This is a genomic window from Mycolicibacterium sp. SMGY-1XX, assembly GCF_059132455.1.
Genome location: NZ_CP101139.1, coordinates 1 through 459,197, shown reverse-complemented (window position 1 = coordinate 459,197; position 459,197 = coordinate 1). Strand labels below are relative to the sequence as shown.

Annotated in this window: 429 protein-coding genes, 8 tRNA genes, 1 other RNA gene and 8 pseudogenes (1 of these 446 running past the window's edge); 215 read left to right on the top strand and 231 right to left on the bottom strand. The window is 67.0% G+C overall.

The window, feature by feature from the left end; translation table 11 throughout:
- The 3 genes and pseudogenes from NL241_RS02230 to NL241_RS02220 all read left to right on the top strand — a co-directional run.
- Window positions 1-331, top strand: the 3' portion of a protein-coding gene (locus NL241_RS02230) for an arsenate-mycothiol transferase ArsC (protein WP_487693934.1). 101 nt of this gene lie to the left of the window's left edge; the window shows 331 of its 432 coding nt (coding positions 102-432); its start codon lies off the left edge, out of view; the stop codon is at window positions 329-331.
- Window positions 328-500 (top strand): annotated as a pseudogene (locus NL241_RS02225) (CoA-disulfide reductase); the annotation flags it as partial. The gene NL241_RS02230 and the pseudogene NL241_RS02225, both read left to right, overlap by 4 nt.
- 23 nt (window positions 501-523) lie before the next feature.
- Window positions 524-694, top strand: coding sequence for a hypothetical protein (locus NL241_RS02220; protein WP_494396650.1), 171 nt, complete (start codon window positions 524-526; stop codon window positions 692-694).
- Here the strand turns inward: NL241_RS02220 and NL241_RS02215 are convergent, their stop codons facing one another.
- Both NL241_RS02215 and NL241_RS02210 read right to left on the bottom strand, forming a co-directional pair.
- Complete coding sequence (locus tag NL241_RS02215; protein ID WP_494396649.1) at window positions 695-1,792, bottom strand: zinc-dependent alcohol dehydrogenase; 1,098 nt, start codon at window positions 1,790-1,792, stop codon at window positions 695-697.
- Entirely contained in the window at window positions 1,785-2,741 is a 957-nt protein-coding gene (locus NL241_RS02210) for a Gfo/Idh/MocA family protein (protein WP_494396648.1), read from the bottom strand. The genes NL241_RS02215 and NL241_RS02210 overlap by 8 nt, the downstream gene beginning before the upstream one ends.
- 99 nt (window positions 2,742-2,840) lie before the next feature.
- On the opposite strand from NL241_RS02210, the pseudogene NL241_RS02205 reads away from it, so the two are divergent.
- From NL241_RS02205 to NL241_RS02185, 5 genes and pseudogenes are all read left to right on the top strand, one after another.
- Window positions 2,841-3,854, top strand: a pseudogene (locus NL241_RS02205) (glycosyltransferase); the annotation flags it as partial.
- A 168-nt stretch (window positions 3,855-4,022) separates the two neighbouring features.
- Entirely contained in the window at window positions 4,023-4,448 is a 426-nt protein-coding gene (locus NL241_RS02200; protein ID WP_494398226.1) for a PPOX class F420-dependent oxidoreductase, read from the top strand.
- 49 nt (window positions 4,449-4,497) lie between these two features.
- Window positions 4,498-4,992 carry an SRPBCC family protein gene (locus NL241_RS02195; RefSeq protein WP_487693929.1) on the top strand — a complete coding sequence of 165 codons (495 nt, stop codon included), beginning with the start codon at window positions 4,498-4,500 and terminating at the stop codon, window positions 4,990-4,992.
- Window positions 4,993-5,004: 12 nt separating this feature from the next.
- Window positions 5,005-5,799, top strand: coding sequence for an acyl-CoA thioesterase (locus NL241_RS02190; RefSeq protein WP_487693928.1), 795 nt, complete (start codon window positions 5,005-5,007; stop codon window positions 5,797-5,799).
- 49 nt (window positions 5,800-5,848) lie between these two features.
- A complete protein-coding gene (locus NL241_RS02185; protein WP_487693927.1) occupies window positions 5,849-6,868 on the top strand; it encodes an iron-containing redox enzyme family protein in 1,020 nt (339 codons plus the stop codon).
- 71 nt (window positions 6,869-6,939) lie between these two features.
- Here the strand turns inward: NL241_RS02185 and NL241_RS02180 are convergent, their stop codons facing one another.
- Together NL241_RS02180 and NL241_RS02175 are read right to left on the bottom strand one after the other, a co-directional pair.
- Complete coding sequence (locus NL241_RS02180) at window positions 6,940-7,140, bottom strand: CDGSH iron-sulfur domain-containing protein (protein ID WP_487693925.1); 201 nt, start codon at window positions 7,138-7,140, stop codon at window positions 6,940-6,942.
- Window positions 7,137-7,829, bottom strand: a complete 693-nt coding sequence (locus tag NL241_RS02175) for a HemK2/MTQ2 family protein methyltransferase (RefSeq protein WP_494396647.1) — start codon at window positions 7,827-7,829, stop codon at window positions 7,137-7,139. Before NL241_RS02175 ends, NL241_RS02180 begins: the two co-directional genes overlap by 4 nt.
- Before the next feature lie 120 nt (window positions 7,830-7,949).
- On the opposite strand from NL241_RS02175, the gene NL241_RS02170 reads away from it, so the two are divergent.
- The gene (locus NL241_RS02170; protein ID WP_494396646.1) at window positions 7,950-8,654 is read left to right on the top strand and encodes a phosphodiesterase; all 705 of its coding nucleotides are present in this window, start codon (window positions 7,950-7,952) and stop codon (window positions 8,652-8,654) included.
- Between the two features lie 46 nt (window positions 8,655-8,700).
- Window positions 8,701-8,895: a three-helix bundle dimerization domain-containing protein gene (locus NL241_RS02165; protein WP_494396645.1), complete on the top strand. Its 195-nt coding sequence runs from the start codon at window positions 8,701-8,703 to the stop codon at window positions 8,893-8,895.
- 9 nt (window positions 8,896-8,904) lie between these two features.
- Here the strand turns inward: NL241_RS02165 and NL241_RS02160 are convergent, their stop codons facing one another.
- The 3 genes from NL241_RS02160 to NL241_RS02150 all read right to left on the bottom strand — a co-directional run bounded on the left by NL241_RS02160 (window position 8,905) and on the right by NL241_RS02150 (window position 10,687).
- Window positions 8,905-9,075 carry a hypothetical protein gene (locus NL241_RS02160; protein ID WP_491316631.1) on the bottom strand — a complete coding sequence of 57 codons (171 nt, stop codon included), beginning with the start codon at window positions 9,073-9,075 and terminating at the stop codon, window positions 8,905-8,907.
- A gap of 12 nt (window positions 9,076-9,087) precedes the next feature.
- Window positions 9,088-10,074 carry an LLM class F420-dependent oxidoreductase gene (locus tag NL241_RS02155; RefSeq protein ID WP_487693918.1) on the bottom strand — a complete coding sequence of 329 codons (987 nt, stop codon included), beginning with the start codon at window positions 10,072-10,074 and terminating at the stop codon, window positions 9,088-9,090.
- Window positions 10,075-10,222: 148 nt separating this feature from the next.
- Window positions 10,223-10,687 (bottom strand): GatB/YqeY domain-containing protein, encoded by a 465-nt coding sequence (locus NL241_RS02150; RefSeq protein WP_494396644.1) that lies wholly within the window; start codon window positions 10,685-10,687, stop codon window positions 10,223-10,225.
- Between the two features lie 39 nt (window positions 10,688-10,726).
- Here NL241_RS02150 and NL241_RS02145 point away from each other — a divergent pair, with 39 nt between their 5' ends.
- The 5 genes from NL241_RS02145 to NL241_RS02125 are packed head-to-tail and all read left to right on the top strand — an operon-like array spanning window position 10,727 to window position 16,037.
- Window positions 10,727-11,944, top strand: coding sequence for a DUF7847 domain-containing protein (locus NL241_RS02145; protein WP_494398225.1), 1,218 nt, complete (start codon window positions 10,727-10,729; stop codon window positions 11,942-11,944).
- Window positions 11,945-11,957: 13 nt separating this feature from the next.
- Window positions 11,958-12,608 (top strand): DUF4129 domain-containing protein, encoded by a 651-nt coding sequence (locus tag NL241_RS02140; protein ID WP_494396643.1) that lies wholly within the window; start codon window positions 11,958-11,960, stop codon window positions 12,606-12,608.
- Entirely contained in the window at window positions 12,590-13,750 is a 1,161-nt protein-coding gene (locus NL241_RS02135) for a DUF4350 domain-containing protein (RefSeq protein WP_494398224.1), read from the top strand. Before NL241_RS02140 ends, NL241_RS02135 begins: the two co-directional genes overlap by 19 nt.
- Window positions 13,747-14,715 (top strand): AAA family ATPase, encoded by a 969-nt coding sequence (locus tag NL241_RS02130; protein WP_487693915.1) that lies wholly within the window; start codon window positions 13,747-13,749, stop codon window positions 14,713-14,715. The genes NL241_RS02135 and NL241_RS02130 overlap by 4 nt, the downstream gene beginning before the upstream one ends.
- Window positions 14,715-16,037, top strand: a complete 1,323-nt coding sequence (locus tag NL241_RS02125) for a DUF58 domain-containing protein (protein WP_494396642.1) — start codon at window positions 14,715-14,717, stop codon at window positions 16,035-16,037. The genes NL241_RS02130 and NL241_RS02125 overlap by 1 nt, the downstream gene beginning before the upstream one ends.
- Before the next feature lie 4 nt (window positions 16,038-16,041).
- Here NL241_RS02125 and NL241_RS02120 read toward each other — a convergent pair whose 3' ends face one another.
- Window positions 16,042-17,034, bottom strand: a complete 993-nt coding sequence (locus NL241_RS02120) for a stage II sporulation protein M (protein WP_494396641.1) — start codon at window positions 17,032-17,034, stop codon at window positions 16,042-16,044.
- 63 nt (window positions 17,035-17,097) lie between these two features.
- Here NL241_RS02120 and NL241_RS02115 point away from each other — a divergent pair, with 63 nt between their 5' ends.
- From NL241_RS02115 to lfrA, 3 genes are read left to right on the top strand one after another with little or no spacing between them, the layout of a single operon-like run.
- A complete protein-coding gene (locus tag NL241_RS02115; RefSeq protein ID WP_487693970.1) occupies window positions 17,098-17,961 on the top strand; it encodes an RDD family protein in 864 nt (287 codons plus the stop codon).
- Between the two features lie 50 nt (window positions 17,962-18,011).
- Window positions 18,012-18,584, top strand: a complete 573-nt coding sequence (locus NL241_RS02110; RefSeq protein WP_487693912.1) for a TetR/AcrR family transcriptional regulator — start codon at window positions 18,012-18,014, stop codon at window positions 18,582-18,584.
- A gap of 35 nt (window positions 18,585-18,619) precedes the next feature.
- On the top strand, window positions 18,620-20,179 hold the full coding sequence (lfrA, locus tag NL241_RS02105; protein ID WP_487693910.1) for an efflux MFS transporter LfrA: 1,560 nt from the start codon (window positions 18,620-18,622) through the stop codon (window positions 20,177-20,179).
- On the opposite strand, the gene NL241_RS02100 is transcribed toward lfrA, so the two are convergent.
- Together NL241_RS02100 and NL241_RS02095 are read right to left on the bottom strand one after the other, a co-directional pair.
- Window positions 20,135-20,629, bottom strand: a complete 495-nt coding sequence (locus tag NL241_RS02100) for an anthrone oxygenase family protein (RefSeq protein ID WP_494396640.1) — start codon at window positions 20,627-20,629, stop codon at window positions 20,135-20,137. The two genes, lfrA and NL241_RS02100, sit on opposite strands and share 45 nt — an antisense overlap.
- A gap of 68 nt (window positions 20,630-20,697) precedes the next feature.
- Entirely contained in the window at window positions 20,698-21,030 is a 333-nt protein-coding gene (locus NL241_RS02095) for a hypothetical protein (protein ID WP_494396639.1), read from the bottom strand.
- Between the two features lie 52 nt (window positions 21,031-21,082).
- Between NL241_RS02095 and NL241_RS02090 the strand changes: the two genes are divergently transcribed.
- Window positions 21,083-22,006: an AraC family transcriptional regulator gene (locus tag NL241_RS02090; RefSeq protein ID WP_487693907.1), complete on the top strand. Its 924-nt coding sequence runs from the start codon at window positions 21,083-21,085 to the stop codon at window positions 22,004-22,006.
- Window positions 22,007-22,044: 38 nt separating this feature from the next.
- Here the strand turns inward: NL241_RS02090 and NL241_RS02085 are convergent, their stop codons facing one another.
- Window positions 22,045-23,394, bottom strand: coding sequence for a carotenoid oxygenase family protein (locus tag NL241_RS02085; RefSeq protein WP_494396638.1), 1,350 nt, complete (start codon window positions 23,392-23,394; stop codon window positions 22,045-22,047).
- 120 nt (window positions 23,395-23,514) lie between these two features.
- On the opposite strand from NL241_RS02085, the gene NL241_RS02080 reads away from it, so the two are divergent.
- The 9 genes from NL241_RS02080 to NL241_RS02040 all read left to right on the top strand — a co-directional run bounded on the left by NL241_RS02080 (window position 23,515) and on the right by NL241_RS02040 (window position 32,850).
- Complete coding sequence (locus tag NL241_RS02080; protein ID WP_487693905.1) at window positions 23,515-24,225, top strand: GntR family transcriptional regulator; 711 nt, start codon at window positions 23,515-23,517, stop codon at window positions 24,223-24,225.
- Window positions 24,226-24,317: 92 nt separating this feature from the next.
- Window positions 24,318-25,874 (top strand): NCS1 family nucleobase:cation symporter-1, encoded by a 1,557-nt coding sequence (locus NL241_RS02075; protein ID WP_487693904.1) that lies wholly within the window; start codon window positions 24,318-24,320, stop codon window positions 25,872-25,874.
- A 64-nt stretch (window positions 25,875-25,938) separates the two neighbouring features.
- Window positions 25,939-26,472, top strand: a complete 534-nt coding sequence (locus tag NL241_RS02070; RefSeq protein WP_494396637.1) for a PadR family transcriptional regulator — start codon at window positions 25,939-25,941, stop codon at window positions 26,470-26,472.
- A 215-nt stretch (window positions 26,473-26,687) separates the two neighbouring features.
- A complete protein-coding gene (locus NL241_RS02065) occupies window positions 26,688-27,407 on the top strand; it encodes a PadR family transcriptional regulator (protein WP_494396636.1) in 720 nt (239 codons plus the stop codon).
- 58 nt (window positions 27,408-27,465) lie between these two features.
- Window positions 27,466-28,212 (top strand): class I SAM-dependent methyltransferase, encoded by a 747-nt coding sequence (locus tag NL241_RS02060; RefSeq protein WP_494396635.1) that lies wholly within the window; start codon window positions 27,466-27,468, stop codon window positions 28,210-28,212.
- A 50-nt stretch (window positions 28,213-28,262) separates the two neighbouring features.
- A complete protein-coding gene (locus NL241_RS02055) occupies window positions 28,263-29,582 on the top strand; it encodes an MFS transporter (protein ID WP_494396634.1) in 1,320 nt (439 codons plus the stop codon).
- A gap of 17 nt (window positions 29,583-29,599) precedes the next feature.
- A complete protein-coding gene (locus tag NL241_RS02050) occupies window positions 29,600-31,093 on the top strand; it encodes a glutamate-cysteine ligase family protein (RefSeq protein ID WP_487693897.1) in 1,494 nt (497 codons plus the stop codon).
- A gap of 10 nt (window positions 31,094-31,103) precedes the next feature.
- Window positions 31,104-31,772 (top strand): class I SAM-dependent methyltransferase, encoded by a 669-nt coding sequence (locus tag NL241_RS02045; RefSeq protein ID WP_494396633.1) that lies wholly within the window; start codon window positions 31,104-31,106, stop codon window positions 31,770-31,772.
- A 112-nt stretch (window positions 31,773-31,884) separates the two neighbouring features.
- Window positions 31,885-32,850, top strand: coding sequence for an isopenicillin N synthase family dioxygenase (locus tag NL241_RS02040; protein ID WP_494396632.1), 966 nt, complete (start codon window positions 31,885-31,887; stop codon window positions 32,848-32,850).
- Window positions 32,851-32,868: 18 nt separating this feature from the next.
- On the opposite strand, the gene NL241_RS02035 is transcribed toward NL241_RS02040, so the two are convergent.
- The 3 genes from NL241_RS02035 to NL241_RS02025 form a co-directional block, all read right to left on the bottom strand.
- On the bottom strand, window positions 32,869-33,891 hold the full coding sequence (locus tag NL241_RS02035) for an aldo/keto reductase (protein WP_487693893.1): 1,023 nt from the start codon (window positions 33,889-33,891) through the stop codon (window positions 32,869-32,871).
- A 92-nt stretch (window positions 33,892-33,983) separates the two neighbouring features.
- Entirely contained in the window at window positions 33,984-34,433 is a 450-nt protein-coding gene (locus NL241_RS02030; protein ID WP_487693892.1) for a hypothetical protein, read from the bottom strand.
- Window positions 34,424-34,987: an RNA polymerase sigma factor gene (locus NL241_RS02025; protein ID WP_487693891.1), complete on the bottom strand. Its 564-nt coding sequence runs from the start codon at window positions 34,985-34,987 to the stop codon at window positions 34,424-34,426. Before NL241_RS02025 ends, NL241_RS02030 begins: the two co-directional genes overlap by 10 nt.
- Window positions 34,988-35,120: 133 nt before the next feature.
- Between NL241_RS02025 and NL241_RS02020 the strand changes: the two genes are divergently transcribed.
- The 8 genes from NL241_RS02020 (at window position 35,121) to mftM (ending at window position 39,159) form a co-directional block, all read left to right on the top strand.
- On the top strand, window positions 35,121-35,582 hold the full coding sequence (locus NL241_RS02020; protein ID WP_494396631.1) for an Asp23/Gls24 family envelope stress response protein: 462 nt from the start codon (window positions 35,121-35,123) through the stop codon (window positions 35,580-35,582).
- Complete coding sequence (locus NL241_RS02015; protein WP_487693888.1) at window positions 35,582-35,911, top strand: Asp23/Gls24 family envelope stress response protein; 330 nt, start codon at window positions 35,582-35,584, stop codon at window positions 35,909-35,911. Before NL241_RS02020 ends, NL241_RS02015 begins: the two co-directional genes overlap by 1 nt.
- On the top strand, window positions 35,908-36,087 hold the full coding sequence (locus tag NL241_RS02010; protein ID WP_487693887.1) for a hypothetical protein: 180 nt from the start codon (window positions 35,908-35,910) through the stop codon (window positions 36,085-36,087). Before NL241_RS02015 ends, NL241_RS02010 begins: the two co-directional genes overlap by 4 nt.
- Entirely contained in the window at window positions 36,080-36,445 is a 366-nt protein-coding gene (locus NL241_RS02005) for an Asp23/Gls24 family envelope stress response protein (protein ID WP_494396630.1), read from the top strand. Before NL241_RS02010 ends, NL241_RS02005 begins: the two co-directional genes overlap by 8 nt.
- Window positions 36,442-37,002 (top strand): DUF6286 domain-containing protein, encoded by a 561-nt coding sequence (locus NL241_RS02000; protein WP_494396629.1) that lies wholly within the window; start codon window positions 36,442-36,444, stop codon window positions 37,000-37,002. The genes NL241_RS02005 and NL241_RS02000 overlap by 4 nt, the downstream gene beginning before the upstream one ends.
- Window positions 36,999-37,565 (top strand): alkaline shock response membrane anchor protein AmaP, encoded by a 567-nt coding sequence (locus NL241_RS01995; RefSeq protein WP_494396628.1) that lies wholly within the window; start codon window positions 36,999-37,001, stop codon window positions 37,563-37,565. The genes NL241_RS02000 and NL241_RS01995 overlap by 4 nt, the downstream gene beginning before the upstream one ends.
- A gap of 41 nt (window positions 37,566-37,606) precedes the next feature.
- Window positions 37,607-38,206, top strand: coding sequence for a TetR-like C-terminal domain-containing protein (locus NL241_RS01990; protein ID WP_487693882.1), 600 nt, complete (start codon window positions 37,607-37,609; stop codon window positions 38,204-38,206).
- Window positions 38,207-38,289: 83 nt separating this feature from the next.
- Window positions 38,290-39,159, top strand: coding sequence for a mycofactocin oligosaccharide methyltransferase MftM (gene mftM / locus NL241_RS01985; RefSeq protein ID WP_494396627.1), 870 nt, complete (start codon window positions 38,290-38,292; stop codon window positions 39,157-39,159).
- A gap of 122 nt (window positions 39,160-39,281) precedes the next feature.
- Here the strand turns inward: mftM and NL241_RS01980 are convergent, their stop codons facing one another.
- From NL241_RS01980 to NL241_RS01950, 7 genes are all read right to left on the bottom strand, one after another.
- Complete coding sequence (locus NL241_RS01980) at window positions 39,282-39,932, bottom strand: MadR family response regulator transcription factor (protein ID WP_487693880.1); 651 nt, start codon at window positions 39,930-39,932, stop codon at window positions 39,282-39,284.
- Window positions 39,929-41,239: a MadS family sensor histidine kinase gene (locus tag NL241_RS01975; protein ID WP_494396626.1), complete on the bottom strand. Its 1,311-nt coding sequence runs from the start codon at window positions 41,237-41,239 to the stop codon at window positions 39,929-39,931. Before NL241_RS01975 ends, NL241_RS01980 begins: the two co-directional genes overlap by 4 nt.
- Entirely contained in the window at window positions 41,236-42,417 is a 1,182-nt protein-coding gene (locus tag NL241_RS01970; RefSeq protein ID WP_494396625.1) for an iron-containing alcohol dehydrogenase, read from the bottom strand. Before NL241_RS01970 ends, NL241_RS01975 begins: the two co-directional genes overlap by 4 nt.
- 80 nt (window positions 42,418-42,497) lie before the next feature.
- Window positions 42,498-44,027: a VWA domain-containing protein gene (locus tag NL241_RS01965; RefSeq protein ID WP_494396624.1), complete on the bottom strand. Its 1,530-nt coding sequence runs from the start codon at window positions 44,025-44,027 to the stop codon at window positions 42,498-42,500.
- A complete protein-coding gene (locus NL241_RS01960) occupies window positions 44,027-45,151 on the bottom strand; it encodes an AAA family ATPase (protein ID WP_494396623.1) in 1,125 nt (374 codons plus the stop codon). Before NL241_RS01960 ends, NL241_RS01965 begins: the two co-directional genes overlap by 1 nt.
- Window positions 45,151-46,443: an NDMA-dependent methanol dehydrogenase gene (gene mdo / locus NL241_RS01955; RefSeq protein WP_487693875.1), complete on the bottom strand. Its 1,293-nt coding sequence runs from the start codon at window positions 46,441-46,443 to the stop codon at window positions 45,151-45,153. The genes NL241_RS01960 and mdo overlap by 1 nt, the downstream gene beginning before the upstream one ends.
- Window positions 46,444-46,931: 488 nt before the next feature.
- On the bottom strand, window positions 46,932-48,299 hold the full coding sequence (locus tag NL241_RS01950) for a cation:dicarboxylate symporter family transporter (protein WP_487693874.1): 1,368 nt from the start codon (window positions 48,297-48,299) through the stop codon (window positions 46,932-46,934).
- 291 nt (window positions 48,300-48,590) lie between these two features.
- Here NL241_RS01950 and NL241_RS01945 point away from each other — a divergent pair, with 291 nt between their 5' ends.
- Window positions 48,591-50,159 carry a sensor histidine kinase gene (locus NL241_RS01945; RefSeq protein ID WP_494396622.1) on the top strand — a complete coding sequence of 523 codons (1,569 nt, stop codon included), beginning with the start codon at window positions 48,591-48,593 and terminating at the stop codon, window positions 50,157-50,159.
- Window positions 50,156-50,845, top strand: coding sequence for a response regulator (locus NL241_RS01940; RefSeq protein ID WP_487693872.1), 690 nt, complete (start codon window positions 50,156-50,158; stop codon window positions 50,843-50,845). The genes NL241_RS01945 and NL241_RS01940 overlap by 4 nt, the downstream gene beginning before the upstream one ends.
- On the opposite strand, the gene NL241_RS01935 is transcribed toward NL241_RS01940, so the two are convergent.
- The 8 genes from NL241_RS01935 to NL241_RS01900 all read right to left on the bottom strand — a co-directional run bounded on the left by NL241_RS01935 (window position 50,842) and on the right by NL241_RS01900 (window position 58,902).
- Window positions 50,842-52,224: a cation:dicarboxylate symporter family transporter gene (locus NL241_RS01935; RefSeq protein WP_487693871.1), complete on the bottom strand. Its 1,383-nt coding sequence runs from the start codon at window positions 52,222-52,224 to the stop codon at window positions 50,842-50,844. The genes NL241_RS01940 and NL241_RS01935 overlap by 4 nt on opposite strands.
- 79 nt (window positions 52,225-52,303) lie before the next feature.
- Entirely contained in the window at window positions 52,304-53,458 is a 1,155-nt protein-coding gene (egtE, locus tag NL241_RS01930) for an ergothioneine biosynthesis PLP-dependent enzyme EgtE (protein ID WP_494396621.1), read from the bottom strand.
- Complete coding sequence (egtD, locus tag NL241_RS01925; protein WP_487693869.1) at window positions 53,455-54,432, bottom strand: L-histidine N(alpha)-methyltransferase; 978 nt, start codon at window positions 54,430-54,432, stop codon at window positions 53,455-53,457. The genes egtE and egtD overlap by 4 nt, the downstream gene beginning before the upstream one ends.
- Window positions 54,433-54,445: 13 nt before the next feature.
- Window positions 54,446-55,144, bottom strand: coding sequence for an ergothioneine biosynthesis protein EgtC (gene egtC, locus NL241_RS01920; protein ID WP_494396620.1), 699 nt, complete (start codon window positions 55,142-55,144; stop codon window positions 54,446-54,448).
- Window positions 55,145-56,434, bottom strand: a complete 1,290-nt coding sequence (gene egtB / locus NL241_RS01915; protein ID WP_494396619.1) for an ergothioneine biosynthesis protein EgtB — start codon at window positions 56,432-56,434, stop codon at window positions 55,145-55,147.
- Entirely contained in the window at window positions 56,431-57,699 is a 1,269-nt protein-coding gene (egtA, locus tag NL241_RS01910) for an ergothioneine biosynthesis glutamate--cysteine ligase EgtA (RefSeq protein WP_487693866.1), read from the bottom strand. The genes egtB and egtA overlap by 4 nt, the downstream gene beginning before the upstream one ends.
- A gap of 107 nt (window positions 57,700-57,806) precedes the next feature.
- Window positions 57,807-58,460 (bottom strand): sensor domain-containing protein, encoded by a 654-nt coding sequence (locus tag NL241_RS01905; protein ID WP_494396618.1) that lies wholly within the window; start codon window positions 58,458-58,460, stop codon window positions 57,807-57,809.
- Between the two features lies 1 nt (window position 58,461).
- Window positions 58,462-58,902, bottom strand: coding sequence for an organic hydroperoxide resistance protein (locus tag NL241_RS01900; RefSeq protein ID WP_487693864.1), 441 nt, complete (start codon window positions 58,900-58,902; stop codon window positions 58,462-58,464).
- A gap of 219 nt (window positions 58,903-59,121) precedes the next feature.
- Between NL241_RS01900 and NL241_RS01895 the strand changes: the two genes are divergently transcribed.
- The 3 genes from NL241_RS01895 to NL241_RS01885 are packed head-to-tail and all read left to right on the top strand — an operon-like array spanning window position 59,122 to window position 67,146.
- Complete coding sequence (locus tag NL241_RS01895) at window positions 59,122-64,578, top strand: glutamate synthase-related protein (protein ID WP_494396617.1); 5,457 nt, start codon at window positions 59,122-59,124, stop codon at window positions 64,576-64,578.
- Window positions 64,575-66,314, top strand: a complete 1,740-nt coding sequence (locus NL241_RS01890; protein WP_487693862.1) for a diflavin oxidoreductase — start codon at window positions 64,575-64,577, stop codon at window positions 66,312-66,314. Before NL241_RS01895 ends, NL241_RS01890 begins: the two co-directional genes overlap by 4 nt.
- A complete protein-coding gene (locus NL241_RS01885; protein ID WP_494396616.1) occupies window positions 66,304-67,146 on the top strand; it encodes a ChuX/HutX family heme-like substrate-binding protein in 843 nt (280 codons plus the stop codon). The genes NL241_RS01890 and NL241_RS01885 overlap by 11 nt, the downstream gene beginning before the upstream one ends.
- Here the strand turns inward: NL241_RS01885 and NL241_RS01880 are convergent.
- Together NL241_RS01880 and mrf are read right to left on the bottom strand one after the other, a co-directional pair.
- Window positions 67,143-67,400 carry a type B 50S ribosomal protein L31 gene (locus tag NL241_RS01880; RefSeq protein ID WP_487693860.1) on the bottom strand — a complete coding sequence of 86 codons (258 nt, stop codon included), beginning with the start codon at window positions 67,398-67,400 and terminating at the stop codon, window positions 67,143-67,145. The genes NL241_RS01885 and NL241_RS01880 overlap by 4 nt on opposite strands.
- Window positions 67,397-68,587 (bottom strand): ribosome hibernation factor-recruiting GTPase MRF, encoded by a 1,191-nt coding sequence (gene mrf, locus NL241_RS01875; protein WP_494396615.1) that lies wholly within the window; start codon window positions 68,585-68,587, stop codon window positions 67,397-67,399. The genes NL241_RS01880 and mrf overlap by 4 nt, the downstream gene beginning before the upstream one ends.
- A 107-nt stretch (window positions 68,588-68,694) precedes the next feature.
- Here mrf and rpmB point away from each other — a divergent pair, with 107 nt between their 5' ends.
- From rpmB to rpsR, 4 genes are read left to right on the top strand one after another with little or no spacing between them, the layout of a single operon-like run.
- Window positions 68,695-68,931, top strand: a complete 237-nt coding sequence (gene rpmB / locus NL241_RS01870; RefSeq protein ID WP_487693858.1) for a 50S ribosomal protein L28 — start codon at window positions 68,695-68,697, stop codon at window positions 68,929-68,931.
- Window positions 68,931-69,101 carry a 50S ribosomal protein L33 gene (gene rpmG, locus NL241_RS01865; protein WP_487693857.1) on the top strand — a complete coding sequence of 57 codons (171 nt, stop codon included), beginning with the start codon at window positions 68,931-68,933 and terminating at the stop codon, window positions 69,099-69,101. The genes rpmB and rpmG overlap by 1 nt, the downstream gene beginning before the upstream one ends.
- Window position 69,102: 1 nt before the next feature.
- Window positions 69,103-69,408, top strand: coding sequence for a 30S ribosomal protein S14 (rpsN, locus tag NL241_RS01860; protein WP_487693856.1), 306 nt, complete (start codon window positions 69,103-69,105; stop codon window positions 69,406-69,408).
- On the top strand, window positions 69,408-69,659 hold the full coding sequence (rpsR, locus tag NL241_RS01855) for a 30S ribosomal protein S18 (RefSeq protein ID WP_494396614.1): 252 nt from the start codon (window positions 69,408-69,410) through the stop codon (window positions 69,657-69,659). Before rpsN ends, rpsR begins: the two co-directional genes overlap by 1 nt.
- Here rpsR and NL241_RS01850 read toward each other — a convergent pair.
- Complete coding sequence (locus NL241_RS01850; RefSeq protein ID WP_494396613.1) at window positions 69,656-71,104, bottom strand: catalase; 1,449 nt, start codon at window positions 71,102-71,104, stop codon at window positions 69,656-69,658. The genes rpsR and NL241_RS01850 overlap by 4 nt on opposite strands.
- A gap of 74 nt (window positions 71,105-71,178) precedes the next feature.
- On the bottom strand, window positions 71,179-71,565 hold the full coding sequence (locus tag NL241_RS01845; protein ID WP_494396612.1) for a hypothetical protein: 387 nt from the start codon (window positions 71,563-71,565) through the stop codon (window positions 71,179-71,181).
- Window positions 71,566-71,742: 177 nt separating this feature from the next.
- Here NL241_RS01845 and NL241_RS01840 point away from each other — a divergent pair, with 177 nt between their 5' ends.
- On the top strand, window positions 71,743-71,916 hold the full coding sequence (locus NL241_RS01840; protein WP_487693852.1) for a CsbD family protein: 174 nt from the start codon (window positions 71,743-71,745) through the stop codon (window positions 71,914-71,916).
- A gap of 205 nt (window positions 71,917-72,121) precedes the next feature.
- Here NL241_RS01840 and NL241_RS01835 read toward each other — a convergent pair whose 3' ends face one another.
- Genes NL241_RS01835 through NL241_RS01815 form a run of 5 tightly spaced genes read right to left on the bottom strand, consistent with a single transcriptional unit; the run spans window position 72,122 to window position 79,160 of the window.
- Window positions 72,122-73,174: a DUF4185 domain-containing protein gene (locus tag NL241_RS01835; protein ID WP_494398223.1), complete on the bottom strand. Its 1,053-nt coding sequence runs from the start codon at window positions 73,172-73,174 to the stop codon at window positions 72,122-72,124.
- A gap of 54 nt (window positions 73,175-73,228) precedes the next feature.
- Window positions 73,229-73,597, bottom strand: coding sequence for a cupin domain-containing protein (locus NL241_RS01830; RefSeq protein WP_494396611.1), 369 nt, complete (start codon window positions 73,595-73,597; stop codon window positions 73,229-73,231).
- Window positions 73,594-75,210, bottom strand: coding sequence for a N,N-dimethylformamidase beta subunit family domain-containing protein (locus tag NL241_RS01825; RefSeq protein WP_494396610.1), 1,617 nt, complete (start codon window positions 75,208-75,210; stop codon window positions 73,594-73,596). The genes NL241_RS01830 and NL241_RS01825 overlap by 4 nt, the downstream gene beginning before the upstream one ends.
- 33 nt (window positions 75,211-75,243) lie before the next feature.
- Window positions 75,244-77,727, bottom strand: coding sequence for a CehA/McbA family metallohydrolase (locus NL241_RS01820; RefSeq protein WP_494396609.1), 2,484 nt, complete (start codon window positions 77,725-77,727; stop codon window positions 75,244-75,246).
- Entirely contained in the window at window positions 77,724-79,160 is a 1,437-nt protein-coding gene (locus tag NL241_RS01815) for an APC family permease (RefSeq protein WP_487693846.1), read from the bottom strand. The genes NL241_RS01820 and NL241_RS01815 overlap by 4 nt, the downstream gene beginning before the upstream one ends.
- 186 nt (window positions 79,161-79,346) lie before the next feature.
- Here NL241_RS01815 and NL241_RS01810 point away from each other — a divergent pair, with 186 nt between their 5' ends.
- Both NL241_RS01810 and NL241_RS01805 read left to right on the top strand, forming a co-directional pair.
- A complete protein-coding gene (locus tag NL241_RS01810; protein WP_494396608.1) occupies window positions 79,347-79,937 on the top strand; it encodes a helix-turn-helix domain-containing protein in 591 nt (196 codons plus the stop codon).
- A gap of 102 nt (window positions 79,938-80,039) precedes the next feature.
- Window positions 80,040-81,872 (top strand): HNH endonuclease signature motif containing protein, encoded by a 1,833-nt coding sequence (locus NL241_RS01805; RefSeq protein ID WP_494396607.1) that lies wholly within the window; start codon window positions 80,040-80,042, stop codon window positions 81,870-81,872.
- Between the two features lie 14 nt (window positions 81,873-81,886).
- On the opposite strand, the gene NL241_RS01800 is transcribed toward NL241_RS01805, so the two are convergent.
- The gene (locus NL241_RS01800) at window positions 81,887-82,921 is read right to left on the bottom strand and encodes an aspartate-semialdehyde dehydrogenase (protein ID WP_494396606.1); all 1,035 of its coding nucleotides are present in this window, start codon (window positions 82,919-82,921) and stop codon (window positions 81,887-81,889) included.
- Window positions 82,922-82,925: 4 nt separating this feature from the next.
- Window positions 82,926-84,191: an aspartate kinase gene (locus NL241_RS01795; protein ID WP_494396605.1), complete on the bottom strand. Its 1,266-nt coding sequence runs from the start codon at window positions 84,189-84,191 to the stop codon at window positions 82,926-82,928.
- Window positions 84,192-84,274: 83 nt separating this feature from the next.
- Between NL241_RS01795 and NL241_RS01790 the strand changes: the two genes are divergently transcribed.
- Window positions 84,275-84,859: a nitroreductase family protein gene (locus NL241_RS01790; protein WP_494396604.1), complete on the top strand. Its 585-nt coding sequence runs from the start codon at window positions 84,275-84,277 to the stop codon at window positions 84,857-84,859.
- Between the two features lie 39 nt (window positions 84,860-84,898).
- Here the strand turns inward: NL241_RS01790 and NL241_RS01785 are convergent, their stop codons facing one another.
- The gene (locus NL241_RS01785; RefSeq protein WP_487693840.1) at window positions 84,899-85,354 is read right to left on the bottom strand and encodes a hypothetical protein; all 456 of its coding nucleotides are present in this window, start codon (window positions 85,352-85,354) and stop codon (window positions 84,899-84,901) included.
- Window positions 85,355-85,377: 23 nt separating this feature from the next.
- Window positions 85,378-86,412: a hypothetical protein gene (locus tag NL241_RS01780; protein ID WP_487693838.1), complete on the bottom strand. Its 1,035-nt coding sequence runs from the start codon at window positions 86,410-86,412 to the stop codon at window positions 85,378-85,380.
- A 203-nt stretch (window positions 86,413-86,615) separates the two neighbouring features.
- Between NL241_RS01780 and leuA the strand changes: the two genes are divergently transcribed.
- On the top strand, window positions 86,616-88,421 hold the full coding sequence (leuA, locus tag NL241_RS01775) for a 2-isopropylmalate synthase (protein ID WP_487693837.1): 1,806 nt from the start codon (window positions 86,616-86,618) through the stop codon (window positions 88,419-88,421).
- A 78-nt stretch (window positions 88,422-88,499) separates the two neighbouring features.
- Here leuA and NL241_RS01770 read toward each other — a convergent pair whose 3' ends face one another.
- Both NL241_RS01770 and NL241_RS01765 read right to left on the bottom strand, forming a co-directional pair.
- Window positions 88,500-88,805, bottom strand: coding sequence for an antibiotic biosynthesis monooxygenase (locus tag NL241_RS01770; RefSeq protein WP_487693836.1), 306 nt, complete (start codon window positions 88,803-88,805; stop codon window positions 88,500-88,502).
- The gene (locus tag NL241_RS01765) at window positions 88,802-89,638 is read right to left on the bottom strand and encodes an oxidoreductase (RefSeq protein ID WP_494396603.1); all 837 of its coding nucleotides are present in this window, start codon (window positions 89,636-89,638) and stop codon (window positions 88,802-88,804) included. The genes NL241_RS01770 and NL241_RS01765 overlap by 4 nt, the downstream gene beginning before the upstream one ends.
- Window positions 89,639-89,740: 102 nt before the next feature.
- Between NL241_RS01765 and NL241_RS01760 the strand changes: the two genes are divergently transcribed.
- From NL241_RS01760 to NL241_RS01750, 3 genes are all read left to right on the top strand, one after another.
- Entirely contained in the window at window positions 89,741-90,340 is a 600-nt protein-coding gene (locus NL241_RS01760; RefSeq protein ID WP_494396602.1) for a TetR/AcrR family transcriptional regulator, read from the top strand.
- A gap of 108 nt (window positions 90,341-90,448) precedes the next feature.
- Window positions 90,449-91,276 (top strand): alpha/beta hydrolase, encoded by an 828-nt coding sequence (locus NL241_RS01755; RefSeq protein ID WP_494396601.1) that lies wholly within the window; start codon window positions 90,449-90,451, stop codon window positions 91,274-91,276.
- Window positions 91,273-92,184 carry an NmrA family NAD(P)-binding protein gene (locus NL241_RS01750; protein WP_494396600.1) on the top strand — a complete coding sequence of 304 codons (912 nt, stop codon included), beginning with the start codon at window positions 91,273-91,275 and terminating at the stop codon, window positions 92,182-92,184. The genes NL241_RS01755 and NL241_RS01750 overlap by 4 nt, the downstream gene beginning before the upstream one ends.
- Here NL241_RS01750 and NL241_RS01745 read toward each other — a convergent pair.
- Window positions 92,181-93,170 (bottom strand): DEDDh family exonuclease, encoded by a 990-nt coding sequence (locus NL241_RS01745; RefSeq protein ID WP_487693830.1) that lies wholly within the window; start codon window positions 93,168-93,170, stop codon window positions 92,181-92,183. The genes NL241_RS01750 and NL241_RS01745 overlap by 4 nt on opposite strands.
- A 90-nt stretch (window positions 93,171-93,260) precedes the next feature.
- Here NL241_RS01745 and NL241_RS01740 point away from each other — a divergent pair, with 90 nt between their 5' ends.
- Together NL241_RS01740 and NL241_RS01735 are read left to right on the top strand one after the other, a co-directional pair.
- Complete coding sequence (locus NL241_RS01740; RefSeq protein ID WP_487693828.1) at window positions 93,261-94,481, top strand: Mur ligase family protein; 1,221 nt, start codon at window positions 93,261-93,263, stop codon at window positions 94,479-94,481.
- On the top strand, window positions 94,478-95,185 hold the full coding sequence (locus NL241_RS01735) for a type 1 glutamine amidotransferase (RefSeq protein ID WP_487693827.1): 708 nt from the start codon (window positions 94,478-94,480) through the stop codon (window positions 95,183-95,185). The genes NL241_RS01740 and NL241_RS01735 overlap by 4 nt, the downstream gene beginning before the upstream one ends.
- Here the strand turns inward: NL241_RS01735 and NL241_RS01730 are convergent.
- The 3 genes and pseudogenes from NL241_RS01730 to NL241_RS01720 all read right to left on the bottom strand — a co-directional run.
- Complete coding sequence (locus NL241_RS01730) at window positions 95,182-96,084, bottom strand: type IV toxin-antitoxin system AbiEi family antitoxin (protein ID WP_494396599.1); 903 nt, start codon at window positions 96,082-96,084, stop codon at window positions 95,182-95,184. The genes NL241_RS01735 and NL241_RS01730 overlap by 4 nt on opposite strands.
- Before the next feature lie 115 nt (window positions 96,085-96,199).
- Window positions 96,200-96,811: a recombination mediator RecR gene (gene recR, locus NL241_RS01725; RefSeq protein ID WP_487693813.1), complete on the bottom strand. Its 612-nt coding sequence runs from the start codon at window positions 96,809-96,811 to the stop codon at window positions 96,200-96,202.
- Window positions 96,812-96,856: 45 nt separating this feature from the next.
- Window positions 96,857-97,156: pseudogene (locus NL241_RS01720) on the bottom strand (YbaB/EbfC family nucleoid-associated protein); the annotation flags it as partial.
- A 104-nt stretch (window positions 97,157-97,260) separates the two neighbouring features.
- On the opposite strand from NL241_RS01720, the gene NL241_RS01715 reads away from it, so the two are divergent.
- Complete coding sequence (locus NL241_RS01715; protein ID WP_487693967.1) at window positions 97,261-98,004, top strand: Rv3717 family N-acetylmuramoyl-L-alanine amidase; 744 nt, start codon at window positions 97,261-97,263, stop codon at window positions 98,002-98,004.
- Here NL241_RS01715 and NL241_RS01710 read toward each other — a convergent pair.
- Window positions 98,001-98,438, bottom strand: coding sequence for an SRPBCC family protein (locus tag NL241_RS01710; protein WP_494396598.1), 438 nt, complete (start codon window positions 98,436-98,438; stop codon window positions 98,001-98,003). The genes NL241_RS01715 and NL241_RS01710 overlap by 4 nt on opposite strands.
- A gap of 88 nt (window positions 98,439-98,526) precedes the next feature.
- On the opposite strand from NL241_RS01710, the gene NL241_RS01705 reads away from it, so the two are divergent.
- Together NL241_RS01705 and NL241_RS01700 are read left to right on the top strand one after the other, a co-directional pair.
- Window positions 98,527-99,906: an FAD-binding oxidoreductase gene (locus NL241_RS01705; protein ID WP_494396597.1), complete on the top strand. Its 1,380-nt coding sequence runs from the start codon at window positions 98,527-98,529 to the stop codon at window positions 99,904-99,906.
- The gene (locus NL241_RS01700; protein ID WP_494396596.1) at window positions 99,903-101,216 is read left to right on the top strand and encodes a class I SAM-dependent methyltransferase; all 1,314 of its coding nucleotides are present in this window, start codon (window positions 99,903-99,905) and stop codon (window positions 101,214-101,216) included. The genes NL241_RS01705 and NL241_RS01700 overlap by 4 nt, the downstream gene beginning before the upstream one ends.
- A 28-nt stretch (window positions 101,217-101,244) precedes the next feature.
- Here the strand turns inward: NL241_RS01700 and NL241_RS01695 are convergent, their stop codons facing one another.
- From NL241_RS01695 to ffs, 3 genes are all read right to left on the bottom strand, one after another.
- Entirely contained in the window at window positions 101,245-103,182 is a 1,938-nt protein-coding gene (locus NL241_RS01695) for a DNA polymerase III subunits gamma/tau (protein ID WP_494396595.1), read from the bottom strand.
- 88 nt (window positions 103,183-103,270) lie between these two features.
- The gene (locus NL241_RS01690) at window positions 103,271-104,560 is read right to left on the bottom strand and encodes an aspartate aminotransferase type Ic (RefSeq protein WP_494396594.1); all 1,290 of its coding nucleotides are present in this window, start codon (window positions 104,558-104,560) and stop codon (window positions 103,271-103,273) included.
- Between the two features lie 27 nt (window positions 104,561-104,587).
- An RNA gene (ffs, locus tag NL241_RS01685) (signal recognition particle sRNA small type) lies at window positions 104,588-104,682 on the bottom strand.
- 115 nt (window positions 104,683-104,797) lie between these two features.
- On the opposite strand from ffs, the gene NL241_RS01680 reads away from it, so the two are divergent.
- From NL241_RS01680 to NL241_RS01660, 5 genes are all read left to right on the top strand, one after another.
- A tRNA-Ser gene (locus tag NL241_RS01680) sits at window positions 104,798-104,883 on the top strand.
- A 64-nt stretch (window positions 104,884-104,947) separates the two neighbouring features.
- The gene (lucA, locus tag NL241_RS01675) at window positions 104,948-105,658 is read left to right on the top strand and encodes a lipid uptake coordinator LucA (protein ID WP_487693806.1); all 711 of its coding nucleotides are present in this window, start codon (window positions 104,948-104,950) and stop codon (window positions 105,656-105,658) included.
- Window positions 105,659-105,709: 51 nt separating this feature from the next.
- Window positions 105,710-106,771, top strand: a complete 1,062-nt coding sequence (locus NL241_RS01670; protein ID WP_487693805.1) for an NAD(P)H-dependent amine dehydrogenase family protein — start codon at window positions 105,710-105,712, stop codon at window positions 106,769-106,771.
- 77 nt (window positions 106,772-106,848) lie between these two features.
- Entirely contained in the window at window positions 106,849-107,883 is a 1,035-nt protein-coding gene (locus NL241_RS01665) for a S1C family serine protease (protein ID WP_487693804.1), read from the top strand.
- A 229-nt stretch (window positions 107,884-108,112) separates the two neighbouring features.
- On the top strand, window positions 108,113-108,412 hold the full coding sequence (locus NL241_RS01660; RefSeq protein WP_487693803.1) for a hypothetical protein: 300 nt from the start codon (window positions 108,113-108,115) through the stop codon (window positions 108,410-108,412).
- Between the two features lie 51 nt (window positions 108,413-108,463).
- On the opposite strand, the gene NL241_RS01655 is transcribed toward NL241_RS01660, so the two are convergent.
- Window positions 108,464-109,120 carry a sigma-70 family RNA polymerase sigma factor gene (locus NL241_RS01655; protein WP_487693802.1) on the bottom strand — a complete coding sequence of 219 codons (657 nt, stop codon included), beginning with the start codon at window positions 109,118-109,120 and terminating at the stop codon, window positions 108,464-108,466.
- 3 nt (window positions 109,121-109,123) lie between these two features.
- Here NL241_RS01655 and NL241_RS01650 point away from each other — a divergent pair, with 3 nt between their 5' ends.
- Complete coding sequence (locus NL241_RS01650; protein WP_487693800.1) at window positions 109,124-109,297, top strand: hypothetical protein; 174 nt, start codon at window positions 109,124-109,126, stop codon at window positions 109,295-109,297.
- A gap of 31 nt (window positions 109,298-109,328) precedes the next feature.
- Here NL241_RS01650 and ligD read toward each other — a convergent pair whose 3' ends face one another.
- Both ligD and NL241_RS01640 read right to left on the bottom strand, forming a co-directional pair.
- Entirely contained in the window at window positions 109,329-110,381 is a 1,053-nt protein-coding gene (ligD, locus tag NL241_RS01645; protein ID WP_494396593.1) for a non-homologous end-joining DNA ligase, read from the bottom strand.
- Window position 110,382: 1 nt separating this feature from the next.
- Window positions 110,383-111,489, bottom strand: a complete 1,107-nt coding sequence (locus NL241_RS01640; RefSeq protein ID WP_494398457.1) for an ATP-dependent DNA ligase — start codon at window positions 111,487-111,489, stop codon at window positions 110,383-110,385.
- On the opposite strand from NL241_RS01640, the gene NL241_RS01635 reads away from it, so the two are divergent.
- Genes NL241_RS01635 through NL241_RS01625 form a run of 3 tightly spaced genes read left to right on the top strand, consistent with a single transcriptional unit; the run spans window position 111,434 to window position 116,182 of the window.
- The gene (locus tag NL241_RS01635) at window positions 111,434-112,600 is read left to right on the top strand and encodes a tyrosine-type recombinase/integrase (RefSeq protein ID WP_494396592.1); all 1,167 of its coding nucleotides are present in this window, start codon (window positions 111,434-111,436) and stop codon (window positions 112,598-112,600) included. The genes NL241_RS01640 and NL241_RS01635 overlap by 56 nt on opposite strands.
- On the top strand, window positions 112,597-115,110 hold the full coding sequence (locus tag NL241_RS01630; protein ID WP_232100411.1) for a tyrosine-type recombinase/integrase: 2,514 nt from the start codon (window positions 112,597-112,599) through the stop codon (window positions 115,108-115,110). The genes NL241_RS01635 and NL241_RS01630 overlap by 4 nt, the downstream gene beginning before the upstream one ends.
- A gap of 4 nt (window positions 115,111-115,114) precedes the next feature.
- A complete protein-coding gene (locus NL241_RS01625) occupies window positions 115,115-116,182 on the top strand; it encodes an ATP-dependent DNA ligase (RefSeq protein WP_494396591.1) in 1,068 nt (355 codons plus the stop codon).
- Between the two features lie 225 nt (window positions 116,183-116,407).
- Here the strand turns inward: NL241_RS01625 and NL241_RS01620 are convergent, their stop codons facing one another.
- The 5 genes from NL241_RS01620 to NL241_RS01600 all read right to left on the bottom strand — a co-directional run bounded on the left by NL241_RS01620 (window position 116,408) and on the right by NL241_RS01600 (window position 121,063).
- Window positions 116,408-117,100 carry a peroxiredoxin gene (locus NL241_RS01620; RefSeq protein ID WP_494398456.1) on the bottom strand — a complete coding sequence of 231 codons (693 nt, stop codon included), beginning with the start codon at window positions 117,098-117,100 and terminating at the stop codon, window positions 116,408-116,410.
- A 230-nt stretch (window positions 117,101-117,330) separates the two neighbouring features.
- Window positions 117,331-118,680, bottom strand: a complete 1,350-nt coding sequence (locus NL241_RS01615; protein WP_073680408.1) for an MBL fold metallo-hydrolase — start codon at window positions 118,678-118,680, stop codon at window positions 117,331-117,333.
- 17 nt (window positions 118,681-118,697) lie between these two features.
- Window positions 118,698-119,471 (bottom strand): sulfite exporter TauE/SafE family protein, encoded by a 774-nt coding sequence (locus NL241_RS01610; RefSeq protein ID WP_494396590.1) that lies wholly within the window; start codon window positions 119,469-119,471, stop codon window positions 118,698-118,700.
- 10 nt (window positions 119,472-119,481) lie between these two features.
- Window positions 119,482-119,655 (bottom strand): DUF8730 family Cys-rich protein, encoded by a 174-nt coding sequence (locus NL241_RS01605; RefSeq protein ID WP_487250808.1) that lies wholly within the window; start codon window positions 119,653-119,655, stop codon window positions 119,482-119,484.
- Window positions 119,656-119,683: 28 nt separating this feature from the next.
- Window positions 119,684-121,063 (bottom strand): MBL fold metallo-hydrolase, encoded by a 1,380-nt coding sequence (locus NL241_RS01600; protein ID WP_494396589.1) that lies wholly within the window; start codon window positions 121,061-121,063, stop codon window positions 119,684-119,686.
- A 177-nt stretch (window positions 121,064-121,240) separates the two neighbouring features.
- Here NL241_RS01600 and NL241_RS01595 point away from each other — a divergent pair, with 177 nt between their 5' ends.
- The 3 genes from NL241_RS01595 (at window position 121,241) to NL241_RS01585 (ending at window position 122,658) form a co-directional block, all read left to right on the top strand.
- A complete protein-coding gene (locus NL241_RS01595) occupies window positions 121,241-121,825 on the top strand; it encodes a rhodanese-like domain-containing protein (protein ID WP_139308437.1) in 585 nt (194 codons plus the stop codon).
- Window positions 121,826-121,966: 141 nt separating this feature from the next.
- The gene (locus tag NL241_RS01590) at window positions 121,967-122,236 is read left to right on the top strand and encodes a metal-sensitive transcriptional regulator (RefSeq protein ID WP_494398455.1); all 270 of its coding nucleotides are present in this window, start codon (window positions 121,967-121,969) and stop codon (window positions 122,234-122,236) included.
- 23 nt (window positions 122,237-122,259) lie between these two features.
- Window positions 122,260-122,658: a DUF302 domain-containing protein gene (locus NL241_RS01585; RefSeq protein ID WP_073680411.1), complete on the top strand. Its 399-nt coding sequence runs from the start codon at window positions 122,260-122,262 to the stop codon at window positions 122,656-122,658.
- 96 nt (window positions 122,659-122,754) lie between these two features.
- Here NL241_RS01585 and NL241_RS01580 read toward each other — a convergent pair.
- Window positions 122,755-122,871 (bottom strand): annotated as a pseudogene (locus NL241_RS01580) (ATP-dependent DNA ligase); the annotation flags it as partial.
- 30 nt (window positions 122,872-122,901) lie between these two features.
- Window positions 122,902-123,978 (bottom strand): class I SAM-dependent methyltransferase, encoded by a 1,077-nt coding sequence (locus NL241_RS01575; protein ID WP_494396588.1) that lies wholly within the window; start codon window positions 123,976-123,978, stop codon window positions 122,902-122,904.
- 511 nt (window positions 123,979-124,489) lie between these two features.
- Between NL241_RS01575 and NL241_RS01570 the strand changes: the two genes are divergently transcribed.
- From NL241_RS01570 to NL241_RS01555, 4 genes are all read left to right on the top strand, one after another.
- Entirely contained in the window at window positions 124,490-125,704 is a 1,215-nt protein-coding gene (locus NL241_RS01570) for a hypothetical protein (protein ID WP_494396587.1), read from the top strand.
- Window positions 125,685-126,314, top strand: a complete 630-nt coding sequence (locus NL241_RS01565) for a hypothetical protein (protein ID WP_494396586.1) — start codon at window positions 125,685-125,687, stop codon at window positions 126,312-126,314. Before NL241_RS01570 ends, NL241_RS01565 begins: the two co-directional genes overlap by 20 nt.
- A 146-nt stretch (window positions 126,315-126,460) precedes the next feature.
- Complete coding sequence (locus NL241_RS01560; protein ID WP_487693794.1) at window positions 126,461-127,549, top strand: MEDS domain-containing protein; 1,089 nt, start codon at window positions 126,461-126,463, stop codon at window positions 127,547-127,549.
- Window positions 127,546-128,511, top strand: a complete 966-nt coding sequence (locus NL241_RS01555; protein ID WP_487693793.1) for an anti-sigma factor RsbA family regulatory protein — start codon at window positions 127,546-127,548, stop codon at window positions 128,509-128,511. Before NL241_RS01560 ends, NL241_RS01555 begins: the two co-directional genes overlap by 4 nt.
- 42 nt (window positions 128,512-128,553) lie before the next feature.
- On the opposite strand, the gene NL241_RS01550 is transcribed toward NL241_RS01555, so the two are convergent.
- Window positions 128,554-128,880 (bottom strand): MerR family transcriptional regulator, encoded by a 327-nt coding sequence (locus NL241_RS01550; protein ID WP_487693792.1) that lies wholly within the window; start codon window positions 128,878-128,880, stop codon window positions 128,554-128,556.
- A 111-nt stretch (window positions 128,881-128,991) separates the two neighbouring features.
- Between NL241_RS01550 and NL241_RS01545 the strand changes: the two genes are divergently transcribed.
- The 4 genes from NL241_RS01545 (at window position 128,992) to NL241_RS01530 (ending at window position 132,170) form a co-directional block, all read left to right on the top strand.
- A complete protein-coding gene (locus tag NL241_RS01545) occupies window positions 128,992-129,414 on the top strand; it encodes an Hsp20/alpha crystallin family protein (RefSeq protein WP_487693791.1) in 423 nt (140 codons plus the stop codon).
- 631 nt (window positions 129,415-130,045) lie between these two features.
- Window positions 130,046-130,399, top strand: coding sequence for a J domain-containing protein (locus NL241_RS01540; protein ID WP_487693790.1), 354 nt, complete (start codon window positions 130,046-130,048; stop codon window positions 130,397-130,399).
- 33 nt (window positions 130,400-130,432) lie between these two features.
- Window positions 130,433-131,497, top strand: a complete 1,065-nt coding sequence (locus tag NL241_RS01535) for an ATP-dependent DNA ligase (protein ID WP_494396585.1) — start codon at window positions 130,433-130,435, stop codon at window positions 131,495-131,497.
- 37 nt (window positions 131,498-131,534) lie between these two features.
- The gene (locus NL241_RS01530; RefSeq protein WP_494396584.1) at window positions 131,535-132,170 is read left to right on the top strand and encodes a TetR/AcrR family transcriptional regulator; all 636 of its coding nucleotides are present in this window, start codon (window positions 131,535-131,537) and stop codon (window positions 132,168-132,170) included.
- On the opposite strand, the gene NL241_RS01525 is transcribed toward NL241_RS01530, so the two are convergent.
- Window positions 132,142-133,572: a cytochrome P450 gene (locus tag NL241_RS01525; protein ID WP_487693965.1), complete on the bottom strand. Its 1,431-nt coding sequence runs from the start codon at window positions 133,570-133,572 to the stop codon at window positions 132,142-132,144. The two genes, NL241_RS01530 and NL241_RS01525, sit on opposite strands and share 29 nt — an antisense overlap.
- Window positions 133,573-133,667: 95 nt before the next feature.
- Here NL241_RS01525 and NL241_RS01520 point away from each other — a divergent pair, with 95 nt between their 5' ends.
- From NL241_RS01520 to NL241_RS01510, 3 genes are all read left to right on the top strand, one after another.
- Window positions 133,668-134,312, top strand: coding sequence for a TetR/AcrR family transcriptional regulator (locus tag NL241_RS01520; RefSeq protein WP_487693787.1), 645 nt, complete (start codon window positions 133,668-133,670; stop codon window positions 134,310-134,312).
- Window positions 134,313-134,404: 92 nt separating this feature from the next.
- Window positions 134,405-134,710, top strand: coding sequence for a VOC family protein (locus tag NL241_RS01515; protein WP_494396583.1), 306 nt, complete (start codon window positions 134,405-134,407; stop codon window positions 134,708-134,710).
- Entirely contained in the window at window positions 134,691-134,822 is a 132-nt protein-coding gene (locus NL241_RS01510; protein ID WP_494396582.1) for a VOC family protein, read from the top strand. Before NL241_RS01515 ends, NL241_RS01510 begins: the two co-directional genes overlap by 20 nt.
- A 4-nt stretch (window positions 134,823-134,826) precedes the next feature.
- On the opposite strand, the gene NL241_RS01505 is transcribed toward NL241_RS01510, so the two are convergent.
- The 4 genes from NL241_RS01505 to NL241_RS01490 are packed head-to-tail and all read right to left on the bottom strand — an operon-like array spanning window position 134,827 to window position 140,665.
- A complete protein-coding gene (locus NL241_RS01505) occupies window positions 134,827-136,536 on the bottom strand; it encodes a diol dehydratase reactivase ATPase-like domain-containing protein (RefSeq protein ID WP_494396581.1) in 1,710 nt (569 codons plus the stop codon).
- Entirely contained in the window at window positions 136,533-136,868 is a 336-nt protein-coding gene (locus tag NL241_RS01500; protein ID WP_487693784.1) for a diol dehydratase small subunit, read from the bottom strand. Before NL241_RS01500 ends, NL241_RS01505 begins: the two co-directional genes overlap by 4 nt.
- Entirely contained in the window at window positions 136,865-139,105 is a 2,241-nt protein-coding gene (locus NL241_RS01495) for a propanediol/glycerol family dehydratase large subunit (protein WP_494396580.1), read from the bottom strand. The genes NL241_RS01500 and NL241_RS01495 overlap by 4 nt, the downstream gene beginning before the upstream one ends.
- A gap of 27 nt (window positions 139,106-139,132) precedes the next feature.
- A complete protein-coding gene (locus NL241_RS01490) occupies window positions 139,133-140,665 on the bottom strand; it encodes an APC family permease (RefSeq protein WP_487693780.1) in 1,533 nt (510 codons plus the stop codon).
- Window positions 140,666-140,879: 214 nt separating this feature from the next.
- On the opposite strand from NL241_RS01490, the gene NL241_RS01485 reads away from it, so the two are divergent.
- The 18 genes and pseudogenes from NL241_RS01485 to NL241_RS01400 all read left to right on the top strand — a co-directional run bounded on the left by NL241_RS01485 (window position 140,880) and on the right by NL241_RS01400 (window position 155,663).
- On the top strand, window positions 140,880-142,160 hold the full coding sequence (locus tag NL241_RS01485) for a class-III pyridoxal-phosphate-dependent aminotransferase (protein ID WP_494396579.1): 1,281 nt from the start codon (window positions 140,880-140,882) through the stop codon (window positions 142,158-142,160).
- Entirely contained in the window at window positions 142,157-143,701 is a 1,545-nt protein-coding gene (locus NL241_RS01480) for an aldehyde dehydrogenase family protein (protein WP_494396578.1), read from the top strand. Before NL241_RS01485 ends, NL241_RS01480 begins: the two co-directional genes overlap by 4 nt.
- 3 nt (window positions 143,702-143,704) lie before the next feature.
- Window positions 143,705-144,310, top strand: coding sequence for a BMC domain-containing protein (locus tag NL241_RS01475; RefSeq protein ID WP_487693776.1), 606 nt, complete (start codon window positions 143,705-143,707; stop codon window positions 144,308-144,310).
- Complete coding sequence (locus NL241_RS01470) at window positions 144,307-144,786, top strand: hypothetical protein (protein ID WP_487693775.1); 480 nt, start codon at window positions 144,307-144,309, stop codon at window positions 144,784-144,786. The genes NL241_RS01475 and NL241_RS01470 overlap by 4 nt, the downstream gene beginning before the upstream one ends.
- Window positions 144,783-145,034: a EutN/CcmL family microcompartment protein gene (locus NL241_RS01465; RefSeq protein WP_487693774.1), complete on the top strand. Its 252-nt coding sequence runs from the start codon at window positions 144,783-144,785 to the stop codon at window positions 145,032-145,034. The genes NL241_RS01470 and NL241_RS01465 overlap by 4 nt, the downstream gene beginning before the upstream one ends.
- Before the next feature lie 31 nt (window positions 145,035-145,065).
- Window positions 145,066-145,347 carry a BMC domain-containing protein gene (locus tag NL241_RS01460; RefSeq protein WP_487693773.1) on the top strand — a complete coding sequence of 94 codons (282 nt, stop codon included), beginning with the start codon at window positions 145,066-145,068 and terminating at the stop codon, window positions 145,345-145,347.
- An 8-nt stretch (window positions 145,348-145,355) separates the two neighbouring features.
- Window positions 145,356-146,021, top strand: a complete 666-nt coding sequence (locus NL241_RS01455; protein ID WP_487693771.1) for a microcompartment protein — start codon at window positions 145,356-145,358, stop codon at window positions 146,019-146,021.
- The gene (locus tag NL241_RS01450) at window positions 146,021-147,046 is read left to right on the top strand and encodes a phosphotransferase enzyme family protein (protein WP_494396577.1); all 1,026 of its coding nucleotides are present in this window, start codon (window positions 146,021-146,023) and stop codon (window positions 147,044-147,046) included. Before NL241_RS01455 ends, NL241_RS01450 begins: the two co-directional genes overlap by 1 nt.
- A gap of 19 nt (window positions 147,047-147,065) precedes the next feature.
- Complete coding sequence (gene fabG / locus NL241_RS01445; protein WP_487693769.1) at window positions 147,066-147,845, top strand: 3-oxoacyl-ACP reductase FabG; 780 nt, start codon at window positions 147,066-147,068, stop codon at window positions 147,843-147,845.
- Window positions 147,846-147,889: 44 nt separating this feature from the next.
- Entirely contained in the window at window positions 147,890-148,660 is a 771-nt protein-coding gene (locus tag NL241_RS01440; RefSeq protein WP_487693768.1) for a GntR family transcriptional regulator, read from the top strand.
- 42 nt (window positions 148,661-148,702) lie between these two features.
- Window positions 148,703-149,086 (top strand): ABM domain-containing protein, encoded by a 384-nt coding sequence (locus tag NL241_RS01435; protein WP_494396576.1) that lies wholly within the window; start codon window positions 148,703-148,705, stop codon window positions 149,084-149,086.
- Window positions 149,067-149,726 (top strand): MBL fold metallo-hydrolase, encoded by a 660-nt coding sequence (locus NL241_RS01430; RefSeq protein WP_487693765.1) that lies wholly within the window; start codon window positions 149,067-149,069, stop codon window positions 149,724-149,726. The genes NL241_RS01435 and NL241_RS01430 overlap by 20 nt, the downstream gene beginning before the upstream one ends.
- A 192-nt stretch (window positions 149,727-149,918) precedes the next feature.
- Window positions 149,919-150,218: a hypothetical protein gene (locus NL241_RS01425; RefSeq protein WP_487693764.1), complete on the top strand. Its 300-nt coding sequence runs from the start codon at window positions 149,919-149,921 to the stop codon at window positions 150,216-150,218.
- A 103-nt stretch (window positions 150,219-150,321) separates the two neighbouring features.
- A complete protein-coding gene (gene gluQRS, locus NL241_RS01420; protein WP_494396575.1) occupies window positions 150,322-151,203 on the top strand; it encodes a tRNA glutamyl-Q(34) synthetase GluQRS in 882 nt (293 codons plus the stop codon).
- Window positions 151,204-151,247: 44 nt separating this feature from the next.
- Window positions 151,248-152,009, top strand: a pseudogene (locus NL241_RS01415) (amino acid ABC transporter substrate-binding protein); the annotation flags it as partial.
- Window positions 152,001-153,449 carry an ABC transporter permease subunit gene (locus NL241_RS01410; protein WP_487693963.1) on the top strand — a complete coding sequence of 483 codons (1,449 nt, stop codon included), beginning with the start codon at window positions 152,001-152,003 and terminating at the stop codon, window positions 153,447-153,449. The pseudogene NL241_RS01415 and the gene NL241_RS01410, both read left to right, overlap by 9 nt.
- Window positions 153,446-154,216, top strand: coding sequence for an amino acid ABC transporter ATP-binding protein (locus NL241_RS01405; protein ID WP_487693762.1), 771 nt, complete (start codon window positions 153,446-153,448; stop codon window positions 154,214-154,216). Before NL241_RS01410 ends, NL241_RS01405 begins: the two co-directional genes overlap by 4 nt.
- Window positions 154,217-154,298: 82 nt before the next feature.
- Complete coding sequence (locus NL241_RS01400) at window positions 154,299-155,663, top strand: flavin monoamine oxidase family protein (RefSeq protein WP_494396574.1); 1,365 nt, start codon at window positions 154,299-154,301, stop codon at window positions 155,661-155,663.
- Window positions 155,664-155,681: 18 nt separating this feature from the next.
- On the opposite strand, the gene NL241_RS01395 is transcribed toward NL241_RS01400, so the two are convergent.
- Both NL241_RS01395 and tgt read right to left on the bottom strand, forming a co-directional pair.
- Window positions 155,682-156,908 (bottom strand): cytochrome P450, encoded by a 1,227-nt coding sequence (locus NL241_RS01395; protein WP_494396573.1) that lies wholly within the window; start codon window positions 156,906-156,908, stop codon window positions 155,682-155,684.
- 51 nt (window positions 156,909-156,959) lie between these two features.
- Window positions 156,960-158,201 carry a tRNA guanosine(34) transglycosylase Tgt gene (gene tgt, locus NL241_RS01390; protein WP_487693759.1) on the bottom strand — a complete coding sequence of 414 codons (1,242 nt, stop codon included), beginning with the start codon at window positions 158,199-158,201 and terminating at the stop codon, window positions 156,960-156,962.
- A gap of 125 nt (window positions 158,202-158,326) precedes the next feature.
- Here tgt and NL241_RS01385 point away from each other — a divergent pair, with 125 nt between their 5' ends.
- Both NL241_RS01385 and NL241_RS01380 read left to right on the top strand, forming a co-directional pair.
- Window positions 158,327-158,767 carry a lipoprotein LpqH gene (locus tag NL241_RS01385; RefSeq protein WP_487693758.1) on the top strand — a complete coding sequence of 147 codons (441 nt, stop codon included), beginning with the start codon at window positions 158,327-158,329 and terminating at the stop codon, window positions 158,765-158,767.
- A 110-nt stretch (window positions 158,768-158,877) separates the two neighbouring features.
- The gene (locus NL241_RS01380) at window positions 158,878-159,405 is read left to right on the top strand and encodes a lipoprotein LpqH (protein WP_487693756.1); all 528 of its coding nucleotides are present in this window, start codon (window positions 158,878-158,880) and stop codon (window positions 159,403-159,405) included.
- Window positions 159,406-159,470: 65 nt separating this feature from the next.
- Here NL241_RS01380 and NL241_RS01375 read toward each other — a convergent pair whose 3' ends face one another.
- The 5 genes from NL241_RS01375 to NL241_RS01355 are packed head-to-tail and all read right to left on the bottom strand — an operon-like array spanning window position 159,471 to window position 163,940.
- Window positions 159,471-159,932, bottom strand: coding sequence for an NUDIX hydrolase (locus NL241_RS01375; protein WP_494396572.1), 462 nt, complete (start codon window positions 159,930-159,932; stop codon window positions 159,471-159,473).
- Between the two features lie 24 nt (window positions 159,933-159,956).
- Window positions 159,957-161,318, bottom strand: a complete 1,362-nt coding sequence (locus tag NL241_RS01370; protein WP_494396571.1) for a WS/DGAT/MGAT family O-acyltransferase — start codon at window positions 161,316-161,318, stop codon at window positions 159,957-159,959.
- A gap of 53 nt (window positions 161,319-161,371) precedes the next feature.
- On the bottom strand, window positions 161,372-162,286 hold the full coding sequence (locus tag NL241_RS01365; RefSeq protein WP_494396570.1) for a M56 family metallopeptidase: 915 nt from the start codon (window positions 162,284-162,286) through the stop codon (window positions 161,372-161,374).
- Window positions 162,283-162,660 (bottom strand): BlaI/MecI/CopY family transcriptional regulator, encoded by a 378-nt coding sequence (locus NL241_RS01360; protein WP_487693751.1) that lies wholly within the window; start codon window positions 162,658-162,660, stop codon window positions 162,283-162,285. Before NL241_RS01360 ends, NL241_RS01365 begins: the two co-directional genes overlap by 4 nt.
- Before the next feature lie 20 nt (window positions 162,661-162,680).
- Complete coding sequence (locus NL241_RS01355) at window positions 162,681-163,940, bottom strand: L,D-transpeptidase (protein ID WP_494396569.1); 1,260 nt, start codon at window positions 163,938-163,940, stop codon at window positions 162,681-162,683.
- 102 nt (window positions 163,941-164,042) lie between these two features.
- On the opposite strand from NL241_RS01355, the gene NL241_RS01350 reads away from it, so the two are divergent.
- A complete protein-coding gene (locus NL241_RS01350) occupies window positions 164,043-164,696 on the top strand; it encodes an SGNH/GDSL hydrolase family protein (protein WP_494396568.1) in 654 nt (217 codons plus the stop codon).
- Window positions 164,697-164,779: 83 nt separating this feature from the next.
- Here NL241_RS01350 and NL241_RS01345 read toward each other — a convergent pair whose 3' ends face one another.
- Entirely contained in the window at window positions 164,780-166,126 is a 1,347-nt protein-coding gene (locus tag NL241_RS01345; RefSeq protein WP_487693748.1) for an NAD-dependent succinate-semialdehyde dehydrogenase, read from the bottom strand.
- A gap of 143 nt (window positions 166,127-166,269) precedes the next feature.
- Between NL241_RS01345 and NL241_RS01340 the strand changes: the two genes are divergently transcribed.
- The 6 genes from NL241_RS01340 to NL241_RS01315 all read left to right on the top strand — a co-directional run bounded on the left by NL241_RS01340 (window position 166,270) and on the right by NL241_RS01315 (window position 176,147).
- Window positions 166,270-167,226 (top strand): threonine ammonia-lyase, encoded by a 957-nt coding sequence (locus NL241_RS01340; RefSeq protein ID WP_494396567.1) that lies wholly within the window; start codon window positions 166,270-166,272, stop codon window positions 167,224-167,226.
- A gap of 516 nt (window positions 167,227-167,742) precedes the next feature.
- Window positions 167,743-169,452, top strand: coding sequence for a hypothetical protein (locus NL241_RS01335; RefSeq protein ID WP_494396566.1), 1,710 nt, complete (start codon window positions 167,743-167,745; stop codon window positions 169,450-169,452).
- A gap of 307 nt (window positions 169,453-169,759) precedes the next feature.
- Window positions 169,760-171,526, top strand: a complete 1,767-nt coding sequence (locus NL241_RS01330) for a hypothetical protein (protein WP_494396565.1) — start codon at window positions 169,760-169,762, stop codon at window positions 171,524-171,526.
- Window positions 171,527-171,621: 95 nt separating this feature from the next.
- On the top strand, window positions 171,622-173,337 hold the full coding sequence (locus NL241_RS01325) for a hypothetical protein (RefSeq protein ID WP_494396564.1): 1,716 nt from the start codon (window positions 171,622-171,624) through the stop codon (window positions 173,335-173,337).
- A 53-nt stretch (window positions 173,338-173,390) separates the two neighbouring features.
- On the top strand, window positions 173,391-175,142 hold the full coding sequence (locus NL241_RS01320) for a hypothetical protein (protein WP_494396563.1): 1,752 nt from the start codon (window positions 173,391-173,393) through the stop codon (window positions 175,140-175,142).
- A gap of 30 nt (window positions 175,143-175,172) precedes the next feature.
- Window positions 175,173-176,147: an alpha/beta fold hydrolase gene (locus NL241_RS01315; RefSeq protein ID WP_494396562.1), complete on the top strand. Its 975-nt coding sequence runs from the start codon at window positions 175,173-175,175 to the stop codon at window positions 176,145-176,147.
- 31 nt (window positions 176,148-176,178) lie between these two features.
- Here the strand turns inward: NL241_RS01315 and NL241_RS01310 are convergent.
- From NL241_RS01310 to NL241_RS01300, 3 genes are all read right to left on the bottom strand, one after another.
- Window positions 176,179-176,269, bottom strand: a tRNA-Ser gene (locus NL241_RS01310).
- Between the two features lie 119 nt (window positions 176,270-176,388).
- On the bottom strand, window positions 176,389-176,841 hold the full coding sequence (locus NL241_RS01305; RefSeq protein WP_487693740.1) for a nucleoside deaminase: 453 nt from the start codon (window positions 176,839-176,841) through the stop codon (window positions 176,389-176,391).
- Window positions 176,838-177,365, bottom strand: a complete 528-nt coding sequence (locus NL241_RS01300) for a tRNA adenosine deaminase-associated protein (RefSeq protein ID WP_487693739.1) — start codon at window positions 177,363-177,365, stop codon at window positions 176,838-176,840. The genes NL241_RS01305 and NL241_RS01300 overlap by 4 nt, the downstream gene beginning before the upstream one ends.
- A gap of 79 nt (window positions 177,366-177,444) precedes the next feature.
- On the opposite strand from NL241_RS01300, the gene NL241_RS01295 reads away from it, so the two are divergent.
- Window positions 177,445-178,416 carry a prephenate dehydrogenase gene (locus NL241_RS01295; RefSeq protein WP_487693737.1) on the top strand — a complete coding sequence of 324 codons (972 nt, stop codon included), beginning with the start codon at window positions 177,445-177,447 and terminating at the stop codon, window positions 178,414-178,416.
- Here the strand turns inward: NL241_RS01295 and NL241_RS01290 are convergent.
- Genes NL241_RS01290 through NL241_RS01270 form a run of 5 tightly spaced genes read right to left on the bottom strand, consistent with a single transcriptional unit; the run spans window position 178,379 to window position 182,490 of the window.
- On the bottom strand, window positions 178,379-178,972 hold the full coding sequence (locus tag NL241_RS01290) for a putative glycolipid-binding domain-containing protein (protein ID WP_487693736.1): 594 nt from the start codon (window positions 178,970-178,972) through the stop codon (window positions 178,379-178,381). The genes NL241_RS01295 and NL241_RS01290 overlap by 38 nt on opposite strands.
- The gene (locus NL241_RS01285) at window positions 178,969-179,754 is read right to left on the bottom strand and encodes an ABC transporter permease (protein ID WP_487693735.1); all 786 of its coding nucleotides are present in this window, start codon (window positions 179,752-179,754) and stop codon (window positions 178,969-178,971) included. Before NL241_RS01285 ends, NL241_RS01290 begins: the two co-directional genes overlap by 4 nt.
- Complete coding sequence (locus NL241_RS01280) at window positions 179,754-180,419, bottom strand: ABC transporter permease (protein ID WP_494396561.1); 666 nt, start codon at window positions 180,417-180,419, stop codon at window positions 179,754-179,756. Before NL241_RS01280 ends, NL241_RS01285 begins: the two co-directional genes overlap by 1 nt.
- A 3-nt stretch (window positions 180,420-180,422) precedes the next feature.
- On the bottom strand, window positions 180,423-181,526 hold the full coding sequence (locus NL241_RS01275; RefSeq protein WP_494396560.1) for an ABC transporter ATP-binding protein: 1,104 nt from the start codon (window positions 181,524-181,526) through the stop codon (window positions 180,423-180,425).
- A gap of 7 nt (window positions 181,527-181,533) precedes the next feature.
- Window positions 181,534-182,490 carry a glycine betaine ABC transporter substrate-binding protein gene (locus NL241_RS01270; RefSeq protein WP_487693732.1) on the bottom strand — a complete coding sequence of 319 codons (957 nt, stop codon included), beginning with the start codon at window positions 182,488-182,490 and terminating at the stop codon, window positions 181,534-181,536.
- A 93-nt stretch (window positions 182,491-182,583) separates the two neighbouring features.
- On the opposite strand from NL241_RS01270, the gene NL241_RS01265 reads away from it, so the two are divergent.
- Complete coding sequence (locus NL241_RS01265) at window positions 182,584-182,940, top strand: LapA family protein (protein WP_487693731.1); 357 nt, start codon at window positions 182,584-182,586, stop codon at window positions 182,938-182,940.
- A 65-nt stretch (window positions 182,941-183,005) separates the two neighbouring features.
- Here NL241_RS01265 and NL241_RS01260 read toward each other — a convergent pair whose 3' ends face one another.
- From NL241_RS01260 to NL241_RS01240, 5 genes are all read right to left on the bottom strand, one after another.
- Window positions 183,006-183,809 carry a transglutaminase-like domain-containing protein gene (locus NL241_RS01260; protein WP_487693730.1) on the bottom strand — a complete coding sequence of 268 codons (804 nt, stop codon included), beginning with the start codon at window positions 183,807-183,809 and terminating at the stop codon, window positions 183,006-183,008.
- Between the two features lie 81 nt (window positions 183,810-183,890).
- Window positions 183,891-184,505 (bottom strand): histidine phosphatase family protein, encoded by a 615-nt coding sequence (locus NL241_RS01255; protein WP_494396559.1) that lies wholly within the window; start codon window positions 184,503-184,505, stop codon window positions 183,891-183,893.
- A gap of 22 nt (window positions 184,506-184,527) precedes the next feature.
- On the bottom strand, window positions 184,528-185,784 hold the full coding sequence (locus NL241_RS01250; RefSeq protein WP_494398454.1) for an LLM class flavin-dependent oxidoreductase: 1,257 nt from the start codon (window positions 185,782-185,784) through the stop codon (window positions 184,528-184,530).
- Between the two features lie 55 nt (window positions 185,785-185,839).
- The gene (locus NL241_RS01245) at window positions 185,840-186,640 is read right to left on the bottom strand and encodes an LLM class flavin-dependent oxidoreductase (protein WP_494396558.1); all 801 of its coding nucleotides are present in this window, start codon (window positions 186,638-186,640) and stop codon (window positions 185,840-185,842) included.
- Between the two features lie 77 nt (window positions 186,641-186,717).
- On the bottom strand, window positions 186,718-188,595 hold the full coding sequence (locus NL241_RS01240) for an alkyl/aryl-sulfatase (protein WP_494396557.1): 1,878 nt from the start codon (window positions 188,593-188,595) through the stop codon (window positions 186,718-186,720).
- 66 nt (window positions 188,596-188,661) lie between these two features.
- Between NL241_RS01240 and NL241_RS01235 the strand changes: the two genes are divergently transcribed.
- Entirely contained in the window at window positions 188,662-189,960 is a 1,299-nt protein-coding gene (locus tag NL241_RS01235; RefSeq protein WP_494396556.1) for an aspartate aminotransferase family protein, read from the top strand.
- A gap of 138 nt (window positions 189,961-190,098) precedes the next feature.
- The gene (locus NL241_RS01230; RefSeq protein WP_494396555.1) at window positions 190,099-191,949 is read left to right on the top strand and encodes an HNH endonuclease signature motif containing protein; all 1,851 of its coding nucleotides are present in this window, start codon (window positions 190,099-190,101) and stop codon (window positions 191,947-191,949) included.
- Between the two features lie 30 nt (window positions 191,950-191,979).
- Here NL241_RS01230 and NL241_RS01225 read toward each other — a convergent pair whose 3' ends face one another.
- From NL241_RS01225 to NL241_RS01205, 5 genes are all read right to left on the bottom strand, one after another.
- Window positions 191,980-193,881, bottom strand: a complete 1,902-nt coding sequence (locus NL241_RS01225; RefSeq protein WP_494396554.1) for an ArnT family glycosyltransferase — start codon at window positions 193,879-193,881, stop codon at window positions 191,980-191,982.
- On the bottom strand, window positions 193,878-195,110 hold the full coding sequence (locus tag NL241_RS01220) for a bifunctional glycosyltransferase family 2/GtrA family protein (RefSeq protein WP_494396553.1): 1,233 nt from the start codon (window positions 195,108-195,110) through the stop codon (window positions 193,878-193,880). Before NL241_RS01220 ends, NL241_RS01225 begins: the two co-directional genes overlap by 4 nt.
- 62 nt (window positions 195,111-195,172) lie before the next feature.
- Window positions 195,173-196,993, bottom strand: a complete 1,821-nt coding sequence (locus tag NL241_RS01215; protein WP_494396552.1) for an ArnT family glycosyltransferase — start codon at window positions 196,991-196,993, stop codon at window positions 195,173-195,175.
- 44 nt (window positions 196,994-197,037) lie between these two features.
- Complete coding sequence (locus NL241_RS01210; protein WP_494396551.1) at window positions 197,038-198,552, bottom strand: sensor histidine kinase; 1,515 nt, start codon at window positions 198,550-198,552, stop codon at window positions 197,038-197,040.
- Window positions 198,549-199,253, bottom strand: coding sequence for a response regulator transcription factor (locus NL241_RS01205; protein ID WP_487692356.1), 705 nt, complete (start codon window positions 199,251-199,253; stop codon window positions 198,549-198,551). The genes NL241_RS01210 and NL241_RS01205 overlap by 4 nt, the downstream gene beginning before the upstream one ends.
- 162 nt (window positions 199,254-199,415) lie before the next feature.
- On the opposite strand from NL241_RS01205, the gene NL241_RS01200 reads away from it, so the two are divergent.
- From NL241_RS01200 to NL241_RS01185, 4 genes are read left to right on the top strand one after another with little or no spacing between them, the layout of a single operon-like run.
- Window positions 199,416-199,895 (top strand): hypothetical protein, encoded by a 480-nt coding sequence (locus tag NL241_RS01200; protein ID WP_494396550.1) that lies wholly within the window; start codon window positions 199,416-199,418, stop codon window positions 199,893-199,895.
- 20 nt (window positions 199,896-199,915) lie between these two features.
- A complete protein-coding gene (locus NL241_RS01195; protein ID WP_487692318.1) occupies window positions 199,916-200,680 on the top strand; it encodes an alpha/beta fold hydrolase in 765 nt (254 codons plus the stop codon).
- Window positions 200,681-200,689: 9 nt separating this feature from the next.
- The gene (locus NL241_RS01190; protein WP_487692317.1) at window positions 200,690-201,043 is read left to right on the top strand and encodes a DUF1622 domain-containing protein; all 354 of its coding nucleotides are present in this window, start codon (window positions 200,690-200,692) and stop codon (window positions 201,041-201,043) included.
- Between the two features lie 4 nt (window positions 201,044-201,047).
- The gene (locus NL241_RS01185) at window positions 201,048-202,211 is read left to right on the top strand and encodes an MFS transporter (RefSeq protein WP_494396549.1); all 1,164 of its coding nucleotides are present in this window, start codon (window positions 201,048-201,050) and stop codon (window positions 202,209-202,211) included.
- On the opposite strand, the gene NL241_RS01180 is transcribed toward NL241_RS01185, so the two are convergent.
- Complete coding sequence (locus NL241_RS01180) at window positions 202,137-202,568, bottom strand: MmcQ/YjbR family DNA-binding protein (RefSeq protein WP_494396548.1); 432 nt, start codon at window positions 202,566-202,568, stop codon at window positions 202,137-202,139. The genes NL241_RS01185 and NL241_RS01180 overlap by 75 nt on opposite strands.
- Before the next feature lie 32 nt (window positions 202,569-202,600).
- Here NL241_RS01180 and NL241_RS01175 point away from each other — a divergent pair, with 32 nt between their 5' ends.
- A complete protein-coding gene (locus NL241_RS01175) occupies window positions 202,601-203,872 on the top strand; it encodes a threonine/serine exporter family protein (protein WP_494396547.1) in 1,272 nt (423 codons plus the stop codon).
- 2 nt (window positions 203,873-203,874) lie between these two features.
- On the opposite strand, the gene NL241_RS01170 is transcribed toward NL241_RS01175, so the two are convergent.
- The 9 genes from NL241_RS01170 to NL241_RS01130 form a co-directional block, all read right to left on the bottom strand.
- A complete protein-coding gene (locus NL241_RS01170) occupies window positions 203,875-205,236 on the bottom strand; it encodes a mycothione reductase (protein WP_494396546.1) in 1,362 nt (453 codons plus the stop codon).
- A gap of 37 nt (window positions 205,237-205,273) precedes the next feature.
- On the bottom strand, window positions 205,274-206,494 hold the full coding sequence (locus tag NL241_RS01165) for an NAD(P)/FAD-dependent oxidoreductase (RefSeq protein WP_494396545.1): 1,221 nt from the start codon (window positions 206,492-206,494) through the stop codon (window positions 205,274-205,276).
- Window positions 206,491-207,858 carry an NAD(P)/FAD-dependent oxidoreductase gene (locus tag NL241_RS01160; RefSeq protein ID WP_494396544.1) on the bottom strand — a complete coding sequence of 456 codons (1,368 nt, stop codon included), beginning with the start codon at window positions 207,856-207,858 and terminating at the stop codon, window positions 206,491-206,493. Before NL241_RS01160 ends, NL241_RS01165 begins: the two co-directional genes overlap by 4 nt.
- Window positions 207,855-209,270, bottom strand: coding sequence for an FGGY family carbohydrate kinase (locus NL241_RS01155; protein WP_487692300.1), 1,416 nt, complete (start codon window positions 209,268-209,270; stop codon window positions 207,855-207,857). Before NL241_RS01155 ends, NL241_RS01160 begins: the two co-directional genes overlap by 4 nt.
- A 4-nt stretch (window positions 209,271-209,274) precedes the next feature.
- A complete protein-coding gene (locus tag NL241_RS01150; protein WP_487692299.1) occupies window positions 209,275-210,759 on the bottom strand; it encodes an amino acid permease in 1,485 nt (494 codons plus the stop codon).
- 86 nt (window positions 210,760-210,845) lie between these two features.
- Complete coding sequence (locus NL241_RS01145) at window positions 210,846-211,607, bottom strand: DeoR/GlpR family DNA-binding transcription regulator (protein ID WP_487692298.1); 762 nt, start codon at window positions 211,605-211,607, stop codon at window positions 210,846-210,848.
- A 115-nt stretch (window positions 211,608-211,722) separates the two neighbouring features.
- Entirely contained in the window at window positions 211,723-212,910 is a 1,188-nt protein-coding gene (locus NL241_RS01140; RefSeq protein ID WP_487692297.1) for a M24 family metallopeptidase, read from the bottom strand.
- Window positions 212,907-214,388 (bottom strand): amino acid permease, encoded by a 1,482-nt coding sequence (locus NL241_RS01135; RefSeq protein WP_494396543.1) that lies wholly within the window; start codon window positions 214,386-214,388, stop codon window positions 212,907-212,909. Before NL241_RS01135 ends, NL241_RS01140 begins: the two co-directional genes overlap by 4 nt.
- Window positions 214,385-216,043: an amidohydrolase gene (locus NL241_RS01130; RefSeq protein ID WP_494396542.1), complete on the bottom strand. Its 1,659-nt coding sequence runs from the start codon at window positions 216,041-216,043 to the stop codon at window positions 214,385-214,387. The genes NL241_RS01135 and NL241_RS01130 overlap by 4 nt, the downstream gene beginning before the upstream one ends.
- Window positions 216,044-216,173: 130 nt before the next feature.
- Between NL241_RS01130 and NL241_RS01125 the strand changes: the two genes are divergently transcribed.
- Entirely contained in the window at window positions 216,174-216,833 is a 660-nt protein-coding gene (locus NL241_RS01125) for a TetR/AcrR family transcriptional regulator (protein WP_487692293.1), read from the top strand.
- On the opposite strand, the gene NL241_RS01120 is transcribed toward NL241_RS01125, so the two are convergent.
- Entirely contained in the window at window positions 216,817-217,665 is an 849-nt protein-coding gene (locus tag NL241_RS01120; RefSeq protein ID WP_494396541.1) for an NAD(P)-dependent oxidoreductase, read from the bottom strand. The genes NL241_RS01125 and NL241_RS01120 overlap by 17 nt on opposite strands.
- Window positions 217,662-218,504, bottom strand: coding sequence for an NAD(P)-dependent oxidoreductase (locus NL241_RS01115; protein ID WP_494396540.1), 843 nt, complete (start codon window positions 218,502-218,504; stop codon window positions 217,662-217,664). The genes NL241_RS01120 and NL241_RS01115 overlap by 4 nt, the downstream gene beginning before the upstream one ends.
- A gap of 96 nt (window positions 218,505-218,600) precedes the next feature.
- Between NL241_RS01115 and NL241_RS01110 the strand changes: the two genes are divergently transcribed.
- The 4 genes from NL241_RS01110 to NL241_RS01095 all read left to right on the top strand — a co-directional run bounded on the left by NL241_RS01110 (window position 218,601) and on the right by NL241_RS01095 (window position 221,940).
- Window positions 218,601-218,936, top strand: coding sequence for a winged helix-turn-helix transcriptional regulator (locus NL241_RS01110; RefSeq protein ID WP_487692290.1), 336 nt, complete (start codon window positions 218,601-218,603; stop codon window positions 218,934-218,936).
- A 72-nt stretch (window positions 218,937-219,008) separates the two neighbouring features.
- On the top strand, window positions 219,009-220,007 hold the full coding sequence (locus NL241_RS01105; protein ID WP_494398453.1) for a phosphotransferase family protein: 999 nt from the start codon (window positions 219,009-219,011) through the stop codon (window positions 220,005-220,007).
- Window positions 220,004-221,182, top strand: a complete 1,179-nt coding sequence (locus tag NL241_RS01100) for an acyl-CoA dehydrogenase family protein (protein WP_494396539.1) — start codon at window positions 220,004-220,006, stop codon at window positions 221,180-221,182. Before NL241_RS01105 ends, NL241_RS01100 begins: the two co-directional genes overlap by 4 nt.
- A complete protein-coding gene (locus tag NL241_RS01095) occupies window positions 221,179-221,940 on the top strand; it encodes an SDR family NAD(P)-dependent oxidoreductase (RefSeq protein WP_494396538.1) in 762 nt (253 codons plus the stop codon). The genes NL241_RS01100 and NL241_RS01095 overlap by 4 nt, the downstream gene beginning before the upstream one ends.
- A 46-nt stretch (window positions 221,941-221,986) precedes the next feature.
- Here NL241_RS01095 and NL241_RS01090 read toward each other — a convergent pair whose 3' ends face one another.
- A complete protein-coding gene (locus NL241_RS01090; RefSeq protein ID WP_487692287.1) occupies window positions 221,987-222,610 on the bottom strand; it encodes a TetR/AcrR family transcriptional regulator in 624 nt (207 codons plus the stop codon).
- A gap of 75 nt (window positions 222,611-222,685) precedes the next feature.
- Between NL241_RS01090 and NL241_RS01085 the strand changes: the two genes are divergently transcribed.
- The gene (locus NL241_RS01085; RefSeq protein ID WP_487692286.1) at window positions 222,686-223,051 is read left to right on the top strand and encodes a DUF1330 domain-containing protein; all 366 of its coding nucleotides are present in this window, start codon (window positions 222,686-222,688) and stop codon (window positions 223,049-223,051) included.
- Window positions 223,052-223,063: 12 nt separating this feature from the next.
- Here the strand turns inward: NL241_RS01085 and NL241_RS01080 are convergent, their stop codons facing one another.
- Complete coding sequence (locus NL241_RS01080; protein ID WP_487692285.1) at window positions 223,064-223,699, bottom strand: GntR family transcriptional regulator; 636 nt, start codon at window positions 223,697-223,699, stop codon at window positions 223,064-223,066.
- A gap of 63 nt (window positions 223,700-223,762) precedes the next feature.
- Between NL241_RS01080 and NL241_RS01075 the strand changes: the two genes are divergently transcribed.
- A complete protein-coding gene (locus tag NL241_RS01075) occupies window positions 223,763-224,788 on the top strand; it encodes a 1-aminocyclopropane-1-carboxylate deaminase (protein ID WP_494396537.1) in 1,026 nt (341 codons plus the stop codon).
- Here the strand turns inward: NL241_RS01075 and NL241_RS01070 are convergent.
- The 12 genes from NL241_RS01070 to NL241_RS01015 all read right to left on the bottom strand — a co-directional run bounded on the left by NL241_RS01070 (window position 224,785) and on the right by NL241_RS01015 (window position 238,134).
- The gene (locus tag NL241_RS01070; protein WP_494396536.1) at window positions 224,785-226,065 is read right to left on the bottom strand and encodes an LLM class flavin-dependent oxidoreductase; all 1,281 of its coding nucleotides are present in this window, start codon (window positions 226,063-226,065) and stop codon (window positions 224,785-224,787) included. The two genes, NL241_RS01075 and NL241_RS01070, sit on opposite strands and share 4 nt — an antisense overlap.
- Window positions 226,065-226,940 carry an LLM class flavin-dependent oxidoreductase gene (locus NL241_RS01065; protein WP_494396535.1) on the bottom strand — a complete coding sequence of 292 codons (876 nt, stop codon included), beginning with the start codon at window positions 226,938-226,940 and terminating at the stop codon, window positions 226,065-226,067. Before NL241_RS01065 ends, NL241_RS01070 begins: the two co-directional genes overlap by 1 nt.
- Before the next feature lie 2 nt (window positions 226,941-226,942).
- On the bottom strand, window positions 226,943-228,070 hold the full coding sequence (locus NL241_RS01060; protein WP_494396534.1) for an acyl-CoA dehydrogenase family protein: 1,128 nt from the start codon (window positions 228,068-228,070) through the stop codon (window positions 226,943-226,945).
- Complete coding sequence (locus tag NL241_RS01055; RefSeq protein ID WP_494396533.1) at window positions 228,067-229,668, bottom strand: dipeptide ABC transporter ATP-binding protein; 1,602 nt, start codon at window positions 229,666-229,668, stop codon at window positions 228,067-228,069. The genes NL241_RS01060 and NL241_RS01055 overlap by 4 nt, the downstream gene beginning before the upstream one ends.
- Complete coding sequence (locus tag NL241_RS01050) at window positions 229,665-230,570, bottom strand: ABC transporter permease (RefSeq protein ID WP_494396532.1); 906 nt, start codon at window positions 230,568-230,570, stop codon at window positions 229,665-229,667. The genes NL241_RS01055 and NL241_RS01050 overlap by 4 nt, the downstream gene beginning before the upstream one ends.
- Window positions 230,567-231,532, bottom strand: coding sequence for an ABC transporter permease (locus tag NL241_RS01045; RefSeq protein ID WP_487692276.1), 966 nt, complete (start codon window positions 231,530-231,532; stop codon window positions 230,567-230,569). Before NL241_RS01045 ends, NL241_RS01050 begins: the two co-directional genes overlap by 4 nt.
- Entirely contained in the window at window positions 231,529-233,172 is a 1,644-nt protein-coding gene (locus NL241_RS01040) for an ABC transporter substrate-binding protein (RefSeq protein ID WP_487692275.1), read from the bottom strand. The genes NL241_RS01045 and NL241_RS01040 overlap by 4 nt, the downstream gene beginning before the upstream one ends.
- A gap of 61 nt (window positions 233,173-233,233) precedes the next feature.
- A complete protein-coding gene (locus NL241_RS01035; RefSeq protein WP_494396531.1) occupies window positions 233,234-234,865 on the bottom strand; it encodes an ABC transporter substrate-binding protein in 1,632 nt (543 codons plus the stop codon).
- Window positions 234,862-235,572 carry an HpcH/HpaI aldolase/citrate lyase family protein gene (locus tag NL241_RS01030; protein WP_494396530.1) on the bottom strand — a complete coding sequence of 237 codons (711 nt, stop codon included), beginning with the start codon at window positions 235,570-235,572 and terminating at the stop codon, window positions 234,862-234,864. The genes NL241_RS01035 and NL241_RS01030 overlap by 4 nt, the downstream gene beginning before the upstream one ends.
- Entirely contained in the window at window positions 235,572-236,768 is a 1,197-nt protein-coding gene (locus NL241_RS01025) for an acyl-CoA dehydrogenase family protein (protein ID WP_494396529.1), read from the bottom strand. The genes NL241_RS01030 and NL241_RS01025 overlap by 1 nt, the downstream gene beginning before the upstream one ends.
- Window positions 236,769-236,801: 33 nt before the next feature.
- Complete coding sequence (locus NL241_RS01020; protein ID WP_487692271.1) at window positions 236,802-237,266, bottom strand: RrF2 family transcriptional regulator; 465 nt, start codon at window positions 237,264-237,266, stop codon at window positions 236,802-236,804.
- The gene (locus tag NL241_RS01015) at window positions 237,250-238,134 is read right to left on the bottom strand and encodes an NAD(P)H-dependent oxidoreductase (RefSeq protein WP_487692270.1); all 885 of its coding nucleotides are present in this window, start codon (window positions 238,132-238,134) and stop codon (window positions 237,250-237,252) included. The genes NL241_RS01020 and NL241_RS01015 overlap by 17 nt, the downstream gene beginning before the upstream one ends.
- A gap of 111 nt (window positions 238,135-238,245) precedes the next feature.
- On the opposite strand from NL241_RS01015, the gene NL241_RS01010 reads away from it, so the two are divergent.
- Window positions 238,246-238,854, top strand: coding sequence for an AAA family ATPase (locus NL241_RS01010; protein WP_494396528.1), 609 nt, complete (start codon window positions 238,246-238,248; stop codon window positions 238,852-238,854).
- 5 nt (window positions 238,855-238,859) lie between these two features.
- Here NL241_RS01010 and NL241_RS01005 read toward each other — a convergent pair whose 3' ends face one another.
- From NL241_RS01005 to NL241_RS00995, 3 genes are all read right to left on the bottom strand, one after another.
- Window positions 238,860-240,623: an Ig-like domain-containing protein gene (locus tag NL241_RS01005; protein WP_494396527.1), complete on the bottom strand. Its 1,764-nt coding sequence runs from the start codon at window positions 240,621-240,623 to the stop codon at window positions 238,860-238,862.
- A gap of 171 nt (window positions 240,624-240,794) precedes the next feature.
- Window positions 240,795-240,867, bottom strand: a tRNA-Arg gene (locus tag NL241_RS01000).
- A gap of 24 nt (window positions 240,868-240,891) precedes the next feature.
- Window positions 240,892-240,983: transfer RNA gene (locus tag NL241_RS00995), tRNA-Ser, on the bottom strand.
- 85 nt (window positions 240,984-241,068) lie between these two features.
- Between NL241_RS00995 and hisC the strand changes: the two genes are divergently transcribed.
- A complete protein-coding gene (gene hisC / locus NL241_RS00990; protein ID WP_494396526.1) occupies window positions 241,069-242,118 on the top strand; it encodes a histidinol-phosphate transaminase in 1,050 nt (349 codons plus the stop codon).
- On the opposite strand, the gene NL241_RS00985 is transcribed toward hisC, so the two are convergent.
- The gene (locus NL241_RS00985) at window positions 242,115-242,696 is read right to left on the bottom strand and encodes a TIGR03086 family metal-binding protein (protein WP_487692266.1); all 582 of its coding nucleotides are present in this window, start codon (window positions 242,694-242,696) and stop codon (window positions 242,115-242,117) included. The two genes, hisC and NL241_RS00985, sit on opposite strands and share 4 nt — an antisense overlap.
- Window positions 242,697-242,743: 47 nt before the next feature.
- Between NL241_RS00985 and NL241_RS00980 the strand changes: the two genes are divergently transcribed.
- On the top strand, window positions 242,744-243,034 hold the full coding sequence (locus NL241_RS00980; protein ID WP_487692265.1) for a hypothetical protein: 291 nt from the start codon (window positions 242,744-242,746) through the stop codon (window positions 243,032-243,034).
- A 35-nt stretch (window positions 243,035-243,069) separates the two neighbouring features.
- A complete protein-coding gene (locus NL241_RS00975) occupies window positions 243,070-243,894 on the top strand; it encodes a crotonase/enoyl-CoA hydratase family protein (protein WP_487692264.1) in 825 nt (274 codons plus the stop codon).
- Window positions 243,895-244,057: 163 nt separating this feature from the next.
- Here NL241_RS00975 and NL241_RS00970 read toward each other — a convergent pair.
- Both NL241_RS00970 and NL241_RS00965 read right to left on the bottom strand, forming a co-directional pair.
- Window positions 244,058-244,144 (bottom strand) — tRNA-Ser (locus tag NL241_RS00970).
- Between the two features lie 18 nt (window positions 244,145-244,162).
- Window positions 244,163-244,675 (bottom strand): MarR family winged helix-turn-helix transcriptional regulator, encoded by a 513-nt coding sequence (locus tag NL241_RS00965; protein ID WP_487692263.1) that lies wholly within the window; start codon window positions 244,673-244,675, stop codon window positions 244,163-244,165.
- A gap of 65 nt (window positions 244,676-244,740) precedes the next feature.
- On the opposite strand from NL241_RS00965, the gene NL241_RS00960 reads away from it, so the two are divergent.
- The gene (locus tag NL241_RS00960; protein WP_494396525.1) at window positions 244,741-245,721 is read left to right on the top strand and encodes an NAD(P)H-quinone oxidoreductase; all 981 of its coding nucleotides are present in this window, start codon (window positions 244,741-244,743) and stop codon (window positions 245,719-245,721) included.
- A gap of 6 nt (window positions 245,722-245,727) precedes the next feature.
- Here NL241_RS00960 and NL241_RS00955 read toward each other — a convergent pair whose 3' ends face one another.
- Window positions 245,728-246,924 carry a cysteine desulfurase-like protein gene (locus tag NL241_RS00955; RefSeq protein WP_494396524.1) on the bottom strand — a complete coding sequence of 399 codons (1,197 nt, stop codon included), beginning with the start codon at window positions 246,922-246,924 and terminating at the stop codon, window positions 245,728-245,730.
- A gap of 355 nt (window positions 246,925-247,279) precedes the next feature.
- Between NL241_RS00955 and NL241_RS00950 the strand changes: the two genes are divergently transcribed.
- Genes NL241_RS00950 through wzm form a run of 4 tightly spaced genes read left to right on the top strand, consistent with a single transcriptional unit; the run spans window position 247,280 to window position 250,340 of the window.
- Window positions 247,280-247,792: a bacterial proteasome activator family protein gene (locus tag NL241_RS00950; RefSeq protein WP_487692260.1), complete on the top strand. Its 513-nt coding sequence runs from the start codon at window positions 247,280-247,282 to the stop codon at window positions 247,790-247,792.
- Between the two features lie 7 nt (window positions 247,793-247,799).
- Window positions 247,800-248,621 (top strand): galactan export ABC transporter ATP-binding subunit Wzt/RfbE, encoded by an 822-nt coding sequence (wzt, locus tag NL241_RS00945; protein ID WP_487692258.1) that lies wholly within the window; start codon window positions 247,800-247,802, stop codon window positions 248,619-248,621.
- A complete protein-coding gene (gene glfT1, locus NL241_RS00940; RefSeq protein WP_494396523.1) occupies window positions 248,614-249,513 on the top strand; it encodes a galactofuranosyltransferase GlfT1 in 900 nt (299 codons plus the stop codon). Before wzt ends, glfT1 begins: the two co-directional genes overlap by 8 nt.
- Window positions 249,510-250,340 (top strand): galactan export ABC transporter permease subunit Wzm/RfbD, encoded by an 831-nt coding sequence (gene wzm, locus NL241_RS00935; RefSeq protein WP_494396522.1) that lies wholly within the window; start codon window positions 249,510-249,512, stop codon window positions 250,338-250,340. Before glfT1 ends, wzm begins: the two co-directional genes overlap by 4 nt.
- Here the strand turns inward: wzm and NL241_RS00930 are convergent.
- The gene (locus tag NL241_RS00930) at window positions 250,239-251,714 is read right to left on the bottom strand and encodes an HNH endonuclease signature motif containing protein (RefSeq protein ID WP_494396521.1); all 1,476 of its coding nucleotides are present in this window, start codon (window positions 251,712-251,714) and stop codon (window positions 250,239-250,241) included. The two genes, wzm and NL241_RS00930, sit on opposite strands and share 102 nt — an antisense overlap.
- Before the next feature lie 160 nt (window positions 251,715-251,874).
- Here NL241_RS00930 and NL241_RS00925 point away from each other — a divergent pair, with 160 nt between their 5' ends.
- Window positions 251,875-252,549 carry a hypothetical protein gene (locus NL241_RS00925; RefSeq protein WP_494396520.1) on the top strand — a complete coding sequence of 225 codons (675 nt, stop codon included), beginning with the start codon at window positions 251,875-251,877 and terminating at the stop codon, window positions 252,547-252,549.
- Here the strand turns inward: NL241_RS00925 and NL241_RS00920 are convergent, their stop codons facing one another.
- Window positions 252,550-252,978 carry a pyridoxamine 5'-phosphate oxidase family protein gene (locus NL241_RS00920; RefSeq protein ID WP_487692250.1) on the bottom strand — a complete coding sequence of 143 codons (429 nt, stop codon included), beginning with the start codon at window positions 252,976-252,978 and terminating at the stop codon, window positions 252,550-252,552.
- Window positions 252,979-253,045: 67 nt separating this feature from the next.
- Window positions 253,046-253,519 (bottom strand): carboxymuconolactone decarboxylase family protein, encoded by a 474-nt coding sequence (locus NL241_RS00915; RefSeq protein ID WP_487692249.1) that lies wholly within the window; start codon window positions 253,517-253,519, stop codon window positions 253,046-253,048.
- Window positions 253,520-253,568: 49 nt separating this feature from the next.
- On the opposite strand from NL241_RS00915, the gene pdxR reads away from it, so the two are divergent.
- Complete coding sequence (pdxR, locus tag NL241_RS00910) at window positions 253,569-254,996, top strand: MocR-like pyridoxine biosynthesis transcription factor PdxR (protein WP_494396519.1); 1,428 nt, start codon at window positions 253,569-253,571, stop codon at window positions 254,994-254,996.
- Between the two features lie 41 nt (window positions 254,997-255,037).
- Here the strand turns inward: pdxR and NL241_RS00905 are convergent, their stop codons facing one another.
- Complete coding sequence (locus NL241_RS00905; RefSeq protein WP_487692246.1) at window positions 255,038-255,661, bottom strand: HD domain-containing protein; 624 nt, start codon at window positions 255,659-255,661, stop codon at window positions 255,038-255,040.
- Window positions 255,662-255,828: 167 nt separating this feature from the next.
- On the opposite strand from NL241_RS00905, the gene NL241_RS00900 reads away from it, so the two are divergent.
- From NL241_RS00900 to NL241_RS00870, 7 genes are all read left to right on the top strand, one after another.
- Complete coding sequence (locus NL241_RS00900; RefSeq protein ID WP_487692354.1) at window positions 255,829-256,224, top strand: GtrA family protein; 396 nt, start codon at window positions 255,829-255,831, stop codon at window positions 256,222-256,224.
- Window positions 256,225-256,244: 20 nt separating this feature from the next.
- Entirely contained in the window at window positions 256,245-257,606 is a 1,362-nt protein-coding gene (dprE1, locus tag NL241_RS00895) for a decaprenylphosphoryl-beta-D-ribose oxidase (protein ID WP_487692245.1), read from the top strand.
- Between the two features lie 3 nt (window positions 257,607-257,609).
- Complete coding sequence (dprE2, locus tag NL241_RS00890; protein WP_494398452.1) at window positions 257,610-258,389, top strand: decaprenylphospho-beta-D-erythro-pentofuranosid-2-ulose 2-reductase; 780 nt, start codon at window positions 257,610-257,612, stop codon at window positions 258,387-258,389.
- 1 nt (window position 258,390) lies between these two features.
- Window positions 258,391-260,337 carry a galactan 5-O-arabinofuranosyltransferase gene (locus NL241_RS00885; RefSeq protein WP_494396518.1) on the top strand — a complete coding sequence of 649 codons (1,947 nt, stop codon included), beginning with the start codon at window positions 258,391-258,393 and terminating at the stop codon, window positions 260,335-260,337.
- Window positions 260,337-263,573, top strand: coding sequence for an arabinosyltransferase domain-containing protein (locus NL241_RS00880; protein ID WP_494396517.1), 3,237 nt, complete (start codon window positions 260,337-260,339; stop codon window positions 263,571-263,573). The genes NL241_RS00885 and NL241_RS00880 overlap by 1 nt, the downstream gene beginning before the upstream one ends.
- Before the next feature lie 71 nt (window positions 263,574-263,644).
- Complete coding sequence (locus NL241_RS00875; RefSeq protein WP_494396516.1) at window positions 263,645-266,953, top strand: arabinosyltransferase domain-containing protein; 3,309 nt, start codon at window positions 263,645-263,647, stop codon at window positions 266,951-266,953.
- Window positions 266,950-270,153, top strand: a complete 3,204-nt coding sequence (locus NL241_RS00870; RefSeq protein WP_494396515.1) for an arabinosyltransferase domain-containing protein — start codon at window positions 266,950-266,952, stop codon at window positions 270,151-270,153. The genes NL241_RS00875 and NL241_RS00870 overlap by 4 nt, the downstream gene beginning before the upstream one ends.
- A gap of 23 nt (window positions 270,154-270,176) precedes the next feature.
- Here NL241_RS00870 and NL241_RS00865 read toward each other — a convergent pair whose 3' ends face one another.
- Together NL241_RS00865 and NL241_RS00860 are read right to left on the bottom strand one after the other, a co-directional pair.
- Window positions 270,177-271,193 carry an NADP-dependent oxidoreductase gene (locus NL241_RS00865; RefSeq protein ID WP_494396514.1) on the bottom strand — a complete coding sequence of 339 codons (1,017 nt, stop codon included), beginning with the start codon at window positions 271,191-271,193 and terminating at the stop codon, window positions 270,177-270,179.
- Complete coding sequence (locus NL241_RS00860) at window positions 271,190-271,774, bottom strand: TetR/AcrR family transcriptional regulator (RefSeq protein WP_494396513.1); 585 nt, start codon at window positions 271,772-271,774, stop codon at window positions 271,190-271,192. Before NL241_RS00860 ends, NL241_RS00865 begins: the two co-directional genes overlap by 4 nt.
- Before the next feature lie 93 nt (window positions 271,775-271,867).
- On the opposite strand from NL241_RS00860, the gene NL241_RS00855 reads away from it, so the two are divergent.
- The 9 genes from NL241_RS00855 to NL241_RS00815 all read left to right on the top strand — a co-directional run bounded on the left by NL241_RS00855 (window position 271,868) and on the right by NL241_RS00815 (window position 280,699).
- Window positions 271,868-273,115, top strand: coding sequence for an NADH:flavin oxidoreductase/NADH oxidase family protein (locus NL241_RS00855; protein WP_494396512.1), 1,248 nt, complete (start codon window positions 271,868-271,870; stop codon window positions 273,113-273,115).
- Window positions 273,112-273,966, top strand: coding sequence for an SDR family NAD(P)-dependent oxidoreductase (locus tag NL241_RS00850; protein WP_494396511.1), 855 nt, complete (start codon window positions 273,112-273,114; stop codon window positions 273,964-273,966). Before NL241_RS00855 ends, NL241_RS00850 begins: the two co-directional genes overlap by 4 nt.
- 22 nt (window positions 273,967-273,988) lie before the next feature.
- On the top strand, window positions 273,989-274,822 hold the full coding sequence (locus NL241_RS00845; RefSeq protein ID WP_487692234.1) for an alpha/beta fold hydrolase: 834 nt from the start codon (window positions 273,989-273,991) through the stop codon (window positions 274,820-274,822).
- Window positions 274,823-274,847: 25 nt separating this feature from the next.
- On the top strand, window positions 274,848-275,684 hold the full coding sequence (locus NL241_RS00840) for an alpha/beta fold hydrolase (RefSeq protein WP_487692233.1): 837 nt from the start codon (window positions 274,848-274,850) through the stop codon (window positions 275,682-275,684).
- Between the two features lie 50 nt (window positions 275,685-275,734).
- Window positions 275,735-276,427 (top strand): SDR family oxidoreductase, encoded by a 693-nt coding sequence (locus NL241_RS00835; protein WP_487692232.1) that lies wholly within the window; start codon window positions 275,735-275,737, stop codon window positions 276,425-276,427.
- 178 nt (window positions 276,428-276,605) lie between these two features.
- Window positions 276,606-277,265, top strand: coding sequence for a GntR family transcriptional regulator (locus NL241_RS00830; protein WP_494396510.1), 660 nt, complete (start codon window positions 276,606-276,608; stop codon window positions 277,263-277,265).
- On the top strand, window positions 277,262-278,524 hold the full coding sequence (locus NL241_RS00825; RefSeq protein WP_494396509.1) for a cytosine permease: 1,263 nt from the start codon (window positions 277,262-277,264) through the stop codon (window positions 278,522-278,524). The genes NL241_RS00830 and NL241_RS00825 overlap by 4 nt, the downstream gene beginning before the upstream one ends.
- On the top strand, window positions 278,521-279,984 hold the full coding sequence (locus NL241_RS00820; RefSeq protein WP_494396508.1) for an amidase: 1,464 nt from the start codon (window positions 278,521-278,523) through the stop codon (window positions 279,982-279,984). Before NL241_RS00825 ends, NL241_RS00820 begins: the two co-directional genes overlap by 4 nt.
- The gene (locus NL241_RS00815; RefSeq protein WP_494396507.1) at window positions 279,977-280,699 is read left to right on the top strand and encodes a 5-oxoprolinase subunit PxpA; all 723 of its coding nucleotides are present in this window, start codon (window positions 279,977-279,979) and stop codon (window positions 280,697-280,699) included. The genes NL241_RS00820 and NL241_RS00815 overlap by 8 nt, the downstream gene beginning before the upstream one ends.
- A gap of 129 nt (window positions 280,700-280,828) precedes the next feature.
- On the opposite strand, the gene NL241_RS00810 is transcribed toward NL241_RS00815, so the two are convergent.
- From NL241_RS00810 to glf, 17 genes are all read right to left on the bottom strand, one after another.
- Window positions 280,829-281,440, bottom strand: coding sequence for a chemotaxis protein CheB (locus NL241_RS00810; protein WP_494396506.1), 612 nt, complete (start codon window positions 281,438-281,440; stop codon window positions 280,829-280,831).
- A complete protein-coding gene (locus tag NL241_RS00805; protein ID WP_494396505.1) occupies window positions 281,427-282,353 on the bottom strand; it encodes a CheR family methyltransferase in 927 nt (308 codons plus the stop codon). Before NL241_RS00805 ends, NL241_RS00810 begins: the two co-directional genes overlap by 14 nt.
- A complete protein-coding gene (locus tag NL241_RS00800) occupies window positions 282,305-285,787 on the bottom strand; it encodes a response regulator (RefSeq protein WP_494396504.1) in 3,483 nt (1,160 codons plus the stop codon). Before NL241_RS00800 ends, NL241_RS00805 begins: the two co-directional genes overlap by 49 nt.
- Window positions 285,784-288,378, bottom strand: a complete 2,595-nt coding sequence (locus tag NL241_RS00795) for a two-component system response regulator (protein ID WP_494396503.1) — start codon at window positions 288,376-288,378, stop codon at window positions 285,784-285,786. Before NL241_RS00795 ends, NL241_RS00800 begins: the two co-directional genes overlap by 4 nt.
- A gap of 280 nt (window positions 288,379-288,658) precedes the next feature.
- Window positions 288,659-290,215 (bottom strand): acyl-CoA carboxylase subunit beta, encoded by a 1,557-nt coding sequence (locus NL241_RS00790; protein ID WP_487692352.1) that lies wholly within the window; start codon window positions 290,213-290,215, stop codon window positions 288,659-288,661.
- A gap of 22 nt (window positions 290,216-290,237) precedes the next feature.
- Window positions 290,238-295,670, bottom strand: a complete 5,433-nt coding sequence (gene pks13 / locus NL241_RS00785; RefSeq protein WP_494396502.1) for a polyketide synthase Pks13 — start codon at window positions 295,668-295,670, stop codon at window positions 290,238-290,240.
- Between the two features lie 49 nt (window positions 295,671-295,719).
- The gene (gene fadD32 / locus NL241_RS00780) at window positions 295,720-297,609 is read right to left on the bottom strand and encodes a long-chain-fatty-acid--AMP ligase FadD32 (RefSeq protein WP_494396501.1); all 1,890 of its coding nucleotides are present in this window, start codon (window positions 297,607-297,609) and stop codon (window positions 295,720-295,722) included.
- Window positions 297,610-297,861: 252 nt separating this feature from the next.
- Window positions 297,862-298,899, bottom strand: coding sequence for a carboxylesterase Culp6 (gene culp6 / locus NL241_RS00775; RefSeq protein ID WP_487692220.1), 1,038 nt, complete (start codon window positions 298,897-298,899; stop codon window positions 297,862-297,864).
- A 21-nt stretch (window positions 298,900-298,920) separates the two neighbouring features.
- Window positions 298,921-299,409, bottom strand: a complete 489-nt coding sequence (locus NL241_RS00770) for a DUF732 domain-containing protein (protein WP_487692219.1) — start codon at window positions 299,407-299,409, stop codon at window positions 298,921-298,923.
- Window positions 299,410-299,498: 89 nt separating this feature from the next.
- Window positions 299,499-300,332 carry an alpha/beta hydrolase-fold protein gene (locus NL241_RS00765; RefSeq protein ID WP_487692350.1) on the bottom strand — a complete coding sequence of 278 codons (834 nt, stop codon included), beginning with the start codon at window positions 300,330-300,332 and terminating at the stop codon, window positions 299,499-299,501.
- Between the two features lie 222 nt (window positions 300,333-300,554).
- Window positions 300,555-301,622, bottom strand: a complete 1,068-nt coding sequence (locus tag NL241_RS00760) for an esterase family protein (protein WP_487692218.1) — start codon at window positions 301,620-301,622, stop codon at window positions 300,555-300,557.
- Window positions 301,623-301,774: 152 nt separating this feature from the next.
- Complete coding sequence (locus tag NL241_RS00755) at window positions 301,775-302,707, bottom strand: alpha/beta hydrolase (protein ID WP_487692349.1); 933 nt, start codon at window positions 302,705-302,707, stop codon at window positions 301,775-301,777.
- A gap of 245 nt (window positions 302,708-302,952) precedes the next feature.
- Window positions 302,953-304,905: a terminal beta-(1->2)-arabinofuranosyltransferase gene (aftB, locus tag NL241_RS00750; protein WP_494396500.1), complete on the bottom strand. Its 1,953-nt coding sequence runs from the start codon at window positions 304,903-304,905 to the stop codon at window positions 302,953-302,955.
- Between the two features lie 4 nt (window positions 304,906-304,909).
- A complete protein-coding gene (locus tag NL241_RS00745) occupies window positions 304,910-305,827 on the bottom strand; it encodes a decaprenyl-phosphate phosphoribosyltransferase (protein WP_487692216.1) in 918 nt (305 codons plus the stop codon).
- The gene (locus NL241_RS00740; RefSeq protein ID WP_494396499.1) at window positions 305,824-306,342 is read right to left on the bottom strand and encodes a phosphatase PAP2 family protein; all 519 of its coding nucleotides are present in this window, start codon (window positions 306,340-306,342) and stop codon (window positions 305,824-305,826) included. Before NL241_RS00740 ends, NL241_RS00745 begins: the two co-directional genes overlap by 4 nt.
- Window positions 306,335-308,281 carry a glycosyltransferase gene (locus NL241_RS00735; RefSeq protein ID WP_487692214.1) on the bottom strand — a complete coding sequence of 649 codons (1,947 nt, stop codon included), beginning with the start codon at window positions 308,279-308,281 and terminating at the stop codon, window positions 306,335-306,337. Before NL241_RS00735 ends, NL241_RS00740 begins: the two co-directional genes overlap by 8 nt.
- The gene (gene glf, locus NL241_RS00730) at window positions 308,278-309,471 is read right to left on the bottom strand and encodes a UDP-galactopyranose mutase (protein ID WP_487692213.1); all 1,194 of its coding nucleotides are present in this window, start codon (window positions 309,469-309,471) and stop codon (window positions 308,278-308,280) included. The genes NL241_RS00735 and glf overlap by 4 nt, the downstream gene beginning before the upstream one ends.
- A gap of 277 nt (window positions 309,472-309,748) precedes the next feature.
- Here glf and NL241_RS00725 point away from each other — a divergent pair, with 277 nt between their 5' ends.
- Both NL241_RS00725 and NL241_RS00720 read left to right on the top strand, forming a co-directional pair.
- Entirely contained in the window at window positions 309,749-310,657 is a 909-nt protein-coding gene (locus NL241_RS00725) for a hypothetical protein (RefSeq protein WP_487692212.1), read from the top strand.
- Window positions 310,658-310,835: 178 nt separating this feature from the next.
- On the top strand, window positions 310,836-312,443 hold the full coding sequence (locus NL241_RS00720; protein ID WP_487692211.1) for an N-acetylmuramoyl-L-alanine amidase: 1,608 nt from the start codon (window positions 310,836-310,838) through the stop codon (window positions 312,441-312,443).
- A 12-nt stretch (window positions 312,444-312,455) separates the two neighbouring features.
- Here the strand turns inward: NL241_RS00720 and NL241_RS00715 are convergent, their stop codons facing one another.
- Genes NL241_RS00715 through NL241_RS00705 form a run of 3 tightly spaced genes read right to left on the bottom strand, consistent with a single transcriptional unit; the run spans window position 312,456 to window position 314,794 of the window.
- Window positions 312,456-313,280: an HAD family hydrolase gene (locus tag NL241_RS00715; protein WP_487692210.1), complete on the bottom strand. Its 825-nt coding sequence runs from the start codon at window positions 313,278-313,280 to the stop codon at window positions 312,456-312,458.
- A complete protein-coding gene (locus tag NL241_RS00710) occupies window positions 313,277-314,023 on the bottom strand; it encodes a lysophospholipid acyltransferase family protein (protein ID WP_494396498.1) in 747 nt (248 codons plus the stop codon). Before NL241_RS00710 ends, NL241_RS00715 begins: the two co-directional genes overlap by 4 nt.
- Before the next feature lie 6 nt (window positions 314,024-314,029).
- Entirely contained in the window at window positions 314,030-314,794 is a 765-nt protein-coding gene (locus NL241_RS00705; protein ID WP_487692208.1) for a lysophospholipid acyltransferase family protein, read from the bottom strand.
- Window positions 314,795-314,970: 176 nt separating this feature from the next.
- On the opposite strand from NL241_RS00705, the gene NL241_RS00700 reads away from it, so the two are divergent.
- Together NL241_RS00700 and NL241_RS00695 are read left to right on the top strand one after the other, a co-directional pair.
- Window positions 314,971-316,521 carry a Rieske 2Fe-2S domain-containing protein gene (locus NL241_RS00700; protein ID WP_487692207.1) on the top strand — a complete coding sequence of 517 codons (1,551 nt, stop codon included), beginning with the start codon at window positions 314,971-314,973 and terminating at the stop codon, window positions 316,519-316,521.
- 32 nt (window positions 316,522-316,553) lie between these two features.
- Window positions 316,554-316,856, top strand: coding sequence for a hypothetical protein (locus NL241_RS00695; RefSeq protein WP_487692347.1), 303 nt, complete (start codon window positions 316,554-316,556; stop codon window positions 316,854-316,856).
- A 4-nt stretch (window positions 316,857-316,860) separates the two neighbouring features.
- On the opposite strand, the gene NL241_RS00690 is transcribed toward NL241_RS00695, so the two are convergent.
- Both NL241_RS00690 and NL241_RS00685 read right to left on the bottom strand, forming a co-directional pair.
- Window positions 316,861-317,850 (bottom strand): MOSC domain-containing protein, encoded by a 990-nt coding sequence (locus NL241_RS00690; RefSeq protein WP_494396497.1) that lies wholly within the window; start codon window positions 317,848-317,850, stop codon window positions 316,861-316,863.
- Window positions 317,838-318,722: a DMT family transporter gene (locus NL241_RS00685; protein WP_494396496.1), complete on the bottom strand. Its 885-nt coding sequence runs from the start codon at window positions 318,720-318,722 to the stop codon at window positions 317,838-317,840. Before NL241_RS00685 ends, NL241_RS00690 begins: the two co-directional genes overlap by 13 nt.
- Window positions 318,723-318,793: 71 nt before the next feature.
- On the opposite strand from NL241_RS00685, the gene NL241_RS00680 reads away from it, so the two are divergent.
- Window positions 318,794-319,720 carry a LysR family transcriptional regulator gene (locus tag NL241_RS00680; protein WP_487692203.1) on the top strand — a complete coding sequence of 309 codons (927 nt, stop codon included), beginning with the start codon at window positions 318,794-318,796 and terminating at the stop codon, window positions 319,718-319,720.
- Here NL241_RS00680 and NL241_RS00675 read toward each other — a convergent pair.
- Window positions 319,657-320,481 (bottom strand): DUF5718 family protein, encoded by an 825-nt coding sequence (locus tag NL241_RS00675; RefSeq protein WP_487692202.1) that lies wholly within the window; start codon window positions 320,479-320,481, stop codon window positions 319,657-319,659. The two genes, NL241_RS00680 and NL241_RS00675, sit on opposite strands and share 64 nt — an antisense overlap.
- Window positions 320,478-321,731, bottom strand: coding sequence for a serine--tRNA ligase (serS, locus tag NL241_RS00670; RefSeq protein ID WP_494396495.1), 1,254 nt, complete (start codon window positions 321,729-321,731; stop codon window positions 320,478-320,480). The genes NL241_RS00675 and serS overlap by 4 nt, the downstream gene beginning before the upstream one ends.
- Window positions 321,732-321,861: 130 nt before the next feature.
- On the opposite strand from serS, the gene NL241_RS00665 reads away from it, so the two are divergent.
- Window positions 321,862-323,313, top strand: coding sequence for a septum formation family protein (locus NL241_RS00665; RefSeq protein WP_487692200.1), 1,452 nt, complete (start codon window positions 321,862-321,864; stop codon window positions 323,311-323,313).
- A 5-nt stretch (window positions 323,314-323,318) separates the two neighbouring features.
- The gene (locus tag NL241_RS00660; RefSeq protein ID WP_487692199.1) at window positions 323,319-323,669 is read left to right on the top strand and encodes a metallopeptidase family protein; all 351 of its coding nucleotides are present in this window, start codon (window positions 323,319-323,321) and stop codon (window positions 323,667-323,669) included.
- Window positions 323,670-323,895: 226 nt separating this feature from the next.
- Here NL241_RS00660 and NL241_RS00655 read toward each other — a convergent pair whose 3' ends face one another.
- Together NL241_RS00655 and pheA are read right to left on the bottom strand one after the other, a co-directional pair.
- Complete coding sequence (locus tag NL241_RS00655) at window positions 323,896-324,582, bottom strand: histidine phosphatase family protein (RefSeq protein ID WP_487692198.1); 687 nt, start codon at window positions 324,580-324,582, stop codon at window positions 323,896-323,898.
- Window positions 324,579-325,499 carry a prephenate dehydratase gene (pheA, locus tag NL241_RS00650; protein WP_494396494.1) on the bottom strand — a complete coding sequence of 307 codons (921 nt, stop codon included), beginning with the start codon at window positions 325,497-325,499 and terminating at the stop codon, window positions 324,579-324,581. The genes NL241_RS00655 and pheA overlap by 4 nt, the downstream gene beginning before the upstream one ends.
- A gap of 100 nt (window positions 325,500-325,599) precedes the next feature.
- Between pheA and NL241_RS00645 the strand changes: the two genes are divergently transcribed.
- The 4 genes from NL241_RS00645 (at window position 325,600) to NL241_RS00630 (ending at window position 329,136) form a co-directional block, all read left to right on the top strand.
- The gene (locus NL241_RS00645; RefSeq protein ID WP_494396493.1) at window positions 325,600-326,379 is read left to right on the top strand and encodes a DUF2470 domain-containing protein; all 780 of its coding nucleotides are present in this window, start codon (window positions 325,600-325,602) and stop codon (window positions 326,377-326,379) included.
- Window positions 326,380-326,402: 23 nt separating this feature from the next.
- Window positions 326,403-327,206, top strand: a complete 804-nt coding sequence (locus NL241_RS00640) for a CPBP family intramembrane glutamic endopeptidase (RefSeq protein WP_487692195.1) — start codon at window positions 326,403-326,405, stop codon at window positions 327,204-327,206.
- A 55-nt stretch (window positions 327,207-327,261) separates the two neighbouring features.
- Window positions 327,262-328,455, top strand: a complete 1,194-nt coding sequence (locus NL241_RS00635) for an LCP family protein (protein ID WP_494398451.1) — start codon at window positions 327,262-327,264, stop codon at window positions 328,453-328,455.
- Between the two features lie 135 nt (window positions 328,456-328,590).
- On the top strand, window positions 328,591-329,136 hold the full coding sequence (locus NL241_RS00630; protein ID WP_487692194.1) for a ferritin: 546 nt from the start codon (window positions 328,591-328,593) through the stop codon (window positions 329,134-329,136).
- Here NL241_RS00630 and NL241_RS00625 read toward each other — a convergent pair whose 3' ends face one another.
- Genes NL241_RS00625 through NL241_RS00615 form a run of 3 tightly spaced genes read right to left on the bottom strand, consistent with a single transcriptional unit; the run spans window position 329,137 to window position 331,409 of the window.
- Window positions 329,137-329,985 (bottom strand): glycerophosphodiester phosphodiesterase, encoded by an 849-nt coding sequence (locus NL241_RS00625; protein WP_487692193.1) that lies wholly within the window; start codon window positions 329,983-329,985, stop codon window positions 329,137-329,139. It lies immediately after the preceding gene.
- 4 nt (window positions 329,986-329,989) lie between these two features.
- Window positions 329,990-331,027: a DUF4328 domain-containing protein gene (locus tag NL241_RS00620; protein ID WP_487692192.1), complete on the bottom strand. Its 1,038-nt coding sequence runs from the start codon at window positions 331,025-331,027 to the stop codon at window positions 329,990-329,992.
- Window positions 331,028-331,067: 40 nt separating this feature from the next.
- Window positions 331,068-331,409 carry a rhodanese-like domain-containing protein gene (locus NL241_RS00615; RefSeq protein ID WP_487692190.1) on the bottom strand — a complete coding sequence of 114 codons (342 nt, stop codon included), beginning with the start codon at window positions 331,407-331,409 and terminating at the stop codon, window positions 331,068-331,070.
- Between the two features lie 344 nt (window positions 331,410-331,753).
- Between NL241_RS00615 and NL241_RS00610 the strand changes: the two genes are divergently transcribed.
- A complete protein-coding gene (locus NL241_RS00610; protein WP_487692189.1) occupies window positions 331,754-331,912 on the top strand; it encodes a hypothetical protein in 159 nt (52 codons plus the stop codon).
- Here NL241_RS00610 and NL241_RS00605 read toward each other — a convergent pair.
- Window positions 331,909-332,187: a S26 family signal peptidase gene (locus NL241_RS00605; RefSeq protein WP_487692344.1), complete on the bottom strand. Its 279-nt coding sequence runs from the start codon at window positions 332,185-332,187 to the stop codon at window positions 331,909-331,911. The two genes, NL241_RS00610 and NL241_RS00605, sit on opposite strands and share 4 nt — an antisense overlap.
- A gap of 112 nt (window positions 332,188-332,299) precedes the next feature.
- Here NL241_RS00605 and sodN point away from each other — a divergent pair, with 112 nt between their 5' ends.
- From sodN to NL241_RS00590, 3 genes are all read left to right on the top strand, one after another.
- Window positions 332,300-332,722, top strand: a complete 423-nt coding sequence (gene sodN / locus NL241_RS00600; RefSeq protein ID WP_487692188.1) for a superoxide dismutase, Ni — start codon at window positions 332,300-332,302, stop codon at window positions 332,720-332,722.
- A 194-nt stretch (window positions 332,723-332,916) separates the two neighbouring features.
- The gene (locus NL241_RS00595; protein WP_487692186.1) at window positions 332,917-333,450 is read left to right on the top strand and encodes a peptidase; all 534 of its coding nucleotides are present in this window, start codon (window positions 332,917-332,919) and stop codon (window positions 333,448-333,450) included.
- Between the two features lie 655 nt (window positions 333,451-334,105).
- Window positions 334,106-334,504 carry a transcriptional regulator gene (locus NL241_RS00590; protein WP_487692185.1) on the top strand — a complete coding sequence of 133 codons (399 nt, stop codon included), beginning with the start codon at window positions 334,106-334,108 and terminating at the stop codon, window positions 334,502-334,504.
- Here the strand turns inward: NL241_RS00590 and NL241_RS00585 are convergent.
- The 3 genes from NL241_RS00585 to NL241_RS00575 are packed head-to-tail and all read right to left on the bottom strand — an operon-like array spanning window position 334,501 to window position 337,362.
- Window positions 334,501-335,595, bottom strand: a complete 1,095-nt coding sequence (locus tag NL241_RS00585) for a hypothetical protein (RefSeq protein ID WP_487692184.1) — start codon at window positions 335,593-335,595, stop codon at window positions 334,501-334,503. The genes NL241_RS00590 and NL241_RS00585 overlap by 4 nt on opposite strands.
- Window positions 335,592-336,083, bottom strand: a complete 492-nt coding sequence (locus tag NL241_RS00580; protein ID WP_487692183.1) for an ImmA/IrrE family metallo-endopeptidase — start codon at window positions 336,081-336,083, stop codon at window positions 335,592-335,594. Before NL241_RS00580 ends, NL241_RS00585 begins: the two co-directional genes overlap by 4 nt.
- A gap of 28 nt (window positions 336,084-336,111) precedes the next feature.
- Window positions 336,112-337,362 (bottom strand): hypothetical protein, encoded by a 1,251-nt coding sequence (locus NL241_RS00575; RefSeq protein ID WP_494396492.1) that lies wholly within the window; start codon window positions 337,360-337,362, stop codon window positions 336,112-336,114.
- A 110-nt stretch (window positions 337,363-337,472) separates the two neighbouring features.
- Between NL241_RS00575 and NL241_RS00570 the strand changes: the two genes are divergently transcribed.
- The 7 genes from NL241_RS00570 (at window position 337,473) to rraA (ending at window position 341,919) form a co-directional block, all read left to right on the top strand.
- Window positions 337,473-338,129 carry a DUF6474 family protein gene (locus NL241_RS00570; RefSeq protein WP_494396491.1) on the top strand — a complete coding sequence of 219 codons (657 nt, stop codon included), beginning with the start codon at window positions 337,473-337,475 and terminating at the stop codon, window positions 338,127-338,129.
- A gap of 50 nt (window positions 338,130-338,179) precedes the next feature.
- Window positions 338,180-338,623, top strand: coding sequence for a hypothetical protein (locus tag NL241_RS00565; RefSeq protein WP_487692179.1), 444 nt, complete (start codon window positions 338,180-338,182; stop codon window positions 338,621-338,623).
- Between the two features lie 36 nt (window positions 338,624-338,659).
- Window positions 338,660-339,205 carry a copper resistance CopC family protein gene (locus tag NL241_RS00560; protein WP_487692178.1) on the top strand — a complete coding sequence of 182 codons (546 nt, stop codon included), beginning with the start codon at window positions 338,660-338,662 and terminating at the stop codon, window positions 339,203-339,205.
- Window positions 339,202-340,125 carry a CopD family protein gene (locus tag NL241_RS00555; protein WP_487692177.1) on the top strand — a complete coding sequence of 308 codons (924 nt, stop codon included), beginning with the start codon at window positions 339,202-339,204 and terminating at the stop codon, window positions 340,123-340,125. The genes NL241_RS00560 and NL241_RS00555 overlap by 4 nt, the downstream gene beginning before the upstream one ends.
- A 64-nt stretch (window positions 340,126-340,189) precedes the next feature.
- On the top strand, window positions 340,190-340,633 hold the full coding sequence (locus tag NL241_RS00550; protein ID WP_494396490.1) for an Rv3852 family protein: 444 nt from the start codon (window positions 340,190-340,192) through the stop codon (window positions 340,631-340,633).
- Between the two features lie 44 nt (window positions 340,634-340,677).
- Window positions 340,678-341,430 (top strand): MerR family transcriptional regulator, encoded by a 753-nt coding sequence (locus NL241_RS00545; RefSeq protein ID WP_494396489.1) that lies wholly within the window; start codon window positions 340,678-340,680, stop codon window positions 341,428-341,430.
- Between the two features lie 9 nt (window positions 341,431-341,439).
- A complete protein-coding gene (rraA, locus tag NL241_RS00540) occupies window positions 341,440-341,919 on the top strand; it encodes a ribonuclease E activity regulator RraA (protein WP_487692173.1) in 480 nt (159 codons plus the stop codon).
- Here rraA and NL241_RS00535 read toward each other — a convergent pair.
- Entirely contained in the window at window positions 341,912-343,393 is a 1,482-nt protein-coding gene (locus NL241_RS00535; protein WP_494396488.1) for a flavin-containing monooxygenase, read from the bottom strand. The two genes, rraA and NL241_RS00535, sit on opposite strands and share 8 nt — an antisense overlap.
- Before the next feature lie 78 nt (window positions 343,394-343,471).
- Here NL241_RS00535 and NL241_RS00530 point away from each other — a divergent pair, with 78 nt between their 5' ends.
- Both NL241_RS00530 and dinB read left to right on the top strand, forming a co-directional pair.
- On the top strand, window positions 343,472-344,113 hold the full coding sequence (locus NL241_RS00530) for a TetR/AcrR family transcriptional regulator (protein WP_487692170.1): 642 nt from the start codon (window positions 343,472-343,474) through the stop codon (window positions 344,111-344,113).
- Window positions 344,114-344,164: 51 nt separating this feature from the next.
- Window positions 344,165-345,343 carry a DNA polymerase IV gene (dinB, locus tag NL241_RS00525; protein WP_487692343.1) on the top strand — a complete coding sequence of 393 codons (1,179 nt, stop codon included), beginning with the start codon at window positions 344,165-344,167 and terminating at the stop codon, window positions 345,341-345,343.
- On the opposite strand, the gene NL241_RS00520 is transcribed toward dinB, so the two are convergent.
- The gene (locus tag NL241_RS00520; protein WP_487692169.1) at window positions 345,327-346,139 is read right to left on the bottom strand and encodes a YhjD/YihY/BrkB family envelope integrity protein; all 813 of its coding nucleotides are present in this window, start codon (window positions 346,137-346,139) and stop codon (window positions 345,327-345,329) included. The two genes, dinB and NL241_RS00520, sit on opposite strands and share 17 nt — an antisense overlap.
- A 24-nt stretch (window positions 346,140-346,163) precedes the next feature.
- On the opposite strand from NL241_RS00520, the gene NL241_RS00515 reads away from it, so the two are divergent.
- A complete protein-coding gene (locus NL241_RS00515) occupies window positions 346,164-346,832 on the top strand; it encodes a CDP-alcohol phosphatidyltransferase family protein (RefSeq protein WP_487692167.1) in 669 nt (222 codons plus the stop codon).
- Here NL241_RS00515 and NL241_RS00510 read toward each other — a convergent pair.
- Together NL241_RS00510 and NL241_RS00505 are read right to left on the bottom strand one after the other, a co-directional pair.
- Window positions 346,741-348,285 (bottom strand): phytoene desaturase family protein, encoded by a 1,545-nt coding sequence (locus NL241_RS00510; RefSeq protein WP_494396487.1) that lies wholly within the window; start codon window positions 348,283-348,285, stop codon window positions 346,741-346,743. The two genes, NL241_RS00515 and NL241_RS00510, sit on opposite strands and share 92 nt — an antisense overlap.
- Window positions 348,282-349,400, bottom strand: a complete 1,119-nt coding sequence (locus NL241_RS00505; protein WP_494396486.1) for a glycosyltransferase family 2 protein — start codon at window positions 349,398-349,400, stop codon at window positions 348,282-348,284. Before NL241_RS00505 ends, NL241_RS00510 begins: the two co-directional genes overlap by 4 nt.
- 98 nt (window positions 349,401-349,498) lie before the next feature.
- On the opposite strand from NL241_RS00505, the gene NL241_RS00500 reads away from it, so the two are divergent.
- From NL241_RS00500 to NL241_RS00490, 3 genes are all read left to right on the top strand, one after another.
- Complete coding sequence (locus tag NL241_RS00500; protein WP_487692164.1) at window positions 349,499-350,272, top strand: carotenoid biosynthesis protein; 774 nt, start codon at window positions 349,499-349,501, stop codon at window positions 350,270-350,272.
- On the top strand, window positions 350,265-351,830 hold the full coding sequence (locus NL241_RS00495; protein ID WP_494396485.1) for an FAD-dependent oxidoreductase: 1,566 nt from the start codon (window positions 350,265-350,267) through the stop codon (window positions 351,828-351,830). The genes NL241_RS00500 and NL241_RS00495 overlap by 8 nt, the downstream gene beginning before the upstream one ends.
- Window positions 351,831-351,914: 84 nt before the next feature.
- The gene (locus NL241_RS00490; protein ID WP_494396484.1) at window positions 351,915-353,180 is read left to right on the top strand and encodes an HNH endonuclease signature motif containing protein; all 1,266 of its coding nucleotides are present in this window, start codon (window positions 351,915-351,917) and stop codon (window positions 353,178-353,180) included.
- Here the strand turns inward: NL241_RS00490 and NL241_RS00485 are convergent.
- Complete coding sequence (locus tag NL241_RS00485; RefSeq protein ID WP_494396483.1) at window positions 353,177-354,184, bottom strand: PHP domain-containing protein; 1,008 nt, start codon at window positions 354,182-354,184, stop codon at window positions 353,177-353,179. The genes NL241_RS00490 and NL241_RS00485 overlap by 4 nt on opposite strands.
- A gap of 20 nt (window positions 354,185-354,204) precedes the next feature.
- Complete coding sequence (locus NL241_RS00480) at window positions 354,205-354,774, bottom strand: TIGR03086 family metal-binding protein (protein WP_487692160.1); 570 nt, start codon at window positions 354,772-354,774, stop codon at window positions 354,205-354,207.
- Window positions 354,775-354,844: 70 nt separating this feature from the next.
- Here NL241_RS00480 and NL241_RS00475 point away from each other — a divergent pair, with 70 nt between their 5' ends.
- Complete coding sequence (locus tag NL241_RS00475; protein ID WP_487692159.1) at window positions 354,845-355,678, top strand: LLM class F420-dependent oxidoreductase; 834 nt, start codon at window positions 354,845-354,847, stop codon at window positions 355,676-355,678.
- Window positions 355,679-355,740: 62 nt separating this feature from the next.
- On the opposite strand, the gene NL241_RS00470 is transcribed toward NL241_RS00475, so the two are convergent.
- The 4 genes from NL241_RS00470 to NL241_RS00455 all read right to left on the bottom strand — a co-directional run bounded on the left by NL241_RS00470 (window position 355,741) and on the right by NL241_RS00455 (window position 363,051).
- On the bottom strand, window positions 355,741-355,881 hold the full coding sequence (locus NL241_RS00470) for a hypothetical protein (protein WP_487692357.1): 141 nt from the start codon (window positions 355,879-355,881) through the stop codon (window positions 355,741-355,743).
- A gap of 147 nt (window positions 355,882-356,028) precedes the next feature.
- Window positions 356,029-357,498 (bottom strand): glutamate synthase subunit beta, encoded by a 1,470-nt coding sequence (locus tag NL241_RS00465; protein ID WP_494396482.1) that lies wholly within the window; start codon window positions 357,496-357,498, stop codon window positions 356,029-356,031.
- Window positions 357,491-362,053, bottom strand: a complete 4,563-nt coding sequence (gene gltB, locus NL241_RS00460; protein ID WP_494398450.1) for a glutamate synthase large subunit — start codon at window positions 362,051-362,053, stop codon at window positions 357,491-357,493. The genes NL241_RS00465 and gltB overlap by 8 nt, the downstream gene beginning before the upstream one ends.
- A gap of 722 nt (window positions 362,054-362,775) precedes the next feature.
- Entirely contained in the window at window positions 362,776-363,051 is a 276-nt protein-coding gene (locus NL241_RS00455) for a hypothetical protein (RefSeq protein WP_494398449.1), read from the bottom strand.
- A gap of 418 nt (window positions 363,052-363,469) precedes the next feature.
- Between NL241_RS00455 and NL241_RS00450 the strand changes: the two genes are divergently transcribed.
- Entirely contained in the window at window positions 363,470-364,522 is a 1,053-nt protein-coding gene (locus NL241_RS00450) for a MinD/ParA family ATP-binding protein (RefSeq protein ID WP_494396481.1), read from the top strand.
- A 3-nt stretch (window positions 364,523-364,525) separates the two neighbouring features.
- On the opposite strand, the pseudogene NL241_RS00445 reads toward NL241_RS00450, so the two are convergent.
- The 3 genes and pseudogenes from NL241_RS00445 to NL241_RS00435 all read right to left on the bottom strand — a co-directional run.
- A pseudogene (locus NL241_RS00445) lies at window positions 364,526-365,074 on the bottom strand (type VII secretion AAA-ATPase EccA); the annotation flags it as partial.
- Between the two features lie 298 nt (window positions 365,075-365,372).
- Window positions 365,373-365,663 carry a DUF2710 family protein gene (locus NL241_RS00440; RefSeq protein ID WP_487692341.1) on the bottom strand — a complete coding sequence of 97 codons (291 nt, stop codon included), beginning with the start codon at window positions 365,661-365,663 and terminating at the stop codon, window positions 365,373-365,375.
- 139 nt (window positions 365,664-365,802) lie between these two features.
- Window positions 365,803-366,915 (bottom strand): DUF5631 domain-containing protein, encoded by a 1,113-nt coding sequence (locus NL241_RS00435; RefSeq protein ID WP_487692142.1) that lies wholly within the window; start codon window positions 366,913-366,915, stop codon window positions 365,803-365,805.
- Window positions 366,916-367,028: 113 nt separating this feature from the next.
- Between NL241_RS00435 and NL241_RS00430 the strand changes: the two genes are divergently transcribed.
- Window positions 367,029-367,172: a hypothetical protein gene (locus tag NL241_RS00430; RefSeq protein WP_487692141.1), complete on the top strand. Its 144-nt coding sequence runs from the start codon at window positions 367,029-367,031 to the stop codon at window positions 367,170-367,172.
- Window positions 367,173-367,174: 2 nt separating this feature from the next.
- On the opposite strand, the gene NL241_RS00425 is transcribed toward NL241_RS00430, so the two are convergent.
- Genes NL241_RS00425 through NL241_RS00415 form a run of 3 tightly spaced genes read right to left on the bottom strand, consistent with a single transcriptional unit; the run spans window position 367,175 to window position 369,258 of the window.
- Window positions 367,175-367,468 carry a DUF2694 family protein gene (locus tag NL241_RS00425; protein WP_494396480.1) on the bottom strand — a complete coding sequence of 98 codons (294 nt, stop codon included), beginning with the start codon at window positions 367,466-367,468 and terminating at the stop codon, window positions 367,175-367,177.
- Complete coding sequence (locus NL241_RS00420; RefSeq protein WP_487692139.1) at window positions 367,465-367,782, bottom strand: type VII secretion target; 318 nt, start codon at window positions 367,780-367,782, stop codon at window positions 367,465-367,467. Before NL241_RS00420 ends, NL241_RS00425 begins: the two co-directional genes overlap by 4 nt.
- Before the next feature lie 9 nt (window positions 367,783-367,791).
- Entirely contained in the window at window positions 367,792-369,258 is a 1,467-nt protein-coding gene (locus NL241_RS00415) for a DUF4226 domain-containing protein (protein WP_494396479.1), read from the bottom strand.
- A 166-nt stretch (window positions 369,259-369,424) separates the two neighbouring features.
- Between NL241_RS00415 and NL241_RS00410 the strand changes: the two genes are divergently transcribed.
- Window positions 369,425-369,700 (top strand): hypothetical protein, encoded by a 276-nt coding sequence (locus NL241_RS00410; RefSeq protein ID WP_494396478.1) that lies wholly within the window; start codon window positions 369,425-369,427, stop codon window positions 369,698-369,700.
- Between the two features lie 88 nt (window positions 369,701-369,788).
- Window positions 369,789-370,100 (top strand): annotated as a pseudogene (locus NL241_RS00405) (molybdopterin dinucleotide binding domain-containing protein); the annotation flags it as partial.
- 5 nt (window positions 370,101-370,105) lie between these two features.
- Here NL241_RS00405 and NL241_RS00400 read toward each other — a convergent pair.
- Genes NL241_RS00400 through NL241_RS00390 form a run of 3 tightly spaced genes read right to left on the bottom strand, consistent with a single transcriptional unit; the run spans window position 370,106 to window position 372,251 of the window.
- Window positions 370,106-370,951: a sulfurtransferase gene (locus tag NL241_RS00400; RefSeq protein ID WP_494396477.1), complete on the bottom strand. Its 846-nt coding sequence runs from the start codon at window positions 370,949-370,951 to the stop codon at window positions 370,106-370,108.
- A gap of 12 nt (window positions 370,952-370,963) precedes the next feature.
- Window positions 370,964-371,791 carry a thioesterase family protein gene (locus NL241_RS00395; RefSeq protein ID WP_487692123.1) on the bottom strand — a complete coding sequence of 276 codons (828 nt, stop codon included), beginning with the start codon at window positions 371,789-371,791 and terminating at the stop codon, window positions 370,964-370,966.
- Between the two features lie 34 nt (window positions 371,792-371,825).
- A complete protein-coding gene (locus tag NL241_RS00390) occupies window positions 371,826-372,251 on the bottom strand; it encodes an EVE domain-containing protein (RefSeq protein ID WP_487692122.1) in 426 nt (141 codons plus the stop codon).
- Between the two features lie 77 nt (window positions 372,252-372,328).
- Here NL241_RS00390 and NL241_RS00385 point away from each other — a divergent pair, with 77 nt between their 5' ends.
- Window positions 372,329-373,396: a phosphotransferase family protein gene (locus tag NL241_RS00385; RefSeq protein ID WP_494396476.1), complete on the top strand. Its 1,068-nt coding sequence runs from the start codon at window positions 372,329-372,331 to the stop codon at window positions 373,394-373,396.
- Between the two features lie 48 nt (window positions 373,397-373,444).
- On the opposite strand, the gene NL241_RS00380 is transcribed toward NL241_RS00385, so the two are convergent.
- Window positions 373,445-374,176 (bottom strand): helix-turn-helix domain-containing protein, encoded by a 732-nt coding sequence (locus NL241_RS00380; RefSeq protein WP_494396475.1) that lies wholly within the window; start codon window positions 374,174-374,176, stop codon window positions 373,445-373,447.
- A 139-nt stretch (window positions 374,177-374,315) separates the two neighbouring features.
- On the opposite strand from NL241_RS00380, the gene NL241_RS00375 reads away from it, so the two are divergent.
- Genes NL241_RS00375 through NL241_RS00365 form a run of 3 tightly spaced genes read left to right on the top strand, consistent with a single transcriptional unit; the run spans window position 374,316 to window position 375,968 of the window.
- On the top strand, window positions 374,316-374,732 hold the full coding sequence (locus NL241_RS00375; RefSeq protein ID WP_494396474.1) for a WhiB family transcriptional regulator: 417 nt from the start codon (window positions 374,316-374,318) through the stop codon (window positions 374,730-374,732).
- Window positions 374,733-374,742: 10 nt separating this feature from the next.
- A complete protein-coding gene (locus NL241_RS00370; RefSeq protein ID WP_494396473.1) occupies window positions 374,743-375,555 on the top strand; it encodes a C40 family peptidase in 813 nt (270 codons plus the stop codon).
- A 53-nt stretch (window positions 375,556-375,608) separates the two neighbouring features.
- Window positions 375,609-375,968: a DUF4226 domain-containing protein gene (locus tag NL241_RS00365; protein WP_494396472.1), complete on the top strand. Its 360-nt coding sequence runs from the start codon at window positions 375,609-375,611 to the stop codon at window positions 375,966-375,968.
- Here NL241_RS00365 and NL241_RS00360 read toward each other — a convergent pair.
- The 3 genes from NL241_RS00360 to NL241_RS00350 all read right to left on the bottom strand — a co-directional run bounded on the left by NL241_RS00360 (window position 375,962) and on the right by NL241_RS00350 (window position 378,800).
- Window positions 375,962-376,930 (bottom strand): hypothetical protein, encoded by a 969-nt coding sequence (locus NL241_RS00360; RefSeq protein WP_494396471.1) that lies wholly within the window; start codon window positions 376,928-376,930, stop codon window positions 375,962-375,964. The genes NL241_RS00365 and NL241_RS00360 overlap by 7 nt on opposite strands.
- Before the next feature lie 13 nt (window positions 376,931-376,943).
- Window positions 376,944-378,056 carry a DNA methyltransferase gene (locus tag NL241_RS00355; RefSeq protein ID WP_494396470.1) on the bottom strand — a complete coding sequence of 371 codons (1,113 nt, stop codon included), beginning with the start codon at window positions 378,054-378,056 and terminating at the stop codon, window positions 376,944-376,946.
- 303 nt (window positions 378,057-378,359) lie between these two features.
- Entirely contained in the window at window positions 378,360-378,800 is a 441-nt protein-coding gene (locus NL241_RS00350; protein ID WP_494396469.1) for a PPOX class F420-dependent oxidoreductase, read from the bottom strand.
- Between the two features lie 106 nt (window positions 378,801-378,906).
- Between NL241_RS00350 and NL241_RS00345 the strand changes: the two genes are divergently transcribed.
- Window positions 378,907-380,334 carry a serine/threonine-protein kinase gene (locus tag NL241_RS00345; protein WP_494396468.1) on the top strand — a complete coding sequence of 476 codons (1,428 nt, stop codon included), beginning with the start codon at window positions 378,907-378,909 and terminating at the stop codon, window positions 380,332-380,334.
- An 8-nt stretch (window positions 380,335-380,342) separates the two neighbouring features.
- Here the strand turns inward: NL241_RS00345 and NL241_RS00340 are convergent, their stop codons facing one another.
- From NL241_RS00340 to NL241_RS00325, 4 genes are all read right to left on the bottom strand, one after another.
- Complete coding sequence (locus NL241_RS00340) at window positions 380,343-381,311, bottom strand: NADPH:quinone oxidoreductase family protein (RefSeq protein WP_494396467.1); 969 nt, start codon at window positions 381,309-381,311, stop codon at window positions 380,343-380,345.
- Window positions 381,312-381,378: 67 nt separating this feature from the next.
- Window positions 381,379-382,191: an ABC transporter ATP-binding protein gene (locus tag NL241_RS00335; RefSeq protein ID WP_494396466.1), complete on the bottom strand. Its 813-nt coding sequence runs from the start codon at window positions 382,189-382,191 to the stop codon at window positions 381,379-381,381.
- Window positions 382,192-382,203: 12 nt separating this feature from the next.
- Complete coding sequence (locus tag NL241_RS00330; RefSeq protein WP_487692106.1) at window positions 382,204-383,256, bottom strand: ABC transporter substrate-binding protein; 1,053 nt, start codon at window positions 383,254-383,256, stop codon at window positions 382,204-382,206.
- Window positions 383,257-383,290: 34 nt separating this feature from the next.
- Window positions 383,291-384,028 (bottom strand): ABC transporter permease, encoded by a 738-nt coding sequence (locus tag NL241_RS00325; protein ID WP_494398448.1) that lies wholly within the window; start codon window positions 384,026-384,028, stop codon window positions 383,291-383,293.
- Window positions 384,029-384,386: 358 nt separating this feature from the next.
- Here NL241_RS00325 and NL241_RS00320 point away from each other — a divergent pair, with 358 nt between their 5' ends.
- The 5 genes from NL241_RS00320 (at window position 384,387) to NL241_RS00300 (ending at window position 389,778) form a co-directional block, all read left to right on the top strand.
- Entirely contained in the window at window positions 384,387-385,424 is a 1,038-nt protein-coding gene (locus tag NL241_RS00320) for a LacI family DNA-binding transcriptional regulator (RefSeq protein WP_494396465.1), read from the top strand.
- A 61-nt stretch (window positions 385,425-385,485) separates the two neighbouring features.
- On the top strand, window positions 385,486-386,634 hold the full coding sequence (locus NL241_RS00315; protein WP_494396464.1) for a Gfo/Idh/MocA family protein: 1,149 nt from the start codon (window positions 385,486-385,488) through the stop codon (window positions 386,632-386,634).
- The gene (locus NL241_RS00310) at window positions 386,631-387,800 is read left to right on the top strand and encodes a dihydrodipicolinate synthase family protein (protein WP_494396463.1); all 1,170 of its coding nucleotides are present in this window, start codon (window positions 386,631-386,633) and stop codon (window positions 387,798-387,800) included. The genes NL241_RS00315 and NL241_RS00310 overlap by 4 nt, the downstream gene beginning before the upstream one ends.
- Window positions 387,797-388,705, top strand: a complete 909-nt coding sequence (locus NL241_RS00305) for a sugar phosphate isomerase/epimerase family protein (RefSeq protein ID WP_494396462.1) — start codon at window positions 387,797-387,799, stop codon at window positions 388,703-388,705. The genes NL241_RS00310 and NL241_RS00305 overlap by 4 nt, the downstream gene beginning before the upstream one ends.
- Entirely contained in the window at window positions 388,693-389,778 is a 1,086-nt protein-coding gene (locus NL241_RS00300; protein WP_494396461.1) for a glycerate kinase, read from the top strand. Before NL241_RS00305 ends, NL241_RS00300 begins: the two co-directional genes overlap by 13 nt.
- 10 nt (window positions 389,779-389,788) lie before the next feature.
- Here the strand turns inward: NL241_RS00300 and NL241_RS00295 are convergent, their stop codons facing one another.
- A complete protein-coding gene (locus NL241_RS00295) occupies window positions 389,789-390,049 on the bottom strand; it encodes a hypothetical protein (protein WP_494396460.1) in 261 nt (86 codons plus the stop codon).
- Between the two features lie 131 nt (window positions 390,050-390,180).
- On the opposite strand from NL241_RS00295, the gene NL241_RS00290 reads away from it, so the two are divergent.
- Window positions 390,181-391,296 carry a GGDEF domain-containing protein gene (locus tag NL241_RS00290; protein ID WP_487692095.1) on the top strand — a complete coding sequence of 372 codons (1,116 nt, stop codon included), beginning with the start codon at window positions 390,181-390,183 and terminating at the stop codon, window positions 391,294-391,296.
- 6 nt (window positions 391,297-391,302) lie between these two features.
- On the opposite strand, the gene NL241_RS00285 is transcribed toward NL241_RS00290, so the two are convergent.
- The gene (locus NL241_RS00285) at window positions 391,303-392,388 is read right to left on the bottom strand and encodes a GGDEF domain-containing protein (RefSeq protein ID WP_494396459.1); all 1,086 of its coding nucleotides are present in this window, start codon (window positions 392,386-392,388) and stop codon (window positions 391,303-391,305) included.
- Between the two features lie 491 nt (window positions 392,389-392,879).
- Between NL241_RS00285 and NL241_RS00280 the strand changes: the two genes are divergently transcribed.
- Entirely contained in the window at window positions 392,880-393,605 is a 726-nt protein-coding gene (locus tag NL241_RS00280; RefSeq protein ID WP_494396458.1) for a Type 1 glutamine amidotransferase-like domain-containing protein, read from the top strand.
- Between the two features lie 526 nt (window positions 393,606-394,131).
- Here the strand turns inward: NL241_RS00280 and NL241_RS00275 are convergent.
- From NL241_RS00275 to NL241_RS00250, 6 genes are all read right to left on the bottom strand, one after another.
- Window positions 394,132-395,718: a hypothetical protein gene (locus tag NL241_RS00275; RefSeq protein ID WP_494396457.1), complete on the bottom strand. Its 1,587-nt coding sequence runs from the start codon at window positions 395,716-395,718 to the stop codon at window positions 394,132-394,134.
- Complete coding sequence (locus NL241_RS00270) at window positions 395,715-395,915, bottom strand: hypothetical protein (protein ID WP_494396456.1); 201 nt, start codon at window positions 395,913-395,915, stop codon at window positions 395,715-395,717. The genes NL241_RS00275 and NL241_RS00270 overlap by 4 nt, the downstream gene beginning before the upstream one ends.
- Window positions 395,912-396,976, bottom strand: coding sequence for a hypothetical protein (locus NL241_RS00265; protein ID WP_494396455.1), 1,065 nt, complete (start codon window positions 396,974-396,976; stop codon window positions 395,912-395,914). The genes NL241_RS00270 and NL241_RS00265 overlap by 4 nt, the downstream gene beginning before the upstream one ends.
- A gap of 191 nt (window positions 396,977-397,167) precedes the next feature.
- The gene (locus NL241_RS00260) at window positions 397,168-397,374 is read right to left on the bottom strand and encodes a hypothetical protein (protein WP_494396454.1); all 207 of its coding nucleotides are present in this window, start codon (window positions 397,372-397,374) and stop codon (window positions 397,168-397,170) included.
- Between the two features lie 502 nt (window positions 397,375-397,876).
- Entirely contained in the window at window positions 397,877-398,161 is a 285-nt protein-coding gene (locus tag NL241_RS00255) for a hypothetical protein (RefSeq protein WP_494396453.1), read from the bottom strand.
- A 279-nt stretch (window positions 398,162-398,440) separates the two neighbouring features.
- Window positions 398,441-398,638, bottom strand: coding sequence for a hypothetical protein (locus NL241_RS00250; RefSeq protein WP_494396452.1), 198 nt, complete (start codon window positions 398,636-398,638; stop codon window positions 398,441-398,443).
- Window positions 398,639-398,841: 203 nt separating this feature from the next.
- Between NL241_RS00250 and NL241_RS00245 the strand changes: the two genes are divergently transcribed.
- The 5 genes from NL241_RS00245 (at window position 398,842) to NL241_RS00225 (ending at window position 404,438) form a co-directional block, all read left to right on the top strand.
- Complete coding sequence (locus tag NL241_RS00245; protein WP_494396451.1) at window positions 398,842-399,009, top strand: hypothetical protein; 168 nt, start codon at window positions 398,842-398,844, stop codon at window positions 399,007-399,009.
- A complete protein-coding gene (locus tag NL241_RS00240; RefSeq protein ID WP_494396450.1) occupies window positions 398,973-399,602 on the top strand; it encodes a hypothetical protein in 630 nt (209 codons plus the stop codon). The genes NL241_RS00245 and NL241_RS00240 overlap by 37 nt, the downstream gene beginning before the upstream one ends.
- Window positions 399,602-400,117, top strand: coding sequence for a metallophosphoesterase (locus NL241_RS00235; protein WP_494396449.1), 516 nt, complete (start codon window positions 399,602-399,604; stop codon window positions 400,115-400,117). The genes NL241_RS00240 and NL241_RS00235 overlap by 1 nt, the downstream gene beginning before the upstream one ends.
- A gap of 193 nt (window positions 400,118-400,310) precedes the next feature.
- Window positions 400,311-402,056, top strand: coding sequence for an AAA family ATPase (locus NL241_RS00230; RefSeq protein WP_494396448.1), 1,746 nt, complete (start codon window positions 400,311-400,313; stop codon window positions 402,054-402,056).
- A 249-nt stretch (window positions 402,057-402,305) separates the two neighbouring features.
- Window positions 402,306-404,438 (top strand): GmrSD restriction endonuclease domain-containing protein, encoded by a 2,133-nt coding sequence (locus NL241_RS00225; RefSeq protein WP_494396447.1) that lies wholly within the window; start codon window positions 402,306-402,308, stop codon window positions 404,436-404,438.
- A 25-nt stretch (window positions 404,439-404,463) separates the two neighbouring features.
- Here NL241_RS00225 and NL241_RS00220 read toward each other — a convergent pair whose 3' ends face one another.
- From NL241_RS00220 to NL241_RS00210, 3 genes are all read right to left on the bottom strand, one after another.
- Window positions 404,464-405,942: a ThiF family adenylyltransferase gene (locus tag NL241_RS00220; RefSeq protein WP_494396446.1), complete on the bottom strand. Its 1,479-nt coding sequence runs from the start codon at window positions 405,940-405,942 to the stop codon at window positions 404,464-404,466.
- 65 nt (window positions 405,943-406,007) lie between these two features.
- Window positions 406,008-406,388, bottom strand: a complete 381-nt coding sequence (locus tag NL241_RS00215; protein WP_494396445.1) for a hypothetical protein — start codon at window positions 406,386-406,388, stop codon at window positions 406,008-406,010.
- Entirely contained in the window at window positions 406,385-406,807 is a 423-nt protein-coding gene (locus tag NL241_RS00210; RefSeq protein WP_494396444.1) for a hypothetical protein, read from the bottom strand. The genes NL241_RS00215 and NL241_RS00210 overlap by 4 nt, the downstream gene beginning before the upstream one ends.
- Window positions 406,808-406,966: 159 nt before the next feature.
- Between NL241_RS00210 and NL241_RS00205 the strand changes: the two genes are divergently transcribed.
- Together NL241_RS00205 and NL241_RS00200 are read left to right on the top strand one after the other, a co-directional pair.
- Entirely contained in the window at window positions 406,967-407,272 is a 306-nt protein-coding gene (locus NL241_RS00205) for a hypothetical protein (RefSeq protein WP_494396443.1), read from the top strand.
- Complete coding sequence (locus tag NL241_RS00200; protein ID WP_494396442.1) at window positions 407,259-408,335, top strand: ImmA/IrrE family metallo-endopeptidase; 1,077 nt, start codon at window positions 407,259-407,261, stop codon at window positions 408,333-408,335. Before NL241_RS00205 ends, NL241_RS00200 begins: the two co-directional genes overlap by 14 nt.
- A 35-nt stretch (window positions 408,336-408,370) precedes the next feature.
- Here the strand turns inward: NL241_RS00200 and NL241_RS00195 are convergent, their stop codons facing one another.
- The 4 genes from NL241_RS00195 to NL241_RS00180 are packed head-to-tail and all read right to left on the bottom strand — an operon-like array spanning window position 408,371 to window position 416,977.
- On the bottom strand, window positions 408,371-410,887 hold the full coding sequence (locus tag NL241_RS00195) for an HsdM family class I SAM-dependent methyltransferase (protein WP_494396441.1): 2,517 nt from the start codon (window positions 410,885-410,887) through the stop codon (window positions 408,371-408,373).
- Complete coding sequence (locus NL241_RS00190; RefSeq protein ID WP_494396440.1) at window positions 410,884-413,985, bottom strand: type I restriction endonuclease subunit R; 3,102 nt, start codon at window positions 413,983-413,985, stop codon at window positions 410,884-410,886. Before NL241_RS00190 ends, NL241_RS00195 begins: the two co-directional genes overlap by 4 nt.
- A gap of 2 nt (window positions 413,986-413,987) precedes the next feature.
- Complete coding sequence (locus tag NL241_RS00185) at window positions 413,988-415,244, bottom strand: restriction endonuclease subunit S (protein WP_494396439.1); 1,257 nt, start codon at window positions 415,242-415,244, stop codon at window positions 413,988-413,990.
- A complete protein-coding gene (locus NL241_RS00180; protein ID WP_494396438.1) occupies window positions 415,241-416,977 on the bottom strand; it encodes a type I restriction-modification system subunit M in 1,737 nt (578 codons plus the stop codon). Before NL241_RS00180 ends, NL241_RS00185 begins: the two co-directional genes overlap by 4 nt.
- A 138-nt stretch (window positions 416,978-417,115) precedes the next feature.
- On the opposite strand from NL241_RS00180, the gene NL241_RS00175 reads away from it, so the two are divergent.
- Window positions 417,116-417,550, top strand: coding sequence for a hypothetical protein (locus tag NL241_RS00175; protein WP_494396437.1), 435 nt, complete (start codon window positions 417,116-417,118; stop codon window positions 417,548-417,550).
- Window positions 417,551-417,719: 169 nt separating this feature from the next.
- On the opposite strand, the gene NL241_RS00170 is transcribed toward NL241_RS00175, so the two are convergent.
- Window positions 417,720-417,802, bottom strand: a tRNA-Leu gene (locus tag NL241_RS00170).
- A 257-nt stretch (window positions 417,803-418,059) separates the two neighbouring features.
- Here NL241_RS00170 and NL241_RS00165 point away from each other — a divergent pair.
- The 7 genes and pseudogenes from NL241_RS00165 (at window position 418,060) to pknB (ending at window position 427,885) form a co-directional block, all read left to right on the top strand.
- The gene (locus tag NL241_RS00165; RefSeq protein ID WP_494396436.1) at window positions 418,060-419,520 is read left to right on the top strand and encodes an FHA domain-containing protein; all 1,461 of its coding nucleotides are present in this window, start codon (window positions 418,060-418,062) and stop codon (window positions 419,518-419,520) included.
- A 122-nt stretch (window positions 419,521-419,642) separates the two neighbouring features.
- Entirely contained in the window at window positions 419,643-420,110 is a 468-nt protein-coding gene (locus tag NL241_RS00160; protein WP_487692089.1) for an FHA domain-containing protein FhaB/FipA, read from the top strand.
- Window positions 420,107-421,689, top strand: a pseudogene (locus NL241_RS00155) (PP2C family protein-serine/threonine phosphatase). Before NL241_RS00160 ends, NL241_RS00155 begins: the two are co-directional and overlap by 4 nt.
- On the top strand, window positions 421,686-423,092 hold the full coding sequence (locus tag NL241_RS00150; RefSeq protein ID WP_494396435.1) for a peptidoglycan glycosyltransferase RodA: 1,407 nt from the start codon (window positions 421,686-421,688) through the stop codon (window positions 423,090-423,092). The pseudogene NL241_RS00155 and the gene NL241_RS00150 overlap by 4 nt, the downstream one beginning before the upstream one ends.
- A complete protein-coding gene (gene pbpA, locus NL241_RS00145; RefSeq protein ID WP_487692086.1) occupies window positions 423,089-424,567 on the top strand; it encodes a D,D-transpeptidase PbpA in 1,479 nt (492 codons plus the stop codon). Before NL241_RS00150 ends, pbpA begins: the two co-directional genes overlap by 4 nt.
- Window positions 424,568-424,670: 103 nt before the next feature.
- Window positions 424,671-426,002, top strand: a complete 1,332-nt coding sequence (locus NL241_RS00140; protein ID WP_494396434.1) for a protein kinase domain-containing protein — start codon at window positions 424,671-424,673, stop codon at window positions 426,000-426,002.
- Window positions 425,999-427,885, top strand: coding sequence for a Stk1 family PASTA domain-containing Ser/Thr kinase (gene pknB / locus NL241_RS00135; RefSeq protein ID WP_487692084.1), 1,887 nt, complete (start codon window positions 425,999-426,001; stop codon window positions 427,883-427,885). The genes NL241_RS00140 and pknB overlap by 4 nt, the downstream gene beginning before the upstream one ends.
- Here pknB and NL241_RS00130 read toward each other — a convergent pair.
- Together NL241_RS00130 and NL241_RS00125 are read right to left on the bottom strand one after the other, a co-directional pair.
- Window positions 427,869-428,537, bottom strand: a complete 669-nt coding sequence (locus tag NL241_RS00130; protein WP_494396433.1) for an aminodeoxychorismate/anthranilate synthase component II — start codon at window positions 428,535-428,537, stop codon at window positions 427,869-427,871. The two genes, pknB and NL241_RS00130, sit on opposite strands and share 17 nt — an antisense overlap.
- 89 nt (window positions 428,538-428,626) lie before the next feature.
- Window positions 428,627-429,382, bottom strand: coding sequence for a DUF881 domain-containing protein (locus NL241_RS00125; protein WP_494396432.1), 756 nt, complete (start codon window positions 429,380-429,382; stop codon window positions 428,627-428,629).
- A 105-nt stretch (window positions 429,383-429,487) separates the two neighbouring features.
- Here NL241_RS00125 and crgA point away from each other — a divergent pair, with 105 nt between their 5' ends.
- Both crgA and NL241_RS00115 read left to right on the top strand, forming a co-directional pair.
- Window positions 429,488-429,751, top strand: a complete 264-nt coding sequence (gene crgA, locus NL241_RS00120; protein ID WP_487692081.1) for a cell division protein CrgA — start codon at window positions 429,488-429,490, stop codon at window positions 429,749-429,751.
- Window positions 429,752-429,897: 146 nt separating this feature from the next.
- Window positions 429,898-430,320, top strand: coding sequence for a PH domain-containing protein (locus NL241_RS00115; protein WP_494396431.1), 423 nt, complete (start codon window positions 429,898-429,900; stop codon window positions 430,318-430,320).
- Between the two features lie 64 nt (window positions 430,321-430,384).
- Here the strand turns inward: NL241_RS00115 and NL241_RS00110 are convergent, their stop codons facing one another.
- Window positions 430,385-430,930 carry a peptidylprolyl isomerase gene (locus tag NL241_RS00110; RefSeq protein WP_487692079.1) on the bottom strand — a complete coding sequence of 182 codons (546 nt, stop codon included), beginning with the start codon at window positions 430,928-430,930 and terminating at the stop codon, window positions 430,385-430,387.
- A 110-nt stretch (window positions 430,931-431,040) separates the two neighbouring features.
- Here NL241_RS00110 and cwsA point away from each other — a divergent pair, with 110 nt between their 5' ends.
- Window positions 431,041-431,475, top strand: a complete 435-nt coding sequence (gene cwsA / locus NL241_RS00105) for a cell wall synthesis protein CwsA (RefSeq protein WP_487692078.1) — start codon at window positions 431,041-431,043, stop codon at window positions 431,473-431,475.
- A 4-nt stretch (window positions 431,476-431,479) separates the two neighbouring features.
- Here the strand turns inward: cwsA and NL241_RS00100 are convergent, their stop codons facing one another.
- From NL241_RS00100 to NL241_RS00075, 6 genes are read right to left on the bottom strand one after another with little or no spacing between them, the layout of a single operon-like run.
- Window positions 431,480-432,427, bottom strand: coding sequence for a DMT family transporter (locus tag NL241_RS00100; RefSeq protein ID WP_494396430.1), 948 nt, complete (start codon window positions 432,425-432,427; stop codon window positions 431,480-431,482).
- Window positions 432,424-433,527, bottom strand: a complete 1,104-nt coding sequence (locus tag NL241_RS00095) for a CaiB/BaiF CoA transferase family protein (RefSeq protein ID WP_494396429.1) — start codon at window positions 433,525-433,527, stop codon at window positions 432,424-432,426. Before NL241_RS00095 ends, NL241_RS00100 begins: the two co-directional genes overlap by 4 nt.
- Window positions 433,524-434,966: an aldehyde dehydrogenase family protein gene (locus NL241_RS00090; protein ID WP_494396428.1), complete on the bottom strand. Its 1,443-nt coding sequence runs from the start codon at window positions 434,964-434,966 to the stop codon at window positions 433,524-433,526. Before NL241_RS00090 ends, NL241_RS00095 begins: the two co-directional genes overlap by 4 nt.
- Window positions 434,963-436,126 (bottom strand): acyl-CoA dehydrogenase family protein, encoded by a 1,164-nt coding sequence (locus NL241_RS00085; RefSeq protein ID WP_494396427.1) that lies wholly within the window; start codon window positions 436,124-436,126, stop codon window positions 434,963-434,965. Before NL241_RS00085 ends, NL241_RS00090 begins: the two co-directional genes overlap by 4 nt.
- A complete protein-coding gene (locus NL241_RS00080; RefSeq protein WP_494396426.1) occupies window positions 436,123-437,424 on the bottom strand; it encodes an aspartate aminotransferase family protein in 1,302 nt (433 codons plus the stop codon). Before NL241_RS00080 ends, NL241_RS00085 begins: the two co-directional genes overlap by 4 nt.
- A complete protein-coding gene (locus NL241_RS00075) occupies window positions 437,421-438,500 on the bottom strand; it encodes a phosphotransferase (protein WP_494396425.1) in 1,080 nt (359 codons plus the stop codon). Before NL241_RS00075 ends, NL241_RS00080 begins: the two co-directional genes overlap by 4 nt.
- Window positions 438,501-438,643: 143 nt before the next feature.
- On the opposite strand from NL241_RS00075, the gene NL241_RS00070 reads away from it, so the two are divergent.
- Entirely contained in the window at window positions 438,644-440,221 is a 1,578-nt protein-coding gene (locus tag NL241_RS00070) for a PucR family transcriptional regulator (protein WP_494396424.1), read from the top strand.
- A gap of 3 nt (window positions 440,222-440,224) precedes the next feature.
- On the opposite strand, the gene NL241_RS00065 is transcribed toward NL241_RS00070, so the two are convergent.
- The 13 genes from NL241_RS00065 to dnaA form a co-directional block, all read right to left on the bottom strand.
- Entirely contained in the window at window positions 440,225-441,643 is a 1,419-nt protein-coding gene (locus NL241_RS00065) for a purine-cytosine permease family protein (protein ID WP_494396423.1), read from the bottom strand.
- 50 nt (window positions 441,644-441,693) lie between these two features.
- Window positions 441,694-443,460: a hydantoinase B/oxoprolinase family protein gene (locus tag NL241_RS00060; protein WP_494396422.1), complete on the bottom strand. Its 1,767-nt coding sequence runs from the start codon at window positions 443,458-443,460 to the stop codon at window positions 441,694-441,696.
- 1 nt (window position 443,461) lies between these two features.
- A complete protein-coding gene (locus tag NL241_RS00055; RefSeq protein WP_494396421.1) occupies window positions 443,462-445,558 on the bottom strand; it encodes a hydantoinase/oxoprolinase family protein in 2,097 nt (698 codons plus the stop codon).
- Window positions 445,559-445,962: 404 nt separating this feature from the next.
- Window positions 445,963-446,035, bottom strand: a tRNA-Ala gene (locus NL241_RS00050).
- Between the two features lie 143 nt (window positions 446,036-446,178).
- A tRNA-Ile gene (locus tag NL241_RS00045) sits at window positions 446,179-446,255 on the bottom strand.
- A gap of 59 nt (window positions 446,256-446,314) precedes the next feature.
- A complete protein-coding gene (locus NL241_RS00040; protein WP_494396420.1) occupies window positions 446,315-447,157 on the bottom strand; it encodes a DUF3566 domain-containing protein in 843 nt (280 codons plus the stop codon).
- Window positions 447,158-447,206: 49 nt separating this feature from the next.
- On the bottom strand, window positions 447,207-450,986 hold the full coding sequence (gyrA, locus tag NL241_RS00035; protein WP_494396419.1) for an intein-containing DNA gyrase subunit A: 3,780 nt from the start codon (window positions 450,984-450,986) through the stop codon (window positions 447,207-447,209).
- A 39-nt stretch (window positions 450,987-451,025) separates the two neighbouring features.
- Window positions 451,026-453,086, bottom strand: coding sequence for a DNA topoisomerase (ATP-hydrolyzing) subunit B (gene gyrB / locus NL241_RS00030; RefSeq protein ID WP_487692339.1), 2,061 nt, complete (start codon window positions 453,084-453,086; stop codon window positions 451,026-451,028).
- A gap of 175 nt (window positions 453,087-453,261) precedes the next feature.
- Window positions 453,262-453,822 carry a DUF721 family protein gene (locus NL241_RS00025; RefSeq protein WP_494396418.1) on the bottom strand — a complete coding sequence of 187 codons (561 nt, stop codon included), beginning with the start codon at window positions 453,820-453,822 and terminating at the stop codon, window positions 453,262-453,264.
- Window positions 453,819-454,973, bottom strand: coding sequence for a DNA replication/repair protein RecF (gene recF / locus NL241_RS00020; RefSeq protein WP_487692073.1), 1,155 nt, complete (start codon window positions 454,971-454,973; stop codon window positions 453,819-453,821). Before recF ends, NL241_RS00025 begins: the two co-directional genes overlap by 4 nt.
- Window positions 454,974-454,979: 6 nt before the next feature.
- Window positions 454,980-455,873, bottom strand: a complete 894-nt coding sequence (gene gnd, locus NL241_RS00015; protein ID WP_487692072.1) for a phosphogluconate dehydrogenase (NAD(+)-dependent, decarboxylating) — start codon at window positions 455,871-455,873, stop codon at window positions 454,980-454,982.
- A 38-nt stretch (window positions 455,874-455,911) separates the two neighbouring features.
- Window positions 455,912-457,111: a DNA polymerase III subunit beta gene (gene dnaN, locus NL241_RS00010; protein ID WP_494396417.1), complete on the bottom strand. Its 1,200-nt coding sequence runs from the start codon at window positions 457,109-457,111 to the stop codon at window positions 455,912-455,914.
- Between the two features lie 571 nt (window positions 457,112-457,682).
- Window positions 457,683-459,197 carry a chromosomal replication initiator protein DnaA gene (gene dnaA, locus NL241_RS00005; RefSeq protein ID WP_487692070.1) on the bottom strand — a complete coding sequence of 505 codons (1,515 nt, stop codon included), beginning with the start codon at window positions 459,195-459,197 and terminating at the stop codon, window positions 457,683-457,685.

Genomic DNA, 459,197 nt, shown 5'->3' with positions numbered 1-459,197 from the left:
CGTCATCGTGCATTCCGCCGGCACAAAACCCGGCAGCACCATCAATGATCTATCAGCCCAAGCGCTACACGAGGTGGGCGTCGACATCACCGGTGTGAAGCCCAAACTGATCGACTATCAGCTCGCCCACGATGTCGACCTGGTGGTCACCCTCGGCCGGGAGGCACAACTCGATCCGCTGCCCGGCACCCAGGTGCAGAACTGGGACACCGACGAACCCTCCGAACGCGGCATCGACGGCCTCGAACGCATGCGCCTGGTCCGCGACGATATCGCCGCCCGTGTGCAGCAGCTGCACACGACGCTCACACCACCCAACACCACGCTCTGACAGCCGGTATCAGCGCCGCACTGCGCATTCGCGAACTCGACCCGAGCACCGACGTCACCGTTGTGGTGGCCGACGCCTATCCAAACTTCCCATCTGCGGCATTCCCTGCTATGTCTCCGCCGAAGTCACCCGTTGGACCCACCTGGTCCACCGCACCGCCGACGACCTCGATGGGTAACCAACTGTTCAAGCTTGTCGTTCGATGCCGGCGCGCCGGGCCAACCCGGGTGGGGCTCCGCCGGCGGAGGGCAGATCCCGTTCGAGGACGGCATGAACCGCAGCATGTGCGGTCCTGACCCCATGGCGCCGCCGGCGAAGTACAACAGGGACCTCTGCATGTTGGAGCAGGACGGGTCCGGGTGATCAATCGCCGGTGAAGACCAATTGCAGACCGGTGTGCCGGGACCGCGCCAGCCGGGTCAGCACCCCGGGGGCCTCGCGCAGCGGCACCCGGTCGGTGATCAGATGGGCGCTGATCGCTGCGCCCCGCGCGGCCAGCAGCTCCAGCGTCGCGGCGCTGAGCCGTTCGCGATCCCAGAGGTGAGCCGTCCCCCGAGGCACCCGCCCGATCTGTGCGCAGCGCACGCTGAGCCCGTTGTGGTGAAACTCCTCCCCCAACCTCAGCTCGGCACTGCCGCCGGGATAGAACGCCAGATCGATCACCGTGCCTTGCGGCCGCAGCGTTCTCAGGGCGGTCGCCAGAGCGGTGGCTTGACCGCGGCACTGGAACGCGACGTCGGCGCCGCGGTCGCCCGCGCTGTGGCGCCACCGTGTCTTGAGCAGCACGGCGGGGTCGTCGGACGGGTCCAGCGCCTCGAACCCCAGCAGTTCGGCCACCCGGCGTCGGCCCGGTGTGGGATCGACGACAACGATCGTCGCGGCGCCGTGATGGTCGGCGAACATCGCCGTCAGCAGTCCGATCACCCCGGCGCCGACAACCACGACGCGCCGGCCGCGCACACCGTCGCCCAGGCTGCGGACGTCGGCACCACAGCTGTCGGCCGCGGCGTGCAGTAATCCGTTGGCGCAGATGGGGCCCATGTGTGCGGCGTAGATTCCGAGTACCGGGTCCAGGCTCGCGGGGAGGGTGACGACGCGGTCGGCCAGCACGTCGGCCCGGTAGCTGCTGCGATGCCCGTACGTCATCGCCACCAGGTCACCACTGTGGACGGCCGCGGTGGCGCTGTCGGTGACCCGGCCGACCTGCATGTAACCGAACGTGCGCACCGGGTAGCCGCTGTCGGTAGCCTCCGAGCCGAACAGCCCCAGGTCCGCATCCCAGCGGCGGCGTCCGGCCGGATTCGTGCCTTTGACCCAGCTCAGGTCGGTGCCGGTAGACAACCCACTGAACACCGTCTCGACGTCGAACTGCCCCGCCGCCAGGGGCCCGGGGTCGGGCTGCTGCTGCAGCGTCACGACACCGGGTTGCTCCACCACGACGGCGTAGCCCGGTTCACGCACGCAGGCTCACCGCCCGCCCCTCCCGAGCGGATGTCGCTACGGCGCAAGCCAATTCGTGTGTCAGCAGCGCGTCGGCATAGTCGACGAGGACTTCCCCACGGCCCAGCACGGCGTCGATGAATGCCCGATCCGCCGCCTGTTTCGCCTCGTCGGGGTCCACGCTGTGATGCTGCGATCCTTCGGGGGTGCGCACAGTGACGCCATCTTCGCCGATGGCGACGGAAAGGCGGTCGGCGTGCAGGTCCAGGCCGGCGGACTGTTTCCAGTCCAGACAGCAGGTGGTCGCGATGGTGGCCACCGCCCCGGACCGAAGACGCAGCACCGCCGCGGTGGCCACCTCGATATCGCCGTCGCCGGGCGGGGTGTCGTTGGCGTAGGCCGTCACGCCGTCGACCTCGCCGCACAGCAGCCGCACCAGGTCCAGTACGTGCACGGCCTGTTCGATGACTTGGCCGCCGGATCGGGAGCGCTGCGCCCACCACGACACCGGCGGCACGCGGTCCACCCAGGATCCGACGGCCAGCCGGACAGGCCGTCCGGCGAGCACTTGCTGCGCCAGGCGCACCGTGTTCGAGTAGCGCCAGTGGTGCCCCACGGCGGTCACGGTCGCGTGTCTGCCGGCCAGTGCGGCGATGCGTGCAGCGGTCGCCAGGTCGAGTCCGAGCGGCTTCTCCACGAACAGCGCGGTACCCGCCTCGATCACCGCCTCCTCGACGGAGCCGTGTGCAAACGGAGGCACGCACACGTAGACCGCATCCACGCCGGCATCGAGCACGGCGGCCAGGTCGGGCAGGGCGGCGGCACCGGTGGCTTCGGCGAACAGTTGGGCCGCGCCGGGCGCGGGATCGGTGACGGCGGTGATGTCGACTCCGGGTATGCCGGCCAGGTGACGCGCATGTCGGGTGGCCACCCCTCCGGCGCCGACGAAGCCGACTCTGCAGTCTGCCATTTCGCCTCCCTATCGACGCCGCAGGATTACCCTAGAGCGCACACCTCACTCAGCGGTAGTCGCGGTTTCGTGCGAGGGCAATGAGGAGCGTGATGTGCCATGGCGCTGACCGTTTTCATCAATGCCGGCCCGTGGTTGACCGTGCCGCCGCAGGGGTACGGCGGCATCGAAAACGTCATAGCCACACTGATTCCGGAGTTGCGCCGCAACGACGTGCGGGTTGTGCTGGCAACGGTCGGTGCCAGCACCATCGACGTCGACGAGATGATCAGCGTGTTCGACGAGCCGCAGTTCCCGCGGTTGGGTGAGCCGTACAACGAAGTGATGGGAGTGCCTGCGGCGCACATGCTTCGGGTGATCACCGAGGTGCGTGACCGCTCCGATATCGATCTCATCCACGATCATGTGGAAGCGCTGGGTCTGACCATGCTCGGGGGCGCCGAAGGCTGCCTGCCTCCGGTGTTGCACACATTGCACTGGGATGTGACCAAGCACCGGGGCCTCTACTCCAGCTTCTGCAGCGCGAACCGGGTGTGGATCAACGGCGTGTCGAAGAACCAAATTGATTGTGCGCCAGACAATTTGAAGAAGCACATCCTCGGTCACGTTCATCTGGCCACCCCGTTGGCCGACGCCGCCACCATGACGCCGTTGCGCACCAAGGAAGATCATCTGGTGTTCGTGGCCCGGATCTGTGCACGTAAAGGCCAACACGTTGCGGCGCGCATCGCGCAGCGACTGCGCCGTCCGTTGGTGCTGGCGGGTCCGGTCGGCCCGTACCCCGACGCTACTGCGCTGGCCGCTGACCCGCACGCTGATCGGTACGCCGATGTGCGGTACTGGCGTAACGAGGTGGCACCGCTGGTGGACGGGGATCTGGTGCGGTGGATCGGCAATGTCACCGGCGAGGACCGCGACCGCCTGGTGGGAACGGCACGTGCCACGCTGTTCGCACTGTTGTGGGATGAGCCCGGCGGTACCGGGGTGGTCGAGTCGCTGGCGCTGGGCACACCTGTCGTCGGCTACGCCCGTGGCTGCTTGCCCGAACTCGTCGAGCCGGGCACCGGCCTGCTGGCGCCGCCGGGTGACGAGACCGCACTGGCGCGGCTCGTCGGAGAGGCGGAGCAGATCGATCCCGCCGTCTGCCGGGCTGTTGCCGAACGGCGGTTCTCGCCGAAGGTCATGGGTGCGGCTTACCTCAGCCTCTACGAGAGGTGCCTGGAACGGGCGTCCCCGGGAGTGAATAGGCATAACCGGGTCCGCCCGGGGCATTCCGTCCCAATGACATCACCACTGACCGACGACGCCAAGAAGATGCTGTCCAAGCCCAACCCCGCTGTCATCAGCACCGTCCGTAGTGACGGGCAGCCGGTGTCCGCCGCCACCTGGTACCTGCTGCGCGACGATCATGTGCTGGTCAACATGGACGTCGGCCGCAAACGGCTGGCTCATCTGCGCAAGGACCCGCGGGTGTCGCTGACGGTGATCGATGAAAGTGACTGGTACACCCACATCACCGTCATCGGACACGTCACCGACATCTACGACGACGAGGGCCTCGCCGATATCGATGCACTGTCTCGGCATTACCAGGGCAAGGAGTATCCGGCCCGGGACCGCCCGCGGGTCAGCGCGCTCATCGAGGTGGACCGGGTGCACGGCTGGGGCGCCCAGAAGAACAACAATCAGCCTGACGGCCGGGGCTGAGCGACAGTCGAGGCGTCTGGCCCACACTGTTCGTGGAAGGCTTGGGGCCATGGCCCGTTGGTATCCGCTCGAATCCACCGATGCGACGTTGTTCGACACCGCAGCACACGTGTTCCGCTATCAGAAGCACTTCGACGCACCGCCGGACGTGGTGTGGACGTCACTGGCGTCGGACCACTCGCTCGCCGACTGGGGATCGTCGGTGCAGTCCGTCACGTGGACGACGCCGCGGCCGTTCGGGATCGGCACCACCCGTGAGGTGGCGATGCCGGGCGGGTTGGCCCGGGTGCGTGAGCACTTCTTCCGGTGGGACGAGGGTTCGGGCTACTCGTTCTACGTCTACGAGGCCAATGCCCCGCTGTTCCGGCGCTTCGCCGAGGATTACACGATCGCACCGGACGGGACCGGGACGTTGTTCAGCTGGACGGTGGCGATCGACCCGAAGAGTGCGCTGCGGCTGCCCTTCCACGTGTTGGCGCCGGTGGTCAAAGCCGGTTTCGGCCGCATGGCCGCCGACGGTCAGAAGTATTTCGCCGACCGCTAAGGTCGGCATTCGATGACAGGTGTCAAGAGAAGCTGGATCGCCGACCTATTGGCCTTCGAGCGTGACGGTGACGTGTTCGTGGTGGCGGACCCGGCGGGCGGGCGCGGAGAGCGTCTGTTCGGCGGCATGATCGCCGCCCAGGCCCTGGGCGCCGCCGGTGCCACCGTGGAGCCGGACAAGCTGCCGCAGTCACTGCACGCCTACTTCGTCCGGGGCGGCAAATTCGGGGTGGAACTGCGCTTCGAGGTGGAGCGCACCCGCGACGGCCGATCCTTCGACACCCGCCGGGTGACCGCCGTCCAGGAGGGCAAGGTCATCCTCGAGATGATCACCTCGTTCCACCGGCCCGAAGCCGGTGCGGACTGGCACCCGCCGGCACCGGAGGCGCTCGATCTCGACGCCGCCCAGCCGAAGTACCCGGGGCTGTCGATCACGGAGCACCTCGAGATCCGTACCGCACCCTCGGATCCGTCCGCCTTCGCGGTACCCCCGTACTGGGTGCGCTTCCGCGAACCGGTCGAGAACAACCCGCTGTCGCGGTCGTGCGCGCTGACTTTCGTCACCGATCTCGGACCCGTACCCGCGGCCCGGCCCGCGGGTACCCCGCTGGAGCCCAATGTCGGATACGCGGCCAGCCTCGACCACTCGGTGTGGTTCCACCGGCCGTTCGACCCTGCGAGCTGGCATCGCTACGAGGTGCATCCGGTCAACAACAACGACAACCGCGGCCTCGTGGTCGGGTCCATGTACGACGCGTCCGGCCAATTGATTGCGAGCATGACCCAGGAGGCGCTGTGGCGCCTGTGACGTTGGTGAAAGGTGGTTTCTGACGGGTGTATGCGGGTACCTGACTCGCGTGACTCTCGCTACTCCCGTGACCGAACCCGCACTTCCCGTTGCTGTCGGACCATTGTCGGCGACGGTGTTGGAGGTTCTGGGTGAACGTCCGCCGCGTCGCCTCCTCACCCGCATCAACGCTCCGGTGGTCGACTCCGATCCGTGGGGTCTGGACCTGCACATGGCGCTCTACGTTCTGTATGAACTGCACTACCGCGGGTTCCGAGGCGTAGATCCGGCCTGGGAGTGGAATCCGGCACTGCTTCATCTGCGGGCACAGCTGGAGATCGCTTTTCTCGATGTGGTGACCAACGAGGTGGGTTCGCTCGACGACGTGGAGTCCGTGTTCGCGGTGATGGACGACATCTCCACCGAGCCCGCCGATGGTGAAGGCCCGTCGTACTTCATCCGCGACAAGGCGACGCTGGAACAGGTGCAGGAGTACTTCGTGCACCGTTCGCTGTACCACCTCAAAGAAGCCGACCCCCATGCTTTCGCGATCCCCCGTCTGCAAGGGCAGGCCAAGGCATCTTTTGTCGCGGTCGAATTCGACGAATACGGCGGCGGCCGCGGCGAGAATCTGCATCAGCGGCTGTTCGCTGACCTGATGGCCGCCGCGGGACTCGACTCCAGCTATCTCGGGTACATCAATCACGTTCCGGCAGAAGCTCTTTCGTCGGTGAACCTGATGTCGATGTTCGGCCTGCACCGCGCTTTCCGAGGCGCTGCGGTGGGGCATTTCGCGTCCACGGAGATCACCTCTCCCCCCGGGTCGGCGCGCCTGGTCCAGGGTCTCGAGCGTCTCGGCGCCCCACAGGAATGCGTCCGCTTCTACCAGGAGCATGTGGAGGCCGACGCCGTGCACGAACAGGTGGTGCGCACCGACGTCGTGGGTGAATTGATCAGGCTGGAACCGCAACTCGAGCGGGACGTGGTGTTCGGCATCCGGGCCCACGCAGTGGTCGAAGACCGGTTGGCCGATCTGCTGATGAAGCGCTGGGCAGAGAACCAGACCTCACTGCGCCGGCCGCTGGACTGACTTTCTCAGACGACGACGAAGGCCCGCCGGGTGGCGGGCCTTCGTCGTATGTTCGCGATGTTGTATGCGCGTTATGCCGAGCGCCGGGCTTTTCGCCGATGGCTGGTGTCGCACAACGGATATGACTTGCTGCGCTTGCACGCGCAGATTGCCACCATGAAGCGGTCGGACTCGACGGTGCTTCCGTCGGGCATCTCGATACACACCGGACCCTCTACCATGATCGGGCCCTTGGGCACGATCTTGACTCGGCGAGGTTCGGCGTCACTCACTGCTTGTCAGCCCTTATCACCACGAGTTCCTCGACCCGATGTCCTTGCGGCAACCGCCCCGTCGCCTCGAGCCACGGCGCGCAGGAGGTGAGCACCGGCCCGAAAGGAATCAACTGCCAGGCAACCACATCGGCTTTCAACCCACCGGCACGCAATGACTCGATGGACTGCTCGATACCTGTGAACTCGGACTGCACCAGAAGCATCGTGCCACCATCGGTCAGCAGTTTCGGTGCCATCGTGCACAACGGGTCGACGATGATGCGGCCGTCGTCACCGCCGTCCCACGACCACGCCGGGTCGGCATTCGCCGGGATGGTGAGATCGATCACCGAAGGTGTTGGCACGTAAGGCGGGTTCGACACCACGACGTCGTAGGGACCATCCGCCAGCGCGTTGTCGAACGAACCAAGGCGTACGTCGACGTCCGCGCCCACCTGCGCGGCATTGCGACGGGCACAGGACACCGCATCTTCGGACACATCCCATGCGGTGACCTCCGCGGCACCCAGGCCGGCGGCCGCGATGGCGACCACACCGCTGCCGGTACACAAATCGACCACCCGTCGGCCCACCACCACTGTGGTGCGTTCCAATGTGTCGATCAGCAGGTGTGAATCCTCCTGCGGTCGATACACATCGGGTGCAGCGACAACTGGGCGGTGGATTTCGGGGAGCGTTGCAGTCACGGCGGCCTCTCAACTGTCGTCGTGTGCTGATGTAGCACGTGGGAAATTTGATGCCCTGTTTCGGGCGGGTTAAACCGCTTGCCGCCGTTTACCAACGGTTTCGGGGGGCATCCGGGTGTCGTGCATCTCTCAGACATCGCCGAACTGCCGTTCAAACTCGGCGCTGAACTGCGCCACCGGCGCGCGTTTCACCCGATCGGGGTACTGGCGCGTGGCCACATCGAGCGGATCGCACCGGTGGCCAAGGGTTTACCCGTCGGATCGGGTGAGATCACCGCGAGATTGTCCAAAGGGGCCGGGCTGCCGGGCGGGCTGCCCGATTTTGCCGGATTGGCCTGGCGTATGGGTCCGGGTGCGTCCGCGGTCACGCCGTGGGATGTGTTGATGGTCTCCGCGGGGTCGAGTGCGCTGGGTCGTGTTGTGTTGCGCCCGGCCCGTGCCTGGCCGAACACCACGTTCTCGACCTTGATGCCGTTGGGGTACGGCGGGCAGACGTGGTGGCTGCGCGCTCGCTTCCTGGAGCCGACCACCTCCAATGGCCTGTCACTCGACGACCTGTCGGCAGCGCTGGGTAGCGGTACTGCGATCCGTATCGCCGTGGACCAATCCGCCGGCCTGGGGGGCTTCGCCCCGCTGGCGATGCTGACACTGACCGAGTTGCTGCCCAATGACGACAAGGGTGAGTTCGCCCTCGACCCGACCCGCAACACCGCACCCGGAGTGACACTGCTGCCGCAATGGCTCACCGCCCTGCGCCGGGGTGCCTACCGCGGAAGCCGTCAGGGCCGGCACGAGGCCAACTCTGTCGACAGTCAACAGCTGTGATCGACACCTCGTTGACGAGCGTTTACCTGCCGGTAATCATCTCTGGGTGCCAAGAAGTGAGCAAGATCTGCTGACCGAAATCGAACACCGTCTCACCAGCATCTACACCGAAATCGACCCACAGCAGGTCACCGCCACCATCGGTCAGGCGCACGCGCAATTCGAGCAGAGCACCGTGCGGGATTTCATTCCCTTGCTTGTCGAACGCCGCGCCCGCCGCGAGCTCGCAGCGCTGACCTGACGAACGGACTCAGTCCGGCGGTTCCGGAGTGCCCTGCTCGTCGGCCACATCCGGCGCGACCTCCCGCGTGGCCATCCCGCCTTCACGGCCGTGATCGGCCGGGCCGGGACGATCCTTGTCCTCGACGCCCTTGACCTCGTGCGGGCTGGTGGCCACTCGCTGGCTGTGATCGTCGGTCATGTTTCTTCCTCCCTAATCGGCTGCTGACCGCAGGGCCGCCAACAGCGGCTCCGCGGCTTCCTTGAAGAACTGATCCTGGTGAGCGCCCCCGATCTGGACGAGGGCGATGTCGGTGAAGCCGGCTTTCCAGTAAGCGCTGACGGCCTCGACGATCGCGTCGAGATCCGGACCGCACGGGATGCTCTCCGCGACGTCCTCGGGGCGGACGAACTGGGTGGCGCCGGCGAAGCCGGCCGTGGTCGGTAGGTCGGCATTGACCGCCCAACCGCCCCCGAACCACCGGAACTGCTCGTGCGCGCGTTCGATCGCCGCGTCCTTGTTGGGGTCCCAGCAGATGGGGATCTGACCGACGACGCGGCCACCACCGGGCAGCCCGGTTGCTTGCCGCGCGTGATGCCAGGCTTTCACGCGGTCGGCGTCGGGTTGCACTTCGATGAGGTGGTCAGCCAGTGTCGCGAAGTTGTCGAGTGAGCGGTCGCCGGTCATCGAGATGCCGATTCCGATCGGCTCCTCAGGGACATCCCAGATGCGCGCGGAGTCCACCTGGAAGTAGTCGCCGCGCCAGTCGACCAGCGTGCCGGTCCACAACTCGCGGATGATGTGAATCGCTTCGACGAGCATGTCCTGGCGGGTCTGCAGACTGGGCCACCCCTTACCGACGACGTGCTCGTTGAGGTTCTCGCCGCTGCCGAGCCCGAGGGTGAAGCGGCCGTCCGACAGGATCTGCACCGTGGCCGCCTGCTGCGCGACGATCGCCGGGTGGTATCGCATGGTGGGACAGGTGACATAGGAGTACAGATCCACCCGCTGGGTGGCGTGCGCGACGGCGCCGAGGACGGTCCACGCGTTGGGCGCATGGCCCTGAGCCGCCAGCCAGGGTGAGAAATGGTCGCTGCACACCTCGAAGTCGAAACCGACAGACTCCGCTGAAACAGCGTGCTGGACAAGCTCTTTGGGCCCCGCCTGCTCCGTCATCAAGGTGTATCCGAACCTGGTCATGCGGGTCGGATACCCGGGCGCCTGGGCGGCAAACCGTCTTCAGCCCGGTCGACGAGGCGGCGAGGCACGAGCCGGGGAGGGAGGGCCGGGCTCCAGCGGCTTCAGCCCGGTCGACGAGGCGGCGAGGCACGAGCCGGGCTTCCTCCAGTTACAGCCGATCCTTGACCGCGGCCGAGACCCGCGCCCCGTCGGCCTTGCCGGCGACGATCGCGTTGGCAGCCTTCATCACCAGACCCATCTGTTTCATGCCGGGGCGCTCGCCGAGTTCCTCTGCCACCTGGGCGATCGCCGTGTTGACCGCGTGGGCCACCTCGTCGTCGTCGAGCTGGGTGGGCAGGTACTCCTCGATCACCGCCGCTTCGGCGCGTTCGTTGGCCGCCAGCTCACCACGGCCGTTGCTGATGTAGATCTGGGCGGCCTCGCCCCGTTTCTTTGCTTCCCGGGTCAACACCTTGAGCACCTCGGCGTCCGAGAGCTCACGCGCCTGCTTACCGGAGACCTCCTCGGCCTGCACGGCGGCCAGCAACATCCGCAACGTGGCCATCCGCAACTTGTCCTGCGCCTTCATCGCCGCAGTGAGATCAGACCGCAGCCGCGCTTTGAGCTCCGCCATGCCTCATGACGCTACGCCTGGCCGCCCCGTGTGACTCGTATCGTTGTCAGAACCAACGACCATCGACAGGATGGTCACCATGCGCAACGACGACGGGGGACGCTCACTGTGACCCAGCCGCCGACCGGACCCGGCTGGCAGCCTCCGGGTTACCCGCAGCAGGGCTACCCGGGCCAGGGCTACCCACAGCAGGGTTACCCCCCGCCTGGCTACCCGCCACCGGGCTACCCCCCGCCCGGCTACCCGGGCCAGGGCTACCCGCCGCCGCACAACGGCTATCCCGTCCTGCCACCAGTGGCCCTGCAGCCCGGCATCATCCCGTTGCGGCCACTGACCATCGGCGACATCTTCAACGGCGCCGTCCGCTACATCCGCGCCAATCCCAAGGCCACCCTCGGGCTGGCGGCCGCGGTCGTCATCGTGACCCAGATACTGGCACTCCTCCTCCAGGTGGGCCCGCTGGCCGCGATGGGGGAACTCGACGCCCTGCGCGGCGAGAGCGACTCCACCGCCGGCCTCATCGGGTCCTTCGCCACCACGGTGGTGGCAGCCCTGATGCAGGCGCTGACCGCGGTCATCCTGAGCGGCATGCTCACCGTCGTCGTGGGCCGCGCGGTTTTCGGATCCCCGATCACCATCGGTGAGGCCTGGGCCAGGATCCGCGACCGCATCCTGCCGCTGCTGGGGCTGGCGGTGCTGGAACTTCTCGGTGTGATCCTGCTGGCCGGCGTCATCACACTGATCATCGTGGGGCTCTCCGTCGGTACCGGCGTGGCCGTCGCCGTCCTCGTCGGGATTCCGCTCGGGCTCCTCGGCATCGTCGCGATCCTGTATCTGGCCACCATGTTGTCCTTCGCGCCGGTGGCGATCGTGCTCGAGCGGATGCCGGTGATCGACTCGGTCAAACGGTCGTTCTTCCTGATCCGTCACGACTTCCTGAGGGTGTTCGGGATAGGGGCGCTGGCCGGAATCGTGGTGTGGGCCATCGCGGCCGCCGTGGCCATGCCGTTTTCCATCGCGCAATTGATCATGGGCATGGAGTCCACCGCCGCGATCCTGTTGGGTACGGTCTCGGCCAGCGTCGGCGCGATCGTCGGGCAGGTGATCACCGCCCCGTTCACCGCCGGCGTCGTCGTACTCCTCTACACCGACCGGCGTATCCGGGCCGAGGCGTTCGACCTGGTGTTGCGCACCGGCGCGACCGCCGGCCCCGGCGACATCACCTCGACCGACAACCTCTGGCTGGCCCGGCGTTGAGGATGAGGTTGCCGTGCCGCCGGTAGACATCGACCGCGATGCCGCGCGTGAGGCCGCGCAGGAGGAACTCAACAAGCCGATCTATCCGAAGGGTTCGCTGACCGATCGATTCAACGACTGGCTCAACGATCTGATCTTCCGGATCGTGGCCGGCGGTGACCTGATTCCCGGCGGTTGGTTCACCATCATGGTGCTGTTGATCATCCTGACGATCGCGATCGTGGTGGCCGTCCGTATCGCGCGTAACACCATGCGTACCAACCGCGGTGGTGAGCACCAGTTGTTCGGTTCGACGGAACTGTCTGCGGCCCAACACCGCGAGCTCGCGCAGCAGTGCGCCATGCGCGGCGACTGGGCCGCCGCCATCCGGCATCGGCTCCGCGCCATCGCCCGGCACCTCGAAGAGGTGGGCGTCGTGTCCGCGATTCCCGGTCGCACCGCCAACGAACTGGCGCGCGACGCCGGTGGCGCACTGCCCCAGCTCTCAGGTGAATTGAGCGCGGCAGCAAGCGCTTTCAACGACGTCACCTACGGTGAGCTGCCCGGCACCCAGGGTGCGTACCAGATGATCAGCGAGCTCGACGACCATCTACGGACGCGGTCGATGACGCCGACGTCGGCGTCGCCGCCGGCGACACCGCACGGCTGGGCGGAGGTGCGGTGACGTCCACGGCACCACGCCCGGCCGTCGTGAGCCGCTGGCGCACCGTGCGGTGGGTGGCCGGGGCCGCCGTCATGATCATCGTGCTGGCGGTGATCGCCGCCTGGCTCACCGCGCCTCGGCCCGGCGGCCGGATGGATCCCACTGCAACATCCGCCGACGGCGCGCACGCGCTGGTGGCGTTGTTGCGGGACCGCGGTGTGGACGTCGTGGTCGCCGACACGGTGGCCGACGCCGAACGCGCAGCCCGTCCGGACTCGCTGATCCTGATCGCGCAGACTGCCTACACCGCCGACGACGAACTGCTGCGCGACCTGGCCGAGGCGCCCGGTGACCGCCTGGTGGTGGAGCCGACGTCGCGCACCCGCGAAGCACTGGCCCCGCAGGTCCAGGTGGCGCCCACCGCAACTTATGGCGGCGACCCCGACTGCGACCTGCCCGAAGCCGTCCGCGCCGGGGTCGCACAGTTCGGGCCGACGGACACCTACGAAGCCGTCAGGGATTCCACGGTGGATCTCGTGCGCTGTTACTCCGGCGCGGTGGTGCGCTATCAGGATGACCAACGGCGCACCATCACCGTCGTCAGTACCGCCGAGTTCATGACCAATTCGACGCTGCTGCAGGAAGGCAACGCCGCGCTGGCGATGAACCTGGCGGGCAGCCGGCCCCGGGTCATCTGGTACGCACCGCAGCGCCTCGAAGGTGAAACCTCGGGCTCTGCAACGGTGTTCGACCTGATCCCGAAACAGGTCGACTGGATCGTGTGGCAACTGTGGCTTGTCGTGGCGCTGGTGGCACTGTGGAAGGGCCGCAGGCTGGGTCCGCTGGTGGCCGAACGGCTTCCCGTGGTGGTGCGGGCGTCGGAGACCGTCGAAGGCCGCGGCCGGTTGTACCGGGCGCGACGAGCACGCGACCGCGCCGCCGACGCACTGCGCACGGCTACCTTGCAGCGACTGGCACCCCGGCTGGGATTCGGAGTCCAACCCGACCCCGCAACCGTCGTACAGGCGGTGGCCCAACGCACTGCTCTGGATCCGAATACCGTGCACCACACTCTGTTCGGACCCACTCCCGGTTCCGACAACGATCTGATGCATCTCGCTCACGCGCTCGACGACATCGAAAGGCAGGTCGCCCACTCGTGACACAGCCCGCTACTTCCACCGCTGACACCGCACGCTCGGCACTGCTGGCCCTGCGCGCCGAGATCGCCAAAGCGGTCGTGGGTCAGGATGCCGTGATCAGCGGCCTGGTCATCGCATTGCTGTGCCGCGGCCATGTGCTGCTCGAAGGTGTACCGGGGGTGGCCAAGACGCTGCTGGTGCGTTCGCTGGCCGCAGCACTGCAGCTGGAGTTCAAGCGGGTGCAGTTCACCCCCGACCTGATGCCGGGCGACATCACCGGATCGGCGATCTACGACGCGCGCACCGCCGAGTTCGAATTCCGGGAAGGCCCGGTGTTCACCAACCTGATGCTCGCCGACGAGATCAACCGCACCCCACCCAAAACCCAGGCCGCCCTGCTGGAGGCGATGGAGGAACGACAGGTCAGCGTCGACGGTGATCCGCGCGCGCTGCCCGACCCGTTCATCGTGGCCGCCACCCAGAACCCGATCGAGTACGAAGGCACCTACCAGCTTCCCGAGGCACAGCTCGACCGTTTCCTGTTGAAGCTGAATGTTCCTCTGCCGCCCCGGGATCAGGAGATCGCCATCCTGGGCAGGCACGCGCACGGTTTCGACCCGCGCGACCTGTCCGCCATCCGGCCGGTTGCGGGCATCGACGATCTGCGCGCGGGCCGCGAAGCCGCCGGCCGCGTACTCGTCGCCGACGAGGTGCTCGGCTACATCGTCGACATCGTGGGCGCCACCCGGCAATCGCCGGCCCTGCAACTGGGTGTCTCACCGCGGGGGGCCACCGCACTGTTGGGCACCGCCCGGTCGTGGGCGTGGTTGTCCGGGCGCAACTACGTGACCCCCGATGACGTCAAGTCCATGGCACGTCCGACGCTGCGCCACCGCATCGCCCTGCGTCCCGAAGCCGAACTCGAAGGCGCGACACCGGACGCCGTGCTCGACGGCATCCTGGCCTCCGTTCCGGTACCGCGGTAATGGTCCTCACCGGCCGCACCGGGCTGGTGGCGCTGATCTGCGTTCTCCCCGTCGCGGTAGCCCCTTGGCCGGCAACGGCATTCGCGATCCTGGCGGTGCTGCTCGCTGCCGCCGTCGGACTGGACGTCGTGTTTGCGGCCAGCACCAAGGGTCTGGAGTTCTCGCGTTCCGGCGACACCTCGGCGCGTCTCGGCGAGCCGGTGAACGTACAGCTCCTGGTGCACAACGGCGGTTCCCGCACCTTCCGCGGCGCGGTCCGAGATGCGTGGGCGCCCAGCACCAGAGCGCAACCCCGCTCGCACGATCTCACTCTCGCGCCGGGGCAACGGCAGCAGGTGGGTACCGCCCTGCGCCCCATCCGGCGCGGCGATCAGGTCTCAGCGGTGGTCACCGCGCGATCCATCGGTCCGCTGGGTCTGGCCGGCCGGCAGAGTTCGCACCGGGTTCCGTGGACGGTACGGATCCTGCCGCCGTTCCTGTCCCGCAAGCACCTGCCGTCGCGGCTGGCGAAACTCCGCGAACTCGACGGCATGGTTCCGGTGCTGATCCGCGGTCAGGGCACCGAATTCGATTCGCTGCGTGAGTATGTCGTCGGAGACGATGTCCGGTCCATCGACTGGCGCGCCACCGCACGGCGCAACGACGTGGTGGTGCGCACCTGGCGCCCGGAACGTGACCGCAGGGTCGTCATCGTCGTCGACACCGGCCGTACCTCGGCCGGCCGGGTGGGCGTCGACCCCACCGCCAGCGACCCCGGCGGTTGGCCCCGCCTGGACTGGTCCCTGGATGCCGCACTGCTGCTGGCCGCGCTGGCCTCGCGCGCAGGTGACCACGTCGACTTCCTGGCCCATGACCGCAGCACCCGCGCAGCCGTCGTCAACGCCTCCCGCACCGAACTCCTGGCGCAGTTGGTCGAGGCCATGGCACCACTGGAACCCGCTCTCGTCGAATCGGATTCGACGGCGTTGGTGGCCGCGATCCAGCGCCGGGTCCGGCGCCGTGCGCTGGTGGTGTTGCTCACCGAGCTCAACGCCTCGGCGCTGGACGAGGGCCTGCTGCCGGTGCTGCCGCAGCTGTCGGCCAAACACCGGGTGATCGTCGCCGCGGTGGGCGACCCGCGCGTCGACGAGTTGGCCGCCGGCCGTTCGGATCCCGCCGCAGTGTATGACGCGGCGGCCGCCGAGAAGGCCCGGAACGACCGTCGCACCATCGCATCCCGGCTGCGCCGAAGTGGCGTCGAGGTGGTGGACGCCCTCCCTGAAGATCTGGCGCCCGCCCTGGCCGACAGCTACCTGGCGATGAAGGCCACCGGGAAACTCTGAGCGCTCACGATGTGGGCACAATGTCGGGCGCGTCATCGGCGTCACCGGTGGCGCCGGCCGACGCCGCCTTACGGCCGAAGTAGACGATGTAGCCCAGGAACGCGACCTCGGCCAGCACCCCGATCGCGACGCGGACGAAGGTCGGGAACGGCGACGGCGTCACCACTGCCTCGATCAGCCCGGAGATCAGCAGCACCACAACGAGTCCCACAGCGACCGCGACCACGGCACGGCCCTGCTCGGCCAGCACCTGCCCGCGCGGCCGGTTGCCCGGTGAGATCACCGCCCAGCCCAGGCGCATGCCCACCGCGGCCGCCAGGAACACCGCGGTGAGCTCGAGCAGACCGTGCGGCGCCAGCAGGCCGAGGAAGACGTCGCCTTTGCCGTGGTGGAACATCAGCCCACCGGACACCCCGAGGTTCGCGGCGTTCTGATACAGGACATACGGGATCGGCAGCCCGAGCAGGATCGCGTAGCCGATGCACTGGGCGGCCACCCACGAGTTGTTCACCCACACCCGCAGTGCGAACGAACCCGCCGGATTCTCGCTGTAGTACGCCGCGAACTCATTGTTGACCAGTTCATCGATGTCGGTGGGGGTGCCCACCGCCGCCTGCACTTCCGGATTGAGCGCCACCCAGACGCCGATGATGGTGGCCACGACGAAGAACGCCACCGCCGAGGCCAGCCACCACCGCCATGCGCGGTAGGCGACCACGGGAAATGAGACGGTCCAGAACCGGACGAACTCGCTCCACAGGGGGGCGTGGGCGCCGGTGACGGCAGCGCGGGCGCGGGCCACCAGCGTCGAGAGCCGGCCGACCAGCACCGAATCCGTCGACGACGACCGCAGCATCGACAGATGGGTGGACGCCCGCTGGTACAGCTCCACCAGCTCGTCGACTTCGGCTCCCGTCAGCGTGCGACGCTTCTTGACCAGCGTTTCCAACCGGTCCCAGGCGGGGCGGTGGGCGAGCACGAACGCGTCGACATCCACGCCCGCGAAGTCTAGTAGCGTCGAAATGTGGCTACCCCTGGCAACTGGCAGCAACCCGGTTCGGTGGTGACCGGCGATGCCGTGGTGCTCGATGTGCAACTGGCCCAGCTACCCGTGCGTGCGGTGGGCGCGCTGATCGACGTGACGGTGATGTTCGTCTGCTACGTCATCGGGATACTCCTGTGGGCGGCCACGTTGCCCGACTATGACCCGGCCTTGTCTGCCGCGGTGCTGATCATCTTCACGGTGCTGGTGTTGCTCGGCTATCCGCTGGTGTTCGAGACCGCCACCCGCGGCCGCTCGCTGGGCAAGATGGCGATGGGGTTGCGGGTGGTGTCCGAGGACGGCGGCCCAGAACGATTCCGGCAGGCCCTGTTTCGTTCGCTGTCGGCGGTGATCGAGATCTGGATGTTCTTCGGTGGGCCGGCGGTGATCTGCAGTCTGATCTCCCCGAAGGGCAAACGTCTGGGCGACGTCTTCGCCGGCACCGTGGTGATCAGCGAGCGCGGTCTGCGTGTCAGTCCCCCACCGCCGATGCCGCCCTCGCTGGCGTGGTGGGCCGCCTCACTGCAACTGTCGGGGCTCGGGCCCGAGCAGGCCGAGCTGGCCCGGCAGTTCCTGTCCCGCGCCCGTCAACTCGACCCTGCGCTGCGTGAGCAGATGGCACACCGCATTGCCGGCGAGGTCCTCGCTCGAATCTCCCCGCCACCTCCGCCCGGGACACCGCCCCAATACGTGCTGGCCGCGGTGTTGGCCGAGCGGCACCGCCGCGAACTGGACCGGTTGGGGCGTCAGAGCGCCGCGCCGGGTCCGCCGGTGAGCTTTCCAGCCTGGCCCCCGACGCCCGGCCCGCCGACCTGGACCCCGCGCCCGCCGGCACCGACCCCGACCTCGCAGCAGCCGGGAGGATTCACACCTCCGACCTAATGTGGGACACCAATGTCCCATTTTGAAAAACTTGTGCTATATTTTGAGCCATGAGTGAGGTTGCATCGATCGAGGGTGGCGCGCGGGGTCGCACCCGTAAGGCGATCATCGAGGCAGCCATGATCGTGCTGGCCGAGAACCCCGCCGCGCCGCTGACCGATATCGCGGCCGCCGCGGGCGTCGGGCGCAGCACACTGCACCGCTACTTCCCCGAGCGCGCCGACCTGATCCGCGCGCTGGCCTTGCATGTCCACGAACTGAGCAACGCCGCGATCGCGGAGGCCGAACCAGAATGCGGACCGCCGCTGGCAGCGCTGCGCCGCGTGGTCGAAGGCCAGCTCGAGCTCGGCCCCATCGTCGTGTACGTCTTCACCGAACCTATCGTCAACGCCGACACCGCGTTGATGGCGCATCTCGACACCGGCGACGAAGTGATCGCCGAGATGCTGAGCAAGGTGTCCACCCAGCCCGCCACTGCACCACCTGGATGGGCGCGACGAGCGTTCTGGGCGCTGTTGAATGCCGGCTACCAAGCGGCAAAAGAGGACGGCACCTCCAAACACCGCATCGTCGACGCCATCATGGCCACCCTCACCGAGGGCACCATCCGTTCCGACGCGTAGAGCCTCCGCTCCGCGTCACCATCTCAGGAGAACACATGTCCACCTTCATCGGCGTCGACCGCACGGTCTCCGCCGCCACTCCGCGCAGCGCCTGGGTCGCCCTGGCTGTGCTCATGCTTCCCGTGATGTTGATCGCGATCGACAACACCGTGCTGACGTTCGCGCTGCCGAAGATCGCCGAGGATTTCCGTCCGCCGGCCTCCACCCAGCTGTGGATCGTCGACGTCTACGCCCTCGTGCTGGCCGCCCTGCTGGTGGCCATGGGTGGCCTCGGTGACCGCATCGGGCGCCGCCGGCTGCTGATGATCGGCTCGTCCGGCTTCGCCGTGGTCTCGGCCGCGGCGGCTTTCGCCCCGAGCGCCGAGGTGCTGGTGGGCGCCCGCGCACTGCTCGGTGTGTTCGGCGCCATGCTGATGCCCTCGACGCTGTCGCTGTTGCGCAACATCTTCGTCGACGCCTCCGCACGCCGCCTGGCCATCGCCATCTGGGCCTCGGGTTTCACCGCGGGCTCGGCGTTGGGGCCGATCGTCGGCGGCGCCTTGCTGCAGCACTTCCATTGGGGTTCGGTCTTTCTCATCGCCATCCCGATCCTGCTGCCGCTGCTGGTGCTGGGACCCCGGCTGGTTCCCGAGTCCCGCGACCCCAATCCGGGACCGCTGGACCTGCCCAGCGTGCTGCTGTCCTTCGTGACGATGCTGCCTCTGGTGTGGGCCATCAAAACCGCTGCCCACGATGGGTTCTCGACGGTGGTCGTGGCGGCGGTGGCCATCGGCCTGACCGCAGGCATGTTGTTCGTCATGCGCCAGAACCGCAGCGCCACACCGATGCTCGACATGAAACTGTTCAGCAACGCCCCGTTCACGTCGTCGATCCTGGCCAACTTCCTGTCCATCGTCGGCCTGATCGGCTTCCTGTTCTTCATCTCGCAGCACCTGCAGTTGGTGTTGGGGCTCAGCCCGTTGGCGGCCGGCCTGGTGACGCTGCCGGGTGCGGTGCTCTCGGTGATCGGCGGCCTGGCGGTGGTGAAGCTGGCCAAGCGTTTCGCGCCGCATTCGCTGATGACGATCGGGCTGGTGCTCGTCGCGGCCGGCTTCCTGCTGATCCTGCTGTTCCGCCATGACCTCACGATCGTCGCGGTGATCGTGTCGTTCCTGGTGCTCGAGCTCGGCGTCGGCGTGTCGCAGACGCTGTCCAACGACATCATCGTCTCCTCGGTACCGCCCGCGAAGTCCGGTGCAGCGTCAGCAGTTTCGGAGACCGCATACGAGCTGGGCGCCGTCGTCGGCACCGCAACGCTGGGCACCATCTTCACGGCGTTCTACCGCAACAACGTCGAGGTGCCCGCGGGTTTGAACCCCGAACAGACCCAGGCCGCAGCCGAGAGCATCGGTGGAGCCACCTCGGTGGCGGACACCTTGCCGCAGGGGCTGGGCGATGCACTGCTGGAGTCGGCGCGTACGGCGTTCGACTCGGGTATCGCTCCGACGGCGATCATCGCGAGCTCGCTGGCGTTGGTCGCAGCACTGGTGGTCAGCGTGTCTTTCCGGCGCTCAGCGAAGGTGGATGCCGGCCAGAAGCAGCGCGGCACCCACTAACGACACCACGCTCCGCGCGTGATTCCACGCGGTCCACGGCCGGTAGTAGGCCGCCCACTCCCGGGCGGCCTCGGCAGGGTTCAAGCCGGCCGGATCCACTGCGGCCAGATGGTCGTTGAGCGGGATGTTGAACCCGATGGTGATGATCAGAGCCAGTACCGCGCACGCGGCACCTGCCAAGAGGTAGACGCTGCCCGGTCGGCCCAGCTGTAGCGCAGCGACGATCCCCACCGCCAGCGCCAGCAGGGCCGACCCCAGGAACATCACCAGGAATGGGGCATTCGCCTGCGCTTCGGCATTGATTCCCCGCATCGCGGTGATCGCCTCCGCGGGATCGGTGCGGTCCAGACCGCGCATCGTGAATGTGGAGAAGGCGTAGAACAGCCCGCCCACCGCGGCGGCACCGAGGGCGGCGGCGTAGGACAGGATCAGCAACGGCTGCGTACTCACACCGCGAGTCAACTCCCGCCGGCTGCGACGATCCATCGCTCATCGTCGCGATTACATACGTCAGCGTCTCAGCTCTGGAATGAGACCAGCAGCAGAACCAGGTCCACCGCAAGCAACAGCCAGGCGACCATCGGCACCAGGATGCCCTTGGGGCGCCGCGCGGTGAAGAACGACAGCAGGATGGCGGCGGCCGACACCACCGGCGGCCCGTAGAGCAGCACGGTGAACAGACCCTCCGAAGGCACTTCGCACGTCGCCGCCGTGCACGCAGCGGTACCCATCACCTTGCCGTACGCGAAGACCACCAGCGCCGCGGCGCCGAGAATCGTGGCCAGCGCCAGCACCCAGTTCAGCACGGCACCGCCGGGACGAGTGCGGCGTTCGACTTCGACCATGGACATGGCCTACCCACAAAGAACGTCCGGTACGCCGTCCGGAGCTACGCTGCGGTCTGTGGATGCGTTGGCCGGGTTGCTCGACGGGGTGCGGGCCCGCGGCGCGTTCGTCCTGCGGTTGTCGCTGGATCCACCGTGGGCCATGCGGATTCAGGACGAGGCGCCGCTGACCGTCCTGTGCCAGACGCAGGGTCAGGCGGTGATCCTGGGCGATGACGGCAGCCAGGACTGGCTGCATCCGGGTGATGTCGCGGTGGCCCGCGGTACCCGCCATTATGTCTTCGCCGATTCCCCGGCCACCCCGCCGCAGGTGATCATCCACCCCGGCCAGCGGTGCACCACACCGGCAGGCGCGGACCTGCGCTTCGAGATGGCGATCGGCGTGCGCACCTGGGGCAACAGCGAGGCCGGACAGCACCGCTGTGTGATCGGAGCCTATGAAGGCCGTAGCGCGGTCAGTGCACGGATTCTCGATGCGCTGCCGCCGGTGGTGATCATGCGGACCGACTCCCCTTTGGTTGCTCTGCTGGCCGCTGAGGCCGGTCGCGAGAGCTCGGGACAGGAGGTGTTCCTGGACCGGCTGCTCGACCTGGTGCTCATCGATGCGTTGCGGAGCTGGTTCGACCGGGCCGACACCGCGCCGCGTTGGTGGCACGCCGAGCGTGACGCACTCGTGGGCCCGGCCCTGCGGTTGATGTACGCCCGCCCTGAGCACGCCTGGACGGTGGCGAACTTGGCTGGCGCAGTGGGTTGTTCGCGGGCGGTACTGGCCAGGCGCTTCACCGACCTCGTGGGCGAACCGCCGATAGCATTCCTCACCGGGTGGCGTCTCGCCTTGGCCGCCGATCTGCTGCGGTCCAGCGATGACACCGTCGCCACCGTGGCCCGCCGCGTCGGTTACAGCACGCCGTTCGCGTTCAGCAGTGCGTTCAAGCGCGCCTACGGTTTCAGCCCGAACGAGCATCGGCGCCAAGCGGTTTAGCCATTGCCCATCCCACCAACTCGTCGTCACCGACGCCGCTAACCAGCCTGTATCCAGTTGCCATGGAAGCCGTAGGGCACCCGGCGCGGCAGCCTGATGCGGGCCACCGGTGCACCGGCGAAGTCGGAAGCGTCCAGGATCACCAGGTCGCTGCCGTCGCGCTCGGGGTCGTAGACATATCCGAGGTAGTACCCGTTGGATTCATCGGCCGGGCCGTTGGCCGAGGGGACGAAGACGGCTTCACCGGGTCCGCCGGTTCCGAACGAATGACGTTCGCTGGCACCGGTTTCCAGGTCGTAGCGAATCAAGCTGTCGTTGCCCACCGAGACGGTGTAGCGGGCCGGCAGCCCGGCCAGGCGGTCGTCGATGCGGGGGAATTCGATCGAGCGGTCGTCGAGTTGGCGTTCCTCGACCCGACCGGTCGCCAGGTTCAGCCGCCAGCTCCACAGCACACCGTCGGCTTCGAACCCACCGGTACCCCGCCACAGCTCGGGGTACCGAACTGCTTGCAGCACAATCGAATCACCGTCGTCGAAGGAGTTGGCGACGTGGAAGACGTAGCACGGGTCGATATCGAACCAGCGGATCTCACCGAAGGGGTCGTCGCGGCGCAGCACACCGAGCCGGGCACCGTAGGCGTCATCCCATCGATACGGCATGTCACCTTCACCGCGCAACGCGACGTCGAGATTGAACACGATGGGCAGGTCCATGAACACCACGTGCCGCGCCGTCAGGGCGAAGTCGTGCATCATCGTCAGCGCGGGCACGTCGACGGGCCGGTTGATCACCAGTTCACCGTTGGCGTCAGCCCGGTGATAGGTGACGTGCGGGGCGAAGATGTTGCCGTAGCCGAAGAAATGCAGCTCCCCGGTGGTGGGGCAGATCTTGGGGTGCGCGGTCATGGAATCGACGAGCTTGCCGCCGAAATCCCAGGCGCCGACGGTCTGCAGGTCATTGGAGATCTCGTAGGGCAGCGACGACTCCACCAGCGCCAGTGTCTTGCCGGCGTGGTTGACCACGTGGGTGTTGGCGACGCTGGCGTGCAGATTGCGGGTGCCGTCGGCGTTGTAGAGAGGGAAGTCCTTCTTGAAGCTGTCCGTCTGCACCCAGCGGTTGCGGTACCAGGCCGCGCGTCCGTTCTCGATCCGGACGCCGTGGATCATGCCGTCACCGGTGAACCAGTGTGCGGTGACCTGGCGCGGGTTCGGGCCGTTGCGCAGGTACCACCCGTCGAGTTCACCCGGAATGGCACCGTCGACCTCGAGGTCGAATTCGGTGAGCTCATCGGCAACGGGGGCGTAGTTTCCGGTACGGAAGAACTGACCCTCGGCGGGCAGATTGCCGCGCTCAGGAGAGGCGGTCTGCGGTTCGGATGTGTGAGTCATGTCGGAAGTCTCCTGGGCTGGGATTCGCTGACTCCACCACTCTGACACTCCAACGCTGACATGTCAATAGTGGAATGTGGTCGCCTCGCGCTATCGCAGTCTTGGGAGGAAGATCGCTGAGTGCCTGACCGCCGACACTCCGCCGCGCTGTTCAGGGCGGCGGTGGGCCGCGACGGCGGCTCACACCAGAACGTGGTCGACGAGCTGCGGCGAGTGATTCTCGACGGCGCCGTTCCGCCGGGCACACCCATTCCGGTGACCGAGGTCGCCGAGATGTTCGGAGTGAGCCATATCCCGGTTCGGGAAAGCCTGAAAACCCTTACCGGAGAAGGGCTTGTGCAACACCGGCCGAACTCGGGCTACTCGGTGGCCCAGCTGACCGCCAGTGAGCTCGCCGAAATGTACCTGGTGCGTGAGACTCTCGAGTCCGCGGCCATGGCAGCGGCGGTGCTGCACGCCACCGACGCCGACCGGACGCACCTGTCCGAGGTTCACCACACCCTCGAGCAGGCGCTGAAATTCGACGACGCGCAGGCTTACCATCGACACAGCCGTCAATTCCACATGGCGCTGAGCCGGCCGTCACGCATGCTGCGGCTGGTACACATGCTCGAATCCGCTTGGAACATCACCGAACCGGTGCAGCTGATGGTCCATGTGGAGCCCAGCCAGCGCGCCGTCCTGCACGACGACCACCGGGTGATGCTGGTGGCGTTTCTCGACGGTGACGCAGACGCCCTGCTGGAAGCCACCGCCGTGCACAACAAACGCCTCAACACAGTGGTGGCGTCACTGCCCACGGACACCGGCCTGGTTATCAAAGACGGGTGATCTCGTAAATATATTCTCGGCGCAACGGCTGGGAAACACGCCGTGGCTACGTTTCCTGACATCGATCTGGAGTCACGAGCAGGAAGCTGACCATGACAGACACCCAAGACCTTCCCCCCGGCGCTGTCGTCGGTGCCAACGACATCGTCGAGGCATCCGGTCACCCGGTCGGCGGCGGAATCATCAAGTCGACCTACGACCCGAGGCTCACCAACGAAGACCTCGCCCCGCTGGGCAAGCAGACCTGGTCGTCGTACAACATCTTCGCGTTCTGGATGTCCGACGTGCACAGCGTGGGTGGATATGTCACCGCAGGCAGCTTGTTCGCCCTGGGTCTGGCCAGCTGGCAGGTGCTGATCGCGCTGCTGGTCGGCATCGTGATCGTCAACGTGTTCTGCAACCTGGTGGCCAAACCCAGCCAGCAGGCCGGAGTTCCCTACCCGGTGGTGTGCCGCAGTTCTTTCGGCGTGCTGGGCGCCAATATCCCGGCCATCATCCGCGGTCTGATCGCGGTGGCCTGGTACGGCATCCAGACCTACCTGGCGTCGGCCGCGCTGGACGTGGTGCTGCTCAAGCTGTTCCCGGCGTTGATGCCCTACGCGGATCCCGAGCAGTATGGATTCACCGGGTTGTCCCTGCTGGGCTGGTGCAGCTTCGCGCTGCTCTGGGTGCTGCAGGCCTGCGTCTTCTGGCGCGGCATGGAATCCATCCGCAAATTCATCGACTTCTGCGGTCCCGCCGTCTACGTCGTCATGTTCATCCTGTGCGGTTATCTGCTGTACCGCTCGGACTGGCACGTCAGCCTCACCCTCGGCGGTGAGAAGCAGGGCAACACCATCGCGATCATGTTGGGCGCCATCGCTTTGGTGGTGTCGTACTTCTCCGGCCCGATGCTGAACTTCGGCGACTTCTCGCGCTACGGCAAGAGTTTCCAGGCAGTCAAGAAAGGCAACTTCCTGGGCCTGCCGGTGAACTTCCTGGTGTTCTCGCTGCTCGTGGTGATCACTGCCGCGGCCACCGTGCCGGTGTTCGGCGAGCTGCTCACCGACCCGGTGGAAACCGTCGCGCGGATCGACAACACCATGGCAATCGTGTTGGGCGCCTTGACCTTCACCATCGCCACCATCGGCATCAACATCGTCGCCAACTTCATCTCGCCGGCCTTCGACTTCTCCAACGTCAGCCCGCAGAAGATCAGCTGGCGGATGGGCGGCATGATCGCCGCCGTGGGTTCGGTGCTGCTGACCCCGTGGAACCTGTACAACAACCCCGAGGTCATCCACTACACGCTGGAGACCCTCGGCGCCTTCATCGGTCCGCTGTTCGGGGTGCTGATCGCCGATTTCTACCTGGTGCGTAAGCAGAAGATCGTCGTCGACGACCTCTTCACGATGACCGAAACCGGCAACTACTGGTACAAGAAGGGCTACAACCCAGCCGCGGTGGCCGCCACCATCGTGGGTGCGGTGCTGGCGGTGATCCCGGTCTTGCTCGGGGGTTCGGTGGCCGGCATGGCCACCGCGGCCCAGTACAGCTGGTTCATCGGCTGCGGCGTCGCGTTCGGCCTGTTCTACCTGTTGGCTACCCGCGGACCGTGGCGGATGTCCGCACTCCGCCTCCCGCAGGGTGCCGATCTGGTCCAGGGCTGACCCCACTCCTCGCTGCGGCCTCGACATTCCACTATTGGAGTGTCGGGGCCGTAGCATGTCCGCCGTGAGTCTCCGCTTCGCCGCCCTCGGATTGTTGGCCCAACATCCCGCGAGCGGCTATGACCTGCTGAAGCGGTTCGAAGCATCGATGGGCAACGTGTGGCCGGCAACCCAGAGCCAGCTCTACGGGGAGTTGAACAAGCTCGCTGCCGACGGACTGATCGAGGTGACCGCGGTCGGAGCGCGGGGGCGCAAGGAGTACGCCATCACCGAGGCCGGCCGCGCGGAGCTGCTGACCTGGATCACCCGTCCGCGCGACAACACCCCGGTCCGCAGACCCGATGTCCTGCGGGTGTTCCTGCTGGGCGAGATGACGACGGCCGACGCCCGCGCGTACGTGGACGGAATCGCCGCGACCGCCGACAAGACCCTGGAGCTCTACAAGCACATCCGCGATTCGGTGCCGTGGCAGGACGACGCAGACGACTTCTTCGCCCGCGCCGCGCTGGAATACGGCCTGCGCAGCGCGGCCATGGAGGCCGATTGGGCGCGCTGGCTCCTGTCCGCGATCGACGAGCGGCAAGACCCTACTTCTTGACCCGGTAGATCGTCCGGTCACCTTCGCCACGTCCACAGACGCGGTGCACCCGAATGACGTTGTGAACGGGGTCATTTGGCGACCCCCGGGACGCGGCAGCCGTGACGATGGAACCACCGGCTCGGGAACAAACGTTGCATCACGATAGTTATCGATATATCGTCAACGTATCGGAAGCGGTTATCGAGCTTCCCCCACTGAAAGAGAGACACCTCATGAACACCCCATTCACACCACAAGACGGCCCGTTCGGCCGCCCCTTTGCCGGCCCCGTTGGCGGCCCCGGCTTCGGTTTCGCGCCCGGCGATCGTCGTGCCCTGCATGAGCAGCGCCGCAGCGCCCGTCGCGACTTCCGCAACCACGTCCGCGAACACGGCGGGCCCGGCTTCGGTCCGGGCTTCGGTGGCCCCGGATTCGGCCGCGACTTCCCCGGCTTCGGCTTCGGCCCCGGCCCGTTCGGCGGACGCGGAGGTCGTCGCGGCCCGGGCCGCGGCGGTCGCGGCAAGCGCGGAGACGTGCGCGCCGCCATCCTCACCCTGCTCGTCGAACGGCCGATGCACGGCTACGAGATGATCCAGGAGATCGCCTCCCGCAGTAACGGCCTGTGGAAGCCCAGCCCCGGCTCGGTGTACCCGACGCTGCAACTGCTCGAGGACGAGGGCCTGATCACCGCCGCCGAGACCGAAGGCAGCAAGAAGCTCTTCGAACTGTCCGAGGACGGCCGGTCCGCCGCCGAGAAGGTGGAGACCGCGCCGTGGGATGAGATCAACGAGAACGCCGATCCGGCCCAGATGAATCTGCGCTCGGCCACCGGCCAGCTCTTCGGAGCCGTCGCGCAGTCCGCGCACGCCGCGTCCGAGGAGCAGCAGCAGCGGATCATCGAGATCCTCAACAACGCCCGCCGGGAGATCTACCAGATCCTCAGCGAAGACTAGGGATTTCGGCGCGCTCGTAACCGCTGAGCGGTTATGAGCGCGCCGAAATCGCGACAAGATGGACCACATGAGCATCGAGCGCATGCCCCGCGGCGGACCCGACGCGAGCTGCCTGGACCGGCTGCTGGAGACCAGCCGGCTCGAGTATCTCGACCGTGACGACATCGACGACGCCGTCAAGCGGAGGGTCATCGGCGCGCTCGACTGGACGGGCCGGGTGTTCGGCAACCACCGCCGTTTCGCCGAGATCGCGCTGGCCGAGATCGCCGACGTCCCCGACCCGCGAATCCTCGAACTCGGCGCCGGCCACGGCGCGGTGTCACGACTGCTGCTGGAGAACCATCCGACCGCTGAGGTCACCGTCACCGACATCAACACCGAGTCGGTGGCCGGCATGGCCGAGCTGGGCGAGGATCCGCGCGCCACGGTGCGCGAGATGGACGCCACCGCGATCGATGCGCCCGACGGGGCCTTCGACCTGGCGCTGTTCGCCTTGTCGTTTCACCACTTGGCGCCGGCGCAGGCGGCGAAGGTGTTCGCCGAAGGCACCCGGGTGGCCACGAAGCTGGTGATCATCGACCTGGCCCGCCCACCCGCACCGCTGCATGTGATGCAGTTGGCGACCATGCTGCCGTTCTCGCTCATTCACCCGTTCGTGCACGACGGTGTGATCAGTTCGCTGCGCAGTTACAGTCCCTCGGCGCTGCGGGCACTGGCCGCCCATGCCGACCCGAACATCGAGGTCACACTGCGCGGCGGCATCACGTCACCGCAGGTGGTCGTCGCGCAGCGGTTTAAATCGTGATGCGCAAAACCCTGGTGTGAATCGGCGCGCAGCAGGCTACATAGGGCAGCGTGACCATCGCCGACCCGCCAGTCCCGTCGAGCGCCGATCAGACGGACCCCTCCAAGGTGCGTACCGCGCTGCTGGCCAGCCTGGTCGGCACCACCATCGAGTGGTACGACTTCTTCCTCTACGCCACCGCCGCCAGCCTGGTGTTCAACCAGGCGTTCTTCCCGGACCAGAGCTCGTTCGTGGGCACCATGCTGTCGTTCGCGACGTTCGCCGTCGGGTTCGTGGTGCGGCCCATCGGCGGCTTCGTGTTCGGCCACATCGGCGACCGGATCGGTCGTAAGCGCACGCTGGCGCTGACGATGTTCCTGATGGGCGGTGCCACCGCCCTGATGGGCATCCTGCCGACGGCCGCGCAGATCGGCGTGCTGGCCCCGATCCTGCTGCTGTTGCTGCGCGTCGTGCAGGGTTTCGCCCTCGGCGGCGAGTGGGCCGGGGCGGTGCTGCTGGCCGTCGAACACAGCCCCGCCACCCGGCGTGGGTTCTCCGGCAGCGTCCCGCAGGTGGGTCTCGCGCTCGGCCTGGCCCTGGGCACCGGCGTTTTCGCCTTCCTCCAGGTCGCCCTGCCCGAGGACGCCTTCCTGTCCTACGGCTGGCGCATCGCCTTCCTGGTCAGCATCCTGCTGGTGATCTTCGGTGTGGTCGTCCGCCTCAAGGCCGACGAGACTCCGGCGTTCGAGAAGATCCGCAGCGAGGAACGGCGGTCGGCGGTCCCGGTCAAGGAGATCTTCAAGCCGCCGGTGCTCAAGACCACCGTGCTGGGCATGCTGTCGCGCTGGGGTGAGGGTGCGGCGTTCAACACCTGGGGTGTTTTCGCCATCTCCTATGCCACCGCCACGCTGCACTTCGACAAGGTGCCGGTGCTGGTGGTGGTGACGGTGTCGGCACTGCTGATGGCGGTGCTGCTGCCGGTGTCGGGCATGCTCGTCGACCGGTTGGGCGCCAAGCTGGTGTACGGCACCGGTATCGCTGCCTACGCCGTCGCCGTCTTCCCGGTGTTCGCCCTCTTCAACACCGGCAGCATGGTGGCCTACACCATCGGCATGGTCGTGGTGTTCGGCATCATCCATGCCTGGTTCTACGGCGCGCAGGGCACGCTGTACGCCTCGTTGTTCGACACACCCGTGCGCTACACCGGCCTTTCGACGGTGTACCAGCTGTCCGGCGTGTACTCCTCGGGCCTGACGCCGCTGATCCTTACGGCGCTGATCGCCGCCGCCGGGGGCTCGCCGTGGCTGGCCTGCGCGTACCTGGTCGGCACCGCGGTGATCAGTGTCATCGCCACGTGGCTGCTCAAACCCCGGGCGCTGTCCGAGCTGTAATCACTACCATCGACTGCGTGGGCGAAGAGGTCACGCAGACCGAGTTCAGCGGAGCGCACCGCCAGGAGTACCGGCGCAAGGTGCAACTGTGCCTCGACGTGTTCGAGGCAATGCTCAGACAGACCGCGCCGAACCAAACAGCTTTCGAGTTCGACCGCCCCCTCACCGGCATGGAGATCGAGTGCAACCTGGTGGACAACGACTACCAGCCGGCGATGCGCAACTCCGATGTGCTGGCCTCGATCGCCGACCCCGCGTACCAGACGGAATTGGGTGCGTACAACATCGAGTTCAACGTGCCGCCACGGCCGCTGCCCGGCACGTCGGGCCTCGAACTGGAGAATGACGTCCGCGCCAGCCTGAATGCCGCTGAAACCAAAGCCAATTCCAGTGGCGCGCACATCGTGATGATCGGGATCCTGCCGACGTTGATGCCCGAGCACCTGTCCTCGGACTGGATGAGTGAGTCCACGCGGTATCAGGCGCTCAACGACTCGATCTTCAACGCGCGCGGTGAAGACATCATGATCGACATCAACGGACCGGAGCGGCTCAGCCTCCAGTCACCCTCGATCGCGCCCGAATCTGCCTGCACCAGTATGCAATTGCACCTGCAGGTCTCCCCCGGCGAGTTCGCCGACAATTGGAACGCCGCGCAGGTGCTGGCCGGGCCCCAGCTCGCGCTCGGCGCCAACTCGCCGTTCTTCTTCGGCCACCAGCTGTGGGCCGAGACCCGCATCGAGTTGTTCACCCAGGCCACCGACACCCGGCCCGACGAACTCAAATCGCAAGGCGTCCGCCCGCGGGTGTGGTTCGGCGAACGCTGGATCACCTCGATCTTCGACCTGTTCGAGGAGAACGTCCGCTACTTCCCGTCGCTGCTGCCCGAGCTGTCCGACGAAGACCCGGTGGCCGAGCTGGCGGCGGGCCGCACTCCGAAGCTGGCCGAGCTGCGGCTGCACAACGGCACGGTGTACCGGTGGAACCGGCCGGTGTACGACGTGGTGGAGGGACGGCCCCACCTGCGGGTGGAGAACCGGGTGCTGCCCGCCGGGCCGACGGTGATCGACATGCTGGCCAATTCCGCGTTCTACTACGGCATGTTGCGCACGCTGTCCGAGGAAGACCGGCCGGTGTGGACGAAGCTGAGTTTCGCTGCGGCAGAGACGAATTTCACCTCCGCGGCCCGTGACGGCATGGACGCGCGGCTGTACTGGCCCGGCGAGGGTGAGGTGACACCCGATGAGCTGGTGCTGCGCCGGCTGTTGCCGATGGCGCACGAGGGATTGCGCCGCTGGGGCGTGGCCGCCGAGGTGCGCGACCGTTTTCTCGGCGTCATCGAAGGCCGGGCGAAGACGGGGCAGACGGGCGCCGCCTGGCAGGTCGCGACGGTGCGCGCGCTGCAGGAGCGAGGTATGGCGCGCCCCCAGGCACTCGCCGAGATGCTGCGGCTGTATTGCCAGCGGATGCACACCAACGAGCCCGTCCACACCTGGGACGGCCCCGCGTAGCGTCGACCGCATGACATCTGAAATCGACTGGGACAGCACCTACCGCGGTGAGGGCGGCTTCGACGGCCCGCCACCATGGAACATCGGGGAGCCGCAGCCTGAGCTGGCCGCGCTGATCGCCGCCGGCAAGGTGCGGGGTCAGGTGCTCGATGCCGGATGCGGGTACGCCGAGTTGTCCTTGGCGCTGGCCGCGCAGGGTTACACCGTCGTCGGCATCGAACTCACCCCCACCGCGGTGGCGGCCGCGACGAGGGCCGCCCAGGAACGCGGCCTGGCCAACGCCACGTTCGTTCAGGACGACATCACGACGTTCACCGGGTTCGACGGTCGCTTCGACACGATCCTCGACAGCACCCTGTTCCACTCCTTGCCGGTAGAGGCGCGCGACGCCTATCAGCAGCGGGTGTTCGCGGCGGCCGCCCCGGGCGCCACCTTCTACATCCTGGTGTTCGCGGTCGGTGCGTTCCCGCCGGATCTGGAGCAGAAGCCCAATGCGGTGGACGAGGCCGAACTCCGTGCGGCCGTGGGCAAGTACTGGGCCATCGACGAGATCCGGCCTGCCTTCATCCACGCGAACATGCCTGAGATATCCGGCATTCCGATGCCCGCGCATGACCGCGACGAGAAGGGCCGGGTGAAGATGCCCGCGTTCCTGCTGACCGCGCACAAGCCGGCCTAGTTCCGGGGCGGTCTTTTACCGCGACGCAACGCGCGGGTGATGGGTCGGACACATCGACTGCCCAGTCTTGAGGCCGCATCTCGGGCAGGCCCGCGCAGAGACAGGATCAGTTGTGACCGCCAGCATCCCGCTCGTCGACCTCTCGTTGTGGCGCAACGGCTCTGAAGCCGACCGTGCCGCATTGGCCGCCACTGTCGACCGCGCCCTCGTCGACAGTGGCTTCCTGATGGTCAGCGGGCACGGAGTGCCGGCCGCGTTGCGGGCCGGACTGCGTGAGGCCGCACGAACGTTCTTCGGGCTCTCCGATCCCGCCAAACAGCGTTACGCCACCGCGGTAGGTGGCCGCGGCTGGATACCGCCGGGCAAGGAAGCCAACGGGTACCTGCTGGGCGTCGAGCTGCCGCCGGACCTGAAAGAGACGTTCGTGTCGGGTCACGAGTACTCCAGCGGCGCGGCGAGTGTCGACGCCGAATGGTTCCCACCCAACGTGTGGCCTACTGAAGTCCCTGTGCTGCAATCCCTTTGCGACACCTACGCCGTCGCCATGCGTGACCTGGCCGCCGAGTTGTTGGAGCTCTTGGCCACCGCGGCGAGCCTGCCGCCCAACTGGTTCATCGAACGCTGCATGGCATCACCGCACACGTTCAACATCAACCGTTACCCCGCATTGAACCGCACCGGGCCAGTCGCCGAAGGGCAGTTCCGGATCGCACCGCACACCGATTTCGGCACCATCACCATCCTCGACCGCGAAGCCGGGTACGGCGGGCTGCAGGTGTGCACGCGGAACGGTGTCTGGATCGACGCGCCGGTGATTCCCGACGCCTACACCATCAACATCGGGGACCTGATGGCGCGCTGGACCGGCGACCGCTGGACCTCGACCCTGCACCGGGTGCTGCCGCCGAGCGCCGAAGCGCCCGACGAGGAGCTGATCTCGCTGATCTTCTTCTTCGAAGCCAACCTCGACCAGCTCATCGAGTCGTTCCCACCGCCCATCGGCCGGGCCAACGACTATCAGCCGGTGACGGCCGAGGAGTACCTCCGCTCCCGCTACGCGGCCATCACGGTGCCGTGAACGGTTGATCGCCCGGGTTCAGCGGCGTCGCGCCGAGGCATCGGCCAGCCACGGTGGCTCCCAGCCCTCGTCGGCCCGGTTGACGGTGGTGCCCGCCGGCACCAGTTCGTCGATCGCGTCCAGAACGCCGGCGTCGAGACGAACGTCGCCGGCCGGCAACAGCGTGGTCAACTGATCGAGCGTCCGCGGCCCGATGATCACCGACGAGACCGCGGGATGGTTGAGCGCGAAGGCGATCGAGAGCTGCGCGACCGTGATGCCGGAGTCGCGGGCGAGCTTGTCGAGCGCCACGGCGATATCGCGTTTGCGCCGGTTGGCGTCGAGTTCCGGATCGTGGCGCGCAGGCATCTTCTCGGCCCGCCGGGACGGAAGCGCCTCCTCTCCCGCGCGATGCCGTCCCGACAACCAGCCGCCGGCCAACGGGCTCCAGGTCAGCACCCCGAGCCCGTATTTCTGTGCAACCGGCAAGGCGGCCCGCTCCGCACCGCGCGCCAGGATCGAATAGGGGGCCTGCTCGGTGACCGGCCGACGCAGCGAATCCCGCTGCGCCACCCACTGTGCTTCCACCAGCAGGTGCGGCTCGTAAGTCGTCGTGCCGTAGTAGCGGATCTTGCCCTGCCGGACCAGGTCGTCGAGAGCTCCCAGCGTCTCGGACAGTTCGACGTCGGGGTCCGGTTTGTGTGCCTGGTAGAGATCGAGATGATCGAGTTGCAAACGGCGCAGCGAGTTCTCGACGGCGGTGAAGATCCACCGGCGCGAGCTGCCGCGGGTGTTGATTCCGTCCCCGAACGGCGCGTGGAATTTGGTGGCCACGATGACGTCGTCCCGGCGTCCTTTGAGCGCCTTGCCGACGATCACCTCGCTTTCGCCCTGTGAATAGGCGTCGGCCGTGTCGATGACATTGATCCCGGCATCGAGGGCGCGCTCGATGATCCGGATCGCGTCATCGTGATCGGTGTTGCCGTACGCACCGAAATTCATGGCCCCCAGCGTCAGCGGGCTCACCTTCACACCTGTGCGGCCGAGTGTCCGGTATGTCATGGGGTCAGGATGGTGCGCGAGGTTCAGACCTCACAAGACAATCGATCGCGCGGATTCTGAATGGCCACGCGGTCAGCACCCACCGAGGGACGTCAGCGGTGGATATCGGTGACGTCGACCTCGATGGCGGGAACACTTGTCGGCCCGACGATGTCAGCGACCACAGCTGCGGCCTGCCGTCGGATACGGGCACCTGCCGCCGTCAGATCCGCGCCGTAGCGCGCACTGATTGTCACCGAAACACCCTGCAGCACACCTTCTTCGGACGTGATATCGATATCGGTGACCTGGTAGCTCGGGTCGCCCCGCAAGGCCCGGCTCAGTGCCGTACCGAGAACGAGGTCGCTGACGCGCAGCACACCGGTCGCCGTGGCGGGCTGGGGATCGTCGACGTCGAGAGGCCAGCCGCCGCGAGGTGTGGCCCGGACCGCTGCGAGCACCTTCGATTGGAGGGCCTGCCAGCCTGGTTCGGGCGCGGCGCGCAGGACCCGCGGCGCACGCCGGAGTACGTCCTCGTCGCCGTGGTAGTCACCTACCGCCATTGCTGAAGCCTTTGCTGGAGTGTCACCCTGGCCCGGTGATGGTGTCCGCGAGAGGCATCCGGGCTCAGATTCAGGATGGTGCCGATCTGGGGGAACGTCAACTCCTCGACCTCTCGTAGCATCCACACCGCGCGTTGCCGGGGCGGTAGTTCGGCCAGTGCGATTTCCAGAGCCTCCAGGAATGCCGTGTTGGAGGCCACGGCAAACGGATGCGTCCCGGCGTCGTGGCTGACCGGCTCGATCAACCTGTCGTCAACCGGGATCGCGCGTTTGATGCGCTGCGAGTCCACCACTTTGCGGGCGCAGATGGAGAACAACCACGTTCGCACCGCCGAGTCCCCGCGGAATGTCGCGATCCGGCGCCATGCCGCCACAAACGTCTCCTGAACGATGTCGTTCACGGCGTCGGTGTCCTGGGTCATGCGCCGGGCGTACCTGTAGAGCGACGGCCCGTGCCGACGGACCAGTTCCTCGAACGCGTCCGCATCGCCCGCGCGGGCAGCAGCCGCCAGCCCCCGGTCGTCGACATCCGACGAGGTCTCCTCGTCACACACCGCGCCCCCTCCGCCACACCCGGCCCCGACGCCGGCACGGATTGTGTCACAGAACACATTCCAGCGGCGTTCGGTTCCGCCGGGGAGCGCCGTCCAACCTACGTACAACAACCGACGAGAAGGGATTCGTGAGATGGCTTCCACCGAAACTCCGACCACCGCAGCACGGACGGTTGCTCCTGCCGCCAATGGCCCGCTGGCCACCAGCCACGGCCGGACGACGATCGCCGACACCGTGGTGTCCAAGATCGCCGGCCTGGCCGCACGCGAGGTCAATGGCGTCTATGACCTGGGTGGGAACACCACCCGCGCAGTCGGCGCGCTGCGGGAACGCATCCCGGGTGCCACCACCAACTACGCCCAGGGCGTGTCCGTCGAGGTGGGCGAGAAGCAGGCCGCCGTCGACGTGGACATCGTGGCCGAGTACGGCGTCTCGATCGCGGATCTGGCGTCCGGTATCCGCCGCAACGTCATCGCCGCTCTGGAACGCATGACCGGCCTGGAAGTTGTCGAGGTCAACATCACCGTGCACGACGTCCACGTCCCCGCCGACGAGGATGACGCCACGGAAAGCCGCCTGGCCAGGGTCGAGTAGTGCCCGACCTCTCCACGGAAGCCGACACGGTGGCGGGCATCGCCCGCACCGTGGCCGGCGTCGCCGGATTGCATCCCGGCATGTTCGGTGAGGTCGCGACCTACCTGCCCGGACGCCGGGTCACCGGGGTGCGGATCTCCGACGACCGCATCGACGTGCACATCAGCGTGCTGCGCGACGCGGCGGTGCGCGAGACGGCCGCCGCTGTCCGCGCCGCCGTCGCCGCGGCGGTGCCGGGGCGGCCCGTCGACGTCACCGTCGAAGACATCGTGGCGCACCCGCCGCAGGACCCCGGAACTCTTCCCACCTCGCCAAGGAGAACTGAATGACCACCGCAACCTCAGGGATGCTCGCAGGTGTCCTGCTCGGCGTCGCTGCCGCCGCAGGCGGGCTGACGGGGTTCCTGTTGGCCCTGGTGTTGGGAGCACTCGGCTATATCGTCGGCGGGCACCGCGACGGGGAGTTCGACGCCACCGCCTGGTTCAAGGGCCGCGGCCGTGGCTGACCCCGACACCCTCGCGGTCCCGGATGCGCGCGGACGCCTCACCGTCCGGGATCGCGCCGTGGCCAGCATCGCCACGGCTGCTGCCCTTGGCGCCGACGGCGTCCACCGGCACGGAAGCGGATTGTCGAAAGTCGCCGGCCGCGAACTGCCCCGCGTCGACACCTTCGTCGCCGGCGACCGGGTCCGCGTGGACGTCGAGATCGCCGTGCAGTGGGGCCGTGCACTCGCCGACACCGCAGCCACGGTGCGGCGGGAGGTCACCGATGCGCTCGCCACCCAGAGCGGCCTCGCCGTCGACGGCGTCACCGTGCACGTCGCTGCCATCGTTCCGCCCTCCAGCCACCGGGAGCTGACATGACCAGTGCCCCTGTCCGCCAAAACATTCGCACAGCAGCCGCACCCCGCGCCGCGGCAGGCGCAAGCTACGTGGCGGTGCCGGCCGCACTGGCGCTCGGCGCGGTCGGCGTGGTGGCCGTCCGCGACACCGCGGTCGCCGCCGGATGGCTGGCCGGGCAGGGTTGGGCCTCCCAAGCCATCACCGCAGTGGACGGATGGGCACCCACCGCCTGGCTGGAACCACTCGGAGTGATCGCTGCGTTCCTCGGTATCGGGTTGATGGTCGTCGCGCTCACGCCCCGGCGGGCCACCGCCCAACCGATCGGCACCGACACCGGTGCCTTCATCGGTCTCGGTGACATCGCGAAGGTGGCGACGGCCGCCGCTGACGACGTTGCCGGCGTCCTGAACGCGCGGTCCAGCGCCACCCGTCGCAAGATCGTCGTCCGCTGCACCGTCACCGGTGACACCGGCGGAGGGGTCGAGCGTCGGGTCGCCGACGCTGTCGGCGTGGCGCTTCAGCCGCTACAGCACACCCCTCGCATCGTCGTGCGCACCCGGAAGGAGACCAGATCATGACGCGACGCGCCGTCATCGTCGATCGAATCGCCGCGCTGTTACTGGGGATCGGACTCCTGGCTTCCGGCCTGGCGGCAGTCGCATGGCAACGCGGAGCCCTCTGGCAGGCCCGGCCCCTGGACCTGTCCGCCACCGCCGAACTCACTCAGACACCGTGGTGGCCCTGGGCCTCGGCAGCAGCCGGGATCTTGCTGATCCTGCTGGCGCTACGGTGGCTATTCTCGCATCATCGGGCACCGAAGCTCACTCGTCTCGGCCTCGTTGACGGGCGTACCACCGACAACTTCGGACTCACAGCAGACGCGTCCTCGGTGGCGCAGGTCGCCGCGACCACCCTGGCTCAACACTCCAATGTCATCAAGGCCACCGGCCGCGCCGCTGCTGAACACGGTTCACCCACAATCACTCTTACCGTGACGGTCGCGGCCCGCAGCCCGCTGGATACGGGAGTGACGACCGCCACTGACATCGTCGGTACCATTGCGCACATGCTCGGGGACACCGTATCGGTGCGCACCGTGCTGCGCACCGATACCAGGAACCGCCGGCGCACCCCCGTCTAGCGCTGCATCCGGCATCGTTCAGACGATCACGCGAGGAGAACATGAGCATGGTGCCCGAAGACGCCGCGCCCGTCGACGAGCTCGATCGGGTCCTCGGTGCCGTCCGCGAAGAACTGACCCGGTGGGGTATCGACCGTTTCGACGTCGCCGCAACCACCGAGCGGCACGGACTCGACCCGCAGCTCGTCGCACGGCATTGGCCGGACTCGGCCAGCCTGGTCCTCGACGCGCTCGCCCATCGCCCTGACGACGACTTCCCGCCGGACACCGGGTCGCTTCTGGAGGACCTCTACCTGCTCGCGGTCGGGATGGCCACCATCCTCGGCTCGCAGGACGGCCCCAAACTGCACGGAGCCCATCTGATCACCGACCCGTATCTCGGGACGGTGGAGATCCGCCGCGCGGCGTGGCGGGCCCGGGCGGACAGCCTGCGCGTGATTTTCGACCGTGCGCGGGACCGCGACGAGATCCGCACCGGCGTCGACCCCGAGGTCTGCCTGGAGATGGTGTTCGCGCCCATCAACATGCGCATCCTCTACACCGGGGAGCCGGTGACCGATGACTACTGCCGCAAGCTCACCGAGATGGTGTGGCGGTCCATCGCCCGGCCCGCCACGCCGGCCCACTCGCCGATCGGGTAGTCACTCCCCCACCCGACCGGCGCTGATTCGGCGCCCTTTCGGTGCGGGCGCAGCACCGGCTTCGTTCAATAGCGTTGACCGCCATGGAGACTGCGCTCGATCCGTTGGCGCCCGCGGCGCGCGGACTGTGGACGGGCCATGGCGTGCGGGTGCGGCGCCGGACCGGTCCACACCGCTCCCACCACCACGACGCGGTGTGCACGCGGCGGTTCTGCGTGCATCGCAGCGGTGCCCTACTCACCGTGGAACATGACCTGACCCCCGCCGAACTGTCCGACGATCTGGCGGTGCTGCTCGCCGAAGAGCTGGTCGACATCGGGGCGCTGCAGGGCCAACCGGAGTTCGAGCTGGTGTTCACCGGTGTGGTGCGCTCGACCGTCGACGGCGGCGCACCGGCCTGGCTGCGCTTCTACCGCAACTCCCTGGCGCGGCTCGAGGCCGGCGAGACGGCGTTCGCACCGGTGCACGAGCGCGCCGCGACTCTGGTGACCGGCCAGCGGGTGGTGGACCTGGGTTCGTGTTTCGGCTTCTTCCCTTTGCGGCTGTCGGGCACCGGAATCGCTGTGACGGCAACCGATCTCAGCGGCCCCACCATGAAGCTGCTCGGCATGGCCAGCCGTTCGTTGGGCCGGCCGTTGCGCACACTGCAGTGCAATGCTTCGACGGTGCCGATGCCGGATGACAGTGCCCATACCGTCACCGCACTGCACCTGCTGGAGCACCTGGATGACCCCACCGTCGACGCCGTACTGCGTGAAGCCGTGCGGCTGGCCCGCCATCGTGTGGTGGTGGCGGTGCCGTTCGAGGATGAGCCGAGGGAATGCTACGGCCATGTCCAGCGTTTCGACCTCGACCGGCTGCACCACCTCGGCTCGAAACTGTGCGACGAGCATTCCGGACTGACCGCCTCGGTGGATGAATTCCACGGCGGCTGGCTCATTCTCGACCACTGAGCCTCCCAGGACCCCCAGGACCCCCAGGGCCCTAGGACCCCCAGGGCCCTAGGGCCGAGCGCGCGTGTCTGTACGCGACACTCCGTGCCGGAGCGTACAAACACGCGCGCTCGCGCAGGGGATCAGATCAGCCCGCGTTTGCTCGCCGCGTACACCGCCTCGGCGCGACGGCTGACCTCCAGCTTGCGCATGATGTTGCTGACGTGGAACTTGGCCGTGGTGGCCGAGATGAACAGCTTCTCGCCGATCTTGCTGTTGGACAACCCGGCCGCCAGCAGCCGCAGCACCTCGATCTCGCGATCGGTGAGCTGCTGCGGCGGCTCGGTACGACCGGACAGTGAACGCACCACCGCCGCGGCGCTACGCGAATCAAACGCACTCTCCCCCAACGAGATCGCCCGAATGGCCCGCACCAGCTCGGTGGTGTCCACATCCTTGACCACATAACCGCGTGCCCCGGCGTGCACGGCGCGCAGCACCAGACTCTCATCCAGGAACGTCGTCAGCACCAGCAGGCCACAGGACGGGTAGGCCGACGACAGTTTCGCGCACAGCGACAGGCCTTCGAAATCCGATCCGGCCGACAGTTTCAGATCCAGCAGCACCACATCCGGATTCGTCGCCGCCACAACGGCTTCCGCCTCGGCCTCCGAGGCCGCCTCCCCCACGATGACGAGGTCGGGTTCACGTTCCAGGATCGAGCGCAGCCCCTGGCGCAGGATGGCGTGGTCGTCGACCAGAACCAGCCGGATCGTGGTTGTCGCAGTCTTCATGCTTGCACTCCTCGGGGAATCCTGGCCGCCACCCGCACCCCGCCGATGCGGGACCGGTACACCTCGAAGGTGCCACCATGTTCGCGGGCCCGGGCCCGCATGTTCGCCAATCCGCGATGCCGACCGTCGACGTCAGCGGCTTCGGCCATCCGCAGCATCAATCGAAGCCGCCCGGGATCTCCCACACCGTCGTCGGAAATCGACAGTGTCACTGCGGTATCGCTGTACGACAGTCCGATGATGGCGCGGGTGGCGTGGCCGTGCATCGCGGTGTTGAACAGCGCCTCACCGGCAATCCGCAGCAGGGCGTGCTCGGCGTCGTTGGGCAATTCGACGGCCTTGCCCTTCACCCGCAGCTCCACCCGCAGGTCCTCCGGCATGTGCACCGTCGCCAGCTGCTGCAGCATCTCCGACAGGCTGGAGCGGTCCGCCTCGCCGGGATGGTTCAAGGCGTAGATGGCCGACCGCAGCTGTTCGGTGGCCGACCGGGTGAGGTCTTTGGCCAGATCGAGTCTGCTGACCAGTTCGGGCGCATCGGCCTCGCTGCGGCACACCTCGATCAGCATGCCCGCCGACAGCACCGTCTGCGCCACGCTGTCGTGCAGTTCACGGGCGATCCGGTGCCGTTCGTTATCGAGCACCTGATGACGTTGCACCGCACCGAGTTCGCGTTGTGTGGCCAGCAGTTCGGCGTTGCGGGCCTCGGACTCGGCCAGCAGGCTCACCGATTTCGAGAACAGCGACGAGTTCTGCAGGGCCACCGCCGTCTGGCTGGCCAGGATCCGCATCACCGCGGCGTCGGTGGCATCGAGTGTGCGCGGGGGCGCCGTCCAGGCCGCGAACGCACCCATCACCTCACCGTCGAGTTCGATCGGGACGTGCGCGTGCCGGCGTTCGATCACCGGCAACCGGAACTGCGCCAGCTGGCCGCGCAGGATGTCGTTGAGCCGGTTGAGCACCGCGTCGGGCAGGTGCGGTCCGGGATCGGAGACGTCGGGCAGGCCTTCGAACGCGTACGCCCGCCCCGCCGAATCCAGGATCAGGTGCCGGGGATGCGCGTCGGGCAGGGCACCGTCGGCCAGTGCGAGCACCACCCATTCTGCGTCTAGATGCACCCGGGCCGCTTCGGCGACGGCGCGCACCAGGTTCTCCGAACCGTGCACGGTCTGCACCAGGGCCCGCGAGATGGTGTCCAGCGCCACCACCACACGGTCGAGTCGCTGTGCGGTGGCGCGGAATTCGCTGTAGAACGTCCCCTTGCCGGAGCGCAGTCCGGTCAGTCGTTCGAGATCGGGCCCCGCACTCACATGGCCGCCCGGAACAGCGCCTGCATCTGCTCCTCGTCCGCCGGCCGCGGGTTCGTCGCCATGCAGGCGTCGTGTAATGCGTTCTTGGCCAGGATCGGTACGTCGGTGTCGCTGACCCCCAGCTGCGCCAGGCCGCGGGGCACGCCGACGTCGGCGGCCAGCCGGTCGATCCGCTCGGCCAGCGCTTCGGCTGCTTCGGCGGCCGGTGCACCGGGCTCGGCCAGCCCGAGGGACGCCGCGATCACCGCATACGGCTCGGGGTCGGCCTCGGAGTTGAACCGGATCACGTGCGGCAGCAGCACGCCGTTGATGACGCCGTGCGGTAGATCCAGCAGTCCACCCACCTGATGGCTCATCGCGTGGGTGGCGCCCAGGATCGCGTTGGTGAACGCCAGGCCCGCCTCCAGTGCGGCCTGGGCCATCAGCACCCGGGCCGGCATCTCGGTGGGGCGCTCGATGGTGGTGACCAGATTCTCGGTGACCATCTGCACCGCGCGTAGCGCGTGATGGTCGGTGAGCTGATTGTGCCCGAGTGAGACGAACGCTTCGATACCATGCGTCAACGCGTCGAGACCGGTTGCCGCATTGAGGTTTTCGGGCATCGTGGTGAGCAGGCGCGGATCGATGACGGTGACGTCGGGTACCAGCGCACGGCCCAGGATGCTGATCTTCACATTGCGGGTGGTGTCGGTGACGATGCAGAACTGGGACACATCGGCGCCGGTGCCGGAGGTCGACGGCACCACCACCAGCGGTGGAATCGGAACCTGCGCTTTGTCGACGCCTTCGTAGTCGAGGATGTGCCCGCCGTTGGAAGCCAGGATCGCGACCCCTTTGGCCGCGTCGATCACCGAACCGCCGCCCACCGCCACCAGCACGTCGCAGCCGTGCTCGACATAGGTCTGGTAGCCGGCGGCGATTTCATGATCCTTCGGGTTGGGCGTCAACCCGCTCCACACCTGGGCGTCGACGTGCTGCTCGCGCAGGTGTGCCAGCATCTCGTCGGCCCAGCCCGCCTCGATCAGACCCGGGTCGGTGATCAGCAGCGGCCGCAGCGCTCCCAACCGCAACGCGGCGTGCGCGGCCTCCACCATCGAATCGATTCCGAAGACGATCTCGGGGGCGTGGAACTTGAGCACCCGACAGGGCTGGGCACGCGTCCGTTGTTCTGTCACCATCTCGCTCTGCCTGACCTGCGCCGAGCGCACACAGTGTGACCCGGATAACAATGCAGGTTCCACAGTACGACCCCACCGGGTCATCGGCCTACCGCCCCGGCGGCGAATTCGGCCGCGGCATGCTCGAGCCCGGACAGGTCGCGGACCACCCGTACCCGGTCACAGAATTCGGCGTACGCAGGCAGGTCACAGCTGCCCAGGCCCCACGAATAGCGCGGTTCGGGGGTCAGCCAGACGGTTTCCCGGGCGCGCCGCGTGATCTCCTCGAACGCCGCGAGATTGGGATCTTTGCCGTTGTTACGGCCGTCTCCCAGGATGACCACCGTCGTTCGCCGGGTCACCGCCGAGGAGTGTTCGGCCAGGAACTCGCCGAAGACGCTGCCGAAATCGGAGTTGGCATCTACATCGATCACGTCCCCTCCGAAGATCAACCCCAGCGCCCGCTCGGAAGAGTAATCGCGGAACAACTCGGTGGTCTCGGCCACGTGCGCGACGAACGCGAACGAACGCACCTGGGTGAACAGATCTTGCAACCCGTGCACCAGGTTGAGGGTGAACCGCGCGGTCGCGCGTACCGACAGGCTCACATCGGCGAGCACCACCAGCCGGGGCCGGTCCTCGGCGCGGCGGATGGTGACGGGCATGAACGGCACGCCGTCGAAGCGCATGTTGCGCCGCATCGTGTGGCCGGGGTCCACGCGCCCGGCCGCGGCGATCCGCCGACGGTGGGTCAACGCCCCGTGCAGTGACCTGGCCAGCCTCCGCAGGGAGTCCTCGAGTTCGACACGCTCGGTCTCACGCAGCCAGGCCGACCCGGACAGTTCCGCCTCCCGCAGTTCGCGGGTCTCGATGACACGGTTCTCCAAGGCCAGCAGCGCTTCGAGGTGACGTTTGAGGGCCTGGGGCAGGTTCTCCAGCACGCCGGTGAGCCGACGTCGCAACGCCGCGGCATCCGATTCGTCACCGGTCAGGTCGTCCAGTTCGTCGAGCCAGCCCAGCAGTGCGTTCTGCTCGGCGATGGTCAGCGAAGCGTCGACCTCGGTGCCCGACGCGGTCGACAGGGTGCCGGGGGGACCCGCGCCGTGCAGCCGGTCGGCGGAGAGCTCGACGCGGTACTTGTTGTCGTCGAGCCCTGTGCCTTCTTTGGAGAACACGATCTGGTCGGTCAGTGCGGCCAGATCGATCTTGTTGGCCTCCTGGTGCAGGTTGTACTGCTGGGCCAGGTCTTCTTGCTTGAAGTAGTCCCGGATGCTCTTGGGCTTGCCGTGTTCGTGTCCCTCCTCCGGCTTGTCGCTGGGCTCCTCGGACAACGTGAACGACTCGAGTTCGCCGGTGTCCACCAGATCGTCATGCGCGTGGCTGTGCCCGTGCCCGGAATCTTCGGCGCCGATGCGCACCAACGAAAAGAACGCGTCGAAGATCTCGTCGAACATCGGCTCGTCGCGGTGGTCTTTGACCAGCGCGACGCGCAATGCGGTGCGCAGGACAGCCCGGGATTTCAACACACCAGGCTGCCCAGCGCACCGCATTGCGTCCAGCGCCTCGGGGATCGAGACACGCAGGCCCCCGAGCCGCAGGATCCGGACGAACCGGTGCAGGGTCGCTTCCATCAGAAGGGTCGGCGCCGGCCGAGCGAGGCGGTTTTGGGTGTGCCATAGTACCCGTCTTGGAACCGGCCGGGTTTGTCCTTGGCTTGCCGCACGTCCTTACCGTCGGGCTCATCGTGGGAATGATCATGAGGATGTCCGTGATCGTGATCATGATCATGATCATGCGAGTGGCTGTGCCCGTTGTGGGAGTGGTGCAGCGTCGCAGGCACTTTCGCGTTGGGATCCACCAAACGGGGTAGCGCATCGAGCGATTTGCGCACGTCCTTGTCGTACTTCACCACCACGGACACGGTGTCGGACAGCACCTGGGCGTTCAGCTCGTCCACGCCGAGCACCGCCAGGGTCCTGGCCCAGTCGATGGTCTCGGAGATGCTGGGCGACTTGCGTAGATCGAGGTCACGCAGGCCCCGCACCACGTCAACGAGTTGGGTGGCCAGCGCATCGGCGAGCCCGGTGTTCTTGGACCGGACGATCTCCAACTCCCTTTCTGCCGCAGGGTAATCGAGGAACAGATGCAGACAGCGCCGTTTCAGGGCGGCCGCCAGATCCCGGGTGTTGTTCGACGTCAGGATCACATAGGGGGCGTGCTTGGCCATGAAGGTGCCCACCTCGGGTACCGAGACCTGGTACTCACCCAGCAGTTCCAGCAGCACCGCTTCCAATGCCTCGTCGGCCCTGTCGATTTCGTCGATCAGCAGCACCACGGGCTCTTCGGAGCGCACCGCCTCGAGCAGCGGTCGCGGCGCCAGGAACCGGTCGGAGAAGAACACGCTCTCCTGCTTGCCGATCCGCTCCACCGACTCCTCGAGAGTGCTGGCGTCGGCCACCAGCTGACCGATCTTCTCCCGCAGGATCTGGGTGTACAGCAACTGCTTGCCGTAATCCCATTCGTAGAGCGCCTTGGTCTCGTCCTGACCCTCGTAACACTGCAATCGGAGTAGTCGCCGCCCGGTGGCCGCGGCCAGAGCCTTCGCCAGCTCCGTCTTCCCGACACCCGCCGGCCCTTCGATCAGCAGTGGTTTGTCGAGCCTGGTCTGTAGGAAAACCGTTGTCGCAAGGCGCTCGTCGGCCAGGTAGCCCTGCCCGGCGAGTGCCTCACGCACCTCGTCTACGCCTGTGAACATCAGCTCAGGAGATCGTCGAGGTCGCCGTTCATGCAGTGGTCCACGACGGGGCGAACGAGATCGAAGGTGCACTCCTTGGCGTTGCCCGGGGTGCACGCGTCGCCGAGGACGTGGTTGGTGATGCGGTCGACGTCGGCCTTGTCACCCTTGATCACCTTGGCGTTCTCGTAGAACTTGGTGGGCCCCAGGCCCAACCGGTTCTTGGAGTAGCTGTCCTGCTTGATATCGGTGAACTTCTCGATGATGTTCACGTCGCGCAGCAGGCGGATCGCGGCGGCCAGCGCGGCGTCGGCGGCCTGCACGTCGGTCATGCCGTAGGTGTCCACCCCCATCGCCTGGGCGATGTCGGCGAATCGCTTGTAGGCCACCGGCATGTTGAACGCCCACACCCGGGGCAGGGCGATGGCGTTGTTGAGGCCGTGGTGGGTGTCGTAGAACGCCGAAACCGCGTGCGAGATGGAGTGGATGATCCCCAGCCCACCGGAGTTGAAGGCCTGTGCGGCAATGTATTGCGCGTACATCATGCCCTGGCGACCGGCCAGGTCCTGGCCGTTCCAGGTGGCTTCGCGCAGGTTCTCGGCGGTCAGCTTGATGGCGCGGATGGCGTTGCCCAGCGACGGCTCGAAGTTCAGCCGCGAGACATACGGCTCCGAGGCGTGGGCCAGCACGTCGAAACCGCACTGCGCGGTGTAGTCGGTGGGGCAGTCGTAGTAGAGCACCGGGTCGTCGACGGCCAGGGTGGCCACGCAGGCGTCGTCGAAGGCGACGTACTTGTGCGGGTTGTCCGGATCGGTGGTGGTGTCAGTGATGACGTACGCCCAGGAGGTTTCCGAGCCGGTACCCGCGGTGGTGGAGATGGCGATGTGCGGCGGGTTCTTCGGGTTCTCGCTCATGTTGAAGCCCTCGAAGTCGTTGACATTACGACCGTCGTGGGCCACCGAGATGCGCGCGCCCTTACAGGCGTCGTGGGTGGAGCCGCCGCCGATGGAGATGAAGCTGTCGCATTCCTGCTCCTGGTACAGCTTCACCGAGTCCATGACGTTGTAGTCCTTGGGATTAGACTCCACCTGGTCATAGACCACCACCTCGAGGCCATGCCATTTCAGCGATTCGGCCATGTTGTGCACGATGTCGGTCCCGCGCAGGCCCGACGACATCAGCAGGGTCTTCTTGAAACCCATCTTGAGCGCTTCCGGACCCACCATCTCGTGAGCGCCGGGTCCCATCATGGCGCGCGGGAAGGGATGGAACTCCTTGATGGGGAAAGGCTTGAGCAGATCCTCGACCTTCATTGGGTGGCGTCCTCTCTGAGTCTTGAGCACTCGGTGTCGGACACCAGAGTCGAGGACGGGGTGTGATCTAGGGAACACTCCGGAGGCAAGACCCCTCGCCTGGCAGTGGAATTGCGCACGAGCGGACAGTGCGATACCTACCCGGTCGGGCAGGGTCGCCCGGCTTCGTCGCCCCCGGCCCACCCCCGCGACATATATGCGGCTGACAACGCGACACGCCGCCAAGACGCCGCTACACACACATATGTGCCCGTCGACCCGTGCCACCCCGCGACATATATGCGGCTAACGACGCGACACGCCGCCACGACGCCGCTGCACACACATATGTGCCCGCCCGACCCGTGCCACCCCGCGACATATATGCGGCTAACGACGCGACACGCCGCCAAGACGCCGCTGCACACACATATGTGCCGGGGACAAGGCCCGAAAAACATGACCGAGCGCCGACCCATTTCGGGCCGGCGCTCGGTTGCTTGGCGGAGTCAGACCCCGACGTGTTCCTTCTTCTCCGACGACGCAGGCAGCGGGTGGTCGTCGACCATCGTCTGCTCGTCGAACGGGGCCTTGCCGTCGAGCACCTCATGGACCCGCGCCTTGTCCAGCGTCTTGGTCCAGGTGCCGATCAGGATGGTGGCCACGGCGTTTCCGGAGAAGTTGGTGACAGCGCGGGCCTCGGACATGAACCGGTCGATGCCGACGATCAGTCCGATACCGTCGAGCAGCTCCGGGCGGTGGCTCTGCAGGCCGCCGGCCAGAGTGGCCAGCCCGGCACCGCTGACACCGGCGGCGCCCTTGGAAGCGATGATCATGAACACCAGCAGGCTGAGCTGCTCGCCGATGGACAGCGGGTTGCCCATCGCGTCGGCGATGAACAGCGAGGCCATGGTCAGGTAGATCGCGGTGCCGTCGAGGTTGAACGAATAGCCGGTCGGCACAACGATTCCCACGGTGGTGGGCTGCACACCGGCGTGCTCCATCTTGGCGATCAGGCGGGGCAGCGCGGACTCCGAGGAGGACGTCGCCACGATCAGCAGGTACTCGCGGGCCAGGTAGCGCACCAACTTGAAGATCGAGACACCCGACACCAGGCGCATCAGGCCGCCCAGCACACCGAAGACGAAGAGCACGCAGGTCAGGTAGAAGGCGCCCATCAGCACACCGAGCTGGACCACGGCGGCGAAGCCGGTGTCGCCCACCACCTTGGCGATGGCACCGAATGCGCCGATCGGGGCCAGCCACAGGATGCCCGCCAGGATGCGGAACACCAGCTTCTGCACCATTCCGATACCGCGCAGGATCGGCTCACCGGCCGCCCCCATGGCCTGTAGGCCGAAGCCGACGAGCAGCGCCACGAACAACGTCTGCAGCACGTTGCCCTCGGTCAGGGAGCTCAGCAGCGACGTGGGGATGATGCCCGCGATGAAGTCCATGGTGCCGCCGGCGCCGTGGGCCTTCTCCGCCAGTTCGGCGCCCGCGGTCGGGTCCGCGGTCACGTTGAGCCCGGTCCCGGGGCTGATCAGGTTGCCGACCACCAGGCCGATAGCCAGCGCCGCGGTGGACATGGCCAGGAAGTAGAGCAGCGCCATCCCGCCGACCTTGCCGACGGAGGCGGCCTTGCGGACCGATCCGATGCCCAACACGATGGTGCAGAAGATGACGGGGCTGATCATCATCTTGATCAAGCTGACGAACAGCGTGCCGAGGACCCCGAGATCGGATCCGGTCTCGGGCGCCACGAGTCCGACGACGATGCCGCCGAGCACCGCGACGATGACGCCGATGTACAGCCAGTGGGTGCGGTCGCGTTTCTTGCGTTGTTCGAGAGGCCTGGCGGTGTCTTGATCTGCCATGTCAGCGCTCCTAGTTCGAGTTCTGTGGTGGGGGTCACGTGGACTGCACAAAATGCTCGGGCCCCGCGTGACCCAAGTCACCAATAAGTTCATTGATTTCAGTTCACGGAACCTTGCACGGCATCCCACCCAGCGCCGCCAGCAAACAAATGAGCAGCCATCAGGCCTTGAATCGGCGCCACAGCTATCCCTGAGAGGACACGTCTGCCAGCTGCTCTGTTCACGAGCATCACGCGGGGAGTTGGCCCAAGCCGCGTCGGCAGACTGACACGACCCAATAGGGTCGTCACGGTGACGATCAGGGGTTCGGCGACCGATCGCAGTGTGGCCCGCGAGCTGTTCAGCTGGCAGCTGGCGCTCCTGCTGATCCTCATCCTGGGGGCGGGTGGGGTGGCGGTGCTCGACGCCCGGCGCGACGCGGACGAGCTGACGACGCAGAAGGTCATCGCGGTCACCGAGTCGGTGGCGTTGATGACCTCGACCGCCGAGGCCATCGTCTCCCCCGACCCGACGGCGATCCTGCAACCGCAGACCGAGGCGATCCGCAAGGCCACCGGCGTCGATTTCATCGTGGTGATGGCGCCGGACCGCACCCGCTTCACCCACACCGACGTCAGCCGTATCGGTGGTGAGTTCACCGGCAACATCGACCGCGCGCTGGCCGGCAAAACCTTCACCGAGACCTACCCCGGCACACTCGGACCCTCGATTCGGGCGGTGGCGCCGGTGCGGGACGCTGACGGCAACATCGTGGGGCTGGTGTCCGCCGGCGTCACCCGCACCAAGGTGTCGCAGAGCGTGCTCGCCACGTTGCCCGCCATCGGGCTCGCGGTCGGTGTCGCGCTGTTGCTCGCCTTCTTCGGCGCTTACCTCCTGGAGCGACGGCTGCGCCGGCGCACCCTGGGATTGTCGTTCAGTGATCTGTCGACGTTGTACGAACAACGCGAGGCGGTATTGCACGCCATCGGCGAGGGGCTGCTGGTGTTCGGCCTCGATGGCCGCGCCGAAGTGGTCAATGACGAAGCACGGCGGCTGCTTTCGCTGCCCGACGAGCCCTTGACCCGGGCGCAGTTGCCTGGCTCCCTGGGCAGCTCCAGCGGTGACACGCTGACCGATGAAACCCATGTCACCGCCGACCGCGTGCTTCTGGTCAACCAGCAGCCCGTGCTGTGGGAGGGCCGCAAAGTCGGGACGGTCATGACCTTGCGGGATCGTACTGATCTGCAACGGGTTTCCGGTGAGCTGAGCTCGGTCACGCAGTTCGCCGAGTCGCTGCGCTCGCGTGCACACGAAGCCGACAACCGACTCCACACCGTGATCACGATGGTGGAGCTGGGCCGCGCCGAGCAGGCCGTCGAATTCGCCACGGCGGAACTGGCCGTGTCACAACACCTCATCGACCGGCTGATGGCCACCGTCGCCGAGCCCGCACTGGCCGCACTGCTGCTCGGCAAGATCAGCCAGGCCCGTGACAGTGGAGTCGAACTGACCGTCACCGAAGACTCACTGCTCGACGATCCCAGCAATCTCACCCTCAAACAGGGCGAATTGATCACGCTGGTTGGCAATCTCGTCGACAACGCCATCGACGCCTCTCGTGCCGAGACACCCGCGTGGGTCGAGGTCACCGTGCGCGGAACCACCGACGCCCTCACCGTCACCGTGGCCGACAGCGGACCGGGTATGACGCCCGATGCCTTCGAGCAGGCCCGGATGCGGGGATACTCCACCAAGTCCGGCGAGCGAGGTCTGGGCCTGGCCCTGGTGTGGCAGGTGATCGCCGCGCACGGCGGCACCATCACCTCGGAGAACACCTACGGTTCGGTGATCACCGCCACCATACCCACGGTGCGCCGGTGATCCGGGTTCTCATCGTCGAAGACGAGCCGCTGATCGCCGAGGCGCACCGTCAATACGTCGAGCGTCTACCTGAATTCGTGGTGCATGCCGCCGTCGGCACCGGCAGCGCGGCGCTACGGGCCGTCGCCGCAGCCGCCGCTGATGAGAACCCGATCGACCTCGTACTGCTGGACATCGGCCTGCCCGACGCCAGCGGTATCGATGTCGCCTCCGCTCTGAGCGCCATCCGCCCCTCCCCCGACATCATCGCCATCACGTCCGAACGTGACCTCGAGGTGGTGCGGTCAGCGGTGGCCCACGGCGTCGCTCTGTATCTGCTGAAACCGTTCACCTTCGCGGCTTTTCGCGAAAAGCTCGAGCGCTACCAGCAGTACCGGGAGGCCCTCGGCGCGGGTGGTTCCGCAGCCGGTCAGCACGAGATCGACCGGGCGATGAACGCTCTACGCACCGCCGGCCAGCGCCCGGCCACCCCGAAAGGTGTCTCGGCCGACACCATGGATCTGGTGACCGCGGCCATCCGGGCCACCCCGGACGGCCTCAACGCCTCGGAAGCGGCTGCGCAGGCGGGCATTTCACGGGTGACTGCCTGGCGCTACCTGGAACGTCTGGCCGACGACGGTGTGGTGACACGGGTGACCGAGTACGGGAAGGCGGGCCGGCCTCAGGTCAGATACCGTTTGAGTTAGCTCTTCGCCGCCGGCACCTGCTCACGCTCACTCGGCAGCGGATGGTCGTCCACCATCGCCTGCTCGTCGAACGGCACGTCCCCGTCGAGCACGGCGGTCAACCGGTCGTGGTCGTAGGTCTTGGTCCAGGCGCCGATCAGGATGGTGGCCACCGCGTTGCCCGAGAAGTTGGTCAGCGCACGGGCTTCCGACATGAACTTGTCGATACCGACGATCAGCCCGATACCGTCGAGCAGCTCGGGACGGTGGCTCTGCAACCCGGCGGCCAGCGTGGCCAACCCGGCGCCGCTGACCCCGGCGGCACCCTTGGACGCCACCATCATGAACACCAGCAGCGACAGCTGCTCACCGATCGACAACGGATTGCCCATCGCGTCGGCGATGAACAGCGATGCCATGGTCATGTAGATGGCCGTACCGTCGAGGTTGAACGAATACCCGGTGGGCACAACAATTCCCACGGTGGTGGGCTGGACACCGGCATGCTCCAGCTTGGCGATCAGCCGCGGTAGCGCCGACTCCGACGACGAGGTGGCCACGATCAGCAGATACTCGCGGGCAAGGTACTTGACCAGTTTGAACACGTTGGTGCGCGCGACGAACTGCAGTAGCAGGCCCAGGATACCGAAGACGAACACCACGCAGGTGATGTAGAAGGCGAGCATCAGCACGCCCATCTGGATCACCGCGTCGAACCCGGTGTCGCCCACCACTTTGGCGATGGCACCGAAGGCACCGATGGGGGCCAGCCACAGGATGCCGGCCAGGATGCGGAACACGAGCTTCTGCACCAAGTTGATACCGCGCAGCAACGGCTCGCCGGTGGCGCCCATCGCCTGGATGCCGAAGCCCACCAGTAGCGCGACGAACAGGGTCTGCAGGACATTGCCTTCGGTCAGCGACGACAGCAGCGAGGTCGGCACGATGTTCTGGAAGAACTCGAGCATGCCGCCTTCGGCTTCGGCTTCACCGGCCAGTTCGGCGCCGGCCCCGGGATCGCCCTGGACGTTGAGCCCGGTTCCGGGGCTGATCAGGTTGCCGACCACCAGGCCGATACCGAGCGCGAACGTCGACATGATGAGGAAGTAGGCCAGCGCCAACCCACCCACCTTGCCGACGGAGGCCGCCTTACGGACCGATCCGATGCCGATGACGATGGTGCAGAAGATGACCGGTGAGATCATCATCTTGATCAGGCTGACGAACAAGGTGCCGAGCACACCGAGCGACGACCCGGTTTCGGGGGCCACCAGGCCGACGACGACGCCGCCCACCACCGCCACGATGACCAGGATGTACAGCCAGTGGGTGCGGTCTTTTTTGGTCTTCTTCCCAGGGTCGGGCTCGGTATCCGGCCTCGGTTCCGCTGCGCTCGCCATCCCCAACTCCTCAGCCAGTCATCGCCATATCGCCGGAGGCGGGGTTCCCCGAAGTGGCTGCGATCACACCTGTGGCGTGTTACGACCTGGTCAAAGAGGCTGTGGCCTCATCGAGGGCGGTGGCGAAACCCTCCAGATCGGCGGTCGTGGCGTCGACGTGCGGCGAGATCCGCAGCACCGGCGCGGTCAGCTCGAACGGGGCGCGCGCGATCTCGGCGGCGGTGGTGACGATTCCGCGCTGCTCGATGAGCCATTGCCGAACCGCCGCCGGGTCGACACCCGCGGGCGGGACGAACGTGACGATGGCTGTGGGTTCGTCGACGGGTTCGGCGGTCCGCCAGCCCGACACTCCGTCGAGCATGCTGCGTGCGGTTTTGCCGATCTGCGCCAGGGTGGCCCGCACCGTCTCGGCGCCTGCGGCCAGGTGTTCCCCGACCGCCACTGAAAACCCGATGCGCGCAGCCAGATTCGCTTCATGGTGTTCGAAGCTGGCCAGCACATCCACCGGCACATCCCAGGAGGCCGGGGGCAGGCGGCGCACCAGTCGGTCGGCCAGATCAGGTGTGATGGCAAGGAAGCCGACACCGCGCGGTCCCGCCATCCACTTGCGGGACGACGAGTAGACCACGTCGGCGCCGACGGCACAGTCGAGCTGGCCCAGCGCCTGCGCGGCGTCGAGCACCAGCGGGATGCCGAGCGTGTGGCACAGGTCGACGAGCTTGTCCACCGGTTGGGCGATGCCGCGGTGGCTGGCGATACCGGTCAGGTGCACCAAGCCGGGTGGGTCGGCTTGCAGCGCCGCCGCAGCCTCGATCACGAGGACGCGGCCGTGCTCGTCGACCGGGAGCGCACGGACCTCGAACCCGTTGGCCGCCATCACGGCCAGGTTGGGCCCGAATTCGCCGGGCGTGCAGGCCAGCGACCGACGCCCCGGCCAGGAGCCCAGCAGCAGGTCCAACGCGTGATTGGAGCCGGTGGTGAACACGACGTCGGCCGCGCTCATGCCCGTCAGGGTCGCGATGGCGGTCCGGCCCGCGGTCAACGCGGGTTCAGCCGCCGCCGCGGCCACGTACCCGCCGACCTCGGCTTCGTGGCGGGCGTGCCGGGTCACGGCCTCGATGACGGCGTTGCTCTGCCGGGAACAGGCCGCCGAATCCAGGTGGATGCCCGCCGGCTGGGGCCGGGCGGCCCGCCAGCGGGTGGCCAGGTCCTCGGTCCCGGGGGCAGCACTCATTTGACGGCCAGGGACAGGCCGAAGTCGCCGGGGGTATCCGTCCACCAGTGCGTGCGGGACAATCCTGCGGCGGCCAATTCCCGGGCCACGCCGTCGGCCCGGAACTTGCACGAGACCTCGGTCAGCATCTCCTCGCCTTCGCCGAACTCGACGGTCATGTCCAGTGCGGTGATCCGGACCTGCTGCCTGGCGCGTGCGCGCAGCCACATCTCGATGCGCTCTTCGTCCGGGTTCCATTTCGCGACGTGCTCGAAGACCTCGAGATCGAAGTCGGCGCCCAACTCGCGGTTCACCACCGCCAGGACGTTGCGGTTGAATGCGGCGGTGACGCCCGCGCTGTCGTCGTAGGCACGGACCAGTCGGCCGGTGTCCTTCACCAGGTCGGTGCCGAGTAGCAGCGCGTCGCCGGGTTGCATCACCGCGGCCAGCGCGGCCAGGAAGTCGGCGCGCGGCCCCGGAGTCAGGTTGCCGATGGTGGAGCCCAGAAATGCGATGAGCCTGCGTCCGCCACTGGGGATCTGGCCGAGGTGTTCCTCGAAGTCGCCGCACACCGCGTCGATCTCGACACCCGGGTACTCCACCGTCAGCGCGGCGCTGGCCGCCTCGAGCACCGATACGTCCACATCGAACGGGATGAAACGGCGCAGCGAGCCGCGCTCGCGCATCGAGTCCAACAGCATCCGCGTCTTCTCGGAGGTGCCGCTGCCGAGTTCGACCAGGGTGTCCGCCCCGCTGGCCTCGGCGATTTCGGCGGCGCGCTCGGCGAGTATCGACGCCTCGGCGCGGGTGGGGTAGTACTCCGGCAGCCGGGTGATCTGGTCGAACAGGTCGCTGCCGGTGGCGTCGTAGAACCACTTGGGCGGCAAGGACTTCGGAGTGGCGGTCAGACCCTCGCGCACGTCCTGACGCAAGGCGCGCGCGGCGTGGTCGGCCGCCAGGTGGTTGGCGACCGAGGGTGACGTGCGGCTTCCCATGAAGGACCCTTTCTCAGAACGGCAACGCGGATATGGTCACGTTTCCCTGGACTACCTTCACGAGGTGGCGGTCGGGAACGTCCTCCCAGTCGGGGTGGTCGTCGTACGGCTCGCTTGCCACCACCACCCCGTCGGGACGGCGCAGCACCGACAACGTGTCACCCCATGTGGTGGCCAACAGTCGAGAACCGTTGGCCGCCAGGATGTTCAGCCGGGCGGCGGGGTCGCGTGAACCCACCTCCACGATCGTCTCCCCCAAGCGGTCGAGGCCGCGGCGGAAGATGAGCGCGGCCAGGACCGCGCTGTCCACCACCGATTCGGCCGTCGGGTCGGGAGGCAGCACCGCGCGGTCGACGACGCCGTTGTGCGACAGCAACCAATGGCCGTCGGTGAACGGCGCCGCGGCACTGGCGTCGATGGGCATACCAGCGCTGGCCGAGCGCACCGCGGCCACCACACACGAACTCCACAGCGCCGGTGCCACCGACGCGAACGACGCGTCACCCCACAGCGGGGTGGCCCCGCGCCACCGGCAGGGAGGCTTGTCCCCCCAATCGGCCGGGTAGAAACCGACTCCCCAGCCGTCGGCGTTCATCAGGCCGTGCTTCTGCCGCCGCGGCGAATACGACTGCACCAGAAGGCCGCTGGGCGGTTCGAGCACCAGGCTGCTCACCGGCACGGGCCGGCCGAGCCACCCGAGGTGACGGCACATCTACAGATCCCAGGCCAGACGCACCCCGGCGAAGATCTGCCGACGGATCGGGTGGTCCCAGTTTCGGAAGCTCGGCCGCAGGATGTCGGAGGCCACGGCCCAGGAACCACCGCGCAGCACACGATAGTCCCCGATCGAATTCGGCTCCTCAAAAAAAGGGACGGAGTAGCGGTCGTAGATCATCGGGGTGAAGCCCGGCCACGGCCGCAGCGGCGAACTGGTCCACTCCCAGACATCGCCCAGCATCTGCTCCGCCCCGTATGCCGAGGCTCCGCCGGGGTAGGCGCCCACCGGCGCGGGCCGCAATGCCTCACCGCTGAGATTCGCCAGCTGAGCGTTCGGATGGCTCGCGCCCCAGGGGTAGCGGCGGCGCCGTCCGGTCGCCGGGTCCCAGGCGCAGGCCTTCTCCCACTCGATCTCGGTGGGCAGGCGCGCCCCCGCCCACGTGGCGTACGCCTCCGCCTCGAAATAGGTGACGTGCTGCACGGGTTCGTCATCCGGGATGGTCTCGACGTGCCCGAACCGGGTTCGGGTGCCCTCCCCGGCATTCCAGAACTGCGGGGCTGTCAGGCCGGTCTGCACCCGGTGCTCCCACCCGCGGCTCGACCACAGCTCCGGCCTGCGGTAGCCACCGTCGTCGATGAACGCCCGCCACTCGGCGTTGGTGACCGGCACCCGGCCGATCCGGAATCCGGGCACGTGCACGGTGTGGGATGGGCGCTCGTTGTCCAGTGAGAAGGGTTCGTCGGCGGCGTCGACGCCGAGCACGAACTCACCCGCGGGGACCTCCACGGAAGTGCCCGCCACGCCGGGCCGGCCCGCGGGCAGGGGCGCGCCTGTGGTCAGCAGCGGTGTCCCGGTGCGCAGGTTGAGCGCCTGCAGCATGGTCTCGTTGTGCTGGTTCTCATGGCTGACCACCAGGCCGAACTTGAACGTCGACTCCTCCGGAGTGCCGTCCAGGGCGTCGAGGGCCTTGGCACGCACGGTGTCGAGATAGGCGTGGGCCTCCTTCGGAGACAGCAACGGCAGGTCGACGCGGCTGGCCCGCGAGTGCACGAACGCGTCGTAGAGCCCTTCGACATTGGCCGGCAGGAGCCCCGGCACGTCGAGATTGCCGTCGCGCACCAGCCACAGTTCTTCCTGCTGGCCGATGTGCGCCAGATCCCATACCAGCGGACTCATCAAGGGGTGGTACTGCCGGCGCAGTTCCTCCTCGTCGAACGCCACCAGGCGGCGGGTGCGCTCGCGGGCCCGGGTCAGACCGTCGGCCAACAACTCTCGTGTACTCACAGGTGCTCCTGCCACAGATCGTCAAGGGCGGCGTCGATACCGAGTCGCACCGCGGTATCGGAGAAGTGGTCTCCCGCGGTGCGGCCACGGCCCACCATGTCAGCCAACGCCTGCATCGAGCCGGCCAATTCCGCGGGGGCGAGGTCAGCGGCGATCGCGACGCAGCGAACGGCCGCCTCGTGAAGGTGCCGATCGGCCAGCCCGACCCGGGCGGCGGTGTCCCACGCCGAGGCCACGGGTTCTACCGTCTCGGCGGCCAGATCGGCGGCCACCGGGTCGTCGAGCAGCGTCGTCAGCGTGAACGCCACCGCCGGCCACAGCGCGTCGGGCAGGCTGTCGAGGTAGCGGATCTCCAGCCAGTGCCGCGGCCGCACCGGCGGGAACAGCGTGGTCAGGTGGTAGTCGACGTCCGCGGTGGTGGGACGCCGGCCGCCCAGCAGGATCGTCCCGTCGGCCCATTCGGCGAACGGCACCCAATCGAGCACCGGTACCGCCGCGTCGCCCGAGCGCACCAACATCACCGGCGCCTTCAGTGCGTACCGCGCCCACTCATTGGCGGGGTCGTCCGCGCTGACACCCAGGATCGGACCGCACCGCGCGGAGTCCAGTTGGCCCCACACCTGCTGCCGCGAGGACACCCACCCGGTGAACTGGCCGCTGCGCAGCGGCGAATTGGCGGCGATAGCGATCATGGTGGGGCCGAGCGCGTGCGCCAGACGCACCCGGGCCGCCCAGCCGTCACGCGGACCGGCATCGAGATTGAGCTGGATGGAGGCGGTCGACGTCATCATGGCCGCGCCGGCCTCGCCGGTGCCGCTGGCGTCGAAGAACTGTTCCATCGCCTGATAACGCGCGCCCGGGTTGACCCGCTGGGGAGGACGCAGCGGGTCGGTGCCCAGCAGCGCCAAACCCAACCCGGCCGCGGCGAAAGCCGTGTCGAGCACCGCCCGGTCGGCGACCATGGCGGTCACTGCCGGCAGCACCCCGGCGAAGGGCGGGCCGGACAGTTCGACCGCCCCGCCGGGTTCGACCGTCACGGCGCTGCCTCCGGGCAGCGTCGGGAGCGCCTCGATGACGGTGCTGATCTGCGACCACGACGGGCGGCGGTGCAAGTCGGACCGGTCGAAGCAGTGCGCCTCGATCTCGAGGCCCACCTGGCCCAGCGGAGCGTCGGTGAGACTGCCGGCGGCGATGTACTGCGCGGCGTCGGCGGAATCCGTCAAGGGCCGCGCATCCGCGGTTGGCGACGTGACGACGAACGTCATGGGTCCATCTTGGGCGAGAGCACCGACAAACTCCCGTTTTTATCGGGTGACATTCTTGGGACCATCGCGCTGACATGTACCCAGTGGGCGGTCGGGCTATCCCCCGATCACTGTCCCAAGCTGTTCTGCATCGCCTGGGCCAGCACGTTGACCGCCGGACCGCCGTTTCCGGACTGGCAGACTTTCGCTTGCAGCAGAACGTTCTCCCGCAGTCTGGTCTGAGTGAAACAACGCCGATCCGTGCCCGCTTCCTGTTTGACCCACGCGGCATCGGCGGGACCGGGCGGACCGCCGGTGAAGGACCACACCTGGGTGGTCCCGTTGCCGAAACCCATCCGGGTGGTCTGACCCGAGCACCCCACGGTGCGGTCGATCACACGGTGGAAGGCGGCATCGGCCGCCTCGGGGGTGGCGTACACCCCGATGGCCTGCTTGACCAGATGGGTGAGATCGGTGTTCGACGTCTGGGTGGTCGCCCCGTTGAACGAGGCCAGATCCGGATCGTTGAACACCTCCGGCAATCCGATGTCGGCCCAGTTGTTGCACACCGGGATGTCCACCGAGAACACCTGGACCGGGTTGGTGAACATCGACTCGAACGTCATCGGTGCACCGACGATGTTGCCCACCGACCCCTTACCCAGCACGGCGTAATTGACCACACCGGGATCCGACGGCCGGGCCGCTGCGGGCGCCGCCAGGCCGGAAGCAGCAGTCAGCGCCAGACCGGCGGCGCACAGCGTCGCGGCGATTCTGCGCATGTCAGACCTTCGCGGACAGTGACACTTCGATATTGCCGCGGGTGGCCTTCGAATACGGGCAGACGCCGTGCGCCTTCTCCATCAGCTCGTCGGCCACCTTCTGCTCCAGGCCGGGCAGATAGCCGATCAGATTGGCGGTCAGACCGAAGCCGCCCTCGGAATCCTTGCCGAAGCCGATCTGCGCGGTGATCCCGCTGGCGTCGTCGATGCTGATCTTCTCGTTCTTGGCGACCAGGCGTAGCGCCCCCAGGAAGCAGGCGGCGTAGCCGGCGGAGAACAGCAGTTCAGGGTTGACGCCCTCGCCGGTGCCGCCCATCTCCTTGGGCGGCCGGGTGTCGAGATCGATCTTGCCGTCGGTGGACTTGACGTGGCCGTCGCGGCCGCCACCGGAGGCTGTGGACTCTGCGGTGTACACCACTTCGATGCTCATTTCATCGATCATGCCAGCTAGGCTGTGTCGCCGACGGGCCCGAACAACCGCGGCCCGCTACCACGCGCAGACAGCGGCCCGAGCCGTCACACCTAAAGTTAGGCTAGGCTTGCCTCGCCACCGGGGCGGGGTTCTGTGCTGCCTGGGAACGACCGGCCAGCTCAACGGCGCGCGGCCACGTCACGCGAACATGCGCCGTTGCGTCTGTTTTTCAGCTGAGGAGAGCCTCGTTTGAGCGGTCTGTACAACCCCGACCGGGAACACAGCAGTTGTGGTGTCGGATTCCTGACCCGAAAAGACGGCGTACAGACGCACGAGGTCATCCGCAAGCTGCACGAAGCGCTGTGCGCGGTTCCGCACCGGGGCGGAATGTCCTCGGAGGGGGTGGGCGACGGCGCCGGGGTGAACCTCGACCTGTCGCTGCGCTTCTTCGCCGACGTGACCGGCCGCGCCGACCTGGAGCTGGGCCAGTTCGGGGTGGGCAACTTCTTCCTGCCGACCGACCCCGCCTTCCACGGCGAAGCCGAAGCGGTGATCGAGGCGGCATTGCTGGCCCAAGGCTTCGACATTCTGGTCAAACGTGATGTCCCCGTGGACAACACTGCGATCCGCCCGGCGGCGATCAAGTACCAGCTGCCCATCCGGCAGTGGGTGTTCGAGTCCGGCCCCGGCGCACAGATCACAGACCGCAAGATCCACGACGCTCTCATGGCCATCGAATCGGTCGCCTACACCCGCGCCGAGCTGCTGGGTCTGTATCCGCTGTCGCTGAGCGCGCGCACCCAGGTGCTGAAGGGCCGGCTGAACTCGGGCGAAGTGGTGCCGTACTTCAGCGATCTGTCCGATCCCCGGATGGAAGTGCACTCGATGTTCTTCCACACCCGGTTCTCCACCAACACCGTCCCGAATGCCATGATGGCGCAGCCATTTCGGTTGATGGCACACAACGGTGAACTCAACACCGACAAGAAGAACCGCCTCTCCGACAACGCGATCGCCCGGGCCCGCAACCGCTCGATCGTGCGTCCGCTCGGCCAGTCCGACAGCTGCCGCCTGGACCAGACCCTGCAGAACCGCGTGTTCGAAGACGGCTTGGATGTGGTCTCGGCCGTGGTCGCGATGATGCCACCGGCATGGGAGAACGACCAGACACTCTCGCCGCAGGTGCGGGCGATGCTCGAGTTCTTCAGCCTCTACGAGGAGAAGAACGACGGCCCCGCCGCCCTGATCTTCGGTAACGGCACGATCATCGGGGCGCGCCTGGACCGCCTGGGGCTGCGGCCGCTGCGCACCGTCGAGACCGACGAATACCTGGGCGTGATGTCCGAAGCCGGGCAGGTGTATTTCCCCCCGGAGACCGTCATCAGGCGCGGCCGCATCGAAGCCGGCGGCATGCTGTACTACGACCACACCACGCGCCGCTCCTACAGCACCCACGAGGCGCTGGAAATGCTTGCCGCACGCGATGATTACCCGGCGATGCTCGATGCCGCCCGCGTCAATCTCGCCGATCTGCCCTCGGTTCCCCCGGAAAGTCAACTCTCCCCCGCCCGCTACAACGGCGACCTGTCCCGGCACCAGCGCTACGTCGCGTACTCGCTGAACCAGGAGAGTTTCAAGTTCCTGATGGATCCGATGCTGGCCACCGGCCAGGAGAAGATCTCGGCAATGGGCTACGGCGCCGCCATCAACGCGCTGTCCAACCACGAGGGCGGAATCGCGCGCTACTTCTCGCAGAAGTTCGCCCAGGTGACCAACCCGCCGCTGGACAGCATTCGCGAGGCCGACGGCATGACGCTGCGGGTGGCACTCGGCGCCAAGCCCAACAGCGGAGCCCGGCCCGCACCCCAGATCGTGGTGCCCTCACCGATTCTCACCCATCTCGACATGCTCAAGATCCGGGATCAGCAGCAGACCCCGGTGCGCCGGTTCGGCATGCGCTACCGCATCGACCTGACCGACCGGGCCGCCAACGCCGACGCGCTGGTCCGGGCCATCGACGCCTTATGTGATGAGGTGGAGGCGTTCGCCCGCGAAACCGGTGGCATCGCCGTGATCTCGGACCGGCACGTCGAGAGCGAACGGGCGGCCATGCCGTTGATCATCGTCATCTCGGCGGTCAATCAGCGGCTGATCGAGGAAGGCCTGCGCCTGCGTGTCTCGGTGATCGCCGAGAGCGGTCAGCTGTGCTCGTCGCATCACGTCGCCACCGTGCTCGGATTCGGGGCGGCCGCGGTGTATCCGCTGGCGGTACAGATGCGGGCCGAGGAGAAGTTCGGCGACGTCGAAACAGGCGCCTCGAGGGCCTTCAAGCAGTTCGCCAAGGCCGCCGAGAAGTCCCTGATGAAAACCATGGGCCGCGTGGGTCTGTGCACCGTCGAGAGTTACATCGGCGGAGAATTCTTCGAGCCCAACTACTTGGACACCGGTGACCCGGTTCTGCGCCGCTACTTCCCCAATGTCGTCTCCCCCGTCGCCGGGGTCGGGTTCACCACCCTGGCCGACACCGTCGCCGAGTGGCACGCTCGCGCACTGGAAGTCGCAGGCGAGAAGGACGTGCCCCTGCTCGGCCTGTTCAAGGAACGCGCAGAGGGGGCCGGGCACTCCTACGGCACCACCGCTGTGCGCGGATTCGTCGACATGACAGAGGAATCCATCTCTTTCGGCGACGAAGCCAAGCCGGACAATCCCGATATGGCCGACCCCGCCTTCCTGCGCGGGCTACCGTTGCATCAACTCGACGGTGCATTCGGCCTCGATGACGAGGCCTACCGCAACACCAGTTTCGACGAGCTGACGCCGCGGGCCATCAACAGCTTCGACATCACGCCCGGTTACCGCAACTTCGTGCGCAGTATGAACGCCGAACGCACCCGCAGGCCTGCCGCGCTGCGCGACGTGCTGGCGCTGCCCGCTGATGTGAACTTCGTACACACCGCCGACGAATTCACCCAGGAGATGGGCCAATTCGCGCTCACGGGCAACAACGACTTCCAGGTCCGGGGATTGTCGTGTACCCAGGTGCGCGACGAGTTCACCCTGCGCCTGAGCCAGGGCTCCGAACGCCTGGACGCGCTGGCTTTCTCGCTGGCGGCACGATTCGGCGACGACATTCTCGACAGCGACATCGTCGGCGACCGGTTGTGGGTGCGCGCCACCGGCGCGGCCGCGGCGTATCTGCAGAACGTACGCAGCGCACCGGATTCGATTCCTCTGGCCGGGGTGCAGCCCGCCAGCGAGATCGCGGCGACACTGGCCTCGGGCGCGATGAGCCATGGCGCGCTGGTGGCGCAGGCCCACGAAGCGGTGGCCCATGGCACCAACATGGTGGGCGGGTTGTCCAACTGCGGTGAGGGTGGCGAGCACGTCAGCCGCTACGGCACCATCCGCGGTTCCCGGATCAAGCAGTTCGCCTCCGGCCGTTTCGGGGTGTGGGCGGGGTACCTCGCCGACCCGATGCTGCGCGAGCTGGAGATCAAGATCGGCCAGGGCGCCAAACCTGGTGAGGGCGGCCAGCTTCCGGCACCGAAGGTAACCGTGCAGATCGCTGCCGCGCGCGGGGGCACCCCCGGAGTGGAGCTCGTGTCACCGCCGCCGCATCACGACACGTACTCCATCGAGGATCTGGCGCAACTGATCCACGACTGCAAGGCCGCCCGCGTCCGGGTGATCGTCAAGCTGGTGTCCTCCGAAGGTATCGGCACCATCGCCGTCGGCGTCGCCAAGGCCGGCGCCGACGTCATCAATGTCGCCGGGAACACCGGCGGCACCGGCGCCGCCGCCGTCACCAGCCTCAAATACGCGGGGCGATCCGCCGAGATCGGGATCGCCGAAGTGCACCAGGCTCTGTGCGCCAACGGTATCCGCCAGAAGGTCCTGCTCCGCTGTTCGGGCGCGCACCAGACCGCCAGCGACGTCATCAAGTCCGCGTTGCTCGGTGGTGACAGCTTCGAATTCGGGACCACCGCACTGATGATGCTCAAGTGCGTCATGGCCAAGAACTGCAACATCAAGTGCCCGGCCGGGCTGACCACCAACGCCGAGGCGTTCGAAGGTGATCCGCGCGCGCTCGCCCAGTACCTGCTGAACATCTCCCATGAGGTGCGCGAGATCCTCGCCACCCTGGGGCTGCCGTCGTTGCGGGCGGCGCGTGGCCGCAGCGATCTACTGCACCTGCTCGAGCATCCCTCCAGCATCGGCAGGCTCGACCTGCGCCAGATGCTGCAGGTGGCCGAGGAATTCATCGTCGATGAGCCGATCTACATGGAGAAGGACTACGCCGTCGACGACAGCTTCTTGAGCCAGCTGGGTGGCGGGGTACCGGCCCCGGTTTCGTTGACGAATCAGAACAAGAGCGTCGGTGGGCAGCTCGCAATCGACATCGAGCGGATGCTCAACCACGGAACACACCAGGGGCTCATCCCGGAGGACGCTGTGGCCACCGACCATCGCGGCCGCCGTTACCTCAAACCCGACAGCATCGTCATCACCACCACCGGATCGGCCGGCCAGAGTTACGGCGTCTTCTGCAACGACGGAATGGTCATGACTCACACCGGAACCTGCAACGACGGGGTGGGCAAGAGCGCCTGCGGCGGCACCATCACCGTCCGTTCCCCCGGCGGCGGGTCCGACGCGCCCAGCGGCAACGTCCTGGTCGGCAACTTCGCCCTGTTCGGCGCGTCCGGAGGACGGTTGTTCGTCGAAGGGGAGGCCGGTGACCGGTTCGCGGTGCGCAACTCGGGCGCCACCGCGGTGGTCGAGGGTGTCGGCGAATTCCTGTGCGAGTACATGACCAACGGTGCCGTGTTCAACATCGGCGGCTTCGGCAAGGGTGTCGCCAACGGGATGAGCGGCGGTTTCCTCTACCAGTACGACCCCGATGCGATGCTGCCCGCCAAGGTGAGCGCCGATTCCGTGGTGATCGCACCGGTCACGGAGGCACCGTTCCACGAAGAGGCCGCCAAGACGCTGCTGTCATGGCACGTCGAAGCCACCAGATCGGCGAAAGCCGCTGCACTTCTGGACAATTGGGACACCACTCGCCGCCATGTGGTGTACGCCATGCCGCGTGCGCTGCTGCAGTACCAGGACTCCGATGCGATTCTGGCGGCCAAGACCCGTAAGGAACTGCTCGACGAGCTGGCCGCCGCGCTGGCGGGCTACCAGGTGCACAAGTTCAAGCGGTCCTACCGCGACCAGCAGATGGTGCACGGTGGTTCGGTGCCGGGTTACGGCGACACCGACACCGAGGAGATGTACGCGCTGCTCAACACCTACACCGTGTTGAACATGGCCCAGCAGTTGGCGATGGCGCGCACGCCCGGTGTCACTGACGTCACCGACCCCCGGATCGGCAAGACGGTGCGCAACTTGGTGCTCACGGAGGACTTCTTCCTGATCCAGAAGTTGCAGCGCTACGCCCGCGAAGCGATCGATCCGTTCAGCGACGAGGATCTGGCGGTGTTGATCGCCAACAAGCGGATCACCGATTACAAGGACGCACTCACCCAGCGCAACGTCCTGTCGATGGACAGCCCCGGCACCTACGGCTGGATCCTGTACCAGAGCGCCAGAAATGTCGAGAAGATCGGCCGGCTGCCGTCTTTCGAGGAGTTGTTCGCGCTCAAGACCATCCCCCCTGTTGTGGCAGCCCTGGCCGTCCAGACCCCCGTGAAGAGCTCATGAAGATCGCCTACATTCCCGAAGACGCCCCGTTCAACGAGGACCAGCGCGCCTGGATCTCGGGCTTCCTGGCCGGCCTGCACTCTCGGCTGGCCATGAACATGACCACCCCACCTCCTGTCACCAGTGACCAGGAGGCACCGCGACCCCCGTTGCGCATCCTCTACGGCACCCAGACCGGTAACGCCGAAGGCGTCGCCGGCGACGCCGCGGCCGCCGCCAGGGCGCAGGGCTTCGACGTGACCGTCTCGGGTCTGGACGAGATCGAACTCGACGAGTTCGCCGGCCTCAAACACGTACTGATCGTCACCTCCACCTACGGCGAGGGCGAGATGCCCGACAACGCCGAATTGTTCTGGGAAGCACTGTCTTCCGATATGGCGCCCCGCCTCGAAGGGGTGTCCTTCGCGGTGCTGGCGCTGGGTGACACCAGCTACGACGGCTTCTGCCAGGCCGGCAAGCTCTTCGATACCCGTCTGGAGCAGCTGGGTGCCAGCCGCCTGGTGACCCGCGTCGACTGCGATATCGATTACGAAGCGCACGCCGCGGAATGGGTGCAGTCCGCGGTCGGCAGCCTGGTCAGCATCACCGGTGCCAGCGGCGCTCCGAGCACTCCGCCGCCCAGCATCGCGGCCCGCTCCGGCTGGACCCGCAAGAACCCGTTCGTCGCGGAGGTCGCGGTCAACCGCCTGCTGTCGGGAGCGGGTTCGGACAAGGAGATCCGGCACTACGAGTTCGCGCTCGCCGACAGCGGCATCACCTACGAAGCGGGCGACGCGCTGGCGGTCATCCCCGAGAACGATCCGGCGCTGGTCGAGGCGATCGCCGATCACTTCCGGATTTCGGTGGACACCCTGGTGGACGGCGAACCGCTGGGTGAGCTGTTGGCCCACCGCTACGAGATCAGCGCCCCGTCCAAGGATCTGCTCGGTGAAGTGGAGAGCCGCGCCGAGAACGAGGAGTTCTCCCATGCGCTACGCGGTGGTGTGAAGGAGACCCTGGATCGCTGGCTCTACGGTAAAGACGTCCTCGACATCCTGCGCATCGGTGGCGACGAGCTGGGCCTGGAGGAGTTCATCGGACTGCTCAAACCTCTGCAGCACCGCGCGTATTCGATCTCCTCGAGCTCGCTGGCGCACCCCGATCGCATCCACCTGACGGTCGCCAGTGTGCGCTATCAGAGCACAGGCCGGATGCGTGGCGGCGTGTGCTCGACGTTCCTGGCCGACCGCGGAGGCACCGCGAAGATCTTCCTGCAACCCAACAAGTCGTTCCGGGTGCCGGCAGACGACAGTGCACCGATGGTCATGGTCGGCCCCGGCACCGGTATCGCCCCGTTCCGGGCGTTCCTGCAGGAGCGCGAGCGGCGCGGCGCGGCGGGTAAGAACTGGCTGTTCTTCGGTGACCAGCATCGCGAACACGACTACATCTACAGCGACGAGCTGGTCGGCTGGAACGCATCGGGCCTGTTGAACCGCCTGGATCTGGCGTTCTCGCGGGACCAGGCGCAGAAGATCTACGTGCAGACCCGGATGCTGGAGCAGGGCAAGGAACTGTTCACCTGGCTCGAGGACGGCGGGCATTTCTACGTGTGCGGCGACGCCACCCGGATGGCCAAGGACGTCGACAAGGCGTTGCACGACGTGGTCATCGAACACGGCGGCCTCGATCGCGACGCCGCCACCGAATACGTCAACACCCTCAAACGGGAGAAACGGTACGTCCGCGATGTGTACTGACGGGCAACGCTGCCGAAACTGCCCGGCCAAACGGATCACCGCGGGCCCCACCGTGATCGCCGAAACGCTGCCTGCCCTCGGCATGGTGGTCGCGGTGACCGCCAACGACGCCGCCCTGCTGAGCCACACCGGCGAATACCTGCCTGCCGCACTGCCCGGTGAGGCGTTGCGCTGCGGGGACTCCCACATCAGCCTGCGGGTGAACCCTAACGCCGTCAACGACATTCGCTTGACACCTCGGGCGCTGACCCTGGCCGGTGAATTCGGCACTCACCGCGCGTACTTCACGCCGATGTCGGATCACCTGGCCGTCCAGGCGCTGCAGTTGGCTCCGACCCGGCGTCCGGCACCGGCCGCGCCGCTCGACTGGTCCGCACTGACGTGGCGCGACGCCGACCAGATCACCCACCTCGATGCGCTGACCCCGGAGCGGTACCGGGTGCTGCCGTTCACCGGCGCCCGTCAGGTGGAAACCCGTGCGCTACCGCATCTTCTGGAACTCTTGTGCCGCAAAGCTTTACCGCTCACCGTCGCCGTTGCCGGCGGAGGGTGCCTTCAGCTGCACCGCGGAGCCGCGGCCATGGTCGAACACGTCGAGACGCACACCTCGGTGGTGTTCGGGGCGGCGCGATATGCCGTGGATCCGGCGATGGTCGCCGAATGCTGGGTCACCCAGGCACACGGCGCCACCGGACTCACCTCAGCGGTCGAACTGTACGACCACAGCCACCGCTGTGTCACGGTGCTCACCCAGACCGGGCCCATCTGTGGGCATCTGGGTCAGGCATGGGAGGACATCGTGGCGTCGCTTACCTCCCCGCAGTCCGCTTAGGTGCGCTGCCCGTAGCGCTTACGGAACTTCTCCACCTGACCCGCCTTGTCGAGAATCCGGCTGCCGCCGGTCCAGAACGGATGCGAGTCCGAGGTGACATCGACGACCACCAGAGGATAGGTCCGCACTCCCTCGGGCGTCTGCCACTCGATGGTGCGGGTGCTGGTGGCCGTCGACCGGGTGAGAAATGACTTACCGGTGGTCGCATCCTGGAACACCACCGGGTGATAGTCGGGGTGGATATCGGGTTTCATCGTTCTCCTTCTGCGCCGCGTTGCATCTCGGCAGCGAATTCGTCTGTGGTCTCACAGGGTTCGATATGCCAGTCGCCGAACGGATCGTCGTAGCCTGCCCACCCGTTGGGGCGGTTCATCTCGTCGTCGGTCAGCAGCGCGTTGTGCAGGGCCGCCAACACTTCGGCGGGATCGGCGCCGCACACCAGAATGGTCATCGAGGTGTGCCGGTCTCCGAACCGGTACTCCCACATCAGATCCGCAATCGCCCGCCGCTCGGGATCGACGTAGGCGATCTCGCTGGACGTCATGGCCGCCAACCATTTTCCCGCATTGCTGACGCGAAGTCCGCCGCCGGCGGACTCCAGATACATGGCGTGCTGGGAACGGTTGGCCAGCCACAACCGCCCCCGTGCCCGGATCACCCCGTCGAGTAGCTTGTCCAGCGCATCGTGCAATCGGCGCGGATGGAACGGCCGCCTGGCGCCGAACTCGACCATCTTCACCGGACCGTCCGCCTCCAGCGGCGGCTGGCCGGCCAGGAGCGGAGAATGCGGGTGATCGCTGCGCCCGCAACGGGAATCGGGCTCGAGGTTGGCCAGCGCCATCTCCACCCGAGCCGATCCTGTGGTGATGCGGGCTCGCGGCGCCAGTCGCCGCAGCGCGGCGAGCACCGTGGGTTCGGGGCGGCTGACCACCAGCACGTCGGCGAATTCGGCCTGACACACCACCACCTGCGCCTGGGTGCGGCCGTCGTCGAGTTCCTCGTCGCCGAGCGCTGCCGTCAACCAAGTGTCGGTGTCGACGCATACCACCACCGCGGCGATCCTGACGTCGCGGGCGGCGGGTCCGTCCAGGTAGCCCGGGCCCACCCGCACCGGCACACGGTTGATCGCGAAGCACACCGGCTCCGGTTCCATGAGGGGTGGGAGATGAACGACGATGCGGTGCACGTCTTCACGACGGTGCAACCGGCGCAACAGGATCAGCAGGTCATTGCGGATCGTGCACGACACACATCCATGGGCCAGTTCCAGCGCGCCCTCCGCGGTGGTGAGCACCCCGTCCTGCAGCGTGCTCATGGTGCGCCGCACGATGTGTCCGTCGAACCGGTGCTCGACCACCAGCGTCCCGGGCTGACGCAGAAGCACGCCTGCCGTGGCGTCGGTGTCGCTCGAACCTGCGACCAGAACTACCGGCGTACGCACATCACCCTCCGTTATCGGGAATCATTTTCAGTTGGGCGGTGTTCACGCTACAGTGCGACAGACAGCTTGTCGAAAATGATTCCCAACAACAGTGGAGGTGTGCGCAAGTGTCCGCGCAGTGCCAGGTGACCGGGCGTACGCCGGGATTCGGCAACACCGTCTCGCATTCCCACCGGCGTTCCAGGCGCCGCTGGTCACCCAACATCCAGCTCAAGACCTATTACCTGCCGTCGGAGCACCGTCGTATCCGGCTGCGGGTCAGCACCAAAGGCATGAAAGTGATCGACCGCGACGGCATCGAAGCGGTGGTGGCGCGGCTGCGCCGGGAAGGACAGAAGATCTGATGGCATCCAAGAGCACCGATATCCGCCCCATCGTCAAGTTGCGTTCGACCGCGGGGACCGGGTTCACCTACGTCACCCGCAAGAACCGGCGCAACGATCCTGACCGTCTGGTGCTGCGCAAGTACGACCCCGTGGTTCGACGGCACGTCGACTTCCGCGAGGAGCGCTGAGGTGGCCAAGCGGTCCAACGTCGTCAAGAACGACAAGCGTCGGGAAGTCGTCGCCCGCTACGCCGAACGCCGCGCGGAGCTGAAGCGGATCATCAAGTCGCCGGGCACGTCTGCTGAGCAGCGAACTGCCGCCCAAGCCGAGCTGGCGCGACAGCCGCGTGACGCCAGCGCGGTTCGCGTTCGCAACCGGGATTCGGTGGACGGCCGCCCTCGCGGGCATCTCCGCAAGTTCGGCCTGTCCAGAGTGCGAGTTCGCGAACTCGCGCATCGCGGAGAGCTTCCCGGCGTCCGGAAGTCGAGTTGGTGATGGCCCGCCCCCAGAAGCGCCGCGCGGTCACCGACGCCAAGAAGCCGAAGCGCAACCTCCTCAAGGGCATGGGCCTGGATCACGTCGACTACAAGGACACCAACACGCTCCGGGTGTTCATCTCGGAGAAGGGAAAGATCCGCTCCCGCAACGTCACCGGGCTGACGGTGCAGCAGCAGCGCCAGGTAGCCACCGCGATCAAGAACGCGCGCGAGATGGCGCTGCTGCCGTACCCCGGGCAGGACCGCTAACTGAGCTTGTCGCGCACGCCTTCTTCGACCTTCTTTCCGAGGTCGGGGTCGACATTGCGCCAGTATTCGAAGACGCGGGACAGCACCGGTTCCTTCACACCTTTGGAGACGTGTCCGATGATGTTGTGCGCCAGTCGTTCCCGCTGGCCGTCGTCGAGCACTTCGCGCACCAGCGTGCCGGCCTGACTCCAGTCGTCGTCCTCGGCGCGCAATGTGTACGCAGTGCGCACCATGTCACCGTCGGAAGCCCAGTGCACCTCGGCGGCGCGTTTGGCGTCAGCGACGGGACCGCCCACCGAATTCGGCGCGTACACCGGATCGGTGACTTTGCGGATCCGCATCGCCCCGTCCTTGCTGTAGCTGTGCACCTCGACGTGCGGTTCGTTGACGGGAATCTGCTTGTAGTTGACCCCCAGTCGGGCGCGGTGGGCATCTGCGTAGGAGAATCCCCGAGCCAGCAGCATCTTGTCCGGGCTCAGGCCGGTGCCCGGGACGACGTTGTTGGGTTCGAACGCCGCCTGCTCGATCTCGGCGTGGTAGTCGGTGACGTTGCGGTTGAGCACCAACTTGCCGACGTCGATCAGCGGGTAGTCGCCGTGGGGCCACACCTTGGTGAGGTCAAAGGGGTTGTAGCGATAGGTTTTTGCTTCCTCGAACGGCATGATCTGCACTTTGAGCGTCCAGCTGGGGAAGTTGCCGCTCTCGATCGAGTCGTAGAGGTCGCGCTGGTGGTAGTCGCCGTCCTCGCCGGCCAGCTGGTCGCCTTCTTCCTGAGTCAGGAAGTCGACGCCCTGGTCGGTCTTGAAGTGATACTTCACCCAGAACAATTCACCCTCGGCGTTGAGCCAGCTGTAGGTGTGGCTGGAGTAGCCGTTCATGTGTCGCCACGTCTTCGGGATGCCGCGGTCGCCCATCAGCCAGGTGACCTGGTGCGCCGATTCGGGGACCAGGGTCCAGAAATCCCACTGCATGTGGTGGTCGCGCAGGTTGGTGGCCTGCATCCGCTTCTGGCTGCGGATGAAGTTCTGGAACTTCATCGGATCCCGCAGGAAGAACACCGGGGTGTTGTTGCCCACCATGTCGAAGTTGCCTTCGGTGGTGTAGAACTTCAGCGCGAATCCGCGGGGGTCGCGCCAGGTGTCTGGGCTGCCGCGTTCACCGGCCACCGTCGAGAACCGGATCAGGGTATCGGTCTTGGCGCCCGGCTGCAGGAACGCCGCGCGGGTGTACTTGCTGACGTCATTGGTGACTTCGAAATAGCCGAATGCCCCACCGCCTTTGGCGTGCGGCTGCCGCTCCGGGATGCGTTCGCGGTTGAAGTTCGCCATCTGCTCGATCAGGTAGTGATCCTGCAGGAGCAGTGGGCCGTCGGGTCCGACGGACAGTGAGTGCTCCACGCTCGGTACCGGAGCACCACCGTCGGTCGTCGCAAATTTCTCGGTCATGGGCGCTACGCATCTCCTCCCTGGGCTTTTGCGGTTGCCTGTACCCACACGTGGGCACCGGCGAAACAGCTCGGTCAGGGCCGCGCCGGCGGTGCGGGTGGTGTGGGCTGCTGCTGCACCGGTCCGGTGTTGCCCGGTCCGGGAACGGATCCGTCGGGGCCCTGCCGGAACATGGGCGGCCCCGCCTGGCCTTCGCGGAACATCATCTCGTGGTGATGGCGTGGGCCTTGGCCACCGGGCCCGAAGCCGCGCTCGCCTCCGCCGGACTGCTTACCGAGGACGAATCCGGAGAAGAAAATGACGGCGATGACGAACACGGTGCCCGCGACGATGCCCACCCACGCCGCCGCTTGGACCGCCCGGCTGGGCCGACGATCCCGCGTGACGGCGACATCAGCCGGTCGATCGACGGTCGCCACCGGGGTGACAGGTTGGGTGCTGGGCTCTGGATTTTCACTCATGCGGCGATGATCCACCCGCTGACCACAGCGTTGTTTAGGACCGAGCTATGTAGTTGCTGTGAGCAGGTCGGCTCACCTCACAGGTGAAATTGGTTTTGAGCGCCCGCCCGAGGAGGTACCCACCCGGCAGGTTCACAACGAGCCCGGTTTCGACCGTCACAGCTGAAGGAGAACATCATGGGCGCCGACGACAAGGCCAGCAACAAGATCGACAACCTCGGCGGAAAAGCCAAGGAAGGCCTCGGCAAGGTGACCGGCGACAAGAGCACCGAGAACGAAGGCAAGCTCGATCAAGCCAAGTCCAACATCAAGGATGCGGGCGAAAAGATCAAGGACGCCTTCAAGAACTGATCGACATCTCGCAAGCGGCCATCGCGATTCACGCGGTGGCCGCTTTCGCGTCTGGACCCACCGGGATTAGGTTGCCTCACAGTGGCTACCCCGACATCGGGCCCCGCTGCTCTATCGACGCACAATCCGAGGGCAGGCCCAGCGAAGCCCCGCAGAGTCAGGTGTTCAGACCACGAGCACCCGTGCGCTGCGGGGCTTCGTCTTGTCAACGCAGCGGGTTGACCACGAACTGAATGACCCGGTACGGGGCACGCTCGCGGGATTCGGTGTTCCATTGGCTGACGAACACCCGCACCTCATCCAAGGTGGAACCGGGTGCGATGTACCCGCCGTAGGGCTGGGCGAGCTGGTTGACTTCCGGTGGCGGCAGGCTCTCGGCGGGTTCCGGCCACGCGTACGCCCGTACCACGGTGGTCACGGGCGCGCTGCCGAGACCAGTGGGGTCGTTGGCGACTCTGACTTCCATGTTGCCGGTGCTGGCATTGAAGTAGGAGAGCACCGCCTTACCGTCCAGCTGGCGCACACTCATCTCGCCGATCCGGTCCAGCCACAACGGGGTCGGCGGTTTCCCCCAGCCCTCGAGGTCGGACCAGCCCTGCCAGGCCGCGCGGTCGGTGAACTGCGCGGGCGGCACCCGATACAGCGTGACGGGCCCGCTGCGGTCGAAGTTGTTGGCGACGATGTACACCCAACCGGAGATCGAGTCGGGCGTCGGGATGGGGTCGTAATAACCGCTGATCTGTGACTGCCCTCCCCCGGCGAACCCCGCATCGCGTTCCGAACCGGGGATGGTCACCCATCGATCCTGGGACGCTTCGGCTTTCACCAAGCGGGACGTCTGCGGGCGCAAGCTGGCGGTGGTGGTGACCATCAGATAGTTCTCGCGGTTGATCGACACCACACCGGCGGGCAACTGGGAGGAGCCGGGCGGTGTCGGGTCGGCCAGCAGGGGTGAATGAACACCGCTGACCCCGGTGTAGCGCACGCCGTCGGGTGCGTTCAACGACGCCCGGTCGACGTGCAGCGCCACTGGTGAGTACCAGCCGCCGAACCCCACTCCCTGGCCGGCGAAGCTGTCGCCGCACACCTGCAGCAGTTCGGTGTTGAACTCCATGAACTCACACAGATCGGTGGCGCCGATACCGTAATCCCGGGTGCCGGTGCCGGTGCCTGCGATCGGTCCGACGCGGATCACCTGCCCCGGCTGCAGCGGCGGCAGACCGGTCTCCGGCGTGGCGTGCGCGGTGGGGCCCACCATGAGCGGCAGCGGGAGCAGGATCGCGCCCACCGCCCGGAAATCCACGCCGTCACTCTAGTGGCGGTGGGGCCGACTACTCACCCCGACGAAGACCTTCCGGGTCGGTGTCACGGTGATCCAGGTGCCACGGAACCCTTCCGGGACCACGAAAGCGTCTCCGTCTCGGAAGTCGCGTCGCCCGCCGGCGTCGTCCTCGATCGCGACGTGCCCGGACAGGATGACGCACACCTCGGTGTAGGGCCAGCTGTCGAACGACACCCGGCCCGGCTCACCCTGCCAGAGTCCGCCCAGGGAGCCGTTGGCCAGCTCGAACGCCCGGAACTCCTCTTCCGTCCAACCTGGGCTGGCGCTGGAGTACGACTCCGGATCGGGCACCACGCGGACACCGGCCGTGCCGATGGTGGTGACTGCGGCGATGCTCATGCGCGCTCCTTGGCGGCGAACCGGTCCAGGACATTGCGGACGATGCGGTCCACCTGCGGATCTCCCACCTCCAACGCGTGCGACCATTCGGTGCTTCCGCCGTTGAAGACCTCGCCGGCGCCTCGGGTGAACGCGGCGATCATGCCTGCGCCGCGCATCTGACCTTCGTGGACGTAGTCCGGCAGATCGTCGCCGAGTTCGGCGTTGTAGTCGTACACCTCGGCTTCCGGACCGCCGAGGGGGTAGCGGCCGCCGAACCGGTCCTCCTCGCCGCGCACCGCCGGGCACAGCGCCAGGATCTCCAGCGTTTCCGGGGCACCGTCCTCGAACGTCGGATAGGGCAGTCCGCGGCGAAAGGTGTACTCCACCGAGTCGACCTCGAATGCGGCCAGAAACGCCGGGGGTCCGCCGAGCAGGTCGCCGTAGTAGACGTCGGTACCCGCGAAGCTCCAGTGCTCCGGCCGGTACACCGTGAACCCGCCGGCCGAGCGTGGTGTCGCCACCCCGTAGCGGTTGTAGATGCCGCCCAGGCCGTTGAGGCCGATGGTGGTGGCACCGGGGCGGCCCACCGATTTCGCTTCCCACACGGTGGTCGCCAGATGTGGCGTGGCGGCGGCTTCGGGATCCAATGACGGCAGGCGGTAGCAGTACTGCGTCGCGAGGTCCTCGCTGAGCCGCACCTGCCACTGGTAGTTGCCACCGAGCCTGGCGAAACCGCCACCGCTGTCGACGAATTGGTCGATGGTGTCGCGCATCTTCCAGGTCCAGTACTCATCGTGTCCCACCGTCAGCACACACGAGTAACCGTCGAGTCCGTCCGCCCCTTCGTGCAGGTCGAACTGTGTCAGATAGTCCAGCTGGTAACCCGCAGCCTCGGCCCATATCGCGAACGGACGTTCGTAGGTGGCCCATCCGGCGTCGGAATGGTGGCGGCTGTAGCCGTGCAGCCGCGCCCACTCGTAACTGTCGTAGCGTGGCGCCCACCCGATCGGCGGAGTGTAGGGGTGGTACTCGCGGGGAGCGCCAACCGGCTTGCGCACCATCCCGCGGGCGATCGGACGATGAACTGAGACCACCGGAGTACCGGCGTCACTGCGCGGGTCGTTCCCCAGCCCGCGGTAGTGGTTGGCCCCGCCCCAGTCGTTGTAGGCCAGCATCGTGCTGGTGGTGAGCACCAGGGCGATCCGTCCCCGTTGCGCCGCAGCTGCTTTCACGACGAAGAAGTGCTCACGCTCCCACAGCATGCCGTCGGTCCGCCGGTTGCGGACGGTCACCAGGTAGAACCCGGACCGCAGGTCCTCGGGAATCACCCAGCGGTGCCCCACGGACCAGCCGCAGCCTGAGGCGTAGGCGTCGTCCGGGGTGTCCTGGGGGTCCGCCGCCAGATCTGAGACGGTGTACACGGTCACCGGATGCGCACCGTCACGGACGATCTCGAGTTCGAAGACATCGGCTGAGCTGTTGAGGTGGAAGGCGACTTCCTCGCCGGGAAAGTAGGACAGTTTGTCGGTGTAGACCCAGGTCTCCGGACCGCCCGAGGTGAAGGGACGCTCCGAAGGCCAGTCCACCGGTGACCACGCGAAGGCGGGTTTCAGATCCGTATCAACAGACACACATTCTCCTGTGTTGCTCACTTGTTCGGTTCATCAACGTTGTTCGGCCAGCCGGGTTTCGAGCCGGGTTCGCGCTTCGTCAAGCGGTTCGAGCAGGAACGCGAGGTGGTCGTCGCGGCCGTGCCGATGGCATACGGCGTCAGGCCAGAAACGGCGGGCCCGCTTCTCGATGTAGTGGGCGGCTCCCTCCACCAACGCGAGCATCGCGCTCACCACCGCTTCGTCGTACCGGCTGTACTCGTCACCCGTCACCAGGTACACCGGCGAAGTATGCGCCACGACTGGACGTTGCCACGTGTCGTTGTGACGCAGGATGTCTGCGCCGACTCCGAAACATCGAGCCGCCACCCATGAGTCCTCGGCGATCTCGAGTGTCAGATGTTCATCCCACCTGTAGACGCCATCGGCCGATTCGAGGCGGTGTGTCACCTCGCCGTTGACGACGATCTCCAGCAACCCGACCGGGAAGATGGACTGCATCTCCACGTGAATGTTTGCAGCACCGTCGATTCGGGTCTGGGTACCCGGAGGGTGTCCATCGACGGTCAGGTACAGCAGCGGACCGCTGCTGGCGAAGGTATCCCCCGAGCGGACCGCATCGCACCAGGCCCAGTAGTCGAACTCCTGCTGCGCCCCCAGACGCGCGTAGGTGCGCATGAGGCCCACGGGTACCTCGCTGGTCATCTTGTCGGTGCCGGCCACCAGCGGAAGCCGGTAGCCCGCATTGAGATACCGGTAGTACTCACCGATGTTGTAGGCGTCGTAGGCGATGGTCTCCACACCGTCGAGCCGTCCCGTCGCGATCAGCGCGGCGGTCTCTCCGTTCGGAACCGGGAAGTGCGCCAAGACCACGGTGCCGCCCTGCGCCCGGCACTCGTCGGCCCAGTGCGACAGGGTGGTTTCCAGTCCCCCACCGAAGTCGGCTTCCTCGGATCCCCCTGTGCACCAGGGCATGATGGGCGCGCGAAGCCCCAGCAGGTTGATGTGACCGAGCATGTTCGTCCGGTTCTCCTGGCCGGCAAACACCACGGTGTGGCCGTCATGGGAGACATGAGGGTGCCCGGTGAAGTCCTCGGTGTTGGTGAACAGATGTCCCCATTGGCTCATCAGGAGGTTGACGACGTCGACGTCTTCGGCACGTGCCTCGAGTTCGGCACCTTGCGTGGACACAAAATGTACGTGGGTGTCACCGCTGTAGTAGCCCCGCTGCCGCGGATCGAACAGCCGCTCCAGGGTCAGCTCGAGCTCGCGCTGCCCGGGTTCGATACGGATCGTCCTACGCTCGGGCCGGTAGTGGAAGCCGTGGGCCACCTCGACCACCAGATCGCCCACCGGCAGCCAGCCCTCGAAAATGCCGTCGACGAAAGCGTAAGTGCGCGAACCGAGCCGGACGTCGCCACCGATGTCGAGGTTCCAGGTGCCACCGTCGGAGTTGATGTGACCGTGGTGGCCATACGGGGCGATCGGCACGCCGTCGGGAGTGTGCATGTGGACCCGGGCGGTGAGGAGCTCACCGGTGCGGGCATCTCTGATGCTGGCCCGCACCCACGCTTTGGCCGCCGGGGCGAGGGTGATCGTCGCTCCGCCTGCCAGCGTGTGGGTTTCGCCGTCCATGAGGTCCTGCCATCGGCACCGGCCGAGCTCGCGGCCGGCATGTCGAAGCGTCACGGTGGCCGACGGTGATGCCGACACGCGCGCATACCCTTCATTACCGAGGTGCGCCGGCTGCCCCCAGGCGGGCGTGGCCACCGCGAGGTCGGGACCCACCCGACGGTAGACGTAGGTCGCGGTTCCCCGGTCCACGGTCAGCGCCACATGTTCGTCGAGCGCATCGGGCACGGTGATCAGCACCTCGCGGGAGACATCCCTGGTGAACGGTTCTTCCTCGAGATCGCTGCAGGTGATCGCTCCGACGAGAAGCGGCCGGCGGGCGCTGATCTCTAATGCCTCGAGTTCCCGCTCAGGGAATGGATTCTGGTATGCCCACAGGTAGTAGCGGTACGGCAGGACGTACGGCACCCGGGATTGTGCGTCCTCGATGTCGACCAACCGTGCTCCGGCTTCGTCGTATCGGCCGCAGATACGGTCCATCAACTGGTGCTCGGCGGCGTTGTGCGCCAGAAACGGTGTTTGTCCCCAGTCCAGCGGCAAGGGCCGCCCCTCCCACAGTCGCGGCGAGGGCCCAATCTCGAACCGTTGCCGCACCGTGTGAGCATGCTGGGATCCGTCGGCGTACCGCCAGGTGTACGTGGCACAGGGCTCACCGACGGGAGCGCCGTCGTAGAGGTCCGTCTCGTGGAGCGCATGGGCCAGGATCAGCCACCGGCACGGCCCCGCGAGCGGTACCGACACCCGTTCACCGGAGGCCACCAGCACCACGGACTCGGCCGGGTCACCGAACTGGAAAGGCAAGCCGTACAACGTCTGTGGCCCGAGCGTCACACTGCCGGGGTCGTCGAAGATGGTCGCGTCCCGGTTCCGCAGACCGCGCAGGTCGATCGGGTGGTAACCCGTCACCCGGCCACATCCGCGTCGATCCTGCCCAGCTCCCGGTACACCGCGGGCTGACTCTTGCGAAGTACGGCGGCGCGCGCGGCGCCGGCGATCATGGCGCCGGCGGCCAGCACAATCAGAATGGTGTTGACCAACGGCCCACCGGCGGTGAGGAAGTCGAAGTTCTGGAAGACCAGGACCACCACCACCGCGAGCGCGAGAAATGACAGCAACGGGGCCACCGTGGTGCGCCATATGCCGGCGTCGGCGGCGTGGCGGCGCAGGTACCGCATGACCGCGAGCGAGCACAGTGCCCACAGGATGATGATGCCGAGGAAACCCAGCGCGCTGCCCCACAACAGCAGACCCAGGTAGGGGTCCAGACCGAAGGCGGCGAAGACGACGATGACGACAAGCGCCAGCGCCGACTGTGCCAGACCGGCGATGTACGGCGAATGGGTGTGCTCCTGGGTGCGCCCGAAAGCTCGTGGCAGCAGTCCTTCTCGACCCAGCGCGTAGGCGTAGCGGTTGGAGGCGTTGTGCAGTGCCAGCAGCGCGGCGAATGCGCTGAGCAACAGCAGCACCTCGGTGACATCGAGCAGCCAGGGCGCCGTGAAGTCGCCGATCACCACCAGGACGAGGCCGGCGGGGTCGGACTCTGCGGCCTCGGCGATCGCGCTGGCACCGTAGGCGGTGACGATCGCGTAGGTGACAATGGCGTAGAACACTCCGATGAAGCCGACCGCCACGTAGGTGGCGCGGCGGACGGTCGCTGCGCCACCTTTGACCTCCTCCGAGTAGATGGCCGTGCACTCGAATCCCATGAACGCACCGAAGATCAGGGCGAACATCGCGCTGTTCTGCGTGGAGAGCACCGTTGACGGTTCGAACGGTTCAGCGCTGAACCCCTCGGGTCCGCCGGCGATGAACACGGCCGCCACCATGACGACCAGGACTGCCAGTTCGGCGATGAGCACGACGGCAAGCACTTTCGCGCTCGCGGTGATGCCTCGGAATCCCAGGAATCCCACGACTGCCAGGGCCACACCGGCGTAGACCCACCAGGGCAACGAGACGCCGAAGAATCGCTGCGCCGTACTGCCGGCGTAGTACCCGATGGCGCCGTAGGTCGAGACCTGCAGTGCGTTGTAGGCGACGACCGCCAACCCGGCGGCCGCCGCACCGGTCACGGGCCCGAGGCCCTGGGTGATGATCGCGTAGAACGCACCGGTGTTGCGCACATAGCGGGTCATGGTGCAGAACCCGACCGCGAAGAGCGCCATCACCGCGGCCGCCACCAGATATCCGCCCGGGACCGCCGCCCCGCCCTTGAGGAAGTGCAGTGGCGCGACCGCTGCCACCAAGGTCAGTGGCGCCAATGTCGCCAGCACCGTGAACACCAACTCCGGAAGGCTCAGCGCATTCTGCGCCAGGCGGTTGGCGGTGGGTTGGCTCATGGCGTCCCTCTTCCGATGACAGCGGGCCCGATGGCCGGCCCGCGTGAATCTTGCCTTTTAGGCATGAACTCTTGCATGACGGTAATATTGCACCAATCGTCGGTCAAGCGCAGCGCAAGATTTCCGAACTGAAGCCGCACTGGTCGATGATCTAGGTATGGCGCTGTACTGCACTGGGAGGACTGCGTGAGACCGATACACCCGACCGCCTCCGGCGACCCGGTGCGCATCGGCGCTCGATTGCGCGCCGCCCGCAAGTCGCAGGGACTGACGATCGAACAGCTCGCCACTGCATCCGGCCTCAGTGGCGGATTCCTGTCCCGGGTCGAGCGCGACGAGACCTCACCGAGCGTCACCACTCTGGTGAGTCTGTGTCAGGTGCTGTCTCTCGACGTCGGGTCGCTGTTCAAGAGCTCGGAAACCGGGGTCATTCCCCTGGCCGCCGCCCCGTCGATCCGGATGGGTGGCCAGGGCGCGGTCGAGCGGCTGCTCACCCCCCGCGCTCAGGCGAAGGTTCAGGTACTTCGCTCCACCCTGGACCCCGGCGCGAGCGGCGGTGACGAGATGTTCACCGTCAACTGCGATGTCGAGGTGACGCACGTGATGTCCGGCGCGCTCGAAATCCGTTTTCCCACAGAAACACTCACCCTGGCCGAGGGTGACACCCTCACCATGCCCGGCCGCGAGCCCTACACGTGGCGCAACCCGGGACCCGACCCCTGCGAGGTGGTCTGGATCCTGGTGCCCGCCGCGTGGAGCGGCACCATCGCCGACTGAGCTGTGCCCGCCTAGGCGCGACGATTGAGCGACAGTAAAAGGGTTCTGCGGCTTACCATTTCGTGAAGGTTTTTTGTCGGTGGTGGTCGGTATGGTCGGGGCATGTTCCCCCAGTTACCGACGATGATCGATGAGTTGCGAGGTGGCAGTGCTGCCGCCCCGGTCGTCGATGCCGCGGTGGGCTGGGCTCGGGTGGCCGCCGCCGCGGAAGCACAGCGTCTGGCGGCGCTGGCCGAATGGGCAGCGGTGTTCCTGGCCGCCGAGGACGAGGACGCCGGTTTGTGTGCCATCGACGCCGAAGACGATGTGGTGGCCCAGATGGGGATCGCCTTCGGGATCTCGCCGCGCTGGGCGTTCAACGATCTACAAGTCGGCGCGGCGATGCGGGAACGCTTCCCCCAACTCGCCGCCCTGTTCCATCGCGGGGAGATCTCCGCGCGGGTGATGGCCACCGTGGTGGAACGCACGTTGCTGGTGGTCGACGAGGAGGCTCTGGCCGCCATCGATTCCGCGTGTGTCGAAGCCGCCACCACGTGCGGGTGGAGTGGGCTGTCGTACTACAAGTTGAAGAACGCCGTCGATGTGTGGGTCGAACGCTTCGACCCGGATGCGGTGCGGCGGGTGCGTAACACCGTGCGCGGGCGTGGGGTCACGGTGGAGCACACCGATGATAAGGCCGGCATCACCACCCTCACGTTGCGGTTGACCAAACCCGGCGGCGCCCTGCTGATGGGCAGACTGCGCACCATGGCCAAAGCGGTGTGCCCCAATGATCCCCGCACGCTGGATCAGCGGCTCGCCGATGCCGCTGAAGCTTTGGGCGCTGATGCCGATCACCTGAAATGCCTGTGCGGCTCTGAGATCTGCCCCGCGGCCGCCGACGACGGGGTGGCCTCGCGGTTCGTGGTGCACATCTACGCCGACGCCCCTGCGCTGGACGGTGACCCCGATCCGCTGATCCACGGAGACGGGGTGTTCCCCGTCGGGCCTACGAACGTCACCATCACATACCCCACCAAGGACACCAAGCCTGCGGCTGCGGAAGTCCACCAGTCCGAGGACGCAGCCGAGCCCAGCGCCGACGACGATCCCGCGACACCGCACAGGCAACCGGCGCAGTCCGAGGCGGACCAGGAGCCGCGGTCGTCGGCTCCGCCGCGGCACTGCCCGGCTCCTGCCGACCAAGAAGCCGAGCTGCCGGCGGGCGAGGAGTCCGGGTCAGAGCCCGCCACACCAGCTCCCAAGACCGGCACGGCGCCGGGGTTCATCCCCGGCTATGGGGTGGTGCCGAATGCGTTGATCGCGGCCCTGATCACCGCCGGTGCCGAAGTCCGGCACATCAAGACCCCCGCGGTCGACGCGACCGAGAGCTACCGCATCCGTGCCGCGGACCGCGAATTCGTGCAAGCCCGCGACCTGACCTGCCGGGTCCCGGGTTGCGACCGCCCCATCCGCGACGCCGACCTCGACCACACCATCCCCTGGGGTGACAGCGGGCCCACCCATGCCTCCAACCTCAAGGGCCACTGCCGCCATCACCACCTGATCAAAACCTTCCGCGACGGCTGGTCCGAAGTCCAAAAACCCGACGGCACCGTCCTCTTCACCACCCCCACCGGTCACACCTACACCAGCATCCCGCTGAGCCGCATCTTGTTCCCGGGCGTGAACACCAGCTCGGCGCCGGTGCAGCGGGGCAGCCCGAGAAAAGAGGCGGCCGCCGACAAGTCGGTGAAGATGCCGAAACGAAAACGCAGTAAAGCCAAGGACCGCGCCTACCGCATCGCCGCAGAGCGCGCACTCAACGCTGCCCACCGCGCCAGCGGCGGCACCCCCACCCACCGCGCAGCCGCCCCCAAAGACAACTGGGGCTACCGCCTCTTCTTCGAAGACCACACCCAAATCGCCGACCCCAACAACCCGCCGCCCTTCTGAGCAGCGTGAGGGCACTAGAGCTGGGCGGCCAGCAGTTCGGCGATCTGAATGGTGTTGAGTGCGGCACCTTTACGCAGATTGTCGCCGGAGACGAACAAGGCCAGGCCGCGCCCCTCCGGCGCACCGGGGTCCTGGCGGATCCGGCCCACCAGCGACTCATCCACCCCTGCGGCGGCCAGCGGAGTGGGCACCTCCACGAGCTTCACTCCAGGGGCATCAGTCAGCAGTTCGCGAGCGCGCTCGACCGAAAGGGGTTGAGAGAACTCGGCGTTGATGGACAGCGAGTGCCCGGTGAACACCGGCACCCGCACGCAGGTGCCGGACACCAGCAACTCCGGGATACCGAGGATCTTGCGGCTCTCGTTGCGCAGCTTCTGATCCTCGTCGGTCTCACCGGAACCGTCGTCGACCAGCGAGCCGGCCAGCGGAACCACGTTGAAGGCAATGGGCGCAACGTATTTCACCGGTGCGGGGTACTCCAGCGCGCTGCCGTCGTGCACCAGCTGCTCGGCGCCGTCGATCACCGCGCGCGCCTGGGACGCCAGCTCTTCGACACCGGCCAGCCCGCTTCCCGAGACGGCCTGATAGCTCGACACCACCAAGCGGGTCAGCCCGGCTTCGTCGTGCAGCGGCTTGAGCACCGGCATGGCGGCCATGGTGGTGCAGTTGGGGTTGGCGATGATGCCCTTGGGTCGGTTCGCGGCGTCACGAGTGAAGTTCACCTCGGACACCACCAGGGGCACCTCAGGATCCTTGCGCCACGCCGAGGAGTTGTCGACCACCACGGCACCGGCGGCGGCGAAGCGCGGCGCCTGCACCCGCGACATGGTGGCGCCGGCGGAGAACAGCGCGATATCGATGCCCGACGGGTCGGCGGTCTCGGAATCCTCGACCTCGATCTCCTGGCCGCGGAAGCTCAGCTTCTTGCCCGCCGACCGCGCCGAAGCGAAGAACCGCACCGACTCCGCCGGGAAATTGCGCTCCTCGAGCAGCGTGCGCATCACCTGGCCGACCTGTCCGGTCGCGCCCACTACCGCGATATTCACCATCTGATCAACGTCCCGTTCCGCCGTAGACGACAGCCTCTTCATCACTGCCGAGCCCAAACGCCTCGTGCAACGCTGCGACGGCCTTGTCCAATTCCGTGTCCTTCACCAGCACCGAGATGCGGATTTCGGAGGTCGAGATCAGGTCGATGTTGACGCCCACCTCGGCCAGCACCTCGCAGAACTTGGCGGTGACGCCCGGGTGGCTGCGCATCCCGGCGCCGATCAGCGACACCTTGCCGATGTGATCGTCGTACAGCACGCGGGTGAAGCCGATCTCGTCCTGCAGTGACGTCAGCTTCTCCACCGCACCCGGACCGTTGTCGCGGGCGCAGGTGAAGGTGATGTCGGTCTTGCCGTCTTCGATCTTGGAGATGTTCTGCAGCACCATGTCGATGTTGACGTCGGCATCGGCGACGGCGCGGAACACCTTGGCGGCGTACCCAGGCACGTCGGGAAGCCCGACGACGGTGACCTTGGCCTCGCTGCGGTCGTGGGCAACTCCGGTGAGAATGGCGTCTTCCATGGCGATGTCCTCGATCGATCCTTTGACGATGGTGCCGGGCTTGTCGGAGTACGACGAACGCACGTGAATGGGCAGGTCATAGCGGCGGGCGTACTCGACGCAGCGCAGCATCAGGACCTTGGCGCCGCACGCCGCCATCTCGAGCATCTCCTCGAATGAGACGGTGTCGAGCTTCTGCGCGTTGGAGACGATGCGCGGGTCGGCGGTGTACACGCCGTCGACGTCGGTGTAGATCTCGCAGACATCGGCGTTCAGTGCCGCGGCCACGGCTACGGCCGTGGTGTCCGAGCCGCCACGGCCCAGCGTGGTGACATCCTTGGTGTCCTGGCTGACGCCCTGGAACCCGGCGACGAGCACGATCTGCCCCTCGTCGAGCGCCGAGCGCAACCGGGTGGGGGTGACGTCGATGATCTTGGCGTTGCCGTGGGTGCCGGTGGTGACGACGCCGGCTTGCGAGCCGGTGAACGACCGGGCCTGGGCCCCCAGTGACTCGATGGCCATCGCGACCAGCGCGTTGGAGATCCGCTCACCGGCGGTCAGCAGCATGTCGAGTTCCCGGGCCGGCGGCGCGGGGCACACCTGTTTGGCCAGGTCAAGCAGGTCGTCGGTGGTGTCGCCCATCGCCGAGACGACCACGACGACGTCGTTGCCCGCCTTCTTGGTCTCGACGATGCGCTCGGCGACGCGGCGGATCCGCTCGGCGTCCGACACCGAGGATCCGCCGTATTTCTGCACGACGAGCGCCACTATCTGCCCTTTCCGGGTCGAATTTGATCCCACCAAGGATAAGGGAGGCGAGCACGTGGTTTTTCCCTCGCTAAGTTGGTGCGGTGCCGCAACCTCCTGACGACCGGTCGGCGTCCACCTCGGTGCCCATCCATCCCGACATCGCCGCCCGGTGGAGCCCCCGCGCCTTCGATGCCGACGCCGTGCTGGCCGAAGGTGATCTGGTGGCACTGCTGGAAGCCGCGCGGTGGGCCGCCACCTGGGGAGGGCGCCAGCCGTTGCGCTTCGTCGTGGGTCGGCGCGGGCAGACGTCGTTCACCTCGCTGGCCGAGCTGCTGCGCCGCGGCAACAGTTACGCCAAAGCCGCCAGCGCGCTGATCCTGGTGTGCGCCGACGAGGGCGAAGACGAACGCACCGCGCTGTATTCGGGCGTGGACGCGGGTGCGGCGATGGCGAACCTGTCCGTCGAGGCGGTCTCGCGCGGGCTGGTCGCCCACCCGATGGCGGGGTTCGACGTCGACGGCGCCCGGAACACCTTCGACCTGCCCGAGGGCCTTCGACCGCTGGCGATCGTCGCCGTCGGGCGGCTGGCTGACTATGCGGGCGTGGCTGACGAGATCGCCGAGCGCGACAGTCGGCCGCGCACCCGGCTGCCGCTGTCGCAGATCGTGCTCAACTGGCCGCTCTGACGCCGGTGTCAACACCCGGGTCCGCGCTGTAACCCGCGATCAGTTGACGCAGGCGTCGGTCAGTTCCGCGGTCTCCTGACTGATCCGGGCGTTGAGGAAGTTCATGTCGGTGACCACATCAGGCGTCGGTGCACCCGGGGTGTGGGCGTCGGCCTCGGCCCGCAGCTGCGGCAGCTTGGTGACGAACTGCGAGGCCAGGTCGGCCATCCGGATCGCGGTCGCGGCCAGGTCGGGATCGCTGATCTGCTGGGCGCGCTGCGCGAGCCCGTCAGCCCACTGCTGGTAGGCCGCGTCATCGGCAACCGTCGGCAGACCAGCGGACTCTCCGGAGTGCTCTTCGATCTTCTGAGCCTGCGCCTGGTTGAACTCCAACAAGTCCACCACCGGACGGCACTCCTCGGAGGTCCGATTGAGCACCGTCTCCGACACCACGATGGCCACCGCGACCACGACGACGGCGGCGATCGCCACCCACCAGCGCCGATTGAGTTTCACCGGCGCCACTGTAGCGGCAGCGTTCAGCGGTACAGCGCCGCTGCGCGCGCGGCAATCTGCTCCACCAAGGTGGTTCCGGTGCAGGACTCCTCCTCGCTGTCGACGTCGACCGCGGGCCGGATGCGCACGTCGCCGGTGTCCACCAGATCGCCGTTGCCGAGGCGACGCCGCAGTTCCGGCCCGACGAACACCAGCGCCGAGCAGGACTCCCGGTCGAGATACACCTCGGCACCACCACTGCGGACCAGATCACGGCCGTCGATGCCGGCGTCGACCACCCGCGGCCGCAGCGACAGTGCCATCGGCACCGCCCCCTCGTCGGTGTTGCGGGCGATGCCGAACTCGCACCGGTAGGGCCCGCTGCCCGGGATGTTCCAGTAGCCGATCTCCTGGTCGGCCAGCGTGGTGAGCACCTCACACGGGTCACGTTCGGCCAGGGGTGTGGTGTAAGCCGCAGCACCGTCTCGCACCGGGAGCGATGAGCCGGCCACCCGCGCGGCGATCAACGACGCCACCCGGCGAACCACGCCGCAGTCGGATTCGGCCACCATCGCGACCCGCAACTGCGGTTGTTCAGGACCGAACAGCGGACTGGCCCCGGGCAATACGGCCAGGTCGAGGGGCACCAGGAACTCACACGCCCCGGCGTAAGCCTCCCGCACCGGCAGCCCCTCGGCGCTGAACACCTCAGGCCCCAGGGGTTGCGCGAGCTCCACGGTGGCACTGATGAAGCGAGGCGCGACGGCACCGGGCACCTTCACGTTGACATCGCACTGATCGAGGCCGAAAAGCGTTCCCACAGAATTGATCTCGCCGACTCTGGCGAGCGCGTCCTGATCGGTCAGGCCGCACACGTCGATGCGGCGCAACGCGCGCAGATACGCCAGCCGGATCCGGTCGTACGAGCTGACGCGCTGCCCGTACGTCGGCACCGCACCATGAAAGAACGTGGCCGGGTCACCGTCGCGGTTCCCCGGGCGGGCGTTGCCATCCACCGGAGCGCCGCAGCCGGTGAGCAGCAGGGCGACCCCGGACAGCGCCACGAGGACACGCCACATCGGCAGATCTTCGCACAATGCCACCTGCTGTCCCGGCGGACGGGTTTTGGGGCTGGCAGTCGAGCGCGCTAAGGTGGACCTCGTGCAGCGGGTGCTCCTTCTCGGACGCCGCGACGGGGTCTGATCCAGACTGGCCTCCCGTCGCGGGTGTTTCGCGATGCGCCGGTCTGATGTGAATCCCAGACGAATCCGGAGCAGACCCCATGACTGAGAACTTCAATCCTGACGCGTACAGCTCGGTACGCACCATCAACACCCCCGCCGGTGGCGCCAACCCCGGCCAGCCCGCCTGGAACACCCAGCAGGCCACATCCATGCCGGTGAACCGGTACCGCAGCTTCGCGGCCGAGGTCGAGAACATCACCCTGCCGGACCGCACCTGGCCGGACAAGGTGATCGACCGCGCTCCGTCGTGGTGTGCGGTGGACCTGCGTGACGGCAACCAGGCGCTGATCGACCCGATGAGCCCGCAGCGCAAGCGCCGGATGTTCGACCTGCTGGTGCGGATGGGCTACAAGGAGATCGAGGTCGGCTTCCCGTCGGCGAGCCAGACCGACTTCGACTTCGTACGCGAGATCATCGAACAGGGCGCGATCCCCGACGACGTCACCATCCAGGTGCTGACGCAGTGCCGGCCCGAACTGATCACCCGCACCTTCGAGGCCTGCCAGGGCGCACCCCGCGCGATCGTGCACTTCTACAACTCGACGTCGATCCTGCAGCGGCGGGTGGTATTCCGCGCCGACCGCGAGGCCGTCAAGAAGATCGCCACCGACGGCGCCCGGATGTGCGTCGACGAGGCCAAGAAGTACCCGGATACACAGTGGCGGTTCGAGTACTCCCCCGAGTCCTACACCGGCACCGAGCTGGAATACGCCGTCGAGGTGTGCAACGCCGTCGCCGAGATCGTGGCCCCCACCCCTGAGGTGCCGCTGATCGTCAACCTGCCGGCCACCGTCGAGATGGCCACCCCGAACGTCTACGCCGATTCCATCGAGTGGATGAACCGGCACCTGACCCCGCGCGACTCCATCATCTTGAGCCTGCACCCCCACAATGACCGCGGCACCGCGGTGGCCGCCGCCGAGCTGGGCTACCAGGCCGGCGCCGACCGTATCGAGGGCTGCCTGTTCGGCAACGGCGAGCGCACCGGCAACGTGTGCCTGGTGACGCTGGGGCTCAACCTGTTCACCCGCGGTGTGGACCCGCAGATCGACTTCTCCAACATCGACGAGATCCGCCGCACCGTCGAGTACTGCAACCAGCTGCCCGTGCACGAGCGTCATCCCTACGGCGGCGACCTGGTGTACACGGCGTTCTCCGGCAGCCACCAGGACGCCATCAACAAGGGCCTGGACGCCATGAAGGTGGCCGCCGACGACGCAGATGCCGATGTCGACGACATCCTGTGGCAGGTGCCGTACCTGCCGATCGATCCCAAGGACGTCGGCCGCACCTACGAGGCCGTCATCCGGGTGAACTCGCAGTCCGGCAAGGGCGGCGTCGCCTACATCATGAAGGCCGACCACGGTCTGGCGCTGCCACGGCGGCTGCAGATCGAGTTCAGTCAGGCCATCCAGAAGATCACCGACGGTGAGGGCGGCGAGGTGTCGCCGAAGGTCATGTGGGACGCCTTCTCCGAGGAGTACCTCAAGCCCATCCGGCCGCTGGAACGGATGCGCCAGAAGGTCGACGCCGCCGAGGTCGACGGCGGCACCGACACCATCACCGCCGTGGTCAAGGTCGACGGCGAGGAACGCGAGATCGTCGGCGCCGGCAACGGCCCGCTGGCCGCGTTCTGTGATGCGTTGGGCGCCATCGGTTTCGACGTCAACGTGCTGGACTACTCCGAACACGCCATGTCCTCCGGCGAGGAAGCCCAGGCCGCGGCCTACGTCGAGGCGTCCATCGGCGGCAAGACCGTCTGGGGTGTCGGGATCGCGACGTCGATCACCACGGCATCACTGCGCGCGGTGGTCTCGGCGGTCAACCGCGCCGCGCGAGACTGAGCTTCCCTTTCGGCCCAAACGTCGGTTTGGGCCCGAAAGTGCGAATGATCTCCGGCAGAACGTCGGTCTCGGCGAACCTCACAGCTGGCGCTTCGATGCGAGTACGTCGACCGCGGTGATGACGGGTGGCGTCCTGAAGAGGTCGGCGTGCGATTCGAGTGCTCGACGCACCTCTCCGTGCAGATGAGCGTCGCGGTCTGACTCGGAATCGAACGTGTCGAAGATGCCGAAAGTCGAGTCCCCGCTTCGGAACGCCGACCACGTTCGGGTTCCGGGTTCGGCCTCGACCAGCTCTCTGGCCGCCAGGAGAAAAGCGGCGACGTCGTCTTCGCGGCCGGCACTGGCGTGCAGGGTCACCAGGAAGCCGACATTCGGCGACGTCATCGAATCACCGCGGTCGGTGGTGCCGCCGGAGCCCCGAGCCGGTTCATGGCATGGATCTGTCGGTCGAACAGCGCCGGTGGAACCAGGCGGCGCAGGACCGATACGCGCTTCGCGGTGGAACCCGCCGTGTACCGCAGCGCCGGCTTGGATGTGCTGGCGGCCGCCACGATCACACGGGCGACGACATCAGGGTCGTCGGCGGTGCGTTGAGTCTCGTCGATCAGCGCCCGCGCCACCACACGCCGTGACGCGTAGTCCGCTGCGGGAACGTCGGCAATGAGCAGGTTCGTGTCGAACGAGGTCTTGGTGTACGCGGGTTCTACGAGAATCGATCGGATCCCGAACTCACGCACTTCGTGGTCGAGGGACGCGGAGTAACCCTCGATCGCATGTTTCGTCGCCGCGTACAACGCCATATACGGCTGCGGAATGGTCCCCAGAATTGAGCTGACGTGGACGACTCGGCCGCTGCCGCGCTCACGCATATGGGGTAGCACTTCGCGGGTCAACCGGATGGGTCCGAAGACGTTGACGTCGAACACCCAGCGGACCTGTTCGTCGGACGACTCCTCGGCAGCACCGAGCAGGCCGATACCGGCGTTGTTGACCAGAACGTCGATGCGGCCGGTCCGTTCGAGCACCGCGGACACTGCCGCGGTGACGGACTCGCCGTCGGTGACGTCCAGTTCGAGCAACTCCACGCCGCTCGGTGGTTCGGTGCCGTGCCGATGACGTGCAGTTCCGAAAACCCGGAAACCTCTGCGGACGAACGACAGAGCCGCGGCGCGTCCGATACCTGATGACACCCCGCTGATCAGTACAACCGGTGGCATGGCTTGTCTCCTCTACGGTAAACCGACCGGTTTACACCGGCCGCTGCGACCGATGGTAGACCAACGACCATGAGATGTAAACCGATCGGTATACTGCTTGCCATGGCAGCGTCAAAGCCCCTCAAGGGAGCATCAGCACCAACGAAACCTGATGCACGCGAACGTATTCTGTCAGCGGCAACCGAGCTCTTCTACCAACAAGGCATCAATGCCACCGGCGTCGAGCGTCTCGCAGAAGTCGCATCCGTATCCAAACGCACCCTGTACAAACACTTCCCGACCAAATCCGCGGTTGTGGAGGGTTACCTTCGTGAGCTCGCCGACGACCTCGACCCGCGCTCGACACCCGAAGCGAATCCGCGCGACCGGCTCCTTGCCATCTTCGACATGGAGGCGGCGGGACGCGTCCGCGGCTGCCCCTTTCACAACGCGGCCGTCGAGGCTGCCGACGAAATGCCCGGCGTGCAGACACTGGTGACGGACTTCAAGCGCAGGTCAATAGTCGCACTGGAGGAAATGGCCTCCGCGGCAGGGGCGCGGCAACCGGATCGACTCGCTCGTCAACTTGCAGTGCTGTTCGAAGGCGCCATGGCGCTGGCCACTTCCTTGAACGATCCGCAGCCGATCCAGGACGCCCGCGAAGCCGCCAGCGAACTCATCGCCATCGCCATCCCGCCGCGCCGCCGCACCCGGACAAAGTGATTGGCATCACATTCCTGCGCCGGCCGGAATGAACGAGGAGTCCCACCCCCTTTCGCGTATTGGTGACCTTTGTTGCCGAAAACGGTTGCAACAGAATGGATTACGCGAATGCACAACCATCCCGTCCTCTTCATCCACGGCTTGTGGGTACACGCATCGTCGTGGAACCCCTGGGCCGCGCTCTTCCGGCGCGAGGGCTATCAGCCCGTCGTCGCCGGATGGCCCGGCGACGGCCCCACCGCCGAGGCCACCCGCCGCCACGGCCATGATGTCGGCGGACAAGGCATCGACGACGTCGTAGCCCACTACGGGGGCCTGGTGGACACAATGCCCGTGCGGCCGTTGGTGATCGGCCACTCCTTCGGCGGCCTGATCGCACAGCGCCTGCTCGACGAGGGGCGCGCGTCGGCTGCCGTCGCGATCAGCCCCGCACCGATCCGGGGCGTGACCAAGCTCCCGCTCTCCCAGATCCGCTCGACGCTCCCGGTGCTGCGAAACCCCAAGAACCGTGACCGCGAGGTGACCCTCACCGAGCGGCAGTTCCGCTATGCCATCGCCAACGCCATCCCCCGCGACGAAGCCGGTGACTTATACCGTCGCTACGCGATTCCCGCTCCGGGCAAGCCACTGTTCGAGCTTGTTGCCGCAAAGAAGGATCCGCATTCACCGACAACGGTTGACGTGCGCAACGACGGTCGTGGCCCCTTGCTCATCATCGGCGGCGGCCGCGACCACATCGTCGCGGAGTCGGTGAGCCGCCAGGCCGCAGAACTGCAGTCGGCCTGCCGCGCCGTGACCGACTACCACGTGTTCGCCGACCGCGGGCATTCGCTGGTGATGGACTCGCGATGGCGCGAGGTCGCCGACTTCGTCCTCGGCTGGGTGGTCACGCACCCGGCGACCGAACCGGGCCGGGCGCAGGAGGTGCGGTCATGAGCCGCTATCTGGTCACCGGCGCGACCGGGAAAACGGGTGCCAACGTGGTGAAACTGCTGCGCGAGCAGGGCGCCCAGGTTCGCGCGCTGGTCCACCGTGTGGACGACCGATCCGCGAAGCTCGCCGGGCTCGGCGCCGAAGTCGTCGCCGGTGACCTTCGCGACCTCGATGAGGTGAGTACCGCCCTGAACGGCGTCACCGCGGCGTACTTCTGCTATCCCATCGACCCAGGTGGGTTGCTGGAGGCCACGGCAGTATTCGCACAGAGCGCCGCCGAGCAGGGCGTCCGGGCGGTGGTCAACATGTCTCAGATCAGCGCGCGACGCCAGGCACGCAGTCACGCGGCCCGCGATCACTGGCTCGGCGAACAACTGCTCGACCGCTTCGACTTCGCGACCACACATCTGCGACCCACCTTCTTCGCCGAATGGCTCACGTGGCAGTGGTCACGAGATGCCGAGGGTGGTGTACTTCGACTGCCGTTCGCCGACGGCAGACACGCTCCCATCGCCGCGGCTGACCAGGCACGGGTCATCGTAGCGATCCTGCGCGACCCCGCAGCCCATGATCGGGCGGTCTACCCGCTGTACGGCCCCGTCGAGTTCGACCACTACGAGATCGCGCGGGAAATGACTGCAGCACTGGGGGTTCGGGTGCGGTACGAACCCGTCGAAATCGCCGAGTTCGCGCAGGCCCTGCGCGCCCAGGGGCATGGCGACTTCCTCATTCAACACCTGACCAACGTGGCGCAGGACTACCGTGACGGCATTTTCGCCGGCACCAACGACGTCGTCGAATCCCTCACCGGCGCACCCGCGACCACGGTGCAAGCGTTCACGGCGGCCCACCGGGCGGCTTTTGACGATCCCGGGCAGGAGTCGTTCTGGCGCACGGTGCGCCCACTCTAGAACAGCGCGAACTGCTCGCCGTCGACGGTGGTATCGGTGAACTGATCGACACCGGTACCACCAACGACGCCGTTCACGCAGTCCATGAACTCGGTATCGGTGACGACGGGGACACCCAACTCCCGCGCCAGGAAGCCCTTGCCCTGTTCGGGGCTGTCGTCGTTGCAGATCACCAGCGAGGTCTCCGGGTCGACGGTGTCGCAATACGCCAGACCGGCGTGCAGGATCCGCTCCACCAGTTCTTCGTGCGTGCGGCGCACCTCCGCCGACAGCGCCACCCGCATGCCCTGCACCAGCGGCCGGCCGCTGATGTAGCGGCCCGGGTTGAGGTACGGGCAGGGCATCCGCGCGGCCAGCATCTTCAGTGGCCGCAGCTCGTCATGGGTGACGCGGCCGTTGGGCCAGGTCCTGCGGGTGACGGGACGCACCGGCAGCCAGATACCGCGCTCATGGGCGCGCTGCAGGGCCGGCTGCAACACCTGCGCCAGCACCGACGCGTCGTCGAATGCGTCGTGCGGCCGTAGTTGCGCGACACCCCAGTGCCGGGCGAGCGTCTCCAGGCGGAAGTTCTCCAGCTCGAGCCCGAGCCGCCGCGTGAGCTCGACAGTGCACATGACGGTTTCGGTGGGCAGTTCGGCGCCGATGAGTTCGGCTTCGGCGACCAGGAACGAGTAGTCGAAGGCGACGTTGTGCGCCACGAGGGTGCGGCCCTTCAGCAGTTGCACGACGTCGGCGGCGATGTCACCGAAGGTGGGCTGATCCTCGAGCATCTCGGCGGTGAGGCCGTGGACGTGGGTGGGCCCGGGATCAACACCGGGGTTGAGCAGGCTGACGACCGACTCCTCCACCCGCCCGTCCGCGTCGAGGGCCAGCGCAGCCAGGCTGATCACGCGGGCTTGGCCCGGGCTGAATCCCGATGTCTCGAGATCCACCACCACCCAGCCCTCTGCGGAGTCAGCCGCCGGTCGGCCCCATTCATGCCTCACGCAGCCAGGATGGCACGCGCCTCCGACAAACCGGGTTCTTCGTCGCGCTGTGGAAAACCGTGTCGACCGGGCGCCACTAAACTTCTCCCGGTGATCTCACCGCGAGGACGTGCCGCCCTGGCAGCAGGTGCCGGCGCGCGTTGGGCATCCCGGGTGACGGGCCGCGGCGCGGGCGCGATGATCGGTGGTCTGGTGGCCATGACGCTGGACAAGTCGATCCTGGGTCAGCTCGGCCGCGGTCGCCGTTCCGTTGTCGTGACCGGCACGAACGGCAAGTCGACCACCACCAGGATGACGGCGGCCGCATTGGCGACCGTCGGTCCCGTGGCCACCAACGCCGAAGGCGCCAACATGGACGCCGGACTCGTCGCCGCCCTGGCGTCGGCACGGACGGCAGACCTCGCCGCGCTCGAGGTCGATGAGATGCATGTGCCGCATGTGGCGGATGCGATCGAGCCGTCGGTCATCGTGCTGCTCAACCTGTCCCGCGATCAACTGGATCGGGTTGGTGAGATCAACCACATCGAGCGCACGCTCCGGTCCGGTCTCGCGCGCCACCCCGCTGCGGTTGTGGTCGCCAACTGTGACGACGTGCTGATGACCTCGGCCGCCTACGACAGCCCCGACGTCGTGTGGGTGGCCGCCGGCGGCGGTTGGGCCAACGACTCCGTCAGTTGCCCCCGCAGCGGCGAGATCATCGTCCGCGACGGCTCCCACTGGTACTCGACGGGCACCGATTTCAAGCGGCCCAGCCCGCAGTGGTGGTTCGACGACGAGTCCTTGTACGGGCCCGACGGGCTGGTGCTGCCCATGACGTTGGCGTTGCCCGGGACGGTGAACCGGGGTAACGCCGCCCAGGCCGTTGCGGCTGCGGTGGCCCTGGGAGCATCGCCGGCCGAGGCGGTGGCCGCGGTGTCGCTGGTCGACGAGGTGGCCGGCCGGTACCGCACGGTGCGCCTGGGTGCGCACACCGTCCGGGTGCTGCTGGCCAAGAACCCCGCCGGCTGGCAGGAGGCGCTGTCCATGATCGACAAGCAGGCGGCCGGCGTCGTCATCTCGGTCAACGGCCAGGTGCCCGACGGCGAGGACCTGTCGTGGCTGTGGGACGTCCGCTTCGAACATTTCGAGGGGACGTCGGTGGTGGCCGCCGGCGAGCGCGGCACCGATTTGGCGGTCCGGCTCGGCTACGCCGGCGTCGAGCACTCCTTGGTTCACGACACCGTCGCGGCCATCGCGTCATGCCCGCCCGGGCACGTCGAGGTAGTCGCCAACTACACCGCGTTCCTGGCGCTGAATCGGGTGCTCTCGTGACCGTCCGGATCGGGCTCGTGCTGCCCGACGTCATGGGCACCTACGGCGACGGCGGCAATGCGGTGGTGCTGCGGCAGCGACTGCTGTTGCGGGGCATCGACGCCGAGATCGTCGAGATCACGTTGGCCGATCCCGTGCCCTCCGAACTCGACCTGTACACCCTCGGCGGTGCCGAGGATTACGCGCAGCGGTTGGCCACCAAACACCTGCTGCGCTACCCCGGCCTGCAGCAGGCCGCTTCTCGGGGCGCGCCGGTGCTGGCGATCTGCGCGGCCATTCAGGTGCTCGGGCACTGGTATGAGACCTCGGCCGGTGAACGCGTCGAAGGTGTGGGCCTGCTCGATGTCACGACCTCACCGCAGGAGTCGCGCACCATCGGTGAGGTGGCGTCGACTCCGCTGCTCCAGGGACTGTCCGCACCTTTGACCGGATTCGAAAACCACCGTGGCGGAACCGTTTTGGGACCGGATGCCCGACCCTTGGCGGCGGTGACCAAGGGAGCGGGCAACCGCGCGGGTGACGGGTACGACGGTGCGGTTCAGGGCAGTGTCATTGCCACCTACCTGCACGGGCCGTGTCTGGCCCGCAATCCCGAACTGGCTGATCACCTGCTGGCGCAGGTGGTCGGCGAGCTCCCGCCGCTGGAGCTGTCCGAGGTGGACCGGCTTCGGCGCGAACGCCTGGCGGCGCCCCGCCGGGCCTAGGCCGACTCCCGCCCAAACCGACGCACGGGCCCGAAAGTGCGAGTGGGATACGGCATTTCGTCGGTCTCGGCGCGGCGGCGATAGGCCTCACGTGCCCGAATCTTGATTTCGGCGGGCCGGTCCTCTTTGATGACGCGCATCACCTGCCAATCCTGCGCCTCGATCCTCGGTATCCGCCTGAGGTCACGGACATAAGAAGGCCGGTCGGTGCGGTGGTGATCGCCGTCATACTCGACGGCAAGTTTGCGATCCCGCCAGCCCATGTCCAGGTGGGCGAACAACTCGAACCCGTCGTAAACCGGGATCTGCGTTTCCGGTATGGGCAGTCCGGCATCGATCAGCAGCAACCGCAGCCAGCTCTCCTTCAGCGACTCGGCGCCCGTGTCCACCAACGGCAGCAGTTCGCGCAACTGCCGGACACCGCGCGCCGGGCCGTAACGAATGATCAGGTTCTCGACATCCTCGACGCGGAAGGGCGCGGCCCGGCACAGCGCATCCAATCGGCCCAACGCGGCCGGTCTGTCGACATACCGGCCGATGTCGTAGGCGGTTCGCGTCGGTGTCGTCACCGGAATACCGCGGACGGTCATGACCTCGTCGTCGGCCACGCGGTCCGTGCGGACCAAGAGCCCCGACTGGCGACGTCGTTCATCGGCCAGAATCTCGATCAGCTGGTCGTCGTCGACAAACTCCGCACCATGCAGCGCTGAGGCCGCGACCCCGGTGATGACGCCGGTGCGGTCCGATGTGAGCCACGCACCCTGCGTCCGGTCGAACAGGTCCGGCTTGGCCCACTTCGGAACGTGGACGCCACGAAAGAGCGGGCGGTAGAAGCGTCGCAAGTCCTTCCGGGACAGACCGTCCCCGAGCGCCTCCCTGGCGAGAAATACCTCTGTCATGCGCGCATAGTGGTCCGTGGGTGTGACAGCGCGGCTGACCGCGCGCCGAGACCGACGAAATGCCGGATTCCACTCGAACAAATGGGCCCGTGTGTCGGTTTGGGCAAGTCCTAGATCAGGCCATCGCGCGGCGGCCGGCCAGGGCGCGGCCCAGGGTCAGCTCATCGGCGAATTCCAGGTCACCACCCATCGGCAGGCCGGACGCGATCCGGGTGACGGTCAGCCCCGGGATGTCGCGGAGCATCCGCACCAGGTAGGTGGCCGTGGCCTCGCCCTCGGTGTTGGGGTCGGTGGCGATGATGACCTCGGTGATGTCGACCCCGTCGACGCGCTCACCGATGCGGTTCAACAGTTCCCGGATCCGCAACTGCTCGGGCCCCACCCCCGACAACGGATCCAGCGCCCCGCCCAGTACGTGGTAGCGGCCGCGGAATTCGCGGGTGCGTTCGACGGCCTGGACGTCCTTGGGTTCTTCGACGACGCACACCATCGTCCCGTCCCGACGCGGGTCACCGCAGATCCGGCAGCGCTGCGCATCGGAGACGTTGCCGCACACCTCGCAGAAAGTGACGCCGTCGCGGATCCGGCCCAGCACCGCGGTCAACCGGTCGATATCCGGCGGCTCCACCGACAACAGGTGGAAAGCGATCCGCTGCGCGCTCTTGGGGCCGACGCCGGGCAGCTTGCCCAGCTCGTCGATCAGATCCTGGACGGGGCCCTCAAACATTCCGGGACAATCTCAGAATCCCGGCAGACCCAGGGCGTCGCCCATTCCGGCCAACCCGCCCAGCCGGCTCTTCGCCAAGGCGGCCACCTGGTTGGACGCGTCGGCGAACGCGCCGACGATCAGGTCCTGCAGAGTCTCGATGTCCTGCGGATCGACGACTTTGGGGTCGATCGCGATACCCGTGACTTCACCGCTGCCCTTGATGGTCACCTGGACCAAGCCACCGCCGGCCTGCCCGTGCACCTCGGTGTTGGCGAGTGCCTCCTGCGCTTCCATCACCTGCTGCTGCATCTGCTGCGCCTGAGCCAGCAGTGCTGACATATCGGGCGTGCCTCCGGGTTGCATGACAGTCCCCTTGCATCTTGATTTCGTGTTGGTCTCGACTGCGGCGTGATGGGCTTTTGCCCTTTCAAGCCTAGACGCCCGGCCGCTACGGTGACGCCGTGCCAGTGCCAGCCTGTCTGCGTGTCGGGGCCGCGATGGTCACCGGTGTGCTCGTCGCCGCGTCCGTGATCACTGCGTCCCCCGCTTCGGCCTTACCCGCAGGCGTCGCCGGCAAGATCGTCTTTCTCGATCCGGGGCACAACGGCGCCAACGACGCCTCGATCAGCAGGCAGGTGCCGACCGGACGAGGCGGCACCAAGGATTGCCAGGCCAGCGGCACTTCCACCGATGAGGGTTACCCCGAGCACTCGTTCACCTGGGAGACCACCCTGCGCGTCCGGCAGGCGCTGACCGCCCTCGGCGTGCGCACCGCGATGTCCCGCGGCAACGACAACGCGCTGGGGCCCTGCGTCGACGAACGCGCCGCCATGGCCAACCAGTTGCAGCCCGATGCCATCGTGTCGATCCACGCCGACGGCGGACCGGCCACCGGCCGGGGGTTCCACGTGCTGTATTCGTCGCCCCCGCTGAACAACGCGCAGGCCGGTCCCTCGATCCGGTTCGCGCAGTTGATGCGCGACCAGCTGCAGGCCTCAGGGCTCCCGCCGTCGAACTACATCGGCCAGGGCGGTCTGAACCCGCGCTCCGACATCGCCGGCCTCAACCTGGCGCAGTACCCGTCGATCCTGGTCGAGCTGGGCAACATGAAGAACCCCGCCGACAAGGCGCTGATCACCACCCCGGAGGGCCGGCAGAAGTACGCCGACGCCGTGGTGCGCGGCGTCGTCGCGTTCCTGCAGACGGGCTAGCCCTCTACCTGCTTCTTGAGGTTCTCCAGCACCTCGGCCTGGATCTTCTTGAGGCCCAGCGGCGCGAACGTCTTCTCGAAGAAGCCCTTGACCCCGCCGGCGCCGGTCCACGACGTCTTGGTGGTGACGGTCGAGCCGGTGCCCGCGGGAGCCACCGTCCAGTTGGTGATGAGAGACGAGTTGGCGTCCTTCTCGATGACGGTGCGCCCGGCCACGTCGACGCTGGCCTTCACCACACGGGAGCGCGACTTGGTGGCCTGCAGTTTCCAGGTGACGACGGTGCCCGCGCCGTGCCCACCTTCGAGCACCTTGTACTCGCTGTAGTGCTCGGAGAGAATCTTCGGCCGGACGTTCTCGTAGTCGGCGACGGCGGCCAGAACCGCCTCCGGCGTGGCGTTGATCAGGACCGTGCTGGCCGCGCTGACCTGTCCCATCAGGTAAAACTCCTCTGTCGCGAAATCGTGACGCTCGGTGCACAGCCGTGCGGTCGCATCGGCCGTAGTCCCGGACTAGCGTATATGCGTGTCTGTTCCCGTAGCCGACGCACGTTCCGCTCACGCTTCCGGCGTCGAGCGGTTACTGGCTAGCTACCGCGCCATCCCGTCCACCGCCACCGTCCGCCTCGCCAAACCAACGTCCAATCTGTTCCGGGCCCGCGCCAAGCGCGACGCTCCCGGTCTCGACACCTCGGGACTGACGGGGGTCATCTCGGTGGACGCCGAGGCCCGCACCGCCGACGTGGCCGGTATGTGCACCTACGAGGACCTGGTGGCGGCGACGCTGCCGTACGGGTTGTCACCGTTGGTGGTGCCGCAACTCAAGACGATCACCCTCGGCGGCGCCGTCACCGGGCTCGGGATCGAATCCACGTCGTTCCGCAACGGGTTGCCGCATGAGTCGGTGCTGGAGATGGACATCCTCACCGGCACCGGCGAGATCCTCACCGCGTCCCCCGAGCAGAATCCGGACCTCTTCCGGGCGTTCCCGAATTCGTATGGCACCCTTGGTTACTCGGTTCGGTTACGCATCGAGCTGGAGCAGGTCAAACCGTTCGTCGCGCTCAAACATCTGCGTTTCCACTCGTTGACGGACCTGATGTCGGAGATGGACCGCATCGTCGAGACCGGCGGCCACGACGGCACGCGGGTGGACTACCTCGACGGCGTGGTGTTCACCGCCGACGAGTCCTACCTGATCCTCGGGATCCAAACTGCCACACCGGGTCCTGTCAGCGATTACACAGGAAACGACATCTACTATCAGTCGATCCGTCACGAATCGGGGGAAAAGCACGACCGTTTGACCATTCACGACTACCTGTGGCGCTGGGACACCGACTGGTTCTGGTGCTCACGGGCTTTCGGCGCGCAGAACCCCCGGATCCGTCGGTTGTGGCCGCGCCGCTACCGCCGAAGCAGCTTCTACTGGAAGCTGATCGGGTACGACCAGCGATTCGACATCGCCGACAGGATAGAGAAGCGAAACGGCCGCCCACCGCGCGAAAGGGTGGTACAGGACATCGAAGTGCCCATCGAGCGCACCGCCGAGTTTCTCGAGTGGTTCCTTGCCGAAGTACCCATCGAACCGATCTGGCTGTGCCCCTTGCGGTTACGCGGCCCCGAGAGCTGGCCGCTCTACCCGATCCGTCCTGGTCACACCTATGTCAATGTCGGCTTCTGGTCCTCGGTGCCCGTCGGCCCCGAAATCGGGTACACCAACAAACTGATCGAACGGAAAGTCAGCGCGCTGGACGGGCATAAGTCGCTGTACTCGGACGCTTATTACTCAGAGGATGAGTTCGACGACTTGTACGGCGGCGAGGCCTACAAGACGGTGAAGAAGACCTACGATCCAGATTCACGGCTGCTCGATCTGTATGCGAAGGCGGTGCAACGACGATGACGCTGTTCAAAGACCCTGCCCCGGCCAAGCCGGCCAAGTTCACGTTGGCGGAGATCCTCGAGATTTTCACCGCCGGTGGCGAACTCCCCTTGAAGTTCACCGCCTATGACGGAAGCACGGCGGGCCCAAAGAACGCCGACCTGGGGCTTGATCTGCTCACCCCCCGGGGCACCACCTATCTGGCTACCGCACCCGGCGATCTGGGCCTGGCCCGCGCCTACATCGCCGGTGACCTCGATGCCCGCGGCGTGCACCCCGGTGATCCGTATCCGTTGCTCAAGGCACTCAGCGACAAGCTGAACTTCAAGCTCCCCCCGGCCCGCACGCTGGCCGCCATCGTCCGCTCCATCGGCATCGAGCATCTCAAGCCCATCGCGCCGCCGCCGCAGGAGGCGCTGCCACGCTGGCGGCGCGTCGCAGAGGGGCTGCGGCACAGCAAGACTCGTGATGCCGAGGCCATTCACCACCACTACGACGTGTCGAACGCCTTCTATGAGTGGGTGCTCGGCCCGTCGATGACCTACACGTGCGCCTACTACCCCGACGCCGACGCCTCACTGGAAGCGGCGCAGGACAACAAGTACCGCCTGGTGTTCGAGAAGCTGCGGCTCAAGCCCGGCGATCGACTGCTGGACGTCGGCTGCGGCTGGGGCGGCATGGTGCGCTACGCGGCCCGGCACGGCGTCAAGGTCATCGGCGCCACCTTGTCCGCCGAGCAGGCGGCCTGGGCGCAGAAGGCCATTGCCGACGAGGGTCTGGCGGACCTGGCCGAGGTGCGTCACACCGATTACCGCGACGTGCGGGAATCCCAGTTCGACGCGGTGTCCTCGATCGGGCTCACCGAACACATCGGGGTGCACAACTACCCGTCGTACTTCCGGTTCCTGCAGTCGAAACTGCGCCCCGGCGGGTTGCTGCTCAACCACTGCATCACCCGGCCCGACAACAGAACGGGGGCGGCTGCCGGCGGTTTCATAGACCGCTACGTGTTCCCGGACGGTGAGTTGACCGGCTCGGGCCGCATCATTTCCGACGCCCAGGACGTCGGGCTCGAAGTGGTGCACGAGGAGAACTTGCGCCACCACTATGCGATGACCCTGCGCGACTGGTGCCGCAACCTCGTCGAACACTGGGATGAGGCGGTTGCCGAGGTCGGGTTGCCGACAGCCAAGGTCTGGGGCCTGTACATGGCCGGATCTCGTTTGGGCTTCGAATCGAATGTGGTGCAGCTGCACCAGGTTCTGGCGGTCAAGCTCGACGGCAAGGGTAGCGACGGCGGCCTGCCGCTGCGGCAGTGGTGGACCGCCTAGGTCCTTCGTCGCCGCCTCGGCGACCGGCCTAACCCTCGATCTTGCGGGCGCCCAACTCGTTCTGCAGTAGCTCCAACGCCACTTCTTCGGGGTCGCGCCGCGGCACCGACACCGAGTCGGCGGCTTCAGCCAGCATGGCGTCTTCTTCGGCGCGCTCGGCGGCCTGCTGCTCAACGGGATCCGGCGCGGGCGCTGCCGCGGCGGTCTGCGCCGCCGGCGCACCCGCGGGCCCGCCCGGTTCACACCGCACCCGCCAGTTCACCCCGAGGGCGTCCTTGAGGGCCTCACGGATGACGTCGGTGTTGCGCTGTTCGCAGAGTCGCTTGGCCAGCGGCGCCGACTCGTGGCTCAGCACCAGCGTGTCCCCGTCGACCGCCCGCACGGTTGCGCCGGTCAGCATCACCTCGGTGGTGCGGCTGCGCTGACGGACTTTCTCGCGCACGGTGGTCCACATGCTGCGGACCGCAGCCGCGTCGGGTTCGCCGGCGACCGATGCTGCGGCAGGCGCAGGCGTGGGAGCAGGCGCCGGGGTGGGTGCGGGTGCCGGCGGCGTAGGTGCCGGAGTGGGCACCGGTGCCGGCGGTTCGACCGGTGCTGCCGGGGCGACGGACTCGGGTTCGGGCCGACGGACCGGCGGCGGGGCGACGGGCGGAGCCGGCGCGGGTGGTGCGACTGCCGCTGGTGGGGCGACTGGCGCGGGTGTGGGCTCGGGGGCCGGCGCCGGCGTTTCGGCTTGCGCACTCTTGCGCACGAACTGCCGCCCGCTGGGCGCGGCGGGCTGTCCCACTGCGGCCTCACCGGCGGGAATGGACATGTCGAGCCGGGTTTCGATGCGTTCCACCCGTTGCAGTAGGGCGGCCTCGGTGTCGCTGGCCGAGGGCAGCAGCAGCCGCGCGCACACCACCTCGAGAAGCAGCCTGGGCGCGGTGGCCCCGCGCATCTCGCCCAGACCTGCGTGCACCACTTCGGCGTACCGGGTCAGCGTCGCGGTACCGATCCGGTCGGCCTGCGAGCGCATCTTCTCCAGCTCGTCCTCCGGCGCATCCACCACCCCGCGGGCGGCGGCGTCGGGAACCGCTTGCAGCACAATGAGATCGCGGAAGCGCTCCAGCAGGTCGGTGGCGAACCGACGGGGGTCGTGGCCGGCGTCGATCACCGATTCGACCGCACCGAACAGCGCAGCGGAATCATTGGCGGCCAACGCCTCGACCGCGTCGTCGATCAGCGCGACGTCGGTGGCTCCCAGCAGAGACAGCGCCCGCTGGTAGACGACGCGGTTGCCTTCGGCACCGGCCAGCAGCTGATCCAGCACGCTGAGGGTGTCACGAGGCGAACCACCTCCGGCCCGAATCACCAGCGGATACACCGCGTCGTCCACATCGACGCTCTCGCTGGCGCAGATGGATTCGATCAGGGTGCGCATGGTGCGCGGTGCCAGCAGCCGGAACGGATAGTGGTGGGTGCGCGACCGGATGGTGGGCAGCACCTTTTCCGGTTCGGTGGTGGCGAAGACGAAAATCAGGTGTTCCGGCGGTTCCTCGACGATCTTGAGCAGCGCGTTGAAGCCCGCCGTGGTGACCATGTGCGCTTCGTCGATGATGAAGATGCGGTAGCGCGACTGGGCCGGGGCGTAGAACGCGCGGTCCCGGAGTTCGCGGGTGTCGTCCACACCGCCGTGGCTGGCCGCGTCGAGTTCCACGACGTCGACGTTGCCGGGCCCGTTGGGGGCCAGCGCGACGCATGAGTCACACACCCCGCACGGCGTGGGCGTCGGCCCCTCGACACAGTTCAGCGAGCGCGCAAGGATGCGCGCCGAGGACGTCTTACCGCAGCCTCGCGGACCGGAGAACAGATAGGCGTGGTTGATGCGGCCGGCCTCCAGCGCCACGGACAGTGGTGCGGTGACGTGTTCCTGCCCCACCACCTCGGCGAACGTCGCCGGTCGGTATTTGCGATAGAGAGCCACGGAAGCAGGCTACCTAGAGGGTCCGACTAGTTCAGTCGTAGACCGGCCCTGCCTCCCCGGCTCCTTCGTCGCCGCATCGGCGACCGGGCTAGTCACGGGCCAGCAGCGACTCGGTGGCCGCCAACAGGGTGCAGGTCGCCAGTCCGTCGATCGCATCCCGCAGTTCCGGTTCCGAGGGGAAGGTCGGTGCGATGCGAATGTTCTTGTCGTCCGGGTCTTTTCGGTACGGGAACGCCGCACCCGCCTCGGTCACCGCGATCCCGGCGTCTTTGGCCAGCGCGATGGTCCGCTTGGCGGTGCCGGGAAGCACGTCGAGGCTGACGAAGTACCCGCCCTTGGGGTCGGTCCAGGACGCCACCTTGGAGTCGCCGAGTCGGTCGTCGAGGATCTCGGCCACGAGTGCGAATTTCGGCGCCAGGAGCTGCTGATGCTTCTGCATGTGCAACCGCACCCCGTCGGCGTCACCGAAGAACTTGAGGTGGCGCAGCTGGTTCACCTTGTCCGGGCCGATGGTCTTCTTGGCCGCGTACTGCAGGTACCAGGCGATGTTGCCCAGGGAACCACCGAAGAAGCTGACGCCGGCACCGGCGAAGGTGATCTTCGACGTCGAGGCGAACACATATGGACGGTTGGGGTTGCCGGCCGTGGCCGCCAGCCCGAGCACGTCGACCTGACGCAGGAAATCATGGGTGAGGGTGTGCACCGCATACGCGTTGTCCCAGAACAGCCGGAAATCCGGTGCGGCCGTGCGCATCTGCACCAGACGCCGGACCACCTCCCAGGAGTACACCGCGCCGGTGGGATTGGAGTACACCGGGACGCACCACATGCCCTTGATCGCGGGGTCGACGGCGACCAGTTCTTCGATCAGGTCGACGTCGGGTCCATCCTCGCGCATCGGGACGGGAACCAGTTCGATGCCCATGGTCTCGGTGATGGCGAAGTGCCGGTCATAGCCCGGCGAGGGGCACAGGAACTTCACGCCGCCGTCTCGCAGGTCCTCGATCCAGGGCCGGGGCGAATCGACCGCACCGTGGAGCAACGAGAACACCACGACGTCGTGCATCATTTCGAGGCTGGCATTGTTGCCGGCGATCAGATTCTGAACCGGGATACCGAGCAGCTCACCGAAGATGGCCCGCAGCTCGGGCAGGCCGTGCAGACCGCCGTAATTGCGGGTGTCGGTGCCTTCGCCGTCGCGGTAGGCACCCGCGCCGGGCAGGGCGAGCAGCGCATCGGAGAGGTCGAGCTGATTCGGGGACGGCTTGCCGCGGGTCAGATCCAGGGTCAGCTTCTTGGCTTGCAGTTCGGCGTAGTTGCGCTGCTGCTGCTCGTGCTCGGCAACCAACTCGTCGCGGCCGAGGGAAAGGAACGACACCTGGGGCCTTTCACGGCGGGGTGAACATGAAGGGGACCCCGCGCACCCGCCAGAGCCCATTGACCCTTGCTGCCTTCCGGCCCTGGGGGAGTTCACAGGATAGACGCCGCGCGGGGTCCGTAGAGAGTGTAATACCCAGCGGAGCGCCGGCTGACCACACTGCTGCCGGAAGGCCTCCGACCTGCGCGCACGTCAACGATTCTGGCCTTCGGGGGTGACTCGGTTACCATGACCGACGGAGGATTCGCCTAGTGGCCTATGGCGCTCGCCTGGAACGCGGGTTGGGTTAACAGCCCTCAGGGGTTCAAATCCCCTATCCTCCGCACTTCGGTTCCGGGGTGTCGACCCGCAGAGGGCGGCACCCCGGAACCCAACCCAAGGAGGGGTATGCGCCGCGGGATCGCTGTGTCATGGCATGCACTGTCTTTCCTTCTCGCCGCGATTCTGTACTTCGTCTTCGTCCTGCCGCGTTGGTGGGAACTCATGGGCGATGTCTCCCACACCGTGGGAACCACCCTGCGCATCATCACCGGGGTCCTGATCGGGCTGACCGCCCTGCCGGTGGCACTCAACCTCGTCAAGGCCCGTAAGCCGGAGTTCGGCACCCCGCAGCTCGCGCTGACGCTGCGGGTCTGGTCGGTCGTGGGCCATGTGCTGGCCGGTGTGCTGATCGTCGGGACCGCCGTCACCGAGATCTGGGTGACGCTGGAATCCGCCGGTCAGTGGCTGTTCGGCGTGTACGGCGCCGCCGCGGCCATCGCCGTGCTCGGCGCCGCGGCCTTCTATCTGGCGTTCGTCGCCGAGACGCCGCCACCTCCACCGAAACCCCTCAAGCCGAAGAAGGCGAAGACGGCGAAGGCCGACGAGGCCGTCTCCGACGACGAGGAGACTCCGGCCGAGGAAGCCGTCGAGGACAAGCCGGCAGACGAGACCGCCGAGGACAGCCCGGCCGAGGTCTCGGTCGAGGACACTCCCGCGGGAGAGAGCGCAGACGAGCCGGAAGCAGAACCCGCCGCCGCGGGTGGTCGGTTGCGGAACCGTCGCCCGTCCGGCAAGAGCCGGGGCCGCTCCGGCGGCGTGGCCGTTTCCGAAGACTGACATCCCCGGAATTCACGCCCGCGACAGATCGGGCCTCCCTATGCTGAGCGAGTGCTCAACACATCGTCTTATCGCGTCGTCCAATGGACGACAGGCAACGTCGGCAAGAGCTCGGTAGCGGCGATCGCCAAGAACCCCACTCTCGAACTCGTCGGCTGCTACGCCTGGTCACAGGACAAAGTGGGCCGCGACGTCGGCGAGCTCGCCGGTATCGAACCGCTCGGGGTCACCGCGACCAACGACATCGACGCCCTCTTGGCGCTCAAACCGGACGTCGTGGTCTACAACCCGATGTGGATCGACGTCGACGAACTGGTCCGCATCCTGTCCGCGGGCATCAACGTGGTGGCCACCGCGTCGTTCATCACCGGCCACAACCAAGGTGAGGGCCGCGCCAGAATCGCCGAAGCGTGCGAACGCGGCGGTGCCACCATGTTCGGCTCGGGCATCAGTCCCGGTTACGTCAATCAGCTGTCGGTGGTGGCCGCAGGTATCTGCGACCGAGTGGATCGGATCACCGTCAACGAGGCGGCCGACACCACGTTCTACGATTCCCCGGCCACCGAGAAGCCCGTCGGTTTCGGCCGGCCCATCGACGATCCCGAGTTGCCCGCGATGACCGCGCATGGCACCGGGGTGTTCGGCGAGGCGGTGCGGATGGTCGCGGACGCACTCGGCATCGAACTCGACGAGGTGCGCTGTGATGCCGAGTACGCGCAGACCACCGCGGATCTGGATCTGGGTTCGTGGACCATCGGCGCGGGGTGTGTGGCCGGGGTGTACGCCAGCTGGAAGGGGATCGTCGCGGGTGAGACGCGAGTCGAGATCAATGTCCGGTGGCGCAAGGGACAGACGCTCGAGCCCGACTGGAAGATCGATCAGGACGGCTGGGTGATCGAGGTTGCCGGCCGGCCGACCGTGACGATGAAGGTCGGTTTCCTGCCGCCGCCGGACTTCGAGGCGACGACCTTGGAGGAGTTCATGGTGCTCGGGCACATCATGACGGCCACCCCTCCGCTGAACGCCATCCCGGCCGTGGTGGCCGCGACACCCGGCATCGTCACCTACAACGATTTGCCGCTGATCCTGCCCCGCGGGGTGGTGCCGCGGTAGCTGCTCGCGTTTCTGCTCGGGGCTGCCAGGCAATATGGTCACGTAACGAATCGATCCCCTGGCCCGAGAGGCAAGTAATGGCCGCGTACCGACCACGTCTTCGTGCCCGCTTCCTGCTGGGGCTGATCAGTGCTGTCCTGATGGCGCTCGTCGTCCCGCTGGGCGGCGGCGCTGTCGCGCACGCCGAGCCGGCGCCCATCGAGAACAGCCTGGTGCAGATCTCCACCCGGGTCGATTTCCAGGGCATCGTCGGCAACGGCACGGGCATCGTCCTGACGCCCGAGGGCGTGGTGCTCACCAATCACCACGTGATCCAGGGCGCCGACTCCATCCGGGCGCTGACACTGAGCAACGGCCAGACCTACGACGCCGACGTGCTGGGCTACGACCGCAATGACGACGTCGCACTGATCCAGTTGCGCGGTGCCTCCGGCCTGATCCCCGCCCCGCTGGGCGACTCGGCGAACCTGCGGGTGGGCGAGCCCGTCACGACACTGGGCAACGCCAACGGCACCGGCAACCCCCTGACTCGCGAGCAGGGCGCGGTCACCGCACTGGGCGAGACCATCAACGCCGAGGACGAGCTGACCGGCAGCTCGCACAGCCTCGACAACCTGATCGAGTCATCGACGAACCTGCGTTCCGGTGACTCGGGCGGCGCGCTGGTCAATGGCGCCGGCCAGGTGGTCGGCCTCAACGCCGCCGCCACCTACAACTTCCGGCTCAACGGTGAGTCCACCCCGGGTGGGCAGGGCTACGCCATCCCGATCAACGACGCGCTGGGCATCGTGAACCAGATCCGGTCCGGCCAGGGCACGGCCGAGGTGCACATCGGGCCCTCGGCGATTCTGGGCGTCGGCGTGAACGCGGTCGAAGAGGGTGACGGACTACCGATCCAGTCGGTGTTGCGCGGCGGCCCGGCCGATCTGACCGGCCTGCGCCCCGGCGACACTCTGCTGCGCATCGACGGCGTGCCGATCACCTCGGCCAACGCGTTGACCGGCGTGCTGGATCAGCGGTACCCGGGCAACAACATCGAGGTGGTGTGGCGGGACCGCGCCGGTATCGAGCGGGTGGGCCGCACCGTTCTCACCAGCGGCGCCACCAGCTGAGCCGGCGCGGCGATCGACACAGGGCTCAGCCGTCTGAGTTCTGAATCACCGTCGCGGACGGGAATTTTCAGCGAAGTCAGTGCAGCAGACCGACTACTTCCTGCCACCCTGCGGTAAATCTCTGCCAGCGGAAATCAATTCCGCAGCCCTGCTGGTTGGACCAGTCATAACGGATCGGCTCCCCTCCCGAACCGCGACGACAATCGAACCGCGCAGAGAGAAGAACACCATGAAGAACCTCGGATTCGCCACCATCGCCGCTACCGCTCTGACCGCCGGAGCGCTGGGTCTCGCCGCCCCCGCACTGGCCGCCCCCACCGCGGGCAACGCCCAGGACACCATCGCCAGCCTGGAGAGCCAGGGCTACAAGGTGGTCGTGAACCGCATGAGCATGGCCCCCCTGAGTGAGGCCACTGTGGTCTCCGTCGGCGAGGGCCCGGCCTTCACCCACAACGTCGCCGCGGACGGCAGCAGCAGCGACTACTCCGTGCCCGTCAGCACCCGCACCATCTACGTGAACGTGCGCTGACACCAACACCACTGAGGACGGCACCCCAGCGATGGGGTGCCGTCTTTGCGTTCACACCGCGGCGAGCGTGCGGCTCTCGCGGACCTGCCGGTCGCGGAAGTACCCGCGGTCAGCCGCGACGGTGGCCAACAGCTCACGCAGCTGGGCCCGGCCGCGATGGATCCGGGACATGACAGTGCCCAGCGGCGTACCCATGATGTCGCTGATCTGCTTGTAGGTGAATCCCTCGACGTCGGCGTAATACACCGCCATCCGAAACTCCTGCGGCAGTGCGTTCATGGCGTTCGAGATGTCATGGTCGGGCAACGACTCCAACACCTGCATCTCCGCCGAGCACAGTGCTCTGGTCGAACATTCGGCGGCGGCCGACTGCCGGTCGGTCAGTTCGCCGGTGGGCAATTCGACGGGCCGCCGCTCCTGTTTGCGGTAGCTGTTGATGTAGGCATTGGTCTGAATGCGGAAGAGCCAGCTCTTCAGATTCGTTCCCTGCTCGAAAGTCCGGAAGCCTCGGTAGGCCCGGATCATGGTCTCCTGCACGAGGTCTTCGGCGTCGGCACGCTGCCGGGTCATGCGCATGGCCCCGCCGTAGAGCTGGTCCAGGAACGGAACCACCTCGCGCTCGAAACGCGCCGCTGTTTCGGCGTCGGTCTCGTCGAGGGTGTTGGTGTCGTTGTCGGTGTTCGCCTTCAAGACGGTGATACATCGCATGGTGTGCCCCTTGGTCCGGTGGTGCGGGCGGGCGAGGCCGGATTGGCCCGCCGTTTTCCGTACCACCAGATTCGCAGCGACGGCGGCACCTTCGCGTCGGTGAAAGCCACCCATACCGTCGCCGACCGTTACCGACCCGACCGTGGCCGGGCGCGGCATCGGGGCTCGCTACGGTGAATTCCACCTATACCGGCGAGGCCGGACTTGCTCACGTACGCCGATTGCCGTCCTCGTCCCAGTGCTCGGCGACTTTCTTGCTCGGCTGCACCCGTGGCGGCTCCCCCGGCATCTTCGGGTAACTGGGCGGGTACGGCATGTCGCCGAGGCCGCGCTCCTCGTCGGCGGCCACCATGTCCAGCAGCGGCTGCAGTGACTGGACTGTCTCTTCCATGGCCGCCCACGGATCATCCCGGCTCGCAACGAGATCGGGCACCGTTGCCATGGTGTAGTCATCCGGGTCGGCGTCGGCCAGGTCCGCCCAGGACAGCGGCGTCGACACCGTGGCGATCGGGGTCCGTCGTACCGAGTACGGCGAGGCCATGGTGCGGTCACGGGCGTTCTGGTTGAAGTCGATGAAGATGCGCTGACCCCGGTTTTCTTTCCACCACGAGGTGGTGACGAGATCCGGGGCACGACGCTCGAGCTCGCGCGCCAGGGCGATACCGGCCCGCCGGACGGCGATGAAATCCCATTCCGCGGCGATGCGGAGGTACACGTGTACCCCCCTGCCGCCGGAGGTCTTGGCGTAACCGGCCAAACCCAACTCGTCCAAGAGCGGCTTGAGCACCTCGCAGGCCACTGTGCGGGCCTCGACGAAGCCGGTGCCGGGCTGGGGGTCCAGGTCGATGCGCAGTTCGTCCGGATGCTCGACGTCGGGGCAGCGCACCTGCCACGGGTGAAACGTCACGGTGCCCATCTGCGCGGCCCACACGATGGCCGACGGGTGGGTGATCTTGAGCGCGTCCGCGGTGCGGCCGGACGGGAAGGTGACCTGGCAGGTCTGCAGATAGTCGGGGTGTTTCTGTGGCACCCGCTTCTGGTAGATCTCCTCACCGTCGATGCCGTCGGGGAAGCGCTGCAGGTGGGTGGGCCTGTCACGCAGCGTGTGCATCATCGGCCCGGCCAGCGACACCGCCCGGTAGTACTGGACCAGACTCGCTTTCAGGCCGTCGGACCCGAGCTCGGGGAAGTACGGCTTGTCCGGGCTGGTGAGCCGGACCTTGACCCCGTCGACATCCAATTCTTGTGCAGCAGTCGCCATTTCAGGATTTCTCCAGACCGTCGCCTTTTTCAAGGACATCGTAGAGGTCATAGTTCAGCGGCACATCGAGCTGCCCGAACGTGCAACTCGCGGGGTCCCGGTCGGGGCGCCACCGGCGGAACTTCACCGCGTGCCGGAACCGCCGGCCAGCCCGAGCTGAATCCCCCATCGCTCCGCTCGCCCCTGAGCTGCCCTCCATCTGGTCGTAGGCCACCTCCGCGACCTTCTCCGGCCGCACCGGGATCCAGCGCTTGTCGGCCGCGGAATTCCAACGGCTGGGATCGCCTTCACGCACCTCGTCGCCCTCGCGCAGCGGCTCGAGATCGGCGAGCAGCTTCACCCGGTCCTTCACCGAGAACGACGCCGCGCCGCCCACCATCTGGAGCTCACCGTCATCGCGGTAGAGGCCCAGCAGAATCGACCCCACCCCCTCACCGCTTTTGTGGATGCGGTATCCCATTGCCACGCAGTCGGCGTCCCGCGCGTGTTTGATCTTCACCATCTCCCGTTTGCCGGGCAGGTAAGCACCGTCGAGCCGTTTGGCGATCACGCCGTCCAGTCCGGCTCCTTCGAAGGTGGTCAGCCACTGTTGTCCCACGTCCGGGTCTTCGGTGGTGCGGGTGACGTGACACCAGGTCGTGGTGTTCACCGACTCGAGCAGGGTCTCCCGGCGCATCCGGAACGGCTCCCGGAGCAGCGACCGGTCCCCGGTGGCCAGCGCGTCGAACCCGATGAAATGGGCGGGGGTTTCCTTGGCCAGTAGCTTGATCCGGCTCTCGGCGGGGTGGATGCGCTGACTCAGGGATTCCCAGTCCAGCCGGATCCGGCCGTCGATCTCCCGGGGCACCACCACCTCGCCGTCGAGCACGCAGCGTGAGGCGAGCTCGTCGCGCAGCGCGTCCACCATCTCCGGGAAGTACCGGCCGAGGTCCTTGCCGCTGCGCGAGATCAGCGCCACCTCGTCACCGTCGCGGAACACCAGCGCCCGTCTAGTTGACTGAACTTCGGCGAGCCTGCCGGTGGGGTGGGTGCAGCGGGCGGAGGATCCGGTAATGGGCGAGTTGGGACGGGTGGAGTCAGCCGAGTCCGGCCTGCCGTGGCGGGTGATCTTCCCCGATGTCGAGCACGTGGGTGCCACGTCGTACCTGCGGGAGCTGGCGGCGTCGGATTGCAGTCCACTCACAGTTCGAAGTTACGCGTTCGACCTGCTGCGGTGGTTCCGGTTCCTCCACGAACGCCTGATCGATTGGGAGCGAGCCGAACGGGTCGACGTCCGCGCGTTCGTCGAGCACCTGCGGGCGGTGCCCAATCCGCAGCGGTTGCGCCGACGTGCGGATGCGCCGCTGCCGGGGTCGGTGAACGCGGTGACCGGCAAGACGGAGTTGTCGGGCAAGTACGCGCCTCGCACCATCAATCATCAACTGTCGGTCTTGTTCGGGTTCTACGAACACGCCTGTGCCGCCGACCTGGGTCCGTTGGTGAATCCAGTTCCTGCACAGCGTGCTAGGCATGGTGGTCGGCCGCATGCTCACCACAACCCGATGGAAGACTTTGCGGTCTTCCGGCGCGCGAACTATCGGCAGAAGACCCCCCGGCCGGCGTGGCGGGCGATCCCTGATGATGCTGCCGCAGCTCTGTTCAACGCGCTGCGCAGTCACCGCGACCGAGCGCTGGTGAGTTTCTATCTGTCCTCAGGCGTTCGCGCGTCGGAGCTGTTGGGCCTGCGTCACGGCGATCTGGATGCCGGCCGATACACAATCACGGTGACCAGTAAGGGAAGCCGCGTGCGGGAGACGGTGCCGGCTTCGGTGGACTCGTTCGTGTGGCTGGCGCTCTACCTGGCCGAGCAACCACCTATGCGGCCTGGCGCCCCGGTGTGGTGGACCCGACGCTCCCGCCCGGCACCGCTGAACTACCACGCCATGCGCGCGGTGCTGCGCCGCGCCAATGCCAGCTTGGGCGCGAACTGGTCATTGCACGACTTTCGCCATACCGCCGCTGCGCGGATGCTGGCTGATCCCGCGTTCACGCTGGTCGATGTGCAGACCGTCTTGCGGCATGCCAGCGTGACGACCACTCAGATCTACACCCAGCCTCGCCTGGAAGACCTGATTGGCAAGGTCTTGGAGCATCATGCCCGGCCGAAAGCGGGCATGGCGACCATCGAACCCGCCTACGACGCCGCGGCGGTCCGAGAACTATTGGGGCTGCCGACTTGAGCACCGAGGACACTCGGTCACCGCAACGCCGGCAGGCCGCCGCGACGCGCCGTACGATGAGCCCACAGGTCCAACTGTTGTCACGGCCCGATTCACCGCACCTGCAAGCGATCCCAGCAGACAGCCGGTTCGGCCCCGCCGGCCTGGTACGGCACCTGTCGGGCTACGACGCCAACCATGAGCCGCCACCGCTGCCAAAGGGCGCTCGCGGTGCGGCGATGCAACACCGCACCATTACCGAGTTGTGCGACGTCGTAACCGAGCACCATCGGACGCTGCCACCCCAACAGCTTCAGCCGATGATTCGGGGAACGCAGGCTCTGCTGGGTGTGCTGGCTCAATATGCAGGGCAGACGTGGGAGCAGCGTTGGCTCGCAAGCGGTTACGACGCCGCGCCCCGCACCTGGTTCGAGCATGATGCATTGCCGCACTACGACCACTGGTCACCCACGCTCAATGCCCTCAACGCATTACTTGAGGTGCGAGTACTGCGGCCGTCCTACAGTTGGATGCTGGATTCCAGGCAGCGGGTAGCTCTCGGCAGATTCCTCGACCGCAACGGCGGGCCGGCCTTGGAACGGCTGCGTAAGCTGCCCGCCTACCAGGACGCGGTGCCCAAGTACCAGGCCGACGCGGAAAAAGCACTGGCGCGGGTGATGATTCGCACCGGAAAGGACATCGAACAGCTGTGCGGCGATGATTTGCTGTTCTACGCAGACGTGGTCCGCACCTCGGGACGGCAGCGCCGCGAGCACCTCATCTGGGAGTTGCTGGTTGCCCTCGGTCCCTTGGCCGAGGAGGCACCGACGCTGCGGGCAACGTGGTCGGCGCGCGGCAACACACGCCAGCACAGCGCCGCGACGTTGGTCGACCGCTACGGCATCCCTGCTTCAGGGGTGCGCGACCTGCTTGTGGGTTACCTCGAGGAGCTACAGCCGAACATGGACTACAGCTCCCTGGAGGGCCTCGCCTATCGCCTGGCCCGATTGTTCTGGTGGGAGATCCTGCAAATCAACCCCGACCAGGCCGACCTGGCGATTTCGGCCGAGGTTGCGACGGCCTGGCGGGAACGGTTGTCGGTAACCGTCGACGGCCGCCCCCGGCGCGAAGTGCACTCGATCCTGTTCGCCATCCGCGGCATGTACCGCGATCTGGCCGAGTGGTCGCACGACGATCCCGTCCGCTGGGGTGTCTGGGTGGCGCCGTGCCCAGTACCGCGGGCGCTCAGCCGTGCGGCCGCCAAGCAGAAACGGCGACAGAAGGCCTCGATGCAGGATCGCACCCGCATGCTGACTCCGCTGCTGCCGGCACTCCTGGCCGCGGCTACCGCGCACAAGGACCGGACCGCGACGCTTCTACAGCGTGCCTTGGCCTGCGAGCACGACCAAGAGTTCGTCGTCGACGGCTCCACATTTCTTCGGCACTGCCCACCCTTGCGGCGCGACGGCGACGCTCGCGCCCGGATTTGGGCGCACCTGGCACCCGGACAGCAGCGGCCGGGATGGGTCCGGGGCCGCGCTCAGCGCATCGACGTGACAGCACTCGAAGAGGAGGGTTTTTGGGGTTGGGCGCTTGTTGAGACTCTGCGCCACACCGGTATTCGCATCGAGGAGCTTCTTGAACTGACCCAGTTGTCGCTGCGGCACTACACCGCCTCCACCACGGCTACGCTGGTGCCATTGCTCCACATCGTGCCGTCCAAGACCGACTGCGAGCGCCTCATCCCGATGACTCCCGAATTGGTCTCGGTGCTGCTTGAGGTACTGCGCCGCGCCAAGGCCGGTAAAGATTACGTGCCGCTGTCGATCGCCTATGACACCAATGACAAGGTCCACAGCGAACCTTTCCCGCACCTGTTCGCGCGCCCCTTGGGCACCCGCCATGAAGTGCTGGGCCGGCACTACGTGCGCCAGATCCTGACCCACCTCGCCACGATCGCAGGGTTGACCGATGCTGGCCGACCGGTGCACTTCACCCCGCACGACTTCCGACGCCTGTTCGCCACCGACGCGGTTAATAATGGCTTACCGCTGCACATCGCCGCGGCGTTGCTCGGACATCTCAACCTCGACACGACTCGCGGCTACACGGCGGTGTTCCCTGAGCACATCGTCGCGGCACACCAGGCATTCATCGAACGCCGTCGCCAACTGCGACCTTTCGAGGAGGCCAAGGTCGCCGACGACGACGAGTGGGCCGACTTCGAAGAGCACTTCCTGCTGCGCCGCGTCGCACTCGGAGAGTGTCACCGCCCCTATGGCACGCCCTGCGTCCATGAGCACGCGTGCACGCGATGCCGTTTTCTGCGCGTCGACCCCGCCCAACTGGGCCGCATCAACGAAATGACCGAAAACGCCGAACAGCGCCTCATCGAGGCAAAGGACCGGGCATGGCTCGGCGAGGTCGCCGCCCTTGAAGAGAGCATCAAGCATCTACGCGTTCGACAAACCGAGGCGCAGCAACGACTTTCACACGGCGGTAACCCGTTCGCCGCGCAGAGACCACAATGAGACGATGAAGCTCCCCGTTATGCCGCCGGTCTCGCCGATGTTGGCCAAGTCGGTGCCGACGATCCCTCCCGGTGCGTCTTATGAGCCGAAGTGGGACGGCTTCCGCTCGATTTGTTTTCGTGACGGCGCCGATGTCGAGCTGGGAAGTCGCAATGAGCGGCCCCTGACCAGGTACTTTCCTGAACTGGTCGCCTCCGTCATCGCCGAGCTGCCCGAGCGTTGCGTGATTGATGGCGAGATAGTTATCGCCACCGACCACGGATTGGACTTCGAGGCGCTACAGCAGCGCATCCACCCGGCGGACTCGCGGGTGCGGTTGCTCGCGGAGAAGACCCCAGCGTCGTTCGTAGCGTTCGATCTCCTCGTGTTGGGAGATGCAGACTACACCCGGCGGCCGTTTACCGAGCGTCGTGCAGCACTCGTTGATGCGTTGACCGACTCCGGTCCCTCGGTCCATGTCACACCAGCGACCACCGACCTTGCGACCGCTCAGCGCTGGTTTGAAGAGTTCGAGGGGGCCGGCCTCGACGGGGTGATCGCCAAACCGTTGACGGGCACCTACCAGCCCGACAAGCGGGTGATGTTCAAGGTCAAGCATCAGCGGACGGCGGACTGTGTCATCGCTGGTTATCGCGTACATAAATCCAGCGACGATGCGATCGGCTCCCTATTGTTGGGCCTCTATACCGATGGCGGCACCCTCTCGTCGGTGGGTGTGATTGGGGCGTTTCCGATGGCTACGCGGCGACAGTTGTTCATCGAAATGCAGCCATTGGTAACCAGTTTCGACAATCACCCGTGGAACTGGGCAGCCCACGACGCTGGAGACCGTACACCGCGCAAGAACGAGGCTTCACGTTGGAACGCCGGCAAGGATCTCTCGTTCGTCCCGTTGCGACCTGAGCGTGTGGTTGAGGTGCGCTATGACCACATGGAAGGCGAACGATTTCGCCACACCGCGCAATTCAACCGCTGGCGGCAAGACCGCGACCCAGCCTCGTGCACCTACGCGCAGTTAGAGCTACCCCTGGCGTACAACTTGAGTGACATCCTCCCTGGGCTGGCCCCATAGGAACCAGCCCCGACCCAAACGCCGACCTTCTAACGCGTCACGAGTTCGATCGTGTGCGGGTAGCCGATTCCGTTGCAGGCTGAGCACTCTGACCGCAACGTGAGTTCATTTGCTGCAACCACCCCCGAACCATGGCCGTGGCCGGGCCACGGTTCGGGGTCATCACGGCGGAGTCAGCAACTGCCGGCAGGTGGAACCTCATTGCTTGCTTAAGGCTCCGTCCGCTCACGATTCGTGGCGACGTATTGCGGACTCGACCTCGGTAGCGGGCAGTTGTCTCGTGCAGAAGAACCAGTCTTCACATTCCACGCCCTTGACACGCTCGTCCATTCTTTCTTTGGCGGTTCCGCACGAGCCTGCGGTGGGCACGATCACGCGGTCGCCGGGGCGCCAGTCGGCGGGGGTCGCGACGTCGAACCGGTCTGCTGTCTGGAGCGCTTTGACGACGCGGAGCAATTCGTCGAAGTTGCGGCCGAGCGAGAGGGGGTAGTAGATGATGGTTCGCACGGTTCCGGTCGGGTCGATCACGAACACGGCTCGGACGGCTTTCGTTGAATCCTCGCCCGGCATGATCATTCCGTACTTGCCGGCGACCTCCATCGAGACGTCCTCGATGAGTGGAAAGGTCACCTCGACGTTGCGCATGTCGTTGAAGGCGATCTTGTCCTTGATGGTGCGCAGCCAGGCGATGTGGCTGTACAGCCCGTCCACCGAGAGCCCGACCAGCTCGGTGTTGTAGGCGGCGAACTCCTTCTGCATTGACGCGAATGTGATGAATTCGCTTGTGCATACGGGAGTGAAGTCCGCTGGGTGGGAGAACAGGATCACCCACTTGCCGGCGTAGTCAGCGGGGAAGTTGATGTCACCCTGGGTGGTCTTCGCCCGGAATGCCGGTGCAGGATCGCCGATGCGCGGCATCGTCGCCATAGGGGCGGTGTCTCCGGAAACGGTTGACATGGAATTCCTTTCGTAGCGGTTGTATGACATAGAGTTCAACTGCATACCCCTGGGGGTATATTCCAGACGATGCTGACGCTGCCGCGCAGTTTCGACGTTGGCAGCAGGCCCGGACCTCATCCCGACGGCTATGGCCGGTGGCGTTGTATATGACCGCCTGCCGCCGGGTGAACTTCGGTCGGGCTACGCGGTTACTTCGCGGTCAGGCCCAGCTCCCCGGCTTTGGCGAACGTGTCATCGATCAAAACGACCTCTATGCCGGCGCGGTCCAGGAGCGACGTTGCGATGGAGGCGCGGTAGCCCGATCCGCAGTGGACCCATACCGGCCCGGCGGGCATGTCGTCGAGCCGGTTCGGCAGTTCGTGCAGGGGAATGTTGGTTGCGCCGGGGATGTGCTCTTTGTCGTATTCGTGGGTTTGTCGTACGTCTAGGACGGACACCGATTCGGAGCCGACTTTCCCTGCGAGATCAGTGAAATCGGCGACCGGGTAGGAAGCGAGCCGGCTGCCGCCAGCGAGTGCATCGATGGAGTCGGTGGCAGCGCCGGTGAGCCGGTCGACGCCGATGCGCACCAGTTCGCGTTTGGCGTCGGCGACGTGTTCGGCCGAATCACCGATCACGGTGATCGGTGCGCCCCAGTCGTAGAGCCAGCCGAAGTAGCTGACGAACGATCCGGATAGCTCGAAACCCACGGTGCCGGGCAGGTGTCCAGCGGCGAACGCGGTCCGGGTGCGCAGGTCGACGACCCATTCGCCGGCGTCGATTCGGCGGCGCAGCTCGGTGGGGTCGACGATCGCCGGTGGTGTGAGGTCTACCGGTGCGGGACCTTCGCGGTTGATGACGCCCATGTGGGCGTAGTAGGCGGGGTAGGCCGATAGTCCTGCGAGCAGTTCGTCGACGAAGCTTTGTTCGTCTTGGGTCAGTGCCGGGTTGGTGCTGCGTTGTTCGGCGATGGTCGAGGAGTCTCCGGAGGCGGGTGTGGCCGAGCAGAAGCTGCCGAAGCCGTGGGTCGGGTAGATCGGGGTGTCGGGCGGCAGGCGGTCGGCGAGTTTGTGGACCGAGTGGTATTGGGCGTGTGAAAGTCCCTCGGTTTCGTCGGGCCCGATGAGGTCGGTGCGTCCGGTGGTGCCGTAGAGCATCGAGCCGCCGGTGAACACACCGTGGACGGTGCCGGTGTCGTCGCGCAGCACGTAGCTGACGTGGTGGTGGGTGTGGCCAGGGGTGTGCAGGACCTCGAGGTGAATCGGCCCGGCGTCGATGATGTCGCCGTCGGTGACCGCGCGTCGGTCGTAGTCGACGTCATCGCCTGCCGGCACTGCGTAGTCGGCGCCGACGGTGCGGGACAGTTCGAGCCCTCCGGTGACGTAGTCGTTGTGCAGGTGGGTTTCCAGCACGTGGGTGATGCGGACCTCGCGCTTCTCCGCGAGGTTGAGTATGCGGTCGATGTCGCGTTGCGGATCGACCACGACCGCGATGCCGTGGTGGGTGACCAGGTAGCTGCGGTCACCGAGTCCGGAGGTTTCGATGATTGAGACGTCCATGTTGCTCCTTCGTGGGTTCAGTGGAGGATGAGGGTGTCGACGAGCACGTAGGCGGCGACGGCGAAGACCAGGTAGGCGAACCAGCGCTGCAGACGGGTGGTGTCGGTTTTGGTGCCGAAGTATCCGGCGACCAGTGAGGTAGCCATCGCGGCGGCGACGAAGGCGCCGGTGACCCACCAGTCGACGGTGATGCCGCCTAGGTGAGAGGCGATGCCGGCGATGGAGTTGGCGATGATGATCAACAGCGAGGTGCCGATGGCGGTCGGCATTTCGACGCCGAGCACCACGACCAGTGCCGGGATGATGAGGAATCCGCCGCCGACACCGAATAGTCCGGTGAGCAACCCGACCAACAGTCCGGCACCGATCGAGCGGGGTGCGCAGCGGCGCCAGTTGACCTGGCCGGAGCGCACCTCGCAGGCGGTTCCGTTGGCGCCCTGGTCGGCGAGCATGCGGATGCCCGCGAGGACCATGACGGCCGCGAATCCGATCATCAGTACTGGCTGGGGTAGGTGGGAGCTAAGGGCGCTGCCGGCGATCGTGGCGGGTATCCCGGCGGCGGCGAAGATGCCCGCCATGCGCCACCGCACTTGTTTGGCTCGGATCTTGGGGAGCACCCCGACCGCCGACGCTGCGGCGACCACGATCAACGAAATCGGGATCGCCTGCTCCATGGTGAAGCCCATCCCGTAGACCAGCGCCGGGACGGCGAGGATGGATCCCCCGCCGCCGAGCAGACCCAGCAGCACGCCGATCAGCGCTCCCAGTGCCAGGCCGATCGTGATCGCCATGACGGTTCCCCTACCCGTTCCACCGTTGGCGCAACATGGCGGCAAACCCTTGCGGCGTTCCCGTTCGCTGTGTGCATCGACACTGTCGCGCGGCGGATACCGAGCCCATGACGTCCTCGACGTGGTGGCCGCAGCCATCCCAGGTCACCTTGCCGCACACCCGGCAGTCAACGGCGTAACACATATTGAACTCCTTCCGTGATAGGTCCGGGTCAGACTGCGGCGTGGGCGTCGGCCCAGGCGTTGTATCCCCCGAGCAGGTCGGACACCTGCGCAATGTCGTTGGCGCGCAACAACGATGCGGCCACGCTGGAACGCCAGCCACCCGCGCAGTGCACGATGATCGGCTTGTCGGTCGGCACCTCTGCGAGGCGCAGACGCAACTGGGCCAGCGGGATGTGCAGCGAGTGGGGGATGGCGCCGCTCTCGCGTTCACCGGGGTTGCGGATGTCGATCAGCGTCACCGCGTCGTCGGCGAGCAGTTCGTCGAGTTCGGTGACGGTGGTGCGGGGTGCGGCTTGCACGAGGTCGGCGAGTTCTGTGGGAAATTGTCCGTCGCGGCCGACGGTGAGGTAGCCGATCGCGTCATCGGAGCCGATACGCGCCAGTCGCAACGCCGCCTGCTGCTCATCACCAGGGTAGGTGATCAGGGCGATCTGCCCGCCGATGTCGGCCACCATGCCCCCGGTTTCGGCGAACCGGCCGTCGAAGCCGACGTTGACCGTGCCTCGTAGGTGCCCGGCGGCGAAGTCTTCGACGGTGCGGGCGTCGAGCACCCACACACCCGCGTCGAGCGCGGCACGGATCTGCTGGGGCGTCATCTCGGGCACGCGGCGATCGGTCTGCAGCAGGGGGTGCACCCGCTTGTTCATCGCTGCGTCGGAGGCGAAGTACGCCGGCGCGGCAGGCTGGCCCGCGGTGAGCATTGCGACGAACGCGTCCTCGTGCATCGGCTGCACTGACGGGTTGCTCACCCGCTGCTCCGCGATGGTGGAGGTCAGTTCGGTGGACAAATTCTTCCCACATGACGAACCGGCCCCGTGAGCCGGCATCACCGTCACGGCATCCGGCAAGGTCATGAGCTTGTCATGCAGTGTGCGGTACATCGCGCGAGCCAGGTCGGCGCTTGAGCCGTCACCGAGGTTGACCAGATCCGGGCGGCCGACGTCGCCGATGAACAGCGAGTCACCAGTCAGTACCGCCACCGGCTCCGCGCCGGGGTGCTCGCGGACCAGCACACTGATCGATTCCCAGGTGTGTCCCGGGGTCGACAGGATCTCCAGATCCACCTCACCCAGCGACAGATGCTCTCCGTCGGAGAGCCGGCGGATCGGATAGTCGGTCTCAGCGGCCTCGCCGAAACCGATCCACGCGCCGGTCGCGTCCACCAATTCCAGGTGCCCGGAGACAAAGTCGGCGTGGAAGTGGGTGTTGATCACCCCGTCGATGGTCAGCCCGAATTTGTGCGCGTCATCGAGATAGTCGCCGATGTCGCGCCGCGGATCGACGACCACCGCGCGGCCGGTGGTCTCATCACCGATCAGATACGAGGCGTGCGACAGACACTCGATGTAGTACTGCTCCAAGATCATCGCCAGCTCCTTTCACTGCGTTGTCGGGCGCTCTTCGCAATGGCCCGCTGAACAGTTCTACGATACCCCTAGGGGTATTTATTCCAACCCGGGTTAGATACCCTGCTGGGTATGCTACGGTTCACCAGAACATACCCCCAGAGGTATGCGTCAAACGACCCGATGGAACCACACTTGATGCCACCCGCCACGATCGACGCCGCAGCGCTGCACGATCAGCTCTCGTCGACCAATCCGCCCCGCCTCATTGACGTCCGAACACCTGCGGAGTTCGAGACTCGACACATCAGTGGCGCCTACAACGTTCCCCTCGACCTGCTGCGCGAGCACCGCGACGACATCGCCGGCCACCTCGACCAGCCGGTGGTGCTGATCTGCCGCTCCGGTCAGCGTGCTGCCCAGGCTGAGGAATCGCTGCGTAACGCTGGGCTGACAAACGTCTGGATCCTGAACGGCGGGATCTCCGGCTGGCAGGCCGGTGGGTTCGCACTCAACCGCGGCAGACAGCGCTGGGAGTTGGAACGCCAAGTGCGTCTGATCGCCGGGCTGATCGTCGCACTGAGCGTGCTGGCCGGCGCATTCATTCCCTACCTCGAATGGGTCGCCTTCGCCATCGGTACCGGCCTCACCATCGCTGCGCTGACCAACACCTGCGCCATGGGAATGCTGCTGGCCCGGTTGCCATACAACCGCGCTGGCACCACCTGCGACGCTAAGGACATCGTCAACCAGCTGGCGCCCGCATCGCAGACCCCCAGGTGATACGACCGCAACCACGACTGCACACCACACGTCGATACGCGGCTGCCGCCTCGGGAATCTCAATGGCGGCGGTGTCGTTGACCAGACACAGGGGATACCCCCTCGGGTAATCTCTGCATAGCGGCGACGAAAGGGATCATGATGGTTGGCGACGAAGAGGCAATCAGCGCAGTCCTGAATCGACTGCGCCGCGCACAAGGCCAGCTGGCCGGAGTCATCTCGATGATCGAACAAGGGCGCGAGTGCAAAGACGTCGTGACCCAACTGGCCGCCGTTTCCCGCGCACTCGACCGCGCCGGCTTCAAGATTGTGGCCACCGGATTGCGGGAATGCGTCACCGGAGAACAAGCCGGCACCGACAAGCCCATGACCGAAGCGGAACTGGAGAAGTTGTTCCTCGCACTCGCCTAAGCAACGACGACAAAGGAGTCATCATGAGCATCGCCCTAGCTACCAGCCTGAAGACCACCTTCGACGACGCTGTAGCCCGCACGCGAGAAGCGCTGTCGGAACAGGGATTCGGCGTCCTCACCGAGATCGACGTCAAAGCTACCCTCAAGGACAAGCTCGACGAGGACGTTGAGAACTACCTGATCCTAGGTGCGTGCAACCCGCCACTAGCGCACCGCGCAATTACGGCGAACCGTCAAATCGGGCTGCTGCTGCCCTGCAACGTCGTGGTGCGCAGCGACCCCGACAACCCAGAAAACACCCTCGTTGAGGCCATGAACCCGCAACTGCTCGTCGACGTCACCAACGAACCGCAGCTACAACCGATCGCCAAAGAAGTAGCCGACAAACTGATGGCCGCCGTCGCAGCGTTGACGAGCTGACCCGAGGAACGGCGGTTCCGCCGTTCCTACCCAACCCCACTGACGACTCATCGGTCCGAGCCGCACCTCGTGGCCGTCTTGACAAGTTCAGTGAAGGAATCCGTCCCATTTGGGCTCGTACGACCACACCCCCTCGTCGGTGGGCACCTTGGCCTGGGCTTTGGCCAGCATCGGTTCGAGCGGAGGCTGCACGGGAAGGTCCACGGGTTCCATACTCACGTAGACCCGCGAACTCCGGCAATGTCATCGCCCACTTCCCGGGTCCAGCTTGGGCCTGGCGATCTCGAACACCGCGTAGATGCCGTCAGCCGCGATCCTCACCGTGACCCAGTTCGGGTTTATCCCGGCGTCGACGATGATCCGGTGGATCTGATCGAGGGATCGGGGAATGATGCGCGGCCAGCCGACCGCTCGCTGATTGAAGTGCAGCTGCGGGCGGGTGTTCAGCATGTTGGCCCCCACAAGCGCGCCGCCCGGCTTCACCAGACGAAACGCATTGACCAAGAATGTCGCCGCGGACTTCCTCCCGGCGAACTCTTCATCGATGTACTCGAAGATGCCGAGCATGTCCACCATGTTCTGCGAATGCTCACCGAGTGCGCGCACCAGGTTGTCGGTCACGATCAGGTCGCTGATGACATTGCGTCGGAGCAGCTCGTAATGCCGCCCCTCGACGAGGCCGAGTGCCGACGCCTTCTGCCTCGCGTGGTGTAACGCTTCCGGATCGATGTCAACGAGTGTGACGCTGACCTGACGTCCGGCCAGATTGCGCGCCACTGCGTTGAGCACGGGGATCGCAGCACCGCTCGCGATGCTGGTCCACCTGGTGACCGAATGTGGCTCGACATAGCGCGACACCCGATGCGCCAGGATCGACGCGCGGGTACGAACGCCGATTGCATCCAACGAGTACAGAAAGATACCTCTGGTCTTCGGGTCGATCGGCTCACCGGTGGGCAGGAACCACGACTCAGCTTCGTAAACCGGCGTCAGCGCAATCGCTCTGGGAACAAAACGTTCCCGCCAGATCCGCAACGCCGGGGCGCTGCCGAACAACTGGGCGGCCACCGGGTTGTTGAATCGAAGTCGGCGGCGGCCGCCGATATCTGCAAGATGTGGTGCCGCCCAGTGCCTTTCGCCGGCCAGTCGGCTGTCGATCAGGTCGATGTCCGCCTGCGTCTGCATCCTGTCCGCCACGTAGCGGGCGTCCTGCGAGATATCTGACACGGATACGCGCTCAACGCGGATACCCTTGTGCACGCTCACACTGATCGGTGTCACCGTGGTGCAGGAGTCGGTGCAGACACTGTTCTCAGTCATCGCACGTCGTCCGTTCGATCCGACCGCTGATCGAATGTTGCTATCGCCAGGTTACTTTCATTCATTGTTCCCCCCTACGCCGCCTTCCATCGACCACGTTAGGCACCATCTGCGGCGAGAACTCGGGTAGTGGGGTACTCGTGCTGCGGGCGGTCAACCGCGCCACACTGCGACCGTGGCATCAAAATGCGCGAGGTACATCCTGGCGGCCGTGGCCGTCGGGTGTGGTGCCTTGTCACCCCTGCCCGGCGGTACTGCCGGGGCAGAACCCTTTCCCGGCCCGCCTCCCACAACCGACCCCGCAGCGCCCATCGAAGACACGGGATCCTTGGTGGGGAAGCCACTGCCCGATCCAGAGCTCACTCTGTTGGTGTCGCCGGCCGAAGGTGGACCTGGAACCAGGTTCGAGGCAACCGCAACGCCTGTCGGGTTCTCGGACGAGTGCGTCGTGTCCTTCTCATGGGAATACGGGGGGCCTGACAGCGCGACTGCCACTACGGCGACTTTTGTTGTGCCGCAGAAAGCCAACCCGGCAACCTACGCCATCACCGCGTCATGCAACGGGGTCACGGCAGCGCCCGCGCCGTTCACGGTCACCCGTGCGCCGATCGTCATAGACCTGGGCTTGTCCGTCACCGAGGGCCGCCCAGGCACCGCGGTGACGGCCACGGTCACGGGGTGTCCCGATGAACTCCAGCCGGCGGTACTGGACTGGGACGGTGAACCTCTGGATGGATCAGGCACTTTCACAGTGCCGGCGACGGCCTCCCCTGGGCCGCACGCGGTCACCGCGACGTGCGATACGGCCCGAGACTCCGCCGAATTCGTCGTCACCGCTGTCCCGCAGCCCAGCCTGACACTCAGCAGCGACCGGGGTGCGCCCGGCTCGGGATTCACGGCGACAGGAAGTGGATTCGATTGCCGCGCAGGCGGTGTGGACATCCGCTGGGATGAGGTTCTTGCCACCGCAGCCCCAGCCGGCGCGTTCGGCGTGCCACTCACCGTTCCCACCGGGGCAGCGCCTCGTGAGTACACGGTCCGAGCAGCCTGTACCGATGACCCCGACGTCGCCGACACCGCATCCTTCACCGTGACCGGGGCAGTCACCAGCCAAGTGACCAAAACAGAGCCCCGAGTGTTACCCCAGAACCCCACGCTGACTCTGACTCCGGCCAGCGCCGGCCGAGGTGAGGGGGTGACGGTGACGGGTGGAGGATTCCTGTGCTACAACAACTCTCAGCTGGTCACCTTGGCCTGGGACGACGGGGAGACCCTGCCCGATGCCCGCACCGATGCGTCAGGATCGTTCCAGTCCCGATTCACGGTGCCGGTCGGCGCCGGCGCCGGCACGCGCACCCTGCGTGCCTCCTGCGCAGACGGCGCGGCGACGCAGACCGCTTCGTTCACCGTCGTCGCCAGTCCGGTCACGCCCACACCGACACCGCCGGGTACGGATCCCCCGCCGGAGGACGGTTCCGCCTTCTGGCTGTTGGTGCTGATCCTCGCCGTGGCGATCATGGCCGTCTGGGCTTATCGCCGGTGGCGCACACCGCGTGCACACCCACCGAACCCACGCGTGCACGTCGAATCACATCTCGGCGGCCCACCGGCTGTCGCGCTGCGCGAGACGCCCGGGCAGCGTTCCTTCGCACTCCGCCTGCAGGTTCACGCCGGGGCGGGCAATCACACGATCACGGAGGTGGACGATGACCACACCCGCTCTTGACGGAACCGCGACCGTACGGGACCTGCTCTTCGGCGAGGCCCGGTCCGGGCCGACTGGCGCCCTGGCCGAATCGTTGCGCCGGAATGGGACGGTGCGCGCCCATGTCCCCGGGGCGGTGGGCCTCAACGCCGTCCTCGAGCACGAGTTGGCGGCCAAGGCCGACGAACTCCTGTCCACCAACCTGGCGGATGTGGCGATCGCCGGCTGGAAGCGATACGACGCGCTCAGGCAAGCGGCGCGGCGGACCCTCGACGCCCCGACAACCGAGGAGATCGTCGCTTTGGTGGGACACACCATCGAATCGAGCCAACGCCCGAGAATCGAAGTGTTCGTCGACGGCACCTCGATCGCCACCATCAACATCGATCTCACGATCACTTTCGCCCTCTCCGGTGTGCTCGCCGTGGTCCGGCAGGGCTGGCTGACCGGTGTCCGCACCGGGAGATTCACCGTGAGCGCCTCGCTGGCCGCCCAGCAGGCCGTCCTCGCCGAGCGGAAGCGGCCCTTCGACCTACCCGGAGCCATCTGGTTGCGACATGGGGTACCGCTGCTGGCGGGCGAGCCGGACGCCCCGAACGCCGGCGCACCCGTGGGTATCTGGCGCCGCTAGAAGAGTGGCCCGGGGCCGCGTATCGTGGTGTCGACTCCCAGTTCGGGAGTTGACTTCGGCAGTGAGGTCGTTTGACACGAAGTCCGGTCCGACTGCCTGGGGGCCACGAGCATGACCATGACACCACGTGTCGCCGAAACACTCTGATGCGACCGCATGCAGCCGTTGAATCCGCCGCGGGTCTGACGCCCTTCGGCCACATGGGATGGGGTTTTCACCACCGCTCGGAGTTCCTGGCGCGCGCTGCGGAGTACATCGCCGACGGTATCCGCCAGAACCAGCTGGTCACCTACGTCGGCGAGGCGGACGAACCCACGTTGCGGTCCGAACTCGACGCGATGCCGGCGTTGGCCGGCCTCGACCTCGCGGCGGTCAACACGATCACCGCAGCCGACTACTACGTCTATCAACCCGGAACCGACGTGCTGGACGCCGAAGCGGCCCTCGGGCGCTACATCGCCACGGCCGAGGACGCCGTGTCCAGGGGCTACAACGGGTTCCGCGCCGTCGTCGACGTGACCCCGGTGGCTCGCACCGAAAAACAACGAGAATCGCTGGCCGAACTCGAGTTCCTGGTCGACCAGCAGATGGCGGTGCTGCCGTTCTCCGCGATGTGCGCCTACAACGTCACGCAACTGGGGGCGGCGGCCGGTGAACTCCTGTGCCTCCATCCCTACGTCAGCGCCGGTTCGGTGAACTTCCAGTTGTTCGCGGACCCTGAACCAGAGGTCGATTTCATCTTGACAGGTGAACTCGATGCGTTCACCCAGGACGTCTTCACCACCACCCTGGGCCGGGTCTGGCCCCTCACCGCAGGAACCACGTTGCACATCGACGCCCGGGAACTGTCCTTCGTCGATCACCGGTCACTGATCGCGCTGAGTCAGGTCGGTCGTCGGCATTCGAGCACCGTGGTGCTGCATACCGATCAGCAGTTCATCGGCAGGATCCTCGATCTGCTCGACGTGCCCGGTGTCTCGGTAACACCGTGGCGCGACAGCACTTTCGCCGATGCGATCGCCATGATCGAGGAGGTGAACGAGTTACTGGCCGACACTTTGGGCTGGACCTCAGCCGACGTCCTGACCGTGCTCAGGAACCTGTCCGAGGGAAGCGACATCACCATGCGCGACCTTGCCGCCGGGATTCGTGACGATCTGGCCGACCACTCCCCGGGCCATCAGCGTCAAGCGCGCATGGCTGCCCTCGTAGCGCTCAGGAACCGACTCGCGTGACCTCAGACGCCATCGCACGGGAGACGGGCCACGTCCATGAGGCCGGCTTCTATGGATCAGACGCCGAATTCCGTTCGCTCATCACACCATTCGTCGAGGAGAGTCTGGCGGCGGGGGAACCGCTGATCTTCGGCTACGACGAGCGCAAGAACAAGCTTCTCCGCACCTGGCTGCCCGCCTCGGCGCGAGCCACCTTCCTCGCGGGCGCGAGCTTGTACGCCACCCCCGCGCGGGCGATCGCCACCTTCCGGCGTCTGTTCGCTCGGCATGTGGCAGACGGCGCCTCTCGGATCCGCGTCGCCGGCGACGTGCCCCACGAAGGCAATGGCCGGCGCTTCCACGGCTGGGATCGCTACGAGGCGGCGGTGAACACGGTCTGGAGTGACTACCCGGTGCGAAGTCTGTGCCTGTACGACGCCAGCACCGTCTCGCCCCGGGTCCGGGACGTGGTGGAACGGACGCATCCCTGCCTACTCACCGCGCCCGGCGAGCGGCTGGCCAGTGCCCGCTACGAAGACCCCTTCGTCCCACTGGAGGCCGTCCCCGACGCACTCGAATCCGCAGCGCCGCTGGTGACTCGAAACGACATCAGCCCCGCCGAGGCCCGCGCGATCATCCGGGCTCTGGCAGCACCGCGCCTTGACGGCGATACCGTCCACGACCTGATCCTGGCCGTATCCGAGGCGGTGTCCAATGCGTTGGTGCACGGCCGGCCACCTGTCCGCTTCCGGATGTGGGCCGATCCCGACCAGGTGATCGCGCATGTCCACGACAGTGGACCCGGCCCACGCGGCGCCCTGACCGGGCTCATGCCGGTGAGCAGCGAGACCGGCGCCGGCCTCGGGCTGTGGCTGATTCACCAGTTGGCCGTCGACGTCGATCTCATCAGGGCGCCTGAGGGATTCACCGTCAGACTGGGCGCGCGCAGGAGAACATCGGTACCCGCCGCGCACGCCGACTGAGTTTCGTGGCGCTCACCGTGGCGACTTCTACCCCCGACCGGGTCATGTTCGTTCCCCGTCCGTGAGGCGGGCGTTGTCGGATTTCAGTGCGGTGTTGTCGGCTTCCAGCTGGCTGTTGCGGTCCTGCAGGTCCAAGATCTGGCCGACACCGGCGACGTTCACCCCCGAGGCGAGCAGCTCACTGATGCGCTGCAGCCGCACCAGATCGTCGTCGCTGTAGCGGCGAGTGCCGCCTGCGGTCCGGGCGGGAGTGAGCAACCCACGCTGCTCGTAGAGCCGGAGGGACTGCTCGCCGACACCGGATAGCTCGGCGGCGACCGAGATGCTGTACACCCCGCGCCCGGATCGGTCTGCCGGATCCTCACTCACCAGATCGCCCAATCTGTCGAAAAAAGTTCTTGCCGCAATCTATCACTCGGAGCTATAACTAATCTATGGCAGATCACATAGATGATCTGATGGCAACTATGGGAGGTGGAGATGATGTTGATGCGTACCGATCCATTCCGTGATCTCGACCGCTGGACCCAACAGGTGCTGGGCACCGCAGCCCGCCCCGCGGTCATGCCGATGGATGCCTGGCGCGAGGGAGACGCGTTCATCGTCGAGTTCGACCTGCCCGGGGTGAAGCCCGATTCGGTTCACCTGGACGTCGAACGCAACGTTCTGACCGTGCACGCCGAAAGGCCGGGCCTGGATCAGAACCGGGAGATGGTGTCCGCAGAACGCCCCCGCGGGGTGTTCAGTCGCCAACTCTTCCTGGGCGAGACACTCGACACCGAGCAGATCCAGGCCAGTTACCAGGACGGGGTGTTGCGGCTGAACATCCCGGTCTCCGAGAGGGCGAAACCGCGGCGCATCGAGATCGCCAGCGGTCAAGGCAAGGAAGCCATCAACGCCTGACCGGGGGGCCGGGCGGTGGCGAGCATCCCGCCGGAGGGGAGGTGAGCACAATGATCACTGACGCGCCGGCCGACGCCGTGTTCGAGGAAGCGGAGGCCATTGTGCGCGCCGAGTGGATGCGCGTGCAGCGCGACAACGCCCCCCGTGAGCGCGGACGCTGCGCAGTTCCCGGCGAGATGCCTGCCGCCCGGTTCCACCTCAGATCGGTCGCCGTGGTGACCGCGACCCGTCGACGGTCACCGCCGGCACCCCCGAGACGGTTGGGGCGATGGCCGCCCAGAGATGGATCGCGGCGACAGATGTGGCCTACACAGCGGTCTCCCCCGGGTCGCGCCGAACATTGTGAGCAAGAAGGCCGAACATTGTGAGCAAGGAGGTGATGCCTCAACGATCACCATGCGTGGGCAGTGACCCGCACGTCGCCCGCAGCAGCCCGATCACACTGTGCAACCGCGCCTACCGCAACATCCCCCGTGGGACTTGCGTGCGCACCGCCACGACAGTGGCACCTCTGACGCGGGCCGCGTGCGACGTCAATGCAGCCGGGCCCCGCCGCCGGTACCCGGTACCGGCGGCGGGCGTCTGAGCGCACACCTACCTGCGGCGACAGCCAGCTGGAGGTTGAACCCGGATGAACCACGATCTCGATCCCTACGATGTGCTGGGGGTGACTTCCCACGCCACCCCGGCCGAGATCAACCGCGCGTTTCGTGCCAAGTTACGCGGCCTGCACCCCGATAGTTCGCACGCCGGTACGGGGAGCACCACCGGCACCACACAGCTGGAGCAGCTCATTGCGGCCTACCACCTGCTGCGCGATCCCGAGGACCGCGCCCAACACGACCGCAATGCGGCCGCGGCCACCGCGCCATCGCACCGTGTGGCTGCGAACTCCGCTGGGCCACTGCCGATCCCGGTCACTCAGCACCGCGGCCGAGGGCCCGGGTACCCGTTGTGGGCCGGACCGGTGCGACGCCACCGGTGACCATCGCCGGCCGGCAGCGGTGACAATGAGGCAATGAAACTTCCCGTGCTGCCGCCGGTGTCACCGATGCTGGCCAAAGCCGTCACCGACATCCCGGCTGACTGTGCCTACGAACCGAAGTGGGACGGGTTCCGCTCCATCGTCTTTCGCGACGGTGAAGAGGTGGAGCTCGGTAGTCGCAACGAACGCCCGCTCACAAGGTACTTTCCCGAACTGGTCACGGCGGCCAGAGCCGAGTTGCCGCAGCGGTGTGTCATCGACGGCGAGATCGTGATCGCCGGAGACCGGGGCCTTGATTTCGAGGCGCTGCAGCTGCGACTGCACCCGGCAGCCAGCCGGGTCGCCATGCTGGCGCAGAAAACGCCGGCGGCGTTCATCGCGTTCGATCTGCTGGCGCTCGGCGACCAGGACTACACCGGCAGCCCGTTCAGTGAACGCCGCGCCGTCCTCGAGACGGCTCTGGCCGGTTCGGGCCCGTCGATTCACCTCACGCCGGTGACCGAAGACTCAGACACCGCGCGCCGGTGGTTCCACGAGTTCGAGGGCGCCGGGCTGGACGGGCTGATCGCCAAACCGTTGACATTGACCTACCAACCGGACAAGCGGCTGATGTTCAAGGTCAAGCATCAGCGCACTGCGGATTGTGTGGTGGCCGGGTATCGCTTGCACAAATCCGGCGACGACGCGGTGGGCTCGCTGATGCTGGGCCTCTACAAAGACGACGGCCACCTGGCGTCGGTGGGTGTGATCGGCGCGTTCCCCATGGCCACCCGGCGGAAACTCTTCACCGAATTACAACCGCTGGTAACGACATTCGACGGGCATCCGTGGGACTGGGCGGCCCAGGTGGCCGACAACACCGCCCTGGCCAGGAACATGGGCTCACGGTGGAACGCAGGCAAGAGCCTGTCTTTCGTACCGCTGCGCCCCGAACGCGTGGTCGAGGTGCGCTACGACCACATGGAAGGCGAGAGATTCCGGCACACAGCACAATTCAATCGTTGGCGCCCCGATCGGGACCCACGGACCTGCACCTACGCCCAGTTGGAGCAACCCTTGACGTTCAGCTTGCACGATATCGTTCCCGGCCTGGGCTGAAGACTCACCGCGTTCGCCGGCGTGAAACGATGCGGGGGTGCGTAGACACGGCTGGGCCGGGGACATCCCCGTCGACGACGACGACGCGGTGCGCCGCATCGTCGGCGCGGCCCGGGCGTCCATCGACGCCCGCGGATCGGTCACCGTGTCCGAGGTGGCCACCGCGCTCGGCGTCACCCGCCAAACCGTCTACCGCTACTTCCCCACCCTGGAGGCCCTGCTGGCGGGGACCGCACTCTCGGCGGTCGGCGGGTTCCTGGAGCGGCTCGCCGCCGATCTGCAGTCCATCACCGACCCGACCGAAGCGGTGGTCGAGGGAATTGCCTACACGCTCGAACAGCTGCCCCACGACCGGTATCTGGGACTTGTCATGCAGCCGGGCAAGGCCAGCGCCTTCACCGCCGGCATCACCTCGGAGATGTCGATCTCGTTCGGCCGGTCGATCCTGGAACGCTTCTCGGTCGACTGGGCGGCCGAGGGTTTCAGCGGCGCCGGCCTGGACGAACTGGTCGAATTCATGCTGCGCACCCTGCAGTCGTTCATCCTGGATCCGGGCGGTCCCAGCAGACACGGTTCCGAACTGCGCGGTTACCTGCACCGGTGGGTCGCGCCCGCGGTGCGGGAGCGCTCCGAGACAGCGCGTTTCAGTGAGAGTTCAGCCGGCGCAGGGTGATCGGGAGCCCGTCGGCGGGCGTCGGCCCCGTTCCCCACGTCAGGCGTGGCCGGTAGCCCGCGGGCACGGTCCATTCGAACCGACGTAACAGCTGATGCATGATCGCCTTGACGTTCATGTCTGCGAACTGCTGTCCGATGCATTTGTGCACACCACCGCCGAAGGGCGCGAACGCGTATCGGGTGACGGCACCGGCGTCGCCGCCCGAGGTGAACCGGCCGGGGTCGAAGGTGTCGGGGTCGGGCCACCACTGCGCGAGCCGCATCGATGCGTACACGTTGATCGCCACCTGGCTCTTGCGGGGGATGTAGTGTCCCGCGATTTCGGTGTCCTTGACCGCCTGCCGGAACAGGGTGCCGGCCGGTGCGTACATGCGCAACGCCTCCTTGAACGCAGCGTCCAGGAGGGGGTAGGAATCCACGTCGGCCAGCGTCATGGTGTCATGGGGGTCCGCCCGCGCCTCAGCTCGTAAGTCGCTTTGCCACTGGGTGTTTCGGCCGAGTTCGTAGACCAGCATCGAAATGGCGATCGCGCTGGTGTCATGCGCCGCCATCAGCAGGAAGATCATGTGGTTGACGATGTCGGCGTGGCTGAAGCGGGCACCGTCTTCGCTTTCACTGCGGCACAGCATCGAGAACAGGTCCATGCCGTCACCGTGCAGACGGCTGGGCAACTGGTCGGCGAAGTAGCGTTCCAGGCGTTCCCGGGCGCGTAGGCCCCTGGACCAGACCCCGCCGGGCACATCGGCACGCACGATGGCTTGGCCGCCGCAGACGGTGTCGTGGAAGTCGGCGGCGAGCTGATCCGATTCGGCACCCAGTTCAGTGCCCACGAACACCTCGGCGGCCTGCTCCAGCAGCAGGTGCTTGACCGCGGTGTAGAACGGGAACCGCTGGGCTGGAACCCAATCGGTGACGGCGCGGGCGATACCCGGACACATCAGGCCCAGGTACCCGTCCAGTGCGGACCGCGTGAAAGCCTGCTGCATGATCCGGCGGTGGTCGCGGTGTTCCTCGAAGTCGAGCAACATGATTCCGCGATGGAAGAACGGTCCTATCACCGGCGCCCAGCCCAGGGTGCTGGACAGGGCTTTGTCCTTGTTGATCCACGCGCACTCGAGCGCCTCGGGACCCATCAGGGCGACCACACGGAAGCCGACCCCGCCCGCCCAGGAGACCGGCCCGTACTGCGCGTAGCGCTGCCGCGCGAAGTCGAGCGGATCGACCAGCGTGCTCATGATGTGGCCGAGGAACGGGAAACCGTAATTGCCCATGACCGGTTTGAGGCCGGATCCCCGTGGCGGTTCGGCCAGCGCGCGCGCCCGGCTGGGGTAATGCGATGTCACCGACGCGGCCACCGATTGGGCTCGGTACTTCGTCGAGTCTGCGATTCCGGCGTTCAACACTGCCACGGTGCTTCCTTCCGTATTTCTGGTACGAGATCGTGCCAAATTCCGTCGACCGGCGTCAAGGGTGCGACGATTGTGTGGTGCCCGACATGCCCCGACGCAGCTACGCCGGCCAGTCGGCTGACGATCGTCGCCGGCAGCGGCGGGCGCGCCTGCTCGACACCGCGCTGGACGTCCTGGCCGGAAACGATTGGCGCACGGTCACTGTCGACAAGCTCTGCGCCGCCGCGGGCCTGAACAAACGGTACTTCTACGAGAGCTTCGACACCCTCGACGCGGTGGCCGCGGCCGCCGTCGACGAGATCGCCGCGGACGTCCGCACGGTGACCCTCTCGGCGTTGGCGCAGACCGCAACACTGCCGCTCTCGCAGCAGGCGCTGGCAGCTGCCCGGGCGGTGGTGACGACATTGACCGCGGACCCGCGGCGAGCCCAGGTGCTGCTCGGCGGGGTGGCGACCTCACCGGCTCTGCATCAGCACCGGGCCACGGTGATGCGGGGGTTGACCGGCGTGCTGGTGTCCCATGCCCGCAGCGTGCACGACGTCGCGCTCGAGAAGGACCCGCTGGCTCAGGTGGGGCCGGCGTTCATGATCGGCGGCACCGCGGACGCCATCCTGGCGTATGTCAACGGCCGGGTGCGGGTCTCCGTCGACGACCTGGCGCAGAGCCTGGCCACATTGTGGGTGGTCACCGGCAACGGTGCGGCGGAGGTGGCCCGCACCCGGAAGCCGTGAATGACACCCGTGTGATTCATCCCCAGTGTGGATAACTCCTGTGGATAACTCCGTCTCGATGAGTCCCGGCGCGCCCGCGAGTCGTATCCGGTATGGCCGATCCACGATCCTTCACCCGCGCTGTTGTCGCATTTCCGACCGCCGACCGGCAGCGATCCTTCCGGTTCTACGCACAGGGGCTGGGTTTCGCGACGCCGGGTGAACCCGCCGACGACGGTGTGCCCGAACCCCTTCAAGTGGTGGTGAACGACGCGCTGTGGTTGATGCTCGTCCCGACCGGCGGGTTCGGCTGGGTGACCGGCGGCAGCCAGGTCGCCGCACCCGGCACCGTCGAATGCCAGATCGGACTCACCGCGCCGGACCGCCCCACTGGACGCGGTGCTGTCGTCGGCGCGTGACGCGGGCGCCACGATCGTCAGCGCCGCCGAGGAGAAGCCCTGGGGATACTGCGGGGTGTTCGCCGACCCCGACGGTCATCAGTGGATGGTCGTGGAGGAACCGCCCGGGTGAGGGCCTAGCGTGAATCCGCGAAAAGGTGCACCAGACCAGATGCCACTGCGAAGCGGGGACCGTGGATACCGTCGACATTGGCCCGCCCCACCACCACCGGCACGGTACGCAGCGCCTCGGTGACGGTGCGCAGCAGTTCGTCGTCGAGGGCGCCGCCCCCGGCGAGCACCATCGCCGCCGGGGGTGTGTCGAACGCCCGCAGCGCTCGGGCGATGTTGGCGGCGACGGTTTCCTGTTTGATCGCCAGCCGCAGGCTGCGCCACTCCTCTGCGGCCAACCGACTCGAGAACGGCACCAGGCCCGCGCCACCACGGGTGCACAGTCTGCCGATCGCGTCGGCTGCCGCAGGGGCGTCGAGGAAGACCCGCCGACCGTCCTCCTCGTGCGCCACGTGCGGGCCCTCGACCCGCACCGCCGGGGTGCGTTTGACCGTCTCGGCCAGGGCCTTCGGAATCCCGAGGACGCGGGCCACCGCGACGGTGATCGTCTCGCCCGCCCCGGCCGCCACGACGGTGGCGCCGTTGCCGATCACGTCGATGGTGCCGCCACCGATGTCACAGACCGCCGCACCGGGCGGCAGGCCGGGGGTGGTGCGGGCACCGCGCGCCGCGGCCTCGGGTTCGCCGGCCAAGGTGCGCACCCGGCGCCCACTCAGCTCCGCCAGAGTGCTTGCCGCATCGGCGATCTCGTCAGCGGCCAGCAACGCCACAACGGTGCCCTGCGCCTCGGCGACACCGCGGCGCAACCACACTCCGTTGTCGATGGCGGACATGTCGGTGAAGAAGGCATCGTGTACCGCCAAGCCCTCCTTGGCGGCGGCCACAGCGGACAGCCGCACGCGGCGCGCGCAGCCCGGACCGGACAGTCGAAGGACCGAATGTGCCTGTGCGGGTGAGTATCGCACCGTACCGTCGACTGTCTGCACCTCCACGTAGTCGTCACCCGTGGTCGGCGGTGTGGCGGGTGTGGTGCGGGCGGTGACGGCGATGGCCGAGGCATCGGCCAGCTCCCGGCAGAATTCGGCCACCTGGACCATCCGGTCCGGCGACAACTGCAGCGCGGCGGTCAGCGCGATGGGATCCGCCAGCGCCCGGTACGCCCGGCCCGGCTCGGTGACCTCGACGGCCACCAGTGCGCCGGGCTCGATGTCGATGTCGGCTTCATCGACAACGGGAACATCCAACGGTATGCGGTTGGCGATCAGGACCGCATCATCTTGAGCAACCAGCACACCCACGATCGGCCAGCCGCGGCCCACCGCGTCGGTGATCCGGGCCGCAGCCTCCTCGAAATCGCAGTCCTGGCCGACGGATACGATCACCGGGCCGTCGGTGACCGCGCCGGTCAGATCGTCCAGCCGCACATGGCGGCCCACCCCGTGCCCGCGCCCCGCCGCGGTACTGGCTTCGGGTGCGCGCAGGCTGCGGACCGGGGAGTCGGGGGCCTGCGCACGCGGGAGAGGGGCGGTGGCGGTGTCCACCGGCCGCAACACCGCCAGCAGCAGCTCGTCGGCCACCACACCGGCATCAACCTCGATGCGGTGCAGTAGCGCCGCCGCACCGTGCAGTGACTCGCGAGATCCCTTGCGGCCGCGCGTCGGCGCCTGGCCATGAGCCACCGCTGCCACCGTCGTCCCGGAAACCCGTGCGAGGACGATCTCGGTGGTGTGGTTACCGATGTCTATCCCGGCAACGGTGCAGTGCCCAGACCTCAACGCAGCAGACCCCGCCGGGCGTATGCCTCGGCGGCCTGGCGCACCAGGGCGGCACACCGGGAGGCACCGCGGGCCTCCAGGCTGGTCCCCAGCTCGGCGAGTTGCTCGGCCGTGGACCGGTGGGGCCGCAACGCCTCGTACAGGTTCATCACGTCGTCATCGTCCATGGTGGCCAATTCGGCTGCGCGCAGGAAGTTCTCGGCCAGTTGCGGGTTGCCGCCCGCCTCGGCGACCACGGCTTGGTGAGCGAGCACCGCCGGGTCCATCCGCAGATCCGACAGGCTCAGCTTGCCGTCGACGGCGTTGCCCACGGTGATGTTGTCCGGTGTCATCGGCGAACGACCTCCACGGTGACCGGTGGTTCGCCGGGCTGACAGGCCTGCCGTTCCAGGGCGACCAGCGCAACGGCACGGGCGTGGTAGCGCGCCGAGATGGACTCATCGGTGCCTCCGGTGAAGATGGGTACCGGGGCCATACCCTTGGCATGCCTGGCGGCGTTCTTACCGAGCTCGCGATACATCTGCGCGGTCAGCAGTGGCGCCACGCTGAACAGTTCGAGATTGGCCAGCGGCGCCAGATCACGGCGGTGGATCAGCGTTGTTCCTTTGCCCTGCAAGCCGATTCCGATCCCCGAACCCGACAGCCGCGCCGCGGTGAGACCGATCAGCCCGACATCGATGGTGGAACGCACCCGCACCAACCGCGGCACGCAGCCCTCCTCCTCCAGCCCGGCCGAGATCTGACGTAACACTTCACCGATCGGCAGCCCGCACAGCGTCAGCCATACGCTGCGACCCCAGGCCGGCGACAGACCGATGCACACCTCCCGGGGATCACCGCTCTGCCGGGCGGTTTCACCGTCGGTGACGATCAGGTGCCCGCGGTGTTCCTCCTGGTCTGCCGTGAGCTCCGCGGCACTGCGGGCCTGGCGGATGCCGTCGATCTCCGCGGCCCGCTGCGGTGTCGGCGCGTAGCCCGTACCCGGCCCGGCGTAGTCGTTCGGGTCCGTGAGTTTCGACAGCACCCGGAAGTCCTTGTCGAAGATCGCCGAGGTCTGCAGCTGATCACCGCGCAACCGTTCGCGTGTCAGCCGGGCGATGGCGTCCGCCTCATCGGTGAAACCGGTCCGCTGCAGCGATGCGATCACATCGAACACCGTGAGCTGTTTGGCTTCGATCGAGGCGGCTGCCTCGGCCACCATCTTCGGATGGCCGGCGGGCAGGTCACGGGAGCCGTTGGCCGCCACCACCTCGTCGACGCGGTCGTCGTCGTAATCGGCCAGACCCAGATCCCGGTACACGGCCTGCACTGCGGTGGCGGCGCGCCGGCGCACCGACTCCAGGTGCTGGGGCGAGACGGTGCGCAGCCCACCGTCGGCACCCCAGTCACGCTGCAGGACCAGGAAGTCGTCCATATCGTCGGAGTTGAAGTTGGACAACGCAAAAGCGTTGTCGTAGCGCGGAATCGAGCCGAAGCCGGAGAAGATGAAGTCAGCTCCGGCGAGCAGCACCGGCAGGGTGTGGGCGCTGCGCCGGATATCGGATTCCGAGATCAGGTTGTCGTTGCCCGCGCAGGACTCCAGGTCCCGCATCATCACCATGAGGTTCTCGGCCAGCAGCTCTTTCATGCCCTCGGGCACCGCGGCCACCACGCCCACACCGTCGATACCGCCGTTCTGCACCCCCTGGGATCCCAGGGCCCGGGCCAGCGAGACACAACGCGACTCGAGGTAGAGGATCGAGCATTTTTCGGCCGCGCCCATCAGCACCTCGGCGCCACCCCCGCTGGTGACCCGCATCTTCAGTCCGCGCGACGCGTAGGCGGACGTGAGAATGGCCTTGCTGAACGGGGTGTCGTCGCCGTCGACGAACACCTGCTCGGTGCCGTAGATCGAGATGGTCTCGGCGTAGCTGGTCAAACCACGCAGCCCGAGACGCAACTCCAGGGCTTCCTCGATGGAGCACTGCGCCATGGCCCCGGGCGTGCCGACCTGGCTGCCGATCAGCAAGGCGACGGCATTCGACGGTGCGTCGCTGAGCACCGGCACCGTGGTCTCGACTTCGCGGAATCCGTAGGCCACCGCGCTGGCGGCGTCGGCGGCGATCAGTAGCGGATCGTCGAGCTGGTTGGTGACGTGCGCCTGATTGCTCGGGGTGCGCCTGGCCCGCATCTTGGCCATGGCCATCTGCATCTCGACCGGTGACAGCACCGCGATGACGCGGGCGAGCTTGGCCGGTGTGGTGCCGCCGATCAGTCGCACCACCTCGGCGCGGGGCACATTGACATCGACGGCCATCCGCGCCAGCGCCGCGTCCTCGAGGGCCATCGCCTCCTCGGCCACCGACAGGTCGATCCCGTATCGGGCGATGAACTCGTCGATGACGTCGAATTCGGCCACGGACTTGCCATCGAGCTCGACCACCGTGCCGTTCTCGATCACCAGCGAGGGGGCCGGGTCATGCGGGCTGCGCATCGCGACCAGACCGAGGTCGGCGTCGGCGACACTGAACCCGTCGAGGTTGACCGGTTTCGAGTTCAGTACCCGAAACCGGCCCAACTCCTGCGCCAATGCGCCCTCCTGTAGGTCGTGGATCTGTTAGTCGCGGATCTCGCTGTCGTCGAACACAACCCGGCCGATCAGTTCGTAGCGCCTGGGGTCGCGCAGCTTGAAGTACAACGCGAGTACCGCTCCGAGTACGAACACACCGACCACGATCCATGGTGTCAGCTTGAACAGCAGTGTGCCCGACGCGGCGCCGGCGGCGGCGTCCTTGTGCTCCCACAGCAGGTACACCACATAGAGCATGCCGATACCACCGAGCAGCGGCGCCAGGAACGTCTTGAACCAGTGCGCGCTGGATGGATGGTTCTTGTGGAAGTGGAAGTAGGCGATCACGGCGAATGCGCACAGCGACTGCACGATCAGGATCGCCATGGTGCCCAGGATCGCCAGCAGCGTGTACATGTGCACATACGGATCCATTCCGGCGAAGTAGAACGCCAGGATCAGCACCAGTGTGATGCCGGTCTGCACGAACGACGCGATGTAGGGCGAACCGTGCGAGTGGTGGGTGGCACCCAGGGTCTTCTGCAGCCCCGTGGACAGGCCTTCCCGGCCCAGGGCGTACAGGTAGCGCGAGGCGCAGTTGTGGAATGCCATGCCGCACGCGAAGGATCCGGTCACCAGCAGGATGTTGAACAGCGTGATGGCCCACTCCCCGTAGGTGCTGCGCACCGGGTTGAAGAAGATGTCACCGGCGGTGGCCGGGTCCTGTGCCAGCTCCACCGACTGCTGCGGTCCGGTGCCGGCGATGGCCATCCAGGACACGAAGACGTAGAAGATGCCCACCCCGAGGACGGCGATCATGGTGGCGCGCGGGATGATTCGTTTCGGATCCTTGGATTCCTCGCCGTACATCGCCGTGGACTCGAAGCCGACCCACGACCAGAACGCGAAGAACAACCCCAGGCCCGCGCTGGCGCCGGCGATGGCGGCCGGGGTGAAGGCACCGATCGGGTTCAGCGTTTCGGCGACCGCGAAGCCGTCCGGGCCGCCACCGCGGAACAGCACGGCCAGTGCGCCCAGGGACAGCATGATGATCTCGGTGATGAGGAAGACGCCGAGCACCTTGGCGGTGAGGTTGACGTCGAAGTAGGTGAGGATGCAGTTGAGCGCCAGCATGAGCAACGCCGGGATGAGCCAGTGGACGGTGATCCCGAACTGGGATGCGAACAGGTTCTGGAAGAAGTAGGCGAAGATGCCGATCAGCGAGCCCTCGAAGACGATGTAGGCCATCGTGATGATGAGGCCGCTGGCCATCCCCATGATGCGGCCGAGCCCGTGGGAGATGTATCCGTAGAAGGCGCCGGTGGCGGTGATGTGCTTGGCCATGGTGGCGTAGCCGATCGCGAACAGGCCGAGCACGATCGTGGCGACCAGGTAGCCGGCCGGTGCGTGGGATCCGTTGCCGAAACCGACTGCGATCGGCACGTTACCGACCATCGCGGTGATGGGAGCGGCCGTCGCCACTGCCATGAAGATGACGCCAAAGGTACCGACGGCGTTGCGTTTCAGCCGTTGCACCCCGCCGCCGGTGTTTTCGTCGCGTGACAACACTCGATCGGTCATCGTTGGGAATACCTTCCAGATGAGGCAGTGAAGCGTCCGGTGGTGTGGTCCAGCCCACAGTGAACTCGGTTATATTGGCACTACCAAATACCGAGCGCAAGCGGTTCCGCCACATAATTCTTCGATTCGGGCCGACTTTTTAGACCATTGACATAAATGGTCGGCCCATTTAACGTTCTCGGCGACACGGCCAGACGAACACGCAGGGAGACTCGTGTACGACTACGGCACCTTCTCGTTCGAGTCCAAGGCACAGGTTCTGGAGCGGGCGAAGACATTCTGGAACCCGGACAAGACCCAGTTCTGGACCGACACCGGGGTTGACCTGGTGATCGACCGCCGCGAAGGTTACTTCCTCTGGGACATGGGCGGTCGACGGCTGATCGACATGCACCTCAACGGCGGTACCTACAACCTCGGGCACCGCAATCCCGAAGTGATGCAAGCACTTTCCGATGGCATGAAGTACTTCGACGTCGGCAACCACCACTTCCCGTCCGTCGCGCGGACCGCCCTGGCCCAGAAGCTCGTCGAGTCCGCGCCCGCGTCCATCACCAAGGTCGCCTTCGGCTCCGGCGGCGGTGAAGCCATCGACATCGCACTCAAGAGCGCCCGCCACGCCATGCAGCGCCGCAAGATCGTCTCGATCGTCAAGGCTTATCACGGTCACACCGGGCTGGCGGTGGCCACCGGCGACGACCGGTTCGCCAAACTGTTCCTCGCCGACCGCCCGGACGAGTTCGTACAGGTCCCCTTCGGCGACCTCGACGCCATGGAGCAGGCACTACGCGGCCGCGATGTCGCCGCGGTGATCATGGAGACCATTCCCGCCACCTACGGATTCCCTTTGCCCCCACCGGGTTACCTGGAAACGGTCAAAGACCTCTGTGTCCGCTACGACGCCCTCTACATCGCCGACGAGGTGCAGACCGGCCTGATGCGCACCGGCGAGATGTGGGCGATCACCAAACACGGTATCGAACCCGACATCATCGTCACCGGCAAGGGACTGTCCGGCGGCATGTATCCGATCACCGCGGCCATGCTCAGCGAGCGCGCCGCGCAATGGCTCAACCAGGACGGGTTCGGCCACATCTCCACCTTCGGTGGCGCCGAACTCGGATGTGTCGCGGCCATCAAGACTCTCGAGATCAGCAGCAGGCCCGAGGTCAGGTCGTCGGTGCACTACATCGCCGACCTCTTCGCCGGCGGCCTGGCCCGGATCCAGGCCGATTACCCGGACTGGTTCATCGGCATCCGGCAGAACGGTGTGGTGATCGGCTTGGAGTTCGACCATCCCGAGGGCGCCAAGTTCGTGATGCGCGAACTCTACGAGCGGGGTGTGTGGGCGATCTTCTCCACGCTGGATCCCCGTGTGTTGCAGTTCAAACCGGGGCTGCTGCTGGATCGCGAACTGTGCGAGGACGTATTGGACCGCCTCGAGGTGGCCGTCGGCCAGGCGCGGCGGGCCGCGATGGGACGGAGGTCAGCGTGAACGACTTCGCTGCGGTGGGTCAGCTGCTGGAACGTGCCCGGTGGGCCGCCGCCGCCTTCGCCGACTACGACGCCCCCGCGGTTGCGGCTGTGGTGACCGCGGTGGCCGACGCCGCCTACCACGAGGCGGAACGCTTCGCCGCGGCCGCCGTCGCCGAAACCGGCATGGGAGTGGTGGCCGACAAGATCGTGAAGAACCGGGCCTGCTCACGCGGGATCGTGGAGCATTACCGCGACGACGACTTCGTCACGCCCCGTATCGACGCCACCCGCAAGATCGTCGAGATCCCGCGGCCCGCGGGTGTGGTGCTGGCGCTGACACCCACCACCAACCCGGTGGCCACCGTGTATTTCAAGGTGATCCTGGCGCTGATGACCCGGAACGCCGTGGTGGTCGCCCCGCATCCACGGGCACGGCAGTGCTCGGTGGATGCCGCCCGGGTTCTCGCCGAGGCGGCCAGCGCTGCCGGGGCGCCGGACGGCATCATCCAGGTGATCGACGAGCCGTCCATCCCGCTGGTCGAGGCGTTGATGGCGGACAGGCGCACCGACGTCATCGTGGCCACCGGGGGTGATGCGGTGGTGCGGGCGGCGTATTCGTCGGGCAATCCGGCCCTCGGGGTGGGGCCCGGCAATGTGCCGGTGTTCGTCGACGCCAGCGCCGACATCGACGCCGCTGCCCGGCGCATCGTGGACAGCAAGGCCTTCGACAATTCGGTGCTGTGCACCAACGAGTCGGTGCTCATCGCCGAGGAATCCGTTGCCGCCAAGCTGAGTTCGGCGATGAACCGCAACGGCGCCGCCATCCTCGATGACGAGGCCGCCCGGCGGCTGCGGCACTACATGTTCCCCGGCGGCGCGCTCAACACCGATGTGGTGGGACGCGACGCCGCCTGGATCGCTGAGCAGGCCGGTATCCGGGTCACCGCCAAGACGCGGGTGCTGGTGGCCCCGTTCACCGACGTGCTCGCCGAGGAAGTGCTGACCCACGAGAAGCTCTCACCGGTTCTCGGGATGACCACGGTGGCCGATGCCGACCGCGGAATCCGCGCGGCCCGTGCGGTCATCCGCATCGGTGGGGCGGGCCACTCCGCGGCCATCCACAGTGAGAATGCCCGTGTCATCACCGATTTCGCCGCCCGGGTTCCGGTGCTGAGGGTGTCGGTCAACGTGGGGAACAGCACCGGCAGCTCGGGCCTGGAGACCAACCTGGCTCCGTCGATGACACTCGGGACCGGGTTCGTCGGTCGCAGCTCCATCGGGGAGAACCTGCAGCCCGGGCATCTGGTCAACTGGACACGCGTCGCCTACAACGCCGATGCCGGGGTGACCATGCCGAACTTCGCCGGTGTCTCGCCATGGCGCGCGCCGTCGGGCCCGGTGCCGGCCTATCCGCGTGCGTCCAACGACGTGGGCGAGGCTGGCCCACCCACATCAGGCTCGCGGCCGGCCGTCCGGTCCGGCGACCCCGGCATCGAGGCGCTGCGCGCGGAGTTGCGCGCGTTGGTCGTCGAAGAACTCGCCCAACTGATCAAGAGGTGATCCGTGGCTGAACTGCGTTCGTTCATCTTCATCGATCGGCTTCAGCCGCAGACGATGTCGTATCTGGGCACCTGGATCAAAGGCGCCCTTCCCCGAGCTGATGTGGCCGCCCAGATCATCGAGGTGGCGCCCGGATTGGACATCGAGGGCATCACCGACGTGGCGCTCAAGCACGCCGAGGTCAAAGCCGGCGTGCTGGTGGTGGAGCGGCAGTTCGGGTATCTGGAGTTCCACGGCGAGACGGGTGCGGTCAAGGCCTCGGCCGATGCCGCGCTCGACGAGTTGGGCGGTGACGCCGGCTCGGCGCTGCCGCCGAGCATCCTGGCCTCGCGAATCATCTCGAGCATCGATCAGCAGCATGCATTCCTGATCAACCGCAACAAGATCGGGTCGATGGTGCTGGCCGGTGAATCGCTGTACGTGCTCGAGGTGGCACCGGCGTCGTATGCGATCCTGGCCACCAACGAGGCCGAGAAGGCCGCCGACATCAAGGTCGTCGACTTCCGCATGATCGGCGCCACCGGCCGGGTTTACCTGTCGGGCACCGAGGCCGACGTCCGCCAGGCCGCGGGTGCCGCCGAGGACGCGCTGCGGCGGAGCCTCGGATGATCGACCGCGACCAGCTTCGCCTCCTCGTTCGCGAGGTGGTCCGTGAGGCCGTCAGAGACCTGAAGCCGACCGCACCCGCGGCGCCCGCACCTGCGCCACCAAAGCCTGCCCCGGCCGCTACCGTCGTCCCCACCGGCCCGCTGGCCGCGGACGAGAAGTCGCGCACCGACACCGTCCGGATCGCCACCGATGCCGACCTCGACGGTTTCGTACGAAAACTGTTGCAGTTGTTCGAGAACCCGAAGACCCGGGCCGACGTGCGGCAGGGGCGGCTGAAGTTCCGGCTCGCCGCCACCCGGCCGGGCGCCGGTGGCAGCACCCACCGCATCGACCGGGGCGCCGTCACCGAGCGCCACATCGCCGAGCTCGGCGGCACCGGCGCCACGCTGGTGCTCGGCCCCAGGGCCGTGCTCACCCCGCTGGCTCGCGAACGGGCCCGAGCCCTCGGCATCACCGTCCAGAAGGAGCGCACATGATCACCGGCACGGTCACCGGCCACGTCTGGTCCACCCGCTGCGTCGACGGGATGCCCGCCGGGGCGCTGCTCGAGGTCGAGGTGGACGGCAGCGGATCCCGGCTGATCGCGTTCGACGTACTCGGCAGCGGTGTCGGCGAGCACGTCCTGGTCACCCAGGGTTCGGTGGCGGCCGGCTGGTTCGCCGGCAGTCCCCCACCCATCGACGCTCTGATCATCGGCTCGATCGACCCCGATACCACCGGATAGCAGTTCGACACTCGAAAGAAGGAGAAACATCATGGCCAGCAATGCGATCGGGATGATCGAGACCAAGGGTTACGTCGCCGCACTCGCAGCGGCCGACGCGATGGTCAAGGCCGCGAACGTGACCATCACAGACCGTCAGCAGGTGGGCGACGGGCTGGTCGCCGTCATCGTCACCGGTGAGGTGGGAGCGGTCAAAGCCGCCACCGAGGCCGGCGCCGAAACCGCCTCCCAGGTCGGTGAACTCGTGAGCGTGCACGTCATTCCGCGCCCGCACAACGAACTCGGCGCACACTTCTCCGTGTCCACCCAGTAGCCGCGCCGATGGCCGTGACCGACCAGCACACCGCCACCGGTACCCGCACCGACATCCGGGTCTACCTACCGGTGGAAGACCTGCAACCACAGTTCGCCGCATATCTGGGCACCCCCACCCGGGCGCGCGGCTATCCTCCGTACGCCGGCGAACACGCGCTGATCGTGGAAGTGTCACCCGCGTTGGCGATCGAACGTGTCATCGATCTGGCGCTGCGCGAGGTGCCCGGCGTTCAGCCCGGAATCCTCTATGTGGAACGCCAATTCGGTGTCCTGGAGATCCACTCCGCCGAGCTCGCCGAGATCCGGCGGGCCGGCGAAGCCATCCTGGCGGGCACGGGCAACTCCGCAACCGATCAACTGCGGCCACGGGTTCTCTACCACGACATCATCGAAGACATCACCGATCAGCATGCGGTGATCCTGAACCGGAACAGGCAGGCCTCGATGGTGTTACCCGGCGAGTCATTGCTGGTCTACGAGATGACTCCGGCGCTGTTCGCCGCGGTCGCCGCCAATGAGGCCGAGCGGGCCGCACCGGGACTCAACCTCGTCGACGTCCAGATGATCGGGGCCGCAGGCCGGCTCTACATCGGTGGCAGCACCGCCGACGTCACCACAGCGCGGGACCGCATCACCGCCGTCCTGGCCGGTATCGAAGGCCGCGACCACTGATGGCGGGGGCCGACTTCATCGGCGACGATCTGGTGGTCGCCGAACACGCGCTGCGGAACTACGACCTGCCGCCCGCGTCAAAGCTGCAGCTGCTCAACCTCTCCGAGAACGCCACCTACGCGGTGGAGGACGCTGAGACCGGCGTGCGCTCGATTCTGCGGGTGCACCGGCAGAACTACCATCGTCGCCACGAGATCGAATCGGAACTGGACTGGCTGGCAGCCCTCGGCCGGGACAGCGACGTCACGGTGCCCACGGTACTGCCGACGCGCGACGGCCAACGGGTGGTGACCGTCGACCATGACGGCACCGAGCGCCATGTGGTGCACTTCGCCATGGTTCCCGGTGCCGAGCCGGACCCCGAAACCCTGACCGTGGACGACTTCCACACCTTGGGCCGGATCACCGCAGCCCTGCACGATCACGCCCGGAGGTGGACCCGCCCTCCGTCCTTCGGGCGGTTCTCCTGGGATTGGGCGCACTGCCTGGGTGACGAGCCCCGTTGGGGCCGTTGGCAGGACGCGGTGGGAGTGGGTCCGGGAGAGGCGGCGGTGCTGCAGCAGGCCCAAGAGCTGCTGCACCACCGGCTGTCCGAGTACGGCACCGGCGCCGACACCTTCGGCCTGGTGCACGCCGACCTGCGGTTGGCGAACCTGCTCGTCGACGACGACACCACTGACAGCGCCGGATCTCCTTCGACGGTCACCGTCATCGACTTCGATGACTGCGGGTTCGGTTGGTATTTCTATGATTTCGGCACCGCCGTGTCGTTCATGGAGGACGACCCGGCGCTGCCCGAGTGGCAGGACGCCTGGACAGCGGGATACCGCACCAGACTGCCGCTGGCGGCCGAGCACGAGGACATGCTGCCCTCATTCGTCCTGCTGCGCCGACTTCTCCTGCTCGCGTGGATGGGATCACACAGTCACAGCCGGGAATCCCAGGCCATGTCGGTCACCTATGCAGCGGGCAGTTGCGGGCTGGCCGAGCGTTACCTCACCCACAACGGCCGTCGACTGGCCTGACACGTTGAAAGGCACGCAGATGTTTGCATCACTTCACGGCCGCTCGGCCATCGTCACAGGTGGGAGCAAGGGGATCGGCCGCGGCATCGCCGAGACCTTCGCCCGCGCCGGTGTCAACGTCGTCATCACCGGCCGTAATCAGTCCGATATCGACTCTGCCACAGACGCATTGGCGAGCGCACCCGGCACGGTCACCGGCGTGGCCGCCGACGTGTCCGACCCGGCTGACTGCCGCCGGGTGGTGGCCACGGCGGTCGAACGCAACGGCGGGCTCGACATCGTGTGCGCCAACGCGGGCATCTTCCCGTCGGGCCGCCTGGAAGATCTGACCCCTGACGACATCGAGCAGGTGATGTCGGTCAACTTCAAGGGCACGGTGTTCATGGTGCAGGCGGCGCTGTCGGCCCTGGCCGCCAGCGGGCACGGCCGGGTGATCATCACCTCCTCGATCACCGGGCCCATCACCGGATACCCGGGCTGGTCGCACTACGGGGCCAGCAAGGCCGCGCAGCTGGGATTCCTGCGTACGGCCGCGATGGAGCTCGCTCCGAAGAAGATCACCGTGAACGCGGTGTTGCCCGGCAACATCATCACCGAAGGCCTCATCGACATGGGCGAGGAGTACATGAACCGGATGGCGGCCTCGGTGCCGGCGGGCCGGCTCGGCAGTGTGTCCGACATCGGCAACGCCGCACTGTTCTTCGCCACCGACGAGTCGGCCTACATCACCGGGCAGTCGCTCGTGGTCGACGGCGGGCAGATCCTGCCCGAGTCGGCCGAAGCTATCGCGGACATGTAGCGGGGTGCGTATATTTGGTATGACCAATTGACGAGGGGGATCAGGTGCCATCGCGAGTCGAGGAGTTGAGGCGCCAGATCGTCGCCGACGTCAACGCCGGCACCCCCGGCACCAAACTCGGTAGTGAGCGAGAGCTCGCGCAACGGTACGCCACCAGTCGGTCCACGCTGCGCCAAGTCCTGGCGGCGCTCGAGGAGGCCGGTCTGGTGGAGCGGGTGATCGGCCGCGCCGGAGGCATTTTCATCAGCCATGTGCAGGTGCAGCGCAGCCTCACGGATGTCGTGGGCGTACCCGCATTCCTGGCCAACCAGGGGTACGTGGCCGGCACCCGTGTGCTGTCGACCAAGATCGCGGTCCCCGACCGCCCCACCCAGCAGGCGTTACGGCTGGGCGCAGGCGAGTTCGTCGTCGAGATCCAGCGGGTGCGGTTGGCCGACGGCTCGCCGATCTCGTTGGAGCGGGCCCAGTTTCCCGCCGACAGGTTCCCCGGACTGCTCGAGCAGCAACTCGGCGGCTCCATCTACGAAGTCCTCGAGTCGCAGTACGGCCTGGTCACCTCCCGCGCGGACGAACGCATCGAAGCGGTCAACGCCACTCCGGAGGAAGCCACCCTGCTGGGCATCAAGAAGCGTTCGGCACTGCTGCTGATCACGCGGACGGCCTACGACCAGGACGGCGCTCCGTGCGAGTTCTCCCATGACCTGTTCCGCGGTGACCGCACCCGACTGGCTGTCACCGTCAACGGCCGCGGCATCGGTGTGCCCGCTGCCGATATCGCCTCGGTGACGCTGCAGAGCCGCACCAAAGCCAGTTGAAACCTTGACCTCAACTGAGGTTCATGTTGCAGCCTGGGGCACATGGATGACCAGCAAGGGTTCTTCTCGATCATCGACTACGCCGTCGACGGCGAGCGCAGCCAGCAAGAGCTGATCGACGCGTTCGCCGATATCCAGCAGCGCTGGGTGTGCTTCTACCCCGGGTACCGCGGGGCCCGGCTGTTCGCGAGTGTCGACGGCCGACGGGTCTACAACCTCGTGCAGTGGGCCAGCCGGGCCGATTTCGAGCATTTCGAGAAGGTCTCGGACACCGCGGGTCGCGTCGCGGCCATCGAGGCCGCCGTGGCCGGCGTCTCCGGCACCGCGGTGCCCCAGATGACGGGGCCCCCGCGATTCACCCTCGCCCGCGTCATCCATCCCGCCACTGACACCAAGGAGGACGATCATGCGCCAGATCCGCTCTGATCTGTGGGAGACCCGCGTCGACAGCCCGTTTCCCGGACTCACCACCCACGCCTACCTGTGGACCGCAGGGGCCGCGGGTACCTCCGGTGCCGACAACGTGCTGTTCTACTCCCCTGCCACCGAGGCCGATTTCGACGAGCTGGACCGGCTCGGCGGGGTACGCCACCAGTACCTGTCCCACCAGGACGAAGCCGGGCCCACACTGGCCCGCATCAAGCAGCGATTCGACGCCCGATTGCACGCGCCGGCAGCCGAACTCGACAGCATCGGCTCACACGCGCACGTCGACGTGCCGCTGGAGGGCCGGCATGTCGACAGCAACGGCATCGAGGTGATCCCCACCCCCGGCCACACCGTGGGCAGCACCTGCTATCTGGTCACCTTCGACGACGGTGCGCGTGGCCTGTTCACCGGGGACACGCTGTTCCGCGGCGCCGACGGCAGGTGGGCGGCCGGCTACATTCCGCCGATCAGCGACGCGACCACCCTGACCCGCAGCCTCGAGCTGTTGCGCACACTGTCGCCTGACGTGGTGATCTCGAGCGCCTTCCCCAGCGACACCGCTGTGCACGTTCTCGACGGCCGGTCCTGGGCAGCCTGCGTCGACGAAGCCCTCGACGGATTGCGCGCGGCCGTATAACTCCCGTTTGCCAGATCGAGACGAATATTCCCCCGCGATGGGAATATCGGCGATGCCGCGCGCCAGCCACCATGATTACCGTCGCGGCAACAGAGCAGATTCTGCCAATCGACGCTCAATTCCTGCCAACGGAAATGGAACCGCCAGGACAGGTGGTTTGAACCACCAGACGAAGAACGAAAGAGGTTGACCATGAAGAAGTTTGGATTTGCCGCACTGGCGACGGGCGCGGTCGCTGCGGGCTTCGTAGGCCTGGCGGCGCCGGCGATGGCAGCCCCCACCGGGGCGGGCAGCGCCCAGGAAACCATCGAGTCGCTGCAAGCCGAGGGCTACGACGTCATCGTCAACCGCCTCAGCGCCACACCGCTGGACCAAGCGAACGTGGTGTCGTTGGGCCGGGGTCAGAGTTTCAGCGACTCCGGTACCGGCAACCAGGGCGACAAACTGTACGGACCCGTCGCCCTCACCACGGTCTACGTCAACGTGCGCTGAGCGCACCACGAGCCAGGGGCACCCCTTTCCCCCGAGGGGTGCCCCTTTTCGTGTTCACGGTGTGCGGTGTGACCGAGTCTGCGGACGACGCTAGATTGCGGGCATGACCCGCTCCGCCGGCGCGGGGCGGTTCGCCCCCAGCCCGTCGGCCGATCTGCACATCGGCAACCTCCGCACCGCCGCGCTGGCCTGGCTGTTCGCCCGGTCCACCGGCCGCCGGTTCCTGGTCCGCGTCGAGGATCTCGACGACCGCACCTTTCCCGAGATCGCGGCGCGGCAGGTCGCGGATCTGGCCGCGATCGGCATCACCTGGGACGAGAACCCGGAGTACCAGACCGCGCACGAGAACCGCTACGACCGCGTCATCGAAGAACTGCAGCAGCGCGGCTTGGTCTATGAATGTTATTGCAGCAGAAAAGAAATCCAACAGGCGCCACGGGCGCCGCACGCCCCCGAGGGTGCCTACCCGGGCACCTGCCGGCACCTGACCGACGCGCAGCGTGCCGAGAAACGTGCCGGGTCCCGGCCACCGGCGCTGCGGTTGCGGTCGGACACCTACAGCTACACCGTCACCGACCTGCTCCACGGCAGCTACACCGGCGTCGTGGACGACCTGGTGCTACGCCGCGGCGACGGGGTCACCGCCTACAACCTGGCCGTCGTCGTCGACGATGCCGCCCAGGGCATCGACCAGGTGGTCCGCGGTGACGACCTGCTCCCCTCGTCGCCGCGGCAGGCCTACCTCGGGATGCTGCTGGGCTACCCGAGCCCGGTGTACGCGCACGTCCCCCTGGCGCTCAACACCGACGGCAAGCGCCTGGCCAAACGTGACGGCGCGGTGACACTCGCCCAGATCGGCGTGGATGCCGCGCTGGCGCAGATCGCGGAGTCCTTGGACTATCGCGCGGTGACGCTGGACGGGATGCTCGACGAGTTCGACCCGGCCCATCTGCCGCGGAAGCCTTGGATTTATCAGCCCAGCTGAAGAAAACCCTTTGTGGGCCGCGGTGGAGTTGGTAGTTTCCGCCGATGTTCGGATACTTCCGGCGGGCGCTGCTTGCCGTCTTCCTCGTCGCCGCGGTGGTCCTCGGCGCGGCCGGCTGCAGCTCATCGGACGACACCAGTGACGAGCCGATCAAGGCCGCCGGCGTGCTGCGCGTCGGCACCGAAGGCGTCTACTCACCCTTCAGCTATCACGACCCCGCCACCGGCGAACTCGTCGGCTACGACGTCGACGTCGCCAAGGCCGTCGGCGAGAAGCTGGGCGTGCCGGTCGAATTCGTCGAGACCCCGTGGGATTCGATGTTCGCCGCGCTGGAGGCCAACCGCTTCGACATCGTCGCCAATCAGGTGACCATCAATCCCGAACGTCAGGGCAAGTACGACCTGTCCCAGCCGTATACCGTCGGTGAGGGCGTCATCGTGACGCGGGCCGACGACAACTCGATCAAGTCGCTGGCCGACATCAGGGGCAAGACCGCCGCCGAGAACGCCACCAGCAACTGGTCGGAGGTCGCCCGCAACGCCGGCGCCAACGTCGAGGCCGTCGAAGGCTTCACCCAGGCCATCACCCTGCTCAACCAGGGCCGCGTCGACGTCGTCATCAACGACAGCATCGCCGTGTACGCCTACCTCGCCGAAACGGGCGACAAGTCCGTGAAGATCGCCGGCACCGTCGGCGAGAAGAGCGAACAGGGCTTCGCCGCCCGCAAGGACAGCGGCTACCTCCCGGAACTCAACAACGCACTGAGCGAACTGCGCGCCGACGGCACCCTGTCGGAGATCTCGCAGCGCTACCTCAAGGCCGACGCCACGGGGGCACCCGCGACCACCCCGATCCGGACGGCCGGGGTGTTACGGGTCGGCACCGAGGGCACGTATTCGCCATTCAGCTACCACGATCCGGCGACCGGTGAACTCACCGGATACGACGTCGACGTCGCCAGGGCCGTCGGAGAGAAACTGGGCGTCCCCGTGCAGTTCGTCGAGACCCCATGGGACTCGATCTTCGCCGCGCTGGAGGCCAACCGCTTCGACATCGTGGCCAACGAGGTGACCATCAACCCGGAACGGCAGGCGAAATACGACCTGTCGTCGCCGTATTCGATCGGCGAGGGGGTGATCGTCACCCGAGCCGATGACGACTCGATCACCTCGCTGGACGATCTCAAGGGCAAGACCACCGCCCAGTCGATCACCAGCAACTGGGCGCAGGTCGCGCGGGACGCCGGCGCGACCGTCGAAGGCGTCGAGGGTTTCGCCCAGGCGATCACCCTGCTCAACCAAGGCCGCGTTGATGCCACCGTCAACGACAGCATCGCCGTGTACGCCTACCTCGCCGAGACCGGGGACACGTCGGTCAAGATCGCCGCACAGACCGGGGAAAAGAGCGAGCAGGGTTTCGCCGCCCGCAAGGACAGTGGGTTCCTGCCGGAACTGAACGGGGCGCTCGACGAACTGCGGGCCGACGGCAAGCTCACCGAGATCTCGCAGAAATACCTGAAGGCCGACGCGACTGGTACCCAGGGCACCCCGCAGGCGGCCGAGGGCGAGAACCCGCCGCAGGTCCGCTCGGCATTGCAGCTGGTACTCGACAACCTGTGGCCGCTGGCCAAGGCGGCCCTGACGATGACGATCCCGCTGACGATCATCAGCTTCGCCATCGGCCTGGTCATCGCACTGGCGGTGGCGCTGGCCCGGCTGTCGCCGAACGTGATCCTGACCAATGTCGCGCGGTTCTACATCTCGATCATCCGGGGCACACCGCTGCTGGTGCAGCTGTTCATCGTGTTCTACGCGCTCCCCGAGTTCGGGGTGAAGATCGACCCGTTCCCGGCGGCGGTCATCGCCTTCTCGTTGAACGTCGGTGGTTACGCGGCGGAGATCATCCGCTCGGCGATCCAGAGCATCCCCAAGGGTCAGTGGGAGGCCGCCGAGACCATCGGCTTCAACTACGTGGGCGCACTGCGACGGATCATCTTGCCGCAGGCGTCGCGGGTGGCGGTGCCGCCGCTGTCGAACACCCTGATCTCGCTGGTCAAAGACACCTCGCTGGCCTCGACCATCCTGGTCACCGAGCTGCTGCGGCAGGCGCAGATCATCGCCGCGCCGACATTCGAGTTCTTCGCCCTGTACGGCACCGCCGCGATCTACTACTGGGTGATCTGCCTGGTGTTGTCGTTCGGCCAGAGTCGGTTGGAACGCCGGCTGGAAAGGTATGTGGTCCGATGACTTCTTCAGAAGAAGTGGAATACCGAGTCGTCGCCCAAGGCGTGGAGAAGGCGTTCGGCGACAACAAGGTGCTCAAAGGTGTGAGTTTCGAGGTGCCCGCAGGCACCGCCACGGCGATCATCGGCCCGTCGGGATCCGGGAAGACGACGTTGTTGCGCACGCTGAATGCGCTCGACCGCGCCGACGCCGGCGTCATCCGCGTGGACGACGTCGAGATCGACTTCGCCACGCCGACACCGAAACCCGAGATCCGCAAGTTCCAGTCGCGCAGCGGGTTCGTGTTCCAGTCGCACAACCTTTTCCCGCACAAGACGGTGCTGCAGAACATCATCGAGGGACCGGTGATCGTGCAGAAACGGCCCAAGGACGAGGCGGTCGCCGAGGCTCTCGAACTGCTGTCTCAGGTCGGGCTCGCCGAGAAGAAGGACCAGTACCCGTATCAGCTCTCCGGTGGTCAGCAGCAGCGCGTCGGTATCGCCCGGGCCCTGGCACTCAAACCCAAGCTGGTGCTCTTCGATGAGCCCACCTCGGCGCTGGACCCCGAACTCGTCGGCGAGGTGCTCTCGGTCATCAAGGACCTGGCCGTCGAGGGCTGGACGCTGGTGGTCGTCACCCACGAGATCCAGTTCGCCCGTCAGGTTTCCAGCCAGGTGCTGTTCACCGACCGCGGCGTGATCCTGGAGAAGGGCCCGCCCGAAGCGGTGATCGGCGACCCGAAAGAGGAGCGGACGCGGCAGTTCCTGCAGCGAATCCTCAACCCCCTCTAAAGGCCGACCGAGCGTGTCTGTACGCCCCGGCGCGGCGTGTCGCGTACAAAGACGTGCGCTCGCGCCATAGAAGATGGCCTGCATGCCAGCGGCCAGAGAAGCAGATGTCATCATCGTCGGTGCCGGCCTTTCCGGAATGATCGCCGCACGGACGCTGCTGGCCGCAGGTCTGCGGCCCCTGGTGCTCGAGGCCGACGACCGGGTAGGGGGACGCATCCTCACCGAGGAGGTACTGCCCGGTGTGCCGGTCGAGATCGGCGCGCAATGGATCGGTGACACCCATCAGCGGATGTTCGCCCTGGCCGCCGAACTCGGCGTCGAGACCTACCCGCAGTACGACCAAGGGGAGACGTCCTACGAATTCGGGGGCACCGGGGTACTGCGGGAACACGAGTTCCACACCCGGTTCGCCGACGAACTCGCCGAACTGGAGAAGGTGCTGCGACGGCTCGACGAGCTTGCCGCCGAGGTACCCGTGCAGGCACCGTGGGAGGCGCCCCGAGCGCTGGAGTGGGATACCATCACCGCCGGCTATTGGTATGACAGCCAAGGCCTTTCACCGGTGGCGCGCACTCTGGTCGAGATCTGCACCGTCGGCATCCTGGCTGTACCGACCGCCGAAGTGTCGTTCCTGCATCTCCTGTTCACCATCCAGACCTGCGGCGTGACCTCGGAGCTGTTCGCCGAATCCGAAGGCGGCGCGCAGACCACCCGATTCGTCGGTGGTACCGGTGAGATACCAAAGCGGTTGGCGGCGTTGATCTCCGAGCACATCGTGCTTCAAGCGCCGGTGCAGCTGATCGAACACAGCGCCACCGAGGTCACGGTGACCTGCCGTGGTGGGCAGGTGGTGCGGGGTCGCCGGGTCATAGTCGCCATCTCGCCGACGCTGGCGGGGCGCATCATGTATGACCCGCCGATGCCCGGCGTGCGGGATCAGCTGACCCAGCGGATGCCCAACGGTTCGGCGATGAAGGCGTTCTTCGTCTACAGCGAACCCTTCTGGCGCGCAGATGGTTTCAACGGACAACTGATCTCCGACATCGGACCGGCCCGGATGTCGAACGACACCTGCATCCCCGGCGACGACCACGGCGTGATCCTGATGTTCCTCGAAGGCGACGAGGCCCGCAGGTACGGCCAGCTGCCGCAGGCGCAGCGCCGCCAACTGCTGACCGACGAGCTGGTGCGCCACTACGGAACTGCGGCAGCACATCCCGACGCCTACGTCGACGGGGAATGGTCGGACCGGCAGTGGACGCGGGGCTGTTACAACGCCAACCACGGTCCGCACGTGTGGACCACCTACGGCTCGGCGCTGTCCACACCCATCGGGGCGATCCACTGGGCCTCCACCGATACCGCGACCTTCTGGAGTGCTTACATGGAGGGCGCGGTGGACGCCGGCGAACGGGCCGCCGCCGAGGTCATCGACGCGCTGGGCTAGTCAAACCTCGACCGTGGACTAGATGGTGATTCGCTGCGTGGACAGGCCGCGCAGGGTCAGGTTCGGCTTGTACTCGGCGGGTCCGGCCAACTCGGCATCGGGGAACCGCGCCGTCACCATCGTCAGCGCCAACTGCGCCTCCAGCCGGGCCAGCGGCGCACCGAGGCAGAAGTGCGCGCCGTGGCCGAAGGCCAGGTGTTTGATGGAGGCACGGTGCGGGTCGAATACATCGGGGTCGACGAACGCCGACGGATCCCGTTGCGCCGCGGCCAGAAGCAGCATCGCGGTATCCCCCTTGGGCACCGTCGTGCCATTGATGTCGAGGTCCTCGGCTGCGATGCGGCCCACCAACTGCACCGGCGGGTCGTAGCGCAGCGTCTCCTCGATCACGGCGGAGGCATGGGTGGGGTCGGAGGCCAACGAGGCCCAGTGCCGCGGCTCCCGCAGCATCGCCAGGATGGCGTTGGCGATCAGATTGACCGTGGTTTCGTGACCGGCGATCAACAGCAGGTTGCACGTGGCCACGATCTCGTCCTCGGTGAGCTGATCACCGTCCTCCTCGGCGGCGATCAGCCGCGACATCAGGTCCTCGCCCGGGTCAGCCCGCCGCCGCGCGATCAGTTCGCGCAGGTACTGCCGCAGCCACAGACCCGCCTGGAGGCGTTCGTCCATGTCGTCCGGCACTTCGCCGGTGAAGGTGATGAAGGGATCCAGAGACCGCGCCAACAACGCTGAGGCGTGCGAGAATTCGGGCTCGTCCTCCAACGGCACCCCGAGCAGCCGGCAGATCACGGCCACCGGCAGGGGATACGCCAGGTCGGTGATCACGTCGAATTCGCCTGCGGCCGCCACCTTGTCGAGTAGGGCATCGACCAGTACGGCGATCTCGGTTTCCATCGCCTTGACCACTTTCGGCGCGAACGCCTTCTGCGCCAGTTTGCGCAGCCGGGTGTGATCCGGCGGGTCGAGGAACAGGAAGCCCGGCGGCCCGAACGGCCGGGCCGGCTCACCGTTGGCGATGGCCTGCTGAGCGACGGTCGACTTGAGCCGGTCGCTGGCCGAGTCCGGGTGGCGCAGCACATCGAAGCAGTCGTCGTACCCGGAGAACACCACGAGGTTGATATCGGGCAGCAGCAGCGGACCGCGGTCACGGATCTCTCCGTAGAGCGGGTAGGGATCGGCGCGATTACCCGGATCGAGCAGTCGCAGCAGCAGCTCCTGGGATTCGGCGAGTGCACCATCCATGGTCTTATTGTGCACGCGTTGAAGATGGTGCTGGTCAGCGCTGCGCCGAGATCAACGCGACGGCGCGTTCTTGGCCCCGTAATAGCGACCCAGCACGTGTTCGCGCAGTTCGGTGAACCGGCCGTCGCTGATCGAGCCCCGGATCTGATCGACGAGACGGATGATGAACCGCTCGTTGTGGATGGTGGCCAGCGTCGAGGCCAGCATCTCCTTGGCCTTGAACAGGTGATGCAGGTAGGCCCGGGTGTAGTGGCCGCAGGTGTAGCAGTCGCACTCGGCGTCGAGCGGGGTGAAATCGCGTTTGTAGCGGGCGCCGGTGATGTTGTACCGGCCGGTGGCCGAGTAGATGGCCGCGTTGCGCGCCACCCGCGACGGCGACACGCAGTCGAAGGTGTCAGCACCCGCCTCGACCGCGGAGAACAGATCGTCGGGCTCGCTGATGCCCAACAGGTGCCGCGGCTTGTCCTCGGGCAGCTCGTCGGTCACCCAGCCGACGATGGTGGCCAGGTTCTGTTTCTCCAGCGCCCCGCCGATGCCGTAGCCGTCGAAGCCGCGCCCGTCGGAATCCCTGAGCCCCACCAGGCCGCGGGTGGCCTGCCGGCGCAGGTCTTCGTACTGGGCGCCCTGCACCACCCCGAACAACGCCTGATACGGCTTGGTGTGCCGCTCCTCGGTGAGGCGCCGGTGCTCGGCCAGGCAGCGGATGGCCCACTGATGGGTGCGCTCGACCGACGATTCCTGGTAGCTGCGGGTGTTGACCAGGGTGGTGAGCTCATCGAACCCGAAGATGATGTCGGCGCCCAGTTGATGCTGGATCTGCATCGACACTTCGGGGGTGAAACGGTGCGTCGATCCGTCGAGGTGCGAGGTGAACGTCACACCGTCGTCGTCCACCCGGGCCAGGCGGTCCTTGCCCTCGGCGATGATGTCGTCGGCCTGGACGCGGGTGGTGTCCATGGCCAGCACCTTGCGGAAACCCGACCCCAGCGACAGCACCTGGAAACCGCCGCTGTCGGTGAACGTCGGGCCGTCCCAGTTCATGAAAGCGCCGAGACCGCCGGCCTCGTCGACCACATCGGGCCCCGGTTGCAGGTACAGATGATAGGCGTTGGCCAGAACTGCCTGCGCACCAAGCGATTTCATGGTCTCCGGCAACACCGCTTTGACCGTGGCCTTGGTACCCACCGCGACGAACGCGGGGGTGTGGATGTCCCCGTGGGGGGTGTGGATCACACCCGTGCGTCCACGTTCACCGGGTAGGACATCGTGTACCGAGAAGAAGCCGTCCGTCACAGCAGGTATTCAACACTGGGGACGCGCCGGGCGACGAGGCGGCGAGGCACGAGCCGGGCGACGAGGCGGCGAGTCCAGATGCACGAACCCCGGACGGAACCGCATCGCCTCGTTACATTCGTCGGGTGAACAACGGAGTGTGTGTGGCCGCGGCCGCCCTGCTGACCGCCACTGCCGTGGGCTGTTCGTCCGATGCCGAGCAGCAGCCGCTGGCGCCCGGCGCGCTGACACCGGGTACGGCGAGCATCACCATCAACGATCGTCCTGTCGGCGAGGTCACGTCTGTGCAGTGCACCTCCGCCGGCCCGTTGATGACGATCACCACCGGCACCGAGACCTCGGGCAGCACGTCGGTGGTGTCCAACGCCGAAGGACTGACCGCGCAGTCGGTGTACATCAGGGACCTCGGCGGGTTCACCGGTAGCTACAACCTTGATCTCGGGGGCAGCGCCGAGGTCGAGATGACGGGCAACACCTATTCCATCAGCGGTCGCGCCGACGGGTTCGACACCGAGAAACCGAGCTTCCGCACCGAGGGCACCTTCGAGATCAAGGCGGCCTGCTGAGGCATACCCGGCCGAGTTTTGGGCAATCTCCGAACCGGACCTCAGCGGCCACCCATACTGCTGAGAGGTCCGTCAGTGTTGACGGGTCCCGATACGAAGGAGAAACACTGGTGAAGCGTGCGTTAGGAGTCGCCGTGGGCGGCGCGGCCATTGTGGTCGCGGGTCTGGTCGGCTGCTCCGGTGACAAATCTGCTGAAGAAAGCGTGTCCTCGGCGACGGAAACCGTCGAGAGCGGAGCGAGTTCGGCGACCAGCGTCATCACTTCCGCCACCGACGTCGCCAAGGGCAACCCTCCGCCCGGTGCGGCCACGGTCACCATCGACGGCCAAGAGCAGAACATCGAAGGCCAGGCGGTGTGCACCAATCTCGGCGGCAACATCCAGATCGCGATCGGCAACGCGACCCAGGGAATCGGCGCCCAAGTCACCGAGGCCGACCCGCCGGTGGTCAAACAGGTTGGTCTGGGCAATGTCAACGGCGTCGCCCTCGGCTACACCGAAGGTGTGCCCGGTGGTGAAGCGTCCGCAGAGAAGGACGGCAACACCTACAAGATCAGCGGCAGCGCCACCGGAATCGACATGGCCAACCCGACGCAGCCGGTGACCAAACCGTTCGAGCTCGCGGTGACCTGCCCGTAAGTCCGGTCGTCACAGCATCGTTCGAGCGGCGGCACCTATGGGTGCCGCCGCTCGACCATGTGGCCTCAGGCCAGGGTGGCGATCAGTCGATCCAGAATCGGCAACTGCCCTTTGAGCAGCTTGACCCTGGCCACCTCGACAGTCACCCACGCCACCCGGTCCACCTCGGGGAACTCCTGCATGCGTCCGGACCGCGGGGGCCACTCCATCTCGAAGGTGTTGCTGCGGGCCTCGGTGACATCCAGATCAGCGCAAACGGCGAAGGCCGACACGACTTTTCCGCCGGCTTGGCGCACCTCCCCCAGATCGGCGCGGGGGCCTTCCGGGACCGCTAGACCGAGCTCTTCGGCGAACTCACGCTGCGCCGCCTCCCACGGATCCTCGTCAGTGCCGTACTCCCCCTTGGGAATCGACCAGGCGCCGTCGTCTTTTCGCGCCCAGAACGGCCCACCGGGATGAGCGATCAACACCTCGAGGCCCTCGTCGCCCGTCCGGTACAGCAGCAGACCTGCGCTCAGCTTCGGCACCCGCGTAGTCTAGGCCGGTCGCTGCTAAGCCCCCACCGCTCGCTCGAGATCCTTGAGCGAGTCCTCCAGATGCCCGAGCAGCCGTTGCAGATGCGGGACGCTGCGGCGGCACCCCACCAGCCCGAAGTCCAGGTTGTCCCCGTTGTTGGCCATGGTGATGTTCAGTGCCTGACCGTCCAGTGCGATCGAGAACGGATAGTTGCCGTTGAGCCGGGCCCCGTTCCAGTACAACGGTTTACGCGGGCCGGGGACATTGGAGATCACGATGTTGAAAGGTGGCCGTGTGGTCCCGACGAAACCCGGCACCATGGCCAGACCCAGCGCCGCGATGTTGACCGCAGACAACGCCAGTGCCTGCACCTTGGGCAGCTCGGAGAACACCTTCTTGTTGCTGCGCATGGATTCGCCGATCACGTCCAACCGGGCAGCCGGGTCGTCCACATTGGTCGCCAGGTTGCACAGGATGGCACCCACCTGGTTGCCGCCGCCGTCGGCGTCGTCGTCCTCACGCATGCTGACCGGCACCATGGCGATCAACGGGGCGTCCGGAAGTTCGCTGTGTTCCAGCAGATAGGCCCGCAGCGCACCGGCACACATCGCCAGGATGGCATCGTTGACCGTGACACCGGCCGCGGACTTGACCCGGTGGATGCGTTCCAGTGACCACGACTGGGCAGCAACGCGTCGCGCGCCGCCGATGTTGACGTTGAACATGGTCTTCGGCGCGGCGAACGGCAGCGTCAGCTGCTGTTCGAGCAACGCCGCCCGCGCCAGCCCGAGGGTGGAGGGGACAAGGGCGGCAAGCGAACTCGCGGTTCCAGCGACGGTGGCGAGTGTGCCGGCGCCGTCGCTGTTCCTGGCCCGGGACTTGGGCGGCAGGTCCCACGGCACCCGGACCTGAGTGTCGGCCGGGTCCTCGCTGAGGGTCCGTTCGGTGAGTTTGAGCGCCGACACCCCGTCGATGAGCGAGTGGTGCACCTTGGTGTACACCGCGAACCGGCCGTCGTTGAGGCCCTCGATCAGGTAGGCCTCCCACAGCGGGCGGTGCCGATCCAACAGAGTGCCGTGCACCCGCGACACCATCTCCAGTAGGTCCCGCACCCGGCCGGGCTGCGGCAAAGCCGACCGCCGTAGGTGGTAGTCGATGTCGATCTCCTCGTCGAACGCCCATCCGAGGTTGGCGATGCCACCGAGAATGGTCGACGGGTGCTTGCGGAACGTCGGCTGGAACTCGGTGTGGGCGATCATCCCCTGGTAGATCTCGCGGACGAAGTCCTCGCCCGCGCCCTCTGGTGGCTGGTAGAGCTGCAACCCACCGACGTGCATGGGATGTTCGCGTGATTCGCCGACGAGAAAGATGGAATCGGTCGGCGAGATGAGTTGCATGCCTTCAATTAGACGCGCTGAGCGATCGTCAAACTTCGTTTTCTGAACAGCTGTCAGGAATGTGCCAGCACCAGCAGCGTCACCGGCGCCACGATCACCGTCGCGAGCACCGCCACCAGGACCATCTGCTGCCGCAGCCGCGCGCCTACACCGGCGGGGTCGGCCAGCCGCATGGCCCGCGCCAGAATCGCGGTATCGCCGGCGGCCAGCGCGGTGCCCGTCGCCCGCGGCTGACCCGCCAACGCCAGCAGTCCGCCGAGCAAGGTGTCGCGGCCGTATCGGCGGGCGGCGGCATCGTCGGCGGACATCTCGACCAGCCGGCCCACCGCCTCGGCGCCCACCCGCACCAGAGGCAGCCGCGGCAACGTGGCCGCCAGCGCCTTCAGCAGCATCATCAATTGCGGGTGCCGGCCACGCAGATGGGCACGTTCGTGAGCCAGCACGGCGCTCAGCTCGTCGGCCTGCAAACTGGACACCGCAGCGGAGGTGACGACGATCGCCGACGGTCGCCCCGCCACGCAGTAAGCCGCCCGCTTGTCCGACGGCACGACCACCACGCCGTCACCGGCCGCCCCCAACATGTGTGCGGCATAGGCATGTTCGCAGCTGCGCGCGGACAGCCGGCGCATGGTGCGGACGATCCGCCGGGCCGCCAGAGCGGTGCCGATGACACCGGCGAAAGCGGCGGCGATCAGCACCAGATCTCCGATCCAGCCGAATCGGTGTACCGCCAGGACCACATCCAGGCAGTAGCGCACCGGGTCGGCGCCCCAGTGCACGACGGTGAAGTTCGCGATCAGTCCGACGCCGGCCACCACCCACACCCCGGCCGCCACGGCGATGGCGGCCAGCCACACCGCGACCGACAGTCGTGGACTCAGGCCGTTGCGGGTCAGCCGGTCCAGCAGTGCCGGGCACAGCCACGCCAACACCGCGCCGTAGGACATCAGGCAGAGAGTGGCACTCACGAAACCGGCCGCCGCCGCGACACCTTGCGCAGCGCGGCCCGCAACTGATCGGACTCCTCTGCGTTCATCTTGCCCAGGAAGAAACTCAGGACCAGATCGGCGTCGCCGCCCGAGTGGAATGCATCGCTCATCAGATTGGCGGAGCGTTCCTCTCTGGTCATCGTCGCCCAGTAGCGGTAGGCCTTACCGTCGCGTTCACGTTCCAGCCAACCCTTGCGGTGCAGGTTGTCCATGGTCGACATCACGGTGGTGTAGGCGATGTCGCGCTGCGCGGCGAGTTCGACGAACACCTCGCGGACACTGACGGCGCCATCGCTGGCCCACACCTGGTCCATCACAACGGCTTCGAGATCACCGAATCCTCGTTGCTGCACGTGTTGAGGCTAACGCGTGCTCAGGCGCGCAGCGCGCTGCCGGCCAACCAGGTCTCCCACGGCACGCTCCAGTCGCCGTTCTGCCATTGCTCCAGCGGAGCGCCGCCGGTGTTGCGCACTTCGACGACATCGCCGGGCTGCGCGAATTCGTAAAACCATGCGGCGTGCTCGGGGCTGAGGTTGAGACACCCGGCCGAGACGTTCTGGCTGCCCTGCGCCCACACCGTGGAGGCGAGCTCGTGCAGATAGATGCCGTCGGGGCTGATCCGGACCGCGTTGGAGACGTTGAGCCGGTACCCGGACGAAGCGCCCACCGGTAGTCCGTACGTCGAGGAGTCCATCACCACCGAGCGCTGCTTCTCCATCACGGTGTAAGTGCCGGGCTGGGTCCAGAACGCGATGGTCCGGCCGCCGGCGGTCGTGGTGCCGCCGCGGCCCATCGACGTCGGCATGGTGCGGATCAACTTGCCGTCTTCGTAGACGCTGACCTGTTTGGTGGTGTCGTCGGCGATGCTCACCCGCGCGCGGCCGATCGTGAAATCAACGCTGGAGTCGTCCTGCCCGTAGACGCCGCCACCGAGGTCCGCGCCGTAGATGTCGGCGTTGACGCTCACCTTGGTGCCAGCGGGGAAATACTCCTTGGGCCGCCAGTGCGCCTTCCGGTCGTTGATCCACATCCACGACCCCTGCACCGGGGGTGAAGTGGTGACCTTCAACTGCCGTTCGGCGGCCGCGCGGTCTTCGATGTCGGCATCGAATTGAGCGACGATGACGGTGCCGACCCCATAGGTGGCCCCTTCGGTCAGCCTCGTACCCAGGGTGGTGTTCAACGAGACCGACGCCTGCCGGTCCGGCACCACCGTCGAGAACGTCGACGTCCGCGTCATGGTGGTGCCGTCGGTACCGCGGCTGGTCGCGGTCAGAGTGTAGGTGCGGCCGTAGCCCAGGGGTTCCGCCGGCATCCACGCATCGCCGTCGGGAGTCAAAGCGCCCTTGACCACGCGGCCGGACTCGTTGGTCATCGTGACGTCGGTCAGGGTGCCCGACGTGGCGCTGACGCGCACGGCGTCCACCGGGGCCACCCCCTGCTGATCCGCGGCGGGGACGATCGTCACCGAAGGCGGCGCCGGCGGTGGCGGCGGAAGTTCGGCCGGGGCTTGCGGTGCGGCGATCTCGGTCACCAAACGTGTTGCAGAGGAACCTGTTTGAACCGCGGCTGCCACGACGACCACTGCGCACACGCCGAGTGCAACGCGATTACGTCGGCGATCGAGGAACACGAAACTACTCCGGGGTGACGAGGGCGGGGGGTCTACGTACCAACATAGTAGGTGCTCACGGGCGGTCCTGCGCCTCCGTGACGTGACCGTAGCCTGACCGGTATGACCAACAAACGCATCCTGTGTTTCGGTGACTCGTTGACGTGGGGCTGGATCCCGGTCGAGGAAGGTGTGCCCACCCAACGGTTTCCGCGGCAGGCGCGCTGGACCGGGGTGCTGGCCGACGAACTCGGTCCAGGCTATGAGGTTGTCGAAGAGGGGTTGAGTGCGCGCACCACAACCGCCGATGACCCTACCGATCCCCGTCTGAACGGTTCGAACTACCTACCCGCATGCCTGGCCAGCCACCTGCCGCTGGATCTGGTGATCTTGATGCTCGGCACCAACGACACCAAGGTGAATCTGAACCGCACGCCGGTCGACATCGCCAGTGGAATGGGCGTGCTGGCCACCCAGGTACTCACCAGCGCGGGCGGGGTGGGCACCAGTTACCCGGCGCCGCAGGTGCTGATCGTGGCGCCGCCGCCGCTGGCCGAGATGCCGCACCCGTGGTTCGACCTGGTTTTCGAGGGCGGCCGGGAGAAGACTGCCGAATTGGCCCGGGTGTACAGCGCGCTGGCCTCGTTCATGAAGGTGCCGTTCTTCGACGCCGGCTCGGTTATCAGCACCGACGGCGTCGACGGCATCCACTTCACCGAGCAGAACAACCGCGACCTCGGCGTCGCGCTGGCCGAGCAGGTTCGCGCCCTGCTCTGACGGCCTCCGCTCGGTCGAGAGTCACATGAGGGCGGGATTCGTCGCCGAATCCCGCCCTACAGTGAATCTCGAGCTGAGCCGCGTCAGCCGGCGATGCGGATGAGTTTCTTGTTGACAAACTCATCGATACCGAAGCGGCCGAGTTCGCGGCCGAAGCCGGAGCGTTTCACACCGCCGAAGGGCAGCTCGACACCTTCGGCGCCGACGGCGTTGACGAACACCATGCCGGCCTCGATCTTGTCGGCCACCCGCTTGGCCTGCTCGGAATCGGTGGTGAACACATATGACCCCAGCCCGAACGGGGTGTCGTTGGCCAACTCGACGGCCTCGTCCTCATCGGCGACCTTGTACACCGTGGCCACCGGCCCGAACAGCTCCTCCTTGTACGACGGCGAATCCTTCGACACCCCGGTCAGCACACCCGGCGGGAAAAACGCCCCCTTGCGTTCCCCCGCGGACACCAGGTTCGCCCCGTCGGCGACCGCCCGATCAACCTGCTCGGCCAGGCGCTCAGCGGCGGCCACCGACGACAGCGGCGCCAGCCCGTCGGCCTTGGCCTTGACCTGGGCGGTGAACTTGTCGAGGAACTCGTCATAGAGGTTCTCGGCGACGATGATGCGCTTGGCCGCGTTGCAGGCCTGCCCGGTGTTCTCGAACCGCCCGTCGACCGCGGCCTCCACGGTGGCATCCAAGTCATCAGAGGACAGCACGATGAACGGATCCGAGCCACCGAGTTCGAGCACCACCTTCTTCAGGTTGCGCCCGGCGATCTCGGCCACCGCCGCGCCGGCGCGCTCCGAACCCGTCAACGACACCCCCTGCACCCGCGGGTCGGCGATCGCCTCGGCGATCTGCTCGTTGGTGGCATAGACATTGACGTAGGCGCCTTCGGGATAGCCGGCGTCATCGAAGATCTTCTGCAACGCCGCCGCCGATTCGGGGCACTGCGGGGCGTGCTTGAGCACGATGGTGTTGCCCAGTACCAGGTTGGGTCCGGCGAATCGGGCCACCTGGTAGTAGGGGTAGTTCCACGGCATGATGCCCAGCAGCACCCCGACCGGGCCGCGCCGGATCAGCGCGCTGCCTTCGCCGTCGAGCAGCTCGATCGGCTCGTCAGCCAGGAATTTCTCGGCGTTGTCGGCGTAGAACTCATAGATCGCCGCGCTGAACTCGACCTCACCGACCGACTGATCCAGCGGCTTGCCCATCTCGCGCTGGATGATCTTGGCGAGTTCGTCTTTGCGTTCGTTGTGCAGTTGGGCGACCTTGCGGATCAGCTCGGCGCGCTGGGCCACCGTCGTCGACTTCGACCAGTCCTTGAACGCCTTGGCCGCCGACGCCAGTGCAGCCTCGATCTGCTCGTCGGTCGCAGTCGGGTACTCCCTCACCACATCACCGGTCGCCGGATCAACCACCGCGTACAGACTCATGCCCTGCCCTTCGTCGTCTTTTCGAGTTTTCGGCGCGGATTCCCTAGCTTGGCCGGCTTTCGACCACAGAATCCGTCTTCGCCCATCCTTCGCCGGAATCCGACGTTGCGCCAGCGGTTGTTCAAATCGGGGAGAATCGCCGCATGCACTTGGTCAGCCTCGACGACATCCGGGCAGCCGCAGAGCGGATCCGCGGCTCGGTGATCCGTACTCCCCTCATGCCGGCGCTGTGGGCCGACAGCGATCGACCGCTCTGGATCAAACCGGAGAGCCTGCAGGCGATCGGTGCGTTCAAGGTGCGTGGGGCGTTCAACGCCATCGACAGTCTCGACAAGGCCATCCGGGCCCGCGGAGTGGTGGCCTACTCGAGCGGCAACCACGCTCAAGCCGTCGCCTATGCGGCAGCCAGGTACGGGATTCCGGCGCACATCGTGATGCCTGAAGAGACCCCCGACATCAAGGTCCGGGCGACCCGCGACCACGGCGCCGAGGTCGTGCTGTGCGGCGCGGGCCAGCGCGAGAAGGTGGCTGCCGAACTGGTCGAGCAAACCGGCGGTGTGCTGGTGCCGCCGTTCGACCATCCCGCGATCATCGCCGGGCAGGGCACCATCGGGCTCGAGATCGCCGAAGACCTGCCCGATGTCGAGATCGTGCTCGTTCCGGTCAGCGGTGGCGGCCTGGCGTCCGGGATCGGCACCGCGATCAAGGCGCTGTGCCCCAACGCAGCGGTGTACGGCGTCGAACCCGAACTGGCCGCTGATGCCGCCGAAGGCCTGCGGGTGGGCCGGCGGGTGGAGTGGTCGATACAGGACCGCAACCGCACGATCGCCGACGGGTTGCGATCCGTGCTGTCCGACCTCACCTTCGCGCACCTACAGAAGGTGCTAGACGGCATCATCACCGTGAGTGAGGACGAGATCCGTTCCGCGGTGCGCGAACTCGCGTACCGCGCGCACCTGGTCGCCGAGCCGAGCGGCGCCGTGGCGCTCGCGGGGTACCGGCAGGGTTCGACACCGCCCGGGCGCACCGTGGTCGTCATGTCTGGCGGCAACATCGAGCCGACGATGCTGAGCGAGATCCTCGGCGGAGATCCCTCCTGAGGACTTCTCACCCCGCAGACGGGTGTGATCTTGGTAACTCCATGTGACGGCCAGGTTGCGGCCGGAAAACAGAACTGTTGCGTGAGGCGCACCTAATGACGCGGATGTGATCTGCGCCACGCCAGAACGCAAGTTATTCATAGGCTTGCCTCGCTAACGTCAATTTATCTGGGAAGATCACCGACCCCGGCGTTTCTAGCAATTTTTACCTAGAGCAACTAGCTTCCGCACGTGCGGGCACCGCAAGACGTTTGCTGGATACAGAGATTGACCTTTCCGTAACGTCAATAAGCATGTCTGCACCCATCTCAAAAAACTCTTAAGCAGGAATTTTGCTAGATTCCTTAACGCAACCTGAGATCAGGCTTACGATCTCTCACACAGCCCATCCGTAACCAAAGGGGGAAGAACATCATGCAAATCTCTGCCCGCTCCTACCTGACCGCCGGCATTTCGCTAACTGCTGCTAGCGCCATCGCCCTGACGCCTCTTGCAATCCCTGCAAATGAGCGCGCAGTGACGATCCCCAACGTCACCGTCTCCGACATCCAACTGACTGTTACGCCTGCGGAAATTCAGGCGTTCTTCGCGAACCTGCAGGGTGAACTCGAGGAGTTCAACGCCGGTGTCGCCGAGCTCGTCGGCCTGCCCGGTCAGACGCTGGCCGACGCTCTGGGTAGCGCCATCGACCTGAACGAGGACTTCTACAACACCCTCCGCGGCCTGACCACCAACGAGACGCTGCTGGATCTGCTGGATGCCCTGGAGCTCAGCAGCACCTACGGGCTCGAATCGCTGCAGATCGCGATCGAAGGCGACGGGGAGCTCGGAGTCGTGGGCTTCAACGAGAACCTGGTTCTGACCACAAACCAGCTCTCCAACCTGCTGGCCGGCACCATCACCGGATCGCTGTCGAACGTGCTGTCGTCGTTCGTGGCCGTGCTCAACAACCCCTTCGAGGTGAGCGCCTACGCCGGGCTCCTCAGCACCGGCCTGGTGGACACCGGCGAGATCATCGCCTCCAACGCGCTGTCGGCCGTCTCGGTCGTCGGCAACTCCGGCTTCGATTTCGTTTCCACCGGCCTCTGGCTGTTCCAGGACCAGATCGACAACGCCATCGCGACCATCGCCGACCTGAGCGACGTCGCAGCCGACGCCACCGGCAGCGCCCTGATCGCCGCGGTCACCCAGGCCGTCCAGAGCGTCACGCTGGCGCCGGCTCAGGCCATCAGCGACGCTGCGTTCGGTGTCACCGGTGACGTCCTCGGTGCGTTCCAGACCGGTTTCAACGAGATCCTCGGTGGCCTGAATGGCTACTACGTCGAGGACGGCGAAGACGAGATCTTCGTTCCCGGCATCGTCCAGATCGTCAGCTCCTCGCTGCAGGTCGCCATCGACGTCATCGGCTCCAACCCGCTGAACCCGGGGAACTACCTGGAGGCCACCGGCGCTCTGCTCGCCGGCGGATTCGGCACGTTCAACACCAGTGTCCGCACGGTGGGCAACGTCGCGCAGATCCCGGGCAACCTGGGCATCAACGTGACCAACGGCGTCACCGGTGTCATCACCGACCTGAACCTGACGTTCGCCACCGCGCTGTCCAGCGTGCTGACCGCTGTCGGTCTGCCCGAGGACATCGCCAGCCTGCCGGTCACCCTGGCCACCCAGTTCAACGCGGTGATCGAGGCCGGCGCCGATGCCATCGTCAGCGGCTTCGAGATCGTCAACGGTGTGATCGAGACCGGCACCGATTTCGTCATCGACGTGTCGAACGACATCGAGGACGCCATCATCGGCATCGTCCCGGCCCCCGAGGCTGCCGGTGACACCACTCTCGCCACGCAGCGCTCCGCTGCCGAGCCCGCGGGTGACCCGTCGGGTGACGTGGTTGCGGTTGCCGACGACAGCGAGGAAGAGGCTGCGGACGAGGCTCCGGTTGCCGAGGAAGAGGCTCCGGCCGCCGAGGCTCCCGCCGCCGCCGACGACGACGCCCCGGCCGCCGACGACGAGGCTCCCGCCGATGACGACGCCGCCAGCGATGACGACGCCGACGACAAGGGCAGCTACTCCTCCAAGCGCGAGGACCGCAAGGCTGCGCGCGACGCCAAGAAGGCCGAGCGCGAAGCTGCCAAGGCCGACAGCGACGACAGCTCCGCCTCCGACAGCGACAGCAGCTCGGACAGCGACAGCGGTTCCGACAGCTCGGACAGCGGCGCCGCAGCGTAGTCAGTAGCACCACCGGAATGGGCCCACTCGAAAGAGTGGGCCCATTCTCGTGCGCCGGTCAGGCGCCCGGTTATCCCCCATATTCACCGTTAACGTCAATAAACAGCGCAAAGCGCTACCGGGTCCGCCGTTGGCAAACCGGATTTTTCAGCGTGAGGATGATGACAGCCAGCGTGATTGGTTTTGCTGAGTCTGCCTGCAGTGGACCCGGGACCGGATCAACTCCGCGGGCCTAGAGCTCAAAGTCCGATCGGGTGGTGCGTTTTCGGTGGATCCTTAGCAGAAGCTGAGAGTGTCGCCTAAGCTGTTGAATGCATCCGACCAATTAACTAGGAAGCGCCCGGACATGCAGCTTTCAGCCCGCTCATACCTCGCCGCAGGTCTGTCGCTAACTACGGCCGGTGCCATTGCGCTGACCCCCATCGCTGTTCCCGCAAACGATCGCGTGAGCACCGTGCCGAACGTGACGGTCTCAGAGATCCAACTGACCGTCACGCCCGCCGACATCCAGGCCTTCTTCTCCGCCCTGCAGTCAGAGCTCGCAGGTTTCAACGAGTCGATCGCAGCCGCGGTGGCGTTGCCGGGTGACACTCTGGCCGACGGGCTTCTCACCACAATCGGCCTGACCGACTCGCTGTACAACAGCCTGCGCAGCGCCACCACCAACGCGACGCTCCTGGCATTGCTCGACGCCCTCCAGGCCACGTCCGACAACGGGCTGTACTCACTCCTCGAGACCGTCGAACTCTCGACCGGAACCATCTACACCACTACCGACACCGTCCTGAATCTCGTGACCAGTGCGGTCACCGGGTCGCTGTCGAACGTCTTGTCCGCCGTGGTCGCAGTGGCCAACAACCCGCTGAGCTTCGCCAACTACGCCGGCCTCCTGGGTGCTGGCGTGGCCACCGGCCAACTGCTCGCCGACAACAGCCTCGGCATCGTTCACACCCTTGGCACTGCCGGCTTGGAGTTCGCCGAGTTCGGTGTCGAGGCGGTCTGGGACCAGATCGACAACGCCGTCTGGTCGGTGCGTGGGCTGATGGATGTCGCGGCCGGCGCCACCGGGAGCCAGATCATCGAGGCCGTGAACGCCGCGGTGCAAAGCATTTTCATCGCGCCGGTGCAGCTGGGGATCGACCTCCCGTTCTGGGTGGCCGATGAGACCCTCTACGCGTTGCAGGTCGGGTTCGATGAGGTCTTCGCGGGCTTGATCGGTTCGTACGGCGACGACCCCGGCATCGTCAACATCATCGGCGGCTCACTGCAGGACGCCATTGGAGCCATCGGCAACAACCCGCTGGACCCGAGCAGCTACCTGTTCGCCACGGCCGCGCTGCTCGCCGGTGGCTTCGCGACGTTCAACGAGTCGGTCCAGACGTTCGGCAATGTCGCACAGCTGCCGTTCCAGCTCGGCGTCGAACTCATCAATCCGGTTCCCGCCGATGACGGTCCGAGCCTGACCACGGCCCTCACCGGTCTCAACACCGAGATCGCCGCGGCCCTGTCGAATCTGCTTACGGCAGTGGGCCTTCCGGAAACAGTTGCCAACCTGCCGTTGGCCATCGCCGGGCAACTCAACGCCGTCATCAACGCGGGGGCAGCAGCGCTGACCGAGGGTCTCGTCATCGCCAACAATCTGGTCGCCGACACGTCGAACTTCGTGATCGACGTCTCCAACCAGATCGAGAGCACGATCTTCGGGGTCCTGCCCGGCGCGGGCGTGGGTGCCGCCCCGTCGGCACCTCCCGCATTGTCCTACGCTCGTGAGCCGGATCCGTCGGGTGACGAGGTTGCAGTCGTCGACGACACCGGGAAGGACGCGGTGGAAAACACCGTCACGGACGAGGACACGGTGTCCGACAAGACCCCCGCGGACGATGAAGCCTCCGATGACAACGAGGCTCCCACTGCTGACGACGCCGACGACGCTGACGACCCCGACGATGACAACCCCGACGACAAGGGCAGCTACGCGTCCAAGAACGACGACCGCAAGGCGGCGCGCGAGGCCAGGAAGACAGAACGCGACAGCGCTTCCGACAACAGCTCGGACGGTGGCGCCACTGCGTAATCAGTGACCCCGAAGAGAGGGCCCACTCGCGAGGGTGGGCCCACTTCAGCTCGACTCATCCTCAGCACACCTCGATAACCAGAAACGGCCAATTCATGCAGATTTCCGCGCGCTCGTGCCTCGCCGCCGGCCTATCCCTCACTACCGCGACCGCTATCGCGCTGACGCCGATCACCGCGCCCGCAAACGATCGGACGGTCACTGTCCCGAGCGTCACCATCTCGGACATCCAACTGACCGTCACCCCCGGCGAGGTGCGAGAGTTCTTCGCCAACCTGCAGGCACAGCTGACCGAGTTCAACGCCGCAGTGGCCGAGGCCGCGCGGATTCCCGGTCAGACGGTGGTCGAGGCACTGCGTTCGGCCATCGCGCTCAACGATCAGTTCTTCGACATGCTGGTCAGCTCCACCGACAACCTGACACTTCAGGCGCTGTTCCAGACGCTGCGGCTCAGCGGCGACAACGGCCTCGGTTCGCTCGCGGCGGCGATCGGCCACGCCAACAACGCGATCGTGTTCTCCGGCAGGGACCTCGCCGATCTGCTCGGCGCCATCGTCAATGGCGGGTTGGCGAATGTTGTTGCAGCAGTTGTCAGGGTGGCCAACGATCCGCTGTCGTTCTACGAGTGGGTACGGGTGCCGGCAGCGGTCGTGGCGTCGGCCACGCTGATGACCAACGCTGCGGCCCAAAGCGTCCGGACCGTCGGCAATCTCGGGTTCGAGCTCGCCCACACCGGTGTCGAGCTGATGGAAGCCCAGATCAACAACGCCATCAATACCGTTCGAGGTTTGATCAATGTCGGAGCCCAGGCAACCGGGAGCCCGCTGATCCAGGCCGTCGTGGCCGCGGCGCAGGCCATCACCATTGCGCCCCTGCAACTGGGGGCCATCCTGCCTCTCGCGCTGACCGGCGACGTCCTCGGCGGATTGGAGGACGGATTCAACGCTGTGTTCGACGGCCTGGTCGGCACCCGGAGCGGTCCGGACGGCGAATACGTCCCCGGCATCATCTCGATCGCGGGGACCGCGCTGTCGTTGGCCATCCGCGCGATCGGCGAGGACCCGCTCAGCGTGTTGAGCTACACGGGCGCCGCCCGGCTGCTGACATCCGGCGGGTTCGACGTCTTCAACAAGAGCGTCGATACCGCGGCCGCCGTTTCCAAGGTTCCCTTCGATCTCGGAATCAACATTCTCGACCCGGACGAGCAAGCCCCCAGCCTCACCAACGTGATCATCCGCTTCAACAATCAGGTCGCCGGTGCCATCGCCGGACTCTTGCAGGCCCTCGGCCTGCCGGAGAACGTGGTGAATGTGCCGTTGGCGCTCACCAGCCAGGTCAACGACGTGATTCGCGCCGGAGCGGGCGCGGCCGTCGGCGGCCTCAACGCCGCCATCGATGTGATCGACAACGGCGCGACGTTCATCGTCGACGTATCTCACTCGGTCGAAAACGCAATCCTGGGAACCGGATCCGAGGCCGAGCCGGAGCCCTCTGCGCCCGAAACGTCCTCAGAGCCGTCGCCGATCGCCACCGCATCGGTGGTCGATGACAGCTCCGACGACGAGTCCTCCGCGGAAGACACTGCAACTGAGGCGGTTTCGGACGAAGAGGATGCAGTCGAGGACGAGACTCCCGCGGAGGACAAGACTTCCACGGAGGACGACGCACCTGCCGGCGACGACACTGCCGCTGACCAGGAGTCCGAGAACACGGGAAGCCACACGTCCAGGAACGATGACCGCAGGGCGCAGCGCGAAGCCGAGAAAGCCGAAAAGCAAGACAGCGAAACCGCCGGCAGCGCTGCAGCGTAAGCGAACGTCACATCAATTACGCATCAGCCCATCAACCCGAGGAACTCACACGCATGCAGATCTCTGCCCGGTCCTACCTGACCGCCGGCGTCTCGCTGACGGCTGCGACTGCCGTCGCCTTGGCACCGATCGCCATCCCCGCAAACGACCGCACGGTGACCGTCCCGAACGTCACCATCACCGACATCCAGCTGACGGTCACCCCGGGTGAGGTCATCGCGTTCTTCAACGATCTACTCGTGCAGGTCAAGCAGTTCAATGCAGCCGTCGCCGAGATAGCCGCCGTCCCGGGTCAGACCCTGGTCGACGGGCTCAACTCGGCGATCACGCTCAACAGGCAGATCTTCGATTCCCTGATGGACGCCACCGACAGCCGGGCTCTGCGGTTCTTGTTCGAGACCTTGGACGTCAACAACGAACGCTCCTTGCGCCAGCTGGCGTTCTTCGTCGGCGACAGCAACGACGTGGTGGTGTTGACGGGGCAGCAGGTCGCCGATCTGCTCAGCAGCGTGGTACTCGGGTCGCTGTCGAACGTGCTCTCCGCGACCGTCGCCGTTCTCAACGACCCGTTGACATTCAGGAACTACACCAACCTGGTGTCCTCCGGCATCGGCAGCGTCGCGTTGGCCGCCAACGGGGGCGGCCTGATAGCGCAGGCGGTTGCCAACGCCGGCTTCGATCTGTCGTACGGCGCGGTCGATCTGGTGCGAATCGAGACCCTCAACGCCCTCGAGACCGTCCGCCGTGTGATCGGAGCCGGGTCCATGGTCACCGGGAGCGCGCTGATCGAAACCGTCACCAATGCGGTGACGGCCATCGCGTTTGCCCCGTTGCAACTGGGTGTCCGGATCCCGGCCAGTGTCGTCGACGAAGGTCTGCTGTCGGCGCAACAGGGGTTCAACTCTGTCTTCAACGGCATCTTCGGCTACAAGGACGCAGAAGGGGTGCCGATTCCGGGTGTCATCACGACAGCCACGTCGGCGGTGATCGATGCGCTGGCCCAGATCGGCGACGGCCCGCTGAGCCCGGAACGGTATCTCGCCGCCACGGCCGTTCTGGTCGCAGGCAGCTTCGACTCGTTCAACCTCACCGTCGACACGCTCGGTGAGGTGGCACAGGTGCCCTTCGACTTCGGCATCAACTTGTTCTCGCCGGACTCCGAGCGCGGAACCATCACCGCAGCACTGGTCTTCGCCAACCGCGACATCGCCAATGCCGTCTCACACCTGCTGGAGGCATTCGGCCTTCCCGAGGACATCGTGGCCCTGCCCCACGTGATAGCCGAGCAGGTGGACGATGCCATCTACGCCGGTGCACGGGCCCTGGTCGGCGCCTTCGACGCCGCCAACAACGTCATCAACCAGAGCACCGCTTTTGTCATCGATGTCTCGGAGCAGGTCGAGAGCGCGATCCTGGGAGTACTGCCGGTTCCTGAGGCCGATGCGGCACCGGATGCACGGCAGGCCGGCAGCGAGCCGTCCGGTGACGCCGTGCCGGTCGCCGACGACAGCAGCGAGGATGCGCCGACCGAAGACGCCGCGGTCGAGGAAGCTCCGGTCGAGGACTCCCCGGTCGAGGACGACGTAACCGACGAGACACCGGCCGACGAGGAGACACCGGCCGACGACGAGGCTTCGGCCGACGAGGAGCCGGACGCTGAGGACGACGACACCGCCCCGTCCGACGACACCGAGTCAGAGGCCGATTCCGACGGCAGCTACTCCTCGCGCAACGACACCAGGCGGGCCGAGCGTGATGCCGGGAATACCGACTCCGACAGCGAGAGCAGCGACGCTGCGGCATAACCCACGACGGGGGCTGGCTACGTTGGTGCCATGACCTACCTCGAATACAGCGACCACCCAGAGCTGTTCGTCGAGCACGCGTTTCCCGAACACCTGGTGGACCTCGGCGAGATCCGGATGAACTACGCCGTCGCCGGCGACCCGGCCCGTCCGGCTCTACTGCTGATTCCGGGGCAGAGCGAATCGTGGTGGGGTTACGAGCAGGTGATGACGCTGCTGGCCGACCGCTATCAGGTGTACGCCGTCGACCTGCGCGGCCAGGGTCGCTCGACGTGGACACCTGGCCGCTACAGCCTGGACCTGTTCGGCGGTGACCTGGTGCGCTTCATCGACCTGGTGGTGCGGGCGGCCCAGCCCCGACGAGATGTTGTGGTGTGCGGGTTGTCCTCCGGTGGCGTGATCGCGGCGTGGCTGTCGGCGTTCGCGGCACCCGGGCAGATCCGGGCCGCCTACTACGAGGATCCGCCGCTGTTCTCGTCACAGACGAATCCTGCTGTCGGACAGTCGATCCGCCAGGGTATCGGGGCTATCTTCCAGGTGTGGCACAAGTGGCTCGGCCCGCAGTGGTCCATCGGGGACTACGCCGGGATGCAGGCGGCGATGGGTCGTGAACTGCCCGAGTGGCTACGCCGGATGCAACTGGTCGGCGGGGCCGCGAACGACGCAGGCGAGCCACCGCAGAACCTGCGCGAGTACGACCCCGAATGGGGTGATGCGTTCGTCTCGGGCCGCGTGGCGCTCACCTGTGACCATGAGGCGATGCTGCGCCAGGTCAAGGTGCCGGTGTTGTTCACCCACCACTTCCACTTCGTGGATCCGGAGACGGGCAATCTCTTGGGCGCGGTCAGCGACCAGCAGGTGGCCTACGCGCGCCGGCTGATCGAGGGCGCGGGCAATCCGTTCACGTTGCGCACGTTCCCGGAGATGCCGCATTCGATGCACGGCAGCGACCCGCAGACCTACGTCGCCACGTTGGACGAGTGGCTGGCCGGGCTCGAGACATAGCTCGACCTGCACTGGATGGCGGGTGAGCTTGTGGCGGTGGCGGAGGGATTTGAACCCTCGGACGGGGGTTACCCGTCACACGCTTTCGAGGCGTGCTCCTTAGGCCGCTCGGACACGCCACCGTGTGGCAGCTTACCGGTCCCTCGCCGCACGCCCTAATCGGTGGATCGGCCTCGAGATTGCACCCAGGGCTGCGGCCAAGGTCCGTGCGCGACCACGGCTGCAATCGCGGCGCCCCGAATCACCGCTGCCGCGCGAAGAACTCCTCCAGCGGCGCTGCGCACTCGGCGGCCAGCACCCCGCCGCGCACCTGGGGCCGGTGGGTCAGCCGCCGGTCACGCACCACGTCCCACAGCGAGCCGACGGCCCCGGTCTTGGGTTCCCACGCGCCGAACACCAGCCGTCCCACCCGTGCCATCACCAGCGCACCGGCGCACATGGTGCAGGGTTCGACGGTCACCGCCAACGTCGCACCCTCGAGCCGCCATCCGTCGCCGTGCACCACCGCGGCCTCGCGCAGGGCCAGGATCTCGGCATGGGCGGTCGGATCGCCCGACGCCTCCCGGGCATTGGCGGCCCGCGCCAGTTCGATGCCCGCGGCGTCGAACACCACCGCTCCGATGGGCACATCGCGCGGCCCGGCCGCAGCGGCGGCATCGAGCGCGGAGCGAATCAGCTGTTCGTCCGAGATCACCGCTCGAGTTTGTCCAGCACGGCCGTCAGCTCGTCGCCGAACCCCATCTCCCGCGCGATCCTGACCAGCTGTTCGTCGGCGTACAACTCGGCGTCGGCGAGGATCACCCCGAGCACACCCTCCGGCAGCCCGAGGTCGGCCAGCACGCCGAGGTCGCCCTCCTCGAAGGGATCGGACTCCTCGAGTTCCTCCTCGTCGACATCGATGTCGAGCTTCTCCAGGACCTCGTAGGCGATGTCGTAGTCCAGGGCGGCGGTGGCGTCGGACAGCAGCAACCGGGTGCGCGACGGCGCCGGCCGCACGATCACGAAGAACTCGTCATCGATGTCCAGCAGACCGAACACCGCTCCACTGCTGCGCAACTCGCGCAGTTCGGTTTCAGCGGCCTTGAGGCTGTTGAGCGCGGCGGATTTCAGCGCCGTGCAGCGCCACTTGCCGTCTTCCCGGACGACCGCGACACCGAAGCCGTCAGGCGTGTCCGGCGCTTGTGTCGCATCCTGCTGCGAGGCGCGCTGCGGTCCCATGGTTGCTAACGCTAATACTCACCCACCCCGTTGACCAGGGCATCACGGTTGACGTCGGGGAATGTGGAACCCTTGGTGGGTGAACGTCGCGAAGGCAGGCACGCCGGTCTGCGTGCTCGGACTCGGATTGATCGGCGGCTCGTTGATGCGAGCGGCCGCGGCAGCCGGCCGAACTGTCTACGGCTACAACCGTTCCGTCGACGGCGCCCAGGCCGCCACGTCCGACGGATTCGACGCCTCCACCGACCTGACCTCGACGTTGCGCCGCGCCGCCGGGGACGAGGCGCTGATCGTGCTGGCCGTTCCGATGCCCGCAGTGCCTCTGATGCTGGCCCACATCGCGGAGGTCGCACCGCACTGCCCACTGACCGATGTGATCAGCGTCAAGGGCGCCGTACGCGCCGAGGTGGCCGCCGCCGGTCTGTTGACCAGCTACGTCGGTGGGCACCCGATGACCGGCACCGCCTTTTCGGGGTGGGCCGCCGGTGACGCCGATCTGTTCACCGGGACTGCCTGGGTGGTGTCGGTGGACGAGCATGTGGACGCCGGTGTGTGGGCGACGGTCATGACGCTGGCCCTGGACTGCGGCGCGTTCGTGGTCCCGGCGCGCGCCGACGAGCACGACACCGCCGCCGCGGCCATCAGCCACCTGCCGCACCTGACAGCCGAAGCCCTGGCCGCCACCGCGGCCGACATCCCGCTCGCGTTTGCGCTGGCGGCCGGTTCGTTCCGGGACAGCACCCGGGTGGCGGCCACCGCACCGGACCTGGTCCGGGCGATGTGTGAGGCCAACGCCGACGAACTACTGACCGTGCTCGACCGCGCGATCGAGCTGCTGTCCAAGGCGCGGACGTCGCTTGCCGAGAAGCAGTCGGTTGCCGCGCTGGTGGAGGCAGGCCACGCCGCACGGATCAGTTACGACAGTTTCACCCGCCCCGACATCATGACCATCACCATCGGTGAGAACGGGTGGCGCACCGCGCTGGCCGCGGCCGGCCGCGCGGGCGGGGTGATCAGATCCGCCCTGCCAACCCGGGGTACTCGAGGATGAAACCGTCGGAGTCGACGGTGACGGTGGTCTCGGCGACCGGTGAGTGCAGCTTGATGCCGTCACCGCCGCTGGTGTAGCTGATGGTGGCGGGCGCCACCTCGAGATCGGGGATCCGCACGTACACCACGGGCAGGGTGACCGAATCGGCATGTTCGTGAAGGCCGGTACGCCGGATGGGCAACGCGTTGAAGAACGGGCTGAACACCACGTCGACGTCGAGTGCACCGTCGAACTCCGAGCGCGACGTCTGCCCGGAATGCTGCTGGATCACCCACATGTTCTCTTCGTCGCGGGCGATCGAGAGCTGTCTTTCCCGCTCGGCGCACGTGACGGTCAACGACAGCCGTTTGGTGGCGCCCCGTTCGTCGGTCACCAGGTCATAGGACGCGCTGAACGCCGGTGTGGCGTCGGTGGCGGCGGACACGATTCGGCCGTAGGCCTTGATTCGCTTGCCCGACAGCTGCACCCGTACCGATTCCATCCGCGGGACATCGTGGGCGCTCCACGTCAGGATCTTCGGCCAGGCACTGTCGTTCTGAGCGGTGGCTGCACTCATTCCTCTACCGTATGCGACGAGCCGCCACGTTCGTAGCCCGGTCCGGCACTTGAATTGACCGGACGGGATTCCAGGGCAACCTCGTCGTCCAGGAGGGGCTGTGGTACTCGCCCGAACCGGCCCGTCCCCGGTACCGACGCCCACACCGCCAGCGCGAGCAAGCCGTCCAGGATGAGCGCCAGCAGGGTCACCATCAGGGCGCCGACCAGCGCCAGGTAGAACTCGCGCACCTTGATCCCGTCGATCAGGTAGCGCCCCAGACCACCGAGGCTCGCGTAGGCCGCGACCGTGGCGGTGGCCACGATCTGCAGCGTCGCGGTCCGCAGCCCACCGAGGATCAGCGGTAACGCGTTGGGTGTCTCGACGCGCAGCAGGATCCGCGACTCCGTCATCCCCATCGAGCGGGCGGCGTCGACGACGTTGCGGTCGACATTGGCGATGCCCGAGTAGGTGCCGGCCAGCAGTGGGGGGATGCCCAACAGCATCAGCGCCACCGTCGGGGGCACCAGACCCAGCCCCCACAGCAGCACACCGAGCAGGAGCACACCGAGGGTGGGCAGGGCGCGCAGCGCGTTGACCCCCGTGACCACCAGGAAGGTGCCACGCCCGGTGTGGCCGATCAGCATGCCCACCGGGACGGCGACGAGCACCGAGAACAGGACGGCGACAAAGGTGTACTGCAGGTGTTCGAGGATGCGGGCGCCCAGGCCGGCCGGGCCGCCCCAGTTGGCGGCGGTGAAGATGAAGCTCAAGGCCTCACTGAGGAAATTCGCGGGTCCCATCAGGCCTCCACCTTTGCTCGGGCCTTCGGTCGGCTGGCGCGCGTCCAGGGGGTGGCGGCTTTACCGAGCACCATGATGAGTGTGTCGATGATGATGGCCAGGACGAAGATCGCGATGATGCCGCCGACGATCTGATCGCTCTTGTTGGACTGATAGCCCTCGGTGAACCAGGTGCCCAGGCCGCCGATACCGATCACCGAACCCACCGACACCATCGAGATGTTGGTGACCGCGACCACGCGCAGGCTGGCCACCAGCACCGGAATGGCCAGCGGCAGTTCGACTTTCACCAACCGGGTGAACGGTTTGTACCCGACGGCGGTGGCGGCGTCGAGCACCGCCGGGTTCACCGCGTCCAGCGCTTCGGGCACCGCCCGCACCAGCAGGGCCACGGTGTAGAGCGTCAGGGCGACGATGACGTTGGCTTCGTCGAGGATGCGGGTCGGGATGATCAGCGGCAGCACCACGAACAGCGCCAGCGACGGGATGGTGAAGATGATGCTGGCCGTGACGGTGGTGAGCCGCCGCAGGAACGTGGTGCGCCGCACCAGCGCTCCCAGCGGCACCGCGATGATCAGCCCCAGGACGATCGGCACCAGCGACAGCCGCAGGTGGATGACCGTCAACGTCCACAGGTCGTCGAGGTGGGTGAACAGGTACTGCACGTGTCAGGCCCGACTCGCGCGTTGCTTCTCCAGCGCGACGAGTACATCGTCGGCCTTCACCCCGCCGGCCACCTGACCGGCGTTGTCGACGGCCACGCCGAGGCCCGACGGCGACGACAGCGCCGCATCCAGGGCCTGCCGCAGGGTGTGATCGGGCCGGAACAGGGAGCCGCCCGCGATGGTGCTGTCATACAGGGAGCTGCCGCCGCGGTGCAGCTTCACCCCTTCGGCGTCGATCCACGCGTACGGTGTGCCGTCGTCCTTGGTGACCAGCACCCAGTCGCCGTCACCGAGTTGCAATGCGTCGATCTCGGCGTCGGTGACGTGCCGGAGCTCGTGCAGCGGAATGCCGGTGGCGCCGAAGAACTGCAGGCCGCGGTAGCCGCGGTCGGCGCCGACGAACCCGGCCACCGCGTCGTTGGCCGGGTTGGACAGCAGCCGGCTGGGCGCGTCGTACTGCTGCAACACCCCGCCGCGGCCGAACACCGCCACCTTGTCGCCGAGTTTGATGGCCTCGTCGATGTCATGGGTGACGAAGACGACGGTCTTCTTCAACTCGCTTTGCAGGCGCAGGATCTCGGTCTGCAGGTCCTCGCGCACCACCGGGTCGACGGCGGAGAACGGCTCGTCCATCAGCAGGATCGGTGGGTCGGCGGCCAGGGCACGAGCAACGCCGACACGCTGCTGCTGGCCGCCGGACAGCTGTGCCGGATACCGGTTGGCCAGCTTGGGATCCAGGCCGACGCGCTCGAGCACACCGTAGGCGGCTTTGCGTGCGGTCCTGCGGGATTCGCCGCGCAACACGGGAACGGTGGCGACGTTGTCGATCACCCGTTGGTGCGGCATCAGTCCGGCGCTCTGGATGACGTAGCCGATCCCGAGGCGCAGCTTGACCGGGTCGACCTTGGTGACGTCTTTTCCGTCGACGGTCAAGGTGCCTGATGTCGGGTCGATCATCCGGTTGATCATCCGCATCGATGTGGTCTTGCCGCAGCCCGACGGACCGACGAACACCGCGAGGGTGCCCTCCGGAACTTCCAGATCGAGCGCGTCGACGGCAACCGTCCCGTCGGGGTACCGCTTGGTCACCTGGTCGAAGGTGATCATCTATGCATCACTTTTCTGCGAAGGGCTTGTCGAAGCCGTTGTCCTGCACCCACTTCTGCGCCGCTTCGTCCGGGTCGACACCTTGATTACCCTCCACTGCGCTGTTGAGTTCGATCAGGCCTTCGGTGGTGAGCTTGGCCGAGACCGCGTTCAGGATGTTCTTCAGTTCATCGGACATCTTCTGCGAGCTGACGACGGGCACCACGTTGGCCGCCGGGAAGTTGTTCTTCGGGTCTTCGAGCACCACGAAGTTGTTCTGCGGGATCGATGGCGAGGTGCTGAAGATATTTGCGGCGGTGACCGTACCGTCGGCCAGCGCCCGCACGGTCGCGGGTCCGCCGCCGTCGCTGATCGCGATGAAGTTGTTGGGGGTGATGTTGAGTCCGTAGTTGCGCGCCAGCCCCGGCACCCCCTCGGTGCGGTTGAGGAACTCCGACGGTGCCCCCAGCTTCACCTCGGCGGAGTGCGCTGCGAGGTCGGCGATGGTCTTGAGGTTCCAGCGCTGAGCGGTCTGTGCGGTGACGGCCAGGGTGTCGACGTCCTCGGCCGGCGACGGGGTGAGCATCGACAGCGCACCGGGCAGTACCCGGTAAAGGGCCAACTCCACGTCATCGGGTGTGGTGGCGGTGGCTTCCGGATCGAAATACTTCAGCAGGTTGCCGGTGTATTCGGGGACCAGGTTGATGGAGAAGTCTTGCAACGCCGGGATGTAGGTCTCACGGCTGCCGATCCCGAACTGGCGGGAGATGGTGAAGTCGTTGGCCTCCAGCGCCTGGGCGTAGATCTCGGCGATGATCTTTGACTCCGGGAAGTCCGCCGAACCGACGGTGAGCGTCTTGAGGTCGCCGGAGATCTCGCCCCCGCCGAGCGGATTGGAACTGCCGCAGGCGGTCAATGCGGCACCAAGGGCGATCACCCACACCGCAAGCAACAGGGTCCGCGTGCGTTCTCGCAGCGTGGTCATCTGGCCGACCCTAGCGTGGTATGCCGGTTCACGACATCTTTTAGCTCCCGCTGAATGGTTTGCATCGGCCATTTTGAGGGCAATGATGAGGCTATGAGCACCGATCCGTCCATGGCACCTCATTCCGGGGAGCCGGACCCCTTCGACCCGGCGGTCGCCCCGCACGGTGCCAAACCCCTGCCGCAGTCGGCCGTGAAACGCACCCGCGCCGCCGCCCTCTGGGGATCACTCATCCTGGGTTTCCTCATCCTGATCGTGCTGCTGATCTTCATCGCGCAGAACACCGAATACGCGGAGTTCGCGTTCCTGGGCTGGCACTGGAGCCTGCCGTTGGGTGTGGCGATCCTGTTCGCCGCGGTGGCGGGCGGTCTTCTGACCGTCGCCGTCGGTGCCGTGCGGATCTTCCAGCTGCGCCGGGCCGCGAAGAAGAACCTCAAGGCGGGGTTGTAGTCGAGTCGACCGATCCGGCTGAGGGACGAAGCCGGTGAGGAGCGAGACAATCGCACCCGGTCGATCTAACGGATCGAGACCAGCTGGTCCACCGAGTCCCTGGGCAAGTCGCCGTCCACGACGGCGGTGACGGTGGCGTTGTTCAACGTGATTGCGCCGTTGTGGTTGTCCAGGAACGCGGTATCAGCGGCGTCGCGGCCGGTCGCGATTCGCACCATGGCCTGACGCGGCGCCAGGCAGGTGGCGTCGACCACCCGCCAGTGTCCGTCGACGAATGCCTCCGCGACGGCGTGGAAATCCATCGGCTGGCAACCCGGCGCGTACACCGCGACCAGCCGGGCCGGCACGTTGACCGCCCGGAGTAACGCCACCGTCAGATGCGCGTAGTCGCGGCACACACCGGCGCCCGCCAGCAGGGTGTCGACGGCGCCGTCGATCGGGTCGCTGGAGCCGGGGACATAGGAGAGCCTGGTGCCCACCCACGACGACACCTTCTCCAGGATGGTCGCCGAGTCGGCGTAGGCACCGAATTCGGTGCCGGCGAAACCGAAGAACTTGTCGGCCTCGGCGTAACGGCTGGGCCGCAGATACGTCGACAGCTCGATGTCGGTGACCGGCGCGGGGTCGGCCTGGCCGAGGATCGTCGCCGTATACGACGCTCTGAGGTTGCCGACACCCGCGTCGAACTTGTGGATCCGGTTGCCGTGCTCACCGATGATCTCTTGCGGACGAATCTCCTTACCGTCCAACGTGAACGACAATTCCTCGGTGACCTGCGCGCCGGGCTGCGGGGCGACGGCGATCTGGAACTCGAGGGTGGTGGGGGCGGTGATGTCCACATCGAGTTCGGCACCGACGTCACGCTTCATCTCGGCACGCTTTCTCTTGGGAAGTCGCAAGGGCACGCCGCTATCTACCCTGACTGCCAACTGATGAAACCATGACTCGCATCACTTCGCTCGGCGTTGGTTGCGGGGCAAGAGGTCCCACACGTGTTCGGTACCGTTCACCGCGGCGACGGTGGCCTGGCCGGTCCGCGAGTACAGCAGCCGCGTCACCGAGGCGTAATCGATCGGAAATGACAGCAGCCTTCGGGTGCCCAGGATCTCGTGCAACAGGACATTGATCACCCCTCCGTGGCTGAACACCGCAACGGTGTCCTCGTGAGCAGCGTCGGCCACGATGTCGGCCAGCGCCGCACCGATCCGTGCGCGGAACGCCTCTTCGTCGACACCGCCGGGCAGATGCCCATCAGCCATCCTGGCCCAGTCCTGCGGCCGCTCCGAACGCAACAACTCCACCGGCACGTAGGCGGCCATGTCCCGGTCGTATTCGGCCAGTCGCTCGTCGATCTCGACGGGCAGGCCGCACGCTTGTGACAGCGGGCCTGCGGTCTGCACGGCGCGACGCTGCGGGCTGCTGACCAACCTCGCCAGTGGGTACCGCCGCAACGCCTCCGGGAGCCGTTGCGCCTGCTCGATGCCCTCGGCGGCCAGGTCCGGGTCCGATCCCTGCCCGTGCTCGGTGCGGTGGGGCAACGCGTGGCGGATCAGAAGCAGTTGCATGGCGGCCACCCTAGGGGCCCCGTCACAGGGGTTGCAGCGCACCCTGGTGCAGAGGGACACCGAACCGCTCGCGCAGCGTCGTCTCCTGGTACTCGTGGCGGAACAGCCCGCGGCGACGCAGGATCGGAACCACCTCGTCGACGAAGGTTTCCAATCCGGACGGAATGGCGTCCGGCATCAGATTGAAACCGTCGGCCGCGCCGCGCCGGAACCACTCCTCGATGGTGTCGGCCACCTGCTCGGGCGTTCCGACCACGGCCCGGTGCCCGCTGCTGCCGGCGAGTTCACGGACCAGTTGAGCGACGGTCAGGTTCCGCTCGCGCGCCAGCCCCACCACCGATTCCCGGAAGCCGAGCGAACCGGAGTAGGTCTGCGGATCGGGCGGGCCGTCGAGCAGCGCTGCCGGAAGTGGCCGGTCCCAATCCAATTCATCCAGCGACACTCCCAAGGTGAGCTCGAGACGGGCCAGCGTCGCCTTGGCGGCGGTGGAGTTGTTGAGGTGGGCGTGGCGGGCGACGGCCTCGGCTTCGGTGGAGCCGATGGTGGTGATCAGGCCGGGCAGGATCTTGACGTCATCGGGGTTGCGGCCGGCCGCGCGGGCGATGTCCTTGACCTGGTTGTAGTGCGTGATGCCCTGCTGCAGAGTCAGTTCGGCGGAGAAGACGGCGTGGGCGGTGCGGCCCGCGAGTCGCCGGCCCGCAGGTGATCCCCCGGCTTGAACCAGCGGCGGATAGCCCTGGGCGGACGGCGGGACCGCGACGGTGTGACTGACGTTCGGGAAGAACTCGCCGTGGTGGCGCACCGGCGCACCCTGTCCGGCGCCGGCCCACAGTGCGGTGACCAGCGCGATGAATTCCTCGGCGCGCCGGTACCGCTCGTCGCGGTCGGGCAGGGTGTGCAGGCCGAAGTTGGGGGCTGCCTGCGGTGCATAGGTGGTGACGACGTTCCACGCCACGCGTCCACCGCTCACGGTGTCCAGGGACAGGATGCGCTCGGCGAGCTCGATCGGATCGTTGAAGGTGGTGGACAGCGTGCCGATCAGGCCCAGCCGCTCGCTGGCCGCGGCCGCCGCGGCCAGGATGACGGTGGGTTCCAGGCCGCGGGTCGGCTTGAAGCGTGGGTTGTCCCAGAACCCGGGTCCGTCGGCGAGGAAGAACGCATCCAGCGTGCCGCGCTCGGCGATGCGTGCGACGTTGGCGAAATGCTCGGCGTCCACGAACGACCGCGGGTGTACGTCGTCGAGTGCCCATGCGCCAGGGGCGATTCCGACATCGAGCACGTTGACGTTGAGGATCACCTGGGATGGTTCGGTCACGGGCTTGTCCTTTCGTCTCTCAGGCCGCCGGGAACGCGCTGCGCAGCGGCGCGCGCAGGACGGAATGGGGTGCCGGCAGGCCAAGACGTCGGCGCAAGGTCGTGCCGGGCGCTGGTTCGGATCCCGGCCGAACGTGCTCTGCGGCAGCCCTGATCGCGGTTTCTGCGGGTCCGGGCCGGGATACCAGTGTCACCTGGTCAGCGTCGAGATACACATCGGCATGAGGCACCAGGGCCGTCTCCGCGAATATCGGCACTTTCGACTGGGGAGGTTCTGGGACGTTGAGCGGTCCCGAAACCTGATGCACCCCAGCATGGTCGACGTGGCTGATACGTGAGGAGTCGGCGAACGTCCCGGTTTGCGCGTCTCCGATGATGGAGTCGGCCGGCCAGCTCTCCCACAACGCACGGGCCACCGTCACCGCGTCGGCCAGCACATCGGCGGTGGACGCCTCGGCCCAGAGGCTGCCGTGCGGGGCGGCCGGATCGTCCGGCAGGACCAGCCAGCCGGCGCGGCCGCCGCTGAGGTGATCCAGCGACGCGACGCGACGGGCCAGGTTGTAGGGGTGGTCGCGAAGCGGAGCAATCGCGACCACCAGTCCGACGGAACGAGTGTGCCGCGCCAGCACGGTCGCCGCGATGGTCGGATCGAAGCGGACCGCGGGCGCGTCGGCGGGAGAGTCCGGCCGCAGGATCACGAAGTCGATCCCCGATGCGTCGAGGAGGCGCCCGAATTCAGCAGGGGTGGTGGCGGCGCCGGGTCCGAGCACGTCGACGATCTGCGCCGCGCTGAGCACCGCACCGATGACAGATGAGGGCATCTGACCAGCGTCCGGCAGCGACCGGCATCGATCAACGCAGTACCGCTTCACATATTCGGTAGCGCAAACCCGGGTGATCAGGGTGTGACGATGTTGAAGGACGGGTCCGGCCGGTCGAGCACCCCCACCAACTGCTGCAGCACCTGCGGGTCACCGTCGATGTCGAGGCCGGGTGAGGTGAAGTCCCCGGCAACCAGGGCCAGGATCCGCACCTTGGCGGCGAGCGTGAGGGTCGCTCCGGCGGTGGACCGGTCCGCGGGTACCTTGCGGTACACCAGTACGCCGTTGCGCAGCGTCAAGCGGTAGTTCACGCCCAGGTCGGTGAACGAGATGTCCACTGCCAGATCAAGTTCCCACGCGTTGGGCCCGTTGATGTTGATGGCCAGGGCGTCGAAGATCTGCTCCGGGCTCAGCTGCGACAGCAAGGTCGGCGAATTCGGTGAGGTCGGGGTACCGAAATTGCCGACTCGCAGCTCGGTGGCGCCGCCCAGGAAGAAGTTGCGCCAGGTCGCGTTCTCGGCACCGTAGGCCAGCTGTTCCAGCGTGTCGGCGTAGAGTTCGCGCGCTGCGGCATGATTCTCGTCGGTGAAGATGACGTGATCCAACAGGGTTGCGGCCCAGCGGAAGTCACCGTCGTCGAAGGCTTGCCGAGCTACTTCCACCACGCGGTCCGGCCCGCCGATCGCCGCCACGTAGCGAGGCCCGATGGCTTCTGGCGGGTGTGCCCACAGCCGGGCCGGGTTGCCGTCGAACCAGCCCATGTACCGCTGGTAAACGGCCTTGACATTATGGCTGACCGAACCGTAGTAGCCGTGGGTGTGCCATGCCTTCTCCAGGGCCGGCGGCATGGCGAAGTTCTCCGCGATCTCGATGCCGGTGTGCCCCTGGTTGAGCAGCCGCAACGTCTGGTCATGCAGGTAGGCGTACAGATCCCGTTGCAGCCCAAGGTATTCGACGATTCTCTCGCGGCCCCAGGTGGGCCAGTGATGGGAGGCGAACACCACGTCGGTGCGGTCACCGAAACTGTCGATGGCCTCGGTGAGATAACCCGACCAACCGTGCGGGTCGCGCACCAGGGCACCGCGCAGCGTCAGCAGATTGTGCAGATTGTGGGTGGCGTTCTCGGCCATGCACAACGCGCGGAACCCCGGGAAGTAAAAGTGCATCTCGGCGGGCGCCTCGGTACCGGGCGCCATCTGGAACTCGATCTCGATACCGTCGATGGTGTGCGTCTCGCCGGTAGTGGTGATGTCCAGCGTCGGCACGATCACCGCCACCTCACCCGTGGACGGGGTTTGGCCCAGGCCGCAACCCACTTGGCCCTGCGGTCCGCGGTCCAGCACGGTGCCGTACATGTAGGAGGCGCGGCGGGCCATCGCGGTACCGGCATACACGTTCTCCTGCACGGCGTGGTCGATGAACCCCTGCGGGGCGATGACGGCGACCTTGCCGGCGTCGACGTCCGCCTGGGTGGTCACGCCGAGAACACCACCGAAATGGTCGACGTGGCTGTGGGTGTAGATCACCGCGATCACCGGGCGGTCGCCGCGATGGGCGCGGTACAGCCCGAGTGCCGCGGCGGCGGTCTCGGTGCAGACCAGGGGGTCGATGACGATGATGCCGGTGTTGCCTTCGATGAAGCTGATGTTCGACAGGTCCAGGCCGCGCACCTGGTAGATGCCTTCGACCACCTCGTACAGGCCTTGTTTGGCCGCTAGCGTGGACTGCCGCCAGAGGCTGGGGTGCACCGACGTCGGAGCCTCACCGGACAGGAACCCGTACACGTCGTTGTCCCAGACGACCCTGCCGTCGGCGGCCTTGACCACACACGGCTGGAGTGCGCCGATGAAGCCGCGGTCGGCGTCGGCGAAGTCTGCGGTGTCGTCGAACGGCAGGGTGCTCAGATGCTGGGCGTGAGCGACCTCGATCGGTGCGGAAGGCGGTTTCTGGTCCATGGCTGATGTCCCCCTCGACGCTGGTGTGCCCTCACAGTAGACCGCGCCCACCTAGCATGTCTGTACATGAACGGAAGCGATCAGTTCTGGAGTGATGTCGACCGGCACGTGGTGCGTTACGGCGCGACGTTCGTCCCGCGAATCATCGAGCGCGGCAACGGAAGCTACGTCTATGACCGCGGCGGGAACGCCATTCTGGATTTCACCTCCGGTCAGATGAGCTCGGTGCTGGGACATTCGCACCCCGACATCGTGGCGGCCGTGTCGGGCGCCGTGTCGAGGTTGGACCACCTCTACAGCGGAATGCTCAGCGCGCCGGTGGTGGACCTGGCGCGCATGTTGTCGGACACCCTTCCCGACCCCTTGACCAAGACCCTGTTGCTGAGCACCGGCGCCGAATCCAACGAAGCGGCCATCAAGATGGCCAAGCTGTACACCGGCCGCTATGAGATCGTCTCCTTCGACCGGTCCTGGCACGGGATGACCTCGGGCGCATCGTCGGCGACGTTCAGCGCCGGTCGCCGCGGTTACGGGCCGCCGATGCCGGGCAACTTCACGCTGCCCACCCCGAATGCGTACCGGTCGCCGTTCCGGCACGCCGACGGTTCATACGACTGGGAGTCCGAACTCGCCTACGGATTCGCCGCGGTGGACGCGCAGTCCTCCGGCAGTCTGGCGGCCTGCCTGGTGGAGCCCATCCTGTCCAGCGGCGGCATCATCCCGCTACCCGACGGGTATCTGCGCCGCCTCAAGGAGCTGTGTGCCGAGCGGGGCATGTTGTTGATCGTCGACGAGGCCCAGACCGGGGTGGGCCGCACCGGACTGATGTATGCCTTCGAGCGTGACGGGATCGTGCCCGACCTGCTGACGTTGTCCAAGACGCTGGGCGCCGGGCTGCCGGTTGCCGTGGTGGTGACCAGCGAAGAGATCGAAAGTGTCTGCCATGAACGGGGTTTCCTGTTCTTCACCACTCATGTGTCCGATCCCCTGGCGGCCTCCGTCGCGTTGACCGTGCTCTCGGTGGTGGAGCGCGAGAAGTTGGTGCACCGAGCCGCCGAACTCGGGGAACAGCTCGGTGCCCGACTGTCGGCGCTGCAAGCGCGATTCGAGCAGGTGGGCGACATCCGCGGGCGGGGTCTGCTCCAGGGGTTGGAGTTGGTGGCCGACAAGAGTTCCAAGGCGCCGGCCGACGCCCTCGGTGCATCGGTGACGTCGGCATGTCTGGAGCGCGGTCTGCACATGAACATCGTGCAGCTGCCCGGGATGGGCGGCATCTTCCGCATCGCCCCGCCGCTGACGGTTTCCGAGTTCGAGTTGCATTCCGGGTTGGACATCCTCGAGTCGGTGCTGGACGACCTGCTCTAGCGGTTCTCAGCGCGAGCGAGCGTGTTTGTACGCGACACGCCGCGGTCTCGGTACAAAACCGCGCGCTCGTTCAATTCGGCTCCGGCCCTGTCACTTTCGGTGCCGGAACTTGTCGGTGGGTGTCGGTATGGTCGGGGCATGTTCCAGCAATTGCCGGCGGTGATCGACGAGTTGCGAGGTGGCAGTGAAGCCGCCCCGCTCGTCGATGCCGCGGTGGGCTGGGGTCGGTTCGTCGCCGCCGGGGAAGCGCAGCGGTTGGCGTTGTTGGCGGAGTGGGCCGCGCGGTGGCTCGCTGATGCCGATGAGGACACCTGCCTGGGTGCCGTCGATGACGAAGACGACGTGGTGGCCCAGATCGGGCTGGCCTTCGGGATCTCTCCGCGCTGGGCCTATCGCGAACTGCAGATCGGCGCCGCGATGCGAGACCGCTTCCCTCAACTCGCCGCCCTGTTTCACCGAGGGGAGATTTCGTTGCGGGTGATGGCCACCGTGGTGGAACGCACCCTACTGGTGGTCGATGACGAGGCTTTGGCGGCCATCGACGCCGCGTGTGTCGAGGCGGCCACGCTGTGCGGGTGGAGTGGGCTGTCGTACTACAAGTTGAAGAACGCCGTCGATGTGTGGGTCGAACGGTTCGACCCGGATGCGGTGCGGCGGGTGCGTAACACGGTGCGCGGGCGTGGGGTCACCGTGGAGCACACCGACGACAAGGCCGGCATCACCACCCTCACGATGCGGTTGACCAAACCGGGTGGGGCGTTGCTGATGGGCAGACTGCGCACCATGGCCAAAGCGGTGTGCCCCAATGATCCCCGCACGCTGGACCAGCGGCTCGCCGATGCCGCCGAAGCTTTGGGCGCTGATGCCGATCACCTGAAATGCCTGTGCGGCTCTGAGATCTGCCCCGCGGCCGCCGACGACGGGGTGGCCTCGCGGTTCGTGGTGCACATCTACGCCGACGCCCCTGCGCTGGAGGGTGACCCCGATCCGCTGATCCACGGCGACGGCGTGTTCCCCACCGGCCCCACCAACGTCACCATCACATACCCCACCAAGGACACCAGGCCTGCGGCCCGCGAGCCCGAGCAGGCTGACGCAGCCGAGCCCAGCGCCGGCGACGATCCCGCGACACCGCACGGGCAACCGGTGCACCCGGACCCGGGCCAGGACCAGGAGCCGCCGTCGTCGGCTCCGCGACACAGCCCGGCTCCTGCCGACCGAGAAGCCGAGCTACCGGCAGCCGAGGAGCCCGGGTCAGAGCCCGCGGCACCAGAAGCGCCAGCGGCTGACGAAACCATCTCCGCCACAGCAGCTCCCAAGACGGGCCCTGCGCCGGGGTTCATCCCCGGCTACGGGGTGGTCCCGAATGCGTTGATCGCGGCCCTGATCGCCGCCGGTGCCGAAGTCCGCCACATCAAGACCCCGGCGGTCGACCCGACCGAGAGCTACCGCGTCCGCGCCGCGGATCGCGAATTCGTGCAAGCCCGTGACCTGACCTGCCGGGTTCCGGGTTGCGACCGCCCCATCCGCGACGCCGACCTCGATCACACCATCCCCTGGGGCGAGGGCGGGCCCACCCATGCCTCCAACCTCAAGGGCCACTGCCGCCATCACCACCTGATCAAAACCTTCCGCGACGGCTGGTCCGAAGTCCAACAACCCGACGGCACCGTCCTCTTCACCACCCCCACCGGCCACACCTACACCAGCATCCCGCTGAGCCGCATCCTGTTCCCCCGGGTGAACACCACTTCGGCGCCGGTGCAGCGGGGCAGCCCGAGAAAAGAAGCGGCCGCCGACAAGTCGGTCAAGATGCCGAAACGAAAACGCACCAAGGCCAAAGACCGCGCCTACCGCATCGCCGCAGAGCGCGCACTCAACGCTGCCCACCGCGCCGGCAACGGCGAGGGTCCCGGCAACGGCGAGGGTCTCTTCGACCGCGCCTACCGGGAGGAGCCTCGCCACCACGACGAACCCCCGCCGTTCTGATCCAGCGTGTCAGCCAGTGCCGCTGGAATGTCAGGGAGTCAGGTCGTAGACCGTGGTCCCGTCGATTGTCTGGGCGGCGAAGTTGTCCTGCACCCACTGGGTGATCTGTGTGGCCGCGGAGTCGCTGTCACGACCACCCGGGCCGCCCGGACCACCCGGACCGCGCTCGCTCACCAGGAAGTAGCCCACTTCGCCGTCGGCGACGTACTGCTGGAACTGCGCCAGCGTCGGCGCGTTGTCGCTGCCGGTGAACCCGCCGATCGGCATCACCGAGGCACCGGTCTCCAACTGCAGGCTGCCTGCCATGTGCGATCCGATAGTGGCTGCCGCCCAACGTTGTTCGCTCCCGACCAGCATTTGCTCGACCTGATCCGACGCGCCGCCACCCATGGGTCCGCCGGGTCCACCGCCCGGGAAGCCCGGGAAGCCCGCGCCCTCACGGGCGGGACCGGACGTCGGAATCGGCCCGCCGGCGCTGTTGGCCACGGTCTGCACGGTGTACGCACCGGTGGCGGCCAGCCCGAAGAGCACGCCGGCGAACGCCAGCACCGCGGTGTAGCGACCCAGCTGGTGGCCGCCGACAATCAGCACCGCCGCCACCACGATGGCCCCCACCAGCACCACGCAGCGCAGCCACGGCAGCCACTCCGGTGTCCGATTCAGCAGCACGAAGTTCCAGATCCCCGTGGCAGCGAGCATGAGCGCCAACGGGATCCGTGCCGACAGATACCTGCGCCCCTGCCACAGCTTGACCGCCGCGATCGCCACCACGCCCGCGATACCGGGGGCCAGTGCGATCGTGTAGTAGGGATGCATGATCCCCTTCATGTAGCTGAACACGATGGCCGTCACCACGGTCCAGCCGCCCCACAACAGGAGCGCGGCCCGGGTGCGGTCGGTTCGGAACGGGACTCGTCGGGTGAACCAGAGGCCGGCGACGAGACCGATCAGGGCAGCGGGCAGGAGCCAGGAGATCTCGGTGCCCATCGACTGCCCGAACATGCGGGTGATCCCAGGGTCACCGCCGAACATGATGTTGCCGCCTCCGCCGGGAGGACCACCCATGGGCCCGCCGTTGTCAGCGCCGGCGGTCGGATTGCCGTCACCGCCGAACACCCGGCCCAGGCCGTTGTATCCCAGGGCCAGCTGCAGCAGGCTGTTGTCGGTGGACCCGCCGATGTAGGGCCGGGAGTCCGCGGGCCAGATGCTGACCAGCGCCACGAACCAGCCGCCGGAGATCACCATGGCGACAAGCCCGGACACCAAGGCGCCGAGCCGTTTCCACATGCTGCCGGGCACGGCGACGAGCACCACCAGCGCCAGCACGGGCACGATGAGGAACGCCTGTAAGAGCTTGGTCAAGAAGGCGAATCCCAGGGCGACACCGGCCAACGCAGTCCAGCGCACCGCATGGCCGTCGAGTGCCCGCACGATGCAGTACGCGGCCACTACCAGTAGCAGAACCAGCAGCGCGTCAGGGTTGTTGAATCGGAACATCAACGCGGCCACCGGCGTCAGCGCCAACACCAGGCCGGCCAGCAACCCCGCCCCGGGCCCGGACGTGCGCCGCACGGCGGCATAGAGCAGACCCACCGCGGCCACGCCCATGAGCGCCTGCGGCACCAGCATGCTCCACGAGCTGAATCCGAAGATGTTGCCGGACAGGGCCATCACCCAGATCGAGGCCGGCGGCTTGTCGACGGTGATGGAATTACCGGGGTCCAGCGACCCGAACAACCAGGCTTTCCAGTCCATCGTGCCGGACTGCACTGCGGCGGCGTAGAACTCGTTGCCCCACCCCAGCGACCCCAGTGCCCAGAGATACAGCACGGCGGTACCGGCCAGCAGAACCAGCAGCGCGGGGCGCTCCCAGCGACGCCCTGGTTGCGGATCGGATTCGGCGACGGTCACCGGCGTCTCGAGCACGGTCATGATTTTCCCTTGTTGGTTCGGCGCGGGTGGAACACCCAGCCGCGCAGCAGGACGAAACGGACAACGGTGGCCAGCAGGTTGGCCGAGATCAGCACCAGGAGTTCGACGGCACGGGCCGGCTCGCCGAAGTAGTGCAACACCGCCAATGACCCACTGGTGAGGGCCAATCCGATGGCGAACACCACCAGACCTTCGAACTGGTGCCGGACGGCACGGGCGCGACCGCGCACCCCGAAGGTGAAGCGACGGTTGGCCGCGGTGTTGGCGATGGCCGTGGCCAGCAGGGCCACCAGGTTCGCACCTTGTGCGCCCAGGGGCCGCAGCGCCAGGAACAGCACCAGATAGGCGAGGGTGGACAGCACCCCCACGGTGGCGAACCGCACCACCTGCCGTAGCAGCGACGGCGGCGGCTCGGCGGCCGGGGTCAGCTGTACACCGATGGCGCCCACCGGAATCCGGCCCGTCGTGAGCCCGGCCAGCAGCCGCGCGATGCCCTTGAGGTCGGCGACGGCGGTGGCCACGATGTCGACCCGGCTGTCGGGGTCGTCCACCCAGTCCACCGGGACCTCGTGGATGCGCATACCGCTGCGTTCGGCAAGCACCAGTAACTCGGTGTCGAAGAACCAGCCGGTGTCGTGTACATGGGGCAGCAGCCTGGCGGCCACATCCGCTCGGATCGCCTTGAAACCACACTGGGCGTCGGTGAACCGGGCGGCCAGTGTCGAGCGCAGAAGCAGGTTGTAGCAGCGGGAGATCACCTCGCGCTTGGCGCCGCGCACCACCCTGGACCCGCGTCCCAGCCGGGTACCGATCGCCAGATCCGAATGCCCGGAGATCAGCGGCGCCACCAGCGGCGCCAGGGCGGCGAGGTCGGTCGACAGGTCGACGTCCATGTAGGCCAGCACGGGTGCATCGGAGGTGGACCACACGTCATGCAGGGCCCTACCCCGGCCTTTGAGCTCCAGCCGCCGCACCCGCACCTCGTCGAACTCGTCGGCCAGTTCCTCGGCGATCCTCGGGGTGGCGTCGACGCTGGCGTTGTCGGCGACGGTGATGCGGAACGGGAACGGGAACTCCGCGCTCAGGTGGCGGTGCAACCGGCGCACCGAGTCGGCGAGTTGGTCCTGTTCGTTGTAGACGGGGACGACGACATCGAGCACGGGCACCCCGCGGTCGGCGGCGATCAGTGCGGCGTTCTTCGTGGCTCGCGGCAGGTCGATTGTGCTCATGCATTCATGGTCGGATCCGGCCGTGGGCTGGACGTGGGTGTCTGCTATGCGCTCGCTGTGAGTCATCGGCTCACGTCGTAGACGGTCACGCCGTCGACGTCCTCGCTGGGGAAGTGGGCGTGCACCCACGCTGAGATCTGCTGTGCCGCATCACTTCCGCTGGAGCCGGCACCCATCATCCGCAGCATGGTGGAGTCCATGAAGTAGTGAATCCGGCCGGCTGACACCAGCTCTTGGAACCGCTCCAGCGTGGGTGCGGGGTCGGTGCCGTTGTACCCGCCGACGGCCATCACCGGAAGCCCCGTGGACAGCTGGTATCCCGCGGCGTTGTTCGACCCGACGGCAGCGGCAACCCAGGTGTAATCGGCGGAATTCTCCTTCAGCAGTGCCACCAACGCCGCACCGGGGCGTTCGGCGTCGAGGAAACCGGGTGGGCCACCGAAGCCCGCGGACGGGCCCGCCGAGGGGATGGCGCCGCTGTGCGGTGTGGCCGCAGTGGCGATGCTGAACGCCGCAGGTGCGGCCAGGACCGCCACGAGTGCCGCCACCGCCACACTGTTGCGTGCTGCCGGAGCAAAGCGACCGGCTACCAGCAGCAGCAGTCCGGCGGTGAGCCCGACCAGCAGCACCGCCCATCTCAGCCACGGTAACCACTCGGAATGACGTTGCAGCAGAACGAAAGCCAGCACCGCGGTCAGGACAACGGCGCCGGCGAGCACGGTGGCCACCCGGATGTCGGCGCGATGTCGCCACAGTAGCGGCACCCCGATGCCCAGGCAGCCGGCGATCGCGGGCGCCAACGCCACGGTGTAGTACGGGTGCACGATGCCGTTCATGTAGCTGAACACCAGCGCGGTCAACACCAGCCAACCGCCCCACAGCAGCAGCGACGCACGTACCGGGTTCACCCGAGGTGCCCGGCGCACCAGCCACATCCCCGCCGCCACTACGATCACCGCGGCGGGCAGCAGCCAGCCGATCTCGCCGCCCATCTGTCCGCCGAGCAGTCGCCCCCAGCCGACGTCGTGGTTCATGTTGCCCAGACCGCCCACCTCGTCGCCGGTCAACCGGCCCAGGCCGTTGTATCCCAGGGTGAGCTCCAGAATCGAGTTCTGTTGTGAGCCACCGATATAGGGCCTGGAATCGGCCGGCCACAGTTCTACCACCAGCAGATACCAGCCGGCGGACACCGCCAGGGCCAGCGCCCCGCAGGCCAGTCGCCGCACCCGCGTCCACAGCGGCAGGTCGGCGGCGATCAGGAAGACCAGAGCGAACACCGGGGTCACCAGCAGCGCCTGCAGCATCTTGGCCAGGAACCCGACCCCGATTGCCGTCCCGGCCAGCACCAGCCACGCAGCGCCGGCGTCGGCCTCCAGTGCCCGCAGCACCGCGTAGGCCGCCACCACCAGGCTCAGCACCAGCAGCGCGTCGGGGTTGTTGAACCGGAACATCAACGCCGCCACGGGAGTCAGTGCCAGTACCGCGCCGGCCAGCAGCGCGCCGGCCGGGCCCACCACCCGTCGCACGGCGGCGTACAGCACGGCCACGGCCGCCACACCCATCAGCGCCTGCGGCACCAGCACACTCCAGGCGTTGAATCCGAAGACCCGCGCAGACAGGCTCATCACCCACAACGCGGCCGGTGTCTTGTCGACGGTGATCGCATTGGCGGCGTCACTCGAGCCGAACAGGAATGCCGTCCAGTTCGACGAACCGGCTTGCACCGCAGCGGTATAGAAGCTGTTGGCCCATCCACTGGCGCCGAGGTTCCACAGATAGAGCGCCGCGGTGCCGAGGAGCAGGACCGCCACCGCGACCGGCTCCTGCCGGGACCGGGTGTGCGCAGAGCTGACGACAGCAGGTCGCGGCAGAGTGAGTGTCACCCTGCCAGGGTGCTGCCCCACCGTGGACGCAGGATGGGTACCGGCTATGTGCCAGCTGTGAAGGGCACTTTGCACGGAAGAACGACAGAAAACACTGTCGAACCGGGTCTGCTGCGCAGGTCGATGCGGCCACCGTGCGCTTTGACCACCGCGGCGACGATGGCCAACCCGAGACCGGTGCTGCCGCCCTTGCGGGAGCGCGACGAGTCACCGCGGGCGAACCGTTCGAACACCTCGGACTGCAGTTCGGCGGGGATGCCGGGGCCGTCGTCGGCGACCCGCAGCACCGCCCCGTGCTCGTCGGCGCGCAGCGACACCGTCACCGTGGTGCCGGGGCCGGTGTGGGTGCGGGCGTTGGCCAACAGATTGGTCAGCACCTGATGCAGGCGGGCACTGTCACCGGTGACCAGCACCGGTTCCTCGGGCAGTTCCAGGTTCCACTCGTGATCCGGGCCTGCGATGTGCGCGTCGCTCACCGCGTCGACGGCCAGCTGGGACAGGTCCACCGGTTCGCGTTCCAGCGGCCGCCCGGAATCCAGCCGGGCCAACAGCAGCAGGTCCTCGACGAGGTTGGTCATCCGTTCGGCTTCCGACGACACCCGGCCCATGGCGTGTGCCACCTCGTCGGGCACTTCATCGCGGCGCCGCTGCGCCAGCTCGCTGTAACCGCGGATCGCCGTCAGGGGTGTGCGCAGTTCATGGCTGGCGTCGGCGACGAACTGCCGCACCCGGGTCTCACTGGCCTGCCGCGTCGACAGTGCCGCCGAAATGTGGTCGAGCATCCGGTTGAGGGCCGAACCCATCTGTCCCACTTCGGTATTGGGATTGGTGTCGGGCTCGGGTACCCGGACCGGCAGCGCCACTTCGCCGCGGTCGAGCGGGAGGTTGGCGACCTTGGCCGCGGTGGCGGCCACCCGATCCAGCGGAGCCAGCGCTCGCCGGATGATGATCACGCCCAAGGTGGTGGCGAGCACCACAGCCACCACTGTCACCACGGCGAAGATCAGCAGCACCCGCAGCATGGTGGCGTTCACGTCGCTCATGGGCAGCGCCACGGTGATGACCTCGCCGAAGCGGTTGTAGGTCGCCACGGCGCGGTAGCGGCCCTGCCCGTCGATGTCGACGGTGATCGCGCGTTGTTGCGGCGTGATGGCGGCCAGCTGCGCCTGCGCCTTCTCGCTCAACTCGGCGCGCTGACCGTAGGTGGTCAGTATCCCGGCGTTGGTGTGGCCATGGTGACCCATTTCCGCGGCCACCATCCCGACGGGCTGGCCGGGCGCGTCCAGGAAATCCGGCCCGGGTCCCGGGCGGGGACGCGGGCCGGGGCCGGTTCCGGGAATCGGCGGGGGCGGCGGTAGCCCGGACATCATCGCCGAGCGGCCGGTGGCCTCCACCAGTTGGCGGTCGAGCTGATGCACCAGGTATTGGTTCAGTGCCAGTTCGGTGGCGGCGCCGATTCCGATGCAGACCAGCGCCAACAACAGGATCTGCCCCAGCAGCAAGCGCCGGCGCAACGACCACGTGCTCGGCCGCACGCTGTGCATGGGGCCGGCTGTCATCTGGCGGGCTTCAGGACATATCCCGCGCCACGCAAGGTGTGGATCATCGGTTCGCGGCCGCTGTCGATCTTCTTGCGCAGGTAGGAGATGTATAGCTCGACGATGTTGGACCGGCCGCCGAAGTCGTAACTCCACACCCGGTCGAGGATCTGGGCTTTGGACAGCACCCGTTTGGAGTTGCGCATCATGAACCGCAGCAACTCGAACTCGGTGGAGGTCAGCGATATCGGTTCGCCGCCTCGGGTCACCTCGTGGCTGTCCTCGTCGAGCACCAGATCCCCCACCACCAGCTGGGCACCGCTGTCCTCGGTGGTGACCCCGGTGCGGCGCAGCAGGGCGCGCAGCCGCAGCACCACCTCTTCGATGCTGAACGGTTTGGTCACGTAGTCGTCACCGCCGGCGGTCAGCCCCGCGATGCGGTCCTCCACCGCGTCCTTGGCCGTGAGCAGCAACACCGGCAGGTTGGGGTTCTGCTCGCGGAGTCTGCGCAGCACGTCGAGTCCGCTCATGTCCGGCAGCATCACGTCGAGCACCACCACGTCGGGTCGGTTGTTGCGCGCAGCGGCGACCGCGGCGGCACCGTCGGCGGCAGTGGTGATGTTCCAGCCCTCGTAACGCAACGCCATCGACACCATCTCGGCGAGCACGGTTTCGTCGTCGACGACCAGCACGTTGATGGGGTTACCGTCGGCTCGGCGCATGACGACACGTTCGGCAGCTCCAGACATCATGGCTCCCAGTATTTGGTTTCCCGATGGGCCGACCCTGTGCCGATACTATGCGCCCGCTGTGAGACAGGGGGCTGAAGCGTCACCTAGCCCGCACACAGGCGGCGCACAGACTCCGCCGTCACGGTGGTCGTCATGGACACCCGAACCACCGAGCCGGTGTGGGGCGCGCCGCCGAGCGAGCCCGCACATTGGTCACTCAACAAGACGTTGGCCGCCGTCGGCATCGCCGTGGTGCTGGCCGGCGCCGGAACCGCCGTCATCTACGCCGCGGCGGGCACCACACAGCAGGGCGGCGGTCCCGGCTTCGGCGGGCCCCCTCCCGGGGGCCGGGGCGGCGGACCCGCCGCTGCGACGGACGCACTGCACGGCCAGTTCGTGGTGCCCGACGGCCGAGGCGGGTACGCCACGGAGCTCACCCAGACCGGCGTCGTCACCGACATCTCCGACACGTCGATCACGGCACGCAGCGAAGACGGTTTCACCCAGACCTACGTCGTCACCACCGATACCCGGCAAGGCAGAACCGAGGTCAAGGCCGGTGACACCGCCACCATCCGTGGTGTCACCGCCGACGGCACCAATACCGCGACGGTGATCTCGGCCGGGCGATGATTCCTGGCTAGCATGACGCGATGACCATCGTCTTCGTGCACGGCAACCCGGAAACCGACGCAGTCTGGGAGCCGCTGGTGGCGGAACTGGGTCGCAACGACGTGGTTCTTGACGATGTGGTCCTGTTGTCCCCTCCCGGGTTCGGTGCGCCGCTGCCCGACGACTTCCCTGCCACCTACGAGGCATACCGGGACTGGTTGGAGGCCGAACTCACCCGCTTCGCCGAGCCTGTCGATCTCGTCGGCCACGACTGGGGCGGGGGTCATGTGGTGAACCTGGTGATGCACCGGCCCGAGCTGGTCCGCAGCTGGGCCAGCGATCTCCTGGGCGTCTTCGACGTCGACTACGTCTGGCATGACCTGGCCCAGGTGTGGCAGACCCCGGGTGCGGGTGAGGAGCTGATCGACTCGATGCTGGGCGGCACGGTGGCCGACCGCGCCGCACGGAGCGAGGGCTTCGGCATTCCGGCCGAGACGGCCGCCAAACTGGCTGCCGGGCAGAACGAAGCGATGGGCCGGGCGATCTTGGCGCTGTACCGCTCGGCCACCCAGCCTGCGATGTCGGAGGCCGGCCGCAACCTGGAGAACGCGGCACAGCGGCCCGGTCTGGCGATTCTGGCCGCGGAGGACCACCTCGTCGGGACCGATGAGATGCGCCGGCGAGCGGCGGGACGGGCCGGCGCCAGGGTCGAAGTCCTCGAAGGGCTGAGTCATTGGTGGATGCTCGAGGATCCCGCTCGCGGCGCGCTGGCACTAACCCGGTTCTGGGGCGCGCTGCCGCATTAGCCTCCGGGCATGACTTTCATCGAGGTCGTCGAGACGGTGGGCACCGTCATCGACGCCGTGGGTGTCGCCGTCATCGCGATCGGTGGTGTGCTGGCGGCGGGTATCGCCCTGGGACGGCTGTTCCGCAAGACCGGCGGTACCTACCGAGTCTTCCGCGAGCAGTTGGGTCGGTCGATCCTGCTGGGACTCGAGTTCCTGGTGGCGGCCGACATCATCCGCACCGTGGCGGTCACCCCGACGGGGCAGAGTGTGGCGGTGCTGGCCGGCATCGTGGCCATCCGCACGTTCTTGAGCTGGTCACTGGAAGTGGAGATCAGTGGGCGCTGGCCGTGGCAGACGAAGCGGAAAACGGAAACCGTCTAGAGCCATGCGTCCATTGATGCCGTTGTACGCGGCAGGCTTCGTCACCGCGTTCGGCGCCCACAGCATCGCCGCCAGCCTCGGCGGCTTCACCGAAGACCAGCACGCGTCATTGCTCACGTTGGGACTGCTGCTTGCCGTCTACGACGGCGCCGAGGTGCTGCTCAAACCGCTGTTCGGCTCGCTCGCCGACCGGGTGGGTGCCCGGCCGGTGCTGCTCGGGGGGCTGGTGGCGTTCGCGGTCGCCTCGGGGGCGTTCGTGGTCGCCGGTAATCCCGCGTGGGTGGGTGTGGCACGGTTCGGGCAGGGTGCCGCCGCGGCGGCCTTCTCACCGGCCGCCTCGGTGCTGGTCTCGCGGCTGACCCCGGAAGGTGGGCAGGGCCGCGGCTTCGGCCGCTACGGCGCCTGGAAGGGTCTCGGGTACACGGTCGGGCCGGTGCTGGGCGGTCTCCTGATCGCCGCGGGCGGTTTCTCGCTGCTGTTCCTCACCTTGGCCGGGTTGGCGGCCGTGATCGCCGTGTGGGCGTTGATCGAGGTGCCCGATGTGGCACCGCTGCCCCGGACCCGGCAGACAGTGGCCGACCTGGCGCGGCGGCTGACCAGTTCCTGGTTCGTCCGCCCCACCCTGGCCCTGGCCGCCGCCACCGGTGCGCTGTCCGTCGGTGTCGGGTTTCTGCCGGTGATCGGCGCCCAACGGGGGCTCGGCCCGTTGGCCACGGGTGCGATCGTGTCGGTGCTGGCCGCCGCCACCGCGCTGGTGCAGCCCCGCATCGGCGCGGCCCGCGACAAAGGCCGGATCCGGGATCTGCCGGGCATGGTGGTGGGTCTGGTGGTGGCCGCAGTCGGTTGTGTGGCCGTGCTGCTCCCCGGGGTCGCCGGGCTCGCGGTCGCGGCGCTGCTGATCGGATTGGGCGTCGGTGTCATCACGCCGCTGGGTTTCGCCCACCTCGCCGCCACCTCCCCCGCGGATCGGCTCGGGCAGACCATGGGCTCGGCCGAGGTCGGCCGAGAACTCGGCGACGCCGGCGGACCGCTGCTGGTCGGCGCGGTGGCTGTCGGCATCACCTTGACCCCGGCGCTGGTGGTGTTCGCCGGACTACTCGGCGTCACCGCCGGCGCCCTGGCGTTCCGCCAGCCATTGCCGCGCCCGCCGGTCGGAGGCACGGGATAACCACGCATCCTGGATGAGCTCGGTCAGTTCGGCCACACCGATCTCCCCGATACGACTGGTGCGCAACAGGACCGAGGGATGATCGGTGAACCGGTCGGTGGTGAAGAACAGCGCGCGGTCATCTTGTGTGAGGGCCAGCTTGTCGCGCTCGTCCTCGACCCACAACATCACGACGTCGGTGTATTTCTCCCCCGTCCGCGGGTCCACCGCATCGGGTTGCGGGGTGCGGAAGAACACGAATGACTTGCCGCCCACCTGATAGATGGGGTTGCCCTTCGGGCCTTCGATCCTGGTGACATGCGGCATGGCACCGGCGATTCGGTGAATATCGGCGACCTGGGCGCGCCTGTCGGCCATGTCCCCAGGTTACTGAGCCACAATCTGCGGTCATGAGTGATTCCCGGGCGGCCCGCACGCTGCGCTCGTTCCGCAAAGCCGTGCCCGCGCCCCTGGCCGAGCCGGACACCCACGACCACGCCGATATCGCGGCGATGCTGCGCGAATTGGGTATCGCACTGGTGGAGGTGGAACAGCCCACCAACCAGATAGCGGCGCGGCTTCGGCAGATCGCTGCGATGTACACCACCGAGAAGGTCAGTGTGGTGGTGCTGCCGACGGTGCTGATGATCCAGATCGGCACCGCGGCCTACGAGGTCGACGTGACCACCCGCATCACCACGCAGTTGAACCTGGCGGGCAAGATCGACGCCATCGCCGAACTGGCCGATGCCGGCGCCATCACACCGGCTGACGCGGTGGAGGCCGTCGCCGCTGCCAGGCAGACGCCCTACCGGTTCGGCCCGGTTTCCGGTGTGGTCGGGTATGCCGTCACCACACTGGGTTTCGGTCTGGTGATGAATCCGACGTGGGCGTCGCTGTGGGGGTATGTCTTCCTCGGCACTGTCGTCGGCGTCATCGTCGTCGCCGCGCGACCCTACCCATCGCTGAAGCCGGTGGTCCCGCCCCTGTCGGCGTTCGTGGTGACCCTGCTGGCCACCTGGTTCGTCGCCGACGCCGCCAACGACGGTCTGCTGCGGGTGATCACCCCGGCGCTCGTGGCGGTGCTGCCGGGTATCGCACTGACCATCGGCGCCATGGAGCTGGCCAGTTCCGCGATCATCGCCGGAACCAGCCGGGTGGTGTTCGGTGTGACACAGCTCGGGCTGATGGTGTTCGGGCTGGCCATCGGACTGCACATCGCGGGACCACTTGCCCCCCAACAGCCGTCGGCTCAGATGGGATCATGGTCGCTGTACGCCGCGATCATCGTCATCGGCGTCGGTCTCTATCTCTACCTCTCCGGACCCCCGGGAACGCTGATCTGGTTGATGGCCGCGGTGGCAGTGGCACTGCTGGGGCAACAGTTCGGCGGACTGTTCCTCTCGTCCTCGCATTCCGCCGCCGTGGGCGCCTTCCTGGTGGTGCCGTTCGTCATGCTGGTGCGGCACATCAAAGGAGGCCCGCCCAGCATCGTGATGATGCTGGTGGCGTTCTGGACGCTGGTGCCCGGAGCGCTGGGCTTCGAGTCCCTCTCGGAGGTCACCACCCATGTCGATCCCGACGTGACCACCCTGGGTGTGACGGTGGCGGCGATCTTCTCGATCGCGCTGGGCACATTGCTGGGCTGGAGCGTGTTCCACGCCCGCCTACGCCGGTTCTAGGTTCACGCCGCTCTCAGGTTGAGCAACGCGTTCTGCACCACCTCGGTCAACGCCGGATGCGGCCAGAACGGTTTGGTGGCCAGCGATTCCGCGTCGATCCCGAATTCCATTGCGATGACGAAGATCTGGATCAAGGTGGCCGACTGGCTACCCATCAGGTGTGCGCCCAGGATCTGCTTGGTCGTGCCGTCGGCGAGCACCTTGCACCGCCCGGTGCTGTCCTGCAGGGCCCACCCGTAGGCCACCTCGTCATAGGAGTACGTCGACACCAGATAACCCGGGTGATCGGCTTTGGCCTGCTCCTCGGTGATGCCGACGGAGGCCATCTGCGGGTTGGTGAACACCGCTGACGGGACCCGGTCATGGTCGAGTTCTCGCATCGAGTCCGGGTGCCGCAGATTGTGTTTGATGGTGTCGGCCTCGCGATTGGCCACATGTTTGAGCGGGATCCCGACGCTGATGTCACCGAGGGCGAAGACGCCGTCGACACTGGTGCGGCCGTACTCGTCGACGGTGATCAGGCCTTTGTCATCGACATCGACGCCGCCGGCGGCGACGTTGAGGCGGTCAGTGTTCGGGATACGCCCGGAAGCCACCAGCAGCATGTCGGCGGACACGGTTTCACCGTTGTCCAGCGTCAGGATCAGATCGCCTGGTGCACCGCTGATTCCGGAGACTTCGGAACCGCATCGCACGTCGAAGCGATTCCGCATCAGATCGGTGAAGGCGGTGCGGATCTCGTTGTCCTGGGGCCCGCCGAGCAGCAGGTCGCTCTTCTCGATGATGCTGATCTGGCTGCCGGCTGCGGAGAACACGTGAGCCAGCTCGGCGGCGACGTATCCGCCGCCGAGCACTGCCAGCCGCCGCGGTGGTTCATCGATGCGCATCACCGTGTTCGACGTCTCGTACGGCAGACCGCTGTCGGCCACCACGTCCGGCACTGCAGGCCTTCCCCCGGCGGCGATCACCACCTGAGCGGCCTCGATGTCGGTATCGCCGACCCGCAGCCGCCGCGGACCGGTGAACTCGGCGTGCTCGGAGTACACCGTGATGAACTCGGATGCCTCGCGGCCGTGCTTTCCGTCTTCGGCGATACCGTCGGTGCGGCTGAACACCCGGTCACGCAAGGCCTGCCAGCGCAGCCGCCGCAGGTCGGCGTCGATGTCGAACTGGTCCGCGCCGGCGATGTCATCGGTGAGTTCAGCGGTGTACGCCAGCAGTTTCGACGGTATGCACCCGTAATTGACGCACGTGCCACCGAATTTGCGTTCCTCGATGATCGCGACGTCGAGGTCGGAGAACGAGTCGTCGATGACCATGTTCCCGGAACCCGTGCCGATGACCACGAGATCGTGATGGCGCATGGGCTGTCCTGTGCCCGAACCCACGGAACCGTAAACGTCAGCCGACGGTCAGCGTCACCGCTCCCCCGCCGGGATTCACACCATCGACAACGCTCGACGGGATGCGGAACACCCGCCCGGGTGCGGCCGGCCACGGCAGCCGCTTGCGGCCGACCACCGTGCCGTCCTGTCGCGCCGTCACGGTCGGGAAGCGGATGAACTCGTCGGTCCAGGCGAGCAGCCGGTGCCGGGCCGGCGCGGGATCACCGGGCCGCAGCAGCGTGGGGGCGATCCAGCGCAGCGGCGCCTGGACCTGAATGCTCACCCCATCCGCGGGGGATGGCCGCCCGGACAGGTGGGCACGCACCTGGTCGGCGACGTGCCTGCCGTCGAGGGCGGCGATATCGGCGGTGTCCACGGGATGGCACAGGTTGCCGATGGCGAAGACACCCGGGCGGCTGGTGCGCAGTGCGGTATCCACACTCGGCCCAAGGGTTTTCACGTCCACATCGATACCCGCTGCCCGCACCAGCTCGTGATCGGGAATCCAGTCGCCGGTCAGCACCACGGTGTCGCAGTCGACGAGGCGTCGCCGGCCGGTGTCCAGGTGCTCGATCTCGACGGCTTCCACCGTGGGCTTACCGAGGATGCGGGTCACCCTGGTGCGGGTCTCGACGCGGGTGCGCAGCAGCGGGGTGGCCGCGGTGAACACCCCATACGCCTCGGGTGCCGGGTACTCACTGGTCATCATGACCGTGCGGCAGCCCGCGTGTTTGAGGGTCAGCGCTGCCGAGTAGCTGACCAGTTCGGCCCCGACCACGACGGCGCGCGTGCCGACCTTCCCGTGCTTGAGGTGCACGACGTTCTGCAGGTGCCCGGTGGTGTAGATGCCGGCGGCCCGGTCGCCTGGGATCAGCCTGGCCGGTCGGGGCCGTTCGCGAGCACCGGTGGCCAGGATGACCGCCCGCGCCGACACCAGTTCCCGGCCCTGCGGTGAGGTGACCTCCAAGGTGGTGTCGCCGGCCCACCCGGTGACCATGGTGGTGGTGCGGACGGTGGCGGCGGCGGCCTGTGCCACCAGGCGACGAGCGTATGCGGGACCACTGATGAACGTTCTCATGTCGCGCATTCCGTAGCCCGGATGGTCACTGTGCCGCGGGATACCCCCGGCCTCGGACTCCCGTTCCAGCACAACCACATTCAGGTCCCTCGCCAGCGCCGCGGCGGCCGTGAGCCCGGCCGGACCGCCACCGACGATGGCGACGTCGTATTCGGTCATCGGTTGGCCTCCAGCAGTGTCTGCACCTCGGCGCCGCAGAAGAACGCCTGGCAGCGTCCGTTCATCACGCGGGTGCGCCGACGGAGGCCCTCCAGGGTGGTTGGCGGGATCACCGAATGACAGGCGTCCCGGATCTCCCCTTGCGTCACCCGTTCGCAGAAGCAGACGATGCGTCCGTATGCCGGGTCTTCGTCGATGAGGTCCTGCCGTTGGTACGGCCGCGGGAACGCCTCACCGAGATTCGGCATCCGCGGCGGCTCCGGCAGATCCTCTCGAGATCTCAACTGCAGTCCTGCTGAACGCAATTGATCGCGCGTGTACTCGGCCACGGCCATGCCCGAGGTCAAGCCGGTGGACCGGATGCCCCCGACCAGTAGGTAACGCTGCTCGAGGCTGGGTTCGACGAGGTAGTCGGGATGATCGATCGCCGCGCGCAGCCCCGCGTACGTGGCCGTCACCTCCTCCTGCAGCAGCCGCGGCATCAGCGTGCGGCCCTTTTCCAGCAGGAACTGCAGGCCCGCCTCGGAAGTGCCTGTGGCAGTGCGGTCATCGAGATCCTCCGAGGTCGGCCCCAGCATGACGTTGCCGTAGATGGTGGGGCTCACCAGCACACCCTTACCCCGTGACGTCGGCACCGGCAGCACGATCTTGTCCACCAACGTCCGGGCCAGCTTGTCGTAGACGATGAGCTCACCACGGCGCGGGGTGACGGTGAAGCGCTGGTGCCCGAACATGTTGTCGATCTTGTCGGCGCCCAGCCCGGCGGCGTTGACCACCCACCGCGCCGAGACGTTGCCTGCACTGGTGCGCAGCGTGGTCTCGTCGGCGCCGATGTCCACCGACTGCACACGGTGACCGGTCAGCAGAGTCGCGCCCCGGTTCACGGCATCGGTGGCCAAGGCCAGGTTCACCGTCCAGGTGCAGATGATCGACTCGTCGGGCACTGTGAGCCCGCCCAGTGCGCCGGGCCCCAGATGCGGAACCTGTTGGTACACCGCGTTTGCGTCGATGATCGCGCAACGCCGGTATCCGTTGGCCTGCGCCTTGTCTTTGAGCGACGGCAACGTGTCGAGTTGCTCCTGATCCCAGGCCACCAGGAGGGCCCCGGTGTGTTCGATCGGGATACCGGTCTGTGCAGCGTATTCGGAGAGCAGCTGGTAGCCGCGGCTCACCATGGCCGATTCCAGGGTGCCGGGTTTGGCGTCGAAGCCGGTGTGCAGGATCGCGGTGTTGGCCTTGCTGGTGCCGTCACCCACGTCCTCGCGCGCTTCCAGCAGCGCCACCGACAGGTGGTGGCCGGCGAGCTCACGGGCGATGGCCGAGCCGACGATGCCGGCTCCGATGACGGCCACATCGAATGTCACGAAAAGGTCCTATCAGCTAGAGTTCGCCACTGCGAACGGAATTCATTGGCCCGCTCGGCATTCCAGATCGGCTCGTAGGTTGCCGACGGCGCCCAGTCGGGTATCACCTCGCGCAGCGGCCGGTCCGGTTGCCGGCTCAGTTTCGCCAGCGCCGCAGCACCGAGGGCAGTGGCGTGCGGCGACGGGTAGACGTCCACCGGCACTCCGGTGATGTCGGCGCAGGCTTGCATGAGCACGCGCGAGCGGGTGAGGCCGCCGTCGACCCGGAGGCGGGTCAGTGGGGTGGCGGTGTCGGCATTGATGGCGGTCACCAGTTCGGCGATCTGCGCGGCGATTCCCTGCAGCACCGCCAGCACCAGGTGCTCGCGACCGGTGGACAGCGTCATCCCCGACAGCACGGCCTTGGCCTGGGATTTCCACCACGGTGCGGCCAGACCGGCCAGCGCGGGCACACACAGCACACCTTCGGCATCCGCGGCCGCGATGCGGTCCATCTCGTCGGCGCCACCGATGATGCCCAGCGATATCAGCCATTTCACCGCTGAGGCTGCGGTGTAAACCTGGCCGTCGACGCAGAAGGTGTCCCGACCACCGATCCGCCAGGCCACCGACGAGGTCAGCCCCGCCGCCGACCGCACCCCGGTATCGCCGGTATTGGTCAACAGGAACGCCCCGGTTCCCAAGGTGCATTTGGCCGTGCCGGGTTCCAGGCAGGCCTCGGCGAGCAGCGCGGCCTGCTGGTCCACCACCACTCCCCCCACCGGCGCCTCATCGCCGAATGCCGATGTGCTGCCGATGATCTCATCGTTACCGACGATCGCGGGCAGTTGCTCGTGGGCGAGTCCGAAGAGTGCCAGCAGCTCTGCACTCCAGCCCTGGCCACCGAGTTCGGTCACCAGGGAACGGCTGGCGGTGGTGGCGTCGGTGACGAACGCGCCGGTGAGCTGGTGCAGCAGCCACGTGTCCGTCGTCGTCACGACGCCGTCGGTGGTGACGTTCTGCCGCAGCCAGGCCATCTTCGGTGCCGAGAAATACGGGTCGAGCACCAGGCCGGTGCGTCTGGCCAGCTCGTCGCGATGACCTTCGACTGCCGCACAGATGTTTTCGGCGCGGCGGTCCTGCCACACGATCGCGGGGCTGCGCGGCTTGCCGTTGCGGCGATCCCAGGCCAGCACGGTTTCGCCTTGGTTGGCCAGTGACACCGCCTCGATGGGCCGGCCCGCTTGGGCCACGGCAGCGCGGCCGGCGCCGAGCACGGACTCCAGCAGTTCGCCGGGATCCTGCTCGACACCGCCGCCGTCGAGATACACCGGATGCACGGGTATCTCGGCCAACCCGACCACCGCGCCGGCCTCGTCGACCACGATGGCCTTCGTTCCCGAGGTGCCCTGGTCGATCGCGAGGACAGTCACCGGTTCACCGCGTCTGGGCCTTGCTGTCGAGTTCAGCATCGATGGAGTGCATATCGGGCATCTTGAGCCCGTCCTTGCCGCGGGTGATCAGCAGGTAGCCGAGGTAGCAGGCTCCGATGGCCACCATCACCATCAGATACAGCCATGGGTCGCGGAACGACGCGTCGCGGAACAGAGACAGCGCGAACACCAACCAGACGACCGCGACGACGATGATCGGCATCTCCCAGCGACCCAGGCTGAAGCCGGCGCTGGGCGGCAGTTTGCGCCGGGTGGCGATGTAGAGCGTGACGGTGATGGCGTAGATGATGGCCGGGAGCAGGGTGGCCGCACCGAACAGCTTGAACAGGGCGTCGGTGCTGGTGGAGAACAGCCCGAGGATGACGGCCGAGATGGTGGTCAGTGCGATGGTGGCGTTCAGCGGGGTCTTGGTGCGGCCGTTGACCTTGCCCAGCACCTGCCAGCCGGGGAAGCGCTGGTCGCGCGACATCGCCCAGACCAGTCGCACACCGGACAGCAGGATCACCAGTCCGCAGGCGAAGATCGCGATGGCGACCAGGACCAGCAGTGCGGTGCCGACGAACGTACCGAGGATCTCGCGGATGACGTCGGCGATGGGGGTGCCGGACTCGGCGAGTGCCACCGGGTCGTCGACAGCCGCGGTCACCACCAGCAGGAACAGGAAGCCGAGCACTCCGGAGGCCAGGACGGCTTGCCACATCGCCCGGGGCACCACGATTTCCGGCCGTTTGGTTTCTTCGGCGAGGTTGGCCGCGGATTCGAAACCGACGATGGTGAACGCACCCAGCAGGAAGCCGAGCATCCACGGCCCCGCGGCGGTGGCCGTGCCGAAGTCCCAGTAGCCCTCGGCGGGAACGGCTCCCGTCGAGAACAGGTTGCCGACCGACAGTTTGTGCGCGGCGACTCCGACGATGAACAGCAGGACCACCAGCGCCACCATGCCGACGAGCTCGGCGGTGACGGCGAAGTTGTTGACCCGCTCGGTCCATTTCATCGACAAGCCGACCAGCAGCGCCTGCAGCAGCAGAACACCCGCGGTGATGAGGAAGGCGGTGGCCGGGGTGCCCTCGAAGTCGAAGAGTGCGGGCACCACGGTGGAGGCGACGGTGTAGTCGACGGCGACCACCACGATGGCCAGGAAGGTGAACGAGATCCACCCGGTGATCCAACCGAGGATCGGGTTGGCCAGCCGGGACACCCATTGGTAGGCGTAGCCGGTGACGGGGATGCGCGCGGCCAGTGAACCCAGCAGCAGGGCCACTGCCAGCTGCCCGACGATGACGATGGGCCAGGTCCAGATGCCCATGGGGCCGGAGCTGTTGAGCACACTGCCGTAGGTGGTGAAGATGCCGGTGGCGATGGAGACGAACGCGAACGCCACGGCGAACGAGGCGAATCGCCCCGTCGAACGTTCGAGGTCCTGGGTGTAGCCGAATTCGGATACAGAACTTCTGGAAGAATCTGCCATTGGATCGGGCTTTCTGACTGGATTTGACTGTTTGGTCGAGCTGGTTCGGTCCCGCGGGCGGCGCTGCAACGCCGCCCGCACCCGTCTCACGGGCGTGCTGACAGCACCGCACCTCCCGTCTCGTCGAAGGCAGCGGCAACGTCCGCGTCGGTGTTGGCATCGGTGATCAGGCCGGTCACCGCACTCAGCGGGCACACCCGGTAGGGCGCCACCTGCCCGATCTTCGAGGAGTCGGCCAGGATGTAGCTGCGCGCACTGTTGGCGATGATGGTCCGGCGCACGTCGATCTCGTCGAGATGGAAGTCGGTGAGCCCGGCCTCGGCGTGCACGCCGCCGGAGCCGAGCAGCGCGATATCGGCATAGATGTCGGCGAAGAATTCTCTGGCGTGAGCGCTCGAACAGGCCAGATCGCCGGGTCGCACCCGCCCACCCGCGAGCAGGACCTCCACACTCGGCCGGTCGGCGAGTTCCACTGCGACGGGCAGGGACGGGGTGACGACCGTGCCGACGAAGCCGCGGGGAATGGCCTGCGCGACGGCCACCGCAGTGGTGCCGATGTCGATGACCACCGTCTGGCCGTTCTCCAGCAGCCCCGCCGCAACCCGTGCGAGCTGGGCTTTGGCCTGATGGCGGATCATCGATCGTTCGGAGTAGGACGGCTCGATGACACGACGGCTCTCCACCGGCGCGGCGCCGCCGTGGACGCGACGCAGCGCACCCTTCTCCTCGAGGAGCGCCAAGTCGCGGCGGATGGTCTCGGCAGAAACGCCCAGCCTGCGGACCAGTTCGTCGGTGCTGACGGCCTGAGCCGCGCTGACCGCCTCGACGATGGCCTCATGCCGTTCCACGGGCAGCACGTCAGGCGCCCAACTGTGTGGATTTCTGACCGTGCATGACTGTCAGTGTGGAGTGCTGTGCGTCACCCGTCAACTGGAAGCGCGAGATTCCCGCGCTGGTCCTCGCCTACCTGGTCACGAATTCCAGGGCGTCAGGAGTTTCGGTGAGACGACGCAGGCCGGCTGCCTCCACCACGAAGTTGTCCTCGACCTTCAGCACCGTCTCGACGCCGTCGACCGTCACCGTCACCTCCGGTTCGAGTGCAATCACCTCACCCTGCCTGAGGATGACGTCGTCATCCATCAGGCCTGCGGTGAACAACGTGGGCAGTTCGCAGATCCGCAAGCCCACGCCGTGCCCGATCGCGTACGGGGTGCCCCGAAGTCCCTGGCTGCGCAGGTAACGATTGGCTTCGGCCAGGAGCACTGATGCACGGACACCCGGTTTCGCCAGGGACTGCACCAGTTCGTGCGCATGACACAGATGTTCGTACGCCGTGCGGATCTCGCGCCGCGGCTCACCCACGAAGCCGGTGCGGGCGGCATCGGAGGCATACCCGCCGACGCCGTAACAGCCGATGTCGAAGAAGAAGGGGTCTCCTTCGTGGAAGCGCCGGCCCGCGGCGAACCAATCACCGCTGCCGTTTCGGAGGTTGCACACCGAGTGCGTCACGAACTCCACGCCCGCTGACTGCTGGAATGCCATGGCCGCCGCCAGCACATCGTGATCCGTTCCGCCGACGTGCGCCGCCGCCAGTGCTGCTTCCATAGCCCCGGTATTGACCCGCGACGCTGCCTCGAGCAGGAGCAGCTCGACCGGCAGCTTGTCCCGCCGAAGCCGGTGCAGCGCCGTTGACATCGGACGAAATGCCAGCTGCGGTAATGATTCTCGCAGCCCGTCCAGCAGCCCAGGGTCCACCGCATCGACGCCGACCGCCCCGTGCGCGCCGCGCGCGGCGAGAACCGCCGCGACGATGCGCACCCACGTCTGCGGGTTCGCCGAGGCCGCCGCCCAGGACGGCACCGGGTGCGCCCGCACGATCCACGGCTGCGCCGGGTACGGCTGCGAGATCACCTCGTCGATATACGGCAGGAACACCTCCGCCGAGCCGTCGGAGCCAACCAGGACAGCGAACCATTCGGACTCGTTGGTCAGGTGTGCGCGGAAATCGCTGGCGTACCGAATGTGGTCGGGACCCGTGAGCAGAAGCGTATCCACCGCCTCCTCGCGCATGACCGCCGCGACCCTGTCGAAACGGGCCCGGTGCAGTTCCGCCGCGTCATACTCGGGCCACCGGTAGAGGTCGTGTGTCATGCCTGCCGCTCCGATCCATTGGTTGTCGTAGAAGGACTTTCGGACGGGACCGTCCCCCGGCCGATCGGTGAGCACCGGAACACCACCACGCCCAGGACACCGATTCCGGCGGTGGCGATCAGCGGTGCGAAGTTCACGATCCACAACTCTGCCGCCTCCCGGGGCCAGAGCACGTTGACGATCTCCAGGGCCAGCCACACCAGCGCCACCCACGCGACCGCAAGCCCGAAGCGGCCGAGGAACAGTGGTTCCTCAGGGCGCCAGCTCCCTCGCATCCGCGCGATGGCGAGCCCGAGAACGGGGAAGGTGAACGCGGCGTAGAACCCGACCGTGGTGAACGCCACCAACAGTGTGCTGATGTGCCCGTTCTGCAGTGGCACGAACATCAGGACCGACACCACCCCTGTCACCAGGATGGCGTTGACCGGCAACCTGCCGCGACCGGAGAGCCGTTTGAGCCAGGTGGCGAAGGGTAATTCGTTCTCGCGCGCGTTGGCCCAGATGAGCCGGGATGCCGCAGCTTGGATACCGACCAGGCTGGCCAGGAAGGCGACAGCGAACAGCACCAGGATGCCCTGCACCGCGGCGGGGGGCAGGTGCGCGGCCAACACCGTGATGATCGGATCACCGTCGGACGTCGCGAGCAGCGCGTCGACATCCGGGATGGCCAGGATGATCGCGAAGCTGGTCAGCAGGATCACCAACCCGACACCGAGCAAGGAGAACACAATGGCCAGCGGCACAGCGCGTTTCGGATTCTTGACCTCTTCGGCGATGCTGCTGGCACTCTCGAAGCCCAGGAACGACCAGCCGGCCAGCGCCACCGTGAGCACGAACGGCGTCATCATGAACGGGGTGCCCGGCTCGGCGGCCAGTCCTTCGAAGAGCACCCCCGGGGTCTGTTGCCGCCCGGCGATCAGCAGGTACACGGCGACTCCCACCGATCCGATGACCTCGGCCGCGATGCAGGCAGTGGCAACGACTTTGACGACAGTGCGGCCGGCTGCATTGACTGCCGTGGTGACCAGCAGCAAAACGACGGCGATGACGGTGAGTGCGAGCGGCGACCCGGCATCGACTCCCAGCAGGATCGCGATGAACACCGCGCCGCTGTAGGACACCGAGCTCAGGGCGATCAGTAGCGCCCAGGTGTACGCCCAACCCGCGAACCAGCCGTATTTCATCCCCACCAGCCGCCGTGACCACTGGTAGACACCACCGGCCAGCGGCCACCGAGACGCGAGAACACCCAGCGCGACCGCGACCGTCAGCTGTCCCAGGAGCGTCACCACCCACCCCCACCAGAACCCGGGTCCGATCGACTGGAGCCCGAGCCCGAAGATGCCGTACATCGCGACGATCGGTGAGATGAAGACAAACGCGAGTGAGAATGCCGACCAGAGCGTGAACTCACGTTTCATCTCACCGGTCGCGTCGTCGTCGGTGGGCGGCGCTTCGCCCGGTGCGTCAGTTGTCATCTCTCTCCTCGTTGGTTGCCTGAGTCGTTGCGGCGCAGGGTTTCACGGCCCCCGAGCCAGCTGGCGGTCACGGTCGCCGAGATCAGTTCGGCTGCCGTGGGCTGGTCCGACAGGCCGGAGACCACGGCGAGATCGGCCCGGAATCCCGCGGCGAGGCGGCCTCGATCGTGGTCTGCGAACTGCGTGTAGGCCGAGCCTTCGGTGGCCGCCCGCACGGCGACAGCCAGATCGAGTTGTTCGGCGGGCAACCATCCGCTCGCGTCGTCGCCGTGCTCGTGCCGCGACATCGCCACCCCGATCGCCTTGAGCGGACTCGGCGTGGTGATCGGGTAGTCGCTCGATGACGCGATCCGGACTCCGTGATCGGCCAGCGTGCGAAACGGATACTGCCGTTGCACCCGCGCCGGGTCGAGCCTGGTGTTGGTCAGGTGCTTCACCACCGAATCCAGCTTGGCCCAATAGGGTTGGATCGCCACGGTGACGTCGTGAGCCCGCAGCGCGTCGATCTCGGGTTGGTCGACCAGTTGTGCGTGCGCGATGACGGGGCGCCGTGCCCTGGGCCCGTTTCTGTGCGCGGCACGCGCGATCGCCGAGACCGCACTTTCCACGGCGGCATCGCCGATCGCGTGGATGTGTAACTGGAAGCCCGCTCGGTCGAAGGCAGCCGCGGCCTCGCTCAGTTCCGGCGCCTGCCACGCCGGGAGGCCACAACACGAGGTAGCGCGATACGGCTCCTTGACGTGCGCAGTGCCCCCTTCGATGATTCCGTCGGCGAAGAACTTCACTGTGTTGGCACGCAGCAGTTCCTCACCGGCGGCGGCAATCTCACTGCGAGCGGCCGCGAACCGGTCGACCTGTTCGCGCCACGTCTCGGGATCGGCACGGAACGCCAGGTTGAGCCGGACCGGGAGGCCTCGCCGGGCAGCCATCAGATAGCTGGGGACGTCGTCGACCTCCACCCAGGCGTCCTGGGCCGACGTCACCCCCACCGCGCGGAGTTCCTGCAATCCACGCATCAGCGCTTCGGCGGCCTCCTCGACGCTCGGTCGCGGCAGAGCCCGCAGCACCGGCAGGAAAGCCCCCCACTCCCGTAACGTCCCCGACGGCCGGCCGTCGGAGTCACGCTCGATCACACCGTCGACGGGCGGTGGCGTGCCTTGGGTGATCCCTGCGGCGCTCAGGGCAGCGGAGTTGCACCACACCGTGTGGATATCGCTGGACCGAAGCGCGACGGGCCGGTGGGGCACCACGGCATCGAGGTCGGAGGCCAGGTAGTTGCCGCTGCGGTCGATGCTGAGATCGAATCCCTCTCCGACGATCCAGGGCAGCTCGGGGTGCTCTCGAGCGAAATCAGCGACCGCGGCGACGGCTTCTTGCACCGTCCGGGCGTGACGCAGCGGCACTCCGGCGAGTTCGAGGCCCCCGATCAGGGGATGCGCATGCGCATCGACGAACCCCGGAAAGACGGCCGCCCCCGCGAGATCGACGACGTTCACGTCGCCCTGGTCTCGCGCCGTGGTGAAGGCAACGCTTTCGATGACGCCGTCCTCGATGGTGAGGCTGCCCGGGACCAATCGGTCGCCGTTCCACAGTCGTCCACCGACCAGAACCTGCCGCTCGCCCACCTGAACTCCGTCGCCGATCTCGCGCTGCACCGAGCAGCTTCCTAACGTGATTAGGGAAAGCTAGCAGAGTTAGGGAAAGCTAGCAGTGTTAGGAAATGGATTGGCTGTTTCACCGTGGTGCTAGCGTGAAAGTCCGCTGGACAGACGTGGAAGGACGCCGATGGCCGCGCCGAAGAAGGTTCGGGCGCATCTGACGGAGGATCGCATCGTCGATACCGCGTTGGACATCATGCGAGACGACCCCCGGGGCACGTTCACTCTCGGCAAGCTGGCCCAACGGCTCGGCGTCCAGACCCCCTCCATCTACAGCCACGTCCCGAGCAAGCAGCACATCATCGAGCGGGTGCGCTCCCGAGTGGTTTCACTGATCGATTGCAGTGCCTTCGACACCGAACCGTGGGATGTCGCACTGGCCGAATGGGCCCGTTCTTATGCCGCCGCGTTCGTCCGGCATCCCGAAACCATCCCGCTGCTGGCCACCAGCCCGGTGCAGGCCCCGGAACTCGTGTCCCAGTACGAGGTGGTGGCGAAGGCACTGCTGGCAGCCGGCTGGCCGCGGCCCGAGATCATCCCGATGTTCACCGTCGTGGAGAGCTTTGTGCTGGGTTCGGTACTGGACCTGATCGCACCGGTCGAGATGGTCCAGCCCGCCGAGGGGGACTATCCCGTGCTGCAGTCGTTGCTCGGCCGCGACTCCTTCGACGAGGCCCGAGCCCGCCGGACCTTCGAACTCGGCCTCGAGACCCTGATGACAGGATTCCGCACCCGCCTCGAAGGCCTCCGAAGCGATCAGCGGGCGGGTGTCAGCGACGGTGCGTGATCGCGGTGACCTCGTGAGCACCGTGCCCGGCGGCGATCGCGCGGTCGACATGCCGAGCGAAGGCACCGAGCGCAGCGGCGTCCAGCCCCGCGGCCTCCGACGCCGCGAAGAGGTGCCGCAGCGAATTGGCGATCGACGTCAACGACGAGGTGGCCTGCTCGTGCCGGTCATCGGCGATGCGTTCGGCGGCATCGGTGAAGACCGCCGGCAGGATGCCCACGATGCCCAGCGCAGGTGGTAGGAAATCCTTGGGTTCGATGCCCGCGTGTTGTGCGAGTTCGACCGCGTGCAGGAAGCCGGCCGTGGCCGTCCAGAACAGGTCCAGCAGCGCCATGTCGTATCCGGCGGCCAGCGCAACGCTGCCGCCGAGCCAGGTGGCGGTACCCAGGGCGTCGAACACCAATCGGTTCCCGTCATACAGGTCGCGGTCACCGGCGAACAGGATGCTCGCACCGGGACTGCCGATGGTGTCGATGGGCGTCATGATCGCGCCGTCGAGATAGCGACCACCGAGCGCTGTTACCAATCTGCTTGTGCGGTACGCCTTTTCAGGAGTGTCGGACGCCAGCCCGACGATCACCCGTCCGGCGACGGCACTCCCGGCGTCGCCGATGATGGTGTCGACCACCGTGTTGTCGACGACGTTGATCAATGTCAGATCGGAGGCCGCGACCGCCGCCGCGGGCGTCTCGGCCCATGTCGCGCCACGTTGCAGGACGTTGCTCGCCCGTTCGGCGGTACGGTTCCACACCGTCACCCCGTGGTCGTTGTCCAGCAGTGCCGTCGTCAACGCCTGACCCATCGGCCCCAGCCCGATCACCGTGACGTTCATGCGCGGATGCTCTCGATGACGCGGGCGAAGCCGTCCTTGCCGTGGCCGGCCTCGATCTGGCGGTGGATGAATCCCTGCACCACGTCCACGAGTTCGGTACTGACGCCCTGCGAACGCGTTGCGTCGAGAATGTCGGTCAGATCGGAGAACTCGAGGCTCTGCTGGCCGGGCCGGCCGTAGTCACGGGTGTCGATCACGTCGGCGTACTCACCGAGCGAACCCGCCATCGCCCGCAGCCACGGCGTCGCCCGGCGGGCGAACTCGCCCGCAGGCACCCCCGCCGCCCCCACCATCGCCGCGCCGTGGAAGAACCCCGCGAACATCACGTACATCCCGGCCAGCAGCGCCAGGTCGTAGAGCGACGCCATCCCGGCGTCGTCGCCGAAATATTCTGCAGAACCCCAGGATTCGAGCAGACTGCGATGCTCGTCGAACACGGCGTTCGACCCGCTGTAGAGCACCGAGGCCGCAGGTGAACCGATCATCGCCGGGACCGCCATGATGCCGCCGTCCAGGTAGTCGACGCCGTGGGTGGACGCCCAGCGTCCGAGCTCACGGGCTCCGTCGGGTGAGGTGGTGGTCAGGTTGATCAGCGCCTTGCCGCTCAGGGTGCCCGCCACCGGGTCCAGGACGTCGTGCACCGAGGCGGCGTCGAAGAGACAGGCGATCACCAGGTGCGCTGCGGCCACCGCCTCGGCGGGGCTGCCGGCCGCATTCTCGAACGGTGCCGCCCGATCCGGGGTGCGGTTCCAGACGGTGACCCGATGCCCGGCGGCGACGGCGGTGCGAGCCAGCGCCGAACCCATCTCACCGAGACCCAGAAAAGCGATGTCAGTCATGGTTTCATCGTGTTGGGACGCAGTGATTTCGACAAGTACCCACTAAATAGTGGGGTACTTACTTGCACGGAACTATTAACGCTGACAAGGGGCGACATGACGACGCTTGGCCAGTTCACCTGTGAACTCGACGCCGCGATGGCGGTGGTGGGCGGAAAGTGGAAGCCGCTGATCCTGTGGGAGCTCAAAGACGGGCCGGTGCGGTTCAACACGTTGCACCGCAACCTCGTCGGCATCTCGCAGAAGATGCTCACCCAGCACCTCAAGGAGCTGCAGGCGCACGGCGTCGTGCACCGCGAGAGCTACCACGAGGTGCCGCCCCGGGTGGAGTACTCGATGACCCCCGCGGGCGAGGAACTGCTGGCCGCCCTCGACCCCCTGGGCGCGTGGGCGGCCAAGCACATCGACCTGGTGTGCCGGGCGGTGTCCTGACCACCTCCCCTCCCCAACCAACCGTACGGTAGGTTCACGATCGTGGATGCCCCCGACGCGCTGGCCCCGTGGATGTCCGACCGCGGACTCGGTGACGGCCCGCTGGAGAACGTCACCGCGATCACCGGCGGAACGCAGAACGTCATGCTGCGGTTCGAGCGCTCCGGCCGGCCCTATGTGTTCCGCCGCGGGCCGCTGCATCTGCGGCCGGTCAGCAACAAGGTGATCCTGCGCGAGACGAAGGTGCTACAGGCCCTGGCCGGCACCGACGTCCCGCATCCGCGGCTGATCGCCGTGTGCGAGGACACCAACGTGCTCGGTGATGCGGTGTTCTATCTGATGGAGCCGATCGAGGGCTTCAACGCCGGCGCCGAACTGCCCGACCTGCATGCCGGTGATGCGCAGATCCGCCACCAGATGGGCCTGTCGATGGCCGACGCGCTGGCCAAGCTCGGTGCCGTCGACCATGAACAGGTGGGGCTGTCCGATTTCGGGAAGCCCGACGGATTCCTGGAGCGCCAAGTGCCGCGCTGGCTCTCCGAACTGGAGTCCTACAGCAATTTCGACCACTACGCAGGCCCCGAGATCCCCGGCGTCGGCGAGGTTTCGGGCTGGCTGCAGGAGCACCAGCCCAAGCAGTGGCAACCGGGCATCATGCACGGCGACTACCACGCGGCCAATGTCATGTTCTCCCGCACCGGCCCCGAGGTGGTGGCCATCGTGGACTGGGAGATGTGCACCATCGGCGACCCACTGCTGGACCTCGGCTGGATGATGGCCACCTGGCACCTGCCCGGGGAGAACGAGGTGCTGGACCACGCGCTGATGAAGGCCGGCGGCCTGGCCACCCCGGCGGAGATCGTCGAACGCTACGGCCGCAACACCACCCGCGACCTCTCCGACATCAACTGGTACGCCGCGATGGCGTGTTTCAAGCTGGGCATCATCCTCGAAGGCACCCACGCTCGTGCCTGTGCGGGCTTGGCGCCCAAGGACATCGGCGATCTGCTGCACACCGCGACACTGCGATTGTTCGACCGTGCCCACACGTTCATGGATGGAGCCCTGTGATCGACTTCGAGATTCCCGACGACCTCGCCGCGCTGCGCGACGAGATCCGTGCCTTCGTCGTCGACAAGATCGTGCCGTACGAGACCGACCCGCGCGTCACCCGCCACGGTCCCAACGAGGATCTCCGTACCGAGCTGGTCGGACTGGCACGAGAGGCCGGCCTGTTGACATTCCAGGCGCCCCGCGCATTGGGCGGTCGAGAGCCCTCGCACGTCGAGCAGGCGGTGCTGTTCGAAGCGGCCGGCTGGTCAACGCTGGGCCCGATCGCACTGAACTGTGCTGCCCCGGACGAGGGCAACATGTTCCTGCTGTCGAAGATCGCGAATCCGGCGCAGACCGAGCAGTTCCTGGTTCCGGTGGTCGACGGCCGGCAGCGGTCGGTGTTCGCCATGACCGAACCCGAGGGTGCCGGATCCGATCCGAATCAGCTGGCCACCGAGGCCGTGTTCGACGGCACCGATTACGTGATCAACGGCCGCAAGTGGCTGATCACCGGGGCCAGCGGCGCCCGCACGTGGATCATCATGGCGCGGGTGGCGCCCAATTCGTTTGGCGCAGAAGGGCCCACGCTGTTCCTGTGCGAGGGTGACACCCCGGGCATCGAGATCGAACGCATCATGGACACGATGGACCGCAACTACGTCGAAGGCCACGGCGTGGTGGTGTTCAACGACCTGCGGCTGCCGGCTTCGGCCGTGCTGGGTGAGGTCGGCGACGCGTTCCGGTATGCCCAGCTGCGGCTGGCCCCGGCCCGGCTGACGCACTGCATGCGGTGGCTCGGCGCGGCCTCACGCGCGCACTCCATCTCCGTCGAACATGCCCGCACCCGAACGGCTTTCGGCAAACCACTGGGTGATCACCAAGGCGTCGGGTTCATGATCGCCGACAACGAGATCGCCCTACAGCAATGCCGATTGGCGATCTGGTGGGCCTGCTGGACCCTCGACCAGGGCGCCAAGGGCCGCCACGAGTCGTCGATGGTGAAGTCCCTTGTCTCCGAAGAGCTGTTCAAGGTGGCCGACCGGTGCGTCCAGATCCTCGGCGGCATCGGCATTTCCGACGAGACACCGGTCGGCGCCATCTTCTCCGACATTCGCGCCTTCCGGCTCTACGACGGGCCGACCGAAGTGCACAAGTATGCAATCGCCCGCCAGGCCTTGAGGAGCCCGCGATGACCGTGCTGGATTCGTTCCGACTCGACGGCAAGGTCGTCATCGTCACCGGCGCCTCGTCGGGGCTCGGCGTGGCGTTCGCGCAGGCGTTCGCCGAGGCCGGTGCCGACGTGGCCCTGGGCGCTCGCCGCGTGGAAAGACTGGCTGACACAGCCGCTTTGGTGGAGGCGGCCGGGCACCGGGCGTTGGCCGTCGGTACCGATGTGGCCGATCCCGACGCGTGCCAGGCCCTCGTCGACGCGACGGTGGCCGAGTTCGGCCGTGTCGACGTGTTGATCAACAACGCCGGAGTCGGCACCGCCGTACCCGCCACCCGCGAGAGCCCCGACGAATTCCGCAGGGTCGTCGACATCAACCTGCACGGTTCCTACTGGATGGCGCAGGCCTGCGGGCGCGTGATGCAGCCGGGCAGCTCGGTGATCAACATCGCCAGCATCCTCGGCATCACCACCGCCGGGTTGCCGCAGGCGGCGTACGCCTCCTCGAAAGCCGCCGTCATCGGCCTGACCCGCGATCTGGCGCAGCAATGGGGTTCCCGCAAGGGAATTCGCGTCAACGCGCTGGCCCCCGGTTTCTTCAAGACCGAGATGACCGACGAGTACAAGCCGGGTTACCTCGACACCCAGATGCCCAGGGTGGTCCTGGGCCGCACCGGCGAGCCCGCCGAACTCGCCGCCACCGCGGTGTGGCTGGCCTCGCCCGCCGGTGGTTATGTCACGGGGCAGACCATCACTGTCGACGGCGGATTGACCATCAACTAGGTCGGTCGCCGAGGCGGCGACGGCGAGCCGGGGAGAGCGGGCCGAGCTACACAGGCCTAGGTCGGTCGCCGAGGCCGCGCTCGACGAACCGGACCACCTCGGCGGTCAGGTCGGCGGCCGCAACGTGCCGGGCAGACGAGAACGCCAGCATCGCGGTTCCCCGCAACTGACCGATGATCGCCAGCGCCGCGTTGTCCGGGTGCACGTCGCCGCGGATGGACCCGTCTGCCACGCCATCGCGGATGTGCTGGGCCAGTACACCCTGAAACCACGCATCACGTTCGGCGAACAGCGGCGCCAACGACGGCTCGGTCCCGGCAGATTCGGCCCAGAGCTGTAAGAACGCCTCCGAGCGGGGTGTTCGCTCCCGCATTCCGCCCAGGTACGCCCGAACGAACTGCAGTAACCGCTCCAGCCCGGTGGGGGCGTCGCTGGGCGCGTCGAACTGGGCCACGTGTTCGATGAGCGCTTCCAGCAGACCGACTTTCGTGCCGAAGTGGTGGTTGACGATGCCGCGGCTGTACCCGGCTGCCTCGCCCACGGCCGCCAGCGACACCGCGCGCGTTCCCTGCGCCGCGACCAGAGCCGTCGCGGCGTCGAGCACCCGCTGCCGGGTGGTGGCGCGGCGTTGCGCCTGGGTGCGCCGGCCCTGACTTTCCATGGCGGACATATTTCCACCTCCCGGTGCCGGAGCCCGCCTGCTACAGTTGCGTGTCATACAGCAAGTAAGTGAGTGAGGAAGAACATGACATCCCTGGAACCAACACTGCTGCAGCGCTTCGTCGACGAGGATCCCGACGGCCCAGTGGTGATGCTCAATCTCCTGCGCTTCGTCCCCGGTGGCGCCGAGACCTACATGCAGTACATCGAACAGTTCAACAGCACCGGCGTCAGTGAGCGATACGGCGTCACCATCGTCTACGCGGGCGCCGGCGGTGTCCCGCTGGCCACCGTGGACGGGCCCGACTGGGACATGGTGGCCCTGGTGAGCTACCCGAGCCGGAAGCACTTCGTCGAGATGGTCAACGATCCCGACTATCAGCGCTTCGAGCACCTGCGTGCCGAAGCCGTGGCCGCCACCGTGCTGCAGCCGACCCGACCCGCGCTGTGACCGAGTTGAATCTCATTGCAGGGTGAGCCAATTCAACCGCGCCTCCCGCGCGGCACCCTCGGCATCGCCCTGCTCGGCCAGATCGGCGATGCGCGCATGCTGGTCCACGGACGCCCGGCCGACCAGCGACGAGAACCGCACCCGCTCCATCCGGCGCAGCAGCGGGGTGTACTGATCGAGCACCGCCCGCACAGCGGAGTTGGCATAGAGATCAATGGCCACGCCGTGGAACACGTCGTCGGCGGCGATGGCCCCGTCGACGTCCTCGGCACGCAGCGCCAGCGCGAACCGTTCGTTGGCCAGTCGCATGGCGGCGATGTGCTCGGCCGACATGGCCGGCACGGCTTCGCGGACCGCCAGTTCGTGCATGGCCGCGGCCACCGCCTGGGCCTCTTTCATGCTCCGCACATCCAGCGGACTGACCATGGTGAACCGCCCGGGCCGGGTCTGCACCAGACCGGCGGCCTCGAGCCGGGCCAGCGCCTCGCGGATCGGCGTCCGACTCACCCCGAGCCAGGCACTGAGCTCGGAATCGACGAGCCTCTCCTCCGGCTGCAGTGTTCCGTCCACGATGGCCGCCCGGATGGCGGTGAAGGCGTCGTCGCGCAGGAGCTGGCGTTTGGGGGCTGCTGTCTGGGGCACCGGCATGCAACATGGTGAACCCGCTGCCTGCGATGTTGTCAACTCAGCTACTGCGATATATTGCATTCCGTGGCTATCGAAGACTTCCCGCGCTACCCGCTCACGTTCGGCCCGAGCCCGGTCCATCCACTGGAGCGCCTCAGCGATCACCTGGGCGGTGCCCGCATCTGGGCCAAACGCGAAGACTGCAACTCCGGGCTGGCGTTCGGTGGCAACAAGACCCGCAAACTGGAGTACATCGTTCCGGACATCCTGGCCTCCGGCGCGGACACGCTGGTCTCCATCGGTGGCTATCAGAGCAACCACACCCGCCAGGTCGCAGCCGTCGCCGCCAAGCTGGGGTTGAAGGCCCGGCTGGTGCAGGAGAAGTGGGTGGACTGGCCCGACATGCCCGGAAACGCCGCCGCGTTGGATGAGAAGGTCGGGAACATCCTGCTGTCGCGGATCATGGGCGCCGACGTGCGACTGGACGCGGCCGGCTTCGACATCGGCATCCGCTCGTCTTGGGAAGCGGCCATCCGGGAAGTCGAAGAGGCCGGTGGCAAGCCGTACCCGATCCCGGCCGGCGCCTCCGAACACCACCTCGGCGGCCTCGGTTTCGCTAACTGGGCCTACGAGGTGCAGCAGCAGGAAGCCGAGCTGGGACTCTTCTTCGACACCATCATCGTGTGCACCGTGACCGGCTCTACGCACGCGGGCATGATCGCCGGTTTCGCCGGGCAGGACCGGCCGCGGCGGGTGCTCGGTATCGACGCCTCGGCAACGCTGGAGAAGACCCGCGCGCAGGTGGCCCGGATCGCCCGGCACACCGCCTCGCTCATCGGGCTGGACCGCGACCTGCGTGACGAGGAGATCACCGTGCTGGAGGGCTGGGCCGGCGACCTCTACGGCATCCCGGTGCAGTCCACCGTCGAGGCGATCAAGCTGACCGGCCGGCTCGAAGGCATGATCATCGACCCGGTGTACGAAGGCAAGTCGATGGCCGGGCTGATCGATCTGGTCACCGACGGCACCATCGGCAAGGACTCCACCGTCCTCTACGCCCATCTCGGCGGCCAGCCGGCGCTCAACGCGTACTCCGGGGTGTTCGCCTAGGGGGCCGAAACCGGCTGCGCGCTCGGACGCAGTTCGGGGACGAGGCCGAAGTGGTGACTCAACGTGGTGCCGTCGTACTCGGTGCGGAACAGCCCGCGCTGCTGCAGGATCGGCACCACCTGCTCGGTGAAATCCAAGGTGCCCTTGGGATGTAACGGCACCAGGATGTTGAAGCCGTCGGCCGCGCCGGCGCGGAACCAGCTCTCCAACTCGTCGGCGATCTGTTCGGCGGATCCGGCGGTGGTCCAGTGCACGTTGTTGAGGCCCTTCTCCACCTTGGTCGCCAGTTCGCGGATGGTCAGGTTCTCCTGCTGCACCCAGGTGCGCAGCCGGTTCAGCCGGCTCTGCCCGCCCTTGAACTCGGTGGGCGCCGGGAACGCCTCCATCGGGAACGGACCGTCGAGATCGTAGACGGTGAAGTCGACTCCGAGCTCGTCGCCGAGCTGGCCGACGACGTCGACGTTCTTGGTGGCCAGCTCCTCGAGCTCGGCTTCCAGTGCTTTGCCTTCGGCCTCTGTGGACCCGATATAGGGCACCACACCGGGCAGGATCTTCGCCGAGTGCGGTGAGCGGCCGAATTTCGCCAGGCGGGCCTTCACATCGTCATAGAACTCCCGGCCGTTCGGAATCGTCGACGAACCCGTGTACACCGCCTCGGCCCGCAGCGCCGCCATATCGCGGCCCCGGTCGGAGGCGCCGGCCTGGACCAGCACCGGAAAGCCCTGCGGCGACGGCGGAATCGGGAGCCGGCCGTCGATGTCGAAGAACCTGCCGTGGTGGACGACGTGCTCGCCGGACCACAGTGCCAGCACGACGTCGACGAACTCCGAGGCCCGTTCGTAGCGCAACTCGAAATCGGGATGGCTGTCGTAGCCGAAGTTGCGGGCCATCGGGTCACCGGAGGACGTCACGAAGTTCATGCCGGCCCGGCCGCCGGAGAGGTGGTCCAGCGACGCGAATCGCAGTGCGACCTCATAGGGGTCGTTGTAGGTGGTGGAGACGGTGCCGATCAGTCCGATGTGGCTGGTCTGCGCGGCGAGCGCGGCCAACAGCGTCAGCGGTTCGTTGCTCATCGCCAGTGGCTCGCGGTCGCTGTACACCTTGGGGCTGTCGGCGAGGAACACCGCGTCCAGCTTGGCCTTCTCGGCGGCCTGCACGATCCGCGTGTAGTACGGCAGAAGGGAGACCTCGGTGGGCTGGGCGGTGGAGTGCCGCCACGCCGCGCGGTGGAAGCCGATTCCGCGCAGATTGAGGTTCAGATGCATACGGGGGCTCATCACAGCGCTCCAGCAACGACAGCGGCCAACCCGAGATGACCGCGCAGGGTGGATGTTTCGTACCGGTCGCGGACCCCTCCACGCTCGCGCAGCCGCGGCAGCACGTCGGCGACGAACCGCTCGGTCTCGGAGGCGGTCAGGTGCAGCACCACGCCGTCAGCCGCCTCACCGGCCGAGACATCGATGATTCCCGGCGCCAGATCACGCAGCACGACGGGCACACCGGCCACGGTGTCGCGGTCGGTGCCGGCCCCGATGATCGCGACGTCGGCGCGGGCTCGGGCGAGCTCCGCCGAGGCCGGCGAGTCGACGCTGACGAACAGCGGCGGATGCAGTTGCGGGCTGCGGGGCAGGTTCAGCGGCCCGGCCACCCGGAAGAACGCACCGGCATGGTTGATCGGATGCAGCCGGTCGAAGTCGACGTACACCCCGGATTCGGTATCGGCCACCACGGCGTCGGGGGCCCAGCTCTCCCAGAGTTCGTGCAGCACCGCGATGAACTCCGCGGCACGTGATTCGCGTTGTGCCTCAGCGCTTGTCGGCGGGTGAAGTGCGGCCGGTGAATCCTCGGCGGGCGTGACCAGCCGCCACCCGGCCCGCCCCACCGAGAGGTTGTCCAGCGTGTTGAGCATGCGGGCCTGGTTGTAGGGGGCGACGTACTGCGCCGAGACCGGGGCTACCAGTCCGATGTCGGTGGTACGCGCCACCAGGTTCGCCAGCAGCGTGGACGGTTCAGCGGGAACCGCCGCGCTGGGCAGTGGTGCCAGCACCGCATCGAAGATGCCGTCCTCGGCGGCGTGCACCGCGCGATGAAGCCACGACAGATCTCGGTCGCCGGGCTCGGGCTCAGGCTGCAACAGCAGATGTAATGGCATGGCTACTCGTGGTTCTCGATCGGGCCCAGGACATCGGCGGCAAGCCAGGCCAGCACGGTGTCCTCGGCGGGTGGATTGTGCAGCGCCACCCGCAGGTCGCGGTAGTAGCGCTGCAGCGGCGAACTGAGCCGCATCGACGCGGCGCCGATCAGTTGGCCGCAGTGATCGACGACGGCGCTGGCGTGGCGATGCACCAGCACCTTGGTGGCAGCGGCGTGCGCCGGTGTGATCTCCCCCGCCTGCACACGACGCACGGCGTCATCGAGAAGTGCTCGCGCACTCAGGAGTTCGAGTTCCGCCTGGGCGGCGCGGTCCCTGATCCGGGTGGTGTCCTTGAGCGCACCAGGCGCTCCGTCGGTGCGCGGTCCGGCACTGAAGTGCAGCGCTTCGGCACGGGCGGCCTCGGCGACACCCAGGTGTACCGAAGCCAGCATCAGCGGCCACCAGATCGGCTGCGTAGAGTCCACGGTGCGCCCGTCGGCGCCGATGTTCTCCACCAATGCATCAGCCTCGACACGTACACCGTCGAGCCGCAGATCCTGGCTGTCGGAGCCGCGCAGACCGGCCGCCGCCCAGGTCTCCACCACCGTGAGACCGTCCGCCGGTTGCGGAACAAGGAAGTGGCCCTTGCCTTCCCATTCGTTCGACCGGGCGACGATCACGATGGTTCCCGCAGCGCGCGCACCCGTGGCGTAGGTCTTCGCACCGTCGAGCCGCCAGCCCCCGTCGGCGTCACGGGAGGCCACCGTCTTGATGGGCGCGCCCCGGCTGGGTGCCCCGCTGAGTTGCTCGCTGGCGGCCAATGCCACGAGTTCCCGGGCGGCGAGGATGCGGGCGGCGAGCTTGGCCACCGCGTCGGATCCGTTGACCGAGAACAGCCGCATGGTGTGGATGTAGTGCATGGCCAGCACCAGGCCGGTGGCCGCGTCCCCCGCCGCGACCTCCCGCACCGCGGCCGAGGCCGCCGCGATGTCCCCACCCGGCCCCCCGAACCGGGTGGGCACCGTCAGCTCGGGCAAGTCACTGGAGCGCAGATCGGTGAAGTTCTCCGGCTGGAAACCGGAGTCCCAATCCGCGGCGGCGCGGGCCGCGATCGCATCACGGACCTGGCGGGCGGTCAGCGTCGTCATCGTGGGGCCACCGTGGTACCGGGCACCGCGGTGATCAGTTCGCGCGTGTACTCATGGGCCGGTGCCCCGAAGATCTGCGCGGTGGGTCCCTGCTCCACCAGTTCACCGCGGCGCAGCACCCCGATCTCGTCGGAGATCTGTTGCACCACGGCAAAATCGTGCGAGATGAACAGATAGCCCAGGTCGAGCTCCTGCTGCAGCTGCACCAGCAGCCGCAGGATCTGGTCCTGCACCGACACATCCAACGCCGACACCGGCTCGTCGAGCACCAGCAGCTCCGGCCGCAGCGCCAACGCCCGCGCGATCGCCACCCGTTGCCGTTGACCACCCGACAGCTCGGCCGCCCTGCGCTCTGCGGTGCCGGCCGGCAGCGCCACCTGGTCCAGCAGTTCAGCGGCGCGTTTGGCCTGGGCTGCCCGGTCACCGATCTTGAACGCCCGCAACGGTTCTGCGATCACCTCATCGATACGCAGCCGTGGATCCAGTGACGAGTACGGGTTCTGGTACACCAGCTGCACCCGGCGGCGCAACTCCCGCAACGCACTGCCCTGGGTGGTGGTGATGTCGGCGCCATCGAACCACACCCGGCCGGCGGTCGGCTCTTCCAGGCGCATGGCGATGCGCGCCAGAGTCGACTTCCCCGAACCGGATTCGCCGATAAGGCTGAACGTGCGTCCACGGTGCACGGTGATGGAGACATCGTCGACGGCGGTGACGGCCTCTTTGCTGCCCGGCAGCGGGAACCGCTTGGTGATGTTCTCCAGATGCAGCAGGCTCGTGGTCTGGGCCGGGCGGCCACCGACCAACGACGCCCCGGTCAGGCTGGGCGCGGCGGCCAGCAGTTTCTTGGTGTACGCCTCGGTGGGCGCGCTCAGCAGTTGCGCGGTGGGTGCGGATTCGACGACGGCGCCGTGGCGCATCACCACCACCCGGTTGGCCCGGTCCGCGGCCACGCCGAGGTCATGGGTGATCAACAGCACCGCCGTGTTGTCCTCGGCGGTGAGCTGCGCCAGGTGGTCGAGCACCCGTTTCTGCACGGTGACGTCCAAGGCGCTGGTGGGTTCGTCGGCGATGACGAGTTTGGGCCGGCACGCCAGCGCGATGCCGATCAGCACCCGCTGCTTCATACCACCGGACAGCTCGTGCGGATACTGGCGCGCACGGGCTTTCGGGTGGGTGAGCCCGGCCCGGTCCAGGATCTCGATGGCCAGCTCAGCGGCTTCGGTGCGCCCGGCCAGACCGTGCACCCGCAGTGCTTCGGCGACCTGCTCGCCGACCCGCTTGACCGGGTTGAGGGCCAGGTTCGGATCCTGGGGAATGAAGCCGATCTCGGCGCCACGGATGGTGCGCAATGCGCGTCCCCGCAGCCGGGTGATGTCGCGGCCGTCGAATCCGATGGAGCCTGCGGTCACCCTGCCGGTTGCCGGTAGCAGGCCGATGATCGAATGCGCGGTAGTCGATTTCCCGGATCCCGATTCGCCGACGAGTGCGACCACTTCACCGGGGGCGATGTCGAGGTCGACGCCGCGCACCGCGTCCACTTCGACGCCGTGCCCGTGGTAGCCGACGTGCAGGCCCTTGAGTTGCAGGAGGCTCATCGCACCAGGCCGTCACTGTCCAGGGCGCGGCTGATCCGGTTGGCCGAGAGCACCGCCAGTGCGATCACCAGGCCGGGCAGGGTGGTCAGCCACCATGCGGTCACCAGGTAGTTGCGGCCTTCGGCCACCAGTGAGCCCCATTCCGGAGCCGGTGGCGGAGCACCGAATCCGAGGAAGCTCAGCGACGACACCGCCAGGATGGCCGCCCCGAATTCCAGTGCCGCCAACACCAGCACCGATCCGAGGGAGTGCGGCAACACGTGTCGCCACAGGATCGTCCACTTGCGGACACCGCACACCGAGGCCGCCTCGATGAAGGTCTGGGTCCTGGTGCGCAACACATCCGAACGCATCAACCGTGCGAAGCTGGCCACCGACGCCACCCCCACCGCGATGGCAACGTTGACGGTGCCGAAACCCAGTGCGGTAACCACGGCCAGCGACAGCAGCAGCCCGGGGATCGACAGCAGCACATCGACCAACCGCATGATGACGTCGTCGACACGTCCACCGGCGAAACCGGACAACACGCCGATGGCCGAACCGGCCACCAGACCGACGGCCACCGCGATCGCGGTGGCCTGCAGGGACAGGGCCGTGCCGTGCACCACGCGGGAGAACACGTCACGGCCCAGATGGTCGGTGCCGAACAGGTATTCGGCGCCCGGGGCGTGCAGTTTGTCCTTGGGAACCCCGGTCAGCGGGTCACGCCCGGCGAACAGTTCCGGAAACAGCGCCCAGCCCACCACCAGGAGCAGGAACAGCACCGACAACAACAGGCCGGGACGGCGCAGCAGCGTGACGACGGGCCGGCGCCACTTCTCCCCGCGGGTACGCACCCGGACGCGGGAGTCGGCGTCCACCAGCTCGTCGGCGCCGATGGTGACATCGAGCAGCGTCATGAGCTCTCACCGCCGACCGTGACGGGCCGCACGCGGGCGATCCGCGGGTCCAGCAGCGGGTAGATGACGTCAACCAGGAGGTTGACCACCACGAAGATCGCGGCCGCCAGTACCACCAGGCCCAGCAGCATGGGGATGTCCTGCGCTGCCACGGCCTGCTCCGTCAGGCGGCCGATGCCGTGGCGACTGAACACCGTCTCGACCACCACCGCGCCGGCCAACAGGTTGCCCACCGTGATGCCGACGATGGTCAGCACCGGGATGGCCGCGTTGCGCAACGCGTGGCGCAGCTGGATCTGCCAGCGCGGCACACCCTTCGCGATGGCCGTGTCGATGTAGGGCTGCGCCCAGGTGGCCGTCAGTGTCTTGGCGAGCAACTGGGCGAAGACCGCCGCGGTGGGTACCGCCAGGGTGACCGCGGGCAGCACCAGCGACGCGAACCCCTTGTTGCCGGTGGCGGGGAACCAACCCGTGCCGAACGAGAAGACCTGCAGCAGAAGCAAACCGATCCAGAACGTCGGTACCGAGACGCCCACCGGCGGAAGCGACAGCAGGAACTGCCGCACCGGGCGGATCTGGGTGAACGTCGCCAACAGGGCCAGCGTCCCGCCGGCGAGCACCGACAGCACGAACGCCAGCGCCGCCAGCTGCAGCGTCTGCGGCAGCGCCTCGGCGATCAAGGTGGTGACCTTCTCGTTGGTGGGCACCGACGTCCCGAAGTCACCGCGCAGCGCGTCGGCCAGGGTGTGCAGATACTGCAGGTGCACCGGCTGATCCATGTGGTGTTCGGCCCGAAGCGCCTCCACCACAGCGGGATCGACGGCCACCTGGTCACCGCCGGCGCTGAGCATGATCTCGACGGGGTCACTGGGCAGCAGGTACAGGATGACGAAGGTCAGCGTGAACGCCGCCCAGAGCACGAACACTCCCTGGGCGGCCCTGCGCAGCAGGTAGCGACTCATGAGCCGTCGTCCGTTCGCCAGGTGTCGTAGAGGACGGTCGCCCCGTAGGGATCGATGGCGACGCCGTGCACATTCGGTGCCACGCCCACTGCCTTGGTCTGCTCGCGCACCGGGATCCAGTAGCCGTCACGCACCAGCTTCTCCTGCAGTGCCCCGGCCGCCGCCGCGCGATCCTCGTCGGTGGACGCGACGTTGAGGTCGGTGGCCGCCGCGGTCAGGTCCGCTTGATCCGATCCGGCCAGCGCGGGATTGGTGGGCAGGAAAAGTCCGACCAGGAAGTCGACGTCTTTGGCCGGTCCGTACCCGGTCAGGAAGTCGTAACCCCCGTCGGCTTTGTTCTTCATCAGCGCGGTGTACTCGGCCTGGGTGACCGGCAGGATCTCCGCCGCGATGCCGACCTTGTTGAGCTGCTGCTGGATCAGTTCCAGCTCCTGCTGCGTGGCGCCCTGGCTGGAGCCGCTGATGATCATGATCTTGGGCGCCAGCCGCAACCCGTCCTTGGCCCACACACCGTCGGCGCCCTTGACCCAGCCGTTGTCGGCCAGCAACTTCTGCGCCTCGTCGGGCTGATACTGCAGGTACTCCGACTTGTCCTGCCACAGCGGAGTATTGGCGGCGATGGCGCTGGTGGGCACGTTGTACCGGTCGGAGAACAGGGTGTCGCGGATCTCGGTGCGGTCGATCGACTTCTGGATGGCCTGCCGCACCACGAGATCACCGCCGAGCGGGCTCAGCGGATTCTGCCGCAGTCCCGGGACGAGATTGGGGGTGACACCCGTCAGGATCTCCGCGCCCTGGGCGGTCACGCTGTCCTGGTCGACCACCGGTACGTCGTCGATGATGTCGAACTGCCCGGAGGCCAGGCCGCCGACGCGGACGCCGGACTCGGGCACCACCTCGAAGACGATCTGGTCGAGATAAGCCGCACCGTCGTGGTCGGTGACGCCGGCGGTGGGCCAGTTGTAGTCGTCACGCTTGTCGAGTGTGATGCGCTGCTGGTTGACCACCTCGGAGATGACGAACGGTCCACTGCCCACCAGGTTCTTGCCGGCGCAGCGGTCCTCCAGCGAGGACTCCAGGGTGCTCGGCGCGTAGATGGAGAAGTACGGGTCGGACAGGTTACGCAGGAAACCGAGCTCCGGTTCGGTGAAGTCCACCCGCACCGTTTGCGGGTCCACCACCGTCGCGCCCTGATAGGTGTTGAGCGCGCTGATGATCTGGGTTTCGGCCTGGCCGCTCTCGGTGATCTCCTTGAGGTTGTCCAGGTTGGCCTTGACCAGATCGGCGGTCAGCGGGGTGCCGTCGGAGAAGGTCACCCCTTGGCGCAGGTGCAGCGTGAAGGACTTCGCACCGGGGGCGATGTCCCAGCTTTCCGCCAGCCGCGGAATGACGTCGCCGGTCTCGCGGTCCTGATCGGTGAGCCGGTCGGCGAACTGCTCGGGGGCCGACAGGCCGCGGGCCCGCAGCGCCGGGTCGACACATTTGGGCCATTCGGACAGCGCGTAGGTCAGGGTGCCACCGGAGACGGGGTCACCGGCCGGCTCCGATGCGCCTCCTGAGCCTGAACCGGAGCACGCGGACAGGGTCAGGGCGGCGGCGCCGAGCACTGCGACGGCGCCGAGGGTACGAGATGTGTTCATGGTGGTGTCTTTTCGTCGAGGGGGTGTGGGAGGGGACGCGTTCAGCGCTGACATCGCGGCATCATCGGCCGATCCAGGCGTCGTAGAAGACGCTCTCGCCGTAGGGGTCGACGCGGTAGCCGTGCACGTTGGAGGCGGTGGCGAACACCCGGGTGGCTTCGCGCACCGGGATCCAGTCAGCCCTGTCGATGAGGAACCGCTGCAGCGCCTCCGCCGCCGCGGCCCGCTGCTCGTCGTTCTCGGCGAAATCGAGTGCGTCGATCTGCTTTTCGAGTTCCGGGTCGGGGAAATTGCCGAGGCGCCGGTTGGTGGAGCGGAACAGCCCGATCAGGAAGTCGATGTCCTTGCTCAGGCCCGCGCCGGAGGAGAAGTCGTAAGGAGGCGCGGCCACGCCGCTTTTACCGACACTGTTGAGGTTGGCCGACTCCTCGGCCGCCGTGGTGGGAACCAGCTGCAAGGCGATACCGACACCCTTGAGTTGCTGTTGGATCAGCTCGAGATCCTGCTGGGTGGCCCCGCGGCTGCTACCGGCCACATAGGTGAGCTTCGGCTCCAGGCGCACCCCGTCACGGGCCCGCACGCCGTCGGGTTGCAGCACCCAGCCGTCGGCCTCCAGCAGCGCTTCCGCTTCGTCGGGGTGGTAGGCCAGCTCGCCGGACTGATCGGTGAACAGCGGCGTGGAGGCGGCCACCAGACCCGTCGGCACCGGGTAATCCGGGCTGTACAGCGTGTCGCGGATCTCCTCGCGGTTGATGGCTTTGGAAATCGCCTGTCGCAGCGCGATATCGGCACCCAGCGGGCTGTACGGGTTGTGGTAGATGCCCGGGTTCAGGTTCGGGATGGTGCCGAACACCACCTCGGCCCCGCCGGCCTTGAGCGCTTCCTGGTCGGTGGCAGGCACTTCGTCGATGACGTCGAACTGACCGGACTGCAGGCCACCGACACGCACGCCGGATTCCGGCACCACCTGAAACTCGATGCTGTCCAGGTACGCCTCCCCCTGGTGCTCGGAGACGTCCTCGGGGGCCCAGTTGTAGTCGGGGCGACGCTCCAGGACCACGCGCTGGTTGCGGACCACCTCTTTGATGACGAACGGCCCTGAGCCGACCAGCTTTCCGTCGCAGCGGTCCTCGTAGGACGAGGCGGCGGTGGCCGCCGAGTAGATGCCCAGGTACGGGTCACTGGCGTTGCGCAGGAAGCCGAGTTCGGGCAGTTCGAACCGCACCCGCACGGTGTGTTCGTCGACGATGTCCGAACCCAGGTAGCTGCCCAGCGCGCTGTTGACCGGAGTGTCGGTGTGGCCGTCCTCCGAAAGAGCCACCAGTGCATCCAGATTGGCGCGCACCACCTCGGCCGTCAGCGGCGTGCCGTCGGAGAAGGTGACGTCATCGCGCAGCGCGAACGTGAAGGTGCGGCCACCGTCGGTGATCTCCCAGGACTTCGCCAGGCGCGGGACGATCCGCCCCTCGGGGTCCTGATCGGTCAACGTTTCCACGTACTGCTCGGGCCCGCTGAACAGTCGGGCACGCAGGGCTGCATCGATACATTGCGGGTACGACGCCACCGCGTACCGCAGCGTTCCGCCGCGCACCGGATCCTGGTTCTGCTGGCCGGTATTCGAAGCAGACCCGACGCACCCAGAGGCCAGCACCGCCACCGCGATCGCTGCCGGCACACCTCGGGTACGCATCATCCGTAGATCTCGTTGACGACGGGCACGTGGGCGGGGTTGAGCAGAGTGCGCGAGGAGTACCCCAGGCTGCGGCCCAGTTCGGTGGAGGCGCGCAGGGCATCCTCGTTGCCGCCCTTGGGGAACGTCACCTGCACCGGGCCCGGCAGGCCCGCGGCCCGCGCGGCGAGGACCACCTGCGCCCGGGAGGTGAACAGGCCCTCGTCGGTGGCGGTGCCCAGATCCTTCTTGAGGTCACCCTCGCCGAGGCCGATCGATCCGACCAGGTGATCGGCTTGCGCCAACTCGGCGACGGCCAGCACCCCGGCGGCGGTCTCGACCATCACCTGCAGCCCGATCACGTGCACGATCCCGGCGGCGGCGCGGCGTCGGTCGAGTTCTTTTGCCACGGTGCGCACTTCGTCGGCGCGGACCGACTTGGCCACCCGGATCGCTGACAACCCGGGGCCGACGATGGCATCGAGATCGGCGTCCAGGTGACCGGTGCCGACGGCGTTGATGCGCACCAGGACGGGCTTGGGTGGTGTCGTTGTTATCACGTCAGCGACCAGCTTGCGGCCGGCATCCTTGCGCTCGGCCGGGGTGAGGTCTTCGAGGCAGAACACCACGGCGTCGGCGTCGTTGTCGAACGCGGCGGCCACCAGGTCTTCGTCTCCGGCGGGAACGTAGAAGTACGAGCGGACGGCGGCTGGATCGAATTGTGCAGTCATCAGAAGAATCCCGAGGTAGGAGGTTCGATATCGTCGAGGAGGTAGGCGCCCACCACGCTGGCCTTATAGGCCCGTGGATTGTGGCTGGCCACGGTGCGCGCGTTGCGCCAGTGCCGGTCGAGGTTGTGGCGGCGGGCCGCGGCGGAGGCGCCACCGACGTCGAAGAGTTGCTCGCCGGCTTTGAGTGCGGCCTCGATGGCGAAGAACTGGGCTCGGGCGACGGTGACGCTGGCTTCCAACAGGGCTTCCTGCTCGGCCGGCGAACCGTTTTCGGTGTCATCGACGAGATCGATGGTCTCGGCGGCGCGCAGGACCGCCGACTCCGCGGCATACACGCGTGCCGCGGTCTCGCCGACCGCCAACCGGACATAGGGGTCGTCGACCGAGCGCTCGACGCCGCTGTGTTTGATGGGCCGGGCTTTGTTGCGGGCGTATGCCACCGCGTCCGCCAGCGCGTTGCGGCCGATACCGACCTCCACGGACGCCAGGAAGATCTGGAAGAACGGCGAGATGGGCGGCCGCGCGCCGACTTGCGGGTCGACGGTGACGAACTCGTCGTCATGCACCACCACGTCGGTGAAACGTGTTGTGCCGCTGGCGGTCAGTCGTTGTCCGACACCGTCCCAGTCATCGATGCGCTCGATACCGTCCCGGTCGGCAGGGATGACGAAACCGCGCGGTTGGTCGTCCTCGTCGACCACCCGCACGTTGATCCAGTCGGCGAACAGCGTGCCGGTGCTGTAGTACTTCACCCCGTTGACCCGCCACCCGTCGGGGGTCTGCCGGACCCGTGTCGACATCTGGCCCTGAACGCCGCCCGTCTCACCGCTGGCCAGCCCGAACACGTCACCGTCGAGGATGCGGGCGAACCACCGTTGCTGCTGCTCGGCATTGGTGGACCGGCGCAGCTGTTCGACGAAGGCGAAGTGGGACCGCACCGCCTGGGCGATGTTGGCGTCGGCGGTGGCCAGGTCGATCACGAACCTGACCAGCTCGCCGACCGTCGAGTTCGGCCCACCGAAACGGGTTGGCACCCGCCAGGTTCCGAGACCCTCTGCGAAAAGACGCCGCACCTCCGGGTAGGGCATCCGGCGCACCAGTTCACGGTCAGCGGCTTCGGCGGCGATGTCCGGTAGGACGGTTCGGGCCGCGGCGCGCAGGTCGGCCACCGAGGTGGGCGCGGCAAGCGAGGTCACGAGGAGTGCTCCTGATCTTCAGTGTCGGGATGGTCAGATGTAGGTGCGCGACACCCAGGCTCCGGGGTCGCTGGTCAACTCGGCGACCTCGTCGGGCAGTCGGCCCGCGACCAGATCGGCCAGTGTGGTGCGCTCCAGGACGCGGCGCAAGGAGACCCGTGCCGCAACCCACACCAATTGCAGCGTTTCGGAACGGCTTTCGTACTCGAGGTCTTCTGGGCATTCGCCGCGCACGGTGAGCAATGGTCCGTTGAGGGCCCGCACGATATCGGCCAGCGCGATGCGCTCCGGCGCGATCCGCAGGCGGTGCCCGCCGCCGTGGCCACGTTGGCTGATGATGAACCTGGTACGGCTGAGCTCCGAGAGGATGGCTTCCAGATACTTGGCCGGGATGTCCTGTTCGGTGGCGATGCTCTCGGAACTGTGCGACACCGTCCAGTCCGCGGCCAGATGCGCCAGCGCCCTGAGCGCGTAATCGGTTTTAGCCGAGATGCGCACGGGCCGATTCCTGCTGAGCATTCTCCAGCCCTGCTGCCGCACCGCGCACATGCCGGACCTCGGTGTAGCCGAGATCCTGCAACGTCTGCACCACCCGCTGCGACCCCTGCTCGCGGTTGCAGAACACCACGATGGAGCGCGCCGTCGAGATGCCCAGCGCCCCGGCGGCTCTCGGGTCGAACAGCGCAGGCACGTCAGCCTTCTCGACGTGTACCACCCCGGTGATGCTGCGCTCGCGGTCACCGCTCTTGCGGACGTCGAGCAGCACCGCACCGTCGCGATGGCGCGCCAGCGCCTCTTCCGGGGAGATCAGCAGCGCGTCATGATCGTCGGCGCGCACAGTGGAGCCCAGTGCAGCCGACAGGTTGGCCAGAGCCAGCCTGAGCACCTCGTCGGATTCCGGCGCCACCACCGCTCCGCAGCCGTGCACGTCGAGGTCGCGGTCCAGGACATACGCCCCGCGTAGTAGATGCCGACCGCCGAGGTCGGCGATCACCGGATGCAGCGAGTACTCCAGGCCGGTCAGGTGTGACGAGGTGCCCCCGGTGGCCACGGGCATGACCGTCTTGTCGGCGAAGGCGCCGGGCGGCAACAAGTCCAGGACCGCCTTGAGCACCGCGGAGAACGAACCGTTGCGCACCGGGGTGACTGGGATGACGGCATCGGCAACATCGACCGTCTCGACGATGTGACGCGCGTCGGGAGCCGACGTATCCCCGGAAACCAGCACGTCGGCGGGTATCTGGGCGGGGTCGACGATCAGCGTGGTGTGACCGTAGGCGTCCAGGCACTCGGCCACGTAGGCGCTGAGCGCGACCGCGCGCGAGGCCTTTCCGGAGGCGCCGGCGAGCACCACGATGAGAGCCATTCAAACCTCCTCTGGCACAGCTGTATTCACCCTGCGATGTCAGCTGATTCTTTCTCTAGCGGATTAGTAGGGAAAGAGATCGACTCAGCGTGATTCTGTAACGTCGTAGCGGTGTTGATCTGGATCAACGGCGCATTCGGCGCCGGCAAGACGCACACCGCCCACGAACTGCACCGGCGGCTGCCGGATGGTCACGTCGCCGACCCGGAGCTGCTCGGGTTCGCGATGCACAAGATGCTGCCCGCCTGCGCGCGTGCCGACTTCCAGGATCTGCCGGGCTGGCGCGCCGCGGTGGTGGCCACGCTGCGGACCGCCGAACGCGCCGCCGCCGGCCCGCTGATCGTGCCGATGACGATCGTGCGCGACGACTACTTCGACCAGATCATCGGCGCGCTGCGCGCCGAGATGGAGGTGCGGCACTACACCCTGATGGCATCGCCGGCGACGCTGCACAAGCGGCTGCGCTCCCGGCTGGAAGCGATCGGCGCCCGGGTCTTCGGTGGCGACGAAACCTGGGCCATGCGTCAGATCGACCGCTGCGTCACCGCACTGGAGTCACCTCGGTATGCCACGCACGTGCCTACCGACGACCACACCCTGGACGAGGTGGTGGAAACCGTTGCCGCCGACGCCGGGCTGACCTTGGTGGCGCCGCGGTTGTCACCGCTGCGTGCCCAGATCCGTCGGCTGGAAGTGGCAGCGCGACACATCCGGGTGTGACGTGCTTACACCGGCATGGGGTGGAGCAGAACCGTGTACCCCAGATCCTTCAGGATGCCCAGTTCGACCGGACTGAGGACCCGCACGCCGGGGCCGTACTCCAACCACGGGAGCATCAGTATCGCGCGGCCCGGCGCGGAAGCCGATTCGGCCAGATGCACCACACTGCTCGCGCTCCACGGATCCGATGTGAACAACGGAACCAGCCCGCCGTACGCCGCGACCGCGTTGGGCCCGGCGAAGTACAGGCCACCGTTGTGGCCGTTGATGTTTCCGTCGTACGCACTGTTCCAGGTGAAGTCACTCGAGATAACCTTCGTCCCATCCGGAGCCGCGACGTGGGCATCGAAGACCGACCAGTACCGGTGGTCATTGTTCCCGGGCGAATCGATGCGGGACAGAAACCCGAACGAGTGCATCAACTCGTGTACCGCCACCGTCCGGAAGTCCAGACTGTCCGGCCCCACCGGCGCGCCGAGCGCCCACGGGTAGGCGAAGTTCCAGTTGATCACCCCGTCAGCCGCAGCGCCGTTGGCGTCGACGCCGGTCACGACTTTGACCTGGATGACGGACCGGAGGAATTCGTCCGCGTTTCCCACGAGATTGCTGCCCGCGGTCGCGAGGATCTGGGTGTCGGGGTTGTCGAGACCGGTGACGTCGTACGTGAGCGTGACCGGGGCCGTGACGAAGAAGTACGTACCGACGGAGGTCGCCACCGACTCCAGAGCAGCCCGCCGTTCCGCGGTCCAGTGCTCGGCGCCGGTGGTGTAGTCGAACGCGAATCGGATGGCGCCCTGGTTCACCAGCATCGCGGCCGACGTGCCAGGGTTGCGGAAGAGGTCGAGCAGATTGACGTGCAGCCCACGGTCATACGCCGCGATCACGAAGGTCTCCACCCCGGCGAAGTCGGCTCCGGGGGTGTAGGTGTAACTGCCGTCCGGATTGAGCTGCAGCGTCCCGGCTTTCGGCCCTTGGACGACGCGGTAGACCATCCCGTCACCCTCTGGATCCACCGCACCGAGCCGGCCGCTCACCGGTTCGCCGGATTGCCCGGTGAACTGGACGACGGACTGGACCGTCGGCGCCTGATTGAGAAAGGCCCGCTGCAGCGTGAACACGGTCCCGGTGAGTGCCTCCCGGACGGGCGTGCTGACAGGCAACGACGCGATGAACGACTGTGACGACGCCATGAGGGCCGCGATCTGACCGGCCACCTGCTGCTGCCGTTCACCGACGGTGCTGCTGGCCTGCAATGCCCACGGCTGGCTGGGCGCGGGCGCGGCGGGGTGATCGGCGTCGGCCGGGTCGCTCACCGGCGGTGCCGCGACCGGTTCTGCGGCCGCCCGCCCGGCTGCGTCCTCGCGGGTTACTGCGGCCGGTTCGTCGTCGGTGGTGTCAGGTGTCTCCGTCGGTGCGACCGGTCCGGTCCGGTCCCGAGCGGTGCGCTGGGCAGGGCGGGGCTCGTTCTGCGCGTCCTCCTCGTCAGGATCTTCGGCGTCGTCCTCGTCAGGGTCGTCCTCGCCAGGGTCGTCCTCCGCTGCGTCGTCCTCGTCGTCCCGGTCGGCCGCGTCGGTGTCTCCGGCCGCCTCGGAGCTCCCAGTGTCATTCGACGTTCCGGACTCGTCGCTGTCGGAAGGCGACGACGACACCGTGGACTGGCCGGTGGTCTCCGCGGTCGCCACTCCCAGATCGGGGCTCAGCGCGGACAAGCCCAGCAATGCCGCGCCCATTCCGGCCGAGGCGGCGCCCAGCTGCAGCCAACGCCGCACGGCAAAGGCTCCAGACCGTCGAGACCGGCGCGCAGCTGACCGATTCGCCACTTTTTGACCCCTCCGGCAATCACAGGAGAGGTCAACTTATCGCGGCGCACCCACTCGCGCCCGCGAATGCCTACGAACACAAAAACGCCGGCTGCATGGGCAACCGGCATTTTCAGGGAGTGCGCCCGAAGGGATTCGAACCCCTAACCTTCTGATCCGTAGTCAGATGCTCTATCCGTTGAGCTACGGGCGCTTGGGTACAGCTTCTTCAGTTATATGGCGGAGGCGAGAGGATTTGAACCTCCGGTCCCCTGTAAGGGGGACAACTCATTAGCAGTGAGTCCCATTCGGCCGCTCTGGCACGCCTCCTTGCGTCCTCGGAGATTACCGGACCCGCTCGGAGCACCGGAACCGCCGAGGGAGAAGCGTACAGGCACTCACATATGCTGACCAAATGACCGCCCGACTGCGCCCGTTGATGGCCGAACTTCCGGCCTACACACCAGGCAAGACAGTGCCCGGCGCGATCAAGCTGGCGAGCAACGAAACCGTCGACGGTCCGCTGCCCAGCGTGCGCGCTGCCATCGAGAACGCCACCGGCAACCTCAACCGCTATCCCGACAACGGCTACGTCGAACTCAAAGAACACCTGGCCAAGCACGTGAGTTTCGCGCCGGAGAACATCGCCGCCGGCGCCGGTTCGGTGAGTTTGTGCCAACAGCTGATCCAGATCACCGCGTCGGTGGGCGACGAGGTGATGTTCGGCTGGCGCGCGTTCGAGGTGTACCCGCTGCAGGTTCGTGTGGCCGGAGCCACGCCGGTGCAGGTGCCTCTGAAAGATCACACCCACGATCTGGACGCGATGCTGGCCGCCGTCACCGACCACACCAGGCTGATCTTCATCTGCAACCCGAACAACCCGACCTCCACCGTGGTGGACCCGGACAAGCTCGCCGCCTTCGTCGAAGCAGTGCGCAGCGACATCCTGATCGCGATCGACGAGGCCTACGTCGAGTACATCCGCGACGGCCTGGTCCCCGACAGCCTCGGGCTGGTGCGCAGCCACCCCAATGTCGTGGTGCTGCGGACGTTCTCGAAGGCCTACGGGTTGGCGGGTGCACGGGTGGGCTACGCGGTGGGCGACCCCGACATCATCACCGCGCTCGGCAAGGTCTACGTCCCGTTCACCGCGACCAGCCTGAGCCAGGCCGCGGCGATCGCGTCGATCCAGGCGTCCGAAGAACTGATGGCCCGCACCGACGCCGTGGTGGCCGAACGCGCCCGGGTGTCAGCCGCGCTGCGTGAGGCGGGTTACGAGCTGCCGGACTCCCAGGCCAACTTCGTCTGGCTGCCGCTCGGACCCGAGCGCACGGCCGACTTCGTGGAGCAGGCCGCCAACGCCCGGGTGCTGGTGCGGCCGTACGGCACCGACGGGGTGCGTGTCACCATCGGCGCCCCGCACGAGAACGACACCTTCCTGGCGTTCGCGCAGGGCTGGATCTAACCGGGCGTGCGCCCCGTGAACGCCAGCAGTTGCTCGAATTCGGATGCGTCGCCGCCTATCTCGACGGGTTGATCGAAGCCGACGGCCTTCCGGCCCTCCGGGGTGATGATGCCCTTGGCAGCCTCGAGCACGTACCCGGCCAGCGTGTCGGGGACTTCGAGTTCCCGGCCCACGGCCTGGGCGTAGTCCCAGCCGTGCACCAGGAACTCCAAGGACAGGATGCTGACGGCCGAGGTGGCGGGGAACTGGCCCGGGCCGACGGAGACCGTGCCGTCAAGGCCGCGCCGGTGCCAGGCATCGAGGGCCGGACGCGCCGCCATGATGAGTTGGCGGTCCACCGCGTCCTCGCTGTTGTTGTCGGGGAACTCGGCGCCGGCCGCACCACCCAGGGTGGTGATGGAGGACAGCAGGTGCTCGGTGAGACGGGCCACGTCGAACTCGGTACACGGTGTCGGTCGGGACATGTCATCCCGGGAAAGGGGGCGGATGACGGCATGCAGCACGGTGAGCGTCGCTTCGGCACACGCCAATTCGTCGACGGGTGGGGTGAAAGTCTGCTTGTACGTGGGGTCGGCCATGGTGTCACGTTAGGCCCGGCCCCCGACATGGCACTAGCGTCGAAGCGATGAAGCGCATCGTGATGGCGGTCCTGGTTGCGGCCTGCGTGCTGACCGGGTGCACCCGCACCACCGAAGGCGTGGTGGCCCAGACCACCGAACCCGTCTCCGTCACAGGAATGAAGTGCGCAGAGTTCAACGCCCTCGGCGACCGCGACAAGATGGCGGTGATCGACGAGATCATGGACGGTCAGACTTCCCGCAATCCCGCATTGATCAGCGGCCTGGCCGATGTGCTGTGCCGGACCGCACCGGAAGCCGACGTCGAGCGACTGCTGCGTGGACTTGCCGGGCGCTGACCCGCAGACCCCAACCAACCGGTTAGCCTGGCGTCATGGGTGACGCTTACGAATCGCTGTCGGTCGAGATCAAGGACCGTGTTGCGCAGGTGACGCTGCTGGGTCCCGGCAAGGGCAACGCCATGGGCCCGGCGTTCTGGGCGGAGCTGCCTCGGGCGTTCCGCGCGCTGGACGCCGATCCGGAGGTCCGGGCGATCGTGCTGACCGGCTCCGGCAAGCACTTCAGCTACGGGCTGGACCTGGCGGCCATGGGTGACACCCTCGGCCCGATGATGGCCGACGGGGCGCTGGCCCGGCCGCGCGCCGAGTTCCACTCCCGCCTCAAGACCATGCAGGACTCGATCACCGCGGTCGCCGACTGCCGCACCCCGACCATCGCCTCGGTGCACGGTTGGTGCATCGGCGGCGGCGTCGACCTGATCAGTGCCGTCGACATCCGCTACGCCAGCGCCGATGCCAAGTTCTCGGTGCGCGAAGTGAAGTTGGCCATCGTCGCCGACGTGGGGAGCCTGGCCCGGCTGCCCCTGATCCTGAACGACGGGCATCTGCGTGAGCTGGCACTGACCGGCAAAGACATCACCGCGGCCCGCGCCGAGAAGATCGGCCTGGTCAACGACGTGTACGACGACGCCGAGGCCTCCCTGGCCGCCGCCCATGCCACCGCAGCCGAGATCGCCGCCAACCCCCCGCTGGTGGTGCAGGGTGTCAAGGACGTTCTCGACGAGCAGCGCACGGCCGCGGTGGCGGCGAGCCTGCGCTACGTGGCGGCGTGGAATTCGGCCTTCCTGCCGTCGAAGGACCTGACCGAGGGCATCTCCGCCATGTTCGCCAAGCGTCCGCCGGACTTCAAGGGCGAATGACCCTGGTGCATTCGCTCGACGCGCAGCGTGCGGTCGACGAGGAGTTACTCCGGTGCCGGCTGGCAACGATGGACGATGCGGCGCAGCGGTTGCGGCAGGGCGCGCTGGAGACACAGCCGGTCCGCCGTGCTGCGATTCGCACCGACACTGCACGAGCAATGAGCGGTGGCGGAGGGATTTGAACCCCCGGACGGTGTTAGCCGTCTCTCGCTTTCAAGGCGAGTGCATTAGGCCGCTCTGCCACGCCACCGCCGACAAGAGTAGCGGCTCAGGCGCGCCCGAACTTGCCCGGACGCTCCACGTGCTTGAGTGCGGTGCTGATGCGCCGACAGTTCTCCCCCATCGCCGCCATCTGCGGGCGCGACAACTGACCGAGGAAGTGCGTGCGCACACCCTTGCAGTAGGTGACCATCGCCTCCCGCACGGCGGCCCGGCCTTCGTCGGTGATGGCGGCCAGCACCCCCCGGCCGTCATCGGGGCTCGCGGTGCGTCTCACGAGTCCCTGCTTCTCGAGACGCCGGATCTGCCGGGTCACCCGACTGGGCAGCGACAGCAGCGCCTGCGCCAGATCCCCCATGCGTGCCGCCCCGGTGGGCGAGCGATCCAAGATGTCGAGAAGCCGCACATCGCTGAGCGTGAGCTGATGCGAGTCGGTCAGACCCCGGTTCAATGCGGCGTACATACGCAGCGCCGAATCGAGGAAGTGTTGCCACGCCCTCTCCTCGGCAATATCAAGCCCGGGCATATCGCTTGCGGTGCGCCCGGCAATCATCCCCTCCATGGGCTGATGGTATGCGATCGAAGCGAATCAAGTAAGCCAAACCTGCAGGTAGTAGCGTGACAAATATGCGTGCAATCGTCGCTGACCCGTCGGAGCAGCTGGAGTGGAGCGACGTGCCCGATGTGGCACCCGACCACGGGGAAATCCTGATCAAGGTCGCTTGCGCGGGCGTCAATCGCGCGGATTTGCTGCAGGCAGCGGGCAACTATCCACCCCCGCCCGGCGCCAGCCCGATTCTGGGCCTGGAAGTGTCGGGGACCGTGGTCGGCCTGGGTGGAGCAACCTCCGATTGGCAGATTGGGCAAGAAGTCTGCGCTTTGCTGGCGGGCGGCGGATACGCGGAATACGTGGCTGTGCCGGCCGGTCAGGTCCTGCCCCTGCCGGCCGGGGTCGACGTTCACGACGCGGCCGCGCTGCCCGAAGTGGCGTGCACGGTGTGGTCCAACCTCGTGATGACGGCCCACCTGTCAGCCGGTCAGATGCTGCTGATCCACGGCGGCGCCAGCGGTATCGGCACCCACGCGATCCAGGTGGCGCGCGCCCTGGGGGCGCGGGTGGCCGTGACCGCCGGCTCGCACGCCAAGCTGGATCTGTGCCGTGAGCTCGGCGCCGGGCTGACCATCTGTTACCGCGACGAAGACTTCGTCGAACGGATCAAGGACGCCACCGACGGCGCCGGTGCCGACGTGATCCTCGACATCATGGGGGCGTCCTACCTCGGCCGCAACGTCGACGCCCTGGCCGCCGACGGGCAACTGATCGTGATCGGCATGCAAGGCGGGATCAAGGGTGAACTCAACATCGGCAAGCTGATCTCCAAGCGCGCGCGGGTGATCGGGACAGCGCTGCGCGGGCGCCCGGTGGACGGGGCGAACGGCAAGGCCGCGATCGTGCAGGCGGTGAAGGACTCGCTGTGGCCGCTGATCGCCGACGGCCAGGTGCGACCGATCATCGGTGCCCGGTTCCCGATCGAGCGGGCCGCCGACGCCCATCAGCTGATGTCATCGGGTCAGGTGACGGGCAAGATCCTGCTGACGGTCGCCTGATCGGCCTCAGCCGAGGCTGGCCAGCGCGCGGACCAGCTGGTCGACCTCGTACATCGTGGAGTAGTGCGCCAGACCGATGGTGACCGCGCCGCCCACGTCGTTGACGCCGATGACGTCGAGCACGCGGGAGTTGGCGTTGGGGATCGCCAGCACTCCGTTGTCCGCCAGCCGCTGCACCACCCGCTCGGCGGGCACGTTCTGCACGGCGAAGCTGACCACCGGGATGCGTTCGTCGGGAGCGCCGAGCAGCATCACCAGCGGCAGTGACCGTAACGAGTTCAGCAGGTAGTCGAAGATCCGGTCGAGGTATGCCGAGGCGGATTGCATTGACACGGCTAGTCGTTCGCGCCGGGTCCCCGTCGCGGACTCATCCAGTCCGGCCAGGTACTCGATGCTGGCCACCACACCGCCGAGCAGTCCGTACTGATGGACACCCATCTCCAGGCGGGCCGGGCCCACCGCGTACGGGTTCATGGACACCGAACCGAATGTGTCGATGAGTGCGGGATCGCGGAACACCAGGGCTCCGATGGGCGGTCCACCCCAGGCCACGGTGTTCAGCGCCACCACGTCGACGTCGGATTCCTGGATGTCGATCAGGCGGTACGGCGCCGCGGCGGTGTGGTCGACGACCACCAGACCGCCGATGTCGTGAACGAGCTTGCTGACCGGTGGCAGATCCACCACCGTGCCCAGCGTCGCCGATGCCGACGCGATGGCCACGAGTCGGGTGGGCTTGGTGATGAGGCCTTCCCACTGCCAGCCGGGCAGTTCGCCGGTCTCGATGTCGACCTCGGCCCACTTCACCTTGGCGCCGTACCGGTTCGCCGCTCGCAGCCAGGGAGAGATGTTGGCTTCGTCGTCGAGCCGGGTCACCACCACCTCATAGCCGAGGCCGGCTCGCGACGAGGACGCGTCGGCCAGGGAGGTGAGCAGGACCGCGCGGTCGGCCCCCAGCACCACACCGCTGGGATCGCCGTTGACCAGATCGGCGACCGCCTGGCGTGCGGCGTCCAGCAACGCGGCGCTGCGCCGAGCCGACGGGTGCGGGCCGGCGGTACTGGCCATCGAGGTGCGGAATGCGGTCGACACGGTGGTCGACACCGCATCCGGAACGAGCATCCCCGACTGTGCATCGAAGTGCACCCAGCCGTCGCCAAGAGATGGGTGCAGACCTCGCACCCGGGCGACGTCAAATGCCATGCCAGCCACCTTAGAAGGTCAGATATTGGTCCGGCGGGTGGGCGGGGGGATGCTCACGAGGCACCTTCGCTGCCCGATCCGGGTCACTTGGTGGGCAATACTAGTCCAGTGGCCGACGAGTTCGGAGTGCTAACTCTCTGAACATTGCGGTGACAGTTCTTGTACAGCTGAGAGCTCCGTAGGAGTTTGCTCAAACCAACCCGCCGCTAGCGGAACGTGTTCTCATCCGGCACGTGCCGGCGGCCTCGGGAGTGGTACTCGAGTCCGTCCACGGGAACGATGTCCCCGACGGACTAAGGTCGCTAGGCAACGGCGGCAACCGTATGGACGAATGGCGCGAAGGAACAGAGAACAAGTGACCACGGACGACGACAACATCGAGATCATCGGCGCGGATCCGGAGCTGGCCGGCGCGGCCGACGGCGACGACGACAAGGCGGTGACCGATCTGGTGCAGCAGCCTGCCAAGGTGATGCGGATCGGCACCATGATCAAGCAGCTCCTCGAAGAGGTGAAGGCCGCGCCGCTCGACGACGCCAGCCGCAACCGGCTGCGCGATATCCACAAGACCTCGATCGCCGAGCTGGAAGAAGGTCTGGCGCCGGAACTGCGCGACGAACTCGAACGGCTCGCCCTGCCGTTCAGCGACGACGCCGTGCCCTCGGACGCCGAGCTGCGGATCGCCCAGGCGCAGCTGGTCGGGTGGCTGGAAGGGCTGTTCCACGGCATCCAGACCGCACTGTTCGCCCAGCAGATGGCGGCCAGGGCCCAGCTGGAGCAGATGCGACAGGGCGCCCTGCCGCCGGGAGTGGCCGTACCGGGCCAGCAGCGAGGTGGCGCGCACCCTGGCACCGGGCAGTACCTGTAGTACCGCTGTGAGTTCACCTACCCGGCCACATATCGAGACCCGCGACGCGTGGGTCGAGTTTCCGATCTTCGACGCCAAATCGCGTTCTCTGAAGAAGGCGTTCCTGGGCAAGGCCGGCGGCACGATCGGCCGCAACGAGTCCAACGTGGTGGTGATCGAGGCGCTGCGGGACATCACCCTGTCGCTGAAGATGGGTGACCGGGTGGGTCTCGTGGGCCACAACGGTGCCGGCAAGTCGACGCTGCTGCGGCTGCTGTCCGGCATCTATGAGCCCACCCGGGGCTCGGCGACCGTGCACGGCCGCGTGGCGCCGGTGTTCGATCTCGGTGTCGGCATGGATCCCGAGATCTCCGGCTACGAGAACATCATCATCCGCGGCCTGTTCCTGGGTCAGACGCGCAAGCAGATGATGGCCAAGGTCGACGACATCGCCGAGTTCACCGAGCTCGGTGAGTACCTGTCGATGCCGCTGCGCACCTACTCCACGGGTATGCGGGTGCGGCTGGCGATGGGTGTGGTGACCAGCATCGACCCCGAGATCCTGCTGCTCGACGAGGGTATCGGCGCCGTCGACGCCGACTTCCTGAAGAAAGCGCAGAGCCGGCTGGCCGATCTGGTGGAACGTTCCGGGATCCTGGTGTTCGCCAGCCACTCCAACGAGTTCCTGGCGCGGCTGTGCAACACCGCGATGTGGATCGATCACGGCACCATCCGGATGAGTGGTGGCATCGAGGAGGTCGTCGGCGCCTACGAAGGCCCCGATGCGGCCCGGCATGTACGTGAGGTGCTCGAAGAGACAGCACGGGATCGGGCTGTGCCGAATGACTGACACGGTGTTCGCCGTGGTGGTCACCCATCGTCGTCCGGAGCAGTTGGCAGTGTCGCTGGGCGCGTTGACGACCCAGAGCCGGCTGCCGGATCACCTGATTGTCGTCGACAACGACTCCGATGACCGCGTACGCGAACTGGTGGCCGCCCAGCCCACCCCGACCACGTATCTGGGTTCACGCCGAAATCTGGGTGGCGCAGGCGGATTCGCGCTGGGAATGCTGCACGCGCTGGCGGCGGGCGCCGACTGGATCTGGCTGGCCGACGACGACGGGCATCCCCACGGACCCGATGTCCTGGCGACCCTGCTCTCGTGTGCCGCCAGACACGGACTCGGTGAGGTGTCGCCGATGGTGTGTGATCTCGACGATCCCTCGCGGCTGGCCTTTCCGCTGCGCCGCGGGCTGGTGTGGCGGCGTCGCGTTGACGAGCTGCGGGTGGACGACTCCGCCGGAGGCGACCTGCTGCCCGGTATCGCCTCGCTGTTCAACGGCGCCCTGTTCCGGGCCTCGACGGTGGAAGCTGTTGGAGTGCCGGATCTCCGGTTGTTCGTCCGCGGCGACGAGGTGGAACTGCACCGCCGGCTGGTGCGCTCGGGGGTGCCGTTCGGCACCTGCCTGGACGCGGTCTACGTCCATCCGCAGGGTGGCGACGAGTTCAAACCGATTCTCGGCGGGCGGATGCACACGCAGTTCCCCGACGATGCCACGAAACGGTTCTTCACCTACCGCAACCGGGGCTACCTGCAGTCACAACCGGGCATGCGCAGGCTGATCCCGCAGGAATGGGTGCGCTTCGGCTGGTTCTTCCTGGTCTCGCGGCGTGATCCGGCCGGCCTGTGGGAGTGGATCAAGCTAAGGCGGTTGGGAAGACGGGAGAGGTTCCAACGATGACGTTCGTCGATGCGGCGGCACAGTCCAGGACGCTCTCACGGGCGCGACGTGACCTGGTGGACGGCTTCAACAAGCGCGAGCTGTGGCTGCACCTGGGCTGGCAGGACATCAAACAGCGCTACCGGCGTAGCGTGCTGGGCCCCATCTGGATCACCATCGCCACCGGCACCATGGCCGTGGCGCTGGGCGGGCTGTACTCCAAGCTGTTCAATCTCGAACTCGCCGAGCACCTTCCGTACGTCACGCTGGGCCTGATCATCTGGAACCTGATCAACGCCTCGATCCTGGAAGGCGCCGACGTGTTCGTCGCCAACGAGGGCCTGATCAAACAGTTGCCGACGCCGCTGAGCGTGCACGTCTACCGGTTGGTGTGGCGGCAGGTGCTGCTGTTCGCGCACAACATCATCATTTTCGTGATCATCGCGATCATCTTCCCGCAGCAGTGGAAGTGGACGGATCTGGCGTTCATCCCAGCGCTGGCGCTGATCGTGTTGAACTGCATATGGGTGGCGCTGTGTTTCGGCATCCTGGCCACCCGCTACCGCGATATCAGCCCGCTGCTGTTCAGCCTGGTTCAGCTGCTGTTCTACATGACCCCGATCATCTGGAACGACCAGACACTGCGGGATCAGGGCGCAGGCAGCTGGGCGAAGATCATCGAGTTCAATCCGCTGCTGCACTACGTCGACATCGTCCGCGCACCGTTGCTGGGCGCGGATCAAGAACTACACCACTGGGTGGTGGTCATCGTCCTGACCATCGTCGGGTGGACCGTCACCGCATTTGCGATGCGGCAGTACCGGGCCCGGGTGCCCTACTGGGTCTGACGGCTCCGGCCGACGCCGGAGTCGCTCGGGGTGGTGGTAGTCGTTCACGCGGGGTTGGCCGACGTCGAGGTGCGCCGGTGGGATCCACTCGGTCTGGCCGAAGGGGTTTTTGCGGGTGATCCAGCCTCCGTCGGTGACGAGTTTGTTGTCCTTCGGGCAGGCGAAGGCCAGATCATCGATATTCGTGAGTCCGCCCTGGGCCCAGTCCAGGACGGCGTGGTGGGCCTCGGCGCCATAGCCGGGCACGTCACAACCCGGTCGGGTGCAGCCCCGGTCGCGGTCATAGAGGACGATCTGCTGCGACGGGCTGGCCACCCGTTTCGTGCGGCCCAGGTGCAGCACTTCCCCATGGTCGCCGTAGATGACCAGATAGTGGTAGGCGTGGCGGGCCAGCCGCAGCACGTCGAGCACAGGTAGGCGGGTGCCGCCGGCGGTGACCCCGAGCCCGAGTTTCGCTTCGAGTTCGGCCAGGGTGGTGGAGACGATGATGGTGGCCGGCAGGCCGTGGTGTTTACCGAGTTGTCCCGAGGCCAGGATGGCGCGGCCGACGGCGACGAGTGCGTCGTGGTTGCGTTGGGGTTGGGTACGTCCGTCGCGGCGGGCGGCGTCGTCGGTGACCTCGTCGATGCAGGGGGATTCGTCGCCGGGGTTGCAGGCACCCGGTGCGGCCCATTTGGCGTGGATGGCTTCCCAGGTGGCGGCGCCTTCGGGGGTGAAGTAGCCCCAGAATTTGCGGCGGCCGTCGCGTAGTTGGCGGCCGACGTGCATCTCACCTTGGGCCGTCCGGGGTTTCGGGTCGATGGGTGGGCGGCCGTCCTGGTCGAGTTGGCGAAACAGGTCGTCGGCTTCTTTGCGGACTTCATCGGGGCGTTTGCGGCGGGCCAACTGCACCAACTTCGCTTCGGCCTCATCACGCTGGGTCTGGTTGATGTGCCCGGGGAGCTGCTTCAGGAATTCGCGGATCACTGCGACGTGTCCGGTGTTGATCGCGCCGTCGGCTTGGGCCGCGGCGGTGTCGGCCAGCCAGGGCTGCAACGGTTCCCCACTCAGGGCGGTGCGGGGGCCGAGTCGTTCGGCGTCGTCGACGAGTTTGTTGGCCTCGTGGCGGGTGATGCGCAGGATTTCGGCCAGCGCCCGTGGCAGCGTGTCGCCGAGTTCTTTCGGGCTGGAGTGGTGGCGTAGGGCGGCGATCTCGCGGTATTGCAGGGCGGGGAGTCGGTTGAGGATGCGTTGGGTGCGGGCCAGGAAGTCCTTGTGCTGCAGCACTGTGCGTTGGGTGGGTTCGGAGGCCAGCAATGTTGTCACCGCAGCATCGATCGCCTGGAAGGCCCGTGACACGGGGTCTTCCTGCATGGCGGTCGGTGGCGAACTCATACCTACGATGCTGCGCACCTTCACCGACAGACCGGCGCGGCCGAACCCGGATCAAAGCGAAACGAGCCAAGTTGTCCACAGTCCGAACTTCATCCACAGGCTGGCGCCGAATTCACCTCAGCGCCACCGGGAATTGGGACACGGAACGTTCAATGGCCCTATGAGTGAGACAGATACCCAGCCCGCCGTCGTGAGCGAGGCAGTGATCGTTGCCGAGATCGTCGAGGACGACAGCGTCGACTTCGAGGAAGACCAGGAAGACCACGACCTCGACGACGAGTACGACGACGGGGACTCCGAGGACGAGCGCGCCACCCTCGTTCTCCGTGAGGTGATCGAGCGTCAGCTGATCGCCTGCCGGACGCTGAGCACCCGAGTCACCGACGCGGCCACCGATGTGACCGCCACCCTCGTCGAATCCCCCGCGCGGGTGGTCGCCGCGGTGCGCGACGGAGCCACCCTGCCGAGTGCGTTCGGACTGACCGGTGACACGCTGACCGACGCCGCCCTGGAGGCCGGGGGCCGGATCCGAGCCGCGGTGGCCACCTACGTGAACGCGCAGTCGGCGCTACCGAATGCGCTGATCACCGGGACCGCCGAAGTTGCGGGTACCACTGTCCGCGCCCAGGGCTCGGTGGTCTCGTCGGCCTTCGACGCCGCATTCACTGTCGCGTCCGTGGCCACCCGGGGCGCGGACGTCAGAGACAGCTTCGACGAAGAGTGGCAGGGTTTCCTGGCGTCGGTAGCCGCCGCGCGCGACGACGTCGAGGACGCGGTGAGCGTTGCGCGGCAGCGAATCCAGGCTGCACTGCCGGCGCCGGCCGACGAAGGTTAGTCAGCCCGGAACGCCGTCCTCGTCATCGGGCTCCGGCCCGAACACGAACCGCCGGCCGGTGACGTCGTTGGGCGTGATCCGCACGAAGCGCAGCTTCTGGGTGGCGATCCACGGATAGAGCCCGGCGTGTTCGGCGTCCTGGATCTCGTCCGCGGCGAAGAGCACCTTCGCCGTGCCCCGGACGATGACACTCCAGCCCTCGACGACATTGTGGTCGTCGGCCTCGAAGAGCACCTGGTCATTGGTGACGGCGCCGAACAGCTTGGTGCCCTCCGCAGTTCGAAACAGCACGGTGTTGCGCTGCACCACGAAGTTGACCGGGAAGATCTCGGCTCGGCCGTCGACGACCGTCACCAACCTGCCCAGGTGCACACCCGACAGCAGCTGCCAGCTGTCCTGGTCATCGAGGGCGATCACCGGTTCGTCCATGCCCCCATCCTGGCGGAAGTGCCCCGCGCCGGAAAGGGGCGCGGGGCACTCGAGCCGGTGACCAATGTCAGTGCCGGTGCGGGGGCTTGACCCGGGTGCTGACGCTGATCCGGTTCCAGGCGTTGATCACGGTGGCCATGGCGATCACCTGACCCAGTTCCTGCTCGGTGAACGCGGCTGCGGCCCTGGCGTACACCGCGTCGGAGACGTGCCCGCCGCGGGTCAGGTCCGTCATCTCCTCGGTCAGTGCCAACGCGGCCTGTTCCTGCTCGGTGTACAGGTCACCGGCTTCCTCCCACGCCGCGAGCAGGTAGAGGCGCTGCTCGGTCTCGCCCTGTTTGCGGGCGTCGTGGGTGTGCATGTCCAGGCAGAACGCGCAGTGGTTGAGCTGCGAGGCGCGGATCTTGACGAGTTCGGCCAGCGTGGGGTCGATGCCTTTGGTGGCCGCCGCGGACAGGGCCATCATGCCCTCGAAAAATTCGGGGGCGACCCGGTTGAGGTTGATGCGGTTGATCTTCTGGGTTTCCAGTACCTGTGTCATGACTCGAATCTAGAACCACAAAGGCCTGTTCAGATGGTTCAATACCGGCATGAGTTCGTGGGCCAATTCGGGGAGCGATCTGCACCTGGACCTGCGCGTCGCCCTGGCACCCGGTACTCGGGGTGTCCGTGAGGTGCTGCTCACCGCGCTGCGTGACGCGGTGCGCTCGGGCCGCCTGACCGCCGGCACGGCGCTGCCGCCGTCTCGCACCCTTGCGGCCGACCTCGGCCTGGCGCGTAACACCGTCGCCGACGTGTACGCCGAGTTGGTGGCCGAAGGGTGGCTGGCATCCAGACAGGGAGCGGGTACCTGGGTGGTCGACTCCGACCACCTCAAACGCCACAGCCTCACCCCGTCGCAACCACGCGGCGCCGTCGGTGCCCCGACACACAACTTCCTGCCCGGCTCACCGGATGTCTCCCAATTCCCGCGGTCGGCCTGGCTGGCCTCCGCCCGGCGCGCCCTGCACTCGGCACCCAACGAGGCGCTGCGAATGGGTGATCCGCGCGGCCGACCGGAGCTGCGCGCAGCCGTCGCCGAATACCTGGCCCGCGCCCGCGGTGTGCGCGTCTCCCCCGATTCCGTGGTGATCACCGCGGGCACCCGACACTCCATCGAGATCCTGGCGAGGCTGTTCGGTCCGGCCCGGCCGATCGCCGTGGAAGCTTACGGCCTCTTCATCTTTCGTGACTGCATCACCGCCTCCGGGGGATCCACGGTGCCCATCGGTTTCGACGAGTGGGGGGCCGATGTCGGCGATCTCGACCACGTGGACACCCCCGCGGTCCTGGTGACCCCGGCACACCACTTCCCCCACGGCGTTCCGCTGCATCCGGGGCGGCGCACCGCCGTGGTGGACTGGGCCGAACGCGCGGACGGCTATGTGCTCGAAGACGATTACGACGGCGAGTTCCGCTACGACCGCCAACCGGTCGGCGCGCTGCAGAGCCTGGACCCGGCGCGGGTGATCTATCTGGGCTCGACGAGCAAGAGCCTGACACCGGTGTTGCGTCTGGGCTGGATGGTGGTGCCCACCGGACTCGTGGACGACGTGGTGGCCGCCGCGGGCGGGCAACAGTTCTACGTCGACGGCATCACCCAGTTGACCATGGCCGACTTCATCGTTGCGGGCAACTACGACAAGCACATTCGACGGATGCGTACCCGCTACCGCCGCCGGCGCGACACCTTGGCGCAGCGGCTTGCCCCGTTCGCGCCGGCGGTGACCGTCAGTGGCTTGTCGGCAGGCCTGCATCTGCTGCTGCTACTGCCGCAGGGCGCAGAACCGGAACTCCTGCGGCGGGCCGGGGAAGCCGGTGTGGGTATCGCCGGCCTCTCGCGACTACGACACCCGTTGGCCGACAGCAGCATTCCGCGGCCCGACGGCGTGGTGGTCAATTTCGGCACACCTGGGGAGCACGCGTTTGCACACGCGGTCGACGCGTTGTGCGCGGTAGTGGCCGGCACGCTGCACTGAAAAGGCGTAGCTCGCTTCCGGACAGCCGGCCGTCAGATGACTCACCGCAGCGAGGCCAACTCCGCATTCATATTGGCTTTGGCCGCGGCCTCCCAGTGCCGGCGCCCCCACGGCGTCCGGAACACACCGGGACCGGCGAGCAGGCTCTCGATCACCTTGACGCGGCCGGCGCGGAACGCGTCGTCGGACACATGGTTGTACTCCTGGCGGATCAGGGCAGAGTTGCGCTGGTACTGCTCCGGCGGCAACGCCATGCCCGCGAGATCGGCGTCCGAGAGTGCCTCGCCGTTGCGATCGCCCGGGGCCGGGTCGTGCTCGACGGTCATCCGGATCAACCGCCCGACCTCGGCCACCAACCCCACCTCGACGCCCAGGGCGGCCAGGTCGGTCTCGGCGAGCTGGGCGCTGAGTTCTTCGTCATCGGGGCGGCCGGCATACACAGCGTCGTGATACCAGGCCGCCAGCCGCACCGCGTCGGCGTCGGTGGCGTGCCCGGTCAGCTCTTCGACGTAGGACAGGATGCCGCCCAGGTGGGCCAGGTCGTGGTAGCGCCGGTGCGGCTCGCTCCAGCGGGCCAGCAGTGCCCGGCCGGTCGCGTGCGCGTCGGCCGAGTGGGTGGTGTGGCGCGCCAACAGGGCGTCCCAGACCTTCAGCAGATCGTGCACGCACTCATTCTTGCAGCAGCCCGGTCGACGATGCGGCGACGAAGGAGCCGGGGAGTCAGGGCCGGGCCGATGAGCCAGCCCGGTCGACGATGCGGCGACGAAGGAGCCGGGGAGTCAGGGCCGGGCCGACGTGCCAGCTAAGCTTCCCCGCGATGGCCGAGCCCCCCATGCCACCGAACCTGAGCCTCGGGACGCAGGTGTGGCGATTCCTGGTGACCGGCGGCCTGTCGGCAATCGTCGATTTCGGCCTCTACCTGGTGTTCCTCGAGCTGGACCTGCACGTCAACCTGGCCAAGACGCTGAGTTTCATCGCGGGCACCACCACGGCCTACCTGATCAACCGGCGCTGGACCTTCCAGGCCACACCCAGCCGGGCCCGGTTCATCGCGGTGATGGTGCTCTACGCGCTGACCTACGCGGTACAGGTCGGCATCAACTATCTCTTCTACACGCAGTGGGACGACAAGCCGTGGCGGGTGCCCGTGGCATTCGTCATCGCCCAGGGCACGGCCACGGTGATCAACTTCATCGTGCAGCGCGCGGTGATCTTCCGGTTGAGATAAGAGCGGTACCCTCTGTCTCGATGTCTGTGACCACCACACGCCAGCTGAGCGGCTGGGGACGCACCGCGCCCTCGGTTGCCGAGGTGCTGTCGACCCCCGACGCCGAAGAGATCATCAAGGCCGTCTCGCAGGCCGGACCGCGCGGTGTGCTCGCCCGTGGCCTCGGCCGCTCCTACGGCGACAATGCGCAGAACGGTGGCGGCCTCGTCATCGACATGCCCGCGCTGAACCGTATCCACTCGGTCGACGCCGACACCGCAACCGTTGACGTCGACGGCGGGGTGAACCTCGATCAGCTGATGAAGGCCGCCCTGCCGTTCGGACTGTGGGTGCCCGTACTGCCGGGCACCCGGCAGGTGACCATCGGCGGCGCCATCGCCTGCGACATCCACGGCAAGAACCACCACAGCGCCGGTAGCTTCGGCAACCACGTGCGCTCGATGGAACTGCTGACCGCCGACGGGCAGGTCCGCCACCTCACCCCCGACGGCGACAACGCAGCCCTGTTCTGGGCGACCGTCGGTGGGAACGGCCTGACGGGCATCATCTTGAGGGCCACCGTCGCGATGACCCCCACCGAGACCGCCTACTTCATCGCCGACGGCGACGTCACCGGCAGCCTCGACGAGACCATCGCCTTCCACAGCGACGGCAGCGAATCCAATTACACGTATTCGAGCGCGTGGTTCGACGCCATCAGCGCACCGCCGAAGCTGGGCCGCGCGGCGATTTCGCGCGGCTCCCTGGCGACGCTGGACCAGCTGCCCGCCAAACTGCGCAAAGACCCGCTGAAATTCGATGCGCCGCAACTACTCACGCTGCCCGATGTGTTCCCCAACGGTCTGGCCAACAAGTACACCTTCGGGCCCATCGGCGAGCTCTGGTACCGCAAATCCGGCACCTACCGCGGCAAGGTCCAGAACCTGACGCAGTTCTATCACCCACTCGACATGTTCGGTGAGTGGAACCGCGCCTACGGCCCCCGCGGATTCCTGCAGTACCAGTTCGTGGTGCCAGGAGAGGCGGTCGACGAGTTCAAGGCCATCATCGGCGATATCCAGGCCAGCGGGCACTACTCGTTCCTCAACGTGTTCAAGCTCTTCGGCCCGGGAAACCAAGCGCCGCTGAGCTTCCCGATTCCCGGCTGGAACGTGTGCGTCGACTTCCCCATCAAGGCGGGCCTGCACGAATTCGTCACCGAACTCGACCGCCGCGTGCTGCAGTTCGGCGGACGGCTGTACACCGCCAAGGATTCGCGCACCACCGCCGAGACCTTCCACGCCATGTATCCGCGGATCGACGAATGGATCGCGGTGCGCCGCAGCGTCGATCCCGAGGGTGTGTTCGCCTCCGATATGGCCCGACGTTTGGAGCTGCTCTAGATGGTGTTCGACGCAGTAGGTAATCCGCAGGCGATCCTGCTCCTCGGTGGCACGTCCGAGATCGCCCTCGCGATCGGCGAGCGCTATCTGCGTGACGCACCCGCGCGGATCGTGCTGGCCGATCTGCCGGGCCACCCGCGCAAGGACGCCGCCATCGAGCAGTTGCGCGCCGCGGGCGCCAAAGCCGTTGACTGGATCGACTTCGACGCGCTGGACACCGCGAGCCATCCGGCGGTGATCGACGCGGCGTGGGCCGGCGGCGACATCGATGTGGCCGTCGTGGCCTTCGGTCTGCTCGGCGACGCCGAAGAGCTCTGGCAGAACCAGCGCAAAGCCGTACAGATCGCCGGGATCAACTACACCGCAGCGGTTTCCGTCGGTGTGCTGCTCGGCGAGAAGATGCGAGCCCAAGGGTCGGGCCGCATCATCGCGATGAGCTCGGCGGCCGGCGAGCGCGTGCGGCGATCGAACTTCGTGTACGGCTCCACCAAGGCCGGTCTCGACGGTTTCTACCTCGGCCTCGGCGAAGCACTGCGGGAATTCGGTGTGCGGGTGCTGGTGATCCGGCCCGGCCAGGTACGCACGACGACCACGATCGAGCACTGGAAGGCCACCGGCGCCAAGGAAGCCCCGTTCACGGTCGACAAGGAGGACGTCGCCGAGTTGGCGGTCGCCGCGTCGGCCAAGGGCAAGGACCTGATCTGGGCCCCGGGCCCGTTCCGCTTCGTGATGATGGTGCTGCGGCACATCCCGCGCCCCATCTTCCGCAAGCTGCCCATCTGAGATGAGGGCAGCGCTGGCCTCGTCCAGCACAACAACGGCGGCCATCCGCACAGTCGGCGAAATGGCACTGGCGGCGTTGATCGCCGTCGTCGTTTCCGTCGTGTCACTGGCGGCGATCAGCCGCGTCCAGTGGCCGGCGTTCCCTTCCAGCAATCAGTTGCACGCGCTGACCACCGTCGGCCAATTCGCCTGTCTGGCGGCCCTCTTCGCGGCGGGTTGGTTCTGGGTCCGGGGCCGGCGGCGGGTGGCCACCGGTACCGCGCTGGTGTTCCTGCCCGCTTTCGTGGTGGCCACCCTGGGCATGCCGCTGGGGGCCACCAAGCTGTATCTGTTCGGCATCTCCGTCGACCAGCAGTTCCGCACCGAGTACGTGACCCGGCTGGCCGACAGTCCCGCGCTGCAGGACATGACATACGCCGGGTTGCCGCCGTACTACCCGCCGGGCTGGTTCTGGATCGGCGGCCGGGCCGCTGATCTGGCGGGTATGCCGGCGTGGGAGGTCTACAAGCCGTGGGCGGTGACCTCGATCGCGATTGCGGTGGCGCTGGCATTCGTGTTGTGGTCCAAGCTGATTCGCTTCACCTACGCACTGATCGTGACGACGGCGACGGCCGCGGTGACCATCGCCTATGCCTCGCCGGAGCCCTACAGCGCGATGATCACCGTGCTGCTGCCGCCGATCTTGGTGCTGGCGTGGGCAGGGCTGCGCCGGCCCGCGAGACGAGAGAGCGGAACGAGCGCAGCGAGAGACGGGAACGAGTCGAGCAAGTCAGATTCGGACAGGGGCGGGTGGGCCGCCGTGGTTGGCGTCGGGATCTTCCTCGGGATCAGCGCCACCTTCTACACGCTGCTGCTGGGCCTGTCCGCGATGACGGTGACGGGCATGGCCGTTGTGCTGGCGGTCTCCCGGCGCAGCATCGAACCCCTGCGCAGACTGCTCGTCGCCGGGGTGATCGCCATCCTGATCGCCCTGACCACCTGGCTGCCGTTCCTGCTGAGGGCATCGAAGCAACCGCTGTCGGACACCGGCAGCGCCATGCACTACCTGCCCAACGACGGCGCCGTGCTGACGTTCCCGATGCTGCAGTTCTCGCTGCTCGGGGCGCTGTGCATGCTGGGCACCATCTGGCTGATCGTGCGCGCCCGGTCCTCGGTGCGCGCCGGTGCCCTGGCCGTCGGGGTGCTGGCCGTCTATCTGTGGTCACTGCTGTCGATGCTCACCACACTGGCCGGCACCACCTTGCTGTCGTTCCGGTTGCAGCCCACTCTGACCGTCCTGCTGGCCACGGCCGGGGTGTTCGGGTTCCTCGAAGTCAGCCTGGCCGCGGCGGCGCGCTGGGGGCGGCGTCTGATCCCGGTGGCGGCGGCCGTCGGGTTGGCCGGGGCGATGGCGTTCAGCCAGGACATCCCCGACACCCTGCGGCCCGACATCACGGTGGCCTACACCGACACTGACGGTGACGGTGTGCGCGGCGACCAGCGACCGCCCGGCGCGGAGCAGTACTACCGCGAGATCGACGACGCCATCCTGGAGAAGACCGGCCGGCCCCGCAACGAGACCGTGGTGCTGACCGCCGACTACAGCTTCCTGTCCTTTTATCCCTACTTCGGCTTCCAGGGCCTGACCTCGCACTATGCCAACCCGCTGGCCCAGTTCGACGCCCGCTCCGCCGAAATCGAGAGCTGGGCGGAGCTGGACGGCAGCCAGGAGTTCCTGACCGCCCTCGACGAACTGCCGTGGGAACCGCCGACGGTGTTCCTGATGCGCCGCGGCGCCGGATCCGGATCCGGGGCCACCTACACCCTGCGGCTGGCCGAGGACGTCTACCCCAACCAGCCCAACGTGCGGCGCTACACCGTCGAACTGGACTCGGCGCTGTTCGACAGCCCCGAGTTCGACGTGCAGACCATCGGCCCGTTCGTGCTCGCCATCAGAAAGTCACCCTGATGGCCACGCAGTTACGATCTACCTCCGTGACGGACGCGGGGCGCAGTTATCGCACAGCCAAGACCGTCGCCGTCGTCACCGGACTGTTGGGCGCGTTGCTGGCCATCGCCACCCCGTTCCTGCCGATCAAGCAGACCACCGCGGAACTGAACTGGCCGCAAAACGGCGTGCTCGAATCCGTGACCGCGCCGTTGATCGGTTACGTCGCCACCGATCTGACCATCACGGTGCCGTGCCAGGCCGCCGCCGGACTGGCGGGACCGGCCAACGTCAACCGCACGGTGTTGCTGTCCACGGTTCCCAAGCAGGCCCCGCAGGCCGTCGACCGCGGCCTGCTGATCGAACGCGCCAACAACAACCTGGTGGTCGTCGTCCGCAACACCCCCGTGGTCGTCGCCCCGATGAGCGCTGTCCTGGGACCGGATTGTCAGCGGTTGGAGTTCACCGCCCAGGCCGACAAGGTGAGCGCCGAGTTCGTCGGCCTCACCCAGGAGGTCTCCCCCGCCAACACCGGTGACGATCCCGACGCCCCGCTGCGCGGCGAACGCGGCGGGTACGACTTCCGCCCGCAGGTTGTCGGCGTGTTCACCGACCTGTCCGGGCCGGCGCCACCCGGCCTGGAGTTGTCGGCGACCATCGACACCCGCTACAGCAGCGCCCCGACCGTGCTCAAGCTCGTGGCGATGTTCCTCGGTGTCCTGATGACGCTCGTATCGCTGATCGCGCTGCACATCCTCGACACCGCCGACGGGGTGCGCCACCACCGGCTGCTGCCATCGCGCTGGTGGTCGATCACCGGGCTGGACGCCCTCGTGGCCGCGGTGCTGGTGTGGTGGCACTTCGTGGGCGCGAACACCGCCGACGACGGTTACATCCTCACCATGGCCCGCGTCTCCGAGAACGCCGGCTACATGGCCAACTACTACCGCTGGTTCGGCACGCCGGAAGCGCCGTTCGGCTGGTACTACGACCTGCTGGCGCTGTGGGCCCACGTCACCACCGCCAGCGTCTGGATGCGGTTGCCCACCCTCCTGATGGCGCTGGCCTGCTGGTGGATCATCAGCCGCGAAGTGATCCCGCGCCTCGGCGCCGCCGTCAAGCGCAGCCGCGCGGCGGCCTGGACCGCGGCGGGCATGTTCCTGGCGGTGTGGCTGCCCTTGAACAACGGCCTGCGGCCCGAACCGATCATCGCCCTGGGCATCCTGCTGACCTGGTGCTCGGTGGAACGCGCCGTGGCCACCAGCCGGCTGCTACCCGTGGCGGTGGCCTGCATCATCGGCGCGCTGACCCTGTTCTCCGGGCCCACCGGCATCGCCTCGATCGGCGCGCTGCTGGTGGCCGTCGGCCCGCTGCTGACGATCCTGCGCCGCCGCGCCGGCCAGTTCGGGCTGGCACCGCTGCTGGCGCCGATCCTGGCCGCCATCACCGTGTCGGCCATCCTGATCTTCCGCGACCAGTCCTTCGCCGGGGAACTGCAGGCCAGCTCCTTCAAATCCGATGTGGGCCCGAGCCTGGCCTGGTTCGACGAGCACACCCGCTACGAGCGGCTGTTCATGGCCACCCCCGACGGGTCCATCGCCCGACGGTTCGCCGTGCTGGCCGTACTGCTGGCCCTGGCCATCGCCGTGGCGATGTCGTTGCGCAAGGGCCGCATTCCCGGCACCGCGGCCGGACCGAGCCGTCGCATCATCGGTATCACCATCATCTTGTTCCTGGCGATGATGTTCACCCCCACCAAGTGGACCCACCATTTCGGCGTCATCGCGGGGCTGGCCGGTTCACTGGGGGCGCTGGCGGCGGTGGCCGTCACGGCGCACGCCATGAAATCGCGGCGCAACCGCACGGTGTTCGCGGCGATCGTGCTGTTCATGGCGGCACTGTGCTTCGCCAGTGTGAACGGCTGGTGGTACGTGTCCAACTTCGGTGTGCCGTGGTCGAATGCGTTCCCCGAGTATCGGTTCGGGTTCACCACCATCCTGCTCGGACTGTCGGTATTGACACTGCTGGTGGCCGTGTGGATGCACTTCTCCGGCCGCGGCGAAGGGCCCTGGCGGCCCACCCGAGCGGGCCGAATCCTGCATTCGCCGTTGGCGATCGCCGCATGGGCACTGGTCATGTTCGAGGTCGTGTCACTGACCATGGCGATGGTGACGCAGTATCCCGCCTGGACGGTGGGCCGGTCCAACCTCGAAGCGCTGACCGGCAAGACCTGCGGCCTGGCCAACGACGTCATGGTGGAGCAGGATCCCAACGCCGGCATGCTGACCCCCGTCGACGTCCCCCCGGCGGACGCGTTGGGCGCGGTGACCTCAACCGGCTTCTCTCCCAACGGAGTTCCCACCGATGTGTCGCCGGACCCGGTTTCCGACCAGCAGACCAGTGACAACTTCGCCGACGCGGGCGGCAGCTCCGAGGAAACCGGCGAGGCCGGCACCGAGGGCGGTACGACGGCCACCACCGGGATCAACGGTTCCCGGGCCCGCCTGCCCTACGGTCTGGACCCGGCCAGCACGCCGGTGCTGGGCAGCTGGCGTTCGGGAGTACAGCTGCCGGCGTTCCTGCGGTCGGCCTGGTACCAGCTGCCCCCGCGCGAGGAGGCCGGGCCGCTGCTGGTGGTCTCGGCGGCCGGACGTTTCGACGCCGGCGACCTCCAGGTGCAGTGGGCCGGCCCCGACGGGCAAGCCCAAGGCTCGATCGGCTTCGCCGACGTCGGCGCCGCACCGGCCTGGCGCAACCTGCGCGCCCCGCTGGGGGCGATCCCCGCCGACGCCACCCGCATCCGCATCGTCTCCACCGAGGACGACCTGGCGCCGGACCACTGGATCGCGGTGACCCCGCCCCGGATTCCGGAACTGCAGAGCCTGCAGCAGGTGGTCGGCTCCGAGGATCCGGTGCTGCTGGACTGGCTGGTCGGCCTGGCGTTCCCGTGCCAGCGTCCGTTCGGCCATCAGAACGGTGTCACCGAGGTGCCGCGTTGGCGCATCCTGCCGGACAGGTTCGGCGCCGAGGCCAACTCGCCGGTGATGGACTACCTGGGCGGCGGGCCGCTGGGCATTTCCGAGCTGCTGTTCCGGGCCGAGACCGTGCCCACTTATCTGCAGGACGACTGGTCCCGCGACTGGGGTGCGCTGCAGCGGCTGGTGCTGTTCTATCCGGGTGCCGAGCCCGCACGGCTGGACCTGGGCAGCGAAACCCGTAGCGGGTTGTGGAGCCCGGCACCGCTTCGACTGTCTTGAGTCGGGCCCGGTCGGCGACACAATCCCCTGTAGGGCCGACCACACAAGTACGTCGCCTACCATCGAGCCTCGTGCCCGCACACCGCTTAGCCCGTCTCATCGCTGTCATCGCGGGTATCGCCGGGCTGGTTCTGTGCGCGCTCGTGCCGCTGTTGCCGGTCAGACAGACCACCGCCACCGTGCTGTGGCCGCAGGGTCTCGGGCCTGACGGCTTCGTCTCCGACGTCACCGCGCCGCTGGTGTCGGGCGCCCCGCAAGCGCTGGACATCTCGATCCCCTGCCTGGCCGTGGCCACCCTGCCCGCCGCCGGCGGCGTCGTGGTGTCCACCGTCCCCTCCGGCGGTATCGACGCCGGCCGCAACGGCCTGTTCGTCCGCGCCAACACCGAGACCGTCGTGGTCGTCGTCCGGGACACCGTGGCCGCCGTCGCACCGCGCCAAGCCGTCGAGACCGGTGCCTGCAGCGTCATCCACGTCTGGGCCAACATCGGCGGTGTAGGCGCCGACTTCGTCGGCATCCCCGACGCCACCGGCGCCGAGCCCGCGGAGAAACGCCCCCAGGTGGCCGGGCTGTTCACCGATCTCGAGGTGGCACCGCAAGAAGGGCTGTCGGCGCGCGTCGACATCGACACCCGGTTCATCACCTCCCCGACCGCGCTGAAACTGATCGCGATGATCCTGGGGGTGGGCTGCGTCATCGCCTCCGTGGTGTCGCTCGCGCTGCTGGACCGCCGGGTTCGGCGAGCGGCGTTTTTCCGCGAGCAAGAGGCCCGGCGGCGTGGGATCCGCCGGGTTCGGCGAGCGGCGTTTTTCCGCGAGCCGGGCCGCTGGCGCTTCCTCCGCGTGGGCATCGCCACCTGGGTCGCCGATATCGGCGTCATCGGCACGTTGCTGCTGTGGCACATCATCGGCCCCGTCTCCAACGACGACGGCTACAACCTCACCATCGCCCGGATCTCGTCGGAAGCCGGATACTCCGCCAACTACTACCGCTACTTCGGCGCCACCGAGGCACCGTTCGACTGGTACCAGTCGGTGCTCGGCCACCTGGCCGCGATCAGCACCGCCGGGATCTGGATGCGGCTGCCGGCACTGCTGGCGGGCATCGGTACCTGGCTGGTGCTGAGCCGGTGGGTGATCCCGCGGCTGGGCCGGCGGATGGCGGCCAACCGGGTCACGGTGTTCACCGGTGCCGCGGTGTTCCTGGCGAGCTGGCTGGCCTTCAACAACGGACTGCGCCCAGAACCGCTGATCGCGTTCGGCACCGTGCTGGTCTGGATGCTGATCGAGAACAGCATCGCCACCCGACGGCTGTGGCCGGCCGCGATCGCGATCGTGGTCACCGTCTTCTCCGTCACCCTGGCCCCGCAGGGTCTGGTGGTCCTCGCGCCGCTGCTGGTCGGCGCCCGCGCCATCGCCCGCATCGTCGCCGCCCGCCGCGCCACCCACGGGGTCCTGCCGCAACTGGCGCCGCTGCTGGCGTCGGCCTCACTGCTGTTCGTGGTCGTGTTCCGCGACCAGACCCTGGCCACCGTCGCCGAGTCGGCCCGCATCAAGTACGTCGTCGGCCCCACCATCGCCTGGTACCAGGACTTCCTGCGGCCGTACTTCCTGACCGTCGAGGACAGCATCGACGGTTCCCTGACCCGGCGCTTCGCCTTCTTCGTGCTGATGTTGTGCCTGTTCGGGGTGCTGGCGGTGCTGTTGCGCCGCGGCGGAGTCCCCGGTGCGGCCAACGGGCCGGTGTGGCGCCTGCTGGGCACCACCTTTGTGGGCCTGCTGCTGCTGACCTTCACCCCCACCAAATGGGCCATCCAGTACGGCGTCTTCGCCGGCCTGACCGGTGCGCTGGGCGCGGTGACGGCCTTCGCGTTCTCCCGGGTGGGACTGCACAGCCGACGCAACCTGGCGCTGTACGTCACCGCCCTGCTGTTCGTGCTGGCGTGGGCGACGTCGGGCTGGAACTCCTGGTTCGACGTCGGCAACTACGGCGTGCCGTGGTTCGACCGGCCCCCGGTGATCGCCGGCCGGCCCGTGACGTCGATGTTCCTGGTGCTGGCCATCCTCGGCGGACTGCTGGCGGCGTGGCTGCACTTCCGCATGGACTACGCCGGGCACACCGAGGTCAAGAACAACAAACGCAACCGGGTGCTGGCGTCGACGCCACTGCTGGTCGTCGCGCTCATCATGGTGGTCCTCGAGGTGGGCTCGATGCTCAAGGGCGCCGCGCAGCGCTATCCGGCCTACACCAACGCCTCGGCCAACGTGGCCGCGTTGACGGGCCGCAGCTGCGCCCTGGCGGATGCGGTGTTGGTGGAGAAAGACACCAATGCTGGGATGTTGACCCCGGTCCCCGGCCAGCAGTTCGGCGAATACGGGCCACTCGGCGGTGAGGACCCGGTGGGCTTCAACCCCAACGGCGTCAGCGATTCACTGGATCCCGTCGAACCGACCTCCATCAAACCGGGCACCCCGAACTCGGACGGCTCGCCCAACAAGCCGAACGTCGGCTCCGGCTACCAGGCCGGCACCGGCGGCGGCTACGGCCCTGAAGGTGTCAACGGATCCTCGGTGTTCCTGCCGTTCGGCCTCGACCCGGCCACCACGCCGGTGATGGGCAGCTTCGACGAGAACACCGTGGCCGCCGAAGCCACGTCGGTCTGGTACGAACTGCCGCCCCGCACCGAGGACCGGCCCCTGGTCACCGTTGCCGCGGCCGGCGCCATCTGGAGCTTCAACGAAGAGGGCGAATTCAGCTATGGCCAGAACCTCAAGCTGCAGTGGGGTATCCGCGGCCCCGACGGTCAGTTCACCGAACTCGACGAAGTGGGACCCATCGACGTCGCGATGCAGCGGGCCTGGCGCAACCTGCGGTTCCCGCTGTCGTGGGCGCCGGCCGAGGCCAACGTCGTCCGCATCGTCGCCGACGACCCCAACCTCAGCGAAGACCAATGGTTCGCGTTCACCCCGCCCCGGGTGCCGGTGCTCGAAACCGCTCAAGATTTCCTGGGCGACGAGACCCCGGTGCTGATGGACATGGCCGTGGCCGCCAACTTCCCCTGCCAGCGCCCGTTCTCAGAACACCTGGGCGTGGCCGAACTACCGGAGTACCGCATCCTGCCCAACTTCAGTCAGATGCAGGCATCGTCGAACCTCTGGCTCAGTGCGCAGGACGGTGGCCCCTTCCTGTTCATCCAGGCGCTGCTGCGCACATCCACCATCCCGACCTATCTGCGTGACGACTGGTACCGCGACTGGGGCTCCATCGAGCGCTACGACCGGGTGGTGCCCGCCGACGAGTCGCCGACGGCCGAGATCGAGCAGGGCTCCGAGCGGGTGTTCGGGTGGAGCCGGTCCGGACCGATCCGGGCGCTGCCATGAGGGACTCCGCGGTGAGAGACGAGGTGAAGACCGCCCGCTGGGTCGCGATGATCGCCGGCCTGCTGGGCTTCCTGTTCGCGGTGGCCACCCCGCTGCTGCCGGTGACGCAGACGACCGCGACGTTGAACTGGCCACAGAACGGCCAGATGACCAATGTGACGGCGCCGTTGATCTCGCAGGTGCCGGTGTCGATGACGGCGACGGTGCCGTGCGAGGTTATCCGGGGCCTGCCCGCCGACGGCGCGATGGTGCTGGGCACCGCCCCCGCCGACGGCAAACAGGCCGCGCTCAACGGTCTGTTCGTCAACGTCACCGACGAACGCGTCGACGTCACCGACCGAAACGTCGTGGTGGCCAGCGTCTCCCGCGAACGTGTCGAGTCGCCCGCCTGCGAGCGCATCGAGATCACCTCCTCCGAGGACGGCACGTTCGCCGAGTTCGTCGGCCTCGATCAGGTGACCGGCCCCGACCGTGGGCAGCCGCAGCGCACCGGTTTTGCCGACCCCAACCTGCGCCCGGCGATCGTCGGGATGTTCACCGACCTGACCGGGCCCGCGCCGCCCGGGCTGTCGGTGTCGGCGGACATCGACACCCGCTTCACCACCACCCCCACCACCTTGAAGCTGGTCTCGATCCTGCTGGCCGTCGCCTCGACCGTCATTGCGCTGCTTGCGTTGTGGCGGCTGGACCGCATCGACGGCCACCGGATGCAGCGGCTGATCCCGACGCGCTGGCGCACGTTCACCGCCGTCGACGTCACGGTGGTGGGTGCGTTCCTGGTCTGGTACGTGGGCGGGGCGAACTCGTCCGACGACGGCTACATCCTGCAGATGGCCCGCGTCGCCGACCACGCCGGCTACATGTCGAACTATTTCCGCTGGTTCGGCAGCCCCGAGGATCCCTTCGGCTGGTACTACAACCTGCTGGCGCTGATGACCCAGGTGAGCACCGCTTCGATCTGGATGCGGCTGCCCGATCTGGTGTGTGCCCTGGTGTGCTGGCTGCTGCTGTCGCGGGAAGTGTTGCCGCGTCTGGGTCCCGCCGTCGCAACCAGCAGGCCCGCCCTGTGGGCCGCCGGTTTTGTGCTGCTGGCGGCGTGGATGCCGTTCAACAACGGACTGCGCCCCGAAGGGCAGATCGCCACCGGCGCGCTGATCACTTACGTCCTGATCGAACGCGCCGTCACCTCGCGGCGACTGCTGCCCGCCGCGCTGGCCATCATCAGCGCCGCGTTCACCCTCGGTATCCAGCCCACCGGCCTGATCGCCGTGGCCGCACTGCTGGCCGGCGGCCGCCCGATCCTGCGGATCATCGCCCAGCGCCGACAGCTGGTGGGCACGTGGCCACTGCTGCTGCCGCTGCTGGCCGCGGGCACCGTGATCCTGCCGGTGGTGTTCGCCGACCAGACCCTGGCGACGGTGTTGGAAGCCACCAGGATTCGCACGGAGATCGGCCCCAGCCAGGAGTGGTACACCGAGAACCTGCGCTACTTCTACATGATCCTGCCCACCGTCGACGGTTCACTGTCGCGCCGGTTCGGCTTCCTGATCACCGCGTTGAGCCTGCTCGCCGCGATGTTCATCATGTTGCGGCGCAAGCGGGTTCCCGGCGTGGCCCGCGGCCCGGCCTGGCGGCTGATGGGCATCATCTTCGCCACGGTTTTCTTCCTGATGTTCGCGCCCACCAAGTGGGTGCACCACATGGGCCTGTTCGCCGCGGTGGGCGCGGCCATGGCGGCGCTGACGACGGTGCTGGTGTCCCCGACCGTGGTGCGCTGGGCCCGCAACCGGATGGCGTTCCTGGCGGCCGTGTTGTTCATCCTGGCGCTGTGCTGGGCCACCACCAACGGCTGGTGGTACGTCTCCAGTTACGGTGTGCCGTTCAACAATTCGATGCCGAAGATCGGCGGCCTCACGATCAGCACGATCTTCTTCGTGCTGTTCGCGGCGGCCGCGCTGTATGCGCTGTGGTTGCACTTCGCGCCGCGTGACCGTGGAAACGGCCGGTTCGCGCGGGCCGTGACCAAGGCCCCGATCCCGGTGGTGTCCGGGTTCATGGTCGTGGTGTTCGTGGCCTCCATGGCGATCGGCGTGGTGCGGCAGTACCCCACCTACTCCAACACCTGGTCGAACCTGCGGGCGTTCACCGGCGGCTGCGGCCTGGCCGATGACGTGCTGGTGGAACCGGATTCCAACGACGGTTTCCTGGCCCCGCTGCCCGGCGACTACGGTGCATTGGGCCCGCTCGGCGGCGTGGACCCGGTGGGCTTCTCCCCCGGCGGGGTGCCCGATCGGATTGTCGCCGAGACCATTCGGCAGCCGTTCCCGATGCCGGGCACCGACTATGACTGGGATGCCCCGAGCGAGCTGGACTCCCCCGGTGTCAACGGCTCCACGGTGCCGCTGCCCTACGGACTGGATCCGGCACGGGTACCGGTGGCCGGCTCCTACACGCAGGGAGCCCAGCAACAGAGCATCCTGAACTCGGCCTGGTATCAGCTGCCGCCCCGCGACGACGCGCACCCCCTGGTGGTCGTCACGGCCGCCGGCACCATCACCGGAAACAGCCTGTTCAACGGCCGCACCGAGGGCCAGGCTGTCGAATTGGAATACGCCACAACGGGTCCCGACGGCGCGCCGGTGCCCGCGGGCCGGGTGGAGCCCTACGACCTGGGCCCCGTCCCGTCGTGGCGCAACCTGCGCTACGACCGCTCGGAGATCCCCGATGACGCGACCGCGGTGCGGATCGTCGCCGAGGACCTGTCGCTGACCCCCGGTGACTGGGTGGCCGTGACACCGCCGCGGGTGCCGGAGCTGCGCTCGATCCAGGAGTACGTCGGCTCCGAGCAGCCGGTGCTGATGGACTGGGCGGTGGGCCTGGCGTTCCCGTGCCAGCAGCCGATGCTGCACGCGCACGGCGTGACCGAGGTGCCGAAGTTCCGGATCACCCCGGACTACAACGCCAAGCGCAACGACACCGACAGCTGGGAAGACGGGATGAACGGTGGCCTGCTGGGCATCACCGATCTGCTGCTGCGGGCCCAGGTGATGTCGACCTACCTGTCGCGGGACTGGGGCCGGGACTGGGGTTCGCTGCGCCGGTTCGACACCATCGTCGACGCGGACGTGGCCACCTTGGACTTCGGCACCACCACCCACTCCGGGCTGTACTCACCGGGGCACATCCGGATCGGCCCGTAGTCACGCTGCTGGGAGATGGCGGGTCAGCGGAGGTTGTCAGCTGAGTGTGTGACGATGACCTTGCCGGCCTTGGCTTTACCGCTCTCGACGTAGGCGAGGGCGTCGAGAGTCTGGTCGAAGCCGAAGGTGGTGTCGATGACGGGCCGTAGATGTCCCGCGTCGTACAACTCGGCAAGCTTGCGGAGCTGTGCACCGCTGGCGTGCATGAAGAAGAACCCGTAGCGCACGCCCAGCTTCTTGGCTGCCCTGCGGACCTTGAGGCTCAGGAGCGACAGCACGAATTCGAACGGCTTCGGTGCGCCGAGTTGTCGGGCGAAGCCGGCGTCGGGCGGGCCGGCGACACCGATCACCACGCCTCCGGGCTTGAGCACGGTCAGCGACTTCGCCAGATTTTCTCCGCCCAGGGAGTCCACCACGACGTCGTATCCGGACAGGATCTCGGCGAAATCCTGCGTGCGGTAATCGATGACGACGTCGGCTCCGAGGTCGCGGACCAGTTGCGCTCTGGCACCGCTGACAGTGGTCGCCACGTGTGCGCCGAGATGCTTGGCCAGTTGGATGACGGTTGATCCCAGTCCTCCGGCACCGGCGTGGATCAGGATTTTCTGCCCGGGTTCGATGTGCGCCACATCGACCAGGATCTGCCAGGCGGCCAGCGCAACCAGAGGAACCGCGGCCGCCTCCTGCAGCGACAAGGCAGTCGGCTTGAGCGCAACGTCGTCCTGATCGATGGCGATGTACTCGGCGAAGGTCCCGATGCGGAGGTCACGGGGACGTGCGTACACTTCATCGCCGACGGCGAAATCAGTTACCTCGGAACCGATCTCGGTGACCACACCGGCAACGTCATGGCCGAGCACGAAGGGCGGCTTGTACTTCAGGAGTTGTTTGAACTCACCGTTGCGGACCATGCTGTCCAGCGGATTGATGCTCGCGGCAACCACTTTGACGAGAACATCTCGACGTCCGGCCTTGGGCTCGGGCACCTCGGCGGCGCGGATCCCGTCCTTGCCGTACCGGTTCACGACGAATGCCTTCATGAGATCTCCCCTTCGAGGAGCAGTTGCGCGTTGAGGATTCCGGACCGGAGTACGCCGTCGGACATGTCACGGTCGGAGACCGCCCGTGCGATCTGCATGGTGGCGACCAGGGTGGTGATCAGTCCCAGCGCGGTGGTGCGCGCGGCGGACGGGTCCTCTGGCGCCAGGGCGGTCGCGATCACATCGATGATGGACTGCATCCCCTGGGTGTAGGCATCGCGGACCGCGTCACCGCACCGGCCGATCTCGTCCAGCAGCGCAGCGTTGGGGCAGCCAGTGCTGGGGTCGTCGCGATGCTGCGGCGACAGGTACCCGCGCACGAACTGCTCCAGGGCCGCCCTGCCCTGGGGTAACGCGGCGAGGACGGCGCGCTGGGCTTCCAGTTGTTCGGCCACCACGTGGGCGACGAGGTCGTCCTTCGACTCGAAGTGGGCGTAGAACGCACCATTGGTCAGCCCCGCATCGGTCATCAGCGCGGCGATACCGGAGCCGTCGATGCCGTCGCGCTTCAGACGTCGGCCCGCGGTCTCCAGGATCCGCTGCCGGGTGTGGGCTTTGTGCTTTGTGTCGTACCTCGCCACTGTCGACCTCCCGATTCGCTTGACCAACCATAACAGTTATCTTACAGTCATAATATTACAGTCGTACGCCAATTCTCGAGGACGGACCGCTCCATGCCTTCACCGCACGATCCACTGCCGCTGCCCTGCGGGCAGGTCCTCCCGAACCGGCTGATGAAGGCCGCAATGAGTGAAGCGCTCTCCGATGCTGCGCACACACCGGATGCACGCCTGGAGCGGCTCTACCGCACGTGGAGTCGAGGCGGATACGGGTTGCTGATCACCGGCAACGTGATGGTCGACCGCACCCAGCTGGGCGAACCCGGCAACGTGGTGATCGAGGACGACCGCGACTCAGAGGCTCTCAGCCGGTGGGCAAAGTCCGCCCACGACGGCGGTGTGCCAATCTGGGTTCAGCTCAATCACCCAGGGCGGCAATCGAACCCGCTGGCGCTGGGCCACATTCCGGTCGCCCCGAGCGCGGTGCCGATGAGCCTGCCCGGTTCACCCACGCCGCGCGAGCTGACCTCGGCCGAGATCGTGGACATCATCGAGCGGTTCGTCACGGCGGCCGTGGTCTGCGAGACAGCCGGGTTCGACGGCGTTCAGATCCACGCCGCGCACGGCTACCTGGTCACGCAGTTCCTGTCACCGCTGACAAACCTGCGCACTGACGAGTGGGGCGGCGACCCGCGACGACGGATGCGATTCCTCCTCGAGATCGTCCGTCGCATCCGCGCCCGGGTATCACCTGCCTTCGCACTCAGCGTGAAGCTCAACTCCGCGGACTTTCAGCGCGGCGGATTCAGCGAGGAGGAATCACGCGACGTGGTCGCGGCCCTGGCCGGAGAAGGCCTCGACCTGATCGAGATCAGCGGCGGCAACTATGAGTCACCGGCCATGTCGGGTTCGGCCGCCGCCAGCACCCGCGACCGCGAGGCGTACTTCCTCGACTACGCGCGCACCGTACGGCAGCTGGCCGGCGACGTGCCGCTGGCCGTGACCGGCGGGTTCCGCTCTGCCACGGCCATCGCAGACGCGCTGCGCGCCGGTGACTGCGACGTGGTGGGACTCGCCCGCCCGACGGTGACGACCCCCGACGCCGCGGCAGCTCTCCTGTCGGACCGCATCGGAGTGCTGCAGACCCGGGAGTTGCGTTACGGGATGCGCCGCGCGCTGGGCAGATTCGTCGACGTCAAGGCACTCGACGGGGTACTCAACATCAGCTGGAATACCGACCAGCTGCACCGCCTTGGCGCGGGCCACGAGCCGGACCTCAACCGAGGTCGCCTGGCCACGACGGTGGCCATGCTCCGGCGCAACGGCCGCTCATCCTTGCGTCCCAAGCGGGGCATCCGGTGACACGTCAGTCCTACGACGTGGCCGGCAAGGTCGTCCTCATCACCGGTGGGACCGGTGGAATCGGCAGTGCCACCGCCCGCGAACTGCTCCGCCGGGGCGCCAAGGTGGCCATCGTCGACGTCGACCCCGACACACCAAGCATCGCCGCGCACATGTCGCCGCACTCGGCTTTCGGAGCGGTCGCGGACGTCCGGGTGCGATCCACACTCGACCACGCCGTCGCCGGCGTCGTCGAGCACTTTGGGCGGATCGACGTCGCCATCGCCAACGCCGGCATCCTTTCCCGCGCCGCCACCCTGCGCACCACACCGGCATCGTCGCTCGAGTCCGTGCTCGCGGTCAACGTCACCGGCGTCGTCAACACGATCCAGGCCGCCATGGATCAGGTCGTCACCCACCACGGCCAATTCGTCCTCATCAGTTCGGTGTTCGCGTTCCTCAACGGAATGGGAACCATCCCCTACGCGATGAGCAAGGCCGCCGTCGAACAACTCGGCCGCGGGCTGCGCATCGAACTCGCCGCGTATGGCGTGTCGACGACGGTCGCCTACTTCTCCCTCATCAACACCGACATGATCAGACACGGTGTGGACGGGGACCAGATCGTCGATGAACTCCTGGCGGCCCTGCCGCGGCCGTTGCTCAAGCGCCTCCAACCCGAGACGGCCGCAACGGCACTCGCCGACGGGCTCAGCCGCCGTTCCCCGCGCGTCATGGCACCGGGCAGATGGATACCCATCTCGGTGCTGCGTGGACTCGTCGCCCCGGCCCTGGATCCGCGCCTGGTCCGCAACCGTCGCACGCAGGCCGCACTGGCCGAACTCGACGCCCGAACACACACCGCACCCTGACAGAACGCACGAGAGGCACGACATGACCACCTGGAAAGACACGCCGAATCGCACCATCGAGGTCGACGGCGTTCCGTTCGCCTACCGCGAACTCGGTACCGGCTCAGACGTTCCGGTGGTGTTCCTGCACCATCTGACCGCAGTCCTCGACGACTGGGACCCGCGCGTGGTCGACGGCATCGCCGGCCACCACCGCGTCATCGCCTTCGACAACCGCGGAGTCGGGGGCAGTGGCGGATCGGTGCCACCCACCGTCGAGCAGATGGGCACCGACGCCATCGCGTTCATCCGCGCGCTGGGCCTCGACAAGGTTGATCTGTTCGGGTTCTCACTCGGCGGCGGTGTCGCTCAGATGGTGGCGCTACAAGCACCGGATCTCGTCCGTCGGATGATCCTGGCCGGCACCGGTCCTCGCGGTGGCGGCGGTATCGACAAGATGGCCACCATTGTCGGCGGCGCGTATGCCAAGGCAATACTGACTCGCAGCGACCCCCGAAACTTCCTGTTCTTTCCCCGTACTCCCGAGGGCAAAAAAGCCGCAGCCGACTACTTCGGCCGACTCGAGGAACGCAGCCGCCACCGGGACAAGAAGATCTCCATCCAGGCCGGCGTCGCCCAGGTCAAGGCCATCCGGCACGCCGGCCGGAGCAAGCCTGACGATCTCTCGGTCATCACCGCACCCGTCTTCGTCGCCAATGGCGACCACGACCTCATGGTCGACAGCGCCCATTCCGCCGATATGGCACGCCGACTTCCCAACGCCCAGTTGAAGATCTATCCCAACTCAGGACACGGCGGAGTGTTCCAACACCACGAAGAGTTCGTGCCCGAAGCACTGCAATTCCTCGCCAACTGAGCATCCCCACCCACCAGGAGACACCGTGACCACCACTTCGTACAGTGCCGCACCGGCACGCACCGTGACCGCCGGCGGGGTCACCTACGCCTACCGGGAACTTGGACCCAAAGGTGGCATCCCCGTCGTCTTCCTCACCCACCTCGCCGCCACACTCGACAACTGGGATCCGCGCGTCATCGACCCGATCGCCCGCACACACCACGTCATCACCGTCGACAACCGCGGAGTCGGAGCCTCCACCGGCACGGTCCCCGACACCATCGAGTCGATGGCCGACGACGCCTACACCTTCATCACCGCGCTTGGTTTCACTGCCGTCGACATCCTGTCCTTCTCCCTCGGCGGGATGGTCGCCCAGGCACTGGTGCTCAAACACCCCGAACTGGTTCGCAAGCTCATCCTGGCCGGGACCGGTCCGGCAGGAGGCAAGGGAATCGACAAGGTAGCCGGCACAACCTATTTCGACACACTGAGAGCCACCCTGACCGGCAAGGATCCCAAGGAGTTCCTCTTCTTCAACCGCGACGACATCGGCAAACGAGCCGCCCGCGCTTTCGTCCGACGTCTCGAGGAACGCACCCACGACAGGGACGCAAAGATCAGTGTGAAGGCCTTCCGAACCCAACTGAAGGCCATCAAACGCTGGGGGCGGGCCACCCCCGCCGACCTGTCGAGCATCCGCCAGCCCACCCTCATCGTCAACGGCGACAACGATCGCATGGTGCCGTCGGTGCTCTCCGAGGACATGCACCGCCGAATCGCCGGATCCACACTCGTCATCTACCCCAACTCCGGGCACGGCGGAATCTTCCAGTACCACCAGGAATTCACCGCCGAAGCGCTTGCCTTCCTGGCGTGACTGCTTCTTTCGTCCCGTCCATCAACCAACACCACCACCAGGAGCCTGAAGTGACCGACCTCAAGGGCCAGACCGTCCTCGTCACCGGAGCCAACCGCGGTATGGGCCGCGAGTACATCACCCAACTGCTCGATGAGCGCGGCGTGGCCAAGGTGTACGCGACCGCGCGCAATCCGGAGACCATCAACATCACCGATGCCCGCGTCGTCCCACTGCGCCTGGACGTCACCGACGCCGCATCCGTCGCCGCGGTATCCGACGCAACCCCCGACGTCGGGGTGCTGATCAACAACGCCGGCCTCCTGCGCGGCGCCTCGGTACTCTCGGCCGACACCACCGCCTTGCGAGAAGAGTTGGAGACCAACCTGTTCGGGCCGCTGGCGATGGCGTCGGCGTTCGCCGACCGGATCGCCGACCGCAACGGCGCGATCGTCAACGTCTCCTCGGTGCTGGCCTGGTGGCCGGTCGGCGCCAGCTACGGCGTCACGAAGGCCGCGTTGTGGAGCGCCACCGATTCCATGCGCCTCGAACTGGCGTCCCGCGGTGTGCAGGTGATGGGCGTCTACGTGGGGTTGGTCGACACCGACATGGCGTCCTTCGCCGGCGACAGCCCCAAATCCTCACCGGTGGAGGTGGTGCGTCAGGTACTCGACGGCCTGGAGTCAGGCGCCGAGGAGGTGCTCGCCGACGAGATGACCCGCCAGGTCCGCGCCCAGCTCGGCACACTGATCCACGATCGCTGATCCGCGCCGGCAGTTGATCGACATCTCATCGGCCGCGACGGCCCGGCTGGGACGACAACAGTGGGCCGAGCTGAGCACCCTCACGTTTAACGCAAACGAAACCCGGCCAACAGCGCCGTAACGCGCCCCGCTCCTAACGTTCGGTGTGATCACACATCACGAACGCTGAAGGAGCGCGGTGCATCCTCATCCGATTCAGGTGGCGACGGTGGGCGACGAGGTCTACCGCCGGCTGCGCGCTGCCATCACCGCGGGCACCGTCGCGCCGGGCACCAAGATCTCCATCCGATCGCTGGCCGACGCGTTCTCGGTCAGCACCATGCCGGTGCGAGAAGCATTGCGCCGCTTGGAATCCGACGGACTGGTCGTCTTCGGCCGCCGCGTCATCACGGTCAGCAACATGTCCGCCGAGCAGGTCACCCAGGTGTTCCGCATCCGCCTGCAACTCGAGACCCTGGCCAGCGAATGGGCCATCGCCCAAGTCACCGACGACGACGTCGCCGACCTGCGCGACATCCTGGCCAAAATGGACCGCGACGACATCGGCGTCGACGAATGGCGTTCCCTCAACCAGGATTTCCACCGCCGCTTCTACGACTGCGCCCGCAGTCCCGACCTGCTGGACCTGATCGGCCGGGTCTGGGACAAGGTCGAGCCCTTCATGGCGATCTACGCCTCCACCGTCGAAGACTTCACCGAGGCGCACCGCCAGCACCTGGAGATCCTCGACGCCATCGCCGCCCGCGACACCTACACGCTGCTGCTCAAAACCGCCGAACACTCCGACTACACCTCGCGGACCGTCACGGCCGCCCTCTCCCAGAAGGACCAATCATGAACGACGAGTACGAATCCGTTCCCGTCCCGGCCGCCGCCCGCCGGTCGCTGTTCTCGGTGGCCAGCGTGTGGGCCGGTTTCCCGATGATCATCACCGCGGCCGTCACCGGCGCCACCCTGGTGCACGGACTCGGTTTCGGGGGCGGGATGGCCGCCATCGGGCTCGGCAACCTGTTGCTGTTCCTCTACGTCGGCACCCTGAGCATGCTGGCCGCCCGCACCGGGCGGAACTTCTCCCTGCAAGCCAGCGAGACCTTCGGCCGCACCGGCTACGTGGTGTGCTCCGGGCTGCTGTCCACCCTGGTGCTCGGCTGGTTCGCCGTGCAGACCGGTCTGGTGGGCGAGAGTGTGGCCGGCGCGTTCGAGGTGAACAAGACGGTGATCGTGCTGATCGCCGGGGTGTTGTTCACACTGTTCACCCTGCTGGGCATCCGCGCGCTGTCGCTGATCGGGCAGATCTCGGTGCCGCTGTTCCTGATCCTGGGGATCGTCGCCGCCGTGCGGGCCGCCGGCGACAGCTCGGTGGACATCCTGGGCTACGCCGGTGACCCGTCGATGGGCCTGGCCCTCGGCGTGGGAGTGACGCTGGTGTTCGCCCTGTTCGCCGACTCCGGCACCATGACAGCGGATTTCACGCGGTGGGCGCGCTCACCGCGCGATGCCTGGATCGCGACGGCCGCCGCCTTCCCGGTCGGCAACGGTATCGCCATGGTGATCGGCGGGTTCATCGCCGCAGCGGCCGGCGGCTCCGGTGATGTCTTCAGCATCCTGGCCGAGGGCGGCGGCGTGCTGGCCGTGATCGCCGTGCTGTTTCTGTTCATCAACCTCGGCTCGGTGTGCACCCACTGCCTCTACAACGCCGCCGTCGGCTGGTCGACCATCCTGGGCAGCCGGATGCGGATCCTCACCGCGGTCCTGGGCGTCATCGGCATCATCGCTGCGACAGCGGGGATCTGGGACTTCTTCATCAACTGGCTCAACCTGCTCGGCATCATCGTCCCGCCGATCGGCGCCATCCTCATCGTCGACCAGCTACTGGCGCGGCGCACCGTCACCGGCGCGACCCCTGCCTTCCGGTGGCAGCCGTTCCTGGCGTGGGCCATCGGGTCCGGCGCCGCCCTGCTGGTCGACAAGCAGGCACCCCAGTTGAGCACCGTCGTCGTCGGCCTCATCACCGCCGGAGTGGCCATCGCCGTGCTCAACCGCCTCACCACCGACACCGCATCGTCTGCACCCGTCACCGAAGGAGCCCTGCGATGAGCTTCGACGAACTCACCATCACCGACCTGCACAACGGATTTCGTTCCGGCACCATCACCGCCGTCGCCGTCACGCAGTGGTACCTCGACCGGATCGCCGAATCGCAGCTCAACGCCGTCGTCTCGGTCAACCCCCACGCACTGGCCGAGGCCACCGCGGCCGACGAACGTTTCGCCGCCAACGGCGTCACCGGTCCGCTGCACGGCGTGCCCGTGCTCGTCAAGGACCAGGCCGAAACTGCAGGCATCCCCACCAGTTTCGGCTCCCAGCTGTTCGCCGGTTACCTGCCCGAGCAGGACGCCACCGTGGTGCAACGACTGCGTGCCGCCGGCGCGGTGATCCTGGCCAAGACCACCATGTGCGATTTCGCCGCCGGCTGGTTCTCGTCGTCGTCGCGCACCGGGCACACCTCCAATGCCTATGCACTGGACCGTGATTCGGGTGGCTCCAGCGCCGGAACCGGATCCGGAGTGGCCGCCAACCTCGGATTGGTGGGCGTCGGTGAGGACACCGGCGGTTCGATCCGCATCCCGGCGTCGTTCAACAACCTGTTCGGGTTGCGGGTCACGACCGGCCTGATCAGCCGCGCCGGCTTCTCTCCGCTGGTGCACTTCCAGGACACCCCGGGGCCCATGGCACGCACCGTCGCCGATCTGGCCTCGCTGCTGGAAGCCATGGTGGGGTACGACGCCAAGGATCCGTTCACCGCCGTGGCCGCCACGGCGCCGCGTCGGCCCTATGCCGGGGCGGTGGCCGCACCGGAGGCGACATTGCCGATGCGCGTCGGCATCCTCGAATCCGGCTTCGGCGCCGACGACGACCCGCGCAGCGCCCCCGTCAACGCCGTGGTGCGGGCGGCGATCGACCAGCTCGCCGGCCTGGGTGCCCAGCTGGTGCCCGGGCTGGAGATCGCCGACCTCGACGAGGCCATCGCCGAGACGTCGGTGTACGTCAAACAGTCCAAGGCCGACGTCACCGCGTTTCTGGCCGGCCGCGACGGCCCGGTGCAGTCGTACGAGCAGATCTACTCCCAAGGCGCCTTCCACCCGGAGAACGACCTGTTCCACGGCATCATCACCGGCCCGGACGACCCCGACTCCGACCCCGAGAATCTGCGACTTCGGCTCAACCAGCAGCACTTTCAGCGCCGCGTCCTGACCATGTTCGCCGACGGCGACCTGGATGTCATCGTGTACCCGACCGTCCAGGTGGTCCCGCCCACCCATGACGAACTGGCCGCCGGCCTGTACACCGCGCTGACCTTCCCGACCAACACCGTGATCGCCTCACAAGCCGGTCTGCCGGCCATCAGCATCCCGGTGGGCTTCACCCCCGACGGGCTGCCGGTCGGACTCGAGGTCCTGGGCACGCCGTTCTCGGAGGAGGTGCTGCTGCGGTTGGCCGCGACCTGGGAGAAAGCGGCCAGTCCCCGTCGCGCACCGGAAGTCGCGCATGCCTGAGCGGCGTCTGGACCTCAATGCCGATCTGGGTGAGAGCTACGGCTGGTACCGCTTCGGGGTGGACACCGAGCTGATGGGACTGATCACGTCGGCCAACGTCGCCTGCGGGTTCCACGCCGGGGACTCCAAGACCATGCGCGTGACGGTCGATCTGGCGGTCTCCCACGGTGTGCGCATCGGTGCCCACATGGGGCTGCCCGACCGATTGGGTTTCGGGCGCAGGGAAATCGAGATCTCCGGCGACGACGCCTACGACTACTCCCTGCACCAGATCGGCGCGTTGAACGCATTCGCGCGCCGCAGCGGTGCGGCGCTGCATCACATCAAACCGCATGGCGCGCTGTACATGATGGCCTCGCGCGATCCGGAGATCGCCGACGGGATCGCCCGGGCTGCGTCCGAACACACCCCCGGGGTGGCGATGTATGCCCTGCCCGGGTCCGCTCTGGCGAAAGCGGCCGGCAGCTACGGGCTTCCGGTGGTGGGCGAGTTCTTCGCCGATCGGCCCTACACCGACGGGCAGGTGGTGATGTTCGGCTGGACCCTTGAGCAGATCGGTTCGCCGGATGATGCCGCGGCCCGCGTACGTGCGGTGCTCGACGACACCGAAATCGGCACGGTGTGTGTCCACACCGACACCCCGGGTGCGGTGGCCATGCTGTCGGCCGTACGCGACATGCTGTCGACGGCCGGGGTCGCGGTGGCCGCACCGTAGTGTCGACCTCCTACTGAGGCACTGCCGGTGAATCGTGGGGCAGCGAACGTGCGAAAACTGCGCAGATGTCCCGGCGTGTTGTGTGCAGACACGCGCGCTCGCGCCAGTTTTAAGGGGTGGCGACCGGGGTCAGGGGGAGAGCCAGCGGCCGATCCCCACCGGGTCGGCGATGTGGTCGGGCGTCACCCGGCGCAACGCCGCGTTCACCGCGACGGGGGCTTCACAGCTGGCCGGGTCCTGCAGTACCACCCGTCCCCCGGCCGCCTGCACCGCCGCACACCCGGCGGCCCCGTCCTCGTTGGCACAGGACAGCAGCACAGCGGTCACCGAATCGGACAGCCCGGCCGCACTGGAGAACGTCACGTCCAACGACGGCCGTGAGTGGGCCACCGGCGGATCCAACGTCAGATGAGCCCGCACACCAGGCGCGGTGTCATAGTGCGTCACCGGTGTCTGCGGTTGGTGTGCCAGGGTCCGATTGCGGCCCAGGAGCAGGTGATAACCGGCCGGTGCCACGGTCACCGTGCCCGGGGGACACTGCCACGGGCTGTTGTCGGGTTCGTGTGTCGGGATTGAGGTGTAACTCTGCAGGACCTGCGCCAGCGGGGACGGCTCGGGCGGACGATGCAGCACCACACACAGCACCCGGTCACCGATGTCCACCAGCGTCTGGAACACCCCCTGCAGCGCCTTCATACCGCCCGCGCTGCCCCCGATGACGATCAGGTCAGGGCCGGACATGCCGGCCCTGATCGGTGACGTAGATGCCCTGACGCCGATCCAGCGCGGTGAACAGTTTCCTGCCGTCGGCGGTCAGACTCTCGCGCGGCCCGATGACGAGATTGCCGAAAGGAGCCAGGCTTTCGCGGAAGACGACCTCGGCCCGGTGCTGCAGCGTCTCCTCGAAGTAGATGAAGACGTTGCGGCACATGATCAGATTGAACTCACCGAAGGTGCTGTCGGTCGCGAGATTGTGGGAGAAGAACTCCAGCCGCGCCCGCAGATCCGGGCTGAGGATGCACCGATCATATTTGGTGACATACCAATCCGAGAACGGCCGCTGCCCGCCGCTGGCCTGATAATTACGGGTGGCCCGCACCATGGCGTCGGCCGGGTAGATGGCCGACGTCGCGACCCGCAGGGATTCGGTGTCGATGTCGGTGGCGTAGATGGTGGCCCGGTTCAACAAACCCGCTTCGTCGAGCAGGATCGCGACGGAATACGCCTCTTCCCCGGTGGCGCAACCTGCGATCCAGATCCGGATCCGCGGATAGGTGGCCAGCCTGGGCAGCACCTCCGAGCGCAGCGCGGCGAACACCGAAGGGTCGCGGAACATCTCGGTGACGTTCACCGTCATGGTCGCCAACAGCGCGCCCAGCAGATCGGGGTCGCGCAGCACCCGCCCCTGGGCCTCGGAGATGGTGCCCAGCGAATACCGGTCCACGAACGCCCGCAGCCTCCTGTTGCGGGAGGCGTCACTGTAATGGCGGAAGTCGTACCCGAAGTGTTCGAACACCGTGTAGAAGAACGCTTCTGCTTCGATCCGGGTCAGCTCCCGGGACGGAGCCGACTCGGACTTCGCAGACCTGCCCGCGGGCCCGCCCGTCAGTTCTCCGGCGATGTCCGCCGCCCCTTCGGCCGACTGGCCAGCCACACCCGTAACACCGAGGTCAGCTGGTCCATGTCAACGGGTTTGGTGACGTAATCCGATGCGCCCGCATCCAGACACTTCTGCCGGTCACCCTTCATGGCCTTCGCGGTGAGCGCCACGATGGGAAGGTTACGCCAGCGCGAATCGGCCCGGATCCGGCGCATCGCTTCGTAACCGTCCATCACGGGCATCATGATGTCCATCAGAACCAGCCCGATCTCCGGGTGGGCGGCCAGGGTGTCCAACCCCGCTTGCCCGTTGCGCGCCGGCAGCACCGTGATGCCGTAGCGCTTCAATGCGCTGCCCAGGGAGAAGACATTGCGGACATCATCGTCGACGAGCAGAACGGTGTTGCCCTCGAGGGATTCGTCGATACGCCGCGGGTTCGACAGGATCTCGCGGGCCGAAACCGGCATGTCATTGGCGACGCGGTGCAGGAACAGTGCGGTTTCGTCCAGCAACCGCTCCGGCGATTTCGCGTTCTTCAACACGATGGCAGCAGCCAGGTTCTCCAGGCGCTCGGTTTCGGCCGAGGTCAGCTCCCGGCCCGTGTGCACGATGACGGGCAGACTCTTCTGCTTGAGCTGATCTTTGATCCGCTCGATGAGGTCGATGCCGTCGATATCCGGCAGCCCGAGATCGAGCACCAGGCAGTCATACGAGGTCGCGCCGGCCAGTTCGTCGAGTACCTGCTGGCCGGTGCCGACGCAGGTGATGGCGATGTCATCACTTTCGATCATGTGCCTGACGACCTGGCGCTGATTCGCGTCGTCCTCGGCGACCAGGACATGCCGCGGCCCCGGCTTCAGGAAATCGGCGGTGGAGGTGAACATCGAACGCAGATCGGCGACCTCGGCCGGCTTGTGCAAGGTCTGGATGGCACCCATCCGGCGTCCGCGACCGTCGTCCTCGGATCCAGACACGACGTTGACCGGTATGTGACGGGTGGCGAGATCGTGTTTGAGGACGTCGAGCACCACCCAGCCCGCCATGTCCGGCAGGCCGATGTCCAACGTGATCGCCGCGGGCTGTTTCTCCTTGGCCAGTCCCAACGCCATTCGTCCGCTGGGCGTGATCACCGAATCGAACCCGGCCTCCGTCGCCAGTTCCGCCAGCATGCGCGCGAAGGTCGGGTCGTCCTCGACGATCAGCAGGACGGGCTTGGTCCCCTGTGGCCACGCGACGGCCGAGGTGTCGACATCGCCGAAGCGCGTGGTGGATTCGTCGTCGGCGGCCGGCTCGGCGACCGGTGCCTGCGGCGCCGGCGGGGGCACTGCGCGCTCCACCGGGCCGACCGGCGCGGCCCCGACAGGCAGGTGGCAGGTGAACGTCGACCCCTGTCCCAGGGCGCTGCGCAGCGAGATGTCGCCGCCGAGATGGCGGGCCAGCTCACGGCTGATGGCCAATCCCAGACCGGTGCCGCCGTACTGCCGCGTTGAACCCCGCCCGGCCTGCTGGAAGGACTCGAAGATCAGATTGTGGTCCTTCTCGTCGATACCGATTCCGGTGTCGGTGACCGCAAGTGAGAGATACCGGCCGCCCTGGTCACCGACCGCATCCATGACGCCGGTGAGCTCCACGGTCACCGAACCCGCCTCGGTGAACTTGATCGCGTTCGCCACCAGGTTCTTCGCGATCTGTTTGACCCGGGTGTAGTCACTGGTGAACTGCCGCGGCGCCGAGTCGTCGGCCGCCACGCGGAAGGCCACCCCCTTCGACTCGGCGATGGGACGGAACGTGCGGTCCAGGAAGCTGACCAGCTCGGCGACGTCGATCGATTCGCTCTCCAGGTACAACGACCCGGACTCGACCTTGGCCAGGTCCAGCACCTCGTCGATGAGATTGAGCAGGTCCTTGCCCGATTGCTGGATGGTCTCGGCGAATTCGTGTTGCTTGTCCGACAACGGCTCGTCCGATTCGGTCAGCAGGCCGGCCAGGATCAGGATGCTGTTCAACGGTGTTCGCAACTCGTGCGACATGTTCGCCAGGAACTCGGACTTGTAGCGCGACGAGACCGCCAGCTCCTCCGCCTTGGCCTCCAGCGACACGCTGAGGCGCTGCAACTCCTCGTTCTTCTGCTCCAGTGCGTGCGCCTGCGACTCGAGCCGTTCCGAGCTGGCCCGCAGCTCCTCCTGCTGTGAGCGCAGTTCCTCGGTGGTCTCCTCCAGCTCGGCGTTCTGCGAGGAGAGCAGGTCTTCCCGTTGCGTCAGTTGCTCGTTGGCGGCGCGGAGCTCTTCTTCCTGGGTCTGCAACTCCTCGGTCTGCGCCTGGGAGATCCGCAACAACTCCCGGGTGCTGCGCGCCGACTCGATGGCGGCCAGTGCCACGCCGGTCCCCAGGGCGATGCTCTCCAACAACTCGACGTCGTCCTCGGAGAACAACCGCAGCCCAGCCAGTTCCAGGACACCGAGCACCTCGGTCTCGAACTTGATGGGGATCAGGATCAGCGATATCGGCGCGGTCTTGCCCAGGCCTGAGACGATCTCGACGTAGTCACCGGGCGCACCGGTCACCTCGATCCTGGTTCCCTCCAACGCGCACTGTCCGACCAGTCCCTCCCCCAGTCCGTAGGAGGTCGGCAGCCCCTTGCGGCGGTGGAAGGCGTACGACGCCGTGAGCGCGAACCGGCCGGGGTCGTCGGCCTGACGCAGATAGAGGGCACCGTGTTTGGCGTCGAGCGCCTGCGCGGTGCGTGACACGATGATGGTGCCGGCGGCGGCCTGGTCCTGTACGCCCTGCACCTCCGTCATCAGCTCGGCCTGAATTTCCTTGGAGCGCCGCGCCTTTTCGCTCATGTTCGCCGAATCCGTGACCGTGCGGTGGATGTTTCGGCTGGTCACGAACATCAGCGCCCCGAGCACGGCGACGATGACGCTGGCAAAGGTCCACAGGATGGTCCGGCCGGTCCTTATCGCCTGTCCGGCCGCCTCGCTGGCCTGGTCGGCGGCCCTCACCTTCTGGTCCTCGATCTGGCGGAGCTGGCTCGCCAGCAGATCGGTCTGATCATCGGACTGGCCCAACGCCACGGCGGCGTCGCCCGTCCGCGTAAAGAGTTCCAGCTCGGCCCGGTAATCCTCTTGGAACGCGTCCCATGTCGCCAGCGCCTGCTGGTACTGCAGGCGGCTGTCGCCGTCACCCTCCTCGTCGGCATTCCGCTGGAGTTCGGTCTCGATGGTGTTGTCGAGCTCGTCGAGAGCGTTGGTGAGCTCGGTTTGTTGGGCCGGGTCTTTGGTGACGAGCAACCGGTTGTAGGTGGCCAGGAAGGTCTGCACATCACGGCCCACATCGATCGCGGTGATCTGCTCGCTCCTGGCCGCAGCCCGTTGCTCGTAGAGCCCGGAAATCCGGTTGGTCTGGATGGTGAACAGGATGTTGGCCAGGATGACCGCCGCGACGGCGGACCCGCACAGAATCGCCAGACGTTTCGCAAGCGTCATGCCGGCGTCACCGTCCGGCTCTCAGCATACGCGGCCAGATCCCCCGACTCGATGGGGTGCGAGTAGAGAAAGCCTTGGTGCAGAACGCATCCCGCGTTCAACAGCCAGTCGGCCTGTTCCTGCATCTCGACTCCCTCGGCGATCAGGTCGACTTCCATACATGCCGCCACGGCGATCTGACTGCGCACCAACCGCTGTGCGCGATCGTTGTGGTGGACTTCGGCGATGAACGAGCGATCGATCTTCAGCCAATCCGCGGGCACGTACATCAGATTCGTCATGCTGGCATGCTCGACACCGAAATCGTCGATGGCCAGACTGAATCCGATGTCGCGGGCGTGGCGCAAGGCGGCGTGAGCGGGAGCCGGATCGCCGTTGAACGCCCGCTCGGTCAGTTCCAGGCACACACTGTCCGGCGCTATGCCGCTCTGTTGCTGCGCATCCACCAGATAGTCGAGGAACGAGCTCTCGAGCAATTGGTCCGGAGACAGATTCACGTGCAACTTCAACCCACGTTGCCCGAGGGACGCGAAATCGCCGAAACTGCGCGAAACGATCCACCGGCCGAGCGGCCCCACCTGCCCGGTGGCCTCTGCCAGCGCGATGATCTCGCCGGCGGGGATCTCTTCGCCTCTGACCTGCCACCGGACCAGCGCCTCGAGTCCGAACAGCGCGCCCGTGGCGTAGTTCACGATCGGTTGGTAGACCATCCGGAAGTCCGATCGCGCAATGGCATCGGACACCTCGGCCCGCAGGTACGCCTTGCCCTGCTGCCGCGAGCCGATCGCGTCGGTGTAGAGGACACACTCCGCTGACCGGTTCTTCTTCGCTTCGAACATGGCCATATCGGCCTGGGTCAGCAACTCCTCGGCGGTGTGGGCGCTGATGCCCAGGCATGCGATGCCCATGCTGAGCGACGGACGCAGGGTGGCGTTCTTGCAGAAAACCGGTTGCGACTGAACCTGTTCCAGGATCCGGTTGCCCGACATGACGGCCGCCTCGGTCGAGGAGACTCCTTCCACGACGAGGATGAACTCGTCGCCGCCGACCCGGCAGACCAGGGTGTCGGTGCCGACCGCCGAGCGGAGCCGGGTGGCGACTTCCAGGAGCAGTTCGTCGCCGGTGTCATGGCCGTAGGTGTCGTTGACGAACTTGAAACGGTTGACGTCGACATACAGCAGCGCGACCAGATCCTTGTCGGCCTCGTGCTGCCGGGTCAGCACCGCCAGTCGCTCATTGAGCTGGCGGCGGTTCGCGAGATCGGTCAGGGGATCATGGCTGGCGAGATGCCTGATCTCGGTCTGTGCGTGCTTGATCTCGGTCAGGTCGTGGACCACGACGGCCACCAGCAGGTCGACGGAGTCGCCGATCGGCGACAAGGTGATCATGACGTCGACGTCGCGCCCGTCCTGGGCGGCCAGCGCCATCTCCAGTGAGACCTCCTGGCGCGTCGCCAAGGTGGCGTCCAGGTGCTCCTCCAGCTTCTGCCGGTCCGAGTCCACCGCGAGCTCCACGATGGCGCGGCCCAGCAGCGCATCGGTATCCGTGCTGAACAAGGCGATGGCGGCCTTGTTGCAGCTGCGGATGACACCCGAGACGTCCACGGCCAGAATCGCGTCGCCGGTGGCCTGCATGACGGCGGCGTATTCGGCCTGCACCCGGTACAGGGTGGCATTGGAGATCGCCAGGGCCGCCGCCGCGGACGCGCCACGGAACAACGCGGCTTCCGTCTCGGTGAAGGCAGGGCCGTCGGGTCTGCCGACACAGACGACTCCGAAGCGCTGGCTGCGGGCGGTCAATTCCTCGACCATGACAGCTCCGTAGGACGCCGCAGACTGCACCTGGCCGGGCGTCGGGTCCACCATCAGAGCGTGCAGCAATTCCGAGGTCCGGCCCGATTCGGTGTGCGAAACCGATTCATGCCACCCGTGATCCGGGGTCGGCAGGCGCAGCACGCACTCGGCGTCGAACATCTGGCTCAGCTCGGTGACGATGGTGCGTTCCAGCGAAGGCAGGTCGATGCTGGCTTCGGCGAAGATGTTGGTCAGCCGTTCCCGACGGCGGGTGACGGCCAGTTCCTCCCGTTGCCGGATCTCGGCGGAGCGGGCCGCCTTCAGCTGGTCTTCGTGCAGCGCCGCTGCCGCACGACGCAGCCGGGCGAAGGACTGGTCCAGCTCCAGCAAAGCCTTGACCTTCGCGAAGAGCACCTGCCGGGAGACCGGCTTGACCAGGAAGTCGACCGCGCCGAGGTCGTAGCCCCGGTGCAGGTCGCCGTCCTCGGCCATTCCGGTGAGGAAGATGATGGGCGTGGAGGCCAACTCCTCGGCATCCCTGATCAGCGCGGCCGTCTCGAACCCGTCCATGCCCGGCATGTTGATGTCCAAGACGATCACCGCCACCTGGCGCTGGAGCAGCACGGTGAGCGCTTCTTCACCGGAACCCGCCTGGGCGATCTCACAATTGAGCGGAGCGAGCACGGTGCACAGCAGGTCGCGGAGGCGTGCGTCGTCGTCGACTACGAGAATCACCTGTTGGTGGTCGGCCGACAGGGGCGCCGTCGCACCTTCCGACACCATCTCGGGGACACGCAAGCCGACTTCACCCGCCTTGGTCTGGTGCGAGCCATCCGACCCGCCACGTTTCGAGCCGCTGACGCAACACGGCGGCGTCGACCGCGAAGCAAATCATAGTTGGATTGCTCGGTTATGGCAGCAGAGCTGGCGGGCAACTGCGTGTACCGCCATGGACGGCACGGCTTTCGCACCGGGTTGAATTCAAACCCGTGCTGACGAGCGCACGCTCTTGTACGGGCGAGCGCGGCGTGTCCTGTACAGACACGCGCGCTCGCGCTTGATGGGTGGGGCCCGGGGGTTAGATCGGGATCAGGCCATGCTTGCGCTGCACACGCTGGATCTGCTTGTCGCGCAACAACCGCATGGCACTGCGCAGCTTGAGCCGGGTTTCGTGCGGCTCGATCACCGCGTCGACGTAGCCACGCTCGGCCGCGATGTAGGGCGTCGCCAGATTCAGGTTGTAGCCCTCGATGAAGTCGGCCTTGATCTTCTGCACCTCGGGGGCGTTCGGATCGGGGAACCGCTTCACCAGCAACTGCGCCGCACCCTCGGCACCGATCACCGCGATCCGCGCCGTGGGCCACACGAAGTTCATGTCGGCGGTGAGCTGCTTGCTGCCCATCACCGCATACGCGCCGCCGTAGGACTTGCGAATGGTGATCGTCACCTTCGGCACGTCGGCCTCCACGACCGCGTACAGGAATCGCCCACCGCGCTTGATGATCCCGTTCTTCTCCTGCTGCACACCGGGCATGAAGCCCGGGGTGTCGACCACGAACACCAGCGGGATGTTGAACGAATCGCAGAACCGGACGAACCGGGCGGCCTTGTCGGATTCCTCGTTGTCGATGGCACCGGCGTTGTACATCGGCTGGTTGGCGATCACACCGACGGTGCGGCCGTCGACGCGGGCGTAGCCGGTGATGATCGCCTGGCCGGCTTGTGCTGCCACATCGAGGAATTCGCCGTCGTCGAAGATCCGGATCAGGATCTCGTGCATGTCGTAGCCCATGTTGTCGGCGTCCGGCACGATGGTGTCGAGCTCGAGGTCGTGCGGCGTGACCTCGGGTTCCAGACCCGGGTTGACGATCGGTTCGTCGTCGAAAGTGTTGCCGGGCAGGAAACTCAGGTAGTCGCGGACGTACTGGAACGCGGCCTTCTCGTCCTCGACCACCTGGTGGATGTTGCCGTAGCGCGCCTGGTTGTCGGCGCCGCCGAGTTCGTCGAGTGAGACGTCCTCACCGGTGACGTCCTTGATGACGTCGGGACCGGTGACGAACATGTAGCCCTGGTCGCGCACGGCGACGATGAGGTCGGTCTGGATGGGCGAATACACCGCTCCGCCAGCACATTTGCCGAGGATGATGGAGATCTGCGGCACCAGGCCACTGAGCAGTTCGTGCCGGCGGCCCAGCTCTGCGTACCACGCCAGCGACGTCGCGGCGTCCTGGATGCGGGCGCCGCCGGAGTCGTTGATGCCGATGATCGGGCAGCCCACCATGGCCACCCACTCCATCAACCGGGCGACCTTGCGGCCGAACATCTCCCCCACGGTGCCCTGGAACACCGTCTGGTCGTGGCTGAACACCCCGACCGGGCGGCCGTTGATGGTGGCGTGACCGGTCACCACGCCGTCGCCGAACAGCGCGTTCGGATCACCCGGGGTCTTGGCCAGCGCGCCGATCTCGAAGAAGCTGCCCGGGTCCACCAGCGCGTGGATGCGGGCGCGGGCACTGGGGATGCCCTTCTTCTCCCGTTTGGCCACAGCCTTTTCGCCGCCGGGCTCCTTGGCGAGCTCCAGTTTCTCGCGCAGCTCGGCGAGCTTTTCGGCTGTCGTCGCAGCTGCTGATTTCACCGGGTTCTCGCTCACGCCACGCTCACTTTCCCTGGTTGGCTTGGATCTCGTTGATCGCCTGGCTCAGATGCGCCCCGACCTTGGCGATGTAGGGCTCGTCGATGGCCTGGATGTGCTCACCGCCGATGTTGACCACCTCGAGGTCGGACACGAACTCACCCCAGCCGCCGTCGGGCTGGCGGGTGGCGTACGCGGGCTCGAAGGTGATGGCGTCATCGTGGTAGCGGTCGGCCATGTACAGCGTGACGTGCCCGTCGTAGGGCTTGATGTCGGCGACATCGAGCGCGCGCTGATCCAGGTACGACGTGCGCTGGTGCTCGATGATGCCGCCCGGGATCTGCACCCCGGAATCCTTGACCGCATTGAGCACGAACTCGACCTGGCCCGCGTCGTCGAGGTTCTCCAGCTCCTCGTACGGGATCGCCGGGATCTGCACGTTGAACGTCTTCTCGGCGAACTTGGCGTACCGGTCCCAGCGGGCGCGGGTGCCTTCCTTGGACGTGTCGATCGGCACGCCGGGGCGCACGCAGTCGATCAGCCCGACGAAGCGGACGTCGGCGCCGGCCTCCTTGAGCCCGATGGCACACGCGTAGGACAGCGCCCCACCCAGTGACCAGCCGGCCAGGATGAACGGCTTGTCCCCGTTGAGTTCGAGCAGCTTCGGCACGTAGACCGCAGCACGCTCCTCGATGGTGCCCTCGACCCGCTCGAGGCCGATCATCGGCGTGTGCGCCGGCAACCGGTTCAGCAGCGGCTCGTACACCACCGTGGAACCGCCGGCGGCGTGGAACACGTACACCGGAACCTGGTCTTCGGACTCGGCCTTGCGGATGGTCCGCACGAACCCGTCGAGCTCACCGGCCTCGAGGAACTCACGCACCGTCGTCGAGAGCGCCTCGATGTTGGCGGCGGCCGTCACATCGTCGGCGGTGATGGTGCCTTCGGAGCGTTCCGAAAGCCGCTGCGCGAGTTTGGCTGCGGTGTCGTCGTCGAGCGCCGGCAGCGTGTTGAAGATGCCACCCGGGCTCTTACCGGTGACGATCGCCCAGGTGGCGAACGTCAACCGCTCCGCGGCATCCCGCGGCGGCACATCGGAATTGAGCGCCTCGGCGATGGCCTGCTGATTCAGCGCCGCGGCGGCTGCCGCCAGATTCGGCTGCTGCTGCCTCGACTGCCCGCTGGGATCGGTGGGCGGGGGCGGCAGGGGCTTGTCACCCACAGGGTTGGTGGGCGGGGGCGGCACAGGGTTGGTGGGCGGGGGCGGCACCGTCGACGGGACGTCGGCCGGTGTGGTGTCCGCGCTCTCGACCGCCTTCTCGTTGAGTTCGGCAGCTTCGGCCGCGGTTCCCGGTTCGACCTCGGGCTCGGCCAGCTCGGTGAGGCGCTGTTCGATCTCGGCGGCCGTCGAGGCCCCGCCCAGCAGCTCGGCCTGCGCGGCCGCGACCTCTTCTTCGCTTGCCGTGCTCTGGAATTCGTGCAGCTGCGCCACCTCGTCGCGGTGCTCGACCGCATACGCGATGAGCTTCTCGACGTTGTACAGGTTCGCGTCGCGCACCGCGGTCAACTGGATGGGCGGCAGGTCGAAGTCGTACTCGACGCGGTTCTTGATCCGCACCGCCATCAGCGAGTCCAGGCCCAGCTCGATCAGCGGGACCTCCCACGGCAGGTCCTCCGGCTCGTAGCCCATGGCTCCGCCGACGATGGCACCGAGGCGGTCCGCGATGCTCTCACCGGAATCCGGCGACCACTTGGCGAAGCCGGCAGCCAGACCCGCGCCCGCCGTCAGGTTGTCCGACAGGATCTCGGCGGCATCGTCCACGGAGTCCTGGACCTGCTCAGGTGCAGCGGTGAGCTCCGTGGTGGCCACTCCCACCGCAGACGCCACGGGCAACGCCCCGCCCTGCCCGCCGCGGGCGACCACCGCGTCGTACACCAGGGTGAAGGATTCCTCGATGCGGGCGTGCACCTGCACCGACGCCCCACCGGGGTGGCGGGTCAGAGTGGTGACCAGCCGGGCACCGTCACCGGGAATGGCGCGTTGCTCGAATGCGGTGAGCTGTGCATCGGGAAGCACCTGTACCGCAGCGGCTTTCACCAGGGCGACCAGATCCGTAGCACCACGGGGTGCGAACTCCCAGACGTGCTTGCCGTCCGGCAGTGACACGTGGGCACCCGGCAGCACACCGGAGTTGTCGCCGGAGAAGTGCACATCGAGCCAGTGCGGCTTCCGGCGGAAACGGGTGGGCGGGATGTCGGCGTACTCCGGTTCTCTGGAAAAGAGGGTCCGGATGTCGAGGTCGTGGCCGTAGACGAACAGGTTCGCCATGGCCGTGGTCATGGAGTCGACCTCGTCCTGCTTGCGCGCCAGGGTCGGGATCAGTTGCCCGTCGTGCAGGCCCGCGCTGGCCGTGGTCAACCCGACCTGCATGAGCGCCACGGGATTCGGCGCCAGCTCCAGGAAGGTGGTGTGACCGTTGTCGACGGCGTTGCGGATGCCCTGGGTGAAGTAGACGCTGTGCCGCAGCCCCTTCTTCCAGTAGTCGACGTTGTGGATCGGTTCCGCGCCGGCGCGGATCAGCTGCCCTTCGTGCACGGTCGAGAAGTACGCCGTCTGAAGCGGTTTGGCTTCGATCCCCTGGATTTCAGCGGCCAGCTCGCCGAGGAGCGGGTCCATCTGCTGGGTGTGGCTGGCGCCCTTGGTCTGGAACTTGCGGGCGAAGCGGCCCTCTGACTCCGCGCGGGCGATGATCGCGTCGACCTGCTCGGGCGGGCCGCCGATGACCGTCTGCGTCGGGGCGGCGTACACGCACACCTCGAGATCCGGGAAATCGGAGAACACCGTTTTGATCTCGTCGACCGAGTACTCCACCAGCGCCATCAGCCGGATGTACTCACCGAACAGCATCGCCTCACCCTCACCCATCAGGTGCGAGCGCGAGCAGATGGTGCGAGTGGCATCCTCGAGCGACAACCCGCCGGAGAAGTACGCCGCGGCGGCCTCGCCGAGCGACTGTCCCACCACCGCACCGGGTTTCGCACCGTGGTGTTTGAGCAGCTCACCGAGCGCGACCTGGATGGCGAAGATCACCACCTGGGTGGTCTCGATGCCGTAGTCCTGTGAGTCATCAAGGATCAGCTCGACGATCGAATAGCCGAGCTCGTCCTGGATCAGGGCGTCGACCTTGTTGATCCACTCGGCGAACACCTCGTTGCGCAGGTACAGACTCTTGCCCATCTTGCGGTGCTGCGCACCGAATCCCGCCAGCACCCACACCGGGCCGTTGGTGACGGGCCCGTCGGTCGAGAGCACCAGCGGGCTCTGCTTACCGTCGGCGACCGCGCGCAGACCCTTGACGGCCTCGTCGTGGTCGTGAGCCAGGATGACCGCCCGGGAGCGGCCGTGGTTGCGCCGCGACAGCGAGCGGCCGATCGCCTCCAGAGAGGTGGCGCGGCCTTCTTCGCTGTCGATCCAGTCGGCCAGCTCGGCCGCGGCCAGCTTCTTACGCGAGGTCAGGAACGCCGAGAGAGCCAGCGGCACAATCGGCTTCGTCGGATTCTCCGCCTCCGCGGCCTCCAGCTCCTCGCGGGCGACGGCCAGCAGGCGCAGGGCCTCGTCGGTGAGGCCGGGCAGCTGGTGCTCACCGGATTCGCCGTGGGACTCGTTGCCGTAGAAGTCCAGCGTGCCGTCATCACCGGCCGAGTCATCGTCGTCGTGAATGAACTCGCCGTACTCGTCCATCCGTACGCCGCCGACGTAGACCGCGTTGGCGTCGTCGTTCTTCGCCTCCGGCGCAACGGTTTCCGGCTCGGGTTCCGGCTCCACCAGATCCGAGGGCAGTACCTCGCGCACCACGATGTGGGCGTTGGCGCCACCGAAGCCGAACCCGGAGACGCCCGCGACGGCGTGACCGCTGTAGCGGGGCCAGTCGGAAACGGTGTCGTTGACCTTGAGGTGTTCGCGGTCGAAGTCGATGTACGGGTTGGGGCCGGCGTAGTTGATCGACGGCGGGATCTTGTCGTTGTGCAGCGACAGCGCCACCTTGGCCAGGCTGGCCGCGCCGGCTGCCGATTCCAGGTGTCCCACATTGGATTTCACCGCACCCAGCAGTGCGGGCTGCTCGGCCGGCCGGCCCTTGCCGACCACACGGCCCAGGGCGTCGGCCTCGATGGGGTCACCGAGGATGGTGCCGGTGCCGTGCGCCTCGATGTAGTCGACGGTGCGCGGGTTGATACCGGCGTTCTTGTACGCGGTGCGCAGCACCTCGGCCTGCGCGTCCGGGTTGGGCGCCAGCATGCCGTTGGACCGGCCGTCGTGGTTCACCGCACTGCCGGCGATCACGGCGAGGATCTCGTCGCCGTCGCGGCGCGCGTCGGCCACCCGCTTGAGCACCAGCATGCCCGCACCCTCGGCGCGGGAGTAGCCGTCGGCGTCGGAGGAGAACGACTTGATCCGGCCGTCGGGGGCCAGCACCCCGCCGACCTCGTCGAAACCGATGGTGACCAAGGGGGTGATCATCGCGTTCACACCGCCGGCCACCACCACGTCGGCCTCGCCGGTGCGCAGCGCCTGCACCCCCTCGTGCACGGCGACCAGCGACGACGAGCACGCCGTGTCGATGGCCATCGACGGGCCGCGGAAGTCGTAGAAGTACGACACCCGGTTGGCGATGATCGAACTGGTGGTGCCGGTGATGGCATACGGGTGAGCGGTGGCGGGGTCGGCGACCGCCATGAAGCTGTAGTCGTTGTTGGACGCGCCGACGAACACACCCACCTTGCTGCCGCGCAGCGACGACGCGGGGATGCGCGCGTGCTCGAGCGCCTCCCACGTCAGCTCCAGCGCCAACCGCTGCTGCGGGTCGATGTTGTCGGCTTCCATCTTCGACAGCGCGAAGAACTCGGCGTCGAAACCCTTGATGTCAGACAGGTAGCCGCCGCGGGTGCGGGCCTTGGCGACCCGCTCGGCGATCCGCGGCTCGGCCAGGAACTCCTCCCAGCGGCCCTCCGGCAGATCCGTGATGGCGTCGCGGCCTTCCAGCAGCGCCTGCCAGGTCTGCGCCGGGGTGTTCATGTCCCCCGGGAACCGGGTGCCCAGACCGACGATCGCGATGTCGTATTCGCCGTCGACCGTCGCCGGCGACCGCGACCAGTCCTCGTCGTCGTCGACCGCCTCTTCCTCCGGCTCGCCCTCGACGATCACCGTGGCCAGCGCCTCGATGGTCGGGTGCCGGAAGGCGGTGGTGGCGCTGACGGTGACGCCGGTGAAGTCCTCGATGTCCGAGGCCATGGCCACGGCGTCGCGCGACGACAGGCCGAGCTCGACCATGGGTGCGGTCTCGTTGACCGACTCGGGTGACTGCCCGGTGGCATTGGCCACCCAGTTGCGCAGCCACGTGCGCATCTCCGGGACGCTCAGCTCGTTGCGCGGCGTGTTCTCGGGAGTGTTTTCAGACATTCTTGCTAGGCCTCACTCAAATCGCGCTTGGCTGTGGTGAAGATCGGTGTCAATCCGTCTCGTCGGGGAAGGCGTTGGCGACCTTTCCGCTGCGCAGGGTGCCGTCCAGGTAGGCCGCCCGGCAGGCGCGGCGGCCGATCTTGCCGCTCGAGGTGCGCGGAATGGCACCCGCCGGCGTCAGCAGCACGTCGCGCACGGTCACGCCGTGCCGGACCGCGATGGCGGCCCGGATGTCGTCGTGGATGGGGCCGACGTCGAGCTTGTGCGCGCCGGGGGCCCGCTCGGCGACGATCACCAGCTGCTCGGAGGTGTCGTCGGGGTCGCGCTTGAGACCGGCGTGGGCGTTGTCGAACACCTCGTCGGGCAGCTGATTGGCCGGCACCGAGAACGCCGCGACGTATCCGGTGCGCAGCGCCCGGCTGGATTCCTGCGCCGAGTACTCCAGGTCCTGCGGGTAGTGGTTGCGGCCGTCGACGATCACCAGGTCCTTGACGCGTCCGGTGATGTACAGGTCACCCTCGTAGAAGGCGCCGTAGTCGCCGGTGCGGACCCAGAAGCTGTCGTCGTCGGCGCCCTCGGCGTGCGACGGGCTGGTGCGCGATTTCAGGATGTTCCGGAACGTCTCCTGGGTCTCGGCTTCCTTGCCCCAGTAACCGGTGCCCATGTTCTGCCCGGTGATCCAGATCTCGCCGATCTGGCCGTCGGGCAGCTCGGTGGCGGTGTCCGCATCGACGATGACGGCCCATTCGGCGACGCCGACCTTACCGGCGGATGCCTGCGCGACGGCCTTCGGCGAATCCTCGGACACCTCGACGAAGCGGTGGTTGTTCAGCTCGTCGCGGTCGACGTTGACGATCTTCGGGTGTTCCCCGGACGGGGTGGTCGAGACGAACAGCGTGGCCTCGGCCAGACCGTAGGACGGTTTGATGGCCTGCGGCGGGAAACCGTACGGGCCGAAGGCCTCGTTGAAGCGGCGGACGGTGGCGGCCGAGATGGGCTCGCTGCCGTTGAGGACAGCCTTGCAGTTCGACAGGTCGATCTCCGGGTCGCCCTCTTTGGGCACCCCGCGGGCCGCGGCGTGGTCGAAGGCGAAGTTGGGTGCCACGGAGATGATCCCGCCGGTGTCATCGGGCTTACGGGCCATCTCGTTGATCCAGCGCTGCGGCCTGCGCACGAAGGCAGCCGGTGTCATGAAGGTGAAGTAGTGCCCGATCATCGGCGAGATCATCGCCGTGATGAGGCCCATGTCGTGGAAGAACGGCAGCCACGACACACCGCGGTCGCCCTCTTCACCCTCGAGCGCTTCGATCACCTGGACGACGTTGGTGGCCAGGTTGAGATGGGTGATCTGCACACCGGTGGGGATCCGGGTGGAGCCGGAGGTGTACTGCAGGTAGGCGATGGTCTCGCGGTCGATCTCGACCGGCTCCCAGGTGGCGCCCACCTCGTCGGGCACCGCGTCGACGGCGATGACACGCGGACGGTCCTTGGCCGGGCGGCTGCGGAAGAACTTGCGCACGCCCTCGGCGGATTCGGTCGTGGTCAGGATCGCCGACGGGGTGCAGTTGTCGAGCACCGCATGCAGGCGGCCGACGTGTCCGGGCTCGGACGGGTCGAACAGCGGCACGGCGATGCGGCCGGAGTACAGCGTGCCGAAGAACGCGACGAGATAGTCGAGGTTCTGCGGGCAGAGGATCGCGACCCGGTCGCCGGGCTGGGTGACCTGCTGCAGCCGGGCGCCCAGCGCGCGGTTGCGGGCGCCGAACTCGGCCCAGTTCAGGTCGCGGGCGATGCCGTCGCGTTCGGTGGAGTAGTCCAGGAAGCGGTAGGCCAGCTTGTCGCCGCGGACCTTGGCCCAGCGCTCGATGTGGCGGACCAGGTTGCCGTTGTCGGGAAAGGTGATGCGCCCGTTCTTGATGAATGGGTTGTGGAACGGCATGCAACTCTCCTTTTAGAACACTCAGGCCGGGGTGGACGGCGGCTGCCTAGTGGGCCGATCTCAGGCCCACCCCAAACCTCACAGATCGTACAGATCCAAACCAGCAGCTTGTCGGACCGACAGCCACATAGGTCTTATTTTTTTCTTAATGTTACGGTCCGGTCAGGCCGTCACCAAATCCAGGTGTCCGGCCGGACCGTTATGCGCCCGGCCCTGCGTCGTCCTCGTACCTCGGACTCCTAGACCGGCCGGTCAGCCGTGTTTCGGTTGCGGCGCGTTCTCGATCAGTCCACGGGCCCAATTCTGCGTCCAGACCGTCGCGGGCTGACCATCGAGATTCCAGAACTGCGGTGTGGCGTACAGCGCGTGCACCGGCTGCCCGGCACCCCCGGCCAGCACCTCGAGCGTGGCCGGCAGGTTGACGATGTTGAACGCCTGCTCCGGAGCCGCGCAGATCAGGTCACCCGCGGCGCAGATCTGGTTGGCCCGGTCGTTGAGCATCCCGAACCCGCCCGGCCGCGGGCCCGTCATCGACAGGCCGAGCGTCGACAACGTCGGCACCTCGTGCAAGGTGATCTCCGCGCCCTGGCCCGGCGGGGTGGGGCCGATGTCGATACCCACCCCGGACTGCCGGCGGCCGTCGGCGATCAACGTCACACCCAGCACCAGGTCCTCGTCGACCGGACCGCGCCCGTTGCCGATGTCGCTGGCGATGTCCCCGGCGATCACCGCACCCTGCGAGAAGCCGGCCAGCACATAACTGGTCAGCGGGCAGCGGGTGTTCATGTCGGTGATCGCCTTGACGGCGGCGCGGGTGCCCTCGGCGCGGCTGTCGTTGTACGACATCTGCCCGTCGGCGGAGAACGGATTGTGGAACTGCGCGGTGTACGGAACGGTGAACACCTGCACCCGCTCGGGCGCGAACGACTCGATGATCGGCCGGCTGACGCCCAGCATCAGGGAACGCGGGAACTGCGTCGGATTCAGCGGGTCATCGGTCGGTGACGACTCCCACGTGCCCGGGATGGAGATCATCTGCACATCCGGGCAGCTGGCGTCCTGGAACTCCGGGCGCGGTTTCTTGCCGGGAGTGGTCTCCGTCGGCGGAACCGCCGTGGGCGGCACCGCGGTCTGCGACGACTCCGGCTGCCGCACCACGATCACCACGATGACGGCGACGAGCGCCACCACGATCGCCACCGCGGCGGCGGCCACCACACCGAGAACCCGATGCCGCTTGCGTTTCGCAGCTTGTTTAGGGCGCTGTGTACTACGGGACTTCTTGGCCATGTGAAAAGTGGGATTCTTCCGTTAGCAGAGGTGTTCGGTGGCGATCCGGATGTACTGCGCGGTGGTCTCGTCGACCTGCGCGGCGATCGCGGTGACCGCGGTGTTCGGGTTCATGTCATGGATCTCGCCGCGCACCAGGGGGAACACGAAGTCCCACACTCCCTGGTCACTCTGGCCGGCGTTGCGGGCCTGGCACACATAGCTGCCGATCGACAGCGCCATCAGGTCACTGGAACGGCGCACCCCGGACGTACCGAGGGCATCGAGATAGGCGTGCTGCTGGGGGGTCATCGACAGTTCGCTGGCATTGGGGGCGCTGGGTAGCGTGCCGTCGGATCCGCCGGGGCCAGGAACGGCGGCCGCATTCGACCGCGGAGGTGCGACGCTGGTCATCACGTCGTCACCGGAGCAGCCGCTGAGCAGCAGGACCACGGCCGCGGATATCAGAGCCGCCGACACGATCGCCGTGGGGAAACGTCCCCGCCCAGGCGATCCGATTGTCGGTTGCATCCTTCCAAGGTACCGGCTCGCTCCCTGGCAACTCGCCGATGTGCGACACGTGCCACCAGGCGCGGCGCGCGTGGGCACCGCCGGGCGAATCAGGCGATGGCAGCGACGATGTCACCGGACATCGCGCCGAGCTGCGGGGCCCACGACCCCCAGCCGTGATCACCGCTGGTGGGGAAATCGAAATGCCCATTCGCCCCGCCGATGCTGCGGTAATGCGCGTAGAACGTGCGATTGCTGCCCTGCGCCTGGTCGGCGTAGCCGATCATCGCGGCCGGGTCACTGGCCGTGAGTGTCTGCGGGCTGTACACCCAGATGCGAGTGTTGTTGTCCACCAACAGCTGTGCGTGCACATCCGGGTCATGCCACTTCCACCGGCCGAACTGTGCCGGACCCCACATCAGGTTGGTGTCGACGCCGCCGAAGCGCATCATGCCGTCGTGCAGCGCGCCGTTGAGGAAGGTGTTGGACGGGGTGAGGAATCCCGACAGCGAGCCGGCGTAACGGAACCGGTTGGGGTAGAACTCGGCCAGCGTGATCGCGGCGGTGCCACCCTGGGCGGCGCCGACGATCGCGTGCCCGTCCGGTGCCAGGCCCTTGTTGGCCGCCAGCCAGTTCGGTAGCTCGGTGGCCAGGAACGTCTCCCACTGTTTGCCGCCGTCCTGCTCCCAGTTGGTGTACAGGCTGTAGGCCCCGCCTGCCGGTGCCACCACCGACACGCCCTTGCCGGCGAAGGTGTTCATCGCGTTGCCCGCGGTGACCCAGTTACTCACCTCGGGGGCGCCGTTGAAGGCGTCGAGCAGGATCACCGCGTGCGGACCGCCGCCCTGGAACGCGACGGGAATCGAACGTCCCATCGCGGCCGACGGAACCTGGAGGTACTCCACGGTGTCCGCCTGTGCGGCCGGGGCGGCCGCGCTCCACATGGCGCCCGTCAGGATCAGCACGCCCAGCAACCGCAGCACGTTCGACAGCCAGTTCACGAAAGGTAGTGAACCACATCACGGTAGCCGCGGAGGCCGAGTCCTCGGGGTTCGAGTGTCACTCCACGGCGGGAAATCCGCCCGGATCCCGCCACACCGTGACACTCGAAAAGACGAACGGCGGCGACCCGTCAGGGTCGCCGCCGTCGTACGTACTTCTGTGGACTAGCCGCCGGCGCTCGCGGGAGCCACCTCGGCTGCCGGGTCGGCCGGCGCCGCCAAGGCCGCCGGATCGTTCGGCACCGCGCCCAGCACACGCTGGATGTCGGGCTTCATCATCTGCAACTGCTGTCCCCAGTACGGCCAGTCGTGCGTGCCGCCGTCGGGGAAGTTGAAGACGCCGTTGGTGCCGCCGGCGGCGGCGTACTCGTCCTTGAAGGTCCTGTTCGTGCGGATGGTCAGGCCCTCCAGGAACTTGGCGGGCAGGTTGTTACCCGCGATGTTTCCGTTGACCTCGGCAGGGTTGCCGTCGCCGCAGTAGACCCAGATGCGGGTGCCGTTGGCGACCAGCTGGCCGATGTTGACCATCGGATCGTTGCGCTTCCAGGCGCTGTTGGGGTCCTCGGTGCGGCCCCACATGTCGTTGGCGTCGTAACCGCCGGCGTCACCCATGGAGATGTTGATCAGCATGGGCCACCAGCCCTCAGACGGGTTCAGGTAACCGGACAGCGACGCGGCGTACTGGAACTGCTGCGGGTGGTAGATGGCCAGCGTCAGGGCGGACGAACCGGCCATCGACAGACCCACGGCCGCGGTGCGGCTGGAATCCACACCCTTCTGCGAGGCCAGGTAAGCGGGCAGTTCCTGGGTCAGGAAGGTCTCCCACTTGTAGGTCTGGCAGCCGGTCTTACCGCAGGCCGGGGAGTACCAGTCGCTGTAGAAGCTGGACTGTCCGCCGACCGGCATGACGACCGACAGGCCCGAGCCGTAGTACCACTCGAACGCCTGGGTGTTGATGTCCCAGCCGTTGAAATCGTCCTGGGCGCGCAGGCCGTCGAGCAGGTAGACCGCCGGCGAGTTCGGTCCGCCGCTCTGGAACTGGACCTTGATGTCGCGGCCCATTCCGGCCGACGGCACCATCAGGTACTCCACGGGCAGACCCGGCCGGGAGAACGCCCCGGCGGTTGCCGAGCCTCCGACGGCACTGACCAGCCCGGGCAACACGGCCGCGGCGGCCACTGCCGCCATCAGCTTCCGGCCCCAGGTGCCGCGCACCTTTTCGACCAACTTCATAAACTCGTTCCGTCCCATTGCATTTCCATCTTCCGTTCTGCCGCACGCCATCGGTGGCTTCACGACTGGGCGACATTGCCCGGTCAGTCAACCACACCTCGTGTGATCGTTCTGTTTTCAGTTGTGGTCAGGTCTCGTTCCGACAGCGCATTTCAGCTGTTCAGAGTGGCCAGCAGGTCCGGTTTCATGGCCTGCAGCTGACCGCCCCAATAGCCCCACGAGTGGTTGCCCGCGGGTGGGAAGTCGAAGGTGGCGTTGCGCCCGCCCGCCTCGGTGTAGCGGTCCCGGAAGCGCAGATTGCTCGCCACGGCCAGGGACTCCAGACTCGACGCGCTGAGCGCGATACCAGGGTCGGTGTTCTCGTCGATCGGCGTCTGGCCGCCAGGTGCGCAGTAGATCCACAGCCGGGTGTTGTTGTTCACCAGCAACTGCACCTGTTCGGTGGGATCGTTGCGTTTCCACGCCGGATCCCACGGCGCTCCCCACATGTTGTCGACGTTGTAGCCACCGGCGTCGAGCATCGCGATCCGGATCGCCTGCTTCATGAACGGTGTCGACGGGTTGAGGAAACCGGACAGCGAGGCGGCGTAGCGGAACTGGTCGGGGTGATAGGCCGCCAGGATCAGCGCGGCACCGCCTGACATGGACAGCCCCACGACGGCGTTACCGGTGCGCGAGACGCCCTTGCTCTCGGCCAGATAGGCCGGCAGCTCGCGGGTGAGGAAGGTCTCCCACTTGTACGTGTAGGGCTGGTTGTTGAAGTTCGACGGCGAGTACCAGTCCGAGTAGAAACTCGACTGCCCGCCGACAGGCATGACCGTGGCGATACCGGAGTCGTGGAACCACTCGAACGCGGCGGTGTTGATATCCCAGCCGTTGTAGTCGTCCTGCGCGCGCAGCCCGTCGAGCAGGTACACGGCCTTGCTCTGTGCCTCCGGGCCCCCGGCCCCTTGGAACTGGACCCGGACGTTGCGGCCCATGGCACCGGAGTAGACGTCCAGGTACTCCACCGGGAGCCCGGGCCGGGAGAAGGCCTCGGCCGCGGGAGTGCCGCCGGTGGCGTCGACCAGGACGGCGGGCAGCATCGACACCGCAGTGATGGCGGCGGCAAGCCGCGCCACGAACCGGCTTTTGCTCTTCGCGCGCGCAGTGGCCCACTTGCTCACGTGGTCTACACCGTCCGTTCGTTCGTCAATGTCGCGGCGTTGTCGTCAAACGCAACGGTTCCGTGGCACAGCTCGCGGTGGTGTCCACACATGACTGGGTATCGCTGCAAGAACTACTCAGCGTTACCGATTGGGATCCCTGTCGGCCAATAGTCAACCAACACTCAAGGACCCGATGCCGGTAAGCCAGTGTAAGGGGTCACGTTCAGAACGGGCTCATCCAGCCCGCAGCGGAGCAGCTCGTACTGGGGCACCCGATCGATCCGGTACTGGGTGTACTGGTACGCATGCAGCACGTTCGACAGGAACCTGCGTGGCCCGAGCGGACCCCGGATCGACGACAGCACCGATTCCGTGGCAGGGCATTTCAGCGCGGCCTCGGCCTGGATGATCCAGTTCTCGTCGATATAGGAGGGAATCCACTCCTTGGTCTTGAGGAACGGCCCCTCCGCGATCGCCCAATCCGGGTACAGATTCTTGTCGTGGCCGATCCGGCCGTCCTCCAGCCGCTGGGTGTGCGCGGCCAGCGGGTTTGCCAAGCCGATCTGGTCGATGACCCGCACGTCGAGGCCGACGTTCATGGCCGTCATGCCCATGTTGGTGAAATACACTGTGTGCGGGCCCTTGTAGTTCCGCCGCTCCGCCGGGGTGAGCCCCGCAGGGGGCGGCACGGCCGGCACCACATCCCACATGTCGTAGTTGCCAGCCGGCAGCAGCAGCGCGCCGTCGGGAGTGTTGTTGATGGCCACCACCATGGCGCGCATCCGTGGATAGTCCAGGTAGTCGGCGGCCGTCAGCGGGTGGGCGTTGCCGGTGGCCTGGGCGTAGAAACGGCGCTCGTCGACGATGCCGCTGTAGGTCACCCGGGTGGCGTCCTTGCCCATTCCCGGTGAGTTGGCCGCCCACACCGTCCATCCGATCACCGCGGCCCACAGCACCGTGGTGGCGCCTGCCACCACCAGACCCGCCTCGCGGGAGAAGCGGGCCCCGGCCGGGCTCACGACCGGGATCACCGCGATCGGGGCGAGCATGCAGAACACCGGCGTCAGCAACACCCGGCCGTGCATGAAATCGCCGCCTTGGCGCACCCAGTAAACACCCTGGAGCAGCCCGCTCAGCACGAAGAAGACGACGATCGCCGCCGGGCTCTGCACGGTGCGGGCAATCCGCCCGTAGTCGGCCGGCGCGCTGCTGCGGGGCCGCGGGGACCGGGCCCGCGACAGCGCCAACAGCACGCCGAGGCCGACCAGCAGAACCGCCGGGATCCACAACAGATACGGCTGATTGAAGTTGGTCAGATAGATCCAGCCCTGGGCCCACTTCGCCCCGGACGCGTCCTTGGCGACGGCGGTGCCGGGAACGATCAGCACGTAGTACCCCATGCGGAAGATCTGGTAGCCCACCGGCAGCAGCCCGCCCGCCACCACGATGAGCGTCCGGGTGCTCCAGCGGCGGGCCGCGATGAGCATCATCACCAACGCCAGCCCGCCGATGAGTGCGAGCTCGGGGCGCACCAGCACCGACAGACCGGCGACGAACGCGAGTGCGCCGGTGAACCAGGGCCCGGCCGCATCTCCGCCGGCCTGTCCGCGCGCGGCGGCCGTGCGAGGTGCCTGCGACCAGCAGACCAGCATCCACCACAACAGCCCCAGATAGCTGATGACCAGCCCGTTCTCCAGGCCGGAGGTGGCGAAATCACGCGCCGGGGGGATCGCGATGTAGACCAGGACGCCGGCCGGCAGCAGCAGTGCCCGGCGGCCCCGCAGGCCGGGGGTGTACAACCGCGCGGTGCCGAGCATCACCAGGATCACACCGATGACGCTGAGCCCCAACGCCAGCGCCAGCGCGATGTACTCGAGCCGGATGGGGCCGCCGATGACGCTGCCGAAGTAGGTCAGATACGTCCACACGGTGGAGGTGTTGGATTCGACGCGCTCACCGGCGTTGAACACCGGGCCGTTGCCGGCCAACAGATTACGCACGGTCCGCAGCACGATGAGGCCGTCATCGGCGATCCAGCGTCGCTGCCAGGCGCCCCATGCGAACAGTCCCGCCGCGACGACCACGCTGAGCCACAGGCTGATCCGTACCGACCAACCGAGCCTGGGCACCAGCACGGCCTCAGCTGAGGACGGCCGCGGCACCGACCGTTCCGATCCAGGCCACCGCCAGGAACTGCAGCACGCGGTCCCGCAGCGCGATATCCTCCGGCTCACCGGCCAGCCCACCGTCGATGTCGACGGCATAGCGCAGGATCGCAACCGTGAACGGCACCATCGAGACCGCGAACCAGGACCCGCCTCCGCCGCCGTCACGCTCGAAGGCCCACAGGCCGTAGCAGAGCACCACGGCGGTGGCCGACAGCGTCCACACGAAGCGCAGGTAGCTACTGGTGTAGGCCTCCAACGACTTCCGGATCTTGGCGCCGGTGCGTTCGGCGAGCTGCAGTTCGGCGTAGCGCTTTCCGGCCGCCATGAACAACGAGCCGAACGCCATCACCAGGAGGAACCACTGCGACAGCGGGATGTCGGCGGCCACGCCGCCGGCGATGGCCCGGATCAGGAAGCCTGAGGAGACGATGCAGATGTCCAGCACTGCTTGGTGTTTGAGGCCGAAGCAGTACGCCAGCTGGATCACGATGTAGAGGGCCATCACCACCGCGAGATCCGGTGTGGTGAGCCAGGAGATCACCAACGAGGCCACCCCCAGCACGATGGCCAGGCCGTAGGCCAGGCCTTCGGGCACCACGCCGGCGGCGATGGGGCGGAACCGCTTGGTGGGATGGGCCCGGTCCGCCTCAACATCGCGGGCGTCGTTGACCAGGTAGACACACGATGCGGCCAGACAGAAGACCACGAAGGCGATCCCGACCTTGGTCAGCACGTCGACGTAGTCGTAGCGGACGTCGCCGCCGAGTGCGGCCAGCGGGGCCGCCAGCACCAGCAGGTTCTTCACCCACTGCCGAGGACGCAGCGCCTTGACGATGCCCGAGGCGAGGTTCTTCGGCGGTCCGGCGACCGGCGCAGCTTCTTCACTCACGACCGCGACTCCTTGAGAACGAGATCCACACCCTTGGCGACCGCCGCGCCCACCGCCACGCCGGTGGCCACATCGCTGGGGTAGTGCACCCCGAGTACCAAGCGGGACAACACCATCGGCGGGATGACGATCGCGGGCAGCGGCAGACCGCTGGCCTTGCCGAGCAGGATCGCCGCCGCGGTGCTGGAGGTGGCATGCGCCGACGGGAAGCTGAGCTTGCTCGGCGTGCCGACGTTGACCGCGATATCGGGATGGCTGGGCCGCTGCCGGCCCACGGCGAATTTGATGGCGATGGCCGAGGCGTGGGCCAGCAGTGCACCCAACCCGGCCGCCAGCCAGGCCCGGCGCTTGCGGGGCTGGACCAGGGCACCGAGCACGGCCAGACCCAGCCAGCCTTGGGCATGCTCACCGAAATGGGACAGCGCCGTGGCGGCGGGCAGCACACCCGGTTTGTCGGCAAGCGCGGACTGCACCGCCACCAACACGGCGTCCTCGCCGCGCGGAGTGTCAGACATCGATGGCTTTCGCGTCAGAGTCCAACAGAACGGTCTCCCACTTCTGCGTGCTGGTCAGCGTCGGCAGCGCGGCGCGGTACTCCCGGCGCATGCGGTTGAACCTGCGGCCCAGAAGCGCCTGGCGTTTCAGCGATTCGCGTAGCAGTGCGAACATCTTCGCGCGGTCGCGCTGCCGGAAGACGACGCCGCGGCCGTCGGCGGTGGTGACGGTGACGCCGTCGACCTTGCTCAGCGAGAACCAGCGGGCATCCTGGGTGGCGACGTTGATCTGCGGGCGCCGGTGGTGCTCGGGGTCGTGCGTGGTGAGCTGGTGCAGCACGCCGCGGGCCAACCGCCACGAGATCGCCACCGGCCCAACGGGAATGCTGACCTTCTTGCGCCACCGCTTGTCCGACGGGGTGGGCAAGGTGGTGGCGCTGGGCAGCACCACCGCGTCGGGGAACTGCTCGCGCATCTTGCGGATGTCGGGCAGCGCGGACTCCAGGATCGAGAAGATGTGCTCCGGCCCGGCCAGGAAGTCGTCCATCGCCTTGTTCTGGATCGCGACGGTCGAATACTCAAGGCACAGAAGGTGTTTGATGGTGGCCTTGAGATGGCTCGCGAGCAGTCCCTTGATGTTGCCGTCCCAGTGCAGGGCGGCCACCACCAACCGGTTGCGCAGGTGGAAGTACGCCTGCCAGTCGATCGCGTCGTCCTTGTCGCTCCACGCCATGTGCCAGATCGCGGCGCCGGGCAAGGTGACGGTGGGATAGCCGTGTTCACCGGCGCGCAGACCGTAGTCGGCGTCGTCCCATTTGATGAACAGCGGCAGCGGCTGGCCGAGTTCCTCGGCGACCTGCCGCGGGATCATGCACATCCACCAGCCGTTGTAGTCGACGTCGACGCGCCGGTGCAGCAGCCTGCTGCGGTACTCCTCTTCGTCGTTGAGGGGGTACTTGGCGAAGTTGTGGTCGTATTCGGTGTTGACGGCGTTGGTCCACATGAAGTTGGTGGCGTCGACCATCTCACCCATGACGTGCAGATGCGACGGTTCCTGCAGGTTGAGCATCTGGCCGCCCACCAGGGTCGGGGTCTTGGCGAACCGGTTGAGCGCCAGCGCCCGCAGGATCGAATCGGGTTCGACGCGAATGTCGTCGTCCATGAACAGGATCTGTTCGCAGTCGGTGTTCTTCAGCGCCTCGTACATCACGCGGCTGTAGCCGCCGGACCCGCCCAGGTTGGGCTGGTTGTGAATCGTGAGCCGGTCACCCAGGGCGGCGGCCGCCGCGGCGAAGTCGGGGTGGTCCTTGGCCTTCTTGGTGCCCTGGTCCGACACGATGACCGCGGTGATCACCTTGTCCACCAAGGGATCCGAGGTCAGTGCGGCCAGCGCGTTGACGCAGTCCGAGGGCCGGTTGAAGGTGGGGATACCGACGGCGACGTTTGCGCGGCCCGGCGCCGCGACCGGTGCGTACCAGCCTGCGTTGTGCAGCGTGCATTGGGCGTTGGTGGTGATGTCGAACCAGATCCAGCCGCCGTCCTCGAACGGGGTGAGCTCGATCTCGAACTCCACGACGGCGGGCTTGCCGTCGTCGCCGCTGGCGATCGGTGCACCGCCGACGGTGATGCGGGCCCCGGTGGCCTTGGACCGGTAGACATCCACGCGCGCGCTGCCGCTCAACTCCACCCGCAGCACCACCGACTCCAGCGTCGACCACCGACGCCAGTAGCTGGCCGGGAACGCGTTGAAGTACGTCGCGAACGACACCTCGGATTCGGCGCCGATCTCGAGTTCGGTGCGGGTCGGGGCGTGCGCACGCTTGGCGTTGGTGTCCGATTCCTCGATGTAGAGCTTGCGGACGTCCAGTGGTTCGCCGGGGCGGGGCAGGATGACGCGGGCCAGCAGGCTGACCGCCCGTGACTCGTCGGCGGCCAGTGCGCCGGAGGGAATCTCGCTCATGAGCTTTCTGTGCCTGTCTCACCCAGCGGCGCACCATCGACAAGGTGCGGCGCCAGGGTGTTGTCGTACATGTTGAGCGCACTGGCGATCGCCATGTGCATGTCGAGGTACTGGTAGGTGCCCAGCCGGCCACCGAAGAGCACCTTGGCTTCTGCGGTCTCCTTCTTCGCCCTGGTGCGGTAGGCGGTCAGCAGCGAGCGGTCGGCCTCGGTGTTGATCGGGTAGTAGGGCTCGTCATCGTCGGCGGCGAATCGCGAGAACTCCCGCATGATGACCGTCTTGTCTTCCGGGTAGGCCCGCTCGGGGTGGAAGTGCCGGAACTCGTGGATCCGGGTGTAGGGCACGTCGGGATCGTTGTAGTTCATCACCGGAGTGCCCTGAAAATCCCCGGTTTCGAGTACGTCGACCTCGAAATCCAGTGTGCGCCAGCCGAGTCGGCCCTCGGCGTAGTCGAAGTAGCGGTCCAGCGGGCCGGTGTAGACAACCGGAGCCGACGGGGACGCTTCGCGCAGCGACTCGCGCACGTCGAACCAGTCGGTGTCCAGCCGGACGTCGATACGCTCGTCGGCGGCCATGTTCTCCAGCCACGCGGTGTAGCCGTCGACCGGCAGGCCCTCGTAGGTGTCGTTGAAGTAGCGGTTGTCGAAGGTGTAGCGCACCGGTAGCCGGGTGATGTTGGCAGCGGGCAGATCCTTGGGATCGGTCTGCCACTGCTTGGCCGTGTAGTGCTTGACGAAAGCCTCGTAGAGCGGGCGCCCGATCAGTGAGATGGCCTTCTCTTCGAAATTAGCGGCGTCGATCGCCGAAATTTCGCTGGCCTGCTCCTTGATCAGCGCCCTGGCCTCGTCGGGGGTGAAGTAGCGACCGAAGAACTGCGACACCAGGCCCAGGCCCATCGGGAACTGGTAGGCCTGCCCGTTGTACATGGCGAAGACGCGGTGCTGGTAGGAGGTGAACTCGGTGAACTGCCGCACGTAATCCCACACCCGCTTGTTGGAGGTGTGGAACAGGTGTGCGCCGTACTTGTGGACCTCGATGCCGGTCTGCGGCTCGGGTTCGGAGTAGGCGTTACCGCCGATGTGGGGACGCCGATCGAGGACGAGGACCCGCTTGTCCAGCTGGGTCGCTACGCGCTCGGCAATGGTCAGGCCGAAGAATCCGGACCCGACAACAAACAGGTCGTAAGTCATCGGCAGTCAGGGTATCCGACCGCCGCCCTGTGACCGATCGGGCCGCGCGGCGCAACTCGTCGTTACCCAGCTGTTGCGTCCGGGTTCGCCTGCCGCGGCCGTGGCGGCGCTGCGACCAGGCAGGGGTTCGGATTGCGCGCCGGCAACGGCATGACAGACCAACATCGCGATTCGTTCACGATTCGGTCTCGCCACTCTAGTCACACCAGTCACGCCCCTACCATCGAACACGTTGCTTATCCAGAACACACGTAGTCCAGATATTGAGGAGACTTCCGTGCCGAACCGACGTCGACGCAAGCTCTCGACAGCCATGAGCGCAGTCGCCGCCCTGGCAGTCGCGAGTCCTTTTGCAGTTGTTGCTGTCACCAGTGCCGACATTCCGCAGCAGCGTGAGTTCACGCAGGCCGCGTATGTGACCGATCTTCCGAACGAGCTGATCTCTGCGCTGTCGCAGGGCCTGTCGCAGTTCGGCATCACCCTGCCGCCGCTGCCGACCGGTCTGAGCCCGGCCGGGGCCATGCCGACCGCAGGCGCCGGGCTGACCAGCCCCGGCCTCACCACGCCGGCGCTGACCACCCCGGGCCTGACCACACCGGCGCTGACGACGCCGGGTCTCACCACCCCCGCCTTGACGACGCCTGGTTTGACGACGCCTGGCCTGTCCACCCCTGGGTTGACAACGCCTGGCCTGACGACGCCTGGCCTGACAACGCCCGGCCTGACGGCGCCCAGTGCCACCGTTCCGCCGGTCACCGTGCCGGGCGCGTCGCTCACCGACGCCAGCCTGACCAACCCGGCGCTGACCAGCCCCGGGCTCACCACGCCCGGCCTGGGTGTGCCCGACCCCGCGTTGACGGTGCCCGGCGCCCTGCCGGTCTCGTCTCCGGGCCTGGGCCTCGGGGTGCCCGGTGAGGTTCCGATCAGCGCTCCGATCGGACTGGATCCGATGGCGGGCACCTACCCGATCCTGGGCGATCCGTCGCTGGGCCTGGGCGTGCCCGCGGCGGCGACCGGTGGCGGCGGCCTGATCAGCGACCTGAGCAGCGCCGCGCAGTCACTGGGCGCGGGACAGGCGATCGACCTGCTCAAGGGTGTGGTGATGCCGGGCATCATGGGCGCCATCAAGTCGGCCCAGCCGGCCGCGGCCGCCGCGCCGCTGCCGGTGCCACCCCCGCCCGCCTGATCTGACAAAGCCTGTAACCAAACGGCACCGCAGGGGTGGGCTCACCCCAACCCCCTCCACGAGCCCACAAAACCCTGCGGTGCCGTTGCAGGTGGCACGTCGCCACAAATTTCACACGCTTCCCATTAATGCCGTGTCGAAACATCAGTAACAACTAGCGCATACGTAACATCGGGCCGTGCCGCGTCGTCGTCCCGCACCACTGCTGCTCCTCACCGCCATCGCGGCGTCGGTGGTCCTGGTGCCGTGGGCCATCGACGGTGTTCCGCCCGGCGTGGATGTACCGCAGGCCGCCGACACCCGGCTGGTCGAAGAACCCCTGGCCGGCCTCGGCGGTGGCGAGACCGTCCGGGAGATCACCCAAGACGCCCCGTTCTCGATGGTGGCCCTCACCGGCGACGACCTGACCGGAACCGAAGTCAAGGTGCGCGCCAAACACGGTGACGGCAAGTGGGGCCCCTGGTACGACGCCGAGGCGCTGCAGACCAATCCGGACGACACCGGTCTGCGCGGTACCGACCCGGTGTTCGTCGGCCTCACCAACGCCGTGCAGATCTCGGTGACCCGCCCGCCCGGCGCACCCGTGACCACCGCACCCCCCGCGGACGACGGCCCCGAGTTGGGTTACCGCCCCGCCAGCACCGAACGGTCGCTGGCCCAGAACATGTCGGCGATCCTGATCACCCCGCCGCAGGCACCGGCCGACCTGCAGTTCACCGCACCCACGGGCGTGCTGGCGCCAGGACAGCCGCCCAGCGTCATCAGCCGCGCACAGTGGGGTGCCGACGAGTCGATGAAATGCGGCGGCCCGCGCTACGACAAAGGTGTCCGCGCGGCCGTCGTGCACCACACGGCGGGCAGCAACGACTACGCCCCGCAGGACTCCGCGGCGATCGTGCGGGCGGCCTACGCCTACCACACCCGCACCCTGGGCTGGTGCGACATCGCCTACAACGCGCTGGTGGACAAGTACGGGCAGGTGTTCGAGGGCCGCGCAGGCGGGATGGACCGGCCCGTCGAGGGCGGCCACACGGGCGGCTTCAACACCGATACCTGGGGTGTGGCGATGATCGGCGACTTCCAGGTGACCCCGCCCACCGACATCCAGATCCGCACCACCGGGCGCCTGCTCGGCTGGCGGCTCGGGCTCGACAACGTCGACCCCAAGGGCTTCCTGCAACTCACGTCCGCCGGCGGGGCCTACACCCACTTCCCCCGCGGCACCACGCCCACGCTGCCGACCATCTTCACCCACCGTGACGTCGGCAACACCGAGTGCCCCGGCGACGCCGCCTACGCCGCGATGGACCAGATCCGCGACATCGCCGCCCGGTTCAACGAACCCGTCGGCCCCATCACCCTCGAGGACCGGCTACGCGGCGGCGCCATCCACACCAAGTGGAAGCGGATGGGCGGCGACACCAGCCTGCTGGGCGCACCCCGCGGTCCCGAAGCCACCGCCACCGGCAATGCCCGCTACGTCACCTTCGCCCGGGGCGCCATCTACTGGTCACCGGACAGCGGCGCGCAACCCGTGGGCGGCGCCATCTACGACGCCTGGGCCGCCCTCGGCTACGAACGTGGCCTGCTCGGACTGCCCACCAGCGGCGAGATCCACGAACCGCAGTGGATCAAGCAGAACTTCCAGCACGGCACCCTGAACTTCGACCGGGAAACCGGGCTGGTGACCCGCGTGGTCGACGGGGTGGCCCAGGAACTACCCCCGCTGGGGCCCGACGGCCCGCCCGTGCAGCTCGAGCGCTTCACCCCGATCACCCTCGACTAGCTGCCCCGGGCGTCAGTTCCAGAAACGTTCGAGCACCTGCGCCAGCCCGTCCTCGGAATTACGCGCCGTCACCTCGTCGGCGGCTTCCACCGCCTCGGGGTGCGCGTTGCCCATCGCCACCCCGTGGCCGGCCCACCGCAGCATCGGGACGTCGTTGGGCATGTCGCCGAAGGTGACGATCTCTTCGGCGCCGATGCCGAGCGGCTTGGCCACTTCCTCCACACCGGTGGCCTTGCTGATGCCCAGCGGCACGATCTCGATGAGTCCGTTGTTGGTGCTGTAGGTGATATCGCCTTCGATGCCGATGTGCTTCTCCAGCTCGGCAGCCATGTCCGCACTGCGCGCGCCCGCTTTGCGAATCAGCAGCTTGACCGCCGGCGCGGACAACAGGTCCTCGATCGACACCTCGGTGTTGTCCGGGTTCAGCCAGGCGTGCTCGTAACCCGGCGAGCTGACGAACTGCGGGGTGGCGGCGTCGTGTGCGCTGTTACCCACCCGCTCCACGGCCAGCCCCGCTCCCGGGATGACGCGCATCGCGATCTCCGCCAGCACCGTGAGAATGTCCGCCGACAACGTTCGTGCGGACAGGATCCGGTCGGTGGCCGGGTCGTAGAGCACGGCGCCGTTGGCGCACACCGACATCGGCGCGAAGCCCAGCGCGTCCACCACGGGATGGATCCAGCGCGGCGGTCTGCCGGTGGCAAGAATGAACGTCGTCCCCGCGTCCACCGCGGCGCGCACGGCGTCCCGGGTGCGCGGGGTGACGTTCTCGTCGTCGTCGAGCAGGGTTCCGTCGACGTCGGTGGCGATCAGCGCGGGCGGTTTCGTGTCGGTCAACCTCGTTCCGCCTGCCTGCGGGCGCGCTCGGCGAGCTCGGCCTGGTCGAGCAATGTCGCCTCCTCGATGGTCGGGGCTGTCCCGCCGAGCCGCTTCGGCTGCCAGTAGGCGCCGCGCGACCGTGGGTAGTGCTGTTGCACCTGATCCAACACTGCGGACATCCCCGCACGGATGGCCGTATCCAACTCTGCCGGGCTGCCGGTCGGCGGGATCGCCGGGCCGACGTTGACCGTGATGGGAATCTTGTTGCGGCCCAGGTGCTTCGGATGATCCTTCGTCCAGATGCGCTGCGCCCCCCACACGATCAGGGGGACGACGGGCACCTGCGCCTCCAGCGCCATCCGCGCCGCGCCGGTCTTGAAGCCCTTGAGCTCGAAACTGCGGCTGATGGTGGCCTCGGGATACACGCCCACCAGTTCGCCTTCCCGCAGCCGCTGCACGGCGACGGCATAGGCCTCGGCCCCGGCGCGGCGGTCCACCGGGATGGTTCTGGTGTGCTTGATCAGGTAGTTGACCAGCCTCACCCGCTGCATCTCGGCCTTGATCATGAAACGCATCCGCCGACCGCGGCGCTTGGCCGCCAGCGCGGCCGGCAGCCAGTCGAGGTAGCTGGTGTGGTTGATGGCCACCACTGCCCCACCCACCGTCGGGATGTTGTCCAGTCGTTCGTAGGTGATCGCGGTGCCGGTGACTCTGACGAGGGTTTCAGCCGTGATCTCGAGTGTTCGGAAAACCGGCTCCATGCACGCCTACCCCGCACCGGGCCGTTCGACTCTGGCCTGCGCACGCCGGGCGGCCTCCTCCGCGTCCAACCGCGCCGCCTCGGCCAGCGAGGGGGCGCCGCCACCGAGCCGGTGCGGCACCCAGAACTCACCGGGCGGGTGCGGACCGTAACTCTCCTGCACGTGCTCGAGCAGGTGCTGCATCCGGTGATGCAGCAGTTCGGTGAGCTCGGCAGCCGGCAGGGTGGGCTGGATCGGTTCGCCGACGGCGATGGTGATGGGCACCTTGGGCCGCCACATCTTCTTCGGGTGGTCCTTGGTCCAGATGCGCTGAGCGCCCCACACGATGTGCGGCACGATCGGGACGTCGGCCGCGATGGCCATGCGTGCGGCACCGGATTTGAACTCTTTGATCTCGAAGCTGCGGCTGATGGTCGCCTCGGGATAGACGCCGACGAACTCCCCGTCCTTGAGCCGCTTGCAGGCCTCGTCGAACGATTCGGCACCCGCGGCGCGGTCCACCTCGATGTGCCGCAGGCTGCGCATGATGGGTCCGGTGATCTTGTGGTCGAAGACTTCCCGCTTCGCCATGAACCGCACCTTGCGGCCCAGCCCCTGCCGGTAGGCGGGCAGGCCGGCGAAGGTGAAGTCGAAGTAACTGGTGTGGTTGATCGCAATGACCGCGCCTCCGGTGCGGGGCAGGTTCTCGACCCCGGTCACCGTGAACTTCAGCCCCTGCAGCTTCCAGGTGAGCCGCGCAAGCTGGATGACGGTGCCATATACCGGTTCCACAACTGTCGAGCCTATCGCCCTGCGGCGACGCCGCGAATTCGACGGTCTTTGGTCCCCGATACCGGGGCCCTCCGGCGTGCGGCTCGCAACCCCGGCGACAGCTAAGCTCGGGACGGTGCCTCGTTGCCTTCGCAGCGCTTTTCGGCGGGGCTCCGGTTCTTACCAGAGAGGTTTTTGTGCAGGTCACCAGCGTCGGTCACGCCGGCTTTCTGATTGAGACGCACGCGGGCACCATCTTGTGTGACCCGTGGGTCAACCCCGCCTACTTCGGGTCGTGGTTCCCGTTCCCCGACAACAGCCGGCTGGACTGGGACTCCCTCGGGGACTGCGACTACCTCTACGTCTCCCACCTGCACAAGGATCACTTCGATCCGGAGAACCTGCGCCGCCACGTCAACAAGGACGCCACGGTGCTGCTGCCCGATTACCCGGTGCCGGATCTGCGCCGGGAGTTGGAAGCGCTCGGGTTCCACCGCTTCTTCGAAACCACCGACTCGACGAAGCACCGCGTCAGCGGACCCAAGGGCGACCTCGACGTGATGATCATCGCCTTGCGTGCCCCCGCCGACGGACCGATCGGCGACTCCGGGCTGGTGGTCTCCGACGGCGAGACGGTGGCGTTCAACATGAACGACGCCCGCCCCGTAGATCTCGAGGCTCTCGACGTGCAATTCGGTCACATCGACGTGCACATGCTGCAGTTCTCCGGCGCCATCTGGTACCCGATGGTCTACGACATGCCCGAACGCGCCAAGGCGGCGTTCGGCACCCAGAAACGCCAACGCCAGATGGACCGCTGCCGCCAGTACATCGCGCAGGTGGGTGCCACCTGGGTGGTCCCGTCGGCGGGGCCGCCGTGCTTCCTCGATGACGACCTGCGTTTCCTCAACGACGACCACGGCGACCCGGCCAACATCTTCCCCGACCAGATGGTCTTCCTGGAGCAGATGCGCACCCACGGCCACGATCGTGGGTTGCTGATGATCCCGGGCACGCGGGCGGATTTCGCCGGCTCGGAGCTTGTCTCGCTCACGCACCCGCTGCCGGTCGACGACGTCGAGGCCATCTTCACCACCGGCAAGGCGGCCTATATCGCCGACTACGCCGAACGGATGGCGCCCGTGCTGGCCGCGGAGAAGGCCCGCTGGGCGCCGGCCTCCGGCGAGTCGCTGCTCGAGCCGCTGCGTGAGGTCTTCGAGCCGATCATGATCCAGACCGATCAGATCTGCGACGGGATCGGCTACCCGGTGGAATTGCGTCTCGGCGCGGAGACTGTGGTGCTGGACTTCCCCAAACGCGCGGTACGCGAAGCCATTCCGGATGAGAAGTTCCGCTACGGTTTCGAGATCGCCCCGGAGTTGGTGCGCACCGTGTTGCGCGATCGCGAGCCCGACTGGGTGAACACCATCTTCTTGTCCACCCGGTTCCGCGCCTGGCGGGTGGGCGGCTACAACGAATACCTCTACACCTTCTTCAAATGCCTCACCGACGAGCGGATCGCCTATGCCGACGGCTGGTTCGCCGAGGCCCACGACGATTCGGCGTCCATCACCGTCGACGGCTATGAAGTGCAGCGCCGGTGCCCGCACCTGAAGGCCGACCTCTCTAAATTCGGTGTGGTGGAAGGCAATACACTGACCTGCAACCTCCACGGGTGGCAGTGGAACCTCGACAGCGGCCGGTGCCTGACCACCAGGGGCCACGAGTTGCGGAGCCGGAAGCTGTGACCGCACCGCCCCAGCAGTACTACGACGACGGCATGGTCCAGCTGGACCGCTCGGCCATCACGTTGCGCCGTTACCACTTTCCCTCCGGCACCTCGAAAGTGATTCCGTTGCGATCGGTGCGCGGCTACGAAGCCGAGGATCTCGGCATGTTCGTGCAGCGGTTCCGGATCTGGGGTAGCTCCGATCTCCGGCGCTGGTTGCCGCTGGACCTGCAGCGCCCGTTGAAGAACACCCTGGTGACTCTCGATGTGCCGGGCCTCAAATTGCGTCCCGCCTTCACCCCGGCGCGGCCGCAGGAGTTTCTGACCGTGCTCGATGAGCTGCTGCAGCGTTAGAGCGCTAACCGCCGTCGCGGAGCAGAGTCTTCTCGATCACCTTCTGCACTTGGCGCACAAGGAGTTTGCCCGTAGCAGCCGCTGCGCTGCGCACCGCTCCGGGTGGCGCGGGCATCCGGACGGCAACGTCGTCGCCGACACGCAGCAGGCCGGCTCCGGTCACGTCGGCGTACACGCCCAGGAAACGGTCGGTGCGCTCGGCCAGCCTGCGGGTGAGGGTGCGGTCCAGTTCCAGGCCGGGCTGCGGCCGGGTGGGCACCACACAGCGGATGGTGGGAACGGTGATACGCAAACGCGCCGTGCCGATCTCGACCGTCGCCCCCACCCACGCGGTTTCGGGGAAGTCGGCCTCGGGGTCGTCCACCGTGACCACCACATTGGGCCGGAACCGGCGCACGTCGTAGCCGTCCGGTGACAGCGACGCCAGGCTGGTGGTGCTCATCAGGTGAATGGCACTCAGATCCACAAATGTGCCTGGCGGAGTGGAGAACCGCGCCAAGGTCAAGATCTGTTTGGTGGTGAAGACGGAGGTGTCCGGCAGCGCCTCGGTGGCGTCCAGGCCGAAATCGCGACGCACCTCCTCGGCGGCGAAATTGGCCTTGCTCTGGCGCACCGAGAGCCGGTGCGCGCTGGTGTCGTCCAGGGGTGCCAGCGCCGTCAACCGGACGTCGCGGCTCACCAGCTCGGACAACCGGGCATGCACCTGCGGGTCACTGCTGGACACGTCGTCGCCGCCGGGGAAGGTGATCAGCACCTCCGGCACGTTGCCGGGACCGGCGTCGGGGCCGGGCTCGGTGGCATAGCGCGCGGTGCACCCCAACAGCGCCGGGATCCGTCGCGCCGAGGCGGTGATGTCGTTCTCCAGATCGCGCACCGCCCAGAGCCGGTCGGCATGGCCACCGCGCCGATCGATGCGCAACTGCTGGACCTGGCTGCCGCCCATCGACTTCACCGGGAACCGCCACAGCTGAGCCACGGTCGTCACGCCTGCCATGGCTGCAGTGTAGGAGCAGCCGGGCGCGATTCGACGATTCGCGCCCAATTGATGCCGGCCAGGATGAGCGCGGCCCCGACAATCCCGGCCACCGTCACGGGATCCCCGCCCACCAGCACCCCGATCGCGGCGGCCCACAACGGCTCGGTGCCCAGCAGCAGACCCACCCGCGAGGACGACGTCCGCCGCACCGCCCACATCTGCGCCAGGAAGGCGAACACCGTGCACCCGAGGGCGAGATACACCGTCAGCAGCCATCCGCGGGTGTCCAACTCGACGGCGACGGCGCCGACACCACGTCCGACGGGAGCCAGCATCGCGAACACGCCCAGCGCCACGACCAGCTGCACCAACGTCAACCGCGCGGAGTCCAGGCTCCGGCCCACCGACAGCCGGTCGATCACGTTGAGGTGCACCGCCCGCGCCGCGGCGGCCAGCAGGATCAGCACGTCACCGCCACCGGGTGTGTGGAAGGCGCCCCCGCTCAGGACGGCCACCCCGGCGACGGCCACCCCGGCGGCGGGATAGAACGGCGCAGGCAGCCGCCGGCCACTCAGCAGCGGGGTCAGCACGATGGACAGCGAGATCAGCAGGCCCGCATTGGACGGTGAGGTCAGCGTCAGCCCGAGCGTCTCGAGAGTGAGGATCAGGCTCAGGACCATCCCGAACACCACCCCCAGCAGCACCTCCTCGCGGCGAAACTGCGCGAGTCGGGGCGCCAGCACCACGGCCAGCACCGCCGCGGCGACACCGAAGCGCAGTACCAGGAAGGCGAACACGGCATCCGGGGCGACAACCTCATGGGCCGCGAGATAGCTGGACCCCCAGACAACGGCGACGGCCAGCAGGACCAGGTCGGTGCGGGTGGGCATGCCTCATCGTGGACAGCGGGCGATTCATCAGACAAGCGATTGTTTCTGACGGCGATGTTTAGAATTTCTACATGGATGTCGAGCGGTTACGGCTACTGCGTGAGCTCGCCGACCGCGGCACTGTCGCGGCCGCGGCGGCGGCGATGTCACTGACGCCCTCGGCGGTGTCCCAGCAGCTCAAAACGCTGCAGCGGGAGGCGGGGGTGACACTGCTGGAACCGGCCGGGCGCAAGGTGCGCCTCACGGAAGCGGGCCGGGTGCTGGTGAACCGCGCCGACGAGGTGCTGGCCGCACTCGACCGGGCGCGCGCCGAGATGGACGCCTACCGCAGCACCCCGCGCGGCCTGGTGCGCGTCGCCATGTTCCCGTCCGGCGCGGCGATGCTGCTGGCCGGGCTGATCACCCGCGCCGCCGACATCGGGGTGGAGGTGTCCGGCCGCGACATCGACCGCCCGGCCGTCGACGCCCCCGCGCAGCTGGCCGACCACGATGTCGTGGTGGTGCACCGCGACGACCGGGACACCGCGCCGTGGAACCCCCGCTTCGAGGCGAGAGTCCTCCTGCGGGAGCCGCTCGACGTGGTGCTGCCACCGGGGCACCCGCTGCGCGGCGAGAAGCGGATCACGCTGGACCAGTTGGCCGATCAGACCTGGATCGGCGTCGAAGGCGGCCTGATGGTCGACGACGTGCTGCGCTCACTGGCCGCGATCTCCGGAGTCACTCCACGAATCATCCAGCGGGTCAACGACTTCCGGGTGGTCGAAGAGCTGGTCCACGCCGGTGTCGGTGTCGCGCTGCTACCCCGCTATGTGCCCACGGTGCGGCCGGTGACGCGCACACCCCTGGCCGGGGTACGCGTCGCGCGTCGTATCGAGGCCGTCACCAGGGCAGGCGCCTCGGCGCGCCCGGCGATCGCCTCCGTGCTCGACATCCTTCAGGAGCTGGCCGCCGAAACCGTCTGCCGTAGTTCGGAATACGAGTCCGATTCGGTGTCGTAGACCCGGACGATCGCCTGATCACCGGGTGTGAGGAACGTCGATTCGCCCAATTCGGTGTAACGGGTGGCGCCGATACCGATCAGCACGTTCTCGGGATGACCGGCAGCCACCATCAGTGCGCCGACATCTTCCAGCGGCGTTTCCGGAGAGCCCTTCTGATTCGCCAGGCGCTCGACGATCCAGTCCAGCAGCACTTCGCCGTAGTACGAGTAACCCAGCAGCGGGCTGTCGACACCGTAGGCGTGCTCTTCGCCGTTGCCGTCACGCAGATGGCAGACCAGGCGCAACGTGGCCGTCGGCCCGTCCGGAGTCAAGTCACTGATGTCGAAGAACTGCGCCGCAACACCTTTGGACGCCGGGCCCCAGTTCTTCTTGTGGCTGATCTTCGGGGCGCCGGGGCGGCGGATCGAGCAATCGTTGAACGCGCCCAGGGCGAAAGGCTGCAGGGTCACCACGGTGTCGCCCTCCCAGACCACCCGGCAAGCCAACCCCACCTCGGGCTCGATCTGCAGGTTCAGCGGCTCGTCGCTGACCGGCAGCACGATGGCGTCGTTGGAGAGCGGGAACTCCGACAAGAAGCTGTCGGTGCCGGGTGCGTACCAGGGGAAGATGCCCTTCGGCGCTTCGCCTTTTTCGCCCGTCCCGGGCTCAACGTTCACGAAATCCGCCGCCTCCCCGGCCTGTTCGAGATGACCCGCGAAGTTACCCGCCACCCCGAAACCGAACCAGGAGCGCAGGTCGTCCAAGGCGAGATCGATCATGGTGCCAGTACCTCCGTGCCGACGTAGGGGACCAGGGCCGGCGGCACACGCACGCTGCCGTCGGGCTGTTGATGGTTCTCCAGGATCGCCACCAGCCAACGGGTGGTACCCAGGGTGCCGTTCAGGGTGGCGGCGATCTGCGGCTTGCCATTGGCGTCCCGATACCGCGTCGAGAGCCGCCGGGCCTGGAACGTGGAGCAGTTCGATGTCGAAGTCAGCTCGCGATAGGTCTGCTGGGTGGGCACCCACGCCTCGCAGTCGAACTTGCGGGCCGCCGAGGAACCCAGATCGCCTGCGGCGACGTCGATGACGCGGTAAGGCACCTCAATCTTGGCCAGCATCTCGCGCTGCCAGCCCAGCAGCCGCTGGTGCTCGGCTTCGGCGTCACCCGGCTCGCAGTAGACGAAGGCTTCCACCTTGTCGAACTGGTGCACCCGGATGATGCCGCGGGTGTCCTTGCCGTAGCTGCCCGCCTCCCGGCGAAAGCACGACGACCAACCGGCGTAGCGCAGGGGCCCGCCGGACAGATCGAGGATCTCGTCGGAGTGATATCCCGCCAGCGGCACCTCGGAGGTACCGACGAGGTAGAGGTCGTCGGCCTCCACGCGGTAGACCTCGTCGGCGTGTGCGCCCAAAAACCCCGTGCCGCGCATGATCTCCGGGCGCACCAGCACCGGCGGGATCATCAGGGTGAAACCGGCTTCCGTGGCCAGCCGCACGGCCAACTGCAACAGGCCCAGCTGGAGCAGCGCGCCGCGACCGGTCAGGAAGTAGAAGCGGGAGCCGGACACCTTGGCGCCGCGCTCCATGTCGAGCAGGCCGAGTGATTCCCCGAGTTCGAGGTGATCCTTGGGGTTGTCGATGGCCGGCGGCGTGCCCACCGTGTCGAGCACGACAAAATCGTCCTCACCGCCGGCGGGGACACCGTCGATGACGACGTTGGAGATCGCCATGTGCGCGGCGGTGAAGGCGCGCTCGGCCTCGGACTGCTGGGCCTCGGCGGCTTTGACCTGGGCCGCGAGCTCCTTGGCCTGGGCCAGCACCGCGGGCCGGTCCTCCGGGGAGGCGGCGCCCACCTGCTTGCTCACGGCCTTCTGCTCGGCGCGCAGGTTGTCGGCGGAGGAAATGGCGGCCCGACGGGCCGCGTCGGCGTCGAGCAACGCATCGACCAGCGACGGGTCTTCCCCGCGACTGGCCTGGGAACGGCGGACGAGCTCGGGGTCGTCGCGCAGCAGCTTCAGGTCGATCACGCCTGCCAACCCTACTTTTGCCATGCCAGGGGGTCTTCGCCGAGGGGGCGGTAGCCGCGCCGGCACTGCGACACAACCACATAACTTTACATTCGTATCACTTGTCACAGCACCCGACACGCCTGTCACAATGGATCCGATGCCCGAATTATCCGACTCGCAGGAAGCGACGTCTGACCAGCCCAAATCCCGGCGGTTCGACTGGCGGCGCACACTGCAGGCCACCGCCACCCGTCGCGCTCTGCTGCTGACCGCGCTCGGTGGGCTCCTGATCGCCGGCATCATCACGGTGCTGCCGCTGACCGGTTCGAACAACGGCCTCGTCGGCTACCTGGAATCCGACATCATCCCGATAGCGGGATCGCGCGGGACCCAGACCTTCAACGAGGCCACCCCGGGCAACTGCCTGAACTGGCCGAATGCCACGCCGGACGACGCCGAAGTGGTCGACTGCGCCGAGGAGCACCGCTTCGAGGTGGCCGAGTCGGTGGACATGAGCACCTTCCCGGGCACGGAGTACGGACCGGACGCCGCCCCGCCGTCACCGGCGCGGATCCAGCAGATCAGCCAGGAACAGTGCCAGGTCGCGGTGCGCCGGTACCTGGGTCCGCGCTTCGACCCGAACAGCCGCTTCACCATCGGCATGCTGTGGTCCGGCGACAAGGCCTGGCGCCAGGCCGGTGAACGCCGCATGCTGTGCGGCCTGCAACTGCCCGGGCCCGACAACCAGCAGTTGCCGTTCAAGGGCAAGGTCGCCGAGATCGATCAGTCCAAGGTGTGGCCCGTGGGGACCTGCCTGGGTATCGATCCGGCCAGCAACCAGCCCACCGACATCCCCGTGGACTGCGCCACGCCCCACGCCATGGAGGTCACCGGCTCGCTGAACCTGGCCGAGAAGTTCCCCGGCCCGGGCCTGCCGTCCGAGGACGATCAGGACGCCTTCATCAAGGACGCCTGCACCCGGATGACCGACTCCTACCTGGCTCCGATCGAACTGCGCACCACCACCCTGACACTCATCTACAGCACCATCTCGTTGCCGAGCTGGACCGCGGGCAGCCACCAGGTGTCGTGCAGTGTGGGCGCGACACTGGGTAACGGTGGCTGGGCCACCTTGCTCAACAGCGCCAAGGGTCCGCTGCTGATCAACGGCCAGCCGCCGGTGCCGCCGCCGGACATCCCGGCCGAGCGGCTGAACCTGCCGCCGATCGAGTACGCCGAACCCACCCAGGAGTACTACCCGGACGAGTCGTCCTCGGGTTCCTCGTCGGGTTCGTACTCGGGCTCGCAGTCGGATTCGTCGACCGAACGCAGCGACCCCAACCAGCACCTGCCCGGGCAGTCCACCGAGACCCCTGCCCCGACGCCCGCCGACGGCAACACGTTCAACCCCCCGCCGCCCGAGGCGCCGGTCCCGCCCCCGGCTGATGTGGTGCCGCCACCGGCTCCGTTGCCGCCGCCACCTGCGCCGCTGCCGCCGCCACCCGCCCCGGTTCCGCCACCGGTCGAACCGGTTCCGGCCGCGCCGGCGGTGGGTCCGGTGCCGGGTCCTGTGGAGCCGTTGCCGCCACCCCCCGCCTGAGCCGCATGAGCGTACGGATGAGCCGGCAACGGTTCGACGAGTTGGTCTCCGATGCCCTCGATCTGATTCCGCCGCAGCTGTCCGCAGCCCTGGACAACGTGGTGGTGCTGGTCGAGGACCGCAATCTCGAGGAACCCGATCTGCTCGGGCTCTACGAAGGCATCGCACTGACCGACCGCGACACGTTCTACGCCGGCTCCCTGCCGGACACGATCACCATCTACCGGGGCGCGCTGCTGCAGATGTGCGACTCCGAGGAGCAGGTGGTCGACGAGGTGGCGATCACGGTGATCCACGAGGTCGCGCACCATTTCGGCATCGACGACGAGCGTCTGCACGAGCTCGGCTGGGCCTGACACCCACCGCAAGGCGTGGGACGACCGGTTTGTCGGACGATGGTGGTAGGAACGAACACATGAACGAAGCATGTCGGGACTGCCGGGCAGATCATGAGCACTGCCACGGCACGCTCATCCGGCACGCGTTGTGGCGCACGGAATGCACCGAGGACGGTTGCACGGCCCCGGAATTGATCACCCACGGGTTCGTGATCGACTGCGACACCGTGGGCTGCGAGTGCGCTCAGCCCATGGGGTCGGCGGACGTCTTCGCTTCCTCGACGGCGTCGGCCTCCGGCTCGGGATAGAACGGCGGCGTCAGCGCACCCCACTGCAGGCAGCTCCACCGGCCATCGGTGATCGGCGCCAGCACCACCGATTCCGTGTTGGCCAGGTGATGGTCGAGGGCGAATGTGCCGTCCACTCCGGCCAGTACCGCGCCCACCAATCGGATGGCGGCGCCATGGCTGACGACGACGATGTCATCGGTCCACTCGTGATCGTCCAGATACCGCATCCGTAGGTCGGTCAACACCGGCACGTATCTGGCCAGTACATCGTTGGCGCTCTCGCCGCCGGGCATGGCGGCGTCGAGGTCACCTTCGTGCCACTGCTGGTACACCCGGCCGAACTCTTCGATGGCGGCGTCGTCGTTGCGGTTCTCCAGGTCACCGACCTGGACCTCGTGCAGACCTTCGAACTCGTGTGGTGCCACGCGCAGCAATTCGCCCGCTTCACCGGCGGTCTGCCGGGCCCGGGTGGCGATCGAATGGGCGAGCAGTCCCGGCTTGCGCTGGCGGCCCCGGGCGAACGCCCTCGCCTGATCACGGCCCAGGGGCGTGAGCTCGGCTCCCGGCGGCCGGGTGTCGAGGCGTTTTTCGACGTTGCCGTAGGTCTGTCCGTGCCGAAGCAGTATCAGTCGTCCACTCATGACCGCTGCCCCTGCCGGAGCTGTTCGAGCCAGTGAGTTGCCTCGTCGAGTTCAGGGGGCAGCGCACCTGCGGCCGAGTCCGTCGGCCAAGATCCGAGATATCGCACATCGGCACAACGTCGGTGCAGCGCGGTGAGTGCCTCGGCGACCGCGGAATCTTCGATGTGTCCGACACAATCGAGGAAGAACACGTACGTGCCGAGTTCGACGCGGGTGGGCCGGGACTCGATCCGGGTCAGATCGATGTCGCGGATACCGAACTCCATCAGCGCGCTGACCAGCGCCCCTGGCACGTTCTCGAGGCGCAGTACCACCGAGGTGCGGTCGGCGCCGGTGCGTGCGGGCGGGCGGCCGGGCCGGCCCACCAGAACAAAACGGGTGCGCGCGTTCGGCTCGTCGACCACCCCGTCGGCCAGGGTGGGCAACTCGTACAACTGCGCGGCCAGCGCCGTGCTGACGCCCGCCTGGGCGCGGCCTGCCACGACGTCCTCGGCGGCACCGGCGTTGGAGATCGCGGGTACGACGGTGGCCTGTGGCAGGTTCTCGGACAGCCAGCGCCGCACCTGCGCGGCCGCGACGGGGAACGCGGCGACAGTGCTCACCCCGGCCGCTGCGGTACCCGGTGCCACGACGATGCTGAACGCGACGTCGAGGGTGAGTTCGGCGTAGACCTGAAGCGGTGAGCCGATGGCCAGGGAATCCAGGGTAGGCAGCACCGAGCCCTCGATGGAGTTCTCGATGGGCACACACGCGTAGACCGCGTCCCCGCGGCGCACCGCTTCCAGCGCGGCCGGGGTGCTGTCGGTGGGCAACGCCTCCACCGCAGGGCGGCCCGGGACCAGGCCGGCCTCCGTCATCTGGTGCAACGCCGCTTGCGAAAAGGTCCCGCGCGGACCCAGATACGCGATGGCGGTCACACCCAGACCCTATCGGGTAGCTCTTGCGCGACCTCCGCAACGCTAGTTAAGTTAGGCTTACCTCAGTTTGATTCTCAGCGGCTTGCGGAAGGTTTATCCGATGACAGTGGCTTCGATTCCCGGGTCCACCGGCCCATCGACCGCCGAACGCATCAGGAGCGCCTGCGTGCGCGCAGGCAGCGCGCTACTGGCACTCGAAGGCGTCGAACCGGAGTCCACCCCGGTGCACCACCTACTGGCCGACGGCTCCTTCGCCACCATCGTGCCCGTCCACAGCGCCGCCGCAGCCACTGTGCTGCACGCGGGGATGACCGGTGTGCAGGCGGTACTCGAGTTGACGGACTACGCGCCGCTGCCGTTGCGCGAACCGGTCCGTTCGCTGGTGTGGATCCGCGGCCGCCTGCGGCGCGTACCGGAATCCGCCGTTCGCGAGACCCTGGATCTGATCGCCATCGAGGACCCGAATCCCGTTCTGCTGCAGGTCGGTTCGGAGTTCACCCTGCTACGCCTCGAGGTCGAGTCGGTGGTGGTGGCCGATTCCACCGGCGCCGAGTCCGTGGGTGTCGGAGCCCTGCTCGAGGCCGACCCGGACCCGTTCTGCGTGATGGAGACATGCTGGCTGCGTCACATCGACAACGACCACCGGGACGTGGTCGCGCGGCTGGCCTCCAAACTTCCCGGCACGCTGCGGCGCGGCCGGGTGCGCCCACTGGGGCTGGATCGGTACGGGGTCCGGCTGCGCGTCGAGGGCGACGACGGTGACCACGACGTGCGCCTGCCGTTTCCCAAACCGGTCGACGACGTCAACGGCCTGAGCCAGGCGATCCGCGTGCTGATGGGCTGCCCGTTCGTCAACGGATTGCGCGCGCGCCAGCCCTGAGCCACCGCGGTTACCGTTGCGGAGTGACCGAACCCGATGAGCTGACGGCCGCCGGTGCCACACCGCTGACGCCGCCCGAGCGCCGGGCGCTCAAGATCGAGATCGCCGTCGTGTTGGCGGTGACATTCGGGCTCAGCGCCGTCACCGCCACCCTGCGGCTGACCGACTTCGTCCTGCGCGGCCTGGCCGATCAGTCCGTCGCGCTCAACCCGCGCCGCTCGTACTTCGACCTGATCGACCTCGCGCTCAATCTCGCGGGGGTGGCCCAGCTGGTCGCCTGGGGCGCGCTGGCCGTATACCTGTTGTGGCGCAACGGTTTCAGCTTGCCGCGCATCGGAATCGGCCGCTTCCGGCTGCGTCCCGACCTGCTGGGCGGGCTGGGCCTGGCCGCCCTGATCGGGATACCGGGCCTGGGGCTGTACCTGATCGCGCGGGCCATCGGGGTCAGCGCCGAGGTGGTGCCCACCGAACTCAGCGACACCTGGTGGCGCGTCCCGGTGCTGGTGGCCGCGGCCTTCGCCAACGGCTGGGCCGAAGAAGTGATCGTGGTGGGCTATCTGCTGACCCGTTTCGACCAGCTCGGCATCAACCCGGTCAAGGCGGTGGTGTGGTCCAGCGTGTTGCGCGGCGCCTACCACCTCTACCAAGGCTTCGGCGCCGGCGCGGGCAACTTCGTGATGGGCCTGGTGTTCGGCTACGCCTACCGGCGCTGGGGCCGGCTGTGGCCGCTGATCATCGCCCACGGGGTGATCGACACCGTCGCATTCGTCGGGTATGCGCTGCTGGCCCAGCATCTGGGGTGGCTGCAACCGGACCGCGTAAATTGACCTGGTGAACGACGACCGGCGAAGGCCCGCGCCTCAGCCGAACGCCGACCCGCGGATGCCGCGTCGGCCGCATCCCCAACAGCTCCCGACGCCGCCACGCGAGCCGTCCCAGGTGATCCGCCGCGATCCCACCTACCGGCCACCACCCCAGATGCCTCCGCCGCCACCGCCTCAGATGCCCCCGCAGCGGCGCCCGCCGCCACCTCCGCGGCCGCGGCCCCCGGCTCCCCCGCGACAGGCGCCGCCGGCTCCCCCTCGACCACCGGCCCCAGCGCCCAAACCCACCCGGCGCCGGCGGGTGCCGATCCTGCGGCTGCTCCTGGCGCTGGTGCTGGTGGCCGTCATCACGGTCATCGGCATCGGATTCTGGGTCGACACGTCGCTGCACCGGATCCCGGCGCTGACCGACTACGCCGACCGGCCCGACGCGGCACGGGGCACCAACTGGCTGCTGGTGGGCTCGGACAGCCGGGCCAATCTGTCCCCCGAACAGCAGGCCGAGCTGGCCACCGGGGGCGACCTGGGCAACGGCCGAACGGACACCATCATGGTGGTGCACGTGCCGGGGCTGGGCTCCAGCGCACCGACCACCATGGTCTCGCTACCCCGCGACTCCTACGTGCCGATACCGGGTTACGGCAGCGACAAGATCAACGCGGCGTTCTCACTCGGCGGGCCGCAGCTGCTCGCGCAGACCGTGGAGCAGGCCACCGGACTGCATCTGGACCACTACGCCGAAGTCGGATTCGACGGGTTCGCCGCGGTGGTCGACGCCCTCGGTGAGGTGACGGTCTGCCCCACCGAACCGATCAGCGATCCGCTGGCCGGTATCGAGCTGCCCGCGGGCTGCCAGCAGCTCGGCGGCGCGCAGGCGCTGGGCTTCGTCCGCAGTCGCGCCACCGCCCGCGCAGACCTGGACCGGATGGCCAACCAGCGCCAGTTCATGTCTGCGTTGCTGCAACGCGCCGCCAGTCCGGCGGTCTGGCTGAACCCGTGGCGGTGGTACAGCGTGCCGCATGCAGCGGTCGACGCCCTGACCGTCGGCGAGGAGGACAACCTCTGGAGCCTGGCCCGGCTCGGCTGGGCGCTGCGCGGTGACACCACCACACTGACCGTCCCGATCGGTGAGTACACCTCCAACGGCTCCGGTGACGTGGTGATCTGGGATGAGACGGCGGCGACGGAACTGTTCGACGCGCTGGCCACGGACGCGCCGGTACCACAGTCGGCTCTGGACGCCCAGCCGTGACACGCGGCCGCTGGCAAACACACCCGAGAGTGTGAAGCAGATCACCGACTTAGGTCCGGATAACTTAGGAAAGCCTTTCATCGGTAAGGTCCACCTTGGATGAAAATGTCTCTGACCTGCGATATCTTCACGGGCATGACTCGTACCGACGCGCAGCACACGAAATTCAACGGCCTGCTCTCCGACCAGATCCGTAACGAGTTCACCGCTTCGCAGCAATACATCGCGGTCGCGGTGTACTTCGATGACGCCGACCTGCCTCAACTGGCCAAGCACTTCTACCGGCAGGCGGTCGAGGAACGCAATCACGCCATGATGCTGGTGCGCTACCTGCTGGACCGCGGCATTCATGCCGAGATCCCCGGCGTCGACGCCGTGCGCAACGAGTTCACCTCACCGCGTGCCGCGCTGGAGCTGGCTCTGGACCAGGAACGGACCGTCACCGAGCAGATCACCACGCTGGCCGCGGTGGCCCGCGACGAAGGCGACTATCTGGGCGAGCAGTTCATGCAGTGGTTCCTCAAGGAGCAGGTCGAAGAGGTCGCCTCGATGACCACCCTGCTGCGCATCGCCGACCGCGCCGGCGACAACCTGTTCCACCTCGAGGATTTCGTCGCCCGTGAGATGACCCACGGCGGCGCCGACGCCACCGCGCCCGCTGCCGCCGGCGGCACCCTGTAGCTAGTCCCGGCCCGCCCCGGTCAGCCCGTCCTGCAACCAGGACTTGGTGCGACCGGGGTGGTTGGTCGCGATCCAGGCCACGCCGACGTCGCGGCAGAAACCGACGTCCTCGTAGTGGTCGACGGTCCAGCAGTACAACGCGCGACCCTGCGCCGCCGCCCGGTCCACCAGTTCGGGATGCTCCCGCAAGGTGGTGATGGACGGTCCTACCGCGGTGGCGCCGACCGTCGTGGCCGCACTCCCGCCCAGGTACCGAGATGTCTCGCCCAACAGCACGGTGGGCAGCAGCGGTGCCGCGCGCCGGATCCGCCAGACCGCCGCCGCCGAGAACGACATCACCACCGCACGGGACCGGTCCGCCGATGCCGGGGCCGCGATGCCGTATCGGTGCAGCAGCGCCAGCACCTTGCTCTCCACCAGCGCGCCGTAGCGCACCGGGTGCTTGGTCTCGATGAACAGCTTCACCGGGCGGTTCCAGTCCAGCACCAGGCTGACCAGGTCCTCGAGAGTCAGCAGCCCGGTGTCGCCCAGGCTGCCGTCAGGGCGCCAACTCCCGTGCCACGACCCGTATTCGAGCTTGCGCAGCTGCGCCAGGGTCATCTCGCTGACCAGGCCGGTGCCGCTGGAGGTCCGGTCGATCCGCCGGTCGTGCACACAGACCAGGTGCCCGTCCTGAGTCAGCCGGACATCGCATTCCACCCCGTCGGCACCTTCTTGCAGTGCCAGGTCGTAAGCCGCCAGCGTGTGCTCGGGCCGGTCTGCGGACGCGCCTCGATGTGCGACGACGAAGGGGTGGCGATCCTGCACTTCCCCGTGGACTTCCGGGTACGCCTCGTCGCCCGACCTCATAGGGCTATGCTGCAGGCTCCTGGCCGTTCGGCTCAACCGCAGCCTCGGATTTCTTGCGACGCCCCAGGTCAGCGGGTTCAGCGGCGACCATCACCCAGCGATGCGCCGGACGTTCCACCGGTTTGCGCTCGAACCCGAAGTACACCCGCGCCAGCGCGGCGACCGTGGCCGCCCCCAACAGGTAGGCGAATGTCACGGTGACGGTGTTGTCGGCGATGCCCTGGGCGTCGGTGGTGAAACTGGTGGCGATCGCGAAGATCGACACCCCGGTGCACAGCACCCACAGCACCCACCACACCAGGATCGGTTTCCGCATCCGGGTGTAGGAGTCCTCGGCCGTGGCCGTCTCGATCACGAACACCGGCGCCCACACCAAGTTCACCAGCGGTATCAGGCAGCCTGCCCACAACGCTCTGGAGGATCGTGGGTCCTCGTGGCCCCGGTGGGCGTAGACGGCCGCACGCCGCCGGATCAGCCACCCCGTCATCACCACCGCGGCGCCGATGACGGCGAACAGCACCGCGACACTGAGCAGCACGCCCAGCCACACCGCCGTCCATGCCACCACGGGTGGCAGCAGGGTGGTGCGGTTGATCACCAGCAGCAGGTAGCGGATGGCGTGGATCAGCGCGGCCGCGAGCATCACACCCCCGGCCGTGTAGAGCGTCAGCCGGACCGCGGTGGCGGACAGTCCCCGACGCTCCGGTTCGGTCGTCGTCGTCGACGGAGCGATCTGATCGAACAATCCCCATCGCGGGATCGCCGCGTAGCGCGGCGTCGGGCCGAGCGGTCGACGCTGCCGGTGCGGTGACGGTGCGGCACCGGGTCGAACCGCGATCCACCGGTAGCCGGTGGGCAGCCGGTGCGGACCCGGTGCATCGCCGGGCGGCCGGTGCCAGCCCGGGTCGGCCGGTGACGGATGGGCGCCGGCCTGCGCGGGCGCCGAGGGCGGCAGCAGCGCACCTTGGCAGCGCGGGCACCACTGGCGTTGTTTGTCGCGCACGTTCCAGCGGGTGCCGCACACCGAACACACCTGGATCACCGGACCAGCCTAACGGGGGGTTCGGTGTCGGGGTTCGGGGTCAAACGGTGCCGGGGCTGCCGTCGTCGGTGACGACTGGGCGGCCCGCACCGTTCCACGCCAGCATGCCTCCGTCGACGTTGATCGGCTCGTAGCCGTTGCGCTGCAGGTATTGCGCCACCCGTTGCGACCGGCCGCCGGCGTGGCAGATCACATACAGCGTCTTGTCGACGTCGATCTCGTGGATCCGTGCCGGGACGTCACCCATCGGGATGTGTTGGGCGCCGGGGGCGTGCCCACGCTGCCATTCGTCGTCTTCGCGTACATCGAGCAGAACCGCGTCCGCCCCGAATTCGGTGGGAAGCCCGGGGACGTCTGCCTGGGGGATCGCCGAGTCGTCCATACCGACAATCCTGTCACGCCGGGGCCGCGCTCAGCCATCCCCGATCGTCAGTGCAGGGCAGCTATCGCACGCTATCCACAGTTTCCACAGCTTTATCCACAGCCCCTTCAGGAGGCGCACAGGGTGTGTGCACGGGATACGACTCCGGTAGCGGCGGCGATTGTGGATAGAAGTGATCGTGATCTGGCCGTGATCAACAGCCTTGGCGAACGCCCGCCGGAAAGGGCCGGTCGGCTCGATTTTTGTCGTGGTACGAAACGGGGTTATGATCGCGCTCACAGGTCTTTTGCTGTGATTCATCTCACTGGGGGGACGATCATGACGGTGCAGGTCAGGTGTCTGTGATGGCGGCACATCCGATCGGACCGCAGTCTGCCGGCCAACCGCCGCACTGGTACTCGCCGTCGTCGGTGTACAACCGCTCGTATCTGCTGGCCGCGTTGCGCGCGGGCGTCATCGCACTCATTCTGCTCGCGGTTCTGGTTCTGATCGTCTTGACCTAGCGGCTCCGGCTGCCCCGGACCGTCCACACCACGCGATACGAACCCGCCGCCGGCACCACCCCGAACCGTCGGGAATCGACCACCCCGGGTGCGGCGGCATTGTCCGAACGCGCTTCGAAGGTCGCCTCACGTCCAGAGCCCTGTACCGCTCCGACACGCTTGATCAACCAACGCGACGGCAACCGCGGATCCGGGAACACCCGCAATTGATCGCCGCGCACCGCTCCCCCTCGCACTGCGAGGACACCGTCGCCGGGGGCCAGTGTGGGCAGCATCGAGTCCTCGACGACGAGGAACCGCCGCAGCGGCCAGTGCAGCCGAGATTTCCGCCGGATCACAAGGGGAGTGTAGGTTTTCGCGTCGCGCCGCTAAGGGTAGGTTAAGGCCATGCTGCATCGACTTTTTGCCAACGCCACTCCCGCCCACGCGCACTGCGACCTGTACTGCGGCGTCTACGACCCCGCGCAGGCCAAGATCGAGGCGCTTTCCTGCCTGAAGACCATCCAGAAGTACCACGACACCGATGACGAGCACTTCAAGGCACGCGCCATCATCATCAAGGAGCGTCAGGCCGAAGAGGTCAAGCATCACCTGATGGTGCTGTGGGCCGACTTCTTCACCAAGGACCACTTCGAGCAGTTCCCGAACCTGCACCAGCTCTTCTGGGAAGGTGTCCACGGTGCCGGTGACGTGAAGAAGTCGCTCGACGCCGCGGTCGCCGAGAAGCTGCTCGCCACCATCGACGAGATCTCCGACATCTTCTGGCAGACCGACAAGGGCAAGCAGATGGGCGTGTACCCGCCTGCCTGATGCTCACCTGACATGAGCCACCCGCCGGGGCGTCGCGCACACGCGTGGCGCCCCGACTTCGTCGGAGCCTGTTCACCTGCGCGTTAGCACTCGGATGCTCTTGCGTGCCAATGGGGTTGTAGCTCATCCTGTCTGAACCGACCCGCAGCTGTGTCGTTTGCAACGAGTCCGAACCGAGTAGTCGCGGAGGGCAGATGGAGTCAGGGTCAGGGCGGGCAATCGAACTCGCTCCGTTTCATTCCGGGGGCGCCCTCAAGGGTTTCGTGGTGTCCGGCCGCTGGCCTGATTCCACCAAGGAGTGGGCGCAACTGCTCATGGTCGCCGTCCGCGTTGCCTCGTGGCCGGGGTTGCTTTCCACGACAACCATTTTCGGCGTGCGCGAGGAACTGCCGGAGACTCCCGCGCCCGGCACCGTCGGACTGGTGCTCGCTGAAGGCACCGTCGTGGGCGACGCCGCCATTGCGCCAGGCCATTTCGCCGATCAGAACCCGCCGGCGCTGATGATGTTGCATCCGCCGTCGGAGACCACCCCGTCGCTGCCCGAGTGCAGCGGCGCGGCCTCGGGCTGCGTACTGCTGCCCGGGCTGCCGCACCTGGGTCTCGAACATCGGGCCGCATGGGTGGAAGCGGAATCCGACGGCACGGTGACGTCGATGGTGAGCCGCGTCGGTGTCGACCCGATCAGCCATCCGGACACTGCGATCCTGGCGATGCTCCTGGCGGCCTGAACGCCCGGGCCCCTAGGTGTTTCTCAGGAAACGCGGCTGTTCGTTTTTTCGTTCTCAGGACAGGACACGCCCTACCGCGTTCGTGTGTTGACCATCACAAACACCCTGATCCGGTCGCCACGAGAGCTGTGGCAATCACCGCCTGAATTCATCGCAACCCCTGACGCGCCCGCACGGCTCTGACCAGCACCGCCTCCGGCGCGGTCGTGGACCCGTGACGGATTCCGATGGGCGGAGACGACGCCATCTGCGCCGGTAGCCGCGTCGGTAGACCCCCCGAGCCCCGCCGCGGCTGTCATGATGATTCGGATCGCGTAGGCGGATTTTGCGGCAGCAAATATAGGCTGAGCACAGGAGACGCTCAGGAACGGTTGCCGGGTAACGCTCGCGTTTCGGCTGCCACCCCCGGATGGCAGCGTTTCGGCGGTACGCCAGCGGACCCGGCTTTTTCGGTCCGATGCACTATTGTCCTGCGCTTGCAATAGACCAGGATGCCCTGATCAGGGCCTCGGCGGCGGCGCGGGCCGAGAAACCTGAGAGTATGGGCGTCAATTTGCCAGGCGTTTGCACTTGGTTGTTGCCACAACTCTCGCTACGATGACTAGCAAATACGGCCACGGATATGAAGCGATGTCCACCTGTGGAGGTCTTTACAATGAGCACGACGTTCGCTGCGCGATTGAACCGCCTTTTCGACACGGTCTACCCGCCGGGTCGCGGCCCGCATACGTCTGCGGAAGTGATCGGCGCGCTCAAGGCGGAGGGGGTCACCATGTCGGCGCCCTACCTGTCTCAGCTGCGCTCCGGCAACCGCACCAACCCGTCCGCCGCAACGATGGCGGCTCTTGCGAACTTCTTCCGCATCAAGCCGGCGTATTTCACCGACGATGAGTACTACGAGAAGCTCGACAAGGAACTGACGTGGCTGGCCAACATGCGTGACGAGGGGGTCCGCCGGATCGCCGCTCGCACCGTCGGTCTGTCCCCCGAGGCCCAGCAGGATCTCGTGCTCAAGGCCGAGGAACTGCGGCGCAAAGAGCACCTGGACGACTAGGCGTTTCGACCGCTACGCGTCAGATCGCGGTACTGGCGCGCGATTTCGATGATCCATTCACGGTCGGAGTAGTTCTCCGGCTGACGCAGCATGCCCAGACCCGGGAACTTCTCACGGGCGTCGGTACCGGCGTGGATCCACTCGGCGACCGCGCGTGCCTGCTCTTTGGGGCCATCCAACTGGAGCGGCGCGGTGGCCGCGCCTGGGCGGTGGTGACCTGTCTGCGCCGCCGTCGCCTCCAGGAACAGCGCGTCCGAGATCAACGACAACCGCTCGGCGACCCGGAACACCAGTGGCCCGCGCGGACGTACGCCGATGCCGATATCGGGTTGGCGGCGCTCGAGTTCGGCCAGCAGCGGTTCCACCATCCGTAGTTCGCGCCGACCGGTGAACCAGTCCTCCACAGTGGGCAGCAGGGAACCCGCCGCCACCACGGCCATCGCCGTACCGAGCAGCGTCACCGCGGTGCCGATGCCCACCAGGTGGGTGGTACCGAACGCCTGCATCAGGAAGAACGCGCTGGCCAGCAGCAGCAGCACGATGCCGACGGTGAAGACGAAGAGCGCGCGGCCGCGCCGGCTGCGGCTGGAATGCCGCAGCCCCGCCCAGGACACCAACGTCAGCGCCAACAGGACGTACAACAGCGGCAGCAGCCACGTCGTCGACAGGTGCGGTGTGCCCAGGTTGCGCACCAGGTACTCCTGCGGCGACATCTCCGGCTGCTGGCCGGCGGCCAGGAACAGCGCGAGGGAAACCACCGCGGTCACCGCCGCCACCCCGTACTGGATCATCGCGATCCGCCTGACCACCTTCGGCCGACGGCCCGAGGCGGCGGTGGTGATCATCACGCAACTTCCTGCGGCACAAGCGATCAGCGCGACCTGGCTCAAACCCACGGAGATGTTCGGCCAGTGCAGCAGGCTGTCGACCAGCAGCGCCAGCGGCTCCCAGTTGAGCGCGGCCACCAGCGACAGGCTGCCGAGCGCGACGATCATCGCCGTACTGACCAGAGACTGCTTGTTGACCAACGCCCACCCGATGCGTACGCCGGTCGCCAACGCGAGGAGACCGGCGATCACCCAGACTGTCAACCAAACGCCTCTCCGAGCCGGACCTGGACTATCGACGACCGATCCGACGGCCTCCGTCCCAGCCGGTAGATGAGCAGCGCGGCGAAATCTTCGGCTTCCTGCTCGGCGTCTTCACCGCTGGGTCCCATACAGCCCGTGCGCTGGTTGAGCATGTACCCGATCAGGTCATCGCTGGCGACCTCGGTGACCTGCCGAGCCGCCTCCACCACCGGCATGCCCTGGTGCCCGAGCACCAGATGACCGAGCTCATGGGCGAGGGTCCGCTGCCAGGTGGGCAGCCCGTGCTGGATCAGGAACACATCGTGTTCGGCGTACTGGCGCCATTGGCCGCACACCCCCATCGGGAGGTCGGCGAGTTCGATCTCGATCGGCCGCCCCCGGCTGGCGCTGACGGCCGTGACGAGCCGCGCCAACGAGACCTCCCCGCGTCGCGGTGCGAGTTCCAACACGTCGTTGACCGCTTTGGTCACGCGTCGGCCTGCCGCCATGTCGCCCCCTCCCCGACTACCTCAACACTCACTGCAGGAAGCGCGCTGTTCCCGCCGCGCGAACCGCATGGCCGGCTTTCGCCTGGCGGTATCCCAGCAGCCCCCCGACAGCTGTAAGGGCAACTATGCCTGCTAGCCCGGGAAGCGCAAGCCCTGCGACCTCGGCGAGCTTGGCCGACCTGAGGTACTGCGGATAGCCGGCACGGAAGGTCTCCGGCAGCGGATTGGTAACTGCATTGCCGCGCGGCGGTCCGGGCAGGGCGGGCCGCGGCGCGTCCGGTGGCGCCGGTCGGGCAGGCACGACGACGACGGGCGCGGCTGGTTCGGCGACCGACGGCGGCGCCGGGCGCACCGGCGCACCGATCGGCTGCGGCACGATGATCATCGGCGGGCTGATGGGCGCCAGGGCCGCACCACCTCCCCCTCCTCCTGCCGAGGTCAGACCGCCACCGGCGGTGACATCGAGCGGCTCGGGATCCGACGGTGCGGGGTCTGCGATGTCCGGCAGGCTGGGCCGCGGTGACTGCGGAAACCCTCCGTTACCGCCCCCGCCACCGCTGCCGCCACCGCCGCTGCTGGTGGGCGGGCTGTCGGGCAGGGGACCTGTCGGCGGCGGACTCGCCGGGGGGTTGGCGGGTGCGGGACCGCCCAACGGGGGGCTTGCCGGCGCGTTCGGGGGTGGGCTTGCCGGCGGCCTTCCCACGATGGGACCGCCCGGATTCTCGGGGTCGTCGGGATTCTCGGTCTCCTTGGGGTCCTCCGGGTCTTCGGCGCACGGCCGGCCCGGGGTTCCGTGCCAACCCTGGCCACGGTCGGGACCAGACCCAGATCCATACCCGGAACCAGATCCATGGCCATGGGCCGGCCTACCGGGCTTGCGTGTGGTGGGCCCGTCGCCGCGGCGACCGTCCTCGTCGTCACGCCGGTCCGCCCGCTCACCCTTGGGCCCGTCGTCACGGCCGGGCTTGTCCTGGCGGAGTCCCCGGTCCTGGTCGCGGCGGTCGGAGTCGCGAGGCTGTTTCCTGGTCGATGAGCGTTCCCCACCCGAGCGGTCCGGGCCACGGGAAACCGAGCCGCCCTTGTCCCTATGCCCGTGATCAGCGACGGCCGTCGCTACGCCCAGGCCGCCGCTTCCGCCGATCAGCAAACCGGCCGCGATCGCAGCACTGACCGCAGCGCTACGCACTCGCGACCCGTCCACACCCACCCCGATCCGCCATGCCGTCGCACGGTGGCGGCTGTCCCCACCACCTGACGCCGACTTCCGACTGGGGGTCATTCTCGCATATCCGCAGGTCGCAATTCGGCTCGTCGGCGCAGGCGATAGGGTTTATCCGGGTTCGCGGCATCCATCGCGATTTTTGACGAAAGCACCGGGAGGCGGCAGGTATGGGCCTGTTCACCAAGCGAAAGAGCCGCGCCACGCGGCGGGCCGAGGCCAAGGCCATCAAGGCCAAGGCAAAGCTCGAAGCCAAGCTCGACGCGAAGAACGAGCTGCGCCGCATCAAGTCCGCCCAGCGCGCCGAAACCCGCACCCTGAAAGCGCAATTACGCGCGCAGCGGGACAGCGACCGCAACGCACTCAGGATCGCCGAGGCCGAACTGAAGGCCGCCAGGGAGGGAAAGCTGTTGTCCCCGGCGCGGATTCGTCGCACCCTCACCGTGACCCGGCTGCTCGCGCCCATCCTGGTGCCGATCGTCTACAAGGCCAGCACGTCCGCGCGCGGACTGCTCGACGAACGTCGCGCCGACCGCCTCGGTGTCCCGTTGAGCCAACTGGGCCAGTTCTCTGGACACGGGGGCCAGCTCTCGGCCCGGATCGCCGGCGCCGAGCGGTCATTGCGCACCGTCGCCGAGAAGAAACCGAAGGACGCCGAGACCAAGCAGTTCGTCGCGGCCATCACCGACCGTCTCAGCGATCTGAGCGCGGCCGTCACCGCCGCCGAGAGCATGCCCACCGCACGTCGACGGGCCGCGCACGCAGCCATCGCCGAGCAGCTCGACGGGATCGACGCCGATCTGATGGCCCGGTTGGGCGTGCTCTGATCCACCGGTTCCGGACACTCACCGCCGCGGCCTACACCGGCGCGCTGGCGGTGGCCGCGCATGCGACGGCCGGCGGCGGGTGGCCGTCGGGCGGGGCGGCGGCGCTGCTTCTCGCGGTGGTCGCTGCGACCGGGCTGGCGGCCGGTCGGGCGGCACAGCCGCGCACGTTGACGGCGGTGCTGGCGGCCGGCCAGATCGCCGGGCACACCGCGCTGGCCATTTCCGGCCACACCCACGAAACACCACTGTTCTCGTGGCAATCGATGGTGCTGGCGCATGCCGTGGCCGTTGTCGCCGGAGCCGGCCTGATGGCCGTGTCGGAGCGCCTGATCCGCGCGCTGGGCCGCGTGGTGCGGCGGTGCGTGGCCGTGGTGAGCTCACCGGCCGACGCGCCGCCGCCGCTGGGTGTGCGCCCCGAACATCAACAGCTCCAGCAGATTCTGCTGTTCAGCTCGATCTCGTATCGTGGTCCGCCGGTGTGTGCTGCGCCCTGAGTTCACCCGTCTTCGATCGAGAAAGCACACACCCCAATGACATCCGTGATACGACTCTGCCTTGCGGCAGTGCTGACCACGCTGGTCGCGCTCGCCGCCGCCACCACCGCCTCGGCGCATGCGGCGCTGGTGTCCAGTGATCCCGCCGACGGGACGTCGCTGCCGACAGCGCCGGCGCGCGTGAGCGCCACCTTCAACGAAGCGATGCAGCCCGCCTTCGCGGCGATGACCGTGGTGGGCCCCGACGGCGGACAGTGGGCCGACGGTGACGTCGCCGTGCAGGGCGCGACGCTGAGTGTGGCTGTCCGCCAAGGTGCTCCGGCGGGCACCTACACGGTCAACTACCGCGCCACCTCCGCCGACGGCCACGTGGTCTCGGGCTCCTGGTCCTTCACCACGGCCGAATCCCGTCCTGTTCCGGTCAGTCCCCCCACCACGCCGGCGCCGGCCGCCGAGGAGACCCCGGCGGCTGCGCCGACATCAGCGCCGACCGAGGACGGCATGCCGGTGTGGCCGTTCGCGGTGGGCGCGACCGTGATCGTCGCCGGCGGGGCACTGTGGGCGGTCCGGCGCCGGTCGTGACCGCAACGCGCTGGGCCGCGGTCTGCCTCGGGCTGGTCGGCGCCGTGGTGACATTGGCCTGGGCGCTGGCGCAGCCGCTGCTGTCGCCGGGGTCGGCCGCGGTCCGGGCGGTCGCCGACGGCGCGGCGGTGGCGGTGCTCGGGCTGGCCGCGGTGCCGTGGCTCGACGAGAACCGGTATCGCGACGACCTGATGCGCCGGGCCTCCGGTCCGCTGATCGCCGCCGCCGCGGTATGGCTGATCGCCGAGGTGGTGCGGCTGGTGCTGGGCGCGGCCGAAGCGGCCGACGTCGCTGTCGGGGCCCTGACGGCGCACACCACCTGGGAGTTCGCCACCGTCACCGCCGCCGGCCGCTCGGGGGTGTTCAGCCTGCTGGCGGCGGCCGTGATCTGCGCGACGGCCGTGCTGCCGGAGCCGACGGTGTCGGTGCGACTGGCGGTGGCGGGTGCGGCGGGCACCGGGATCGCGGCCCGGGCGGTGACCGGCCACCTGGCCGAGGGCACGCTCGGTGCCACGGCCGTGGTGGTGCATGCGCTCGCCGCGGCGCTGTGGTGTGGGCTGCTGGCCGCGCTGACGCTGACGGTGCAGACCCGGGGGCAATGGGCGCGCGTGCTGCCACGGTTCTCCCGGACCTCCCTGGTCTGCATGGCGACGCTGCTATTCGGCGGGACCGCCGGCGCGGTCACCCGGTTCGGGTCACCGGCCGAGCTGTTCGCCACCGGCTACGGGCGGATCCTGCTGGCCAAGATCGCTGTCACGGCGGTGCTGCTGGCGCTGGCGTGGCGGTACCGCACCACCTGGGTGCCGGCCGCGACGTCGCACCGGCTCACCGCCGAGGCCTCGCGCACCAAGTCTTTGACGGAGCTGGCGCTGATGGCGGTGGCACTGACCTTGGCTGCGGCGCTGACCGTGACCGGTTAGCCCCACCTGGCATGATGGGGTGCTGCCGGCCAGAGAGCACTGGATGACACAAAGGAGCAGCCCGATGTCCGACCCGCAGGAGCAGCCCGAGCAGCGTGGCGAAGCCACGCCTCAGATACCTGGGCAGCCCCCGGCGAAGAAGACTCCGGCCAAGAAAGCCCCCGCCAAGAAGACTCCGGCGAAGAAAACGCCCGCCAAGGCGGTGAAGAAGGTTCCTGCGAAGAAGGCACCGGTCAAGAAGGCACCCGCCACGAAGGCGCCCGCCCCGGAGGCCGCCGCGCCTGTGGTGACTCCCCCGCCGGTGCCCGTCCCGGTGGAGGTCGGCGCCAAGGAAGCCGCAGCGGCAGCCAAGTCCACGGTGGATCAGGCCTCCGACAGCGTCGCCGCGCCGGTGGTGCAGCCGGCCGCACCCGGACGCTCACCCCTGCCGATCGCGGTGGCGATCGCGGTCAGTCTGCTGGCCGTACTGGTGGTCCGGCAATTGCGCCGCAGTTCCGACCCGGACTGAAAGCCAGTTGACCCTGACGCCGCGTCAGGGTGGACAGTGAGTTCATGGACGCCCGCACCGTCGGCACCGTCGCCGAGCTCACCGGTGTCTCGGTGCGCACCCTGCATCACTATGACCACATCGGCCTGGTGGTGCCCAGCGTGCGCACCGCGGCCGGGTACCGCGGTTACACCGACGGCGACGTCGAGCGGCTGCACCTGGTGTTGGTCTACCGGGCGGCGGGCCTGCCGCTCGAGGAGATTCGCGTCCTGCTCGACGATGCCGAGGCCGACATCCTCGACCGGCTCGAGCGACAGTTGGCGCTGTTGCGTCAACGGTCAATTCAGTTGCAGGACACCATCACAGCTGTGGAGGAACTCATGGCCGCACATCGCGCGGGCATTCAACTGACCGCCGAGGAACAGGTGGAGATCTTCGGGGCCACCGCCTTCAGCGAGCAGTACGCCGAGGAGGCGCACCAGCGCTGGGGCGAGACCGATCAGTGGCGCCAGTCCCAACAGCGGGTGGCCCGGCTGAGCAAGCAGGACTGGATGCGCATCAAGGCCGAGGACGACGTGCTGCTGCGCGACCTGGCCGCCGCCATGAGCCGCGGCGTCGCACCTGGCTGCGCCGACGCCGACGCGCTGGCGGCCCGGCACCGCGCGGGGATCGACCGCTTCTACGACTGCAGCGACGATATGCACCGGTGCCTGGCGCAGATGTATGTCACCGACGTGCGGTTCACCGCCTACTACGACGACGTGGCGCCCGGGCTGGCGCAGTACGTGCACGACATCATCGTTTCGGGGCGCCGCTAGCATTCACACGTGACTGTGACCCCGCGCGCCACCGCTGACCTGGTCGACGAGATCGGCCCCGATGTCCGCAGCTGCGATCTGCAGCTGCGCCAGTTCGGTGGCCGCGACACCTTCGCCGGACCCGTTGTCACCGTGCGCTGTTTTCAGGACAACGCGTTGTTGAAGTCGGTGCTCTCGGAGCCCGGCGACGGGGCCGTGCTGGTGATCGACGGTGACGCCTCCGTGCACACCGCGCTGGTCGGTGATCTGATCGCCGAACTGGGCCGGTCCAATGGCTGGGCGGGCCTGATCATCAACGGTGCGGTCCGAGACGCGTCGACGCTGCGCACCCTCGACATCGGCATCAAGGCGCTGGGCACCAATCCGCGCAAGAGCACCAAGACCGGCGCCGGTGAGCGTGACGTCGCGGTGAGCTTCGGCGGTGTCACCTTCACCCCCGGCGACATCGCCTACAGCGATGACGACGGGATCGTGCTGGTGGCTAGCTAGCGGCCGAAGCCGACACCGGCGCACGGTGTTTCGTGAAGTGCAGCGCCGGGTCGTCGACCTTGCCGTGCCGGATCACACGCAGGTCCACGAAGTAGTTCTGCTTGAGCCGCCACGGCGCCTCTGACCCCGACTTGGGCAGGCGGTCGATGGCCCGCAGGATGTAGCCGGATGTGAGGTCGACGAACGGGCGGCGCTCGACGTCCTCGCCCGGCTCACTGGGCACCACGGTGTCGTAACCGTGAGAATCCATGTAGTTCAACAACTTTGCGACGAACTCGGACGTCAGGTCGGCTTTCAGGGTCCACGAGGCGTTGGTGTAACCGAAGGTGAACACCGCGTTGGGCAGCCCGGTCAGCATCATGCCCTTGAACGCCACCGATTCGGCGAGGTCCAGGGGTGTGCCGTTGCGCAGCACCTGCGCGCCGCCGAAGAACTGGATGTTCAAACCCGTTGCGGTGACGATGATGTCGGCGTCCAGATGCTGACCCGAGGTCAACTGGATACCGGTGGCGGTGAACCGTTCGATGGTGTCGGTCACCACGTCGGCCTTGCCCTTGCGGATGGCCTTGAACAGATCACCGTTGGGCGCCAGGCACAGTCGCTGATCCCACGGCTTGTAGTCGGGGCCGAAGTGCTTCTCGACGTCGAAGCCCTGCGGTAGGCGGCGCTGCGCCATGGTGAGCAACGTCTTGCGCATGTAGGACGGGCGGCGTTGCGACAGTTGGTATTGCACGGTGCTGAACAGGATCGCCTTCCACCTGTTCACCACGTGGGCGAGGTCGGCCGGCAGGAACCTGTTGGCCTTCTCGGCCACCGGGTCGATATCGGGAAGTGAGCCGACGTAGGTGGGGGTGCGCTGCAGCATCGTGACGTGCTCGGCACCGGAATTGGCCAGTGCCGGAATCAGAGTCACGGCGGTGGCGCCACTGCCGATGACGACGATCTTCTTGCCGGCGTAGTCGAGATCCTCCGGCCAGTGCTGCGGATGGACGATGGTGCCGGTGAAGTCCTCGGAGCCGGGGAAGGCCGGCGAGTAGCCCTGGTCGTAGTTGTAGTAGCCGCTGCAGGCCAGCAGGAACCCACACCGGATCGTCTTGCGCTCACCGCCGGTCTCGACGGTGATCGTCCACTGGTTGTCGTCGTCGGACCAGTCGGCGCTGATCACCTTGTGACCGAACCGCATGTGCCGGTCGATGCCGTTCTCTTCGGCGGCCTCTTTGAGGTACGCCAGGATCGATGCACCGTCGGCGATCGACTTGGCCGACCGCCACGGCTTGAACCGGAAGCCGAGGGTGAACATGTCCGAGTCCGAGCGGATGCCCGGGTACTTGAACAGGTCCCAGGTGCCGCCCATGTTCTCGCGTGCTTCCAGGATCAGATAGTCCTTGCCGGGGCAGCGCTCCTGCAAGTGCCAGGCGGCGCTGATTCCCGAGATGCCAGCCCCGACGATGACAACATCGACAAATTCGGTCATATGTCAAACGCTATCAACGCCCTGTTGAGCTAGTCAACACCCTGTTGAGAATTTCAACGGGGTGTAAAGTCGACGCTCGTGACCACCGTCAGCACGTCGCGCGCCGGACGCGGCCGTCGCTCCACCCGCCCGTCCGGCGACGACCGCGAACAGGCCATCCTGGCCACCGCCGCCCGGCTGCTCGGCGACAAGTCCTATGCCGACATCTCGGTCGACGACCTGGCCCGAGGCGCGGGGTTGTCGCGGCCCACGTTCTATTTCTATTTCCCCTCCAAGGAAGCGGTTTTGCTGACGCTGCTGGACCCGGTGATCCAGCGCGCCGACTCCGGTTTCGACGGGGCGCTGGACAATCTGCCCAGCGATCCCCGCCGCGCCATCCGGGCCGGGATCAACACGTTCTTCGACGCGTTCGCCTCCGACGCCGTGCTGGGCAAGGCGGCCGCCGATGCGCTGGGAACCAGCCTCGAGGTGCGGGCGCTGTGGTCGCGGTTCATGGACAAGTGGATCGGCCAGACCGCCGCGCTGATCGAGGCCGAACGGGCCCGCGGCGCCGCGCCAAAGACCATCCCGGCTCGGGATCTGGCCACCGCGCTCAACGAGATGAACGAACGCACCATGGTGGCCGCCCTGGCCGACGAACAACTGGCGGTGGACCGCGAGCGCCTGGTCGACACCCTCACGCACATCTGGTTGACCAGCATCTACACCCAGATTCCCTGACCTGTCGCCCCGGCATGCGAACATGTGTTCGTGTCGGGTGAAGCGACCATCATGCACGCCGACTTGGACTCGTTCTACGCGTCCGTCGAACAGCGTGACGACCCGACGCTGCGCGGACGGCCGGTGATCGTCGGCGGCGGCGTGGTGCTGGCGGCCAGCTACGAGGCCAAGGCTTACGGGGTCAAGACGGCCATGGGCGGGCGGCAAGCTCTGCAGCTGTGCCCGGGCGCGGCCGTGGTGCCGCCGCGGATGTCGGCGTATTCGCAGGCCAGCGCGGCGGTGTTCGAGGTGTTTCGCGACACCACTCCACTGGTGGAGCCGCTGTCGGTCGACGAGGCGTTCCTCGACGTCGGCGGGCTGCGGCGCACCGCGGGTGAGCCCGTGCAGATCGCGGCCCGGCTGCGGGAACGGGTCCGCGACGAGGTGGGCCTGCCCATCACCGTCGGGATCGCCTGCACCAAGTTCCTCGCCAAGGTGGCCAGCCAGGTGGCCAAGCCGGACGGCCTGCTGCTGGTACCGCCTGGCGGCGAGCTGGAGTTCCTGCACCCGTTGCCCGTCCGCCGGCTCTGGGGTGTCGGCGCCAAGACCGAGGAGAAGCTGCGTGGCCACGGCATCGTGACCGTGGCCCAGGTGGCCGAGCTGGGCGAGTCGACGCTGGCCGCGATGGTCGGCGGCGCCATGGGCCGCCAACTGTTCTGCCTGTCGCGCAACATCGACCGGCGCCGCGTCACCACCGGGGCCCGGCGCCGCTCGGTGGGGGCGCAGCGGGCCCTCGGCCGGGCCGGTAACACCATGTCGGCCGCCGAGATCGACGCCGTGGTGGTCAACCTCGTCGACCGCATCACCCGCCGGATGCGCGGAGCCGACCGCACCGGCCGCACCGTCACGCTGCGTTTGCGGTTCAACGACTTCGGCCGGGTCACCCGCTCGCACACCCTGCCCCGGGCCACCTCCGGCACCGAACCCATCCTGGCCGCCGCCCGCGAGTTGGTGGCCGGTGCGGCCCCGCTGGTCCGCGAGCGTGGGCTCACCCTCGTCGGTTTCTCGGTGTCCAACATCGACAGCGAGGGCGCCCAGCAGCTGGAGCTGCCGTTCACCAGCCAGCCGGACCTGCTGGCCGTCGACTCGGCGATGGACCAGATCCGGCAGCGCTTCGGCAACTCGTCGCTGACACGCGGCGTGCTCGTCGGACGTGACCCGGGTCTGGAGATGCCTACTCTGCCCGACTAGTCATCGCTTCATCCAGCACCACCGTGACGCGGAAGCCGCAGAGCACCAGGATGTGCATGACGAACAGCCACAGCGCCAGCGCCGACACCGCCCCCACGATCGGCAGGCCACCGAAGGGCGCCGACCACGGCACCGGAATGGCCAGGAACAGCAGGAATCCCTGCAAGAAGCCCGCCAGGATGGCGCCGGTCCCGAACGAACCCCAGAGCAGGGCCTTCAGCTGGAAGCGGCCTGGCCCGATGAGCCCGAACACGCCGCACAGCGCCGTCGACACCGCGATCCAGACGATGTGGAACGCCACCACCACACCCCAGACCAGCGACCAGCCGCCGGCGGCGTACAGCGGCCCGACGTACGACGATGACGCGAGTACGGCCAGCACCAGGAACGGCGCCACGGCGGCCACCCCGAGCAGCCCGGCCCGTCCGCGCCATCCGGTGAGGGTGTCTTTCGTCGCCGACATCTGCACGAACGCCCGCCGCAGCCCCTCCCCGTACAGGCTGGCGGGGAACAGGACCACCAGCGCCTGCAGCCACGACATCGACAGCGCCACCGACGTCAGTGTGCGCAGCGCCTCCGGTGTGCCGTGCCCGTCGGGCAGCCCGGCGATGGCGGCCTCCATGGCGCTGGTCACGGTGTCGTGGCCGACCAGCGCGCCCACCGCCCACAGGGACACCAGAGCCAGCGGAACCAGCCCGATGACCCCGAAGTACGTCGCCCCGGCGGCCCACAGCGCGAGGTCACTGACCGGGAAGGTCGTGCCGAGCGTCGAGGCGATTCTGCGTAGTCGGCTCATGCGCACGCCTGGCAGGCTGAGGTGATGACGTCGCAGGACGATGCGGGGTGGTCGGCGCTGCACGGCGGGGTGCAGCCGTCACTGCTGGTGCGTGGCTGGTTGCGACTGATCCGCGCGCTGGCCGCCGGCCCGGTGTTGCGGATCCCGCCCGATGTGCTGTCAGCGGCCGGGGTGCTGGCGCTGGCCGGGGCATGGGCGGCCGTCACCGGGCCTCGCTGGCCGGCGCTGACCGTCCTGCTGGTGCTGGTGGCCGGTGTGCTCGACGGCCTCGACGGGGCGGTGGCCCTGCGGACCGGGCGGGCGCGGCCGCTGGGTGCGGTGGTCGACGCGGTCGCCGACCGTCTCGGCGACCTGGTGCTGGGTGCGGTGCTGGTGGCGCTGGGCGCCCCGCTGCCGTGGGTGCTGGCCGCGCTGGCCTTGGTGTTGCTGATGGAGTACCTCCGGGCCCGGGCGCAGGCGGTCGGCATGCCCGGCGTGGGGACGGTCACCGTCGCCGAGCGGCCCACGCGGTTGATCGTGGTGGGGGTGGCCGCCGCCGGTACGGCGGTGCTCCCGGCCGGGGTGCCGTTGTTCGGGTGGGGCTGGGCCACCACATTGGCGGTCACCTGGACCGTCGTCGGAGTCGTCGGGATGGCGCAGCTGCTGCTGGGGGTGCGCCGGACGATCCCGCCGGAGTTTCCGCCGGACCGATGAGACCGGCGACGATCTCGGCCGACATCAGCACCAGCGGGATGCCGCCGCCGGGGTGTGCCGACCCGCCCACCAGGTAGAGCCCGGGCACCGGGCTGCGGTTGGTGGGGCGGCGCAACGCCGCGCGCGGGCCGTGCGAGGCGGTGCCGTAGATCGCCCCGCCCGGGGCGCCGGTGCGGCGCTCGAGGTCGGCCGGCGTCGTGGTCTCGAGGAAGCGCAGCCGGTCGGTGACGTCGGCGCCGCGGGCGGCCAGCACGTCGAGCACGTGCCGGGTGTAGCGCTGCCGCAGACCCGGTGCATCCCAGTCGACTCCCCGACCGGGATCGTGCGCCGGTGCGTTGACCATGACGAACCAGCCCTCGGAGTCGTCGTCGGGACGCAGCGCCGGATCGTCGGGGGCGTGCACGTACACGGTGGGATCGTCCACCGGGTGCGGCCGCCGACCGAAGATGGCGTCGAACTCGGCGTCGTAGTCCCGCGGGAAGTAGACGCGGTGTGCGGCGCCGGGCCGGTGCCCGTCGAGGCCCAGCAGCAGCACGAATCCGGCCATCGACCGCGGTGTGCGGCGCACCCGTCGCCGCATCGCCGTCGCGGTGCCGCGGGGCAGCAGCCGGCCGTACAGCGTTGCCGCGTCGGCGTTGCTCACCACCGCGTCGGCGTCCACCTGCCTACCGTCCACACGGACTCCGCGGGCCCGGCCGTCGGACACCACGACCTCGTCGACCTGCGTCGCGGTGGCGATCTGCACACCGAGGCGGCGGCACCGCAGGGCCAACGCCTCGACGATGCGCCGCAGGCCGCCATCGACGTACCAGGCGCCGAACTCCTGCTCGACGAACGAGGTCACGGCGAGCACGGCCGGGGTGCGCCGCGGATCGGAGCCGGAGTACGTCGCATACCGGTTGAGCCACATACGCATTCGCGGGTCGGGCAACAGCGCACGGCCCAGGCCGTCGATGGTCTGCCACGGTGCCACGGCGCGCAGGTCGGCGGGCCGGGCACTCATCCGCGCCAGCGCCGGAAGGGACACCGGCCGCCGCAGCACCGGTTCGCCCACCAGCTCCCACAGCCGACGCGACCTGGTGTGCAACCGCCGCCACGCCTCCCCCGCCCCGTCACCGAGCGCGGCGTCGAGCGCCGCGGGGACACCGGCCGCATCGTGGGGCAACGTCAGCTCGGTGCCGTCGGCGAAGACGTAGGTGAACGCCGGGTCGACGGCCGTCAGCGTCAGTTCGCCGGGCCCGCCGGTGTCGGCGAACAGTTGCTCGAGCACTGCGGGAACGGTGAGCAGGGACGGGCCGGTGTCGAAGGTGAAACCGTCGCGTTCCAGGACGCCCAGCTTGCCGCCGACGGTCGGGGCGGCCTCGAACACCGTGACATCGTGGCCGACGGCGGCCAGCCGGGCCGCGGCGGCCAGGCCGCCCAGTCCCGCTCCGATGACGACGACGTGGCTCATACCGCGCGTCCCTTCCAGTGCAGCGAGCCTCGCACCCGGCCCGCCCATGACGACGCGAGCAGACCCAACAGCGCCAGCACCGAGGCGGGGTGGGCCAGCCCGTCCCACGGCCGCCCGGACCACCGCGCCGCCGACGCCCGGCCCACCACGGCCGCCGTGTAGCCCAGCGCGCCGACCCGTGAGCCGGTGAGCGCCGCAGCCGCGGGCAGCACGTAGACCACTGCCAGCATGGTGCCCACCGCGACGGCCCCGGCGGGCGAGCCGAACGCCGCCCACAACGACTTGCGGTACCCGTCGTAGAGCTCGCGGCCGGAGCTGTACATCCGGCAGCTCGCCAGCGTCGACCCGTCGGCGACCCCGGTGCGCCCGCCGGCCGCCCGCACCGCACGCGCCAGGTTGATGTCGTCGAGCACGGCACCCGACACCGACTCCCAGCCCCCCGCCCGGGCCAGCGCCCGCGCCTCGACCACCAGGAACTGCCCGTTGGCCACCGCCATCGACGGTCGCGCGGAGCGTTCGGCAACGCGCAGCGGCAGCGTCGTGAGCCAGGACCACGCCAGCAGCGGTTGCACCAGCCGGGCACCGAGCCCGTCGGCGACCTGGCGGGGCCAGGGGCTCAGCAGATCCAGCGGTCTGGGCCCGCGCAGCACGGCCACCGCGGCGGCCACCGCGTGCGGGGACAGGATGACGTCGGCGTCGACGAACACCAGGATCTCGCCGCGTGCGGCGGCGGCCAGTTGCGCGCAGGCGTGCGGTTTACCCAGGACGCCCGCCGGCGGCGGCGTTCCGGTCAGCACCCGCAGGCGGGGGTCGGATCCGCCCACCTCGCGGACCACCTCGGCGGTACCGTCGGTGGAATTGTCATCGAGTACCAGTACCTCGACATCGGCCAGTTCACGCTGGGCGAGCACCGAGCGGAGGGTGGGTGTGATCCGGTGGGCTTCGTCACGCGCCGGGATCAGCAGCGACACCGCCGCGGTCACCGGCGGCGGAGCGGCGGGCGGGCGGCGCAGCAGGCGTTGATTGACCAGTTGGTGCGCCGTGCCCGCGCACGCCAGCGCCGCTCCCATAATGGTGAGAGCGCGCAGGGTTTCGGTGGGGCGGGCACCGGGCATCTGCAAACTCTACGGAGCTCAGTGGTGCCGCGAGCCGCCCACCTTCCGACGGGCACGAGCACCGTCGACCGACCGACCCGGAAACGGAGGTATACCGCGTGGCCTTGGCCGTCCCGGTAGCGCCCGTTCGCGCCACCCATGTCGTCTGGGCGTTGGTGGCTGCGGCCATCGCGGTGCAGATCGTCTATCCCCTGATGCCGGAGTCGTGGCGCACCACGGTCACGGTGACCAGCGTCCTGGTGTTCTTCGTGGCCTCCGTGGCAGACGCGGTGCGGGTGCACGGCCCGATGGGCGGCGTACTGCTGATCGCGATCGCCAGTGGCGGCGGGCTGTTCGCCGAGGTGGTCGGCGTGGCCAGCGGCTGGCCGTTCGGCGGCTACTCCTACAACGGCACCCTGGGCCCGCAGTTGCTGGGTGTCCCGCTGGTGGTGCCGCTGGCGTGGGCGATGATGGCCTGGCCCGCGCTCGTGGTGGCGCGCACCCTCGCCAAGCGCACCGTGGCCGTCGTCGCGGTCGGGGCGGTGGCATTGTCGACCTGGGACCTGTTCCTGGATCCGCAGATGGTGGACGCGGGGCACTGGTCGTGGATCGACCCCGGGCCGGGACTGCCGTTGATCCCGGGGATCCCGCTGTCCAACTACCTCGGCTGGCTCCTGGTTTCGGTGGCGGTGATCGGTCTGCTGCACGCCACCCTGCCGCGCGACAACCGGCCGTCCGCACCCGCGGCGACGCTTTATCTGTGGGTGTACGCCTCGTCGGTGATGGGTCACGCCGTGTTCTTCGATCTGCCGGGTTCGGCGATCATCGGAGGAGTGCTCATGGGTACCGTCGCCATCCCGTTCGCCATCACCTTGTGGAGGCGACGTGGCTGACCCGATGCGCAGTCGCGCGGCGCCGTTCCGGATGCGTGCGCACCGTCTCGTCACTCCGGACCCGGTGCTGCCGCGTGAGGTCGCGCCGGGGGCCGAGGCGGTGGTGGTCGGCGGCGGCGTCGCCGGGATCTCGGCGGCCGTGATCCTCGCCGAACGCGGCGTTCGGGTCACGCTGCTGGAGGCCGCCGGACACCTCGGTGGCCGGTTGGGCGCCTGGTCGGAAACCCTGCACGACGGCACCGAGCAGGTGATCGAACACGGATTCCACGCCTTCTTCCGGCAGTACTACACCTGGCGGTCGATTCTGCGGCGCGCCGATCCCGAGCTGTCGTTCCTGGCGCCGGTACCGAACTATCCGGTGATCTCGGCGACCTGGCCGGCCGAGGATCTGTCCGGCCTGCCTGCCGCACCGCCGCTGAACCTGCTGGCCCTGGCGCTGCGCTCGAAAAGCCTGTCGCGCCAGGACTTCGTGCGCGCCGACCCCGACGCCGGGCGCGCGCTGCTGGCCTATGACCGCGCCACCACCACCGCCGCACTCGACAACGTCGACGCGGCGGCGTTCCTGGACCGGCTCGGGATGTCCGAGCGCACCCGCAGCATGCTCTTCGAGGCGTTCGCCCGGTCGTTCTTCTGCAATCAGAACGCGTTGTCGGCCGCCGAGCTGGTGGCCATGTTCCACTACTACTTCCTGGGCAACCCCGAGGGCATCGGCTTCGACGTGCCCGACACCGACCACGCGACGGCCATCTGGAATCCGTTGCAGCAGTATGTTGTTGGCCATGGCGGTGAGATCCGGCTGGGCGCTGCGGTCAACCGCGTCGAACCGGACGGCCCCTCCTGGCGGGTACACATCGCCGGTGCCGAGGCCCTGACGACGCGGCATCTGATCCTGGCGCTCGACCCGGGCGCGCTGCGTTCGGTGATCTCGGACTCCGGCCTGGCGACGGTGGCGCCGCTGCTGGCGAAACAGAGCGAGAGCTTGAGCGTGGCACCGCCTTTCGCGGTGAGCCGGATCTGGCTTGACCGCGATGTCGCCCAACACCGGGCCGCGTTCAGCGCCGTGACCGGTCAGCCGAACCTTGACTCCATTGCCATCTACTCCCGGCTCGAAGAGCCCAGCCGGCAGTGGGCCGCGGCCACCGGTGGTTCGATCATCGAAGTGCACTCGTATTCCTGCTCGTTGAGTGACGCGGAGACCGCGGCCCAGGCCCTGCGCGACGAGCTCGCGACGCTGTGGCCGGAGACCGCCGATGCCCGAGTGCTGCACAGCCACAACAGATTGGAGGCAACGGCACCGTCGTTCCCGCCCGGATCCGCCGGCACCCGGCCGACGGTGCGCACCGATGCCCGCGGTGTGCGGGTGGCCGGCGACTTCGTCGAGCTGCCGTACCTGGCCGGGTTGATGGAACGGTCGTCGATGTCGGGTGTGTTGGCGGCCAACGACGTGCTGGCCGAACTGGGCGCTGCCGGCGAGCCCATCATGGGTGTGCCGCAGCGCGGGCTGTTGGCGGGGGTTCCTGATATCCCGCGTCGCCAGCGCGGTCGACGAGACGGGTGAGGGACCAGCCCGGCGAAGAAAGGCCGGGCCCCATTTGCCCCGGCGCGGGTGATTTTTGTCGTACCCCTCTGTGATGATGGGGCCATGTCCTCCTCCACTGCAACACCTTTCGCTGATGCTGGGGTTACTCCCAAGCAGCGGTTGGAGGTGCTGTTGGACAGGCTTGGCGAGCTGACCGGACAACGCAATGCGACCGACGCTGCGATCGTGCAGATCGTCGCCGAGATCGACCGCGACGGCTTGGCCGGCAACACCGGCTACCGCTCGATCGCGTCGTTGGTGGCCGCCAGAACCGGTGTCTCGCCGCGCACCGCAAAGACCCTCACCACGGTGGCGCAGCGCTCTGCCGAGTTCCCTGAGTGCACCGCAGGCATGCGAGCAGGTTGGTTGTCGCTGGATCAGGTCGGGGCCATCGCCGAGAACGCCGCCGACGGTTCCGATGCGCACTATGCGCAATTCGCGCGGTACGCCACCGTCAAGCAGTTGCGCAAGGCGATCAGCCTGGAACCGAAACCTGCACCCTCCCCGGAACCCGAGGCCGATATCCCGCCGGACCCGGAAGCGCCGAGGTCGATCACTCAGACCTCCGATGCAGACTCCACCACCTGGCACATCACGTTGCCTGCCGATGAGGCCGCGGAGTTCGACTCTGCACTGCAGTCACATCAGGACAACCTGATCGCCGACTGGAAACGCGACCACACTGACATCCAGTACGAACAGACGCCGCCGTTCCCGACTCCGGTGGACGGTTTCATGAGCCTGGTGCGCGCCGGGTGGGACGCCGATGTCGCTGGCCGCCCGCATGGACAGCGCACCACCGTCGTGGTGCATCTGGACATCGAGTCACGTGTCGCGGCGCTGCATTTGGGTCCACTGCTCTCCGACGCCCATCGCCGCTACCTGACCTGCGACAGCACCTGTGAGGTGTGGTTCGAACGTGACGGCCGGCCCATCGGCTCCGGCCGGGAAACCCGCACCATCAGCCGCCGACTGCGCCGGGCCCTCGAGCACCGCGACCACGGCACGTGCGTGGTACCCGGGTGCGGCACCACCCGCGGACTGCAGGCCCATCACTTGCAGCACTGGGAGGACGGCGGTCCAACGGAGCTGTGGAACCTGGTGCTGCTGTGCCCTTTTCACCATCGCCTGCACCACAAACGCGGTATCACCCTCTCCGGGCCTACTGATCGATTGGTGGTCACCGATGCCGACGGGCGCCGGATGGTCGCCGGGTCGCTGGCGCGGCCCCCGACCACACCGCCGCCAGATGTGTCACCGCACCCCGGGCCTGGCGGCGGGCGTTGCGGCTGGTGGTGGTACACACCCTTCGAGCCGCCATCCAACTAACCGGCTTGCGCCCAGGCCAGCAGCTTGTCGACGGGCCAGGTGTTGATGATCCGGTCCACCGGAATGTCGTTGTCCAAGGCCCGCTGCGCGCCGTACCCCAGAAAATCCAGCTGGCCAGGCGCATGCGCATCGGTGTCGATGGAGAAGTCGCAGCCGATCTCCAACGCCAGTTTCAGCAGTCGCGTCGGCGGGTCCCGCCGTTCCGGCCGCGAGTTGATCTCCAGGGCGGTCCCGTGATCCCGGCACGCGGTGAACACCTTCTCCGCATCGAACTGCGATTCGGCCCGGGTGCCGCGGCCGCCGGTGATCAGCCGCCCGGTGCAGTGCCCCAGTACGTCGGCGTAGCCCTCCGATACCGCCCGCACCATCCGCCGCGTCATCGCCGTCGCGTCCATCTTCAGCTTGGAGTGCACGCTGGCCACCACGACGTCCAGGCGTTCCAGCAGCTCGGGTTCCTGGTCCAGCGACCCGTCGTCGAGGATGTCGACCTCGATACCGGTCAGGATCCGCATCGGGGCGAACTGCTCGCGCAGCTCGTCGATGACGTCGAGCTGGCGGCGCAGCCGCTCCGGGGACAGCCCGTTGGCCACCGTCAGCCGCGGCGAGTGATCGGTCAGCGCGCAGTATTCGTGGCCCAGCCGCTGTGCGGTGGCCATCATCTCGTCGATGGGCGCGGAACCGTCGGACCAGTTGGAGTGCAGATGCAGGTCGCCCCTGAGCGCCGCCCTGATCTCGCCGCCGCCGAGATCACCTGCGGCAGTCCGTAATTCGACGAGGGTATCCGGCTCGCGGCCGGACCACGCCTGGGCGATCACTTTCGCGGTCTTGGGACCGATGCCCGGCAGGGTCTGCCAGCTGCCCGCCGCACCGTGCTTCTGCAACTGGGCCTCATCGAGGCGTTCGATGACATCGGCGGCATTGCGGTAGGCCATCACGCGGCGGGCTTCCTCGCGGGCACGGTCCTTGTAGAACGCGATCTCGCGCAACGCGGTCACAGGGTCCATGCCTCTAGTCTGCCCTCGACCTACGGACGCCAATCGGGGTCTCGCCCGCTGCGCCCGACGATCTGGTCCAGCGCTGGGGCGTCATCGCCGACGGGTACCGCGGGCCCGAACAGTCCTTCGGTGCCGGAGGCGTCGAACGCCGCGAGGTGCTGCAGGCACGCCTGCGCGGTGGCCGCGTCCACGTCGTAGCCGCGCCCGATGCTGCGCGCCACGTCCCAGCCGTGGATCACCACCTCGGCCAGTGCCACCGACCCGGCGACGTCGCCGGGAAGGTCCACGCCACCTGCACGCGTCATGCCCTCCCACGCGGCGGGTTCCTGCCACGCCTGGGCGAGTTCGGCGAGATGGTCGGGGTAGGTCGCACGCCAGTCCGGCGCCAACTCGGCCGGGCGATCGTTCGGCGAGGTGTCGGTCATCGGACCGAGATCCTTGCGCGCGGCGGCCGCGAAGGCCTCCGACAACATCCCGACGTGGGCGACCAGGTCACGCACCGTCATCGGCGCACAGGGCGTCGGCCCGTCGAGGTGGTGGTCTTGCACATCTGCCAGCACACCGGCGGTACGGCGACAGGCTTCACTGAGATCGATCATGCCGGTATGACTCGCGGTCGCCACCGAACTCATCGCGCACTGTCAGAAAACAGGACTAGCCTCGGTGGGCGTGCGATTCGCCTTCAAGACTTCACCGCAGAACACCACCTGGTCGGAAATGCTGCCCATCTGGCAGACCGCCGACGATATCGACGTCTTCGAGTCCGGCTGGACGTTCGATCACTTCTATCCGATCTTCTCCGACTCCACCGGGCCGTGCCTGGAAGGCTGGGTGACGCTGACGGCGTTGGCGCAGGCCACGCAGCGGCTGCGGGTGGGGGTATTGGTCACCGGCATCCACTACCGCCACCCCGCGGTGCTGGCCAACATGGCTTCGGCGCTGGACATCATCTCGGGCGGTCGCCTCGAGTTGGGCATCGGCGCCGGCTGGAACGAAGAGGAATCCGGCGCTTACGGCATCGAGCTGGGCAGCATCAAGGAGCGCTTCGACCGCTTCGAAGAGGCCTGCGAGGTGCTGACCAGCCTGCTGAGCAAGGAGACCACCGACTTCGACGGCAAGTTCTACCAGCTGAAGAACGCCCGCAACGAACCGAAGGGCCCGCAGCAGCCGCACCCGCCGATCTGCATCGGCGGCAGCGGCGAGAAGCGCACCCTGCGCATCACCGCCAAGTACGCCCAGCACTGGAACTTCGTGGGCGGCCCGCCCGAGGAGTTCGCGCGTAAGCGTGACGTGCTGGCATCGCATTGCGCCGATATCGGCCGCGATCCGAAAGAGATCATGCTGTCGGCGCACGTGCGCCTTGGCGAGGACCGGGATTATCAGAAGGTGGTCGACGAGGCCGCCGCGCTGGGTGCCGAGGGGCTGGATCTGGCGATCATCTATCTGCCGCCGCCGTACGACCCGGCCGTCCTGGAGCCGCTAGCTGAGGCGATCCGCGGATAACGATTCGATAACGACGAGCAAAGTTGCGTCGCCGTCAGCGGCGTAACGTCTGCGTCACCGCCTCATACGCCGAAGCGCAACAGTTCGTCGGCGGTGACCAGACGCTCGTGCTTGGCGGGAAACTCGCGGCTCTTGACGGGGTGCCGGAACAGTGACCAGGCGATTCGCCCCACCCGCGACCGGGTTATCGGGTTGATATGCACTGCTATCACTCCTGCGATCGGAAATAGCTGAATCGGGCAACTACCCTACCGCAGTGCCCTCAGGAAATCATTAGATACCCGAGGGTTGGCAAACCCCGGAAGCCACGCCGCACAAAGTTACAGGAGTGGCTGCCGGGACTTCTGTGACTAGCGCTGAGGCGCTGCCGTCGGCTTGATCGGTGCCGGCAGCGCGGACTCACCGATGAGGAACTTGTCGACGGCCGCGGCGGCGGCCCGGCCCTCGGCGATGGCCCACACGATCAGCGACTGCCCGCGGCCCATGTCCCCGGCGACGAACACCCCGGGGACCGAGGTCTGGAAGTCGTCGCCGCGTGAGACGTTGCCACGCTCGTTGAGCTCCACGCCGAGATCGGTCAGCAGGCCTTCCTTCTGCGGCCCCACAAAGCCCATCGCCAAGAACACGATGTCGGCTTCCAGCTCGAAGTCACTGCCCTCGACCTTCTGGAACCGGCCGTCGACCATCTGCACTTCGTGCACCTTGAGGGCCCGCACGTTACCGTTACCGTCGCCGACGAACTCCTCGGTGTTGACCGAGAAGACACGCTCGCCGCCCTCCTCGTGTGCCGAGGACACCCGGAACATCAACGGGTAAGTGGGCCACGGGGTCGAGTCGGCGCGCTCCTCGGGCGGGCGCGGCATGATCTCGAACTGGTGCACACTGGCCGCACCCTGGCGGTGTGAGGTGCCCAGGCAGTCGGCGCCGGTGTCACCGCCGCCGATGATGACGACCTTCTTGCCCTTGGCGGTGATCGGCGGGTCGCCGTTCTCGTCGGTGACGGGATCGCCGTTCTGGACGCGGTTGGCCCACGGCAGGAACTCCATCGCCTGGTGAATACCGTTGAGCTCCCGGCCGGGGATCGGCAGATCCCGCCACGCGGTGGCACCGCCGGCCAGCACCACGGCGTCGAAGTCCTCGTTCAACTGCTCGACGGTGATGTCCACGCCGACATTGACGCCGGCGCGGAACTGGGTGCCTTCGGCCTCCATCTGTTCCAGCCGCCGGTCGATGTGGCGCTTTTCCATCTTGAACTCGGGAATGCCGTAGCGCAGCAGGCCGCCGATACGGTCGGCGCGTTCGAACACCGTCACCTGGTGCCCGGCGCGGGTCAGCTGCTGAGCGGCGGCCAGACCGGCCGGACCCGAGCCCACCACGGCAACCTTCTTGCCCGTCAAGGTATCCGGCGGCAGCGGGACCACCCAGCCTTCACCGAACGCGTTGTCGATGATCTCGACCTCGACCTGCTTGATGGTCACCGCGTCCTGGTTGATGCCGAGCACACACGAGGCCTCACACGGCGCCGGGCACAACCGTCCGGTGAACTCCGGGAAGTTGTTGGTGGCGTGCAGCCGTTCGATGGCATCGCGCCAGCGACCCCGGAACACCAGGTCGTTCCACTCCGGGATCAGGTTGCCCAGCGGGCATCCGTTGTGGCAGAACGGAATACCGCAGTCCATGCAGCGCGACGCCTGCACCTGCAGGGTTTCGTGGCTGAACTCCTCGTAGACCTCTTTCCAGTCCTTGAGGCGCAGCGGCACGGGCCGGCGGGCGGGGGTCTGGCGGACGGTGTGCTTCAGGAAGCCGCTTGGGTCACCCACGAGCGGCCGCCATGATCGCCTCGGAGACATCCTGGCCGGACTGCTCCGCTTCCGCCATCGCCAGCAGCACCCGCTTGTAGTCGCGCGGCATCACCTTCACGAAGTTCTCCTGCTCTGCCGACCAATCGGCCAGTACCTTCTGCCCGACCGCCGAGTCCGTGGCGTCGACGTGCGCGACGATGATGTCGTGCAGCCATTGACGATCGGACTCGTCGAAGGCGTCGAGTTCCACCATCTCGGTGTTGAGGTTCTCCGACAGTTCTCCCGCCGGGTCGTACACGTAGGCCACGCCACCGGACATGCCCGCGGCGAAGTTGCGGCCGGTCTTACCGAGGATCACCACGCGGCCACCGGTCATGTACTCACAGCCGTGGTCGCCCACACCTTCGACGACGGCGTGCGCACCGGAGTTACGCACCGCGAACCGCTCGCCCACCACACCGCGCAGGAATGCCTGCCCGCTGGTGGCGCCGAACAGGATCACGTTGCCGCCGATGATGTTCTCCTCGGCCACGTACTCGGCGGGCACGTTCTCCGACGGCCGGACCACAATGCGTCCACCCGAGAGTCCCTTGCCCACATAGTCATTGGCGTCACCGTAGACCCGCAGCGTGATGCCCTTGGGCACGAAGGCCCCGAAGCTGTTGCCGGCCGAGCCGTCGAAGGTGATGTCGATGGTGCCGTCGGGTAGGCCCTGCCCGCCGTATGCCTTGGTGACCTCGTGGCCCAGCATGGTGCCGACGGTCCGGTTGACGTTGGCGATCGTGGTGTTGAACCGCACCGGCGTACCGCTGTCCAGGGCTTCGCGGCACTGCACGATCAGCTGCTGATCCAGCGCCTTGTCCAGACCGTGGTCCTGGCGCGAGCTGCAGTACAGATCCTGGTTCATGAACGCCGACTCGGGCTCGTGCAGGATCGGCTTGAGGTCGAGCTTATGCGCCTTCCAGTGCTCGGCGGCCTTGGTGGTGTCCAGCGCGGCCACCTGGCCGACGGCCTCGTTGATGGTGCGGAAACCCAACTGCGCCATCAGTTCCCGCACTTCTTCGGCGATGAACATGAAGAAGTTCTCGACGAACTCGGGCTTGCCGTTGAAGCGCTGACGCAGGACCGGGTTCTGCGTCGCCACGCCCACCGGGCAGGTGTCGAGGTGGCAGACCCGCATCATGATGCAGCCGGAGACCACCAGCGGCGCGGTGGCGAAACCGTACTCCTCGGCACCCAGCAGCGTCGCGATCATCACGTCGCGTCCGGTCTTGAGCTGGCCGTCCACCTGCACGACGATCCGGTCGCGAAGTCCGTTGAGCAGCAACGTCTGCTGCGTCTCGGCCAGGCCCAGCTCCCACGGCGCACCCGCGTGCTTCTGCGAGGTCAGCGGGGTGGCACCGGTGCCACCGTCGTGGCCGGAGATCAGCACCACGTCGGCGTGCGCCTTGGACACACCGGCCGCGACCGTGCCGACGCCGTTCTCGGACACCAGCTTCACGTGCACCCGCGCCTGCGGGTTGGCGTTCTTCAGGTCGTGGATCAGCTGCGCCAGATCCTCGATGGAGTAGATGTCGTGGTGCGGCGGCGGGGAGATCAGGCCCACACCCGGCGTGGAGTGCCGCACCTCGGCCACCCACGGATAGACCTTGTGACCCGGAAGCTGGCCGCCCTCACCGGGTTTGGCGCCCTGGGCCATCTTGATCTGGATATCGGTGCAGTTGGTCAGGTAGTGCGAGGTCACGCCGAAGCGCGCCGAGGCCACCTGCTTGATGGCGCTGCGGCGCCAGTCACCGTTGGGATCGTGCTCGAAGCGCGCGACGTCTTCGCCGCCCTCACCGGAGTTCGACCGGCCGCCGAGGCGGTTCATCGCGATGGCCAGGGTCTCGTGGGCTTCGGCGGAGATCGAACCGTAGCTCATGGCACCGGTGGAGAACCGCTTGACGATCTCGCTGGCCGGCTCGACCTCTTCGATCGGAATCGGCTCGCGCACACCATCTTTGAACTTCAACAGTCCACGCAGCGACGCCATCCGCTCGCTCTGGTCGTCGATCAGCTTGGTGTACTCCTTGAACACCTTGTACTGCCCGGTGCGGGTGGAGTGCTGCAGCTTGAACACCGTGTCGGGGTTGAACAGGTGGTACTCGCCCTCGCGGCGCCACTGGTACTCGCCGCCGACCTCGAGCTCGCGGTGGGCGCGCTCGTCGGGACGCTCCAGGTAGGCCAGCTCGTGGCGGGCCGCGACGTCGGCGGCGATGTCCTCCAGGTCGATTCCGCCGGTGGCGCAGTGCAATCCGCTGAAGTACTCGTCGAGCACCCGCTGGCTGATACCGACCGCCTGGAACAGCTGCGCGCCGGTGTAGGACGCCAGGGTGGAGATGCCCATCTTGGACATCACCTTCAGCACACCCTTGCCGGCGGCCTTGACGTAGTTGGCCTTGGCCGCATCGCTGGTCAGCCCGGTGATGACGCCGCGGTCGATCATGTCCTCGATGGACTCGAACGCCATGTACGGGTTGATGGCGGCGGCGCCGAAGCCGCACAGCATCGCCATGTGGTGCACCTCGCGGGCGTCACCGGACTCGACCACCAGACCCACCTGGGTGCGGGTGCGCTCGCGCACCAGATGGTGGTGCACCGCGGCCACCGACAGCAGCGACGGGATGGGCGCCAGCCATTCGTTGGACTCGCGGTCGGACAGCACGATGATGCGGGCGCCGTTGCGGATGGCCTGGGAGACCTTCTTGCGGACGTCCTCCAGCGCGCGGCGCAGTCCCACGCCGCCGTCGGCGACGGGGTACAGGCAGCTCACCACCGCGGCACGCATACCGTGCTTGCGGCCGCGGATCTCGTGATCGGGGTCGACGTTGATCAGCTTGGCCAACTCGGCGTTGCGCAGGATCGGCTGCGGCAACACGATCTGACGGCACGATTCGGCGTCGGGGTTCAACAGGTCGCCCTCGGGGCCGACGGTGCCCTGCAGGCTGGTCACCACCTCTTCGCGGATGGCGTCCAGCGGCGGGTTGGTCACCTGGGCGAACAGCTGCTGGAAGTAGTCGTAGAGCATCCGCGAGCGCTGCGACAGCACGGCGATCGGGGTGTCGGTGCCCATCGAGCCCAGCGCCTCGGCGCCGGTACGGGCCATCGGCGCCACCAGGAGGTTCAGCTCTTCGTAGGTGTAGCCGAAGATCTGCTGGCGCAGCACCACGCGGTGATGCGGCATCCGGACGTAGTTGCCCTGCGGCAGGTCGTCGACGTGGAACAGGCCGGCGTCGAGCCACTCCTGGTAGGGGTGCTGGGCGGCGAGTTCGGCCTTGACCTCTTCGTCGGAGACGATGCGGCCCTGGGCGGTGTCCACCAGGAACATCCGGCCGGGCTGCAGGCGCATACGGCGCACCACCTTGGACGGCTCCAGGTCGAGCACGCCGGCCTCCGAAGCCAGCACCACCAGGCCGTCGTCGGTGACCCAGATGCGTGAGGGGCGCAGGCCGTTGCGGTCCAGCACCGCGCCGATCACCGTGCCGTCGGTGAAGCACACCGAGGCCGGCCCGTCCCACGGCTCCATCAGCGAGCCGTGGTACTGGTAGAACGCCCGCCGGGCGGGGTCCATGGCTTCGTTGCGCTCCCAGGCCTCCGGGATCATCATCAGCATGGCGTGGGCGACGCTGCGGCCACCGAGGTACAGCAGTTCGAGCACCTCGTCGAACCGGGCGGTGTCCGAGGCGCCCGGCGTACAGACCGGGAAGATCTTGTTCAGGTCGTTGTGGTAGCCGAACACGTCGGTGTGGATCAGCGCCTCACGGGCCCGCATCCAGTTCTCGTTACCGGTGACGGTGTTGATCTCGCCGTTGTGGGCCACCATGCGGAACGGGTGCGCCAGCGGCCACGACGGGAAGGTGTTGGTGGAGAACCGCGAATGCACGATGCCGAGCGCACTGGTCATCCGCTCGTCCTGCAGGTCCAGGTAGAACGCCCGCAGCTGCGGGGTGGTGAGCATGCCCTTGTACACCAGGGTCTGCCCGGAAAGGCTTGGGAAGTAGACGGTTTCGCGTCCGGGGCCGTCCTGGCCGGGGCCCTTGTTGCCCAGCTCGTGTTCGGCGCGCTTGCGGATCACGTAGGCGCGGCGTTCCAGCTCGATCCCGGAGTCACCGGCCATGAACAGCTGGCGGAAGGTCGGCATGGCATCGCGGGCCAGGGCGCCCAGGGAGGATTCGTCGGTGGGCACCTCACGCCAGCCCAGCACCTTGAGGCCCTCGGCCTCGACGATCTTCTCGACGGCTTCGCAGGCGCGGGCGGCGTCCTTGGACGACTGTGGCAGGAAGGCGATACCGGTGGCGTAGCTGCCGGCCTCGGGCAGGTCGAAGTTGACCACGGCGCGCAGGAACTCATCAGGAACCTGGATCAGGATCCCGGCACCGTCGCCGGTGTTCGGCTCGGCGCCCTGGGCGCCGCGGTGCTCCAGATTGAGAAGGGCGGTGATCGCCTTGTCCACGATGTCGCGGCTGCGACGACCGTGCATATCGGCGACCATCGCCACACCACAGGAGTCATGCTCGTATGCGGGGTTGTACATCCCGCTGGGCCCTATTGCCACCGGTGGTTCCACCTGACCCTTCGTGTGAAGATATTGACGACGTGTGCGCTGGCTGTCGTGGCTGCGCTGCCGTTGTCGACCGCCGGGGGAAGCGGGCTGCGTCCCCATGGTCTGGCCTGTATGCGTGGCGTGACCCGCAGCTTCCGTGCAGCGTTGAACGGCGGCCCTGTGTGGGGTCACGACAAAGTCGTAAAACGATATGCCACACCGGGCAGGACATGCCAACTAAGCCGACCCTAACTTTGGTTTGCGGGCCCGGAAGGTGCGCCGAGCGGGCGTGAAGCGGCTTCAGATGAATTCCGTTGCTGCAGAGGGAGTTTCACCTCAAGCGGGGGAACCAATCGGTCACGCTTCGGTATCGCTGTGGTCACATCAATCACTTAGGTAATTAGCTGGCGGCCCCCGGTGAGCGCCCGTTCGACGAAATCCGCAGAATTGCAGGTCTCTGACCGGCAGCGAGAGCGCATCAGAGCAGGTCGGCGGGCATATCGACACCCATTGCCAGTTTGCGCGAGATTTAGGCCAATTCTCAGAGATTTCGCGGCTTCTTCGAGGCTTCGCCGGGACCATGGCCACCCCTCACCGGCACATCGACGCCGTTGACCATGGTCCCGACCACCCCCGACGTGGGCCGTCAGTCGTCGCGCCGGGGCCTTGGATCCACATTCCACCGGGAACCGGCCCGGCACACGCGTAGCGGCCTACTCGTCCTCGGACTCGAGTTCGACGTCGAGCCCGGGCCGACGGGCGCGTCTGCGGACCGGATAGCCACCGCGTTCAGCGAGCGAGGACAGCTGCTTCAGGGCAAACGTCCGGCCGCGGCCCGCCTCGGGAACCAGGATTCCGGCCCAGATCCCCTCGGCGCCCGGCGTCTCCACCGCGTCCCGCGCACACAGCCAGCACCGCGCACAGCCGCGGCACACCGCTTTGGTGGCTTCGGCGATCTCGACGGCTTCTGCAGAGGAAGTGCTCGCCATCCAGCGGTCCGGGTCCCTGGTGCACTCGCCCACGATCTCGTAGACGGGGACACCCTCGGCCTGGCGGCGGTCGACGGGATGGCTGGCGTTCAGAGCGGTTGTCATGAGATTCCTCTCGAAGCAGGTCCCGGTGTCTGCACCGTAGCAGCAAAATACGTAGCATCGCAACGGCTTGTGTAGCACTGCGGCGCCCGGGTGCTCTTTAGCAGAGTCACAAGCTGGAGTTTTCACTGATCGCCCCCCGTCGGACCGCTATGCCGTCGGCACAATTGCGTAGCAGCGCAGCGGTCCACGGTTCAGCACGGCCTTGACCGATACTGGGAGCAGAATCGACCAACGTCGCGCCCCGGTGGTCTCATGGGGCTCAGGCGACCTGCCGGGTGCACTCCCGGCAAGTCACCTTCTGAGGAGGCAGCAAGTGACAGAGCGGGACGACTTCGTGCGCGACCGGCGCGGCCCTGCGCCTGGTGACCGCCACTCGCCGCCCCCACCGCCGGGATGGCCGCCACCTCAGTACGGCCCGCCGCGCTCGCCTCAGCCGCCTCCGGCACCGAATTGGCCTGCACCCGTACCGGCGCCTCCACCGAAACCCCGCCCGGAAGCCGGCTGGCGTCGCACCGTCTACCGCGCCACCTTCGGGCTGGTGAATTTCGGCCCGTCCCCCGCCCAGCGCCGGCGGGCCGAACTGACCGCGGTGATCCGCACTCCACTGCCCGGGCCCCTGAAGATCGGTGTGCTCGGAAAAGGAGGCGTCGGGAAGACGTCGGTGGCCGCCAGCATCGGATCCATCTTCGCCGAGCAGCGCCCCGGTGACCGGGTGATCGCGCTGGACGCCGACACCGCATTCGGTCGCCTTGCCAGCCGGATCGACCCCACCGTGCGGGGTTCGTACTGGGAGTTGGCCAATGACAAGAACTTGTACACCTTCGCCGATCTGCAGAATCGCGTCGGCCACAATTCCGCGGGACTCCACGTGGTGGCCGGCGAGCACCCCACCACCCGGAGACGCGTGCTGGACCCGGCCGTCTACCGGGAAGCGGTACGGCGGTTGGATCGACATTTCACCATCTCGGTGATCGACTGCGGGTCGACGATGGACGCACCGGTGACCCAGGAGGCACTGCGCGACCTCGATGCACTGATCGTGGTCTCCTCGCCGTGGGCCGACGGCGCCGCGGCGGCCGCCCAGACCATGGAATGGCTGGCCAACAATGGCCAGACCGAGCTGCTGCGTCGAAGTATCGTGGTGCTCAACGACTCTGACGGACATTCCGACAAGAAGACCCGCGCATCGCTGGCACACCAGTTCACCAGCCGAGGGCAGGCATTGGTGCAAGTGCCGTTCGATCCACACCTGCGACCGGGCGGCGTCATCGACGTGACGCGGGAAATGGATCAGGCGACCAAGCTGTGCTTCCTCGAGATCGCCGCGGCAATCGTCCACCGGTTCGTCACGATGCCGAGGCGGTAACGCTCAGAGCTCTATCGGAACATGCTTCTCGGCGCAGGCATCACGCATCGCGGCGACGACGTCCTGGGTCCGGATGGTCTCGAGGTCCTCGACCGTGACCGAACCCCGGTCGGTCCGATGCTGGGCGGCCACGCGTGAATCACGAAGGCGTTCGGCACGTTCGACGACATTGCGGGCGAATCGGCCGTTCTGCATCACGTCGACCCCGTGGGTACCGTCGGGTGCGCGGTAGGCCCGCAACATCCGGCAACCCGCGCTCAACGCTTCCCGCGCCGCCGGTTCGATGACGGTGGCCCGCGGTTGACCGTAGCGCACGGCGATCTCCACCAGTTCGTCCGGGCTGTAGGACTCGAAGCGCAGTTTGCGGTTGAACCGGCCCGCCAAACCCGGGTTCACCGTGAGGAATTCGTCCACTTCCTTCTCGTAGCCCGCGCCGATGAAACAGAAGTCGAAGCGGTGCACCTCGAGTGCCACCAGAAGCTGATTGACCGCTTCCATGCCGATCATGTCGGGCCGGCCATCGTGGTGACGCTCGACCAGCGAATAGAACTCATGTTTCATGCGCACCGAGAACCGCGTGATGGCCGCTTTGAGCCTGCGGTTGTAGAACAGGTGTCCCGAGTTCTGATCCCGGTTGGACAGATTCAGTGGCACGCTGGGCTTCCTTTCGGCACACTATTTCCGCCCGGCCCCCGGGCGTGCCGCAGCACTCGCGCCGGCACGCCGAAACTGCTCGCGTTTTCACGATAACGGCGCCCGGGAGCATCGGATGACACCAATTTGCCGCCGCCTGCAGGCGTTGCTCGGCTACTCCAGTGCCGCAAGTGACGGATGTTCCGAAAACGGTCGGTCAACGCAACCCCCCGCCATATCGTGCCTCGTTGTCGGCCTGCGCCTCCTCACGCAACGCGGCGAACGCCGAATTGAGCCGGTCGGCGAGTTCGCCGTGCGTGTATTCACTCGTGACGCGGGGGTGCAGGGTCAATTCGAGTAATCGCCCGTCCGAATTGGCCACCGCGTAAATGTCTCCGAGGTCCACGCTGTACGTTATCCGTTCCGCTTCGGCGACCAATTTCTCCCAGCGGTCGGCGGCGGCATTCAATTCGCGGAGCACCTCGTCGACCAGGGCACGGTCATCCATCGGCACCTGCCCTCCGGCAGCGCCCCCCACACCGGCCCGACCCCGACATCTTGTCAGTATGTCCAGGGGCGAGGAGACCCGTCAATTCACACCGGCAAAGTGACAACAACCGCCGCCAGGCAATGTCAGCAACGGCCGGTCAGGACGCAGAACCCTCATTACCGGCCGATGCCGAGGTGAACTCGACGAACCAGGCGAAGTGATAGTTGGCTGCCTCGCGGTCACCTGCGGCCAGGGCGTCGGTGGCGGCCAGCAGTAGGCAGTTCAGCAGGATGCCGGTGTTCACACCGGGGTAGCGCGCCAGCAGTTGATAGCGGGCGGTGTCCAGGTGCACCCGCAGCACGTCGAGCTCCGCCTCGGCCACTCCCGTTCCCGAGGCCGCCGCTTTGGCCAAGGTGTGGGTGATCCTGGGCAGCCCGTCGCGCCAGCGGGTGGCTTCGGAGAGCCGCCACCCCAGATCCGGGACCTCCGCAGCGGTGCGCCGACCACCCGCGATGCCGGGCACGGCGGCGCTGCCATGGGAGAACGGGTCACCAGGGCTGTAGGTGGCGGACCGATCTGTGGCGCCGAGTAGTGCGCGCAGGTTGCCGTTGCGGCGGGCGGGTTCGAGAAGCTCGACGCCGGCGGGGACGACGATGCCTGGCGGTATCCACCCGTGCGCCAGGTCCGTGACGATCACGATGCTGCCGTCCTCGCGCTCGCCGGCGGCCCAGCGCAACCCGGGTTCCTGCCGGGCCACTGCATCGACGAACCGCCGCAGCCGCTGCTCGGTGGTTTCCGCGGGCGGGTCCGGTTCTGGTTCGGGCACCGGTTCGGCGATGATCACCGGCGTCGCCACGGTGACGGGCTCGGCCTCGAACGCCTGGGCCAGGCTCGGCAGCTCGGTTGTGGGTGCGGGCGGCGGTTCTCGACGAAGCTGCCGCATCGTGGACTCAACCCGCGCAACGGCGTACGCCCGCGCGCTGTCGATCACCCGGTTCTGCTCGGCGTGCCGTATCGGCTCGGGCATCCTGGCTTCGTTGATCATCCGCAGCTTGTGGTTGGCGGAATCCGCGATGCGCTGCAGGTCCCTTTTCAAATACTCAGCGACCGTTGCGGTTTCGGGGGTCACCGGGTCCAGCTCGGCGGGCCAGAGCCCGCCCAGCACCCAGGGAGTGCAGTCATCGGGTGTGCGGAACGTCGGCACCGACAGGGCCTGTTCGGTAGCCCTGCGCAGGCGCTGCCGCGCCGATCGCCGCCCGAAAACCGCCACTGGCCAAGCGTACCGGGGTACCGGGGTATCGCTATTCAGCTGTTTCTTCGCGGCCAACCCGGCTCGGCACAGTGAATTGTCGGCCGGCACAACGGTGGGTAGCGTCAGCTGTCATGACGGACTCGACGCTGCAGGCCCAGCTCGATGAAGTGCGGGCCCTGCTGGCCCGGGCGCGGGAGTTGTTCGGCGACAACCCGGTCGCGCCGCCCGCCGATATCACGCCCGCCGCCGGTTCAGTGCAGAACTGGGTTCGCTGACCTCAGCTCAGGTGGTGTTCGGCCAGTGCTGACCGCGCCGCGTCGAGGTCACGCTGGGTCGGCACTTCGTCCGACGGCGTGTGTCCGGCGGCCAGTATCTCCGCGCGTACTTCCATGAGCGCGCTCAGGTAGGAGACGTCAGCGGCCAGTTTGATGCCCGCGGCCAGAGTGTGAGCATCAGTGGACAGGGCTTCCTCGGACAACATGACGCTGTGCAGGTACCCACCCCGACAGCTGCGGAAGAGCACGTGTCCGCTGGGGTGCAGGGCGTCGAAGTCGGGGTTCGGTTCGGTCATCTCTGTTCGTCGAGCAGGGCGCCGAGTCGTTGCGCGCTGTCTGCTTCGTGCTCCTCCCACAACGTGGCCGATCGGTGCAGATTATCCGCCATCTCCGCATGTTCGTCGGCCTGACGCTCGTAGCACTGGCGCCGCTGCTCGAGGAGATGGCGCGCGGCCTCCCGCAGGTCCCCGAAGATCGGGCCGAGGGAATCCAGGCTCTCCTGGATCGCGTCGTGGGTGCCTGGCACCGTGCGCAGGTAGTCCGCGGCGTCGGCATGGTGGCGGGCCGCCTCACGCAGTTTGTCCGGTTCGATGACGATGCGGTCATCCATGGCTGTCTCCTAGGTAGCAGGCGTCGTCGCCGGTCGGGTGGGGGCAGGGACATCGGTGCTCGGTGCGGAGTGGGGCGTCTGCGGTGGGTGCATCCAGCCTAGGAAGCTCGGCCCGCTGACGCTCGTGAGCGGCTGGATCTCGCCGCCGAGCAGGGCCCGGGTGCGGTCCAGCGCCAAGGCCTGGCGATCGGTGAACATCCCGACGTCGCCGGTGGAGACCTCGGCGGGATCGACCGGGTCCGACACCGGAGTGCCCGGCGGCGGAATCGCGAGACCGTGCCGTTGGAATGCCTCACCGACCGGCGTCCCGGCCAGCGCGGTGGTGATGACCTTCGCGAGCTCCGGCGTCGGCGCGGTGATGCGGTCACCACCGGGTAGGAGCACCTCCGCCGACTCTGGTTCTTCGTCGGGCTGTGGTTCGGGTGCGGCAGGCTCGTCGTCCTCTGCTTCGGCGTTCTCCGGTTCGGCGTCCTCCGGTTCGGCGAGATCTTCGGGCTCTTCGGCCAACACGGATTCCGCGTCGGCCAGCAGGTCATCGAGAGAATCAGGTTCCCCGCGGGTGGGCGGCGCCGAACCATCCTCTGGCCGAGACCATCCCGGAGTGATCGACGGCAAACCACCACCCGGTGACCCGAGCCCACCGGCAGGCCCGCCCAGTGTGGGCAGTGCGGGCATGCCCGCCGGCGTCACCGGTGGAGCCGTTGCCGGTGGGGACGCCGACGAAGCGTGCGGGGTTGGTGCTTGGGCGCCGAGCGGCTCCTGCGCCAGCAGTTGTTCCAGCAGCGGGTCCGCTCCGAGGTCGGCGCCGTAGGGCGGCAGTGGTGTCGGTGCCGGGACGTCCGTGGAGGCGGTCGGCCGGGCCGGTTGCGTGGTGGCACCGGGACGGCCCGCTGTCGATGATTCGTAGAGTGCGGTCCAGGCGGTGGCCAGGACTGCCTTTGACCTGTCATCCAGGCTTGCGGTCTGCACCACGGCACCGATCTCGCGCAGCTTGCCGATCAGATAACGCTGAAAGTCTCTGGCACCGGCCGGAGTATCCAGGTCGGTGCGGACCTGCACCGCTTCCTCGATCTCGGCCTGGAGCCGGCGCAGTGCCGCGCTGCCCTGTTCGGTGGTGGTGTGTGCGTTCAGGATCGCGGTGATGACCAACAGGTCGACGTGTGCCGTGCTCGAATTCTGGTGGGCCAGGTCGTCTTCGGCCTTCTTGATGGCCGTGATGCCGGCCCCTTGTTGGGGCTCGGGAGTTTCGGCGGGAGCGACAGGTGGGGTCACCGGTGCACCGGTGCGGCTGTCGAACAATGTGGGGTGGGCGGCCTTGATCTTGCCGAGCACGGCGTTGGTCTCGGCCTCCGGTGCGACGACGAGGCTTGCCACCGCGATATCTGACTGCGTGAGGCCTCTGGTCCACGCCGCCGGATCGCCGGTGACGCGGCCGACGTGTTGCACCGCGTCATGCAACTCTTTCTGCGTGCTCACCCCTGCAGCCGTTCGGTGATCCCGGTCCCCCACATGGCGCGGACACTACCGACGGTCCCGGTACCCGACAATTCACTTGCTGGCGCCTGTTTGGCAATGCGGGAACGGGGTATCAACCAGGCAGTTTTTGTGAGCGCAGAGCTCACCGATCGAGGGGTGACCACACATGTCCGACCGCATGCAACGGCAAGCGGCCGCCAGCGGCAGCATGGCCGAGGCGCGCAGCGCCACCGCACTGTTCCTCACCTTGACCGCCATCATCGCGGCCGCCATTGCCTTGGCCTCCGGGTTGGGCGACGGAGACGGCGGCTTCGCCTTGGCGGCGGGGGCCGTCGCAGTGGTCAGTTTTGTTGTCGCAATTTTCTGCTTCAGCGCTGACGCCGAGAAGACGCAGACCGCGGAGCCCGTGGGAGCGGCCCTGGCCGCAGTGCCGGCCGAATAGCCCAAGCTCGGCTCACCGGAACGGTGGGGCGGGCGTCGGCGTGGGCGCGGTGGTTGTCCGGTCGGCGTCGTGCGTTCGCTGGTGTCGGCGTGACCGCACCCACCGACCCGCGAGCCTGCTGATGCATCACGAGGATGCGCAGCGTCGTGGGTGCAGCACCGGCGACATCGAGACCGTGACGTCGGCCGGCGGTTCGATCGAGGTGCCGGTGGAGCTGACGGACGCGATCAAACCCGGTGTGGTGTCGATGCCGCACCGGATGGGGACACGGTAGAACCGGAACCCGCCTGGCCGTCGCGAAAGGTACGCCGGGGGTCAACACCAACATCTTGTCCACGGTGGATTTCCTCGATGCACCGTCGGGAACGGTGCGCTGAACTGCATTCCGGTGACGGTCAGCTGGCCTCAGCCCGGCTCTGCTCCGGTGGCCACCGGCCGACCGGGATCGTTGGACCATTCCGACCACGAGCCGGGGAACAGGGTGGCGTCGTCGTACCCGGCGATGGCCAGGGCGGCGATCTGGTGGGTGGCGGTGACACCCGAGCCGCAGTAGACACTCACCGGCAAGGCGTCGGCACCCACCGCCGCGAACCGCGCCCGCAGCTCGGCGACGGGGAGGAAGGTGCCGTCAGCACTGAGGTTCTCCGAGGTCGGTGCCGACACCGCACCGGGGATGTGTCCGGCCCGCGGATCCAGCGGCTCCTCGTCACCGCGGTAGCGTGCGCCTGCACGCGCGTCGAGCACCACATGGTCCTCGCCGGCCGCCTGGGCCGCCACGGCGTTGATGTCCGCGGTGGGCAGCGCGTCGAGGCTCGAGATGGTGACGGTACCGGGCTCGGGTGCGACATCTCCTGTCGCCGTGGGCAATCCGGCCCGCTTCCAGGCGGCCCAGCCGCCGTCGAGCAGCAGCACCTCGGTGACTCCGCCGGCGCGCAGCAGCCACCAGGCGCGGGCGGCGGCCTGGGCATTCCAGTCGTCGTAGACCACCACGGTGTCACCGGGGTTGATACCCCACCGCCGCGCCGCCGCCTGCAGAGCGGCGGGGCTGGGCAGCGGATGTCGGCCGCGGCCGGTCACCGAATGATCGGACAGCTCGGTGTCCATGTCGACGAACACCGCGCCGGGGATGTGCCCGGCCAGATAGTCGGGACGGCCGTCGGGTTGCATGACCGTCCACCGCACGTCGAGCACTTGCAGGTCCGGGCGCGAGAGTTGGTCGGCCAGTTCGGTTGCCGAGATCAGAACTGTCACGGCTGATCCTTCCTACGCGGTGGTGTTGCGGGGGCTGAACGCCTCAGGTGGCTGCGCCAGTGCGACTGCGACCGCGGTGCCGATCGGGCCGTCGGTGTCGAACACCGTGGCCGTCCCGGTGGCGATACCGGCGGCGCTGTGCTGGCTCACCGCCGCCAGCCCGACGTACTCGCCCTGCGGTAGCCGACTCAAGGTGAGCGTGTAGTCGGCGTTGATGTGTCGCAAACCGCCTGTGCCCCAATGTGTCAGCGGGCTGGTGACCTCACCGCACATCACGGCGCGGGTGAACGGCGTCAGCTTCTCACCGGCGACCAGCGGCCGCACCTGGCGGATCCAGGCGAACTTCTGGTGTTCGGACTGCTGCCACTCCGTGGCGTCGAGACCGGGCGCGCCGGAGTCCGGATTGGCCCCGTAGGCCCACAGGAACATCGGTGGGCCGGGCGGCAGTTCAGCAGGCTCGTCGGGCAACGGTGGCATGCTCAGCTGCGGCGACCACACGGTGGCGTCGGGTTCGGCGGTACGGCGCAGGAACACCGCACTGGCGCGGGAGACGACCGTGTCGCGCTGGATCAGCGCGACATCGGCCACCTTGATCCGTTTGCCTTCCCGCTGCACCGTCGTCTGGACACGGACGGGCTCGAGGAACGTAGGTCGCAACAGGTCGACGGTGAGGCGAGCCGGCAGGAAGTCCGGATCGCCGGCGTCGCGTTCCACCGCCCAGCCCAACAGCCCGCTGACCAGCTGGCCCCCGATGGTGGCGCCCCACGGGCCTTGAGCCAACGAACTCGGCGTGAAGACGTCGCCGTCTTCGGTTGCGAAGAATGCGTCCTCGGTGCTCACCACCGTCACGATAGGACAACCGAGCATTGACCTGTCAGGCGGCAACCCGTCGCGTCAACGCTGTCCGGATGACTTCGAAGTCGTGGCTGTTGACCCGGAAGAGGCCGAAGCGGAACCGGAAGCCCCAGTGCTGTTTGTCCTCGATGAAATCGAGCTCCTCGATCAGCGGGCGGATGGGGACGGGGGTGCAATCGACGAACTCGACCCGGCGGCGATACGGCTTGAAATCCGCCGATACCTCCACCTGGTAGGGCTCGTCGTCGACGACCTGCCCGAGGGCGGTGAACATGCGCAGCGGTTCACCCTCCGGATAGTCGGTCTTGGGCGAGTAGAAGACGATCCAATCGCCACGGGCCAGCCGTTTGAGCCGGTCCGGCTTTCCGTGGTCGGCCTGCGTGAAGCCGCCGGCCACGCCGCGGGCGACGTGCTGGGCGCTGATGGTGTTGATCCATGCGGTCATGCCGCCACGGTAGGAGGGGGGTCCGACATTCTCGGGCGTCCTAGAACGTGTTCTAATTCACTCACGAGGAGGTGCCCGTGGCCACCATTGCAGCGATCCCCGCCGGCCCCGCCGAGGTCACCAGCCAGTGGCTGACATCCGTGCTCGGAACCGATGTGACCGGCGCGGAGGTCACCCCGGTGGGCACCGGGCAGACCGGGGCCACCTACCGTGTGGCAGTCACCTACGCCGGGCCCACCGAACTCCCGGCGACCCTGATCGTCAAGCTGCCCTCCCAGGACGAGGCGGTACGCGAGCGAGTGGCGTTGGGCTACAAGTCCGAGCACGCGTTCTACACCGAAGTGGCCCACACTCTGGCCTTACCGCTACCGCACTGCTATCACTGCGAAATCGACCGCGACGGGGCCGATTTCGTGATGCTGCTGGCAGACCTGGCTCCGGCCGTCCAAGGTGATCAGCTGGCCGGCTGCACCCTGGAAGAGGCCCGGCTTGCCGCCGCAGCGCTGGCCGGTCTGCACGGGCCACGCTGGTGTGACCCCGACTGGCTGACATTCACCGGCGCCACCATGCCGCGGCCGGACGCCGATTTCGCCCGGGGCCTGGGCGAGCTCGCGGTCATGGCGGCCGACACCACGCTGCAACGGCTGGGTGAGCGGGTGTCCGTCCAGGACCGGCAGACGCTGACCGAGACCGCCGCGCTGGTGGGCACGTGGCTGCTGCTGGAGCCCGAGCGGTTCAGCCTGCTGCACGGTGATTACCGGCTGGACAACCTTTTGTTCGATCCGGACCGCACCCAGGTCACCGTGGTGGACTGGCAGACCCTCACGGTGGGACTGCCGGCTCGCGACCTCGCCTATTTCGCCGGCACGAGCCTGGTCCCCGAGCTGCGGGCCGAGGCCGAGTCCACGCTCGTCGAGGACTACCACCGCGAACTCGTCCGCTATGGCGTCACCGGCTACGACCTCGAAACCTGTTGGGCTGATTACCGATTGGGAATGCCGCAGATCCCGCTGATCACCACCTTCGGTTTCGCCTTCTCGGCCGCCACCGAACGCGGCGACGACATGGTGCTCACCATGCTCGAGCGCGGATGCCGGGCCATCCGCGAGCTCGGCACGCTGGAGCTCATCCGCGAACGGGTGTGAAACTGACCGACGGCGATGGCGTTGCCCACCATCGCCCGACGATGACCCTCACTCCCCGACGGCGTCGGCGAACGACCTGATCCGGCCCAGGGCGCCGGGCGGGATGACTCCGTGGTTGCGGATCGACCAGATCTGCTCGGGCGAGACGCCGAGGAGTTCGGCCAGGACGTGCTCGGGTAACCCGGACGCGGCGCACGCGCGGTCGAAGCGGGCACCGAGGCTGCCCGGCAGCCGTGCCATCAACCCCGACCGGGTGCTCTCGAGTGCCTTGATCAGATCCATCAGCTGGCCGTGTGGGTCGGCTTCGGCATTCACCGCGACCCGCCACGAGTTGGCCGCCAGCAACTCGGCCTTCACACACTGGTCGATCAGCGAACGAACCACGTTTTCGTATTCGTTTGAGGTAGGCGGGGGAAGCCGGTCGATCACCGAGTTGATGGCCTCGAGGTGCGCTGCGGCGAACCCTTCGAAGACTTCGGTGTCCGCGCGACGTGTCACCACCACCGGCGCGGCGGGCTCCGCGACCGGGCGGGCGTCGAGCAGCTGGGCCAACTCGGCGTCCGGGTCCTGTGCCAGGACCAGACGTGCGTAGGTGCCGGGCGGCAGGCCGAGACCGTTCTCGACCTTCTGAACTGTGCCTTTGTGAGCTTTACGGGTGCCGCGCTCGAGGTAGCTCAGACCCATGACACTCACACCGGTGGCCTCGGCGAGGTCGGCCAACGACCAGTCCCGCGACTCCCGCAAGGCGCGGAGAGCGGCGCCGGCAGCTTCCCGGCTCACGCCTGCGCTCCGGACATGGACGAATCGTACACAGAGCCCGTCCTCTTCCTTTCTATATATGTTTTTCTCTCTGTTTCTTGCCACGTCGACATCTTGCATATACGCTTCTGTCATCGCTTCGATCTGAGGAGACGCTCACATGGACCGACCTTGCGCCTCGAATCCCGACTTGTGGTTCGGCTATTCCGATGACGACGACGCCGATGGCGCCGCCAAGGCCCGTGCCTACGAATCGGCCGCCGTCGAAGCGCGCACGATGTGCCTGCGCCGGTGCCCACTGGCCCAGCAGCGGATGTGCGCGCAGCGCGCCGTCGACCACGGCGAGGAATACGGCGTGTGGGCCGGGGTGAAGTTGCCCGGCGGCCAGTACCGCAAGCGACACCAGCTGGCGGCTGCGCACGAGACGCTGCGCAAGATCGCCGCCGGCGAGATCAGCGCCCGGCAGCTACCCGAGAACGCCGCACTTCTCGAACGGCGGCAATGGGAGGTGCTGCCGGCGGTGGCGACGGTGATCCATCTGCCGTCGCTGCGAATCGATCCGCGCTCCGCGGCCTGAGGCTCCGAGAATGAGTGAGCTCGACATCCTGGCCCGCGCTCACAGCCTCTTCGCCGCCGAAGCCAGACCGGCCCCTGCGGCCACCGGCATCGACCATCTCGACGCCGCTCTGCGACGGGCCGCAGATCTCAATACCGCTGCAGGACAAGGTGGTTACCGAGGGGCCGTCGATATTGCCCGAGACGTCCTACGGCGTACGGCAGCCACCGATACGGAGTTCGCCGCGCTGGTGGCCCGGGCCCAGCAGGACCACGCGCTCGCCCGGGCCCTCACCCGATCGGTCTTGGAGGCCGCGCGGGCCGACCTGGGCGCAGCCACCGATTCGCCCGTGGCGCAGCGTGAGGCGGTGCGGCGGACCGTTGAGCGACTGCGCGCCCAACAGCAGCATGTCCTGGCCGCGCGCCGGCGGGCACGTCGGCGTCTGGCGGTACTGCTGCTGTTGCGATACCGCGGACTGCGCAGGCCGGTGAGTGTTCCTGCGCCGGGGAGCCGAGCCGAGATCGCCGTCCGCGCGGCCCTGTCACGACTGGGCATGCCCTACGTCTGGGGCGCCACCGGACCCGATCGCTTCGACTGTTCCGGGTTGGTGCAGTGGGCATATCGGCAGGCGGGAATCAGCCTGGACCGCACCACCTATGACCAGATCCACGACGGGCTCGCGGTGCCGCGCACCCACGTGCAGCCGGGCGACCTGGTGTTTCCTCACGCCGGGCATGTGCAGATGGCGATCGGCAACGGAATGGTGGTGGAAGCACCGCATGCGGGCGCGAACGTGCGAATCAGCCGCATGGGTTCCGATGTGGTGATCCGCCGCCCGTGGTGACGGGGGCCGCGAAGTGAATTGTCACAGATTTGCGCCGGGAGTACCTTCGCAGCATGGCGGAGCATGCGGACTCATCGGTGTCCGCGCTCGCGGATGTGGGTGACGCATTGTCCGCACGCCACAACGCCCTGGTGGCCGCCGATCAGACGCTGGCCGCCGCAGTGGCCGAAGCCCACGCCGTCACCATGGACGCGCTCGGGCGACTCGATGCCATCAGCGCCGAGATCGAGAACGCGGTGGCCCAACAGCATCTGCTGGCCCTCGACACGGCCGCCGGAGCACGCGAGTTCCAGCTCTTCCTGCTCGCCAGGAACAGGGACATCATCGCGGTGGTCAACGAGGCGGCCGCTCGTGCCGACGCCGCGGCGACGCGGATGCGCGGGCTCGCCGATCGCTACGCTGCCCCTCAGTAGTCCGGCAACCGGTTGACCCATTCGCGCAGCAGCGACTCCAGTTCGTCGGTGTCCAGGCGCTGGGTTTGCCGGTACCGCGCGATCTGCCGAATGATCCTGGCGTTCAGCTCTTCTCGCTCCGCTGATTCGGCGTATGTCTTGAAGAACCGCACCCAGTGCCCGGCCTCGATACCCGCTACCCGCTCGCCCAGGATCTCGTTGACGTAGCTGTCGATCAGCCCCTCGGCCCGCGCCACCCGTCCGAAATTGCCGCCGGAGTCCTGCTTGGCCTTGTCGGTGATGTTGGTCTTCGGCAGTGGATACGGCCGTGGATCCGGCGGCGGGTTGATGGCGTAGTAGTCGTCGCTCTTTTCGTGTCCGCTTTCGGCGTCCTTGGCGCGCCGGCCCACCGACCAGTAGTGGTTGCGCATATCGGCGGCGTAACGCGCGGATTCGACGAACGGCTTGTAGACCATCGGATGCCCGGACAGCACGTTCTTCAAGTGCCACGGCACCACCACCAACAGGTCGTGCACATCGCACACTTCGCGGTTGACGGCATAGCGGAACGACGGCTCGGACTCACGGCTCAGCAGGTACCAGCCCTTGAGCTCGATGCCCATGGCCACACCGTGCCCGGCGGCGATCAGGGTGGCGTTGTTGGTGACCAGGCGGACGTCGGGAAAGGTCTGCGCGGAGCGGACGAATTTGTACTCGGCCCAGGCACCGTCGGGATCCCACACCGCGCGCAGCCGGTTCAACGTCTCGACCACCTGGATCTCGATGCTGCCGCCCAGCATCGAGTTCAAGGAGAACAGATCGCCCGCTTCCAGGCCCTCGATGAACGTCTGCGAGCTGAAGTGCACCGGCAGGGCGGCCAGAGCGTCGCGCACGTCGCCGACCAGCGTGCCGCGCGGGGTCGCCGGATCCGGATCTTCGCGCACCGGCGGGGTGGGCGCGATATACCCGCCGAACAGCGTCATCGAGAACTCGCTGTCATTTGTCAGCCTCGATGGCGTCGGTTTCGGCGGCGATGTGCCGGTTGGCGACGGCGTCGCTCAACCTCTCGTGCGCGATCTCGGCGAAGTGCGGATCCCGTTCGGCGACAAAGGCGCGACGGCCCAGCGCGACGGCGGCCACAGACCCCGAGGCCAAGCCCCCGAACGGTTCCCACACCACGTCACCCTCGCGGGTCACTGCATGCACCAACCGCTCCATGAACTCCAGCGGCTTCTGGTTCAGATGTACCGACGACGCCCGGGTCGGTTTGTACACCCGGGGCGCCGACCGGCGCATCGACCCCTTGAGTCGCTCGCGGTCGTGCAGCGGCCCGCGCCGCCACACATTGGTCAGTCCGTGGGTGTGGGTCCACGGATAGCGCATCACGTCCCACTGCTCGGCCGTCACCGAGGCCACCCCGTCGAGGGAGAAGTACGGCCGGCCGGACTCGAAACCGTGCTCATTGCAGAAGGCGGCCATCCGCTCGACCATCAGACCGGGCGGGAAATACCAGAGCCAGTCCTTGGTCAGGTACTTGCGGGTGGCCGCGTTGCGCACCCCACACGCCTCGTTGGACAGATACAGCGGCAGCCCCGAGCGCAGCCATTCGTGGCGCAGCCAGTCCTGCACGCCCAAGACCTCACCGTCTTCGGTCGGCACCTCGAAGCGGCGCTGGTAGAGCGCGCACACCTCGGTGACGACGGGGTACTGCCGGATGGTCTTGCCGTTGACATTGCCCGCGATGTGCGACAGGCCCTTGTCCCAGACGATGGTCTGCACGTAGTCCCAGCCGCGCCGATTCAGTTCGGCGTGCACCGTCGCCCACCCGACCTCGGTGCCCCAGAACCACAACGTGGTGCCTGGGTGCGACGCCCGCGTCCACGCCGTGATGTGTTCGTCGTACCACTGCACCAGACCGTCGGAATCGGTTGTGTCACCGTGGAATCCGCGGACACCGTAGGCACCGTCGCTGATGATGGTGTCCGGCGCCGGCCACGTGGCGTAGGCGTCGCGCGCGTCACCGCGGTGCAGCGAGAACGGCGCGTTGGTGCCGCCGACCACACGCAGCGGCTGAGTAGCCCGGCGCGTACGTGCGGCGCGTGCTGGCATGGTCGGTGGTCCTATCCGGTCGGGCGTCGTGACGATCGTAGGCAACGACGACCCTTGCACACGGCACCGACAGGACTCAGGTCACCAGTTCGCGAGCTCATCGGCCACTCGTCCCTCGCGACCTCGACTCGCTCAGGTCACCACATTCGCGAGCTCATCGGCCGCTCGTCCCTCGCGACCTCGACTCGCTCAGGTCACCACATTCGCGAGCTCATCGGCCGCTCGTCCCTCGCGACCTCGACTCGCTCAGGTCACCACATTCGCGAGCTCATCGGCCGCTCGTCCCTCGCGACCTCGACTCGCTCAGCGGAGCGCTTCTCCGTACACCCGCTCCACCGTCAACGCCATCAGCACCCGCCGATCGGAGACCATCACGGCGCGGTACTCGTCCCAGTCCGGGTGCTCACCGGCGGCGCTGCGGTAGTAGTCGACCAGCGCCTCGACCTCTGTGGAGTACGGGTCGGCTCCGGGCCCGGTGAGCGTCACCGGCCCCTCCGCCGTCGCCCACGCCCACCCGTCGGTCCGGGTGACCTCCAGCGCCGCGCGCGGGTCACGACGCAGGTTGGCGGTCTTGGCGCGCCCTTCGGTGATCGAGACGTAGATGATGCCGGCCGCCCGGTCGTAGAAGGGCGTCACGGGAGACAGCTGCGGCAGGCCGTTCGCCTTGATCGTGGCGAGCACCCCGAGGCGGGTCTCGGCCAGAAGCGTGTGCGGGTCGAATGTGGGCGGAGTCACAGAGCTCATCCTCCCGGCAACAGGTGTGACCGTGCCGGGTATTCCGGCCTCGCTACCCTGCAGTGAGGAGGAAACCGATGCATACCGTGACCACGGGTTTGCTGGGGGCTTGTACATGCCGCTGACCAGTGGCGAGCAGTTTGCCGGGTACCGGATTCTGCAGATGATCGGCTCCGGCGGAATGGGCGAGATCTACCTGGCCCAGCACCCGCGTCTGCCCCGGCACGACGCGCTCAAAGTGCTGCCCGCACACATGTCGGCCGACACCGCCTTCCGCGATCGGTTCAGCCGCGAAGCCGACCTGGCCGCCTCGCTGTACCACCCGCACATCGTCGGCGTGCACGACCGCGGCGAGGACCGCGGCCAGCTCTGGATCGCGATGGACTACATCGACGGCACCGACGCCGGGCGCCTGGTGCGCGAATACCACCCCCGTGGGCTGCCGCCCGCCGAAGTGGTCGAGATCGTCGCCGCCATCGCCGAGGCCCTCGATTACGCGCACGCCCGCGGTCTGCTGCACCGCGACGTCAAACCCGGCAACATCCTGCTCAGCAGGCCGGTGGCAGGCAGGCGCCGAATCCTGTTGGCCGACTTCGGTATCGCACGGTCGATCACCGACACCAGCCAACTCACCCGCACCAACATGGCGTTGGGTACCGTGCACTACGCCTCGCCGGAGCAGCTGCGCAACCAACCGCTGGACGGACGCACCGACCAGTATTCGCTGGCGGCAACGGCTTTCGAGCTGCTGACCGGTGCGCCACCTTTCGATGACCCCAGTGCCGCGGTGGTCATGACCCAGCACCTCACCTCGCCGCCCCCGTCGCTGGCCTCGACGCGTCCTGAGCTGGCGGCGCTCGACGTTCCGTTTGCCATCGCGCTGTCCAAATACCCCGGCGACCGATTCCGCACCTGCGAGGAGTTCGTGCAGTCCTTGCAGACCCATCTGCACCACGGCCGCCGCGGAACCCGCGCCATGTCCGCCCCGATGCCCAGCGCACCGCCGCCTGTGCCCGCCGCCGCGCCCGTCACCGCCTCACCGGGCCGCAACAATGCGTTGCTTTGGCCCCTGGTGATCGCCGGCGTCGTCGCCGTCATCGTCATTGCGGCGCTGGTCATCACTTCACAGTCCGGTCCTGATGACACCGCCGCCACCACACCGGTGACCGTTCCACCGGCCACCAGCACCACCCAGTCCACGACCACCACCACCACGACGACCACCGAGACCCCGGAGGGTTTCGCAGCCATGCGCGATGTGGTCACCAGCTATTACGCCCGACTGCCGGATGACACCGGCAGTGCGTGGAAGATGTTGTCCGACAGCTATCAAGAGCAGACGGGCGGGCGCCGCGAGTACCAGAGATTCTGGTCCTCGGTCCGTTCGGTGAGCGTCGATTCGGTGTCTCCCCGCGACGACACCAGTGTGTCCGCGCAGCTGACCTATGTGATGCAGAACGGCTCGACGTCCTCGGAGCGACGCTGGTTCCAGATCGAGGACCTCGACGGCACTCCGGTGATCGCCGATTCCGGCCTCGGCTGAGGCCGGACCTAGCGAACCTTGACCACCACTTTGCCTTTGGCGCTGCGGTTCTCCAGCGCGGCGATGGCTTCGGCGGCCCGCTCCAGCGGATAGACCTCCGGCTCCGGCGCGGTCAGCGCACCGGAAGCCAGCAGGGGTTCCAGCTCGGCCCACTGCTTGTCCAGGTAACCCGGGTGCGTCATCGTCCAGGCACCCCAGCCCACCCCGACGGCGTCAACATTGTTGAGCAGCAACCGGTTCGCTTTGATGGTCGGGATGTCGCCGCCGGTGAAGCCGACCACCAGCAGCCGGCCACCGGGAGCCAACGACCGCAGTGAGTCGGTGACCCGGTCACCACCCACGGGATCCAGCACGATGTCGACACCGCGGCCGCCGGTCAGCTCCTTTACCGCATTCTTGAACCCCTCGGCCAGCACGACGTCGGTGGCCCCGGCGGCGCGGGCGATCTCGCCCTTGGCCTCCGTGCTCACCACCGCGATGGTGCGCTCCGCGCCCAGAGCCGGGGCCAACCGCAACGTCGAGGTACCGATACCGCCGGCGGCGCCGTGCACCAACACGGTCTCACCGGCCGCCAGCCGACCGCGCTCGCGCAGGGCGAACAGCACCGTCAGGTCGTTGAACAGCAGGCCGGCACCGGCCTCGAAGGACACGGTGTCGGGGAGCTTGAACACCTGGTCCGCCGGCAGTGTCACCACCTCGGCCATCGCGCCGTAGAGCATGGTCAGCCCGGCCACCCGGTCCCCGGCGGTCACGTGCGCATCGGCCGGCGCGCTGCGGACCACACCGGCGAGCTCACTACCGGGCACGTACGGCAGGTCAGGCTTGTACTGGTAGAGCCCCCGGGACTGCAGCGCGTCGGGGAAGGCCACCCCGGCGGCATGTACTTCGATCACCACACCGTCGGCGGTGGGTTCGTCGATCTCCACCACCTCAGCGGCTTCGGGACCGTCCAACCGGGCTATCTGTACTGCGCGCATGGGATCCAGTGAACCAAATGGGATGCCGGCACCCGGGGACCACCTCCCCGGGTACCGGCATGGCTGTTCAGTCCGCGGCGGACGAGCTTCCGAGCAGATCCCGCACGCGGTTGGCGACCTTGATGAACTCCGGGCGCTCCATGGTCTCCGCGTAATCGCGCTCGGCGGGCAGATCGACATCCAGCGACTCGACGATCCGGCCGGGGCGCGGGCTCATCACCACAACACGGTTGGCCAGGTACACCGCTTCGGCCACCGAGTGGGTGACCAGCACCACGGTGGTGCCGGTTTCACGCCAGATGCGGTGCAGTTCGATGTTCATCTTCTCGCGGGTGAGCGCGTCCAGCGCACCGAACGGCTCATCCATGAGCAGCACCTGCGGTTCGTGAAGCAGAGCCCGGCACAACGACACTCGCTGCTGCATACCGCCCGAGAGCTCGTGCGGCAGTGCGTTCTCGAAGCCGCTGAGGCCGGTCATCTCGATGAGATGGTCGCACCGGCGCTGCGCGACCTGGCGGGGCATACCGCGCATCTCGGCTTGCAGCAGGATGTTCTTGCGCACCGAACGCCATTCCAGCAGCGCCGCGCGCTGGAACACGTACCCGATCTCACGTTGGGGGCCGCGGACCCGGTTGCCGCGCAGCCGGACCTCGCCGCTGGTGGCATCGGTCAGGCCGGCGACCACCTTCAGCAGGGTGGACTTCCCGCAGCCCGACGGCCCGGCGATCGAGACGAACTCGCCGTCGGCGACCTTGAGATCGATATCGGTCAGGGCGTTGGTGGTGGCCCGTTTGGACTTGAAGGTGACGTTCAGATTCTCGATCGTGATGGCGTCGGAGGTCACGGTGGTCTCGGGTGCTTCGATCGTCGCGCTGGTCATGTCCCGCCCTTTCTACTGCTCGGCTTTGGGGGCGAACGACGAATCCCAGTACTCGGAGGGATCTTTCGCGGACTCGAGCAGTCCGGCGTCGGTCAGCGTGGTGATGGTGGTGGTCCAGTCCTCCTTGGCGTTGAAGCCGGGAGCCTGGTTGGCGGTGGCGGGCGTGGTCAGCAGCGGGATGGTCTGCTCCCACTGCTGCAGCAGCACATCGCGCGGCGGCATCTGCGGGTCCTTGCCGGCCATGGCGTCCACGGCAGCCTCCGGATTCTCAGCGGCCGCGGTGAAGGCCTCGCTGGTGGCGTCCACCATGGACTGAACCAGGTCGGGGTTGTCCTCGATGGTGGAGGTGTTGGCGATCAGCCCGTTGCTGAAGAAGTTCAGGCCGGCATCGGAATAACGCAGGTAGCGAACCTCTTTGCCGCTCTTGTTGGCGATCGTCGGGCCCTGATCGTGGGCGAACCCGATGAGGCCGTCGACCCGGCCGGAGAGCATGGCGGCCACCTTGCCCGCCGCATCGAGGCTCTGCTGGGTCACCTGGTCGGCGGGTACCCCCACCTTGTCCAGGTAGATAGGGAAGGTGGTGGTGGGCGCGTCGCCGGCGGACACCGCGATGGTGCGGCCGACGAGATCCTCCGGTGTCTCGATGCCGGAGTCCGCGAAGACCTGCACGGCCGACGGCGTGGTCTGCAGGAAGACACCGGCGCTCTTGACGCCGACACCCTTGTCGATGTTGCTGAGTACGGCGGGGGTGTCAGCCCAACCGAAGTCGGCCTGGCCGGAACCGATGGCCTGCACGGTCTTGGTGGAACCCTGACCGGCGTCGATGGTCAGGTCGATGCCGTGCTTGGCGAAGATGCCCTCCTGCACTCCGTAATAGAACGGGGCGTGCTCGCCGTAGGGGTACCAGTTGAGCATCAGGGTGGCCGGCGTGGCCCCACCCTCGGCCGACGACGACTGGGCGGCCGGTTCGCCACTGCCGCCGCCACCGCACGCGGCCAGCGCCAGGGATGCCACGGCGGCCGCCGCCAGGGTGCGGCCGCGTCGGATGTTCAGGGAAAAGCTCATGAGTGCCTCCGGGTTTCTTGGTCGGGTGGTGGGGTCAGGAGGTGGCCGAGGCGTTTCCGCGGCGCGAGGAATGCCAGGGAATGAGCAGCTTCTCGGCGATCTCGATGACGGCGAAGAGCAGGATTCCGAGCGCGGACATGATGATCAGCGCCGCGAACAGCATGGCGGTGTCGACGTTGCCGTTGGCCTGCAGGATGACGTAGCCCAATCCTTCGTTGGCGCCGACGAACTCGCCGACGACGGCACCGGTGACGGCGAGGGTGGCCGCCACTTTCAGGCCGGACATCAGCTGCGGCAGGGAGGCCGGGAACCGGATCTTCATGAAGGTCTTGAACCGGCTGGCACCCATGGTCGAGGTGAGCTCGAGGATCTCGGGATCCACCGAGCGCAGCCCGGCCAGGCCGGAGATGACGATCGGGAAGAACGCCATCAGCACGGCGACAAGGATTTTCGGCGAGGTACCGAAGCCCAGCCACACGATGAACAGCGGCGCGATGGCGATCTTCGGGATCACCTGGGCGAAGAGGATCAACGGGTAGAGCGTCTTCTCCAGGTTCGACGAGTACACCATCACCACGGCAACGAACTCGCCGATGATCGCGGCGATGACGAAGCCGACGATGGTCTCCCAGCCGGTGACCCAGGTGTTCTGGGCAAGGTAGGCCGCGTTGTCCTGCGCGGTCTGCCAGGTGTCCAGCGGCGAGGGGAGGATGTAGGGCGCCACCAGTTCGGCTTCGGTGACGGCCCACCACGCGGCGAGCAGGACGGCCACGAAGGTCAAAGGGCGCCAGAGTGCCGAGACGGCTTTGCGCCCCGAGAAGCTGGGGAGGTAACTCCTGCGCGGAGGGGTCGATCGCGAGGTGGGGGCCCCTGATGGCCGGACCCCGGTCGAAGCGGCTACCGCCATGAACAGTCCTAAGGTCGCAGTGTCCCGGGGTGCCGGTTCGTGGGGTCCCGGGTTTGGAATGCGCTTTCCGTAGCGGTTTCGACTGTAACGTGACCCATCGCACAGTGTCAACGCCGCTGTGGTGCGCACGTCGTACGACGTCAGAGCGCCGCCGCACGGCCACGTCCTGGGTGGCAGTGGTTTCATTGAGGCCGACTACGAAGGCGTCCGGGAGGGTCCTGTCATGAAAGCTGACCGTCGCGGGCTGGTCACCCTGGAGGATGTGGCGCGGCACGCCGGGGTCTCGCTGGCCACCGCCTCACGCGCCCTCAACGGCAGCGAACGCAAGGTCCGCAAGGAGCTCCACGATCGTGTGCTGGCTTCGGCCGCGGTACTCAAGTACACCCCGAATGCGCAGGCCCAGGCCATGGCCCGGGGACGGACCAATGTCATCGGACTGGTGGTGCACGACATCGCCGATCCCTACTTCGCGAGCATCGCCGCCGGGGTGATCGAGGCGGCCGACGAGGAGGGACTGCTGGTCACGCTGGCCAGCACCGGCCGCTCCCCGGAACGCGAGGTCCAGCACGTGGCCAACCTGCGGGCCCAGCGCGCCCAGGGGGTGATCATCGTCGGCAGCCGCGACGCTCAGACCTCCCGGCGCGGCCCGCTGGGGCAGGAAGTGGCGTCATTCGAAAGTGGCGGGGGCCGAGCGGTTCTCGTGAGCCAGCACCGCCTCGACACCGACACCATCGTGATCGAGAACCAGTCCGGGGCCCGCGATCTGGCCACTGAGCTGGTCAAACTCGGCTACCACAAGCATGCGGTGCTGTCGGGTCCGCCCACGCTGCTGACGGCCATCGACCGGGTCAACGGCTACCGCCGCGGCCTGACCGCCGCCAAGCTGGCCCTGCCATCCGAGCACGTCGTGGGCGGCGACTTCACCCGCGAAGGCGGTTACCGGGCCGCCGAGCGGCTTCTCGACCGGCTCGACCAGATCGACTGCATCTTCGCGGTCAACGACGTGATGGCCGTCGGCGCCATGGCCGCGCTGCGCGACCACGGGGTCTCGGTCCCCGGCGACGTGGCGCTGGCCGGCTTCGACGACATCGCAACCCTGCGCGACGTGACTCCGCGCCTGACGACCGTGCAGATCCCGCTCACCGAAATCGGCGCTCAAGCATTGCGATTGGTGCTGCAGGAACCGGGGCCGCAACCGCGCCTGCGGCGGGTCAAGAGCACCGTGGTGATCCGGGACAGCACTCCGGAACTGACGCGCTGAACCGGCGACAAACTCCCCCGCGGCTCTTGCCACCGATTTGGAAAGCGCTTACCGTAGCCGCATGACAGACGACACCCTCCGCATCATCATGAACGGCGTCACCGGACGCATGGGCTACCGTCAGCACCTGGTCCGGTCCATCCTGGCCATCCGTGATGAAGGCGGTCTCGAGCTCGCCGACGGCCGCCGGGTTCAGGTCGAGCCGATCCTCGTCGGCCGCAACGCCGGCAAGCTCGCTGAATTGGCCGACCGCCACGGCATCGCCGAATACACCACCGATCTCGATGGCGCCCTCGCGGATCCGACCTCGAGCATCTACTTCGATGCCCAGGTGACCTCGGAGCGCAAGAAGGCGATCTTGAAGGCCCTGGCCGCGGGCAAGCACATCTACACCGAAAAGCCGCTGGCCGAAACCGTCGAGGAGGGTCTGGAACTGGTCGAGGCCGGAAACGCCGCGGGCACCATCAACGGCGTCGTCCACGACAAGATCTACCTGCCCGGCCTGGTGAAGCTCAAGCGCCTGGTCGACTCCGGCTTCTTCGGCCGGATCCTCTCGGTCCGTGGCGAATTCGGCTACTGGGTGTTCGAGGGCGACCTGCAGCCCGCGCAACGGCCCAGCTGGAACTACCGCGCCGCCGACGGTGGCGGCATGGTGCTGGACATGTTCTGCCACTGGAACTACGTCATCGAGCACCTGTTCGGCCGCGTCGACTCGGTGATCGCCAAGGCCGTCACCCACATCCCCCAGCGCTGGGACGAGCAGAACCGTCCCTATGAGGCCACTGCCGACGACGCCGCCTACGCCATCTTCGAGGTGGGCGACACCATCGTGCAGATGAACTCGTCGTGGGCCGTGCGGGTGGAGCGCAAGGAGCTCGTCGAGTTCCAGGTCGACGGCACCCACGGTTCGGCCGTCGCCGGCCTCTTCGGCTGCCGGATCCAGCCGCGGGTCCGTACCCCCAAGCCGGTGTGGAATCCCGACCTGCCGACCGACCACGACTTCCGCGCCGACTGGGACGAGATCCCGGACAACCAGACCTTCACCAACGGCTTCCGCGCCCAATGGGAGCGCTACCTCACCGACGTACTCGAGGGCCGGCCCCACCCGTACGACTTCATGTCCGCAGTGCGGGGTCTGCAGTTGGTCGAGGCCGGGCTGAAGTCCTCCGACGAGGGCCGCCGGATCGAGATGGAAGACCTGAGCCGATGACCACCTCCACGCTGGCCGTGGAACTTCCCACTGCACAAGGTGATTGGGACACCGTGCAGGTGGCGGCGCCGACAGACTGGGCCGAACATCCCGGCGGCTTTGCCACCCGGCAGGCGTTCGCCGCGGCCCACGTGGCCGCCGATCCGTGGGGTGACAACGTTCCCGGCGCCCCCGCCGCGGTCGACTGGGATGCCACCCTGGCGTTTCGCCGCGACCTGTTCCGGTACGGCTTCGGTGTCGCCGAGGCCATGGACACAGCCCAGCGCAACATGGGCCTGGACTGGGCCGCCACCCAGGAACTCATCCGGCGCAGCGCCGAGCAGGCCCTGGCCGTCGGGGCCCGGATCGCCTCCGGTGCAGGCACCGACCATCGCGACACCCTGGCCTCGCTGCAGGAGGTCATCGACGCCTACAGCCAGCAGATCGCCTTTGTCGAGAGCACCGGTTCCGAGGTGATCCTGATGGCCTCGCGGCATCTGGCCCGCATCGCGCGCAGCGCCGAGGACTACCTGACGGTGTACGGCCGCCTGCTCGAGCAGGTGTCGCGGCCCGTGGTCCTGCACTGGCTCGGTGAGGCGTTCGACCCGCAACTGCGCGGTTACTGGGGCAGCACGGAGACAGCCACCGCCACCGCGACGTTCCTCGAGCTGATCAACGCCCACAGCCACAAGGTCGACGGGGTGAAGGTGTCGCTGCTGTCGGCCGAACACGAGATCGGGCTGCGGGCCGCGCTGCCCACCGGGGTGCGGCTCTACACCGGCGACGATTTCAACTATCCGGAGCTGATCCGTGGCGACGGCACCCACCACTCCGACGCCCTGCTGGGGGCACTGGCCGCCATCGCTCCGGCCGCCTCGACCGCCCTGGCCGCCCTGGACCGGGGTGACGTCGCCGGCTACGACGCGGCGATGAACCCGACGCTGGCGTTGTCCCGGCACATCTTCGAGGCACCCACCTATCACTACAAGACCGGTATCGCGTTCCTGGCGTGGCTCAACGGCCTGCAGCCCGGCTTCACCATGGTCGCGGGTCTGCAGAGCGCCCGCAGCGCGGTGCACCTGTCCACACTGTTCCGCCTGGCCAACGACGCCCGGGTGCTGCGCGATCCCGATCTGGCGATCGAGCGGATGACCAACTGGCTTCGGGTGCAGGGAATCTCACGATGACCGAGGTCCTGGATGTGCCGTCCGGACTGGCGGCCAGAGTGGAAACCCCCGGTCCCGGCGACCACCGGCTGGCCCGGCTGTCCCTGAACCAGCGGACGACGGCCTCGTGGGATCTGCGCTCGGCCGTCGACGGCTGCGCCGAGGCCGGGCTGCCGTCGATCGGGGTGTGGCGCGAGCCCGTCGCCGAGGTGGGGCTGAGCACGGCGGTCGGATGGATCCGGCAGGCCGGGCTCAGGGTGTCCTCGGTGTGCCGCGGAGGTTTCTTCACCGTCGCCGGACCTGCGCAGCGCCGGGCGGCACACGAGGAGAACCTGCGGGCCCTCGACGAGACCGCCGCACTGGGTGCACCCACGCTGGTGCTGGTTCCGGGTGGCCTACCGGCCGGGGACCGCGACCTGGTCGCCGCGCGGGCTCGCGCCACCGAGGCCATCGCCGAACTCGCCGGCGAAGCGGGTCAGCGCGGCGTACGCCTGGGAATCGAACCCATGCATCCGATCTTCGCCGCCGACCGCGGCGTGGTGTCGACGCTGAGTCAGGCCCTCGACATCGCCGAGCAGTTTCCCGTCAACCAGGTGGGCGTCGTCGTGGACACCTTCCATTTATGGTGGGAGCCAGGGATTTTCGAACAGATCGCCCGTGCCGGTGATCGCATCACCAGCTATCAGATCGGTGACTGGATCACCCCGCTTCCCCCCGATGCGCTGCTCTCACGCGGCATGGTCGGCGACGGGCACATCGACTTCGCCGCCTTCACCGCCGCGGTGGCCGCCACCGGCTACCCCGGCGATGTGGAGGTCGAGATCTTCAACGCCGATATCTGGGCCGCCCCCGGCGCCGACGTGGTGTCCACCATGATCCGGCGCTACTGCGAACTCGTCGAACCGCATCTGGCATGCGGGTCCTGATCGCCCCCGACAAGTTCAAGGGCTGCCTGCCCGCAACGGCCGTTGCGGCGCAGTTGGCGGCCGGCCTGGCCGAAGCGGGCGTCGAGTCGGTCTGCCTGCCGTTGGCCGACGGCGGCGACGGCAGCGTCGCTGCCGCGCTGGCCGCCGGATTCGGTGCCCACCCCGTCGTGGTCTCCGACGCCCTGGGCCGACCCCGGACGTCGACCATCGCGATGCGTGACGGCACCGCCGTGGTCGAGATCGCCGACACCTGCGGCATGTCCACCCTGCCCGCCGGAGTGTTGGCGCCTCACCGGGCGTCGAGTTTCGGCTTCGGACAAGCGATTCGGCAGGCGCTGGACCTCGGCGCGCATCGCCTGGTGCTGGCGCTGGGTGGCAGTGCCAGCACCGACGGTGGCACCGGCATGCTCGCCGCGCTGGGCTACCGCTTCCTCGACCGCACCGGCCGTGCGGTGCCGCCCGGTGCCGAACATCTGTCCCGGGTGCACCACATCGAGCGCAGCGCGGCCGTCGACCTGGCCGCTGTCGACGTCCTGGTCGCCACCGACGTCAGCAACCCGCTGACCGGCGGCTCGGGCGCGGCCGCGGTGTTCGGTCCGCAGAAAGGGGCCTCCCCCACCGATGTCGCGCAGCTCGACGCCGGGCTGATGAACCTGGCGCGCGCCGCGCAACGGTCCGGGTGGCCCGGCGCTCTGGCCGAGGCCGACGGTGCCGGAGCGGCGGGCGGGTGCGGGTTCGCGGCGCTGCTTCTGGGCGCCGCGGTGACCTCAGGTGCCGAGTACTTCCTCGATCTCTTGGAGTTCGATCGCCGGGTGCAGGAGTGCCAGCTGGTGATCACCGGGGAGGGTCGGCTCGATAGCCAGACCCTGTTCGGGAAACTGCCCGCAGCGATCGCCGAGCGTGCGGCTCAGCTACCCGTCGTCGCAGTGGTGGGCCGTAACGACCTGGGCGCCGACCCGGCTCCGTTCGCCGGCATCCATGCCGTCGCCGATCTGACCGACAGTGATACCTCGACGGACCCGGAGCAGACCGCGCTGCTGCTGCGCCGGATCGGCGCGCAGCTGACCGGGTGAGGGCGCGGGCCTACTCCGCGTCGGTGTGCGGGGTGGGGCTCTGCGCGGATTCCCATTTCGATTCGGGGAATCGGCGCACCACGGTTCCGGATGCGTACTCGATGTCGAACGTCTCGCCGTTGTCGGTCTCGAACGTCACCAGGATCGAGGCGGCGCCGTCCTTGTCGGTGGTGTCGTCCTTGTGCACCACCTTCGCGCTCTTACCGTCCCTGTCGACGAGGTCGCCTTCGGCCACCTGATCGATCGGGATCTCGTCGAAGGTCTCTGCCATGGTGGCGACGTTAGCCCACTGACTACAGCAATCACAGCCCACCCAGGTAGCCTCACTCAATCGCCCTTCGCTGGACGCCTGGTGAGCGGGGGGTCACCGAACTGTCATTGGGCGGCGTCGAGAGGCATCGGATGCCCGAAGGTCTTCAGAGGTGGTGGCACCACCCCGACCACTACTACTGGATGACCGCGTACCTGGCCGCCCAGGGAGCCCAGGCGGCGGTGTGCCGGGCCGTCGCGGCCACCACCCTCGGTATGGGCCTGGTCCCGCTGTTCATGCTGGCCAGCCCGTCCGGACCGCAAGACCCGCTGGGCCGGTCAGCGTCGGTGTTCATCACCATCAGTTGCCTGGTCATGGCGTTGTTCTGGCTGCGGCCCGCTTGGCCGAGCCGGCGGGCGTCGGGCGCCTTCGTGGTGTGTTCCAGCCTGCTCATCGCACTGACCTGCCTGACCGGTGGTGACGTGGTGGCCAACGCGACGGCCGGTGCGGCGTTCGCCATCCTCGGCGCCTACGTCGGGTTGTTCCACACGGCGCGGCTGGTGCTGACCAATGTCGTCATCGCGGTGGTGACCATCGCGGTGACGGCGACCCAGCTCGCCGCGGCCCGCGACATCGTCTTCGGCGCGTGCACCGGGGTGTTCATCCTCGGCATCAACATCGTGGTGCCCGTCGCCTGCCAGACACTGGTGCACATGCTCGAGGTGGACGTGCTCAGCGACGACATCGACACGGTCACCGGGCTGCTGAACAAGGACGCGTTCTATCTCCAGACCAGCGAACTGATCGGAGCGCGCAACCGCGGCGATGACCGCTATCTGATCATCGCCGTCACCACCCTGGACCATTTCCGTCTGCTCGGCGAGACCGAGGGCCGAGTGGCTACCGACCGGGCCCGGGTGGCCGTCGGGCAGACCTTGCGCGATGTGACGCGCCGCGACGCCGTGGTAGCACACATCGGCGAAGAGGAATTCCTGATCTCCGACACCTTCCAGACCACCGATGTCAGTCCGCTCGTCGACCGGGTGCGCAGTGCCATCGCCACCACCCCGCCCCGGCTGACGGCCAGCATCGGCGTGGTGAGCACTCCCCTGAAGGGCTTGGCGAACACCCCGTATCACGAGGTCCTCGACGAGATGGTCACCATCGCGACGGTGGCCATGTTCGACGCCCGGCTGGCCGGCGGTGATCAGGTGCGGTACGTGGAGTGCCCGCCGCTGCGTGCCCTGGACGACCGCCGCGACAACTGACCCGGCTCAGGTGTGCCGCACCTGGTTGCCGCCGGAACGCTTCGCGATGTACATGGCCGCGTCGGCGCGGGTGCACAGCTGCCCCACGATGTCCTGCTTGGCCTCCGGGCTCAGATGGTCGACACGGCCCGTCGCCGAGCCCACGCTTGCGGTGATCGGGAAGGGCAGCGCGGCAACCGCGTCGCAGATCCGCTGCGCCAGTGCCCGCGGGGTGGTGTCGGTGGCGAAGTCGGCCACCAGGAATTCCTCGCCGCCCACGCGACCGGTGACCACACCGCCTCGACCGAGCGAGGTCAACACCCGGCCCACCGCGATCAGCGCTTGATCTCCCACCGCGTGTCCGCTGGTGTCGTTGAGGAGCTTGAACCGGTCGAGGTCCACCATCATGATCACCAGGTAGCACGGCGCCGCGCGGCCGGTGTGCAACACCTCGTCGACGCGCTCGAAGAAGGCCCGCCGATTCAGCAGCCCGGTGAGGGGGTCGTGGCGCGCCTGCAGCAGGTCGATGCCCAGTACGTGGACCACCGCTTGCACCCCGAACGGGACGCCGGTGTTCATCAGCAGCACGAACAGCAGCGCCGCCAGCACCTCTGCGGTGTCGCCGCCGAATCCGTACACCGTGGCCTGCACGACGCTGAGATAGATGGCGACCGCGAAGTTGTAGACCATGAAGCTGGCGCCGTGAAAGCAGGCGATGTAGCCCCCGGTGATCGCGAAGGCCACACAGCCGATCAACCCGACCATGGCGTTGGCCTGCGTCTGGCACACCACCGCGATGCACAGGTTGATCGACAGGATGAACGCGATCGATTGCCGCTTGGTGGGCCAGCGGATCAACCACAACGCACCGCAGGCCAGAGTGCCTGCCGTTGCGGTCCACGCCAGTGTGCGCAGGATCGGGCCGTGTACCGCACCGGGGCTGAGCATCAGCACCGCGGCCACGACGCCCAGCGAGAACGTGATGGCGGCGATGAGCGTCCGGCTGATGTTCAGCATGCCGCGGGCGCGCAGGTAGCTACTGATCCAGTGGTAGGAATCCGGTTGACGCCACCACCGTTTGATCGAGGTGATCAGCGATACTTCGGCAACCATCTGGTGAGAACCTTTGCCCCCGCGTCGGTCCGTAATCGGTAGTTCCCCGCCCACCGAGATGAACGCAGGATAGGTCGCCCGGCTGAAACACGTTCTATTTCGTGGGCAAACTGCTCACAGCGTAGATGACAGGCGTTCAGCGGCCGAACGGCGTCGACGGACGCGGATCTCCAGTGCTCCTCGATGACACCGCGGGCGCCGGCTGACCACCGGCGCCAGTTCAGGACGTCCGCGTGATGCAGTCCGACGGTATCCGCGAACGGTCTCTTGTCGTCTTCGACATACTGAACCGCCCAGCCGTGGACGCGGATCGTGTCACGCAGGTGGTCCAGATAGTCGATGGTGGCGCCGGGTTGTCGCATTGCCAGCACATGGCCGCGCCTTTCTTTCGTAGTTGCGACCAGCATCCGCTCGGGGTCCGACAAGCGAGCCGCGCAGCCACCACATCGGCGCGTGAGCCCCGAAACCACTTGTCCCGCTAGGGTCGTCGTATGCCTGCCGACGCACCCACCATTCTGGCCACCAGCGGTGGTATCGGTGCGGGCCGGCGAACCAGGCTGGCCTTCACCGCACTGACCGATTTCGCCGTGGAACTGTCCGGGGTGACCGGCCGGGCGCCGAAGGTGTGCCTGTTGGCGACGGCCATGGGCGATGACAAGGCGGTGCTGCACTACCTCACCGAAGCCGCTCAGGTTCGAGGGTTCTCGGTCTCACACGTGTCGTTGTTCCCCATGCCCAACGTCGACGACGTCACCGCGCATCTGCTCGGGCAGGACGTGGTGTGGGTGTTCGGCGGCAGTGTCGCGGGCCTGCTGGCGATGTGGCGGTTACACGGACTCGACACCGCGCTGCACAGCGCCTGGCGATCCGGTGTTGTCCTGACCGGCATCTCGGCCGGCTCGATCTGCTGGCACGCCGGGGGCACCACCGATTCGTTCGGCCCCGAGCTCCGGCCGGTGACCGACGGGCTCGGGTTCGTTCCCTACGCCAACGGCGTGCACTACGACTCCGAGGACCAGCGCAGGCCGTTGTTGCACCGGCTCGTCGCGGATGCAACGCTGCCCGCCGCGTATGCCACCGACGACGGCGCCGGGGTCCTGTACCGCGGCACCGAGTTCGTCGAGGCGGTGACCGAAAAGGGCGGCGCGGCAGCATATTTCGTTGAAGCGGTCGATGGCGCCGCGGTCGAGACCACGTTGGACGTGCGGCTGCTCTGACCCGTCGGGTGCGAACACCGCTGCCGTCACACCCGCCGCTGCCCGGATTGCCGACGACCGCCACGCTGCCAGCTGCGCGCCCCCGGGCCAACCTTGATCGGGACACTCACGGTCGATCACGTGTTGTGGGTCCCGCCAGACCAGCGCAAAGCACAGAGGTCACGAACTCTTTCGAATTCGTGACCTCTGTGCCTGCGGTTCAAAGAACCGCTCGCGGTGTGTGGAGCTCAAATGCAGGTCAGAGTGCCAATCCGGCGGCTGATTCCACCGACTTTTCGCGATTTTTCCACCGACTTTATCCAGGATCAGAAGACGACTTCGGTGGTGCCGCTCTGGCCTTCGTTCGGTCGCGTCTGGTGGCATCAGCGCTCCTCCTCGCAAACTATGAACCTAGCGTTTCCGCTGGCAGGGTGCATTCTGTGGCGATTCGGTGAAGTTGTGCCGTTTCATTCCACCGACTTTTCCGAGCTGCGGAAATGACGATGGACCGCACCTGTTGAGCGCGGTCCATCGTGCGGAGATGCTTCTAGGTTCTTGGGGGTGTTCGGGCGGGCTCGTGGCCGAGGTCGGCGGCTAGCTGACGCATCCGCATGTCGATGGACTCACCCCTGACCTTGGCTGGGTCGAAGTTTGCTTGACTTTCCCGGTTGGAGGCGACGACAGCCATGGCCAGGATCAGCTTGATCATCGGGTCGCGCCGCGGCCCGTCGGTGAGCTGCCTCAGCCCTGTCACGTGGGCGGACTTGAGGTGGCTGAACCGCTGCTCGGTCAGCGCGCGAGCTGCCTCGAAGTACACCGCGTGTTCCCAGCTCCCGGGTACCAGATCCCATTGCGCGCGTTTGAACTGATCCGGAGTGAGGGTGACCATGACGCTGGACTTGGCGCAGCACCCACGTTCGTGGGCCTGCCAGGTCGGCTCCGCGACCGGGACTCCGCGACGGCCGTACTGCATGGATTCGGGTTTGAGTGGACAGATGACGTTCCCCAGCGCCGCCGGACAGACCAGTTTGACCTTCACCACTTGCTTGCGTGAGCGCCCCAGAACGGGCCTGCCGTGCCCGCTTTGTGCGTAGAAGGGCCGTGAGTTGTAGCCCATGAGGTAGGGCAGGATGCGCCGCAACCGCTTGTCGTGGAGGCGGAACTGATCGCTGCTTAGGAGGTGCTCCATCTTCGGTGCACTGTGGCCTTTGATTTTCGCCAGGACTGCGGGGCAGAAGGACGCCCCGGCCCATTGGAGAGCGCCTGGCTCGGGCTCGGAGGCGGGCGCTCCGGCAGGTTTCGTTGAGGGGCATTCGATCCCCCAGCCCTTGGGGAACCGGCCGACGAAGTTGTAGCGACGTTCGAGCAGGATGTCGGCAGTTTTGTCCTTCGTGTTGTAGGCCATGTCCGATGTCATGAACGGCCACTTGGCCCGGAGACTTTCGGGACGTCCGGTCAGATCGTTGGCCTCGGCTTGTTCGAGCGCATCAGCCATGCCTTCCGGGCTTCCTGAGGTGCCGTAGTGGATGGCGATGCCGACGAAGACCGGGGCCACGGCGTGCATCGCGGTGGGCTTGCCGATGCGGGTCAGTCCGGTCATTTCCAGGGTCATCCCCGCATAGGTGATCTGGCGGGTGGTGCCCGTGCCGTCGCCGGCCGCAGACTTGCGGTCGCGCACGTGGTAGTTCGCACTCGGTACGGCGCCGCGCATCTTGTCGTCGGCGACGCCGATCGTGCCGTCTTGTTTGGCGACGAGGTAAAGGGTGCCGTCGACGACCAGGTCTCCCCGGCAGCCTTCTGGGTTCTTGACCTCCACGGACGCCGCAACGAGGCGGTTGATGGCCAGGTGCACAAGTCGTGCGGCGCGTTCAGCATGCTCGCGTTCTTCATCGGTGCGCTTTTCGAGACGGGCGAGATGTTGGGCATTGGTCATGCGCCGGGCCGGCAGGTCAGCCCAGGAATCGAAAGGCCTGAGTCTGCGTGTCCACCAGGCGGTGAAGCGCTTGTACTCCGCATGGTGTTGTCGCCAGATCCGCGAGCAATCCTGGTCGTGCATGCCGACTGCGGTGAGTTGGGCCGGGGTGAGCTCCGCAATCGTCTGCAGGATGCCCGTCAGTGTGGGAGGGCGTTTCATAATGACTCTGTGAGAAGCGATACCAGAACTGCGGTGGTCGTATAGGCGATGCCTTGTGGGCGTCGCCCGACGGCCTCTCGACGATGAGGGTGTTGATCGTCGATGAGTTCGGCTACCCCGGATTCCCACACCAGGTGGTGGGCGTAGTTGAAGAGGTCGTCGGCGATGATGCACTCCGGTTTGCGTGCGGCGATCATCGCAGGCTGTCCTGCTGGATGGTGATAGCGTGCCGTATCTTGAAGTTCGGCAACTCTTTTCGCAGATCGCTCAATACCCTCAAGTCCGCAACATCCGCTAGCTGCAACAGCATCGCTGTCGGTATGCGCCGTTCGGCCATGTCAAGAATCCACCGGTTGCGCAGCGCCGCCGCCCTGACCGGTGGATATCCCTTGTTCGTCAGCTTTTCGCTGATGCGGTTCACGATGTTGCGTTCAGCAAACTCGGCGTTAGGGGCCAGCACCAAGCCGTCGCCGACTCGGGCCGACAATCCGATGAGCCGGGAGTTGATGCCGGGTTCCAGGACCGGTACCTGCCGCACGCCGCCGGCGACGTTGGGCAGGGCGACGACGCAGATCGCTCGGCCATGTGAGCGCACCGTCGTGATCGACGTTCCTCGCAGCACCTTGAAGTCGGCCGCGCGGGCACCGACGCCGTAGCTGAGATCCGCCAACGCCAGCGCTCGCATCCCCAGCGGGGTGGGCAATTCCCAGACGACCCTATAGAAAGAGCGGATCTCGTCGTAACTGGCTGCCTTCCGCTTCGTCCGCGCCACCGGCGTTACCCGCTCTGGCGGGTACTCCCGGGGATGGAACAAGCGTCCCGCGGTGTAGAGGACGTGGCGGACTTGCCGATGACCTCGGGGTTTCTGCGCTCCGGTGACCTCCAGTCGCTCGTCGACAGGTCCGCGTTTGAGAGCTCGCTTGGCATCGACGACGCCACCGACGGCGGCCCAGGCCAGATGCCGTGCCACCTCAGCGCACGACTTCATGTCTGTCGTTTCGCAGCTGAAGTCGGTCATGCACTGGACCTTCGCGGCCTGCAGAACCGCTTCCCTGGCGATCTCGGGGTCCGGGTAGCGGATCGTGATCGCGGTAAGCATGGCCATGCGCTCTTCGAGATCGGGGCCCGGCTCCGGCACCGGCGTTAAGGCGGCGCGTTGCATAAACGCCGATGCCGCTTCCAGAAGCGGCTCGGGCGGTGCCGCGTCAGGAACACTCACCGACGCATCGGCCGGGGTGAACCTCTTGATTCGGGACATCAGCGACCACTGCCGATCACGCGGCGTGGTTGGTTGACAATCGTGCGTGGGCACGCTGAACTGAACACAGTCCTCCTTGGAGGGTTTGAAGAGCCTGAGAACTCTTTGTTTGTCTGGAAGCCGGGCTGCAACCCGGCTTTCGGCATTTCTGGGCGACATATGCCGCGGGAAGTGCCGTTACCGCACTCAAGCTAGTTGTTCGATGCACCTCCCAAATTCCGTTCGGGGGCAACAGGATTGAGCGGATTCTCGATAGACTCGCCGCGATCGATTCCCCGCTGGCTCAGCGCCAGCTTCAGGAGTTCACGTCCGGCCTGCGACAACGTGATGTCGGCGCAGTCCGCATATGTGTAGACGGCTTCGGCGATTGCCGGTGGCAGGCTGAACTCGACTCGCACCCGTGAAAGGCGCCCGTTACGCGGCCTGCCCATCGCAGCTCCCGTCGAGTCCCGGAGATTTGTCGAGAGATTCCCGGCCGTAGATTAACCGAACTGTCACGCTGAATACGTTGCTGTTGAAGGCTTCTCGCAAGAGCCGGTGTGATCTTTTACCGTATGTGGTGAACTTCGAAAGCCAGGCGCCGTAGCGGCGAGATGGTCCTTGTTCAGGTCACGATTCCACTCTACGCACGCGCTCTGTGCGCATACCCGTTGTTGAACAACATATTTCGACCTCCTGAGACAAATAATGCCCTAGGGTTGATCGAACTCGCGACCGCCGCCAGCGCCTGCGCACGGGACTCGACAATGCAGATCAAAACATCCAACTACAGCTTCGGAGAGGTCAGCACAAACAGTATTTCGCGCGCGTGTCGCCGGCGCTGATGCGTCGACAGTGACGAGAGTCCAGGACGGGACACGGGACATGCAGCTTCGTTCGTCTCAGATCTGGGGATTACGTTCAATCATCGACCACGGCAACGGAATCTGGTTCACCGGCGATACGCCTGACGGTAGCCCGCTGCATGTCGGTCAGCATGTCCTCGGTGTAGCCATCGATCGCCAGAGCCCACCACACCGTTCTCATGTTGGGACATTGAGGACAACATCGGGGGCCGACGACGCCGAACTGGCCCATGCGCGGCGGATAGTCCCATCCGAGGTCGAACGCTTCGGCCGGGGTCAGGATCTCCTCCACCCCGCACACTTCGCAGATGTGACGCCACTGTGGTTCGGTGTCCGTCATGCGCGCCAGTCTCGCCTGCGGGAGTGACAAGTGTGCGAGGCGGACGAGGAGCACCTCAGCACCGAGACCCAAGGGGTCGACCAGGCGGCGCCCACCGCCAGGCGGCTATCAGCCGTGCTGGTCTCAGCCGGCCGCGGCGCGCGCCCGCGCCCTGCTCGACCCGCCGCAGAAGTGACCCCGCTGATGCCCGACGACACGGAGAACACATCGGGGGACCGGCGCTGGCGATCCGCAGCGACCTTCCAGGGGTTTCTTGACCACATGGACGAGTTCCGGCGCTCACCGGAAGGTCGGCGGCTTCAGGCCGATCAACACGCTGCCGAGGCGGACCTGCAAGCGTGGCTGGCCGATCAGCCGGGCGTCGTCGTGGGCCGCCACGGCGGCCAGGTGCCCGAGCAGTGGGAAGGCCAGGTCGACGGGCACAGCTTCTACTTCCGCGAACGGGGCGGGAACTGGGACATCGAACTGGATCTGCACGAGCAGCAGCCCGGCATAGCCAAGGGAGACCTCATCGCCACTGGACGATCACCGCCCCCGGATATGGGCAGAGCCCCCGGCAGCGGGCGGCGTTCATCGTCACCACCATCCGCAACCATCTGCGGCGCACGCGGTCCGCCGAGGCCGCCGCCAGCTCGGACTTCACCTACCAGGTCGAGCGGTCGCCGGCGGACAACGAGTTCGTGGGCCTGGTCGCCGAGTTCCCCTCGTTGTCCTGGTTGGCGCCCACCGAGGACGAGGCGCTGCACGGCATCATCAAGGTCGTCGAGCAGATCGCGGCCGATGACCCCGACACCGGCCGTGGGGGACTCCGTTGGCCGAGGAGAGCAGTCCGCCGTTCAACGCCGTAGGCACAGGCACGCTGTATCCGCTGCACATCCTGCAGTTCCTGTCGAATTCCGAGAAGAACCAGTTGCTCAACACCGTGGCCACCACCCAGGTCAATATGGGCGGTGTGACTGTTGAACCGGAGCCGCCCGGCAGCGTGGCCTCAACCGTCAACCAGGGTCTCGTCGCCAAGGGATCGGTCCTGGCCCGGGGCGAGTTAGCCAGATCCACGCGGCCGAGGCAGACCGAGGTGGCGCTAAAGCCGGTCTTTGCGTTCGAGCAGTTGTTTCGGTATGCCGACCAAGATGGCGCACAGCACTCGCTGGTCGTCGGCGACGCATTGAACGAGATCGGCCCGGATGTCGTCGAGGCGGTCACCTACCTGCTCTCAGCGCACAAACGAGACCACGAAACCGCTGACTCGGTGAGGCAACCATTCCAACCGCCACCGGCCTTGCGGACTCGGAACGGCGCGGGCACCGGAGACTGGCCGACCATCGGTATCGGGTGCGAGAGTGGCAGACGTGAGCATCCATCGAGCACGCCACCACCGGTCGCCGAGATCGTTGCCCATGATGTGCGGAGGCCCGACCAATGCTGGCAGAGACAGCGATAATGCGCTCTGAAACCTGGTTCACGTCTGACCTACACCTCGGGCATGCCCTCGTCTCCGGACTACGTGGCTTCGACACCACCGAAGCTCACGACGACGAACTCGCCCTGCGGTGGGATACCCGCATCCGACCCCTCGACGACGTCTGGGTTCTCGGCGATATCTCCGGCGGCGGGCGCGGCAGTCAACGTCACGCCCTGGAGTGGCTCGCCGAGCGACCCGGCTCCAAGCACCTCATCGCCGGCAACCACGACGGCGTACACCCTATGCACCGCGATGCCCACAAGGCACTGCCCGCCTACCTGGATGTATTCACATCAGTCGCCAAATCAGCGCGCCGCAAGATCGCAGGCTGTGAGGTTCTGCTGTCCCACTTCCCATACGCCGGTACAGCCGGAAACGAGGACGCTGGCGGCCGTTACGACCAGTGGCGGCTACCGGATATCGGATCCTGGCTGCTCCAGGACACACACACAGCACTACGCGTCGCGAACAGCACAGTATCCACGTCGGCTTAGACGCCTGGGCGCTCACACCGGTCTCAGTTGGACAGATTAGTAACTTACTTCACGAGTTGAGGTAGCCAACAGCCAACAGCGTTATAACAGCTGGGAGACAAAGAGCTTGCAGTCGCTTGCGGGGGCTTGGTGCCATTCCCTCTCATCGCGTCCACCAGGCGGCGTGTTCTTCCGTAAAAGGTACCGTTCACCGGTGACCGTATCGGACGAGCTGCGGATTGCCGGTGTCAGAGTTTCTCGGCTTTTTGGAGTACCGGACCAGCTGGACGTGTCATTCGTTCCTATTCGGTCCGATCGCCCAGTTTCAGCCATCATCTTCGGCGAGAACGGCTCGGGAAAATCTTCCGTCGCCAAGGCCATAGAGTGGGCCACGCAAGACCGGATCAACCGCTCTTCCGTCCCCAAGCGCGCGCCGCGTTCCAGCCTGCTCAACGTGTCGAACAAAGACTCTTGCGATGGGTGGGCTGCCGTCATGTTGTCCGACGGCACCGAACTGCGGCGTCAGGCAACCTGGGATACGGAGAATGAAGCGTTTCATCTCAAGGGCTCACAGCCGCTCCCTGCGTTCACGCGGTCCCCCCTGGTGCTTACCCGCGCCGACGTGCTTTCGTTCATCACCAACCCACCGTCAGCGCGGGGCCGAGTCTTTCGTGACTACGCGCTCGGTGCACCCGGAAACAACGCAACTCCAAGCCCTGCACCGACCGTTGAAGTCGCCTACCTAGACCAAGAACTCCTCGACTTGAAGCGCCAGATCCGCGACGCCGCGATTCCTATCGCCGACCACCTTGGCCGCCCCCATCCATACGATCTGGAACAGGTCGCTGCAATGGTCGAGGACCTCTACAAGGGCGTAGCCCGAAAACAGCGGCACAGAATCCGCATCCCACGCCATCTTGAGTCGGCAGTGACCCGAATCGAGGAGTATCAGGAGCAGGCCAGCGAAGTGCGTAAGGCGCGCGGCAAGGCGCAACGCTTGGCCGAAGCCAGTGCGCCTCGCCGTATCTCTGAACTCAAGCAGACTCTGGTCAATATCGACGACTGGCTAACGGACGCATTTCGCGAGATCACGGGTTCCTCACACGTTGAGAGGATCCGCATCGACCTAGGGATTTCGAGCGTGTCAGCTCTCGATATCCGCATTGATACCGTGAATGGGGCGTCGTTCGGTGAGCGGATACTTAGTGAGGGCTACCAGGATCTCCTGGCAATGCTGTTCTTTCTCGCGACGGCACGGGTGACAACAACGCACGGGCAAGTACGTGTCCTGGTCCTCGACGACGTCCTGCAAAGCGTGGATGCCCATATCCGCGTCGCGTTGATGCAGTTCATTCTGCGCGAATTCAAGGAGTGGCAACTCATCGTCACCGTCCATGATCGACTGTGGCGGGAACAGCTACAAAAGCTCTTTCAAGACGCCGGGATGCCGCTTGTAGCCATCGAACTACACGGCTGGACCTTCGACGCAGGTTCACACGTGAGTCAGCCGCTCCGTGATCCCAGTGCCGCACTACGAACGGTGGCGAACACACGGGACCCCGCCGCCATATGCGCATTAGCCGGACGACTCCTTGAACAGATCTGCGACGTACTTAGCTGGACGATTCCCGTCCGTGTCCAACGGCGCCGCGACGACCGCTACACACTTGAGGATCTGTGGCCCGGTGTTAAATCGGCACTCCGGAACTCGTCAGCCGCACCATCCATTCAACAAGCTGAGGGCCACCGTCATCTCCGGAACCTAGTGGGCGCGCATCACAACGAGTGGGCTCAGACCGTAACGCTTAGCGAGGCCAATCGGTTCGCGACTGCCGTCCTCGACCTGTTCGGCCACACATGGTGCAGCGCCTGTACCGGGTGGGTTCAGCTTGCCGGGCAAGGCGTTTTGCGTTGCAGCTGCGGCGAAACCGAACTAACGCAAGTCAAAGTTAAGGCTTGATGCTCGTCCGCCCGATGCCCGATGGTTAGTTCGTGCACGGTCGCGTCTGGCGGTTCTGGCCTCGCCGAACCGTGCGCACCTAGCTAGAGCTTCCCTCCCCTCTTCGCGAAGACCCGCTGAGGGGTGGCTCTCCCCGCCGATACGGCTCTCCTGCCCTCTCCATTCTTTACCGTGGGGTCGTACATTCGTGGTGTTTGGGCCCAAGGGAAGTCACCAGGTTGAGGTCCCGAAGGAACGCGGGAGGAAAAATTGGCTAGGTCAGAGGCCACTGTCGAAGAGCTCGTCGGGATGATCGAACGCGGTGAACTCCGACTACCGGAGATGCAGCGCCAGTATGTCTGGAAGGCCCCGCGTATACGAGACCTGTTGGATTCTCTCTATCGGGACTATCCGTCGGGCGCCATCCTTCTCTGGGAGACAGAGGAAGACGTGCCCCTGCAGGCCTTCGCGATCGAACAGCAGAACAGCCCTTACTCGTCGCTGCGCTTACTGCTTGACGGACAGCAACGTTTGACGTCGTTGTCAGCTGTCATCAGAGGCGAACCCCTGACGGTCCGCGGCCGCAAGACACCCGTAGAGATCCTGTTCAACCTTGATCACCCCGACGAGATCATCGTGACGGAGGTCAACGAACAGTCCGCCGACGACGAAGTGGCTGACAACGAGACCGACGCTTCGACAGCCGAGCTTCAACGCAGGATCAACCGGATGACGTTCGTCGTTGGAACAAGGCAGATAGAGAGCTTGCCGCAATGGGTGCGGGTATCAGAAGTGTTCCGTACCAACGAGGATGCTCCCTTCCTTACCGCCGCGGGCATCGAGAACTTCGCGGACCCTCGCTACACGAAATACAGTCAGCGGCTGGCCAAGCTGCGAGGCATCCGCAAGTACATGTATCGGATGGACGTTCTTCCCCGGACGATGCGCTACGAAGAGGTCACCGAGATCTTCGTTCGAGTGAATTCACTTGGCGCCAAACTGCGCAGCTCCGACCTGGCCCTTGCGCAGATCACCTCCAAGTGGAAGGGGTCCCTTAAAGTATTCGACGACTTCACCGAACAGTGCCACCTCGCTGCTATGGGGTTCGACCGCTCGATCCATCTGAGGAACATGGTCGCTTTTGCGACAGGGCAGTGTCGGTTCCAAGCCGTCGGGCGGCTATCCGAGCAGGCATTACGGAAGTCCTGGGATGACAGCAAGCGCGGGATGGAGTTCGCGATGAACTTCGTACGCACTAACGCCGGCATCGAGAGTTCGGCGTTACTGGCCTCGCCTTCCATCCTTGTTGCAGTCGCGTACTTCTGCTCGGCACATGACTACCAACTGTCGGCTGACGATTCAGCAGGGCTGCGCAGATGGATCTTGTTGGCTAATGCCAAGGGCCGCTACTCCCGCGGGTCTAGTGAGACACTCCTCGACCAGGACCTCGCATTGATACGAGAAGGTCTCGGCCCTGAGGACCTTATCGACCGGTTGAGGCTGCAGGTAGGTCGCCTCGACATCACCCCGCTCGAAATGCGTGGTCTCGGCGCTGGAAGTTCACTGTTCAAAACAATGTACCTTGCCTTTAAACAGGCTGGGGCACGAGATTGGTTCTCCGACTTGATGATTTCCCTCGACCACTCAGGAGCGCAGGACTCTCTGCAGTTCCACCACATCTTTCCAAGGTCGCTTCTCAAGGGCACCCATGCCACCCGGACAATCGACGACATCGCCAACCTCGCGTTCATCGCCGGCCGCTCCAACCGAAAGATCCACAACCAAGATCCCGGTATCTACCTCCCCGAACTGATCGCCCGTGGCGGCCTGGTGGCACTTGAAACACAATGCGTCCCAACCGACGAGTCTCTCTTCAACCTCAGCAAGTACGAAGAATTTCTGACTATCCGCAGAGAGACGCTCGCTGACCGCCTCAATCAGTTTCTGCAAGTCGACGGCCCGAGCCAAACAGCGTCGGGTTCGGACCCATTCGCACGTGACCTCAATGACCAGATCGAACAGATCGAACTAGCACTGCGTGAACAAGTCGGTGCCGCATTGCCCAATGGACTCGACGACCTTCCTGGCCACGTGGCCGACAAACTCCAAACCCATGCCCGCAACGCGATTCGAAAGTGCCCCAGTGCGCGCGACGAGCTAAACACCCTGGCTGGTCGCCTTAAGTACAGCGACTTTCGGGATCTTCAGGACATCATCACTAGCAAGCCGCTGTGGGGGTACTTCGAACCTACTTTTGGCTCCAAAGAGATTCTCAACATCCGATGCGGCCAACTAGCAGAGATGCGAAATGCCATCCGCCACAGTCGATCGTTGACGGGAATCATCCTCCGGGAGGGCGAAGCCGCGTGTATGTGGTTCCGCCAAACGCTCGGACTTCAGTGACTGTTTGCAACCAATGAATCTGCTGTTAACGGCGTTTCACGTTCCCGTAGACGGACTCGGCCCAACTGTGAAGTCGGCTATTTGCCAGCTCAATCATTCGTAGCCGAAGCGGTGCCCTGTGCCGGTTACGCTCGGTGACGGTGTAGCGCCAACCGTGCTGAGCTTTAGTTAGATTTGGTCGACGGTCTGCGGACGTAGTCTCTGCTTCGTACGTGCAGTGCTCACCGGTTGTTGCAGTGGAGTGCTCGAGGTGGTGCGGGGCGAGCATGTACCGCAGTGGAGCTGGGACACCGCGATTCCCGGGGTGGGCTACCAGGCTTACGAACTGGGCCAGCAGGGCAGCGCTGACGCTCGCTGACAGGACCCCGACGTTCTGGCCTGCAGGTGGCTCTTTGCCGGCGCGGGCAATGTAAACGGGGTCGTCGAGGAGGCCCTGCATGTCACGACTGACCTCGCCGAGGTCGAGTTGCCCTAAACAGACCATGCAGGGACGAGTCGGCACGAGCGTGTGGGCGCGCCAGATCGCGCTTCGGAGCCGGCCATCCCGGAAGGTGTCGATCGCGATACCGCCGTCGATGACAGGGATGAGATCGGTGTAAGCCATTAGGTTCAGCACTGCCCTCGGCCAGGGTCTGTCTACACAGGAGAAGATCACGTCGTAGTCCAGCGCCGCTTGCAGCCCGTCAGGGTCGCTGATGCTGGTCTCATGCATGGCCGGTTTGAACTCTCCAGCTGTGGCTGCTGCGACCATCAGTCGCTCAGCGACATCGACTTTGGCGCGCCCGAGGGCGGCGTCGAGTCTCGTCGCGCCGATCATTCGGTCTAGGTTCTTATGCTCGACGCCGTCGAAGTCCATCACACCGACGTCGAGGAGGCCGGTCGCCGCCAGTCGCTGGGCAACGTCAATGCCGACGCTCCCTACTCCGACGACCAGAACTCGCAAGCGGGCAATCGACGCCTGCATGGGTTCACCCCACGCTGAGATGGTGCGCTCCTGCGAGCGAGTTGGTCGCGGGGCTCGACGCTGATCATCATTCCAAGTGACGATGAGCTTGTCGGAGACGCACCGCACGGACTCAACCCAGTGTGAGCGGCTGCCATCCCACCAGAACCGTGCCGACCAGCTCTCGTCGTGGCCAGCCAGCGTCATACCAAGCAACGGCATCTTCGTGTATGCGCGCGCCACACGCTCGTAGTCGGATTCGGTGTCGCGATCAAGATGACTGAGGTCCTGCCAACCGCTGCTTCGTGGGTGTGAGTGCAGCAAGACCAGGCCCTCGCCTCGCGCGCGGGCCTCGGCAGCCGCGCGCAGCACGTAGGTGCTGGTGAATGAGGCGGTTCCGTGGAGTAGCCGCTCCCCGTCTTGCGGGAAGATCGGACGCCTGAGCACTGCGGTCTTTCGCTGTACCCCCGTTGACCACGCATAGGTGGCAGCGAGGACGTCTTCTTGCCCGTCGGGTCGGAGCAGGTGCTGACACATCGCAGCGTGTGTTTCACCGGTCATGGAAACCGAGTACCGCGTCACTTCTGCCCCTGCAGGTCGAAGGTGTCCTGGTCGTGGTGTCAGCGCTAGGCCGCGGGCGCGATTGCGAGGGACAGCAGCCCTCTCACGTGGCGCACCCATGCCATCGCCGGTGGTACCGACATGTCGGTGAATGCGAACTCTCGCGAGTGCCGTAGCCACCCGGGCGGACAGTCAGTGGCATCGGTGTTCGTTGTTTCGAACACGATGTCGGCAGGAAGGTGCACCCAGTGCGGGGGCACCTGTGGCCAATTCTGCACCTCGGCCAGGCTCACACCCGTCGGCACCATTTGGCCTGCGAGTGCACCGCCGACCGCGAGGACCTCATACATCAAACGCCCGGGCTCAGCCCGTACCGGTACTCCCGCGGCGCTGAAGTCGTCGGCGAAGCGGCGAGCCGGCGTGCCGGGCGGCGGTAGGTCGGTCATGCGACGGGACCTGCACGCTTCGCGGTGACGAATTCGTCGCCGTCGATGATCTTGATCAGTTGATCACCCGTGAAGGTCTCGGGTCCGGTGGCTCCGTTGACGCGGGCCAGGTCGTAGCCGGTCGGATCGACACCAGCTAGCCGTAGCAGCGCGGCGGCGGTCTGGTCGTCGTCCCAGCTGTTGAACTGCTGGCCATCGACGCTGAAGTGGACCCTGCGTCGACTGCGGAACGACTGGTTGTTCCGCAGGTCGATGATTTGCTTGTCTTTGATACGCGTCTCGACGCCATGCTTATCGATGACAAACAGGTCATAGCTCTTAGGGTCACGACCGGCAATGCGGAGCAGAGACGCGGCATCCTGGTCGTCATCGTTAGTCCAGTATTCGTTGTCGTCGATGCTGATCTGCAGCGCGGTCATTTCCTTGCTCCTCTGTTGGTAGGGCAGTTGCCACCGATCAACCGACGTGCGCCTCACCCACGCCAGCCAACCGAGGTTGTACGATTCCCATATACCTACACGGTATATGGGAACTGCTACACCTCAAAGGTACATCAAAATGATCTTGAGTCAATGTTGGTGAGCTTCGCCAGCGCCGAGCTGGCCTTGCTGTGCAACTCAGAAGCAGCCCTAACGGACCGATGGGGTCCCACCCTGGCCGCAAGGATCGGCCGGCGCCTGCTCGATCTTTCTGCCATCACAGCGGTATCGATCAACGTGATCCCCGGTACCCGGCTCGGTCCGGTCGATGACGGTGTCGCCGCGATCAACTTCTCCAACGAGTTTTCGATCAGAGGCATCGTGACGACTCACCCAGGTGCAGATGACCACATACTGATCACTAGTCTCGAAGTACACGGGAGTGACCGCCATGAGCACAACTAAGAGCCATCCCTTCAGTCCTGATTACATCAGTCCCCCTGGGGACACTCTCCGAGACCGCCTGGCAGAACTGAATCTGTCCCAATCGGAATTGGCAGTGCGAGCAGGGTTCTCGACCAAGCATGTGAACCAGATCATGCAAGGCCTCGCTCCTATCACACCTGAGACGGCACTGGCACTTGAACGCATTACTGGAATGCCAGCACGATTCTGGAATCGGCGCGAATCCGACTACCGCGAAGGAATTCTTCGAGCTGAGGCTCAGAAACTGAACGCAGACGGCGAAGCCTGGCTGTCTTCGCTCCCCATAAACGAACTGCAGAAACGAAGATTTCTTCCAACTACAACGGATCGCGGCCGCCTTTTCGATGCCGCACTTACGTTTTTCGGCGTCGCAAACGTTGACGCATTTCATCGGATATGGCGTGGACCTGTCGCGTCATTTCGCCGCTCACAGGCGTTTAGCAGCCAATCCGGTGCCGTCATTGCTTGGCTTCGAATCGCGCAGATCTCGGCGCGGTCAGTCGAAGCCAGCGACTTCTCAGCACCCGCGTTCCGCAAGGCTCTGCGGGCCGTGCGTTCCTTGACACTCGCCGGAGATCCTAACGATCTTGTCGAAATATGCGCGTCAGCTGGCGTTGTCGTCGTATTCGTTCCAGAAGTTAAAGGTTGTCGGATGCACGGAGCCACGTGGTGGGCTGCGCCAAACCGGGCAGTCATTGCGCTCAGCGATCGATTTAAGAAAGACGACCATTTTTGGTTCACTTTCTTTCACGAAGCAGCACACGTACTCCTACATTCAAAAAAAGAGACCTTCATTGACGACGGATCCGAGGATGACGCCCTTGAAGATGAGGCTAACAAATTTGCGAGAGACTTCCTTATTCCACCTGAAAAGGCTCCCGAACTGCGCTGGTTGAAGACAGATGCGCAGGTAAAGAGATTCGCGACCGATATCGGCATTGCGCCCGGAATCGTCGTCGGACGGATGCACCACGACAAAATCTGGGGCTACAATTTAGGCCACAAACTGAAGAGGACTCTCAGAATCGTCGACGACGCTTAACCCTACTTAGAAGCGATACAAACTGCCAACGAAGCTCATCCCTTAGACGCGAGCGATCCAAATTCCGCGCGGAAGCTCGCCACGTCTGTTTGCACTTCACTTTCCGGCCCTTGCTGGTAGCTCACTAAGCGGACATGGTCGCCTTCTGTCCGGTTATAGAAGTAGGTCGTGTACTTAGCGTCGCGTGGAGCCGCGCGAAGTTGGACAAACTGTCCGAGTCGCAGTGGTGACTGCGACTCGTCTCTCGACAGATATAGCGCGCCCTTGACCATTGGCTCGCCCACGATAAAGTTCTGCGCTCGGAACGGCGAACGGGTGCCAACCGCGACCTCTGCCTTCTGCACGTACCCATCGTCTGTGCGGTCAGCGCTGCCTGCACGGACGAGAAGGAGCTGCGTCCACACGTTCCCGAGGAGTTGCCGAAGGTCGGTGAGATCCGCGATGAGGGACGCGACTTGCGCTCGCCATTCGTCGTCGGACGTGTAGCCCGCGTGTCCGCTCCACCGATTCCGCTTGCTGTTCAGCTCTTTGAACTTCTTCACGACTTCTTTGGATACTAGCCTCTCGATCCCCGTCTGACTGAGGTCGCCGAACGCGTTGCGGACGCGGGCAACGTCGTCGGGGTCGTTTCGCTCGAGCGAGTCGCGAAGGTGTTTCGACGTTTTCTCGACGATGACGACCCAGGTTCCGAACGAGGCCCGCTCAATGCCCAAATGTTGTTCTCGCAGCGTCTGGGCGATCGAAGCTTCCACATCCCTGCTGCCGACCGGATCGCAGCGGATCGCCGAAAGAAGCACCGTGGCGTGGAAAGCGACGATAGCTTCCCACGCGTGCAGGTACGCACGCTGCTGTTCGCCCGGTGAATTGGCCGTTTCGGCAGTCCAAAGCGCCGAAGCGATTGGAAAAGGCAACTGGTCAAGCCAAGTGTTCAGCGTCTCCTCGAAAGCGCTCGCGATTCTGTTCACCACGTCGGCAGCGCTTTCGGGGGTTACCCAGATGCTCTCTCGTCGACGGCTCAGCTCAGCGTGATAGGAGCCGAGCTTCTCGTCCGCCGACGCTAGTGCGACCTGGGTACTGCGCGCCGGCACGGGGACAATGAGCTCGTCGGCCCAACGCATTAACGATCTTGGGTCGGACCTCAGCGCCTTCGGGTGGGTTCCAGAACTACTCGCTTCAATCGCATGGAGCCGACTAGAGACACCTTGCTCTGAATTCAGCCATGCCGCAATGAAACTCGGAACAACCAGGTCAGCGTCCAAACGTACTGAGAGCACCCGGCCGGAGGTCCCCGTACTAGCTGCGTCCGTGGAGACCATGGCGTTGTGAGTCGTTGGAATGAAGACCGATCCTGCATCGGCAGCGGTGGAGGCCCTGACTGCTACGGGCTCCGCGATGAGGAGTTGGCTCAGACGCCTGCTGGTCCACCCCTTTACCTTCAAGTCCTTCAGGAGATCGCGTGAATCATCCCCGAAGAATGGGCTGGGGTCGAGATCGATGATGCTGCTCGGTGCCGTGTCGATGGAAATGCCCGAGTCCGCCCCGTAGCGAGATTCCAGAAACTGCCCGTCGATCGCTGTGTTGTTATACGTCGTGAGACGCCATGTGAGTGGGTGGTCCTCGCGGCAGTGTCGTGAGAGCAAGGCTTCCCTGCGAATGAGCTGTTCCACCCGGATGGTGCGATTCCGGGGTCCCGGCCTTCGGGTCCGGAGGACAAATTCGAGTTCGTCGAATGCCGACACTGGCATCGAGCGGTGGCGACGCTCCGTCATGAAGAACTGCGTCTGCAGGTCAGCGATCGCAGCCATACCTCGTCCAGCTCTGTCGGTGCTGTTCGTGAAGGTCAGGAGGTACAGAGTGATGGCCGTGTTCGGTGCTAGCCCCTCAGGCAGCCGTGTGATTGACTCAAGCAGCCCTGCATCGACGATCCTCTGTCGAACGGCTCCGGTGGCCCCTCCTGCGCTTAACGCGCTGGGAGCGACCAGAGCCGCGACGCGCCCGCCGCCCTGTTCGGCCGACCGCAATTTCTCCAACGCCAAAGAGATGAAGAGCCAAGTGCTGTCGGACTGTTGCGGTAATCCGAAGCCGAACGCGCCCGAGTTTCGGCGCGATTCCACAGCCACAGCTACGTTCGCCCAGCTCATGCCCCACGGCGCATCTACGATCACCAGATCGGCCTCGAAACCCTCGAATAGGTCGTTCGCGAGGGTGTCTCCGGCGGCGAGTTCAGCATCAGGGAGGGCTTCGAAGCGCCGTCTGCCGGCAAGCACCGAGTCCGGGTGCATGTCTTGACCTCGGTATCGGACCTGCATTCCGGCCGATTGAAGCGCATTGGCGAGCAGGAAACCCGCGAACCCGGATCCCGCTGCCGGATCCCAGATGTTGACAGAGGTGATGTTTGAGTTCAACCGGCTGAGACACCCCACCGCGAGTGCCTGTGCCAACGACAAACTGGTCGTCTGCTCCGAGCGCAATGAGTCACGATCGCACTCGGAATCTGATGCAATCTTGGGCCCTTCAAAAATGCCCTGAAGGGCGGGGTGCGGATTCCTCAAGCCAGCCCCACCTTGTCATCCTGGTCCACGACGACTTGATAGAACCACTTAGCGATATCCGAGATCAGGTGCGACCGCCCAGGCGCGTTGGTGAAGAAATAGTCGCTCATCTTCTCGTGTGCGCCTTGATTGTCAGCGACCGCACCGGTGACGGCGTCATCGAAATCGGGTGATTCGACGAACTGCTTGGGGGTGTTTACCTTGGCCTGCTGCACTAGCGAGGCGTCGTTGAGGAGTGTCCGCAGTAGTGCTTCGAGGAACGACACTTTCTGCGACTCCGTGAACTCCTCGGATCCGAACAGTTCGTTGAGCCGGTCGAGGACCTGTTGGAAGGCGACCATCTTCGGGTCGCGCTTCTCACCGGAGCCGGCTGCGGTCATGCCGGACAGCCCGACTCGCATGCCGAGGCCGATGTCGATGCGCCCCCGGTCGACCTGCTTGACCTTCTTCAGCACGACGTCGGACAGGTCGATCGGCGCGGTGTAGTTGTCGGGCTGGATGACCCGCTCCAGGTTCCGCAGGTAGATTTGTTTCTTCTCCAGCGCCGGGTCACCGTAATCGATGATCTGCGACATGAAGTCATAGAGGCGCACGAACGAGCCGACGTCCTTGCGGAACATGTCCAGTTCGGCCAGCGCCGCCTTGTCGCCTTCGCCGCCGTTGTGAATCAGCGCAGCCTGGTAGCGCTCGGCGAACCGTTTCTTGCCGGGGTCGATCGCCGCGGCGAGCGCGTTGTTGCCCTTGCTCTTGACGTAAGCCTCAGCGCACTGGTCGATCTCGGCTTGGGTGTAGATGGCGGATGTGTCGAGTTTCGCGGCGAGGTCGTGGACCAGGTTGGGGTCGGTCTCGGTTTCCAGGAACGCATCGGTGTAGTAGGGCTCGAACGCTTTGCGGATCTCCTCGGGTTCGTTGACGAAGTCGACGACCTGGGTCATCGCCGCGGTCTTCTGCACACCTGAGGGAGTGCGGTAGGTGCGGTTGAGCCGAGACAGGGTCTGAACTGTTGTGACGCCGGCGAGGATCCGGTCGACGTACATGGCACACAGCAGCGGTTGGTCGAACCCGGTCTGGAATTTGTTGGCGACGATCATGATCTTGTACTGATCGCCCTTGAACGCGGTGCGCAGATCCCGGACGCCGGGGTTCATGTTGTTTTCGGTAAAGTCGTCGGGTCCGGACTCGGGATCGTGGACGGTTCCGGAGAATGCGACCAATGTGCCATAGCCGTATCCCTTTTCGGCGATGAACTTGTCGATCGCGCGCTTGTACCGCACCGCCGCCTTGCGCGAGTCGGTGACGACCATGGCCTTGGCGTGCCCGTCGAGCAGGGCGGCGACGTTTTCACGGAAGTGTTCGACGATGATCGCCGATTTCTGGGCGATGGTCTGCGGGTTGAGTTTGACCCAGCGCATTACCTCTTTGGTGGCCTGGGCCTGGTCCACTTCGTCACCGCCGCCGGCGTTCTGCCCGATCTGGAACGCGAGCTTGAACGAGTGGTAGCCGGTGAGGACATCGAGGATGTAGCCCTCCTCGATGGCCTGCTTCATCGTGTAGACGTGGAACGGCACCGGAGCCTCGTTCGGAGTCGGCCTGCACCCGAATAGTTCCAGGGTCTTGGCTTTCGGGGTGGCGGTGAACGCGAAGTACGAGATGTTGGCGGACTCCGCGCGTTCGGTGGCCTCGGCAGCGAGAACAGCTTCGACGTCGATTTCCCCGCCGTTGTTGATCTCGTCGATTTCTTCGGCGGTCAGCACGGCTTTGAGCTTTGAGGCAACCTGTCCGGATTGCGAGGAGTGGGCCTCGTCGGCGATGACCGCGAACGTCTTGCCCTTGAGGCCCTTGTTCTTTCGGATCTCGTCCATCGCGAACGGGAATGTTTGGATGGTGACGACGATGATCAGCTTGCCGTCGATCAGTGCCTTGGCCAAGGCGCCCGATTTCGCCCCCTCAGCGCGGTCGATAGCGACGACGATACCCTGGTCGTTGTCGATCTGCTTGATCGCGTCCTGCAACTGGGCATCCAGCACGTTGCGGTCAGTGACGACGATGACAGAATCGAACACCTTCTGGTTATTGACCTGCAGGCGCGCCATCCGGTGCGCTGCCCAGGCGATGGAATCGGTCTTGCCCGACCCGGCCGAGTGCTGGATCAGATACCGCTTCCCGACACCTTCGGCGGTGACCGCGGTGGTGAGTTCGGTGACGGCTTCCCACTGGTGAAACCGCGGGAACCGCAGCGACGACGATTTGGTGCTCTTGCCGCTGATCGGGTCGGTAGAGGACTCGTGCTTGATGTACATCAGTCGGCCGAGAATGTTCAGCCAGGCATCCCGCTGCAGAACCCGCTCCCAAAGATACGCCGTACGGGACCCGTTGGGGTTGAGTGGGTTCCCGGCCCCGCCCTCTTCGGTTCCGCGGTTGAACGGTAGGAAGTGCGTCTTGTCACCCGCGAGCTTGGTGGTCATCCACACTTCGTCGTTGGACACCGCGAAATGCACCAAGGCGCGGGCACCGGAGGCGAACAGCGGCTGGGCCGCCCCGGTGGCGGGATCCTTCGGCAGGCGCGAGGTCTTGTACTGGGTGATCGCGTCGAAGACAGTCTGGGTGAAGTCTGTTTTCAGTTCGACGGTCGCGACCGGCAGACCGTTAGCGAAGAACACCAGATCCACGCTGCGCTGATCAGCCGTAGAGAAGTGCACCTGCCGCATCACCCGCACCCGCACCGCCGCGTAGTCGGCGTTGCGCTTCTCGTTGAGCGTCGACTCCGGTTTGAACACGCACATCTGGAACTTCGCCGACAGGTGCGAGAACCCCTTGCGCAGAAGATTCAGGGTGCCGCCACCGTTGTCCATCGGGGTGTCAAGGACTTTCACCAGCCGGTCTAGCAGCTGTTCCTGCTCCTTGACTATGTTGCCGCCGGGCTTGACAACCTTCGCCAACTGCTCGGGCTGGGTATCGGCCAGCCAGCCCAGCACGTCCTCGGGGAACAGAGCACGTTCGCGGTCGTAGCCGGTGTCGCTCGGCGAGTACAACCAGCCGTGCGCGGCGAGGTGCTCGGCCAGCTCCTTCTCGAACTCGATCTCGTTGTGCTGCGCCATAGTCAGGCCGCCTTGTGAAGGTCGAGTTGACCGGTGACCGCTGCGGTGATCAAAGCGGCACGACGTTCCCGCGACAGCTCGATGAACTGCTCGGTTTCGACGATCAGGCGATCGATCTTGGCAGTCTGTTCATCGAGGTATGCAACGATGCGGTGTTGCTCGTCTGGGTCGCAAACGGGAACGCGTAGCGCGCGGAGTTTTTCAGCAGTCAAGTGAGAGATCGTTGACTTGTTGCAGACGATGTCTATGACTCCCATGTCGCGGTAAGTCCGAATGACGTAGCCGAGCCAGGCTGAGGAACTCCTGCTGTGTGGTCGAAGTCGATTCACGGTCTTCTGAAAGGACCAGCCAGGCATGTCATCGGTCAACACAACATTGGTACCGACTGCTCCGCCTTCAGCGACGAGAAGGTCTCCAGCCAGAAGGTTCAGCTCCGTTGCCTCCTGTGTCGAATACGGCATCATCTTTACGTCGTCTAGACGCAGGCCCGCATCTTGAATGTTGCCTGCGCGGACGTAAGGCAGGCACTCGTCACCGTCTCGCACGTTTCTGCCCGCATCGAGCATTTTCCCCAGTGTGACCGAGAAGTGACGACCTATGGCCGTTAGGCGTTCCTCCGGCCGCGGGTCCAACGGATTGATCCCGCCGAGCACGGCGTTGCGGATCACGTCGGTGCGACGGCCCTGCAGCATCTCGATCAGGCGCCGCTGTTCGGCGATGAGCCTGTCGATCCGGGCCGTCTCCCGGTCGAGGAAGTTGGCGATGGCGTGCTGCTCCCATCCGTCCGGTATCGGGATGGGCACAGCTGCCAGCTTCTCGGCCGTTAGGTGGGGCATCGACACAACATTGCAATAGCGCTCGATGAAGCCCGATGCGCGAAGTGCGATCAGGTAATAGGCGATAAACCGGCCGTCCGAGTCACCCCGTGGACGCAGCCGGTTTATTGAGTTCTGGAAACCCCACCCGTCAAGCCCCTGGCTAAGGTAGGCGGCGCGCCCGTAACCACCGACTCCGCCCTCGACTACTACCACATCACCGCGGCGAAGAGTCAGATCGTTCAGTTCGCTTCTCCGGAACCACATTTGCTTCGGCTCCAGCATCAAGACTCCATCGGGCTGCACGTTCGCCGCGCGCATGTAGTTGGCCAACACGTCATCACCGGAGTCGTTCGACTGCAACATTTTGCCAAGGGTCACCTCGGCGACATTCTTGATCTGACCCACGAGCCAGCGATCGGTGACAGCCAGTGGCGATGTCACCCCTCCACCTCCCGTAGCAGCTCCATGATCTTGGCGACCTGCTTCTCAACCTCGGCGTCGATCTCGGCGAGTGGCCGGGGTGGGATGTACTTGTAGAAGTGCCGGGTGAACGGAATCTCGTAGCCCACCTTGGTCTTTGCGGTGTCGATCCACGCGTCGGGAACGTGCGGCAGGACCTCGGCAGCGAAATACTCCTTGATGGTCGCTGCCTGATCTACCTCGCCGTCCGTGTTTCCCCCGTAAGCGAATGGCACATTTTCGGTGTCACGCTTCTTCGGGTCTGCCTTCGACTTTCCCTTGCGGTCGGTGACGGGTTTGCCTACCTCGTCGAGCAGTGGGCGCTCGACGGTGACCGTCCAATAGCCGAAGTCGTTGGCGGTGAACACTTTCGAATAGTTATGGTCCGCCTCATCGAACGCGTCGTACAGCGCCACGATCTTGTTCCGGGCAGCTTCGTCGAGTTCACGACTCTTCGCGCCGAGACTCTTCCTCATCTTCGTCCAGAACGACGTCGCGTCGATCAGCTGGATTTTCCCCTGACGCTCGGGACGTTTGGTGTTGTCGAGGATCCAAATGTAGGTGGCGATGCCGGTGTTGAAGAACATGTTTGTCGGCAGCGCAATGATCGCCTCCACGAGATCGGACTCGAGAAGCCACTGCCGGATCTTCGAGGGTCCGGATTCGGCAGCGCCACTGAACAACGGCGAGCCGTTGAGGACGATTCCGGCGCGGCCGCCGCCGTCATAAGCGGGCCGCATCTTGGATGCCAGGTGGCAAAGGAACAGCATCTGCCCGTCTCCGATCGACGGAAGGCCGTGCGAGAAGCGCGAGTTCTGCCCGAGAGCTTCCTTCTCAACAGCATCCTTGGACGCCTTCCAGTCCACCCCGTACGGCGGGTTTGACATACAGAAGTCGAAGGTGCGGTCGAAGAACAGGTCGTCGGCAAGAGTGTCGCCGAGGCGGATGTTTCCGGCATCCTGGCCCTTGGCGATCATGTCGGACTTGCAGATCGCATACGACTGGTCGTTGATCTCCTGGCCGTACAGCCGCAGCCGTGCATCGGGATTGCGTTCCAGGAGTCGTTCCTCGGCGACGGACAGCATGCCGCCGGTGCCGGCGGTCGGGTCGTAGATGGTGCGCACGGTGCCGGGTTCCAGCAGTGCCGCGTTGTCCTCGGCGAACAGCAGGTCCACCATCAGTCGGATCGCATCGCGGGGGGTGTAATGCTCGCCGGCCTCCTCGTTGGAGGCCTCGGCGAACTTGTAGATCAGGTGCTCGAACAGATCACCCATCTCGGCGTTGGACACCAGGTCGGGGTGCAGGTCCACCTCGGCGAACTGAGAGGTCACCAGGTAGAGCCGGCTCTTCTCGTCCAAAGTTGCCAGCTCGTTCTCGAACTTGAACCGCTCGAAGACATCGATGTTGGCCGAGAAGCCGGTGATGTAGTCAACCAGGTTCGCGCGCAGCCCCTCAGGATCCTCAAGAAGCAGCTTGAAGTCGAATGGACTGGTGTTGTAGAAACCGAGCCCGGTCTTTCGCTTCACCTGTACGTCCAGGGCACCGCCGGCGTACTTCTCCGCGAGCACCCGCACCTCGTCGCGGGTGGGTTCGAGGATGCAGTCCAGGCGCCGCAGGATCGTGAACGGCAGAATCACCCCGCCGTACTGGTGGGGCTTGTAAACCCCGCGCAGCTGATCGGCGATACCCCACACAAAATTGCCCAGCTTGCTCAAGTGCGGATTCCCCCAAATGTGTCGAACTGCCGATACGGAGTAACGCTTGGAACGGTCCTCAGCATCTTCGCTTATGTGATCAACGGCCGTTCGCTTTCCCCTGACTCCTTATCGGTGCGCTCCTGGATACTCCGGTGTATGCGGGACACATGGTTGGAGCGGGACCTACCGGTATTGAAGGCTGCGGTGGAAGTCTTCGAACAGAATGGAGATCCAATGGAAGCGGACGACATCGCCGTTATCGCTGGAGTCGATGCCGAGACCGCGCAGCGTGCTCTGCGAGCCCTTAGTACTGAGCCGTTCTTCGCCAAAGGCCAAGAGACCGCTAACGGCGACATCCTGTGGGTCGGCAAGCCCACGAGTAAGGCTCTGCGTGTTGCAGGGCAATGGCCATCGCCAGAATCGCTCCTCGAAAGCTTGGTCAGCGCACTGGAGACCGCTGGCGAAGACGTTGACCGTGTGCCCGAAGATCGCAGCAAGATCAAACAGGTGGCGTTAGGCCTTCGAACTGCAGCGGCGCAGATCGCGATTGGCGCTTTGGGAGGCGCCGGCGGCAATCTACTTAGCGGTTAGTTGACACGCCCCGCGCAGTTACCAACTGGGGCAGTTCGGGGATTTGGTCAACCAGGTCCCCATAGCGGCCATTTCGAGCGAGCCACCCGGGACAACCCACAAACACAAAGGTCACGAACCATTTCTGGATCGTGACCTCTGTGCCTGCGGTTCAAAGAACCGCTCGCGGTGGGCGAAGGGGGACTTGAACCCCCACGTCCCGAAGGACACTGGCACCTGAAGCCAGCGCGTCTGCCATTCCGCCACTCGCCCAAAATGACCGGGGAAGACTAACACGCCCATGCCGTCAGATCCCAAACGCGAGCTCAGCGGCACCGGTGTGACCGATCTCTGCACACCCGCAGAGCAGGGCGCTGACCTGCCCGATTCTGATTCTCAGCGTTCGGATGGTGCCATTGTGCTGGCAGGGCCCGATACCATGCAGGTGGAAAAGCACAGGGTCGCGACACACGTACGTGGGTCAGCCCTGCGCACAACTGCGGGTACTACGAGAACAGGTAGGCGGTGACATGGGACTGGTGCAGCGTTTCGACCGCAAGCTCGAGTCCACGGTCGGCGATGCCTTCGCCCGAGTGTTCGGCGGGTCGATCGTGCCGCAGGAAGTCGAAGGGATGTTGCGCCGCGAAGCGGCCGACGGAGTGCGTTCGCTGCAGGGCGGACGACTTTTGGCCCCGAACGAATACGTCATTACCCTCAGTGAGCACGACTACCAGAAGGTGTCTGCCGACCGAGACCTGACGGCGGATGCCTTCGCCAAGCATCTGGGCGGCTACATCGGCGAACAAGGGTGGCAAACGTATGGTGACGTGGTTGTGCGCTTCGCACAGTCGTCGAACCTGCGCACCGGTCAGGTACGGGCGCGCGGGGTCGTCAACCCCGACGCAAGCCACGACATGCCTGCCGGCGCCGCACCCCCACCGCGCACCCCACAGCCAGCCCCGTCACAATCAGACCAGGCGTCTACCGCAGAACCAGGAGTACCACCGATGAGCGACAATCCCAGTTACCGCGGCAGTCAGGGTCAGGGCCAGGGGCAGCCCGGCGACGAGTACCAGGACGATCGTTACGGCCGTCCGCAGGACGAGGCCCGTGGCGCCGAGCAGCGCCCGCAGGAGCAGGGCGGCTACCCGCCCCGCGAGCCGAACTACCCGCCGCCGCGGCAGGGCTATCCCGACCAGGGCGGCTACCCGGACCAGGGCGGCTATCCCCCGTCGTACGACCAGCGTCCGCCGGCCGGCTACGGCCCGCCCTCGGGTGGCTACGACCCCGGCTACGGACGCGGCCCCGGCGGTCCCGGTGGATACGGTCCCGGCCCGCAGGGTGGTAATCCCTACGGCGCACCCAGCGGCGATTACGGACGCCAGCAGCCCCCCAACCGCGGCTACGACGAATACGGCCGCGGCTACCCCGATCAGGGCGGCTACGACCAGGGCTACCAGGGCCAGGGCTATGGGCGGCCCGGCCCCGATTACGGCCAGGGTCAGCCCGACTACGGACGTCAGGAAGGCCGCGGCTACCCCGACCAGGGCGGCTACGGCGAGCAGCCCCGCGGCGACTACGACTACGGCCAGAACTACGGTCAGCCGGAGTACGGCCAGCAGGACTACGGGCAGGACTACGGCCAGCAGGGCGGGTACGCCCAGGGTGGTTACGGACAGAGCGCACCGTCCGGGTACGCCGGTGGTGCCACCGTCACGCTTCAGCTCGACGACGGCAGCGGCCGCACCTACCAGCTGCGCGAAGGTGCCAACGTCGTCGGTCGTGGACAGGATGCCCAGTTCCGCCTGCCGGACACCGGTGTCTCCCGCCGGCACCTCGAGATCCGTTGGGACGGCCAGGTGGCTTTGCTGTCGGACCTCAACTCCACCAACGGCACGACGGTGAACAACGCACCGGTGCAGGAGTGGCAGCTCGCCGACGGCGACGTCATCCGGCTCGGCCACTCGGAGATCGTCGTCCGAGTTCACTGAGTTCCGGCCGACTCACGGAGCCGACACCCCGGGGCACTGCGGTGCGCTTCCCCCTCGTGTGGGTGGCTGCACAAGTATCGTGACGGTGCCGGGCGGGCACGGGTGAGACGGAAGGACGTCAGATGCAGGGACTAGTGCTGCAGCTGACGCGCGCCGGTTTCCTGCTGTTGCTGTGGCTGTTCATCTGGTCGGTGCTGCGTATCCTGCGCAACGACATCTACGCGCCCACCGGCGCGGTGATGGTGCGCCGGGGACTGGCTTTCCGGGGTGCGCTGCTGCCGTCACGGCAGCGCCGCACCACCGCGCGATACTTGGTGGTCACCGAGGGCGCGCTGGCGGGAACCCGGATCACGTTGGGGACGCAACCGGTGCTGATCGGGCGCGCTGACGATTCCACCCTGGTCCTGACCGACGACTACGCATCGACGCGCCATGCGCGTCTGTCCCAGCGGGGCTCGGAATGGTACGTCGAGGACTTAGGATCGACCAACGGTACATACCTTGACAGGGCGAAGGTGACGACGGCGGTACGAGTTCCGATGGGAACGCCGGTGCGAATCGGCAAGACGGCGATCGAGTTGCGCCCGTGACGTTGGTTCTGCGCTACGCCGCCCGCAGCGACCGCGGCCTCGTCCGCGCCAACAACGAGGACTCGGTCTACGCCGGGGCGCGCTTGCTGGCGCTGGCCGACGGTATGGGCGGGCATGCCGCCGGCGAGGTGGCCTCGCAGTTGGTGATCGCCGCGCTGGCTCACCTCGATGACGACGAACCCGGCGGCGACCTGCTGAGCAAACTCGACGCTGCGGTGCGCGACGGCAACTCCGCGATCGCCGCGCACGTCGAGATGGAACCCGAACTCGAAGGCATGGGCACCACGCTCACGGCAATCCTGTTCGCCGGCAACAGACTTGGTTTGGTCCACATCGGCGATTCCCGTGGCTACCTGCTGCGCGACGGTGAACTGACACAGATCACCAAAGACGACACCTTCGTCCAGACGCTGGTCGACGAGGGCCGGATCACCGCCGAGGAAGCCCACAGCCACCCGCAGCGCTCGCTCATCATGCGGGCGCTCACCGGACACGAGGTGGAGCCGACGCTGATCATGCGGGAGGCCCGCACCGGCGATCGTTACCTGCTGTGCTCGGACGGCCTGTCCGACCCGGTGAGTTTCGAGACCATCCAAGAGGCCCTGCAGATCGAGGATGTCACCGAGAGCGCCGACCGCCTCATCGAACTGGCGCTGCGCGGCGGCGGACCCGACAACGTCACCGTGGTGGTGGCCGACGTGGTGGACTACGACTACGGCCAGACCCAGCCGATCCTGGCCGGCGCGGTGTCGGGTCAGGACGACGACGCCCCCGCCCCGAACACCGCAGCCGGACGGGCTTCGGCCTTCAACCCGAAGCGCACCGCCGCCAAACGTGTTGTGCCCCAGCCGGAGCCGCCTGCCAAAAGACCACGTTCCCGACGCAAGCTGATTCTCGCCGTCACGGTGATCGTGCTGTTGGTACTGGCCGGTCTGGCGGTCACCCGGCAGATCATCCGCAGCAACTACTACGTCGCCGAATACGACGGCACCGTGTCGGTGATGCGGGGTATCCAGAGCTCGTTTCTGGGCATCCCCCTGCAGGAGCCCCATCTGCTGGGCTGCCTGAACGACCGGAACGAACTGTCGCAGATCGGCTACGGGCAGGCAGGCGACAACCTGAACTGCCGGCTGATGCAGCTGCAGGATCTACGGCCCTCCGAGCGCACGCAGGTCGCGGCGGGGTTACCCGGCGGATCGCTCGATGAGGCCATCGAGCAGCTGCGCGAACTCGCCCGGACCTCATTGCTGCCGCCCTGTGTGGTGCCCCGGGCCACCCCGGCACCATCCCCCACCGCCTCCCCTTCGCCGTCCCCGGCCGCACCGGCACCCGGAAACCCTTCCGCCACACCGGGTATCGGCCCTTCCCCGGCTCCCCAGGCGACGTCTGCCCGGCCGTCGCCGTCGCCCAGCCCCACCCCGACCTCGAGGCCGCCCGCCCCGCAGCAGGACGGCCCGGCGCCCAGCGGTAGCCCCGCTCCCCGGCTCCGCCGACACCGAGCGCTTCCCCCACACCCACGGCCACCCAGCTGCCCCCGGCACCGCCGAAGCCGGGCACCGATTGCCGGGCGGCGACGTGACCACCGCGCCTCAGTCGCCGGTTGCCGTCACTCCCCCACTTCCCAACCGGCGCAACGCGGAACTGCTGCTGCTGTGCTTCGCCACCGTGATCACCGCGGTGGCGCTGCTGATCGTGGAGGCCAATCAAGAGCAGGGCCTGTCGCTGGACCTGATCAGCTACACCATGGCCTACCTGGCGCTGTTCGCGGGCGCGCACCTGGCCATCCGCCGGTTCGCTCCCTACGCCGACCCGTTGCTGCTGCCGGTGGTGGCACTGCTCAACGGGCTGGGCCTGGTGATGATCCACCGCCTCGACCTGGCCATCGGCGCCGGCGAGGTGTCCACGGGCCCCAGTGCCAATCAGCAGGTGCTGTGGACGCTGGTCGGCGTTCTGGGTTTCTCGCTGGTGGTGATCTTCCTCAAGGACCACCGGCAGTTGTCGCGCTACGGATACGTCTGCGGTCTGGTGGGCGTGATCCTGCTGATCATCCCCGCCGTGCTGCCCTCCCGGTTCTCGGAGCAGAACGGCGCCAAGATCTGGATTCGCTTCCCGGGCTTCTCGATTCAGCCCGCCGAGTTCTCCAAGATCCTGTTGCTGGTGTTCTTCGCCGCGGTGCTGGTGGCCAAGCGTGACCTGTTCACCAGCGCGGGCAAGCACGTCCTCGGCATGGACCTGCCGCGGCCACGCGACCTGGCTCCGTTGCTGGCCGCGTGGATCGTCTCGATCGGCGTGATGATCTTCGAAAAGGACCTGGGCACCTCACTGCTGCTGTACGCGTCGTTTCTGGTGATGGTCTACATCGCCACCGACCGGCTGTCCTGGGTGATCATCGGGCTGTCGCTGTTTGCCGCGGGAAGTGTTGCGGCGTACTACCTTTTCGACCACGTGCGGGTGCGGGTGCAGAACTGGCTGGACCCGTTCGCCGACCCCGACGGCGCCGGCTACCAGATGGTGCAGTCGCTGTTCAGCTTCGCCACCGGAGGCATCTTCGGCACCGGGCTGGGCAACGGCCAACCCGGTACCGTGCCCGCGGCCTCCACCGACTTCATCATCGCCGCGGTGGGGGAGGAGCTGGGCCTGGTGGGGCTGGCCGGGGTGCTGATGCTCTACACCATCGTCATCATCCGCGGCCTGCGGACCGCGATCGCCGTTCGGGACAGTTTCGGCAAGCTGCTGGCCGCCGGGCTGGCCTGCACCCTGGGGATCCAGCTGTTCATCGTGGTCGGGGGAGTCACCAACCTGATCCCGCTGACCGGACTCACCACACCGTGGATGTCCTACGGCGGCTCGTCGCTGGTGGCCAATTACCTGCTGCTGGGCATCCTGGTCCGTATCTCGCACGCGGCCCGCCGCCCGATCATGAGTCCGGCCAGCCAGCAGCCCATCGCGGCGGCCAGCACCGAGGTGATCTCCAAGGCATGAACACCTCACTGCGACGCATCTCGGTGACGGTCATGGCGCTGATCGTCCTGCTACTGGCCAACGCCACCCTGACCCAGGTGTTCACCGCCGACGGGCTGCGCGCCGACCCCCGCAACCAGCGGGTGCTGCTCGACGAGTACTCCCGGCAGCGCGGCCAGATCTCCGCCGGCGGGCAACTGATGGCGTACTCGGTGTCCACCGACGGCCGGTACCGCTTCCTCCGGACGTATCCCAATCCCTTTGTCTACGCGCCCATCACAGGGTTCTACTCGCTGAGTTACTCCAGCACCGGACTCGAACGCGCCGAGGACACCGTGCTCAACGGCTCCGACCAACGGCTGTTCGGCCGGCGGCTGGCCGACTTCTTCACCGGACGCGATCCGCGCGGCGGCAACGTCGACACCACCATCGTGCCGCGGGTCCAACAAGCCGGCTGGGACGCCATGCAGCAGGGCTGCGGCGGACGGCCCTGCACCGGTGCCGTCGCCGCCATCGAACCGTCCACGGGGAAGATCCTGGCGTTGGTGTCCTCACCGTCGTTCGATCCCAACCTGCTGGCCTCCCACGACACGGCCAAGCAGAACCAGGCATGGGAGCAGCTGCGCGACGACCCCGGTTCACCGCTGACCAACCGCGCCATCTCCGAGCGCTACCCCCCGGGCTCCACCTTCAAGGTGATCACCACCGCCGCGGCGCTGCAGTCGGGTATCGACGTCGGTGACCAGTTCACCTCGCAGCCGTCCATCCCGCTGCCCGACAGCACCGCCACGCTGGAGAACTACGGCGGCACCCCGTGCGGGTCCGCGGCCACCGCGTCGCTGCAGGAAGCCTTCGCGCGGTCGTGCAACACCGCGTTCGTCCAACTGGGCCTGCGCCTCGGGTCGGAAGCCCTGCGCAACACCGCCTTGTCGTTCGGCCTGGACGAGCCGCCGCCGGCCATCCCGCTGCAGGTCGCCGAGTCCACCGTCGGCCCCATCACCGACCGGGCCGCTCTGGGTATGTCGAGCATCGGTCAGAAGGACGTCGCGATGACGCCGCTGCAGAACGCCGTCGTGGCCGCGAGCATCGCCAATGACGGTGTGACCATGCAGCCGTATCTGGTGGACAGCCTCAAGGGTCCCGATCTGGCCAACATCAGCACCACCGCCCCCACTCAGCAGCGGCGTGCGGTGTCGCCGCAGGTCGCGGCTAAACTGACAGATTTGATGGTCGCCGCCGAGCAGAACACACAGCAGAAAGGGGCGATTTCCGGCGTGCAGATCGCATCCAAGACCGGTACCGCTGAGCACGGTACCGACCCACGCAACACCCCGCCGCACGCGTGGTACATCGCCTTCGCCCCCGCGCAGGACCCCAAGGTCGCGGTCGCGGTGCTGGTGGAGAACGGTGGCGACCGGCTCGACGCGACAGGCGGAGCCGTCGCTGCGCCCATCGGTCGCGCCGTGATCGCCGCGGCATTGCAGGGAGGATCCTGATGAGCCCCCGAAGGCGACCCCGAGTGAGGATCGCAGCGAGGCGTCCGCTGAGGAAGAGGACCACTGCTTCGGAGCAAGGACCGGAGCGAAGGGGAGCCGAGCAATGAGCCCCCGCGTAGGAGTGACGCTTTCCGGCCGCTACCGCCTGCAGCGCCTCATCGCCACCGGCGGCATGGGCCAGGTGTGGGAGGCCGTCGACAGCAGGCTGGGCCGCCGGGTGGCCGTCAAGGTCCTCAAGGCCGAATACTCCTCGGACCCCGAATTCGTCGAACGCTTCCGGGCCGAGGCACGCACGGTCGCGATGCTGAACCACCCCGGGATCGCCAGCGTCCACGACTACGGCGAAACCGAGATGGACGGCGAGGGCCGCACCGCGTATCTGGTGATGGAACTCGTCAACGGGGAACCGCTGAACTCCGTCATCAAACGCACCGGCCGGCTGTCGCTGCGCCACGCGTTGGACATGCTCGAGCAGACCGGCCGCGCCCTCCAAGTCGCGCACACCGCCGGCCTGGTGCACCGCGACGTCAAACCGGGCAACATCCTCATCACGCCCACCGGGCAGGTGAAGCTCACCGACTTCGGTATCGCCAAAGCCGTCGACGCGGCTCCGGTCACCCAGACCGGCATGGTGATGGGCACCGCACAGTACATCGCCCCGGAGCAGGCCCTGGGCCACGACGCCACCGCGGCCTCCGACGTGTACTCGCTGGGAGTCGTTGGCTACGAAGCTGTTTCGGGCAAGCGCCCGTTCACCGGTGACGGCGCCCTGACCGTGGCGATGAAGCACATCAAGGAGACCCCCGCGCCGTTGCCGGCGGACCTGCCACCGAATGTGCGCGAGCTCATCGAGATCACCTTGGTGAAGAACCCCGGGATGCGTTACCGCAGCGGCGGACCGTTCGCCGACGCAGTCGCCGCGGTCCGTGCCGGCCGGCGGCCACCGCGACCCAACCAGGCTCCGCAGATCGGCCGCGCCGCACCTGCCGCCATCCCGGGATCCTCACCGCGGCTGCCCGCGGGCCCGCCGACCGGGGTGCGCGCCACCGGCGCCAGGCAACGACCCGCCTCCGGCAGTCACCGTCCGCCGCCCGCCCGGCGCACGTTCTCCAGCGGACAGCGCGCGCTGTTGTGGGCGGCCGGGGTGCTGGGCGCGCTGGCCATCGTGATCGCCGTGCTGATCGTGGTGAATGCCCGCAATGACGGCCTCGATCAGCAACAGACTCCGCCGACGGTCACCGACACCGTGACCCCGCCGCCACCGGGGGAGACCGGTGGTACCGAACCCGCGCCCGCCACTCCGTCGAATTGGACTCCGGGCGCGGTGACCGGTAATCCTGGAGAAAAGCCAGGACAGTCCAGCTTCCTGGCCACCACCTGGCCTGAGCGTGGGCTGACCGCCCACGGCGAGCCACCTGACGAGATAAAGCGATGACTACCCCTGAGCTGCTGTCCGGGCGCTACGAGCTCGGTGAGATCCTCGGTTTCGGCGGCATGTCCGAGGTGCACCTGGCCCGCGACACCCGCCTACACCGTGACGTCGCGGTGAAGGTGCTGCGCGCCGACCTGGCCCGCGATCCCAGCTTCTACCTGCGATTCCGCCGGGAAGCGCAGAACGCGGCCGCGCTGAACCACCCGGCGATCGTGGCCGTCTACGACACCGGCGAGGCCGAAACCGCGACGGGTCCGCTGCCGTACATCGTGATGGAGTACGTCGACGGCGTGACGCTGCGCGACATCGTGCACAACGACGGCCCGATGCCGCCGAAACGCGCCATCGAAGTGATCGCCGACGCCTGCCAGGCCCTGAACTTCAGCCACCAGCACGGCATCATCCACCGCGACGTCAAACCCGCGAACATCATGATCAGCAAGTCCGGCGCGGTGAAGGTGATGGACTTCGGCATTGCCCGCGCGCTGGCCGATTCGCACAGCGTCACCCAGACCGCCGCGGTGATCGGGACGGCGCAGTACCTGTCACCCGAGCAGGCCAAGGGCGATTCCGTCGATGCCCGTTCCGATGTCTATGCGCTGGGCTGTGTGCTGTACGAGATCCTGACCGGCGATCCGCCGTTTGTCGGCGACTCGCCCGTCGCGGTGGCCTACCAGCACGTCCGCGAGGACCCGGTGCCGCCGTCGGCCCGCAACGCCGAACTCTCGCCGGAACTCGACGCCGTGGTGCTCAAGGCGCTGGCCAAGAACCCCGACAATCGTTACCAGTCGGCCGCGGAGATGCGCGCCGACCTGGTCCGCGTGCATTCCGGCGAGCGCCCCGAGGCGCCCCGGGTGTTCACCGACGCCGAGCGGACGTCGTTCCTGAGCGCGCCGGTGGCCCGGGAGCACGACGCCACCGATCAGCTGCCGAGGCAGGCCGAGCACCGGTACGCCGAGCCACCCGAGGACCGCTCCAAGGGTTCGGTGGCCCGGTGGGTGGTCGCCGTCGCGGTGCTGGCCGTGCTGACGGTGCTCGTCACGCTGGCCATCAACTTCTGGGGTGGGGAGACCCGTGAGGTCCAGGTCCCGGACGTGACGGGGCAAGCTCAGGACGACGCCATCGTGGTGTTGCAGAACGCCGGTTTCCGCACCCGCACAAACCGCCAGCCCGACAACGAAGTGGCACCGAACCTGGTCATCAGCACCGACCCGGCCGCCAGCAGCTCGGTGGCGGCGGGCGACGAGATCACCGTCAACATCTCCACCGGCCCGGAGCAGCGGTCGGTGCCCGACTGCCAGGAGGGCACCACCTACGAGGACTGCGTGACCAAGCTGCGGGATGCCGGCTTCAGCCGCTTCACTCGCACCACGTCGGTGTCCACACCTGAGCTCAAAGACAAGGTGCTGCAGACCAACCCGCCGGCCAATCAGACCTCGGCGATCACCAACCAGATCATCATCGTCATCGGGTCCGGTCCGGGTAGCAAGCCGGTGCCGGATTGTTCCGGTCTTAGCGGCGATGACTGCCGGGCGCTGCTGACCCAGTCCGGGTTCTCGAACACCCTGCAGGTGGATGTCGACAGCACCCAGCCGCCGGGGACGGTGCTGCGCACCAATCCACCCGCCGGCACCAACGTCCCGGTGACCGACGTGATCCAGATCCAGGTGTCGCGCGGCAACCAGTTCGTCATGCCAAACCTGCGCGGGCAGTTCTGGGACGATGCTCGGCCGCTGTTGCAGTCGCTGGGGTGGACGGGCAACCTGGTCAAACTCCCGAATGCACAGAACAGCGGGGTTCCCACCAACGGGGTGGTGACCCAGGACCCGGCCGCCGGTGAGGCGCTGCGGTTCGACGCGTCGATCTCGCTCAGCTTCGCGCAGTAGCCGCGGCCACCGCGTCGGCCACTTCGGTCTCCAGCCGGCGCACCAGCGTCTCCTCGGGGGCTTCGCCGCAGGCGGCCAGCCAGTTCGCCAGCATGCGGTGCCCGCCCTCGGTGAGGATCGACTCCGGGTGGAACTGCACCCCATGGATCGGCAGCGCGGTGTGCCGCACACCCATCACCACACCGCCGCGGGTGCGGGCCGTGACCTCGAGTTCGGCCGGCATGGTCTCGGGCAGGATGGTCAGCGAGTGGTACCGGGTGGCGGTGAACGGATCCGGCAGCCCTTCGAACACCCCGACATTGGTGTGGAACACGGTGCTGGTCTTGCCGTGCAGCAGTTCGGGTGCCCGGTCGACGGTGCCGCCGAAGGCCACCCCGATGGCCTGGTGGCCGAGGCACACTCCGAGCAGGGGTGTCTGGGCGTCGGCGCAGGCGCGGACCAGGGGGATCGACGCGCCGGCCCGCTCGGGGGTGCCGGGGCCCGGGCTGAGCAGCACCCCGTCGAACTCCGCGGCGGCCTTCTCGATCAGCGAGTCGGACCCCAGGTGCTCGTCATCGTTGCGCCAGACCTCCGCGGACACCCCGAGCTGACCGAGGTACTGCACGAGGTTGAACACGAAGCTGTCGTAATTGTCGACGACGAGGACACGCACCGTGACAGGCTACCTGGCGTTTTGCGGTTCGCGGTGGGGGAGTGGGCCCGCTCGGGCTCGCCGGGATCCCCAGGACGATCAGGCCCCCGTCAGTAGCTGATCGGGCCGGTGGGCTGGGCGTAGCGCATCCGCAGCGGTTCGTTGTGCCCGACGATGTTGATCTCGTCCTGCACCTGCTCGGTGTAGCCGAGCCCGAACCGCACCACGTACTGCTTGTACAGCGTCACCAGCGGTGCGTCGGCCAGCGCGGATTGCATGGCCGAGACGTTGCCGACCGCCATGATCGTGTACGGCGGGCTGTAGGTGCGACCGTTCAACAGCAACGTGTTGCCCACACACCGGGGCGCCGAGGTACCGATGATCCGTTGATCCTGCATCTGGATGGCTTCAGCGCCGGCCGTCCACAGCGCGTTCAGCACGGCCTGGATGTCCTGCTGGTGCACCACCAGGTCGTCGGGGGAGGCGTCGCGGGGAAACCGGCCGTTGGCGTCGCGCTGAGCGTCGGTCAAGGTGATGATCAGCCCCGGGCCCTGCACGGCGTCCACCCCGGCTTCGTCGGAGAGTTCCGCCGCGCGGGCCTGCATGGCGGCCAGTGCGCGATCGGAGGAACCGCCGTGGGTGTTGTCGATCGCCGAGGCCAGGTCGTCGCGCTGGGCGCTGAGCCGGTCCACTGATCGCTGGGACTGCCGCACCAGGTCGACCAGGCGCGGCGAATCACTGCGGCGGATCTCGTCGCCTCCTGACACGCCGTGGGTGGCGGCCAACAACAGCCCGGCCAGCAGGCAGACCACCGGCACACCCCAGCGCCAGGCACCGGCCCGGGTGGTGGACGTGTCGTTTTTCATGTGGTCCTCCCCGCTCGGGAATTCTCGGGTACGGGCTCGGCTGGGCTAGGCTCGGTCAGGTCCTATCCATCGTCGCACCCGTTTGACCGCCCCACGAAGGTAACCATGCCCAAGTCCAAGGTTCGCAAGAAGAACGACTTCACCGTCAACCCGGTCAGCCGCACGCCGGTCAAGGTGAAAGCCGGGCCGTCACCGGTGTGGTTCGTGGTGTTTTTCATCAGCCTGATGCTCATCGGACTGGCCTGGCTGCTGGTGTTCCAGCTCGCGTCCTCGGAGTTGCAGTGGATGGCCGATCTGGGTCCGTGGAACTACGCAATTGCTTTTGCCTTCATGATCACCGGTCTTTTGCTGACGATGCGGTGGCGCTGACCTCCCACGCAGACTCTCTGAACTCGAACCCGTCGGAACTGGCCGGCCAGATCGGCAACGATCCGGCCGCCAATCACACGCGTGTTATTCATCCCCATTGTGGATAGCACTTGTGGATAACTTCGTCTGCAGTGGTGAGGCACCCTATGAATGCCGTCCAGCAAACTAGTTGGGGCCCTCGTACGGCCGGAGTCGCAGCTCTGGGCCTTGCCGGTCTGGTGATGGCTATCGCGTGTGTGACTCTGATCACAGACGCGCCCGGCCGGTTCCTCACCGGGGTTGCCGCAGTGGGTCTGATTGTGTTTGCAAGCTTCTCGTGGCGCGCGCGCCCGAAACTAGCAATCACCGCCTCCGGGCTGGAGATCCGCAACTGGCTGTCGACCAGGCATCTGCAGCGCTCCGACATCGCGCTGATCAGGATCACCGAGTTCCGGCGAATCGGCCGGAAAGTCCAACTCCTGGAGATCGAGTCCACCGACGAGCGGCTACACGTCTTCACCCGCTGGGATCTGGGGACCAACCCGCTCGAGGTGCTCGACGCGTTGACAGCCGCCGGCTACACCCGCTGAAAAGCACAGCGGCGCACCGACCACCGCAGTGGTCAGCGCGCCGCCGACGTCCGTCAGGACGACATCAAGAAATGGTGATCGACTCGATGACCACCGGCTCGGTGGGACGGTCGTTACGATCGGTCGCGGTGGTGGCGATGGCGTCGACCACCTTCTGCGACTCGGGGTCGACAACCTCACCGAAGATGGTGTGCCGGCGGTTCAGGTGCGGAGTCTGGCCCACGGTGATGAAGAACTGCGAGCCGTTGGTGCCCGGGCCTGCGTTGGCCATGGCCAGCAGATACGGCTTGTCGAACTGCAGTTCCGGATGGAACTCGTCGGCGAACTTGTAGCCCGGTCCGCCGCGGCCGGTGCCGGTGGGGTCACCACCCTGGATCATGAAGCCCTCGATGACGCGGTGGAACACCGCACCGTCGTAGAACGGGCCGGAGGCACTGCCCGACGCGTTCTCCGTCGAGTACTCCTTGGTGCCCTGAGCCAGCCCGACGAAGTTCGCGACGGTCTTGGGGGCGTGGTTACCGAACAGCGCGATCTTGATGTCGCCACGATTGGTGTGCAGCGTTGCAGTGGCGGTCTGAATGGAGCTAGTCACGGTTTCACAGTCTGCCACTGCCGGATGAACGCTCCGGTGGGACCCACTGCCTGCCCGCATCGGACCCGTGTGCTTGCCGTTGATGGCAGGCTCTAAAGTCCGTGCTGACCGTCGCAGAGAGGCATTCCATGACTTCCAAGACCGACTCCCGCTTGACCCCGCGCCAGCGTCTGGGCCGCGGCCTCGCCCACACCGCCGTGGGTCCCGTCGACATCGCCCGCGGCGCCGTAGGCCTGAGCGCACAATCGGTGTCTGCCACCGCCGCCAGTGTCCGGCAGCAGTACCGCAAGAGCCGGCTGCGCAAGGAGCTGGCCGCCGCGCAGGACGTCATCCAGGGCACAGTGGCCCGCGAGCTCAGCGCCGCCCAGGCAGTGGTCGCCACCTTGCCCGCCGCGATCCAGGACGCCCGCAAGCCCCGTCGGCGTCCCCGCCTGCTGGTGCTCGCCGGCGCCGGTGTCGCGGTACTGGGAGTGGGCGCGGTGGCCTTCTCGGTGATCCGCCGCACGCGCCAGCCCGAACCTTCGCCGCTGCCGCCCAGCGTGCAGGTCGAACCCCGGCCCTAGCCGGTCAGCGCGCAGCCGGGGTCGGCGATGCTGCGGAGATCCGCGCCCAGGGCAGGATGGCGCACGCCGCCAGCACCAGCCCGGCGCCGGCCCATTGCGGCCTGGCCAGTGACTCACTGAGGAACAGTGCCGCCGCGAGCACTCCGACCACCGGTTCCAGCAGGCTCAGCAGGCTGCCCGCGACCGGGCCCAGCGCCCGCACCGCCAGATACGCACCGCCGATTCCCAGCGGGACGATGACCGCCCCCTGGACAAGGATCGACCCCCACCCGGCCGGGGTGAAGCTCCATGCCGGCGGGAAGAAGAGAAGACCGACGCCGGCCGCAGCCGCCGCTCCGAGTGAGGTCAGGGCCGTGGCGGTCACCACGCTGGTGCGCCGCAGGCAGGGCTCGCCTATCAGGTAGTACGCGGCATATCCGGCGGCGCACACCAGTGCCAGCGCGACACCCGACCCCACGACGGTGCCACCCCCGGCACCGGCGACAAGAGCGATGCCGGCGACCATCACCCCGCATACCAACCACGTCCGGATGTGCGGCATCGACCTGGTCAGCACCGCGCTGGCGACAAGCACAAACACGGGCGACACATGCGCCAGGACAACGGCGATCTGGGCTCCGGTGAGGTCGATCGCCGCGAAGAAGCAGAGCAGCTGGATCGCAAAGAGCGGGCCGCACACACCCGCCAGCACGGCGCCGTCACGCCAGGAGATCCGGAGGCGTCCGGTCGCGGCCGCGATGACCAGCAGCAGGATTCCGCCGATCAGGCTGCGCAGGAACACCATCACCGTCGGCGTCACCGCACCTGCGTACCCGATGGCGGCGACGGTGGGCGTCAGCCCGTACGCCAGCGCGGAGACCACACCACCGGCCCAGGCCGCACGCCGCAGGCGGTGCTGCCGGTGGGAGACCGGCTCTGGCGACGCGATGGGCTTCGGCAGCCGGGCAGTCACTCGCCCAGTACCGGCGGGGCCGACCGGTACGTCACCGGGGTGAGCGAGAACTCGATCGGGTTGCGCACCGTGCGCACCGGGGATCCCGGTATCACCGCTTCGGGTGCCAGCCCCAGAGCGACGGCCGCTTCGAACGCCTCGGCAATCGAATTGACCGGTCCTGCAGGCACTCCCACTTCGGTGAGCCGAGCGGTCCATTCCGGGGCGGTGGCGGTGCGCAGGGCGGCGGTGAGCAGCTCGATCAGCTCGGCACGGTGTCCCACCCGCGCGGCGTTGGTGACGAAGCGGGGATCCTGCGCCCATTCCGGGTGGCCGAGCACCCCGGCCAGGGCGGCGAACTGTTTGTCGTTACCGACGGCCAACGCGATGGGCCGGTCGGCGGTATCGAAGGTCTCGTACGGCGCAATGCTGGGGTGGCGGTTGCCCATCGCGATGGGCTGGGCATCGGCGCCCAGATAGGCGCAGGCCTGGTTGGTCAGTGCCGACAGCAGCGACGGCAGCAGGGCGGTGTGTACCTGCTGGCCCTCACCGGTGCGGTCCCGGTGCCGAAGAGCGGCAAGGATTCCCGTGGCCGCGTGCAGGCCGGTGATGATGTCGACGACGGCCACGCCCACCTTGGTGGGGGTGGTGGCGTCGGGGCCGGTGATGCTCATCAGGCCGCCCATCGCCTGTACCAGCAGGTCGTACCCGGGCAGTGCCGCCCCGGCTCCAGCTCCGAAGCCGGTGATCGAGCAGTACACCAGCCCCGGGAACTCCCCTCGCAAGTCCTGGTAGCCGAGTCCGAAGCGTTCCATGGTGCCGACCCGGAAGTTCTCCACCAACACATCTGCCTTGGCGACGATTTCCCGGGCCGCAGCGATGCCGCCGGCGGTGAACAGATCGAGCACGACCGAGGACTTGTTTCGGTTCACCGAGTTGAAATACGTTGCTGTGCCTTGAGAGTCATAGGGCGGGCCCCAGGACCGGGTGTCATCGCCGAGCCCGGGCCGCTCGATCTTGATGACCTCGGCGCCCATGTCCGCCAGCATCATGGTGGCATACGGACCGGCCAGCACCCGGGAGAAGTCGGCGACGACCACGCCGTCCAGCGCGCCGCTCATCGTCCGGTGGCTTTGAGGTAGACGGTGGTGGCCGTGGTGAAGAACTCCCTGGCGGCCTCGCCCTGCTCACGCGGACCCAGGCCGCTGCGTCCGTTGCCGCCGAAGGGAACATGCGGGTCGGCCCCGGCTGTCTCGGAATTGATGTGCACCATACCGGCTTTCACCTCGTCGAGGGCTTCGAGCACGTCGGACAGCGCATTGCCGAAGATCGCCACCGACAACGCATAAGGTCCCTGGCCGGCATACTCTAGCGCCTGCGCCAGCCCGTCGGCCCGCAGGACCGCCAGCACCGGCCCGAACAATTCGTCGGTCCACAGCTCGTCATCGGGTGAGTCCAGCTCCACCACCGTCGGTGCGCAGTAGTGCCCGGCAGTGATGTCAGGAGCAGCCACCTGTGCGATCGTGCGGGCACCGCCGTCGGCCGCCCGCGCCAGTGCCGCGCTCACCCGGTCCCGGGCCGCCGCCGAGATGACGGGCCCGACGTAGGTACGGTCGTCCTCGGGATCACCGACCACCAGCGCACTCAAGCGGTTTCGCAAGCGGTCCAGGAAATCGTCGGCGATCGCGGTGTGCAGCACCAGCCGCGAGGTGGCCGTGCACTTCTGCCCGGCCGATCGGAAAGCACCAGAGACCACCGCCTCCACAGCGGTATCGAGGTCGGCGTCGGCCAGCACCACCGCGGCGTTCTTGCCCCCCATCTCGGCTTGTACGGGGATCCCTCGCGCGGCGCACCTGGCCGCGACGTCGAGGCCCACCACGGTGGAGCCGGTGAACGTCACCGCGTCGACGCCGGGATGCGCGATCAAGGCTTGGCCCACCTCCTGCTCGCCGTGGACCAACGACAGCACACCCGGCGGCAGGCCGGCCTCCGCGAGCGCCCCCATCAACAGCCCGGCCGTGGCGGCCACCGATGTCGGCGGCTTCCACACCACTGTGTTGCCGTAGACCAGTGCCGGTGCGATCTTCCACGCCGGGATGGCGATCGGGAAGTTGAACGGACTGATCACCGCGACGACGCCCAGCGGGCGCCGCTCGACCAGGATCCGCTCACCGGCGCGCGGCGATGCGTACTGTTTGCCGGTAACCGCGTCGGCGCGGTGGGCGTGGTACCGCAGAACCTGTGCGGCGCGGGCGATCTCGCCACGTACCTCGCCGACGGGTTTTCCCGATTCGCGGGCGATCAGCACCTGCCACTCGTCGAGGTGGGTGTCGACGATGCCGGCCGCCCGCAGCAGATGGCCGGCGCGCTCGTGGATCGGGGCCCGGCGCCAGGAGCGGGCCGACTCGGCGGCGCGGCCGACCGCGGCGTCGACCTGGTCACCGGAGGCGTGGCAACCGGCGCCCACGATCACCGCCGGATCGTGCGGACTGGTACTGGTGTGTTCCGCACCCTGGCCCGCCACCCATCTTCCACCGATGTGGTTGTGCAGAGTGATCACCCGCGGAACGCCCCGATACCGGTCAGCTGCTCACCGATGATCAGACTGTGCATCTCGCTGGTGCCCTCGTAGGTCAGCACCGATTCCAGGTTGTTGGCGTGCCGCAGGGGGGAGTACTCGAGGGTGATCCCACTGGCGCCCAACAATGTTCGGCATTCCCGTGCGATCGCCAGCGCTTCCCGCACATTGTTGAGCTTGCCCAGGCTGACCTGCTGATGGCGCAGTGTGCCCGCGTCCTTGAGTCGGCCCAGGTGCAGAGCCAGCAGCATTGCCTTACCGAGCTCGAGTGTCATGTCGGCGAGTTTCTGCTGGGTCAGCTGATAGGCGGCCAGCGGCTTGTCGAACACCTCACGGTGCGCCACGTACTCCAGGGTCTGTTCCAGGCTGTCACGGGCGGCCCCGAGAGCGCCGAAGGCGATGCCGAAGCGGGCCTCGTTCAGGCACGACAGCGGCCCACGCAGGCCATCGGCCTCCGGCAGCATCGCCGATCCCGGCAGCCGCACCGCGTCGAGCACCAGCTCGGAGGTGATCGAGGCGCGCAGGGACAGCTTGCGGTGAATGTCGTTGACCGTGAAGCCCGGCGTGCCCGCCGGCACCAGGAAACCGCGGACCCCGTCGTCGGTCTGAGCCCAGACCGTGGCCACGTCGGCAATGGAACCGTTGGTGATCCACATCTTCGTGCCGTTGAGGATCCAGTCGGAGCCGTCCCGTTTTGCGTTGGTGCGCATTCCCGCCGGATTGGAGCCGAAGTCCGGCTCGGTGAGCCCGAAGCAGCCGATCGCCTCGCCGGTGGCCAGCCGGGGCAGCCACTCCTGCTTCTGCTCCTCGGATCCCCACCGGTGGATGGAGTACATCGACAGCGACCCCTGCACCGACACCAGGCTGCGCAGACCGCTGTCGCCGGCCTCCAGCTCCAGGCAGGCCAGCCCGTAGGCCACCGCGCTGGTACCTGCGCACCCGTAGCCCTGCAGATGCATGCCGAGCAGCCCCAGCGCGCCCGCCTCGGTGGCGATCTCGCGGGCCAGTGTGCCCGACTCGAACCATCCCGTGATGTTCGGGCGCAGCCGCTCGTCGACGAACCGCCGTACGGTGGCGGCGATTTCACGTTCCTCATCGGACAGCTGTGCGGCGATGTCGAACAGTTCCAGCGGTGCGGTCATCGGGTGGTTGCCTTTCCATGGATGGTGTGCAGAGCGGGTAGGACACGCGCGGTGACCTCGAGCAGCAGGTCGGCGTCCCGGCGGGAGAATGGCAGCGGTGGGCGGATCTTCACGGCGGTGGCGCCCAGCCCAGCCGAGCCGACCAGCACCCGGTTCTCCCGGAACTGGTTGATCAGGAAGTCGGCGCCGCGGGCATCGGGACGGCCGTCGGCGTCGACGACGTCCATACCGAGGAACAAACCGACCCCTCGCACATCACCGATGAAAGGGTGCTCGGCCGTCAACTCGCGCAGATGCGTCCCCAGGTAGGCCCCGACCGTGTCGGCGTTGGCCACCAGAGCCTCATCCTCGATCACGTCGAGCACGGCGGCGGCAGCCGCGATGGCCACCGGGTTGCCCCCGAAGGTGTTGAAGTAGCGGATCTCGGCGCCGAAGCGCTCCAACAGTTCGGGCCGCGCGACGGTGGCGGCGATCGGAATGCCGTTGCCCATGGGCTTTCCGAGGACCACCAGGTCCGGTACCAGGCCGTGCCGGCTGAAGCCCCACATGCCGGTCCCGGTTCGTCCGAAACCGGGCTGTACCTCGTCGGCGATGTACACACCGCCGGCCGCGCGCACCACGTCCGCGGCACCGGCGAGGAAGCCGGCGGGATCGGCGACCACCCCATCGGAGGACAGGATCGAGTCGGCGATGAACGCCGCCACACCGTGGCCATGGCGCTGCAGATCGGCCACCGCGGCGGCGACCGCGGCGGGGAACTGCGTCGCGACTTTGCCCGGTGGAAACCGGTGCGGTGCAGGCACTGTGCGAACATCGCCACCAAGGGGCTGCGACGCACCCAGCGACGGTGAGATGGCGGCTGCGGCGGCCGTGGTGCCGTGGTAGGCATTCTCTGTCACGATCACCCCGGTTCCCGAGCGCCCGTGACGCGCGATCCGCAGCGCCAGGTCCACGGCTTCGCTGCCCGTACAGGTGAACATCACGTTGCCCAGCGCATCGGGGAAGGTGTTCAGCAGCCTTTCTGCGTAATCCACGATGTCGGCGCCGAGGTAGCGGGTGTGGGTGTTGAGGGCGGTGGCCTGTCGGTGCTGGGCCTCGACCACTCGCGGATGGCAGTGGCCGACGGCGGGCACGTTGTTGTAGGCGTCCAGGTACTCCACGCCGTCGCTGTCGTACAACCGCGTTCCGCTACCCCGCACCACGTGCACGGGGTCTCGGTAGAACAGCCGGTAGGCCGGGCCCAGTGCGCGTGCCCGCCGCGCGCGCAGCGTGTCCTGATCCACTGTTGTGCTGGTCATGACAGTGCACACCTCCTGAGGAGTTCATCGGTCACCGCAGTGGGGTCGGCGGCTTCGAGTACCTCGAGGCGGTGCCAGGCTGATGCGATGTTGCGCAGGATGTAGTCGTTGTTGTCCGGGAACCGCGCCGCCCGCCACGTCGCGATGGTGATCGCGGTGAGCACCCGTGCCACCAACAGGTGGTACAGCAGTTCGATCTCGTTGTCGTTCAACGGGGTCCGGGTGTGGTAGCCGAGGATCACGTCGGTGGCCGCACCCAGGGCGGTCTCGCCGTCCACCTCGCTGGGGTGACCGACGTGGTAGGACGCGGCGACGGCCAGGTCGACCACCCGGGGTGCCGATACGGCATCGCCGAAGTCCACCAGGGCCACCGTCGGCGGGTCGCCGGCCTCGACCAGGATGTTGTCCGGGTTGGCGTCGTTGTGGATCACCTGTCTGGGCAGGTCGGCCAACCGCACAGCGCCGTCGCCGAGGAAACGCTCGAAACCGGCGCGCAGCGCGTCCGCGCCGGGCAGCGGCGGATTGTCGTCGATCAGTTCTCGGGTGCGGTGCGCCTGCTGGAGGTCCCACAGCAACGCGGTGTCGGCGCCCTCATGAGCGAAACCGTCCAGTGCGCAATCCAATTCGGCAATAGTGGTTCCGAGCCGACGGGGCAGGCCACGCTGCGGCTGCGCCTGCCTGAGCACGACGCCAGGGGAGAAGGTGGTCATCCGCACGGCGCGTCCGGCGGCCGGACCGTGGGTGAGCCAGACATGGGTGCGTCCGCCTTCGGTGGGCACCACGGTGGGCACCGCGACCGGGCTCTCGGCCAGGTGCGTCAGGATGGCGCTCTGGAATTCGGTGACCACCGGGGCCTCCGCGCCGTGCGCGACTTTGAGCATCCAGACACCCCGGTCGGACCGCACCCGGAAATTGTCGTCGCGTTCGCCGGAAAGCCGGTCCACAACGGCGTTCACGCCGTACTGCTCTCGGACGATCGTTGCGGCGTCCTCGAGGTCGACGCGGCCTCCCGCGTCAGTGAGCACCGCGTGCGGTGACGGGAGGTCAGCTGCGGTGCCGAGGTTCTGCGGTGTCACGGGTGATGAACCAATCTGTGCGAAAGTGCGGGAAGGACCAGCAGGCGCGAGGGCTGTGGTCGCAAAGCCTGCTGTGATGATGCCGCCGAGGCGGTAGCCGGTGCTTTGTCGTGAAGTCAAGAAGTACTGACTAGATTTGAAAGATGTCCAATTCGGAGAAAGCGATTCCCTACGGGGTGAGGCCGACACTCAATCGGCTGCTGGCCGAGCCGGACCTGGAGCTTCGCCTGCTCGCCGGCAGCACCGCACGCGCGGACCGCACCATGCAGGGCATCCACCTCACCGAGGTGCTCGACGTCGACAAGTGGCTGGCCGAAGGCTGGGTCATGATGACCACCGGCTTTCAACTGCAACGCGATCCGCAGGCCCAACGCACGCTGATCCGGACGCTCGACGGCATCAACGCCACCGGCCTTGGGTACTGCGTGGACGTGGTGACCCGGCATGTGCCGTCGGCCCTGCTGGACGAGGCGCGCCGTCTCAACTTCCCGCTGTTCGCCATGCCGCTGCACATCAAGGCGCGTGACGTGGCCACCCGCGCCAACCGGATGATCCTGGCCAATGACGACACCTTGTTCCGCCAGGCGCAGGCCACCCAGGACCTGTTCTTCGAACATTTCGAGATCAGCGGTACCTCGGACTGGCTTCCGGAGCGGCAACTGGTGGCGAATCTCGCGGCGTTCCTTGACCTTCCGGTTCAGTTCCATCCGAGCGACGGGTTGTCGATGGCCGCCAGTGATCCGGTGGCCCGGATGCTGCTGACCGCACCCACCCACGCGCCGATCAAACAGCGCAGCGGCGACGACGACCTGCTGATCGTCCCGGCGCGCGTCGGCGCCATCTTCGTCGGCTGGGTGGTGGTCACCGTGCCGCGGGAGATCAGTACCGGCCAAGTGGCGTTGAACACCACCATCGCCGTGGCGCGCCTGGTGGCACTGGCGGTCGTCAGCCGGAAGCGGCCGGCCACCTCGGATCGCGCTGTGCGACAGGAGGTCATGGGTCAGCTGCTCTCCCCCGGCCGCACCGCCGAGGGCGTCAATCCGATGCGCCGCCTCGACGGCGCCGGGACTCTCAGTGCCCTCCAGGATCTCGGCTTCCGGCCCGGCGAACCCGTCCGGGGCTGCGTTCTGCAACGCCGCGACGGCGAGGCCGACCGCCGTCGTGACACCCTGTTCGACAACGCCGTCGAAGCACTGCACCGTACCGGGGCTCCGTACGCCTTCCTGACGACGGACGCCTCGATGGTGGTCATGGCGCAGATGCCCCTCGAGGACCTGCTCGCCGTCCTCGCCGAGACCGGGTGCGACGTCGGTGTCGGCGGTGAGGTGGCCAGCGTGGTGGATCTGGCGCGGTCGGTCGAACAGGCCAACAGCGTCCTCCAGATGGGAGACCCGCTGACCCGCGATCGCACCAAACCACGCTGTCTGGTGTTCGACGATCTTCCGCTGTCCGCGTGGATGGTTCACCACCACACCGGTGGCCACGACCGCGCCCACCGCGAACTCGCCGTGCTGCGTTCCCATCCCGCGGTGTTCGAGACCGTGGTCACCTATTTCGAGACCGGCATGGATGTCGCGCGATGCGCCGACAAACTGTTCATACATCCCAATTCCGTCCGCTATCGGCTCAGCAAGGCCGAGGAGTACTTGCACGCGTCACTGCACGATCCCGCCGTGATCGCCGATCTGTACCTGGCGATGCGGCTCTGCGGCGACCTCTGACCATCAGCCGGCGATACCCGTGGGAGTGGACTCCCCGACAGTCTTCGGAACCGGGTCACCGATCGGCCGGTAGTAGCGGCCCTTGGTGAGGAAAGCCATGACCGGCACTATCACGAAGGCTATGGCCCCGGAAACAAAGGGGGCCCACGTCATTCCGGCAGGGCCGGCGATGCCGAATGCCAGCGGCACCGACACCAGCAGGGCGACACCCACAGCGGTGAGACCCACCGGATTGAACGCGGGCAGTTCGTCTTTGCGGTAGGGCGAGGAGTCATCTGTGAGCTTCAGGACCCGCCGCACGATCGCCATGTGTGCCACCACAGCCATCACCCAGGCGATGATGAACACCGCCTCGAAGGTCAGCACCTGGTTCAGCCGGGAGTAGATGTCACCGAACATCAGCGCGGTGCCGAGCACGGCGGTCAGCACCACCCACCAGTGGCGGCCGGGTGAGAAGTTGAACAGCCGCCGGAACAGCGTGGCGTAGACGATCGAACCCGAATAGACATTGGTGACGTTGATGCGGATCTGCGTGATGATGACGAACAGCACACCCCACACACCCATGATCGCTGTCAGATAGATTCCGGGGTCGGACTGCCCGAACCGCAGTGTCAGCCAGCCGCCCAGGATCGTACAGCCGCCGAAAGTCAGGGCCTGCGCCAGGAATCCGACCAGGAAAGCACCGGAGTTCTTGCGCTTGGGCGGGATGAACCGGCCGAGGTCGGCAGAGATGGTCACCTGTGACACGACCGCCAAAGCGGCGGCGAGAACCTGGATCAGACCTGGGCCTGCGGCCGCCGAGAAGCTGCCGTCACCCTCGTAGCTCCAGAAGTCGACAGTCGAGTCGGTCCGTGCCGCCATCCAGATCGTCACTCCGAGGAACACTGCATAGATGGGCAGCGTCACCCACATCAGCACGTTCATCAGTCGCATGCCGTACCAGGTCAGCGGAATGAAGATCAGACCGCTGACCAGATAGATCGACCACTTCGGGATCGACGGCCACTGCGCATGGATGGCGTTGGCCATGATGGCGCCCTCGAACGCGAAGAACATCAGGAACGTGAGGGTGTAGATCAGTGAGGTGACCGCTGAGCCCAGGTAACCGAAACCCGAACTCCGGCTGAGCAAGTCGGCTCCCAGGCCGGTCTCTGATGCGCGGCGGCACCAGAAGAATGCCAGGCCCCCGATCACCAGCGAGGCGATGATCATGCCGACCACCAGGTTCTTGGTGCCGTAGGTGTAGACGAGCGTGCCACCCCAGGACAGGAAGAACATCGCGGTGGTGATGCCGAACATGACGCCGAACAAGGAGACCGTGCTCCACGTCCGGTATTCGAGCGGGACGCGGTCCTGGGCGTAGTCCTCCCGATACTCGCCCCAGTCCGTGGAGTCGGTGGTCTGTCCTGTTTCAGGCATGGTGGTACTCATGAATGTGCCTATCTGTCTGGTGGGTGGGGCCGGGCAAGTCAGCCGGCGCGCAGCTTCTGGGTTGCTGGTATGTCGACAGCGAGCGCTTCGGTGAGCTCGTCGGAGGTGAACACCACGCCGTAGACGTCGCGCGCCCGCTCGAAGGTGATGAACTGGGCGAGCACGTCCTCGCGGACCAATTCGACTTCACGTTCGCGGGGGTCGCCGTAGCCGCCGCCGCCAGAAAGGCGGTGGCCCAGGCATTCCCCGGGCTCCAGTTGCACGTCACCGATGGGCGCGACGTCCTTCTCGATACCGTCGACGGTCGTCATGAACGGTTCCGACGGTGCTGCGTCGGTGCCGCCGCACACGCCCCGCGGCGGGAACACCACCCCGTCGGTGGCATAGAACGCACTCATCGGCGCGTCCTTGGGTCCGAACCGAAGCACCGTGCCGGGTGCACCGCGCCGCCGCCCCGCGCCCTCGGAGTCCGGACGAATCCGTAGTTCCTCCACCCGAATCGGGTACTTCTGCTCGTCGATCTCGATGCTGTCGCGGAACATCAGGCCGTTGGTCACCGAGTTGCCGTAGGTGATCCAGCCGTCGATATCGGCGTTGGCCGGGCCGCCCTGCGAGCCGAGGAACACCTGGTTGATGTAGGGCTCCCGGCTGCCGTGGCGCCGGTCGGTGCCCGAGATCACCGAAAAACCCGCTCCGACACTGCAGGAACCCTCGGCAAGACCCTGCCCCGGCCAGTTGTCGGCGAACGTTTTCTGCGTGGTCATCACCAACCGTTCCCCGAGGTTGGTGGTGGCCACCGACGTCGAATGGGGGAACGTGGGGATCCCCACGATCGCGCCTTCGCGCAGCAACACCTCGATGCGCCGGAAACTGCCACTGTTACGCGGGATGTCGGGATCGAGACTGTTGAGCAGGCCCGTCATGACGTTGTTGGTGGAACAGGTCTCCGACTCGTTGAGGCCCGCGTCGATGCAGTCGATGTTGTCGCGCAGGTCCAGCACGATACGGCCCTCCGCGGGTTTCACCGCGATGGTGACCTGTACGGGAATCCCGTCGGGCATGACGGGCGGCAGTGGGTCGGCCATACCGTACCCGGTGACGGTGCCCTCGTTCAGCTTGCCGATCGCGTCGGCCATGGTGCGCTCGGAGTAATCGAACCACTCCTCGATGAACGCCTTCACGGTGTCCTTGCCGTAGCGGTCGCACAACTCCTTGAGCGCCTTCTCCCCGATGCGCGCGGCGCCGATCATGGCCAGGTAGTCGCCGTACCACTGATCCGGGACACGAATTCGCCTGCGGCACATGCGAATGATGTCGCCGACATCCTTGCGCTCACGCTGGATGCGCACCGCGGGGAAGATCAGAGCACCCTCTTCGTAGATGTCCTTGGCGAACGGCATGTACGTGGTGGGCTTGGAGTTGCCGATGTCGGCCTGGTGGGCCTTGGCGGCGGTGGTGAACAGATGCTCGCCGTCAACGAACACCGGCACCAGAATGGTGTGGTCGGCGGCGTGGGTGTTGCCCAGATAGGGGTCGTTGTGCAGATAGGCGTCGCCGTCGGCGATGTCGTCGTGCAGGTCGGTCATCGCCTTGCCGAGGCGTTCGGTGCCGATGACGTGCACCGGCAGCCCCTCGCCGGTGGACAGCAGCCGGTTGTCACCGGTGATGATGCTGCACGAGAAGTCGCGCGCCATGTTGAGCACCGCCGACCGTCCCGTGCGCAGGAGGGTGTTCTCCATCTCGCGCACGATGCCGTCGAGGCGGTTGGCGATGACGGCCAGATTCACCAGGTCGAGGTCGGGCATCTCAGTTCTCCTTGTCGGCGTCGGCCGTCGTGTCGATCAGATAGTTGCCGTGCGCGGTCACGGTGGCGCGCTGGCCGGGGTAGACCACCAGGGTCGTGGTGGGTTCCTGCACCACCGCAGGGCCGGCGATCGTGGCGCCCAAGGGCAGCGTCGGCCCGTCGTAGAAGTCGGTGGACACCCACTCGGTGGCCCCGAAGTAGGCCTGGCCCTGGCGGATCGCCGTCGGCACGTCGGTACGCCCGGCCTCGCCTGCCCGCAGCCGCGGCTTGGGCAACCTCGCGGTGGCCCGTGCGCTCCACGCCAGCAGCTCGAGGTACTGACCGGGTTCACGAACCCCGAAGATCCGCTCGTGTACCTCGTGAAAGGCTTCCTCCAGCATCTTGCCGTCGCCGGGACCGAGATCGCCGTAGGGAACCGCGACGGTCAGCTCCCAGGCCTGCTGCTTGTACCGCGCCTCGACGAAGTACTCGATCACCGGGTCGGCGGACAGTTCGCCCATTCCGGCCAGGAAGCCCTCCGCCTGGGCATGCACCTCGCGCAGGCTGGCATTGGCCAGAGCGGGGTCGAAGTCGGCGGTGGTGCTGTAGGCCACCGTGGTGAACTCGGAGATGACGTCCGAGAACAGCGCACCGCACGCGCTCATGGCACCGGCGGTTTTCGGCAGCAGCACGTGCCGGGTGCCGAGCTCGGCCGCGATGCGTCCGATGTTCATGCCGGAACCGCCGCCGCCGGCGACGATCGTGACTTCTCGGGGATCGATACCGCGGGCGATGGTGGTCTCGCGGATGGCCGTCACGATGTTGTCGGCCGCGATCGTCAGGGCGGCGTGGGCCGCCTGCTCGGTGGTCATTCCGATGCGGTCACCCAGCGCCCGGTAGGCCCCCCGCGCGGCCTCGAGGTCCAGCGACAGCGTGCCGTCCATGAAGTTGCTGGAGTCCAGATAACCGAGCACGAAGGCGGCATCGGTGACGGTGGGTTCGGTGCCGCCGAGCCCGTAGCAGACCGGCCCCGGCGCTGAACCGGCGCTGCGGGGGCCGACGCGCAGCATGCCGCCCGCGTCCAGCCAGGCGATCGAACCGCCGCCGGAGCCGATGCTGCGCACGTCCACGGCGCGGGTCCCGGTGATGTTGCCGATCCACTTGCCGCCCAGCCAGGTTTCGTTGGTCTGCTGAATGTGGCCGGCGCGGACCAATCCGACATCGAAGGTGGTGCCGCCGGTGTCGGCCACCAGCAGATCGTGTGCCGACGCGCCCCCCGGCAGGTCGAGGTCCGCGTCGTAGACGGCGGAGACCGGGGCCATCGAGGGGCCCGAGCCAATGGAGTAGATGGGCCGCTCGGCGATGTCGGCCGGGCTCCAGGACCCGCCGTAGGAGGTGGAGATGAAGAGGCTTCCGCCGAATCCAGCGGCGGTCAGATCGGCTTCGAGGTTGGCGAAGAACTGCTGCATCAGCGGCTTGAGCGAGGCGTCGAGGACTGTCGCCGACGCTCGGCGGTATTCGCGTACGACGGGGTTGAGCTCGTGCGAGAGGGTGAACGGAATCCCAGGAGCATGCTCGGCGATCAGCTCGCCGACCCTGGCCTCGTGGGCGGGGTTGGCCACCGACCACAGCAAGCACACGCCGATCGCCTCGGCGCCCTGGGCCAGTGCTCCCTTGATGGCGGCAAGCACCGACGCCTCGTCGAGTGGCCGGAAGACGGTGGCCTCGGCGTCCATTCGCTCGTCGATCTCGAAGGTGAGGTGCCGGGGGACGTACGGCTTGCCGTAGGGCAGCGGACGGAAGGCGTCCGGCTTGCCCCCTTCGCGTAGGAGCAGGATGTCGGGGAACCCGGCGGTGGTGAAGAAGGCCGTGCGCGCTGCGGTGCCTTCCACGACGGCGTTGGTGGAGCGGGTGGTGCCGTAATTGAAGCGCGTGGTCGCGGCGAGCAGCTGGGCCACCGTGGCGCCCATCTTGGGGGCGATGACACCGAGGGCGTTCTCGATGGCGAGGAATGCCCGTTCCTTGGTGGTCAGCGCTTTGGCCAACCACACCTGGCCGGCGGTGTCGGCGACGACGACGTCGGTGAACGTTCCGCCGGTGTCCACGGAGATGGTGTACATACATGCCTTCCTGGATGGGTATCTCGCTTCAGCCCGACTCCTGCGCGCGGTGTTCGAGTTTGGCGTTGCCACAGTCTGCGCTGGCCGAGCGCAAGCAGTCATTGGGCTTTCCACCAAGCTGACTCGGTATTTTTGCCCTCATTCCAATCCGCGTCATCGCGCCGTAACGAGCCGCGCGCGGCGTGCCGACGCCCTGGCCATGTGGTTCGGGCGTTGTCGTGCACAGATGCCCATGCACGCTCGTTGGAGTAAAGAGGCAGGGCGTGATCGTTCCCATACGCTGCGGAAGCTGTTACATGGGCCGGAAATGGACGCGTAACACAACGGAAACCGCGCTCACCAGCCCGTGAAAACACAAACGACCATGCCGTGGAACTCGGCATGGTCGTGATGATGGAGAAGTGTGGAGCCTAGGAGATTCGAACTCCTGACATCTGCCTTGCAAAGGCAGCGCTCTACCAACTGAGCTAAGGCCCCTTGTCGCCGGTGGGATCGTCGGCCGTGTGCCAGACTTCGACACCCCGCCGGGACCGTATCACCGCCACACCCGCTGCGATGACCGCCAACAGCACGAGCAACCGTTTCACGGTGCACCCTTCCTGTTGGCCGTCCGCGGGCTTTGGTGGGCCTAGGAGGACTCGAACCTCCGACCTCTTCGTTATCAGCGAAGCGCTCTAACCGCCTGAGCTATAGGCCCGTACGTGGGACAACCGAGCGACGAGATTACCGCACGGGTGCCCCCGCAACCAAAACGGCTCAGTCCCGGTCGGCCAAGGTGACTTCCACGCCGCCGACGATGTCGGTGGTGAGGTTGTAGATGAACGCCCCGACCGTGGCCAGAGCGGTCAGCACCACGATGTTGACCAGGCCGATCAGCAGCGCGCCGCCGAAGATCGTGCCGCTGGAGACCAGCTCGCCGCCGCTGCCGCCGGTGCTGGTCAGCAGATCGCCGACATTGCTGTTCAACTTCGTCCACACACCCATGCCGCCGAGGACCAGGTAGAGGATCGCCACCGCGATCATCCACACGAAGAACAGCGCGATCGACAGCAGTAGCGACACCTTCAGCGCGCTCCACGGGTCGACGCGACGGATCTGCATACTGGCCCGCACCGGCCCGCCCTTGCTCCGGCCCGGAGCCACCTGGACACGGTTACCGCCGCCGGACCGCTGCGCCGCGGGGTCAGCCGGCTTACGCGGCCCGCTGCGCGGGTTCGGACCGGACAGATCCGGCAACTCGCTGGCGTACTCCTTGGGGCGCGCCAGATCCGAGTCGGTGGGCGTCTGCACCGCCGTACCCGGGGCGGCGGAGCCGGCCAGGTAGCGCGCCTGACGGTTCTCCTGGGCCGCTGGGCGCTGCTGTTCGGTGCGCTGGGCCTCGACCGGCCGCACCGGACCGGACTGCTGGGGCCGACCCGATCCGCGCTGCCACGGCGGGACGTCGCCGCCGTCGCTCAGCCGCTGGGTCGGAGGTCCCTGCTCGCCCACCCGGGCGGGCGGCGGAGCAGGCCTGGCGCCTGCTCCGGCCCGCTCGCCGGTGTGCCCGTTGGCGGCGCCATCCCCGGGTCCGTTGTGGCCCGGTTCCTTCGGTGAACTCACTGTGCTCCTTGTGGTCGCCGCGTCAGCGGCTCACTTGTCAGCGCGACCGTCAGGCTTCGGGCTCGTTGCCGTCAACGGCCTCGAGATCCTCAGCGTCCGAATCTTCGGCATTGCGCGCGATCGCCAACAGTGTGTCGCCATCGCCGAGGTTCATCAACCGAACACCCTTGGTCTGACGTCCGGCCTTGCGAACCTGGCGGGCCGCGGTCCTGATGATCCCGCCGCCCGAGGTGATGGCGTACAGCTCTGTCTCGTCATCGACGATCAATGCTCCGACAAGACTGCCACGACGCCGGTCGTACTGGATCGTGAGGATGCCTTTGCCACCGCGACCCTGCACCGTGTACTCGTCGATGGAGGTCCGCTTGGCATAGCCGCCGGCCGTCGCGACCAGCAGATACGTGCCCTCGACCACCACATTGAGCGACAGCAACCGGTCGTCTTCGTTGAAGCGCATACCCTGCACACCGGAGGTCGCCCGGCCCATCGGCCGCAGTGCCTCATCGGTAGCTGAGAAGCGGATCGACTGACCGTTGGCCGAGACCAGCAGCAGATCGTCTTCGGCCGAACACAGCACCGCACCCACCAGCTCGTCACCGTCACGCAGGTTCACCGCGACGATGCCGCCAGAACGGTTCGAGTCGAAGTCCACCAATTTGGATTTCTTCACCAACCCGTTGCGGGTGGCCAGCACCAGATACGGCGCGTCCTCGTAGCTCTTGATCTGGATGACTTGGGCGATGCGCTCCTCCGGCTGGAAGGCCAGCAGGTTCGCGACATGCTGGCCCCGTGCGGTCCGCGACATCTCCGGCAGGTCGTAGGCCTTGGCGCGATACACCCGTCCCTGCGTGGTGAAGAACAAGATCCAGTCATGCGTCGAGCACACGAAGAAGTGCGCCACGATGTCGTCCTGCTTGAGCCCCGCGCCCTGGACCCCCTTGCCGCCGCGTTTCTGGCTGCGGTACAGGTCGGTCTTGGTGCGTTTGGCGTAGCCGGTTTCGGTGATCGTGACGACGACGTCCTCGCGCTGGATCAGATCCTCGTCGGTGACGTCGCCGTCGGCGGCGATGATCCGGGTGCGACGGTCGTCGCCGTACTTCTCGGCGATCTCCTTGAGCTCGTCGCGGACGATGGCGCGCTGGCGCTCCGGCTTGGCCAGGATGTCCTCGAGATCGGCGATCTCGGCTTCGATCTTGGCCAGGTCGTCGACGATGCGCTGGCGTTCCAGGGCCGCCAGGCGGCGCAGCTGCATGTCCAGGATCGCCTGGGCCTGGATCTCGTCGACGTCCAGCAGCTCCATCAAGCCGGTGCGTGCCACATCGGCGCTGGCCGAAGCCCGGATCAACGCGATCACTTCATCGAGGGCGTCGAGTGCCTTGACCAGACCACGCAGGATGTGGGCCCGCTCGTTGGCCTTGCGCAACCGGTACCGGGTGCGCCGCACGATGACGTCCAACTGATGGTTGACGTATAGGCGGATCAGCTGATCCAGCCGCAATGTGCGCGGCACGCCGTCGACGATCGAGAGCATGTTGGCACCGAAGCTGGTCTGCAGCTGGGTGTGCTTGTAGAGATTGTTCAGCACCACCTTGGCCACGGCGTCACGCTTGAGCTCGATGACGATCCGCAGGCCCACCCGGTCACTGGACTGGTCCTCGATGTTCGAGATGCCACTGAGCTTGGCGTCGCGCACCTGCTCGGCGATCGAGGTGATGAAGTTGTCGTGGTTGACCTGATACGGAAGTTCGGTGATGACAAGGGAAGTGCGGCCCTTGCTGTCTTCCTCGATCTCGACGACACCGCGCATCCGGATGGAACCGCGACCGGTGGTGTAGGTGTCCTGGATTCCTTGTGACCCGACGATCAGACCGTGGGTGGGGAAGTCGGGCCCCTTGACCCGCTCCATCACCGCGGACAGCGTGGCCTCTTCGTCGGCCTCGTGGTTCTCCAGGCACCAGTAGACGGCCTCGGCCAACTCCCGGAGGTTGTGCGGCGGGATGTTGGTGGCCATACCGACGGCGATACCGCCGGAACCATTGGCCAGCAGGTTGGGGAACCGGCTCGGCAGAACCGTCGGCTCCTGGACCCGGCCGTCGTAGTTCGGAATGAAATCGACTGTCTCCTCGTCGATTTCACGCAGCATCTCCATGGCCAGCGGAGTGAGCCGGGCTTCGGTGTTGTGACTGACGAACCCGTTGGTGACGAAGGCGTGGTCCTCGGTGTCTACCCGCAGGCTGTACACCGGTTGGACGCCCGCATCCTCGACAGACGCCACCGTGGCGTAGTAGAACCGGCCGTCGGTGAGGTCGGTGGCGATGGCACGAACATCGGGATCGGCGATATGGCTGAGAATTTCAGCCCCGTCACGCTGCCAGCGGGAAAGCCTGTCGATGTTGTGTTTACGAAGCCATTCCTTGTCGGCCCAACGTCCGCCGCTGTGCTCACGGATGAAGCGCGCCAAGCCAGGAACGAGGTCGCGATCCAGCCCCGCCGCATCAGCCGGAAGCTCGGCGAGGATACGGAGCAACTTGTCCTGCTTGATGCCGCCGAAACCGATCTGGCGGGAGAACAGTTCTGCCTGAGCACGATTGGTCAGGACGACCTTGTACTCACCAACCGCATGGCGGTATCGGCGAGACACGACACCGAACTCCAACAGCATCTGTTGGACGTCCTTCGACAGCTGCTCGCTGCGCGTCGAGTAGGAGACCTGGATCGTGTTACGCGGCAGGCTCGAGCAAGAGCCATCACCTTCGAACAACGCCTGCAGGAAGACGCGTTTCACCGCCGCCGGCGACTGCCAGATCCAGTCGGGGACGAACTTGTCCGCCGAGCGTTGTCCGGCTGCCTCGCCCAATCGGGAGGCCCGCAGCGCGGCCATGTCGTACGTACGCAGCAGGTGCATGAGCGAACCTGAGGCGTTAGTGGCTTCATAGACATTGCGGTTGCCGCCGACAACTGCATCGAATGCAGTAACCACCATCGTGAAGAAGTCCACGTCGAGGTTGCCGAACCCGGCGCACCTCTCAGACACAAATCCCTCGCTGATGAAGGCTCCGGCGAGCAACGCTTCCATCGTTGCGTCCCAATCTGCCGGACCGAATTCCATTGGCTCGGTCCGCTGGAGCACCACGACGTCACCTGGTCGAATCTCCTCGACCAGCTTCCACAGCAGCGTGGGGACGCCACCGACATCCACCAGACACAACAGAGGATGGTTCTCGGTACCCGTGACCGTGTAGCCCTCGGACGTGGTCACCGTGTAAGTCTGATGCTCACCGGAATGGAACAGCCGGTCAGCCGACACAGGGTTGCCGTGACGGTCGTTGACCTTCAGATCGATCGCGTTGTCCGAGTTGGGTTTTGCACCCGGAACCACACCATCGATACGCACGGACTGCCCGAGCGGCAACCGCACCAACGCATCACCCGTCACGCAGTAGCGCATCGCCGCTGGCGGATCGTTACCCGGCGAACCGAAGTTGCCTTGGCCGTCGACCAGCGGGTAGCGCAGCGACCACGGCTGGGCCATGCGGACCAGGGTGTCGTAGATCGACGAGTCGCCGTGCGGGTGGTAGTTGCCCATCGTTTCCGCAACGGAGCGGGCGGATTTCGCGTGCCCACGGTCCGGCCGGAAACCGGAGTCGTACATGGCGTACAGCACACGGCGGTGCACGGGTTTGAGACCGTCGCGCACCTCCGGCAGCGCGCGGCCGACGATCACGCTCATGGCGTAGTCGATGTAGCTGCGCTGCATCTCCTGCTGGATGTCGACCGGTTCGATCCGGTCGCCGGCTTCGTCGCCAGGCGGCAACGTGGTGTCAGTCATCTAGTTCCTTCTACCGGTTGTCATTGAGACGCAACGTCGTCAGACGTCGAGGAAGCGAACGTCTTTGGCATTTCGGGTGATGAAGCTGCGGCGGGCCTCCACGTCCTCACCCATCAGGATCGAGAACAGCTCGTCAGCGGCCGCGGCGTCGTCGAGGGTGATCTGGCGCAGCACCCGCACCGACGGATCCATGGTGGTTTCCCACAGTTCCTTGGCGTCCATCTCACCCAGACCCTTGTAGCGCTGGATGCCGTCGTCGACGTTGATCCGCTTACCCGCGGCCCGGCCGGCCTCGAGCAGGCCGTCGCGCTCGCGGTCGGAGTAGGCGAACTCCGGCTCGCTGCGCTGCCACTTCAACTTGTACAGCGGCGGCTGCGCCAGGAACACGTGCCCGTTCTCGATCAGCGGTCGCATGAACCGGAACAGCAGGGTCAGCAGCAACGTCGAGATGTGCTGCCCGTCGACGTCGGCGTCGGCCATCAGCACGATCTTGTGATAGCGCAGCTTGGCGATGTCGAACTCGTCGTGGATACCGGTGCCCAGCGCGGTGATGATGGCCTGGACTTCGGTGTTCTTCAGCACCCGGTCGATTCGGGCCTTCTCGACGTTGATGATCTTGCCGCGCAGCGGCAGGATCGCCTGGAACATCGAGTCGCGGCCGCTCTTGGCCGAGCCGCCGGCCGAGTCACCCTCCACGACATACAGTTCGGACTTGCTCGGATCGGTGGACCGGCAGTCGGCCAGCTTGCCGGGCAGGCCGCCGATGTCGGTGGCGCTCTTGCGGCGCACCAGCTCGCGGGCCTTGCGCGCCGCGATACGGGCCTGCGCGGACGAAACTGCTTTGTTCACAACGGTTTTTGCCTCGGCGGGGTTGGCATCGAACCAGTGCTGCAGCTCTTCGTTGCAGATCTTCTGCACAAACGACTTGACCTCGGTGTTACCGAGCTTGGTCTTGGTCTGCCCCTCGAACTGGGGCTGGGACACCTTCACCGAGATGACCGCCGCCAGACCTTCGCGGATGTCGTCACCGGTGAGGTTCGGATCCTTGTCCTTGAGCAGCTTCTTGTCTTTGGCGTACTTGTTCACCACCGTGGTGAGCGCGGCACGGAAACCCTCTTCGTGCGTACCACCCTCATGGGTGTTGATGGTGTTGGCGAAGGTGTGCACCGACTCCGAGTAGCCCGCGTTCCATTGCATGGCGATCTCGACCTCGTGACCGGGGCCCTTGCCGTCGAAATCGATGACGCTTGCCTGGATGGCGTTCTTGGTGCGGTTGATGTGCTTGACGAAGTCGACCAGGCCACCGGGGTAATGGAAGGTGCGGTGCTTGATCTTGTGCGGCGCGGCCGATTCCGCGGCCTTCTCCTCCGCCGACTTCGGCGCTTCGGCGGTGTCGCTGACCACGTCGTCGACCACCTCGACGGCGGTGACACGCTCGTCGCTGAGGTTGATGGTCAGGCCCTTGTTCAGGAATGCCATTTCCTGCAGCCGCCGGGCCACCGTCTCGAAGTCGTAGGTGGTGGTCTCGAAGATGTCGGGATCGGCCCAGAACCGGATGGTGGTACCGGTCTCCTTGGTCTTGTCACCCTGCTTGAGGGTGCCGGGTACCGACTTGTCATAGGTCTGGAACCACTCGAAACCGTCCTTGCGGACATCGGCCTCGAGGCGCGTCGACAGTGCGTTCACCACGGAGACGCCCACGCCGTGCAGACCGCCGGACACCTGGTAGGCGCCCTCTTCGAACTTGCCGCCGGCGTGCAGGACGGTCATCACCACGTCGATGGTGGGAATGCCCGTCGCGTGCATGGCGACGGGGATACCGCGGCCGTCATCGGTGACCTCGACACCACCGTCTTCGAGGATGCGCACGTCGACCTTGGTGGCGAAGCCGGCCATGGCTTCGTCAACCGCGTTGTCGACGACTTCCCAGATGAGATGGTGGAGGCCTCGTTCCCCGGTGGAACCGATATACATACCGGGACGTTTACGTACTGCTTCGAGTCCTTCGAGAACCTTGATCGAATCGGCACCATACTGGTCTTGGGCAGCCACGTTGGACGCGTCTCCTTGGGGTTGTGCATGCGCGGTCGAGCACCGCAGCAGGTCTTACCTCACGATTCTACCGCTTGCGACCGACAGCACCGATGCTCAGGGCGCGTTTCCACCTGGCTAGTTGCGCCGTGCAGAGAACTTCTCGGCCACAGGTGCCTCACGACGGCTTCCCGGGCACAAAACCGGCTCACTGCGGCTCTGAACGGGTAAGATCGACAGCCGATCAGCCGTAGGTGTCGCGGGGTCCGCGACCCGCGATGTGCAACGGGCCCTTACGCCAGGACGGCGCGGTCGGTCCGGTGATCTTCATCGACGTCACCACACCGTCGCCGACGGCGGCCGCGATCTTGGCCAGCAGTTGTGATTGCACCATCCGCAGCTGCGTCGCCCACGCGGTCGATTCCGCCGTCACACTGAGCACACCGTCACGCAACGAAGTGGGCGTGGCATGCTCGGCGATCTGCTCACCCACCACGGTGCCCCATTGACCGAACACCGCGCCCTCGGCCACCCGCTTGCTCCAACCGAGGTTTTTCGAGATGTCACGGGTGGCCGCGCCGAGGGTCTGCGGGTCCCGATGATCGGGACCAGGCCCCGACCAGGTGCGCCGACCCCGTCCGGCCACCGTGCGCCGGGTGACCGGGGAGCGCCCGCCCCGCCCGGTGTCCTTACCCTGGCTGCGCGCCGCACCACGCGCCTCCTCGAGGGCCCGTCGCACCAGGTCCATTCCCGCCAGATGTGGGGGAGGGGTGTCCGGAGCCGCCCCGTCACGTTCCTCTGTCACGACGTCACCACCGAGATTCGTCCATTGTCGGAGTCCTGCAGATCGATGTGAACCCGCCGAACATCCCACTCGGCCGGTACATCTTCTTCCACCGCGGCCGTCACCAGCACCTGTTCGGCCGATGCCGCCACCCCGGCCAGGGCGCGCCGGCGCGCGGTGTCCAACTCGGCGAAAACGTCGTCGAGCAGCAACACCGGATCGGTGCCTTCACCACGCAGCAGTTCGTAGGACGCCAACCGCAAGGCCAGTGCCATCGACCACGACTCCCCGTGACTGGCAAAGCCTTTCGCCGGCTGCTCGCCCAGATACAACTCCAGATCATCGCGGTGCGGACCCACCAGGCACACGCCGCGCTCCAGTTCGGCGTCACGGCGCCGCGCCAACGCATCCAACAAGGCCGCTTCCAGGAACTCGGGGTCCTGTGCGGCTCCGGGTTCCCGGACCTGCTCGATCGAACTGCGGTAGTTGATCGACGCCGGCCGCGACGACGGCGCCAGCACCTGGTAGGCCTTCTCCACCTCCGGGGCCAAGGCCGCGACGAGTTGCAACCGCGCCGCGATGAGCTGCGCTCCGTGCACCGCCAAGTGCCCATCCCACACGTCGAGGGTGTCCAACGCCGACCGGTCGCCGCGGAACCTGGCACCGGAGGCGGTCTTGAGCAGAGCGGTGCGCTGTTTTAGCACACGGTCGTAATCCGCACGCACACCGGCGATTCGGGGGCGGCGCACGGTAGCCAGATCATCGAGATAACGACGACGCTCACTGGGGTCGCCGCGCACCAGTGCCAGGTCCTCAGGGGCGAACAACACCGCATGCAGAACGCCGAGCACCTCGCGAGGGCTGCGCACCGGCGACCTGTTCAACCGCGCCTTGTTGGCGCGGCCGGCGGCGATCTCCAGATCGACTGCCAGTTCCCGGCCTTCGTTGACGACGATCGTCGACACCAGTGCACGCGGGGCGCCGGCCCTGATCAACGGTGCGTCCGTGGCCACCCGGTGCGAATTCAGCGTCGACGAATACCACAGCGCTTCAACGAGATTCGTCTTTCCGTGGCCGTTCGGCCCGATGAAGACGGTGCGCCCCGGTTCCAGGTCCAGGTCGACTGTCTCCCAGGACCGGAAATCACGCAAACCGAGGTGTCGGACGAACAACGCAGGTTATCCGGACAGCCCGACCCGCTTGACCGCGTGGCCGCCGAATTGATTACGCAGTGCCGCAACGGCTTTCATGGTCGGGGAGTCTTCCTGACGGGACAGGAAGCGAGCGAACAACGCCGCGGCGATACTGGGCACCGGGACCCGCAGCCGGATCGCCTCCTCCACCGTCCACCGGCCTTCCCCGGAATCCTCGGTGTAGCCGCTGATCTGGGCCAGGCCCGGATCCTCTTTCAGTGCCTTCGCCAGCAACTGCTGCAGCCAGGACCGCACCACGGTGCCATTGGTCCACGCCTGGTACACCGCCTGGGGATCCTTGACCAGGTCCTCGGCCGCCAGCACCTCGTAACCCTCGGCATAGGCGGTCATCAACGCATACTCGATACCGTTGTGCACCATCTTGGTGAAATGCCCGGCTCCCACCGGACCGGCGTGGACGAAGCCGTCCTCGCGCGGCCCCGGAGGACGCAACGCATCGAAGATCGGCATCAACCGTTCGATGTCGGCGTCGGTACCACCGACCATCAGCCCGTAGCCTTCGGTCAGACCCCAGATACCACCGGACACCCCGGCGTCGACGAACCCGGTTCCCTTCTGCGCCAACAATTCTGCGTGTGGGGCGTCCTCGGTGTAGCGAGAGTTGCCGCCGTCGATCACCAGATCGCCTTCACCCAGCACCTCAGCCAGGGAGACGATGGTGTCATGGGTGATCGGGCCCGACGGCACCATCACCCACACCACGCGCGGTGCCTCGAGGGCTTCGGCCAAGGCTGCCAGCGACGGCACGTCGCTGACTTCCGGGCGGGGGTCGTACCCCACCACCTCGTGCCCGCCCTCACGCAGCCGTTCGCGCATGTTGAAGCCCATTTTGCCCAGGCCCACGAGACCCAACTGCATGCGAAACCCTTTCCCTTGAATCCCTGGTGGCTAGCGGATCAGCCCGGCAAGCGGACCGGCATCAGGAGATACACATAATCCGTCTGCTGCGCGGGGAACGGACCGTTACCTGTGGGCGTCGCGTCGGTGTCATCTCCGGAAGCCGGCCGCAGCACGGCGGGCTTGCTCGGTGTGGTGAAACCGAACGACACCCGCTCCGAGTGCAGGGAGCTCAGTCCGTCGGTCAGATAGGTGGGGTTGAACGCGATGGTCAACGGTTCGCCGGCGAATTCCACCGGAAGGTCTTCCTCGGCCCGGCCGACATCGTCGGCGCCGGCCGACAACCGCAGCACACCGGCATCGAATTCCATCCGCACCTGCGCCCCACGGTCGGCCACCAGCGCCACGCGCTTGATGGCCTCGGTGAGCTCGGCCACGCCGATGGTGGCCACCGCGGTGTGCTCATTCGGCAGCAGCTGCCGGAACTTGGGGAACTCGGCGTCGAGAAGTCGTGTGGTGCTGCGCTTGCCGCTGCTGCGGATACCGAGCAGCCCCTCTTTACCCACGCTGGGCCCGGAGCCCAGCGACAGGTGCACATCCGTGCCGGCGGTTCCGGTCTTGGCGGCTTCGGCGAGGGTCTTCGCCGGTACCAGGACAGCGGCCTCGGTGCCCGCGCCATCCGATGACCAGGTCACCTCGCGGACGGCGAGCCGGAAACGGTCGGTGGCGGCCAGCACCACGTTGTCACCGGAGATCTCCACGCGGATGCCGGTGAGCATCGGCAGCGTGTCGTCGCGGCCGGCGGCCACCGCGACCTGGCCGATGGCTTCGGCGAACAGGTCAGCGGCCACCACGCCCGTGTCATCCGGCAGGGTCGGCAGGGTCGGGTAGTCCTCGACGGCCATGGTGGGCAGGGAGAAACGTGCGCTACCGCAGGTCAGTGACACACGAGTGCCTTCGACACTGACGTCCACCGGCTTGTTGGGCAGCGCGCGGGTGATGTCCGAGAGCAGCCGGCCTGACACCAAAACGCTTCCTGGAGAAGCGATCTCGGCTGCCACCTGCACCTCGGCCGAGACTTCGTAGTCGAAACCGGAGATGGTCAGGCCCTCATCGGACCCGGTCAGCAGCACACCGGCGAGCACGGGCACCGTCGGCCGGGACGGGAGGTTACGTGCCACCCATGCCACGGCGTCGGCGAAATCATCCCGGACCAGGCGGAACTTCAAATCGGTCAGTCCCACTGTCGTCGTGGCCACGGCCATAGCGTCCCTTCAATCACAAAAATCACGTCCAGCGTTGCTCAGCGTCGACGGCCTCCCGGACGAACCAAGACACCGCCATGACGTCATTGAACCCAGCCCCGCCACAACGACCGTAGCCGCAGTCGAAGAACCACCGTAGAGCTTTCTCCTGGAACTTGAAAGCTAATCGATCGCGCTGACAATTTCGCTCCGGAGCTGGGACGGACCGGGTGTTGAGCAGATCTCCCCAAGCCCCTTCTGTTGAAGAGAAATCTAGAGATATAGATGAGTAACAGTAATAGGGGCTGTGCATGTTGGGGATGACACCGCTTCGCCGCAGTCCAGAGCGGTGACGGGGCTGTGGAGAATCAGTGGATGATTGTCCGCAGGTGCGACCGCGGCTGTGGACACGGTCGGGTTGTGCGGATCGTTCCCAGGTTTGTGGGGGCGCGTAACCAGGTTGTGCACAGCCCCGTCCACAGCTCACAACGAGACGCGTGTGGTCACTGTGACGAAATTTTTCGGCAGGATCGTCCGCGGCGACACGCGCACGACACGCGGTACCGACGAACAGAAAGGGTGTGTTTCAGCGCTTGGAGCGCTGGCGGATCCGCGCGGTCAATTCCTTGACGTGATCGAAGACCTCTCGGCGGTAAGCCATCTCGTTGAGGATCTTCTTCTGCGCATACATCACGGTGGTGTGGTCGCGGCCGAAAGCCTGACCGATACGCGGCAGGGAGAGGTCGGTGAGCTCGCGGCACAGATACATGGCGATCTGGCGCGACTGAGCCAGGGCGCGGGTCTTACCCGGGCCGCGCAGCTCCTCGACGGTGGTGTCGAAGTACTCCGCGGTGGCCGCCATGATGGTGGCCGCACTGATCTGCATGGTGCCGGCGTCGGCGATCAGGTCACGGAGCACGATCTCCGCCAGCGCCTTGTCGATCTGAGTCTGGTTCAACGACGCGAAGGCCGTCACCCGGATCAGCGCGCCTTCGAGCTCGCGGATGTTGCGCTCGATACTGCTGGCGATGAGCTCGAGCACGTCGGGCGGCACGTCCAGGCGTTCCATCTGCGCCTTCTTGCGCAGGATGGCGATGCGGGTCTCGAGTTCGGGCGGCTGCACATCGGTGATCAGGCCCCATTCGAACCGGGTACGGAGCCGGTCTTCGAGGGTGGCCAGCTGTTTGGGCGGCCGGTCCGAGGAGATGACGATCTGCTTGTTCGCGTTGTGCAGGGTGTTGAAGGTGTGGAAGAACTCTTCCTGGATACCTTCCTTGCCCTCGATGAACTGGATGTCGTCGACCAGCAGGACGTCGATGTCCCGGTAACTGCGCTTGAACGCCACCTTGCGGTCGTCCCGCAGCGAGTTGATGAAGTCGTTGGTGAATTCCTCGGTGGAGACGTACTTCACGCGCATGCCGGGGAAGAGTCGTTGCGCATAGTTGCCCGCGGCGTGCAGCAGATGCGTCTTGCCCAGACCGGACTCGCCCCAGATGAACAGGGGGTTGTACGCGCGGGCCGGAGCTTCTGCGATGGCGAGGGCGGCGGCGTGCGCAAACCGGTTGGAGGCGCCGATGACGAACGTGTCGAAGGTGTAGCGACGGTTGAGGCTGGCACCTTCGGACGCGGGCGTGGACTGGGCGTTGCGGTGGCCGTTGAAATACGACGGCCAACTCTCGTGCGCACTGGCCAACGCCTCACTGTCCTCGTCGACCTCGTCGGCGTCGGAGGGTTCAGGTGCACTGGCGGGCGGCGGGGCAGAAGGGGGTGCCGAAGTGTCGTCGGCGGTGTCCTCGGGCGGCGCGATGCGTACGCCGAGTTCGACCCGCTGGCCGAGCCGCCGGCTGAGGGCGTCGGTGATCTGGATACGCAGGTGCCGTTCGATCTCGTTCTGCACGAAACTGCTCGGCACCGACAGCAGGGCGAAGCCTTCGACGATGGTCAGCGGCCGCACCAACTTCAGCCAGGCACGTTGCTGGGGAGTGAGCGGCCGGATGAGACTTTCGCCGTTGCTGCCCGACCCGAAGGAGTGGTCACCGTTGAGTTCGGAAACGACCTCACTCCACATCGTGGCGAAGGCGATACCGGGATCATCGGTCAA

What these genes read in the sequence shown, in the direction of transcription:
- NL241_RS00055 (WP_494396421.1), bottom strand. Translation starts at nt 445,558, where the DNA reads ATGTACACCATCTCCGTGGACACCGGCGGAACGTTCACCGACGTCGTC.
- NL241_RS00215 (WP_494396445.1), bottom strand. Translation starts at nt 406,388, where the DNA reads ATGACCGACCTACCGCCGCCCGGCACGCCGGCTCGCCGCTTCGCCGAC.
- NL241_RS02035 (WP_487693893.1), bottom strand. Translation starts at nt 33,891, where the DNA reads ATGACATACCGGACACTCGGCCGCACAGGTGTGAAGGTGAGCCCGCTG.
- NL241_RS02085 (WP_494396638.1), bottom strand. Translation starts at nt 23,394, where the DNA reads ATGACTCACACATCCGAACCGCAGACCGCCTCTCCTGAGCGCGGCAAT.
- NL241_RS01300 (WP_487693739.1), bottom strand. Translation starts at nt 177,365, where the DNA reads ATGGGACCGCAGCGCGCCTCGCAGCAGGATGCGACACAAGCGCCGGAC.
- leuA (WP_487693837.1), top strand. Translation starts at nt 86,616, where the DNA reads ATGACTGAGAACTTCAATCCTGACGCGTACAGCTCGGTACGCACCATC.
- NL241_RS01225 (WP_494396554.1), bottom strand. Translation starts at nt 193,881, where the DNA reads ATGACCGTGCTCGAGACGCCGGTGACCGTCGCCGAATCCGATCCGCAA.
- NL241_RS01200 (WP_494396550.1), top strand. Translation starts at nt 199,416, where the DNA reads ATGGACACCCGAACCACCGAGCCGGTGTGGGGCGCGCCGCCGAGCGAG.
- NL241_RS01230 (WP_494396555.1), top strand. Translation starts at nt 190,099, where the DNA reads ATGTTCCAGCAATTGCCGGCGGTGATCGACGAGTTGCGAGGTGGCAGT.
- NL241_RS00330 (WP_487692106.1), bottom strand. Translation starts at nt 383,256, where the DNA reads ATGAGCTTTTCCCTGAACATCCGACGCGGCCGCACCCTGGCGGCGGCC.
- NL241_RS01255 (WP_494396559.1), bottom strand. Translation starts at nt 184,505, where the DNA reads ATGCAACTGCTTCTGATCCGCCACGCGTTGCCCCACCGCACCGAGCAC.
- NL241_RS01370 (WP_494396571.1), bottom strand. Translation starts at nt 161,318, where the DNA reads ATGCAACTCATCTCGCCGACCGATTCCATCTTTCTCGTCGGCGAATCA.
- NL241_RS01045 (WP_487692276.1), bottom strand. Translation starts at nt 231,532, where the DNA reads ATGAGTCGCTACCTGCTGCGCAGGGCCGCCCAGGGAGTGTTCGTGCTC.
- NL241_RS00425 (WP_494396480.1), bottom strand. Translation starts at nt 367,468, where the DNA reads ATGACCGAACCGAACCCCGACTTCGACGCCCTGCACCCCAGCGGACAC.
- NL241_RS01880 (WP_487693860.1), bottom strand. Translation starts at nt 67,400, where the DNA reads ATGAAACCCGATATCCACCCCGACTATCACCCGGTGGTGTTCCAGGAT.
- NL241_RS01035 (WP_494396531.1), bottom strand. Translation starts at nt 234,865, where the DNA reads ATGATGCGTACCCGAGGTGTGCCGGCAGCGATCGCGGTGGCGGTGCTG.
- NL241_RS00345 (WP_494396468.1), top strand. Translation starts at nt 378,907, where the DNA reads ATGCCGCTGACCAGTGGCGAGCAGTTTGCCGGGTACCGGATTCTGCAG.
- NL241_RS01980 (WP_487693880.1), bottom strand. Translation starts at nt 39,932, where the DNA reads ATGAAGACTGCGACAACCACGATCCGGCTGGTTCTGGTCGACGACCAC.
- NL241_RS01600 (WP_494396589.1), bottom strand. Translation starts at nt 121,063, where the DNA reads ATGATCTTGGAGCAGTACTACATCGAGTGTCTGTCGCACGCCTCGTAT.
- NL241_RS00590 (WP_487692185.1), top strand. Translation starts at nt 334,106, where the DNA reads ATGAGCACGACGTTCGCTGCGCGATTGAACCGCCTTTTCGACACGGTC.
- NL241_RS01590 (WP_494398455.1), top strand. Translation starts at nt 121,967, where the DNA reads ATGGTTGGCGACGAAGAGGCAATCAGCGCAGTCCTGAATCGACTGCGC.
- NL241_RS00865 (WP_494396514.1), bottom strand. Translation starts at nt 271,193, where the DNA reads ATGAAGGCATTCGTCGTGAACCGGTACGGCAAGGACGGGATCCGCGCC.
- egtC (WP_494396620.1), bottom strand. Translation starts at nt 55,144, where the DNA reads ATGTGCCGTCACCTCGGGTGGCTCGGCCGGCCCGTGCCGGTGAGCAGC.
- NL241_RS01070 (WP_494396536.1), bottom strand. Translation starts at nt 226,065, where the DNA reads ATGAGCCCCCGTATGCATCTGAACCTCAATCTGCGCGGAATCGGCTTC.
- NL241_RS00535 (WP_494396488.1), bottom strand. Translation starts at nt 343,393, where the DNA reads ATGACCGAATTTGTCGATGTTGTCATCGTCGGGGCTGGCATCTCGGGA.
- NL241_RS01275 (WP_494396560.1), bottom strand. Translation starts at nt 181,526, where the DNA reads ATGATCACCTTCGACCAGGTGACCAAGCGGTACCCCGACGGGACGGTT.
- NL241_RS00810 (WP_494396506.1), bottom strand. Translation starts at nt 281,440, where the DNA reads ATGTCCGGCCCTGACCTGATCGTCATCGGGGGCAGCGCGGGCGGTATG.
- NL241_RS01150 (WP_487692299.1), bottom strand. Translation starts at nt 210,759, where the DNA reads ATGGCAGATTCTTCCAGAAGTTCTGTATCCGAATTCGGCTACACCCAG.
- NL241_RS02000 (WP_494396629.1), top strand. Translation starts at nt 36,442, where the DNA reads ATGACCAGTGCCCCTGTCCGCCAAAACATTCGCACAGCAGCCGCACCC.
- NL241_RS01800 (WP_494396606.1), bottom strand. Translation starts at nt 82,921, where the DNA reads ATGGTGAATATCGCGGTAGTGGGCGCGACCGGACAGGTCGGCCAGGTG.
- NL241_RS00690 (WP_494396497.1), bottom strand. Translation starts at nt 317,850, where the DNA reads ATGGCAGGCGTGACGACCGTGGCTCAGCTGTGGCGGTTCCCGGTGAAG.
- mftM (WP_494396627.1), top strand. Translation starts at nt 38,290, where the DNA reads ATGGAGACTGCGCTCGATCCGTTGGCGCCCGCGGCGCGCGGACTGTGG.
- NL241_RS00285 (WP_494396459.1), bottom strand. Translation starts at nt 392,388, where the DNA reads ATGGTTGCCGAAGTATCGCTGATCACCTCGATCAAACGGTGGTGGCGT.
- gyrA (WP_494396419.1), bottom strand. Translation starts at nt 450,986, where the DNA reads ATGACTGACACCACGTTGCCGCCTGGCGACGAAGCCGGCGACCGGATC.
- NL241_RS01455 (WP_487693771.1), top strand. Translation starts at nt 145,356, where the DNA reads ATGGCCGTGACCGACCAGCACACCGCCACCGGTACCCGCACCGACATC.
- NL241_RS02095 (WP_494396639.1), bottom strand. Translation starts at nt 21,030, where the DNA reads ATGTCCATGGTCGAAGTCGAACGCCGCACTCGTCCCGGCGGTGCCGTG.
- NL241_RS01565 (WP_494396586.1), top strand. Translation starts at nt 125,685, where the DNA reads ATGACCACACCCGCTCTTGACGGAACCGCGACCGTACGGGACCTGCTC.
- NL241_RS00965 (WP_487692263.1), bottom strand. Translation starts at nt 244,675, where the DNA reads ATGGAGGGGATGATTGCCGGGCGCACCGCAAGCGATATGCCCGGGCTT.
- NL241_RS01635 (WP_494396592.1), top strand. Translation starts at nt 111,434, where the DNA reads ATGGGCGAGTTGGGACGGGTGGAGTCAGCCGAGTCCGGCCTGCCGTGG.
- NL241_RS01265 (WP_487693731.1), top strand. Translation starts at nt 182,584, where the DNA reads ATGAGCACCGATCCGTCCATGGCACCTCATTCCGGGGAGCCGGACCCC.
- NL241_RS01900 (WP_487693864.1), bottom strand. Translation starts at nt 58,902, where the DNA reads ATGATCGATGAAATGAGCATCGAAGTGGTGTACACCGCAGAGTCCACA.
- egtE (WP_494396621.1), bottom strand. Translation starts at nt 53,458, where the DNA reads ATGAGTGCTGCCCCCGGGACCGAGGACCTGGCCACCCGCTGGCGGGCC.
- NL241_RS01750 (WP_494396600.1), top strand. Translation starts at nt 91,273, where the DNA reads ATGAGCCGCTATCTGGTCACCGGCGCGACCGGGAAAACGGGTGCCAAC.
- NL241_RS00610 (WP_487692189.1), top strand. Translation starts at nt 331,754, where the DNA reads ATGGCGGCACATCCGATCGGACCGCAGTCTGCCGGCCAACCGCCGCAC.
- NL241_RS01175 (WP_494396547.1), top strand. Translation starts at nt 202,601, where the DNA reads ATGAGTGATTCCCGGGCGGCCCGCACGCTGCGCTCGTTCCGCAAAGCC.
- NL241_RS00060 (WP_494396422.1), bottom strand. Translation starts at nt 443,460, where the DNA reads ATGCCCGACCTCGACCTGGTGAATCTGGCCGTCATCGCCAACCGCCTC.
- NL241_RS00755 (WP_487692349.1), bottom strand. Translation starts at nt 302,707, where the DNA reads ATGCTGCCCGCCGTCCTGGTCGACGCCACCGGCGGCACTCCCGCGGCC.
- NL241_RS00125 (WP_494396432.1), bottom strand. Translation starts at nt 429,382, where the DNA reads ATGAAAAACGACACGTCCACCACCCGGGCCGGTGCCTGGCGCTGGGGT.
- NL241_RS01050 (WP_494396532.1), bottom strand. Translation starts at nt 230,570, where the DNA reads ATGACGCTGCTCGATGTCACCATCGGCGCCGACGAGCTGGTGGACGCC.
- NL241_RS00660 (WP_487692199.1), top strand. Translation starts at nt 323,319, where the DNA reads ATGAGCGTACGGATGAGCCGGCAACGGTTCGACGAGTTGGTCTCCGAT.
- NL241_RS02110 (WP_487693912.1), top strand. Translation starts at nt 18,012, where the DNA reads ATGAGTGAGGTTGCATCGATCGAGGGTGGCGCGCGGGGTCGCACCCGT.
- NL241_RS00605 (WP_487692344.1), bottom strand. Translation starts at nt 332,187, where the DNA reads ATGCTGCCCACACTGGCCCCCGGCGACGGTGTCCTCGCAGTGCGAGGG.
- NL241_RS01890 (WP_487693862.1), top strand. Translation starts at nt 64,575, where the DNA reads ATGAAGATCGCCTACATTCCCGAAGACGCCCCGTTCAACGAGGACCAG.
- mdo (WP_487693875.1), bottom strand. Translation starts at nt 46,443, where the DNA reads ATGAAGGTCGAGGATCTGCTCAAGCCTTTCCCCATCAAGGAGTTCCAT.
- NL241_RS01110 (WP_487692290.1), top strand. Translation starts at nt 218,601, where the DNA reads ATGACGACGCTTGGCCAGTTCACCTGTGAACTCGACGCCGCGATGGCG.
- NL241_RS00165 (WP_494396436.1), top strand. Translation starts at nt 418,060, where the DNA reads ATGGGACTGGTGCAGCGTTTCGACCGCAAGCTCGAGTCCACGGTCGGC.
- NL241_RS00685 (WP_494396496.1), bottom strand. Translation starts at nt 318,722, where the DNA reads ATGCCCACCCGCACCGACCTGGTCCTGCTGGCCGTCGCCGTTGTCTGG.
- NL241_RS00680 (WP_487692203.1), top strand. Translation starts at nt 318,794, where the DNA reads ATGGATGTCGAGCGGTTACGGCTACTGCGTGAGCTCGCCGACCGCGGC.
- NL241_RS00955 (WP_494396524.1), bottom strand. Translation starts at nt 246,924, where the DNA reads ATGGCATTTGACGTCGCCCGGGTGCGAGGTCTGCACCCATCTCTTGGC.
- NL241_RS02195 (WP_487693929.1), top strand. Translation starts at nt 4,498, where the DNA reads ATGGCCCGTTGGTATCCGCTCGAATCCACCGATGCGACGTTGTTCGAC.
- NL241_RS02060 (WP_494396635.1), top strand. Translation starts at nt 27,466, where the DNA reads ATGGACCACATGAGCATCGAGCGCATGCCCCGCGGCGGACCCGACGCG.
- NL241_RS00580 (WP_487692183.1), bottom strand. Translation starts at nt 336,083, where the DNA reads ATGGCGGCAGGCCGACGCGTGACCAAAGCGGTCAACGACGTGTTGGAA.
- NL241_RS01655 (WP_487693802.1), bottom strand. Translation starts at nt 109,120, where the DNA reads ATGCGATGTATCACCGTCTTGAAGGCGAACACCGACAACGACACCAAC.
- NL241_RS01605 (WP_487250808.1), bottom strand. Translation starts at nt 119,655, where the DNA reads ATGTGTTACGCCGTTGACTGCCGGGTGTGCGGCAAGGTGACCTGGGAT.
- NL241_RS01060 (WP_494396534.1), bottom strand. Translation starts at nt 228,070, where the DNA reads ATGACGACGCTGACCGCCCGCCAGGTCCGTGATGCGATCGCGGCCCGC.
- egtD (WP_487693869.1), bottom strand. Translation starts at nt 54,432, where the DNA reads ATGGGAAGCCGCACGTCACCCTCGGTCGCCAACCACCTGGCGGCCGAC.
- NL241_RS02045 (WP_494396633.1), top strand. Translation starts at nt 31,104, where the DNA reads ATGACATCTGAAATCGACTGGGACAGCACCTACCGCGGTGAGGGCGGC.
- cwsA (WP_487692078.1), top strand. Translation starts at nt 431,041, where the DNA reads ATGACTTCCAAGACCGACTCCCGCTTGACCCCGCGCCAGCGTCTGGGC.
- NL241_RS00980 (WP_487692265.1), top strand. Translation starts at nt 242,744, where the DNA reads ATGAAGCGCATCGTGATGGCGGTCCTGGTTGCGGCCTGCGTGCTGACC.
- NL241_RS01245 (WP_494396558.1), bottom strand. Translation starts at nt 186,640, where the DNA reads ATGCCCTCATCTGTCATCGGTGCGGTGCTCAGCGCGGCGCAGATCGTC.
- NL241_RS00305 (WP_494396462.1), top strand. Translation starts at nt 387,797, where the DNA reads ATGACCGAGGTCCTGGATGTGCCGTCCGGACTGGCGGCCAGAGTGGAA.
- NL241_RS01995 (WP_494396628.1), top strand. Translation starts at nt 36,999, where the DNA reads ATGACGCGACGCGCCGTCATCGTCGATCGAATCGCCGCGCTGTTACTG.
- NL241_RS01220 (WP_494396553.1), bottom strand. Translation starts at nt 195,110, where the DNA reads ATGAGCACAATCGACCTGCCGCGAGCCACGAAGAACGCCGCACTGATC.
- NL241_RS01520 (WP_487693787.1), top strand. Translation starts at nt 133,668, where the DNA reads ATGCCCCGACGCAGCTACGCCGGCCAGTCGGCTGACGATCGTCGCCGG.
- NL241_RS02200 (WP_494398226.1), top strand. Translation starts at nt 4,023, where the DNA reads ATGACATCACCACTGACCGACGACGCCAAGAAGATGCTGTCCAAGCCC.
- NL241_RS01170 (WP_494396546.1), bottom strand. Translation starts at nt 205,236, where the DNA reads ATGCGCCATCACGATCTCGTGGTCATCGGCACGGGTTCCGGGAACATG.
- NL241_RS00295 (WP_494396460.1), bottom strand. Translation starts at nt 390,049, where the DNA reads ATGGCAGAGACCTTCGACGAGATCCCGATCGATCAGGTGGCCGAAGGC.
- NL241_RS01575 (WP_494396588.1), bottom strand. Translation starts at nt 123,978, where the DNA reads ATGACTGAGAACAGTGTCTGCACCGACTCCTGCACCACGGTGACACCG.
- NL241_RS01730 (WP_494396599.1), bottom strand. Translation starts at nt 96,084, where the DNA reads ATGACAGAGGTATTTCTCGCCAGGGAGGCGCTCGGGGACGGTCTGTCC.
- ligD (WP_494396593.1), bottom strand. Translation starts at nt 110,381, where the DNA reads ATGGCGACTGCTGCACAAGAATTGGATGTCGACGGGGTCAAGGTCCGG.
- NL241_RS00825 (WP_494396509.1), top strand. Translation starts at nt 277,262, where the DNA reads ATGAACGACGAGTACGAATCCGTTCCCGTCCCGGCCGCCGCCCGCCGG.
- NL241_RS01040 (WP_487692275.1), bottom strand. Translation starts at nt 233,172, where the DNA reads ATGAACACATCTCGTACCCTCGGCGCCGTCGCAGTGCTCGGCGCCGCC.
- NL241_RS00430 (WP_487692141.1), top strand. Translation starts at nt 367,029, where the DNA reads ATGACGGACTCGACGCTGCAGGCCCAGCTCGATGAAGTGCGGGCCCTG.
- NL241_RS01395 (WP_494396573.1), bottom strand. Translation starts at nt 156,908, where the DNA reads ATGGATGGTGCACTCGCCGAATCCCAGGAGCTGCTGCTGCGACTGCTC.
- NL241_RS01595 (WP_139308437.1), top strand. Translation starts at nt 121,241, where the DNA reads ATGCCACCCGCCACGATCGACGCCGCAGCGCTGCACGATCAGCTCTCG.
- NL241_RS01340 (WP_494396567.1), top strand. Translation starts at nt 166,270, where the DNA reads ATGCACTTGGTCAGCCTCGACGACATCCGGGCAGCCGCAGAGCGGATC.
- NL241_RS00375 (WP_494396474.1), top strand. Translation starts at nt 374,316, where the DNA reads ATGGACCGACCTTGCGCCTCGAATCCCGACTTGTGGTTCGGCTATTCC.
- NL241_RS00480 (WP_487692160.1), bottom strand. Translation starts at nt 354,774, where the DNA reads ATGATCGATCTCAGTGAAGCCTGTCGCCGTACCGCCGGTGTGCTGGCA.
- NL241_RS00365 (WP_494396472.1), top strand. Translation starts at nt 375,609, where the DNA reads ATGGCGGAGCATGCGGACTCATCGGTGTCCGCGCTCGCGGATGTGGGT.
- NL241_RS00800 (WP_494396504.1), bottom strand. Translation starts at nt 285,787, where the DNA reads ATGACGCTTGCGAAACGTCTGGCGATTCTGTGCGGGTCCGCCGTCGCG.
- NL241_RS00520 (WP_487692169.1), bottom strand. Translation starts at nt 346,139, where the DNA reads ATGAGCCGACTACGCAGAATCGCCTCGACGCTCGGCACGACCTTCCCG.
- NL241_RS01345 (WP_487693748.1), bottom strand. Translation starts at nt 166,126, where the DNA reads ATGAGTCTGTACGCGGTGGTTGATCCGGCGACCGGTGATGTGGTGAGG.
- NL241_RS01625 (WP_494396591.1), top strand. Translation starts at nt 115,115, where the DNA reads ATGAAGCTCCCCGTTATGCCGCCGGTCTCGCCGATGTTGGCCAAGTCG.
- NL241_RS01055 (WP_494396533.1), bottom strand. Translation starts at nt 229,668, where the DNA reads ATGAGCCTCCTGCAACTCAAGGGCCTGCACGTCGGCTACCACGGGCAC.
- NL241_RS01660 (WP_487693803.1), top strand. Translation starts at nt 108,113, where the DNA reads ATGAAGAACCTCGGATTCGCCACCATCGCCGCTACCGCTCTGACCGCC.
- NL241_RS01970 (WP_494396625.1), bottom strand. Translation starts at nt 42,417, where the DNA reads ATGGTGACAGAACAACGGACGCGTGCCCAGCCCTGTCGGGTGCTCAAG.
- NL241_RS01965 (WP_494396624.1), bottom strand. Translation starts at nt 44,027, where the DNA reads ATGGAAGCGACCCTGCACCGGTTCGTCCGGATCCTGCGGCTCGGGGGC.
- NL241_RS00975 (WP_487692264.1), top strand. Translation starts at nt 243,070, where the DNA reads ATGGGTGACGCTTACGAATCGCTGTCGGTCGAGATCAAGGACCGTGTT.
- NL241_RS01515 (WP_494396583.1), top strand. Translation starts at nt 134,405, where the DNA reads ATGGCCGATCCACGATCCTTCACCCGCGCTGTTGTCGCATTTCCGACC.
- NL241_RS01545 (WP_487693791.1), top strand. Translation starts at nt 128,992, where the DNA reads ATGATGTTGATGCGTACCGATCCATTCCGTGATCTCGACCGCTGGACC.
- NL241_RS01815 (WP_487693846.1), bottom strand. Translation starts at nt 79,160, where the DNA reads ATGAGCCAACCCACCGCCAACCGCCTGGCGCAGAATGCGCTGAGCCTT.
- NL241_RS01585 (WP_073680411.1), top strand. Translation starts at nt 122,260, where the DNA reads ATGAGCATCGCCCTAGCTACCAGCCTGAAGACCACCTTCGACGACGCT.
- NL241_RS01755 (WP_494396601.1), top strand. Translation starts at nt 90,449, where the DNA reads ATGCACAACCATCCCGTCCTCTTCATCCACGGCTTGTGGGTACACGCA.
- egtA (WP_487693866.1), bottom strand. Translation starts at nt 57,699, where the DNA reads ATGACGTTCGTCGTCACGTCGCCAACCGCGGATGCGCGGCCCTTGACG.
- NL241_RS01950 (WP_487693874.1), bottom strand. Translation starts at nt 48,299, where the DNA reads ATGGCAGATCAAGACACCGCCAGGCCTCTCGAACAACGCAAGAAACGC.
- NL241_RS01845 (WP_494396612.1), bottom strand. Translation starts at nt 71,565, where the DNA reads ATGAGTGAAAATCCAGAGCCCAGCACCCAACCTGTCACCCCGGTGGCG.
- NL241_RS00510 (WP_494396487.1), bottom strand. Translation starts at nt 348,285, where the DNA reads ATGAGCCACGTCGTCGTCATCGGAGCGGGACTGGGCGGCCTGGCCGCC.
- NL241_RS01205 (WP_487692356.1), bottom strand. Translation starts at nt 199,253, where the DNA reads ATGCGCCGAGCCGACGGTAACCCCATCAACGTGCTGGTCGTCGACGAC.
- gnd (WP_487692072.1), bottom strand. Translation starts at nt 455,873, where the DNA reads ATGCAGTTGGGTCTCGTGGGCCTGGGCAAAATGGGCTTCAACATGCGC.
- NL241_RS01260 (WP_487693730.1), bottom strand. Translation starts at nt 183,809, where the DNA reads ATGAAGCGTGACGTCGGTGCCGAACTCGATGTGGACATCACCGCCCCC.
- NL241_RS01350 (WP_494396568.1), top strand. Translation starts at nt 164,043, where the DNA reads ATGACCAACAAACGCATCCTGTGTTTCGGTGACTCGTTGACGTGGGGC.
- NL241_RS01835 (WP_494398223.1), bottom strand. Translation starts at nt 73,174, where the DNA reads ATGGTGGGCCCCACCGCGCACGCCACGCCGGAGACCGGTCTGCCGCCG.
- NL241_RS00735 (WP_487692214.1), bottom strand. Translation starts at nt 308,281, where the DNA reads ATGAGCGAGATTCCCTCCGGCGCACTGGCCGCCGACGAGTCACGGGCG.
- NL241_RS00920 (WP_487692250.1), bottom strand. Translation starts at nt 252,978, where the DNA reads ATGGACGAACCGGTGATCGCCCTCGATGACCAGGACAGCTGGCAGCTG.
- NL241_RS00115 (WP_494396431.1), top strand. Translation starts at nt 429,898, where the DNA reads ATGAATGCCGTCCAGCAAACTAGTTGGGGCCCTCGTACGGCCGGAGTC.
- NL241_RS02030 (WP_487693892.1), bottom strand. Translation starts at nt 34,433, where the DNA reads ATGGCGGTAGGTGACTACCACGGCGACGAGGACGTACTCCGGCGTGCG.
- NL241_RS00930 (WP_494396521.1), bottom strand. Translation starts at nt 251,714, where the DNA reads ATGAGTTCGCCACCGACCGCCATGCAGGAAGACCCCGTGTCACGGGCC.
- NL241_RS00925 (WP_494396520.1), top strand. Translation starts at nt 251,875, where the DNA reads ATGAGTGAGACAGATACCCAGCCCGCCGTCGTGAGCGAGGCAGTGATC.
- NL241_RS00550 (WP_494396490.1), top strand. Translation starts at nt 340,190, where the DNA reads ATGTCCGACCCGCAGGAGCAGCCCGAGCAGCGTGGCGAAGCCACGCCT.
- NL241_RS01700 (WP_494396596.1), top strand. Translation starts at nt 99,903, where the DNA reads ATGACGCTGTTCAAAGACCCTGCCCCGGCCAAGCCGGCCAAGTTCACG.
- NL241_RS01120 (WP_494396541.1), bottom strand. Translation starts at nt 217,665, where the DNA reads ATGAACGTCACGGTGATCGGGCTGGGGCCGATGGGTCAGGCGTTGACG.
- NL241_RS01935 (WP_487693871.1), bottom strand. Translation starts at nt 52,224, where the DNA reads ATGGCGAGCGCAGCGGAACCGAGGCCGGATACCGAGCCCGACCCTGGG.
- NL241_RS02190 (WP_487693928.1), top strand. Translation starts at nt 5,005, where the DNA reads ATGACAGGTGTCAAGAGAAGCTGGATCGCCGACCTATTGGCCTTCGAG.
- NL241_RS01400 (WP_494396574.1), top strand. Translation starts at nt 154,299, where the DNA reads ATGCCAGCGGCCAGAGAAGCAGATGTCATCATCGTCGGTGCCGGCCTT.
- NL241_RS01500 (WP_487693784.1), bottom strand. Translation starts at nt 136,868, where the DNA reads ATGACACCGGACAACATCACCGTGGGCAACGCCGTCGACGGCAAGCTG.
- NL241_RS00210 (WP_494396444.1), bottom strand. Translation starts at nt 406,807, where the DNA reads ATGACCGCGCTGCAGATCAGCATCGACGACAACGAATACTGGACTAAC.
- NL241_RS00740 (WP_494396499.1), bottom strand. Translation starts at nt 306,342, where the DNA reads ATGTCTGACACTCCGCGCGGCGAGGACGCCGTGTTGGTGGCGGTGCAG.
- wzm (WP_494396522.1), top strand. Translation starts at nt 249,510, where the DNA reads ATGACGTTCGTCGATGCGGCGGCACAGTCCAGGACGCTCTCACGGGCG.
- hisC (WP_494396526.1), top strand. Translation starts at nt 241,069, where the DNA reads ATGACCGCCCGACTGCGCCCGTTGATGGCCGAACTTCCGGCCTACACA.
- NL241_RS00765 (WP_487692350.1), bottom strand. Translation starts at nt 300,332, where the DNA reads ATGTGGAGCGCGGCCGCCCCGGCCGCACAGGCGGACACCGTGGAGTAC.
- NL241_RS00635 (WP_494398451.1), top strand. Translation starts at nt 327,262, where the DNA reads ATGCCGCGTCGGCCGCATCCCCAACAGCTCCCGACGCCGCCACGCGAG.
- NL241_RS02125 (WP_494396642.1), top strand. Translation starts at nt 14,715, where the DNA reads ATGGTCCTCACCGGCCGCACCGGGCTGGTGGCGCTGATCTGCGTTCTC.
- NL241_RS00070 (WP_494396424.1), top strand. Translation starts at nt 438,644, where the DNA reads ATGTCCAATTCGGAGAAAGCGATTCCCTACGGGGTGAGGCCGACACTC.
- NL241_RS01210 (WP_494396551.1), bottom strand. Translation starts at nt 198,552, where the DNA reads ATGACAGCCGGCCCCATGCACAGCGTGCGGCCGAGCACGTGGTCGTTG.
- NL241_RS01015 (WP_487692270.1), bottom strand. Translation starts at nt 238,134, where the DNA reads ATGGCTCTCATCGTGGTGCTCGCCGGCGCCTCCGGAAAGGCCTCGCGC.
- NL241_RS02160 (WP_491316631.1), bottom strand. Translation starts at nt 9,075, where the DNA reads ATGACCGACGATCACAGCCAGCGAGTGGCCACCAGCCCGCACGAGGTC.
- NL241_RS00310 (WP_494396463.1), top strand. Translation starts at nt 386,631, where the DNA reads ATGACCACCTCCACGCTGGCCGTGGAACTTCCCACTGCACAAGGTGAT.
- lucA (WP_487693806.1), top strand. Translation starts at nt 104,948, where the DNA reads ATGCGCCGCGGGATCGCTGTGTCATGGCATGCACTGTCTTTCCTTCTC.
- NL241_RS01115 (WP_494396540.1), bottom strand. Translation starts at nt 218,504, where the DNA reads ATGACTGACATCGCTTTTCTGGGTCTCGGTGAGATGGGTTCGGCGCTG.
- NL241_RS00545 (WP_494396489.1), top strand. Translation starts at nt 340,678, where the DNA reads ATGGACGCCCGCACCGTCGGCACCGTCGCCGAGCTCACCGGTGTCTCG.
- NL241_RS00265 (WP_494396455.1), bottom strand. Translation starts at nt 396,976, where the DNA reads ATGTCCCGAATCAAGAGGTTCACCCCGGCCGATGCGTCGGTGAGTGTT.
- NL241_RS01185 (WP_494396549.1), top strand. Translation starts at nt 201,048, where the DNA reads ATGCGTCCATTGATGCCGTTGTACGCGGCAGGCTTCGTCACCGCGTTC.
- NL241_RS00360 (WP_494396471.1), bottom strand. Translation starts at nt 376,930, where the DNA reads ATGACGCTGTTCGGCGGGTATATCGCGCCCACCCCGCCGGTGCGCGAA.
- NL241_RS01180 (WP_494396548.1), bottom strand. Translation starts at nt 202,568, where the DNA reads ATGGCCGACAGGCGCGCCCAGGTCGCCGATATTCACCGAATCGCCGGT.
- NL241_RS00880 (WP_494396517.1), top strand. Translation starts at nt 260,337, where the DNA reads ATGGCCACGCAGTTACGATCTACCTCCGTGACGGACGCGGGGCGCAGT.
- NL241_RS01470 (WP_487693775.1), top strand. Translation starts at nt 144,307, where the DNA reads ATGATCGACCGCGACCAGCTTCGCCTCCTCGTTCGCGAGGTGGTCCGT.
- NL241_RS01960 (WP_494396623.1), bottom strand. Translation starts at nt 45,151, where the DNA reads ATGTTCACAGGCGTAGACGAGGTGCGTGAGGCACTCGCCGGGCAGGGC.
- NL241_RS00440 (WP_487692341.1), bottom strand. Translation starts at nt 365,663, where the DNA reads ATGGATGACCGTGCCCTGGTCGACGAGGTGCTCCGCGAATTGAATGCC.
- NL241_RS00455 (WP_494398449.1), bottom strand. Translation starts at nt 363,051, where the DNA reads ATGGCGAGCACTTCCTCTGCAGAAGCCGTCGAGATCGCCGAAGCCACC.
- fabG (WP_487693769.1), top strand. Translation starts at nt 147,066, where the DNA reads ATGTTTGCATCACTTCACGGCCGCTCGGCCATCGTCACAGGTGGGAGC.
- sodN (WP_487692188.1), top strand. Translation starts at nt 332,300, where the DNA reads ATGCTGCATCGACTTTTTGCCAACGCCACTCCCGCCCACGCGCACTGC.
- NL241_RS01125 (WP_487692293.1), top strand. Translation starts at nt 216,174, where the DNA reads ATGGCCGCGCCGAAGAAGGTTCGGGCGCATCTGACGGAGGATCGCATC.
- dinB (WP_487692343.1), top strand. Translation starts at nt 344,165, where the DNA reads ATGCACGCCGACTTGGACTCGTTCTACGCGTCCGTCGAACAGCGTGAC.
- NL241_RS00675 (WP_487692202.1), bottom strand. Translation starts at nt 320,481, where the DNA reads ATGATCGATCTCGCCTTGGACGACCTGCGCTCCTGGTTCGGTTTCGGG.
- NL241_RS00915 (WP_487692249.1), bottom strand. Translation starts at nt 253,519, where the DNA reads ATGACACAGGTACTGGAAACCCAGAAGATCAACCGCATCAACCTCAAC.
- NL241_RS00140 (WP_494396434.1), top strand. Translation starts at nt 424,671, where the DNA reads ATGAGCCCCCGCGTAGGAGTGACGCTTTCCGGCCGCTACCGCCTGCAG.
- NL241_RS00160 (WP_487692089.1), top strand. Translation starts at nt 419,643, where the DNA reads ATGCAGGGACTAGTGCTGCAGCTGACGCGCGCCGGTTTCCTGCTGTTG.
- NL241_RS00575 (WP_494396492.1), bottom strand. Translation starts at nt 337,362, where the DNA reads ATGACCCCCAGTCGGAAGTCGGCGTCAGGTGGTGGGGACAGCCGCCAC.
- NL241_RS01065 (WP_494396535.1), bottom strand. Translation starts at nt 226,940, where the DNA reads ATGCCATTACATCTGCTGTTGCAGCCTGAGCCCGAGCCCGGCGACCGA.
- NL241_RS01620 (WP_494398456.1), bottom strand. Translation starts at nt 117,100, where the DNA reads ATGCCGCGCATCGGCGATCCTGCACCGGCATTCCGGGCGAAGACCACC.
- NL241_RS01140 (WP_487692297.1), bottom strand. Translation starts at nt 212,910, where the DNA reads ATGACACACGACCTCTACCGGTGGCCCGAGTATGACGCGGCGGAACTG.
- NL241_RS02155 (WP_487693918.1), bottom strand. Translation starts at nt 10,074, where the DNA reads ATGACCAGGTTCGGATACACCTTGATGACGGAGCAGGCGGGGCCCAAA.
- NL241_RS00175 (WP_494396437.1), top strand. Translation starts at nt 417,116, where the DNA reads ATGCGGGACACATGGTTGGAGCGGGACCTACCGGTATTGAAGGCTGCG.
- NL241_RS00770 (WP_487692219.1), bottom strand. Translation starts at nt 299,409, where the DNA reads ATGCAACCGACAATCGGATCGCCTGGGCGGGGACGTTTCCCCACGGCG.
- NL241_RS00355 (WP_494396470.1), bottom strand. Translation starts at nt 378,056, where the DNA reads ATGCCAGCACGCGCCGCACGTACGCGCCGGGCTACTCAGCCGCTGCGT.
- pbpA (WP_487692086.1), top strand. Translation starts at nt 423,089, where the DNA reads ATGAACACCTCACTGCGACGCATCTCGGTGACGGTCATGGCGCTGATC.
- NL241_RS00900 (WP_487692354.1), top strand. Translation starts at nt 255,829, where the DNA reads ATGCCACCGAACCTGAGCCTCGGGACGCAGGTGTGGCGATTCCTGGTG.
- pknB (WP_487692084.1), top strand. Translation starts at nt 425,999, where the DNA reads ATGACTACCCCTGAGCTGCTGTCCGGGCGCTACGAGCTCGGTGAGATC.
- NL241_RS00615 (WP_487692190.1), bottom strand. Translation starts at nt 331,409, where the DNA reads ATGGACGACTCGGCGATCCCCCAGGCAGACGTCCCCGGGCTTCCCACC.
- lfrA (WP_487693910.1), top strand. Translation starts at nt 18,620, where the DNA reads ATGTCCACCTTCATCGGCGTCGACCGCACGGTCTCCGCCGCCACTCCG.
- NL241_RS00630 (WP_487692194.1), top strand. Translation starts at nt 328,591, where the DNA reads ATGACTCGTACCGACGCGCAGCACACGAAATTCAACGGCCTGCTCTCC.
- NL241_RS01905 (WP_494396618.1), bottom strand. Translation starts at nt 58,460, where the DNA reads ATGCGCAGAATCGCCGCGACGCTGTGCGCCGCCGGTCTGGCGCTGACT.
- NL241_RS01105 (WP_494398453.1), top strand. Translation starts at nt 219,009, where the DNA reads ATGTCCGACCGCGGACTCGGTGACGGCCCGCTGGAGAACGTCACCGCG.
- NL241_RS01885 (WP_494396616.1), top strand. Translation starts at nt 66,304, where the DNA reads ATGTGTACTGACGGGCAACGCTGCCGAAACTGCCCGGCCAAACGGATC.
- NL241_RS00485 (WP_494396483.1), bottom strand. Translation starts at nt 354,184, where the DNA reads ATGGACCCTGTGACCGCGTTGCGCGAGATCGCGTTCTACAAGGACCGT.
- NL241_RS01235 (WP_494396556.1), top strand. Translation starts at nt 188,662, where the DNA reads ATGAACGGAAGCGATCAGTTCTGGAGTGATGTCGACCGGCACGTGGTG.
- NL241_RS01840 (WP_487693852.1), top strand. Translation starts at nt 71,743, where the DNA reads ATGGGCGCCGACGACAAGGCCAGCAACAAGATCGACAACCTCGGCGGA.
- NL241_RS01460 (WP_487693773.1), top strand. Translation starts at nt 145,066, where the DNA reads ATGGCCAGCAATGCGATCGGGATGATCGAGACCAAGGGTTACGTCGCC.
- NL241_RS01320 (WP_494396563.1), top strand. Translation starts at nt 173,391, where the DNA reads ATGCAGATCTCTGCCCGGTCCTACCTGACCGCCGGCGTCTCGCTGACG.
- NL241_RS01425 (WP_487693764.1), top strand. Translation starts at nt 149,919, where the DNA reads ATGAAGAAGTTTGGATTTGCCGCACTGGCGACGGGCGCGGTCGCTGCG.
- NL241_RS02075 (WP_487693904.1), top strand. Translation starts at nt 24,318, where the DNA reads ATGACAGACACCCAAGACCTTCCCCCCGGCGCTGTCGTCGGTGCCAAC.
- NL241_RS01765 (WP_494396603.1), bottom strand. Translation starts at nt 89,638, where the DNA reads ATGCCACCGGTTGTACTGATCAGCGGGGTGTCATCAGGTATCGGACGC.
- NL241_RS00235 (WP_494396449.1), top strand. Translation starts at nt 399,602, where the DNA reads ATGCGCTCTGAAACCTGGTTCACGTCTGACCTACACCTCGGGCATGCC.
- NL241_RS01290 (WP_487693736.1), bottom strand. Translation starts at nt 178,972, where the DNA reads ATGAGTGCAGCCACCGCTCAGAACGACAGTGCCTGGCCGAAGATCCTG.
- NL241_RS00985 (WP_487692266.1), bottom strand. Translation starts at nt 242,696, where the DNA reads ATGGCCGACCCCACGTACAAGCAGACTTTCACCCCACCCGTCGACGAA.
- NL241_RS01535 (WP_494396585.1), top strand. Translation starts at nt 130,433, where the DNA reads ATGAAACTTCCCGTGCTGCCGCCGGTGTCACCGATGCTGGCCAAAGCC.
- NL241_RS01830 (WP_494396611.1), bottom strand. Translation starts at nt 73,597, where the DNA reads ATGAGCATCGCCGCAGTCACCACCATCGGCACGGCCGGTGTCCGCGTG.
- NL241_RS00845 (WP_487692234.1), top strand. Translation starts at nt 273,989, where the DNA reads ATGACCACCTGGAAAGACACGCCGAATCGCACCATCGAGGTCGACGGC.
- NL241_RS01405 (WP_487693762.1), top strand. Translation starts at nt 153,446, where the DNA reads ATGACTTCTTCAGAAGAAGTGGAATACCGAGTCGTCGCCCAAGGCGTG.
- rpsR (WP_494396614.1), top strand. Translation starts at nt 69,408, where the DNA reads ATGGCCCGCCCCCAGAAGCGCCGCGCGGTCACCGACGCCAAGAAGCCG.
- NL241_RS00350 (WP_494396469.1), bottom strand. Translation starts at nt 378,800, where the DNA reads ATGAGCTCTGTGACTCCGCCCACATTCGACCCGCACACGCTTCTGGCC.
- NL241_RS01090 (WP_487692287.1), bottom strand. Translation starts at nt 222,610, where the DNA reads ATGTCCGCCATGGAAAGTCAGGGCCGGCGCACCCAGGCGCAACGCCGC.
- NL241_RS00490 (WP_494396484.1), top strand. Translation starts at nt 351,915, where the DNA reads ATGTCCTCCTCCACTGCAACACCTTTCGCTGATGCTGGGGTTACTCCC.
- NL241_RS01665 (WP_487693804.1), top strand. Translation starts at nt 106,849, where the DNA reads ATGGCCGCGTACCGACCACGTCTTCGTGCCCGCTTCCTGCTGGGGCTG.
- culp6 (WP_487692220.1), bottom strand. Translation starts at nt 298,899, where the DNA reads ATGGCCAAGAAGTCCCGTAGTACACAGCGCCCTAAACAAGCTGCGAAA.
- NL241_RS00505 (WP_494396486.1), bottom strand. Translation starts at nt 349,400, where the DNA reads ATGCCCGGTGCCCGCCCCACCGAAACCCTGCGCGCTCTCACCATTATG.
- NL241_RS00290 (WP_487692095.1), top strand. Translation starts at nt 390,181, where the DNA reads ATGCCCGAAGGTCTTCAGAGGTGGTGGCACCACCCCGACCACTACTAC.
- NL241_RS00595 (WP_487692186.1), top strand. Translation starts at nt 332,917, where the DNA reads ATGGAGTCAGGGTCAGGGCGGGCAATCGAACTCGCTCCGTTTCATTCC.
- NL241_RS01325 (WP_494396564.1), top strand. Translation starts at nt 171,622, where the DNA reads ATGCAGATTTCCGCGCGCTCGTGCCTCGCCGCCGGCCTATCCCTCACT.
- NL241_RS01770 (WP_487693836.1), bottom strand. Translation starts at nt 88,805, where the DNA reads ATGACGTCGCCGAATGTCGGCTTCCTGGTGACCCTGCACGCCAGTGCC.
- dprE1 (WP_487692245.1), top strand. Translation starts at nt 256,245, where the DNA reads ATGTCTGTGACCACCACACGCCAGCTGAGCGGCTGGGGACGCACCGCG.
- NL241_RS01195 (WP_487692318.1), top strand. Translation starts at nt 199,916, where the DNA reads ATGACCATCGTCTTCGTGCACGGCAACCCGGAAACCGACGCAGTCTGG.
- NL241_RS00515 (WP_487692167.1), top strand. Translation starts at nt 346,164, where the DNA reads ATGACGTCGCAGGACGATGCGGGGTGGTCGGCGCTGCACGGCGGGGTG.
- NL241_RS00885 (WP_494396518.1), top strand. Translation starts at nt 258,391, where the DNA reads ATGAGGGCAGCGCTGGCCTCGTCCAGCACAACAACGGCGGCCATCCGC.
- NL241_RS01315 (WP_494396562.1), top strand. Translation starts at nt 175,173, where the DNA reads ATGACCTACCTCGAATACAGCGACCACCCAGAGCTGTTCGTCGAGCAC.
- glfT1 (WP_494396523.1), top strand. Translation starts at nt 248,614, where the DNA reads ATGACTGACACGGTGTTCGCCGTGGTGGTCACCCATCGTCGTCCGGAG.
- NL241_RS00665 (WP_487692200.1), top strand. Translation starts at nt 321,862, where the DNA reads ATGGATCCGATGCCCGAATTATCCGACTCGCAGGAAGCGACGTCTGAC.
- fadD32 (WP_494396501.1), bottom strand. Translation starts at nt 297,609, where the DNA reads ATGCCGTTCCACAACCCATTCATCAAGAACGGGCGCATCACCTTTCCC.
- NL241_RS01560 (WP_487693794.1), top strand. Translation starts at nt 126,461, where the DNA reads ATGCGACCGCATGCAGCCGTTGAATCCGCCGCGGGTCTGACGCCCTTC.
- NL241_RS00420 (WP_487692139.1), bottom strand. Translation starts at nt 367,782, where the DNA reads ATGGATGACCGCATCGTCATCGAACCGGACAAACTGCGTGAGGCGGCC.
- NL241_RS00065 (WP_494396423.1), bottom strand. Translation starts at nt 441,643, where the DNA reads ATGCCTGAAACAGGACAGACCACCGACTCCACGGACTGGGGCGAGTAT.
- NL241_RS02150 (WP_494396644.1), bottom strand. Translation starts at nt 10,687, where the DNA reads ATGGCGGAGCTCAAAGCGCGGCTGCGGTCTGATCTCACTGCGGCGATG.
- NL241_RS00625 (WP_487692193.1), bottom strand. Translation starts at nt 329,985, where the DNA reads ATGAGGTCGGGCGACGAGGCGTACCCGGAAGTCCACGGGGAAGTGCAG.
- NL241_RS01030 (WP_494396530.1), bottom strand. Translation starts at nt 235,572, where the DNA reads ATGACTGCACAATTCGATCCAGCCGCCGTCCGCTCGTACTTCTACGTT.
- NL241_RS01450 (WP_494396577.1), top strand. Translation starts at nt 146,021, where the DNA reads ATGGCGGGGGCCGACTTCATCGGCGACGATCTGGTGGTCGCCGAACAC.
- NL241_RS01710 (WP_494396598.1), bottom strand. Translation starts at nt 98,438, where the DNA reads ATGGGACAGGTCAGCGCGGCCAGCACGGTCCTGATCAACGCCACGCCG.
- NL241_RS00320 (WP_494396465.1), top strand. Translation starts at nt 384,387, where the DNA reads ATGAAAGCTGACCGTCGCGGGCTGGTCACCCTGGAGGATGTGGCGCGG.
- NL241_RS01095 (WP_494396538.1), top strand. Translation starts at nt 221,179, where the DNA reads ATGACCGTGCTGGATTCGTTCCGACTCGACGGCAAGGTCGTCATCGTC.
- NL241_RS00315 (WP_494396464.1), top strand. Translation starts at nt 385,486, where the DNA reads ATGACAGACGACACCCTCCGCATCATCATGAACGGCGTCACCGGACGC.
- gltB (WP_494398450.1), bottom strand. Translation starts at nt 362,053, where the DNA reads ATGTACAACCCCGCATACGAGCATGACTCCTGTGGTGTGGCGATGGTC.
- NL241_RS01270 (WP_487693732.1), bottom strand. Translation starts at nt 182,490, where the DNA reads ATGACCACGCTGCGAGAACGCACGCGGACCCTGTTGCTTGCGGTGTGG.
- NL241_RS00760 (WP_487692218.1), bottom strand. Translation starts at nt 301,622, where the DNA reads ATGAAGTTGGTCGAAAAGGTGCGCGGCACCTGGGGCCGGAAGCTGATG.
- NL241_RS01490 (WP_487693780.1), bottom strand. Translation starts at nt 140,665, where the DNA reads ATGACCGATCGAGTGTTGTCACGCGACGAAAACACCGGCGGCGGGGTG.
- pdxR (WP_494396519.1), top strand. Translation starts at nt 253,569, where the DNA reads ATGAGTTCGTGGGCCAATTCGGGGAGCGATCTGCACCTGGACCTGCGC.
- NL241_RS00190 (WP_494396440.1), bottom strand. Translation starts at nt 413,985, where the DNA reads ATGGCGCAGCACAACGAGATCGAGTTCGAGAAGGAGCTGGCCGAGCAC.
- NL241_RS01435 (WP_494396576.1), top strand. Translation starts at nt 148,703, where the DNA reads ATGGATGACCAGCAAGGGTTCTTCTCGATCATCGACTACGCCGTCGAC.
- NL241_RS01540 (WP_487693790.1), top strand. Translation starts at nt 130,046, where the DNA reads ATGAACCACGATCTCGATCCCTACGATGTGCTGGGGGTGACTTCCCAC.
- NL241_RS01990 (WP_487693882.1), top strand. Translation starts at nt 37,607, where the DNA reads ATGAGCATGGTGCCCGAAGACGCCGCGCCCGTCGACGAGCTCGATCGG.
- NL241_RS00870 (WP_494396515.1), top strand. Translation starts at nt 266,950, where the DNA reads ATGAGGGACTCCGCGGTGAGAGACGAGGTGAAGACCGCCCGCTGGGTC.
- NL241_RS01610 (WP_494396590.1), bottom strand. Translation starts at nt 119,471, where the DNA reads ATGGCGATCACGATCGGCCTGGCACTGGGAGCGCTGATCGGCGTGCTG.
- gluQRS (WP_494396575.1), top strand. Translation starts at nt 150,322, where the DNA reads ATGACCCGCTCCGCCGGCGCGGGGCGGTTCGCCCCCAGCCCGTCGGCC.
- NL241_RS01465 (WP_487693774.1), top strand. Translation starts at nt 144,783, where the DNA reads ATGATCACCGGCACGGTCACCGGCCACGTCTGGTCCACCCGCTGCGTC.
- NL241_RS00270 (WP_494396456.1), bottom strand. Translation starts at nt 395,915, where the DNA reads ATGATCGCCGCACGCAAACCGGAGTGCATCATCGCCGACGACCTCTTC.
- NL241_RS01080 (WP_487692285.1), bottom strand. Translation starts at nt 223,699, where the DNA reads ATGCCGGTGCCCCAGACAGCAGCCCCCAAACGCCAGCTCCTGCGCGAC.
- NL241_RS00710 (WP_494396498.1), bottom strand. Translation starts at nt 314,023, where the DNA reads ATGGAGCCGGTTTTCCGAACACTCGAGATCACGGCTGAAACCCTCGTC.
- crgA (WP_487692081.1), top strand. Translation starts at nt 429,488, where the DNA reads ATGCCCAAGTCCAAGGTTCGCAAGAAGAACGACTTCACCGTCAACCCG.
- NL241_RS00335 (WP_494396466.1), bottom strand. Translation starts at nt 382,191, where the DNA reads ATGACCAGCGCGACGATCGAAGCACCCGAGACCACCGTGACCTCCGAC.
- NL241_RS00560 (WP_487692178.1), top strand. Translation starts at nt 338,660, where the DNA reads ATGACATCCGTGATACGACTCTGCCTTGCGGCAGTGCTGACCACGCTG.
- NL241_RS00390 (WP_487692122.1), bottom strand. Translation starts at nt 372,251, where the DNA reads ATGACCGCATGGATCAACACCATCAGCGCCCAGCACGTCGCCCGCGGC.
- NL241_RS00200 (WP_494396442.1), top strand. Translation starts at nt 407,259, where the DNA reads ATGAGCACAACTAAGAGCCATCCCTTCAGTCCTGATTACATCAGTCCC.
- NL241_RS01135 (WP_494396543.1), bottom strand. Translation starts at nt 214,388, where the DNA reads ATGACAACTGACGCACCGGGCGAAGCGCCGCCCACCGACGACGACGCG.
- NL241_RS01850 (WP_494396613.1), bottom strand. Translation starts at nt 71,104, where the DNA reads ATGACCGAGAAATTTGCGACGACCGACGGTGGTGCTCCGGTACCGAGC.
- NL241_RS00300 (WP_494396461.1), top strand. Translation starts at nt 388,693, where the DNA reads ATGCGGGTCCTGATCGCCCCCGACAAGTTCAAGGGCTGCCTGCCCGCA.
- NL241_RS01165 (WP_494396545.1), bottom strand. Translation starts at nt 206,494, where the DNA reads ATGACCGAATACGACGTCGCCATCGTCGGTGGCGGTCCGGCCGGGCTC.
- recR (WP_487693813.1), bottom strand. Translation starts at nt 96,811, where the DNA reads ATGTTTGAGGGCCCCGTCCAGGATCTGATCGACGAGCTGGGCAAGCTG.
- NL241_RS00085 (WP_494396427.1), bottom strand. Translation starts at nt 436,126, where the DNA reads ATGACCGCACCGCTGGAACTGTTCGACATCGCCGCACAGCTGTCCGAT.
- NL241_RS00340 (WP_494396467.1), bottom strand. Translation starts at nt 381,311, where the DNA reads ATGCGCGCAGTACAGATAGCCCGGTTGGACGGTCCCGAAGCCGCTGAG.
- NL241_RS00655 (WP_487692198.1), bottom strand. Translation starts at nt 324,582, where the DNA reads ATGAGTGGACGACTGATACTGCTTCGGCACGGACAGACCTACGGCAAC.
- NL241_RS00815 (WP_494396507.1), top strand. Translation starts at nt 279,977, where the DNA reads ATGCCTGAGCGGCGTCTGGACCTCAATGCCGATCTGGGTGAGAGCTAC.
- NL241_RS00410 (WP_494396478.1), top strand. Translation starts at nt 369,425, where the DNA reads ATGTCCGACCGCATGCAACGGCAAGCGGCCGCCAGCGGCAGCATGGCC.
- NL241_RS00695 (WP_487692347.1), top strand. Translation starts at nt 316,554, where the DNA reads ATGGTCCAGCTGGACCGCTCGGCCATCACGTTGCGCCGTTACCACTTT.
- NL241_RS01805 (WP_494396607.1), top strand. Translation starts at nt 80,040, where the DNA reads ATGTTCCCCCAGTTACCGACGATGATCGATGAGTTGCGAGGTGGCAGT.
- NL241_RS00820 (WP_494396508.1), top strand. Translation starts at nt 278,521, where the DNA reads ATGAGCTTCGACGAACTCACCATCACCGACCTGCACAACGGATTTCGT.
- NL241_RS00645 (WP_494396493.1), top strand. Translation starts at nt 325,600, where the DNA reads ATGACAGTGGCTTCGATTCCCGGGTCCACCGGCCCATCGACCGCCGAA.
- NL241_RS02065 (WP_494396636.1), top strand. Translation starts at nt 26,688, where the DNA reads ATGAACACCCCATTCACACCACAAGACGGCCCGTTCGGCCGCCCCTTT.
- NL241_RS01780 (WP_487693838.1), bottom strand. Translation starts at nt 86,412, where the DNA reads ATGTGGCGTGTCCTCGTGGCGCTGTCCGGGGTCGCCCTGCTGCTCACC.
- NL241_RS01285 (WP_487693735.1), bottom strand. Translation starts at nt 179,754, where the DNA reads ATGGGACCCGCGAATTTCCTCAGTGAGGCCTTGAGCTTCATCTTCACC.
- NL241_RS01430 (WP_487693765.1), top strand. Translation starts at nt 149,067, where the DNA reads ATGCGCCAGATCCGCTCTGATCTGTGGGAGACCCGCGTCGACAGCCCG.
- glf (WP_487692213.1), bottom strand. Translation starts at nt 309,471, where the DNA reads ATGACTTACGACCTGTTTGTTGTCGGGTCCGGATTCTTCGGCCTGACC.
- NL241_RS02020 (WP_494396631.1), top strand. Translation starts at nt 35,121, where the DNA reads ATGGCTTCCACCGAAACTCCGACCACCGCAGCACGGACGGTTGCTCCT.
- NL241_RS01190 (WP_487692317.1), top strand. Translation starts at nt 200,690, where the DNA reads ATGACTTTCATCGAGGTCGTCGAGACGGTGGGCACCGTCATCGACGCC.
- NL241_RS00855 (WP_494396512.1), top strand. Translation starts at nt 271,868, where the DNA reads ATGCCTTCACCGCACGATCCACTGCCGCTGCCCTGCGGGCAGGTCCTC.
- NL241_RS01615 (WP_073680408.1), bottom strand. Translation starts at nt 118,680, where the DNA reads ATGGACGTCTCAATCATCGAAACCTCCGGACTCGGTGACCGCAGCTAC.
- NL241_RS01240 (WP_494396557.1), bottom strand. Translation starts at nt 188,595, where the DNA reads ATGGACCAGAAACCGCCTTCCGCACCGATCGAGGTCGCTCACGCCCAG.
- pks13 (WP_494396502.1), bottom strand. Translation starts at nt 295,670, where the DNA reads ATGTCTGAAAACACTCCCGAGAACACGCCGCGCAACGAGCTGAGCGTC.
- NL241_RS00095 (WP_494396429.1), bottom strand. Translation starts at nt 433,527, where the DNA reads ATGAGCGGCGCGCTGGACGGCGTGGTCGTCGCCGACTTCTCCCGGGTG.
- NL241_RS00280 (WP_494396458.1), top strand. Translation starts at nt 392,880, where the DNA reads ATGCCTGCCGACGCACCCACCATTCTGGCCACCAGCGGTGGTATCGGT.
- NL241_RS00080 (WP_494396426.1), bottom strand. Translation starts at nt 437,424, where the DNA reads ATGACCAGCACAACAGTGGATCAGGACACGCTGCGCGCGCGGCGGGCA.
- NL241_RS02210 (WP_494396648.1), bottom strand. Translation starts at nt 2,741, where the DNA reads ATGGCAGACTGCAGAGTCGGCTTCGTCGGCGCCGGAGGGGTGGCCACC.
- NL241_RS00370 (WP_494396473.1), top strand. Translation starts at nt 374,743, where the DNA reads ATGAGTGAGCTCGACATCCTGGCCCGCGCTCACAGCCTCTTCGCCGCC.
- NL241_RS00960 (WP_494396525.1), top strand. Translation starts at nt 244,741, where the DNA reads ATGCGTGCAATCGTCGCTGACCCGTCGGAGCAGCTGGAGTGGAGCGAC.
- NL241_RS00570 (WP_494396491.1), top strand. Translation starts at nt 337,473, where the DNA reads ATGGGCCTGTTCACCAAGCGAAAGAGCCGCGCCACGCGGCGGGCCGAG.
- NL241_RS01085 (WP_487692286.1), top strand. Translation starts at nt 222,686, where the DNA reads ATGACATCCCTGGAACCAACACTGCTGCAGCGCTTCGTCGACGAGGAT.
- NL241_RS00275 (WP_494396457.1), bottom strand. Translation starts at nt 395,718, where the DNA reads ATGAAACGCCCTCCCACACTGACGGGCATCCTGCAGACGATTGCGGAG.
- NL241_RS00255 (WP_494396453.1), bottom strand. Translation starts at nt 398,161, where the DNA reads ATGACGGACACCGAACCACAGTGGCGTCACATCTGCGAAGTGTGCGGG.
- NL241_RS00220 (WP_494396446.1), bottom strand. Translation starts at nt 405,942, where the DNA reads ATGACCGGTGAAACACACGCTGCGATGTGTCAGCACCTGCTCCGACCC.
- NL241_RS01760 (WP_494396602.1), top strand. Translation starts at nt 89,741, where the DNA reads ATGGCAGCGTCAAAGCCCCTCAAGGGAGCATCAGCACCAACGAAACCT.
- NL241_RS02010 (WP_487693887.1), top strand. Translation starts at nt 35,908, where the DNA reads ATGACCACCGCAACCTCAGGGATGCTCGCAGGTGTCCTGCTCGGCGTC.
- rpmG (WP_487693857.1), top strand. Translation starts at nt 68,931, where the DNA reads ATGGCATCCAAGAGCACCGATATCCGCCCCATCGTCAAGTTGCGTTCG.